Origin of the sequence: Limnobacter alexandrii (assembly GCF_005871185.1) — a bacterium.
GTDB classification, from domain to species: Bacteria; Pseudomonadota; Gammaproteobacteria; order Burkholderiales; family Burkholderiaceae_B; genus Limnobacter; species Limnobacter alexandrii.
Genome location: NZ_SWKN01000006.1, coordinates 908,451 through 1,367,427 on the forward strand (window position 1 = coordinate 908,451; position 458,977 = coordinate 1,367,427).

General features: G+C 53.3%; 439 protein-coding genes, 7 tRNA genes, 1 other RNA gene, 4 pseudogenes and 2 riboswitches (1 of these 453 running past the window's edge). Of the genes and pseudogenes, 283 read left to right on the forward strand and 168 right to left on the reverse strand.

Going from position 1 to position 458,977, the window contains the following annotated elements; all coding sequences use genetic code 11:
• The 20 genes and pseudogenes from FCS97_RS16660 to dsbD all read left to right on the forward strand — a co-directional run.
• Positions 1-229: pseudogene (locus tag FCS97_RS16660) on the forward strand (50S ribosomal protein L5); the annotation flags it as partial.
• 8 nt (positions 230-237) lie between these two features.
• Complete coding sequence (rpsN, locus tag FCS97_RS04550; RefSeq protein ID WP_105028071.1) at positions 238-543, forward strand: 30S ribosomal protein S14; 306 nt, start codon at positions 238-240, stop codon at positions 541-543.
• 12 nt (positions 544-555) lie between these two features.
• Positions 556-951 carry a 30S ribosomal protein S8 gene (rpsH, locus tag FCS97_RS04555; protein WP_138516976.1) on the forward strand — a complete coding sequence of 132 codons (396 nt, stop codon included), beginning with the start codon at positions 556-558 and terminating at the stop codon, positions 949-951.
• 12 nt (positions 952-963) lie between these two features.
• Positions 964-1,497 carry a 50S ribosomal protein L6 gene (gene rplF, locus FCS97_RS04560; protein ID WP_138516977.1) on the forward strand — a complete coding sequence of 178 codons (534 nt, stop codon included), beginning with the start codon at positions 964-966 and terminating at the stop codon, positions 1,495-1,497.
• An 18-nt stretch (positions 1,498-1,515) separates the two neighbouring features.
• Positions 1,516-1,878, forward strand: a complete 363-nt coding sequence (rplR, locus tag FCS97_RS04565) for a 50S ribosomal protein L18 (RefSeq protein WP_138516979.1) — start codon at positions 1,516-1,518, stop codon at positions 1,876-1,878.
• Positions 1,879-1,887: 9 nt separating this feature from the next.
• Complete coding sequence (gene rpsE, locus FCS97_RS04570; RefSeq protein ID WP_008249411.1) at positions 1,888-2,412, forward strand: 30S ribosomal protein S5; 525 nt, start codon at positions 1,888-1,890, stop codon at positions 2,410-2,412.
• A 2-nt stretch (positions 2,413-2,414) separates the two neighbouring features.
• Positions 2,415-2,597 (forward strand): 50S ribosomal protein L30, encoded by a 183-nt coding sequence (rpmD, locus tag FCS97_RS04575; RefSeq protein ID WP_008249412.1) that lies wholly within the window; start codon positions 2,415-2,417, stop codon positions 2,595-2,597.
• A complete protein-coding gene (gene rplO / locus FCS97_RS04580) occupies positions 2,597-3,031 on the forward strand; it encodes a 50S ribosomal protein L15 (RefSeq protein ID WP_138516981.1) in 435 nt (144 codons plus the stop codon). Before rpmD ends, rplO begins: the two co-directional genes overlap by 1 nt.
• 11 nt (positions 3,032-3,042) lie before the next feature.
• Positions 3,043-4,371, forward strand: a complete 1,329-nt coding sequence (gene secY, locus FCS97_RS04585; RefSeq protein WP_138516983.1) for a preprotein translocase subunit SecY — start codon at positions 3,043-3,045, stop codon at positions 4,369-4,371.
• Positions 4,372-4,374: 3 nt separating this feature from the next.
• On the forward strand, positions 4,375-4,593 hold the full coding sequence (infA, locus tag FCS97_RS04590) for a translation initiation factor IF-1 (protein ID WP_008249415.1): 219 nt from the start codon (positions 4,375-4,377) through the stop codon (positions 4,591-4,593).
• Between the two features lie 24 nt (positions 4,594-4,617).
• On the forward strand, positions 4,618-4,731 hold the full coding sequence (gene rpmJ, locus FCS97_RS04595; RefSeq protein WP_008249416.1) for a 50S ribosomal protein L36: 114 nt from the start codon (positions 4,618-4,620) through the stop codon (positions 4,729-4,731).
• Positions 4,732-4,746: 15 nt separating this feature from the next.
• Positions 4,747-5,112, forward strand: a complete 366-nt coding sequence (gene rpsM / locus FCS97_RS04600) for a 30S ribosomal protein S13 (RefSeq protein WP_008249417.1) — start codon at positions 4,747-4,749, stop codon at positions 5,110-5,112.
• 27 nt (positions 5,113-5,139) lie between these two features.
• A complete protein-coding gene (gene rpsK / locus FCS97_RS04605; protein ID WP_008249418.1) occupies positions 5,140-5,535 on the forward strand; it encodes a 30S ribosomal protein S11 in 396 nt (131 codons plus the stop codon).
• A 76-nt stretch (positions 5,536-5,611) separates the two neighbouring features.
• On the forward strand, positions 5,612-6,235 hold the full coding sequence (rpsD, locus tag FCS97_RS04610) for a 30S ribosomal protein S4 (protein ID WP_138516985.1): 624 nt from the start codon (positions 5,612-5,614) through the stop codon (positions 6,233-6,235).
• 72 nt (positions 6,236-6,307) lie between these two features.
• The gene (locus tag FCS97_RS04615) at positions 6,308-7,288 is read left to right on the forward strand and encodes a DNA-directed RNA polymerase subunit alpha (protein WP_008249422.1); all 981 of its coding nucleotides are present in this window, start codon (positions 6,308-6,310) and stop codon (positions 7,286-7,288) included.
• Between the two features lie 33 nt (positions 7,289-7,321).
• Positions 7,322-7,720: a 50S ribosomal protein L17 gene (gene rplQ / locus FCS97_RS04620; RefSeq protein ID WP_138516987.1), complete on the forward strand. Its 399-nt coding sequence runs from the start codon at positions 7,322-7,324 to the stop codon at positions 7,718-7,720.
• A gap of 137 nt (positions 7,721-7,857) precedes the next feature.
• On the forward strand, positions 7,858-8,787 hold the full coding sequence (locus FCS97_RS04625) for an ATP-binding cassette domain-containing protein (RefSeq protein WP_171035168.1): 930 nt from the start codon (positions 7,858-7,860) through the stop codon (positions 8,785-8,787).
• Positions 8,780-9,547: an ABC transporter permease gene (locus FCS97_RS04630; protein ID WP_138516989.1), complete on the forward strand. Its 768-nt coding sequence runs from the start codon at positions 8,780-8,782 to the stop codon at positions 9,545-9,547. Before FCS97_RS04625 ends, FCS97_RS04630 begins: the two co-directional genes overlap by 8 nt.
• Complete coding sequence (cutA, locus tag FCS97_RS04635) at positions 9,544-9,888, forward strand: divalent-cation tolerance protein CutA (RefSeq protein WP_138516991.1); 345 nt, start codon at positions 9,544-9,546, stop codon at positions 9,886-9,888. Before FCS97_RS04630 ends, cutA begins: the two co-directional genes overlap by 4 nt.
• Positions 9,881-11,779, forward strand: a complete 1,899-nt coding sequence (gene dsbD / locus FCS97_RS04640) for a protein-disulfide reductase DsbD (RefSeq protein WP_171035169.1) — start codon at positions 9,881-9,883, stop codon at positions 11,777-11,779. Before cutA ends, dsbD begins: the two co-directional genes overlap by 8 nt.
• A gap of 13 nt (positions 11,780-11,792) precedes the next feature.
• Here dsbD and FCS97_RS04645 read toward each other — a convergent pair whose 3' ends face one another.
• The 3 genes from FCS97_RS04645 to yihA are packed head-to-tail and all read right to left on the reverse strand — an operon-like array spanning position 11,793 to position 14,496.
• Positions 11,793-12,836, reverse strand: coding sequence for a magnesium transporter CorA family protein (locus tag FCS97_RS04645; RefSeq protein ID WP_171035170.1), 1,044 nt, complete (start codon positions 12,834-12,836; stop codon positions 11,793-11,795).
• Between the two features lie 5 nt (positions 12,837-12,841).
• Positions 12,842-13,837 (reverse strand): porphobilinogen synthase, encoded by a 996-nt coding sequence (gene hemB, locus FCS97_RS04650; protein WP_138516997.1) that lies wholly within the window; start codon positions 13,835-13,837, stop codon positions 12,842-12,844.
• Positions 13,834-14,496 (reverse strand): ribosome biogenesis GTP-binding protein YihA/YsxC, encoded by a 663-nt coding sequence (yihA, locus tag FCS97_RS04655; RefSeq protein WP_138516999.1) that lies wholly within the window; start codon positions 14,494-14,496, stop codon positions 13,834-13,836. The genes hemB and yihA overlap by 4 nt, the downstream gene beginning before the upstream one ends.
• A 163-nt stretch (positions 14,497-14,659) precedes the next feature.
• Here yihA and FCS97_RS04660 point away from each other — a divergent pair, with 163 nt between their 5' ends.
• The 3 genes from FCS97_RS04660 to ccsB all read left to right on the forward strand — a co-directional run bounded on the left by FCS97_RS04660 (position 14,660) and on the right by ccsB (position 18,946).
• Positions 14,660-15,325: a c-type cytochrome gene (locus tag FCS97_RS04660; RefSeq protein ID WP_246065834.1), complete on the forward strand. Its 666-nt coding sequence runs from the start codon at positions 14,660-14,662 to the stop codon at positions 15,323-15,325.
• Between the two features lie 106 nt (positions 15,326-15,431).
• A complete protein-coding gene (locus tag FCS97_RS04665) occupies positions 15,432-17,609 on the forward strand; it encodes a cytochrome c biogenesis protein ResB (protein WP_246065836.1) in 2,178 nt (725 codons plus the stop codon).
• Positions 17,606-18,946 carry a c-type cytochrome biogenesis protein CcsB gene (gene ccsB, locus FCS97_RS04670; protein ID WP_138517001.1) on the forward strand — a complete coding sequence of 447 codons (1,341 nt, stop codon included), beginning with the start codon at positions 17,606-17,608 and terminating at the stop codon, positions 18,944-18,946. The genes FCS97_RS04665 and ccsB overlap by 4 nt, the downstream gene beginning before the upstream one ends.
• A gap of 7 nt (positions 18,947-18,953) precedes the next feature.
• Here ccsB and lysA read toward each other — a convergent pair whose 3' ends face one another.
• Both lysA and lptM read right to left on the reverse strand, forming a co-directional pair.
• A complete protein-coding gene (gene lysA / locus FCS97_RS04675; protein WP_138517003.1) occupies positions 18,954-20,261 on the reverse strand; it encodes a diaminopimelate decarboxylase in 1,308 nt (435 codons plus the stop codon).
• A gap of 78 nt (positions 20,262-20,339) precedes the next feature.
• Positions 20,340-20,447: pseudogene (lptM, locus tag FCS97_RS04680) on the reverse strand (LPS translocon maturation chaperone LptM); the annotation flags it as partial.
• Here lptM and cyaY point away from each other — a divergent pair.
• A complete protein-coding gene (gene cyaY / locus FCS97_RS04685; RefSeq protein WP_138517007.1) occupies positions 20,446-20,772 on the forward strand; it encodes an iron donor protein CyaY in 327 nt (108 codons plus the stop codon). The pseudogene lptM and the gene cyaY overlap by 2 nt on opposite strands.
• A gap of 6 nt (positions 20,773-20,778) precedes the next feature.
• Here cyaY and FCS97_RS04690 read toward each other — a convergent pair whose 3' ends face one another.
• Positions 20,779-23,256, reverse strand: a complete 2,478-nt coding sequence (locus tag FCS97_RS04690; RefSeq protein ID WP_138517009.1) for a penicillin-binding protein 1A — start codon at positions 23,254-23,256, stop codon at positions 20,779-20,781.
• Positions 23,257-23,436: 180 nt separating this feature from the next.
• Here FCS97_RS04690 and FCS97_RS04695 point away from each other — a divergent pair, with 180 nt between their 5' ends.
• The 11 genes from FCS97_RS04695 to FCS97_RS04745 all read left to right on the forward strand — a co-directional run bounded on the left by FCS97_RS04695 (position 23,437) and on the right by FCS97_RS04745 (position 38,137).
• A complete protein-coding gene (locus FCS97_RS04695) occupies positions 23,437-24,405 on the forward strand; it encodes a hypothetical protein (RefSeq protein WP_138517011.1) in 969 nt (322 codons plus the stop codon).
• Positions 24,396-24,974 carry a PilN domain-containing protein gene (locus FCS97_RS04700; RefSeq protein ID WP_138517013.1) on the forward strand — a complete coding sequence of 193 codons (579 nt, stop codon included), beginning with the start codon at positions 24,396-24,398 and terminating at the stop codon, positions 24,972-24,974. Before FCS97_RS04695 ends, FCS97_RS04700 begins: the two co-directional genes overlap by 10 nt.
• Positions 24,961-25,605 (forward strand): type IV pilus inner membrane component PilO, encoded by a 645-nt coding sequence (locus tag FCS97_RS04705; RefSeq protein WP_138517016.1) that lies wholly within the window; start codon positions 24,961-24,963, stop codon positions 25,603-25,605. Before FCS97_RS04700 ends, FCS97_RS04705 begins: the two co-directional genes overlap by 14 nt.
• Complete coding sequence (locus FCS97_RS04710) at positions 25,602-26,111, forward strand: pilus assembly protein PilP (RefSeq protein WP_138517018.1); 510 nt, start codon at positions 25,602-25,604, stop codon at positions 26,109-26,111. Before FCS97_RS04705 ends, FCS97_RS04710 begins: the two co-directional genes overlap by 4 nt.
• Positions 26,108-28,189, forward strand: a complete 2,082-nt coding sequence (locus FCS97_RS04715; RefSeq protein ID WP_138517020.1) for a type IV pilus secretin PilQ — start codon at positions 26,108-26,110, stop codon at positions 28,187-28,189. Before FCS97_RS04710 ends, FCS97_RS04715 begins: the two co-directional genes overlap by 4 nt.
• 49 nt (positions 28,190-28,238) lie before the next feature.
• The gene (locus FCS97_RS04720; protein WP_246065842.1) at positions 28,239-28,799 is read left to right on the forward strand and encodes a shikimate kinase; all 561 of its coding nucleotides are present in this window, start codon (positions 28,239-28,241) and stop codon (positions 28,797-28,799) included.
• Positions 28,796-29,890, forward strand: coding sequence for a 3-dehydroquinate synthase (gene aroB / locus FCS97_RS04725; RefSeq protein ID WP_138517022.1), 1,095 nt, complete (start codon positions 28,796-28,798; stop codon positions 29,888-29,890). Before FCS97_RS04720 ends, aroB begins: the two co-directional genes overlap by 4 nt.
• On the forward strand, positions 29,863-31,026 hold the full coding sequence (locus FCS97_RS04730; protein WP_425460741.1) for a deoxyguanosinetriphosphate triphosphohydrolase: 1,164 nt from the start codon (positions 29,863-29,865) through the stop codon (positions 31,024-31,026). The genes aroB and FCS97_RS04730 overlap by 28 nt, the downstream gene beginning before the upstream one ends.
• 8 nt (positions 31,027-31,034) lie before the next feature.
• Complete coding sequence (locus FCS97_RS04735; RefSeq protein ID WP_138517025.1) at positions 31,035-31,739, forward strand: hypothetical protein; 705 nt, start codon at positions 31,035-31,037, stop codon at positions 31,737-31,739.
• 156 nt (positions 31,740-31,895) lie between these two features.
• A complete protein-coding gene (locus FCS97_RS04740) occupies positions 31,896-36,620 on the forward strand; it encodes a glutamate synthase-related protein (protein ID WP_138517027.1) in 4,725 nt (1,574 codons plus the stop codon).
• A 29-nt stretch (positions 36,621-36,649) separates the two neighbouring features.
• On the forward strand, positions 36,650-38,137 hold the full coding sequence (locus FCS97_RS04745; RefSeq protein WP_138517029.1) for a glutamate synthase subunit beta: 1,488 nt from the start codon (positions 36,650-36,652) through the stop codon (positions 38,135-38,137).
• A 91-nt stretch (positions 38,138-38,228) separates the two neighbouring features.
• Here the strand turns inward: FCS97_RS04745 and FCS97_RS04750 are convergent, their stop codons facing one another.
• Together FCS97_RS04750 and uvrA are read right to left on the reverse strand one after the other, a co-directional pair.
• Positions 38,229-39,131, reverse strand: a complete 903-nt coding sequence (locus FCS97_RS04750) for a mechanosensitive ion channel family protein (protein WP_138517032.1) — start codon at positions 39,129-39,131, stop codon at positions 38,229-38,231.
• Between the two features lie 58 nt (positions 39,132-39,189).
• Complete coding sequence (uvrA, locus tag FCS97_RS04755; protein ID WP_138517034.1) at positions 39,190-42,084, reverse strand: excinuclease ABC subunit UvrA; 2,895 nt, start codon at positions 42,082-42,084, stop codon at positions 39,190-39,192.
• A gap of 102 nt (positions 42,085-42,186) precedes the next feature.
• Between uvrA and FCS97_RS04760 the strand changes: the two genes are divergently transcribed.
• The 11 genes from FCS97_RS04760 to FCS97_RS04810 all read left to right on the forward strand — a co-directional run bounded on the left by FCS97_RS04760 (position 42,187) and on the right by FCS97_RS04810 (position 52,071).
• Positions 42,187-43,464: an MFS transporter gene (locus tag FCS97_RS04760; RefSeq protein ID WP_138517036.1), complete on the forward strand. Its 1,278-nt coding sequence runs from the start codon at positions 42,187-42,189 to the stop codon at positions 43,462-43,464.
• Between the two features lie 100 nt (positions 43,465-43,564).
• Complete coding sequence (ssb, locus tag FCS97_RS04765; protein WP_138517039.1) at positions 43,565-44,062, forward strand: single-stranded DNA-binding protein; 498 nt, start codon at positions 43,565-43,567, stop codon at positions 44,060-44,062.
• 131 nt (positions 44,063-44,193) lie between these two features.
• A complete protein-coding gene (locus FCS97_RS04770; protein WP_138517041.1) occupies positions 44,194-44,619 on the forward strand; it encodes a hypothetical protein in 426 nt (141 codons plus the stop codon).
• Positions 44,620-44,684: 65 nt separating this feature from the next.
• A complete protein-coding gene (locus FCS97_RS04775; protein ID WP_138517043.1) occupies positions 44,685-45,344 on the forward strand; it encodes a fumarylacetoacetate hydrolase family protein in 660 nt (219 codons plus the stop codon).
• Between the two features lie 4 nt (positions 45,345-45,348).
• Positions 45,349-45,846 carry a DUF411 domain-containing protein gene (locus tag FCS97_RS04780; protein WP_246065844.1) on the forward strand — a complete coding sequence of 166 codons (498 nt, stop codon included), beginning with the start codon at positions 45,349-45,351 and terminating at the stop codon, positions 45,844-45,846.
• 101 nt (positions 45,847-45,947) lie between these two features.
• The gene (locus tag FCS97_RS04785) at positions 45,948-48,881 is read left to right on the forward strand and encodes a monovalent cation/H+ antiporter subunit A (protein WP_138517792.1); all 2,934 of its coding nucleotides are present in this window, start codon (positions 45,948-45,950) and stop codon (positions 48,879-48,881) included.
• Positions 48,881-49,225, forward strand: a complete 345-nt coding sequence (locus tag FCS97_RS04790; protein WP_138517045.1) for a Na+/H+ antiporter subunit C — start codon at positions 48,881-48,883, stop codon at positions 49,223-49,225. The genes FCS97_RS04785 and FCS97_RS04790 overlap by 1 nt, the downstream gene beginning before the upstream one ends.
• The gene (locus tag FCS97_RS04795) at positions 49,222-50,919 is read left to right on the forward strand and encodes a monovalent cation/H+ antiporter subunit D (RefSeq protein WP_212746435.1); all 1,698 of its coding nucleotides are present in this window, start codon (positions 49,222-49,224) and stop codon (positions 50,917-50,919) included. Before FCS97_RS04790 ends, FCS97_RS04795 begins: the two co-directional genes overlap by 4 nt.
• On the forward strand, positions 50,916-51,407 hold the full coding sequence (locus FCS97_RS04800; protein WP_138517047.1) for a Na+/H+ antiporter subunit E: 492 nt from the start codon (positions 50,916-50,918) through the stop codon (positions 51,405-51,407). Before FCS97_RS04795 ends, FCS97_RS04800 begins: the two co-directional genes overlap by 4 nt.
• A complete protein-coding gene (locus tag FCS97_RS04805) occupies positions 51,404-51,682 on the forward strand; it encodes a K+/H+ antiporter subunit F (RefSeq protein WP_138517049.1) in 279 nt (92 codons plus the stop codon). The genes FCS97_RS04800 and FCS97_RS04805 overlap by 4 nt, the downstream gene beginning before the upstream one ends.
• Entirely contained in the window at positions 51,679-52,071 is a 393-nt protein-coding gene (locus FCS97_RS04810) for a Na+/H+ antiporter subunit G (RefSeq protein ID WP_138517051.1), read from the forward strand. The genes FCS97_RS04805 and FCS97_RS04810 overlap by 4 nt, the downstream gene beginning before the upstream one ends.
• Positions 52,072-52,078: 7 nt before the next feature.
• On the opposite strand, the gene FCS97_RS04815 is transcribed toward FCS97_RS04810, so the two are convergent.
• Positions 52,079-53,122, reverse strand: a complete 1,044-nt coding sequence (locus FCS97_RS04815) for an AraC family transcriptional regulator (protein ID WP_138517053.1) — start codon at positions 53,120-53,122, stop codon at positions 52,079-52,081.
• 114 nt (positions 53,123-53,236) lie between these two features.
• Between FCS97_RS04815 and FCS97_RS04820 the strand changes: the two genes are divergently transcribed.
• The 10 genes from FCS97_RS04820 (at position 53,237) to FCS97_RS04865 (ending at position 63,905) form a co-directional block, all read left to right on the forward strand.
• A complete protein-coding gene (locus tag FCS97_RS04820) occupies positions 53,237-54,358 on the forward strand; it encodes a fatty acid desaturase (protein ID WP_138517055.1) in 1,122 nt (373 codons plus the stop codon).
• 220 nt (positions 54,359-54,578) lie between these two features.
• Positions 54,579-54,866 (forward strand): FmdB family zinc ribbon protein, encoded by a 288-nt coding sequence (locus FCS97_RS04825; protein WP_138517057.1) that lies wholly within the window; start codon positions 54,579-54,581, stop codon positions 54,864-54,866.
• Positions 54,856-55,557 (forward strand): DUF502 domain-containing protein, encoded by a 702-nt coding sequence (locus FCS97_RS04830; protein ID WP_171035171.1) that lies wholly within the window; start codon positions 54,856-54,858, stop codon positions 55,555-55,557. The genes FCS97_RS04825 and FCS97_RS04830 overlap by 11 nt, the downstream gene beginning before the upstream one ends.
• Positions 55,554-57,359, forward strand: a complete 1,806-nt coding sequence (gene aspS / locus FCS97_RS04835; RefSeq protein ID WP_138517059.1) for an aspartate--tRNA ligase — start codon at positions 55,554-55,556, stop codon at positions 57,357-57,359. The genes FCS97_RS04830 and aspS overlap by 4 nt, the downstream gene beginning before the upstream one ends.
• A gap of 20 nt (positions 57,360-57,379) precedes the next feature.
• Entirely contained in the window at positions 57,380-57,889 is a 510-nt protein-coding gene (gene nudB, locus FCS97_RS04840; RefSeq protein ID WP_246065846.1) for a dihydroneopterin triphosphate diphosphatase, read from the forward strand.
• Positions 57,890-58,093: 204 nt separating this feature from the next.
• Positions 58,094-58,888 carry an endonuclease/exonuclease/phosphatase family protein gene (locus FCS97_RS04845; RefSeq protein WP_138517063.1) on the forward strand — a complete coding sequence of 265 codons (795 nt, stop codon included), beginning with the start codon at positions 58,094-58,096 and terminating at the stop codon, positions 58,886-58,888.
• Positions 58,879-60,231, forward strand: a complete 1,353-nt coding sequence (locus FCS97_RS04850; protein WP_138517065.1) for a phospholipase D-like domain-containing protein — start codon at positions 58,879-58,881, stop codon at positions 60,229-60,231. Before FCS97_RS04845 ends, FCS97_RS04850 begins: the two co-directional genes overlap by 10 nt.
• A gap of 25 nt (positions 60,232-60,256) precedes the next feature.
• Positions 60,257-61,267, forward strand: a complete 1,011-nt coding sequence (locus FCS97_RS04855; protein ID WP_138517067.1) for a ligase-associated DNA damage response exonuclease — start codon at positions 60,257-60,259, stop codon at positions 61,265-61,267.
• A complete protein-coding gene (locus FCS97_RS04860; RefSeq protein WP_138517069.1) occupies positions 61,264-63,012 on the forward strand; it encodes an ATP-dependent DNA ligase in 1,749 nt (582 codons plus the stop codon). Before FCS97_RS04855 ends, FCS97_RS04860 begins: the two co-directional genes overlap by 4 nt.
• A complete protein-coding gene (locus tag FCS97_RS04865) occupies positions 63,009-63,905 on the forward strand; it encodes a DUF429 domain-containing protein (protein ID WP_138517071.1) in 897 nt (298 codons plus the stop codon). The genes FCS97_RS04860 and FCS97_RS04865 overlap by 4 nt, the downstream gene beginning before the upstream one ends.
• Here FCS97_RS04865 and FCS97_RS04870 read toward each other — a convergent pair.
• A complete protein-coding gene (locus FCS97_RS04870) occupies positions 63,902-65,302 on the reverse strand; it encodes an ATP-binding protein (protein WP_138517073.1) in 1,401 nt (466 codons plus the stop codon). The two genes, FCS97_RS04865 and FCS97_RS04870, sit on opposite strands and share 4 nt — an antisense overlap.
• 14 nt (positions 65,303-65,316) lie before the next feature.
• Entirely contained in the window at positions 65,317-66,003 is a 687-nt protein-coding gene (locus FCS97_RS04875) for a response regulator transcription factor (RefSeq protein WP_138517075.1), read from the reverse strand.
• Positions 66,004-66,138: 135 nt separating this feature from the next.
• Between FCS97_RS04875 and FCS97_RS04880 the strand changes: the two genes are divergently transcribed.
• The 6 genes from FCS97_RS04880 to FCS97_RS04905 all read left to right on the forward strand — a co-directional run bounded on the left by FCS97_RS04880 (position 66,139) and on the right by FCS97_RS04905 (position 69,631).
• Positions 66,139-66,648, forward strand: a complete 510-nt coding sequence (locus FCS97_RS04880; protein ID WP_171035172.1) for a Spy/CpxP family protein refolding chaperone — start codon at positions 66,139-66,141, stop codon at positions 66,646-66,648.
• 96 nt (positions 66,649-66,744) lie between these two features.
• The gene (locus tag FCS97_RS04885; RefSeq protein ID WP_138517079.1) at positions 66,745-67,521 is read left to right on the forward strand and encodes a transporter; all 777 of its coding nucleotides are present in this window, start codon (positions 66,745-66,747) and stop codon (positions 67,519-67,521) included.
• Between the two features lie 115 nt (positions 67,522-67,636).
• Positions 67,637-68,296 carry a carbonic anhydrase gene (locus FCS97_RS04890; protein ID WP_138517081.1) on the forward strand — a complete coding sequence of 220 codons (660 nt, stop codon included), beginning with the start codon at positions 67,637-67,639 and terminating at the stop codon, positions 68,294-68,296.
• 83 nt (positions 68,297-68,379) lie between these two features.
• Entirely contained in the window at positions 68,380-68,592 is a 213-nt protein-coding gene (locus FCS97_RS04895) for a hypothetical protein (protein ID WP_008249526.1), read from the forward strand.
• A gap of 8 nt (positions 68,593-68,600) precedes the next feature.
• Positions 68,601-69,023, forward strand: coding sequence for a GNAT family N-acetyltransferase (locus FCS97_RS04900; protein ID WP_138517083.1), 423 nt, complete (start codon positions 68,601-68,603; stop codon positions 69,021-69,023).
• Positions 69,024-69,037: 14 nt separating this feature from the next.
• On the forward strand, positions 69,038-69,631 hold the full coding sequence (locus tag FCS97_RS04905; RefSeq protein WP_138517085.1) for a TetR/AcrR family transcriptional regulator: 594 nt from the start codon (positions 69,038-69,040) through the stop codon (positions 69,629-69,631).
• Positions 69,632-69,701: 70 nt separating this feature from the next.
• Here the strand turns inward: FCS97_RS04905 and FCS97_RS04910 are convergent, their stop codons facing one another.
• The 3 genes from FCS97_RS04910 to FCS97_RS04920 all read right to left on the reverse strand — a co-directional run bounded on the left by FCS97_RS04910 (position 69,702) and on the right by FCS97_RS04920 (position 72,897).
• On the reverse strand, positions 69,702-70,463 hold the full coding sequence (locus tag FCS97_RS04910) for a hypothetical protein (RefSeq protein ID WP_138517087.1): 762 nt from the start codon (positions 70,461-70,463) through the stop codon (positions 69,702-69,704).
• A gap of 140 nt (positions 70,464-70,603) precedes the next feature.
• Entirely contained in the window at positions 70,604-72,379 is a 1,776-nt protein-coding gene (locus FCS97_RS04915) for an acyclic terpene utilization AtuA family protein (protein WP_171035173.1), read from the reverse strand.
• 95 nt (positions 72,380-72,474) lie between these two features.
• Entirely contained in the window at positions 72,475-72,897 is a 423-nt protein-coding gene (locus FCS97_RS04920) for an Lrp/AsnC family transcriptional regulator (protein WP_138517796.1), read from the reverse strand.
• Between the two features lie 133 nt (positions 72,898-73,030).
• Between FCS97_RS04920 and FCS97_RS04925 the strand changes: the two genes are divergently transcribed.
• From FCS97_RS04925 to FCS97_RS04940, 4 genes are all read left to right on the forward strand, one after another.
• Positions 73,031-74,062, forward strand: coding sequence for an ornithine cyclodeaminase (locus FCS97_RS04925; RefSeq protein WP_138517089.1), 1,032 nt, complete (start codon positions 73,031-73,033; stop codon positions 74,060-74,062).
• Entirely contained in the window at positions 74,059-74,997 is a 939-nt protein-coding gene (gene rocF, locus FCS97_RS04930; protein WP_138517091.1) for an arginase, read from the forward strand. The genes FCS97_RS04925 and rocF overlap by 4 nt, the downstream gene beginning before the upstream one ends.
• Positions 74,966-78,343: a bifunctional proline dehydrogenase/L-glutamate gamma-semialdehyde dehydrogenase PutA gene (gene putA, locus FCS97_RS04935; RefSeq protein WP_246065855.1), complete on the forward strand. Its 3,378-nt coding sequence runs from the start codon at positions 74,966-74,968 to the stop codon at positions 78,341-78,343. The genes rocF and putA overlap by 32 nt, the downstream gene beginning before the upstream one ends.
• A gap of 61 nt (positions 78,344-78,404) precedes the next feature.
• Complete coding sequence (locus FCS97_RS04940) at positions 78,405-81,047, forward strand: ligase-associated DNA damage response DEXH box helicase (RefSeq protein ID WP_171035174.1); 2,643 nt, start codon at positions 78,405-78,407, stop codon at positions 81,045-81,047.
• Here the strand turns inward: FCS97_RS04940 and FCS97_RS04945 are convergent, their stop codons facing one another.
• Complete coding sequence (locus FCS97_RS04945; RefSeq protein ID WP_138517094.1) at positions 81,048-81,587, reverse strand: hypothetical protein; 540 nt, start codon at positions 81,585-81,587, stop codon at positions 81,048-81,050.
• A 115-nt stretch (positions 81,588-81,702) separates the two neighbouring features.
• Between FCS97_RS04945 and pdeM the strand changes: the two genes are divergently transcribed.
• Positions 81,703-82,362, forward strand: a complete 660-nt coding sequence (gene pdeM / locus FCS97_RS04950) for a ligase-associated DNA damage response endonuclease PdeM (RefSeq protein ID WP_138517096.1) — start codon at positions 81,703-81,705, stop codon at positions 82,360-82,362.
• A gap of 16 nt (positions 82,363-82,378) precedes the next feature.
• On the opposite strand, the gene FCS97_RS04955 is transcribed toward pdeM, so the two are convergent.
• Positions 82,379-82,831 carry a DoxX family protein gene (locus FCS97_RS04955; protein ID WP_171035175.1) on the reverse strand — a complete coding sequence of 151 codons (453 nt, stop codon included), beginning with the start codon at positions 82,829-82,831 and terminating at the stop codon, positions 82,379-82,381.
• Positions 82,832-83,056: 225 nt separating this feature from the next.
• On the opposite strand from FCS97_RS04955, the gene FCS97_RS04960 reads away from it, so the two are divergent.
• From FCS97_RS04960 to FCS97_RS05005, 10 genes are all read left to right on the forward strand, one after another.
• Positions 83,057-83,671 carry a TetR/AcrR family transcriptional regulator gene (locus tag FCS97_RS04960; protein WP_138517098.1) on the forward strand — a complete coding sequence of 205 codons (615 nt, stop codon included), beginning with the start codon at positions 83,057-83,059 and terminating at the stop codon, positions 83,669-83,671.
• 17 nt (positions 83,672-83,688) lie between these two features.
• Positions 83,689-85,479, forward strand: coding sequence for an acyl-CoA dehydrogenase C-terminal domain-containing protein (locus FCS97_RS04965; RefSeq protein ID WP_138517100.1), 1,791 nt, complete (start codon positions 83,689-83,691; stop codon positions 85,477-85,479).
• 75 nt (positions 85,480-85,554) lie between these two features.
• Positions 85,555-87,960 carry a 3-hydroxyacyl-CoA dehydrogenase/enoyl-CoA hydratase family protein gene (locus FCS97_RS04970; RefSeq protein ID WP_138517102.1) on the forward strand — a complete coding sequence of 802 codons (2,406 nt, stop codon included), beginning with the start codon at positions 85,555-85,557 and terminating at the stop codon, positions 87,958-87,960.
• A gap of 15 nt (positions 87,961-87,975) precedes the next feature.
• On the forward strand, positions 87,976-89,175 hold the full coding sequence (locus FCS97_RS04975; RefSeq protein ID WP_138517104.1) for an acetyl-CoA C-acyltransferase: 1,200 nt from the start codon (positions 87,976-87,978) through the stop codon (positions 89,173-89,175).
• A gap of 90 nt (positions 89,176-89,265) precedes the next feature.
• On the forward strand, positions 89,266-90,033 hold the full coding sequence (locus FCS97_RS04980) for an enoyl-CoA hydratase (protein WP_138517106.1): 768 nt from the start codon (positions 89,266-89,268) through the stop codon (positions 90,031-90,033).
• Positions 90,034-90,057: 24 nt separating this feature from the next.
• Positions 90,058-90,858 carry an acyl-CoA thioesterase gene (locus tag FCS97_RS04985; protein WP_138517108.1) on the forward strand — a complete coding sequence of 267 codons (801 nt, stop codon included), beginning with the start codon at positions 90,058-90,060 and terminating at the stop codon, positions 90,856-90,858.
• 49 nt (positions 90,859-90,907) lie between these two features.
• Complete coding sequence (locus FCS97_RS04990; RefSeq protein WP_138517110.1) at positions 90,908-91,252, forward strand: DUF2845 domain-containing protein; 345 nt, start codon at positions 90,908-90,910, stop codon at positions 91,250-91,252.
• A gap of 146 nt (positions 91,253-91,398) precedes the next feature.
• Positions 91,399-92,883, forward strand: coding sequence for a PQQ-dependent sugar dehydrogenase (locus FCS97_RS04995; RefSeq protein WP_246065857.1), 1,485 nt, complete (start codon positions 91,399-91,401; stop codon positions 92,881-92,883).
• Positions 92,884-92,951: 68 nt separating this feature from the next.
• Entirely contained in the window at positions 92,952-93,218 is a 267-nt protein-coding gene (locus FCS97_RS05000) for a putative signal transducing protein (protein ID WP_138517114.1), read from the forward strand.
• 65 nt (positions 93,219-93,283) lie between these two features.
• On the forward strand, positions 93,284-93,571 hold the full coding sequence (locus tag FCS97_RS05005) for a hypothetical protein (protein ID WP_138517117.1): 288 nt from the start codon (positions 93,284-93,286) through the stop codon (positions 93,569-93,571).
• Between the two features lie 142 nt (positions 93,572-93,713).
• On the opposite strand, the gene FCS97_RS16770 is transcribed toward FCS97_RS05005, so the two are convergent.
• A complete protein-coding gene (locus tag FCS97_RS16770) occupies positions 93,714-93,848 on the reverse strand; it encodes a hypothetical protein (protein WP_281283831.1) in 135 nt (44 codons plus the stop codon).
• A gap of 146 nt (positions 93,849-93,994) precedes the next feature.
• On the opposite strand from FCS97_RS16770, the gene FCS97_RS05010 reads away from it, so the two are divergent.
• The 4 genes from FCS97_RS05010 to FCS97_RS05025 all read left to right on the forward strand — a co-directional run bounded on the left by FCS97_RS05010 (position 93,995) and on the right by FCS97_RS05025 (position 97,922).
• Entirely contained in the window at positions 93,995-94,924 is a 930-nt protein-coding gene (locus tag FCS97_RS05010) for a tripartite tricarboxylate transporter substrate binding protein BugD (RefSeq protein WP_138517799.1), read from the forward strand.
• Positions 94,925-94,943: 19 nt separating this feature from the next.
• Entirely contained in the window at positions 94,944-95,396 is a 453-nt protein-coding gene (locus FCS97_RS05015) for a tripartite tricarboxylate transporter TctB family protein (RefSeq protein WP_138517119.1), read from the forward strand.
• A 2-nt stretch (positions 95,397-95,398) separates the two neighbouring features.
• Positions 95,399-96,901, forward strand: coding sequence for a tripartite tricarboxylate transporter permease (locus tag FCS97_RS05020; protein WP_138517121.1), 1,503 nt, complete (start codon positions 95,399-95,401; stop codon positions 96,899-96,901).
• Positions 96,902-97,046: 145 nt separating this feature from the next.
• Positions 97,047-97,922, forward strand: a complete 876-nt coding sequence (locus FCS97_RS05025) for a GntR family transcriptional regulator (protein WP_138517123.1) — start codon at positions 97,047-97,049, stop codon at positions 97,920-97,922.
• A gap of 10 nt (positions 97,923-97,932) precedes the next feature.
• Here FCS97_RS05025 and FCS97_RS05030 read toward each other — a convergent pair whose 3' ends face one another.
• Positions 97,933-98,337, reverse strand: coding sequence for an acyl-CoA thioesterase (locus FCS97_RS05030; protein ID WP_138517125.1), 405 nt, complete (start codon positions 98,335-98,337; stop codon positions 97,933-97,935).
• 146 nt (positions 98,338-98,483) lie between these two features.
• Between FCS97_RS05030 and FCS97_RS05035 the strand changes: the two genes are divergently transcribed.
• A complete protein-coding gene (locus FCS97_RS05035) occupies positions 98,484-98,885 on the forward strand; it encodes a SlyX family protein (RefSeq protein ID WP_138517127.1) in 402 nt (133 codons plus the stop codon).
• A 16-nt stretch (positions 98,886-98,901) separates the two neighbouring features.
• On the opposite strand, the gene FCS97_RS05040 is transcribed toward FCS97_RS05035, so the two are convergent.
• Positions 98,902-99,720: an SDR family oxidoreductase gene (locus FCS97_RS05040; protein ID WP_138517130.1), complete on the reverse strand. Its 819-nt coding sequence runs from the start codon at positions 99,718-99,720 to the stop codon at positions 98,902-98,904.
• A gap of 95 nt (positions 99,721-99,815) precedes the next feature.
• On the opposite strand from FCS97_RS05040, the gene FCS97_RS05045 reads away from it, so the two are divergent.
• The 7 genes from FCS97_RS05045 to FCS97_RS05075 all read left to right on the forward strand — a co-directional run bounded on the left by FCS97_RS05045 (position 99,816) and on the right by FCS97_RS05075 (position 107,342).
• The gene (locus FCS97_RS05045) at positions 99,816-101,654 is read left to right on the forward strand and encodes an ABCB family ABC transporter ATP-binding protein/permease (RefSeq protein WP_246065860.1); all 1,839 of its coding nucleotides are present in this window, start codon (positions 99,816-99,818) and stop codon (positions 101,652-101,654) included.
• Positions 101,635-102,546 carry a LysR family transcriptional regulator gene (locus tag FCS97_RS05050; protein WP_138517132.1) on the forward strand — a complete coding sequence of 304 codons (912 nt, stop codon included), beginning with the start codon at positions 101,635-101,637 and terminating at the stop codon, positions 102,544-102,546. The genes FCS97_RS05045 and FCS97_RS05050 overlap by 20 nt, the downstream gene beginning before the upstream one ends.
• A 136-nt stretch (positions 102,547-102,682) precedes the next feature.
• Complete coding sequence (gene aspA / locus FCS97_RS05055) at positions 102,683-104,101, forward strand: aspartate ammonia-lyase (protein WP_138517133.1); 1,419 nt, start codon at positions 102,683-102,685, stop codon at positions 104,099-104,101.
• Between the two features lie 78 nt (positions 104,102-104,179).
• Positions 104,180-105,079: a transporter substrate-binding domain-containing protein gene (locus tag FCS97_RS05060; protein ID WP_138517135.1), complete on the forward strand. Its 900-nt coding sequence runs from the start codon at positions 104,180-104,182 to the stop codon at positions 105,077-105,079.
• 95 nt (positions 105,080-105,174) lie between these two features.
• Positions 105,175-105,915 (forward strand): amino acid ABC transporter permease, encoded by a 741-nt coding sequence (locus FCS97_RS05065; RefSeq protein ID WP_138517137.1) that lies wholly within the window; start codon positions 105,175-105,177, stop codon positions 105,913-105,915.
• Positions 105,915-106,601, forward strand: coding sequence for an amino acid ABC transporter permease (locus tag FCS97_RS05070; RefSeq protein WP_138517139.1), 687 nt, complete (start codon positions 105,915-105,917; stop codon positions 106,599-106,601). Before FCS97_RS05065 ends, FCS97_RS05070 begins: the two co-directional genes overlap by 1 nt.
• Positions 106,602-106,613: 12 nt before the next feature.
• A complete protein-coding gene (locus tag FCS97_RS05075) occupies positions 106,614-107,342 on the forward strand; it encodes an amino acid ABC transporter ATP-binding protein (protein ID WP_138517141.1) in 729 nt (242 codons plus the stop codon).
• Between the two features lie 178 nt (positions 107,343-107,520).
• Here FCS97_RS05075 and FCS97_RS05080 read toward each other — a convergent pair whose 3' ends face one another.
• Entirely contained in the window at positions 107,521-108,327 is an 807-nt protein-coding gene (locus tag FCS97_RS05080; RefSeq protein WP_138517143.1) for a glycosyltransferase family 2 protein, read from the reverse strand.
• A gap of 86 nt (positions 108,328-108,413) precedes the next feature.
• Between FCS97_RS05080 and waaC the strand changes: the two genes are divergently transcribed.
• A complete protein-coding gene (waaC, locus tag FCS97_RS05085) occupies positions 108,414-109,379 on the forward strand; it encodes a lipopolysaccharide heptosyltransferase I (protein ID WP_138517145.1) in 966 nt (321 codons plus the stop codon).
• Between the two features lie 2 nt (positions 109,380-109,381).
• A complete protein-coding gene (locus FCS97_RS05090; protein ID WP_171035176.1) occupies positions 109,382-110,704 on the forward strand; it encodes a 3-deoxy-D-manno-octulosonic acid transferase in 1,323 nt (440 codons plus the stop codon).
• A gap of 18 nt (positions 110,705-110,722) precedes the next feature.
• Here FCS97_RS05090 and FCS97_RS05095 read toward each other — a convergent pair whose 3' ends face one another.
• The 3 genes from FCS97_RS05095 to FCS97_RS05105 are packed head-to-tail and all read right to left on the reverse strand — an operon-like array spanning position 110,723 to position 113,520.
• Positions 110,723-112,135: a TolC family outer membrane protein gene (locus FCS97_RS05095; RefSeq protein ID WP_138517150.1), complete on the reverse strand. Its 1,413-nt coding sequence runs from the start codon at positions 112,133-112,135 to the stop codon at positions 110,723-110,725.
• A 13-nt stretch (positions 112,136-112,148) separates the two neighbouring features.
• Positions 112,149-112,817 carry a protein-L-isoaspartate O-methyltransferase family protein gene (locus FCS97_RS05100; protein WP_138517152.1) on the reverse strand — a complete coding sequence of 223 codons (669 nt, stop codon included), beginning with the start codon at positions 112,815-112,817 and terminating at the stop codon, positions 112,149-112,151.
• Positions 112,818-112,866: 49 nt separating this feature from the next.
• A complete protein-coding gene (locus FCS97_RS05105; RefSeq protein WP_171035177.1) occupies positions 112,867-113,520 on the reverse strand; it encodes a TetR/AcrR family transcriptional regulator in 654 nt (217 codons plus the stop codon).
• A gap of 142 nt (positions 113,521-113,662) precedes the next feature.
• Between FCS97_RS05105 and FCS97_RS05110 the strand changes: the two genes are divergently transcribed.
• From FCS97_RS05110 to FCS97_RS05150, 9 genes are read left to right on the forward strand one after another with little or no spacing between them, the layout of a single operon-like run.
• Positions 113,663-114,583 carry a branched-chain amino acid transaminase gene (locus FCS97_RS05110; protein WP_138517155.1) on the forward strand — a complete coding sequence of 307 codons (921 nt, stop codon included), beginning with the start codon at positions 113,663-113,665 and terminating at the stop codon, positions 114,581-114,583.
• A 6-nt stretch (positions 114,584-114,589) separates the two neighbouring features.
• Positions 114,590-114,793, forward strand: coding sequence for a zinc-finger domain-containing protein (locus FCS97_RS05115; protein WP_138517158.1), 204 nt, complete (start codon positions 114,590-114,592; stop codon positions 114,791-114,793).
• The gene (waaF, locus tag FCS97_RS05120; RefSeq protein WP_281283832.1) at positions 114,790-115,827 is read left to right on the forward strand and encodes a lipopolysaccharide heptosyltransferase II; all 1,038 of its coding nucleotides are present in this window, start codon (positions 114,790-114,792) and stop codon (positions 115,825-115,827) included. Before FCS97_RS05115 ends, waaF begins: the two co-directional genes overlap by 4 nt.
• Positions 115,828-115,864: 37 nt before the next feature.
• The gene (gene purU / locus FCS97_RS05125) at positions 115,865-116,719 is read left to right on the forward strand and encodes a formyltetrahydrofolate deformylase (protein WP_138517162.1); all 855 of its coding nucleotides are present in this window, start codon (positions 115,865-115,867) and stop codon (positions 116,717-116,719) included.
• A gap of 15 nt (positions 116,720-116,734) precedes the next feature.
• Positions 116,735-117,190, forward strand: a complete 456-nt coding sequence (locus FCS97_RS05130; protein ID WP_008249605.1) for a YybH family protein — start codon at positions 116,735-116,737, stop codon at positions 117,188-117,190.
• A gap of 15 nt (positions 117,191-117,205) precedes the next feature.
• Positions 117,206-118,204, forward strand: coding sequence for a hydrolase (locus FCS97_RS05135; protein WP_138517164.1), 999 nt, complete (start codon positions 117,206-117,208; stop codon positions 118,202-118,204).
• Complete coding sequence (locus tag FCS97_RS05140) at positions 118,197-118,838, forward strand: DUF2946 family protein (protein WP_171035178.1); 642 nt, start codon at positions 118,197-118,199, stop codon at positions 118,836-118,838. The genes FCS97_RS05135 and FCS97_RS05140 overlap by 8 nt, the downstream gene beginning before the upstream one ends.
• Positions 118,835-119,956, forward strand: a complete 1,122-nt coding sequence (locus tag FCS97_RS05145; protein WP_138517168.1) for a S1C family serine protease — start codon at positions 118,835-118,837, stop codon at positions 119,954-119,956. The genes FCS97_RS05140 and FCS97_RS05145 overlap by 4 nt, the downstream gene beginning before the upstream one ends.
• Positions 119,956-120,750, forward strand: a complete 795-nt coding sequence (locus FCS97_RS05150; RefSeq protein ID WP_138517169.1) for a tRNA threonylcarbamoyladenosine dehydratase — start codon at positions 119,956-119,958, stop codon at positions 120,748-120,750. Before FCS97_RS05145 ends, FCS97_RS05150 begins: the two co-directional genes overlap by 1 nt.
• On the opposite strand, the gene msrA is transcribed toward FCS97_RS05150, so the two are convergent.
• The gene (gene msrA, locus FCS97_RS05155; RefSeq protein WP_138517172.1) at positions 120,747-121,289 is read right to left on the reverse strand and encodes a peptide-methionine (S)-S-oxide reductase MsrA; all 543 of its coding nucleotides are present in this window, start codon (positions 121,287-121,289) and stop codon (positions 120,747-120,749) included. The genes FCS97_RS05150 and msrA overlap by 4 nt on opposite strands.
• A 135-nt stretch (positions 121,290-121,424) precedes the next feature.
• On the opposite strand from msrA, the gene yajC reads away from it, so the two are divergent.
• The 9 genes from yajC to FCS97_RS05200 all read left to right on the forward strand — a co-directional run bounded on the left by yajC (position 121,425) and on the right by FCS97_RS05200 (position 131,077).
• Positions 121,425-121,766 (forward strand): preprotein translocase subunit YajC, encoded by a 342-nt coding sequence (gene yajC / locus FCS97_RS05160; RefSeq protein ID WP_008249612.1) that lies wholly within the window; start codon positions 121,425-121,427, stop codon positions 121,764-121,766.
• Positions 121,767-121,775: 9 nt separating this feature from the next.
• Positions 121,776-123,668 carry a protein translocase subunit SecD gene (gene secD / locus FCS97_RS05165; RefSeq protein ID WP_138517175.1) on the forward strand — a complete coding sequence of 631 codons (1,893 nt, stop codon included), beginning with the start codon at positions 121,776-121,778 and terminating at the stop codon, positions 123,666-123,668.
• Between the two features lie 31 nt (positions 123,669-123,699).
• Positions 123,700-124,653, forward strand: a complete 954-nt coding sequence (secF, locus tag FCS97_RS05170) for a protein translocase subunit SecF (protein ID WP_138517177.1) — start codon at positions 123,700-123,702, stop codon at positions 124,651-124,653.
• A 24-nt stretch (positions 124,654-124,677) separates the two neighbouring features.
• Positions 124,678-125,613: a PilZ domain-containing protein gene (locus FCS97_RS05175; protein ID WP_138517179.1), complete on the forward strand. Its 936-nt coding sequence runs from the start codon at positions 124,678-124,680 to the stop codon at positions 125,611-125,613.
• 86 nt (positions 125,614-125,699) lie between these two features.
• Positions 125,700-126,368 carry a pilus assembly FimT family protein gene (locus tag FCS97_RS05180; protein ID WP_138517181.1) on the forward strand — a complete coding sequence of 223 codons (669 nt, stop codon included), beginning with the start codon at positions 125,700-125,702 and terminating at the stop codon, positions 126,366-126,368.
• Positions 126,352-127,245, forward strand: a complete 894-nt coding sequence (locus FCS97_RS05185; RefSeq protein ID WP_138517183.1) for a PulJ/GspJ family protein — start codon at positions 126,352-126,354, stop codon at positions 127,243-127,245. Before FCS97_RS05180 ends, FCS97_RS05185 begins: the two co-directional genes overlap by 17 nt.
• Before the next feature lie 82 nt (positions 127,246-127,327).
• Positions 127,328-130,042: a hypothetical protein gene (locus FCS97_RS05190; protein WP_138517185.1), complete on the forward strand. Its 2,715-nt coding sequence runs from the start codon at positions 127,328-127,330 to the stop codon at positions 130,040-130,042.
• 5 nt (positions 130,043-130,047) lie between these two features.
• Entirely contained in the window at positions 130,048-130,623 is a 576-nt protein-coding gene (locus FCS97_RS05195; RefSeq protein ID WP_138517187.1) for a hypothetical protein, read from the forward strand.
• A 28-nt stretch (positions 130,624-130,651) separates the two neighbouring features.
• Positions 130,652-131,077 carry a type IV pilin protein gene (locus tag FCS97_RS05200; protein WP_281283834.1) on the forward strand — a complete coding sequence of 142 codons (426 nt, stop codon included), beginning with the start codon at positions 130,652-130,654 and terminating at the stop codon, positions 131,075-131,077.
• A gap of 25 nt (positions 131,078-131,102) precedes the next feature.
• On the opposite strand, the gene purB is transcribed toward FCS97_RS05200, so the two are convergent.
• Complete coding sequence (purB, locus tag FCS97_RS05205) at positions 131,103-132,479, reverse strand: adenylosuccinate lyase (protein ID WP_138517191.1); 1,377 nt, start codon at positions 132,477-132,479, stop codon at positions 131,103-131,105.
• A 191-nt stretch (positions 132,480-132,670) separates the two neighbouring features.
• Here purB and FCS97_RS05210 point away from each other — a divergent pair, with 191 nt between their 5' ends.
• Positions 132,671-133,282, forward strand: a complete 612-nt coding sequence (locus FCS97_RS05210; RefSeq protein ID WP_138517193.1) for a glutathione S-transferase C-terminal domain-containing protein — start codon at positions 132,671-132,673, stop codon at positions 133,280-133,282.
• A gap of 61 nt (positions 133,283-133,343) precedes the next feature.
• Here FCS97_RS05210 and mnmA read toward each other — a convergent pair whose 3' ends face one another.
• A complete protein-coding gene (gene mnmA, locus FCS97_RS05215) occupies positions 133,344-134,411 on the reverse strand; it encodes a tRNA 2-thiouridine(34) synthase MnmA (RefSeq protein WP_425460734.1) in 1,068 nt (355 codons plus the stop codon).
• A gap of 5 nt (positions 134,412-134,416) precedes the next feature.
• Entirely contained in the window at positions 134,417-134,932 is a 516-nt protein-coding gene (locus FCS97_RS05220; protein ID WP_138517195.1) for an NUDIX hydrolase, read from the reverse strand.
• Between the two features lie 61 nt (positions 134,933-134,993).
• Positions 134,994-135,202: riboswitch (cobalamin riboswitch) on the forward strand.
• A gap of 196 nt (positions 135,203-135,398) precedes the next feature.
• On the opposite strand from FCS97_RS05220, the gene FCS97_RS05225 reads away from it, so the two are divergent.
• From FCS97_RS05225 to FCS97_RS05240, 4 genes are all read left to right on the forward strand, one after another.
• The gene (locus FCS97_RS05225; protein ID WP_171035179.1) at positions 135,399-137,411 is read left to right on the forward strand and encodes a TonB-dependent receptor family protein; all 2,013 of its coding nucleotides are present in this window, start codon (positions 135,399-135,401) and stop codon (positions 137,409-137,411) included.
• Between the two features lie 207 nt (positions 137,412-137,618).
• The gene (locus FCS97_RS05230) at positions 137,619-138,746 is read left to right on the forward strand and encodes a Re/Si-specific NAD(P)(+) transhydrogenase subunit alpha (protein WP_138517199.1); all 1,128 of its coding nucleotides are present in this window, start codon (positions 137,619-137,621) and stop codon (positions 138,744-138,746) included.
• A gap of 13 nt (positions 138,747-138,759) precedes the next feature.
• A complete protein-coding gene (locus FCS97_RS05235) occupies positions 138,760-139,053 on the forward strand; it encodes an NAD(P) transhydrogenase subunit alpha part 2 (protein ID WP_008249635.1) in 294 nt (97 codons plus the stop codon).
• Positions 139,054-139,077: 24 nt separating this feature from the next.
• Complete coding sequence (locus tag FCS97_RS05240; RefSeq protein WP_138517201.1) at positions 139,078-140,523, forward strand: NAD(P)(+) transhydrogenase (Re/Si-specific) subunit beta; 1,446 nt, start codon at positions 139,078-139,080, stop codon at positions 140,521-140,523.
• A 72-nt stretch (positions 140,524-140,595) separates the two neighbouring features.
• Here FCS97_RS05240 and FCS97_RS05245 read toward each other — a convergent pair whose 3' ends face one another.
• The 3 genes from FCS97_RS05245 to FCS97_RS05255 form a co-directional block, all read right to left on the reverse strand.
• Complete coding sequence (locus tag FCS97_RS05245) at positions 140,596-141,471, reverse strand: alpha/beta fold hydrolase (RefSeq protein WP_138517203.1); 876 nt, start codon at positions 141,469-141,471, stop codon at positions 140,596-140,598.
• Positions 141,468-142,544, reverse strand: coding sequence for a tRNA preQ1(34) S-adenosylmethionine ribosyltransferase-isomerase QueA (queA, locus tag FCS97_RS05250; RefSeq protein ID WP_138517205.1), 1,077 nt, complete (start codon positions 142,542-142,544; stop codon positions 141,468-141,470). Before queA ends, FCS97_RS05245 begins: the two co-directional genes overlap by 4 nt.
• Positions 142,545-142,570: 26 nt before the next feature.
• Positions 142,571-142,657, reverse strand: a tRNA-Leu gene (locus FCS97_RS05255).
• A gap of 138 nt (positions 142,658-142,795) precedes the next feature.
• Between FCS97_RS05255 and FCS97_RS05260 the strand changes: the two genes are divergently transcribed.
• Positions 142,796-144,403, forward strand: coding sequence for a GGDEF domain-containing protein (locus FCS97_RS05260; protein ID WP_138517207.1), 1,608 nt, complete (start codon positions 142,796-142,798; stop codon positions 144,401-144,403).
• Here the strand turns inward: FCS97_RS05260 and FCS97_RS05265 are convergent.
• Entirely contained in the window at positions 144,393-144,626 is a 234-nt protein-coding gene (locus FCS97_RS05265) for a CsbD family protein (protein ID WP_138517208.1), read from the reverse strand. The two genes, FCS97_RS05260 and FCS97_RS05265, sit on opposite strands and share 11 nt — an antisense overlap.
• Positions 144,627-144,747: 121 nt before the next feature.
• Between FCS97_RS05265 and FCS97_RS05270 the strand changes: the two genes are divergently transcribed.
• Positions 144,748-145,677, forward strand: a complete 930-nt coding sequence (locus FCS97_RS05270) for an NAD(P)-dependent oxidoreductase (RefSeq protein ID WP_171035180.1) — start codon at positions 144,748-144,750, stop codon at positions 145,675-145,677.
• A gap of 119 nt (positions 145,678-145,796) precedes the next feature.
• Positions 145,797-147,398 (forward strand): DEAD/DEAH box helicase, encoded by a 1,602-nt coding sequence (locus tag FCS97_RS05275; protein WP_138517212.1) that lies wholly within the window; start codon positions 145,797-145,799, stop codon positions 147,396-147,398.
• On the opposite strand, the gene gluQRS is transcribed toward FCS97_RS05275, so the two are convergent.
• A complete protein-coding gene (gene gluQRS, locus FCS97_RS05280) occupies positions 147,395-148,291 on the reverse strand; it encodes a tRNA glutamyl-Q(34) synthetase GluQRS (RefSeq protein WP_138517213.1) in 897 nt (298 codons plus the stop codon). The two genes, FCS97_RS05275 and gluQRS, sit on opposite strands and share 4 nt — an antisense overlap.
• A 12-nt stretch (positions 148,292-148,303) precedes the next feature.
• Positions 148,304-149,242 carry a LysR substrate-binding domain-containing protein gene (locus tag FCS97_RS05285; protein ID WP_342776949.1) on the reverse strand — a complete coding sequence of 313 codons (939 nt, stop codon included), beginning with the start codon at positions 149,240-149,242 and terminating at the stop codon, positions 148,304-148,306.
• A 70-nt stretch (positions 149,243-149,312) separates the two neighbouring features.
• Here FCS97_RS05285 and FCS97_RS05290 point away from each other — a divergent pair, with 70 nt between their 5' ends.
• From FCS97_RS05290 to msbA, 4 genes are all read left to right on the forward strand, one after another.
• Positions 149,313-150,023, forward strand: a complete 711-nt coding sequence (locus FCS97_RS05290; protein WP_138517215.1) for a pirin family protein — start codon at positions 149,313-149,315, stop codon at positions 150,021-150,023.
• 26 nt (positions 150,024-150,049) lie between these two features.
• Positions 150,050-150,610, forward strand: coding sequence for a flavodoxin family protein (locus tag FCS97_RS05295; protein WP_138517217.1), 561 nt, complete (start codon positions 150,050-150,052; stop codon positions 150,608-150,610).
• Positions 150,611-150,671: 61 nt separating this feature from the next.
• A complete protein-coding gene (gene dnaE, locus FCS97_RS05300; RefSeq protein WP_138517219.1) occupies positions 150,672-154,202 on the forward strand; it encodes a DNA polymerase III subunit alpha in 3,531 nt (1,176 codons plus the stop codon).
• Between the two features lie 332 nt (positions 154,203-154,534).
• Entirely contained in the window at positions 154,535-156,301 is a 1,767-nt protein-coding gene (msbA, locus tag FCS97_RS05305; protein WP_138517221.1) for a lipid A export permease/ATP-binding protein MsbA, read from the forward strand.
• Here the strand turns inward: msbA and rfaQ are convergent.
• Positions 156,274-157,317 (reverse strand): putative lipopolysaccharide heptosyltransferase III, encoded by a 1,044-nt coding sequence (gene rfaQ, locus FCS97_RS05310; RefSeq protein ID WP_171035181.1) that lies wholly within the window; start codon positions 157,315-157,317, stop codon positions 156,274-156,276. The genes msbA and rfaQ overlap by 28 nt on opposite strands.
• Before the next feature lie 162 nt (positions 157,318-157,479).
• Here rfaQ and FCS97_RS05315 point away from each other — a divergent pair, with 162 nt between their 5' ends.
• The 3 genes from FCS97_RS05315 to FCS97_RS05325 all read left to right on the forward strand — a co-directional run bounded on the left by FCS97_RS05315 (position 157,480) and on the right by FCS97_RS05325 (position 160,839).
• Entirely contained in the window at positions 157,480-158,613 is a 1,134-nt protein-coding gene (locus FCS97_RS05315; RefSeq protein ID WP_138517226.1) for a glycosyltransferase family 4 protein, read from the forward strand.
• On the forward strand, positions 158,613-159,422 hold the full coding sequence (locus tag FCS97_RS05320) for a hypothetical protein (RefSeq protein WP_138517228.1): 810 nt from the start codon (positions 158,613-158,615) through the stop codon (positions 159,420-159,422). The genes FCS97_RS05315 and FCS97_RS05320 overlap by 1 nt, the downstream gene beginning before the upstream one ends.
• Before the next feature lie 292 nt (positions 159,423-159,714).
• Positions 159,715-160,839: a porin gene (locus tag FCS97_RS05325; RefSeq protein ID WP_138517230.1), complete on the forward strand. Its 1,125-nt coding sequence runs from the start codon at positions 159,715-159,717 to the stop codon at positions 160,837-160,839.
• Positions 160,840-160,994: 155 nt separating this feature from the next.
• Here FCS97_RS05325 and FCS97_RS05330 read toward each other — a convergent pair whose 3' ends face one another.
• From FCS97_RS05330 to nadD, 12 genes and pseudogenes are all read right to left on the reverse strand, one after another.
• The gene (locus FCS97_RS05330) at positions 160,995-161,384 is read right to left on the reverse strand and encodes a hypothetical protein (protein WP_138517232.1); all 390 of its coding nucleotides are present in this window, start codon (positions 161,382-161,384) and stop codon (positions 160,995-160,997) included.
• Between the two features lie 210 nt (positions 161,385-161,594).
• Positions 161,595-162,575, reverse strand: a pseudogene (gene bioB / locus FCS97_RS05335) (biotin synthase BioB); the annotation flags it as partial.
• 9 nt (positions 162,576-162,584) lie between these two features.
• Positions 162,585-163,931, reverse strand: a complete 1,347-nt coding sequence (bioA, locus tag FCS97_RS05340; RefSeq protein WP_138517236.1) for an adenosylmethionine--8-amino-7-oxononanoate transaminase — start codon at positions 163,929-163,931, stop codon at positions 162,585-162,587.
• Positions 163,932-163,944: 13 nt separating this feature from the next.
• Complete coding sequence (gene bioD / locus FCS97_RS05345) at positions 163,945-164,562, reverse strand: dethiobiotin synthase (RefSeq protein ID WP_138517238.1); 618 nt, start codon at positions 164,560-164,562, stop codon at positions 163,945-163,947.
• The gene (locus tag FCS97_RS05350) at positions 164,559-165,359 is read right to left on the reverse strand and encodes a methyltransferase domain-containing protein (protein ID WP_138517240.1); all 801 of its coding nucleotides are present in this window, start codon (positions 165,357-165,359) and stop codon (positions 164,559-164,561) included. The genes bioD and FCS97_RS05350 overlap by 4 nt, the downstream gene beginning before the upstream one ends.
• Positions 165,360-165,376: 17 nt before the next feature.
• A complete protein-coding gene (locus tag FCS97_RS05355) occupies positions 165,377-166,120 on the reverse strand; it encodes a hypothetical protein (protein WP_138517241.1) in 744 nt (247 codons plus the stop codon).
• Complete coding sequence (locus FCS97_RS05360; protein WP_138517243.1) at positions 166,117-167,307, reverse strand: aminotransferase class I/II-fold pyridoxal phosphate-dependent enzyme; 1,191 nt, start codon at positions 167,305-167,307, stop codon at positions 166,117-166,119. The genes FCS97_RS05355 and FCS97_RS05360 overlap by 4 nt, the downstream gene beginning before the upstream one ends.
• Before the next feature lie 6 nt (positions 167,308-167,313).
• Positions 167,314-168,789: a ribonuclease G gene (rng, locus tag FCS97_RS05365; protein ID WP_138517804.1), complete on the reverse strand. Its 1,476-nt coding sequence runs from the start codon at positions 168,787-168,789 to the stop codon at positions 167,314-167,316.
• 20 nt (positions 168,790-168,809) lie between these two features.
• Positions 168,810-169,481, reverse strand: coding sequence for a Maf family protein (locus FCS97_RS05370; protein ID WP_138517245.1), 672 nt, complete (start codon positions 169,479-169,481; stop codon positions 168,810-168,812).
• A gap of 8 nt (positions 169,482-169,489) precedes the next feature.
• Entirely contained in the window at positions 169,490-169,960 is a 471-nt protein-coding gene (gene rlmH / locus FCS97_RS05375; RefSeq protein WP_138517247.1) for a 23S rRNA (pseudouridine(1915)-N(3))-methyltransferase RlmH, read from the reverse strand.
• 15 nt (positions 169,961-169,975) lie between these two features.
• On the reverse strand, positions 169,976-170,398 hold the full coding sequence (gene rsfS, locus FCS97_RS05380; protein WP_138517249.1) for a ribosome silencing factor: 423 nt from the start codon (positions 170,396-170,398) through the stop codon (positions 169,976-169,978).
• Between the two features lie 42 nt (positions 170,399-170,440).
• Positions 170,441-171,091 carry a nicotinate-nucleotide adenylyltransferase gene (gene nadD, locus FCS97_RS05385; protein WP_138517251.1) on the reverse strand — a complete coding sequence of 217 codons (651 nt, stop codon included), beginning with the start codon at positions 171,089-171,091 and terminating at the stop codon, positions 170,441-170,443.
• Positions 171,092-171,381: 290 nt separating this feature from the next.
• On the opposite strand from nadD, the gene FCS97_RS05390 reads away from it, so the two are divergent.
• Both FCS97_RS05390 and FCS97_RS05395 read left to right on the forward strand, forming a co-directional pair.
• Entirely contained in the window at positions 171,382-171,771 is a 390-nt protein-coding gene (locus FCS97_RS05390; protein WP_138517253.1) for a hypothetical protein, read from the forward strand.
• Positions 171,771-172,229, forward strand: coding sequence for an HIT family protein (locus tag FCS97_RS05395; protein WP_138517255.1), 459 nt, complete (start codon positions 171,771-171,773; stop codon positions 172,227-172,229). Before FCS97_RS05390 ends, FCS97_RS05395 begins: the two co-directional genes overlap by 1 nt.
• 58 nt (positions 172,230-172,287) lie before the next feature.
• Here the strand turns inward: FCS97_RS05395 and hemF are convergent, their stop codons facing one another.
• The 3 genes from hemF to FCS97_RS05410 are packed head-to-tail and all read right to left on the reverse strand — an operon-like array spanning position 172,288 to position 175,226.
• On the reverse strand, positions 172,288-173,193 hold the full coding sequence (hemF, locus tag FCS97_RS05400; protein ID WP_138517257.1) for an oxygen-dependent coproporphyrinogen oxidase: 906 nt from the start codon (positions 173,191-173,193) through the stop codon (positions 172,288-172,290).
• 14 nt (positions 173,194-173,207) lie between these two features.
• On the reverse strand, positions 173,208-174,479 hold the full coding sequence (gene purD, locus FCS97_RS05405; RefSeq protein ID WP_138517259.1) for a phosphoribosylamine--glycine ligase: 1,272 nt from the start codon (positions 174,477-174,479) through the stop codon (positions 173,208-173,210).
• 21 nt (positions 174,480-174,500) lie between these two features.
• Entirely contained in the window at positions 174,501-175,226 is a 726-nt protein-coding gene (locus tag FCS97_RS05410; protein ID WP_138517261.1) for a YebC/PmpR family DNA-binding transcriptional regulator, read from the reverse strand.
• Between the two features lie 151 nt (positions 175,227-175,377).
• On the opposite strand from FCS97_RS05410, the gene mscL reads away from it, so the two are divergent.
• The 4 genes from mscL (at position 175,378) to FCS97_RS05430 (ending at position 181,377) form a co-directional block, all read left to right on the forward strand.
• Positions 175,378-175,818, forward strand: a complete 441-nt coding sequence (gene mscL / locus FCS97_RS05415; RefSeq protein WP_138517263.1) for a large conductance mechanosensitive channel protein MscL — start codon at positions 175,378-175,380, stop codon at positions 175,816-175,818.
• A gap of 130 nt (positions 175,819-175,948) precedes the next feature.
• Positions 175,949-176,064, forward strand: a riboswitch (glycine riboswitch).
• Between the two features lie 54 nt (positions 176,065-176,118).
• Complete coding sequence (locus tag FCS97_RS05420) at positions 176,119-177,408, forward strand: D-amino acid dehydrogenase (protein WP_138517265.1); 1,290 nt, start codon at positions 176,119-176,121, stop codon at positions 177,406-177,408.
• Between the two features lie 46 nt (positions 177,409-177,454).
• Entirely contained in the window at positions 177,455-179,272 is a 1,818-nt protein-coding gene (locus FCS97_RS05425) for a glutamine--tRNA ligase/YqeY domain fusion protein (protein ID WP_138517267.1), read from the forward strand.
• A gap of 44 nt (positions 179,273-179,316) precedes the next feature.
• The gene (locus tag FCS97_RS05430; protein ID WP_138517269.1) at positions 179,317-181,377 is read left to right on the forward strand and encodes a site-specific recombinase; all 2,061 of its coding nucleotides are present in this window, start codon (positions 179,317-179,319) and stop codon (positions 181,375-181,377) included.
• A 2-nt stretch (positions 181,378-181,379) separates the two neighbouring features.
• Here FCS97_RS05430 and FCS97_RS05435 read toward each other — a convergent pair whose 3' ends face one another.
• Entirely contained in the window at positions 181,380-181,940 is a 561-nt protein-coding gene (locus FCS97_RS05435) for a cob(I)yrinic acid a,c-diamide adenosyltransferase (RefSeq protein ID WP_138517271.1), read from the reverse strand.
• Positions 181,941-182,207: 267 nt separating this feature from the next.
• Between FCS97_RS05435 and thiC the strand changes: the two genes are divergently transcribed.
• Together thiC and FCS97_RS05445 are read left to right on the forward strand one after the other, a co-directional pair.
• The gene (gene thiC, locus FCS97_RS05440) at positions 182,208-184,124 is read left to right on the forward strand and encodes a phosphomethylpyrimidine synthase ThiC (RefSeq protein WP_138517273.1); all 1,917 of its coding nucleotides are present in this window, start codon (positions 182,208-182,210) and stop codon (positions 184,122-184,124) included.
• A 264-nt stretch (positions 184,125-184,388) separates the two neighbouring features.
• Positions 184,389-185,696: a hemolysin family protein gene (locus FCS97_RS05445; protein WP_138517275.1), complete on the forward strand. Its 1,308-nt coding sequence runs from the start codon at positions 184,389-184,391 to the stop codon at positions 185,694-185,696.
• A gap of 65 nt (positions 185,697-185,761) precedes the next feature.
• Here FCS97_RS05445 and FCS97_RS05450 read toward each other — a convergent pair whose 3' ends face one another.
• From FCS97_RS05450 to FCS97_RS05460, 3 genes are all read right to left on the reverse strand, one after another.
• Entirely contained in the window at positions 185,762-186,907 is a 1,146-nt protein-coding gene (locus tag FCS97_RS05450; RefSeq protein ID WP_138517277.1) for a CsgG/HfaB family protein, read from the reverse strand.
• A 43-nt stretch (positions 186,908-186,950) separates the two neighbouring features.
• A complete protein-coding gene (locus FCS97_RS05455; protein WP_138517278.1) occupies positions 186,951-187,271 on the reverse strand; it encodes a hypothetical protein in 321 nt (106 codons plus the stop codon).
• Positions 187,272-187,369: 98 nt separating this feature from the next.
• Entirely contained in the window at positions 187,370-187,957 is a 588-nt protein-coding gene (locus FCS97_RS05460; RefSeq protein WP_138517280.1) for a hypothetical protein, read from the reverse strand.
• A 209-nt stretch (positions 187,958-188,166) separates the two neighbouring features.
• Between FCS97_RS05460 and nadA the strand changes: the two genes are divergently transcribed.
• Together nadA and nadC are read left to right on the forward strand one after the other, a co-directional pair.
• Positions 188,167-189,318, forward strand: coding sequence for a quinolinate synthase NadA (gene nadA, locus FCS97_RS05465; RefSeq protein ID WP_425460735.1), 1,152 nt, complete (start codon positions 188,167-188,169; stop codon positions 189,316-189,318).
• Positions 189,315-190,181: a carboxylating nicotinate-nucleotide diphosphorylase gene (nadC, locus tag FCS97_RS05470; protein WP_138517282.1), complete on the forward strand. Its 867-nt coding sequence runs from the start codon at positions 189,315-189,317 to the stop codon at positions 190,179-190,181. The genes nadA and nadC overlap by 4 nt, the downstream gene beginning before the upstream one ends.
• An 8-nt stretch (positions 190,182-190,189) precedes the next feature.
• Here the strand turns inward: nadC and nadB are convergent, their stop codons facing one another.
• The 5 genes from nadB to thiS all read right to left on the reverse strand — a co-directional run bounded on the left by nadB (position 190,190) and on the right by thiS (position 195,718).
• Positions 190,190-191,791: an L-aspartate oxidase gene (gene nadB / locus FCS97_RS05475; RefSeq protein ID WP_138517284.1), complete on the reverse strand. Its 1,602-nt coding sequence runs from the start codon at positions 191,789-191,791 to the stop codon at positions 190,190-190,192.
• Between the two features lie 105 nt (positions 191,792-191,896).
• Positions 191,897-193,900, reverse strand: coding sequence for a putative bifunctional diguanylate cyclase/phosphodiesterase (locus tag FCS97_RS05480; RefSeq protein WP_138517287.1), 2,004 nt, complete (start codon positions 193,898-193,900; stop codon positions 191,897-191,899).
• Positions 193,901-193,990: 90 nt separating this feature from the next.
• A complete protein-coding gene (gene trmB, locus FCS97_RS05485; RefSeq protein ID WP_138517289.1) occupies positions 193,991-194,695 on the reverse strand; it encodes a tRNA (guanosine(46)-N7)-methyltransferase TrmB in 705 nt (234 codons plus the stop codon).
• The gene (locus FCS97_RS05490) at positions 194,692-195,495 is read right to left on the reverse strand and encodes a thiazole synthase (RefSeq protein ID WP_138517291.1); all 804 of its coding nucleotides are present in this window, start codon (positions 195,493-195,495) and stop codon (positions 194,692-194,694) included. The genes trmB and FCS97_RS05490 overlap by 4 nt, the downstream gene beginning before the upstream one ends.
• A 22-nt stretch (positions 195,496-195,517) precedes the next feature.
• Positions 195,518-195,718, reverse strand: coding sequence for a sulfur carrier protein ThiS (thiS, locus tag FCS97_RS05495; RefSeq protein ID WP_212746453.1), 201 nt, complete (start codon positions 195,716-195,718; stop codon positions 195,518-195,520).
• 144 nt (positions 195,719-195,862) lie between these two features.
• Here thiS and arsS point away from each other — a divergent pair, with 144 nt between their 5' ends.
• Positions 195,863-196,819: an arsenosugar biosynthesis radical SAM (seleno)protein ArsS gene (gene arsS, locus FCS97_RS05500; RefSeq protein ID WP_138517294.1), complete on the forward strand. Its 957-nt coding sequence runs from the start codon at positions 195,863-195,865 to the stop codon at positions 196,817-196,819.
• Here arsS and FCS97_RS05505 read toward each other — a convergent pair.
• Together FCS97_RS05505 and FCS97_RS05510 are read right to left on the reverse strand one after the other, a co-directional pair.
• A complete protein-coding gene (locus tag FCS97_RS05505) occupies positions 196,783-198,150 on the reverse strand; it encodes a hypothetical protein (RefSeq protein ID WP_138517296.1) in 1,368 nt (455 codons plus the stop codon). The genes arsS and FCS97_RS05505 overlap by 37 nt on opposite strands.
• A gap of 21 nt (positions 198,151-198,171) precedes the next feature.
• Entirely contained in the window at positions 198,172-198,336 is a 165-nt protein-coding gene (locus FCS97_RS05510) for a rubredoxin (RefSeq protein WP_008249735.1), read from the reverse strand.
• Positions 198,337-198,429: 93 nt separating this feature from the next.
• Here FCS97_RS05510 and thiD point away from each other — a divergent pair, with 93 nt between their 5' ends.
• From thiD to hemL, 3 genes are read left to right on the forward strand one after another with little or no spacing between them, the layout of a single operon-like run.
• Complete coding sequence (gene thiD / locus FCS97_RS05515; RefSeq protein WP_138517297.1) at positions 198,430-199,245, forward strand: bifunctional hydroxymethylpyrimidine kinase/phosphomethylpyrimidine kinase; 816 nt, start codon at positions 198,430-198,432, stop codon at positions 199,243-199,245.
• A complete protein-coding gene (locus tag FCS97_RS05520; protein ID WP_138517299.1) occupies positions 199,238-199,903 on the forward strand; it encodes a thiamine phosphate synthase in 666 nt (221 codons plus the stop codon). Before thiD ends, FCS97_RS05520 begins: the two co-directional genes overlap by 8 nt.
• A gap of 24 nt (positions 199,904-199,927) precedes the next feature.
• The gene (gene hemL, locus FCS97_RS05525) at positions 199,928-201,223 is read left to right on the forward strand and encodes a glutamate-1-semialdehyde 2,1-aminomutase (protein WP_138517301.1); all 1,296 of its coding nucleotides are present in this window, start codon (positions 199,928-199,930) and stop codon (positions 201,221-201,223) included.
• Between the two features lie 75 nt (positions 201,224-201,298).
• Here the strand turns inward: hemL and FCS97_RS05530 are convergent, their stop codons facing one another.
• Entirely contained in the window at positions 201,299-201,703 is a 405-nt protein-coding gene (locus FCS97_RS05530; RefSeq protein WP_246065869.1) for an MAPEG family protein, read from the reverse strand.
• 105 nt (positions 201,704-201,808) lie between these two features.
• Positions 201,809-203,311 (reverse strand): cryptochrome/photolyase family protein, encoded by a 1,503-nt coding sequence (locus FCS97_RS05535; RefSeq protein ID WP_138517305.1) that lies wholly within the window; start codon positions 203,309-203,311, stop codon positions 201,809-201,811.
• A gap of 96 nt (positions 203,312-203,407) precedes the next feature.
• Here FCS97_RS05535 and FCS97_RS05540 point away from each other — a divergent pair, with 96 nt between their 5' ends.
• From FCS97_RS05540 to FCS97_RS05565, 6 genes are read left to right on the forward strand one after another with little or no spacing between them, the layout of a single operon-like run.
• Entirely contained in the window at positions 203,408-203,992 is a 585-nt protein-coding gene (locus FCS97_RS05540; RefSeq protein WP_138517306.1) for a YqgE/AlgH family protein, read from the forward strand.
• A 3-nt stretch (positions 203,993-203,995) separates the two neighbouring features.
• Entirely contained in the window at positions 203,996-204,430 is a 435-nt protein-coding gene (gene ruvX, locus FCS97_RS05545; RefSeq protein WP_138517308.1) for a Holliday junction resolvase RuvX, read from the forward strand.
• Entirely contained in the window at positions 204,427-204,933 is a 507-nt protein-coding gene (gene pyrR, locus FCS97_RS05550; RefSeq protein ID WP_138517310.1) for a bifunctional pyr operon transcriptional regulator/uracil phosphoribosyltransferase PyrR, read from the forward strand. The genes ruvX and pyrR overlap by 4 nt, the downstream gene beginning before the upstream one ends.
• Positions 204,930-205,901 carry an aspartate carbamoyltransferase catalytic subunit gene (locus FCS97_RS05555; protein ID WP_138517312.1) on the forward strand — a complete coding sequence of 324 codons (972 nt, stop codon included), beginning with the start codon at positions 204,930-204,932 and terminating at the stop codon, positions 205,899-205,901. The genes pyrR and FCS97_RS05555 overlap by 4 nt, the downstream gene beginning before the upstream one ends.
• Before the next feature lie 21 nt (positions 205,902-205,922).
• Entirely contained in the window at positions 205,923-207,239 is a 1,317-nt protein-coding gene (locus FCS97_RS05560; RefSeq protein ID WP_138517313.1) for a dihydroorotase, read from the forward strand.
• 11 nt (positions 207,240-207,250) lie between these two features.
• Entirely contained in the window at positions 207,251-208,009 is a 759-nt protein-coding gene (locus tag FCS97_RS05565) for a lysophospholipid acyltransferase family protein (RefSeq protein ID WP_138517315.1), read from the forward strand.
• Between the two features lie 16 nt (positions 208,010-208,025).
• Here FCS97_RS05565 and FCS97_RS05570 read toward each other — a convergent pair whose 3' ends face one another.
• Positions 208,026-208,871: a symmetrical bis(5'-nucleosyl)-tetraphosphatase gene (locus FCS97_RS05570; protein WP_138517317.1), complete on the reverse strand. Its 846-nt coding sequence runs from the start codon at positions 208,869-208,871 to the stop codon at positions 208,026-208,028.
• A gap of 113 nt (positions 208,872-208,984) precedes the next feature.
• On the opposite strand from FCS97_RS05570, the gene FCS97_RS05575 reads away from it, so the two are divergent.
• The 5 genes from FCS97_RS05575 (at position 208,985) to FCS97_RS05595 (ending at position 212,793) form a co-directional block, all read left to right on the forward strand.
• The gene (locus FCS97_RS05575) at positions 208,985-210,376 is read left to right on the forward strand and encodes a phosphomannomutase/phosphoglucomutase (protein WP_138517319.1); all 1,392 of its coding nucleotides are present in this window, start codon (positions 208,985-208,987) and stop codon (positions 210,374-210,376) included.
• On the forward strand, positions 210,377-210,949 hold the full coding sequence (locus FCS97_RS05580; RefSeq protein ID WP_138517321.1) for a DUF1415 domain-containing protein: 573 nt from the start codon (positions 210,377-210,379) through the stop codon (positions 210,947-210,949).
• 88 nt (positions 210,950-211,037) lie between these two features.
• Positions 211,038-211,442 carry a DUF3597 domain-containing protein gene (locus FCS97_RS05585; protein WP_138517323.1) on the forward strand — a complete coding sequence of 135 codons (405 nt, stop codon included), beginning with the start codon at positions 211,038-211,040 and terminating at the stop codon, positions 211,440-211,442.
• Between the two features lie 353 nt (positions 211,443-211,795).
• Complete coding sequence (gene queE, locus FCS97_RS05590; protein WP_281283833.1) at positions 211,796-212,446, forward strand: 7-carboxy-7-deazaguanine synthase; 651 nt, start codon at positions 211,796-211,798, stop codon at positions 212,444-212,446.
• On the forward strand, positions 212,443-212,793 hold the full coding sequence (locus tag FCS97_RS05595) for a 6-pyruvoyl trahydropterin synthase family protein (RefSeq protein ID WP_138517325.1): 351 nt from the start codon (positions 212,443-212,445) through the stop codon (positions 212,791-212,793). Before queE ends, FCS97_RS05595 begins: the two co-directional genes overlap by 4 nt.
• A 547-nt stretch (positions 212,794-213,340) precedes the next feature.
• Here the strand turns inward: FCS97_RS05595 and FCS97_RS05600 are convergent.
• The 7 genes from FCS97_RS05600 to FCS97_RS05630 form a co-directional block, all read right to left on the reverse strand.
• The gene (locus FCS97_RS05600) at positions 213,341-215,737 is read right to left on the reverse strand and encodes a putative bifunctional diguanylate cyclase/phosphodiesterase (RefSeq protein WP_138517328.1); all 2,397 of its coding nucleotides are present in this window, start codon (positions 215,735-215,737) and stop codon (positions 213,341-213,343) included.
• A complete protein-coding gene (locus FCS97_RS05605; protein ID WP_138517330.1) occupies positions 215,734-217,158 on the reverse strand; it encodes a methyl-accepting chemotaxis protein in 1,425 nt (474 codons plus the stop codon). The genes FCS97_RS05600 and FCS97_RS05605 overlap by 4 nt, the downstream gene beginning before the upstream one ends.
• 97 nt (positions 217,159-217,255) lie before the next feature.
• A complete protein-coding gene (locus FCS97_RS05610) occupies positions 217,256-217,996 on the reverse strand; it encodes a pseudouridine synthase (protein WP_040512761.1) in 741 nt (246 codons plus the stop codon).
• A 340-nt stretch (positions 217,997-218,336) separates the two neighbouring features.
• Entirely contained in the window at positions 218,337-221,393 is a 3,057-nt protein-coding gene (locus FCS97_RS05615; RefSeq protein ID WP_138517334.1) for an efflux RND transporter permease subunit, read from the reverse strand.
• A gap of 5 nt (positions 221,394-221,398) precedes the next feature.
• Positions 221,399-222,445: an efflux RND transporter periplasmic adaptor subunit gene (locus FCS97_RS05620; protein ID WP_138517336.1), complete on the reverse strand. Its 1,047-nt coding sequence runs from the start codon at positions 222,443-222,445 to the stop codon at positions 221,399-221,401.
• Positions 222,442-223,833 carry a TolC family protein gene (locus FCS97_RS05625; protein WP_171035182.1) on the reverse strand — a complete coding sequence of 464 codons (1,392 nt, stop codon included), beginning with the start codon at positions 223,831-223,833 and terminating at the stop codon, positions 222,442-222,444. The genes FCS97_RS05620 and FCS97_RS05625 overlap by 4 nt, the downstream gene beginning before the upstream one ends.
• A 68-nt stretch (positions 223,834-223,901) precedes the next feature.
• Positions 223,902-224,567 (reverse strand): TetR/AcrR family transcriptional regulator, encoded by a 666-nt coding sequence (locus tag FCS97_RS05630; RefSeq protein ID WP_138517340.1) that lies wholly within the window; start codon positions 224,565-224,567, stop codon positions 223,902-223,904.
• A 162-nt stretch (positions 224,568-224,729) separates the two neighbouring features.
• On the opposite strand from FCS97_RS05630, the gene FCS97_RS05635 reads away from it, so the two are divergent.
• The 3 genes from FCS97_RS05635 (at position 224,730) to FCS97_RS05645 (ending at position 227,723) form a co-directional block, all read left to right on the forward strand.
• Positions 224,730-225,383: a response regulator transcription factor gene (locus FCS97_RS05635; RefSeq protein WP_138517342.1), complete on the forward strand. Its 654-nt coding sequence runs from the start codon at positions 224,730-224,732 to the stop codon at positions 225,381-225,383.
• Between the two features lie 176 nt (positions 225,384-225,559).
• Entirely contained in the window at positions 225,560-226,909 is a 1,350-nt protein-coding gene (gene gdhA / locus FCS97_RS05640; RefSeq protein WP_138517343.1) for an NADP-specific glutamate dehydrogenase, read from the forward strand.
• A 112-nt stretch (positions 226,910-227,021) separates the two neighbouring features.
• On the forward strand, positions 227,022-227,723 hold the full coding sequence (locus tag FCS97_RS05645; RefSeq protein WP_138517345.1) for an NAD(P)H-dependent oxidoreductase: 702 nt from the start codon (positions 227,022-227,024) through the stop codon (positions 227,721-227,723).
• Between the two features lie 113 nt (positions 227,724-227,836).
• Here the strand turns inward: FCS97_RS05645 and FCS97_RS05650 are convergent, their stop codons facing one another.
• Complete coding sequence (locus FCS97_RS05650) at positions 227,837-228,445, reverse strand: hypothetical protein (protein ID WP_212746436.1); 609 nt, start codon at positions 228,443-228,445, stop codon at positions 227,837-227,839.
• Between the two features lie 230 nt (positions 228,446-228,675).
• Between FCS97_RS05650 and FCS97_RS05655 the strand changes: the two genes are divergently transcribed.
• From FCS97_RS05655 to FCS97_RS05690, 8 genes are all read left to right on the forward strand, one after another.
• Positions 228,676-229,821: a sensor histidine kinase gene (locus FCS97_RS05655; RefSeq protein WP_138517347.1), complete on the forward strand. Its 1,146-nt coding sequence runs from the start codon at positions 228,676-228,678 to the stop codon at positions 229,819-229,821.
• Complete coding sequence (locus FCS97_RS05660) at positions 229,818-230,441, forward strand: response regulator (RefSeq protein ID WP_138517349.1); 624 nt, start codon at positions 229,818-229,820, stop codon at positions 230,439-230,441. Before FCS97_RS05655 ends, FCS97_RS05660 begins: the two co-directional genes overlap by 4 nt.
• A gap of 127 nt (positions 230,442-230,568) precedes the next feature.
• The gene (locus FCS97_RS05665; RefSeq protein WP_138517351.1) at positions 230,569-231,249 is read left to right on the forward strand and encodes a DJ-1/PfpI family protein; all 681 of its coding nucleotides are present in this window, start codon (positions 230,569-230,571) and stop codon (positions 231,247-231,249) included.
• A gap of 13 nt (positions 231,250-231,262) precedes the next feature.
• Complete coding sequence (locus FCS97_RS05670; protein WP_138517353.1) at positions 231,263-232,624, forward strand: CmpA/NrtA family ABC transporter substrate-binding protein; 1,362 nt, start codon at positions 231,263-231,265, stop codon at positions 232,622-232,624.
• A gap of 5 nt (positions 232,625-232,629) precedes the next feature.
• A complete protein-coding gene (gene ntrB, locus FCS97_RS05675) occupies positions 232,630-233,478 on the forward strand; it encodes a nitrate ABC transporter permease (RefSeq protein ID WP_171035183.1) in 849 nt (282 codons plus the stop codon).
• A gap of 6 nt (positions 233,479-233,484) precedes the next feature.
• The gene (locus tag FCS97_RS05680; RefSeq protein WP_138517355.1) at positions 233,485-234,471 is read left to right on the forward strand and encodes an ABC transporter ATP-binding protein; all 987 of its coding nucleotides are present in this window, start codon (positions 233,485-233,487) and stop codon (positions 234,469-234,471) included.
• Positions 234,468-234,911 carry a cyanase gene (cynS, locus tag FCS97_RS05685; RefSeq protein WP_138517357.1) on the forward strand — a complete coding sequence of 148 codons (444 nt, stop codon included), beginning with the start codon at positions 234,468-234,470 and terminating at the stop codon, positions 234,909-234,911. Before FCS97_RS05680 ends, cynS begins: the two co-directional genes overlap by 4 nt.
• Before the next feature lie 80 nt (positions 234,912-234,991).
• Positions 234,992-235,360: an FKBP-type peptidyl-prolyl cis-trans isomerase gene (locus FCS97_RS05690; RefSeq protein ID WP_008250135.1), complete on the forward strand. Its 369-nt coding sequence runs from the start codon at positions 234,992-234,994 to the stop codon at positions 235,358-235,360.
• A 612-nt stretch (positions 235,361-235,972) separates the two neighbouring features.
• On the opposite strand, the gene FCS97_RS05695 is transcribed toward FCS97_RS05690, so the two are convergent.
• Genes FCS97_RS05695 through senB form a run of 3 tightly spaced genes read right to left on the reverse strand, consistent with a single transcriptional unit; the run spans position 235,973 to position 240,001 of the window.
• The gene (locus tag FCS97_RS05695) at positions 235,973-236,662 is read right to left on the reverse strand and encodes a TVP38/TMEM64 family protein (protein ID WP_138517360.1); all 690 of its coding nucleotides are present in this window, start codon (positions 236,660-236,662) and stop codon (positions 235,973-235,975) included.
• 11 nt (positions 236,663-236,673) lie between these two features.
• Positions 236,674-238,962, reverse strand: coding sequence for a selenide, water dikinase SelD (gene selD, locus FCS97_RS05700; RefSeq protein ID WP_138517362.1), 2,289 nt, complete (start codon positions 238,960-238,962; stop codon positions 236,674-236,676).
• Positions 238,949-240,001, reverse strand: coding sequence for a selenoneine biosynthesis selenosugar synthase SenB (gene senB / locus FCS97_RS05705; protein ID WP_246065871.1), 1,053 nt, complete (start codon positions 239,999-240,001; stop codon positions 238,949-238,951). The genes selD and senB overlap by 14 nt, the downstream gene beginning before the upstream one ends.
• Positions 240,002-240,119: 118 nt before the next feature.
• Between senB and FCS97_RS05710 the strand changes: the two genes are divergently transcribed.
• Positions 240,120-241,313, forward strand: coding sequence for a methyltransferase (locus FCS97_RS05710; protein ID WP_138517366.1), 1,194 nt, complete (start codon positions 240,120-240,122; stop codon positions 241,311-241,313).
• Positions 241,314-241,949: 636 nt separating this feature from the next.
• Here FCS97_RS05710 and egtD read toward each other — a convergent pair.
• The 8 genes from egtD to FCS97_RS05750 all read right to left on the reverse strand — a co-directional run bounded on the left by egtD (position 241,950) and on the right by FCS97_RS05750 (position 249,242).
• On the reverse strand, positions 241,950-242,921 hold the full coding sequence (egtD, locus tag FCS97_RS05715) for an L-histidine N(alpha)-methyltransferase (protein WP_138517369.1): 972 nt from the start codon (positions 242,919-242,921) through the stop codon (positions 241,950-241,952).
• A gap of 25 nt (positions 242,922-242,946) precedes the next feature.
• Entirely contained in the window at positions 242,947-243,765 is an 819-nt protein-coding gene (phnE, locus tag FCS97_RS05720; RefSeq protein ID WP_138517371.1) for a phosphonate ABC transporter, permease protein PhnE, read from the reverse strand.
• Positions 243,762-244,610, reverse strand: coding sequence for a PhnE/PtxC family ABC transporter permease (locus FCS97_RS05725; RefSeq protein ID WP_138517373.1), 849 nt, complete (start codon positions 244,608-244,610; stop codon positions 243,762-243,764). Before FCS97_RS05725 ends, phnE begins: the two co-directional genes overlap by 4 nt.
• Positions 244,607-245,449, reverse strand: a complete 843-nt coding sequence (locus FCS97_RS05730; RefSeq protein ID WP_171035184.1) for a phosphonate ABC transporter ATP-binding protein — start codon at positions 245,447-245,449, stop codon at positions 244,607-244,609. The genes FCS97_RS05725 and FCS97_RS05730 overlap by 4 nt, the downstream gene beginning before the upstream one ends.
• A 59-nt stretch (positions 245,450-245,508) precedes the next feature.
• Complete coding sequence (locus tag FCS97_RS05735; RefSeq protein ID WP_138517376.1) at positions 245,509-246,384, reverse strand: putative selenate ABC transporter substrate-binding protein; 876 nt, start codon at positions 246,382-246,384, stop codon at positions 245,509-245,511.
• Positions 246,385-246,505: 121 nt separating this feature from the next.
• Positions 246,506-247,099, reverse strand: a complete 594-nt coding sequence (locus FCS97_RS05740; RefSeq protein WP_246065873.1) for a YHS domain-containing (seleno)protein — start codon at positions 247,097-247,099, stop codon at positions 246,506-246,508.
• A 2-nt stretch (positions 247,100-247,101) separates the two neighbouring features.
• On the reverse strand, positions 247,102-248,457 hold the full coding sequence (locus FCS97_RS05745) for an ATP-grasp domain-containing protein (protein ID WP_138517380.1): 1,356 nt from the start codon (positions 248,455-248,457) through the stop codon (positions 247,102-247,104).
• Between the two features lie 17 nt (positions 248,458-248,474).
• A complete protein-coding gene (locus FCS97_RS05750) occupies positions 248,475-249,242 on the reverse strand; it encodes a DUF547 domain-containing protein (protein ID WP_246065875.1) in 768 nt (255 codons plus the stop codon).
• Positions 249,243-249,415: 173 nt separating this feature from the next.
• Here FCS97_RS05750 and FCS97_RS05755 point away from each other — a divergent pair, with 173 nt between their 5' ends.
• On the forward strand, positions 249,416-249,763 hold the full coding sequence (locus FCS97_RS05755) for a DMT family protein (RefSeq protein WP_138517384.1): 348 nt from the start codon (positions 249,416-249,418) through the stop codon (positions 249,761-249,763).
• 13 nt (positions 249,764-249,776) lie between these two features.
• Here FCS97_RS05755 and FCS97_RS05760 read toward each other — a convergent pair whose 3' ends face one another.
• Positions 249,777-250,124: a hypothetical protein gene (locus FCS97_RS05760; protein WP_138517386.1), complete on the reverse strand. Its 348-nt coding sequence runs from the start codon at positions 250,122-250,124 to the stop codon at positions 249,777-249,779.
• A 149-nt stretch (positions 250,125-250,273) separates the two neighbouring features.
• On the opposite strand from FCS97_RS05760, the gene FCS97_RS05765 reads away from it, so the two are divergent.
• The 6 genes from FCS97_RS05765 to FCS97_RS05790 all read left to right on the forward strand — a co-directional run bounded on the left by FCS97_RS05765 (position 250,274) and on the right by FCS97_RS05790 (position 258,360).
• The gene (locus FCS97_RS05765; RefSeq protein WP_138517388.1) at positions 250,274-251,371 is read left to right on the forward strand and encodes a calcium/sodium antiporter; all 1,098 of its coding nucleotides are present in this window, start codon (positions 250,274-250,276) and stop codon (positions 251,369-251,371) included.
• 115 nt (positions 251,372-251,486) lie between these two features.
• Complete coding sequence (locus tag FCS97_RS05770; protein WP_138517390.1) at positions 251,487-252,473, forward strand: hypothetical protein; 987 nt, start codon at positions 251,487-251,489, stop codon at positions 252,471-252,473.
• A complete protein-coding gene (locus FCS97_RS05775) occupies positions 252,470-253,363 on the forward strand; it encodes an alpha/beta fold hydrolase (RefSeq protein ID WP_138517392.1) in 894 nt (297 codons plus the stop codon). Before FCS97_RS05770 ends, FCS97_RS05775 begins: the two co-directional genes overlap by 4 nt.
• A 23-nt stretch (positions 253,364-253,386) precedes the next feature.
• Complete coding sequence (locus FCS97_RS05780) at positions 253,387-255,996, forward strand: glycosyltransferase family 2 protein (protein WP_138517395.1); 2,610 nt, start codon at positions 253,387-253,389, stop codon at positions 255,994-255,996.
• Complete coding sequence (locus tag FCS97_RS05785) at positions 255,993-257,675, forward strand: sulfatase-like hydrolase/transferase (protein ID WP_138517397.1); 1,683 nt, start codon at positions 255,993-255,995, stop codon at positions 257,673-257,675. The genes FCS97_RS05780 and FCS97_RS05785 overlap by 4 nt, the downstream gene beginning before the upstream one ends.
• A gap of 31 nt (positions 257,676-257,706) precedes the next feature.
• On the forward strand, positions 257,707-258,360 hold the full coding sequence (locus FCS97_RS05790; RefSeq protein ID WP_138517399.1) for a peroxiredoxin: 654 nt from the start codon (positions 257,707-257,709) through the stop codon (positions 258,358-258,360).
• Between the two features lie 4 nt (positions 258,361-258,364).
• Here FCS97_RS05790 and FCS97_RS05795 read toward each other — a convergent pair whose 3' ends face one another.
• The 12 genes from FCS97_RS05795 to pyrF all read right to left on the reverse strand — a co-directional run bounded on the left by FCS97_RS05795 (position 258,365) and on the right by pyrF (position 269,663).
• A complete protein-coding gene (locus FCS97_RS05795; RefSeq protein WP_138517401.1) occupies positions 258,365-259,810 on the reverse strand; it encodes a hypothetical protein in 1,446 nt (481 codons plus the stop codon).
• Positions 259,807-262,014 (reverse strand): peptidase M19, encoded by a 2,208-nt coding sequence (locus FCS97_RS05800; protein ID WP_138517403.1) that lies wholly within the window; start codon positions 262,012-262,014, stop codon positions 259,807-259,809. Before FCS97_RS05800 ends, FCS97_RS05795 begins: the two co-directional genes overlap by 4 nt.
• Before the next feature lie 127 nt (positions 262,015-262,141).
• Entirely contained in the window at positions 262,142-262,405 is a 264-nt protein-coding gene (locus FCS97_RS05805) for a Txe/YoeB family addiction module toxin (RefSeq protein WP_138517405.1), read from the reverse strand.
• Positions 262,402-262,644, reverse strand: coding sequence for a type II toxin-antitoxin system Phd/YefM family antitoxin (locus tag FCS97_RS05810; RefSeq protein ID WP_138517407.1), 243 nt, complete (start codon positions 262,642-262,644; stop codon positions 262,402-262,404). The genes FCS97_RS05805 and FCS97_RS05810 overlap by 4 nt, the downstream gene beginning before the upstream one ends.
• A 67-nt stretch (positions 262,645-262,711) precedes the next feature.
• Entirely contained in the window at positions 262,712-263,542 is an 831-nt protein-coding gene (locus FCS97_RS05815) for a hypothetical protein (RefSeq protein ID WP_138517409.1), read from the reverse strand.
• An 84-nt stretch (positions 263,543-263,626) separates the two neighbouring features.
• Positions 263,627-264,655 (reverse strand): hypothetical protein, encoded by a 1,029-nt coding sequence (locus FCS97_RS05820; protein ID WP_138517411.1) that lies wholly within the window; start codon positions 264,653-264,655, stop codon positions 263,627-263,629.
• 186 nt (positions 264,656-264,841) lie between these two features.
• Positions 264,842-264,917 (reverse strand) — tRNA-Lys (locus FCS97_RS05825).
• Positions 264,918-265,009: 92 nt separating this feature from the next.
• On the reverse strand, positions 265,010-265,507 hold the full coding sequence (gene ybeY, locus FCS97_RS05830; RefSeq protein WP_138517413.1) for an rRNA maturation RNase YbeY: 498 nt from the start codon (positions 265,505-265,507) through the stop codon (positions 265,010-265,012).
• Positions 265,497-266,513 carry a PhoH family protein gene (locus FCS97_RS05835; RefSeq protein WP_138517415.1) on the reverse strand — a complete coding sequence of 339 codons (1,017 nt, stop codon included), beginning with the start codon at positions 266,511-266,513 and terminating at the stop codon, positions 265,497-265,499. Before FCS97_RS05835 ends, ybeY begins: the two co-directional genes overlap by 11 nt.
• Before the next feature lie 39 nt (positions 266,514-266,552).
• Complete coding sequence (locus FCS97_RS05840) at positions 266,553-268,010, reverse strand: sensor histidine kinase N-terminal domain-containing protein (RefSeq protein ID WP_138517417.1); 1,458 nt, start codon at positions 268,008-268,010, stop codon at positions 266,553-266,555.
• A gap of 13 nt (positions 268,011-268,023) precedes the next feature.
• Positions 268,024-268,728 (reverse strand): response regulator, encoded by a 705-nt coding sequence (locus FCS97_RS05845; protein ID WP_138517419.1) that lies wholly within the window; start codon positions 268,726-268,728, stop codon positions 268,024-268,026.
• A 74-nt stretch (positions 268,729-268,802) separates the two neighbouring features.
• Entirely contained in the window at positions 268,803-269,663 is an 861-nt protein-coding gene (gene pyrF / locus FCS97_RS05850) for an orotidine-5'-phosphate decarboxylase (RefSeq protein WP_138517421.1), read from the reverse strand.
• 153 nt (positions 269,664-269,816) lie between these two features.
• Here pyrF and FCS97_RS05855 point away from each other — a divergent pair, with 153 nt between their 5' ends.
• From FCS97_RS05855 to FCS97_RS05885, 7 genes are all read left to right on the forward strand, one after another.
• Positions 269,817-270,680 (forward strand): DMT family transporter, encoded by an 864-nt coding sequence (locus tag FCS97_RS05855; protein WP_246065877.1) that lies wholly within the window; start codon positions 269,817-269,819, stop codon positions 270,678-270,680.
• Positions 270,681-271,272: 592 nt separating this feature from the next.
• On the forward strand, positions 271,273-272,286 hold the full coding sequence (locus FCS97_RS05860) for a sulfate ABC transporter substrate-binding protein (RefSeq protein ID WP_138517423.1): 1,014 nt from the start codon (positions 271,273-271,275) through the stop codon (positions 272,284-272,286).
• Positions 272,287-272,304: 18 nt separating this feature from the next.
• Positions 272,305-272,976: an RBBP9/YdeN family alpha/beta hydrolase gene (locus tag FCS97_RS05865; RefSeq protein ID WP_171035185.1), complete on the forward strand. Its 672-nt coding sequence runs from the start codon at positions 272,305-272,307 to the stop codon at positions 272,974-272,976.
• A 117-nt stretch (positions 272,977-273,093) separates the two neighbouring features.
• Entirely contained in the window at positions 273,094-273,933 is an 840-nt protein-coding gene (gene cysT, locus FCS97_RS05870) for a sulfate ABC transporter permease subunit CysT (RefSeq protein ID WP_138517427.1), read from the forward strand.
• A complete protein-coding gene (gene cysW, locus FCS97_RS05875) occupies positions 273,933-274,814 on the forward strand; it encodes a sulfate ABC transporter permease subunit CysW (RefSeq protein ID WP_138517429.1) in 882 nt (293 codons plus the stop codon). The genes cysT and cysW overlap by 1 nt, the downstream gene beginning before the upstream one ends.
• Before the next feature lie 12 nt (positions 274,815-274,826).
• The gene (locus tag FCS97_RS05880; protein WP_138517431.1) at positions 274,827-275,921 is read left to right on the forward strand and encodes a sulfate/molybdate ABC transporter ATP-binding protein; all 1,095 of its coding nucleotides are present in this window, start codon (positions 274,827-274,829) and stop codon (positions 275,919-275,921) included.
• Positions 275,918-276,847: a CysB family HTH-type transcriptional regulator gene (locus FCS97_RS05885; RefSeq protein WP_138517432.1), complete on the forward strand. Its 930-nt coding sequence runs from the start codon at positions 275,918-275,920 to the stop codon at positions 276,845-276,847. The genes FCS97_RS05880 and FCS97_RS05885 overlap by 4 nt, the downstream gene beginning before the upstream one ends.
• 543 nt (positions 276,848-277,390) lie before the next feature.
• Here FCS97_RS05885 and FCS97_RS05890 read toward each other — a convergent pair.
• Positions 277,391-277,915 (reverse strand): flavin reductase family protein, encoded by a 525-nt coding sequence (locus tag FCS97_RS05890; protein WP_138517434.1) that lies wholly within the window; start codon positions 277,913-277,915, stop codon positions 277,391-277,393.
• Positions 277,916-278,055: 140 nt separating this feature from the next.
• Here FCS97_RS05890 and tgt point away from each other — a divergent pair, with 140 nt between their 5' ends.
• Complete coding sequence (gene tgt / locus FCS97_RS05895; protein ID WP_138517436.1) at positions 278,056-279,198, forward strand: tRNA guanosine(34) transglycosylase Tgt; 1,143 nt, start codon at positions 278,056-278,058, stop codon at positions 279,196-279,198.
• Here the strand turns inward: tgt and FCS97_RS05900 are convergent.
• Together FCS97_RS05900 and FCS97_RS05905 are read right to left on the reverse strand one after the other, a co-directional pair.
• Complete coding sequence (locus FCS97_RS05900; RefSeq protein ID WP_138517439.1) at positions 279,146-280,726, reverse strand: chemotaxis protein CheW; 1,581 nt, start codon at positions 280,724-280,726, stop codon at positions 279,146-279,148. The genes tgt and FCS97_RS05900 overlap by 53 nt on opposite strands.
• The gene (locus tag FCS97_RS05905; RefSeq protein ID WP_138517441.1) at positions 280,723-283,542 is read right to left on the reverse strand and encodes a methyl-accepting chemotaxis protein; all 2,820 of its coding nucleotides are present in this window, start codon (positions 283,540-283,542) and stop codon (positions 280,723-280,725) included. The genes FCS97_RS05900 and FCS97_RS05905 overlap by 4 nt, the downstream gene beginning before the upstream one ends.
• 306 nt (positions 283,543-283,848) lie before the next feature.
• Here FCS97_RS05905 and FCS97_RS05910 point away from each other — a divergent pair, with 306 nt between their 5' ends.
• Together FCS97_RS05910 and FCS97_RS05915 are read left to right on the forward strand one after the other, a co-directional pair.
• Positions 283,849-284,109: a DUF4212 domain-containing protein gene (locus FCS97_RS05910; protein ID WP_008250202.1), complete on the forward strand. Its 261-nt coding sequence runs from the start codon at positions 283,849-283,851 to the stop codon at positions 284,107-284,109.
• Between the two features lie 11 nt (positions 284,110-284,120).
• Positions 284,121-285,926, forward strand: coding sequence for a sodium:solute symporter family protein (locus tag FCS97_RS05915; RefSeq protein ID WP_138517443.1), 1,806 nt, complete (start codon positions 284,121-284,123; stop codon positions 285,924-285,926).
• A gap of 118 nt (positions 285,927-286,044) precedes the next feature.
• Here FCS97_RS05915 and FCS97_RS05920 read toward each other — a convergent pair whose 3' ends face one another.
• Complete coding sequence (locus tag FCS97_RS05920) at positions 286,045-286,494, reverse strand: YkvA family protein (RefSeq protein WP_138517445.1); 450 nt, start codon at positions 286,492-286,494, stop codon at positions 286,045-286,047.
• 33 nt (positions 286,495-286,527) lie between these two features.
• On the opposite strand from FCS97_RS05920, the gene FCS97_RS05925 reads away from it, so the two are divergent.
• Both FCS97_RS05925 and FCS97_RS05930 read left to right on the forward strand, forming a co-directional pair.
• Entirely contained in the window at positions 286,528-287,046 is a 519-nt protein-coding gene (locus FCS97_RS05925) for an SRPBCC family protein (protein ID WP_171035186.1), read from the forward strand.
• Entirely contained in the window at positions 287,046-288,122 is a 1,077-nt protein-coding gene (locus FCS97_RS05930; protein WP_138517448.1) for a putative solute-binding protein, read from the forward strand. The genes FCS97_RS05925 and FCS97_RS05930 overlap by 1 nt, the downstream gene beginning before the upstream one ends.
• A gap of 12 nt (positions 288,123-288,134) precedes the next feature.
• On the opposite strand, the gene FCS97_RS05935 is transcribed toward FCS97_RS05930, so the two are convergent.
• From FCS97_RS05935 to trxA, 5 genes are all read right to left on the reverse strand, one after another.
• A complete protein-coding gene (locus FCS97_RS05935) occupies positions 288,135-288,635 on the reverse strand; it encodes a TPM domain-containing protein (RefSeq protein WP_138517450.1) in 501 nt (166 codons plus the stop codon).
• Between the two features lie 2 nt (positions 288,636-288,637).
• Positions 288,638-289,504, reverse strand: coding sequence for a TPM domain-containing protein (locus FCS97_RS05940; RefSeq protein WP_138517808.1), 867 nt, complete (start codon positions 289,502-289,504; stop codon positions 288,638-288,640).
• Complete coding sequence (locus tag FCS97_RS05945; protein WP_138517452.1) at positions 289,504-290,097, reverse strand: LemA family protein; 594 nt, start codon at positions 290,095-290,097, stop codon at positions 289,504-289,506. Before FCS97_RS05945 ends, FCS97_RS05940 begins: the two co-directional genes overlap by 1 nt.
• Positions 290,098-290,193: 96 nt before the next feature.
• Complete coding sequence (gene rho, locus FCS97_RS05950) at positions 290,194-291,450, reverse strand: transcription termination factor Rho (protein WP_008250210.1); 1,257 nt, start codon at positions 291,448-291,450, stop codon at positions 290,194-290,196.
• 122 nt (positions 291,451-291,572) lie between these two features.
• A complete protein-coding gene (gene trxA / locus FCS97_RS05955) occupies positions 291,573-291,902 on the reverse strand; it encodes a thioredoxin TrxA (protein WP_138517455.1) in 330 nt (109 codons plus the stop codon).
• A gap of 183 nt (positions 291,903-292,085) precedes the next feature.
• Between trxA and FCS97_RS05960 the strand changes: the two genes are divergently transcribed.
• The 7 genes from FCS97_RS05960 (at position 292,086) to FCS97_RS05990 (ending at position 301,992) form a co-directional block, all read left to right on the forward strand.
• Positions 292,086-294,602 (forward strand): PD-(D/E)XK nuclease family protein, encoded by a 2,517-nt coding sequence (locus FCS97_RS05960; RefSeq protein WP_138517457.1) that lies wholly within the window; start codon positions 292,086-292,088, stop codon positions 294,600-294,602.
• Positions 294,595-297,846, forward strand: coding sequence for a UvrD-helicase domain-containing protein (locus tag FCS97_RS05965; protein WP_212746438.1), 3,252 nt, complete (start codon positions 294,595-294,597; stop codon positions 297,844-297,846). Before FCS97_RS05960 ends, FCS97_RS05965 begins: the two co-directional genes overlap by 8 nt.
• A gap of 10 nt (positions 297,847-297,856) precedes the next feature.
• Positions 297,857-297,953, forward strand: an RNA gene (gene ffs / locus FCS97_RS05970) — signal recognition particle sRNA small type.
• 35 nt (positions 297,954-297,988) lie between these two features.
• Positions 297,989-299,755 (forward strand): DNA polymerase III subunit gamma/tau, encoded by a 1,767-nt coding sequence (gene dnaX, locus FCS97_RS05975; protein WP_138517461.1) that lies wholly within the window; start codon positions 297,989-297,991, stop codon positions 299,753-299,755.
• Between the two features lie 22 nt (positions 299,756-299,777).
• Entirely contained in the window at positions 299,778-300,104 is a 327-nt protein-coding gene (locus FCS97_RS05980) for a YbaB/EbfC family nucleoid-associated protein (RefSeq protein WP_246066073.1), read from the forward strand.
• Between the two features lie 9 nt (positions 300,105-300,113).
• The gene (gene recR, locus FCS97_RS05985; protein WP_008250216.1) at positions 300,114-300,749 is read left to right on the forward strand and encodes a recombination mediator RecR; all 636 of its coding nucleotides are present in this window, start codon (positions 300,114-300,116) and stop codon (positions 300,747-300,749) included.
• A gap of 22 nt (positions 300,750-300,771) precedes the next feature.
• The gene (locus tag FCS97_RS05990; RefSeq protein ID WP_138517465.1) at positions 300,772-301,992 is read left to right on the forward strand and encodes a CaiB/BaiF CoA transferase family protein; all 1,221 of its coding nucleotides are present in this window, start codon (positions 300,772-300,774) and stop codon (positions 301,990-301,992) included.
• Here the strand turns inward: FCS97_RS05990 and tal are convergent.
• Positions 301,985-302,935, reverse strand: a complete 951-nt coding sequence (tal, locus tag FCS97_RS05995; RefSeq protein ID WP_138517468.1) for a transaldolase — start codon at positions 302,933-302,935, stop codon at positions 301,985-301,987. The two genes, FCS97_RS05990 and tal, sit on opposite strands and share 8 nt — an antisense overlap.
• Positions 302,936-303,063: 128 nt before the next feature.
• Between tal and FCS97_RS06000 the strand changes: the two genes are divergently transcribed.
• Positions 303,064-303,414, forward strand: coding sequence for a hypothetical protein (locus FCS97_RS06000; protein ID WP_138517470.1), 351 nt, complete (start codon positions 303,064-303,066; stop codon positions 303,412-303,414).
• A gap of 6 nt (positions 303,415-303,420) precedes the next feature.
• Positions 303,421-303,924, forward strand: coding sequence for a disulfide bond formation protein B (locus tag FCS97_RS06005; RefSeq protein WP_138517472.1), 504 nt, complete (start codon positions 303,421-303,423; stop codon positions 303,922-303,924).
• Here FCS97_RS06005 and FCS97_RS06010 read toward each other — a convergent pair.
• On the reverse strand, positions 303,908-304,216 hold the full coding sequence (locus FCS97_RS06010) for a hypothetical protein (protein WP_138517474.1): 309 nt from the start codon (positions 304,214-304,216) through the stop codon (positions 303,908-303,910). The two genes, FCS97_RS06005 and FCS97_RS06010, sit on opposite strands and share 17 nt — an antisense overlap.
• Before the next feature lie 148 nt (positions 304,217-304,364).
• On the opposite strand from FCS97_RS06010, the gene FCS97_RS06015 reads away from it, so the two are divergent.
• Positions 304,365-305,450, forward strand: coding sequence for an HD-GYP domain-containing protein (locus tag FCS97_RS06015; protein WP_138517476.1), 1,086 nt, complete (start codon positions 304,365-304,367; stop codon positions 305,448-305,450).
• Here the strand turns inward: FCS97_RS06015 and FCS97_RS06020 are convergent.
• From FCS97_RS06020 to FCS97_RS06070, 11 genes are all read right to left on the reverse strand, one after another.
• On the reverse strand, positions 305,447-306,409 hold the full coding sequence (locus FCS97_RS06020; RefSeq protein ID WP_138517478.1) for a sensor histidine kinase: 963 nt from the start codon (positions 306,407-306,409) through the stop codon (positions 305,447-305,449). The two genes, FCS97_RS06015 and FCS97_RS06020, sit on opposite strands and share 4 nt — an antisense overlap.
• Before the next feature lie 29 nt (positions 306,410-306,438).
• The gene (locus tag FCS97_RS06025) at positions 306,439-306,741 is read right to left on the reverse strand and encodes a hypothetical protein (protein ID WP_138517480.1); all 303 of its coding nucleotides are present in this window, start codon (positions 306,739-306,741) and stop codon (positions 306,439-306,441) included.
• Complete coding sequence (locus tag FCS97_RS06030; RefSeq protein ID WP_138517482.1) at positions 306,738-307,526, reverse strand: tetratricopeptide repeat protein; 789 nt, start codon at positions 307,524-307,526, stop codon at positions 306,738-306,740. The genes FCS97_RS06025 and FCS97_RS06030 overlap by 4 nt, the downstream gene beginning before the upstream one ends.
• Before the next feature lie 51 nt (positions 307,527-307,577).
• A complete protein-coding gene (locus FCS97_RS06035) occupies positions 307,578-308,531 on the reverse strand; it encodes a type II secretion system F family protein (protein ID WP_138517484.1) in 954 nt (317 codons plus the stop codon).
• A 12-nt stretch (positions 308,532-308,543) separates the two neighbouring features.
• Positions 308,544-309,452 carry a type II secretion system F family protein gene (locus tag FCS97_RS06040; protein WP_138517486.1) on the reverse strand — a complete coding sequence of 303 codons (909 nt, stop codon included), beginning with the start codon at positions 309,450-309,452 and terminating at the stop codon, positions 308,544-308,546.
• A complete protein-coding gene (locus FCS97_RS06045) occupies positions 309,449-310,690 on the reverse strand; it encodes a TadA family conjugal transfer-associated ATPase (RefSeq protein WP_138517809.1) in 1,242 nt (413 codons plus the stop codon). The genes FCS97_RS06040 and FCS97_RS06045 overlap by 4 nt, the downstream gene beginning before the upstream one ends.
• Before the next feature lie 128 nt (positions 310,691-310,818).
• Entirely contained in the window at positions 310,819-312,018 is a 1,200-nt protein-coding gene (locus FCS97_RS06050) for a CpaE/TadZ family protein (RefSeq protein ID WP_138517489.1), read from the reverse strand.
• Positions 312,019-312,030: 12 nt separating this feature from the next.
• Positions 312,031-313,392, reverse strand: coding sequence for a type II and III secretion system protein family protein (locus FCS97_RS06055; RefSeq protein ID WP_138517491.1), 1,362 nt, complete (start codon positions 313,390-313,392; stop codon positions 312,031-312,033).
• The gene (cpaB, locus tag FCS97_RS06060) at positions 313,389-314,354 is read right to left on the reverse strand and encodes a Flp pilus assembly protein CpaB (RefSeq protein WP_138517493.1); all 966 of its coding nucleotides are present in this window, start codon (positions 314,352-314,354) and stop codon (positions 313,389-313,391) included. Before cpaB ends, FCS97_RS06055 begins: the two co-directional genes overlap by 4 nt.
• A 24-nt stretch (positions 314,355-314,378) precedes the next feature.
• The gene (locus FCS97_RS06065; RefSeq protein ID WP_138517495.1) at positions 314,379-314,873 is read right to left on the reverse strand and encodes a TadE/TadG family type IV pilus assembly protein; all 495 of its coding nucleotides are present in this window, start codon (positions 314,871-314,873) and stop codon (positions 314,379-314,381) included.
• 21 nt (positions 314,874-314,894) lie between these two features.
• On the reverse strand, positions 314,895-315,080 hold the full coding sequence (locus FCS97_RS06070) for a Flp family type IVb pilin (RefSeq protein ID WP_138517497.1): 186 nt from the start codon (positions 315,078-315,080) through the stop codon (positions 314,895-314,897).
• A 322-nt stretch (positions 315,081-315,402) separates the two neighbouring features.
• Between FCS97_RS06070 and FCS97_RS06075 the strand changes: the two genes are divergently transcribed.
• The 5 genes from FCS97_RS06075 (at position 315,403) to FCS97_RS06095 (ending at position 322,325) form a co-directional block, all read left to right on the forward strand.
• Positions 315,403-316,047 (forward strand): EcsC family protein, encoded by a 645-nt coding sequence (locus FCS97_RS06075; RefSeq protein WP_171035187.1) that lies wholly within the window; start codon positions 315,403-315,405, stop codon positions 316,045-316,047.
• A 111-nt stretch (positions 316,048-316,158) separates the two neighbouring features.
• Positions 316,159-319,743 carry an indolepyruvate ferredoxin oxidoreductase family protein gene (locus tag FCS97_RS06080; RefSeq protein WP_138517501.1) on the forward strand — a complete coding sequence of 1,195 codons (3,585 nt, stop codon included), beginning with the start codon at positions 316,159-316,161 and terminating at the stop codon, positions 319,741-319,743.
• Positions 319,724-320,659: a PPK2 family polyphosphate kinase gene (locus FCS97_RS06085; protein WP_138517503.1), complete on the forward strand. Its 936-nt coding sequence runs from the start codon at positions 319,724-319,726 to the stop codon at positions 320,657-320,659. The genes FCS97_RS06080 and FCS97_RS06085 overlap by 20 nt, the downstream gene beginning before the upstream one ends.
• A 44-nt stretch (positions 320,660-320,703) precedes the next feature.
• Entirely contained in the window at positions 320,704-321,090 is a 387-nt protein-coding gene (locus tag FCS97_RS06090) for a hypothetical protein (protein ID WP_138517505.1), read from the forward strand.
• A 98-nt stretch (positions 321,091-321,188) separates the two neighbouring features.
• A complete protein-coding gene (locus FCS97_RS06095; protein WP_138517507.1) occupies positions 321,189-322,325 on the forward strand; it encodes a mechanosensitive ion channel family protein in 1,137 nt (378 codons plus the stop codon).
• Here the strand turns inward: FCS97_RS06095 and rfaE2 are convergent.
• From rfaE2 to FCS97_RS06155, 12 genes are all read right to left on the reverse strand, one after another.
• Positions 322,322-322,816: a D-glycero-beta-D-manno-heptose 1-phosphate adenylyltransferase gene (gene rfaE2 / locus FCS97_RS06100; RefSeq protein WP_138517509.1), complete on the reverse strand. Its 495-nt coding sequence runs from the start codon at positions 322,814-322,816 to the stop codon at positions 322,322-322,324. The two genes, FCS97_RS06095 and rfaE2, sit on opposite strands and share 4 nt — an antisense overlap.
• A 14-nt stretch (positions 322,817-322,830) precedes the next feature.
• Complete coding sequence (locus tag FCS97_RS06105) at positions 322,831-323,694, reverse strand: ferritin family protein (RefSeq protein ID WP_138517511.1); 864 nt, start codon at positions 323,692-323,694, stop codon at positions 322,831-322,833.
• A gap of 130 nt (positions 323,695-323,824) precedes the next feature.
• The gene (locus FCS97_RS06110) at positions 323,825-324,313 is read right to left on the reverse strand and encodes a nuclear transport factor 2 family protein (protein ID WP_138517513.1); all 489 of its coding nucleotides are present in this window, start codon (positions 324,311-324,313) and stop codon (positions 323,825-323,827) included.
• Complete coding sequence (locus FCS97_RS06115) at positions 324,297-325,106, reverse strand: SDR family NAD(P)-dependent oxidoreductase (RefSeq protein WP_138517515.1); 810 nt, start codon at positions 325,104-325,106, stop codon at positions 324,297-324,299. The genes FCS97_RS06110 and FCS97_RS06115 overlap by 17 nt, the downstream gene beginning before the upstream one ends.
• Before the next feature lie 12 nt (positions 325,107-325,118).
• A complete protein-coding gene (locus tag FCS97_RS06120) occupies positions 325,119-325,685 on the reverse strand; it encodes a DUF3833 domain-containing protein (RefSeq protein WP_138517517.1) in 567 nt (188 codons plus the stop codon).
• Positions 325,682-327,067: an MFS transporter gene (locus tag FCS97_RS06125; protein WP_138517518.1), complete on the reverse strand. Its 1,386-nt coding sequence runs from the start codon at positions 327,065-327,067 to the stop codon at positions 325,682-325,684. The genes FCS97_RS06120 and FCS97_RS06125 overlap by 4 nt, the downstream gene beginning before the upstream one ends.
• Before the next feature lie 17 nt (positions 327,068-327,084).
• Positions 327,085-327,654: a chalcone isomerase family protein gene (locus tag FCS97_RS06130; RefSeq protein ID WP_138517520.1), complete on the reverse strand. Its 570-nt coding sequence runs from the start codon at positions 327,652-327,654 to the stop codon at positions 327,085-327,087.
• Positions 327,651-328,877, reverse strand: coding sequence for an SAM-dependent methyltransferase (locus tag FCS97_RS06135; protein WP_138517522.1), 1,227 nt, complete (start codon positions 328,875-328,877; stop codon positions 327,651-327,653). Before FCS97_RS06135 ends, FCS97_RS06130 begins: the two co-directional genes overlap by 4 nt.
• On the reverse strand, positions 328,874-329,692 hold the full coding sequence (locus tag FCS97_RS06140; protein WP_138517524.1) for a DUF1365 domain-containing protein: 819 nt from the start codon (positions 329,690-329,692) through the stop codon (positions 328,874-328,876). Before FCS97_RS06140 ends, FCS97_RS06135 begins: the two co-directional genes overlap by 4 nt.
• Positions 329,692-331,005: an NAD(P)/FAD-dependent oxidoreductase gene (locus tag FCS97_RS06145; protein WP_138517527.1), complete on the reverse strand. Its 1,314-nt coding sequence runs from the start codon at positions 331,003-331,005 to the stop codon at positions 329,692-329,694. Before FCS97_RS06145 ends, FCS97_RS06140 begins: the two co-directional genes overlap by 1 nt.
• A 109-nt stretch (positions 331,006-331,114) precedes the next feature.
• Positions 331,115-331,921, reverse strand: coding sequence for a GTP cyclohydrolase FolE2 (gene folE2, locus FCS97_RS06150; protein WP_138517529.1), 807 nt, complete (start codon positions 331,919-331,921; stop codon positions 331,115-331,117).
• 21 nt (positions 331,922-331,942) lie between these two features.
• Complete coding sequence (locus tag FCS97_RS06155) at positions 331,943-332,596, reverse strand: glutathione peroxidase (RefSeq protein WP_425460736.1); 654 nt, start codon at positions 332,594-332,596, stop codon at positions 331,943-331,945.
• A gap of 155 nt (positions 332,597-332,751) precedes the next feature.
• On the opposite strand from FCS97_RS06155, the gene FCS97_RS06160 reads away from it, so the two are divergent.
• The 16 genes from FCS97_RS06160 to FCS97_RS06230 all read left to right on the forward strand — a co-directional run bounded on the left by FCS97_RS06160 (position 332,752) and on the right by FCS97_RS06230 (position 348,915).
• Complete coding sequence (locus FCS97_RS06160; protein ID WP_138517531.1) at positions 332,752-333,693, forward strand: MerR family transcriptional regulator; 942 nt, start codon at positions 332,752-332,754, stop codon at positions 333,691-333,693.
• A gap of 5 nt (positions 333,694-333,698) precedes the next feature.
• Positions 333,699-333,884 (forward strand): DUF2256 domain-containing protein, encoded by a 186-nt coding sequence (locus tag FCS97_RS06165; protein WP_138517533.1) that lies wholly within the window; start codon positions 333,699-333,701, stop codon positions 333,882-333,884.
• Positions 333,874-335,415 carry a cryptochrome/photolyase family protein gene (locus FCS97_RS06170; RefSeq protein ID WP_138517535.1) on the forward strand — a complete coding sequence of 514 codons (1,542 nt, stop codon included), beginning with the start codon at positions 333,874-333,876 and terminating at the stop codon, positions 335,413-335,415. The genes FCS97_RS06165 and FCS97_RS06170 overlap by 11 nt, the downstream gene beginning before the upstream one ends.
• Before the next feature lie 53 nt (positions 335,416-335,468).
• On the forward strand, positions 335,469-336,464 hold the full coding sequence (locus FCS97_RS06175; RefSeq protein ID WP_138517536.1) for a glutathione S-transferase family protein: 996 nt from the start codon (positions 335,469-335,471) through the stop codon (positions 336,462-336,464).
• A gap of 107 nt (positions 336,465-336,571) precedes the next feature.
• The gene (locus FCS97_RS16775; RefSeq protein ID WP_138517811.1) at positions 336,572-337,678 is read left to right on the forward strand and encodes a tRNA nucleotidyltransferase/poly(A) polymerase-related protein; all 1,107 of its coding nucleotides are present in this window, start codon (positions 336,572-336,574) and stop codon (positions 337,676-337,678) included.
• A gap of 72 nt (positions 337,679-337,750) precedes the next feature.
• Positions 337,751-338,062, forward strand: coding sequence for a quaternary ammonium compound efflux SMR transporter SugE (gene sugE, locus FCS97_RS06185; protein WP_138517537.1), 312 nt, complete (start codon positions 337,751-337,753; stop codon positions 338,060-338,062).
• The gene (locus tag FCS97_RS06190; RefSeq protein ID WP_138517538.1) at positions 338,059-338,625 is read left to right on the forward strand and encodes an LOG family protein; all 567 of its coding nucleotides are present in this window, start codon (positions 338,059-338,061) and stop codon (positions 338,623-338,625) included. Before sugE ends, FCS97_RS06190 begins: the two co-directional genes overlap by 4 nt.
• 5 nt (positions 338,626-338,630) lie before the next feature.
• Positions 338,631-339,158, forward strand: coding sequence for a GNAT family N-acetyltransferase (locus FCS97_RS06195; RefSeq protein WP_138517539.1), 528 nt, complete (start codon positions 338,631-338,633; stop codon positions 339,156-339,158).
• Positions 339,159-339,165: 7 nt separating this feature from the next.
• On the forward strand, positions 339,166-339,915 hold the full coding sequence (locus FCS97_RS06200; RefSeq protein WP_138517540.1) for a sulfite exporter TauE/SafE family protein: 750 nt from the start codon (positions 339,166-339,168) through the stop codon (positions 339,913-339,915).
• 43 nt (positions 339,916-339,958) lie between these two features.
• Positions 339,959-340,357: a hypothetical protein gene (locus FCS97_RS06205; protein WP_138517541.1), complete on the forward strand. Its 399-nt coding sequence runs from the start codon at positions 339,959-339,961 to the stop codon at positions 340,355-340,357.
• A 4-nt stretch (positions 340,358-340,361) separates the two neighbouring features.
• Entirely contained in the window at positions 340,362-340,994 is a 633-nt protein-coding gene (locus FCS97_RS06210; RefSeq protein WP_138517542.1) for an FMN-binding negative transcriptional regulator, read from the forward strand.
• 18 nt (positions 340,995-341,012) lie between these two features.
• Positions 341,013-341,300 carry a hypothetical protein gene (locus tag FCS97_RS16520; RefSeq protein WP_171035188.1) on the forward strand — a complete coding sequence of 96 codons (288 nt, stop codon included), beginning with the start codon at positions 341,013-341,015 and terminating at the stop codon, positions 341,298-341,300.
• A gap of 9 nt (positions 341,301-341,309) precedes the next feature.
• Positions 341,310-342,557: a DUF2254 domain-containing protein gene (locus tag FCS97_RS06215; RefSeq protein ID WP_138517543.1), complete on the forward strand. Its 1,248-nt coding sequence runs from the start codon at positions 341,310-341,312 to the stop codon at positions 342,555-342,557.
• Positions 342,558-342,613: 56 nt separating this feature from the next.
• Positions 342,614-344,353: an arginine--tRNA ligase gene (gene argS, locus FCS97_RS06220; RefSeq protein WP_138517544.1), complete on the forward strand. Its 1,740-nt coding sequence runs from the start codon at positions 342,614-342,616 to the stop codon at positions 344,351-344,353.
• A gap of 130 nt (positions 344,354-344,483) precedes the next feature.
• The gene (locus FCS97_RS06225; protein WP_138517545.1) at positions 344,484-348,464 is read left to right on the forward strand and encodes a DUF3683 domain-containing protein; all 3,981 of its coding nucleotides are present in this window, start codon (positions 344,484-344,486) and stop codon (positions 348,462-348,464) included.
• Positions 348,436-348,915, forward strand: coding sequence for an HIT family protein (locus FCS97_RS06230; RefSeq protein WP_138517546.1), 480 nt, complete (start codon positions 348,436-348,438; stop codon positions 348,913-348,915). Before FCS97_RS06225 ends, FCS97_RS06230 begins: the two co-directional genes overlap by 29 nt.
• Before the next feature lie 453 nt (positions 348,916-349,368).
• On the opposite strand, the gene phoR is transcribed toward FCS97_RS06230, so the two are convergent.
• Together phoR and phoB are read right to left on the reverse strand one after the other, a co-directional pair.
• The gene (phoR, locus tag FCS97_RS06235; protein ID WP_138517547.1) at positions 349,369-350,715 is read right to left on the reverse strand and encodes a phosphate regulon sensor histidine kinase PhoR; all 1,347 of its coding nucleotides are present in this window, start codon (positions 350,713-350,715) and stop codon (positions 349,369-349,371) included.
• A 40-nt stretch (positions 350,716-350,755) separates the two neighbouring features.
• Positions 350,756-351,463: a phosphate regulon transcriptional regulator PhoB gene (phoB, locus tag FCS97_RS06240; RefSeq protein WP_008250307.1), complete on the reverse strand. Its 708-nt coding sequence runs from the start codon at positions 351,461-351,463 to the stop codon at positions 350,756-350,758.
• 184 nt (positions 351,464-351,647) lie between these two features.
• Between phoB and FCS97_RS06245 the strand changes: the two genes are divergently transcribed.
• The 7 genes from FCS97_RS06245 (at position 351,648) to cysM (ending at position 358,704) form a co-directional block, all read left to right on the forward strand.
• Positions 351,648-352,073: a gamma-butyrobetaine hydroxylase family protein gene (locus FCS97_RS06245; RefSeq protein WP_138517548.1), complete on the forward strand. Its 426-nt coding sequence runs from the start codon at positions 351,648-351,650 to the stop codon at positions 352,071-352,073.
• A gap of 5 nt (positions 352,074-352,078) precedes the next feature.
• Positions 352,079-352,819: a bifunctional demethylmenaquinone methyltransferase/2-methoxy-6-polyprenyl-1,4-benzoquinol methylase UbiE gene (gene ubiE, locus FCS97_RS06250; RefSeq protein ID WP_138517549.1), complete on the forward strand. Its 741-nt coding sequence runs from the start codon at positions 352,079-352,081 to the stop codon at positions 352,817-352,819.
• 48 nt (positions 352,820-352,867) lie between these two features.
• The gene (locus FCS97_RS06255) at positions 352,868-353,875 is read left to right on the forward strand and encodes a Tim44 domain-containing protein (protein ID WP_138517550.1); all 1,008 of its coding nucleotides are present in this window, start codon (positions 352,868-352,870) and stop codon (positions 353,873-353,875) included.
• A gap of 78 nt (positions 353,876-353,953) precedes the next feature.
• A complete protein-coding gene (locus FCS97_RS06260; RefSeq protein ID WP_138517551.1) occupies positions 353,954-354,661 on the forward strand; it encodes a ubiquinone biosynthesis accessory factor UbiJ in 708 nt (235 codons plus the stop codon).
• A complete protein-coding gene (ubiB, locus tag FCS97_RS06265; RefSeq protein ID WP_138517552.1) occupies positions 354,658-356,253 on the forward strand; it encodes a ubiquinone biosynthesis regulatory protein kinase UbiB in 1,596 nt (531 codons plus the stop codon). Before FCS97_RS06260 ends, ubiB begins: the two co-directional genes overlap by 4 nt.
• Before the next feature lie 61 nt (positions 356,254-356,314).
• Positions 356,315-357,760, forward strand: a complete 1,446-nt coding sequence (locus tag FCS97_RS06270) for a high affinity choline transporter 1 (protein ID WP_138517553.1) — start codon at positions 356,315-356,317, stop codon at positions 357,758-357,760.
• A gap of 41 nt (positions 357,761-357,801) precedes the next feature.
• Complete coding sequence (gene cysM, locus FCS97_RS06275; protein WP_138517554.1) at positions 357,802-358,704, forward strand: cysteine synthase CysM; 903 nt, start codon at positions 357,802-357,804, stop codon at positions 358,702-358,704.
• Positions 358,705-358,712: 8 nt separating this feature from the next.
• On the opposite strand, the gene mltB is transcribed toward cysM, so the two are convergent.
• On the reverse strand, positions 358,713-359,684 hold the full coding sequence (gene mltB / locus FCS97_RS06280; RefSeq protein WP_171035189.1) for a lytic murein transglycosylase B: 972 nt from the start codon (positions 359,682-359,684) through the stop codon (positions 358,713-358,715).
• A 199-nt stretch (positions 359,685-359,883) separates the two neighbouring features.
• Between mltB and FCS97_RS06285 the strand changes: the two genes are divergently transcribed.
• The 6 genes from FCS97_RS06285 to FCS97_RS06310 all read left to right on the forward strand — a co-directional run bounded on the left by FCS97_RS06285 (position 359,884) and on the right by FCS97_RS06310 (position 365,611).
• Positions 359,884-360,804, forward strand: a complete 921-nt coding sequence (locus tag FCS97_RS06285) for a histone deacetylase family protein (protein ID WP_138517556.1) — start codon at positions 359,884-359,886, stop codon at positions 360,802-360,804.
• Positions 360,801-361,490: a carbonic anhydrase gene (locus tag FCS97_RS06290; RefSeq protein ID WP_138517557.1), complete on the forward strand. Its 690-nt coding sequence runs from the start codon at positions 360,801-360,803 to the stop codon at positions 361,488-361,490. Before FCS97_RS06285 ends, FCS97_RS06290 begins: the two co-directional genes overlap by 4 nt.
• A 124-nt stretch (positions 361,491-361,614) precedes the next feature.
• Entirely contained in the window at positions 361,615-362,364 is a 750-nt protein-coding gene (locus FCS97_RS06295) for an electron transfer flavoprotein subunit beta/FixA family protein (RefSeq protein WP_138517558.1), read from the forward strand.
• Between the two features lie 24 nt (positions 362,365-362,388).
• A complete protein-coding gene (locus FCS97_RS06300; protein ID WP_138517559.1) occupies positions 362,389-363,318 on the forward strand; it encodes an electron transfer flavoprotein subunit alpha/FixB family protein in 930 nt (309 codons plus the stop codon).
• Positions 363,319-363,345: 27 nt separating this feature from the next.
• Complete coding sequence (locus FCS97_RS06305) at positions 363,346-365,151, forward strand: acyl-CoA dehydrogenase (RefSeq protein ID WP_138517560.1); 1,806 nt, start codon at positions 363,346-363,348, stop codon at positions 365,149-365,151.
• Between the two features lie 67 nt (positions 365,152-365,218).
• Positions 365,219-365,611, forward strand: coding sequence for a DUF2784 domain-containing protein (locus tag FCS97_RS06310; protein WP_138517561.1), 393 nt, complete (start codon positions 365,219-365,221; stop codon positions 365,609-365,611).
• Here the strand turns inward: FCS97_RS06310 and FCS97_RS06315 are convergent.
• Both FCS97_RS06315 and FCS97_RS06320 read right to left on the reverse strand, forming a co-directional pair.
• Positions 365,608-365,817, reverse strand: a complete 210-nt coding sequence (locus FCS97_RS06315) for a hypothetical protein (protein ID WP_040512957.1) — start codon at positions 365,815-365,817, stop codon at positions 365,608-365,610. The genes FCS97_RS06310 and FCS97_RS06315 overlap by 4 nt on opposite strands.
• A 115-nt stretch (positions 365,818-365,932) precedes the next feature.
• Entirely contained in the window at positions 365,933-366,193 is a 261-nt protein-coding gene (locus tag FCS97_RS06320; protein WP_138517562.1) for a hypothetical protein, read from the reverse strand.
• A 90-nt stretch (positions 366,194-366,283) separates the two neighbouring features.
• Between FCS97_RS06320 and FCS97_RS06325 the strand changes: the two genes are divergently transcribed.
• Positions 366,284-367,231 (forward strand): LysR family transcriptional regulator, encoded by a 948-nt coding sequence (locus tag FCS97_RS06325; RefSeq protein ID WP_138517563.1) that lies wholly within the window; start codon positions 366,284-366,286, stop codon positions 367,229-367,231.
• Positions 367,232-367,603: 372 nt separating this feature from the next.
• On the opposite strand, the gene sorU is transcribed toward FCS97_RS06325, so the two are convergent.
• From sorU to FCS97_RS06345, 4 genes are read right to left on the reverse strand one after another with little or no spacing between them, the layout of a single operon-like run.
• On the reverse strand, positions 367,604-367,930 hold the full coding sequence (gene sorU, locus FCS97_RS06330) for a SorU family sulfite dehydrogenase c-type cytochrome subunit (protein ID WP_105028379.1): 327 nt from the start codon (positions 367,928-367,930) through the stop codon (positions 367,604-367,606).
• The gene (sorT, locus tag FCS97_RS06335; protein ID WP_105028380.1) at positions 367,927-369,129 is read right to left on the reverse strand and encodes a SorT family sulfite dehydrogenase catalytic subunit; all 1,203 of its coding nucleotides are present in this window, start codon (positions 369,127-369,129) and stop codon (positions 367,927-367,929) included. The genes sorU and sorT overlap by 4 nt, the downstream gene beginning before the upstream one ends.
• A 21-nt stretch (positions 369,130-369,150) precedes the next feature.
• A complete protein-coding gene (locus FCS97_RS06340) occupies positions 369,151-369,744 on the reverse strand; it encodes a hypothetical protein (RefSeq protein ID WP_138517564.1) in 594 nt (197 codons plus the stop codon).
• Positions 369,737-370,279 carry an RNA polymerase sigma factor gene (locus FCS97_RS06345; RefSeq protein WP_105028382.1) on the reverse strand — a complete coding sequence of 181 codons (543 nt, stop codon included), beginning with the start codon at positions 370,277-370,279 and terminating at the stop codon, positions 369,737-369,739. Before FCS97_RS06345 ends, FCS97_RS06340 begins: the two co-directional genes overlap by 8 nt.
• Positions 370,280-370,377: 98 nt before the next feature.
• Here FCS97_RS06345 and FCS97_RS06350 point away from each other — a divergent pair, with 98 nt between their 5' ends.
• The 6 genes from FCS97_RS06350 to FCS97_RS06375 all read left to right on the forward strand — a co-directional run bounded on the left by FCS97_RS06350 (position 370,378) and on the right by FCS97_RS06375 (position 377,176).
• The gene (locus tag FCS97_RS06350; protein ID WP_105028383.1) at positions 370,378-370,581 is read left to right on the forward strand and encodes a hypothetical protein; all 204 of its coding nucleotides are present in this window, start codon (positions 370,378-370,380) and stop codon (positions 370,579-370,581) included.
• 27 nt (positions 370,582-370,608) lie between these two features.
• Positions 370,609-371,466 carry a bile acid:sodium symporter family protein gene (locus FCS97_RS06355; RefSeq protein WP_008250335.1) on the forward strand — a complete coding sequence of 286 codons (858 nt, stop codon included), beginning with the start codon at positions 370,609-370,611 and terminating at the stop codon, positions 371,464-371,466.
• Between the two features lie 164 nt (positions 371,467-371,630).
• Positions 371,631-372,806 (forward strand): glutamine-hydrolyzing carbamoyl-phosphate synthase small subunit, encoded by a 1,176-nt coding sequence (gene carA, locus FCS97_RS06360; RefSeq protein ID WP_246065895.1) that lies wholly within the window; start codon positions 371,631-371,633, stop codon positions 372,804-372,806.
• Positions 372,807-372,867: 61 nt separating this feature from the next.
• Entirely contained in the window at positions 372,868-376,098 is a 3,231-nt protein-coding gene (gene carB / locus FCS97_RS06365; protein ID WP_138517565.1) for a carbamoyl-phosphate synthase large subunit, read from the forward strand.
• Positions 376,099-376,179: 81 nt separating this feature from the next.
• Positions 376,180-376,656, forward strand: a complete 477-nt coding sequence (gene greA / locus FCS97_RS06370) for a transcription elongation factor GreA (protein ID WP_008250341.1) — start codon at positions 376,180-376,182, stop codon at positions 376,654-376,656.
• Between the two features lie 28 nt (positions 376,657-376,684).
• Positions 376,685-377,176, forward strand: coding sequence for a DUF4149 domain-containing protein (locus tag FCS97_RS06375; protein WP_138517566.1), 492 nt, complete (start codon positions 376,685-376,687; stop codon positions 377,174-377,176).
• Here the strand turns inward: FCS97_RS06375 and yhbY are convergent, their stop codons facing one another.
• On the reverse strand, positions 377,177-377,548 hold the full coding sequence (gene yhbY, locus FCS97_RS06380; RefSeq protein ID WP_138517567.1) for a ribosome assembly RNA-binding protein YhbY: 372 nt from the start codon (positions 377,546-377,548) through the stop codon (positions 377,177-377,179).
• Between the two features lie 28 nt (positions 377,549-377,576).
• Between yhbY and FCS97_RS06385 the strand changes: the two genes are divergently transcribed.
• From FCS97_RS06385 to glmM, 5 genes are all read left to right on the forward strand, one after another.
• Positions 377,577-378,212, forward strand: coding sequence for an RlmE family RNA methyltransferase (locus FCS97_RS06385; protein WP_138517568.1), 636 nt, complete (start codon positions 377,577-377,579; stop codon positions 378,210-378,212).
• 150 nt (positions 378,213-378,362) lie between these two features.
• A complete protein-coding gene (gene ftsH, locus FCS97_RS06390; RefSeq protein WP_246065904.1) occupies positions 378,363-380,285 on the forward strand; it encodes an ATP-dependent zinc metalloprotease FtsH in 1,923 nt (640 codons plus the stop codon).
• Positions 380,286-380,807: 522 nt separating this feature from the next.
• The gene (gene folP / locus FCS97_RS06395) at positions 380,808-381,644 is read left to right on the forward strand and encodes a dihydropteroate synthase (RefSeq protein ID WP_138517570.1); all 837 of its coding nucleotides are present in this window, start codon (positions 380,808-380,810) and stop codon (positions 381,642-381,644) included.
• Between the two features lie 14 nt (positions 381,645-381,658).
• On the forward strand, positions 381,659-382,633 hold the full coding sequence (locus tag FCS97_RS06400; protein ID WP_171035191.1) for a GlcNAc-transferase family protein: 975 nt from the start codon (positions 381,659-381,661) through the stop codon (positions 382,631-382,633).
• Positions 382,634-382,661: 28 nt separating this feature from the next.
• Positions 382,662-384,005: a phosphoglucosamine mutase gene (gene glmM, locus FCS97_RS06405; protein WP_138517572.1), complete on the forward strand. Its 1,344-nt coding sequence runs from the start codon at positions 382,662-382,664 to the stop codon at positions 384,003-384,005.
• 9 nt (positions 384,006-384,014) lie between these two features.
• Here the strand turns inward: glmM and FCS97_RS06410 are convergent, their stop codons facing one another.
• Positions 384,015-384,887 carry an FkbM family methyltransferase gene (locus FCS97_RS06410; RefSeq protein WP_138517573.1) on the reverse strand — a complete coding sequence of 291 codons (873 nt, stop codon included), beginning with the start codon at positions 384,885-384,887 and terminating at the stop codon, positions 384,015-384,017.
• A gap of 33 nt (positions 384,888-384,920) precedes the next feature.
• Between FCS97_RS06410 and FCS97_RS06415 the strand changes: the two genes are divergently transcribed.
• The 5 genes from FCS97_RS06415 to FCS97_RS06435 all read left to right on the forward strand — a co-directional run bounded on the left by FCS97_RS06415 (position 384,921) and on the right by FCS97_RS06435 (position 387,531).
• Entirely contained in the window at positions 384,921-385,883 is a 963-nt protein-coding gene (locus tag FCS97_RS06415; protein ID WP_138517574.1) for a hypothetical protein, read from the forward strand.
• A gap of 27 nt (positions 385,884-385,910) precedes the next feature.
• Positions 385,911-385,987, forward strand: a tRNA-Pro gene (locus tag FCS97_RS06420).
• Between the two features lie 30 nt (positions 385,988-386,017).
• Positions 386,018-386,094, forward strand: a tRNA-Arg gene (locus FCS97_RS06425).
• Positions 386,095-386,118: 24 nt separating this feature from the next.
• Positions 386,119-386,194: transfer RNA gene (locus FCS97_RS06430), tRNA-His, on the forward strand.
• A gap of 380 nt (positions 386,195-386,574) precedes the next feature.
• Positions 386,575-387,531, forward strand: coding sequence for a ketopantoate reductase family protein (locus FCS97_RS06435; RefSeq protein WP_138517575.1), 957 nt, complete (start codon positions 386,575-386,577; stop codon positions 387,529-387,531).
• On the opposite strand, the gene FCS97_RS06440 is transcribed toward FCS97_RS06435, so the two are convergent.
• Positions 387,532-388,242, reverse strand: coding sequence for a GntR family transcriptional regulator (locus FCS97_RS06440; protein WP_138517576.1), 711 nt, complete (start codon positions 388,240-388,242; stop codon positions 387,532-387,534).
• Between the two features lie 163 nt (positions 388,243-388,405).
• Here FCS97_RS06440 and FCS97_RS06445 point away from each other — a divergent pair, with 163 nt between their 5' ends.
• From FCS97_RS06445 to FCS97_RS06495, 11 genes are all read left to right on the forward strand, one after another.
• Entirely contained in the window at positions 388,406-389,860 is a 1,455-nt protein-coding gene (locus FCS97_RS06445; RefSeq protein ID WP_138517577.1) for a 2-hydroxymuconic semialdehyde dehydrogenase, read from the forward strand.
• A 10-nt stretch (positions 389,861-389,870) separates the two neighbouring features.
• Entirely contained in the window at positions 389,871-390,701 is an 831-nt protein-coding gene (locus FCS97_RS06450) for an alpha/beta fold hydrolase (protein ID WP_105029447.1), read from the forward strand.
• A gap of 5 nt (positions 390,702-390,706) precedes the next feature.
• The gene (gene dmpE, locus FCS97_RS06455; RefSeq protein WP_138517578.1) at positions 390,707-391,489 is read left to right on the forward strand and encodes a 2-oxopent-4-enoate hydratase; all 783 of its coding nucleotides are present in this window, start codon (positions 390,707-390,709) and stop codon (positions 391,487-391,489) included.
• A gap of 29 nt (positions 391,490-391,518) precedes the next feature.
• A complete protein-coding gene (locus tag FCS97_RS06460; protein WP_138517579.1) occupies positions 391,519-392,436 on the forward strand; it encodes an acetaldehyde dehydrogenase (acetylating) in 918 nt (305 codons plus the stop codon).
• A gap of 10 nt (positions 392,437-392,446) precedes the next feature.
• Positions 392,447-393,475: a 4-hydroxy-2-oxovalerate aldolase gene (dmpG, locus tag FCS97_RS06465; protein WP_138517580.1), complete on the forward strand. Its 1,029-nt coding sequence runs from the start codon at positions 392,447-392,449 to the stop codon at positions 393,473-393,475.
• A complete protein-coding gene (gene dmpH, locus FCS97_RS06470; protein WP_138517581.1) occupies positions 393,472-394,260 on the forward strand; it encodes a 2-oxo-3-hexenedioate decarboxylase in 789 nt (262 codons plus the stop codon). Before dmpG ends, dmpH begins: the two co-directional genes overlap by 4 nt.
• 11 nt (positions 394,261-394,271) lie before the next feature.
• A complete protein-coding gene (locus FCS97_RS06475; RefSeq protein WP_105029444.1) occupies positions 394,272-394,463 on the forward strand; it encodes a 2-hydroxymuconate tautomerase in 192 nt (63 codons plus the stop codon).
• An 87-nt stretch (positions 394,464-394,550) separates the two neighbouring features.
• Complete coding sequence (locus tag FCS97_RS06480; RefSeq protein WP_138517582.1) at positions 394,551-395,555, forward strand: WD40/YVTN/BNR-like repeat-containing protein; 1,005 nt, start codon at positions 394,551-394,553, stop codon at positions 395,553-395,555.
• Entirely contained in the window at positions 395,552-397,960 is a 2,409-nt protein-coding gene (locus FCS97_RS06485; RefSeq protein ID WP_138517583.1) for an efflux RND transporter permease subunit, read from the forward strand. The genes FCS97_RS06480 and FCS97_RS06485 overlap by 4 nt, the downstream gene beginning before the upstream one ends.
• Positions 397,961-398,004: 44 nt before the next feature.
• Positions 398,005-399,969 (forward strand): DUF1302 family protein, encoded by a 1,965-nt coding sequence (locus tag FCS97_RS06490; RefSeq protein ID WP_138517584.1) that lies wholly within the window; start codon positions 398,005-398,007, stop codon positions 399,967-399,969.
• 41 nt (positions 399,970-400,010) lie between these two features.
• Complete coding sequence (locus FCS97_RS06495) at positions 400,011-401,315, forward strand: DUF1329 domain-containing protein (protein ID WP_246065907.1); 1,305 nt, start codon at positions 400,011-400,013, stop codon at positions 401,313-401,315.
• Positions 401,316-401,521: 206 nt separating this feature from the next.
• Here the strand turns inward: FCS97_RS06495 and FCS97_RS06500 are convergent, their stop codons facing one another.
• From FCS97_RS06500 to FCS97_RS06510, 3 genes are read right to left on the reverse strand one after another with little or no spacing between them, the layout of a single operon-like run.
• Complete coding sequence (locus tag FCS97_RS06500; protein ID WP_138517585.1) at positions 401,522-402,823, reverse strand: DUF1329 domain-containing protein; 1,302 nt, start codon at positions 402,821-402,823, stop codon at positions 401,522-401,524.
• 26 nt (positions 402,824-402,849) lie between these two features.
• On the reverse strand, positions 402,850-403,782 hold the full coding sequence (locus FCS97_RS06505; RefSeq protein ID WP_171035192.1) for an alpha/beta hydrolase: 933 nt from the start codon (positions 403,780-403,782) through the stop codon (positions 402,850-402,852).
• Between the two features lie 28 nt (positions 403,783-403,810).
• Positions 403,811-405,418: a flavin-containing monooxygenase gene (locus tag FCS97_RS06510; RefSeq protein WP_138517587.1), complete on the reverse strand. Its 1,608-nt coding sequence runs from the start codon at positions 405,416-405,418 to the stop codon at positions 403,811-403,813.
• A 209-nt stretch (positions 405,419-405,627) separates the two neighbouring features.
• Here FCS97_RS06510 and FCS97_RS06515 point away from each other — a divergent pair, with 209 nt between their 5' ends.
• The gene (locus FCS97_RS06515; RefSeq protein WP_138517588.1) at positions 405,628-408,417 is read left to right on the forward strand and encodes a winged helix-turn-helix domain-containing protein; all 2,790 of its coding nucleotides are present in this window, start codon (positions 405,628-405,630) and stop codon (positions 408,415-408,417) included.
• Here the strand turns inward: FCS97_RS06515 and FCS97_RS06520 are convergent.
• The 9 genes from FCS97_RS06520 to FCS97_RS06560 all read right to left on the reverse strand — a co-directional run bounded on the left by FCS97_RS06520 (position 408,362) and on the right by FCS97_RS06560 (position 416,169).
• Complete coding sequence (locus FCS97_RS06520) at positions 408,362-410,026, reverse strand: sigma-54-dependent Fis family transcriptional regulator (protein ID WP_138517589.1); 1,665 nt, start codon at positions 410,024-410,026, stop codon at positions 408,362-408,364. The genes FCS97_RS06515 and FCS97_RS06520 overlap by 56 nt on opposite strands.
• 141 nt (positions 410,027-410,167) lie before the next feature.
• Complete coding sequence (locus tag FCS97_RS06525) at positions 410,168-411,103, reverse strand: catechol 2,3-dioxygenase (protein WP_138517590.1); 936 nt, start codon at positions 411,101-411,103, stop codon at positions 410,168-410,170.
• A 30-nt stretch (positions 411,104-411,133) separates the two neighbouring features.
• Positions 411,134-411,460: a 2Fe-2S iron-sulfur cluster-binding protein gene (locus FCS97_RS06530; RefSeq protein ID WP_138517591.1), complete on the reverse strand. Its 327-nt coding sequence runs from the start codon at positions 411,458-411,460 to the stop codon at positions 411,134-411,136.
• A gap of 15 nt (positions 411,461-411,475) precedes the next feature.
• Positions 411,476-412,534 (reverse strand): NADH:ubiquinone reductase (Na(+)-transporting) subunit F, encoded by a 1,059-nt coding sequence (locus FCS97_RS06535; protein ID WP_138517592.1) that lies wholly within the window; start codon positions 412,532-412,534, stop codon positions 411,476-411,478.
• Positions 412,535-412,553: 19 nt separating this feature from the next.
• Positions 412,554-412,916 (reverse strand): phenol hydroxylase subunit P4, encoded by a 363-nt coding sequence (locus FCS97_RS06540; RefSeq protein ID WP_040513144.1) that lies wholly within the window; start codon positions 412,914-412,916, stop codon positions 412,554-412,556.
• Positions 412,917-412,938: 22 nt separating this feature from the next.
• Entirely contained in the window at positions 412,939-414,480 is a 1,542-nt protein-coding gene (locus tag FCS97_RS06545; protein ID WP_138517593.1) for an aromatic/alkene/methane monooxygenase hydroxylase/oxygenase subunit alpha, read from the reverse strand.
• A gap of 45 nt (positions 414,481-414,525) precedes the next feature.
• Complete coding sequence (locus FCS97_RS06550) at positions 414,526-414,828, reverse strand: MmoB/DmpM family protein (protein ID WP_008250736.1); 303 nt, start codon at positions 414,826-414,828, stop codon at positions 414,526-414,528.
• Entirely contained in the window at positions 414,825-415,838 is a 1,014-nt protein-coding gene (locus FCS97_RS06555; RefSeq protein ID WP_008250738.1) for an aromatic/alkene monooxygenase hydroxylase subunit beta, read from the reverse strand. Before FCS97_RS06555 ends, FCS97_RS06550 begins: the two co-directional genes overlap by 4 nt.
• Positions 415,839-415,872: 34 nt before the next feature.
• Positions 415,873-416,169 carry a phenol hydroxylase subunit gene (locus tag FCS97_RS06560; RefSeq protein WP_008250741.1) on the reverse strand — a complete coding sequence of 99 codons (297 nt, stop codon included), beginning with the start codon at positions 416,167-416,169 and terminating at the stop codon, positions 415,873-415,875.
• Between the two features lie 600 nt (positions 416,170-416,769).
• Here FCS97_RS06560 and FCS97_RS06565 point away from each other — a divergent pair.
• Positions 416,770-416,845: transfer RNA gene (locus FCS97_RS06565), tRNA-His, on the forward strand.
• Between the two features lie 517 nt (positions 416,846-417,362).
• Here FCS97_RS06565 and FCS97_RS06570 read toward each other — a convergent pair.
• Together FCS97_RS06570 and FCS97_RS06575 are read right to left on the reverse strand one after the other, a co-directional pair.
• Positions 417,363-417,668 carry a putative quinol monooxygenase gene (locus FCS97_RS06570; protein ID WP_138517594.1) on the reverse strand — a complete coding sequence of 102 codons (306 nt, stop codon included), beginning with the start codon at positions 417,666-417,668 and terminating at the stop codon, positions 417,363-417,365.
• A gap of 173 nt (positions 417,669-417,841) precedes the next feature.
• On the reverse strand, positions 417,842-418,597 hold the full coding sequence (locus FCS97_RS06575; RefSeq protein WP_212746439.1) for a GlcG/HbpS family heme-binding protein: 756 nt from the start codon (positions 418,595-418,597) through the stop codon (positions 417,842-417,844).
• A 135-nt stretch (positions 418,598-418,732) separates the two neighbouring features.
• Between FCS97_RS06575 and FCS97_RS06580 the strand changes: the two genes are divergently transcribed.
• Positions 418,733-419,647, forward strand: a complete 915-nt coding sequence (locus tag FCS97_RS06580) for a LysR family transcriptional regulator (RefSeq protein WP_138517595.1) — start codon at positions 418,733-418,735, stop codon at positions 419,645-419,647.
• 536 nt (positions 419,648-420,183) lie between these two features.
• Here FCS97_RS06580 and FCS97_RS06585 read toward each other — a convergent pair.
• From FCS97_RS06585 to FCS97_RS16525, 8 genes are all read right to left on the reverse strand, one after another.
• Positions 420,184-421,173, reverse strand: coding sequence for a zinc-dependent alcohol dehydrogenase family protein (locus FCS97_RS06585; protein ID WP_138517596.1), 990 nt, complete (start codon positions 421,171-421,173; stop codon positions 420,184-420,186).
• A 49-nt stretch (positions 421,174-421,222) separates the two neighbouring features.
• A complete protein-coding gene (locus tag FCS97_RS06590; RefSeq protein WP_138517597.1) occupies positions 421,223-422,245 on the reverse strand; it encodes a zinc-binding alcohol dehydrogenase family protein in 1,023 nt (340 codons plus the stop codon).
• A gap of 82 nt (positions 422,246-422,327) precedes the next feature.
• Positions 422,328-423,290, reverse strand: coding sequence for an LLM class oxidoreductase (locus FCS97_RS06595; protein WP_138517598.1), 963 nt, complete (start codon positions 423,288-423,290; stop codon positions 422,328-422,330).
• Positions 423,291-423,399: 109 nt separating this feature from the next.
• Positions 423,400-423,705, reverse strand: a complete 306-nt coding sequence (locus FCS97_RS06600) for a putative quinol monooxygenase (RefSeq protein WP_138517599.1) — start codon at positions 423,703-423,705, stop codon at positions 423,400-423,402.
• A gap of 76 nt (positions 423,706-423,781) precedes the next feature.
• A complete protein-coding gene (locus FCS97_RS06605; protein WP_138517600.1) occupies positions 423,782-424,951 on the reverse strand; it encodes an iron-containing alcohol dehydrogenase in 1,170 nt (389 codons plus the stop codon).
• A 68-nt stretch (positions 424,952-425,019) separates the two neighbouring features.
• A complete protein-coding gene (locus FCS97_RS06610; protein ID WP_138517601.1) occupies positions 425,020-425,625 on the reverse strand; it encodes a TetR/AcrR family transcriptional regulator in 606 nt (201 codons plus the stop codon).
• Between the two features lie 502 nt (positions 425,626-426,127).
• Positions 426,128-426,931: an IS3 family transposase gene (locus tag FCS97_RS06615; RefSeq protein ID WP_246065910.1), complete on the reverse strand. Its 804-nt coding sequence runs from the start codon at positions 426,929-426,931 to the stop codon at positions 426,128-426,130.
• 38 nt (positions 426,932-426,969) lie between these two features.
• The gene (locus FCS97_RS16525) at positions 426,970-427,107 is read right to left on the reverse strand and encodes a helix-turn-helix domain-containing protein (RefSeq protein ID WP_171035193.1); all 138 of its coding nucleotides are present in this window, start codon (positions 427,105-427,107) and stop codon (positions 426,970-426,972) included.
• Here FCS97_RS16525 and FCS97_RS06620 point away from each other — a divergent pair.
• Positions 427,097-427,456, forward strand: a complete 360-nt coding sequence (locus FCS97_RS06620; RefSeq protein WP_342776953.1) for an alpha/beta hydrolase — start codon at positions 427,097-427,099, stop codon at positions 427,454-427,456. The genes FCS97_RS16525 and FCS97_RS06620 overlap by 11 nt on opposite strands.
• A gap of 332 nt (positions 427,457-427,788) precedes the next feature.
• Positions 427,789-428,124: pseudogene (locus FCS97_RS06625) on the forward strand (cyclophilin-like fold protein).
• 134 nt (positions 428,125-428,258) lie between these two features.
• Here the strand turns inward: FCS97_RS06625 and FCS97_RS06630 are convergent.
• Positions 428,259-429,164 (reverse strand): LysR family transcriptional regulator, encoded by a 906-nt coding sequence (locus FCS97_RS06630; protein ID WP_138517603.1) that lies wholly within the window; start codon positions 429,162-429,164, stop codon positions 428,259-428,261.
• Positions 429,165-429,292: 128 nt separating this feature from the next.
• Between FCS97_RS06630 and FCS97_RS06635 the strand changes: the two genes are divergently transcribed.
• The 7 genes from FCS97_RS06635 (at position 429,293) to FCS97_RS06665 (ending at position 436,924) form a co-directional block, all read left to right on the forward strand.
• A complete protein-coding gene (locus FCS97_RS06635) occupies positions 429,293-429,751 on the forward strand; it encodes a (2Fe-2S)-binding protein (RefSeq protein ID WP_138517604.1) in 459 nt (152 codons plus the stop codon).
• Positions 429,752-429,763: 12 nt separating this feature from the next.
• Positions 429,764-431,971, forward strand: coding sequence for a xanthine dehydrogenase family protein molybdopterin-binding subunit (locus FCS97_RS06640; protein WP_138517605.1), 2,208 nt, complete (start codon positions 429,764-429,766; stop codon positions 431,969-431,971).
• A gap of 12 nt (positions 431,972-431,983) precedes the next feature.
• Positions 431,984-433,006 carry an XdhC family protein gene (locus FCS97_RS06645; protein WP_138517606.1) on the forward strand — a complete coding sequence of 341 codons (1,023 nt, stop codon included), beginning with the start codon at positions 431,984-431,986 and terminating at the stop codon, positions 433,004-433,006.
• Between the two features lie 13 nt (positions 433,007-433,019).
• Positions 433,020-433,631, forward strand: a complete 612-nt coding sequence (locus tag FCS97_RS06650) for a nucleotidyltransferase family protein (RefSeq protein WP_138517607.1) — start codon at positions 433,020-433,022, stop codon at positions 433,629-433,631.
• 292 nt (positions 433,632-433,923) lie between these two features.
• Positions 433,924-433,999: transfer RNA gene (locus tag FCS97_RS06655), tRNA-His, on the forward strand.
• Between the two features lie 167 nt (positions 434,000-434,166).
• Positions 434,167-436,437: an amidohydrolase family protein gene (locus tag FCS97_RS06660; protein WP_138517608.1), complete on the forward strand. Its 2,271-nt coding sequence runs from the start codon at positions 434,167-434,169 to the stop codon at positions 436,435-436,437.
• A 79-nt stretch (positions 436,438-436,516) separates the two neighbouring features.
• Positions 436,517-436,924, forward strand: a complete 408-nt coding sequence (locus FCS97_RS06665; protein ID WP_171035194.1) for an NINE protein — start codon at positions 436,517-436,519, stop codon at positions 436,922-436,924.
• Positions 436,925-436,930: 6 nt separating this feature from the next.
• Here FCS97_RS06665 and FCS97_RS06670 read toward each other — a convergent pair whose 3' ends face one another.
• Positions 436,931-437,431 carry an SRPBCC family protein gene (locus tag FCS97_RS06670; protein ID WP_138517609.1) on the reverse strand — a complete coding sequence of 167 codons (501 nt, stop codon included), beginning with the start codon at positions 437,429-437,431 and terminating at the stop codon, positions 436,931-436,933.
• 62 nt (positions 437,432-437,493) lie between these two features.
• Here FCS97_RS06670 and FCS97_RS06675 point away from each other — a divergent pair, with 62 nt between their 5' ends.
• The 9 genes from FCS97_RS06675 to FCS97_RS06715 all read left to right on the forward strand — a co-directional run bounded on the left by FCS97_RS06675 (position 437,494) and on the right by FCS97_RS06715 (position 444,827).
• The gene (locus FCS97_RS06675; protein WP_138517610.1) at positions 437,494-437,682 is read left to right on the forward strand and encodes a hypothetical protein; all 189 of its coding nucleotides are present in this window, start codon (positions 437,494-437,496) and stop codon (positions 437,680-437,682) included.
• A 145-nt stretch (positions 437,683-437,827) separates the two neighbouring features.
• A complete protein-coding gene (locus tag FCS97_RS06680) occupies positions 437,828-438,193 on the forward strand; it encodes a hypothetical protein (protein WP_138517611.1) in 366 nt (121 codons plus the stop codon).
• Between the two features lie 257 nt (positions 438,194-438,450).
• Positions 438,451-439,539 (forward strand): OprO/OprP family phosphate-selective porin, encoded by a 1,089-nt coding sequence (locus FCS97_RS06685; protein ID WP_246065920.1) that lies wholly within the window; start codon positions 438,451-438,453, stop codon positions 439,537-439,539.
• Between the two features lie 88 nt (positions 439,540-439,627).
• Positions 439,628-441,259 (forward strand): sensor histidine kinase, encoded by a 1,632-nt coding sequence (locus FCS97_RS06690; protein WP_138517612.1) that lies wholly within the window; start codon positions 439,628-439,630, stop codon positions 441,257-441,259.
• Entirely contained in the window at positions 441,256-441,981 is a 726-nt protein-coding gene (locus FCS97_RS06695; protein WP_138517613.1) for a response regulator transcription factor, read from the forward strand. The genes FCS97_RS06690 and FCS97_RS06695 overlap by 4 nt, the downstream gene beginning before the upstream one ends.
• A 134-nt stretch (positions 441,982-442,115) precedes the next feature.
• Complete coding sequence (locus tag FCS97_RS06700) at positions 442,116-442,679, forward strand: phosphoribosyl-AMP cyclohydrolase (protein WP_138517614.1); 564 nt, start codon at positions 442,116-442,118, stop codon at positions 442,677-442,679.
• A 60-nt stretch (positions 442,680-442,739) separates the two neighbouring features.
• Positions 442,740-443,657, forward strand: coding sequence for a DUF3034 family protein (locus tag FCS97_RS06705; RefSeq protein WP_246065923.1), 918 nt, complete (start codon positions 442,740-442,742; stop codon positions 443,655-443,657).
• 12 nt (positions 443,658-443,669) lie between these two features.
• Positions 443,670-444,107, forward strand: coding sequence for a group I truncated hemoglobin (locus FCS97_RS06710; RefSeq protein WP_246065925.1), 438 nt, complete (start codon positions 443,670-443,672; stop codon positions 444,105-444,107).
• 246 nt (positions 444,108-444,353) lie between these two features.
• Entirely contained in the window at positions 444,354-444,827 is a 474-nt protein-coding gene (locus FCS97_RS06715) for a nuclear transport factor 2 family protein (protein WP_138517617.1), read from the forward strand.
• On the opposite strand, the gene FCS97_RS06720 is transcribed toward FCS97_RS06715, so the two are convergent.
• Positions 444,808-446,232, reverse strand: coding sequence for an aminotransferase-like domain-containing protein (locus FCS97_RS06720; protein ID WP_138517618.1), 1,425 nt, complete (start codon positions 446,230-446,232; stop codon positions 444,808-444,810). The two genes, FCS97_RS06715 and FCS97_RS06720, sit on opposite strands and share 20 nt — an antisense overlap.
• Before the next feature lie 281 nt (positions 446,233-446,513).
• On the opposite strand from FCS97_RS06720, the gene FCS97_RS06725 reads away from it, so the two are divergent.
• The 7 genes from FCS97_RS06725 (at position 446,514) to FCS97_RS06755 (ending at position 452,214) form a co-directional block, all read left to right on the forward strand.
• The gene (locus FCS97_RS06725) at positions 446,514-446,996 is read left to right on the forward strand and encodes an MSMEG_0572/Sll0783 family nitrogen starvation response protein (protein ID WP_105029808.1); all 483 of its coding nucleotides are present in this window, start codon (positions 446,514-446,516) and stop codon (positions 446,994-446,996) included.
• A 64-nt stretch (positions 446,997-447,060) separates the two neighbouring features.
• Positions 447,061-448,017: a Nit6803 family nitrilase gene (locus FCS97_RS06730; protein WP_138517619.1), complete on the forward strand. Its 957-nt coding sequence runs from the start codon at positions 447,061-447,063 to the stop codon at positions 448,015-448,017.
• A complete protein-coding gene (locus FCS97_RS06735) occupies positions 448,004-449,080 on the forward strand; it encodes an MSMEG_0568 family radical SAM protein (RefSeq protein WP_138517620.1) in 1,077 nt (358 codons plus the stop codon). Before FCS97_RS06730 ends, FCS97_RS06735 begins: the two co-directional genes overlap by 14 nt.
• Positions 449,081-449,101: 21 nt before the next feature.
• Entirely contained in the window at positions 449,102-449,653 is a 552-nt protein-coding gene (locus FCS97_RS06740; protein WP_138517621.1) for an MSMEG_0567/Sll0786 family nitrogen starvation N-acetyltransferase, read from the forward strand.
• Complete coding sequence (locus tag FCS97_RS06745; RefSeq protein WP_138517622.1) at positions 449,650-450,666, forward strand: sll0787 family AIR synthase-like protein; 1,017 nt, start codon at positions 449,650-449,652, stop codon at positions 450,664-450,666. The genes FCS97_RS06740 and FCS97_RS06745 overlap by 4 nt, the downstream gene beginning before the upstream one ends.
• The gene (locus tag FCS97_RS06750; RefSeq protein WP_342776954.1) at positions 450,641-450,931 is read left to right on the forward strand and encodes an MSMEG_0570 family nitrogen starvation response protein; all 291 of its coding nucleotides are present in this window, start codon (positions 450,641-450,643) and stop codon (positions 450,929-450,931) included. The genes FCS97_RS06745 and FCS97_RS06750 overlap by 26 nt, the downstream gene beginning before the upstream one ends.
• Before the next feature lie 11 nt (positions 450,932-450,942).
• Positions 450,943-452,214 carry an MSMEG_0569 family flavin-dependent oxidoreductase gene (locus tag FCS97_RS06755; protein ID WP_138517623.1) on the forward strand — a complete coding sequence of 424 codons (1,272 nt, stop codon included), beginning with the start codon at positions 450,943-450,945 and terminating at the stop codon, positions 452,212-452,214.
• Here FCS97_RS06755 and FCS97_RS06760 read toward each other — a convergent pair.
• Both FCS97_RS06760 and FCS97_RS06765 read right to left on the reverse strand, forming a co-directional pair.
• The gene (locus FCS97_RS06760) at positions 452,207-452,698 is read right to left on the reverse strand and encodes an acyl-CoA thioesterase (protein ID WP_138517624.1); all 492 of its coding nucleotides are present in this window, start codon (positions 452,696-452,698) and stop codon (positions 452,207-452,209) included. The two genes, FCS97_RS06755 and FCS97_RS06760, sit on opposite strands and share 8 nt — an antisense overlap.
• A 184-nt stretch (positions 452,699-452,882) precedes the next feature.
• Complete coding sequence (locus FCS97_RS06765) at positions 452,883-455,003, reverse strand: TonB-dependent receptor (RefSeq protein WP_138517625.1); 2,121 nt, start codon at positions 455,001-455,003, stop codon at positions 452,883-452,885.
• A 240-nt stretch (positions 455,004-455,243) separates the two neighbouring features.
• Between FCS97_RS06765 and FCS97_RS06770 the strand changes: the two genes are divergently transcribed.
• The 3 genes in view from FCS97_RS06770 to FCS97_RS06780 are tightly spaced (at most 10 nt apart) and all read left to right on the forward strand, a layout consistent with a single transcriptional unit that may run on beyond the window.
• Positions 455,244-456,848: a BCCT family transporter gene (locus FCS97_RS06770; protein ID WP_138517626.1), complete on the forward strand. Its 1,605-nt coding sequence runs from the start codon at positions 455,244-455,246 to the stop codon at positions 456,846-456,848.
• 10 nt (positions 456,849-456,858) lie between these two features.
• The gene (locus FCS97_RS06775; RefSeq protein WP_138517627.1) at positions 456,859-458,718 is read left to right on the forward strand and encodes a DUF294 nucleotidyltransferase-like domain-containing protein; all 1,860 of its coding nucleotides are present in this window, start codon (positions 456,859-456,861) and stop codon (positions 458,716-458,718) included.
• Positions 458,719-458,723: 5 nt separating this feature from the next.
• Positions 458,724-458,977: the 5' portion of a 3'-5' exonuclease gene (locus tag FCS97_RS06780; protein ID WP_138517628.1), read on the forward strand. The gene runs 493 nt beyond the window's last position; the window shows 254 of its 747 coding nt (coding positions 1-254); it begins with the start codon at positions 458,724-458,726; its stop codon lies beyond the right edge, outside the window.

Here is a 458,977-nt window from a genome sequence, read left to right on the forward strand (position 1 = left end):
AACGATCGCGTTTCCTCGTGTGCGCGATTTTCGTGGTGTGTCAGGCAAGTCTTTTGATGGCCGTGGCAACTACAACATCGGTATCAAAGAACAGATTATTTTCCCTGAGATTGAGTACGACAAGATCGACGCACTTCGGGGTCTCAACATCAGCGTAACTACGACAGCGCGTACAAACGATGAAGCCAAGGCTTTGTTGACCGCTTTCAAGTTCCCGTTCCGTAACTGAGGTGTGACGTGGCAAAACTAGCTTTGATTAATCGTGAGAAAAAGCGCGCAGCCCTGGTCAAGAAGTATTCGGCCAAGCGTGAAGCTTTGAACAAGATTGTAAAAGATCAGTCGGTCAGCGAAGCAGACCGCTATGAGGCGCGTCTTAAGTTGCAGGCGCTGCCAAGAAACGCGAACCCAACTCGTCAGCGTAATCGCTGCGAATTGACTGGTCGTCCCCGCGGCACATTCCGTTTGTTCGGTCTGGCCCGTAACAAGATCCGTGAAATTGCCATGCGTGGTGAGATTCCTGGAATCACTAAGGCAAGTTGGTAAGGGGTTCAAATTATGAGTATGAGTGATCCAATCGCCGACATGTTGACCCGCATTCGCAATGCTCAGGGTGTTGACAAGGTTTCGGTTGAGATGCCTTCCTCAAAAGTGAAGGTAGCTATTGCGCAGGTTTTGAAAGACGAAGGTTACATTGAGAGTTTCTCAATCGTGGGCGAGTCAGCAAAGCCTGTGTTGAAAATTGAGTTGAAGTATTACGCTGGTCGCCCCGTGATCGAGAAAATCGAGCGCGTTTCCAAGCCAGGTCTGCGGATTTACAAAGGTAAAGACGACATTCCTCAGGTGATGAACGGCTTGGGTGTGGCAATTGTTTCAACTTCCAAAGGCGTGATGACTGATCGCAAGGCCCGTACCACTGGTATTGGCGGCGAAGTTATCTGCTACGTGGCTTAAAGGGGTAATGAAATGTCAAGAGTAGCGAAAGCTCCCATTTCTGTGCCTTCAAGCGTACAGGTTACTGTGAATGGTCAGGTTGTTTCGGTGAAGGGCAGTAGCGCCGAGCTGAAGCTGAATGTCAATTCATTGGTTATGCCCGTGTTCGAGAACGGCGTGTTGTCTGTGAAGCCGGTTGTAGATACAACTGATGCGAACGCGCAGGCAGGAACGGCCCGCGCATTGTTGGCCAACATGGTTAACGGTGTAAGCAAGGGTTTCGAGCGCAAGTTGCAGTTGGTTGGCGTGGGTTACAAGGCCGCAGTTCAGGGTGATTCGATCAACCTGGCCCTGGGCTTTTCTCACCCCGTCATCCACAAGCTGCCAGCTGGCGTGAAGGCTGAGACGCCAACACCCACCGAGATCGTCTTGAAGGGTGCCGACAAACAAGTGATTGGTCAGACTGCTGCTGAAATTCGCGCATATCGTCCACCAGAGCCATACAAGGGCAAGGGTGTGCGTTATTCGGATGAGCGTGTGGTTATCAAAGAGACCAAGAAGAAATAAGGCGCCAAGAGGTAAATCATGGAAACTAAACAAGAAGCACGTGCCCGTCGTGCAAAACAAACCAGACGTCGTATTGCGCTTGCTCGCGCAACCCGCCTGTGTGTGTTCCGTACCAACTCCCACATCTACGCTGCAGTTCACTCGGCGGATGGTGGTCAGGTGTTGGCCGCCGCGTCTACCAATGACAAAGAACTGCGCGCTCAGCTGGACGGTAAGTCTGGCTCCAACAAGGCGGCTGCCGCGTTGGTCGGAGCGGCGATCGCGAAAAAAGCATTGGCTGCAGGCGTAAGCGAAGTTGCTTTTGACCGTTCAGGCTTTGCCTACCATGGTCGCGTTAAAGAACTGGCTGACGCAGCGCGTGAAGCCGGCTTGAAATTCTAAGGAGTGATCATGGCAAGAATGCAAGGTAAAAATGCCGCGCCTGAAGCGCGTGATGACGGCCTTAAGGAAAAAATGATCGCGGTTAACCGCGTGACCAAGGTTGTTAAGGGTGGCCGTATTCTGGGCTTCGCAGCATTGACCGTAGTTGGTGATGGTGATGGAAGCGTGGGTATGGGTAAAGGCAAGTCCCGTGAAGTTCCCGTGGCTGTTCAAAAAGCCATGGAGCAGGCTCGCCGCCAAATGGAAAAAGTATCACTGCGTGATGGTTCCATTCACCACATCGTGTATGGACAGCATGGCGCCTCCAAGGTGTTCCTGGCTCCAGCGCAAGAAGGTACCGGTATTATCGCGGGTGGCCCAATGCGTGCCGTTCTGGAAGTTGTCGGTGTTCGTAATATTGTGGCAAAAAGCCATGGTTCTTCGAATCCTTACAACCTGGTTCGCGCAACCCTGGATGCTTTGGGCAAGTTGCAAACCCCAGCTGAGATTGCCGCCAAGCGTGGCCTGTCAGTTGAAAAGTTATTTGAGGCTTGATCATGAGCGGATCTGTAAAAGTCACGTTGGTTAAGAGCATTATCGGAACCAAAGAAACTCATCGCGCAACTGTGCGTGGTTTGGGTCTGCGTCGTATGAATCACAGCCGAGTGCTGGTTGATACGCCCGAAGTGCGTGGAATGATTAACAAGGTGTCCTACCTGTTGAAAGTTGAGGCTGCATAATGGAACTGAATACACTTGCACCCGCACCAGGCAGTAAGTTTGACCGCAAGCGCGTTGGCCGTGGTATCGGTTCCGGTTGGGGTAAAACTGCTGGCCGTGGTCACAAAGGTCAAAAGTCACGCAGTGGCGGTTTTCACAAAGTCGGTTTTGAAGGCGGTCAAATGCCTATGCACCGTCGTTTGCCCAAGCGTGGTTTCTCTTCGCGTACTGCCGCCTTCAATGCCCAGATCCGTTTGACAGACCTGGACACTTTGGCCGTAGACACCGTGGATATCCTGACATTGAAACAGGCTGGTCTGGTACCTGCTCAAACTTTGTCAGTGAAGGTGATTCTGGCTGGTGAGATCAAGCGTGCTGTAGTACTGAACGGCATTAAGGCAACAAAGGGCGCAGCAGAGGCCATCTCGGCAGCTGGTGGCACCATTAACGCTTAAGAGAGCATCGCGTGGCCTTTAATCCATCTACATTGGCGTCATCCAACAAATTCGCTGATTTGCGCAAGCGCTTGGTGTTTTTGTTGTTGGCTCTGATTGTGTATCGTATTGGCGCACACATTCCGGTACCCGGAATTGATCCTACTCAGCTGAAGCAGTTGTTTGACAGCCAGCAGGGCGGCATTTTGGGCATGTTTAACATGTTCTCTGGTGGGGCGCTTTCGCGTTTCACGGTGTTTGCCTTGGGTATCATGCCGTACATTTCGGCGTCGATTGTCATGCAGTTGGCCAGTGTGGTCGTGCCTCAACTTGAGGCTTTGAAGAAGGAAGGTGAGGCGGGTCGTCGAAAGATTACCCAATACACTCGATATGGCACTTTCTTCCTCGCGACCTTCCAGGCTATCGGCATTTCGGTTGCTTTGGAATCACAGGCAGGGTTGGTTATTGATCCTGGAATGGCATTTCGTTTTACCACGGCCGTTTCATTGGTGACCGGCACCATGTTTTTGATGTGGTTGGGCGAGCAGATTACCGAACGTGGATTGGGTAACGGGATCTCGATTCTGATCTTCGCTGGGATTGCAGCTGGTTTGCCCGGCGCAATTGGTGGCTTGTTCGAGTTGGTCAGGACCGGCGCGATGAACTCTTTGATCGCTTTGATGATTGTTGTTCTCGCTGTTGCGGTGACTTACTTGGTGGTGTTTGTGGAGCGTGGGCAGCGAAAGATCACTGTCAACTATGCCAAACGCCAAGTGGGTAACAAGATTTATCAGGGGCAGACTTCACATTTGCCATTGAAGCTGAACATGGCTGGTGTAATTCCTCCAATCTTTGCTTCAAGCATCATTTTGTTGCCTGCAACACTGACAAGCTGGTTTGGCTCTGGCGATGGCGCGGTGGTTGGTTTCCTGAAGGAAGTGTCTCAGACATTGTCACCAGGTCACCCCCTGTACATGTTGCTGTATGCGGCTGCCATTATTTTCTTTTGCTTTTTCTACACCGCCTTGGTGTTTAACAGCAGGGAAACCGCTGACAACTTGAAGAAAAGTGGTGCATTTTTGCCTGGAATTCGGCCTGGCGAGCAGACGTCACGATACATCGATAAGGTGTTGACTCGTTTGACCTTGATCGGCGCGGCTTACATCACATTGGTGTGTTTGTTGCCTGAGTTTCTGGTTTTGGGATTGAGTGTTCCGTTCTATTTTGGCGGTACATCTCTGTTGATTATTGTAGTTGTTGCGATGGATTTCATGGCTCAGGTTCAGGCCTACGTGATGTCCCAGCAATACGACAGCCTGTTGAAGAAATCAAGCTTCAAGGGTTCTGGATTAACGAGGTAGTGATTGTCTAAAGACGACGTTATCCAAATGCAGGGAGAGGTAGTAGAAAACCTCCCTAACGCCACTTTTCGAGTGAAATTGGAAAATGGTCACGTGGTGCTTGGTCACATATCAGGCAAGATGCGCATGAACTATATTCGCATTCTTCCTGGTGACAAGGTGACGGTTGAGTTGACGCCGTACGACTTGTCCAGAGCACGAATTGTTTTTCGAGCCAAATGAATTGGTTCTTTTTGGAGTTTCGCCATGAAAGTTCAGGCATCTGTAAAAAAGATTTGTAGAAAATGCAAAGTGATCAAGCGCAAAGGCGTTGTTCGCGTGATTTGTTCTGAGCCGCGCCACAAGCAGCGTCAAGGTTAATAAAAGGGGATTTAAATGGCTCGTATTGCCGGCATTAACATTCCAAGCCACCAGCATACCGTTATCGGTCTGACTGCTATTTTCGGCATTGGTCGTTCCACCGCCAAGAAAATTTGTGCAGTGACCTCAATTCCTGAGTCCAAAAAGGTGAAAGACCTCGACGACGCGGATTTGGAAAAGCTGCGTGACGAAGTGGGCAAGTACCTGACTGAAGGTGATCTTCGCCGTGAAGTAACCATGAACATCAAGCGTTTGATGGATTTGGGTTGCTATCGTGGTTTCCGTCACCGTAAAGGTCTGCCTGTACGTGGTCAGCGTACCCGCACAAACTCTCGCACTCGCAAGGGTCCGAAGCGTGCTGGTATCGCACTGAAGAAATAATCAGGTAATCATAGGAAGGTTAGCCAAATGGCCAAAGGAACAGCGAATAACCGCGCACGCAAAAAAGTCAAAAAGAATATTTCTGACGGTATTGCGCACGTACACGCCTCATTCAACAACACCATCATCACGATCACAGATCGTCAGGGCAATGCCTTGGCCTGGTCTACATCGGGTGCTCAGGGCTTCAAGGGTTCACGCAAGTCGACTCCCTTTGCCGCTCAGGTGGCTGCTGAAGTTGCTGGCAAGGCTGCGCAGGAATGCGGTATCAAGACAGTTGAAGTGCTTATCAAAGGACCCGGCCCCGGCCGTGAGTCTAGCGTGCGCGCTTTGAATGCATTGGGTATCAAAGTGACCAGTATTTCTGACATCACTCCGATCCCGCACAACGGATGTCGTCCTCCCAAGCGTCGTCGCATCTAATTTTTTTAAGACCATTGTTCGTCAGATCGTTTGGCGGACTGAAGCGAGTCAAATCGCGTAATGAAAGAGGTTTCAAGTGGCTAGATATACAGGTCCAAAGTGTAAGTTGTCACGTCGTGAAGGCACAGACTTAAGTCTGAAAAGCGCACGTCGTAGTCTCGATTCCAAGTGCAAACTTGATTCCAAGCCAGGTCAGCATGGTCGCACCTCTGGTGCCCGTACCTCTGACTATGGTCAACAATTGCGTGAGAAGCAAAAAGTGAAGCGCATGTACGGCGTGCTGGAAAAGCAGTTCCGTCGTTACTTTGCTGAAGCCTCACGTCGCAAAGGCAACACTGGTGAAACATTGCTGCAGTTGTTGGAGTCCCGTTTGGACAACGTGGTGTATCGCATGGGTTTCGGTTCTACTCGCGCCGAAGCTCGTCAGCTGGTGAGCCACAAGGCAATTTTGGTGAATGGCAAAGCCGTGAACATTCCTTCCTATTCAGTGAAGTTGAATGACGTCATTTCCATTCGCGAAAAGTCGAAGACACAGGCACGTATCGTTGAGTCTGTAACTTTGGCCGAACAGATGGGTTTCCCGCTGTGGGTGAATGTGGATGCGAAGAAAATGGAAGGCTCCTTCAAGAGCATTCCCGAGCGCGGCGACCTCTCTCAAGAGATCAACGAAAGCTTGATCGTTGAATTGTACTCACGTTAATTTGATTAACTGATCCCAGGGATCCCCAGCCTTATCGGTGTAACGAGCCGAGGGTATTGAAAAGGATTTTGAATGTTTAATGCTAGCTTGCTGAAGCCACGTATTGTTGAGGTCGAGACAGTCGCCCCCAACAGTGCAAAAGTTGTGATGGAGCCGTTTGAGCGTGGTTATGGCCACACTCTGGGCAATGCCCTGCGCCGCGTATTGTTGTCTTCCATGATTGGTTACGCACCCACTGAGGTGTCGATTGCTGGTGTGGTTCACGAATACTCGACTCTGGATGGTGTGCAGGAAGACGTCGTTGACCTGTTGCTGAACTTGAAAGGGATTGTATTCAAGTTAGAGTCACGCGATGTGGTGACTGTGACCTTGAAGCGCGAAGTAGAAGGTGTTGTGACGGCGGGCGATATTGAGCTTCCCCATGATGTGGAGATCATTAACCCGGATCACGTGATTGCCCATTTGTCGCAAGGCGGCAAGCTGGATATGCAAATCAAAGTGGAGAAGGGTCGTGGTTATGTGCCTGGTTCAGTTCGTCGTTTTCCTGACGAGCCAAGCAAGGCAATTGGACGCATCGTGTTGGATGCTTCATTCAGCCCGGTAAAACGTGTTTCATACGCCGTGGAAAGCGCCCGTGTGGAACAGCGTACCGACTTGGACCGTTTGGTGATGTCTATCGAAACCAATGGTGTTTTGTCACCTGAAGAATCGATTCGTCTGGCAGCCCGCATTCTGGTTGAGCAGTTGTCTGTGTTTGCTGCGCTTGAAAATACTGCTGAGCCGGAAGTTTCTCAGCGTGCTCCACAGGTTGATCCGATTCTGTTGCGTCCAGTCGATGATCTGGAATTGACAGTGCGTTCAGCAAACTGCCTGAAGGCAGAGAACATTTATTACATTGGCGATTTGATTCAGCGCACGGAAAACGAGTTGTTGAAGACTCCTAACCTGGGTCGCAAGTCATTGAACGAAATCAAGGAGGTGTTGGCCGCACGCGGTTTGACACTCGGTATGAAATTGGAAAACTGGCCACCCGCCGGTCTCGATAAGCCCTGAGCTTAGCGTTTGTTAGATTGAAGGATATTTAAAATGCGTCACCGTCATGGATTGCGTAAACTAAATCGCACCAGCAGCCACCGCCTTGCAATGTTTAGAAACATGACCAACGCCTTGTTGCGTCACGAAGTGATCAAAACAACACTGCCAAAGGCCAAGGAACTGCGCAAGATTGCAGAACCCATCATCACCATGGGCAAGTCGCCTACACTGGCCAACAAGCGCCTGGCATTTGCCCGCTTGCGTGACCGTGAAATGGTTGTGAAGTTGTTTGACGAGATTGGTCCTCGTTATGCAGCTCGCCCAGGTGGTTACATGCGTGTTCTGAAGTTCGGATTCCGCAAGGGCGACAATGCACCAATGGCTTTGGTTGAATTGGTGGATCGTCCCGAAACTGCTGAGATCGTAGAAATCGCTGAAGAGCAAGCTTAACTAGTTGGCTTGACCTGTTGCGGCGACTTGTTTGCCACTTCAAGTTTTGTCAAATGTGTGTGGCCTGGAATTCGCTGTAAGGAAGCCGTGTTAGCTTATGCTGGCGCGGCTTTTTTATTTGTTGAGGGTTTCAGTACGTGACTGGTTTTACTGTGTTGAATTTAATCGGTGTGCGCAAAGCCTATGGTGGGCGAGAGGTGCTGGCTGGCCTGGATTTCTCGCTGAATGCCGGTGAATGTGTTGCGTTGCTTGGGCCTAATGGTGCCGGGAAGTCAACCACGATTGCTTTGGCTTTGGGCTTGGCCCAAGCGGATGCTGGCGTGGTTGAGCTGCTAGGAAAAACGTTGCCGAGCGCTGGCCACTTGGCCCGGCAGGATGTAGGTGTTGTGCCTCAATATGACGCACTGGACCCCGACTTCACTGTGTTCGAGAACCTGATGGTGTTTGGCCGTTACTTCGGCCTGCATGGGGCGGTCTTGCGTGAGCGGGCGGAGGTTTTGTTGAGTTTCGCGCAGTTGCTTGGGCGCAGGAATGACTCGGTAGGGACTTTGTCTGGTGGTATGCGAAGGCGTTTGATGTTGGCCCGTGCCCTGATCAATAAGCCGAAGGTTTTATTTCTTGATGAGCCAACCACCGGGCTCGATCCCCAGGCAAAGCATGTGATTTGGGATCGCTTGGTGGATTTGAAGCGTCAGGGCATGGCGATGTTCCTAACAACACATTACATGGATGAGGCGCAGCGCCTGGCCGATCGGGTGGCGGTGTTGGACCATGGCAATATTGTCGCTTGTGACAAGCCATTGAACCTGATTCGCGATGTTGTGGGGCATGCAGTACTTGAGTTGTGGGGCAGCGGTGCCGCCCGTTGTGTGTCGCAACTTGTCAGTTCGCAGGTGGAGCCACTTGAGCAGCGTGGTGAAACCTTTTATTTCAGGAACGAAAAGGCCGATGAGATGCTGGAGGCGCTTAAACGTTCACCCCAACCAGATGTGGATTACATTTATCGACCGGGAAATCTGGAAGACGTGTTTTTCAGTTTGACCGGTAGGGCGTTGCGCGATGATTAATTTTCATGCGGTGTTTCAAGTTTGGCGTCGGAACTTTTTGGTGTGGCGAAAGCTAGCGCTTCCATCCTTGCTTGGTAATGTGGTGGATCCGGTGATGGCTTTGATGGCTTTTGGTCTGGGTTTGGGATCCATGTTGCCCAATGTGGGCGGTATGCCCTACCTGAACTATCTGGCTGTTGGGGCTGTGTGCATTAGTGCGATGAATGCGCCGACTTTTGAAGCCTTGTATTCAGCATTTTCCCGCATGCACACCCAGAAAACCTGGCAAGTCATCATGAATACACCTGTGCGCTTGCGTGAGGTCGTATTGGGTGAGTGTAGTTGGGCGGCCAGTAAAGGGTTGATTAGCACAGGGGCCATGTTGTTGATTGTGGCGCTTTTGGGTATTGGTGATCTTCAGTTCTGGCTTTTGTCCTGGCTGGTTCTGATCCTTGCTTGTTTGATGTTTGCTGGATTTGGACTGTGTATCAATGCCAGGGCGCCCAGCTATGACTTTTTCATGTTTTATTTCACCTTGGTTGTGACACCGATGACATTTTTGTCAGGTGCATTTTTCCCAAGGGAGCAGTTGCCTGAATGGTTAAGGGTGGTGGCTGACTTCATGCCACTTTCTGTGGTGGTGGATGCATTGAGGGGTATTTATGCCCGCGATTTCAGCATGTTGCCGGCACTTTTGGCTCAGATGGCTGTCTACGCTCTGGTGGGAATTGCATTGGCTGTCTTCCTGACTGAACGCCGATTTAAACGGAAAGGTGCATGAGAAACAATGGGGAGCGTTGCTGGGTGGCTTATTCCACAGTGGAATCTAAAGAGCATGCCACCGAGTTGGCGCGTAATTTGGTGGAACAGCAGTTGGTGGCTTGCGTGAATATTGTAGGCCCGGTGGAGTCGGTTTATCGCTGGCAAGGAAAGGTCGAGCAGACCGCGGAATGGATGTTGATGATGAAGTGCTCCGAATCGCAATGTGAGGAATTGAAGATGGCGTTGCCGCGTTTGCATGGCTATGAGGTGCCAGAGTTGATCATGTTGCCGATCGCCGATGGACATACAGCCTATCTCGACTGGATTGCCGCCAGTGGAAAGGGAGTTGGGCATGAGTGATCGAGCCGCGCGCTGGGTGTTGTCGTCGTTTTTTCTCTTGATCAGTTTGTGGGTTGGGTTGAGCCAGGCCCGTGCCAATGACTTCTTGCCGCCCGAGGAGGCTTTTCAATTCACCTTGACCGTGCAAGACCCGGCTTGTGTTGAGAATTGCCTTATTGATGTGCGAGCCAAGGTGGCACCTGAATACTATTTGTATCGGGAGCGTTTTGCGCTTGAAAACCCGATGAATCTGCCGGTTTTTGAATTTGTCGAGTTGCCGCGTGGCGATCGAAAGTTTGATGAGTTTTTGAATCAGGAAATTGAAGCGCTTCGGGGTGAAATGGCGTTTCAGATTCGTTATGGCTTGGGTGAGAACCCAGTGGACATGGCCAAGGCTGTGATGATTTCCCAAGGCTGTGCCGATGCAGGCTTGTGCTACCCGCCCATGACAACGCCAGTGGCATTCAAGGAAAGTGGTTTGTTGGGTGGGGTGCTGGGTGGTGGTGTGGGCGCCTTCTTTGGGCAGAAGTCTGATTCGTCACCCCTTGGCAACAGTCAATCGAGAGCCGGCTTGCCGGCTGATGAGGCGGGCGATTTGGCCAGCAGACTGGCGGCCCAGTCATGGCTGGTAGTTTTGCCGGTGTTTTTTGGTTTGGGTTTGCTGTTGGCTTTCACACCTTGTACTTTGCCGATGTTGCCGATTGTCAGTAGTTTGGTGGTTGGGCAGCAGGCTGGTGGTAACGGAGCCGGCAAGGCAAGGCCCATGGCATTGGCCCTCGTGTATGTGTTGGGTATGGCCTTGACCTATGCTTTGTTGGGTGTGCTGGCTGGCCTGACCGGGCAAAGCTTGGTGATGGCCATGCAACAGCCGCCAGTGCTTTGGGCATTTGGCGGGGTTTTGGCGTTGTTGGGGGTTGCACTCTTGATGGGTTATTCACTCCAATTGCCGGTCGGTTTTCAGGGTTGGTTGCAGGAAAAAACAGGTCGCCTGAAAGGCGGGCAGTTCATTCCGGTATTGGTGATGGGGGTGTTGTCGGCATTGTTGCTGGGGCCGTGTGTAGCGCCACCGTTGGCAGGTGCCTTGCTGTATATCGGCCAAACCGGCGATGCCGTATTGGGCGGTGCAGCCTTGTTTTTGTTGGCCTTGGGCATGGGTTTGCCTTTGGTGTTGTTTGCAGCAGGTGCGGGTGCTGCCTTGCCGAAGGCCGGTGCGTGGATGAGCTGGGTGTCGGCAGCATTCGGTTTTGTGCTGTTGGCAGTGGCCGTGTGGACGATCACGCCGGTGACACCGGTGTGGGTGGTGATGGCCATGTGGGCTTTGCTGGCTTGCATGACTGCCGCAGCACTGTTTCACGGCGCAAGCAGCATGGCAACCATGGGCACAAGGGCCAAGGTGATCAGCAAGACATTCGGCTTGTTGTTCACGCTTGTGGCTTTGATTTACCTGATGGGTTTGTTTTCCGGTTCAGGAAGCTTGCTTCAGCCACTGGCCAGCTTGGGCGGACAATCGGGGGCTTCTCTTGAATCTGACTCGCTTGTTTCAACCGGCAAACCGGTGTTTGAGAAGGTAAGCAGCGAGGAGGCTGTGAGTTTGATTCAAGCCAGCCCACAGCCTGTGATGCTTGATTTTTACGCAGACTGGTGTGTGAGTTGCAAAGAGTTCGAGCTGTTTACCTTGACTGACGGTACGGTCAAAGAGAAGCTGAAAGGCATTCGTTTGGTGCAGGTAGATGTGACGGACAACACCGCGGGTGACCAGGCTTTGTTAAAGCAGTTCAGCCTGTTTGGGCCACCTGCAATTCTGTTTTTTCCGGCTGGCCAAACTGAATCCATTCACCAGGTGATTGGCTTTCAGAATGCAAAGCGGTTTGAGCAGACTTTGAGCCAGATTCGCCCCAACCTGGGTTTGTGAGCTTGCGGGCAGTTCAGGATTTGCCGAGATGATTTCTGCCTTTGATCCAGAAGATCAATGCGACTGAAATAACGCTGGATAGCCCCATAAGTCCAATGCTGATCCAGAATCCGTTTGGATTTTTCAGAAAGGGTATTTCGTCGAAGTTCATGCCAAAGATGCCGCTGATTAAAGTGAGCGGCATGAAAATTGCCGTGAGCATGGTCAGCACGGTAACAATTTCATTGGTTTTGTGCGCTGTGGCCGAGAAGTGAAGCTGTACCGCAGTTTCTGTGTTCGCGCCCAGGCGGCGGGTGAGGCTGACGACTCGCTCCAGGTGTTCAAGTGTGTCACGCGCATTAACCTGCAGAGATGCTGCCATGCGACCTTCACGCTCTTGGTCGTCTTGCCAGTCGGTGAGTGCATCCCGCTGGTCTTGAGCAACGGACTCCAGTCGATTCATTTCATTGCGGGCGGCGAGAAGGGCATTCCAGTCCTGAAAGCGCTTGCGGGGATTCAATAAATCCCTTTGCCAGCGATCCAGTTGCTCGGAAATTTCGATCCGGGTTTCCATGAATCGATCCACAAGGTTGCTGACCAATTGGATCATCAATTCATCTGTTCCGGCTGGGGCGCGCTTGAACTTCAGAAAGATCTCGATTTCATCAAGGGACTTTTCGGGCGCGCTGTCCACGAACTTGCGAGCCATGGCGAATGTTCGGCTGTCTTTGGGGCGATACGTCACCAAGAGTTTTGGGGTGATTACGAAAAATACCGGGCGGGTTTTGATGCTGAGCCGGTTGTTTTCGTCAAACAGGGGTTTGCTGGACAATGACCGGATAATGAGGATGTTGTAGCCATCGCCGATGTCGAAGTGACTGGGGTGAAAGGTGTTGCCCAGGTCTTCCAGATGCAGTTCGTCAAGCTTGAAGCCGAGGAGTTGCTCCACACCCGGGATCCATACCAGGTCTTCATCCAGTTGGGTGTCAAGCCAGAGAAAGCCATCATCGGGCAGACTGCTGGGCGCATTGCTTAACTTCCTGATTTGGTCTTGAGTCAGATGCGTCCAGATTCCCATGTGCATTACCCTTGTTTGAGCAGCCTTGCCGCGTCGAGTGCGAAGTAGGTGAGTATGCCGTCGGCGCCAGCGCGTTTGAAGGCCAACAAGGATTCAAGCATGACGGCATTTTCATCCAGCCAGCCGTTTTGTGCGGCTGCCTTGATCATGGCGTATTCGCCGCTGACCTGATAGGCAAAGGTGGGGCGTGCAAATTTTTCTTTCACGCGCCACAAAATATCGAGGTAAGGCATGCCAGGCTTGACCATGACCATGTCTGCGCCTTCATCGAGATCCATGCCAACCTCCAGCAGCGCTTCGTTGCTGTTGGCCGGGTTCATCTGATACACCTTTTTGTTGCTTTTGCCCAAGTTGCTGCTGGAGCCCACGGCGTCGCGGAAAGGACCATAAAATGCAGACGCATATTTTGCGGAGTAGGCCATGATGCTGGTGTGAATGCAGCGGTTGCCTTCCAGTGTTTCGCGGATGGCACCAATGCGGCCGTCCATCATGTCGCTGGGCGCCACAATGTCCACACCCGCTTGCGCTTGGACCAAGGCTTGCATTTGCAACACTTCCACCGTCTCGTCGTTCAGCACATAGCCATTGTCGTCGATCAGGCCGTCTTGCCCGTGACTGGTGAACGGGTCAAGCGCCACGTCGGTGAGCAACATCAATTCTGGAAACCGTTTTTTCAGTTCACGTACGGCATGTGGCACCAAGCCTTCGGGGTTGGTCGCTTCCAGGCCATCTGCGGTTTTTCTATCAGTCTCAATGACCGGGAACAGGGCCATGACTGGCACACCCAGTTCCAGGCATTGCTCTGCTTTGGCAAACAACAGGTCAAGCGAAAGGCGTTCTACGCCGGGCATGGAGGCAACTGCTTCACGCTTGTTGCTGCCGGGAATAACGAACACCGGGTAGATGAAGTCGGCTGCACTAAGGGTGTGCTCGGACACGAGGCGACGCAGGGCATCGGTTCGGCGCAGACGGCGGGGGCGATGATACAGATGTTGGGTCATGGTGTCGGCGGCTCGGTTTCAAGTGTTTCTGGGGCAGGCACGGGAGGGCGAACCCAGTTCGACAACTGGGTTTCCAGTTCAACCATGCCGATTTTCTTCAAGGCAGACCACAGTTGCACGGTGATTTCATGGCCATTGACCCGGTATGGATCGAGGGCTTTTTGCGTGGAACGCAATGCGAGCACTTGTTCCTGCCGGTTGAATTTGTCGGCTTTCGACAGCAGGATGTGCACGGGCAGCTGGCGGTGTCCCACCCACTTGATCAAGGCATAATCGAGTTCAAGCAGGCCACGACGGCAGTCTACGATGAGTACCGTGCCCACCAAGCTTGGCCGCTCGGCCAGGTAACTGCCCAGTTCTTTGTCCCACACGCTTTGGCTGGTTTGAGCCAATTGTGCAAAACCATAGCCGGGAAGATCAACCAGGCGGGCGATCGGTTCGGCTTGCTCGATCACATGAAAAAAGTTCAGAAGCTGGGTGCGGCCGGGCATTTTACTGGCATAGGCCAGTTGGCGCTGTTTGCACAAAGTATTGATGGCCGTGGACTTGCCGGCGTTTGAACGCCCTGCAAATACGATCTCGGGGACGCTGGCGCCCGGGCATTCGACCATGCGAGATGCGGAGATCTCGAAATGCGTGTTGTGGAAATTGATTGTCATGCGCACATTTTAGATGCAAGACAGCCGCTTGAGTGGTTATAATCTAGGGTTTGTGAAAACTTTGCTGTGACCACGCAATTTTGTTGGGCGCGCCTGCAAGTTCGCGGGGCCAGGCCAAACAGGGTTTTCAGGATCGCCGCACTATTTTTTGATGCACTTTTTGATGGGTTTGACCATGCTGAACAAGCTGACGACGCTTAAACTGAGTTCTCTGTTTGCCGCTTTGATGTTTTCAATGTCGGTTGCCCAGGCTGCCGGCCCTGTTGAAGTGTTCAAGCCCGACTTGGCCAAAGGCAAGGAAATCATGCAGCAGTGCGTGGCTTGCCACGGTGCCGATGGCAACGCCTCTGCCCCAATCTACCCCAAGATTGCAGGTCAGCATGCGGAATACTTGTACAAGCAGTTGGTGAATTTCAAGCCGGGCAAAGATGGTGAAAAGCCGCTGCGTGACAATGCGATCATGGCGGGTTTTGCTGCTGCTTTGTCTGATGAAGACATGAAGAATGTGTCAGCCTACCTGGCGGCCCAGAAGCAGACACTGAGTTCAGCCAAAAACAAAGACACGCTGGCCTTGGGCGAGCAGATTTACCGTGGCGGCATTGCCGACAAGAAAATTCCAGCCTGTGCCGGTTGCCACAGCCCAAATGGCGCTGGTATTCCAGCCCAGTATCCACGCTTGGGTGGCCAGCATGCCCAGTACACTGAAAGCCAGTTGATTGCTTTCCGTGACGGTGTGCGCAACAACAGTGAACAGATGACTGTGATTGCTAACAAAATGTCGGACAAGGAAATGAAAGCCGTGTCTGATTACATTGCAGGTTTGCGTTGAACATTTGACGCAATTGCTGGTCAAAAAGGGGGCTACAGAATAGCCCCTTTTTTTTCGACATGGGAAAGAGTCGCACAAGTGCAAAGAGTCAATAGCGGGGAAGCGTGTGAGTAGTTCAGGGGACATTGCAAACAATTTGAACCCACAAAGAATGGGCAAACAGACATTTTGGGTCAGCTTGATGGAGTTGTTGGGCTCCATGCGCTTTGCCATCAGCTTGCTGACGCTGATTTGTATCGCCTCTGCGATCGGTACAGTGGTTGGTCAAGCCGATCCCTGGGTGAATTATGTGAACCAGTTCGGGCCGTTCTGGGCCTCGTTTTTCGAACCTTTGGGCTTGTTCCGTATTTACAATGCCCCCTGGTTTATTGCCGTGATGGCATTTCTGGTGGTGTCCACTTCTTTGTGCGTTTACCGCAATACGCCGAAGATGATCAAAGAGATGCGGGTGTACCGCGAAAATATTCGCGAAAACAGCCTGAGAGCATTTGCTCATCGGTGGGAAGGCCGTTTCAATGAAAAGCCAGACACCCTGCCCGGAATCATCACCGAGTGGTTGGAGCACAAGGGTTTCAAGGTGAAGCAATCGGTGCGTGACAACGGCACCATGGTGGCGGCCAAGGCGGGGAGTGCGAACCGGTTTGGCTACATTGCCGCGCACTTGTCGATTATTGTGATTTGTATTGGCGGCCTGCTCGACAGCGGGGTGCCTTTGCAGCTTGCGGTGTGGGCCACGGGCAAAACCCCGGTGACGGGTGCTGAGATTACTGCGGGTATTCCGGAAAAAGCGCGCCTGGCCGAGTCGAACCCCAGTTACCGGGCCAATTTGCTGTTGCCCGAGGGGGAAACCAGCCGAGTGGCTGTGTTAAACACGGACGACGGTTTGTTGGTGCAAGACCTGCCTTTTGAGTTGACACTGAAAGAATTTCGCATCGATTTTTACAGCACGGGCATGCCCAAGTTGTTTGCCAGCGACGTAGAGGTTTTTGACCCGGACACCCAGGAGCGATTCGAAGCAACCATCGAAGTGAACAAGCCGCTGATTTACAAAGGCGTGACGGTTTACCAGTCCAGTTTTGATGATGGTGGCACCAAGGTGCAGCTTAAGGGGATTCCACTGACGGGTGCGCGCGATTATCGCTTTGACCTGGACGGGGTGGTTGGTGGTGGTCGTGACCTGAGCCAGTTGCAAGGCGAGCCGAGTCAGGATTTGAAGGTGGAGTTTACCGGGTTCAAGTCAATCAATGTCGAGGCTTTGCCTGTGGACAATGCCGACCAGGTGAGCGTAGATGATTTGGCCTTGGGCAATGCCGATGCCTTGTCACCTTTCGAGACGAACCTGGCCAGTGTGTTGGGCCCGGGTGTGAAAGAAGATGCAAAAACCAAATTTACCAACATTGGCCCCAGCATTACCTACAAGCTGCGCGACCAGGCGGGGCAAGCCCGTGAATTTCACAATTACATGTTGCCCATTAACCTGGATGGCGGGCGCTATTACCTGGCGGGTGTGCGTGAAACCCCGGCGGATGGTTTCAAATACCTGCGAATTCCGGTGGATGACAATGGTCAGTTGGAAGGCTTCATGCGTTTCCGCGCGGCCCTTCAAAGCGATGAAATTCGCAAAACAGCGGCCCAGCGTTTTGCGCAACAGGCCTTTGGTGAAAGGCCCGATTCTGCCCAGTTGGTGGCCAGCGTGGCCGACAGCGCGCAGCGTGCCTTGGAACGATTTGCGGGCTTGAACAATACCTTGTCCGGCTTGCCGGCCATTGCCCAGTTCATTGAAAGCACAGTGCCAGAAGGTGAGCGTGAAAAAGCCAGCGACGTAATCATTCGCTTGCTACAAGGCGCCATGTGGGAGGTTTATCAACTTTCACGCACAACAGCCGACCTGCCACCAGCAGTGCCCGACGAGGTGCATGGCCGGTTTGTACAGGATGCGCAAATTGCCTTGTCTGATTTGTCGCTGTACGGCGCGCCGGTGATGTTCCAGCTGGACCAGTTCGATGAAGTCAAGGCCAGTGTGTTCCAGTTGGCCAAAGCGCCAGGGCAGTGGATTGTGTATTTGGGTTGTTTGTTTTTGTGCATCGGGGTATTTTCGATGTTCTACATCCGCGAACGCCGGGCGTTTTTCTGGGTCACGCAGGATGAAGAAGGTTCTAAAGTGATGATGGGCATGTCCACCACTCGAAAGACCATGGATTTTGAAAAAGAGTACGCACAGTTTGTGAATGAATTAAACAGCAGGGCTGCGCCTAAAGCAGCCCCGGCAGGAGATGCAGTATGAGTTCGACCTGGATTAATCAAACCCCAGCGGGTGACAAGCCGGGCTTGCCCACAAAGAAAGCGGGCTGGTTTTCCAAATCATTCCACTGGAGCGACTTTGCGTTTGCTGCCTTGTTGGTGGCTGCCGCCGGTTACGCCTCCCAGCAATACCACAGCTTCATGGACATTTATGAGATCAGTATTTTGTGGAGCTGTGTGCCTGTAACGGCTTACATGGCCTACCGCTGGGGCTCACTGAAATGGCTGATTTTGACGGTGGCGGGCTTGAGCTTGCTGGCGATTTCGAGCTACGGCGGTGATTTGGCCGCAGCTGAGCAAAAGTTTTTTCTGAAGTATTTGCTGTCCAGCCAGTCGGCAATTTTGTGGATGGGCGTGATGTTTGTGGTGGCCACTGCGGCCTACTGGATTGGTTTGGTGGGCCGTTCACCCACGTCTAGCTTTGTGGGCACGGCGCTGACTTGGGGTGCGGTGGTGATGGGCTTTGCCGGCATGTTCATTCGCTGGTATGAAAGCTACCTGATTGGGCCGGATGTGGGCCATATTCCTGTATCCAACCTGTACGAAGTATTTGTGCTGTTTGCGCTGATCACCGCCATCTATTACCTGTTCTATGAGCAGGTGTACAAAACGCGCCAACTGGGCGCATTTGTGATGTTGGTGGTGGTGGCTGCTGTGGGCTTTTTGGCCTGGTACGGTGTAGAGCGTCAGGCCTATGCAATTCAGCCCTTGGTGCCTGCACTACAAAGCTGGTGGATGAAAATTCATGTACCTGCCAACTTCATTGGCTATGGCACTTTCTCAATTGCGGCGATGGTGGCTTTTGCTTACCTGCTGAAGGTGTATGCTCATGCGCCCAGTATCAAGGCATTGATTCCCACAGGTATTTTGGGTGTGTTGATGTTCCTCGAACCCATGGTGTTTCGCACGGAAGGTATCTCGATTTATTGGGCGTTGTACCTGGGTATCGGTTGTGCTGTGGTGGGCGCAATTTTGTTGGCGCGCAAGCGAATTGCAGACGCCTTGCCCCCGCTGGAAGTGCTCGATGATGTGATGTACAAATCGATTGCGGTGGGCTTTGCGTTCTTCACTGTAGCGACCATTTTGGGTGCACTGTGGGCGGCCGAAGCCTGGGGTGCCTACTGGCAGTGGGACCCCAAAGAGACCTGGGCACTGGTGGTGTGGCTGAATTACGCAGCCTGGTTGCACATGCGTTTGGTCAAAGGCCTGCGTGGCGTGGTGGCTTCATACTGGGCTTTGGTGGGTTTGCTGGTGACAGGTTTTGCCTTTCTGGGCGTGAACATGTTCCTGTCAGGCTTGCATTCCTACGGCGAGCTGTAATCACGTACTAAACGTCAAGTTCGGGGCGAAGCTGGTCTTCAATGGTTTCGCGCCGACGAATCAAAGTAACTTTGCCGTTTTCCAAAAGCACTTCCGCGGCACGGCCTCGACTGTTGTAATTGGAGGCCATGGTTTGACCATAGGCACCTGCCGACAGAATGGCGAGGTAGTCGCCTTGTTCAATGGCCAATGTGCGGTTTTTTGCCAGCCAATCGCCCGATTCGCAAACCGGGCCAACCACATCGTATTCCTGTGCGGCCGCATGAGGGTTGTTCTGAACCGCCACTACGCCATGAAAGGCTTTGTACATGGCCGGGCGCATCAGGTCGTTCATGGCCGCATCAACAATTGCAAAGTGTTTGCCTTCATTTTCCTTCAGGAATTCCACTTGGGTTAGCAAGACGCCCGCATTGCCGACAATGGAGCGGCCCGGCTCGAATGACAAGGTGGGCATGCTGCGGCCCTTGCCCTGAGCCCAGCTTTGAACTTTGGCAATTAATTTGGGCAGTACTTCGGCTGGAGTGGGTGGTGTTTCGTCCAGATAACGAATGCCGATACCGCCGCCCAGGTCGAGGTGATTGATTTCAATGCCTTCCGCTGCCAGTTGCTCAAGCAATGCAAGCACCCGGTCCAGCGCATCGAAGTAGGGGCTGGCATCCGTGAGCTGCGAACCGATATGGCAATCAATGCCGTGGACGTGTAACCACGGATGGGCATCGGCAAACTGGTAAACCCGTTTGGCAGCATTCATGGACACGCCAAATTTGTTTTCTTTCAAGCCGGTGGAGATGTATGGGTGGGTTTTTGCGTCCACATCGGGATTGACTCGCAGGGAGACGTTGGCGATGCGCTGCATTTTCTCGGCAACCTCAGCGACACGTTGCATTTCAGCTTCAGACTCCACGTTGAAGCAACCCACACCTTGACCCAATGCATATTCAATTTCTTGTGCAGATTTTCCAACACCTGCAAACACAGCTTTTTCAGGAGCACCACCCGCGGCGATGACTCGCGCCAGTTCGCCGGCAGACACAATGTCGAACCCCGCACCCTCTTGGGCCAGCAATTTCAGAATGTGAATATTGGAGTTGGCTTTGACGGCGTAGCAAATGGTGACCTGTGCCAGGCCTTGGCAGGCACTTGCATATGCGCGGTAGGCCGCTTTGATGGATGTGGCGGAGTACACATACAGGGGGGTGCCAAATTCCTGGGCCAGTCCCGAGAGTTCGGTGCTTTCGAACTGAAGTTCGCCACTGGCGGTATCAAACTGCAGGTGGGGGTTGAGGTCACTGGGCTTCACTGAATTGTTTTGCACGGTAAAATTTGCTCGAAAATTGTGGGTTTAGCGATTTTGTTGCTGCTCGGGTTTGTCGTAGCCTGCTGGCTTGGGCAAGGGGGCGGGCGGCTCGGGCAAATAAAGTGGCCCGCGTTGGCCACAAGCGTTAAGCCCCAGCGTAAACAGGGTGACAATGGCCAATGTTCTTAGAGGTGATTTTTTCATGACAGACACAGAATTCCAGGCAGTGGTGGATGCCACCTTGGTTCAAGTAGAAGAGTATATTGAATCCTTGGTCGATACGCTTGACCTTGATGCAGATTCAATGCGCTCGGGCAATGTATTAACCCTTGATTTTGAAGACAAAGGCAAGATGATTTTAAACAGCCAGGTGGCCAATCACGAGCTGTGGCTGGCTGCCAAATCGGGTGGTTTTCATTATCAGTATTCAAACGGCGAATGGCTGGATACACGCAGCAAAACGCCGTTCAAAACCCACTTTGTTGAACTGCTGAGTGGGCAGCTGGGGCAAGATTGCCCCAATTTTTAAATCGATCTAGTTGTTGCCAAACAAGCGTTCAATGTCGTCGCGAGGTTGTTCGCGCGGGCGGGCAGGTGCCACATGGCTGGTGCCATCACCTGCGGTGGGGTTGCCACTGATGGGTGCTTCGCCGCTGCCCTCCAGCATGCCACCCAGGCCTTTCAAGAAGTTGAACAGGCTTGGGATGTCGTCACCGCCACCGTTCACATCAATGCGGGCCACGCCGTTGCCGGGTGTGTATTCGGAGTAATAATAATTCCCGTCGATGAACTCAAGGCCGGGCGGCACCGCTTGTGGTTTCTCTGGCAAATCAGCCAGGGCCACTTTCATGTAATCAATCCAGATCGGCAGGGCCAAACCGCCACCGGTTTCGCGTGCACCCAGGTTGCGGGGTTGGTCGTAGCCCACCCAGGCTACTGCTGAAATGTCGCTGTTGTAACCGGCGAACCAGGCATCGTGGCTGTCATTGGTGGTGCCTGTTTTACCCACAATGTCGCCACGGTTGAGTACTTTGGCGCGGGTGGCGGTGCCGCGTTCAACTACCTCACGCAGCAGGCGGGTGGTGAGGAAAGCGTTGCGTGCGTCAATAACCCGGTTGGCTTCTTCGCCGGCAACCGCCGGGCGCGCGCGGGCCACAATGCGACCTGAGCCATCTGTAATTTTTTCAATCAGATAGGGCTTTACGCGGTAACCCGAATTTGCAAATACGGAAAACGCGCTGGCCATTTGCAAGGGATTGGTGGTGACCGCCCCCAATGCCATGGTGAGGTAGGGGGGCACATTGGCAGCAGGAAAGCCAAACTGGGTGGCCCAGCGTTGACCGTACTGCGGGGTAATTTCTTGCAGAACCCGAATGGACACCATGTTTTTCGACTTTGCCAGGCCTTCCTTGAGCAGCATGGGGCCGTCATATTTTCCGTCGTAGTTCTTTGGGCTCCAGTCTTTGCCGCCTGGGGTGTCGGCTGGCACAAAAATGGGCTCATCCGCCACCAGTGTGGTCGGTGTGATTCCTTTTTCAAGTGCTGCCGAGTAGACGAACGGCTTGAATGCCGAGCCTGGTTGGCGTGTGGCCTGTGTAACGTGGTTGAATTTGTTGCGAGAGAATTCAAAGCCTCCTGACAATGCACGGATGGCACCGTCTTTGGTGTTTATTGCAATGAATGCAGCCTCCACTTCAGGCAACTGCGTCAGCATGGGCGGCTGGTCTTTGCGCTTCAAAATACGCACCACTGCACCCCGTTTCAATCGTTTGTTGGCAGGGGCGCGTTCATTCAGCCAGCTTTCCGCTGGCTTCAGGCTGGCACCAGTCAGTTTCAGGGGCTCCCCTGCGCCTTGCGAGACGATCACCTCGGTGGGGCTGGCTGAGAGCACCACCGCGCTTTGTAAAAATCCATAGTCTGTGTAGTCGCTGATGTTGTCGCCAATCACTTCCTCGGCTTCTTTGGGGTCGTTGGGCAATTCAATGTAGCCTTCAGGGCCACGGAAGAATTGACGCAGTTCGTAGTCCATCACGCTGTTGCGCAAGGCGCGCTGGGCGGCGCGTTGCTCTTTGGCAATCAAGGTTGTGGTCACGGTAATGCCCGAGGTGTAGGCTTCTTCGCCGTACATTTCAACCACGGCCTGACGTGCCATTTCGGCCGCATAGTCGGCATTGATGGTGAGGCCTGTGGTGGCCTCGATGTCGTCGCCATTTGCCTTGCGGTTGCGGTACACCAGCTCGGTGTTCAGGGCCTCATCGAACTGGGCGTCATCGAGATATTCAAGATCGTTCATGCGGCGCAGTACGTACTCCTGGCGCACACGGGCACGGCTGGGATTCACGATTGGATTGTAAGCAGAGGGGGCTTTCGGCAAGCCTGCCAACATGGCCGCCTCGGCAGCGTTGATGTCGCGCAGGGGTTTGCCGAAATACACCTGAGAGGCAGACTGGAAGCCGTAGGCGCGTTGGCCCAGATAAATCTGGTTGATGTACAGCTCCAGAATTTCGTCTTTGGTCAAGCTGTCTTCAATTTTGTAGGCCAGCAACACTTCGTACAGTTTGCGGGTCCAGGTTTTGTCGCGGGTCAGGAAAAAATTGCGCGCCACCTGCATGGTAATGGTGCTGGCGCCCTGTGTGCGCCCGCCCGAGGTGACGTTGGTCACCAAGGCCCTGGCAACGCCCATGAAGTCGATGCCGCCATGCTCATAAAACCGGTCGTCTTCGGCAGCCAAAATGGCTTGCTGCATGACCAAGGGCACTTCGGTGATGTCGACCGGGCGGCGGCGTTCTTCGCCAAATTCGCCAATCAGCACGCCGTCGGTGGTTAATACGCGCAATGGCACCTTGGGTCGGTAATCGGTCAAGGTGTCTAGGTCGGGCAACTTCGGGAAAATAAGTGCCAAGGCCACGCCGACGAGCAGTGCGCCAGAAACGCCCAAGCCGATCAGTACGGTGAGCGCAGTCGCGATAAAGCCATCAGAGTGGTGCTTGAGGCGGATTTTGTTTGAATTCACAGGTCGGAACAGGATTGGTGTTGGTGGCTACATTGTATCTGCCAACGCACGGGAATTTCCGATCGTTGACTCTAGTGGTGAATTCACGGTCTCCCCCTAGTGGTTGTCCCCCTCCAATGAGGGTTAGCTGGTCGAGCTAAATTTTCTACCCTGAAGGCCTACCTTGCTCAGGGTCTATCCATGAAATCAGTTCGAAATTGGTTTTTTAACGTGCATGCAGGTGCGGCACATGCCTTGTCCATTTCCTTTAGCGGGGGAAGGTGGCGTTGGGTTTACGGCGAAATTGAGCGACGGGGGCGATTGTCTTTTAAATCAATCCGGGCTTCTGGCGGCGTCTCGTTGGGGTTAATCCCTCAAGAGGATGCCCTTCTGAGTGCGGTATCGCTCGAACAAGCGTTTCTCGCCGCAATTGGCGAGCTTCCTTCCACTTGGCCCAAGCCTCAGTTCGTGGTGGTTTCTGTGCCGTCCAGGCATGCCTATCTGGGTGAAATTTCGGTGCCCAAAGATGAGCGTGAGAGTTTGATTCGATTTCAGATTGAAGAACTGATGGAGGCTGCGGCAGGCGAGTCTGAAAGGGAAGCGGCGTTTGATTGGCAAGTGAAGGCCGAGTTGTCGGATGGCAGTGTCAGCCTGGCCGTAGCGGGCATTGATCAAAAGCAGGTGGATGAAATTTTGCGGGCTTGCAAGAGCTGCAACCTGACTTGCCTGGGCATTACTTTGGATACTGTGGCGGCCATGAATGGTTACTTGCAGATGGCGTCTGCAGCGTTGAAATCGGCAGACATCCGTTTTCTGTTGCATGGCGAATTGTCTCGGCACCACGTTCGTTTGGCGGTTTTCTCACAGGGCGTGCTGTTCAATGAAAGCTCGGAGCACAGTGAAGAGGGTTTTTCGGTGGTGCAAGCGGTGTCGGCACTGGAGCGCCTTGTATCGACCTGGACGCGGGATGGTGCGCCCGAGGAGATTGCATCCGTCCGACTGATTTTGGGTGGCGAGCTGATGTATGCAAAAGGGTGCGAGTCTACTGCCAAGCGCAGTCAAACCCTGTCGACCCGACTGCTGGATATTTCCCCCCGAAAGGAATTGCAGGGGCATTGGCATGACGATGTGGTGCCATTTGGCGCATTGGAGGCCATGCCATGCGAGTGATCTTATTCAATCTTTTTCCCTACCGGGCAATGCGGGAGACGCGCAGAAAACGCCGCGTGATTACGGAATTGGCGGTGGGTTCAGTCCTTGGCTTTTGGGTTTGTTACGGGATTGGCCTCGAATTCGATGCTCGTCTGGAGAGGCAGCAGGGGTTTTTGGGGAACCTCAATGCAATGGAGTCGGAGATGACGTCGCGAGTGGCTGAAGTACAGGCGATGAAGGACAAAGTTGCCGTGTTGGGTCGCCAGGTGAATGCCCTGAAAGCGGTTGAGAGAGAATCAATTCTCGCAAGTCGATGGGTTTCTTACCTTGATGCCACGGTGCCGTCAAATGTGTCAATGAACCGGCTGGTGGTCAACAAAAATATGTTGGTTGTCAACGGGTTTACCGATGCAGTGTCTAGTCTGGCTCAGTGGGTTGACCAAATGGAAGCGGGTAACAGTTTATTTGTGTCCGTTAATCTCGTGTCCGTGACCGAATCAAAAAAGTCCGTTGACGGTGCTCCGGATAACCGTCATTCATTCGAAATCAGGGCGATTTTACGAGGTACAGAACATGCGCCTGGATGAGATGAGTTTTCGGGAAATGATTGATGAGTTGTCCCTTCTGTCCTTGTCCAAGCGGCTGGCATTGATTGTTGGGCTTTGGCTGGTTTTTTTGGTTCTGGCTTATTTTCTGTTCTGGAAAAACAGTTTGACCATGAGCGCTCAACTGGATGGCAACATTCGTGATTCTTTGGCACGTTTGGATTCTCAATCTCAATTGTTGTTGGACCGGCCTGCAATCCAAGCTGAGCTGAACCAGTTGGAGGCGCAGTTGCCCTTGCTGAAACAGTCGCTGCCTTCCGAGCGTGAATTGGCCTCCTTGCTTGAGCGTATCAACGATCTGATTCTGAACCATGGATTAAAGCTGGTGGAATTCACACCCAAAGAGGGCTTGGATCGCGAAGTGATGCGTGTGGTGCCGGTGAAGGTCAATGTGCGCGGGAGTGGTGAGGCGATTGCCCGTTTGCCCAACTACATCGCGGCACTGAGTCGTCAGGTCAGTCTGAGGGAGTTTGACATGACTTACTCTTCCGCTGATGGTGGTTGGCAAATGACAGGGGAGTTGAATGCCTTTGCGCAGCTGCCACTGAATGCATCTCAAGCCGTTGCGCAGGAATTTGTGACGAATCAGTACGAGGAGCCTGGAAAGCCATGATGGATTTTCTTTTTGCGAGTTTGCTGGTGCCATTTTTTCCTGAATTGGATGATCCAAGGAAGAAGCATGCCGTCACCATGGTTGCGTTTGAGCAACGTTTAAATGCAAGCCAGGCTCAGCTAACCCACGACAGCAAGCCTCTGGAGATATCACCCACAGTTGCCCTGAGCATTCGTGCAACCGATCTTCCTCCAATCACGGGGCGTTTGTTTCAGTGGTCCAGCACGCAGCAGAATGTGGAAGCCAATCGGAGTGCAGCCTTGGATTTGGTGGCGGAGTCGTTGCGTTTGACGGGGTTGATCGAGTCAGCAGGCCATCGAGTGGCGATACTCAACGACGGGCATGTTGATCATGTTGTTGGGGTGGGCAGTTATGTGCTGGGGGCTTACCGAGTGACCTCTGTCGGCCCTGGGCAGGTCGTGTTGTCACGATTGGATGCACGGGTTGGAGACAAACGCCTTGAATTGAACCTAATTTCACCAAAACCAGCCGGGGATGCCCAATGAGCAATCAACTGTTTAACTTTGTATCTGTGCGAATCTGCTGCAGGGCGGCTGTGTTCACTTTCGGTTTGCTGCTTCATGTGCAGGCTCATGCCTTGACTGTGGTCGATGCCAGACTGGAGGAACTTGCTGACCAGGCCCGCGTTACGCTGGCTTTTGATCGGGCTTTTGATGGAAAGCTGGGTTTGTTTCGGATTGCAAACCCAGCCCGGCAGGTGGTGGATTTTCCAGTGGAACTGGCCAACAGCGTCTTGCCCATCAAGTTGCCCGCAGACAGCAGAATCAAGAAAACGCAGTTGATTGCTGCGGGTGGTAAAACCCGCTTGGTGTTCGAGTTGGTGCAAAATTACGAGGTTCAATTCACGCAAAAGGATCAATCGATCGAGTTGACCTTCTCGGGGCCGAAGCCCTTCTTGCCAGATGGCAGGCAGGCGGCGGTATTGTCTGCGAACAGCGCATTGAAAGAAACAGTTGCGAAAGTTACAGGCAAGCCTGCTGTGATTGCTGAAGGCCCGGTGCTGCAATCTTGGCGACTGGAGAAATTGGCTGACAGGCAGCTGCTGCGGTTGGAGTTTGACCAGCCTGACATTGTTGCTGATGCCGTGTTGCTTAATGAGCAACTGAAGGTCAGATTTGCCAATGCAAAACTTGCGTCCGGGGTAAAGAAACAGCTTCAGACGGAGGAAAACTCTCCACTGACCGAACTGGAAGTGACGCCAGGTGACATCGCCCTGACTTTGCAACTGCGGCTGAACCGTGCTACCCACCTGATACGCCAACGTGGGCCTGTTGTGGAGGTAGAGGTGAACCCGATACAAGCAAAGGCTGCATCTGGACGGGCCATTGAGATCAAACCCGCAAGCCCGGAGCAAAGTTTGGTGGCGCGCTACACGGGCCGCCCAATTACCCTGGATTTCAAGGATGCAGATATTCGCACCGTGATGCAGGTGTTTGCCGACTTCACCAAGATGAACCTGGTGTTGAGTGATTCGGTACAAGGCAAGGTCACCGTATTTTTGAAAGACGTGCCTTGGGATCAGGCACTGGACATTGTGATGCGCTCCAAGGGCTTGGTGTCGAGCCAGTCGGGCAATGTGTTGTTGGTGTCTACGCCCACCGATGTAAGCAATGATCAGTTTCAAACCGCAAACAGGCGCGCACAAGATGAAATGGAACCCTTGGTGTCCAAAGTGTTTCAAATCAGCTACCAAAAAACAGCAGACCTGGTGGCATTAATTCGGTCTGACGACTCCAGGTTGTTGTCGGCTCGAGGTACTTTGATTTCTGATGAGCGCACCAGCCAGATATTCGTTCAGGACACGCCTTCAAGGCTGGAGCGAATCGCCATGATTGTGAATGGCTTGGACAAACCAGTGAAACAAGTCATGATTGAAGCACGCGTTGTTCTGGCGGACACCTCCGTGTCAAAAGATTTGGGGGTCAGGTTGCGAGCTTTGTCATCTCGGGCCGATCCTGGTTTCAAGGATGTTGGCGACCAGTTTGGTAGCGGCAATTTCCTGAATACAGGCGTGGAAAATGCAACCAACCTGGGTTACACGTTGTTCAATGCAAACTCAACGCGATTAATCAATCTGCAACTTCGGGCACTTGAACTCGAGAACAAGGTGCGCACGGTATCGAATCCCCGAGTGATTACATCCAACAAAGAGCCTGCCCTGATTGAGCAGGGCACGGAAATTCCCTATCAAATAGCGACAAGCAGTGGTGCAACCGCTACAGAGTTCAAGGAGGCCAATTTAAAGCTGGCGGTCACTCCCCAGATTGCGCCTGATGGCACTGTGCTGCTGGATGTGGATGTTGCAAAAGACTCGATTGGGATTCAGACCACCAATGGACCCGCGATTGATACCCGCAGGGTGAAAACCAAGGTGTTGGTCAGTGATGGTGGCACCGTGGTTTTGGGCGGCATTTTCGAAGAGGATGACAATGTGTTGAGCGACAAAACCCCGTTTCTGGGCGATATTCCGGGGCTCGGTGTGTTGTTTCGCGGCAAAAATGAATCCAGGCGCAGGGCCGAATTGTTAATCTTTTTGACGCCGGTTGTGCTCACAAGCCAATAACACAAGCTTTACCGTACAATGATTTGATTGTTCACAAAGATTTAACGAAGTGTCTAATCAATGCATTGTGCTGGTGGGCATGATGGGCGCCGGCAAAAGCACTGTCGGCAAGGCCTTGGCCAAGCATCTGTCCTGGGAGTTCACTGACACCGATCACCTGATCGAGCATCAAACTGGTGTCAGCATTCCCGTTATTTTCGAAATTGAGGGTGAGGCCGGCTTTCGACGACGCGAATCTTTGGCCTTGGCCAGTTTCGTCGGCAAGGAGCGTCAAGTGATTGCCACAGGCGGCGGTATTGTCCTGGCGCCTGAAAACAGGGCTGTGTTGCAGCAAATTGGTGCCGTGGTTTATCTGAGCGCATCTGCAGGCGAGCTTTACCAGCGTACGCGCCTGGACAAGAACCGCCCATTGCTTCAAGGACCCAATCCCCGCCGGAAAATTGAAGAATTGCTGGCGGCGCGATTGCCCCTGTACAAAGAGGTTGCGGATGTGGTGATTGAAACCGGCCGTCAACCCGTGTACCAAATCGTGAACAAAATTAGCCATGCTTTAAAATTGGGGCACAAACCCCCTGCGGGCACAGAACAGAAGGCCACTGGAACAGAATGACTCAATACACCCTTGAAGTTGATTTGGGCGAACGCAGCTATCCGATTCACATCGGTGCGGGCCTGCTTGGCCATGCAAATCTGTTTCAGCCCCACGTGAACGGTAAAACCGTGATGATTTGCACCAACACCACGGTGGGTCCATTGTATGCAGACCGCCTGAAGGCTACTTTGCAACAGGCGGGCGCCAAGCAAACGCACATGGTGAGCTTGCCGGACGGCGAGGAATTCAAAGACTGGCCCACTTTGCAGCGGGTGTTCGATGCCTTGTTGCAAAACCATTGCGACCGAAAAACCGTGTTGGTAGCACTTGGCGGTGGCGTGATTGGCGACATGGGCGGTTTTGCAGCCTCGGCTTTCATGCGTGGCATACCATTCATCCAGGTGCCCACCACCTTGTTGAGCCAGGTGGACAGTTCAGTGGGTGGAAAAACCGGCATTAACCACCCCTTGGGCAAGAACATGATCGGCGCGTTTTACCAGCCACAAATGGTCTTGACCGACATTGCCACCTTGAACACTTTGCCTGATCGTGAGTTGAGTTGTGGCCTTGCCGAGATCATCAAGCATGGCGCTATTGCAGACACCGAATACCTGGACATGGTCGAGGACAACATGCCTGGCCTGTTGAACCGCGATCTGGAATTGCTCGCATTGGTGGTGAAGCGTTCTTGCGAGATTAAGGCCGAGGTGGTGTCCAAAGATGAGCGCGAGGGGGGCATACGCGCCATTCTCAATTTTGGCCACACCTTTGGCCATGCGATTGAAGCGGGCATGGGTTACGGTCAGTGGTACCACGGCGAGGCGGTGGGTTGCGGCATGGTGATTGCTGCTGACTTGTGCCGGCGCATGGGCCGCTTGAGTGCAGAAGAGTCTGCACGCCTGAAGAAGATTGTGATTGACGCCCGTTTGCCAGCCATTCCGCCGCGCTTGGGTGTCGACAAATTCATGGAATTGATGGCGCATGACAAAAAAGCCGATTCAGGTTCCATCAAATACGTGTTGCTGAATGGCTTGGGTGGGGCTTCCACCTCGCCCGCCGACGAGGCTTTGGTGCGGCAAACATTGCAGGAAATGGGGGCGGGGGACTAACAGTGCGTAATTTTGAACTTAGTTTGGCCCCTTACGCAGTCAGCTCCACAAACACCCGTGGCAGGCTGCACCCCGAGAAAAGCCCGGAAGGCCGAACCGAGTTTGAACGTGACCGTGACCGCATTATTCACAGTGCAGCTTTTCGCCGCCTTGAATACAAAACCCAGGTGTTTGTAAATACTGAGGGCGACCTGTATCGCACCCGGTTAACACACAGCCTGGAGGTGGCGCAAATTGCGCGCAGCATTTCCCGCAACCTGGGTTTGAATGAAGAACTGACTGAGGCGGTGGCCTTGGCTCATGATTTGGGCCACACGCCGTTTGGCCATGCCGGGCAAGACGCCCTGAATGAATGCATGGCCCCGCATGGTGGGTTTGAACACAACTTGCAAAGCCTGCGTGTTGTTGATGAACTTGAAGAAAAATACGCCGCATTCAACGGTTTGAATTTGTGTTTTGAAACCCGCGAAAGTATTTTGAAGCATTGCTCAAAGCCCAATGCTGAAAAGCTGGGCGAGGTGGCAGACCGTTTTTTAAGCAATCGCCGCCCGGTGCTGGAAGCACAGGTGACCAACCTGGCCGATGAAATCGCCTACAACAACCACGACATTGACGATGGTTTGCGCTCGGGCTTGATTACCCTCGAACAGGCCTCCGAAGTGCGGTTGTTCAAAATGCACCTGGACCGTGTCAGGGCGCGGCACCCCAACCTCGAGGGACGCAGGCTGATTCATGAAACCGTGCGGGGCATCATCAACGCACTGGTTCAAGACTTGCTGCATGAATCGGAACGCCGAATTGAAACCATGAAGCCCACCTGTGTGGCCGATGTTCAACTGGCCGACAAGTTGATCGGTTTCAGCCCTGAGATGGCCGAGTTGAATCATGAGCTGAAGGTGTTTTTGCGCAAAGCCCTTTACCAGCATTATCAGGTGTTGCGGGCCACATTGAAGGCCCGGCGGGTGGTCGAAGAGTTGTTCAATATTTTCATGGGTGACCCGCGCCTGCTTCCGCCGCAGTTTTATCGCAGATCCGAAGCGGACATACCCCGCGCCATTGCTGATTACATTGCTGGCATGACCGACCGCTATGCCATGAAAGAGCATCAACGGCTCACCGTGCCCGGTGTTCAGTAAGCACTGCCATGGCAAGACAAGCCCGCCTGTTTATTCCTGACTGCCCCATGGTGTTGGAATTGCAGGGTATTGGAAGGCAGGAAGTATTCCAAACCCGCGAGGCTTTTTCCCTGTTTCACACCCAGTTGCCTTTGAGTGCCGCGCAAGAAGAAGTTGCCATTCATGCTTATTGCATGGTACCTGCGGGTGCATTGTTGATGATCAGTGCTTTCGAGGCCAACAGCGCGGGGCGCTTTGTTCAGAACTTGAACCGTCATTTTTCTCCTGCGGTGCGGCAGGTTCAAGCCGTGCATTCCAGCGCGCTTTGGGAGCCTCGCTTCAAGTCGACGGTGGTGCAACCCGGTTTGCACAGCCTGAAAGCCTGTTTGTTTGTGGAGCAATTGGCCATGCGCACCGCAGGTGCTGCTGATTTGGCCACTTACCCATGGAGCAGTTTTGCTGCGCATGCAGGTGTGGTGAATGAGGCCTGGTTAAGCGACTTGCCGGTGTATTGGCAACTGGGCAACACGCCTTTCGAGCGACAAAGCAGATACCGCCAGTTCAGTGAGCAAGGTGTGGGTGAAAGCGACTTCCAAGCCTTGTCGCAGTGCTTGCAAAAGGGTTGGCTTTGGAGCGATGATGCATTTTGTGCGCAAATTCAAGAGCTTGCGAATCGCCCGGTTCGCCCTCGGCCACGTGGCCGGCCCGCAATAAAAAAGCAAAGCACCGCCTAGGTGCATACAAAGCACTGCTTTTGTTGGTGTGTCCCTAATTAATAGCCCCTGATTTTGGTGGGGTGTTTTAAATGGGGTCAGACCCCTTTTATTTTCCTTGAGAATCTTGCCGCACTGCAGTAAAGTGACCCACGTACCGAAATCAGGGGCTTTTCCATGCAACAAGACATCAGAAAGATTGCCGAAGAAAAAGGCATGTACTCCGCCAGCAATGAACACGACGCCTGTGGCGTTGGCTTTGTGGCGCACATCAAAGGCAAGCGCACGCACGACATTATCGCGGGCGGCCTGAAAATTTTGGAAAACCTGGACCATCGCGGTGCCGTGGGTGCCGACCCCTTGATGGGCGATGGCGCCGGTATCCTGATCCAAATTCCCGATGCGTTTTTCCGTGAAGAAATGGCCAAGCAAGGTGTGACCCTGCCACCCGCTGGCGAATACGGCGTGGGCATGTTGTTCCTGCCCAAAGAAACAGCGTCGCGCATTGCCTGTGAGCAGGAAATTGAGCGTGCCGTGAAAGCCGAAGGCCAAGTGCTGTTGGGTTGGCGCGATGTGCCGGTGAATGCTGACATGCCCATGAGCCCCACTGTGCGCCTGAAAGAACCCGTAATTCGTCAGGTGTTCGTAGGCCGTGGCCGCGACATCATGGTGACCGATGCGCTGGAACGCAAACTGTATGTAATCCGCAAACGCGCGGTGCACGCCATTAAAAACTTGAACCTGGCGCACGGCACTGAGTATTTCAGCCCCTCGATGAGCGCCCGTACCATCGTGTACAAGGGCTTGTTGCTGGCCAATCAGGTTGGTGAATACTACCTGGACTTGAAAGACCCACGCTGCGTGTCTGCATTGGCTTTGGTTCACCAGCGCTTCTCCACCAACACATTCCCTGAGTGGCCGTTGGCGCACCCGTACCGCATGTTGGCCCACAACGGTGAAATCAACACCGTGAAGGGTAACTTCAACTGGATGCGCGCCCGCGAAGGCGTGATGAAAAGTGCCGTGTTGGGTGACGATCTGCAAAAGCTGTACCCATTGATTTTTGAAGGTCAGTCTGACACCGCCTGTTTCGACAACTGTCTGGAACTGTTGGTGATGGCAGGCTACCCGATTGCCCAAGCCATGATGATGATGGTGCCTGAGGCGTGGGAACAGCACACCCTGATGGACGACAACCGTCGTGCCTTCTATGAATACCACGCCGCCATGATGGAACCCTGGGACGGCCCCGCCGCCATGGCGTTCACCGATGGCAAGCAGATCGGCGCCACGCTGGACCGCAACGGCCTGCGCCCAGCCCGCTACATCGTGACTGAAGATGATTTGGTGGTGATGGCATCGGAATCTGGGACATTGCCAATTCCCGAGAGCAAGATTGTGAAGAAGTGGCGCTTGCAGCCCGGCAAGATGTTCCTGATCGACATGGAAGCCGGCCGCATTATCAACGACGATGAGTTGAAGAATCAACTGAGCGCCGCCAAGCCCTACAAGCAGTGGATTGACACCATTCGTGTGAAGTTGGACGAAGTGGAAGGCCAGCCCGAGCCAATCGAGCCCAATGAAACATTGCTGGACCGCCAGCAGGCCTTTGGTTATACCCAGGAAGACCTCAAATTCCTGATGGCCCCCATGCTGCAAAACGGCGAAGAGGCCACTGGTTCCATGGGCAATGACAGCCCATTGGCTGTGATGTCCAACAAGCTCAAGCCGCTGTACAACTACTTCAAGCAGTTGTTTGCACAGGTCACCAACCCACCGATCGACCCGATCCGTGAAAACCTGGTGATGAGCTTGAACAGCTTCATTGGCCCCAAGCCAAACCTGCTGGACCTGAACAACATCAACCCGCCCATGCGCCTTGAAGTGTCACAACCTGTGCTGACTTCAAAAGACATGGCGAAGATTCGCAACATTGAAGCCTTTACCGGCGGCAAGTTCACCAGCCATGAACTGAATATTTGCTACCCAGTGGCCTGGGGCAAGGAAGGCATTGAAGCGCGCATTGCTTCACTGTGTGCCGAAGCCCGTGATGCTGTGAAACAGGGTGTGAACATTCTGATCATCACCGACCGCATGATGAGCCGTGACAACGTGGCCATTCCAGCGTTGTTGGCTGTGTCTGCCATTCACCAGCATTTGGTGAAAGTGGGCCTGCGCACCTCCACAGGCTTGGTGGTGGAAACTGGTTCTGCACGTGAAACCCACCACTTTGCCTTGTTGGCTGGTTACGGTGCCGAAGCTGTGCACCCCTACCTGGCCATGGAAACGATTGCCGACATGAGCCAAGGTCTGCCTGGCGACCTGAGCCCGGAAAAAGCCGTGTACAACTACATCAAGGCGGTGGGCAAGGGCTTGATGAAAGTGATGTCCAAGATGGGCATTTCCACTTACATGAGTTATACCGGCGCGCAAATTTTTGAGGCTGTGGGTTTGAACCAAGCCTTTGTAGATGCTTACTTTGCGGGCACACCCACCAAGGTGGAAGGCATTGGTGTGTTCGAAGTGGCTGAAGAAGCCATTCGCGTGCACCAAGCCGCATTCAGCCCCGACCCGGTATTGGCTGGCGCGCTGGATGCAGGTGGCGAGTACGCTTGGCGCACCCGTGGTGAAGAACACATGTGGACGCCCGATGCAATTGCAAAATTGCAGCACGCCACACGCAGTGGCACCTACAACACCTACAAAGAGTATGCGCAGATCATCAATGATCAAAGCAAGCGTCACATGACGCTGCGTGGTTTGTTTGAGTTCAAGATCGACCCAAGCAAGGCCATTCCAATTGAAGAAGTGGAAGCGGCTGAAGAAATCGTGAAGCGCTTCGCAACCGGTGCCATGTCACTGGGTTCGATTTCAACTGAGGCGCACTCCACCTTGGCCGTGGCCATGAACCGCATTGGCGGCAAGAGCAACACCGGTGAAGGTGGCGAAGACGAAAAGCGCTACGCTGCTGAATTGCGCGCAGGCTTGGACAAATTTGGCCCAGGCACTGGCCCTATCGGCGAAGGTGCTACGCTGAAAAGCGAGCTTGGCGATGTGGTGGTTGCAGACTTCCCCTTGAAGAAAGGTGATTCACTGCGTTCGCGCATCAAGCAGGTCGCTTCTGGCCGCTTTGGTGTCACTGCCGAGTACCTGACTTCCGCTGATCAAATCCAGATCAAAATGGCGCAGGGTGCCAAGCCCGGTGAGGGCGGTCAGTTGCCCGGTGGCAAGGTGTCTGAGTACATCGGCAAGCTGCGTTATTCCGTGCCTGGCGTGGGCCTGATTTCCCCACCCCCGCACCACGACATTTATTCCATTGAAGACTTGGCGCAGCTGATTCACGACCTGAAGAACGTGAACAGTCAGGCCTCCATTTCTGTGAAGCTGGTGTCTGAAGTGGGTGTGGGTACGATTGCCGCAGGTGTGTCCAAGGCCAAGGCCGATCACCTGGTGATCGCCGGTCAAGATGGTGGTACAGGTGCATCGCCTGTGTCTTCCATTAAGCACGCCGGCACCAATTGGGAACTGGGCTTGGCTGAAACACAGCAAACACTCGTGTTGAACGGTTTGCGTGGTCGCATTCGTGTGCAGGTGGATGGCCAAATGAAAACTGGCCGCGACGTGGTCATTGGCGCGATGTTGGGTGCGGACGAATTCGGCTTTGCCACTGCACCGTTGGTGGTTGAAGGCTGCATCATGATGCGCAAGTGTCACTTGAATACTTGCCCCGTGGGCGTTGCTACGCAAAACCCCGAGCTTCGCAAGAAGTTCACCGGCAAGCCAGAACACGTGGTGAACTACTTCTTCTTCGTGGCCAATGAAGTGCGCGAAATCATGGCGCAGTTGGGCATTCGCAAATTCGACGACCTGATTGGTCGAGCCAATTTGCTCGACATGAAGAAAGGCATTTCACACTGGAAAGCCAAGGGCCTGGACTTCAGTCGTTTGCTGTGGGTACCGGAAGGCACAACAGAGCCCCTGTTGCACACTGGTGGTCAAGACCACGGTTTGGACAAGGCACTGGACCAGAAGCTGATTCAACTGGCCAAGCCTGCGTTGGACAAAGGTGAGCGCGTTTCCTTCATCACCCCGATCAAGAACGTGAACCGAACTGCAGGTGCCATGTTGTCGGGCGAAGTGGCCAAGAAGTATGGCCATGCTGGTTTGCCAGACGACACCATTCACATTCAGTTCACCGGCACGGCAGGTCAGTCTTTCGGCGCTTTCCTGGCACACGGTGTAACCGCTGACCTGGTGGGTGAAGGCAACGACTATGTGGGCAAGGGTTTGAGTGGTGGTCGAATCATTGTTCGCCCCACCAACGATTTCCGCGGTTTGCCCGAAGAAAACATGATTGTTGGCAACACTGTGTTGTACGGCGCTATTGCTGGTGAAGCATTCCTGAGTGGCGTTGCCGGCGAGCGTTTCGCTGTGCGTAACTCTGGTGCTGCAGCTGTGATCGAAGGCACAGGCGACCATGGTTGCGAATACATGACCGGTGGTACCGTGGTTGTGCTGGGCGAAACTGGTCGCAACTTTGCGGCGGGTATGAGTGGTGGCATTGCCTACGTGTATGACATCGATGGCTTGTTCGCCAAGCGTTGCAACATGGCGCAAGTTGAGCTGGAAGAAGTGGTGCCCGCGACCGAACAGGAAGCCCTGAGCAACCGTGAAATTTGGCACAGCCCTGCGCGTGGTGCAGACCGTCAGCCTGACGAAGTAATTCTGAAAGGCCTGGTCGAGCGTCATGCCCGCTACACCGGCAGCGAACGTGCCAAAGAGATTCTGGAAAACTGGAGCACTGAACGCAAGAAGTTCGTGAAAGTGTTCCCGACCGAATATCGTCGCGCCTTGAAAGAACTGTACGTGGCAGCGCAGGCCAAACCTGCTGTGGCCGCTTGAGAACCAACCTGTTAATGAGGATTTGAAAAATGGGAAAGGTCACAGGTTTTATGGAGTTTGAGCGTTTGAAGGAAGCCAGCGAGGCACCCGAGAAACGCGTCAAGCACTACAAAGAATTTGTTATTACACTGAACGACGACGAAGCCAAAATTCAGGGCGCACGTTGTATGGACTGCGGCATTCCGTTTTGCAACAACGGTTGCCCGGTCAACAACATCATCCCCGACTTCAACGACCTGGTGTACAAGCAAGACTGGAAGGCGGCGTTGCACACCCTGCACAGCACCAACAACTTCCCCGAGTTCACGGGCCGTATTTGCCCGGCACCTTGCGAAGCCGCGTGCACGCTGGGCATTCACGAAGAGCCAGTGGGCATCAAGAGCATTGAACATGCGATTATCGATAAGGGCTGGGAAAACAACTGGGTGATACCGCAAGTGCCAGCCCAAAAAACCGGCAAGAAAGTGGCTGTGGTGGGTTCAGGCCCTGCGGGCATGGCCGCTGCACAGCAGTTGGCGCGCGTGGGTCACGATGTAACTGTGTTCGAAAAGAACGACCGCATTGGTGGTTTGCTGCGCTATGGCATTCCCGACTTCAAGATGGAAAAATTCCATATTGACCGTCGTGTTGAGCAAATGCAGGCCGAAGGCGTCACCTTCAAGACCAGCGTGTTCGTGGGTGAAAAACTGGCAGAGGGTGGCATCACCAACCTGGCCCGCGAAACCATTACCCCGAAAGAATTGATGGCGCAGTTTGATGCCGTTATTTTGACAGGAGGTTCTGAAGTACCGCGTGACTTGCCAATTCCTGGTCGCCAGTTGAAGGGTGTTCACTTTGCAATGGAATTTTTGCCACTGCAAAACCGTGTGAATGCGGGCGACAAGTTGAAAGACCAAATCATGGCCACAAAGAAAAACGTGCTGGTGATTGGCGGTGGCGATACGGGTTCCGATTGCGTGGGCACATCCAACCGCCATGGTGCCAAACAGGTGACTCAAATTGAATTGATGCCCCAGCCACCCGAAGAAGAAAACAAGCCTTTGGTTTGGCCCTACTGGCCCATGAAAATGCGCACCTCTTCTTCACATGAAGAAGGCGTGGCACGCGACTGGGCAGTGACCACCAAAGAATTCATCGACGATGGCAAAGGCAATGTAAAAGCGGCCAAGTGCGCCAAGGTGGAGTGGGTGAAAGACGAAGCCACGGGTCAGATGAAAATGCAGGAAATCGCAGGTTCAGAATTTGTGGTTGAAGCGGACTTGGTGTTGTTTGCCATGGGCTTTACCAACCCTGCGAAAAGTATTCTTGATGCATTCGGTGTCGAGAAAGACAACCGTGGCAATGCCAAAGCCACCACCGATGGTGACGGTTGCTACCGCACCAACGTCGACAGAGTATTTGCTGCGGGAGACATGCGCCGTGGTCAATCTTTGGTGGTGTGGGCCATTCGCGAAGGCCGCCAGGCCGCGCGTGAGGTGGATGAGTTCCTGATGGGTGCGACTGTACTGCCACGCTGATTTGCCAATTTGGCGTGTATAAAAAAAGCCGCTGATTGCAATCAGCGGCTTTTTTGTTTTCCGAGCGATGTCCCGGATTCCAGGGTTTCTATCAGTTCGAAGAAATCTGGACCGTGTCTGACCCACCAATTTCTACACCCGCGCCGGGGTACATCGTGACATGCGGGAAAGGAATTTCGATGCCGACATTGTCAAACGCAGCTTTGATCCGCTTGTTGTATTCGCGGCGTACGCCCCACTGTTCTCCTGGCAGGGTCTTGAATCGAACGCGAACAACCACAGCGGAATCGGCCAGTTCTTGCACGCCAAACGTTGCCATGGGTTCAGTAATTTTAACGCCCCATTCCTTGTCCTCGGCCAATTCGGCACCCACCTTCTGCATCACCTGAATGGCGCCCTCTACATCTTCCTTGTAGGCGATTCCGACATCTACAACCGCGTAGGCGAAGTCCATGGTGGAGTTGGTCACAGTGTCAATCTGACCATTGGGTACAAAGTGCACATTGCCGTGTGCATCGCGCATGCGAACGTAGCGCAATGTCACGTTTTCCACGGTGCCGCTTTTGCCACCTACCTCGATGAAGTCGCCAGCGCGAATCTGGTTTTCGATGAGCAATACAACACCGGTGAAGTAATCTTTCACCAAACTTTGCGCACCAAAACCAACGGCCAAGCCAACTACACCAGCGGCTGCCAAAACAGGGGCGATAGAAATGCCGATGGTGCCCAGGGCAATCAATGCGCCCAACAGCAAAATGACCACATTGGCCACGTACTTCAGCACGCGCATCAGGGTTTCGATTCGTTTTTGATCATCCAGTGTTTTGCTGCGGCCTTGCATGCGCATACCTACCCGGTCAATGGCGGCTTTAACCAGTCGCAGCACGATCAGTGCAACGATGATGACTAGGATGAATTTGGTGGCCTGCAAGCCAAGGTCCAGCAGCTTGCTTGGTTCAATGTATTTGAATAGGGTTTCGAGATGTTCGTTCATGGTGCTCCCACTGCTTGAAAGAACCCCCTATTGTACATGACTTGCTTTGCCGGTTTTTTCAGGCACTCCTCGTGGTTTTTCGAGTGGGCTTGGTGGGTTCGACTTCATCGTTGTAAAAGCGGGCCAAGAACTTCCCGGTGTGACTGTTCGGGTTCTTTGCAATGTCCATCGGCGTGCCCTCAGCGATCAACATGCCGCCGTTGTCACCACCCTCGGGGCCCATGTCCAGCACCCAGTCCGCGCACTTGATCACATCCAGGTTGTGCTCAATCACCAGCACAGTGTTGCCCTGCTCAACCAGCGGATTCAACACCTTCAGTAGCATGGCAATGTCGTGAAAGTGAAGGCCGGTGGTGGGCTCGTCAAGTATGTAAAGTGTTTTGCCTGTATCGCGTTTGGACAGCTCAAGCGATAGTTTTACACGCTGTGCTTCACCACCAGAGAGGGTCGTGGCTGATTGACCCAGACGAATATAGCCCAAGCCTACATCAATCAAGGTTTGCAGCTTGCGCGCAATATTTGGCACTGCCGAGAACACGTCCAGTGCCTGCTCAACGGTCAATTCAAGTACCTCGGCGATGCTTTTGCCGCGGTACAAAATTTCAAGTGTTTCGCGGTTGTAGCGCTTGCCATGGCATACATCGCAGGGCACATACAGGTCGGGCAAAAAGTGCATTTCCACTTTCACCACGCCGTCGCCCTGACAAGCCTCACAGCGGCCACCTTTCACATTGAATGAAAAACGACCCACATCGTAACCTCGTTCACGCGAGGCGGGCACGCCGGCGAACAATTCACGAATAGGGGTGAACAAGCCCGTGTAGGTTGCCGGGTTACTGCGTGGTGTGCGGCCAATCGGGCTTTGGTCTACCGCAATTACTTTGTCGAAATGTTCAAGGCCGCTGATGTGGCTGTGTGGCGCGCCTTCCTTGTGCGCACGGTTCAGCTGGTGTGCGGCTTCGGCCAACAAGGTGTCGTTGATCAGTGTCGATTTGCCCGAACCTGAAACCCCAGTGACACACACAAACAATCCAACAGGAACACTGGCTGTCACGTCTTTCAGGTTGTTGCCCGTGGCGTTGTGAATAGTCAGCATACGCGTTGGGTCGGGTTTGCGTAGTGGGCTTAAACGTTCTATTTTTCGTTTGCCATTTAAATATTGGCCGGTCAGCGATTCCGGGCTGGCCAGTATTTCAGCAGGTGTGCCTTGGGCAACCACTTGGCCGCCATGCTCGCCCGCGCCCGGGCCCATGTCAACCACGTAATCGGCGCAACGAATGGCGTCTTCGTCGTGTTCCACCACCAATACCGTGTTGCCCAAATTCTTCAGGCGCAACAGGGTTTGTATCAGGCGGTCATTGTCGCGCTGGTGCAAACCAATCGAGGGTTCGTCCAGCACATACATCACACCCGTCAGCCCAGACCCAATTTGGCTGGCTAAGCGAATGCGTTGGCTTTCACCGCCACTCAGCGTGTCCGCACTGCGATTCAGGGTTAAATAGTTCAAGCCTACATCGTTCAAAAACTGCAAACGTGCCTTGATTTCCACCACAATTTTTTCAGCAATTTGACCTTTTGCGCCGTGCATTTGCATGGACTCGAAATAGCTGAGTGCCTTGTGAATGGGCAATTCAGTGACCTGGTGCAGGGCTTTGCGGTGATCATGCTCGCCAATGAAGACATGTCGGGCGCCAGTTTTCAGGCGTGATCCCTGACAGGCCTGGCAACTGCGAACAGCCATTAACTTGCCGAGTTCATCTCGCACAGCGGAGGAATCGGTGTCGCGGTGGCGGCGGGTCAGGTTGGGCAATATGCCTTCAAAGGCATGGGTTTTGGCAACAGGTTTGCTGCGTTCACTTAGATAGGTGAACGTAATTTGTTCACTGCCCGAACCATACAACACCATCTGTTGAACATCGTCGGGTAACTCATTCCAGGCCGATTCCGGGTCGAAACCATAATGCGCTGCCAGGCTTTGAATCATCTGGTAGTACAAAGCGTTGCGGCGGTCCCAGCCGCTGATTGCACCGGCAGCCAGTGAAATATCCGGGTGAGCCACCACACGCAGCGGGTCAAAAAAAGTTTCATGGCCCAAGCCATCGCACACCGGGCAGGCACCCGCCGGGTTGTTGAACGAGAACAAACGCGGCTCAAGTTCGGTGAGGCTGTAGTCGCACACCGGGCAGGCAAACTTGCTTGAAAAAACGGTTTCGTGGCCAGTGTCCAAATTCACGGCCATGGCCTTGCCATCGCTTAATCGCAACGCCGTCTCAAAACTTTCTGCAAGGCGTTGGCGGGCATCCACACGCACTTTCAAACGGTCGACCACCACATCCAGGTTGTGTTTGTGGTGCTTGTCCAGCGGGGGCAGCTTGTCCAGTTCCAGAATTTCGGGCGCATCCTGGGGGCCTTTCTTCAGCCGAATGCGCACAAAGCCCTGGGCGCGCAGGTCGTTGAGCAAATCCACATGTTCGCCTTTGCGCTGGTTCAGCACTGGCGCCAAAATCATGATGCGGGCTTCCTCGGGCCAGCCCAATACCGTGTCCACCATTTCTGACACCGTTTGGACGCTCAGTTCCATGTCGTGTTCGGGGCAGCGGGGCGTACCGGCGCGGGCAAACAGCAGGCGCAGGTAGTCGTGAATTTCGGTCACTGTACCCACAGTAGAGCGGGGGTTGTGGCTGGTGGCTTTTTGTTCAATGGAAATGGCGGGGGACAACCCCTCGATCAAATCAACATCGGGCTTTTCCATCAATTGCAAAAACTGGCGGGCGTAGGCCGACAAACTTTCCACGTACCGGCGTTGGCCTTCGGCATACAGGGTGTCGAAAGCCAGGCTGGATTTGCCCGATCCCGATAGACCGGTCAGCACCACGAGCGAATCGCGGGGCAGGTCGAGTGAAATGTTTTTCAGGTTGTGGGTTCTAGCGCCACGAATGCGAATGGAGTTCATGCGGTACAGCAAATGGAATCAGCGGCCAACCTGATACTATAGACGGTTTCCTGGAATAAGACATCTGCAAGGGTTGTTCAAGCCCTTGAAATTCAACAAGACATGAGCCGCAAGTCCGCAAGCCCCAGTGCTTCCCCCGATGTTTTCAAAATGCTGCCTGCCGAGCGCAAGGCTGCCGGGTGGCTGGCCAGTATTTATGCGCTGCGCATGTTTGGCATGTTCATGATTTTGCCGGTGTTTTCCCTGCATGCAGTGGGCATGCCTGGCGGGGACAACTTAAGCCTGGTTGGCCTGGCCATGGGCATTTACGGCCTTGCGCAGGCCTGCATGCAAATTCCCTTGGGTTGGGCTTCTGACAAACTGGGTCGAAAGCCAATCATAATCGGTGGCCTGTTGCTGTTCGCTGCTGGTTGCTGGCTGGGTTACGTGGCTGAAACGGTTGAGCAATTGGTGTGGGCGCGTGCTTTGCAGGGCGCGGGCGCCATTTCAGCGGCCTTGTCGGCCTTGCTGGCCGACGTCACCCGCGATGAAGTGCGCTCCAAGGGCATGGCGATGATCGGCGCGTCTATCGGTGTTACTTTCGCACTGTCACTTGTGTTTTCACCGGTGTTGTACAAATTTTTTGGATTAAGTGGGCTGTTTGCCATCACTGGTGTGCTGAGTATTCTGGGCATTGGGGTGGTTATTTGGCTGTTGCCCACGCCAAACTTGGCCGATCAGGAAGCGAAACTCAAAGGCAGCTTTCGCGATGGGTGGGCCGTATTGACCCAACCCGACCTGCTGCGTCTGAATCTGGGTATTTTCACTTTGCACTTAACGCAAATGTCGCTGTTCGTGGTGGTGCCCAGCCTGTTGCTCAGTGGCCTTGAATTGCCGCTGGCTGAGCACTGGAAGGTCTACTTGCCAGTGGTGCTGGGCTCCTTTGTACTCATGGTGCCATTGATGGTTTGGTCAGAAAAAAAAGCCAAAACCAAGCAGGTCAAATTGGGTGCCATCGGGCTGATGGGTTTGGTCATGTTGGGCTTGGTGTTGTTTGCAGAGCAAGGCTGGGTGCTGGTGTCCATGTTGCTGGCGTATTTTGTCGGCTTCAATTTGCTTGAGGCTACCCTTCCCTCGTGGGTGTCACGAGTGGCACCGCTCAGTCACCGGGGGTTGGCTTTGGGTGTATATAATACTTCTCAAGCGCTTGGGCTTTTTGCTGGTGGTGCCCTGGGTGGGCTGGCATTTCGCCACTTGGGTGCGCAAGGTGTATTCGAGGGCGTGTTGCTGCTGGTGGTGGTGTGGTTTTTATTGGCAATGGGCATTAAAGCATTGCCGCCGCGCTCAGCAAGTGTTGCGCCAGTCAGTGAGCCGGTGGGCAACCCGGTAAGCCACTCTTAGCGCAGTGACTGCGAGCCCAATTACTGCTGCCCCAATTATTGCAGTCCTTTTGGGGTGCATTTCAAGACATATTTCAAGAATTTAAGGAGCAATTTATTCCATGGCCTCAGTCAACAAGGTAATTCTGGTGGGTAATTTGGGCAAGGATCCCGATGTGCGCTATTTGCCCGATGGTGGTGCAGTGGTGAACCTGGCCCTGGCCACGTCCAGCAACTGGAAAGACAAAAACACCGGTGAAAAGCGTGAAGAAACTGAATGGCACCGTGTTGTTATTTACGGTCGCCTGGCTGAGATTGCCGGTGAATATTGCAAGAAAGGCCGCTCTGTATACATTGAAGGCCGTTTGAAAACACGCAAATGGCAAGATCAGTCGGGCGTGGACAAATACACCACCGAAATAATTGCAGATCAAATGCAATTGCTCGGCGGTCGTGACAGTGGCGGAGGCGGTGGTTCTTCTTCAACGGGTGGTGGCGATGACTTCGACCAGTCGCCTGCACCAAGTCGTAGTTCTGGTGGCATGCGTTCATCTGCACCTGCGCCACAGCGCTCGGCCCCACAGAGCGTGGCTGATCTGGATGACGACATCCCGTTCTGACCCTCTGTTACTCGGCACAGTGATCAGCAAGCCCGGCGTTCAATGAATGTCGGGCTTTTTCTTTGGGGCTCTTGTTCTGTAATTCAAGCCCCAGTATGCTGACTGCAATCACAGTTGTTGCAGGGGTTTGCATGAAGTACCTGATTTCCATTTTGGGCGTTTTTGCCACACTGTCTGTTTCAATTGTGCGGGCTGACACCAGTTTGCCGCTCGAACATCCTTTGGTCGGCCTTTGGCGAATTAACTTGCCTGAACAAAACTGTTCCGAAATTTACGACATTCGATCCGATGGCACCACGCAGATACTGAGCGGTGGGCAGCTTGTGCAGACCCGATACGACATCAGTCTGCGGCCTGATTCCCAAGGTTTTTACAAGTGGGTGGACACGGTGGTGGCAGTGAATGATCAGCCGGATTGCATGGGTCACAAAGTGCCCAACGGCAACGTGGCCACCAACTACATCGTGATGCATGCAACAGGTTCGAAGTTCATGATGTGCCAGAAAGCGGAGCTTGAAACTTGCTTTGGCCCGTTTCTGAAAGAGTCTGGTATTTAACCGCAGTGCATCTTGTGCCCGCTTAGGGCAAAATCAAAGGTATCCCCCCACTTCAAGGACATTGGATGCCGCACATCACCTTGCTGGCCGAGCAGGCCAGAGCTGTTCAGGTTCGCAATATTTTTTGCATTGGCCGCAATTACGCTGCACACATTGCTGAACTGGGCAATCGGCCTGAAGAAGACCCGGTAGTGTTCATCAAACCCACGTCGGCTTTGCACCTGCCGGGCACGCCGATTGTATTGCCCACGCATTCCAGCGATGTTCACTACGAGGCTGAGTTGGTTTTGCTGGTGGGGCAAGGTGGAAAAAACATTGCTGAAGACAAGGCGTTGAAGCACATTGCGGGCTATGGCCTTGGCCTGGACCTCACCGCGCGAGACCTGCAAACGAAGGCCAAGCAGGGCGGATTGCCTTGGGCTGTGGCCAAGGGTTTTGATTGCGCCGCCACCGTAAGCCAGTTTGTGCCTTCTGAGCACATTGAGCATCCTCAAAATATTGAATTTCAGATGCATTTGAACGGGCAGCTAAAGCAGCATGGGGATGTTCGAAAAATGCTGTTTCCAATTCCCTTCATTGTGCGTTATTTGAGCCAGGTATTTACCCTGCGCGAGGGCGATCTCATCTTTACAGGAACTCCCGAAGGCGTTGGGCCTCTAAAGGGCGGCGATGTGGTTCGCTTGGTACTTCCCAATGCAATTGACACCGAATTCAAAGTGGAATAATTCAATGAAAACAATGCAATCAAAATACTGGCTGGGCATTTTGCTACTGGCTTGTACCGGAATTCTGGCGGCGTGTAGCGACAAGCCTGCCGGGGTTGCCCAGCAAGGCGACAACTTCGTCGAGGTGTGGAAAACACCCACCTGTGGTTGTTGCGCAGAATGGGTTGAGCATTTGGAGGAAAACGGTTTTACTGTGAAAGTGAACGATGTTCAAAACACCGATTCTTTCCGGGCCGCCTTGGGCATGCCTCAGCGTTACGGCAGTTGCCACAGTGCGAAAGTGGCAGGCTACGCTGTTGAAGGCCACGTGCCGGCTGACGACATCAAGAAAATGCTGGCTGAAAAACCCGATGCTGTCGGGCTTTCGGTGCCCGCGATGCCCATGGGCTCGCCCGGCATGGAGCATCCGGACTTTCCGCACAAGCGTGCCGAGTACAATGTGTTGTTGGTTGGTAAAAATGGCGATGTCAGTTCGTACACCAAGTACGACGCCATTCACTGAGTCTTTCGTTTCTATCCTGCAAACATAGATCTGGCTTTGAGGTACAAGGCCCGGTCAAGTTTGCTTGTTAACTTGACCTTTTCCATGTCTTGATGAGTACCTTGCCCCTGCTGAGTCTTGTCTTGCTTCCTTTTTTGGGAAGTCTGATTGCGGCCTTCATGCCCGCAAATGCGCGCAATGCTGAATCCACGCTTGCCGGCGCAGTTGCCTTGTTGTGCGCTGTTCAAGTGGCGAGTCTTTATCCCGAGGTGGCGGCTGGCGGTGTGTTGCGTGAAGAGTATTCCTGGATTCCGTCGCTGGGCTTGAGTTTTGTGGTGCGAATGGACGGGTTTGCCTGGATGTTCTCCATGCTGGTCTTGGGCATTGGTGCTTTGGTGGTGCTGTATGCCCGGTATTACATGTCGCCATCTGATCCGGTGCCGCGTTTTTTCTCTTTCCTGCTGGCCTTCATGGGAGCCATGAGCGGGGTTGTGTTGTCGGGCAACCTCATTCAATTGGCTGTGTTTTGGGAACTCACCAGCCTGTTTTCTTTCCTGTTGATCGGGTATTGGTATCACCGCAAGGATGCGCGCCGTGGTGCGCGAATGGCACTGACTGTGACCGGAGCAGGTGGTTTGTGTCTGTTCGCCGGTTTGCTGATGTTGGGCCACATCGTGGGCAGTTACGACCTCGATGTGGTTTTGGCGGCCAAAGACAAGGTTCAAGCGCATGCCCTTTACACACCCATGCTGGTGCTGGTGTTGTTGGGGGCATTCACAAAAAGTGCGCAATTCCCGTTTCACTTTTGGTTGCCTCACGCCATGGCAGCGCCTACGCCGGTGTCGGCCTATTTGCACTCGGCCACCATGGTCAAGGCGGGTGTGTTTTTGCTGGCGCGGTTCTGGCCTGTGTTGGCAGGCACGGATGAATGGTTCTGGATGGTCACCTGCGCAGGCTTGGCCACCTTGCTGATTGGTGGATTTGCTGCCATTTTTCAAACGGACCTGAAAGGCTTGCTGGCCTATTCAACCATTTCACACCTTGGGTTGATTACCACTTTGCTGGGCATGAACAGTCGGCTTGCGGCCGTTGCAGCCGTGTTTCACATCATCAACCACGCCACATTCAAAGCCTCGCTGTTCATGGCGGTGGGTATTATTGATCACGAAACCGGGACCCGCGACATTCGAAGGTTGAGCGGTTTGCGCCACGCCATGCCCATTACAGCCACGCTGACCATGGTGGCTGCGGCAGCCATGGCGGGCGTGCCCTTGCTGAACGGGTTTATTTCCAAGGAAATGTTTTTCACTGAAGCGGTGTTTGTCAGCACGGTGCCGTGGTTCTCAACTGCCTTGCCATTCATTGCAACACTGGCCGGTATTTTCAGTGTGGTGTATTCACTGCGGTTCACGGTGGATGTGTTTTTTGGGCCAGACCATTGCACCATGTTGCCCAAGCCTGCGCATGAACCACCTCACTGGATGCGTGTGCCTGTGGAATTGCTGGTGTTGATCTGCCTTGCTGTGGGTGTGTTGCCGCAGCTGGTGATACAGGCTATTTTGGTGACCGCCGCCACACCAGTGGTGGCTGGCAATCTGCCCGAGTTTGACCTGGCCATTTGGCATGGTTTCAATTTGCCCTTGGTCATGAGTTTTGTGGCCCTGTTGGGCGGCATTGGTTTGTACTGGTTCATGCGCCGCGGCATGAATACCGGTGGTTTTAAAACTGCGCCATTGATTGGTGTTTTCAGCGGTAAAAAACTCTTCCGAAGTGTACTGGCCCTGTTTGTCGTGGGTGCGCGCACTGGCATGCGTTTTGTCAGTACTCGGCGTTTGCAGCCACAATTGTTACTGGTCATGTTGGTGACTGTGGTGGCGGCTGGTGCGCCGCTGCTTGGCCTGGCTGTTTCCGATTGGCTGGATGCAGCAAGCCGCCAGAAGTTGGCCTTCTCGCCCATGTTTGCCCTATTGTGGGTTGTGGGCTGCGCAGCCGCAATTGCTGCTGCATGGCAGGCCAAATACCATCGATTGACCGCCCTGATTTTAATGAGTGTTGCCGGTTTGACCACGGTCGTCACATTCGCATGGTTCTCTGCACCCGATCTGGCCCTGACCCAATTGTCGGTTGAGGCTGTCACCACCGTACTTATTCTGCTTGGCCTTCGCTGGTTGCCCAAGCGTCGCGAGGAAATCAAGGGGCAAGAACCTTTCCTTGTGAAGGCCAAAGCCAAGGCGCGCCGCACTCGCGATTTTCTGGTGGCTTCCACTGCAGGGCTGGGGCTAGCCTTGTTGTCGTATGCTGCTATGAGCCGGAGTTTTCCGCAAAGCATTTCACCGTTCTTCCTCGAAAGGGCTTTGCCCGAAGGTGGTGGTACCAATGTGGTCAACGTAATGCTGGTTGACTTCCGGGGTCTAGACACCTTGGCTGAAATCACGGTGTTGGGTGTGGTGGCACTGACCGTGTATGCCTTGCTTCGCCGTTTCAGGCCTGCGGCTGAAAGTGTCGACCTACCATTGCAGCAACGTTCAATTCCCGTCGATATTGCCACTGACCTGATTTCAAGCGACCAAGACATCGACACCGCCAAAGGTTACCTCTTGGTGCCTGCTGTGCTGGTTCGCGCGGTGTTGCCGATTGCTGCGGTCATTGCTGTGTACCTGTTCATGCGCGGCCACAATGAGCCCGGCGGTGGTTTTGTGGCGGGTCTGGTGTTGTCCACCGCTTTTATTTTGCAATACATCATCTCCGGCACGCGTTGGGTAGAAACCCACTTGCCTTTGCGCCCACCCTTGTGGATCGCCAGCGGTTTGCTGATTGCGACGGCAACGGGCCTGGGCGCCCTGTTGCTGGGTTATCCGTTTTTGACCACGCACACTGCACATTTGCATTTGCCACTCATTGGTGAATTGCATCTGGCCAGCGCGCTGTTTTACGACATTGGCGTGTTCACCTTGGTGGTGGGTTCAACCTTGCTCATCTTGACGGCGCTAGGCCATCAGTCCATGCGGGGCCATCGCCGCGCAGTGATTCACGACGACAACAAGGGAGACGCCTGATGGAGTTGGTGCTTTCAATCGCGATCGGAATTTTAACGGCGTGTGGTGTGTGGCTGGTGCTCCGCCCACGCACCTACCAAGTGATCATTGGATTTTGCTTGCTGGGTTATGGCGTGAATTTGTTCATCTTCAGCATGGGGCGCTTGGCGGTGGACAGCGAACCGATTCTGGTGCCCGAGCTTGCGGCCAATTTGATGAATTACACCGACCCCATGCCTCAGGCATTGGTATTGACTGCGATCGTCATCGGTTTTGCAATGACTGCATTGTTTCTGGTCGTGTTGTTGGCGCAAAGGGGCTTCTTTGGCAACGACCATGTGGATGGCAAGGGAGACGCTGAATGATGCGTTTCGTTGAAGGCCTCATGCCGCATTTGATCGTCGCACCCATTCTGTTTCCGCTGGTGATGGCGTGCGTCATGTTGTTGCTGGGCGAGCGGCGCTATCGCCTGAAAATCAGCCTTGGTCTGTTTGCCGGCGTGGTGAATTTGGCTGTGGCACTGGCGCTTCTGGTTTGGGTGAAGCAAAACGAGCTTGCGGGCTCTGTGGGCATTTATCTGCCGTCAAACTGGGACGTGCCGTTTGGCATCGTGTTGGTGCTTGATCAGCTTTCTGCGCTCATGTTGATGTTGGCCGCCTTGGTGGGCTTTGCAGCCTATGTGTTTTCAATGGCGAGGTGGCACAAGGCGGGCTCACACTTTCATCCCCTGTTTCTGCTTCAGTTGATGGGCATCAACGGCGCTTTCCTCACCGGTGATCTGTTCAATCTGTTCGTGTTCTTTGAGGTGATGCTTGCCGCTTCTTACGGATTGTTGCTGCATGGCTCAGGCCGCTTGCGAGTGCGTTCTGGTTTGCACTACATCGCCATCAACCTGACTGCGTCGTCTTTGTTTCTCATAGGTGCAGCCATGATCTATGGCATCACAGGCACCCTGAACATGGCAGACCTGGCTGCCAAAATTCCGATGATTTCCGATGCAGACCGCCCACTGTTTCACGCGGGCTGTGCCGTGCTGGGTGTGGCGTTTCTTGCCAAGGCCGCCATGTGGCCGCTCAACTTTTGGCTGGTGCCCGCTTATTCTTCGGCCAGCGCGCCTGCGGCTGCTGTGTTTGCCCTGTTAACCAAGGTGGGCGTGTATGTGTTGTTGCGCTTAAGCACCTTGCTGTTTTCCAGTCAGGCCGAGGGCTCTGCCGCGTTTGGCAGTGACTGGCTGGTGTGGGGTGGTTTACTCACCATGGCCTGTGGTTCGCTGGGCGTGTTGACTGCCACCAGCCCCTCCAGGGCCGCAGCATTTTCAATTACGGTGTCCTCTGGAATTCTGGTTTGCGTGGTTGGGCTGGGCATTCCTGATGTAACCGCCAGCGCCCTGTATTACCTGTTGGGATCTACCTTCGCAGTGGCGGCTCTGTTCTTGTTGACCGAGTTGATGGATCGGGTTCGCGACATGGAAGCCGCACAGCGCCGGCAAGACGAGGAAGAGGATGTCAGTCTGCCATTTGGTTTTGCCGAGTCGCGAATCGGGCCTGATGAGAATCTGGATGACAACGAAGAGGCCTTGATTGGCAAGCCAACACCCGGGTCAATTGCTTTGCTGGGTCTTACTTTCATTGTGTGTACTTTGCTGGTGGCAGGTTTGCCGCCGCTGTCTGGCTTTTTAGGCAAGTTTGCAGTGGTGTCGGCCCTGCTGCCAATTGCCGACACTGATTTCAGCACCACACCTGGCATGTGGACACTCATGGTGTTGTTGTTTGTCTCTGGTTTGTTCGCGCTGGTTGCACTTACCCGAATCGGCATTCGCTTTTTCTGGATGACCAGTGAACGCCCTGCACCCTTGCTGCGCTCCATTGAATACTTGCCAATCGCCTTGTTGATTGCTTTTTCAGTGCTACTGACTGTGCGTGCAGAAGTGGTGATGAAGTTTGCCAAACAAACTTCGGCAGCACTTCATGCGCCGCAGGGCTATATCCAGGCGGTGTTGTCCGCCAAGCCGCAATGGGCCCCGACCAACGCATACCGTCTAGAACAGGAGGCGCCATGATGCGCAAGCTGCTTCCCGATCCTTTGCTCACCCTGGGCTTGATCGCACTGTGGCTTGTGTTGAACAGGTCTTATGGCTTGGGTCACTGGATATTTGCGGTGGTGTTGGGCGTTGCCATTCCGCTGCTGGTTCAGCCATTAAGACCTGTGCCGGTTTTTTTCAAAAAGCCGATGCTGGCTTTCATGTTGTTCTGGCGTGTGGGCCTCGACGTGGTGGTGTGGAATTGGCGCGTCCTTCGTGGCACCTTGGCCAGGGGGGACAATGTGCCCAAAGGCGACTTCATCGTTGTGCCACTGGAGTTGCGCGATCCAAATGGGCTTGCAGTGCTTGCGGCCATTCTCTGTGTGATACCCGGCACGATCTGGTCAGAACTTGCGCTGGATCGCAGCGCTTTGCTGGTGCATGTGTTCGACATGAAAAATGCCGAAGAGGAAGTTCAAGCCATCAAGAACCGCTATGAAAAACCCCTGATGGAGATTTTTCAATGAGTACATTTTTGTTTGTGTCGATCGTGCTTACCCTGGCCTGTTATGCGGTGGCCATGGGTTTGACTTTGTACCGCATGTTGATGGGGCCAAGGGCACAAGACCGTGTATTGGCCATGGACCTGATGTACACCATTGGCATGTTGATGTTGATGGTGCTGGCCATTCGCTACCAAAGTGAAATGTACTTTGAAGCGGCTTTGCTGATTGCCTTGTTTGGCTTTGTCAGTTCAGCGGCCATGGCTAAGTTTCTGTTGCGAGGGGAGGTGATTGAATGATTATCGCTGCTCCCTTGTGGGTTGAAATCATCGTGGGTGTGTTGCTGGTGGTCTCGGGCCTGTTTACCTTGTCATCCGCAATTGGCATTGTGCGCTTCCAAGGGTTTTTTCAACGCATGCATCCCACTGCACTGGCTTACAGTTTTTCTGCCTGGCTGGTTACCTTGGCCAGTATTGTTTATTTTTCAGCGGTGGATTTTTCACTGACCCTGCACCCCTGGCTCATCATTATTTTCCTGTCCATCACCGTGCCGGTTACCACCATTTTTCTGGCGAGAACTGATTTATTCAGAAACAGGATTGCCAAACAGCCCGAGGCTCAAGTACCACCACCATTGAGTGAAATGGCCTCGCCCCTGCCCAGAAAAAAGCCGGCACATCTGGATTGACCATCGCCTAGCCTTGGCGAACTTCGCTGGGGCTTTTTCCAAACCAGCGTTTGCAGGCCCGGCTGAAGGCGGAGGCATCCGAAAATCCCAAGTCGAGGGCAATTGCGGTCAGCGAATCCTGGCTTTGCTTAAGGCGCCGTTGCGCTTCGCCTTGCCGAATTTCATCCACGATACTCGCCAGGTTGGTGCCTTCCTCGGCCAGTTTGCGCTGCAGGTTTCGTGCACTCATATTCATGTGCTCTGCCGCGTCTTCAATGCTGGGTGCGCCCTGTGGCAATCGGTTGGCTGCCCAGGTGCGTACTTTTTTGCTCACGCTGCTCGCGGGTTTCAGCCTTTCGATGGCGGCCTGGCTGGCTTGGTCAAGGTGCTCCGCAATCAAGGGGTTGGCGCCTTTCAGGCGGGTGTGCACCATGGCGAGTTCATACACAATTCGCATGGTGTTGCAGCCAAACTTCAGCGGTGCCGCAAAACTTTTCTCAAAAAAGTCCAGATTACTGGCCTTGGGTGCCGGGCGGCACAGCTCGACACGCAACGGTACCAGGCTTGCGTCGCCCAGGCCTTTGCCTGCATTGGCCAGCAGGCACAGAAAACCGTCGGTTGATTGGTGGGCCGGTTGTGCGCCTTCTTTCAGCTTTAACTCAACAACAAATTCATCCGCCGTGCTCAGAAGCTCAATTTCGCTGGCGTCAGTGACCAGGTCTACGAAGCGGCGCATGCGGCCAAAGGCTTGTTCCAGGGTCTCGCTGGCCATCACGCTGAGGCCCACGGCATGAAAAGTGGCGGGGGTAATGTGTCGAATGGCTTTGATGCCCAAGGTTTCATCGCCGGTGGCGGCCACTGCTTTTTGCCAAAGCACGGTGGTTTGGGGCACGGGGTAGCGGGCTTCGGGTGAGTCCAGCAGGGCGAAGTCCAGCCCTGCCTCGTTGAATAGCGCGGATGCATCACAGCCTTGGTGCTCAAGCTCGCGGGCGAGACCACGCATCCAACTGGCCAGGGCTGTTGGCGTGTTGTTTGCGGAATTGGACGCTTTGTTGTTTACTTTGTTGTTCATTGAGCGCTTATTTTGGCGTCGAAGGTCATAAGCTTGGCGTTTCAGAACAAGCTTTACTGCGCAACCCCAAGCATACTTCAATCACCAAAAGCCAAAACAGAAAGAGGCAAGAGTATGTCAAGTTTGAGTGAAAAGCTGATGAGCCAGTCGGCCAAAGCCGAAGGTGGTTCGCGAATCAAGCAAAACAGCATCAATGCGCTGGATCAAAAGCGCATTGCAGCCATTAAAACTGCGGTGCTTGCTGAAGGCGATCGAATTCGCGCCAAATACCCGATTTTGAAACATCAGGATGCCATTGGCATGCTGATTTTGCTGTTCTCCATGGCGGGTGCGGTGCTGACAGGCTGGGCCTACCTGGAAGGTGTATTGGCCTGGTATGTGACCATTCCTGTGATTGCGATTTTCCTGAGCTTCACGCATGAGCTGGAACATGACCTGATCCACTACATGTATTTCCGCAAAAACAAGTTCATGCACAATTTGATGATGGCACTGGTGTGGATTTGCCGCCCCAGTACTATTAATCCTTGGGCGCGTCGCCACTTGCACCTGCATCACCACAAGCATTCCGGCACTGAAACCGATCTGGAAGAGCGTGCCATTACCAATGGCGAGCGTTTCACGCCCCTGCGTTTGTTGATGATGCTGGATCTTGAGCTGAGCGTGGTGCTGCGTGTGTTCAAGATTCCAAGAAATCGCCGCCTGAAAATGTTGATGATGGGTGCCGCAGGCAACTTCCCCTTGGCGTCAGCGTTTTGGGTTAGCTTCCATGCTTATGTGGCTTACTGGGCGATTGAGGCTGCTGCCTGGGCTGTGGGTTACAGTGTGCCTTGGCCAGCGTTCGTAACGCCTGAACTGGTGGCCACAGCCAACACTGTTGCCGTACTGATTTTTGCACCCAACCTGCTGCGTTCGTTCTCGATCAACTTCATCAGCTCGAACATGCACTATTTCGGCGACATTGAAGACGGTAACTTTGTGCAGCAGTGCCAGGTGCTGAATAGCAAGTGGTTCATCATCCCCCACCTGTTCTGTTTCAACTTTGGCTCCACACACGGCATTCACCACTTTGTAGTGCGCGATCCTTTCTACATTCGCCAAATGACAGCCAAGAAGGCGCATGAAGTGATGCGTGAAAATGGTGTTCGATTCAACGACCTGGGCACTTTCAAGCGGGCCAATCGCTGGTCAGCCAACGAGCAAGGTCAACAAGAGGCAGGATACCAGGCCGCCTAAGAGCCTGTTGATCCAAAACCGCCCTTTGCTAGAGGAGGGCGGCGTAGTTCTAGTGTCATTGGCTGAATTCTGAATGGGGCAGCCTACTCCGTCGACACGAAGGGCGCTTTTCGAAAGGAAAGCGCTCTTTTTTTGTCTTTGAAATTCAGGATGTTGGAGTTCTTCTGCCTTCCATCTTATAATGGGGAGTTTTTCGTTTGTATTTGCGGGTGTAGCGGAAATGCCAATTTATGCGTATCGCTGTGAAGCGTGTGGCTTCGAAAAAGACGTGTTGCAAAAACTGAGCGATGCCCCTTTGACCCAGTGTCCAAGTTGTGGGCAGGCTAGTTTTGCCAAGCAAGTGACTGCAGCGGGCTTTCAGTTGAAAGGCTCGGGCTGGTATGTGACTGATTTCAGGGGAGGCAACGGCGCATCGTCGGCTGCTGGCCCAAGTGCTGCGTCCACTGCGGCTGCGGCACCAAGCAGCAGCCCACCCTCAACCACGGCGCCAAGTACCGATGCCAGTTAAGTCACCGGCCAAGCCACAAGCCAAGTTGCCCGAACGGGTCCTGAACTCGGACATCATCAAAAAATACCTGTTTACAGGTTTGCTCATTTGGGTGCCCTTGGGCATTACTTTGTGGGTTTTGGCGCTGGTGGTGGGCTTGATGGACCAAACCCTGATGCTGTTGCCGGATGCGCTGCACCCCAGGGTGTGGCTGGGTGTGCACATCCCGGGGCTGGGTGTCATTTTGACGCTGGCTGTGCTGTTGGGTACGGGCGTACTGGCGGCCAATTATTTCGGGGCCTGGCTGTTCAAGGCAGGGGACTGGGTGCTGTCGCGCATTCCCTTGTTCAAAATTGTGTACAACAGCGTCAAGCAGGTGTCTGATACGCTGTTAAGCTCGTCTGGCAAGGCATTTACACGGTCAGTGTTGGTGCCGTACCCGCACCCGGGCATTTGGGCTTTGGGTTTCGTGACCGGAACACCGCCCCCCAGCCTGCTTGAAAACCTGAATGATCAGGGGCCACTGGTGTCGGTTTACGTGCCCACATCGCCCAGCCCTGCCTCAGGGTACGTGATTATGGTGCCCGAGAAATTATTGCGCCCGTCCGGTTTGTCTGTGGACGAGGCCTTGAAGTACATTGTGTCGCTGGGGGTGGTAACGCCTTCGGACGACGTGTTGGATCAACCCATTAAACAAGACTTACATTCATGAAAATGCGTACTGACTATTGTGGCAATGTGTCACAGGCCTACCTGGGCCAAACCATTGCCCTGTGCGGCTGGGTGCAACGTCGCCGTGACCACGGTGGTGTAATTTTTATTGACCTGCGCGACCGCGAGGGTTTGGTGCAGGTGGTGTGCGATCCCGACCTGGCTGAAGTATTTGCCACCGCAGAAACCCTGCGCAACGAGTTTTGTGTGCGCGTGGAAGGTTTGGTGCGCGCCCGCCCGGAAGGCACTGAAAACAGCAATCTGAAAAGCGGGGCTGTGGAAGTGTTGTGCAAGGGCCTTGAAATTCTGAATGCGTCAGTCACGCCTCCGTTCCAGCTTGATGACGAGAACCTGTCCGAAACCACGCGTTTAACGCACCGTGTGCTCGATTTGCGCCGTCCGCAAATGCAGAAGAACCTGATGCTGCGTTACAAAGTGGCCATGGCCATTCGCAACCACCTGGATGCGCAGGGCTTCGTGGACATTGAAACCCCCATGCTGACCAAAAGCACACCTGAAGGTGCGCGCGATTATCTCGTGCCTTCGCGCGTGCATGCAGGCGAATTTTTTGCCTTGCCGCAGTCGCCTCAACTGTTCAAGCAAATGCTGATGGTGGCCGGCTACGACCGTTACTACCAAATCACCAAATGCTTCCGTGATGAAGATTTGCGTGCTGATCGTCAGCCTGAATTCACGCAGGTGGACATTGAAACCTCGTTTTTGACTGAGCAGGAAATTCGTGACCTGTTCGAGGACATGATCCGCAAGGTATTCAAGCAGACCATGGATGTGGAACTGCAAAACCCCTTCCCCGTGATGCCGTACAGCGAAGCCATGGCGCGTTTTGGTTCCGACAAGCCCGACCTGCGCGTGAAAATGGAATTCACCGAACTGACCGACATCATGAAAGATGTCGATTTCAAGGTGTTCTCCGGCCCGGCAAATATGGACAATGGCCGCGTGGTGGCGCTACGTGTGCCAGGTGGTGCTGAAATTCCACGTTCAGAAATTGACAACTACACCAAGTTTGTGGGCATTTATGGTGCCAAGGGCCTGGCCTGGATCAAGGTGAACGAGCTGGCCAAGGGCCGTGACGGCCTGCAATCGCCCATCGTGAAAAACATTCATGACACAGCCTTGAATGAATTGCTCAAGCGCAGCGGTGCTGCCGATGGCGACATTCTGTTCTTCGGTGCCGACAAAGCCAAGGTGGTGAATGACGCCATGGGCGCCCTTCGCCTGAAGATTGGTCACAGCGAATTCGGCCAGAAAGCCGGTTTGGTACAAGGCAAGTGGGAGCCACTCTGGGTGATCGACTTCCCCATGTTTGAACTGGACGAGGAAGCCGGCCGCTGGGTGGCCTGTCACCACCCCTTCACCAGCCCGAAAGACGGCCACGAGGATTACCTGACCACTGACCCCGGCAAGTGCATTGCCAAGGCCTATGACATGGTGCTGAACGGTTGGGAGCTGGGCGGTGGTTCGGTGCGTATTCACAAGGAAAAGGTACAAAGCAAGGTGTTCCGCGCTTTGAACATTTCTGAAGAGGAGGCGGCAGCCAAGTTTGGTTTCTTGCTGGATGCCTTGCAATATGGCGCGCCACCCCACGGTGGTTTGGCTTTTGGCCTAGACCGTATTGTGACCATGATGAGCGGGGCGGAAAGCATTCGTGACGTCATCGCTTTCCCGAAAACTCAGCGTGCACAGTGCTTGTTGACCCAAGCACCAAGCCCTGTGGACGAAAAGCAATTGCGTGAATTGCATGTTCGCCTGCGTCAGGCCGAACCCAAAAACGTGGCCTGACCACTCAAGGGCAGCGCGCTTTGAGCGGTCATAAAATCCCTGTGTCGGTGCTGGTGGTCATGATCAGCCCGGCCGGGGATTTTTTATTGATTGAACGGGCTGACAAAGCCGGGTATTGGCAATCGGTGACTGGCAGCCTTGATTTTTCCGACGAATCGCCTTTGCAAGCCGCAGTGCGTGAACTGGCAGAGGAAACTGGCTTTGCAGCCACTCCAGTGCAGTCCCCCGCCGTGTTGGAAGCCAGCCCAGGCGATTTGCTGCAGCCTGGTGTGCTTAGGCCTTGGCCGCACAGTTTGCAGTATGAAATTTTTGAGCACTGGCGACACCGCTACCCCGCAGGCGTAACCCACAACACCGAGCATTGGTTCATGGTGTGTGTGCCTGCCGAGTTTGCTCCCCAGCTGGCTGTGAACGAGCATGTGGGCTATGCGTGGTTGAGTGCGCAAGAGGCAGCAGGCCGGTGTTTTTCGCCGAACAATGCTCAGGCCATTCTGGAATTAAGCAAGAAGCTTCAGGCCGGACTGGCTTGAAAATACAAAGGGGCCGCGAAGGGCCCCTTTTTTCATATACGGTGTATAGCTGCTGCTGGAAACGGTTTTAAACTGCTTTAGAAAGTTCAATATTTACAATTTGAGTATAGGGGTAACCCTAATTGGGGGGCAATACCCTGTGTTTGTGACATGACTTGAATTGACTTGGTAATTTACCGATCCATTTTCTAGGTATTGCATGTAATGCGACTTCGAATTGCGACCTACAACATTCACAAGGGGGTGATGGGCTTGCGCAAGCCCGCCCTGACCATTCACGCCCTGCGCGAGCAAATTCATGCGATGGATGCCGACCTGGTGTTTTTGCAGGAAGTGCAAGGTCGGCACGATCGGCATGCAGGCAAGTTTGAACAGTGGCCCGAGGCCGGGCAGCACGAGTTTCTTGCGCAGTCGCCATCGGCCATCGACGATTTGTTGGGCCATGCAAGCCAGCGATATTTCACTGCTTACGGCATGAATGCCGTGTATTCGCATGGGCACCACGGCAACGCCCTGTTGTCGCGATACGAAATTGAATGGATGCTGAATCAGGATGTGTCAGACCACCGGCTTGAGCAGCGGGGTTTGTTGCATTGCTGTGTGAAAACGCCTGTGGGCCCCATTCATGCCATGGTGGCGCATTTTGGTTTGCTTTACCGCAGCCGCGTACGCCAGGCCAGCAAGCTGATTGAACATGTGGGCACCCATGTGCCTGCTGGCATGCCTTTGGTGGTGGCTGGTGATTTCAATGACTGGCAACGTCGACTTGGGCCGATTTTGCAACAGGGTTTGCAGGCGGAGGAAGTGATGCCTTTGGACAAACACAATCGACTGGCCCGGGTGAGCAGCTTTCCCAGCCGGTTTCCAGTGCTGGGCCTGGATCGCGTGTTTGCCCGTGGTTTCACGGTGCATGAGGCCACGGTGCTTCATGGGCAGGCTTGGGCCAAGTTGTCTGACCACGCACCCTTTGTGGTGGACCTGGAGTGCGCATGGTGTTGAACCTGTTGCCCGCTACCGCGCCCGAGCGCGAGGGCAATGCGGTGGAGTTGCTGATGGGGGGCGAACAGCTGTTTCCACGTGCCCTGCAAGCCATTGAGCAAGCCAGGCATGCGGTGCGCATTGAAACCTATATTTTTGCGAACGACCCGATAGGCGAAGCTTTTTGCCAGGCCATGTGCCGTGCAGCAGCACGTGGGGTAGAGGTGCGCTTGGTGCTGGATGGTTTTGGTGGGCAGGAAGGCGTGCGCACCTGGGTTGCAGGCTTGCGACAGCATGGCGTTCATGTGCGGGTGTTTCGGCCTGAGGGCGCTTGGTTCAAGCTGAACCCAAAACGGCTTCGCCGCATGCACCGGAAAATAATTGCAATCGACAACGACATTGCCTTTGTGGGTGGCATCAACCTGATTGATGACATGAACCATGCGGGTGAACGTGATGAGCTTTTAAAAGCCACTGAGCGGGCACAGCAAAAACGCGAGCCGATATGGGGTGCTTCAGGCGGCATGCGCGAACAGGCCATGGTGGTGAACACCGATTTGCTGGACCAAAAAAAACTGGGGCCACGCTATGACTTCGCCGTGCAGTTGCAAGGCCCTGTGGTGCAAGACGTGTGGCACAACATGGAATGGTTGTGGTTGCAAATTGGCCCGGGCGGCCGTGTTACCGATACCTTCAGTTCAAGCTGGTGGAAGGAAAGGGTAGAGCAGTTGCAGGAGGCCATGGTGCGCCAGCGCTCAGCCCCCAAACCAAAGCCAGTGGGCAAGGTGAAGGCCCAATTGGCCGTGCGCGACAATTTCCGTTTGCGCAGGCGAATTGAACGTGCTTACGTGCAGGCCATTGGCAATGCGCAACGCTCAGTCATTCTCAGCAATGCCTACTTTTTGCCTGGCCGAAAAATTCGCAAGGCCTTGATTGCTGCCCGTGCGCGCGGCGTGCATGTTCAGTTGTTGTTGCAAGGGCGTGTGGAGTACCGTTTCCAGCATTACGCCACGCAAAGTTTGTATTCCAGTTTGTTGGCGGCGGGGGTGGATATTTATGAATACCTGCCCAGTTTTTTGCATGCCAAAGTGGCGGTGGTGGATTCCAATTGGGCCACGGTGGGTTCCTCCAACCTGGACCCGTTGAGTTGTCTGTTTGCCCGTGAGGCGAATGTGATTGTTTACAACCGGGACTTTGCGAATGCACTGCGCGAAGAATTACAAAGTTCCATTCAAAATGACAGCCGCGAAATTCAGGCCAGCGAGCATGCACAGCGCCCCCTGAGGGAAAGGGTGTTCAGTTGGCTGTGTTATAAATTAATGCTTCTGGCTGTTTTTCTGGGTGGTTTCGGCAGCCGGTATTAGTGTGTGTTTTTGAAGGTTGTGCAGCATGGATTTGGTGGTGAGTCGCCCCGAAGGTTTGTATTGCCCCCAGGGCGATTTTTACATTGACCCTTGGCGCAAGGTTGACCGCGCAATCATCACCCATGCGCATGCCGACCATGCCCGTGTGGGGCACAACCATTACCTGTGTGCGGCCCCCGGCGAGGGCGTGTTGCGCACACGCCTGGGCACCATTTCTTTGGACACACTGCCCTACGGTGCCAGCACCACTCACAACGGCGTCAAAATTTCTTTGCACCCGGCCGGGCATGTGTTGGGTTCGTGTCAAATTCGCCTGGAGTACCAAGGCCAGGTGTGGGTGGCCAGTGGCGATTACAAGGTGGCGCCTGACTTAACCTGCGATGCATTCGAACCTGTGCAGTGCCACACATTCATCACGGAATCTACCTTTGGTTTGCCCATTTACCGCTGGCGCAGCGATGCTGAAATTTATGCCGAGATAAATGCATGGTGGGCTGCCAATGCCGCACAGGGCAGGGCCAGCGTGTTGTACGGCTACTCATTCGGCAAGGCGCAGCGAATACTGGCGGGTGTTGATTCAAGCATTGGCCCCATTGTGTGCCACAGCGCTTGCGAAGGTTTGAACAAGGCCTATCGCGATGCAGGTGTGAAGCTGCCTGAAACATTCACTGTGAGTGAAGTGCTCGACAAATCCATTTACAAAACCTGCCTTGCCATTGCGCCACCCGCAGCCCAGGGCGCTGCCTGGATGAAACGATTTGGCAATGCGTATTCTGATGCGTTTGCATCGGGCTGGATGCAGTTGCGTGGTGGGCGCAGGCGCAGCAATGTAGACCGGGGTTTTGTGATGTCTGACCATGCAGACTGGCCCGGGCTTATGCGTGCCATTGGTGCCACTGGTGCAGAGCAGGTGATTGTGACCCACGGCTATGTTCAGGTAATGGTGCGCTGGTTACAAGAACAGGGCTTGAATGCACGCGCCTTTGTCACTGAATATGGCGGCGAGGGTGAAGGCGAAGGGGAGCCTGCTGCATGAAACAGTTTGCAGAATTGTTTGCCGAACTGGATGGCTCCACCTCAACCTTGCACAAGGTGCAGGCATTGCGCCGTTACTTTGAGCGCGCACCCGCCGAGGATGCTGCATGGGCTGTGTATTTTTTGTCAGGCGGAAAACCCAAGCGCACCGTGCCCACACGCACCCTGCGTGAGGTGGCTTTGCAGGTGAGTGGTTTGCCCGACTGGTTGTTTGAAGAAAGTTACCAGGCGGTGGGCGATTTGGCGGAGACCATTGCCCATGTGTTGCCCATTGCACCCGTGCAAACGGGTCATGCACAAGGCTTGGCCTGGTGGATGCAAAACCGAATTTTACCCCTGCGCACGCTGCCCGATGAAGAACGCATTGTTGCCGTGCAAGCTTGCTGGAATGAGCTGGCAGCCAATGAGCGGTTTCTGTTCGTGAAGCTGGTAGGTGGCGGCTTTCGGGTGGGTGTATCCAAGTTGTTGGTGACCCGCGCACTGGCTGAGCTGGCTGGGCTGGATGCAAAGCTGGTGGCCACCCGCATGATGGGCTTTGCCGATGCCAGCAACCAGCCTACGGCCGAGCAGTTCAGCGCCTTGTTGGCTTCGCCTGGTGAAGGCAGTACCGGGCAGGATGCTGGTCGATTGGGCCAACCTTTGCCGTTTTTTCTGGCGCACCCCTTGCAGGAAGAACCTGAAAGCCTCGGCGCAGTTGAAGACTGGTTGGTGGAATGGAAATTCGACGGCATTCGAGCCCAAGTGGTGAAAGAGGGCGGGCAGGTGTGGGTGTGGTCGCGCGGTGAAGAATTGGTCAGCGAGCAGTTTCCGGAGTTGCAGGAAGCCTTCGCGCAATGGCCCGATGGCTGCATTCTGGACGGCGAAATACTGGTGTGGCAAGGCGATACACCCGCTGGCTTCAATGCCTTGCAGGGGCGTTTGAATCGCAAAGTGGTCAGTAAAAAATTGATGACCGATTCGCCGGTTGTATTTCTTGCCTACGACCTGCTTCGTTTGAATGGCCTGAACACAGTGGATCAAACCCAGCTGCAACGCCGAGCTGCACTGGAAGATTTTTATGCGAAACATCATGAACAAAGCACCGTGAATTCCATGCCGCGTTTGTTGTTGTCGCAACGCGTGTGCGCAGCAAGTTGGCAAGAACTGAAATTGCTTCGGGAGGAAAGCCGTGCGCGGGGCGTGGAAGGTTTCATGCTGAAGCACCGGGATTCCCGCTATGGGGTTGGCCGAACCAAGGCCGACGGTTTGTGGTGGAAATGGAAAATTGACCCCATGACCATCGACTGTGTGCTGGTGTATGCACAGCGCGGGCATGGGCGGCGCGCCAGCCTGTACACCGATTACACGTTTGCTGTGTGGGAAACGCCGCCAGCCAATGCTGCGCAGGCGCAAGAAGTGGCGCAAGCGATAGCAAACGGTGAAAAAGTAGAAGACACGGTGGCCCGTGGTTTGCCCCGTTTGGTGCCGTTTGCGAAAGCTTATTCGGGCCTGACTGACGAAGAATTCAAAGAAGTAGACCGTGTAATTCGCAAGCACACCGTGGACAAGTTTGGCCCGGTTCGCACTGTGGTGCCAGTGCTTGTTTTTGAGCTGGGCTTTGAGGCCATTTCCCGTTCCAGTCGACACAAAAGTGGTGTGGCTGTTCGTTTTCCACGTATGCTTCGCATTCGCCATGACAAACCTTTGCATGAAGCCGATCACCTTGCGGTGCTCGAGGCTTTGTTGCCCCTGGAGAATGTAGTTTGAATCCCGAAAACAGTCGCCTGTTGGGCATTGATTTTTCCAGCAGTCCCACCAAGAAAAAACCAATTGCAGTGGCTGTGGGCCAGTGGCAGGGTGCGGTGTTGGCAGTTGATGAACTCATGTCGCTGACCACGCTGGGCGAGTTTGAAACCTTGTTGAAAGAAGGACCCCAGGCATTCGGAAAACTGGAGCGCGCAGCAGGGCCTTTGGAGCAATTGGGATTTGTGGCCGCCATTGACATGCCTTTTGGTTTGTCGCGCAAACTGGTGGAAGGTTTGAAGTGGCCTGGCGCGGGGCGCACCGACTTCAAGGCCTGGGAAAACCTGATCAACCACTACAGTGCCTTGAGCCGCGAGCAAATTCGTGCCACCTTCAAAGCGTGGTGTGATGCACGGCCAGCCGGGCACAAGTTTGCGCACCGGGAATGCGATGGTCCGGCGGGTTCATCGCCTTCCATGAAATGGGTGAACCCACCTGTGGCTTACATGCTGCACGCTGGTGCACCGTTGTTGATGAAAACGGGCGTGCACATACCCGGCATGCAGCGTGGCGACTCCACACGCGTGGCCCTGGAGGCCTACCCTGGCTACCTGGCCCGCAAGGTGTTGAACCGGGCCAGTTACAAAAGCGATGATCCGAAGAAAGACACAGCCGATCGACGTATGGCCCGCTCTGAGTTGCTGTGTGCTTTGGAAGAAGGCATGTTGTTTGGCATCAAGGTGCAGGTGCGCCCTTATTTGCGCGCGAAGTTGCTGGATGATGTCAAAGCCGATCACCTGGATGCGGTGCTGTGTTGCCTGGTTGCGGGCTGGGCAGCCAAGCGGGTTGATTCCAATTTCGGTTTGCCCAAATTGATCGACCCTGTAGAGGGCTGGATTGCCGGGGTGGTGCCTTAGGTACTGGGCAATTCAATGCTGACCAACAGACCGTTTGGTGCGCAGTTGCGTGCGCTCAGTGTTCCATTTGCGCGCTGAAGCGATTTTTTTGCAATTGCCAAACCCAGGCCATGTCCGGAATGTTCGCCGTGTTTGAAAAAGGGCGTGAATAGCTTGGGCAATAGTGCCATGGGTACGCCTGGGCCTTGGTCCTTGATTTGAATGCGCAGTAATTTGCCATGCCGGGTGCAATCAATTGTCACCGCGGTGTTGGCGGGTGTGTGTTTGATCGCATTGCGAATGATGTTGTCGAATGCGCCTTGCAGGCTTTCTGCATCGCAGTTCAAATTCCACTGTTTTACGTCGCTGTTGAACACCACCTGTTTGTGCTGTTGTTCGGCCTCAAATTGTGCATCGTCTACCACGGCTAACAGCAGTTCAATCACATTGTGGTCGCGGTTGTTTTCAGGGTTGTGGTTGGAGTCCAGTCGGGACAAATTCAGCAATTGTCCAATCAGGTTGTCCAGTCGTTCTGCCTCGGTTTCAATGCGGCTTAAACTGGTGTCCAGTTGTGCCGGGTTCTGGCGTGCAAGGCCCACAGCCAGGTTAAGGCGTGCCAACGGCGAGCGAAGTTCATGCGACACATCGTGCAGCAAGGCTTTTTGTTGCTCAATGCGGGTTTCAATTTCTTCGGCCATGTGGTCAAAGCCGCTGAGTAACTCGCCAATTTCATCGCTGCGTTTTTTGCCGGTTTTTTGCTTGCTGGAAATGCGCACGCCCAAGCGACCTTTGCCCGCCTCACGGAATGCATTTTTCAAGGTGTTCAGTGGTCTGCTGAAGGTATAAGCCAGCACACCCGCAAACAAAAGGCTGGCCAAAAGTGCTGCAAACAAACCTGCACCCGGCACGGGTGGAAGCGGAGGTTCCAAGGCCTCACGTTGCCTGCGTTTGTCGGTGTGTGGTGCCGGTTCGCCTTCGTTGGCGTTGTTGGTGGCTTCCGCGTGGCGACGATTGCGAGGAATGAATAAAATCCATTCCGATTGATCTTGCGCGGTTACCCTCAAAATGCCCTGTTCGGTCTGTTCCTCGTTGTTGAACAAAACGGTTATTCGTTGCTGAATGTTTTCAGGTACTTCCCGGCTCAGAATTTCTCTGCCTTCGCTTGACACTGCAAACACGGGGACGGCATTGCCGGTTCGCTGGCGATTGCGGTCCAGCAAATCACGCAGGGCATTCGGGCCTTTGCCCTCAAGCACTTCCTGAATGGTTTCCAGCATGAATTGCGCGCGTGGGCCTTCTGCAATGTCGCTGCTTGCTGGTTTTTCCCGCATCAGGTACAGCGCAGTGCCTGTGGCCACGGCCGCAGCAATCAGGCACAGCCAAAAGCCGAAGAAGAATTTCCAGAACAGCTTGCCCATTCGTGCAGCTCCGCTTAATCGAGGCTGAGCTGATAGCCCTGCCCGCGAATGGTGTGCAGGGTCAGGGGCAATTCTTCGCTGTTCAGGTTCAGCTTGTTGCGCAGGCTACTGAGGTGCACGTCAATGCTGCGGTCAAAACGCTCAAGGGGGCGACCCAATCCCTGCTCACTCAATGTGGCTTTGCTGACCACCTGGCCTGCATGGCTGGCCAACACCTCCAGCAAATTGAATTCGGCGCTGGTCAACTCGATTTCACTTCCGTTCAGCAATACTTTGCGCTTGGCGGGCTGCACTTCGAGCGGGCCCAGTTGAAGGGCCTGTTTGGGAGCACTGCTGGAATCATTGGCCCTGCGCAAAATGGCGCGCACACGGGCCACAATTTCGCGGGGCAGACAAGGTTTGGGTACATAGTCATCTGCGCCCAACTCCAGCCCGACAATGCGGTCAATGTTGTCACCGCGGGCCGTCAGCATCAGCACCGGGGTGTTGTACTTCAGGCGAATCTGTTTCAGGGTTTCAAGCCCGCTTTGCTGCGGCATCATGACATCAAGCACCACCAATTGGTATTGCTCGTCGGCCAGTTTTTTCAAACCCTCAATTGGGTTGGCGCAATGCTCGGCCTCAAAGCCCTCGCCGCGCAGGTATTCGCACAGCATTTCGCCCAGTTCAATGTCGTCGTCGATGTGAAGTATTTTCGTCATGGCCTCAATATTACTCGGCGGCTTGGCTTGATGCGCAATTGTTTGCGATCGCTTTACCCATCTTTACACAGCCCACATCCTCGTTTACAAGCCGGTTTTGCACAATGCAGTTGTCATTACACAAGGAGTAGGCAAATGAATGTATCGAAACTGACGATCCAGAAAATGATTGCTGTCACAGCGATGGCCATGGCGATTCCCATGAGCGCCTATGCAGGCCATCATGAAGAGGGCGGCAAAAAGCAGCATTCAGAAATGCGCCACCACCACAAGCATGGTGGCATGGGCATGTTGAAGCAGCTGGATTTGACCGAGGCTCAGCAGGCACAGGTCAAGCAGATCATGGACACCCAAAGGAGCAATATGAAAGCTGCCATGAAAGACCGCCGCGCTCACCGCGAGGAAATGAAGTCGATTGTGGAGCAAGACACTTTCGATGCCGCCAAGGCGGAACGCCTGATCGCACAGCAACAGGAACAGGAACGCGCCACCAAATTGAGCATGCTGCGCACCCAGCACGAGATTTACAAAGTGTTGACCCCCGAGCAGCGGGAAAAAGCCAAAGTGATTCGTGCGGAATGGAAAGAGAAGATGAAGGACCGTTACAACAAGCGCAAAGCTGACAATGCCAGCAATGCCATGTAATACCGGAATTTTGTAGGTACTTTCCCAACCACCTTTTGAAGTATTCCAGTAGTAGCGCTTTTGCCCCTATACTGTTCCAAAAAAAGGAGACAGTTAATGGGGCAATCTTTTATTCGACTCGCATTGGCCTGCACTTTGACAGCAGCCAGCACCGCAGCAATCGCAGCCCCTCCGGGCTTGCTCTTGACCTACAGCTTCGACAGTTTGTCGGGCAAATTTGGTCAGCCACAGGAAATCAAAGCCAGGTCATTCACCTTGGGGGCAACCTTGGTGGGCGAAGGTTATCGTGCTTCCCTGTTCGTACCCTACATTTCGCTGGAAGGCCCGGGTACCCTGGTTGCAGGTACGGTAGCAGGCACCAACGGCCCTGCGCGCCGCAGCGAGCAAGGCTTGGGTGACATGGTGGCCACCTACACCACAGACATCATTGGCGGCATTCAAACCAAGGGCTTTGCCATGTCGGCAACAGGTTTGGTGAAAATTGCAACCGGCAATGAAGACCGTGGCCTGGGCACCGGCAAAACCGATTACGGTATTCAGGCTGACCTGGCCTACCGTTTTAACAATGGTTTTGGCTTGACCGCAGTGCTGGGGCGCCAGTACTACGGCGACACACCCGAGCTGCCTTTGCTCAATGGCAACTACAGCACCGTGGGTGTGAATTTTCCGCTGGGCAAGTCGCTGTTCGTGAACTTGACCACGAGCCAGCGTGATGAATTGCTGGCTGGTACCGAGAAGCGCAGGGAGCGGGCAATTTCAGCGGTGTACGGACTGGACACCACTTCGGCCCTGCAGTTTGGTTACACCAAAGGCCGCAGCACAGCCAGCCCGGATGATGTGTTCTCCATCAGTTACGTGTCGCAGGTTGAATAAGATTCACCCCGCATAAACTCCGGGGTGATGCTTTCTCATCACCCCGGGCCTACCCCAGTGTTGCGGCATGTTGCGCTGCGATAGAATAATGGCTTGATCTCTTCAGGCCCACACCGTGTCCAAAGACCTTTCTCACCTACTCGACGCAAACCGCTCCTGGGCAGCCGCCCAAGTGGACAAAGATCCCGACTTCTTCAAACGCCTTGAAAACCAGCAGTCGCCGGAGTATTTCTGGATCGGTTGTTCGGACAGCCGCGTGCCCGCCAACACCATTGTGAACTTGCAACCCGGCCAAGTGTTTGTACACCGCAATGTCGCCAATCAGGTATTCCACGGTGATTTGAACGGGCAGTCGGCCACGCAATTTGCAGTGGAGTTTTTGAAGGTGAAACACATTATTGTGTGTGGGCACTATGGCTGCTCGGGCGTGCGCATGGCCATGCGGGGCGACCGTGTGGGTTTGGCAGATGCCTGGGTCAGACCCATTCACCAGTTGGCACGCAGGCATGGTTTGGTGACCACCGATGAAAATCTTCAGCAGACCTGTCACGACCAATTGTGTGAACTCAATGTGATTGAACAGGTGAAGCACCTGTGTGAAAGCACCTTGATTGAAGACGCCTGGGAGCGTGGGCAAGACTTGACCGTACACGGCTGGTTGTACAGCCTGAAAGACGGCATTGTCCGAAACCTTCAAATTTCCATCTCTGGCCCCAAGGACATTGACAAGATTTACACCAATGCGGTGGCGGCGTTGAAAAAGCGTTACAGCTGAGCAATTCTTGGTCTAGAATGAGGAAATAATTCAAGCGTTTGTTTGAATTGTGGTTTCAACTAAAATTCTAGGAGACGATTTACATGGCTTTTTCTACCCAATCCAAACTGGGCGATTTGCTGGACAATCCAGAGACCGCAGCGATTTTGGAAAAACACATGCCCGGCATTTCCACACATCCGCAAATCGGTATGGGCAAAGGTTTTCCATTGGCCGTTGTGGCCAATTTTTCCGGTGGTTTGATTACCCAGGAAATGCTGGAAGCAGTTGACGCTGAATTTGCCGCCTTGGGCTGATTGATTCGTTGATTCGGATCGATTGTTCCAGCTGGTTGATCAACGGCGAGTGGGCCAGTTCCATTCGCCGTTCTGTTTTTGTTGAAGAACAGGGCATTGATGAATCTGAAGAGTGGGATGAACACGATTCAGCTTCCATACATGTGGTGGCTTGGTGGGGCAGCAGTGCAGTTGGTACCGCCCGGCTGTTGCCGGATGGAAAAATTGGCCGAATGGCCGTACTCCCTGAATTCAGAAACCGGGGAATTGGAAGTGCCATGTTGCTGGCTTTGCTGGCGGTGGCCAAAGAACAAAATTTGCCGCAAGTGCGCCTGAGTGCGCAGCAGCAGGCAATTGAATTTTACAGTCGACATGGTTTTTCGCCACTTGGTGATGCCCACACAGAGGTGGGCATACCCCACCAGTGGATGGTGTTAAACCTGACAACATAACAAAGGACTGGGTTGTGGCTAGAGTATTGAAAGAACAAAAACACGACGATGGCCGACGTGGCGACATTGTTCGCGCAGCGGCAAAACTGTTTCGCGACAAAGGCTATGACGGGGCCAGCATGCGCGCGATTGCCAACGCGGTGGGCATGCAATGCGGAAGCCCGTTTTACCACTTCGCCAGCAAGCAGGATATTTTGGTGGCGGTGGTCGAAGAAGGCCTGCGCCAGGGGTTGGAAAAAACCCGCGCTGTTGTGAAACCAAACCTGACAGCAGATGCCCAGTTTCGTGCTTTGGTGAAAGTGCATCTGAGTATTATTCTTGAAGATGGCAATGACTTCATTCCAGTGATGTTGTACAACTGGCGCTGCCTGGACGAGGTGCACCAACGCAGGTTGATTGCAACCAAAGACGAATACGATGCCATTTGGCAAGATGCGGTCAATGGTTTGTACAAGGCTGGTTTTTTGGGGGGCGATACGAAATTCGCTCGCTTGATGGTGTTGGGTGCCATGAACTTTATGGTGACCTGGTACAAGCCAAAGAAGGGTGACAACCTGGACACACTGTCTGACAAAGTGGTGGCTTTTTTTCTGTCTCAACACGCCTGAATTTTGCAAACAAGAAAAAGCCCTTGCTGGCATTCAAGCAGCAAGGGCTTTTTTATTGACGGGCTTTCGATTAACGCAGCAGGCCTGTCAATGAGGCTGGGCGAGCAGCAATCACGTTCTGGATCAAGCTTGAGGTGACCGCAGTGATTGCTCCCAACTGGCCTGCATTCATCATGCTTGCTGTTGCGCTCAAGTTGCCTGCCAGGTTGGCGGAGGCCAAACCTGCAACATCCAGTGAACCGGTGCTGGCCATGTCAGCAGCCAGGTTGGCGCCTGATGTTATATTGGCCACGTTTTGAACTGTGCCCAACACGCCACCTGTGACACCTTCAACCACGGTGCCGGCTGTTTGGTATACGCCATCGACTGCATTCAACACCTGGCCCAATTGCTCACCACTCAAGTTCACAGTGGCGCTCAGGCTTGCATTGGCGCTGGCCATGGCCTGGCCTGCATTGTCCTGGCCTGCTTCGGCTGATTCACCCACACTGTCACCGGTATCGGCTGTTTGGTCGCCGGCTTCGGGTTGATCCATCTCTGGGGCTTCCGCAGTGGGTGCAGGCTCATTGGTTGGCGCTGGTTCTGCAACAGGGGTGGGTTCTGGGCTTGCTTCAGGGGCTGGTTGCGCTGCGGGTGGCTGCTGGCGCTGGAACAGGCTCACTTTGATTTCACCCTGTGCCTGACCTTGGGCAGAAGCCTGCTGGCCTGAATGTGCAGCGGCGAACAAAGCGCCCCAACCATTCAATGTTGCAATGTCAGAAGCCTGAGCTGTCATGGGCATTGCGAAAGAGGAAGCGATGGCTGCAACGATTGCGATTTGTTTGACTTGCATGGTGTTCTCCTTTGTGTTGGGTGTAGTAGGCGCTTTTTGGATCTCGCCTCACACTTTCACTAACGGAGACACCGTGTAGGAAAAAGATAACTAGCTAGGGGGTCCGCCCAACGTGGTGTACCCCTTCAAACAGGTGAAGATTATTCGGTAATTTTCATGTTCAGCAGCACTTGAGCCATTCCTTTGCCCAGTGGGTCGTTGCGCATCGAGGTCATGCCGCCGCCGTCCAGTGCTTCTTTCATAACGAGATTAAAAGCGTGAACTTGAGGTAACTCGAAAGTGTGAACCTCACCTTTCACCAGGTGCGCGAGGTAGTTCTTTATGTGCTCGGGGCGCAGCAAATGCCGCAACAAGGGCCAGTGTTCCGGTTTTCTGGCCACGATGCCCACATTGCTGGTGTCGCCTTTGTCGCCGCTTCGGCCATGGGCAATTTCAATCAAAGGCTTGCCCAGCAGTTCAGGGGGAATGGCTGGTTTTGCAAGTGCAGGTGCGGTGTTTTCGCTGGTTTCTGCGCGTGCTTTCGGATGTTCCGGCTCTTGATATTGAATGCGTTCACCGTCAACTTGCACCACCGCCGTTTGCATGTGTTTGGGCACAAAGCAGCTGAACATTTTGACCAAAGGGGTCACGTTGGGGCGGCCCATGCCAAAGTTGCCACTGGTGCCCGGTGCATAGCTGGTGCCTGCCGGGGCAATTTCACGGGAAAAAATGGATGCGGCTTTTTTGTCGCTGTGGGTAATGGCAATGCGCATCATGGCCTCGTGGCCCAACCGCACCTGGGCATGCGGACCCAAATCGGTTTCGCTGCCAATAATTTCAATCGATGTGCGTGTGTAGTCTGCCAAACCTTGTCGCTTGAACATGGCGCGTGTGCGCTCCAGAATGGCTTCACCCGTGCGCCTGGCTTTGGCATGCGCATCAAAGCCCACAATCGACAACATGCCAATACACCGAAACCCTTCCGGATAGGTGGCGCACACTTTGTACAGGTCGCTGGGGGCTTTGCCGGTGGCGCCGTGAATCCGCACCCGGTTCGGGCCGGTTTCGTCGATGTTCACTGTGGTGAAGTCGCACACCACATCGGGCAAGGCGTAGTTGGCGGGGTCATGAATTTCATACAGCAATTGTTCAGTGGCCACGGCTTTGTTCACCAAACCCCCGGTGCCTTCTGGTTTGCTCAACTCAAAGCTGCCATCTGCGGCAACTTCAACAATCGGGTAGCCAATATTGGCCCAATCAGGCACTTGCTGCCAGTCTGTGAAAAGCCCGCCGGTGGCTTGCGCGCCACACTCAACAATGTGGCCGGCAAGGCTGCCTTGCGCAAGTTGATCCAAATTGCTTGTTTGCCACTTGAATTCATGCACCAGTGCGCCCAGCACCATGGCGCTGTCCACCACTCGGCCGGTGATCACAATGTCGGCACCAGCATCGAGCGCTGCCGCGATCGGAAATGCACCGAGGTAGGCGTTGGCTGTGAGGAAAAAGGGTGGAGCAGCCTGACCGGAATGTTGGTCTGTTAATTCAACCCCATTTTTTCTCAACTGACCCAGTGTGGCTGTGGCGTCATCACCGCTTACCACGCCAATTCGAATGGTGTGGCCAGCTTCGGTCATGGCCAGTTGCAAAGCCGCGGCGCAAGCAGCAGGGTTAAGCCCGCCTGCATTCGCAATAATCTTGATGCCTCTGGATTTGGCTGCAGGCAGGGCCTTCTTCATCAGGTCGATGAAGTCGAGTGCGTACCCGTGTTCCGGGTTCTTCATGCGCATGCCAGCCATGATGGCCAGGGTTAGTTCGGCCAGATAGTCGTAGGTGATGTATTGAATACCCGGCACCTTTAGCAGTTGCTCTGTGCCCAGGCTGCTGTCGCCCCAAAAGCCGCAGGCGCCGCCGATTTTGATGGTGTTTGAATTGGGCATGCTGTTGGTCACTTGTGATGGTTTCTGAAAACCCATCATAGCAAAGCAATTTGCAACAAATCAAACGATCGTTTGAATTCTTGTTTGTTAATTTCCTAGTTCTTGTAACTCGAGAGGTGAATGCTCGTTTCCGTGTTGCTGATTCCCTTGATCAATCGAATGCGCTCAAGAATCCCTGACAAGTCGTTCAAATTCTCTGCCTGTAGTTCGACCAGCAAATCCCAGCGCCCATTCGTGCTGTGAATTGCCTTGACCCCCGGTTCACCCAGCAGCTTGGACAAAACGGTTCGGCTGTCATTGCCTTCAATCAGAATACTCATCCACGCAACAATTAAATTGGCCGTGGCATTGGGTCTCAACTTGACGCTGTAACCCACAATGACACCCTGGCTTTCAAGTTTGCTGATGCGATTGCTGACAGTGCCGCGGGATACTTTCAATTGATGCGCCAATGCAGCAATGCTTAACCTTGCATTGGTGCGCAACAAGCCCAATAGTTGACGATCCAGAGTATCCATGGTGCCGTTTTGAAGTGTATAGCTGACAATATGATAGAAATATTGCATTTCGCAAGCATTTTGTGCGCTTATGCTTGACCTTGTTTGATAGCAGAATGGTGTGTGTAATCTGAGTCAAACAGCTGGAGGGGTGATGATGGACACGCCATTCCTGAGCGCGCATGGCGCTGCAAAACTTGTTTCACGGCAGGGGCTTTCCCAATGCCTCAATGGCATGCATGATGCGATTGCCCACGACTTCAAACGCTGGGAACAGTTTGAGAAGTGGGCACGCCTTGCAAGCCATTGCGCCGAAGGTGTTATTGAAATCATGCCGATTAGCGATGGGCAAACCTATGGCTTCAAATATGTGAACGGGCATCCAAACAACCACCGGCATGAATTGCCCACCGTCATGGCTTTTGGTGTATTGGCCAGCGTACAGACCGGCCGCCCCCTGTTCATCAGCGAACTGACTTTGATCACAGCCCTTCGCACGGCGGCCACGTCTGCTTTGGCCGCGCGCTACATGGCCCGAACCGATGCACGCAGCATGGCCTTGATCGGAAACGGTGCTCAAAGCGAGTTTCAGGCTGTTGCATTTCATGGTTTGTTGGGAATAGACACGTTTTACTTGTACGACCCCGATTTGGAAGCCACAGAGAAACTGGCCGATCACCTGGATGAACTTGGCTTGAATACGGTGGTGTGTAAAAGTATTCTGGAAGCTGTGCGCAAAGCGGATGTAATCACCACTGCCACTGCCGTGAAAACCCGAGCCAATGTGTTGACCCGGGACATGCTCAGGCCTGGCGTTCATATCAATGCAATCGGTGGGGATTGCCCTGGAAAAACTGAGCTTCATCCCGACGTGTTGCGCCATGCCCGTGTGTTTGTGGAATTCGAGCCGCAAACCCGAATTGAAGGTGATATTCAGCAAATGCCGACAGATTTTCCAGTGACCGAGCTGTGGGAAGTGTTGACAGGTTTTGCCCTTGGGCGAACCAAGGCAGATCAAATTACCGTGTTTGATTCTGTGGGTTTTGCGCTGGAGGATTTTTCAGCGTTGGGTTACATGCATCAATTGGCCCAGGCAAAAGGGGAGCTCGAGTACCTGTCATTGATTCCCGAGATGCGAAATCCAAAAGATCTGTATGGTTTGATCGCCAGGAAAGGCGCTGCATGATTTCACTGATCGGTGCGCCATGTGAGGCAGGGGCGAATGTGACTGGTTCGGCCAAGGGGCCGGATTCATTGAGGCGTGCTGGCATTTGCGACAGTTTGGTGCGCATGGGCTGCAAGGTCGAGGATCAGGGCAATCTTCAGGCCAAGGCACCCGAGCAAAATTCCACCGTGATGGGCTATCGAAATTTTCATGAGGTGGTGGCTTGGGCGCGCGCAGTGCACATTGCGGTGGCAGGTGCCCTGAAAGAAGGGAATGTACCTGTGTTGCTGGGGGGTGATCATTCTCTGGCCATGGGCTCAATCAGTGCAGTGGCTGCGCACTGCCGCCGGAAGCACAAGTCTTTGCGCGTGTTGTGGCTGGATGCACACGCCGATTTCAACACGGCCAGTACTTCTATCACGGGCAATATGCATGGCATGCCTTTGACTGCGCTGTGTGGTCAAGGACCGCCTGAACTGACGCAACTTGCCGGGTTTTACCCCGCTTTGCAAACCTCTCAAATTCGTCTGCTGGGCGTGCGTTCAATCGATCCCGAAGAACACCGTGCCGTGCGCCGCGCAGCCCTGCCCATATTGACCATGCGCCACATTCAGGGGCGTGGAATTGTCAGGGCCATGAACGCAGCACTGGCCGACATTGTTCCGGGCACGCATGTGCATGTCAGCTTCGATGTGGACTGTATCGATCCCTCGGTGTTGCCTGGTGTGAGCACGCCGGAAAAAGGTGGCTTGCAGCTGGATACCTTGCGTTATTGCATGGCGCGTATTGCGCAAACCGGTTGTGTGGCCTCAGTGGATCTGGTGGAGCTTAACCCTGTGGCCGACCCCACGGGCGAAAGCGCCAAACGTGCCGTTGACTTGTTGGCCGTGCTTTTGAATCCGGATTGGGAAAGGCACGTGCAGCGTGCGTTCAGTTGGGCTGATCATGCAGGCTGAACTCGATCGTTTGCGCGCGGAAATCAATGCACTGGCCAGGGTGGATGAAACGCAAAGGGTGCGTGTTTTGCTGGAACAATGCACGTGGCCGGAAAGTGAATTGGATGCCGTAAAACAGAAAGCCCTTGGGCACATCGCACGTTTGCGCAAGGTTCAAAAGCACAGTGCAGGTATTAACCGGCTAATGGCGCAATACCGTTTGTCCACCCTGGAAGGTGTGGCACTGATGTGTCTCGCAGAGGCCCTGCTGCGAATTCCGGATTCGCACACGCGTGATGAACTTATTCGAGACAAACTCAGCCATGCCAATTGGGCTGTTCACCTTGGGCAGGATGCTTCCCTGTTTGTAAATGCCAGTACCTGGGGTTTGTTCATTGCTGGACAATGGGTTCAAATGCCCAGCGACGATAGCCTGTATTCCAGTTTGCAGCGTTTGATTGCGCGCAGCAGTGAGGGCCTTGTTCGCAAGGCGGTTGAACTGGCCGTGAAATTCATGGGGCAGCAGTTTGTTGCGGCCCAAACCATTGAGGAGGCCCTGCGCAACAGCCGTGCAAGCGTGGCTAAGGGCCACACCTATTCATTTGACATGTTGGGTGAAGCCGCCGTGTGTGAGGCCGATGCACAAGCGTACTTCAGCAGCTATGCCCACGCTATTGAGGTGATAGGGCAAGACAACACCCAAGGAGTGTTTCAGGGAAACGGCATTTCAGTGAAATTGTCAGCACTGCACCCGCGCTACACGTTGTGGCAGGAAAATCGCGTGTGCGCTGAGCTGTACCCGAGGCTTTTTTCTCTGGCGCTTTCTGCGAAAAATCACAACATCGCATTCAACGTGGATGCCGAAGAAAGTGAGCGCCTGGATTTGTCACTTGACCTGTTTACACGGCTGGCTTTTGAGCCTGAACTAAGGAATTGGAATGGGTTGGGTCTGGCTGTGCAGGCTTACCAAACCCGAGCCACCGCTGTGATTGAATTTGTTGCCGCACTGGCACGCAGCAGTGGCCGTGTCATTCAGCTTCGTTTGGTAAAGGGTGCCTACTGGGACACTGAAATCAAGCGTTGCCAAACACAGGGTTTGGCGCACTTTCCGGTGTTTACGCAAAAAGTTCATACCGATCTTTCTTACCTGTGTTGTGCAGAATTGATGTTGCGAAACAGCGCCTATGTTTACTCGCAGTTTGCCACCCACAATGCCCACACCTACGCGGCCGTTCAACACATGGCGGCCCGGCACAATGTGCACAATTTTGAAATGCAGTGTTTGCATGGCATGGGTGAAGGCTTGTACCAGAAATGCAGAATTTATGCGCCTGTGGGCAGCCATCAAACATTGCTGCCGTACCTGGTTCGCCGCCTGCTGGAAAATGGCGCCAATACCTCCTTTGTTAACCAGATCGTGGACCCCAAAGTGAATGTGAATGAACTGGTTGAACACCCGGTGGTTAAGTTGCGCACGCAAGGTGTTCACCCCAACCTGGCGTGTGTGCCTGCACCGCAATTGTTTGGCGAAAATCGCCTGAATTCAACAGGCCTCGATTTGCACTGCAAAGGTATTGTGGAGCAATTGCAATGTGCGGTGCAAAAGAGCGCGTTGGCTGCCTTGGAGCCAGTTTCCTACAGTACTCAAACACAAGTGCAGCAGGCGTTGAATAGTGCTTTGCAGTCGTTTGACATCGCCAGTGATTGGTTTTCGAATGGTGCAGGGCAGCGGGCTTTGTGCCTGTTGCGAGCGGCCGAGTTGCTTGAATCAGATTCGCTTTACTTGATCAACTTGCTGGTGCACGAGGCTGGCAAAACCATTCCTGCCGCGCATCTGGAGGTGCGCGAGGCGATTGATTTTTGCCGCTATTATGCAGTCCAAATTTCCACCTTGAATTCGCAACAATCTGAATCAACACCGCGCCTTGCGGTGTGCATCAGTCCGTGGAATTTTCCGCTCGCAATTTTCGTGGGGCAGGTTGCTGGGGCCTTGGCCAGCGCACATGCCGTGGTGGCCAAGCCAGCCGAACAAACACCACAAATTGCACGCCATGCAGTGCGCCTGTTGCACGCGGCGGGCGTGCCGGCTACCGTGTTGCAGCTGGTATTTGGTGATGGGGAGGCAGGCTCCTGGTTAAGTCGTTTCCCCGCCGTTGATACGGTGTTGTTCACCGGTTCCAACGCGGCTGCCAAGCACATACAAACCAGCTTGCTAGAACACGATTCCTTGCGGCTTCCGGCCTTGCTGATTGCTGAAACCGGTGGGCAAAACGCAATGGTGGTTGATTCATCCGCCTTGCTGGAACAAGTGGTGGGCGACGTGCTTGAGTCTGCTTTTGGCAGTGCAGGGCAGCGTTGCTCGGCGCTGCGCGTGTTGTGTGTGCAAGACGACATTGCCGACAATTTGATCGCCTTGTTGAAAGCGGCCATGCAAGAACTTCAGGTGGGCGTCCCGGCAAGTTTGTCGACAGACTTGGGGCCCTTGATTGATCAGGACGCATGGCAGGCTGTACACACGCACATTCAACGCATGAAAGAAAGTGGTGTGCCTGTGTTCCAAGGTGAGCGCATTGACCCAGCTGCACAGGGGTTCTTCATCGCGCCCACCTTGGTCGAGCTGCAGCATTTGCATGAATTGCAGCGAGAGGTATTTGGCCCTGTGCTGCATGTGCTGCGATACAAGGCAGGCGGCCTGCCGGCCTTGCTTCATGCATTGAATGCCACGGGTTACGCCCTGACTTTTGGTATTCACAGCCGCATTCGATCCACCATTGATCTGGCGTGTAACACCATCAATGCCGGCAATGTGTACGTGAACAGAAACATGGTGGGCGCCGTTGTAGGTAGTCAACCGTTTGGTGGGCACGGACAATCCGGAACCGGCCCCAAAGCGGGGGGGCCGCATTACCTGCCTACCTTGATGCGCCTTGCCCAGCTACCCCCCGTGCACAATGGCACCTTGCCAGGTCCCACGGGCGAGCAAAACCTTTACCACTGCTGGCCTCGTGGGCGGGTGTGGTGCACGGCACGGGATGAACAACAGCTTAGACAGCAAATTGAGGCAGTGTTGACCACCGGAAATGTGGCTGTTGTTCAAAGGGGAATGGTCAAAGAATGGCAAAGTCCGGGTATCGAATGGGTCAACGAAATTCATCTGGAACACATGGATGTCGCAGTTTGCGAGTGCACACCGCAACTTGCACTCGCAGTGGCTCGCGAGTTGGCAGCCTATTCCCAACGAATCATTCCCGTGATACTTGCCAATCCCGATGGCAGCTACCCAGCCTATCGGCTGTTGCGAGAGCAGCTTGTGTGTACCAACACAGCAGCAGCGGGCGGCAATGTTGAACTGATTACCCGGGTTTGAGGCAATTTTTTGTGCATTTCCCGTGGCACAATCAACTGTCGCTTTCTCCCCGCAGTACACCATGTCTGAATTTCGAGGCATTCCTCCCGGCCCCAATGTGGGTACTCAACTGAAGGCTTTGCGCCGCAAAAAGAGAGCCACCGACAAGGCTTTGCAGCTTGTAACACAGGCAGTTCAATCAGACATCGGTGAAATTGCGGAACGCCCACCCTTGGCGGAATTCACGCGCGAACGTATCAATGCGTGGTTCACCGAACAGGGCTGGGAACCCTTTGCGTATCAAACACAGGTGTGGCAGGCCCTCGAGAAGGGCCACAGTGGTTTGCTGCATGCCACCACTGGCGCGGGCAAAACACTGGCTGTGTGGTTGGGTGCCTTGCTGCAACTGGCGAAGCTGCCCAAGCCGCGAGGCGCTGCAACCCGGGTGATGTGGATCACGCCGATGCGTGCCTTGGCTGCTGACAGCACCAAGGCTTTGCAAAAATCGCTTTCAGCCCTGGCTGGTGACTGCGATGTGGCCCTGCAAACAGGCGACACCGATTCAGCCACACGCGCAGCCATTGTGCGAAAGCCGCCTTTCGCCTTGGTCACTACACCGGAAAGCTTAACCCTGATGTTTACCCGCGCCAGCAGCCTGCCCAATTTAAGCAAGCTGCAAGTGTTGGTGGTTGATGAATGGCACGAGTTGATTGGCAACAAGCGCGGCGTGCAATTGCAATTGGCCATAGCGCGCTTGGCGCGTATCAATCCGGGTTTGCAGGTGTGGGGCTTAAGCGCCACACTTGGTAACTTGAAAATGGCCATGGACGTGCTGTTGCACCCGGTTAAAAATCAGGGCAAATGCACCTTGGTACAAGGCAAATTACCCAAGCAGTTGCTCATCGACAGCTTGATCCCCGACACCTTTGAGCGCTTTCCCTGGGGCGGGCATTTGGGCTTGAATCAACTCGATTCCGTCGCCAAAGAAATCGACCAGTCTGCCTCCACGCTTATTTTCACCAACACCCGTTCACAAGCGGAAATCTGGTATCAAGCCTTGCTCGACGCACGGCCCGAATACGCGGGGGCATTGGCCCTGCACCACGGGTCGCTCGACAAAACGGTTCGCGACTGGGTTGAACAGGGTTTGAAAAACGGCAGCCTGAAGGCCGTGGTGTGCACTTCCTCACTTGATTTGGGTGTTGATTTTTTACCCGTAGAGCGCGTCATTCAAATTGGCTCACCCAAAGGCGTTGCCCGCCTGCTGCAACGGGCGGGCCGTTCCGGGCATGCACCCGGCAGGCCCTCGCGAATCACCGTGGTGCCTACGCATGCGCTCGAGCTTGTCGAAGCGGCTGCGGCCCGTCATGCAGCCGAGAATAAACAGATCGAATCCAGATACAGCCCGCAGGCCCCGCTGGATGTCCTGGTGCAGCACCTGGTCACGATTGCCATGGGCAGTGGTTTCAAGCCCGATGAGTTGTTTGCTGAAGTGCGCACCACAAGCGCCTATCAAAACTTGAGTCGTGCCCAATTCGATTGGGCCCTGGCCTTTGTCGAGAAGGGTGGGGAAAGCCTCGCTGCCTATCCAGATTATCAGCGTGTGGCTGCTGACGAAGAAGGTGTTTACCGCGTTCCTCGTCGGGACATTGCCCGCAGGCATGCCATGTCAGTGGGCACCATTGTCTCCGATGCCGCCATGCATGTGGCATGGATGACGGGCGGTCGCCTGGGCACCATTGAAGAGGGATTTATTGCCCGCTTGAAAACCGGTGACTGTTTTAGTTTTGCCGGGCGCGTTCTTGAACTGGTGAAGGTTCGCGACATGACAGCCTATGTGCGAAAGGCAAGCCGCAAAAAGGCCACCGTGCCGCAGTGGCAGGGCGGCAAAATGCCGCTTAGCAGCGAGTTGGCACATGCCTCTCTGCAAATGCTGGAATTGGCGCATCAAGCCATTTCCACCGGTAAAAAACCGGCCCTGCCCGAATTACGCGCACTTGAAAGTTTGCTGGCTTTGCAAATGCGTTGGAGTGCTTTGCCCAATACCTCGAATCTGCTGATTGAAGAACTGCACAGCAAAGAAGGTCACCACCTGTTTGTGTATCCCTTCGAAGGTCGCACTGTGCACATTGGTCTGGCCAGTCTTCTCGCGTGGCGTGCATCCCGCCAAAAACCGGGTACCTTTTCAATTGCAATGAATGATTATGGCTTTGAGTTGTTGAGCGCAGAACCTGTGAACTGGTCTGAATGGATTACAGGCAAGCTGGCAGATTCTCCGCTTTTTGCGACTGACAATCTGTTCGAGGATGTGCTCGCTTGCCTGAATGCTTCCGAACTTGCGCAACGCCGTTTTCGCGAAATTGCACGAATTGCCGGACTGGTGTTTCAAGGCTATCCGGGTGCAGGAAAAAGTGCGAAGCAGTTGCAGGCGTCCAGTGGTTTGTTTTTCGAGGTGTTCAAGAAATACGATCAACACAATTTGTTGCTGGATCAGGCCCAGCGTGAGGCACTTGAGCAGGAACTGGAGTTGAAGCGAATGGAAGCTACACTGACAGCCATACAATCCAAAACGCTGGTGTTCAAATCAATTGATCGCCCAACCCCTTTTGCCTTCCCCTTGTTGATTGAGCGTTTGCGAGAAACGGTAAGCACGGAAAAGCTGAGTGATCGAGTGGCGCGCATGGTGGCTGAACTTGAGAAAGCGGCCTTGCGCGCCGATTCATGATTAGTGCTCGCGAAATGCCATTTCCGGCAATCTGAGAGAGGCCCTGGTAAACGTGCCTGGATTTAACGTTTGATCAGCTTGATCAATGGTGGCCACACTTTGCGCGATACTGCGCTGACGGCTTTCTCTCAGCATGGCCAGATTAACCAGTGATGAGGCAGTGAGTTGCGTAGCCACTTCCGTCATTTCCCGTCCGGACAAATTGATTTGTCGCGCAGCTCGCGGAACTTCAAATTGCTCGACCAAATCAGCAAATAATTCGCCATGTTCATCAAGCTCGGCACTCAATCCTTGTGCTTCCCTTTTAAACGTATTCAACTCGCCTACCGCTCGCTGCAGTTGCATTCCCAAATTACTGCTGGCGCCTTGAACCGAAAATGCCTGTGCTGAAAGGAGATTGCCTCGGGAGATCTGTTCTGCTGAAAACACTTCTACTCTTGAAAGTACATTGTTGTTTGCCTCAAGCAACTCGGCACAAGTCAAAATTGTCGCCGAGTTTTGTACCCGATTGGCCGTTGGTGTATTGCTGAACCATCCCATCACTATTCTCCGTTTCGTGTTGAAAAAGCTCGGTGGCATTCCGCTTCGAATGGTTCAGAAAAAAATATGCTTTTTATCTTGATAAACTCCGGTCTGGCGCAGAGTGGGTCATGTGATGGGTCAAGTGAAGGTTTTGCAAAATGGGGAGTCGGGCTGGCCGGTAAGCACGCTGGCAGGCGAATTGGTGCTTTCAGCCCAGCGCGTGGCTTATTCTCCCGCATTTAATGCACTCTTCGTCGCAGATGTTCATTTGGGCAAAGCAGCCACTTTTCGCAGTCTTGGGGTACCAGTGCCTGCAGGCACAACTCAAGAGAACCTGAGTCGTTTGTCCGAATCGATTGAGCAATTGAAACCAAGAGTGGTTTATTTCCTTGGCGATTTATTGCATGCCAAGGCAGCGCACAATCCTGAATTGCTCGACAAGCTGCACACCTGGCGTTTGCAGCACGCTGATGTCGACATGACACTGATTCGCGGCAATCACGACAGCAAGGCGGGTGACCCTCCTGCAACCTTGAATATCTCGGTGGTGGAAGAACCTTTCATGCTGGGCGGGTTTGCCTTGTGCCATCACCCACAAACTGTGCCGGGCGCTTTGGTACTGGCCGGTCACGAACATCCGGTGGTGGTGCTGAACGGAAAAGGCAGAAGCAGGGCGCGTTTGCCTTGCTTCTACCTTAAACCCGATCTGTTGATGCTGCCGTCATTTGGCGCGTTCACCGGTGGTTATCAAGTCAATCCCCAGGCCGGTGAAGCAGTATTTCCAGTGGTTTAGTCATCGACCGAGCGTCTTACTTGCCTTTGCTCAGGCCAAGCTTTCCGCCACCCAAAGCCACAATCATCAACAAACCACCAGCCACGCTGATGTTTTTCATGAACATCAATTGCTGCACATAAGCCTGGTCAGCAGGCATGGCCCAGTAGTTGTGAAACAGAACCGATGCTGCCAAGGTAAAGCCTGCCAGCAGCAGTGCGGCAATTCGCACCTGAAAGCCAACAATCAAAGCCAGGCCTGCGCCAATTTCAACCGCAATGGTCAGCACGGTCAGAAGTTCTGGAAAGGGCAAACCCACAGAACCGATGTAGCCCGCAGTGCCCTCGAAACCGCCAATTTTGCTGAAACCAGCCAGTACGAACATGGCTGCAAGCAAAACCCGGCCTATCAAGGCGATGGTAGAGGCTGAGGAGTTAAAGGCGCTGTCCAGTGCGTTCGTGCCAGTGTGTGCTGTGTGTGCTGTAGTCATTTCATTTCTCCGTATTGGGTTGGCGACTCGGTGAATCGATGGATCAATAGTGCGCGCATCAGGTTTCAAAATCGAGTGGTGTTTTTTGCAGTGATTATTCAAATTATTTGAATAAATATAAGAGCATGCTCAAACCCTAGAGGAATTTCTCTAACCTGGCCCATTCCCTTTTTCCTGAAGAAATAGCGTACACTCATAAAAAAACGAACGTTCGGTCTATTTTATATGCGCAAAGGTGAACAAACCCGAGCCGCCATTGTTGAGGCGGCACTTGAAATCGCGTCCACGCAAGGGCTCGAGGGTTTGACCATTGGGTCTATCGCAGAAAAAATGACCATGAGCAAAAGTGGCGTGTTTGCCCACTTTGGCTCACGTGAGGAACTTCAAATTGCCGTGCTGCAAGAGTACGAAACCCAATTCATCAACGCCGTGTTGTTCCCCTGTTTGAAAGAGCCTCGTGGATTGCCCCGTTTGCGTGCAATTTTCATGCGCTGGCTGGATCGAATCGGCAAGGAAATCGACAGTGGTTGCATCTATATTTCAGGCGCGACAGAATACGATGACAGGCCAGGGGCAGTGCGCGATGTTCTGGTAAAAATGCATCGCGACTGGCAAAAAGAAATGCACCGTGCCACGGCACAGGCCATCGAAGAAAATCATTTACCAGCCAATCAGGCCCATGCGGATCAACTCGTTTTTGAGATGGTCGGTCTGATTCTGGCAGCGCACCAGCAAGGTCGCCTGATGGGCGATTCAATGTCTGTGAAGCGGGCCAGCCAAGGCTTCGAACGCATGATTCAGCATTACCAGCAAACCCAGTCAGAAATTCTGAGCCAGTAGTACCAGGAGACACTTCAATGAGCCAATACACGCCCCCAATCCGCGACATGCAATTCGTACTGCACGAAATGTTCAATGCGGAAGCCACTTTCAAAAGCATTCCCGCCTTTGAAGAAATTGACGCTGACACCATGAATCAGATCATGGAAGAAGGCGGCAAGTTCTGCGCGGAAGTATTGCAACCGCTGAACGCCGTAGGCGATTCCGAAGGTTGTACCTTGAACAAGGCCGATCATTCCCTGAAAACGCCAACAGGCTTTAAAGAAGCTTACCAACAGTTTGTTGAAGCGGGCTGGGCCTCGCTAAGCTGCGACCCCAACTACGGCGGTCAAGGTTTGCCGGTTACAGTGAATCAGGCTTTCTATGAAATGATGAACAGCGCCAACCAGGCCTGGACCATGTACCCGGGCCTGACACACGGTGCTTACGATTGTCTGCATGCACATGGTACGCAAGAACTGAAAGACGCCTACCTGCCCAAGCTGACCAGCGGTGAATGGACTGGCACCATGTGCCTGACCGAACCACATTGCGGTACCGACCTGGGCATGTTGCGCAGCAAGGCCGAGCCACAGGCCGATGGCAGCTACAAAATCACCGGCGCGAAAATTTTCATCAGCAGTGGTGAACATGACATGGCCGAGAACATCATTCACCTGGTGTTGGCACGCTTGCCCGACGCGCCTGTGGGCACCAAAGGCATTTCCCTGTTCCTGGTTCCCAAGTTCATTCCTAATGCAGATGGAACCATCGGCGAACGCAACCCGATTTTCTGCGGCGCGATTGAACACAAAATGGGCATTCACGGCAATGCCACTTGCCAGATGAATCTGGACGGCGCAACTGGTTGGTTGATTGGTCAACCCCACCGCGGTTTGGCCGCCATGTTCGTCATGATGAATGCCGCTCGTTTGGGCGTGGGCATGCAGTCACTGGGCTTGACCGAAATTGCGTATCAAAACGCTGTGGTGTACGCGAAGGACCGCATTCAAAGTCGCTCGCTGACCGGCCCCAAGGCCACTGACAAGCCAGCAGACCCCATTATCGTTCACCCTGATGTGCGCAAAATGTTGCTGACCACCCGCGCCTATGCCGAAGGTGGTCGCGCACTGTGCATGTGGACCGCACTGGAGCTGGACAAAGAACTGAACCACCCCGATGAAGCGGTGCGCAAGGAATCATCCGAAATGGTTGCCCTGGCGACGCCCATCGTGAAAGCCTTCATCACTGACAATGCATGGGAAGCCACTTCACACTGTATGCAGGTGTATGGTGGCCACGGCTACATCGCCGAGTGGGGTATGGAACAGTATGTGCGCGACAGCCGCATCAACATGATTTACGAAGGCACCAACACCATTCAATCACTCGACCTGCTGGGTCGCAAAGTGCTGGGCGATGGTGGCGCAAAGCTGATGAAATTCGGCAAAATGGTTCGTGCCTTGTGCGAAGAACAAGCCAACAACCCAGCCATGAAAGAGTTCATTGAACCCTTGGCTGATTTGGGCGACAAGGTCAGCAAGCTGACCATGGAAATCGGCGGCAAAGCCATGCAGAACCCCGATGAAGTGGGCGCAGCCGCTGTAGATTACCTGCGTGTCGTGGGCCACCTATTCTATGCTTACTTCTTCGCACAAGCTGCAAAAATCGCGCTGGAAAAACAAGCCAGTGGCGACAAGTTCTACACCGCCAAATTGCACACAGCCCGTTTCTACTTCCAGAAAATGCTGCCCGAGACCGCCATGTTGATTCGCAAGGCACGTGCCGGTTCCAGCAGCCTGATGGAAATGGAAGCCGACCTGTTCTAAGCAATCTGTCCCGCAGTACCCCGTGGTGTTCAATCACCACGGGCGCTTAAACCAATTAACTCGAAGGAGACACGCGTGTCCAATTTCATCGTTCGCAAAGTCGCCGTGCTCGGCGCTGGCGTGATGGGTGCACAAATTGCTGCCCACTGTGCCAATGCCAAAGTGCCTGTGGTGCTGTTTGATCTGCCCGCCAAGGAAGGCCCCAAAAATGGCATCGTTGACAAAGCCATTTTGAACCTGACCAAGCTGAAGCCCGCCCCGTTTGGCGCGAAAGACGTTGCCCAATATGTGCAAGCCGCCAACTACGAAGAGCACCTGGAACTGTTGCAAGGTTGTGACCTGGTGATCGAAGCGATTGCTGAGCGTATGGACTGGAAACACGACCTTTACAAAAAAGTTGCGCCGCACATCAATGCGAATGCAATTTTTGCAACCAACACATCGGGTTTGAGCATTTCCAAGCTCAGCGAAGGTTTTGATGCCGATTTGAAAGCCCGCTTCTGTGGCGTTCACTTCTTCAACCCACCCCGCTACATGCACCTGTGCGAACTCATTCCATTGAGCACCACACGTCAGGATATTCTGGACAATCTGGAAACCTTCCTGACCACCACTTTGGGCAAGGGCATTATTACCGCCAAAGACACGCCCAACTTCGTGGCCAACCGCGTGGGTGTGGCCGGCATGCTGGCCACCATGGCTGAAGCGCAGAAGTACGGCATTCCATTTGACATCGTGGATCAGCTGACCGGCTCCAAACTGGGTCGCGCCAAATCAGCCACTTTCCGCACTGCGGATGTGGTGGGGCTGGACACCATGGGCCACGTGATTGCCACCATGCAAAACACATTGCCCAACGATCCGTTTGCATCCAGCTATGCAACGCCCGCCGTGTTGAAAACACTGGTTGAAAAAGGCGCGCTGGGTCAGAAAACCAAAGGCGGCTTCTTCAAAAAAGAAGGCAAGCAGATCATGGTGTTCGATGCGAACTCCAGCAGCTACGTGCCTTCGGAAGGCAAAGCCGACGAAGCTGTGTTGAAAATTTTGAAGAATCGCAATGTGGCCGAACGCATGGCTGCACTGCGTGCTTCCGAGCATCCACAAGCCAAATTCCTGTGGGCGATTTTCCGCGATGCATTTCACTACATCGCATTCCACCTGAACGACATTGCAGACACCGCACGCGAAGTGGACTTCTCACTGCGCTGGGGTTATGGCTGGACAGAAGGCCCATTCGAAACCTGGCAAGCCGCAGGCTGGAAGCAGGTTGCGGAGTGGGTGAAGGCCGACATTGATGCGGGCGTTGCCCTGTGCAATGCACCGTTGCCAGCCTGGGTATTTGAAGGCCCTGTGGCCGACAATGGTGGTGTGTACAGCACAACGGGCGCATTCAGCCCTGCCAGCAATTCATTCGTGCCCCGCAAAGATTTGCCTGTGTACCAGCGCCAAATTTTCCGCGCCAAAGTCTTGGGCGAAACAACAGTCACTGGCCACAACGGTGGCACCACCATCAAAGAAAACGATGCAGTTCGCATTTGGACAGCGCCGGGTCATGATGATGTGTTGATCTTGTCGATTAAAACCAAAATGCACGCCATTGGCCCCGATGTCATCACCGGCACACACGAAGCCATCGCCTTGGCCGAGAAAAGCTACAAAGGCTTGGTGTTGTGGAGCCCGGATGAACCCTTCTCCGCAGGTGCCGACTTGCAAGCCATGTTGCCTGCATTCATGCAAGGCGGTGGCAAAGCCATCGAACCCATGGTTGCAGAATTCCAGAAAGGCACAGCCGCACTGAAATACGCACAGGTTCCAACCGTGGCCGCCGTAACCGGCTTGGCACTGGGTGGTGGTTGTGAATTCGCAATTCACTGTTCCGCACGTGTTGCAAACCTGGAAAGCTACATGGGCTTGGTGGAAGTGGGCGTTGGCCTGATTCCCGGTGGCGGTGGTTTGAAAGAAATCGCAATCAACGCTGGCTTGGCTGCTCAAAAAGCAGGTTCTGCCGATGTACTGGCTTTCCTGAAAGATGGCTTCATGACCGCAGCAACCGCCAAGGTAGGTACATCGGCCATGGAATGTCGCGATCTCGGTTTCATCAAGGAATCCGACACCATCGTGTTCAACAGCCATGAACTGCTGTACGTCGCCATTTCACGCGCACGCGCCATGTTCGATGGCGGCTATCGCCCACCCCACAAAATCAAGGGTGTACCAGCCGCAGGCAAATCTGGCTACGCCACCATCAAGGCGCAATTGGTCAACATGCGCGACGGTGGTTTCATTTCCGCTTATGACTTCCACCTGGGCTGCGTGATCGCCGAAGTGGTGTGTGGTGGCGAAATTGAAACTGGCGCTTTGGTGGATGAAGAGTGGTTCCTGAATCTGGAACGCAAGCACTTCGTGAAGTTGCTCGACAACCCCAAGACACAAGAACGAATCATGGGCATGCTGCAAACCGGCAAGCCAGTGCGTAACTAATTAAGGAGAGCAAACATGGCTCAAACTTGTAAAGATGTTTACATCGTCGCTGCAACGCGCACCCCAATTGGCAAGGCCCCGCGTGGCGTGTTCAAAGACACCCGCCCCGACGACCTGTTGGTACACGCCATTGCCAGCGCCATGGCCCAGGTGCCCACGCTCGACCCTGCTTCAATCAACGACGCGATCGTAGGTTGTGCATTCCCCGAAGGCGAGCAGGGCATGAACATGGCCCGTATCGCTGTGTTGCTTGCCGGCCTGCCCAACACCGTGGGTGGCGTTACCATCAACCGCTTCTGCGCATCAGGCATTACAGCAGTTTCAATGGCTGCCAATGCAATTGCCATGGGCGAAGCCGAGGTGATGATTGCTGCCGGTGCTGAAAGCATGAGCATGGTGCCCATGAGCGGCAACAAGCCTAGCTTCAACAATGCGATTTTCCAGAAAGACGAAAACTTGGGCATCGCTTACGGCATGGGCATGACCGCTGAAAAGGTTGCACAACAGTGGGGCATCAGCCGCGACGCGCAAGATGAATTCGCCCTGAACAGCCACAAAAAAGCAATCGCTGCCCAACAGGCCGGCGAGTTTAACGACGAAATTACACCCTTCACCGTTGTAAAAGCCACGCCCGATTTGTCCACTGGTGAAATTAAAACCAACAGCAAAGAAGTGAAGCTGGACGAAGGCCCCCGTGCCGATTCATCCATTGAAGGCCTCACCAAACTGCGTCCCGTGTTTGCTGCAAAAGGTTCTGTTACAGCCGGCAACAGCTCGCAAATGAGCGACGGTGCGGGCGCTCTCATTCTGGCGTCTGAAGAAGCGGTGAAGCGCTACAACCTGACCCCCTTGGCCAAGTGGCGCGGCTTCGCAGTGCGTGGCGTTCCGCCGGAAATCATGGGCATTGGTCCCAAGGAAGCAATTCCTGCCGTGTTGAAAACCGCAGGACTTAAAACCAGCGACATCGACTGGTTTGAATTGAACGAAGCGTTTGCGGCGCAATCGCTGGCCGTGATGAAAGACCTGGAACTGGACCCAGCCAAGGTAAACCCCATGGGCGGTGCAATCGCCTTGGGCCACCCACTGGGTGCAACCGGTGCAATTCGTGCAGCCACCGTGGTGCACGCACTGCGTCGCCACAACCTGAAATACGGTATGGTAACCATGTGTATCGGCACCGGCATGGGTGCAGCAGGCATCTTCGAACGCGTGTAATTTCAGCGCGAACAAAAGCGGGTGTGGGTGCAAACCTTCACCCGTTTTTTTTGAGATCAAACAACAATAAAACAGACAGGGAATAAGGCAGTGGACATTCAAACAGAAATCAGCAACGGCTTGATGACCATCACCATCAACCGTCCGGAACGCAAGAACTCATTTACCAACGCCATGTACACCGCGCTGGCCGATGCATTTCGCGATGCCACACACAGCAGTGGCGTGAAAGTCGTGTTGCTCAAAGGCCATGAAGGCTGTTTTTCCGCAGGCAACGACCTGGGCGATTTTTTGAACAACCCGCCCACCGATCTCGATGCGCCCGTGTTCCGTTTCCTGCGAATGATCTCTGTGTTCCCCAAACCCGTGGTGGCGCAGGTGCAAGGTTTGGCCATTGGCATTGGCACCACCGTGTTGTTGCATTGTGATTTGGTATACGCCGCAAGCACTGCAAAATTTTCCATGCCTTTCGTCAAACTCGGTTTGTGTCCCGAGGCCGCATCAAGCCTGTTGCTGCCCATTTCCGCGGGTTATCAAAAAGCGGCTGAGTTGCTCTTGCTCGGTGACATGTTCACGGCTTTGAAGGCCTATGACACTGGCATTGTTTCAGATGTGCTTGAACCCGAAGCACTGGATGCCCATGTGCAGGCCCAAGTGAAAAAACTGCTCGACTTGCCACTGACAAGCCTGTTGACCACCAAGCGCTTGATGAAGTCAGTGAGCAAGGCTGCTGTTTCAGAAAAAATGGCCGAAGAGGGGCACTTGTTCATGAGCATGATTCCGCAAGCGCCCGCGCAAGAAGCGTTCAAAGCATTCGGCGAGAAACGTGCTCCCAACTTCAAGCAGTTCGAAAACTAATTCAACAAGCACCAAAGGCTCAGCATGACCGTTGCACTTTCAGAAATTTTATCCAGCCGCCGCTTGAGTGGTGACACTGTCACGTTCACAGCCACTGAGGACTGGATGCAAGGCCGAACCATGTTTGGTGGCTTTTTGTCTGCCCTTGCCGTGGTCGCCATGCGCGACACCCTGGGCATTGACATGCCTTTGCGTGCCTTGCAAACCAACTTCGTGGGCCCTGTGCCCGCAGGCGACGTGGTGTACAGAACGCGCCTGCTTCGCCAGGGCAAAAGTGTCAGCCAGGTGCAATGTGAAATTTACAGCGATGAAACACTGGCTGGTCTCGTGGTCGGCGTGTTTGGTGCGCCGCGTGAAACAGCACTGCCGGTGTTGACACCCGAGCACAAGCCGCTTCCCAAGGCGGTTGAAAATATCCCGGCCTTGCCTTTCATCCCTAAAATCACACCCAACTTCTTGCAGCATGTTGAGATGCGTTGGGCTGTGGGCAGCATTCCTTACATGGGCACACCCTTTTGGGAAAGTGGCATTTACATTCGTGCCACCGACAAAAACCTCAGTCCTGAAGTGTTGATTGTGATGCTCAGCGATGGTCCACCCACACCCTGCCTTAGCCACTTCAAAGGGCCTGTCATGGCCAGTTCAGTAAGCTGGTCACTGGAATTGCCGCCCATGCCTGCCAACATTGACAGCGAAGGTTGGTTCCAGATTGACATGGAAACGAAGGCGGGCGCAGACGGTTACGTGAATCAAAGTGCCAAACTGTGGACACCAAACGGTGAGCTCGCCTCGCTGGGCTATCAAGTGGTTGCAGTTTACGGCTGAACTTTCGTTTTTTTCAAACTGTCGAACGCAGGAAGGAGACAGTTGAACCATGAGACACGCACTGCTCACAATCGGAATGCTGGGTTTGTTTTGGTTCGCCTCGCCGGCGAAAGCAGAAGCCTTGCGATGCTCACAAGGCAGTGCCTACGAGGGCGACAGCAGGGTGTCTGTGTTGTACAAGTGCGGCCAACCTGCCTTGAAAGACACCTTTTGTGATCCCGTGTATTTTCCCGGTACCCTCCACCCTGTTCCTTCTCCGTTCGCGCAGTCAGTTGCACCTTGCTTGCCCGTGGAATTGTGGGTGTATGACAGAGGGCAGGGGAACCTGATCGCAACGGTTCGTTTTCGGGGTGGTGTGGTTCAGTCCATTTCGTATGGTAGGCAGCCAGAATAAATTACTCACAATTTTATTTTCAATGAATCTGTGCCGGCATGCGCCGGTCGCCTTGGGCCAATTTCATGAATCACACAAATACCCGATTTTCCGTCTTTTTGGTTTGGCTTTTAGTCTGGCTGATCGGTTCTCTCCTGGGCACACTCGTGCAGTCACAGATCAACCTGCAAGCACTTCAAAGTCTGGGTGTAGTCATCCCATTTGACACGCGGCTGCAAACCACGCTTCATGATCTCGGGAACTTCTCTGCGGTTTATGCGGTCATTTTTGGGTGCAGTTTTGCGGTTTCTCAGGCTGTCGCATTGCTGTTTACTCGTTTCACCGGCACTGCATGGCGCACCTTCTGGTGTGTTTTCGGTGCCACCTTGGGCCTGTGGGTAACTTTCAAAGTGGTCGACATGATTGCACCAATGCCAATACTGATTTCATCAACCCGAACCGCCGGCGGCATGTTGTCCATGCTTGCAGCAGCTGCAGTGTCGGGCGCTTTGTTCGCAAAACTGTACTCTCGCAAACTGGCGGGCAACCCTGCAATGCTCGCGCTACTTGTTGGCAGCGTTGCACTGTTACCCAACCAGGCTTTGGCCCAATCGGGCAAACCATACACCATCGAAACTTTTGCCCACGGACTGGACAGCCCCTGGTCCATGGCCTTTTTGCCAGATGGTCGCGCCTTGATCACTGAGAAACCTGGCCAGCTTCGCCTGGTGGGTGCCGATGGCCAACTGCGCAATGCTCCCATTGCTGGCGTGCCCAAGGTGTTTTATGGCGGTCAGGCGGGCTTGTTTGATGTACTGCCCGCCACCGATTTTGCGCAAAGCCAGCAAATATTTTTGAGTTACGCTTGCGGCAGTCGCAGTGCCAATCACCTGTGTGTTTCCAGCGCAAAGCTTGGTGAAAACAGTCTCACGAATGTGAAAGAAATTTTCCGTTCCCAAATGGCCAAATCAGGCAGCGCCCACTATGGCGGCCGCATGGACTGGTTGCCCGACAACACCTTGATCGTGACCTTGGGCGATGGCTACAGCTACCGAGAGGAAGCGCAGAATTTGTCGAATCACCTTGGGAAAATTGTACGCATCAATGCCGATGGCTCGGTGCCCGAGAACAATCCCTTTGTGGGCAAGCAAGGTGCAAAGCCTGAAATTTACAGCTATGGTCACCGCAATGTGCAGGGCCTCGCCTACGATGCGGCCAACAAGCGTTTGATTGCGCATGAACACGGCCCACGCGGTGGCGATGAGGTGAATGTGATTACCCCCGGCACCAATTATGGTTGGCCCAAAGCCACCTATGGCATTGATTACACCGGTGCACAAATTTCACCCTACAAGGAATATGAAGGTACCCAGCAACCCGCAATTTATTGGGTTCCATCCATTGCCCCCTCGGGCATGACTGTGTACAACGGCGACATGTTCCCCCAGTGGAAAGGCAACTTGCTGGTGGGTGCCCTAAAGGCCCAACAGGTCAGCCGTGTGGTCTTGAAAGGCAACAAGGCTACAGAGGAAGAAGTATTGTTCAAAGAAGTCGGGGCGCGTATCCGTGACATTCGCACTGGCCCCGATGGCGCCATTTATCTGTTGACCGACAGCTCGGATGGCAAAGTGCTTCGCGTGAGTGCCCGTTAGCATTCAGTCACATGATGTGTTTACCTGCCCCCTTGTTTTCAGCTAGTCTTGCAGAACAAGGGGGCAAGATGGAAATTGTTTACAAAGCGGGCAACATTATCGAGGCGCACATCGTTGCCGGTATGTTAAACGCCTGCGAAATACCCACTTACGTTGGCGGCCATTTTCTTCAGGGCGCTGTCGGCGACCTTTCCCCCACCGGTTTTGCCAATGTTTTTGTTGCTTCTGAGCACTTCGATCAGGCTGCCGCCTTGGTTGCCGACTACGAAAAAAACGACCTTGGTTCCGGCGATTTGGTCACGTCTCCACGTTTCGTCCATTCCTTCCAGAAGTAGGGGTGTGTGGTCCACGGTTTGGCGCTATACTTCGTTCCCGATCTGCCCCTTTCCTCAGGAACCTCATGGCGCTCAAATCCACCGACATGGCCAAAAACATGGCCAAAAAACTTGATGGTTCACTTAAATCGGAAAGTCTTCCCGATCGTTTTGGTCAAGCCGCCAAAGCCTCATCCAACAAGCGCGAACGCGCTGCGGATATTCCGGCCAGCAAGCTGGTGCCAGTCAATTACAGGCTGCCAGCTGAACTGGTCAATCGCTTGCGCGAATACGCAGTCAGCAAAGAAGAAGGGGTTAATCAGGTGGTGGCCACAGCCTTGAGTGAATGGTTGGCGAGTCAGGCTAAAAAATAATTGGGTCGCCATGTTCACTGATCCGGCATTTTCCTACCTTGCACGGCTCAGCAATCGACTTATTTTTTCACGTCAATATCGTATCGATCCATGAATTAAATATTCGAGAACTAACAGTTTTTAGGCGTTAATTTTTCCTTATTTATTCATCTGCTAAATCTTCGTCAATTTGCCAGGTTTTCTTGCCTGCATTTTTTGATTGGAACTTCCCCCAGAATGGCTCATGCTGCGGTTTCTGCGTATATGGAAAACCACAATTGCTGCGCATCACGGGCATGCTGATACTCCATCCACCTGCGCAAACATGTGTGGAAATTCAATAAGAAAAACAGCTTTCGCAGTTGACATTCTGATACCAATCACAAGGAGAGTTCCGTGAAGAAATCGATTAAATCCGTATTGGCAGTGGCCCTGTTGGGCTTGATGGGTGCCGTGCAAGCCCAGGATGCTTACCCATCCAAAGTCATCACCATGCTGATTCCATTTGCAGCGGGTGGTCCAACTGACACGGTTGGTCGTTTGATTGCACAGTCCATGTCCAAAGACCTGGGCCAACAAGTGATTGTTGAAAACCTGGGTGGCGCAGGTGGTACCTTGGCCGCCGGCAAGGCAGCGCGCTCGGCACCCGATGGCTACAATATTTTCCTGCATCACATTGGCCAGTCCACTGCGCCATCGCTGTATCGCAAACTGTCCTACAACGCATCCAGCGACTTTGAAACCATTGGTTTGGTTACCGACGTGCCCATGACCATCGTGGCCCGCGGCAATATGCCAGCCAAGAACATGCAAGAACTTCTGGCTTACATCAAGGCCAACAAAGACAAAGTAACCTATGCCAACGCTGGTATCGGTTCGGCTTCGCACCTGTGCGGTATGTTGTTTCAGACCGCAGTGGGCGTAGACCTGACAACAGTACCGTACAAGGGCACCGGCCCAGCCATGAACGATTTGTTGGGTGGTCAGGTCGACTTCATGTGTGACCAAACCACCAACACCACCAGCCAGATCAAAGGCGGAAAAATCAAGGCCTACGCGGTAACCACCAAAACGCCGGTAGCTTCCTTGCCCGATTTGCCGACACTGGACAAAGCCGGTTTGCCAGGTTTTGAAGTGGGTGTTTGGCACGGTTTGTATGCCCCCAAAGGCACACCCAAGCCCATCATCGATCGCCTGAGCAAGTCTTTGCAAACAGCCTTGAAAGATCCAGCAGTGATTGCACGTTTTGCTGAACTGGGTACCGAGCCAGTACCTCAGGACCAGGCCACACCAGCAGCGCACCGCAAGCATCTGGACGCAGAAATTGCACGCTGGAAGCCAATCATCGACAAAGCTGGTCAGTACGCTGACTGATCTAATTTGAGAACCTAAAATGCCAAAAGATTTACGAGACTTTTGGGCTGGGCTGCTGTACTTGATCATCGGTACAGCAGCCTTGTACATGGCTGCTGACTATGAAATGGGCACAGCCGTCAGCATGGGCCCCGGCTATTTCCCCAAAGTATTAAGTGGCTTGCTGATTCTGATCGGCGCAGCTTCACTCATTCGCTCCTTCTTTGTTCAAGGCGAGCCTCTCGAAGGTTTTCCTTTTGCAAAAATCATGTACGTCACCATCTCCATCATCGCGTTTGCCTTGTTGGTAGAAGGCGCGGGACTGGCCATTGCAGTGATTGTTTTATTCGCAATTTCTGCCGCTGCCAGCAAATTTTTCAACTGGAAGTTCACGATTGGCATTTCATTGGGCGCCGCCATATTTTGTAGCCTCGTGTTTGTCAAAGGTTTGGGAATTCCACTGCCCATTTTTGGGTCTTGGTTTGGAATGTAATCATGGAACTTCTAGCTAATCTTTCTATTGGTCTGGAAACAGCCTTCACGCTGAACAACCTGATGTTCTGCCTGATCGGTGTTTTCCTGGGCACAGCCATCGGCGTATTGCCTGGCCTTGGCCCCACAGCAACCATTGCCATGCTGTTGCCCATCACCTTCGGTTTGCCTCCGGTGTCCTCCCTGATCATGCTCGCCGGCATTTACTACGGTGCGCAGTATGGTGGTTCTACGACTGCCATTCTGGTCAATTTGCCGGGTGAGTCTTCCTCGGTGGTGACCGCACTCGACGGCTATCAAATGGCCAAGCAGGGCAAGGCAGGCAAAGCCTTGGCCACAGCTGCCATCGGTTCTTTCGTGGCCGGTACTTTTGCAACTGTGTTGCTGGCTTTGTTTGCACCTCCTTTGGCCGACATCGCCTTGCAGTTTGGTGCCGCAGAGTATTTTTCCTTGATGGTGGTTGGTCTGGTCGCCTCTGTGGTGCTGGCCAGCGGTTCCCTGCTGCAAGCATTCGGCATGATCGTGCTTGGCCTGCTTCTGGGCATGGCGGGTACGGACGTGAACTCAGGCATGGAACGCTACACATTCGATACGCCGTACATGGCCGAGGGCATCAACTTTGTGATTTTGGCCATGGGCATGTTTGGCTTGGGCGAAATCATCAAGAACCTTGAGGAAGAACATTTGCGCTCTGCCATGGTGTCCAAAGTTCAAGGCTTGATGCCGAACAAGGAAGACCTCAAACGCATGGCCATGCCGATTGTGCGGGGTACCGGTTTGGGTTCCTTGCTGGGTATTTTGCCCGGCGGTGGCGCTATGCTGGCTTCGTTCGCCTCCTATTCCATCGAGAAGAAAATTTCGAAAACACCCGAGCAGTTTGGCAAGGGTGCCATCGAGGGTGTTGCTGGCCCCGAGTCTGCCAACAACGCAGGTGCACAAACGTCATTCATTCCTTTGCTTACCCTGGGCATTCCGTCCAACCCGGTGATGGCCCTGATGATCGGTGCCATGATCATTCAAGGTATTACACCGGGCCCGGCGGTCATGACCGAGCAGCCAGCCTTGTTCTGGGGCATCATCGTCTCCATGTGGATCGGTAACCTGTTCCTCGTGATTCTGAATCTGCCTTTGATTGGTATCTGGGTCAAGATGATCTCGGTGCCGTATCACTTCCTGTACCCCATGATTCTGGTGTTTTGCTGTATCGGGGTGTTCAGTTTGGGCAACAAACTGTTCGACGTGTACTTGCTGGCGGGCTTCGGTGTATTGGGCTATATCTTCTCGAAATTAAAGTGTGAACCTGCGCCTTTGCTGCTGGGCTTTATTCTGGGACCCATGATGGAAGAGTACTTGCGCAGGGCTTTGTTGCTATCGCGGGGTGATTTCTCGGTGTTGGTCACACGCCCCATTAGCGCAACCATGCTGGCCATCGCGGCCATTGCGCTGATCGTGGTGTTTATGCCTTCAGTTCGCAAAAAGCGTGAAGAGGCCTTTCACGAGGAATAAGCTTCTCGAAATTGCTTGTCCACCAAGGGCCATTGAAGTGTTGCTTCAGTGGCCCTTGTTTCTTTCAAGTGCACACTCAGTATGAATTGTGTTGCATTGTGTTGTATTATCCACGTGGTAGCTCAGTAGCATTTGGACAGTACGAATGGACAGTCAGTTTCCCGCCGCATCGCCTGAAGATTCGAATTTCGGTGACAGCAAATTAGATCCGAATCAGGTCGTTCCCCTTTACCACCAAATTTACTTGATATTGCGCGAGCGCATTATTGAGGGCCATTACGACACCAAGCCTTTGCCCGGCGAATTGGTGCTGGCCGAGCAGTTCAATGTGTCCAGGGTTACCATGCGTCGCGCACTGCAAGATCTGGTCAAAGAGGGTTTGGTCGCAAGAGGGCGTGGCAAAGGTACATTTGTGAAGCCACGCACTGAATCACGTAACGCCTCGGTGGGCCAAAGCCAATTGCTCAGCGCCTCGGCCATGCGTTTGCAGGCCAGCGGTGATTCCTCCGATTTGCAGCTGATCACTTCCAAGCGTATTTTGCCGCCACCCGACATTGCCACGTTGCTGCATTTGCCCAGCGATGCGATTGTCGAAAAACTGATTCGCATTCGTCAGCTGGACGGGCAGCCTGTGGCTCACCTGACCAGTTTCATTCCCCAGGATTTGTCCGGGCGCATTTGTCGTCGCCGCCTTCGTGAGTTTCCAATTCTGGTGCTGCTTGAAGAGGCTGGGGTGAAGGTGGCCAAAGCCCGCCAAACCATCTCGGCACGGCTGGCCGATGCCTCGGTGGCCTATGCTTTGGGTGTGCCGGTGGGTGCACCGTTGTTGGCTATTTCGCGGGTGGCTTACGATGAAAACGGCCGGCCCGTGCAAGTGCTCAAGGGCCTTTATCGCCCGGATCGGTACGACTACCGCATCGAATTGTCGCGCAAGCAGGCCAAGGGTCAAAGTTCATGGCAGCACGTGAACGAAGTCGAGTTCGCATTCGAAATGCATCAGCAAGACCTCACTCACTTCTAAAACAAACGCTTTACTTCAGCGGGTCCACTGGGCGTGAATTCCGGTTCTCGTCCACAGCCACATAAGTCACGTAGGCCTCGGTCACCTTGGCCACATCATCGGGTTTCAGGCGACGCTGGGCAAACACTTCCACATAAATTTGCATGGAAGTCCGGCCCACCTTCACCACTTCCGCATAAAAGCTGCACAAGTCGCCCACAAACACGGGCTCCTTGAAAATAAACTCGTTCACCGCCACCGTCACGATTCTGCCCTTGGCATGGGCTGTGGCAGGCACCGAGCCCGCCAAATCCACCTGCGCCATAATCCAGCCGCCAAATACGTCGCCTGACGCATTGGAGTCTTTGGGCATGGGTATCACCCGAATTACGGGTTCGCGGTCAACGGGTAGCAAAATTGGTTTGGATGTGCTCATGTGCAGGTGTTTTGTTGTTGGTTTGGGCCTCGATTGTAACGCCGAGCCACTAGAGTCTGCATTTCATTCTAGGTGTACGCTACCAACGCGAATTCGTGAAACCGACGATAATAGTGTTTTAGCGAGTCCATGAGTTTGGGGGAACAATGCCAGCAGGTTGGGTAACAGTGTTGCAAATGGTGCCTTGGGGCGAGGTGATCAAAAATGCGCCGAAAGTGGCAGACGGTGCGGTCAAGCTGTGGAGCAGCGTGTCCAAGAAAAAGGTCTACGATGAAACAGGCAGCGAGATAAGCGATGTTATTTTGGCCAGCGACCCCGAGGCGGTCGAAAAACTGGAGTACCGCTTGCAGGCCGCCGAGCAAACAATCACAGATTTGCAGGCCCAAGTGGTTCAGTCCGCAGAGGTTATCAAAGAATTGGCCAGCCAGAACACCCAACTGGTGGCCCAAATCGAGTCCAATCGCAAAGCGGTCACGGTACTCGGTGTTGCATTGGCGATTGCCCTGGTTGCGGGCGTGGTTCAGGCTGTTGTTTTGTTTGGCGCCTGACACCACGCGTCTTTACTCAGGCTGACTTTTTTCCGCCGTGTTCGTCGTCCAGCGCATCTTTGGCCATTTTGTCGATCACGGCTGGCACAAAGGGCTTTAGCTTCAGGCCCAAACGTCCTTTGGCGGTCATTACCCACTCGCGTTTGCGTTCGGCCATCGCGTCCACAATTTCATTCACACATTGCTCAACACTCATTGCGCCTTTCTCACGAAGGCCGGAAACGCCAGCTCGCTCGCCCTGAGGGTTCAGGCCGTTGCGGCGAATTTCGGTGTCCACCACACCCGGGAAAATGGCACACACATCCACACCAGTGCCCATCAACTCAATGCGCAGTGCTTCCATAAAACCGCTCATTGCAAATTTGCTGGTGCAGTAAGTGGTACGGGCAGGCACGCCGGTTTTGCCGGCAAGGCTTGAAACACCGACGATCAACCCTTTGGATTTCTTGATGTGGGGCAGGGCTTTGTGCGTAATCCACACCATGCTCATCACGTTCACTCGGAACAGCCGCTCAAATGTACCCAAATCGGTGATGTCTTCAAACCAGGCGTGCATTGAAACACCCGCATTGTTCACAATCATGTCAATGCCGCCAAAGGCTTTCAGCGATTCTTCCACCAGGTTCTCGCATTGGGCCTGTTCCATCACGTCGCAGGCCACACAGTGCACCTGCCCGCCCGCGGCCTCAACCTGTTTGCCAACCTCCTGCAGCTTTTCAAGCCGGCGCGCTGCCAGCACCAGTTTGTTGCCCGGTGCCAGCTTGATGGCCAAAGCCGCGCCAATGCCCTCGGATGCGCCGGTAATTACAATCACTTTGTTCTGAATACTTGCCATTTGCTTTTGTCTCCTGCTTGGTGTGCAATTCGTTTGGCAAGGCGGGTGGTAGCATTGCCCACATCGCCCATTATTTTTGTACCGAGAAGTATCGCATGCGCAGAACCGCACCGGTGGAATCCGCCCCACCAAGACCCCGAAAACGAAGCGACTGGGGCACCATCGCCCAGCTTTTGCCCTACCTGTGGGAATACAAGTGGCGGGTTATTTTCGCCATTGCCTGCCTGGTGTTGGCCAAAGTGGCCAACATGGGCGTGCCCTTGGTACTCAAGGAAATCATCGACGAGTTAACGCCGCTTTTGCAAAGCAATGCTTTGCTGGCTGCCGCCTCCATGCCGATTGTGCTGTTGGTGGCCTATGGCTTGCTGCGCCTGTCCACCACGGTGTTCACCGAGCTGCGTGAATTTTTGTTCGCCCGGGTCACTCAAAATGCGGTCAGGGCCATTGCCATTCAGGTATTCGACTACCTGCATGCGCTGTCGCTGCGCTTTCACCTCAACCGGCAAACGGGTGGCGTTACCCGTGACATCGAGCGGGGTTCCCGGGCCATTTCAAGCCTGGTCAGCTATACCTTGTACAGCATCTTGCCCACGCTGATTGAAATTGTGTTGGTGGTTGGCTATTTGTTTATTAACTACGACATCTGGTTCTCGGCCATCACTGCGGTGGCGCTGACCTTGTACATTTTCTTCACCGTAAAAATTACCGAGTGGCGGCTGCATTTTCGCCGCACCATGAACGATCTTGACTCCAAAGCCAATGTGCGAGCGGTCGATTCTCTGATCAACTACGAAACTGTGAAGTACTTCGGCAATGAAACTTTCGAGTCCCAGCGCTACAACAAAAGCATGGCTGCATGGCAAGAGGCTGCCATTCGTTCACAAAAATCCCTCACCCTGCTCAATACCGGTCAAAGCGCCATTATTGCCATCGCCGTTACCTTGGTGTTGTGGCGTGCCACCGCAGGTGTGCTAGACGGCTCCATGACCTTGGGCGATTTGGTGCTGGTGAATGCCTTCATGATTCAGTTGTATATTCCCCTGAATTTTTTGGGTGTCATTTACCGTGAAATCAAGCAGGCCCTGGCTGACATTGAACGCATGTTCGGCTTGATGGATGAAAACCTGGAAGTGAAAGACAAGCCAGGTGCCCCCGATTTGAAAGTGAATGGTGGCGCAATCGAGTTTCGCAACGTGAACTTTGCCTACGACGAGCGCCGCATGGTGCTTAAAAACATGTCGTTCAGCGTACCTGCAGGCCACACCGTGGCGGTGGTGGGGCACAGCGGTGCGGGCAAGTCCACCCTGTCGCGCTTGCTGTATCGTTTTTACGAAGTCACCGATGGTGCAATTTTGATCGATGGTCAGGACATTCGCGATGTCGCACAAATTTCGCTGCGCAAAAACATTGGCATTGTTCCCCAGGACACAGTGCTGTTCAATGACACCATTGCCTACAACATTGCCTATGGCAGGCCCGACGCCACGCAGGAAGAAATTGAAACTGCTGCCAAGGCGGCGCACATTCATGAATTCATCGTGAATCAGCCCGATGGTTACCGTACCCAGGTTGGGGAGCGTGGTTTGAAGCTTTCCGGCGGGGAAAAACAACGTGTGGCCATTGCCCGTACCATTCTGAAAAACCCGGCGATTCTCATTTTCGACGAGGCCACTTCGGCGCTAGACTCCAAGTCCGAGCGGGCCATTCAGCAAGAGCTGCAAATGTTGTCACGCAATCGCACCACCTTGATTATTGCCCACCGCTTAAGCACAGTGGTGCATGCCAATCAGATCCTGGTGATTAATCAGGGTGAGGTGATCGAGAGTGGCAGCCATGAATCATTACTTGACAAAAATGGTGAATACGCCCGAATGTGGCTGATTCAACAGCACAGTCAACCCAACGCGTCTGCCCATGGAAACCAAATGGCTTGAAGATTTCATCACACTGGCCCAAACCAAGAACTTCTCGAAAGCGGCAAACTTGCGGTGCGTAACCCAACCCGCTTTTTCCCGACGCATTCAGGCGCTGGAAGGGTGGCTGGGCTGTGAATTGATCGACCGGGGCTCTTATCCCACACGGCTGAGCCCACAAGGCGAGGTGTTCTACGAACAGGCGCTCACCATGCTTGAGCAAATCCGCCAAGCCCGCACCATTGTTCGGGGTGGCAGCTTGCAAAGCCGCCAGCCAGTCAGAATCGTGGTGCCGCACACGCTGGCTTGCAGCAAGGCACCACACTGGGTGAGCAGCCTGAAAATCAAGCTGGCAGACCGCTTGCCCGACCTCAGCTTTCAGTTGACCGCCAGCAATGTGCACGATGCCGTGCTGTATTTCACCGATGGTGCCAGCGACTTTCTCGTGTGCTATCACCACAGCCGTGAGCCCATTGAGCTTGACCCCAGCAAGTTTGAGGTGCGGGTGTTGGGCACTGAGCAGTTTGCGCCCTACGGTGCAGTCAAGGCCGACGGCACCGCCATGTATTCACTTGACCCACTTGCGCCACTGCCTGTGCCTTATCTGTCTTATTCCAAACACGCGTACCTGTCCAAAATGACAGACATTGCCATGGAAGCCGGTCCGCTTTTCCTGAAAAAGTCGCTGTTTGAAACCGACATGTCGGAAAGTTTGAAATCCATGTGTGAGGCTGGTCTCGGGGTTGCCTGGTTGCCAGAAAGCGCGGTCGTTGAGGGTTCCGGGCTGCGCAAAATTCCCGGACCCTATTCCACTGACATGGAAATTCGGCTGTACCGCCGTACTCACCGCCAAAGCGAGAATGCCATGGCCCGTGAGCAGGTGGATTTGATCTGGCATTACTGGCCTGATTGATCCCTCGCTGTGGATAACCCTTATTAGGGTTTCTTTGGATATGCGAGAAATGCATGGTTTAATGCTGATTAAGTATTGGAGTGCAGGGCACTAAAGATTTAGCATGGCCCACATTCGAAATTCGTCAGGGGATGACATGGTCAAGCAACACTCGGAGCATCGCGTGGAAAAAGATCTTCTCGGAGAGAAGAAAATTCCCGTGGAGGCTTATTGGGGTGTGCACACCAGCCGCGCTGTCGATAATTACCAAATCACCGGATTCCCCCTCTACAATGCCCCCGAGTTGATCAATGCGCTGGCCGCTGTCAAATGGGCAGCCACCAAGGCCAACGCTGATCTCGACACTGTTCCCCATGATTTGGCCAAAGCCATTACCCAGGCTTGCAAGGAAATTCGCACTGGCAAACTTCATGACCAGTTTGTGGTCGATGTGATTCAGGGCGGAGCTGGCACCTCAACGAACATGAATGCCAACGAAGTAATCGCCAACCGCGCCATTGAAATACTGGGCGGCAAGAAGGGTGATTACAAAATGGTTCATCCCATTGAACACGTGAATGCGTCGCAAAGCACGAACGACGTTTATCCAACCGCAGTAAAAATTGGTCTGATCAATGCCATCTCTGGCTTGCTGGTCGCCATGGAAGAACTGAAAGAGGCCTTTGGTGAAAAGGCCTTTGAATTCCGGAAAATCCTGAAAATTGGTCGCACGCAGCTGCAAGACGCTGTGCCCATGACCCTTGGGCAAGAGTTCGCAACCTTCTCGGTCATGTTGGGTGAAGACATGGCTCGCCTTCGAGAGGCCACCAGCCTGATTTCCGAGATCAACCTGGGTGCCACCGCAATCGGCACTGGTATCAACACCGATCCGGAATACGCAGCCCGGGCTCGTCATTACCTCGAAGAAATTACCCAGTTGGGTTTGGTCACTGCCGCAGATCTGGTCGAGGCCACTCAGGACACTGGCTCATTTGTGCAGCTTTCAGGCGTGCTCAAGCGTGTGGCGGTGAAGCTGTCCAAAATGTGCAACGACTTGCGTTTGTTGTCCTCGGGCCCCCAGGCTGGCTTGAATGAAATTAACCTGCCGCCCCGTGCCGCTGGCTCGTCCATCATGCCGGGCAAGGTGAACCCGGTGATACCGGAAGTGGTGAATCAGGTGGCATTTGAAGTGATTGGAAACGATGTGACCGTGACCATGGCGGCCGAGGCAGGGCAACTGCAATTGAACGCGTTCGAGCCCATCATTGCATGGAGTCTTTTCAAGAGCATTTACCACTTAACAGCGGCCTGCAAAACCCTGACCAAAAATTGCGTATTAGGGATTACCGCAAATGAGTCACTTTTGCGTCAAAGGGTCGAGGAATCAGCCAGTTTGGCCACCTCACTGAACCCTTACATAGGCTATGATCAAGCATCTGAGATTGCAAAAACTGCATTGAAAACTGGCCGGAAGGTTTCCGAGCTTGTTCTCGAAAAAGGCTTACTGTCAGAGCAGCAGTTGAATGAAATTCTCAGGCCCGAGGTTCTTACCCGCCCTCGGAGAATAAAACTTTAATACCGTCACGAACCTGGTTCGTAAGGCGTAGGGTGTGTGCACAGTTTGTGCTTAATTTTTTTCATTCAAGGAGCAAAAATGAAAAGGAATCTCCTCGCAGCAGCGCTGGCCGTGGCCACTGTAGCCGCTGTTCAGCCCGCAGTTGCCCAAGATCTTACGGGTACTCTGAAAAAGATTTCCGAGACCAAAACGATTGTCGTTGGTTACCGTGAGTCCTCTGTTCCATTTTCATACCTGGACAACAACCAAAAGCCCATCGGCTACCACATGGACATGTGTAACAAGGTCGTTGATGCAGTCAAGGCCAAGTTGAAAATGCCAAACCTGAATGTGCAATTGCAGCCCGTCACTTCTGCAAACCGCATTCCTTTGCTGCAAAACGGCACCATTGACATGGAATGCGGTTCAACAACCAACTCCGTGGCCCGTCAAGAGCAGGTTTCATTTGCCAACAGCACGTTCATTACCAGCGTGAAAGTGGTTGTGAAGAAAAGCAGTGGCATCAAGTCATTGGCAGATCTGGATGGTCAACCAATTGCCACCACTTCCGGTACTACTTCTGTTCAGCTGATCAAGCAAAACGAGAAGGGTGCGAACATCAACTTCAAGGAAATTTACGGCAAGGACCACGCTGAAAGCTTCTTGTTGGTGGCCAACGACCGCGCCAAGGCTTTCGTGATGGACGACATCTTGATCGCAGGTTTGGTTGCGCAAAGCAAGAATCCTGACGAGTTCATGTTCCTGCCAGAAATTCTGCGTACAGAACCTTACGGCATCATGCTGCGCAAGGACGATCCACAGTTCAAGGCTTTGCTCGACGAATCTGTCAACGGCATGATCAAGTCTGGTGAAGCTGAAAAGTTGTACACCAAGTGGTTCATGAACCCCATTCCACCGAAAAACGTGAATCTGAACTTCCCCATGTCTCCCCTGTTGAAGGAAGCATTCGCGAATCCAAACGACAAAGGCGTTAAATAACCAGCCCTAGTCAGTCACGGGCCGGCTGTGCGTTTTCAACGTAAGCCGGCCTTTTATATGTATTGGCCGAGAATATTGACTCGGGAGTATCCAAAATGAATAGCGACCTGAATTGGCTGTTGTTTTTTCAGCCGATCGTGGAAGGTGAAACCCTGGTGTGGTGGGAAATGCTGTTTTCCGGCCTGCTATGGACCCTTGCCACTTCTGCAGTTGCGGGCGTCATCGCCTTCACTGTGGGCTCATTGATGGGTGTGTTGCGTACAACGTCCAGCAAGCCATTGGCTTTTCTGGGCAATACGTATGTGGAAATTTTCCGCAACATTCCACTCATCGTACAGTTTTTTCTCTGGTATTTTGTGGTGCCAGAATTCATCCCGGCCCTGAAAGAATGGTCGATTGAGCAAGACCCCACTTTCGTACAGTTCCTGGCGTCCGTGGTTTGCCTTGGTTTGTTTACTGCGTCCCGGGTGGCCGAGCAGGTCAAATCGGGTATTTTGTCACTGTCGCGCGGGCAACGCGCTGCGGGTTATGCCTTGGGCTTGACCGAAGGTCAAACCTATCGCTTTGTGCTGCTGCCCATGGCGTATCGAATCATTGTTCCGCCCATGACCTCAGAGGCGATGAACCTGATCAAGAACTCGTCAGTGGCACTGACAATCGGCCTGACCGAACTCACTTTCCGAACCCGAGAAATGGGCGAAGTCACCTTTGCATTCTTTGAGGCTTACATCGCGGCCACTGTGTTGTATGTGATCGTGGCAATGACCGTAAACAGGGTCATGGCATTGGTTGAGCGCCGCACTGCTGTGCCCGGCTACATCACGGGGGGCAAATAATGAACGATTTTGACTTCAGTGCAATCAGCACGTCGCTACCCTACCTGATGCAAGGTCTTGGCTACACGGTGCAGCTGACCGTGGTGGCTTGTCTGGGGGGTATTTTCTTTGGCACCCTTCTCGCGTTGGCGCGTTTGTCCGGCATCAAGCCTTTGGCGATGATTGCAGCAGGCTATGTCAACCTGATGCGTTCCATTCCCCTGATTCTGGTCATTTTCTGGTTTTACTTTCTGGTGCCCATTGTTTTGCAATCGGTCATGGGGTACGAGCGTCCACCACAAATTGGTCCAGACCGGTCAGCCTACATCACCTTCATCATGTTTGAAGCAGCGTTTTTCTGCGAAATCATGCGGGCCGGCATTCAAAGTATTCCGAAGGGGCAGGTTGCTGCGGCGCAAGCGCTTGGCTTGAATTACCGTTTGACCATGGCGAAAATTGTGCTGCCCCAGGCCTTCCGCAACATGCTTCCCGTGTTGTTGACACAAACCATTATTTTGTTCCAGGACACCTCGCTGGTGTACGTCTTGTCTGTAACCGATTTCCTGGGCGCTGCCTCCAAAATCGCGCAGCGCGACAGTGCATTGGTCGAGATGTACACATTTGTGGCCCTGGTTTATCTGGCGATCTGTTTCAGCTTGTCGATGCTGGTCAAAGCGCTCCAGAAAAAAACTCAAATCATTCGATAACAGGAGAGCACTGTGATTGAAATCAATAAAGTAAGTAAGTGGTACGGCAGTTTTCAGGTGCTCACCAATTGCACAACCTCAGTTAAAAAAGGGGAAGTCGTGGTGGTCTGTGGCCCATCGGGTTCTGGCAAGTCCACCTTGATTAAAACCGTGAACATGCTGGAGCCTTTCCAGGAAGGCACTATCACCGTTGACGGCATTTCTGTGGGCGCAAAAGGCACCGATCTGCCCAAGTTGCGTTCACGCGTGGGCATGGTCTTCCAGAACTTTGAATTGTTTCCTCACCTTACCATTACCGAGAATTTGACCTTGGCACAAATCAAGGTTCTGGGTCGATCCAAAGAGGAGGCCACTGCCAAAGGTCTTGGTTTGCTGGATCGGGTGGGTTTGAAGGCTCAGGCAGCGAAGTTTCCGGGGCAGTTGTCGGGCGGGCAGCAGCAACGTGTGGCGATTGCACGAGCCTTGTCAATGGATCCAATTTGCATGTTGTTTGATGAGCCTACGTCAGCGCTCGATCCGGAAATGGTGAACGAGGTGCTGGATGTCATGGTTGAATTGGCCCACGAGGGCATGACCATGATGTGCGTAACCCATGAAATGGGTTTTGCTCGAAAGGTTGCCGACCGCGTTATTTTTATGGACCAAGGCAATATTGTTGAAGACTGCACCAAGGAAGACTTCTTTGGTACACCACGCTCCGAGCGTGCGCAGTTGTTCCTCTCAAAAATTCTGGGTCACTGATCCAGCGTTTCATGCTGCCGGGGCTTTGCGCGTCGGCAGCACTTTATTTCAATGCCGACTATTAACGCCGGTGATCTTGGAATTCTTCGATCGCAAGCGACCTGCATTCTTGCGATGCATTGGCGATGTGTCACCGCCCAAGCCCCTGAACCTGCGCAATCCACACGCCGCAAGCCAATCAGCGTTCCTGCTTTTGCTGCATCAACTCGCGTGTTTTCGCGTATTTCATAAAGCTGTTGAAGCACCCAATCGCAATGTGCACCAAGCCGGGCCAGCCGTCCAGAAAGCCCTTGCGCACGAAGTAAAACTTGATGAACCGAACCGCGGGTGACAACACCAGCTTGCCCAGCCCTGGCCACTTTCCACGTGAGGCCAGTGCTTGCGCCTGAATGCTGGTGTAACGGTTTTGTTTAACCAGATAGCTTTCAAGGCTTTCAGCTGATTCATGCAACAAATCGCCTTCCAGCTTTTCAAAGCGGGCGCCGGGAATGCTGCTTTCTACTTTCTCGTGGACAGCGTCATCGCTCCAGTTTGCAGCCCGTCGGTTGAACAAGCGGCGTGAATAGTCCGGATAGCCCTCGCCGTGGCGAAGGTAGCGTCCCAGGAAAAAGTTGCAGCGTGGCATGTCAAACCCGGCAATATCGGCAGGTAACAGGCCATGTTCAGCTTGCTGAATGACCGCGCGAATGCTGCGTTCCAGTTCGGGAGTTATGCGTTCGTCTGCATCCAGGCACAGCACCCAATCGTGCGTGGCTTGGGCCACTGCGAATTGCTTTTGAGGGCCAAAGCCAAGCCAGTCTTGCTGCACAACCCGGGCTCCGAATTTCTGGGCAATCTCGATCGTGTGGTCACAGCTGTTGGAGTCCACCACCACCAGGTCGGCGCAAAATTGCAGGCTTTCCAGGGCCGCGGCAATTTGTTTGTCCGCGTTCAAGGTGATCAGCACGGCGGACAAGGCAATGCGGTTGTTGGCTGCTGTGTTCAAATTTATCGTTCCTTGGCTGAGCGGATTCGGAATGGTTGCTCGCTTGCCGCTTACAATGATGCGGTTGCGATCAACCTAAGCGCTAGATGAAGCGTATCTTAATTGTTAAGACCACTTCCATGGGAGATGTCATTCACGCCTTGCCGGTTTTGAATGACATTCATGCCCACAATCCAGCTGTCCAGATCGACTGGATGGTCGAAGAGCCATTTGCTGACCTCGTGCGTGGAAGCCGCCATGTTCACGAGGTAGTGCCGGTTAACTTGCGCAAGTGGCGCAAACAGGGAATTCGTTACACTTGGCAGCAATGGAAGTTGTTGAGAAACCAATTGGCTGACCGGCAATACGACGCCATTGTTGACTTGCAGGGATTGATCAAAAGCGCTGTGTTGGCGCGGGCCGCAAAAGGCACGCTGATGGGCCCTGGTTTTTCTTATGCCAAAGAAAGCCTGGCTTGCCTTTTTTATTCGAAGCGAGCGGGTTGGGATCCACAAGCCCACGCGGTTGAGCGTTTGCGTGAACTGGCAGCCGGGCTGTTGGGCTACCGTTTGCTGGGCAAGCCTGTTTTTTACGACATTACCCCGCAAAAAGTACTGCCTGCCATTCCCCGTGGTGCTGAGATCTGGTTTTTACATGCCACAGCCCGCGATGAAAAAAAATGGCCAATCGTCAAATGGCGTGAGCTGGCGCATCGATTCTCTGATCTTGGTTATGCGGTCAAACTGCCTTGGGGCAGCGATGCTGAACAGCAGCAAGCGGAAAAAATTGCGGTGGGCATTGCCCGTGTCGAGGTGTTGCCTCGCATGGCTCTGGGCGAGTTGCGAGTCCGTCTTGAAAAGGCCGGCCTGGTTGTTGGCGTGGACACCGGTATAACGCATTTGGCAGCCGCGCATTATTTACCCATGGTGGCCTTGTTTTTTGCAACGCCAGCCTGGCGATTTGCACCCCGGTTTAACCCACATGCCATCAGCCTGGGCGATGTGGGCCGAGAACCTGCTGTGGGTGAAGTGTTTGAAGCGGCAACGCGTCTGCTACGGGGAAACAAGCTTTGAGTGTGTCTGCTCGCATCTTTTTGTGGCTTTACAGCCTGATCCTTTTTTTGCTTCAGCCGGTTTTGGCCTTGTATTTGCTCAAACGCAGTATTCGGCAATCCGAATACAGGCAGGGGTGGGAGCAACGTTTTTTGGCGCGCTTGCCTGAAATTAATCCAGTCCCGCCGGGGCAACAGCGAATTTGGGTGCATGCGGTGTCGGTGGGGGAGGCGCATGCCGTTTCCCCTTTGGTTCAGCATTGGGCCAAGGTTTATCCGCAGCACCAATGGGCAATTTCCTGCACCACACCCACGGGTTTGGTCACTTGCCAGCAACTTTATTCGGCATTGAACAATGTTCAGTTTTTTTATTTGCCCTACGATCTGCCCTATCTGGTTGCGCGCACGCTCAAGCAAGTGCATGCGCATGCCCTGTGGGTGGTTGAAACCGAGCTTTGGCCCAATTTGCTGTTGGGTGCCGCCAAGGCCGGGGTGAACACCGCTTTGCTCAATGCCCGTGTTTCACCCACCACCGGCAAGCGATTGGCCCAATTTGGACTAATCAGCAAACCTGTATTGAATAGCCTGGGTACCTTGATTGCCCAAACCCATGCCGATGCCACCGTATTCGAAAACATTGGCCGACCCGTGGATGCGGTGTGTGGCAACCTGAAGTTTGATGTGGCGCTGAAACCTGAGCTGGCCACCATGGGGCGTAGCTGGCGTTCGGCCACCCAGGCCGAGCAAGTGGTGCTGTTTGCGAGCAGTCGGGAAGGCGAAGAAGCCTTGTTGCTGGATGCCTTGAACCGCAGTCAATTTTTCAAACGCATGCCCAAGGCCAGTGTGTGGATTGTGCCGCGCCACCCGCAGCGCTTTGACGAGGTGTTTGACCTGATGGTCGAGGCCGCCACGCGAATGGGCGTGGCCCGCCCGGTGCGCCGAAGTGCTTCATTCAATGCGGGCAGCAATATTGCACTGGCGGGGTTTGGGCAGGCTAGGCTGGTGTTGGGCGACTCCATGGGGGAAATGCCTGCGTATTACAGCGTGGCTGACCTGGCTTTGTTGGGTGGCTCCTGGCTGCCTTTTGGCGGACAAAACCTGATTGAGGCCTGCGCTTATGGCTGCCCCGTGTGGATGGGACCGAATACCTTCAATTTTGCCAAGGCTGCAGAGGATGCACTGGCTGCCAAAGCGGCCCGCCGATTCGAGCATTTGTTGGCGGCCTGTGAGTTTTATCTGAGTGGTTTTCAGGGCAATGACGAGGCCAAGAAAGCCGCCTTTGCCTATGCCCGGGGGCATCGTGGCGCAACCCAGCGCAGCTTCGATGTTTTGAACCGAACAATTTAAGCCGCTTTTGAACTTTGCTTATGGAACCAGAAGCTGATTGATCTGTTTCAGCGATTCCGCGTTTAATTGCCCAGCCACTGCTTGAAGTTCAAGCATGTTGATCAAGCTGGCGTACTTGGCTTTGAACAGGTCACGTTCAGTGGCATTGAATTGTTGCTGGGCATTCAATACATCGACATTGATTCGAATGCCGACTTCGTAGGCAGTTTTATTCGATTTCAATGCCAGTTCGCTTGAGGCCAGCGCTGTTTCCAGTGCTTTCACCTGAGCTAGGCTGGTTTGCACCCCCAAGAAAGCCGACTTTGCAGCCTGCGTGGCATTCCTGCTCGCAAGTTCTACGTTGTTCATTGCTTTTTCCAGCAGCGCAGCTTGCTGGCGTACCTGGCTTTGTGTGCCGCCACCGCTAAAAATCGGCACGTTCATCACCAGGCCAATCGTGGTGCTGTCAACGCCCAAATCGAACGGTCGCCCTGTATTCCCATCAAAAATCTGCTGCTCGGTTTCAACCATTTGCGCAGTCAGGTCAAGGGTAGGCAAGTGCCCATATTTGGCTTTGTTGCTCTCGCCTTTGGCGATCAGCCTTGAAAGTCGTACCTGTTGGGCCACCAGGTTGTTGTTGCGGGCCTGTTCGGCCCAGGCTTCAGCGGTGTTCGGTACCGGGGCACTTATTTGTGTTGAAGGGGCAAGTGTGGCCAGTTCATTCACAGGCATTCCCACAATGGTTTCCAGTTGCAGTTGGCGCTGGGCCAGTTGGTTTTGGGCTGCCAGTTCCTGGGCCACAGCAAGATCGAATCGGGCCTGGGCCTCCTGCTGGTCGGTGACCGTGGCGCTGCCCACCTCAAAATTGGCTTTTGCCAAGGCCAGTTGTTCAGTAATGGCTGTTTTCTGGTCGCGAATACTGGCCAAGTCGTCTTGCGCAGTCAGCAAGTCGAAATAAGCACGGGTCAGTCGCAAAACCAGGTCTTGTTCAGCTTGTTGAAAGCGCAGCTTGGCAACTTCGCCGCTTAATTGGCTTTGTTTGTAAGTTTCCCAGGCTTGGGGGCGAAACAGTGCCTGGTTTAGCACCAGGCTGTAGGTGCCGGGGTTGCGGCTTGCGTCGATCGACATGCCAAACGCTTCGTAAGTATTCTCTTGTTTTTCAATGCGTGCCCCAAGGTTAATGTTGGGCAGCAAAGCTGAAAACGCCTGGTTTTCAGTTTCAAGGTCGGCTTGCAATTGCGCAGCCGCCGCCTTGAAGGTTGGGTCATTTTGCTTGGCCAGGCTGTAAAGCGTGATCAGGTTTTGAGGGTTGGCCGTTTGACCGGCCGTGCTTTGTGCCCACGCCGCATTGCCAATAATTAAAATACCCAATAGCCCCAGAAAGGCATTCGACAAAAACTGCTTAAAGCCCGATGTGTTTCGCAAAAATACTGGTTGATCGGGCTGGGTCATGAATCCCTTGTCCTTAGAATACAAATTCGCTGGCTTTGGGTGCGTTGGTCAACACCTTGGTCATGGTTTCAAACAAGGGCGTGGTAATCAGCTGGCCATCGCGGGACTTGCGGGCCAATACCAGTTGCATGGCAGGTGCCTGGCCAATGACCGCCATCAGCCGTCCCAACGGGTTGACTGCCTCCAGCAGGCCGGCGGGCATGATGGGGGTGGCGCCAGACAGCACAATGGCATCAAACTGGCCAAGGGTTGGGGCCAACTGAAATCCGCAGCCCTCAAGCACTTTCACTCGGGTAATGCCATTTTTCTTCAAGTTGCTGCGGGCCAGTTCGGCAATTGCCGGGTTCAGCTCTATGGTGGTGACATGGGCGCATTGTTGCGCCATCAGCGCGGCCATGTAGCCGGTGCCTGTGCCAATTTCCAGCACCTTTTCATGCGTACCCAACTCAAGTTCTTGCAGAATGCGAGCTTCCATTTTTGGGCTGAACATGGCCTCGCCCGTGTCTGCGCCATTCACGCGAATCGGAAGGTCGCAATCGGTGAATGCCAGTTTGTCCAGCCCAGTGCTCACGAAGTTCTCGCGTTTGATGATCTCAAGCAAATCAAGCACCTTCTGGTTCAACACGTTCCAGGGGCGAATTTGTTGTTCAATCATGTTGAAGCGGGCTTTCTCGAAGTCCATGGCGGGTTCTCGCGTGGGGAAAATGGGTAACTCGCTATTTTAGCAAATTTTATGCAACACGCGATGTCTGCGGGCAAGTCAAACCATTCAGCACCATTTGAATGTGCGCCTCAATGTAACGCATCGGGTTGGTTTCCACGCCGCAGCAGCCATCCATGGTTCGTTTCCACAAACCCAGGGTAACCAGCGGTGCGCACAGCACTTGGGCAGCGTACTCGGTGTCGATGTCTGCAAACTCGCCGCGGGAAATGCCCCGTTTCAGCACGGATTCCAGGTAGTCCCACCAAGGACGAACCACTTCGTCGTAGAAGAAGCGTGCCAATTCGGGAAAGGCATTGGCTTCGGACAGCACAATTTTGGTGATGCTGCTTAGTTTGGTCGATCCGTACTTCAACCACCACAGGTGGATGGCTTCGCGAATCAGGGTGGCCGAGCTTTTGTCGGGTTCCAGAAGGTTTCTTGCCTCTTCGACGATGGGTGAAACATGTTCTTTCACCACGGCTTTCAGCAATTCTTCCTTGTTGGAGTAATACAGGTAAACCGTGCCTTTGCTGACACCTGCGCTTTTGGCCACGTCCTCAAGACGGGCCCCAGCGAATCCTTTTTCGCTGAAAATGGTCAGTGCAGCATCGAGTAGTTCTTGTGGGCGCTCTTGTTTTCTACGCGTCCAACGGGGTTGAGCATTCGCCAGACATTGCTTCATAGGTGTACTTCTTTTTTTAGAGTGGTTGATTGCACTATAGTGGTTCATTCTTCACCGAGTCAACGTAGTGCGCCCAATTCGGTGCTTGTTGGGTTGTAGAATATGTCGGTTTGGTAAATCTTGGAATTTCGGAGAATTCAGCATGTCAATGGCCGATCGCGATGGCTTTATCTGGTTTGACGGCAAACTTGTGCCGTGGCGTGAAGCGCAAATTCACGTGCTTACCCACAGTTTGCACTATGGTTTGTCGGTGTTCGAAGGTGAACGTGCCTATAAAACTGACAAAGGCCCAGCCATTTTCAGGTTAAAGGAGCACACCGATCGCCTGTTCAATTCAGCCCACATTTACCGCATGAACATGCCTTACACCCGTGAGCAAATCATGGAAGCCTGTTGCGAAGTGGTGCGTGCGAACAATCTGGATTCCTGTTACATCCGCCCAATTGCCTTTTATGGCTCCGAGAAAATGGGCGTGTCGCCCAAGGGTGCTGCAACCCACGTGGCCATTGCCGCCTGGCCTTGGGGGGCTTACCTGGGCGAAGAAGGCCTGCAAAAAGGCATTCGGGTTAAAACATCGTCGTATGCCCGTCACCATGTGAACGTGACCATGGCGCGTGCCAAATTTGCAGCCACCTACGCCAACTCCATTCTGGCCAACACCGAAGCCATTCAAGACGGATACGACGAAGCGCTGTTGCTTGATGTGGACGGCTTTGTGGCTGAGGGTGCAGGCGAGAACGTATTTGTGATTAAAGACGGTTGTATTTTTGAGCCTGAAATTGCTTCGGCCTTGGTCGGTATTACCCGCTCAACCATTATTTCTTTGGCTCGTGAAATGGGACTGGAAGTGAAAAGCAAGCGCTTGACTCGCGATGACATTTACATTGCCGATGAGTGCTTCTTCACCGGCACTGCGGCGGAAGTGACCCCTGTGCGCGAGTTGGACAACCGCACCATCGGTGCAGGTTCACGCGGCCCGATCACGGAAGAGTTGCAAAAGCGTTATTTCGATGTGGTGTATGGTCGAAATGAAAAATACGAACACTGGCTGACACGGGTGTAATTCATCATGATCAGTGACAAAAAAGCAAAACACGAAACTGTGCAACTGGATGGCGACGAGCTGCCTGCGTTTTGTCCCAACCCGGCCATGCCGGTGTGGAACACACACCCCAAGGTTTACCTGGATGTGACCAAAACAGGCAAGGCCACCTGCCCTTATTGCGGCACGGTGTACACCTTGAAGCCTGGTGCAAAAGTACACGCACATTGAAAGTTTTAGTTGTTGCGCCCAATTGGATCGGCGATGCGGTCATGAGCCTGTCGCTGATCCAAGCCATGCATCAAGACAATACGCTGCGGTTTGCGGACGGCCGGCCTTGCGAAATCCATGTGCTTGCCCCACCCGTAACCGCACCGGTATACCAGTTCAGTCACGCAGTGCGTGCAGTACAGGTCGAACCTTTTTCTCACGGTAAGTTGCAATGGGGTTTGCGCAGACAGGTGGGTGCATCCCTTGCTGGTCGTGGTTTCGACATGGCGGTGGTGTTGCCCAATTCACTGAAGTCTGCCTTGGTGCCCTGGTTTGCGAATGTTCCCAAACGGGTGGGCTACAGTGGCGAACTTCGCACAGCCGTACTCACGCACCCATTGCCCAAACCCTCCAAAAAAGCCAAACCACCCATGATTCAGTGGTACGGCCAACTTGGGGCCTACTCCGGCGACCTGCTTGAATATCCAGTGTTGAACGTTGAAGCGGGCATGTGCAGTGCTGCATGTGCCGAGTTTGGTTTGCAGCCAGGTTTTTTGGCCTTGGCGCCTGGTGCCGAGTTTGGCCCAGCCAAACGCTGGCCCGCCGAGCATTTTGCTGAAGTGGCGGCCGAGTTTTTGTTGCGCAATCCCTTGCAGAAGGCCGTGCTGTTTGGCGGCCCCAAGGATTCTGGTTTTTGCAGAGAAATTGTCAGCCTGCTGCCTTTGGATTTGCAAGCCCGTGCCTGTGGCCTGGCTGGTAAAACAAGTTTGGCCCAGGCAGTGGCTTTGCTGTCGGCAGCAAGCCAGCTGTTGACCAACGATTCTGGTCTAATGCATGTGGCTGCTGCCTTGAATGTACAGGTGCATGCGGTGTTCGGTTCAAGCAGTCCGCACCACACCCCGCCTTTGAGCAGCAAGGCCAAAGTGTATTACCTCAATCTGGAGTGCAGCCCTTGTTTTCAGCGTGAGTGCCCCTTGGGTCACACCGATTGCCTGAAAAAGCTGGAGCCGAAAATGGTGTTGGAACAGCTGGTGCCTGCTTCTCAGGGAGTATGATCTTACAAGCCCATTTTCAACGCACCCTGGCCTTACCATGCGTGATTACATCCTGACTATTTCTTGCCCGGACACCACGGGCATTGTGTACAACGTCAGCAAATTTTTGTTTGACCAACAGTGCAATATTCTGGACTCCGCCCAGTTCGGCGACGAGTCAACCAATCTGTTTTTTCTTCGTGTGCATTTTTCATTGCCCCTTGAAAGCAAGCTGACGGAAGTCGAGTTACAGGCCAACTTTGCCAAGGTGGCCGAACCTTTTGCCATGAAGTACCAGTTTTTTGATGCGCGTGTGAAGCCCCGCGTGCTGCTGATGGTGTCCAGGTTCGGGCATTGCCTGAACGACTTGCTGTTTCGCTGGAAAAGTGGGCAATTGCCCTGTGAAATTCCTGCCATTGTCTCGAATCACCAGGATTTCGCTTTGTTGGCCGCTTCGTATGGTGTGCCGTTTTACCACCTGCCCGTGAAGGCCGAGGCGAAGGAACTTCAGGAAACGCAAATTCGCCAAATTATTGAGCGTGAGAACATTGACCTGGTGGTGCTGGCCCGTTACATGCAAATTTTGTCGCCGGAATTGTGTCGCGACATGTTGGGTCGCGTGATCAATATTCATCACAGCTTTTTGCCAAGCTTCAAGGGTGCCAAGCCCTATCAGCAGGCATTTGACCGGGGTGTCAAGTTGATTGGTGCCACAGCGCACTACGTGACCTCTGATCTGGATGAGGGGCCAATTATTGAACAGGACGTCGCGCGCGTGGATCACTCGCTGACCCCTGAAGAACTAACAGCACGCGGTCGCGACACTGAATGTATGGTGTTGGCCCGCGCCGTGAAGTGGCATTGTGAGCACCGTGTGGTTTTGAACGGGTCGAAAACCGTGGTGTTTCAGTGAACTGGAGTGTGTTGAATGTCCCGAGCCAAAGTTATTCATTCTTCACCGCAAGACATCGAGCAAGCCTTTTACGAGGCGCTTGAAGCGGCCGATCTGGAAGCCCTGATGGACCTGTGGGCTGACGATGAACATGTGGTGTGTATTCACCCGGGCGGTCCCCGCGTGGAGGGTTATCACGATGTGCGCGACTCCTGGAAAGAAATTCTTTCGGCGGGTGCTTTGCAAATTCGCGTGGTGCCAGTTCACCGTGTGGAAGGCGTGATGGTGTCGGTTCACAACATTGTTGAACAGGTCATGATGAGCAGCTCCCGGGGCGAGCCCCACGTGGTGCAGGTGAATGCAACCAATGTGTACCACAAGGGGCCGAATGGCTGGAAAATCGTGATGCATCACGCAAGCCCCGCCATGGATTCTGAAGAAATGGTCGAGGACGATTTGTCCGATTTCGACCCGCAGCCCACGCTGCATTAATTGCGCTGAGGCAGCATGGTGTACCGCCCGCCCTGGTGGCTTCCCGAGGGGCACTCCCAAACCATCATGGCCGCGCGTTGGGCCAACAAGCCCAGCGTGCACTATCACCGTGTGCGCTGGAATACGCCCGATAGCGACTTCATCGACCTCGATTTCACTGAGCCTCCTGAGCAAGCTGCAAAACACCACACGTTGTGGGTGCTGTTTCATGGCCTTGAGGGTTGCTCGCGCAGCCACTACAGCCTTGCTGTCATGAACCAGGCCCGCATGGCGGGGGCCTTGGGCGTGGTGGTTCATTTTCGGGGGTGTTCCGGCGAAAACAATTTGATGCCGCGTGCCTATCATTCCGGCGATTCTGCTGAAATGGACTGGATTCTGCGCCGCCTGCGCGGACAGTTTCCGGCAGTTGCGCACATGCATGTGACGGGTGTCTCATTGGGTGGCAATGTGTTGTTGAAGTGGCTGGGCGAGCAAGAAAAGCAGGCGCAAGAGGTGGTCAGTTCAGCAGTGTCGGTGAGTGCACCGGTTGATTTGCTGGCGGGTGCCGTGTCGCTGGCCAAAGGTTTTAACCTGGTTTACACCCGCATGTTTTTAAGCACTTTGGTACCGAAGTCAATTGACAAGGTCAAGCGCTTTCCCGAATTGGGAAAGGTTGAGGACATCGCCAATTGCAAAGACTTCTTCGATTTTGACAACCGCGTCACAGCCCCCTGGCACGGGTTTCGGGATGCAGAGCATTATTACGCCGTGTCTTCGGCCAAGCCGCTTTTAAAACACATTGCCGTGCCCACCCTGATGATTCACGCAAAAAATGATCCATTCATGAGCGGTCAGCATTTGCCCTCACCCCACGAGGTTTCTTCACAAGTGAGGTGCCTGTTCACCGAGCATGGTGGCCATGTGGGTTTTGCCAATGGCCGCAGTTTGCGCCTGGGGCTGGACTGGTTGCCCAAGCAGTGCGATGCTTTCTTTGCGCAGCACCCTGCAAAGCACTCAGGAGCAAGCCGTGGATGATCTTGTTGAAAAAGCGCTGGCACGCTGGCCCAATGTGCCGGCCATTGCGGGTTGGCTTAAGCTTAACTTGCAGGGCGACTGGCTGCTCACCGGGCCAGTGCCTGAGGGGTTGACCATCAGCCACCCTCGTATTTTGAACTTCATGGCCCGCAATTATGGCTGCGAGGCTGATGGGCGTTATTATTTTCAGAACGGTCCCCAGAAGGCCTATGTGCACTTGGCCTACACGCCTTGGGTATACCGCATTCATCCCTTGGAACATGGCGATTTGATGCTGAGCACCCACACCGGCCTGGTGGGCTGGCCCGTGGGCATGTATCAGGATGAACAGGGCAGGGTGCTCATTGAGAGCGAGCTGGGTATCGGCCTGTTGCACAGCAATGACATGGACCTTCTTGCAGTGGGCCTGCAAGAACAAAAGGGCGAACTGGTTCACCAAGCCAGTTGGGCGGTGCCTGAAATAGACCCCGACACCCTGATTGCCGCGCGCACCAAACTGCGCCGCGATAAAAACACGTCCACGGGCCGACGCATTTGCACCTTGAAATTGCTGCCCATTGAATCAAGCGTTGTGGCCCAGCGTTTTCAGTTCAACCCGAATCCCGAAGTTAACCAGCAGGATCCAAATTCGTGAAACCGAACCAGAATCAACGCGGTGCCTCAGCCACCGCATTGCTCGCTTTTGTGTTGTTTGTGGCTTTGCTGTATGTGCTGTACAACCAGTCAAGCATCGAAAACCTGTTCACCAGCCGCCCTGAGAATGTCGCGCCGCGTGTGGTCGAGGCGCGGGGCGATCTTGCCGCAGGCGAAAAAAGCGTGGTTGAACTGTTTGAAGTCTCCAAGGCGTCCGTGGCTTATATTTTTACGGAAAGCGTACAGGGTCAACTGTTTTTTCGGCGTGTGGCTGAGGGTACAGGTTCAGGTTTTATTTGGGACGATGCCGGGCACATTGTGACCAATGCCCACGTGGTGGAGGGGGCCAGCCGCATTCGCGTGCAGCTGGATGATTCTGAGCCCCTGCCTGCCCGCTTGGTGGGTATTGCCCCCTCGTACGATCTCGCGGTGATTCGTTTGGTCAGCAAACCCGCCAATTTGCGGCCTATCCCCGTGGGCACCTCTGGTGACCTGCTGGTGGGGCAGTCGGTGTTTGCCATTGGCAACCCCTTCGGTTTGTCCAAAACGCTCACGGCGGGCATTGTCAGCGCCTTGGGGCGTACCTTGCCTGTCAGCAACGGGCGTGAAATTCCTGATGTGATTCAAACCGATGCGGCCATTAACCCTGGCAACTCGGGTGGCCCCTTGCTGGATTCCGCCGGGCGCTTGATCGGTGTTAACACCGCCATACTGTCGCAAAGTGGTACTTCCGCCGGTGTGGGCTTTGCAATTCCCGTCGACCTGGTCAATGAAATTGTGCCGCAATTGATCGAGCGTGGTACCTTGCCTCGCCCGGGTATCGGCATTGCAGTGGCTGATGAGTCGCTGGCCCGTCGGCTGGGAATTCGCGGCATTGCCGTCATGGGTGTTGAGCCTGGTTCGCCCGCAGCCCAATCTGGTTTGAAGCCGTTTGATTTGCAGGCCGGTGTGGTGGGCGACATCATCATTGCCGTGGACCGCAAGCCTGTGGCCAATGTGTTGCAGCTCTCGAAAGCGCTTGAGGCTGTTGGCGTGGGCGGCACGGCCAATTTACTCGTGATGCGGGGTGACGACACCCGTGAAGTGGCTGTGAGCATAGTCGATTTGGAAGCGCGTTGATGGACGAAGCAATCGATGGGTATTCAGATTTGGGCCGACGTTTCGGCGGACTGAGCCGCCTGTATGGCGATGGTGCCCATGAATTTCTCAATCAACATGTTCACGCCATGGTGGTGGGTGTGGGTGGGGTGGGCTCTTGGGCAGCCGAGGCTTTGGCTCGCAGCGGTGTAGGCCACATTACTCTCGTTGACATGGACCATGTAGCCGAAAGCAATATTAACCGGCAAATTCAGGCCCGTGATGCAACCTTGGGCCAGGAGAAAATCAAGGCGCTGGCCGATCACATTCACAGCTATTACCCTCAGTGCCGAATCACCCTGGTGGATGCGTTCCTGGAGCCCGATAGCGCTCAGACTTTGTTGAATGAATTTGCCGCTGCAAGCGGTGAACACAAAGTGTTGCTGGATTGTTGCGACAATGTACGCGCGAAGGTGGCCATGGTGCATTGGGCCAAACGTTTGAATATTGCCGTGGTGTTGTCGGGCAGCGCGGGTGGAAAAACCAAACCCTGGCTGGTGCAGCCTGCCGATTTGCGCGACACCACCAACGACCCGTTGCTGGCCAAGGTGCGGTACACACTGCGCCGTGAACACGGGTATGCCAAAGACCCGAAGAAAAAACTGGGTGTGGCGGTTTTTTATTCAGCAGAACAAGTCAAGCGAAGCGACGCCTGCGAACCAGCTGCAGGACTGAATTGCGCAGGTTACGGCTCGGTGGTGACCGTGACTGCCACCATGGGCATGCAAATGGCCGCATGGGCCATTGCGCATTGCATGGTGAAACGTAAAACCTAACGTTTGAACAGATCGCCAAACAGGTCTTCAGCCTTTTCAACCTTGGGTGCCACCACATAAGCGCAGTAGGGCTGCATGGGGTTGTTCTCGAAGTATTCCTGGTGGTATTTCTCGGCCGGAAAATAATTCAGCAAAGGCGAAATCTCGGTGACCACCTTGTCACGGAAAATTTTCCGTTTTTCCAGGTCTTCAACAAAAGCCACGGCGGTGTCGCGTTGCTCGGGCGTGTGAAAGAAGATGACAGAGCGGTACTGCGTGCCCACGTCGTTGCCTTGCCGGTTCAAGGTGGTGGGGTCATGAATGGCAAAAAATACGGCCAAAATTTTACGAAATGAAATCAGTTCCGGATCATAGTGCAGCCGAATTACCTCCGCATGCCCGGTTTTGCCACCGCACACCTTGTCGTAATTGGGGTTGGGGTCACTTCCCCCGCTGTAGCCGGATTCGCACAACTCAATTCCCTTGAGTTGCCGGAAAACAGCTTCCGTGCACCAGAAACAACCTCCACCCAAGGTTGCCTGTTCTATCTTGCTCGACATAGATCAAAGCCTGTTTTTATTGTTCCCACAATCGCTAAGTGAATCTTTAAGTGGAACCCAAGTCAAGCCTTTTGGTCTGAATTTTAGGTGTCAAGCGTTGTATACTCGGCGCGAACCCATCACAACTTTAAGGAGATGACTGTGATTTCATCCGCGTTTGCGCAATCCGCAGCCGCTGGCCCGGAAAGTGGCCTTTTAAGCTTCCTGCCCCTCATTTTGATGTTCGGCGTGCTTTATTTTTTGGCCATTCGTCCCCAAATGAAGCGTCAGAAAGAACACAAAGCCATGGTTGAAGCCCTGCAAAAAGGCGATGAAGTGATCGCCTCGGGTGGTTTGCTGGGCAAAATCAGCAAAATCAACGAATCGTACATCACGCTGGAAGTAGCCGAAATGGGTGACAAGCCTGTTGAAGTTGTGCTGCAACGCGCTGCTGTACAAAGCCTGCTGCCTCGCGGCACCCTGAAAGAAACACGTTAATTTGCTGTCATGAATCGATACCCTGTCTGGAAGTACCTGATGATCGCCATTGTGTTGGTGCTGGGTGTGTTGTACACCCTTCCCAATTTTTATGGCGAAGCGCCTGCTGTGCAAATTTCAAGTGGCAAGTCCACCTTGAAATTGTCTCCCGGTTTGGCTGAGCAATTGTCAAGCCAGCTCGAGGCGCAGGGTATGAAGCCTGACGGGGTGTTTTTCGAGGAAACACTGGGCGGCGGAACGCTGAAATTAAGGTTTAACTCCTCGGAAGAGCAGTTGAAGGCGCGCGACTTTTTGCAAAGTCAGCTCAACCCTGACCCGTCCGACCCAGACTACATTGTTGCGCTCAATTTGTTGTCCCGTTCGCCCGATTGGCTGACCAGCATCAATGCATTGCCCATGTACTTGGGGTTGGACTTGCGCGGTGGTGTGCATTTCCTGCTGCAGGTGGACATGGATGCAGCGCTTGAAAAACGCAAAGACGCCTTGCTGGCCAGTGCCAAGCAAACCCTTCGCGAAGAAGACTTGCGTTACGCCAGCGCACCGCGCACTGCGGCGGGTTTCAGCCTGACTTTCCGGGATGCGGAAGCCCGCAACAAGGCACAGGCCGCCCTGACCAAGGAATACCCAGATTTGCAGCTTGCTGCTCCCGAAAGCGGTTCAGAATTCGCGCTTGTGGCGACTCTGGCACCTGAAATTGAGCAGCAGGCGCGCGAGTATGCCTTGCGCCAGAACATCACGACGCTGCACAACCGGATTAATGAATTGGGTGTGGCTGAACCTGTGATTCAACGCCAGGGTGCGGACCGCATTGTGGTTCAGTTGCCCGGCGTGCAAGACACCGCGAAAGCAAAAGATATTTTGGGCAGAACCGCCACGCTGGAAGTGCGCATGGTCGACGACAGCCCCGAAGCCCAGTCTGCTTTGGCCAGTGGCATTGTACCGTTTGGCCTGGAGCGCTTCACCGAACGTGGTGGCCGCGATTTGCTGTTGAAGTCGGAAGTAATTTTGACTGGCGACAACCTGACCGATGCGCAAGCCGGCTTTGACAATCAAACCCAGGAACCAGCAGTGCATTTGACGCTGGACAGCCAGGGTTCACGTATTTTCCGCAACATCACTGCCGAGAGTATTGGCAAGCGCATGGCCATTGTGCTGATTGAGAAAGGCAAGGGTGAGGTGGTTACAGCCCCGGTGATTCGCGGTGAAATTGGCGGTGGTCGGGTGCAAATTTCCGGCAGCATGAACACCGTGGAATCTGCCGACCTGGCCCTGTTGTTGCGTGCGGGTTCGCTGGCTGCGCCAATGGACATTATTGAAGAGCGCACCATCGGCCCAAGCCTGGGGGCTGACAACATCGACAAGGGTCTGAATTCGACCTTGTACGGCTTCATCGCGCTGGGCATTTTCATGATGGCCTACTACCTCCTGTTTGGCGTGTTTTCGGTGTTTGCGCTGGCGGTGAACGTGTTGCTGCTGTTTGCCCTGTTGTCTGTGTTGCAAGCCACTTTGACGCTGCCAGGTTTGGCGGCGGTCGCCCTTACCTTGGGTATGGCGATCGATGCCAACGTGTTGATCAACGAGCGTATTCGTGAAGAACTGCGGGAGGGGGCAGCACCTCAACAGGCGATCGCAGCGGGCTATGAGCGTGCCTGGGCTACCATTCTTGATTCGAACATCACCACCTTGATTGCTGGTTTGGCTTTGCTGATTTTTGGTTCGGGCCCAGTGCGCGGTTTTGCTGTGGTGCACTGTTTGGGTATTCTGACTTCAATTTTCAGTGCCGTTGTGGTGTCGCGCGGTGTGGTCAATCTTTGGTACGGCCGCAAAAAGAAACTGGAAGCTGTGAGCATTGGGCAAATTTGGCGCCCCACTGCCGGCACAGCCGTGGCAAAAAAAGCCTGACCACCAACTGAACAAAGCGAATTAAAAGCAAATGGAACTATTCAGAATCAAAAACGACATTCCGTTCATGCGGCATGCCAAGTTGTTCAACATTATCTCGGTGCTCACCTTTCTGGCGGCGGTATTCTTTCTGTTCCACAAAGGCCTGAACCTGAGCGTGGAGTTCACAGGCGGTGTGCTGGTTGAGGCCCGCTATTCACAACCCGCTGAACTTGAAAAAATTCGCGAAGGTTTGCGTGCAACTGGCATCGATGAGCCACAGGTGCAGAACTTTGGTACGGCGCGAGATGTATTGGTGCGCTTGGCCGTGAAAGATTTGCAATCTGGCGTATTGGGAACCGAGGGCAAGTTGAACCAGCAGGCGATGACAGAACAGGTGCTGAACCTGGGCGGTCCAGGTGTGCAACTCATGCGCGTGGAGTTTGTTGGGCCGCAGGTTGGTCGTGAGCTTGCTGAAAATGGTGTGATCGCCCTGATGGTGGTGATAATTGGCATCATGATTTATCTGGCTCTGCGCTTTGAATGGAAATTTGCCGTGTCGGCCATCGTCGCCAACCTGCACGACGTGGTGATCATTCTCGGTTTCTTTGCCTTTTTTGGCTGGGAGTTCTCCCTGTCTGTATTGGCAGCGGTGTTGGCAGTCTTGGGTTATTCGGTGAATGAATCGGTGGTGGTGTTTGACCGCATTCGGGAAACGTTCAGAAAGGTACGCAAGATGTCGGTTCCCGAGACCATCGATCACGCGATCACCCGAACCATTTCCCGCACTATTATTACCCACGGTTCAACCCAGATCATGGTGTGTTCCATGTTGTTTTTTGGTGGTCCCACCTTGCATGGCTTTGCCTTGGCGTTGACCATCGGTATTTTGTTTGGTATCTACTCATCTGTGTTGGTGGCCAGCCCCATGTTGATTTGGATGGGCCTGACCCGCGAAGACCTGGTCAAACCGGTGAAGAAAGACAAAGAATTTGAGACCCCGTAAAAAGGGCTTAGTGAGTGAGGCAGCGTGGACAATCCCAAAGACCTTTCGCCTTTGGCCAAGGGCGATATTGAAATAGGCAAGGCGCTGCCATTCGCCATTTATGATCGAAGCGGGGTACTGCTGTTGGCCGAGGGCCAGTCTGTAGCAAGCCAAAAGCAGCTTGACGAACTGGCCGCCAAGGGGTTGTACCACAACCCTCGTTGGGCTGCTACCAAGTTTGTCATTCAGCCTGGCAAGCCTCCAATCGATTCAAACGCCCTGCCCAGACTGCTTCCCGCCAAGCAAACCTTCGAAGATCCCTTTGAAACCGGCAGTCAGCTCAAAATGTTTGCTCAAGGCCAGGTAAAAGATCCATTTCATGTGCGTTTGATCGGCAGCATTCCTCAGGCGGCTATTCTGATTACGCACCCTACGCGGGATGGCAAATGCGTGTTTACCAAAGAGGGGCAGGTGTGGGAGTTCCAGGCCACTTATGGCTTGTCCATTCACCGCTTCAGTTCAATGATCGAAAAGGTGTTGTTGTCGCCACACCCGCTCATCGTGATGTCATGGCCGCATGAAACTCACCGGGAGTCACAAGTCATTCGTCGGGCCAGGCGTGTGAACTGTGATTTACCAGCTACAGTGCGCTTGCATGGCACTGCCCCAGGCCAAATCGATTCGATGGCGGTGGTGATCGACAATATTTCAACGAGCGGTCTGGAGCTTTTGTTTCCGAAAACGGTGGCCTTGAATGCTGGGCAGACAATCTCTATTGCGTTTCAGCTTGTTTTGGACACCAGAAAATACCTTGTAGAGTGTGATGCTGAGGTAGTATCCAAGCCTCGAGATTCCAACAACACCAGTTCCACCTATGGATTTGTTCTCAAGACATTGACGGATTCACAGTTCGCAGTAATCCACGCATTTGTAGGTGATCGATTAAATCAACGTTTGGGGCCACAGTTTTTTCTCAGTTGATATTGGAAGACTTTTGTATCACCTGAGTTAGGTTATCTGGGTGGTATTTTTCAATCTGTCTGTCGTGAATAATCCAAGCATAGTCATTGGATCACGATGCCATGCCCTTCTCACTATCTTCATTCAACAAGCAAAGCATTCAAGGATTCGGTCTTCTTGAGGTGCTTCTTGTGTTGGGTGTTGTGGGCATTTTGGGATCACTGGCAGTGGTCAGTTTCAGACCTGGAATTGGTAATCCTGGACTGTCCAGTCAAGTTCGTGAAGTTCAGGCGGTGTTCGATACGGCCAGAAGTCACGCAGTGAAAACCAACTCGCCCACCTGTATTGCACTTCGCACTGAATTGCCCAGTCGGGAGAATCAGAATCAGTGTTCCACCCGGATAGAGTATTTTTACTCATTGTCCAGGGCAGAAAATCTTGCCTGCGATGTCCTTGGTTTTGGTAACGTTCCAAATGATGTGCAGGTGCATCGCAAGAGCATTCTTGGGCTGGCCTACGATCTTCCAGGCGTTCCACCGTTCGGTATCCTGGAGGGCTGTCCTTTTTATTATGTCCGAACGTTCACCTTTCAGCCGGGAAGCGGCTTTTTGAAGGCTGGTGGGCAACACAGCATCGCGTCCTTGTTCGCATCAAACAATGGATTCATCGAGTTCTTTAATCCCCGTGTAGACAATTCAAATGTTTGGCGCTTTCGCGTCGAAAGATCAGGCGTTCTCACATTGAGCGAAGGAGAGTCACGTGCAATCACACCGTAGCGTGCCGAAGAGCGTAGGTTTTACTTTGGTCGAGGTTTTATTGGCTGTGGGTTTGATGGCCCTGACTGCTGCCATGATTACGAAACTTATCCCCTCGTTTATTACGCCCAATGACCGGGTTATCGATCACAACAATCTGGGTTCACTCAATACTTTGCGGGAAATTGTTCGTTTGGATTTGGCGGACTCAAATGCTGGGTCGGTTATCGAGGATCGCCCTTATTCAATTTATGTGTGCCGCTACAACCCCCAACACCGATGTATTCCGCTTGACCAATCGGGTCAGCAAACTGGTCTTGCTCATGGTCGTTACTGCATCGCATCCTCGTCAGCCGGCGATTTGCAGGGTCAAGATCGACAGGTGAACCGTTTTGTGATGTACCGAGGCAAGGGTACAAGCTTTGAGTACTTTTACGCCCAAAACGACATGGATGATTTTGCAGGGATTTCCATTCAGGGAGGAGGTTCCATGAATGGAAATAATGATCCAGGTACTTTGGTTCAACAGGTTTTGCGCAGTTTGTGTGAGGCATCTTTCGAGCAAACCCCGGTTGGTCTGAAGAATGCCTCATGGATTCGGCTAAATAATCCTGAGGTTTTGCCACTTGAAAGTTTTATGCTCTGCGGTATCAAGAATGACAGTTTTGAGAGTTTGATGTCCACTTCCCCGCCTAATCAGTGTTGGCCAGTCGACAACCAAACTGGATCGCAGGGGGCTGATTGCCGTCCAGGCGAAAACGGCATCAATGCACTCATGATTTATTACCGTTTTCAAAGGAATCTGAGTGGGGGCGTCTCGAATTCTTCGCCAGGCAATAGCTCGTTTTCTGACGTTGTGATGGTGAACTTTCCTGCCAAACCCTGCATTGTGAGGTGATCGAATGTTTAGGTTTTGTTCCGACCGATCTCAAGCCGGTATGACCTCATTGTTGGTCGTTTCGGGCATTGTGGCTTTGGTCATGTTTTTATCGATCAGTGACTCTGGCATTTTAAGTCTCAAGAAAGAATCGGTGTTGAATACTTGGGACACGTCTAAAGCGCAAATGAATGCCAATGAAGGCGTTAATCAGCTGCGTGCCTTTTTCAACTCACTTGATCACAACCGTTTGTCTTTGGTCCAGGCGCAGTTTGAGAATCCATCTGCTTCCCTGTGCAATGATCCAAAAATTGGGCCGGTGGGTTCGGTCTTGCCTCGGGTGTTCAGGCCAATCATGATCGCAAGCCGCACGGCAGAGGGAGACAAGATTGAAATATATGCGTCATTAAGCCACCGTGAAGACTATTGCCATCGCCCTGAACCCGGTAGCTGGAAGCTGAATTATCGAGTGGTGGGGTCTTTCCAGTGTGACACTCAGGGGGCAGGTGCCTGCGCCCGTCATGAACTATTTGGCTCCATGATCCCTTCCGAGAGTTTTGTTTCTCAGAGCTGTACTGCAGGGCGACAAGTTTGTGAGGAACAGGAGGTTAGTACTAGCACTACCTCTTCGGAGGTTAGTTGGAAAACATGCGGTCAAAATGATGCATATGAGTTCAAGCCATTGAATTTACGAACCGTTGGCGGGTTCACCATGGGTGAAGTGTACTCGGGCGCTGTGGCTGCGAATCCCAACCGGATTATTGACCCTGCTGTGCTTTGGAAAGCGCCAGTTACCGTGACAGGAAACATCGTCAACGGGACGCGTTCGTCTGCGATGCTGGCCGAAGGCCTGGAGACCAATCTTGCAGTTTCGTTCTCGGAAAACGCATTGTTCATGGGTACGCACAACATGCCACCATTGCCCTATTACAAACCACTTGAAATTGGTGGGCGAGTCATTGCGCGAAACTCAGCACCTGCATCGGGTGGGCAAAACCCGACCACAGGAGTCGGGCTGAAGGTACTGGGCGTAACACCGAGTGGGAGAGGGGGCGCTTTGGCATCAAGTGCGTCGGGGCCATTAAGCCTCAGTTACTCATATCTGAACCATCCTTCAAATCCTGGAAAGGAGCTGAGTCCAGATCTTCTGGATCCAAATTTGCTGCAACAAACTGCAGGTTTTTCCAGTTCACTGAATGGCGCCTCTGATTTCACCAATGTGTCATATTTGAATGGGCTCAGAGGTCAGCCGGATCGACTTCTCAAGCATTTTTTGGGACTTGATTTGAATGATGTCGCACGCGTCAGTCGAGCGGGTACCAACGCCAATTTGAACTCAATGTTGCCAATTGAAATTGCCCAGCGTTCCGCGCATGGTCTTTTTAATGGCCGCGATTCCACTTCTGATGAGCAGGATTGGCGGAAGGTCGGTGTTGTGTACTATTACGTCGATGTACGTTCCCAGGGGGCAGTCGACCTTGAATTCGAACAGGCAGGGCAGCTAGTCAGAAGAAGACCTGTTTATTCCTCTGGCCAAGGCGGCTCTGTAGGCGAGTTGAATGCTCAACCACCACTTTTGTTTTGTGAGCAAAGCCCCCATGTCGCACATAGCCCCCAGGTGAATTTTGAACAGCTTGTACAGCAACATAACTTGTCCAGAGAGAATCTTGATCAGGCGTTACAGGGATCAAGGCCCCGAGAGCCGCAATTGGGTTGCGAGTCTGTGCTGGAGAGGCAAAATGCGGGCCTGTGGCAGCAGATTAAGGATCGATACGAGGTTCTGCAAACGGCAAAGACCAATGCCCAGCGTTCCTGGGTTGACGAGGCCAGGGCAGCGCATGATAAATATGACTCGCAAATCGCGGGCAGGCAAAGTCAGATAGATCAGCTTGTCACCGATCGCAATGCGGCGCAGTCAGCGGGCAATCAAACTCGAGCTGCGGAAATTCAGACGAGTATCGATCAAGCCGTAAATGAAAAGAACGCACTGATTGCCCAGCGTGCAGACCTGCTCAGTAGTGCAGATTCCTTGCGCGGGCAACGAATTGCGAATGCAGAGCAAAGCTGGAACAACTCACTGAGCCAAATGAACGCTCACACAGCCTATCGCGATGCTTTGGACAGCACCGAGCATAAAAAGAACAGGACGCTTCGATTCTTGGTGGAAAACCCAAGGTGGGAAAACTTCTTGGCCTACCGCAACAATACGACGCCTCGCTGGATTCGTGATCACTGGAATAATCCCGTGAACAACTCGGGAGGCTGCTTTAGCTGGGACACAACGGTGAATCGTGCACCCTGTAGTTCACCTTTTTCCGGGGCTCAATCCATGCTTGACAACGCGGTGGTGGTGATCGATGCACGTGGTACGGACGGCGTGTATTGGCGTCACCTAGAGTATCCTGCCGCTCAATTAATCATCGTGCTTGGGACTCTGTATGTCGAGGATGTCATTTTGAATGCGAACGTTGTTGTGGATGGCGACCTGGTGGTGTTAAATCGTGGTTTTGCAGTAGCGCCCAGGCGTTGGTGGGGTATTCCGAGGTACAAAAACTGTTCGGCTGAATTGGAAATGAACAGTTCAGCAATTTCAGATGCCAGTCGAGAGAATACAAACAAACGGATGGGTGGTTTGTTTTATTTTTTCACGGACAGAACCGATCAAGTTCGTCAGTGTGTCGTGAGTCGAAACGACAGCTCTCAAAACACAACGTCACTGGTACAGATGTGCAGAACAGTGAGCGAGGCATTTTGTGTCCCCGAAACACGCACGGTTCGGTCCCGGCTTGAACCTTCAATCCGCTTTTTTGAAAGGTGATTTCCGTGCAAAAATTTCCAAAATTTGAGCGTGGTATCGGACTGTTCGAGGCGATCCTCGTCAGCTGTCTTGTAGTTTTGGCAAGCTATGCTGCGGTACAGGCGAAGCTTTCCCTGAGTGTTGTGGCGGCTGGGAGCGACTCCAGAACTCAGATCAGCATTGCGGTCAAGGAATATTCAAACCTGCTGTACCAGATTGCCGGGGACCTTGATGTTGCTAGGGGGCGCAGTGTCACGGAGTGGCAAACCCATATTCAGGGTATATGTACGGCGATGGTTGAGGAATCCGCGCGCATCGCGAATTCTTTAAGTAATTCGTCTCAATCGGTAAGCCATACTTCATCATCGAATGTGTTGCGTGTTTGGCACGAGAGTTTTCACTCGGCTGTGCCGGTTATGAACTTGAAGCTGACGGATTGTCAGGTGGCGCAAAGTGGCTCCGGGCTGGAGTTGTTTCACATTAGCGTGGGATACAAGTTGCGGGACTTTCAAAATTCCTTGCAAACGAATTCAAATGCGAATGCTTGCGAATCGGGATATCTTTGCGAGCGCTTTTATCTAAGTATTGTTAAACCCACGTGAGGTCGATTTGTTGAAGAATCGCTTGCAATTGACCGGTTTTACCATGATTGAATTGATGATCAGTCTGGCCATAGTCGGGGTGTTGGGGAGTCTGTCTCTGGCTGGTTTTGAATACTACAAAAAAAAAGCACTTCGGATAGAGGGAGCAGATTTGACGCATGCTATTACAGTTGCGCAAATTCAGTATAGAGATCGGTTTAGTCGATATGGCAATTACTCACAATTGGAAGCTCATTTTCCCAATGTGGTTTCGGAAAACTATGCGGTGACAGTGACACCAGTGCCTGGGCTCGAATATCAGCAATATGACGCAGATATCCGCTTGAATCCAAACCAGACGGGTGTAGAAGAAAATTGCGTCAGATACGAAGTTTCCGCACGCGGAGGTTTAATTACCGTGAGAACTTTTGATCAAGACGGCAGCGACACCTCCCGCTCTTGCTTGTATCGTTGAGTGGAAGTGTCGCCCCATTTCATTTTTAGATTCGCTTGGCCAGCTCTGCGGCCTTGCCAATGTAGCTGGCCGGTGTCATCGCCAGAAGGCGTTCTTTCTCGGCCTGTGGCAAGTCAAGCTGGGCAATGAACTGTTGCAGACCTGCCTGGGTAATGCCCCTGCCGCGGGTCAGCTCTTTCAGTTGTTCATAAGGGTTGGGTAAACCATAGCGGCGCATCACGGTTTGCACTGGTTCGGCCAGCAATTCCCAGGCGTTGTCGATGTCGGCGGCAATAGCAGCTTCGTTCACCTCCAGTTTGCCCAAACCACGCAAGCAGCTTTCATAGGCCAATATGGCGTAACCAATGCCCACGCCCAAGTTGCGAAGTACGGTGGAGTCGGTCAGGTCGCGCTGCCAGCGAGAAACAGGCAGCTTCTCGGCCAGGTGCTTCAGCACGGCATTGGCCATGCCCAGGTTGCCTTCTGCGTTTTCGAAATCGATCGGGTTGACCTTGTGCGGCATGGTGGATGAACCTACTTCACCGGCCTTCAGTTTCTGTTTGAAGTAGCCCAGTGAAATATAGCCCCAAATGTCGCGACTCAAGTCGATCAGAATGGTGTTGGTGCGTGCAATTGCATCCATCAGGGCGGCAATGCCATCATGCGGCTCAATTTGAATGGTGTAGGGATTGAAAGTTAAGCCCAGGCTTTCAATCAAATCGCGGCTCAGCTTTTCCCAGTCAAATTCAGGATAGGCCGACAAATGCGCATTGAAGTTGCCCACTGCACCGTTCATTTTGGCGGGTAGTTCTACCGACTTGATGGCGGCAATGGCGCGTTCCAGGCGGTGCACTACGTTGGCAAATTCTTTGCCCATGGTGCTGGGGCTGGCGGGCTGGCCATGGGTACGGCACATCATGGGCAGGTCCGCAAACTGGTGGGCGTAATTGCGCAGGGTGGTCACCATGCGGTCCAGTGTCGGCAAAATGACCTGTTCACGCGTTGCCTTCAACATGAGGGCATGACTCATGTTGTTGATGTCTTCAGAAGTACAGGCAAAGTGAACAAATTCAGCCGATTTTTTCAGTTCTTCATCGGCCTGAAATTTTTCTTTAATAAAATATTCAACAGCCTTTACATCGTGATTGGTCGTGGCTTCAAATTCCTTGATGCGTTGGGCGTCGGCTTCTGAGAATTCGGTTTTGATGGCGTCGAGTTTGGCCAAAGCCTGAGCAGAGAAAGCGGGCAGTTCCGAAAAACCCGCATTGGCCAGTGCTTTAAGCCATTCGATTTCGACAATCACACGGTGGTGCATGAACCCGGCTTCAGAGAGCAGAGGGCGCAAATTGGCCACTTTGGACTGATAGCGGCCGTCAAGCGGGCTGATTGCGGTTAAGGTGCTTAAGGAGTCTGAAGAGATCATGCGGGCGGTAAAAATTGAGGTTTTTCAAAGCCTTGTATTGTAACCTGTCTCGCCGGAAACTGTTTGGGCCGAGTGATGTCCGAGGTGGTATTTTGGAATTCTGCTTGTTCAATTTGTAAAACTGTTAGACACTTTCAGGTCGTAAAAAACAAGACGCAATCTCATCCAGGATTGTATTTAGGAGAACTGTGATGAAACTAGTGGGATCCCTGACTAGCCCCTTCGTGCGCAAAATTCGCGTTCAGCTTCAAGAAAAAGAAATTCCGTACGAGTTTGTTCTGGAAAACGTGTGGGATGAAAATACCCGCATCGCCGACCACAATCCGCTGGGCAAAGTGCCTTGCCTGATTTTGGACGGTGGGCAAACTGTATTTGATTCTTTGGTCATTTCAGGCACGCTTGAATACATGATGCCAACAGTGCCCCTGTTGCCCACCAACCCGAACATGCGCGCTTTGGTGCGCACCATGGAGTCACTGGGGCAAGGCATTAGCCAGGCCGCTGTGGATATCATTCTGGAGAAGAAATTCCACGAAGGCGACAAAGTAAGCCAGGCATGGATCGACCGCCAAACCCAGAAAATCCACAATGGCTTGGCCTGGGTTTCTCACCGCATTAAAACCACGCCCGGTTTTTATTTGACCGAGCAATTCAGCTTGGCCGATATCACGGTGGGCTGTGCGCTGTTTTACCTGGATTTCCGCATGCCTGAATTGAAGTGGCGCGAGTTGTATCCGGAATTGAATGAATATTCCGAACGTCTGGCTTGTCGCCCCAGTTTTGAAGACACCAAGCCTGAGTAACTCAGTTTAATGCGTCAAAGAACAAAGCCCCGAATTGGTCGGGGCTTTTTTATGCCGTGTTTCAGGCAATAACGCCACCACCCAGACAAACCTCGCCTTGGTACAGCACGGCGCTTTGCCCAGGTGTAACCGCAAACTGGCTTTCTTCAAAGTTCAATTCGAAACCCTGATCGGTCAACCTGAAGTCGCAGGCGGAGTCTTCTTGACGGTAGCGGGCTTTGCAAGCCATGTGCGCACTGCTTGGCGCATGCCCTGAAATGTAGTGCGCCTGTTCGGCTGTCAGAACCTTCTGGTGTAGCCAAGGGTGGTCGTGCCCTTGCACCACATACAGCGTGTTGTTCTTCAAATCTTTGCGGGCTACAAACCAGGGTTCGCCATTGCCTTCTTTCTGGCCACCAATGCCGATGCCTTTGCGCTGCCCCAGCGTGTAAAAGCTTAAGCCCACATGCTCGGCAATTTGCTGGCCTTCGTCGTTCAGAATGGGGCCGGGTGCCGTGGGCAGGTAGCGGTTCAAAAATTCCCGGAAGGGGCGTTCGCCAATAAAGCAAATGCCGGTGCTGTCTTTTTTGGTGGCATTGGCCAAGCCCAGTTCAAGCGCAATTTTCCGAACTTCGGTTTTTTGTATTTCACCCAGCGGAAACAGGGTTTTGCTGAGTTGTGCCTGGTTAAGCCGGTGCAGGAAATACGATTGATCTTTGCTGTGGTCCACCGCTTTCAACAGCTGAAATTCGCCGTTCACTTCCCGCACACGTGCATAGTGACCAGTGGCAATGTAATCGGCCCCCAAGCTGTAAGCATGGTCCAGAAAGGCTTTGAACTTGATTTCGCTGTTGCAAAGAATGTCGGGGTTGGGTGTGCGCCCAGCCGAGTACTCGCTCAGGAACACCGAGAACACCCGGTCTTTGTATTCGCTTGCGAAGTTCACGGCTTCGATGTCTACGCCAACAACATCAGCCACGCTGGCGGCGTCCAGCCAGTCTTGACGGCTGGAACAGTATTCCGAGTCGTCATCGTCTTCCCAGTTTTTCATGAAAAGACCAATCACGTTGTAACCCTGCTGCTTGAGCAGCCATGCCGACACCGAGGAATCCACCCCGCCCGACATGCCTATAACCACTGTTTTTGCCATGATATTTACGATACGCCGGGGGGCAGGGGCCCTGCAAGCACACTGGGGTGCGTGTACACATGCTCTAGCGGCATAATGGGTTGCTTGCCCGCCTTCCAGTTCAGGAAGTCGTCCACGCAACGCATCACCAAGGGGCTGCGGTGTTGGTCCTGGCAGGCGCGAAGTTCTTCCGCAGTCATCCACAGAGTGCGAATAATGCCCTCGTCCAAAGCGCGGTCGGTGTGGTGCTTCACCACTTCCGCGGCAAAAGCAAAACGCAGGTAAGTGACATCTTCAAGGGTGCGGGAACTGGTGTAGCGGCTCATGTAAATGCCCAGCAAACCCAAAGGATTTACTTCCCAGGCCGATTCTTCCAGCGCCTCGCGCGCAGCACCAAACTGTGGCGTTTCACCTGGGTCCAGGTGGCCTGCGGGTTGGTTAAGCTTGATGCCATCGGTGGTGTGTTCTTCCACGATCAGGAATTTGCCCTGATGCTCCACAATGGCCGCTACTGTAACGCTGGGTTTCCAGACTTCTGACATGGCTTTTCAATCGCACTACCTAAACGGCATGCGCCCGGTGTTTGGGTGTTAAAAAAACACGTTAGAATAGCAGGGTTAAGGTGCTTGTGCTCATTTTTTGAGCGCAGTTAAACGGGAAGCAGGTTCAAGCCTGCGCTGCCCCCGCAACGGTACGTAAGTGCGGGTGTGTCATTTTGCCACTGGTAGTAAAGCTGCTCTAAACGCAGCAACTGGGAAGGCGACACATCAAAACTTACAAGCCCGGATACCGGCCTTGACCGTTCAGCCTGTCCCATTCAGGCGAGCGACTGGTGCTGCGGGGAGGCAGCACGCAGGCGGCCAATTGTTTTTTACCGAACTTTTCTCCGTGACTTCCAGGGCTGTTGTGTCCTTGGCTTGCTTGCGCGTTCTGAATGACCGCCTGTGTACTGTTCCCCCAGCGAATTTTCTTGCTGCGCGGTGGGCGCGGTTAACTGTGATGATCATCATGAAATCGACCATTTTTGTATTGCTTCCTTTGGCGTGCGTTACGGGCGCGGCATTTTCTCAAACCGCAGAAAAAACCGTGGCCGGGCAGTATGATCTGCCTGCGGTGGTTGTTAAATCCAATCGTCTTTTGGATGGCAAGGTAGTGGCGCCTCCGTCTGCTACTTTGATTACTCGGACAGAAATCCAGAACTCAGGTTATACCTCGCTGGCTGAAGTGATCCAGAAGTTGGGTTTTGTGAATACCCGGTCCGGTCTGGTTGGTTCGCGTGATGCAAGTTTCGACCTGCGTGGTTTTGGTGGTTCCAGCCCTGACAGCAACGTGGCAGTGATTGTTGATGGCATTCGATACAGTGAAAAGGAACTGGCAACCGCCCGAATTTCAAGTATTCCCTTAAGTGCTGTGGCGCAAATTGAAATTATGCGCGGCGGAGCGTCGGTGGCGTATGGCGATGGTGCATCTGGTGGCGTAATTCGAATAACCACCGTACAACCTCAGGCGAATGCTCCATTGTCGGGAACAGGGGCCGTGTCTGTGGGTTCTTATAATTTACTGGAAACCACGTTGGGGCTGCGGGGCGGGGCGGGGTCTATCGGGTTCACGCTGGATATAACGGAGTCTGCTTCGGAAGGCTATCGCGATCGAAGCGCTGAAGATTTCGGCAGTGCACTGGCCGGACTTTCCTGGATGGGCGACAAGGTGCTTGCCGGTGTGAAATTTGGAACTGAGTCCAGCGATGTTCAATTTCCTGGTTCTCTAAGCTTGGTCCAGTTCAAGGCCAACCCACGTCAGGCCAGACCAACGCCAAGTAATGTGGGCGATTTTTCATTTTTCAAACGCGACCTTACCAGTGTGTATTTGCGTTCCCGCAACATGCCCTTTGATTATGGTGTTGATGTGTCCCGCCGAGATCAAAGCCGAACGTTCAAAGACGGCAACCCGCGTGGTCAGCGTGATCTTGTGCAAGACCAGTTGTCAGTGTTTGTCTCCGACAACATGGAAGGTTTGGGCGGTGTGCATCAGCTTACCCTGGGTGTTGCACTTGAGGAGGCGCGCCTGGATTCTGTGGGCGTGTTTTCGTTTGGCACCTTTGTCGCCAAAGGGCAGCAAAAATCGAGGGCCCTCCACCTTGGCGACGATCTGGTAGTTAGCGATACCCTGCGCGTGAATCTGGGCTACAGATTGGAAAGCATTGATCAATTCCGTTTTGACACGGATGATTCGGGCTTTAATGTGCCTGCTGATCGAGAAACCCGGCGAAATATTGACCTCGAAGCTTATGAACTCGGTTTCTCCCGTGTACTAACCGATTCGCTGACTGGTTTTGCGAAATTCAACAAAGGTTTTCGCGTGCCGAATATTGATGAAAACGATCCCACGTCAAGACCGTCGCCCGCTACTTTCCTGAATCCGCAGTTGTCCAAAGAACTGGAAGTGGGAATTCGGCGCCGGGCAGGTGAAACTGAGCAGGTGTTGCGGCTGTTTAAAATTATGTTGGATGATGAAATTGCCAACGTGAACTTCACGAATATCAATCTGGACAAAACCCAACGACTTGGGGTCGAAATGGAACATTCGACCCCCGTGACGGACCGCGTTGATTTACGTGCAGCCTACACTTATACCGATTCCGAATTTCGTACGGGTGAATTGCGCGGTACGCGCGTGCCGCTGGTGCCAGCGCACAGGGCACTGCTTGGTTTGGGGTACGAAATTTCAGACCGGTTTGATTCCGAGATTTTGATCACGGCGCAGTCGGATCAACGTTTGGGGGGTGACCTAGATGCACCAAACGAAGAGGGCAAGGTGCCCGGTTATGCCTTGGCAGATCTTGCGTTCAAGTATCGGTTTGAGCAGATGAAACTGATTTTTTCTGTCAACAACCTGTTTGATCGTCAGTACTACAGCCAAGGTTTTTACAACGCATTTGCAATTTTTTCGGGTGTAGAGCCGGTGGGTGTATACCCAGATCCGGGGCGCAATTTCAAGTTGACTGCCCAGTTTGATTTTTGATTGAACCCAGGGTGGGTAAAGCCACCCCTTCGTTTTTCTTTGCAGGTAATTCGAGCACAATTCCAATTGTGACATTATTTATTGTCAAATGCTGGGTTGTGGTATTCCCTTAGATTGGGCGATACTACCGTGCTATAGTCCGCACCAGCAGTGTATTTGCAGTTCTTAAACATCAAATAAAAGCGCTTTCCCACAAGGAGAAGTTCCATGAAAATCGGAATCCCGGCCGAGACCAGGTCCGGAGAAACGCGTGTAGCCGCTACACCAGAAACGGTGAAAAAGCTCATTTCCCAAAAACACGAAGTGTTTGTTCAAGCCGGCGCCGGCATTGCCAGTTCGATTACCGATCAAGCCTACGTGGACGTGGGTGCAACGATTGTTGATCGCGCCATGGATGTGATCAGTGGTTGCGACATGATTCTCAAGGTGCGTGCACCCGCTGAGAACGAATTGTCTGCTTACCGCTCCGGGCAGGTGGTGGTGGGCATGCTGAACCCCTTTGACAATGCATCACTGGAGGCCATGAACAAGGCTGGCCTGACCGCATTTGCTCTGGAAGCGGCACCGCGCACAACGCGCGCGCAAAGTATGGACGTGCTTTCCTCGCAGGCGAACATTGCTGGTTACAAGGCTGTGATGATTGCGGCCAACGTGTACCAGCGCTTCATGCCCATGTTGATGACCGCTGCCGGTACGGTGAAAGCCGCTCGTGTGCTCATTCTCGGTGTGGGTGTTGCGGGCCTGCAGGCCATTGCAACGGCCAAGCGTTTGGGCGCAGTTATTGAAGCATCCGATGTTCGCCCAGCTACGAAAGAGCAGGTTGAATCGCTGGGTGCGAAGTTTGTGGACGTGCCTTTTGAATCGGACGAAGAGCGCGAAATTGCACAAGGTGTAGGTGGTTATGCCCGCCCGATGCCTGAAAGCTGGATGAAGCGCCAAGCCGCTGCCGTTCACGAAAAAGCGATCAAAAGCGACATCGTGATTACCACGGCTTTGATTCCGGGCCGTAAGGCACCCACATTGCTGCACGAAGAAACTGTGCGTGCCATGAAGCCGGGTTCAGTCGTGATTGACCTGGCGGTGGAGCAGGGCGGCAATTGCCCCTTGTCCAAATTGAACGAAATTGTCGACGTGAACGGCGTGAAAATTGTGGGTTATGCCAACCTGCCCGCCATGGTGGCAGCGGATTCATCCGCACTGTATGCCCGCAACGTGATTGATTTCCTGAAGCTGGTTTTCGACAAGGAAGGCGCCTTCAAAATCGACATGGAAGACGACATTGTTGCCGCGTGCCTGATGTGCACCGGTGGCGAACTCAAACGCAAAAACGCTTAAGGAAGGAGCCAACATGGACGCAATTAGCCCCACCGTGGTCAACCTGATTATTTTTGTACTGGCCATTTACGTGGGTTACCACGTGGTCTGGAACGTAACCCCTGCTTTGCACACCCCTTTGATGGCGGTAACCAACGCAATTTCTGCAATCGTGATTGTGGGTGCCATGTTGGCAGCCGCGTTGACCGTGACACCCTTGGGCAAATTCATGGGTGTGCTGGCCGTGGCGCTGGCGGCAGTGAATGTGTTTGGTGGGTTCTTGGTCACCCGTCGCATGCTTGAAATGTTCAAGAAAAAGAACAAGTAAACCAACAGCGATCTGGAGAAATTTATGGAATTGAGTTTCAACGCAGTGACGCTGTTGTACCTGGTGGCGTCAATCTGTTTCATTCAGGCCTTGAAAGGCCTTTCACACCCCACAACTTCGCGTTTGGGTAACACCTTCGGCATGGTGGGTATGGCCATTGCCATTGCAACCACGATTGGCCTGATCTTCAAACTGGCAGAAATCGCAGGTCAATCTGCGGTGACTGGCTTGGGTTGGGTGCTGGCTGGTTTGGTGGTGGGCGGTGGTTTGGGTACCGTGATGGCCAAGCGCGTCGAAATGACGAAAATGCCTGAACTGGTGGCCTTCATGCACAGCATGATCGGTTTGGCTGCGGTGGCCATTGCGATTGCAGCGGTGGCTGAGCCCGATGCATTTGGTATCACTGCCAAGGGCATGTTCGACATTCCGCTGGGCAACAAAATCGAGTTGTTCATTGGTACCTTCGTGGGTGCCATCACCTTCTCGGGTTCTGTCATCGCTTTCGGCAAGTTGAGCGGCAAGTACAAGTTCCGCCTGTTTCAAGGTGCGCCTGTTCGCTTCACCGGCCAGCACCAGCTGAATGCTGTGTTGGGCATTGTGATGGTGGGTTGCGGTATCTGGTTTGCAGTCACGCAAGACTGGACACCCTTCATCATCATGACCATCGCCGCTTTCATCCTGGGCGTCACGCTGATTATTCCAATCGGCGGTGCAGACATGCCAGTGGTGGTGTCCATGCTGAACAGCTACTCTGGTTGGGCGGCGGCAGGCATCGGTTTCTCGCTGAACAACAGCATGTTGATCGTGGCCGGTTCGCTGGTGGGTTCGTCAGGCGCAATTCTTAGTTACATCATGTGCAAGGCCATGAACCGCTCCTTCTTCAACGTGATTCTGGGTGGTTTCGGTGGCGAGGCCGACGCAGGCGCAGCAGGTGATGGCCAGCAGCGCACTGTAAAAAGTGGTTCTTCCGACGACGTGGCTTTCTTGCTGACCAACGCTGAAACCGTGGTGATTGTGCCTGGTTATGGTTTGGCGGTGGCTCGTGCCCAACATGCATTGAAAGAACTGAGCGAGAAGCTGACCCACATGGGCGTGACTGTGAAGTATGCGATTCACCCAGTGGCAGGCCGCATGCCAGGCCACATGAACGTGTTGTTGGCTGAAGCTGAAGTGCCTTATGATCAGGTGTTCGAGATGGAAGACATCAACAGCGAATTCGCGCAGACCGATGTGGTGCTGGTATTGGGCGCGAACGACGTGGTGAACCCCGCTGCGAAAGACCCCAAGAGCCCGATTGCAGGCATGCCGATTCTGGAAGCCTACAAGGCTAAAACCATTATCGTGAACAAGCGTTCGATGAATGCCGGTTATGCTGGTTTGGACAACGAGTTGTTCTACATGGACAAAACCATGATGGTGTTTGGTGATGCCAAGAAAGTGATTGAAGACATGGTGAAAGCGGTCGAATAAATTCGATGCAATTGCTGTGGATTGAGAAAGCCTGGTGAGAATTCACCGGGCTTTTTTTATTTCAGGCTGGGTTTAAACCCCAGCCAATTCCCGAATCCGCTGCACCACAAGACCGGTGTGTTCCATGGGCAAGAAGTGCGTTGCATCTGCAAGCACCTCGATACGCGCCTTGGGCAGTCTTTTTTGAATGCGAGCATGCGCAGTCGCCGGGAATGTAGAACCTTTTCCGGCTGCAAGAATGTGAATGGGGCAACCCGGGTCGCGAATCCAGCGTGCGGCATTGGGCTCAGTGTGTTGAAAGGTGAGCGACTCCCAACTTGGTGGGCAGGCCAACTCCATTTCATTTTGTTCGGTGGGCACGAAACCGTGATGCACATAGGCATGTAACCATTCATCGCTCCATGTGCCAAATGCCTTTTTGCTGCGGTAATTCTCAAAGGCCTCTTGATGTGTCGGGAAGCTCGCACGCCTGCGGGCCGCAGCGGCCGCCATTGCAATTCGGTCTGCAAAACCAAACCAGTTGGCCAGGCGCAGCGCAAATCCTTGTTTGGGATCAAGCAATACGGGTTCTACAAGAATAAGGCCCTTCACTTTTTCAGGGCGTTGTGCCGCAGCGGCAAGGCTGGTGGTGGCACCAATCGAGTGGCCAGCCAGCCACATAGGTTTGCTGGCTTGATCAAGCACGGCGATCAGGTCTTTGTAATAGGTGCTCCAGCCGCGAAATGTTTTTGGATTGCCAGCTGATCGACTTTCTCCATGCCCTCGCATGTCCCACGTGTGAACGTCGAAATGCGGAGTGAGCTCGCGCAGCAGCGGTGTGTACGTTTTTGCATTAAAGCCAGTGGCGTGTGCCCAATGCAAATGTGGTTTGGTGTCGGTTTTCGACCAGCGCATCATCTGGATGGCGCTGCCATCATGGGAAATTATGGGATAAGCAGATTCGATCATTCGGAGCGTTCAAGCCACATGGCGTCGCCATAACTGAAGAATCTGTATTGTTGCGCAATTGCGTGTTCGTAAGCGTTGAATATGTTGGATTTGCCTGCAAAAGCAGACACCAGCATGAGCAGGGTGCTTTTGGGCAAGTGGAAGTTGGTGATCAGCCTGTCGACCACCTTGAAGGGGTAGCCCGGCTTGATGAAAATTTCGGTGTCCCCGGCATGGCCAGTGTGCGCAAATTGTAAGGCTTTGTTCAAACCGTCTGCCGTGCTTAAATTGCAGCCAGTTTCAGTGGCCCACGCCTCGAGCGCGCGCAGGGAAGTGGTGCCCACAGCCACCACTTTGCCGCCATGTTCCTTGGCGTGAATCATGGCTTCAATCAGTGAGCCGGAAATGGCATAGCGCTCGCTGTGCATCACGTGTTCGTCCACATTGTCTGTTTTAACCGGCAAAAAGGTGCCGGCACCCACATGCAGCGTGAGGTTGAGCAGTTTTACACCGCGTGCCTTCACTTGTTGAAGCAATTCGTCGGTGAAATGCAAGCCCGCTGTCGGGGCGGCCACAGCACCGGGCTCGCGCGCGAACACGGTTTGGTAACGTTCATCGTCTTGCGCATTGGCGCTGTGTTCAATGTAAGGGGGCAGGGGCAGGGCGCCGTGCGCATCCAGCAGCTCGGGCAGGCTAAGGCTGCTCTCCAGCAGTTCCAGCTGGTACATCATGTCGTGTTTGGACAGCACGCGGGCCGTGGCCACGCCGGCCAGCACCACTTCACTGCCCGGTTTGGGAGACTTGCTGGCCCGAATCATTGCAGTAAAGCGCCTGTCATCCAGAATACGCTCCAGCATCACTTCAATTTTCCCGCCGCTTGATTTTTGCCCTTCCAGGCGCGCTTTCAGTACTTTGGTGTCATTGATTACCAATACATCGTTGGGCTGTAGCAAATTCAGCACTTGTGCAAACTGGTGGTCTTCAATGGGCTGGTGTTGCTTGCAAACGAGCAAACGCGACTGACCACGATGTTCAGGGGGGTGCTGGGCAATAAGCTGTTCGGGAAGGTAAAAATCGAATTCTGACAGTTTCATGTGTGAGACTCGTTGAAACTGGGGGCTGGTGCCGAGGGCGGGAATCGAACCCGCACGATATCTCTACCACTGGATTTTGAGTCCAGCGCGTCTACCAATTCCGCCACCTCGGCAAGCCCGCAATTATGGCAAAAAACAATATTGAACACAACACCTGTTTGCAGAAATAAGTCATTTTATTTTCGATTGCCGGAAAAGTGCCCCTCTCGTGGGATTCCGGGCTTCAAGCCGAGTCGGCATACTGATTGCGAATGTTCTCCAAAACGGGCTTGTTCAGCATGTCTTTCAAGTGGAAATGGTTGCTTGCTACTTTCGTGGCTCAGTTGTTGCTGGGGGGCATTTTTACGACCATTCAATACACGCACATGGGTAATTTGGCCGAACGGGATTTGCGTCGCATTCAGGAAAGTTTTCAGACCGAGCTGTTCCAGGCCCAATTGACGAACCAGACCTATTCACTAGACACTTTGAGCTCCATGGTTCGGGACTTCTATTCCCGCTACAAACCTTCGGCAGTCTGGATCAATGTGGATGACAAACTCGCCTATGCCATGGGTGAGGTACCCGAAAACTTATCGGTACATCCGGCTGTTCTGCTGTCAACTTTTAACTTGTCGGCAGCAGGACAACAACTCAAGATTTTATTCGATGAGGACGAGGTATATCGCGATCGCAATGACATGCTGTTTTACCTGGTGGGCGTTTTCCTACTGAGTGCCCTGGCTTGCTCAATGATTTTATTGGGCCTGAGCAACACCCTTTCTGCAAGGCTGGAGGACCTTCGAAGCAAAGCGATGGAACTGCAGGCGGGGAAAATACAATCCCGAATCAAGGTCTCGGGCAGTGATGAAATTTCGTGCCTGGGGACGGCTTTCAACAGCATGGCTCAAGCCATTGAGTTGCAAATGAAGGCCATGGAGGAAAGCCACGCACGTTCGGTTTCTGAGAAAAACCGGCTTGACATGCTACTTTCTTCGCTGGCCAGCGGGGTTGCTTATCTGGATGAGCATTTCAAGTTACTTTACTTGAACAAGGCGCTGGCCAAGATGCTGAAAATTGAGGGTTTGGATACACAATGTGCCAACCTGGAGCAGGTATTGATTCGGGCTGGCGTGGTTCGAGAGCAACGCATTCGCTTGAAAGATTTGGTGACCGATTACTTTGGCAGCCACGAGAAGCCAGTGGAATTGAATTTCACCGACGGTCGGGTTCTGCAATTTCGGTTTGCGGTGTACAACGACAAAATTCAGGGTGCGCATGCAGTGTTGATTGTGGACGATGTCAGCATTCGCAAAAATGTCGAGGATTTACGCAACGAGGTTGAGCGCGATCCACTGACCGGGGTGCTGAATCGCAGAGGTTTTGACATGACATTGGAGGCACGTCTTTCCAGGCTGTTGCCCGGAGAAACACTGGGCCTCATGTTTCTTGATCTCGACGGTTTCAAGGCGGTTAACGACACTTTGGGGCACAAGGCGGGCGATCAAATTCTGAAGACCAGTGCAACGCTGCTTAAAGGCGCTACGCGCAATGTGGATCACGTGGCGCGTTTGGGGGGTGATGAGTTTGCAATTATCGTGGCGCGCTGCAATATTCAATTGTTGAAAAACATTGCCGAACGAATTATTGAGTCATTTGCCTGCGACAAGCTGTTGGTGCGGGTGCGTCAAAATCACGGTTTGACGGTGTCGTGCAGTATTGGTGCTGCCATGTACCCATTGCATGGAAATTCTGTCCAGGAACTGCTCGAAGTGAGTGACGAGCAAATGTACGAGGCCAAAAAAGCGGGCAAGAATTGTTACCGGATAGCCGGCGTGGCGGATGAGCTTCAAATCAGAAACATTGCGGTCAAGGTTTGAGTTTATTGCGTATCTGGTTCAGGCTTTTGTTGACCTCTTTGCCCAAGGCTTTGCCTGTGCTTTTCACCGTTGTTTTTGCTGTTTCAGCCGCATCCTGAGTGGCCCCTTTCAATTTCTGAAATTGGCCTTCGCGCTGCAATTGTTTGTTGCCGGTCAGTTCACCGATTTTTTGTTTGGTCACGCCCATGGCCATGTTGATCTTCCCTTCGTACTTGCCTGCCATCGAGTAATCCCCCCGTGTGTATTTGGCAGTGTAGCCTGAGCCGCATTTTCATGGTTAGCCCCAGTGTCGAAGCCAGCAATTAGTCGGTAGCCTTCTAGCAACTGAAATGGAGACACACAACATGAATATTGTTTGGCTGGAAAGCGAGACCGTCCGTACCCCCCTGCCACGCCCCGAGTGCAAGCACACTTGGACGGAATACCCCTTCACCACCGCAGATGTGCTGAAAGAACGCATCAAGGATGCTGAAATTCTGATCATCAACAAGGTCAAAATTGGTCCAGCCGAGCTGGATGCAGCGCCCAAGCTGAAAATGATTCAGCTGGTGGCCACTGGTACCGACAACGTGGACAAAGCCGCTTGCGCAGAGCGCGGTATCAAAGTAAGCAATGTGGTGAATTACGGGCCTGAATCCGTGGCAGAGCATGCCATGGCGTGTATTTTGCAGTTGACCCGCCGTGTGCCCGAGTGGGAAGCGCTGGTGCACGATGGCAGCTGGAGTGCATCGCGTTTTTTCTGCCTGCACACTTTGCCCATGCGTGGCCTGCACACCCAAACCCTGGGTGTATTGGGAAGTGGTGCGATTGGCGGCAAGTTGATTGAATTTGCCAAGGCTTTCGGCATGACCATTTTGCACATCGAGCGCCAAGGCGTGGACAAGCCGCGCGATGGTTATGTCAGCTTCGAGCATGGTTTGGCAAACAGTGATGTGCTTAGCTTGCATTGCCCGTTGAATGAGCAAACCAAAGGTTTGATTGGACCCAACACCATTCCCAAAATGAAGAAGGGCGCGATTTTGATCAACACCGCCCGCGGTGGTCTGGTGCAGTTCGACGCGTTGAAACAGGCCATTGAAAGTGGCCATTTGGGTGGTGCTGCACTGGATGTGCTGGAAGTAGAACCACCACCTCGTGATCACTTGATGGTGCAGTGGCAACACCCGCGTTGCATCATTACACCGCATGTGGCATGGGGCACTGAAAGTTCGCAAGCCAATGCAGGTCGATTGGCTGTTAAACACGTGGATGAATTTATTGCTGAAAATCAGTAAGCGAACAGAGCCGATTGGCTGTTGTATGAAAAGTACATTTGCTGCACCCAGCCGGTGCAGCAAGTGAATTTAAAGCAATTGCACAAATAATAAGCACCAAATAGGCTTAGAATGCGTGCATGACACAAACTGAACCGTATACCGCCACCGCCGCTGAAGAAGCCGCTCTCGCAAATGTAACCTTTGCAGACTTTGCGCTGCACCCCAGCATCCAGAAAGCCATCGACGAGCAGGGTTATACACAGCCCACGCCAATCCAAGCCAAAGCCATTCCCGTGGTGCTGACTGGCGTCGACGTCATGGGTGCTGCCCAGACTGGAACTGGTAAAACCGCTGGTTTTTCCTTGCCTATTTTGAACCGCTTGATGCCGCTGGCCACAGAAAATACGTCGCCTGCCCGCCACCCGGTTCGTGCGTTGATTTTGACGCCCACCCGCGAACTGGCTGACCAGGTTGCAGCCAACGTGTTCACCTATGCCAAGCACACGCCACTGCGTTCTACCGTGGTGTACGGCGGTGTAGATATCAACCCTCAAATTCAGGCTTTGCGCCGTGGTGCTGAGTTGGTGATTGCCACACCTGGCCGTTTGCTTGACCACGTACAGCAAAAAAGTATTAATTTGGGCCAAGTGCAGGTGCTGGTACTGGACGAAGCCGACCGCATGCTGGACATGGGCTTCTTGCCTGACCTGCAGCGAATCATTAATTTGTTGCCTAAAACACGCCAGAATTTGTTGTTCTCGGCCACGTTCTCGCCTGAAATCCAGAAGCTGGCCAAAAGCTTCATGGTCTCGCCCACGCTGATTGAAGTGGCGCGCCGCAATGCAACTTCCGAGAACATCAAGCAGGTCATATTCGCGCTCGACAGTGAAGAAGACAAACGCATGGCAGTTTGCCACCTGATTAGAAGCAAAGCGTTGAGCCAGGTGATCGTGTTTTCAAACACCAAGCTGGGCACAGCCCGTTTGGCGCGCCACCTTGAAAAAGAAGGCGTATCCAGCACCGCGATTCACGGCGACAAAACCCAGATTGAGCGGACCAAATCGCTGGAAGCTTTTAAGGCCGGTGAAGTAACTGTGCTGGTGGCCACCGATGTGGCTGCCCGTGGTTTGGACATTGCTGATTTGCCCTGTGTAATCAACTATGACTTGCCAACCACGCCTGAAGATTACGTTCACCGAATTGGCCGCACGGGCCGTGCAGGTGCCAAGGGCACTGCGTATTCCTTTGTTGTTAAGCGCGACGAACGCGCTTTGAAAGACATTGAAAAACTGATTGGCAAAGCCTTTGTGCGTGAAGAGCTGGAAGGTTTTGTGCCGGGTGCTCGTGCGCCAAGGGAAGAGCGTGGTGGCCGCGAGGGTCGCAGCGAGAGTCGTGGTGCTTCGCGTACCGAGGGTCGCTCTGACCGTCGCCCCGCTCGTGGTGGCGATGATACAGCCCCGGCACGCGAACGCCGACCGGCTCGCGACACCTCCTACCAAGGTGCGCGTTTCAATGACAACGCGCCAATTCACCGGGATGCGGAATACGAACGTTTGCGCGCCAAATTGGCACAAACCCGGGTGAAAGACTCCTTGTTCAACCAGCCTTATCAGGAATCCAAGGAAGACAAAGCGGCTGCCGAGGCTGCGACGGGCCAAAATTCGGCGGGCAACAACAAACCGAAAAGCAAGAATGCTGCGCCTGTGGCGTTTTTGTTGGGCGGCAGTCCACGGAACTAAGCCCGGTAGTTGGCCCAAACAGGGGACGCCAATTCAAGCCACTGCTTCGTTGTAGTGGCTTTTATTTTGTCCAAACCAAAGTGTTGCCACACGGTGTTTAAATTCAGCACAGGGTCATGTTCCGGCACCGCTTGTGCCCCGGTTTGCTTGGACAGCTTTTGTCCGTCTTCGGCCAATATCACTGGCAAGTGCCAGTAGGCGGGGGGCTGAAAAACAGCTTTTGCATCAAGCCCACTTTGCAATGCTTTCCACACCGCAATTTGCCGAGCCGTGGTGTCTGCCAGGTCTTCACCGCGCACAATGTGCGTCACCTTGCTTGCCAAATCATCGACAACCACGACCAGGTGGTAGGCCCAGTAACCGTCACCCCGCTTCAGCACAAAGTCGCCACTGCTCCTGTTCAAATCATCGTTGAAGTCGCCTAGTCTGTGGTCTTGCCACTTAACGTGTTCAGCAGAGCATCGAAAACGAATGGCGCGGGCCTTCCGGCCTGCTGGCATGCCGTGTCGGCAAGTGCCGGGATAAACACGGTTTTCACCGAGTGCACGCCTTGAATTGGCTTCCTCAATTTCTTTTCGGGTGCAGGCGCAGGGGTAAGTTAAACCCCGCTCGCTCAAGCATTTCAATGCGGTTTCATACACCGAATGCCGTTGCGATTGAACCCATAAGTCACCATGCCAGTTCAAGCCGTGGCGTTTCAAGGTGTGAAGGATGTGTTCAACTGATGCGGCATCGCAACGCCCCTCGTCAATGTCTTCAATGCGTAAAAGCCATTTTCCGCCGTGCACCTTCGCATCCAGAAAACTGCCCAGCGCGGTGGCCAGTGAGCCCAAATGCAAAGGGCCTGTGGGTGAGGGGGCGAAGCGGCCGATGTAGGGCGCTTGTGCGGGCATGTTCAGAACTCTTTATTGAGGTGGCTGAAAATTAAGTTGAACCGTGGCCAGGTGTTTGGTCCACCAGTCCAGCGCCTTGCCTTGGCTGCCACGCTGCCAGGCAAAGCAAAGGCTGCTTTGGCGGGTGGTGTCCTCGGTTTTCTTGACGATGAGTTCTCCATTTGCCACTTCTTGCTCAATCAAATTCCAGGGCAGCCAGCCGCAACCCAGGCCAGCCAGTTGGGCTTTCACTTTGGCTTGCAGATTGGGCACGGTGAGCACCGCCTGTCCGCTTTGCAACCCAAATGTCAGCGGTTTGAAGTTGCGGGAAGTGTCGCCAACAGCCACCGCACGGTATTGCCGTATTGTGTCGATGCACACGGGTTCTTCCACCTCAGCCAAGGGATGGTTGGGTGCCACGGCAAACACAAACAAAGAGTTTCCAAAACTTTGAATGTGCAGGCCAGTTGCGCTTGCAAACTGGTTTTGATCCAGGCGGCTGCCAATTAGAAGGTCGGCCCTGCCCGAGTACAACGCCTCCCAAGTACCTGACAACACTTCACTGGAAAAGCGCAGGCGGGTGGGGCATTCCAGCGCATCAAACGCCTGTATCCACGGAATCGCTTGCTCAAACGGCACCACCGAGTCCAACACAATTCGCAATTCTGCCTCCCACCCGCTGGCCACGGCTTTCACGCGTTTGGTCAGTGCATCGGTGCTCTCGAGTAGCTTGCGACCTTCTTCCAGTAGGGCTTTGCCAGCAGGCGTTAACTTCGCTTTGTGGCCTGAACGGTCGTAAATCAACACATCCAGGCTTTCTTCCAATTGGCGCAACTGGTAGGTGATGGCCGATGGGGCCTTGTTCAAGGCAACGGCCGCCGCTGCGAAACTGCCCCGCGCTTCAATCAATTCAAGCAGGGCAAGGCTGTCGAGGTTGATGGTCATGGGTTCAGTTTTTTTGAATGAGTTCATCAAATTCTACGCCTTGTTTGGCTGCATGGCAGCCCCTACACTGAATTCATCATTCAACAGGAGGTTGAACATGTTCCAGATCAGAAAATCCAACGAGCGCGGTTACGCCAACCATGGTTGGCTTGAGAGCTATCACAGCTTTTCGTTTTCCAGCTACTACGACCCCAAGCACATGGGTTTTGGCCCACTGCGTGTGATCAATGAGGACTGGGTTCAGCCACAAACCGGTTTTGGTACTCACGGCCACCGCGACATGGAAATTATTACCTACATGTTGGGCGGCGAGCTAAGCCATCGGGACAGCTTGGGCGGCGGCTCGGCCATCAAGCCCAATCAGATTCAGCGCATGAGTGCAGGCACCGGCATTCGCCATTCAGAAATGAATGCGCACAAAACCGATGTGGCACACCTGCTGCAAATCTGGATAGAGCCTTCAGTGAATGGAGTTGATCCCGGTTACAAGGACCACGACCTCGATGTAGCCACAATCACTGGCCAGCTTGGTTTGATTGTGACGGGCGACAGGGCTGAGGCAGATGAAAAGAAAATCGCCTTCATTCATCAGGACGCGAAAATGTATGCAGGCCGCCTGAGTAATCAGAGCGTGCACCGTGAACTGGACCCTGCACGCAAAGGCTATTTGCATGTAGCCACGGGTTCGGTAACTGTGGGCAATGTGCTGCTGCAAACCGGTGATGCGCTGTTGATCAGCGGCGAGCGGGAATTGAATTTTGATGTGAGCGAGCAAGCCGAAGTGCTGTTTTTCGATTTGCCAGCTTAATAGTGACAACAACGAGGGAGTAAAACATGACACAAGTAGCAATTGTTTATCACAGTGGTTATGGCCACACCGCCAAAGTGGCGCAGGCTGTTGAGCAGGGCGCAGCAGGCGTGGCGGGTGTTCAAACCCACCTTGTTTCGGTTAACGACGTGAACGATGCCACATGGGACGTACTGGCCAAGGCCGACGCCATTATTTTTGGCTCGCCCACTTATATGGGTGGCGCATCTGCTGACTTTAAAAAGTTCGCAGATGCCTCCAGCAAGGTGTGGTTTAACCAGGGCTGGAAAAACAAAGTGGCGGGTGGCTTTACCAATTCAATGTCCATGAGCGGCGACAAGCTCAGCACCCTTCAATACTTTGTAACCTATGCCATGCAGCACGGCATGATCTGGGTGGGCAGTGCCACACCCGGTGCCCAAAAGCCAGGCGATGTCAACGAGTTGAACCGTGTGGGCTCCTGGGTGGGGGTGATGACCCAATCGGACAATGCACCCGCAGACGTGACCCCACCTGCTTCTGACCTGGAAACTGCCAAAATTTATGGTGCCAGGGTGGCTGAGTTTGCCAAGAAACTCGCAGTCTAATAGTTTGCCCAAGACGTGAATGGGCTGTAATCAAATATCCGTTTGCGGATAAAATAGGGGGATGACCAATTCATCCCCCACATTGCCTTCCACATTTGTTCACCTGCGCATGCACACCGAATTCTCGGTGCTTGACGGCATGGTGCGCGTGGGCGAGGCTGTCAAGGCCGCTGCTGGCTGCGGCATGCCCGCGCTGGCCATCTCAGATCTGTCCAACCTGTTTGGGCTCATCAAGTTTTATGGCAAAGCGCGCGGCGCAGGTGTTAAGCCAATTGCTGCTTGCGATGTGTGGATAGAAAGCGACCGGGATGAAGAACAACCTGCGCGGGTGCTTCTGCTGGTGCAAAACCACAAGGGCTACTTGCAGTTGTGCGAGCTGTTAAGCCGTGCTTTCTTGCGCAACCAGAAACGCGGTAAGGCCACCCTGAAGTTTGAGTGGTTTGATGAGGTTGGCTGCGATGGCCTGATCGCCGTTTCAGGCTTTGCAGGTTCTGATGTCGGCCAATTTTTGCTGGGCGGTAATATGGCCCGCGCAGAAAACTCCGCCCGAAAGTTTCTGAAGTACTTTGAAAGCCGGTATTACATTGAGTTGCAACGTGATGGCTCAACCCAAGCTGAAAATTTGGTGAACTTAAGTTGCCAGCTGGCAGCCAAATTGCAGCTGCCAGTGGTGGCCACGCACCCCATCCAGTTTTTAAAGCCTGAAGACTTCCGTGCGCACGAGGCCCGCGTGTGCATTGCGCAGGGCGAAATTTTGTCGAACCCGCGCAGGCCTCGCCGCTTTACAGAGCAACAGTATTTCAAAACCGCGCAGGAAATGGCGGAACTGTTTGCTGATATTCCCAGTGCCATTCGCAACAGCATTCGGATTGCCCAGCGTTGTAACTTAACGCTTGAATTGGGCAAACCCAAATTGCCTGCATTCCCTACACCCGATGGCATGACACTGGACGATTACCTCGTTCATTTGTCCAAAGAGGGTTTGGAAAAGCGATTGGCACACCTGTTCCCCAACATTGAGGAACGGGAAAAAATACGCCCCGAATATGAAGCGCGTTTGAAGATTGAATGCGACACCATCATTGGCATGGGCTTTCCCGGTTATTTCCTGATCGTTCAGGATTTCATTAACTGGGGCAAGAAAAACGGTGTACCCGTGGGCCCCGGCCGGGGTTCGGGTGCTGGTTCACTGGTGGCGTACGCTTTGGGTATTACTGACCTCGACCCCTTGCGCTACGACTTGCTGTTCGAACGTTTTCTGAACCCTGAACGGGTTTCAATGCCCGACTTCGACATCGACTTTTGCCAGGACAACCGCGACCGCGTGATCGATTACGTGAAGCAAAACTACGGGCGCGATGCGGTCAGCCAAATTGCCACCTTTGGTACCTTGGGTGCCAAGGCGGTGATTCGCGATGCAGGCCGCGTGCTTGACATGCCTTATATGTACTGTGACGGCTTGTCGAAACTGATTCCACAAACCCCAGCCGACCCTTGGGACCTTGACCGCGCCATGGCCGACGAACCCACGTTCCGTGAACGTGTGGAAAACGAAGACGAGGCCAAGGAAATTATTGCCGTGGCCCGACCCCTTGAAGGCCTGACCCGCAACGTGGGCATGCACGCCGGTGGCGTGTTGATTGCACCGGGCAAGCTGACTGATTTCTGCCCCCTGTATTGCGCCGATGGGTCCACCGACTCCGTGGTGTCGCAGTACGACAAAGACGACGTGGAAGCCGTAGGCTTGGTGAAGTTCGACTTCTTGGGCTTGCGCAACCTGACCATTCTGGATTGGGCCGTGCGCTGGGTGCGTGAAAACTACGAAGACCAGCGCGACTTCCGCCTAGAAGACCTGCCGCTAGACGACCCTGCGGTGTACCAGTTGTTCTCGGATGGCAACACCACCGCTGTGTTCCAGTCAGAATCGCGCTCGGCGAAAGACCTTGAAAAGAAGCTCAAGCCCGACAACTTCGAAGACATCATTGCCTTGATGGCGCTGAACCGCCCTGGCCCTTTGGGTTCCGGCATGGTGGACGACTTCATCGCGCGTAAAAAAGAAACTTCAAAAACCGGCAAAGGCCGGGCAGAGTGGTACTTCCACCCCAAGCTGGAAGGCATTCTGAAAAGCACCTACGGTGTGATTGTTTATCAAGAGCAGGTAATGTTGGTCGCCCAAATTCTGGCGGGCTACAGCCTGGGCGGCGCTGACTTGCTTCGCCGCGCCATGGGCAAGAAAAAGCCCGAAGAGATGGCCAAGCAGCGTGAAATTTTCACGACTGGTGCCACCGAGCGTGGCGTAGACCCAGCAGTGGCCAAGCAGCTTTTCGACTTGATGGAAAAGTTTGCGGAATATGGTTTCAACAAATCGCACTCAGCGGCCTATGCGCTGATTGCGTACCACACTGCGTGGTTGAAGGCGCATTACCCGGCCGAGTTCATGGCTGCGTCCATGAGTTCCGACATGGACGACACCGACAAAGTAAAGGTGTTTGTTGAAGACGCCATGGCCATGTGTCAGGTGCCTGGAAAGAAGGCGGGCACCACAGTTGCCATGCTGGGCCCGGATGTGAACGAGTCCAACTTCCGTTTTACTGCAGTTCGAATTGACGGCGAAAAACGCGCCAGTGCCATTCGTTACGGTTTGGGTGCGGTGAAAGGCACGGGCCAGGCCGCTTGCGAGGCGATTGTGGCCGAGCGCAATGCCAATGGCCCTTTCACCAGCCTGTTTGATTTCGTGAAACGCGTGGACAGCAAACAGATCAACCGGCGGGTGATTGAAGCGTTGATCCGCGCAGGCGCATTCGATGCGCTGAACCCCGATCGGGCCAAATTGCTGGCCAGCTCGGGCCAGGCCATGGAGTGGGCCGCACAACAGGCTGCAACCGCAGCGCAGGTCAGCTTGTTTGGCGAGGCCTTGGGCGGCGATGCCCCGCCTGAACTGGTGGAAGTGCCCACCTGGAGCGAACGCGAAAAACTGCAGCAGGAAAAAGCAGCGCTGGGCTATTACTTCAGCGGACACCTGTTCAAGGCCGATGAAGACAAGGTGCGTCAGTTTGTTAAATTGAAGCTGAAAGACTTGTCGCCCGGCCGAGACATGGTGTGGATGGCGGGTGTAATTGCCTCGCTGCGCACCATGATGACCAAGCGCGGGAAAATGGCAATCGTGCTGCTCGACGATTCCACCGCGCAGGTGGAATTGTCAATTTTCAATGAACAATTTGAAGCCAACCGCAATTTGCTGAAAGAAGATTCCTTGCTGGTGTTGCAAGGCAAAGTGTCCGAAGACTCTTACACCGGTGGTTTAAGGATTTCTGCGGAAAACTTGTACTCATTGGCCAGTGCCCGGGCTCATTTTGTAAGCCGACTGCGGCTGAGTATGAATGGGCAGTCGGATGCTGAAAAATTGCGCGCCATGCTGGAGCCTTTCCGTGATCCTGAACAAGGTTGCCTGGTGGAAATCGACTATCACAACGGTCATGCGGCCTGTGTGGCCCAATTGAGCAGCGAGTGGAAAGTTCGCCCGGAAGAAGACTTGCTGATTGAAATGCAGGGTTGGCTGGGTGAGGGCAATGCCAAATGGGTGTTTGGCTGATTGTTCGTTGATTCGCGGGTGCGTGAATAATCACCAGTCTGGTTTTGCCACAATCCGCAGCGATATCCCGATCACCTCGTCTTCAAGAAAACCTGCCCTTGCGTGCCGAGCAGGGCCGGTGTTGCCCAGCATGGGCGACAGAGAACGAACCCGACCCGCTGTTTAGGAGGGGCGTTCTCAGGCATCGCGAGGCTCAGCAAGGGATATACAGGTTTTCTGGCGAGAGATGGGGATTCGCGCGGATTGGGGAAGAAACACGCGACGCTTGACTTGCACCCGTTTGCAACCCACAACCGTGTAAACTTCGACCATCCAATCCACGTTCACGCTGCATGCCCGAAATCACCGACTACACCGCCAAAGGTCTTTACAAACGCCTGTTGTCTTACAGTTTGCGTTACTGGCCGTTGTTCGCCACTTCACTGGTGGCCCTGGTGTTTGCTGCTGTCACCGAGCCCCTGTTTGCCAGCCTGATGAAGCCGCTGATTGACGAGAACTTTTCGGGTGAACGAACCGAAATGGCGAAGTGGCTGCCCGTCATTATCATCGTGCTTTTTCTGGTGCGCGGTTTGGCCACCTACATCAATGAATACTGCAGTGCCAAATTGGCGGGTCTTGTGGTTCACGACTTGCGTTTTGACATGCTGTCCCGCATTTTGCGTTTTCCCAATTCGTATTTTGTAGAACAACCCGCTGGAAAGATTATTTCTACGGTGTCCACCAATGTGGATGCGGTCACGGAGGCGGGGTTCAACATCATCACCGTGCTGATTCGCGACGGTGCCATTGTCATTGGCCTCATGGCTATCTTGCTTTACACCAACTGGCAGCTCACCCTGATCTGTTTTGCAATTCTGCCATTGATCGCCATTGGTGTATCGGTTGCAGCCAAGCGCTTGAACCGCTTCGCGCACAGTGCGCAAACTTCCCATGCCGATTTGGTACAAAGCATTTCCGAGGTGATTGGTGCGCAGAAAATCATCAAAATTTACGGCGCACAAAAGGTAGAAACCGATCGCTTCATGAAAAGCGCCGATGAAATCATGAAGTCGCGCGTGAAGCTGGTGGCCACCAGCGCTGCCAACTCCGCAATTGTTCAGTGGATACTCGCCGCTGCAGTGGCAGCTGTGGTGTATTTCGCAGGTATTTTGGCGGAAAGCGACAGCATGACTGCGGGCGATTTCGCCTCCTTCATGACCGCGATGATGATGTTGCTGGCCCCGGTCAAGCGGCTCACCAACATCAACCAGCAATTGCAAAAGGGTTTGGCTGCCGCCGACAACGTATTTCGTGTGGTTGATCGTTCAATTGAAAACTCCAGCGGCACCCACACCACCGACCGGGCCTTGGGCTACATTGAATTCAACAAAGTGGGGCTGACCTTTCCCGGTGCGGAGGCCCCAACACTGATTGATATCAATTTGTGGGTAAAGCCTGGGCAAACCGTGGGTATTGTGGGCGTGTCGGGCGGTGGCAAGTCAACCCTTATCAACTTGTTGCCCCGTTTTCTGGACCCCACAAGCGGCGTGGTCAAGCTAGACAGCGTGGATTTGAAACAATGGAACCTGCAGTGTCTTCGTCGACAAATTGCTGTGGTTACTCAAGAAAGTCATTTGCTCAACGACACCGTGCGCAACAACATTGCCTACGGCGAAATGCGCGGCGCCAGTGATGAGGCTATTTTGAACGCAGCCCGCATGGCCAATGCCCTGCCGTTTATTGAAAAGCTTGAACATGGGCTGGACACCGTGTTGGGCGACAATGGCTTGCGGCTTTCTGGCGGTCAGCGCCAGCGTATCTCAATCGCGAGAGCATTCCTCAAAAACGCCCCCATTCTTATTCTCGATGAGGCCACTTCAGCGCTCGATTCGGAAGCAGAGCGCGAGGTACAAGAAGACATGGAGCGCCTGCGTCATGGTCGAACCACGCTGGTGATCGCTCACAGACTGTCTACCTTGACCACAGCCGATTTCATCATTGTGCTGGACCAAGGCAAGCTGATCGAGCAGGGTACTCACCAAGAGTTACTGGCCAAGCAGGGCAAATACCATTACCTGCATTCCATTCAAAATCAATCTGCCAGTTTGTCCACCGACTGAATCACAACCTCAGTGGGAATGGCTGCCAGCAAACGGGTTGTGTCGTTAGTATTGATGCTGTCCGGGTGGGGAAGCGGCCCAAAATCGCCTGCATAAATCACTGTGGCTTTGTCTGACCAAGGGCGCCACTCTTGCACCCACGAGGGGCCGAACAGCGCAACTTGCGGCACATTCAGTGCGGCCGCCATGTGCATGGGCGCCGAATCTACGCCCACATAAAATTTGCTGAGTTTCAACAAGGCGGCCAGCAAAGGCAGGCTCATCTTTCCACCCACATTCACCAGTTGACTCGGACCGGGCGAGAATTTCGCACGCGCCAATCGCTCAATCTCGGCAGTCATGGTCACTTCCACGGGGTCGGGGCTGCATGTCAGCACCACATGCAAACCCTTGTTCAACAAATGAACCACAACCTCGGCAAACTTGTCGTCTTCCCAGCATTTAAAGGGCCAGCGGGCAGCGGGGTGAATCAGCACAAATGGTCCGTTCACCCCATGCTCAGCCAACAAGGCGTCGGCTTTGTCCAGGTTTTCCGGGCTGGGGCGCAACACCATTTCACCGCGCAGACTGCGGGGATTAATGCCCAGGGCTTGCAGGCACAGCAGGTTCAGCTCCACGGCGTGTGCTTGCCCGCGGGGTGGGGGTACGATACGCTCGGTGAAGCAAGCATGCCACAGTGCCTTGTCACGCTTGGCATACGCCATTTGCACGCGCACAGGTGCGTTCGAGAAGCGTGCTATCAAGGCGCCAATCCACTGGTCAGTCAAATGCACCACGGCATCGTAACGGGTGCGCCTTACTTGAAGCGCCAGGCCAAGCTCTGCCTTCAGACGCACAAATCCTTTCAGCTTTCGATCAATGCACAGCACCCGGTTTAAATGCGGATTGTTTTGCAGCAGGGGCGTGGTTTCTTTGTAAATCAGTGTGTCAATTTGCGCGCCTGGAAACTGGTCGTGCAAGGCGTGATACAAGGCCGTGGTTAACAGCACATCGCCGTGGTGCCTTAATTTAATCACCAAAATTTTTTGCAAAGTATTTCAACCCGGTATTGATTAGAGTGAATTCACGCCCATGCGTGTGCTTTGGCGCATTAAACTGCCAGTAAACCAGCACAAACGTTGAGCAAACACAGAGCGAATATAGACCGTGATTCCTACCAATTTTGTTGTCCAATTCAAATGACCAGTATTTTCTTCTCTGAAAGTTCCAAAAATATAGGTGGTCAAGAACTGCAATTGCTGGAACAGGCGGTGGGTCTGAAAGCCAAAGGTTACACACCTTATATATTGTGCAGGCCAGGTAGCCGAATTTCCCAGGAAGCCTACAAGCTGGGTTTGAATGTTGAGTTTGTGGCGTTTCGAAATGCCATTCACCCCCCGAGTGTTTTAAGGCTGGCCAATTTGCTTCGGCAACACAAGCCGGTGGCGGTGGTGTGCCACAGCAGCCATGACGCCAATTTGTGCTCCATCACCGTACACGCCTTGGTAAAAATTGGCTTGCTCAAGCCCCGGCCCACATTAATCCGCATGCGCACCTATCAGCCTGGGCCGGCCAAAGCATTCACCTACAACCAAATGTTTGACCAAACTTTCACGCCCAGCCAGGCTTTGAAAGACCAATTGTTGCAGAACAGTGGGGTACTGCCCGAGAAAATCGGAGTGCTGTATCCGGGCATTGATTTTGAAAGTATTGCCGCTTCCGCAGCGCTTGGTTTGCCCGCCGAGCTCGATGCCCGCTTGAATGACCTGCAACAGCGCCCGGTGATTGCCCATGCCGCCATGTTCAGGGTTGAAAAGGGGCACAGTTTCATGTTGCAGGTGGTGAAAGCCTTGCTGCCCCAGTTTCCGAATTTGTTGTACGTGGCTGCCGGTGAAGGTGAAACTCGCCAAGCCATAGAAACCGAGGTGCAGCGCTTGGGGCTGGGCAAGCATGTGCTGCTGCCCGGTATGCTGAATCCGGTTGCGCCACTGATTAAACGTGCCGATGTGTTGGTGATGCCTTCCAGCTACGAACCCTTGGGCATGAGCCAAATTGAGGCGCTGGGCTTGGGTGTGCCGGTGGTGGTGAGCAACGTAGGCGGCTTGCCTGAAACCGTACAAAGTGGCATCACTGGTTATGTGTGCCCCGCGCCCCATGCACCCGGTGCGCTACAGGCTTGGGTTCAAGCGCTGGGCATGGTGCTTGCCGAGCCGCACAAAGCCCGCGACATGGCCGCACTGGGCAGGCAAATCGTGCTGGCCCAGTTTGGCAAACAAAGCAACATCGACGGCTTGGTGGGCACCATTCAAACCCCACGGTTGGGTCGCTCCTGATGTCAGGGGTTCAACGAGTTGGCGTTTGGTTCGGCCAGGGTTTTGAGAACGCCTTGGCCGCACGTGCCGCCTTGGGGCAATTGCAGGCCGAGTACCCTGGTGCCGACTGGGTTTTGTTTGGCCCCCGTGAAAGCCTGTTTCTGTTTGAAATGGACGAACGGGTGCCCGCCTACATTCCCCTCAAGTCGCTGGAGCCCCGCCGCCCCGCGCAAAGTCGCCTTTCTTATTACCTTGAAAAGCGTGCCCAGTTTAAAAAGCTGCGCGGTTTGAAACTTGACCTTTGTATTGGGGTTTCTGTTTCGGCTTCCCAGCCTGAATTGAAACAGCAAGCCGCTGTGCAATTTCAGCATGTTCAAAAAATGCTGGGTGTCGATGGCCGTTTCATTCAGCAAGAACTGCCTTTGTTTCTTCAAATTGAACGCCCCTTGTTGCTGGCTGGGCCCCAAGCGCTGGCCTATGCCACTCAGCTTTATCGCAATGTACCGCCCAGTTCGATCAAAACAGTGGCTTTTCTTGATGCGGCGGAGGGGCAAGCCAATTTGGAGGTTCAGTGGCAGGCCCTGCAAAACCACCTGCCCCAGCCTGGCAGCAATGTGCAACTTACCGTGGCAGCCATTGTTGGAGACAATCGCCTTCTGGCCCGCCACTTGAATGACAAATACCCCACGTGCTTACAGCTCGGCATGCCGCAGGCCATGGGCCTGATTGCTTACGCGGATCGAGTGATCTGTGCCACTGAACCGGTCACCCGAATTTGCGCTGAAATGGGTCGTTCAGACCGTCTTTTGTTGGTTAAAAGTCACAGTTAAATGGCTGTGCCAATGCGCAGTCACTTTGCCCCAGGGTTTGGAAACTTCCGAAATTCTAAGTTTTTCATTCGCAAGGCTTTTTGCGGCTTTCAAGGCGATTTTGGCGAATTGTTGATGTCATAAAACTATCGGTTTGATGAATTTCCCCTGTTGCACGTCAGCGACAAAAACACCGATTTCCCCATTCTCACACCACGATTTGGTTGGTCGGCCCAAGGGTCCCCGTGTACATTGTCTCTCGTGCCGCTAGAAATGGCGGCAAAGATTCAACCAACACTAATAAGGGTGAAATATGAACAAGAAGCTAGTAGCTGCTGCTCTGGGCCTGGCATTTGCCGCTCCAGTATTTGCTGATTCATCAAACGTAACTTTGTACGGTCGTGTACACCAAGCTTTGGATCATCAGTCACAAGATGACGATGGCCAGCAAACTGGTGGTAACTTCGCCCTGGAAGACGTGTCTTCACGCTTCGGTATCAAGGGTCAGGAAGACCTGGGCGGTGGTTTGAGCCTGGTGTTTGGTTATGAGTTCTCAGTATCCGCTGACTCCAACGCTGGTGTTGGTGGTCGTCATTCATACATCGGTATGAAGGGTGGTTGGGGTACATTCGTGGCCGGTAAGCAAGACGGTGGTAACGAAACTGTTGCTCCTTTGTACACCCAGGCTTCTTTGACTGGTGGCGTTTCTAACCAAGGCGGTCCTTTGACTACCATCGGTGGTGGCGGTACAGCATTGGCCACTGGTGTAGCGATTGATCGCGTACAGCGCGTGGACAACTCATTCGGTTACAAAACCAACATCGCTGGCGTAGCCATCGAAGCTCGTCATGCAATGACTTCAGGTAACAACCTCGACGCCTTGGCTGGTACTGCTGCAAACAACAACAATCCCAACAACGACCTGACTCCAGGCGAAGTTAAGGAAAACGCAACACGTCAAACTGAAGTTGCTGCAACTTACAAAGTTGGCGCCTTGACAATTGGTGGTGGTTTCAACATGTTTGACCAGCAAGCTCAAGATCCAACAGTAGCCTCTCAGCCAGAGCGCACTGTTCAAGGTGTTGCTGCTTACAACTTCGGTTCTTTCAGCTTGGCAGGTTTGGTTGCTCAAACTTCACTGTATGGCACCAACGCTGTTAACGGCGAAGACAGCAACACTGAATATCTGTTGTCAGCAACTGTTCCTTTGACAGCAAACAGCGGTATTTTCGGTGCTTACGCTGATTCCGAGCGTAACAACTTGGCTGATCCTTCTGAGGTAACTCAAGCTCAGATCGCTTACTACTACGACTTCAGCAAGCGTACACGCACCTACGTTGGTTTTAACCGCTTGGAGAATGAAGTAGTTGCTGGTGTAAACTCCGGTGAAAAGTTCGAACAGGACAACTTCACAATCGGTCTGCGTCACAACTTCTAATTCAATGCCAAGCCTAAGCTTGGTTTGAATGCAAAGTTTGAAAAAGCCACCTTCGGGTGGCTTTTTCTATTTCAGGCTCAGGCGTTGATTCAAGGCAATAAAAAAGCACCTGGTTTTATTCAGGTGCTTCTTTCATTCAATTCAAACTGACTCAGTTACTGCAAATTCATGTCCAGTTGTACGCCACACAGGGTGCTGCTGTAGCGCGTGGCGCTGCCACTGTTGCTCATGCAGCCCAGCGAGGTGGTTTGAAGCTGGTTCTCGGACACTTTCAAACCAAAGAACAAATCGGGGTATCTGTTGCCTTCTTCGCGGCTCAGCTTGAATACCCAGTCACCGGTGCCCCATTGGGCGCCCATTGGCGCTTTACTGCGGTCTTGACCCAGGCGGAAGCCGTAACCCAGACCACCATTCTCGGCACTGGTCCAGCGGCCCCATTTGCTCAGTGGGCTTTGCCCATCAATGTTCAATGTCACGCCACCAGCTTGGGCACTGGCCAAGGCAGGTGCCAGCACAAGGCAGGCACAAATGAGTGTTTTTTTCATATTCTTATTCCCTTCAAACAGCAGCAATTCAAGCAATTTGCGCTGTTTCGCATGCAAGGCTTTAATTATGCGCGTATTTTTGATGTGGATAAAGCGGGAGAAGGCTTGCCTTCACCCCGCCAAACCATTGATTTGACTCAGGTATTTGAACCTGCTGTTTAAGAATTCTTGATTAAAAACAATGGGTTTTATTGCTTAGCTCTCAAGTCGCTTTAAACCCAGTTTTTTGAACAACTTGGTGTCACGCTCCAATTCCGGGTTGTCTGTTACCAACAGTTTTTCACCGTAAAAAATGGAATTGGCACCCGCCAGGAAGCAAAGCGCCTGTGTACTTTCATTCATGCTCTCGCGGCCAGCCGACAAACGCACAAAACTGGTGGGCATTGTGATTCGGGCTACGGCGATGGTGCGCACAAAATCGAGTGGGTCAATTTCGGCGTTATCCGCCAGCGGTGTGCCTTCCACCTTCACCAAATTGTTGATTGGCACGCTTTCGGGTGGTTCAGCCATGTTGGCCAGTTGGGCAATTAAACCTGCACGCTGTGTAACCGTTTCACCCAGGCCCACAATGCCGCCACAGCACACTTTGATGCCCGCGTCGCGAACGCGATCAAGCGTGTCCAGGCGGTCTTGATAGGTACGGGTACTGATGATGTCGCCGTAAAAATCGGGCGAGGTGTCCAGGTTGTGGTTGTAATAGTCCAGGCCAGCCTCTTGCAGCTGTTTGGCCTGGTGTTCTTTTAGCATGCCCAGGGTTACACAGGTTTCCAGGCCCATGGCTTTCACAGCTGTTACCATTTCGCCCACTGCGTCAACCTGGTGGTCTTTGGGGCTGCGCCACGCTGCACCCATGCAGAAACGTGTGGCACCTTTGTCCTTGGCGGCTTGGGCCGCTTTTAACACTTCATCAATGGGCATCAGCTTTTCAGCTTCAACACCTGTGTTGTACTTGGCCGATTGGGGACAGTATCCGCAATCTTCCGGGCAGCCGCCAGTTTTAATCGACAGCAGGGTGGAAAGTTGAACGGTGTTGGCATCGAAATGTTCGCGATGCACTTGCTGTGCCTTGAAAATAAGGTCGTTGAATGGCAGTGCGAACAAGGCCTCAATGGCCTCAATGCTCCAGCGCTGCGTATCAAGGGCGGGTGGGGCTGTTTTCTTGTTTTCAACCCAGGTAATTTGGCTTTCCATGTGCATCCTTCAGAACAATTCGCTTCCGGGGCCAGGTGCAATCAGGCTGCCCCAGCGTTGTAATACTTGCATCAGTGTTTGGTAAGCGTTCTCAAGTGTTTCAGGGGCGGTGCAATAGGGCGGCACCCAGTACACGGTGTTGCCCAAGGGGCGCACCACAATGCCCAACTCCAGAAACGTTTGTCGAATCCATTGGCTTGCGCTAGAACCATACTGACTGTGACTGGATTTTAGCTCAAAGGCTGCCACGGTGCCGCACACGCGTGGGTTTTCAATCAGGGGGTGGCAAGCCAGGGTGGGTAGCCAGCGCTGATGAGTGGCCTCGATGTGCCGAATATTTGCCCATGTGCTTTCTTCATCGAACAAAGCCAAGCTGGCCAAGGCAGCAGCGCAACCCAGCGGGTTGGCGGTGTAGGAATGGCCGTGCAGCAAGGCATGGCCCACCTGGTCACTTAAAAATGCGTCGTACACCGCTTGGCTGGTGAGCGTAGCGGCCATGGGCATGAAGCCCCCTGTAAGCCCTTTTGAAATACAAATAATGTCGGCCTGGCCGCCGAACTGCGCCACTTGCTCGGCGGCATACAGGGTGCCAGTTCTGCCAAAGCCGGTGAACACTTCATCGAATATCACCAGCACGCCGGCCGCTTCGCAGCGTTTGCACAATTCAGCCACGTGGGCTGGGCGCATGAAGCGCATGCCGCTGGCACCTTGAACCAAGGGTTCCAATATCAGCGCGGCGATTTCTCCCACATTGTTGGCCAACAATTGGTCCAGTGCAGCCAAAGCTTCTTCTTCAGTGCAGGCGCAAACACCAGTGGGCATGAAATCCACCTGAAAAAGCCAGGGAGAAAACGGGTCGTAAAAGCCGCTGGACTTGCCAGTGGCCATCGCGCCAAAAGTGTCGCCATGGTAGCCGCCTTGCAGCGCGACAATTCGCTTTTTGCCACCCACGCCCTGGTTTTGCCAATATTGAAAAGCCATTTTCAAGGCCACTTCAATGGCAGTAGAACCATTGTCGGAGTAAAACACCTTGGCCATGGGGGCAGGGGCGTTGTGTATCAGGCGCTGGGCTAGCAGCACTGCGGGGGGGTGGGTAACGCCCGCAAACATCACATGTTCCAGTTCAAGCGCTTGCAGTGCGATGGCTTGTGCAATGGCGGGGTTGCCGTGTCCATGAATGTTCACCCACCAGCTTGAAACCGCATCAAAGTATTTGTTGTCTTGGGCATCGAATAAAAATTCGCCTTCACCACGAACCACTGGTAAGGGCGGTGCAGCTGTTTGCATTTGTGTGAACGGGTGCCAGCAGTACTGTGCATCCAGTTCAAGCAATTCAGTGTGAGAAAGTGGTTTCATGTGGTCAGGGAACTCACAAGCTGCCAAGCGCGCGAACAAGGCGATCTGGCATGCCGAACTCTTCCAGCGCCTGTGGCTTTAATTCACTGAAAACCGGCAATTCAGCCAACACGGGCACTTCACCAAAGTGCTCAATGGCTTCGCGGTTGGCGGGGTTTGTTTCACCCACCAACACCACACCCAGCACCGGCACACCAGCGGCTTTCAAGGCTTGCAGTGAAAGGCAGGTGTGGTTGATGGTGCCAAGCCCGCTGCGGGCCACCAGCAGGGCACAGCTGCCCAAGTGTTTCATCAGGTCGAGCATGGTGTCGCGCCAGTTCAGAGGCACTAGGCAGCCGCCTGCGCCTTCAATCACCAGTCGATCGGCTGTGGGCAACACAAAATCGCTCAGCTGAATTTTGACGCCATCGATATCGGCCGCCTGGTGAGGCGAGAGTGGTTGTGTTAGCCGATAAGTTTCCGGGTGCACAGCGCAGCCGCTGAGGCGCGCAATCCATCCGCTGTCGCTGCCGCCTTCAAGCCCGCTTTGCACGGGCTTCCAATAATCCGCTTGCCAGTGTTTGCACAGCCAGGCGCTGGTGATTGTTTTGCCAATGCCGGTGTCGGTGCCTGTCACAAACAAATGTTTCACGGCCGTTCCAGGTAATAAAAACCGATGTGGTAGTTCATGGTGCAGGCGTCCCCAAGTGCAGAGATGACTTTGCGCAAGTTCACTGGTGTGTGGTTTATGCGCGGTTGGTCTGCGCCAATGGCACGCAGGCTGCGTGCAAATGAAAGCCCATCGGGATGGTGGTCCAGAAAGTTTTTGGTGTGGTGTGCAGTACTTGCCGCAATGCCTTCGGCCACCAGCGCGTTCATGATGTCTTGTAAGTCGTCATCGCTGGGCAAGGGGCGTAAACCGCTGGTTTGCCCGGTGTCTTCGTGTGCCACTTCCCAGGCTTGAAAGGAGCCATCCAGCAGCACGCTGAAGGCCACTGTGTTCGACACTGAAAGCCAACGTCGAATGGCCTCTTCAATGTTGCTGAACCATTGTGCGCACATGCCCGACACCAACAAGGAATGGTTGGGAATCCACAGGTGTTCTACGGCCAGTTCCTCGCCATTGAGCAAGTGGGTGTGCAAGCGTTCTGTGGGGTATTTGCGTTTTAACTCGGTCAACATACCCTGCGCCAGGTCGACTGCGTGTACTGCGCTTTCGGGGTATTTGTTCAGCAAATGCTCGGTTAAAAAACCGGTGCCACTGCCCACATCGACACACGCTTTGGGGTTGAAATCGGCAGGCAGCATTTGATCCAGCCACTGACAAAGGTGTTGGGCTGAATGTTTTTGAACGCGCGCATGGTGATCGTAGTCGCGGGCAGCGTCGGAAAAGCGGCGTGAGGCAGCGTGGGCTGAATTCAGTTTTCGCGGCAAGGCGTTTTCAGACATTTCAATGTGGCTTGAAATTAATGCTGGCTTAGCAAGGGCAACAAGGTGTCAGTATACCGCGCAGGCGCGGTGGCAATGCCTGCGTGTTCGGAAGCCAGTGTGTGCAGTGTGCGGTTTTGATGTTTCAAGTGGTTCTCGAAGCATTGCAGTGTCAAGGCCATGGGCACGATTTCATCGGTGTTGCTGGCCCACGCATGCAATTCTGCACCCTGTGAAAGGGCCTGTTGCAATGCATTCGCAGCGTTTAACTCTTGCATGCTGCGCAGGTCGGCCAACAAGGTTTGTTCGTCCAAAGTGGCCCATTGCGCATTGTGCACGCAACGGTTGTGAAAGTCGGCCAGCACTTCGGCCATGTTCTGTTCGGCCTTGCGGATCATGCGCCCAAGCACACGGTTGTTTGTAAAGTGCGTAAAGCCGTGCACGCTAAGCATGCTGTGCCAGCGCACTGAAAAATCGAGCAGTTTGGAAAAGCCCAGCGAGTGCCCCAGGCCCAGCCAGGGTACTTCAGCATACGCCAACACCAGGCTGTGCAGCACTTCTGCGGGGTAATGTACCCACTGGCCTGGCGTGTTGATACCTGCCGTGAAAATCATCAATCCTTGCTTGGCCTGTTCCGGAAAGTAACCGGCTTCCAGGCAAACAAACAGCGTGGAGTTGCGCGTGCTGGCGGGCAGCGAATTCAACAGGGCATTGAAGAATCGGTGGTTGTAACCCCAGCCATGGGCCAGCAACAGCACTTGGGTAATTTCCGGCTGCTTCATGCGCTCACCTTCCAGTTGCTCAGCGCGTGGAGCAGTTGTTCATACACTGCAAGGGTGTGACCTGTGTTCAGTGCAAGCCGAACTCGCGCAGCATTGGGCGGCACCGTGGGCGGGCGTACAGCAGAGGTTCGAATACCCACTTGCTGCAAATGGGCTTTGAGTTCAAGGCACGCAGTGTTGCTGCCCACCACCAGCGGCACAATGTGGGTGTTCGACAGGCCGGTGTCAAAACCCAGTTCATGCACACGCTTTCGCAGTGTTTCGGCGGCTGTGTGCAGCGCGGTGCGTTCCTTGTTCAGGCCAGGAATAATTTCCAGCGCCTTACTCACCGCGCCAATCACGAAAGGCGAAGGCGCTGTGGAATACACAAAGCCGGTGCAACGGTTCACCAGGTACTGTTTGAATATTTCGCTGCAAGCAATGTACGCACCGCTGACCCCCACAGCCTTGCTGAAGGTGCCCATGATCACCCAGTGTCCCATGGCCTTCAGTGCATCAATTGCGGGGTGCTGAATCGCACCAAGGCCCCTGCCTTCCGGCCCCCACACGCCAGTGGCATGGGCTTCGTCGAGATACACCACCGCTTGATGTTGCAAGGCGAGTTCGGCGAGATTTTCAATCGGAAGCAGATCACCTTCCATGCCGAAAACAGTTTCCGACACAATGATTTTTGGCTGAGATGATTCAGCGTGCTTATCGAGCAACTCAGCCAAGTGCGCCATGTCGTTGTGACGAAACCGAATTTGCTTCACCCCTGCCAACTGGCAGGCGTGGTGCAGGCTGGCGTGGTTCAAGCGGTCGGTGAACACCAGCGGCTCAGTACCACCAACCATGCCACCCCACAAGCTTTTCTCAAGCAGCGCGGCAAGCCCGCTGGCATTGGCCTGGTAGCCGCTTGAAAATACAAGCGCAGCCTCTGCGTTTTTGAATTGTGCGACCTGTGCCTCCAGTGCTTCAAAGCATTCCAGATTGCCCGACAACAAACGCGAGCCTGTTGCACCTGCACCGTATTTCTTCGCACATTCATGGCCTGCTTGCACAATGTCGCCCCGCTGGGCCAGGCACAAATAATCATTGCTTGAAAAGTCGAATTCACGCTGACTCAAAGGGCAGGGCAACAACACGCGCTTGCCGCTGTCTTGGGCTAGAAGTTCGAGGCGTTGGTGGCTGGCTTGACTTAAATTCATCGGTGTTCAGGTTAGGATAATGTCGTAGTGTTCCTGCACAAACAGATTGTCAACCTGCAAGGTAATTGGCTTGCCCACAAACTCTTCCAGCATGCCCAAGTGCTGTGCTTCCTCTTCCAGAAACAGATCGATGACTGCCGGGCTTGCCAGAATGCGAAATTCTTTGGGGTTGAACTGACGGCTTTCCCGCACAATTTCCCGCATGATTTCATAGGCCACTGTTTGGGCTGTTTTAACCTGCCCCTTGCCTTGGCAACTTGGGCAGGGCTCGCACAGCAAATGCGCCAGGCTTTCGCGGGTGCGCTTGCGGGTCATTTCCACCAAACCCAAGGCAGAGAAGTCGGTGACACTGGTTCTGGCGCGGTCGCGGTCCAGGGCTTTTTGAAGTTCCGAAAGCACCGCTTTTTTGTGTTCCTCGGTGCTCATGTCGATGAAATCGATCACGATGATGCCGCCCAGGTTGCGCAGGCGCAGTTGTCGCGCAATGGCGTGTGCGGCTTCAAGGTTGGTTTTAAACACTGTTTCTTCAAAGTTGCGTGCGCCGATAAAGCCGCCAGTGTTCACATCGATTGTGGTCAGCGCTTCGGTTTGATCGATGATCACATAACCACCCGATTTCAGCTCAACCCGGCGGCCCAGCGCCTTTTGCAATTCGTCTTCAATGTTGTACAGCTCAAACAATGGCCGCTCGCCTTGGTGTAGTTGCAGGCGGTCTTTGGTTTCCTGTGCGTAGGTTTCAGCAAAGGTCAGCAGGTTTTTCAGGGTTTCTTTCGAATCGATCAAAATGGCCTGTGTGTCGGCGCTCACCAAATCGCGTACCACACGTTGCGCCATGGTCAGGTCTTCGTAAATCAGGCTGGGCGCGGGCTTGGTGCGGGTCAATTCCAGCATTTCGCGCCAGCGCGTGCGCAGGTAGTTCACATCTGCGGTCAGCTCTTCATCGGTGGCCTCTTCAGCATGGGTGCGAATAATAAAGCCACCCGTGTTCTCGGGCAAAAGGCGGGTCAGCTTGGCCCGCAGTTCTTCCCGTTCGTCCTCATTCTCGATGCGCTGCGACACACCAATGTGTGGGTCTTGCGGCAGGTGCACCAGCATGCGGCCAGCCAGGCTGATTTGCGTGGTCAAACGGGCGCCTTTGGTGCCCAGTGGGTCTTTGCTCACTTGCACGATAATGGTTTGCCCCTCGAACACCATTTTTTCAATGGCGGGCGGCGGGTTGCCGTTTTGCTTGGATTGATGGTGGTTGTACGTGCGGTGTTCCCACAGGTCGGCCACATGCAAAAAGGCTGCGCGTTCCAGGCCAATGTCGACGAAGGCCGATTGCATGCCGGGTAGCACGCGCACCACCTTGCCTAGGTACACATTGCCCACAATGCCTCGGGTGGACGTGCGTTCAATGTGAAGTTCTTGCACTGCACCGTGTTGAACAATGGCCACGCGCGTTTCCTGCGGTGTCACGTTCACCAGTATTTGTTCGTTGATCATCTTTTGCTTCTTGGGTATTAATCGATTCTTTTTGTAGCCTGGGCCACCGTTTGGATATGGCGCATCAATTCGCTGGTTTCAAACAGTGGTAAACCCATAATGCCAGAATGACTGCCGGAAATGTGACGAACGTATTGCCCTGCGATCCCCTGAATGCCGTAGGCACCCGCTTTGTCGAAAGGCTCGCCGCTGGCGATGTAAGCGTGGATGAAGGTTTCAGGAAGCAATGCAAATTCAACATGCGATGTTTGTACGGTGTTTTTCTCAGCGTCGACAGCACCGTTTTTGTTAAGCCAGGCACCTGCCACGGCAGTGTGAACTTCGTGGGTGTTGTTGGACAGGCTTTGCAACATTTGAAGGCCTTCTGCCGCATTTTGCGGTTTGCCCAGAATATTGCCATTCAGCGCAACCGTGGTGTCGGCGGCCAGAACCAAGCCGCTTATTTCTTGTTCACGCATGGCTTTTAGCGCTGCATTCAGTTTGAGTTGTGTCACGCGTTGTACGTAAAGCAAGGGGTCTTCATTCTCGAAGGGCGCTTCCAGTGCTTCTGCTTCCGGGGTGTTCTGGGCCAGAAAAACTTGCACTTGCAAGCCCAGGGTTTGAAGCAATTCCCGCCTGCGTGGGCTGCGTGAAGCAAGCCAAACCTGGGCCGGTAAGCCACTGTGTTCGGGGAGAACAGCTGCGTTCATGGTGGGGTTTATTCGCGGTGGTACGGATGACCAATGGTAATGGAAAATGCGCGGTAAAGCGCTTCCACCAGCAACACGCGCGCCAGTGCATGGGGCAGTGTAAGGTCGGAAAGCCGCCACATGCCCTGGCATTGTTGTTTCAAGGTTTCGTCCAGGCCGTCTGCGCTGCCAATCAGCAGGCACAGGGTTTCACTGCTGTTGTGCCATTTCTGAAGTTGCTCGGCAAGTGCCTTGCTGGTGTGGCGTTCACCGCGTTCATCCAGTGCCACAACCCTTGCGCCGCTGGGTATGGCCGCACGAATGCGCTCGGCTTCCTTGGCGAGTATCTGGTCCACAGGTTTGCCTGCAGACCGGTCTTCGGGTTTCAATTCTTTGATGGTCAGCTTCCAGTCGTTCGGGAAACGCTTCTGAAACTGATCAACCGCTTGTTGCGCCCAAGGCTCGATTTTGTGAGACAGGGCGATGACATGGATTTTCAAAGCGAAAAGAAAAACTTAGTTGTACTGGCTTGAATAAGCCTCGGCCTGCTGCGGAAAGTAATCCACGCCAGGCATGGGTTTGCTCAGGCTGTGCGGGTTCAACTTCATGCGCACGGGCTTGCCACCCCAAATTTCTTCCAGGTTGTAGTACTCGCGAATGGCAGGTTGCATTAAATGCACCACCACATCGCCCAAGTCGACCAGTACCCATTCGCCAGTGTCTTCACCCTCGGTGCTGAACACTTCACCACCGGCTTCCTTGGTTTTTTCACGCACATTGTTGGCCAAAGCGCGGGTTTGGCGGTTCGATGAGGCTGAGGCGATGATGACCCGGTCAAAAACACCGGTGAGGTGTGTGGTATCAAAGATGGCAATGTCTTGAGCTTTGATGTCTTCTAGCGCGTCGATGACCACGCGCTGTAGTTTACGCAATTCCATGCAATTCCAAAGGTTTGTTAATTGCCTGAATTCTAACAACTTTCAGGGCTGGGCGCGACCATAAACTGGGTGCTGTTGCAGGTGTTTGAACACGGTTGTCGGCAGGCTGGCCTCCAGTTTGAACCGCGCGGTTTCCCGAACTTCGGTGTTGCCCGAGTGTAAAAGCTCAAACTGCCTGCGAATTTGCGTTGAACTGATGTTCACGCTGGGCATGGGGATGCGAAACAAACGGTCTTGAAGCAAGTGTCGTTTTAAAGCCTCGGGTACCTGAAAATCGCCCCATTGTGTGCGGTCCACGACGCCAATCCGGGCGTAATCGAACAGGCTTTGCCAGTGTTTCCAGTTGCTCAGGTTGGCAAGTTGGTCCGCGCCAATCACAAATGCGAATTTGCAATCGGGGTGCAGTTCCGAGAGTTTTTCCAGTGTTTCCACTGTGTAGGTGGGGCCTTCATGTTCAATCTCGAAGGGTTCTACACGCCAGGAATGAACGCCTTCAATGGCCAGTTCAACCAGTTTTTTGCGAACGTCGGCAGGGGCCAAATCCGAGTTGGGCTTTTGCCAGGGTTGGCCCGCGGGCAGGAACCACACCTCATCGGCCATGCATTGGGCCTGAGCTGAGCGCGCCATTTGCAAATGCCCCATGTGGATGGGGTTGAACGTGCCGCCGATGATGCAAATTTGCCGAGTTGGCATCGAGTTGAGTTAAGAGTGGTTGAGGTTGGGAGTCTACCTCATGAGATGAAATCTCTTCGGACTAAGTCAAGATATCGCTTGGTAACGTCAATCTCGAGACTGGTAATGATTTTCACCAGAAATAAATTGTAAATAAAAATGATTTCAATTCGCGTTTACAATTTTACTTAAATTTATTAATATTGTTTTCGATCTGATCAGGTCAATTTCCTTTTAATGAAATCTAACTTGGAGATTGGAAATGGATAAGAAACAACTGCTTCTTGGGCTCGCGTCGATTCGAGTCAGTCTTGGAGCGTTTTGTCGAAAGTTATGATTTGGTTATTTTGACCGCTGATGAGCCCCTTGGGGTGGGTGATCAATATTTGACAGGTCTTGCGAAAAGGCATGTGATTAAGTTGATTACTGCGGGGTATTTTCATTCTTATTTGAAAGTCTCTTATATTGTTGGCGGAACTTCACCATCATCTGCTGCGTGTCTTGACTGGACAAGAAACCCTTGGTTTATTGGGCCTAGCTTTGGCCCTACAAACACTGAGTTAGCAGGGCAAGTTTCATCATTGGCGTTTCACGCAATTACATTCTCAGATGCCCGTGAATTCAAGGCATCTTTCGTTTCACATTGGAGAGCGGAAGTTTTTCCGAGGGATTACCGTGCTCATTCATATGGGACTACTTAATGGACTGTATTTTCTGTCAAATTGTGAGCGGTCAACAGCCTTCACATAAAATCTGGGAAGATGACAAATACTTGGCCTTTCTGTCGATTTTTCCAAATACCAAAGGATTTAGTGTTGTTGTTCCAAAAAAGCACCTGTCCAGTTACATTTTCGAACAGCCTGAGGAAGAGGTGGCGGGATTGATTCTCGCAAGCCAAAAAGTTGCCAAGATTTTGGATGGTTTTTTCCCTGAGGTTGGTCGAACTGGGGTGATATTTGAGGGCTATGGTGTAGATCACTTGCACTGCAAGTTATTTCCAATGCATGGGACAGGAAGCGATTCAAAGTTCAAGAAAATATCGTCTCGCGTGGACAAGTTTTTTGAGCGTTATGAAGGATACATTTCTTCGCATGACCATGTTCGCGCGGATGATAACGACCTCGCTGAATTGGCCGCTGGCATTAGGAACTCCTATTGACATGAACCCCTTCTCATGAGCGGAATAATTGAGATCTACCGTTGTTCAAAAATTGTAACTAAACCCACTTCTTGTCCACCAAAAAATCGGTGTATAGCCTTGCCTCAGCGCTACCCGCTTCGGGTTGCCAGTCGTAGCGCCATTTCACCTGCGGGGGCATGCTCATGAGGATTGATTCCGTACGACCACCGCTTTGCAGGCCAAACAGGGTGCCTCGGTCGAACACCAAATTAAATTCAACATAGCGGCCACGTCGATAGGCCTGAAAGTCGCGCTCACGTTCGCCGTAGGCCATGTTCATGCGTCGCTCAACAATCGGCAGGTAGCCTTTCAAAAAAGCATCGCCCACGCTGCGGGTCATCGCGAAGCTTTGTTCGAAACCCAGTTCGGAGAAATCATCGAAAAACACACCGCCCACACCGCGGGGTTCTTTGCGGTGTTTCAGGTAAAAATATTCGTCGCACCATTTCTTGAATTTGGCGTGGTAATGCGCACCGAAGGGGTCCAGCGCGTTCTTGCAGCTTTGATGAAAGTGTTTCGCGTCCTCTTCAAAGCCGTAATACGGCGTTAAATCCATGCCGCCACCGAACCACCACACCGATTCGCCCTCTGTCGTAGTGGCCGCAAACAGCCGCACATTCATGTGCACGGTGGGTACATAGGGGTTGCGCGGGTGAAATACCAGCGAAACGCCCATGGCTTCAAAGCTGGCACCAGCAAGGCCTTGGCGGCTGGCAGTGGCCGAGCCGGGCAGTTTGTCGCCCATCACATGGCTGAAATTGACACCACCACGCTCGAGCAAACTGCCTTCTTCCAGCACTCGGCTGCAACCGCCTCCACCTTCAGACCGTTCCCAGGAGTCGTTCAAAAACGGTTTGCTTTCGAACTGGCCAATGCCTTCAATGATGCTGGCTTGCAGCCCTTGAAGGTATTGCTTGACCTGGTTCAGCTCAGAAGGTGTCATGTTGGGTAAACCTTTTATTTTCTGTTGATGGCGCGGTAGCCGATGTCGCTGCGGAACTGCATCCCATCAAAGCTAACCGTGTCGACCAGTTCATAGGCTTTGGCCTGTGCTTGGCGCACCGTGTCGCCCAAGGCTGTGGCACACAACACTCGGCCACCTGCAGTCATTGCCTTGCCGCTTTTCTCAACAGTGCCTGCATGAAATACAACCGCTTCGTCGCTGGCCTCGGCTCGCAAGGTGATTTCGTCGCCTGTGCGTGGGGTTTGTGGGTAGTTGTGCGCGGCGATTACCACGCCCAGCGCGGTGCGGCGATCCCACTCAGCCTCTACTTTGTCCAAGGTGCCATCAATGGCGTGGTCGAGCAAATTCACAAAGTCGCTTTTCAGACGCATCATGATGGGCTGGGTTTCGGGGTCGCCCATGCGGCAATTGAATTCCAGCACCTTGATGTCGCCTTTGTCGTCGATCATCAAACCCGCGTACAAAAAGCCGGTGTACACAAGGCCGTCTTTTTTCATCCCGGCAATGGTGGGGTAAATTACTTCGCGCATCACGCGGGCATGCATAGTGGGTGTTACAACTGGGGCAGGGCTGTATGCGCCCATGCCGCCAGTATTGGGGCCTTGGTCGCCATCCAGTAGGCGTTTGTGGTCCTGGCTGCTGGCCATGGCCAAAGCGTTCACGCCATCCACCATCACGATGAAACTGGCTTCTTCGCCTTCCAGAAATTCCTCAACGACAACGCGTGAACCGGCGCTGCCCATGCTGTTGCCCAACAACATGTCGTCAATCGCTTGGTGGGCTTCTTCAAGGCTCATAGCCACAACCACGCCCTTGCCCGCGGCCAGGCCATCGGCCTTGATCACAATGGGCGCACCCTTGGCGTTTACATAATCGTGGGCCTTGGCCGCGTCGGTGAATGTCTCGTATTCGGCAGTTGGAATTTTGTGGCGCTTCATGAAGGCCTTGGCATAGTCCTTCGAGCTTTCCAGTTGCGCAGCCAGTTTGGCTGGCCCAAAAATACGCAGGCCGCGTTGGCGGAACAGGTCAACCACACCAGCTGCCAGCGGTGCTTCTGGGCCCACCACGGTCAGGTGTACCTGTTCTTTGGTCGCGAAATCAGCCAATTCGCCGAGGTCGCTGATCGGCACATTTTCCATTTTGGCTTCCAGTGCAGTGCCGCCATTGCCGGGCGCAACAAATACCTTTGTTACACCTGGGGTTTGGCAAATGCGCCACGCCATGGCGTGTTCGCGGCCGCCCGATCCAATCACCAAAATTTTCATGTTTGCAGTGCTCCGTACTTTTTATTCGTTGATGATGACGTTGGTGTAAACCTGCTGCACATCATCCAGATCTTCCAGCATGTCGATAATCTTCTGCATGCGAATGGCATCGTCGCCTTCCAGCTCGGTTTCGCTGGCTGGCTTCATGGTCAGTTCGGCATTCTCGAACTTCATGTTCGCAGCTTCAAAAGCTGTTTTCAATGTGTGGAATTCAGGTACGGGGCAGGTGACTTCAATCACGCCGTCGTCAGACGTAAGTACATCGTCGCCGCCATTTTCCAGAGCCACTTCCATAATCGCGTCTTCGCTGTGGCCCGGGGCAAAAATGAATTGCCCGCAATGCTTGAACATGAAAGAAACCGAACCATCGGTGCCCAAATTGCCGCCGTGCTTGGTCAGCGCGTGACGAACTTCAGCCACAGTGCGCACCCGGTTGTCGGTCATGCAGTCGATAATTACCGCTGCACCGCCCACGCCATAGCCTTCATAACGAATTTCTTCGTAATTCACACCTTCAGCTTCGCCAGTGGCCTTGGCAATCGCGCGCAGTACGTTGTCCTTGGGCATGTTTGCGTCAGCTGCTTTTTCAATGGCCAGTCGCAAACGGGGGTTCGTAGCCACATCGCCGCCGCCTACTCGGGCTGCAACGCTGACCTCACGAATGATTTTGGTCCACACCTTGCCGCGTTTTTCATCTTGGCGGTTTTTGCGATGTTGAATGTTGGCCCATTTACTGTGTCCTGCCATGGCTCACTTTCTGTAGTTGAATCAAAGAGGTGCGATTTTATCACCACCGTGCACCTGCCGTATTGCCCTGAAAGGATTCCACGGCGATAATCTGCGCGGGTATTGGACTTTTACATTTGTATACATTTAACTGGATCAAACAGGAGGTAGCGTGAGTTTACTCAAAGACTTCAAGGCGTTCGCAGTAAAGGGCAATGTGGTTGACTTGGCCGTGGCGGTGATTATCGGTGGCGCATTCAGCGGCATCGTGAAAAGTCTGGTCGATGACGTGATTATGCCGGTTGTGGGCCGTATTTTTGGCAGTCTCGATTTTTCAAACCTGTATTTGCCGTTGGCGGACATTCCTGCGAATGTTGAGCCAACACTTGCAGCGGTGAAAGCCGCCGGTGTGCCTGTGTTGGCTTATGGGAGTTTTATCTCGGTTCTGATTAATTTCATTATTTTGGCTTTTATCATTTTCATGATGGTTCGTCAGGTCGGCAAGTTGACGGCGGCCTTGGCCAAAGAAGAGGCCGCCGCGCCAGCCGCACCAGCCCCCACACCTGAAGACATTCTTCTGCTTCGTGAAATTCGCGATTCATTGAAGAAATAATTTAGACTGGCTTCTCCAGATTCACAGGAGTACAATCAAAACCTGAATCTGGAGAGTAACTGGCATACACCTGTGCCGGTTCGCCGAAGGCGCAATCCCCATGAACGCTCAGGCTTCAGTACAGGTTCAGAAAATCAAATCTGGAGAGCGCTGTGCGCGGCCAATCGCCGCGTAAGTACAGCCGCCGAAGAGGCAAGCAACGCAACCCGTTGTGAATCTTTCAGGCAAATGGACAGAGAGGGGCTACAAGGCAAATGGTTTGCCGAAAGCCCTTTTTACTGTTCGTGGAGCCTATTCCTCATGAAAGCTATTGTTCTTGGTGCTGGTGTTACCGGCATTACTTCTGCCTGGTTTTTGAAAAAAGAAGGTTTTGACGTCACCGTGGTTGATCGTCAGCCTGCCGCAGGCATGGAAACTTCCTTTGCCAATGGTGGCCAAATTTCTGTATCCCATGCTGAACCTTGGGCCAACCCAGGCGCGCCTAAAAAAGTGCTGAAGTGGCTGATGCGCGAAGACGCACCGTTGCTGTTCCGCCTGCGCGCCGATGCCCGCCAATGGCGCTGGGGTATGCAGTTTCTGCGTGAATGTACCCCTGAAAAAACCCGTCACAACATTATTCAAATGGTGAACCTGGGCACGTTCAGCCGCAGCACCCTGCAAGAGTTGCGCGCCGAGACCGGCATTGAATACAACTGCCTGACCAAAGGCATTTTGCACTTTTACACCAACCAGCAAGAATTTGATGATGCACTGGAACCCGCCGAGATCATGCGCGAGTTTGGTTGCGACCGCAAAGTAATCGATGCCAACGAGGCTGTGCGCCTTGAACCCGCTTTGGCCACTGTGAAAGACAAAATTGCCGGTGCCACATTCACCGATGCCGACGAAAGCGGCGATGCGCATGTGTTCACGCAAAACCTGTCCAAGCTGTGTGCAGCCAAGGGCGTTGAATTCAAATACGACACAGCCATTCTGGGTTTGGACACTGAAGGTGGCCAAATCAGCGGCGTGCGTGTTCGCGGCGCGGATGGTCAAGTCGAAGTGCTGAAGGCCGATAAGTACCTGCTGTGCATGGGCAGCTACAGCCCCATGTTGGTGAAAGATCTGGGCGTGGATTTGTTGATTTACCCCGCCAAAGGCTACTCAGCCACGCTGCAAATTGACGATGCCAGCAAGGCACCGCAAGTCAGCCTGACCGACGACGAGTACAAACTGGTGTTTAGCCGCTTGGGCGACAAGCTGCGCATCGCGGGCACTGCCGAACTGAACGGCTACAGCACCAACCTGAACCATGTACGTTGCCAGGCCATCACCCGCCGCGTGATGGAGCTGTTCCCCGGCATGGCCGACCCAGAGCAGGCTGTGTACTGGACCGGTTTGCGCCCTGCAACACCTTCGAATGTGCCTTACATTGGTGTGTCCAAAATATCAAACCTGTACTTGAATACAGGTCATGGCACATTGGGTTGGACTCACTCCTGTGGCTCAGGCCGATCAATTGCTTCAATCATGAACGGCAAGCAGCCTGAACTGGATTTCGCATTTACTGGAATTTCTTCCAAGAAGGGCGAGGCCTTGGCCGTTGCCTAAGGCTTGTTTTTGCTAACATCAGCGCATTCGCCAACAGGATGTGCTGATGTCTGATTCTGCAAACAAAAACACCACTGCTGGGGCTGAAAATGCCCCAGCCTCCAATTTTCTTCGCAACATCATTGATGCGGACTTGAAAAAGCCCGAGTATCAGGTGCGCCCATGGGCCGGAAAACCCGGCGGGGCCGATGTGCATGAAGGTGCCCCCGCTGACCCCGCAACTATTCGCTTGCGTTTTCCGCCTGAGCCCAACGGCTACTTGCACGTAGGCCATGCCAAAGCCATTTGCCTGAACTTTGGTTTGGCCAAAGAATATGGTGGCGCTTGCCACATGCGTTTTGACGACACGAACCCTGAGAAGGAAAGCGAAGAATTCGCTGATTCCATTCTGGATGCTGTGCATTGGCTGGGTTTTCGCTGGGAAAGTTTCGGCGACGACAACCTGTACTACGCCAGTGATTACTTCGACTTCATGTATCAGGCGGCTGAATTCCTGATTCAGGCAGGTCTGGCGTATGTGGACGAACAAAATGCCGACGACATGCGTGCCAATCGTGGCACCTTGACACAAGCTGGCGTTGATTCACCTTTCAGGAATCGCCCGGCTGCCGAGAACCTGGCGCGTTTCCGGGCCATGCGTGCGGGTGAGCTGCCCGATGGTGCGGCTGTGCTGCGTGCCAAAATTGACATGGCCAGCCCCAATATGAATATGCGCGACCCGGCCATCTACCGCATTCGACGTGCCTTTCACCACCGCACAGCCGATGAATGGTGCATTTACCCCATGTACACCTTTGCGCACCCGATTGAGGATGCGCTGGAACGCATTACCCATTCATTTTGCACACTTGAATTTGAAGACCAACGCCCGTTTTATGACTGGTTGCTGAAGAACCTGGCCAGTGAACACCAAGCCGCCGATGGTGGGGTACTAAAGCCTTTGTTGAGCCACCCCTTGCCCAAGCAGGTTGAGTTTGCCCGATTGAATTTGAGTTATGTAGTCACAAGCAAGCGCAAATTGCAGCAATTGGTGACTGAAAATAAACTGAGCGGCTGGGATGACCCCCGCATGCCGACCATTGTCGGTTTGCGCCGCCGCGGCTACACACCTGAGGCCATTCAGTTGTTTTGTGCCCGCATTGGCGTGTCCAAATCCGATTCCTGGATTGATTACTCGGTGCTGGAAGGCGCACTGCGCGACACCTTAGACCCAGTGGCACATCGGGCGGTGGCGGTATTGGACCCCATCCCCTTGATCCTGGACAACGTCGATGAGGATTGGGCTGATTTGTGCACCGCACCTGTTCACCCACACCAACCGCACTGGGGCGTGCGCCAGTTCACCATTGGCAAGCGCCTGTGGATTGAAGCGGAGGATTTTCAGGAAAATCCGGAGAAAAAGTTTTTCCGTTTGTTCCCGGGCAACAAAGTGCGCCTGCGCTATGGCTACGTGATTGAATGCACCGGCTGCGACAAAGATGAAAACGGCAAGGTGATAGCTGTGCATGCCCAAGTGTTTCTGGACAGCAAATCGGGCACGCCTGGTGCAGACAACTACAAGGTGAAAGGCAATATTCACTGGGTGGATGCAGAAGATTGCCTGCCCGCCACCGTGCGCCTTTATGATCGTTTGTTTACAGAAGAGCATCCTGATTCTGGCGGCAAGAACTTCATGGACAGCCTGAACCCCGATTCACTGACCGAAGTGAAAGCCTATCTGGAAGCGGGATTGAAAGACGCTTTTACCGGGACGGTTTATCAATTCGAGCGCCATGGTTATTTTGTTCATGACCTGAAAGACAATACCTTGGATAACCCGGTGTTTAACCGAGCCACCACGCTGAAGGACAGTTGGAGTAAATAGCCAATTCATCGGGTACACTAGCCCTCGGACTAGGTATTCAGAATATGGCAACGAACCCAAATTACAACATTCGAGGTGCGCTGCTGACCATCCTCAACGGGATGGGGCCAGACAACGAGCACGAGGCGGACATTGCCCACCTGTGCCACCTCATGGAATGGTTTCGAGAAGGGGCTCCAGGCTCGGATTTCGAAATAGAGCGGCGATTCACCATGCTGGTGGAGGCGCTTGAGCAGTCCAATGACCTGCGCGTGCAGGTCAAGGGCTATCTTGAACAATTCCTGAAAGAATCACGTTACCGCTACACCTTCGCCGAACTGGGCATTCTGGGCAATGAAACATTTGGCCAGGCCATGAAAAACCGGGTTTTTCAGCGTTTGCTTCCTGCCACGGTGGAAGACAAAACCGTGCGCGAATCCCTCAGCTTGATGTTCACCAAACCCGACGACCATGAATGGCTGGAATCCATTGGTGTGGAAAGCTGGACACGTCTGTTTCATGTGCTGGAGTGGCTTAACCCGGCCATGCCTTTGTGGAAACGAATCCAGCATGAAATGCTCGAAGCCATGGAAATGCTGGCGGTGCGCATTGCTGCTTTGGGCATTGATTCAGAAGTGGTGCGTTGCCTGGGTATTTCAGAGCGGCACACGTCCCCTTTTGTTGAGCAGCACCTGGAATTGCGCAGCATGATTGCTCAGGCTCACGAAAAACTCAGCAATATGGAGTCCCTGAATGATTTGGGCGACCACCTGGATGTGTTGCTGGACCAGTGTCAGGGGCAAATCAAGAAAGCGTATGCACAGGCACGTGCCCAAGGTATTTCAGTCACCTTGAGTATGCAGTTGATTCGGCTTGAGCAGTCAATCAACCGCATGCGGCGGCTGTTGCAACTCTTGGGCGCTTTGCCGACTGAGAACCGGGTGGCCACCTGCGTTCAGTTTTTTTGCAACTTGACCAAAGAAGAAAACCGCAAACATTCCATCACCGATTTGTGGCGTGGTTTGACTGACAAGTTGGCTTTGCGCATCACCGAGCATGCGAGCCAGTCTGGTGAAAAATACGCCACTGAAACGCGTTCGGAATACTGGAAAATGGCCAGAGCAGCCATGGGTGCGGGTGTCATTATTGCACTGCTGTCCTTGTTTAAAGCCGGAATTTCAAGCTGGGAATTGCCACCCTTTTGGGAGGCCGTATTTTTCAGCCTGAATTACGGCATTGGCTTTGTGATCATTCACCTGTTGGGGTTCACCATTGCCACCAAGCAGCCCGCCATGACTGCTGCCAGAATTGCAGCGGCTGTTGATGCGGCCAATGGGCGATTAAGCTCTGCTGACCGGGTGGCCGATTTGATTACCCAAGTTGCACGTACTCAATTCATTGCCATTTGGGGCAATGTGTTGCCAGCATTCGCGACGGCCACCGTGGTGGCTGTGGGGCTTACCTTACTGCTTGGCGAACCACCCATTGCGGCAGAGAAGGGCGAGAAAATGTTGATGGAACTGAACCCGTTGCTGTCAGCTGCGCTACCGCATGCGGCCATTGCGGGCATATTCCTCTTTTTGGCGGGTGTGATCTCGGGTTATTACGACAACTTGTCGATCTATCACCGCATTCCCGACAGAATTCGGAAAGTGCCTTGGCTGCGCAAACGCTTGGGTGTGGTTCGTGCCAACAAACTGGCCGATTACTTGAGCAAAAACACAGGCGCCTTGGCAGGTAATTTTTTCTTCGGCTGTATGTTGGGCTCGGCTGGTTTTGTGGGCCTTATTCTTGGTTTGCCAATTGATATTCGCCACATTACGTTCTCGGCGGCCAATATGGCGTATGGTCTTCAAGCACAGGAATTCATGTTGAGTGGGTTCGAGGTCGCCGTTGCGGCCTTGGGGGTTTTCCTGATCGGCATGGTGAACCTTGCGGTCAGCTTTAGCCTGGCGTTTTTCACTGCCTTGCGGGCACGCGGCGTGCGCAAGCTGGAAAGCCTTTCCCTGGCTGGGCGAATCGTCAAACGGTTTTTCACGAGCCCGGGTGAGTTTTTCTATCCCCCCAAGGACGCAGGCCCCGCAGACGCCGCCTCGGCAAGCACTGCCAAGCCCGAGCCCAAATAGACTTACTCTTGAGGTCGGTTGAATCCTTTTTTCCACTGCACATCCCGAACACCTTTTTTGTGGTGAATCCAGCGCGAGGCGACAAACAGGAAGTCGGACAAGCGATTCATGTACAAAAGCAGGTCTTCGGGCAGCTTTTGCTGTTGGTTCAGGTCAACCAGCACCCGCTCCGCCCTGCGGCAAACAGTGCGCGCAACGTGGGTGTACGCAGAGGCCTTGCTGCCGCCCGGCAAAATAAACTCTTCCAAGCGGGGCAGGGGTTCATTGAATTCCTTGATTAAGTCCTCCAGCCGCGCCACCGCTTGCGGCGGAAATACATCAAAACCCGGCATGCACAGGGCTGCGCCCAAGTCGAACAGGTCATGCTGAATGCGGGTCAGTTCGGTGGCCAGGCGTTCAGGCAAGGCCTCAGTCAGTATCAAACCAATGTGGCTGTTCAATTCGTCGACATCGCCCATGGCATGAACGCGAAGGTCGTTTTTCGCCAAACGGCTGCCGTCGGCCAGGCCAGTGGTGCCATCGTCGCCGGTGCGGGTGGTGATTGAACTGAGTCTGTTGCCCATTGAATTGCGTGATCCGAGAAAGTTGAACAAAAAGAGCGCCTTGTGCAAACCGCGTATTGAGGTGCGGCACCGGCGAGCCTATACTTTGAGCTTATTGAAGTTTAACGCAGGGGTCCTGGCAAATTGTTGCCGGGTGAGAAAAACCCTCACACCTGTGCAGATAATGCTGTTTGCAGGAAGCGTTTCACTGGCTTTGCTCCAAGGGCTTGGCTGGGTGGAATGTTCATGCACCCGGCCCAACACGATTCACGCCCGACAGGAGTATTCATGAGCGCCAATCCAGACTTTCTAGCCGCAACCGCCAAGGTTGACGAAGCCGCGGTCAAACCACTTCCAAATTCCCGCAAGGTGTATGTGCAGGGCTCCCGGCCCGACATTCAGGTGCCGATGCGTGAAATTTCGCAAGACGACACACCCACCTCCTTCGGTGGCGAGAAAAATCCACCAATTTACGTGTACGACTGCTCGGGGATTTACACCGACCCCGATGCGAAAATCGATATTCGTTCAGGTCTTCCTGCCATTCGCAATGCCTGGATTGAAGAGCGAAACGACACCGAGTTGCTGAGTGGCCCCAGTTCTGCATATGGCATTGAGCGCCTGAACGACCCCAAGCTGACCGAGTTGCGTTTCAATTTGCAGCGCAAACCCCGCAAGGCCAAGGCCGGCAAAAACGTGACTCAAATGCATTACGCACGCCAAGGCATTGTTACGCCTGAAATGGAATACGTGGCGATTCGCGAGAACTTGCGCCGCCAGGAGTACATTGAAAGCCTGAAGCACGCGGGCGGTAAAATTGGTGCCAAAATGGTTGACCTGCTGACACGCCAACATCCGGGTGAATCATTTGGTGCCTCGATTCCTGAGCAAATCACGCCTGAGTTTGTGCGTGATGAAATTGCCCGTGGCCGCGCGATTATTCCTGCCAACATCAATCACCCTGAAATTGAGCCGATGATTATCGGTCGCAATTTTCTGGTGAAAATCAATGCCAACATCGGTAACTCTGCGGTTTCATCGTCCATCGGTGAGGAAGTGGAAAAAATGACCTGGGCTATTCGTTGGGGTGGCGACACGGTCATGGACTTGTCCACAGGCAAGCACATTCATGAAACCCGCGAATGGATTTTGCGCAACAGCCCGGTGCCCATCGGCACGGTGCCGATTTACCAGGCTTTGGAAAAGGTCAACGGCAAGGCTGAAGACCTGACCTGGGAAGTTTTCCGCGACACGCTGATTGAGCAGGCGGAGCAGGGCGTGGACTATTTCACCATTCACGCCGGTGTGCGCCTGGCCTATGTGCCCATGACCGCCAGCCGCATGACCGGCATTGTGTCTCGTGGTGGCTCAATCATGGCGAAATGGTGTCTGGCGCACCACAAGGAAAGCTTCCTGTACGAGCATTTCGAAGACATTTGCGAAATCATGAAGGCCTACGATGTCAGCTTCTCGCTGGGCGACGGCCTGCGCCCCGGTTCAGTGTGGGATGCGAACGATGAGGCGCAATTGAGCGAGCTTCGCACCTTGGGTGAGTTGACGCAAATTGCCTGGAAGCACGATGTGCAGGTGATGATTGAAGGCCCGGGCCATGTGCCCATGCAGTTGATCAAAGAAAACATGGACATTCAGTTGAAGGAATGCCACGAGGCACCTTTCTACACGCTTGGCCCATTGACCACCGACATCGCCCCGGGCTACGACCACATCACCAGCGGCATTGGCGCTGCACAAATTGGTTGGTACGGTTGTGCCATGCTGTGTTACGTCACCCCCAAAGAACACCTGGGCTTGCCCAACAAGAAAGATGTGAAAGACGGCATCATCACTTACAAAATTGCGGCACATGCCGCTGATTTGGCCAAAGGCCACCCCGGTGCTCAAATTCGGGATAACGCGCTTTCCAAAGCCCGTTTCGAATTCCGCTGGGACGATCAGTTCAATTTGGGGCTGGACCCTGACACGGCCCGTGAATTCCACGATGAAACCCTTCCCAAGCAGAGCATGAAGGTGGCGCATTTCTGCTCCATGTGCGGTCCGCACTTCTGTTCCATGAAAATTACCCAAGACGTGCGCGAGTATGCAGAGAAACTGGGTGTTTCCGAAAAAGACGCCCTGAGCAAGGGAATGGAAGAGAAATCCATCGAGTTCATCAAGAAAGGGTCTGAGATTTACCACAAGACCTGATTTTTAAAAGAAAAATTGACACCGCCCCCTCGTCTTTGTACGATTAGGCGGTGTTTTTTTCTTACAGGAGTGCTCGGGCCTTTCCCGACTGTCTATGGATAGTTCCAGTTGTCGAAGTTGCTCTAACTTCACCACGCCTTTATTGGCAACCCCCCCCAACGCATTCGTTGCGCACCAATCTTCCCGGTCCTTCCAGCCAGACAACGCTAGATCAAGCATAGCGCCTGTCGAAATCGTCTCGCCTGTAGCGCATGGAGAATTCACATGGAAGTGCTGATACTGATCGGATTGATTGTTTTGAATGGTCTTTTTGCGATGTCTGAAATCGCGCTGGTTACTGCCAGAAAGGCCCGTTTGGTGAAGTTGGCTGCAGAAGGCGACAAAGCGGCGGCAGTTGCGGTAAAGTTGGCCGAAGATCCCACCAAGTTTCTTTCCACGGTGCAAATTGGTATTACGTCGATTGGCGTGCTCAGCGGTATCGTGGGTGAGGCTGTATTGGCCAAGCCTTTGGCGCTGTGGCTGCAAAGTTTTGGTCTCGACGTTGCCACCACCGATGTGGTGTCTACCGCCATTGTGGTGGTTGGCGTAACTTACGTGGCCATTGTCATTGGCGAACTGGTGCCCAAGCGTTTGGGACAAATCAGTCCGGAAGTGATTGCACGCCTGGTAGCCCGGCCGATGCAAGTTCTGGCAATTGCCACTCGGCCCTTCGTGGTGTTTTTGTCTTTCTCTACCCGTGGCCTGCTGCGTATCATGGGTGTGAAGGAGAACACCGACAACGGCGTGACTGAGGAAGAAATTCATGCCATGTTGGACGAGGGTTCTGTTTCTGGCGTAATTGAAAGCAGCGAACACACCATGCTGCGCAATGTGTTCCGCTTGGACGATCGCCAGCTTGGCTCACTCATGATTCCCCGTTCCGATGTGTTGTACCTGGACATTCGCCTGCCTCAGGAAGAAAACCTGAAGCGGGTGATTGAATCGGAGTATTCCAGGTTTCCCGTGGTCGATGGCAATTTGGACAACCTGATTGGCGTAATTCATGCCAAGCAGGCCTTGGCCTATGCCGCGCAGGGCAAAATGCCCGACTTTTCCACCAATTTGCAGCAGTGTGTATTTGTGCCCGAAACCCTCACGGGTATGGAGCTGTTGACCCAGTTCCGCAGCAACAACATGGACATTGCCTTTGTGATCGACGAGTACGGCGAACTGGAAGGCATTGTGACCCTGCACGATTTGATGGAAGCCCTCACCGGTGAATTCACGCCGCACAACAAGGAGGATTCCTGGGCGGTTCAGCGTGAAGATGGTTCTTGGTTGCTGGACGGTGCCATTGCCATTCTGGAACTGAAGGACACTTTGAACATCAAGAGTGTGCCAGAGGAAGAAAAAGGCCGTTACCACACTTTGAGTGGCATGGTGATGTTGTTGACAGGGCGCTTGCCTGCAACCGGAGACACTGTCGACTGGGATGGTTGGCGTTTTGAAGTGGTGGACATGGACCAAAAACGAATCGACAAGATTTTGGCTTCACCCATCAAGGAAGCAGAACAGGTCGACGAATCGGCCTAAGCGCCAAGCCGACGAGAAGAAAGCCTCAGTGAATGCTGAGGCTTTTTTTTTATTCGCGTACATTCTTACCGGATTTGTGGGCGACTACCCCAGAGCAGTTTTTCCTGCATTTCGCGCGTGGTGTTGCTCGTTGATTCTTGCGATGCACCGGCACTATTGCCACTGCCAAAGAGGCCTTTTAGTTCAGTAACTTCACTTTGTGACGATGCGCCCGCGGTGCTGCTGCCAGCTTCCCGAATGATTTCACCGGTGTAGGGGTCGATCAAAATGTTGGGGTCTTGTTTTGACGGCATTGCAGCAGGTGGTGGCGTTAAAACAATCGGATTCAATTTTTGTTTGACGGGTGTGCTGTCTGCAGCTTGATTGCTGCGCAGTTCGCTTGGCTTCGCGGCGCTAAGCCGAGCACAACTTTGCGCCGACAAATTGTTCATCTCGGTCAACATGTTGAACACCGCATGTTCAATCACCATGCGAACGCCTTTTTGAATGGGCTCCTGCGTGCGTTCGGCAGCGTTGATGTCGACCAATCCATCACTGAACAGCCGGAAGTAACCACCATTCAATTCAGTGCCAATAATCTGTTTCTGAAGACTTTGTACATTGATGACTTCAAGTGTTTTTGTGTTCACAACACGCAAATCTACAGCGACATTCATGACGAAATAGCGCGCTGCCGCGCCAATGAATCGGATCGATGACTCCAGGCTGCCACTGCGAATGTTGTAGTTCACCTCGGTGATGCCACCCACGATGTGATAGTCCGACCCTGGCAGCGAACCCGAAAAGATTTGCCGATGTGCTTTGCTCTCAGGATTGTCTGTGATCAGTTTGTTGTCGGCATATTTCAGTTCCATGTCGGCAATCGACGGGTCGAATCGCTCGACCATTGGTACCCCTGTTTTCGCCAATGCGGAAATGACCATCAGGGCGGCGCCCTGTGTAATGCGCTTGCCGTTGACCAGGTCTTCTTTGCCCGTGAAGTCGCTCACCCGGCCCACTGCAAATCGTTTGGCACTGGGTCCTCGGCCACCCACCAAGGGTTTCAGGCATTCAAGCGCCGGGCTGTAGCGCGTGGTGTTTTCTACGACGCTTGCGCCGTCGAAGGGGCTGACATACTCCGCTTCACTAAAGGAGGGTAGTGTGGTACATGCACTGATCGATGCAGCCAGCACCGAGATGAATGCAAATTTTGGAAGCGGGTAGCGGGACATAGTAGACCTTTGTTTATTCAGTATCGGTGAGTGACTTCAGTGCTCAGAAGCCGCCGTCGATGGATGCGTTTTGAGAGCCGTTGTTAATTTGGGTGGCATTAATGACCACCGTGTTGTTGTTGCCTTCCGTTTGCACATTGATCAGGTTGCCGATTGCGGTGGCGGCAAATCCCCAGCCAGGGGAGTCGACCTGGGTGCGATTGAAGTTGGCGTCGCGGCGGGTGCCAGCGGGTGAGTCAATGTCGGTGACGCTGCGCATGCCGAAAGGCGTTTCGAATGAGCTGACATTGCCTTCAAAGGTTTGTGCGTGTGCGCTGCCAAGGCCCAGGGCTAAAGTGGCAATACAAAGCTTGAGTAATTTCATTCGATGGTTTCCTTGATCTTTCTGGATGGGACTTGTGGGGTGAGTTTGCCCCAAGCGACCTTTGGCTGTAGGTTGTCGCTTGGGGCTGGAAAGTTCAATTAAGGGCGCACGCCGCCAATGGAAATGTTGTTGCCCACTGCTGTTGCAGAGGCGGTCAGGCGGGTAGGGTCCCAGCTATATTCGGCCAAAGCCACGTTGTCGCTGACGTTGCACTGGGCCACCGACAACTCAGCCAGGCTGGTGTTGTCCAGATTCAGGCTGAAGTTATTGCCAATAGAAACAGCCTCGATGAGTACTTCGCCGGTTTTGGAGGTGCTGCGTTGTGACAAGTTGACAGAGGCCAGCTGGTCGCCATAGTTGCTTTGGGAAATGTGGCGAACAGGCGCTGTGGATGTGGAACTGAGTGAAATGGCAATGTTGTTGCCCACGGCCTGTGCGGAGCCGGTGATGTTGCCATTGTCGCGCATGACCACATTTTTCAGGTCAACGATTGCTGCATTCGTACCGGTGTTGCTTTGGATAATGATGCCGTTGTGGTTTTCGCTCAGGTAGTAGCTGCTGTCGAATTCAATGTTGGCGTCGACTTCAACTTGACAGTCGTTGCCTTGACAGGTGGCAGAGGCTACCGAGTGCATGGACAGCAAGGCGGCAAGAATGGATAAGGATTTGAGTGATTGCTTCAACATGAAGAGTGCTCCGGGAATGTTGATAGGGGCTAAAGTTGACATCGCGCTTCGAGCAATTTGACGATTGGCGTTGTCGCATTAATCAAAATGCTCCCTTTGAGTGACTGGGCATACTTGAAAGTTCAGATCGCCCTTCGTTCTGGATTTGCGGGATTTTCCGCATTCAAGCGAGTAAAATATGGTTTTACCTGTCACCACCCGAGCGTTCAGTGAATCAAGTAGACATCAAGCCTGTTGAGTTCGATTTGCCATCCCAGGCCAGCCCTGCTACCAGTTGTAAACCTGCTCAAGCGTGGGCCCGCGTGCCCCAGCAGCCGGGGCCTGAAGAAAGGGCTGACCTGAAAGCGGAAATCAGGGCTTTGCTCAAAGCACGCGATGCTGTGCTGGTTGCGCATTACTACGTGGATGCTGAATTGCAGGATTTGGCCGAGGAAACCGGTGGTTGTGTGTCTGATTCACTGGAAATGGCGCGTTTTGGACGCGAGAGCAAGCAGCAAAACCTGGTGGTGGCTGGTGTGCGATTCATGGGTGAAACCAGCAAAATTCTGAATCCCGAAAAACGCGTTTTCATGCCTGATCTGGATGCAACCTGCTCACTCGATCTGGGGTGCCCCTCGGAAGAGTTCAATGCATTTTGCGACCAGCATCCAGACCGAAAAGTGGTGGTGTATGCCAACACCAGTGCAGCCGTGAAGGCGCGTGCTGACTGGATGGTCACGTCAAGCATTGCATTGGACATTGTCGGCCACTTGCATGCGCAGGGACAAAAGCTGATTTGGGCGCCCGATCGCCATTTGGGGCAGTACATTCAAAAACAGACTGGTGCCGATATGCTGCTGTGGCAGGGCTCATGCTTGGTGCATGACGAGTTCAAGGCCGAAGAGCTAAAAATGTTGAAAGCTCAACACCCGCAAGCCATGGTATTGGTACACCCGGAATCGCCTGCCGATGTGGTTGCGCTGGCGGATGTGGTGGGTTCTACCACGCAATTGATCAAGGCGACGCAAACCCCGGGTGTGGACACCTACATTGTGGCGACTGACAACGGTATTCTTCACAAAATGCGACAGTTTGCACCTGGTAAAACATTGATTGAAGCGCCCACTGCCGGCAATTCAGCCACCTGTAAAAGCTGTGCCCATTGCCCCTGGATGGCCATGAATGGTTTGAAAAACCTGCGCGATGTTTTGAAGACCGGGTTTGACACCGGGTTGGGTGAAGTGCAGGTTGACCCAGCCTTGGGCAAGCAAGCCTTCCGTTGCATTGATCGTATGCTGGATTTCGCGAAAACGCATGGTATTTCCGGGCCACGTGGTCAGGGTCGCCTGGAACAGGCGCACAAGGGAGTGGGGCCAGCATGAGTCGTTCGGAACTGTTCCAATCGTTTGGGCCTGCGCTTGAACTGGCGTTGCTGAAGAATGTGCACGACGCCATTGCCGAGGACATGGGCAATACGGACTGGACAGGGTTGTTGGTGCCAGATGGCAAGCGTTGCAAAGCGCAGCTGTTGTGCCGTGACAAGGCTGTGGTGTGTGGGCAGGACTGGTTCAATGGTGTGTTCAATGCCCTGTGTGCGGATGCCTTGGTGCGCTGGCAAGTGCCAGAGGGGCAGGAAGTGCAGCCCGGCACCGTGGTGTGTGAAATTGATGCGCATGCCCGCCCTTTACTGACGGCTGAGCGTTCTGCGATGAATTATTTGCAGCTGCTTTCGGCTGTGGCCACGCGTACCCGCCATTTCGTGCGTTTGATTGAAGGGACCAAGGCGTCTATTCTGGATACCCGAAAAACCCTGCCAGGCATGCGTTTGGCCCAGAAGTATGCCGTACGTGTGGGTGGTGGTTTGAATCAGCGACTGGCCTTGTACGATGGCATTTTGATCAAGGAAAACCACATTGCTGCTGCTGGAGGCATTGCCCCGGTGCTGGCCAATGCGGATGCCTTGGGTGCGCCGCATGTGAGTGTGCAAATTGAAGTGGAAAGTTTGGTTCAGCTTGAGGAGGCTTTGCAGGCTGGCGCCAAGTCGGTGCTGCTGGATAATTTTGGTCTTGAAGCCATGCGTGTGGCAGTCGAATTGAACAAAGGCCGCGCCATTCTTGAAGCTTCAGGTGGTGTGAATGAGCACACTGTGCGCGCGATCGCAGAAACTGGTGTGGATCGAATTTCGATTGGATCGCTCACGAAAGACATTACGGCAGTTGATTACTCCTTGCGGGTGTTGGACTAAGTCCCAAGCTACTTCTTCTTGGGCCGATGCAACACCGTGGGGAATGCCTTGGGCAGCGTGCCCGGGTAGTCGGCACTGAAGTGCAAACCACGGCTTTCCTTGCGACTGAGTGCACTGGTCACGATCAAGTCGGCCACATCGACCAAATTGCGCAGTTCCAGCAAATCGCGGCTGACCCGGAAATTGCTGTAAAACTCGGAAATCTCCTCTCGAAGTAATTGAATGCGGTGCTGTGCACGCTCTAGGCGTTTGTCGGTTCTTACAATGCCCACGTAGTTCCACATGGTCTGGCGCAGTTCTGCCCAGTTGTGGGAAATCACAACCTCTTCATCGGGATCGGTCACACGGCTTTCGTCCCAGTCGGGCAGGCCCATGGTTTCGCGGTGAGGTTTGGTCAGAATGTGGTTGGCTGCCGCTTGCCCCAAGACGACACATTCAAGCAGGCTGTTGCTGGCCAAACGGTTGGCACCGTGTAAGCCTGTGTAGGCGGTTTCGCCCACGGCATACAGGCCGGGAATGTCAGTGCGGGCATTGTGATCGGTCACAACGCCGCCACAGGTGTAGTGCGCCGCGGGTACCACTGGAATGCCTTGCTTGGTGATGTCGATGCCCAGTTCAAGGCAGCGTTTGTAAATGGTCGGGAAGTGTTTTTTCAACTTTTCAGCCGGTTCGTGGCTGATGTCCAGGTACACGCAATCCAGGCCGCGTTTTTTCATTTCAAAGTCGATGGCGCGGGCTACTACATCGCGCGGGGCAAGTTCGGCGCGTTCATCATGTTCCGGCATGAAGCGTGTGCCATCGGGCAATTTCAACAGGCCGCCTTCACCACGCACCGCCTCGGTGATCAAGAAGCTTTTGGCATAGGGGTGGTACAGGCAGGTGGGGTGAAACTGGATGAATTCCATATTGGAAATTCGGCACCCTGCACGCCAGGCCATGGCAATGCCGTCACCTGTCGCTGTGTCGGGGTTGGTCGTGTAGTTGTACACTTTGCCCGCACCGCCACAGGCCAGCACAATGTAGGGGCAGGTCAGGGTGAGCACGCGTTGCGATTGCTCGTCCAGAACATAAGCACCCAAAATACCGGCCTTTTTCTCGCTCAGCCGGTCGCCGGTGATCAGGTCGATCACCATGTGGTGTTCAAACAATTGAATGTTGGGGTGGTTGCGTGCTTTGGCTTCCAGCGTGGTTTGAACGGCATCGCCTGTTGCATCGGCCACATGAAGGATTCGTCGGCGGCTGTGGCCACCTTCCCGTGTCAGGTGAAATCCGTTGGGTTCGGTGTTGCTGGGGCCTTCTTCGTCTTCGCGAGAAAAGGGCACACCCTGTTCCACCAGCCAGTCGATGGATTTTGATGCATTTTCAAGAATGAATTGAACCGCATCTCGTTCACACAGGCCTCCGCCCGCCACCAGAGTGTCTTGCACGTGTTCGGCAACGCTGTCAGCCGGGTCGCGCACAGCGGCGATGCCACCCTGTGCCCAGCGGCTGGCGGAGTCGGACACCGAGCGTTTGCAAATAATGGCCACTTTAAGCTTGTCTGCCAATTGCAGTGCAGTGGTGAGTCCTGCCAAGCCACTGCCAATGATGGCGACGTCAAACTGTTTCATTTTCACGGTGATGCTTTGGGTGTGTGAATAGTCATGTTCACATCATATCGAAGCAGGGGGTGCTCGGGTCAAATGCAGCCAGATTTGATGCGCTATTTGAATTGTTTAGAGTTGTTGAACCAGCTGGTCGTGGTTGCCAACCAGGTGTTTCAGTTTGAATTCTTCAAAGGAAATGGGTTTGGACAACCAGAAACCTTGCACATAGTCGGCCCCCAGCTTTTTAACCAGCTCATATTCAGCCTCTGTTTCCACCCCTTCGGTGGTGACCAGCAGGCCCATGATATGTCCCATTTCGATGGTTGATTCGAGAATGATTTGCCCATCGGTGTCCACATCCGCACCTTGTATCAGCGAGCGGTCAATTTTCAGTTCTGTGACTGGGAAACGCTTCAGATAAGCCAAGGAGGAATAACCCGTTCCGAAGTCATCGATTGAAATCTGGAAACCCATGTTGGCAAGCTGCTTCAAGATGTCGAGCGCTTGTTCGGGGTCTCTCATTGCAGCGCTTTCCGTGATCTCAAGCACAATGTGGCGCGCTGCGTCTGGCCGTTGCTGGTGAAGATGCTGCATGAAATCAATCAGGCTGAAGTCTTCTAGATCCATGGCGGACAGGTTGACTGACAACCTCATGTTTTGATTGGCACACAGATTGATGATGGCATAGGTTTGACTTAGAACAAATCGACTTATGTCGCGGATCATGCCGGTTTGCTCGGCGAGTTCAATGAATGCCCCTGGCGCGATCAAACCGTGTTTCGGGTGATTCCAGCGCAACAGTACTTCCGCCTGGTTGATGCTGCCGGTGCGCAGGTTCAGCTTGGGTTGAAAAAACAGGCAAAACTCCTCGTCGGTGATGGCTTTGCGCAATTGGGCAATCAGCTCCAGCCGGTTGGCTGAGCGTTGCTCCAGGCGTGGTTCAAACACTATGCTGGCCTGACGGGTTTTCTTGGCCAGTTGACGGGCAATTTCTGCACGTCGCATCAGGGTTTCGGGGCATTGGCCATGCTCTGGGTAATGCGCAAGGCCGGCGTGGCTTTGAATGTCCAGTTGATAGTTTTGAACACGCAGCGAGCCGTGGAGCATTCGTTTCAAGGTGTATTTCTTTAGCATGTTTTCCAGCAAGGCCCTGGGCAAAAGCATGCAGAAAATATTGCCTTCAAGCCGCGCAATGACCAAGTTTTCCCGGCAAATTCGGCTGGCTTTGCGCGCCACCTTGATCAGCACTTTGTCGGCGACATCATGGCCCAGCACTTCATTGATATTGTCCAGGTTATCGACGCCCCAAATCACGATGCTTAATGCCTCGCGCGCACTTTGAGTGCGCTCTCGTAGGGCAAGTGTCAGGTAGGCGCGGTTGTCCAGTCCGGTTAACTGGTCTTTGTACGCCGTGCGCCGAATCACTTTGTCGCGTTCCTGCAGGCTTTTTGCCATGTGGTTGAAGGTGAACGCAAGTTGATTGATTTCACCAATTGAACTGTGGGGAAGTCGCCAATCGTAATTGCCATCGGCCATGAGTTGTGCGCTGGCTGTGATTTCCCCCAAGGGTTTGGTAATGGAGCGGCTGATCCAGCGACTGAACAAGGCACTGATGAGCAACACCAGGATGGCGAGACCAAGCGCATCCTCCACATTCATGTTGGGAAGCAAAGCGTCTGGAGTGTAGCTTGCCCACAGGGTGATGTCCTGGTTTGCGGTTTGCCCAGCCGGTACGGTGGTTTGAAGGGCATGCAGGCGAATGCCGTTTTCACATTGAAAGTGATGAATTTCCAGTCGTGAAGTGATGGGCTCGGCACTGCATCCTTTGGGCCAGTGAAGCGTGGTCCGGGCGCTTTCCAGCGTGTCTTGATGGTAGTAAACCGGCGTCATTGCCAGCGAGTGATCCTGGCTCGGCGAATGATTAAGAGAGATGGCCTGGGCTTTGGCGCTGAGTATTTGATCGATGCGCGCGGCTTGCTGTGTGCTGAACTGATTGCTCAATATGGCATAAATGCACAGGGATAGCGCGACCAAAGCTGTGACGCAAACCAGCAAGGTGCGTGAATTGAGCGAGATAACAGCGCTGTTGGCGACATGTGCACGCAACGGTCCGTTTTTTTGCAATAAAAGCATGCCGTGTTGAATTTGCAGGGATGAACCTGATTAAAGCAAATTCAGCCAAGGCAGGGCATACCGCAAGAGGGGAGGTCAGTTTGAACCGTATTAGCGCACGCGGTATAGAAGGTCCCAAACACCGTGGCCCAGTTTCAGGCCGCGGTTTTCGAATTTGGTCAGCGGCCGGTCGTCGGGGCGAGGCGCAAATGGCGTTGAGTTCATGTTTTGCCAGTCGGGCGCTACGCTGAGTACATCATGCATGTGGTGGGCGTAGTTTTCCCAATCGGTGGCGCAGTGAAGCACACCGCCCGGCTTCATTTTTTTGGCAAGCTTGGCCACGAATTCGGGCTGAATGAGCCGCCGTTTGTGATGACGGGCTTTGCGCCAGGGGTCGGGGAAATACAGCAGCACTTTGTCCAGGCTGGCATCGGGAATCATGTCGCGAAGTACATCCACCACGTCGTGCGAAATGATGCGAATGTTTTCAATGCCTTCTTCTTCAATCTTCTTGATCAGCGAACCGACGCCAGCGGTGTAAATTTCAACGCCCAGGTAATTCACATGGGGATGCGCCTTGGCAATTTTGGCGGTGGTTTCGCCCATGCCAAAACCGATTTCCAGCCAGTTGGCTAGGCCCGTGGTGCCCCATTGTTTGTCGAAATCAATGGGCGTTTGCGCGCTGTAGGCGATGCCCCATTTGGGCATGCCCTCTTCTACCGCCCGTTCTTGTGCGCGGGAAATGTGCCCCCGACGTTTCACAAAACTTTTGATGTGCTGGTCGCGAAACGGATTGTCGGGGGTTTGGTCTGTCATTTTGAACTGGAGGAAATAACGCCTTCCACAGGGGAAGAGGGGCTGGCCGTGTAAAACTTTTTCGGCATTCTACCCGCAAGAAAGGCATCGCGGCCGGCTAGTGTGGCCAAACGCATGGCACGTGCCATTTGCACCGGGTTTTGGGCTTTGGCAATGGCGGTGTTCATTAACACGCCCGCGCAACCCATTTCCATGGCAATGGCTGCATCGGAGGCTGTGCCCACGCCTGCGTCTACGATCACGGGCACCTGGGCTTTTTCCAGAATCAGGTTGATGTTCCAGGGGTTCAAAATACCCATGCCCGAACCGATGAGCGAGGCTAGGGGCATAATCGCCAAACAACCCACGTCTTCCAGTTTGCGAGCATAGATTGGATCGTCGGAACAATACACCATCACGTCGAAACCGTCGGCCACCAGTTCTTTGGCGGCAATCAGGGTTTCTTCCATGTCGGGGTACAGGTTGGTGGGGTCACCCAATACTTCGAGTTTGCACAGGTTGTGGCCATCCAGCAGCTCGCGGCCCAGGCGCAATGTGCGCACCGCGTCTTTGGCGGTGTAGCAACCCGCCGAGTTGGGCAGGTAAGTGAACTTGCTGGGAGGTATGTAATCGAGCAGGCTGGCTTCGCCTGCATTCTGGCCAATGTTGGTGCGGCGTATGGCCACCGTCACTATTTCAGCGCCACTCTCGGTAATCGCTTCGCGGGTTTCGTCCAGGCTTGCGTATTTGCCGGTGCCCACCAGCAAGCGGCTGGTGAATTCACGACTTCCCACTGTCCAGGTGTCTTTGCTGTTTTGCATATTGGGTACTGCTCCTGAGTGTTTAACCGCCGCCCACGGCAACCACAATTTCAAGGCTGGCCCCGGCTTTCAGTGGTGTGGTGGCGTGCTGGCTTTTTGGCACAATTTCGCCGTTCATTTCCACGGCGATGCGTTTGCCGGTCAATTGAAGGCTTTCTACAAGGTGCGCCACGGTGCTGTTTTCGGGCATTTCACGATTTTCACCGTTGACTGTAACTTGAATCATGGCTTGAGCGAATGAGCTTGTGTAAGTTTGTTACTATCGATTAACGCGATAATCAAACCGCAGCAATCTTGCTTCCGAGCATTGATTCTCTCATTATCTGAAAACGAAATAACCGCGCGGCGCACAGAAACCGGAGCCTACATGCACTCAGTAGTTCATTTGTTGAAAAGTACCACCTTCCCCAGCGTGAAGCGCTTGAACCTGGAAACCATTCAGGTGAATTTGGGTTACCTGTGCAATCAAAGTTGTACCCATTGCCATGTGAATGCTGGCCCCAACCGCACCGAGTTGATGCAAGACGAGCAAATTGATCAGCTTATTACCTTAATGAATCAGGGTTGGGTGAAAAAGCTTGATTTAACTGGCGGTGCACCCGAGATGAACCCGCGCTTCAAGCGCCTGGTGGTGGCAGCCCGCAAGGCGGGTGTGCATGTGATTGACCGCTGTAACCTGACCATTTTGAGTGAGCCGGGTTATGAGGATTTGGCTGAATTTCTGGCTGAAAACCAGGTGGAAATTTTTGCTTCGTTGCCGTGTTACCTCGAGGACAACGTAGACAAACAACGCGGCAAGGGTGTGTTTGATGCCAGCATTGCCGGCCTGCAAAAACTGAATGCCTTGGGCTATGGCGACAAGCTGCGTTTGACCTTGGTGTTCAATCCGCAGGGCCCTTCCTTGCCACCCCCGCAAGAGGCGCTTGAAGCCGATTACAAAGCCGTGCTGTTCGAGAAGTTTGGCATTCGTTTTACCGGGCTGGTAACCATTACCAATATGCCGATTGCCCGTTTCGGCAGTACCTTGATCAGCAAGGGCACCTTCGAGACCTACATGAACACGCTGAAGGGCGCCTACCGGGAAAGTAACCTGGATGCGGTGATGTGCCGCAGCCTGGTGTCGATTGACTACGAAGGTACGCTATACGATTGCGACTTCAACCAGCAACTGGGTTGGCCTGTGCGCGATTCACAAGGCCGCGCGCTGACTTTGGCAGATTTAACGCAAACTGCGCTGGATTCCATCGAAGTGGTGGTGGGCGACCATTGTTATGGTTGTACGGCGGGTCAGGGCAGCAGTTGTGGCGGTGCTTTGGCCGCTTGATTGATGGGAGAGGCCAGTGCCGTGTGCTGGCTTTTTTCCATCAGGCGTTTGGCCAGGCGCAAGGCGCTCTCTGATTCTTGCGAGGCCGACTCAGCCACTTGTTCAACCTGGCTCAGCAAATTGGACCAGGCGGTTTGATTCACCGCCATGTATTCCGCCAGCTTGTTCGATTCATGCTGACCCGCATTGATTTTCTGACTGGCCAGCACCAAACCCTCGATTGATTCTTTCAAAGCCTGCTGGCTTTGCTCCACCAATTGCTGCAATTGCCGGCTGTTTTCAGGCTCTGTTAGGGTGAGTTCCATTTGCGAAGCATCCAGCCGGCCCAGCAACTGACGGCTGACTTCACCGGCTTTTCGCAAGCCCTGTGCAGCACTTCGAATGTCGGAGCGCAAACCTTCGAGCTGAGTTTGCATGATTTCCATGTGGCTTTCAGCTTTGGCGTTGCGCTGCTCGCTGTTCAACGTTGATTTCACCACCTGGGTGCCTTGGGTCGACAGCTGGTGAAATGATTTCGCAAACTGCAATACCGCCCTTCCGCTTTGGTTCAGTTCTTCCAGCTGTTGGCCAATTTGCATCAGCGTGCCACGGTGCTCCAGCTGTTGGTTGCTGTTCAGTGCTTTCAGCACTCCCTCAAGCGCAGCGTGAGCGCCTTCCCGTTTCTGGTCATTTTCCTGTTGGCTGTGCAGCGCGCGACTTAGCATTTGCACGCGGCGACCCAAGGCAAGTGTTTTCCGGTGGGTGTTCCATTGAACGCCCAAGGCAAGGCCGATCGCGGCCAGCAAGGTGGCCAGGCCAAACAGCAACACCAGGTAACCATTGGTGGCTTGGGCAATGTGCGCCTTCAGTTGGGCAAGTTTGGGCAGTGTATCGAGCCGAAGCTGTGTTTCAAGTTGGCGCTGGGTTTCCAGGCTGGAATTGACACCAGCCACGGGGCGCGAGAGTGCTTCAATGGTTTGGGTCAACAGCACCTGAAGGGTTTGGCTGTGCAGCGCACCGAACCACTGTGCCCCTTTGTTTTGCTGGCTGACTTGTTGCCCCAAGCCCAGCAGGGCCTTCAAGCCTTGGGGTTGAACGGTTTCAGTGCCTGGACTGTTGAGGGCCAGCAATTCTTGCTGAATGCGGCCTTCGACCAAATTGATTTGGGTCAGCTGTGTATTGCGAATGCTGTCCGATTGGCTTTTGGCCAACACACCGATCGCCAACAACACAAACGCCGCGATCAGCAAACCTGCGGAAAATTGCCCCAATTGCCGAACAAACTTGGGCCTGACCGGCGTTGGGGCGTGGTCTTCAAACGCTTTGGCGGGGTCGGCTTGCGGTTCGGTCATTGATCCATGGTTTTCGGGTTTTTAGATTTGAGTCATCTCAAAATCTTCTTTGCGGGCGCCACATTCGGGACAGACCCAGTTGGGTGGAACATCTTCCCATTTGGTGCCGGGGGCAATGCCTTCATCGGGCACACCCGCTGCTTCATCGTATACCCAACCGCAAATCAAACAAATCCAAGTATTCATTCTGAGCTACTTCCAGAAAAAAAATTGCAACGGGTGGATAATACTGAGTTTGGCAGCCGACTACAAAGGTTGTCGGTCTTTTTTGGGTTTTGAATGACACTGACTGTACCCTTGGTGCTGACCTTTTCAGCATCAGATCCCACTGCTGGCGCGGGTTTGCAAGCCGATGCCCTGACTGTTTCCGCACTTGGCGCACATCCCTTGACCATTCTGACTGGGCTGACGGCCCAGAACACGGTTGGGGTTGCACGGTTTGAAGCCTGTTCTGCCGACTGGATTGACGATCAGTTGAAAACCTTGCTCGATGACAACATTGTACCCAGTGCCATTAAAACCGGTGTGTTGGGCAGTTTGGCAGCGGTGGCGGCGGTGTTGAAAGCAAAGAAGCTGTGGCCAGCGGTGCCGCTGGTGGTAGACCCTGTGCGAGCCTCTGGCCGGGGAGATGCATTTGGCGGGCAGGCCCTGTTCGACAGTTACAGAAACGAGCTGTTTCCGGCGGTCGATTTGCTGACGCCCAACTGGCCAGAAGCACAGGCATTCACCGGTGCTTCAAGTGTAGATGAGGCCGGTGAGCGCCTGATGCAAATGGGATGCAAGGCTGTGTTGTTGAAAGGCGAACACCTTGAGTCAGGCGATGTGGTTAACCGATTGTATGTGGCGGGCAAGCATGTTGTTGAATTTCCCTGTGAGCGCCTGCCCGGGCAATACCATGGCTCGGGCTGTACCTTGGCCAGTGCCTGTGCCGTTGGGCTTGGGCAGGGTTTAAGCGTGCATGAAGCGGTTGAATTGGCACTGGAGTACACCTGGCAGGCCTTGAGTTGTGGCTTTGCCGTGGGCCAAGGCCAGTTGATCCCTGATCGCATGCATTTGATGCAGCATTTGGGTGAGGACGAGGATTTTGATGAGTGATTTGAGCGATCAGGCAATCAAAGGCGTTTACGCCATCACGCCCGAGCGGTCGGAAGTCTGGACGCCGGAGGCGATTGTGGATTGTGTGGCTGCCGCCTTGGAGGGCGGTGTGCGCTTGTTTCAATGCAGGCAAAAAAATTGGGACCAAGCCGAGCTGATCGACTTTGTGGGGCAATTGAATGCCTTGTGTGAGAAGTACGATGCAGTCCTGATTTTGAACGATGTCCCCTCTGGCGAGTTCGCTAAATTTGAGGGTGGTGCGGTGGCGGGTGTGCATTTGGGCAAAGCCGACGAAGCCATCGCGCAGGCGCGAAGCCGCCTTGGGGCCAAATGGCTGGTGGGTGCTTCTTGTTACAATCAGTTTGAACTGGCAGAACAAGCTGTGCGCGATGGTGCCAGTTACGTCGCATTTGGTGCCATGTACCCCAGCAGCACCAAACCCAGCGCAGTGCGTGCTGAACTTGGCTTGTTTTCACTGGCCCGAGATTTGGGTGTGCCCACCGTGGCCATTGGTGGAATTACGATTGAGCGGGTGCCTGAATTGTTGAAAGCGGGTGCCCATGCTGTGGCCGTTGTGAATGGTTTGTTTGGCATGAAACCCGATGCGGGGCTGGTTTGTAGTGTGGCGCAGCAGTGGGTGGATGCAGTGAATGCATGAAATTAAATAATCTGGAGTTTGAAGATGAGTAGCAAGGATGTGAGCCAGAATGAAGTGCTGTTTGAACGGGCACAGAAAACAATTCCCGGTGGCGTGAATTCGCCGGTTCGCGCATTCCGTTCTGTGGGCGGCACGCCGCGCTTTTTCAAGCGTGCCAATGGCCCCTATGTGTGGGATGCCGATGACAAGCGCTACATTGATTACATTGGCTCGTGGGGCCCAGCGGTGTTGGGCCATGCTCACCCCGAAGTGATCAAGGCCGTGCAGGAAGCTGCTGTGGGTGGTCTTAGTTTTGGTGCCCCCACCGAGGGCGAGATCGTGATGGCTGAAACCCTGTGCGAAATGCTGCCTTCGCTGGAGCAAGTGCGCTTGGTGAGTTCTGGTACCGAAGCCACCATGAGCGCCATTCGATTGGCCCGTGGCTTCACCGGCCGAGACACCATTGTGAAGTTTGAAGGTTGTTACCACGGCCATGCCGACAGCCTGCTGGTGAAGGCGGGTTCCGGTTTGCTGACCTTCGGCAACCCAACCTCGGCTGGTGTTCCCGAAGATTTTGCCAAGCACACTCGCGTGCTGGACTACAACAATGTGGAGCAACTGCACGAACTGTTCAAAGCCAGTGGCAGCAGCATTGCCTGCGTAATCGTCGAGCCTGTGGCAGGCAACATGAATTTGATCAAACCCACGCGCGAGTTTTTGAACACGCTGCGCGAGCTGTGCACCCAGCACGGTGCGGTGTTGATATTTGATGAGGTCATGACAGGGTTCCGCGTAGGGCCACAAGGCGTGCAAGGCGTATACGACATCACGCCAGACCTAACCACGCTTGGAAAAATTATTGGCGGTGGCATGCCCATGGGCGCTTTTGGTGGTCGCAAAGACATCATGGCTTGCATTGCACCTTTGGGTTCTGTGTATCAGGCAGGTACCTTGAGCGGCAACCCTGTTGCGGTGGCAGCAGGTTTGACCACCATGTGTCTGTTGAAGCAGACCGGTTTTTACGAGAAATTGGAAACCCAAACCCGCAAGCTGGTGGAAGCGTTTAACCAAGTGGCCTACGCCCATGGCGAAACGTTCTGTGCGGACAGCATTGGTGGCATGTTCGGAATTTACTTCAGCGAAAAAGTACCCACCAGTTTTGCAGAAGTGAGCGCATCGAATCGAGACCGTTTCAACAAATTCTTCCACGCGATGCTGGACGCGGGTGTGTACCTTGCACCGTCGGCTTACGAAGCAGGGTTTGTGTCAGTGACGCACGACGACGCAGTGATTGAAGCCACCAAGGTGGCGATTGACAAGGCATTTTCTGCAATCAAATAAAATTTTAGATTGGGTTGCCATAAAAAAACCGCCCGGGTTTGCACCCGAGGCGGTTTTTTTGTTGCGGAGTATTGCTTAGCAGACCAGCAAATACACCATGTACAAGGTAATGAACACCTGAATCAGGAAGAAAGTGGCACGCAGCATCACCAGAATAAATGACGTGCCAAGAATGTGCGAAACGCTTTGGCCGATTCGGGCATAAAGCACAAACACGGCAACCGCGCTGATCGCTTCCACTTCGCCCATTAACCCGGCCATGGCCACAACACCTGCGAATACAGGAAAGTTCTCCAGGCAGTTCAAGTGCGCCGATTTTGCACGTTGCAGGAACATCGGATCGGTGGATTCCTTGCCGCGCTCCCAGCTGTCAATCCGCTTTTGGCCCAGCAGGGCTTGGGGTACACGGGGCAAAGCGTAAAACAAGGCCAGAACCAGAATCCATCCGGCGTAAAGCAATACGGTGGTGTAAGCGTTCACTGTTTTGTCTCCTTTTTTATTGATTGAACCAGTTTGAGTGCACAAAATTTCACCGCTGATTATGGGTGAAGGCACCTGCACTGACCATCATAAGTTCGGACAAAATCAGTCTTCCTTGGCTTTCTTCACCACCGCATAGCGTTCAAGCGTTTTCTTTCGGGCCACATCGTGTTCCACCACCGGCCTGGGGTAGGTTTCACCCAGAACCACACCCGCCATTTGCAATTCAAACGGTGGGCATTCAGCGGGGTTGTGAATGTGCTTGTTGGAAAGCTTGGCCAGTTCCGGGCAGTACTTGCGGATGAACTTGCCGTCCGCATCGAATTTTTCAGATTGACTGTAGGGGTTGAAAATACGGAAGTAGGGCTGCGCGTCGCAGCCGCTGCTGGCGGCCCATTGCCAACCACCGTTGTTGGCCGACAAATCGAAGTCGTTCAGATGTTCGGCAAAGTATTTTTCGCCCCAGCGCCAGTCGATGCCAAGGTCTTTGGTCAAAAAGCTGGCGGTGACCATGCGCAGGCGGTTGTGTTGAAAACCGGTCTGGTTCAACTGTCGCTGCGCGGCGTCCACCAGCGGGTAACCGGTCTTGCCTTCGCACCAAGCCTTAAACAGTTTTTGTGCTTTTTCATCGTCATCCCAGCGAATTTGGTCGTACTCGGGTTTGAAGGCTTTTTCGGCAGCATCGGGGCGGTGGAAAATAATTTGAAAGTAAAAGTCTCGCCAAATCAGTTCGTTCAACCAACCCATGGCGCCCTCGCTGCCGTCGAACTTGAAACGGTCATAAGCAGCTTTGGCCAGCCTGCGAATGGAAATGGTGCCAAAGCGGTTGTGCACACTCAGGTAGCTCACCCCCTTGATTGCCGGAAAGTCGCGCGCCACCTTGTACTTGTCCATGCGGTTCAGGAAGTCCTCAAAGGCATCCAGGGCACCTTCCTCGCCGGGCTTGATCATCTCCAGCAAATTGGTGCGTTTAAAGCCCATGTCTTCTAGGTTGGGGACTGGCAGGTTTTTGCCAGCAGCCAGCGACTGCAGGCGGGCTTCACTGGGGTAGGGGGTCAGGTGAAATTCATCCAGCTTTTTCAGGCAGGCATTTTTGAACGGCGTGAACACACTGAAAAATTTGCCGGCTTGGGTCAGCACTTCATCTTCTTCAAATATGGCTTGGTCTTTGAAGCGGAACAGCACAACGCCACTGCCCTGCAGGGTCTTGCCCACGGTAATGTCGCGGTCAATTGCAGCCGGTTCATAGTCTTTGTTGGTGAACACAGCCTGCACGCCCAATTTGATTGCCAACTCTGGAATGGCTTTCTCGGCATGGTCGTACACCAGGTGCAAGTCGCCGCCAAAACCTTGCAGCTTTGTTTTCAGGGCCATGCAGCTTTCCCAAATAAACTCCACCCGGCGGTCGGCTTTGTTGCTCAGTTCATTCAGAATTGTTTTGTCAAACACAAACACGCAATGCACCTGTTTGCAGTGTTTCAGTGCATAAAACAGGGCGGCGTTGTCGTGGGTGCGCAGGTCGCGTCGAAACCACATCAAGCCTTTGGTGTACTGGCTTGGCTTGGGTTGAGTGGACAGTGGGTGGTTTTCCAGAAGTGAAGCAGGCATGGGGACAACTTAAATTTGGGTTGATCTGTGCGCTTTAAGGCGGGTAGAGGAACACCCACCCGCTTTTGCACAGTTAAAAGGCATTACAATTTTGGCATGAGCGAGACCGAAATTTCCACACCCGATGAATTTAGCTTGTCCGGTCAGTTGCTGATCGCCATGCCAAACATGCTCGACCCGAGTTTTGCGGGGTCCGTGGTCTATTTGTGTGAGCATTCCGGCAAGGGTGCCATGGGTTTGGTCATCAATCGCCCCACCGACCTGGCCATTGAAGGTTTGTTGGAAAAAATCAATGTGGAAGTTCAAGGCTTCATGCCCGCGCATTTCCCGGTCATGATGGGAGGCCCGGTAGCGGCCGAGCGCGGGTTTGTTTTGCACACCGAGCCTTTGAACTGGAATTCATCGCTGAAAGTGAACGATGAGATATCGCTGACCACCTCTCGCGATATTCTCGAAGCGGTGGCCCGCGGTGAAGCACCGGGCAAGTGGCTCATCACCCTGGGCTATGCAGGTTGGGGCGAGGGGCAGCTTGAAGAAGAGCTAGCCCAGAATGCCTGGCTGACGGTGCCCGCCAATCATGAAATACTGTTCGACACGCCCCTGGAGGAGCGCTTTGCCAGCGCTTATGCCATGCTGGGCATCGACCCCGCCTTGATGAGCGGCGCTGCGGGGCATGCTTAATCAATGACCAAGCCCTTGCAATCGCCCAACCCCACTCAGTACCTGGCGTTTGATTTCGGTTTGAAGCGAATTGGTGTTGCGTTTGGCAATTCCCTGACCAAAACAGCCAGTGGTGTGGCTGTGGTTGATGCGCAAAATGATGAGCAGCGGTTTGACAAAATTGAAAAGCTGATCAAGGAATGGCAGCCAGAGGGGCTGGTGGTGGGCGTGCCCCGGCATGCGGATGGTGCCGACAACGAACTGACCACGCGTTGTGAACGTTTCGCCCGCCAGCTTGAAGGGCGCTTTGCCTTGCCCTGCGCCAGGGTTGATGAGCGTTACACCAGTGCAATCATGGAAAGCTGTATGGGAGGCAAGGCCGCCCGCGAGAACAAAGGCCGAGTCGACATGGGCAGTGCCTGCCTGATTCTGGAACAATTTTTTCTGGAGGGACGATGAGCCTGCCCAACCCCGAAGCCCTGTATGCCCGCCTGCGTGATCAAATCGACAAGGCATTTCCCGATCGGTCTGAGCTTGGATTGATTGGTGTGCACAGCGGAGGTGCCTGGATCGCCGAGCGTTTGCATGCCGACTTGGGTTTTGCCCTGCCTTGCGGATTCCTCGACAGTGCTTTTTACCGCGACGACTTCTCGGAGCGTGGCTTGAAAGAGGCGCCCAAACCCGCAGAGGTTCCCTTTGAGGTGCAAGGTCGAACCATTTTGCTGGTGGATGACGTGCTGTACACCGGCCGCACCACGCGTGCCATTGTGAACCATTTGTTCGACTTTGGCCGCCCCGCAAAAATTGAGTTGGCGGTGTTGCTGGACAGGGGCGGCCGCGAGTTGCCAATTGATGCGCAGTACGTGGGCAAGCACCTGCCGCTTAAGCCCAATGAGGCGTTTGTATTGACCCAAGATGATCAAGGTGCTTTCCGCCTGGAGCTGGAGGTAAAACCAAATTGAATAACCCTCAACTGAACGCCGCAGGTGAGCTGATTCACCTGTTGAGCATTGAAGGGCTGCCCAAGGCGATGATTCACCGCATTCTGGACACGGCTGAATCGTTTTTGTCGGTAACCGATCGCGAAGTGAAACAAGTGCCCTTGTTGCGCGGCAAGTCGGTGTTCAATGTGTTTTTTGAAAACTCCACTCGAACCCGCACCACGTTCGAGATTGCGGCCAAGCGTTTGTCGGCCGATGTGGTGAACCTGAATATTGGGTCCTCGTCGACCAGCAAGGGTGAATCCCTGATCGACACCATCGACAACCTGGCTGCCATGTCGGCGGACATGTTTGTAATGCGTCATTCTGAAAGTGGTGCCCCCACCTTCATGGCCCAGCACTTGAACCGCACCAGTGGCGGCACCATTCATGTGATCAATGCAGGCGATGGGCGGCATGCCCACCCAACACAAGCGCTGCTCGACATGTACACCATTCGCCACTACAAGCAAGATTTCACCAGGCTGCGCGTGGCGATTGTTGGCGATATTTTGCATAGCCGGGTGGCGCGTTCCGACATTCATGCGTTGACCACGCTGGGTTGCCCGGAAGTGCGCGCAGTGGGGCCCAGCACCTTGTTGCCCAGCCACCTGGATAACATGGGTGTGCGGGTGTACCACGACCTGGTGGAGGGCATCAAAGATTGCGATGTGATCATCATGCTGCGCTTGCAGAAGGAGCGCATGACAGGCGCCTTGATTCCCTCGGCCCAAGAGTATTTCAAACACTTTGGGCTGACCGAGGAGAAGCTGCGCCATGCCAAACCCGATGCCATTGTGATGCACCCTGGCCCCATGAACCGGGGCGTTGAAATTGATTCGGCAGTGGCAGACGGCCCGCAAAGCGTGATTTTGAACCAGGTGACATTCGGGATTGCCGTGCGCATGGCGGTGATGAGTATTCTGGCTTCGTCCAGCAAAGGCGCTTAAATTGAACTACGAGGAAAGACAATGCGAGTGTTGATTTCTGGCGGGCGCGTAATTGACCCAAGCATCGGCGCTGATGCAGTGATGGACGTGGCCGTGGCTGCAGGCAGGGTGGTGGCCGTGGCGCCCAAAGGCGAAATGCCAGCCGATTTTGCACCCAGCAAAACCATTGATGCCACTGGGCTGTGGGTGTTGCCGGGCTTGGTCGATTTGTCGGCAAGGCTGCGCGAACCGGGCTATGAATACCGCGCCACGCTGGAAAGTGAAATGGAAGCGGCCATGGCTGGTGGTATTACTTCACTCGTTTGCCCGCCCGATACCGAGCCCGTGCTGGATGAACCCGGCCTGGTTGAAATGCTGAAATTCAAGGCACGCCAGTTGAACCTGGCCAAGGTGTACCCGTTGGGTGCCTTGACCACGGGTTTGAATGGCGAAACCCTGACTGAAATGGCCGAGCTGACCGAGGCGGGTTGTGTGGGGTTTAGTCAGGCTGAATCGCCCATTCGTGATTTGCGCGTGTTGCTGCAAGCCATGAAGTACGCTCGCAACTTTGGTTTCACCGTGTTTCTGCGGCCCACCGAGCCCAATTTCAGCAAGGGTGGCGTGGCCCACGCTGGTGCTTATGCTTCCCGCATGGGTTTGAGCGGTATTCCCGTGATGGCTGAAACCATTGCCTTGCAGGCCTATTTTGAGTTGGTTCGTTCGACAGGCACACGCATGCACATTTGCCGCATCAGTTCGGCCAAAGGCATTGAGCTGGTTCGCCAAGCCAAGGCCGAGGGCTTGCCGGTCACCTGCGATGTGTCCATTCACCATGTTCACCTCACCGATCTGGACATTGGTTTTTTCGACCCCAATGCTCACCTGATTCCACCATTGCGCGAGCAGCGCGACCGCGATGCCATTCGCGCCGGTTTGCTTGATGGCACCATTGATGCAATTTGTTCTGACCACACGCCTGTGGACGACGATGCCAAATTGTTGCCCTTTGCGGAGAGTGAAGCGGGTGCGACCGGGCTTGAATTGCTGCTGACCCTGGCTGTGAAATGGATGCGGGAGCAGAACGTGCCACCTGCACGAATTGTTGAACTGTTGTGCGGCAACCCGGCCGACATCATCCGGGTTCAAGCAGGTAGTTTGCGCACCGGCATGCCTGCCGACCTGTGCCTGTTCAACCCAGACGTGGATTGGGTGGTGGGTGAGGCCAGTTTGATTAGTCAGGGCAAGCACACGCCATTCAACGGTTTTCCCATGCAGGGCAAAGTGCAGCTGACCATGGTGAATGGCAACGTGGGCTACAGCAGCCTTGAAAAAAGCAAAATGAAAGTGCTGGCGGTCTGAGGCAACACGCGATGCGCAAAACCTGGATGATGCTTCGCCTGATTGCCCACCTGCTGTACGGTTTTGTGGTGGCCTTGGTATTTTGGCCTGTGTTAAGCCAAGCGCTGAAAGAGGCCATTGAAAAGCGCTGGGCCCGCCAGTTGCTGGGCATTTTGAATGTGCAGGTGAAGGTGGTGTATGAATCACCTGAATCGAATTACGCCGTTCACAAGCCCTGCCTGTTGTACAGCACCCATGTGTCCTGGCTGGACATATTTGCTTTCAACAGCGTTCACCCCGTCACCTTCATCGCCAAGTCTGAAATTTCAAAATGGCCCATCGGCGGCTTGCTCGCCAAACGCAGCGGCACCTTGTTCATTGAGCGTGGCAAACGCCATGCGGTGCGCGATGTGATTCATGCTGCAGTCAAGGTGCTGGGCACCGGCCGGTGTGTGGCTGTGTTTCCGGAAGGAACCACGGGTGCGGGTGATACGCCCTTGCATTTCCACAGCAACTTTGTGCAACCCGCCATTCAAGCGCAGGTGCCTTTGTTGCCGGTCAGCCTGCAGTACTTCACACCCGATGGAAAGTTTTCTTCACAACCTGCTTTCATCGGCGAACAAACCTTGTTGGAAAACATACAGGTGTTGTTGAACAGCAAAACCGGGTTTGTGGTGCAACTGTACATTCATGCCCCCATCAACACCGATGGGCGAACCCGACATGAACTGAGTGATGAAGCGCACCTTCGGATTCGCGAATTGTGCCGACAAACCAGTGGTGCGGTTTAGAAAGTAGAAGCCAGTTTTAAGGAATGGTAGGCAGGGGTGGCTCGACCGCTTCCACCTGAACAATCGCCTCATCTTCCAGGCGAAGTGCCGTAAGCTGTCCGCCCCACACGCACCCTGTGTCCAGGCAATAACCCGCCTTGTTTTTCAATTGGCCCAAGGTGGACCAGTGGCCGAAAATGATCGGACCTTCTCCTGGAAATTCTCGTTCAAGTTCAAACCAGGGCTTCAGCTCGGGCGGTGCGTCAGCGGGTTCAAGTTTGTATTTGAAGTCTATTTTGCCGTCGTCGCGAACCATGCGCATGCGGGTAAATACATTCACGATCAAGCGCAGGCGATCGAATCCTTCCAATGACGAATCCCAGCGATTGGGCTTATTGCCATACAGTTCAGCCATGAAGGCCTGCCAGTTCGGGCCGGAAAGCACTTGTTGAACTTCGTGTGACAAAGCCAATGCGTCATCAAAACTCCACTGCGACAAAATACCGGCGTGGGTTAGAAGCGAATTGTTCAAGTTATTTTTGGTGGCGGGCAGGCGAAGGGCCAAGGGCTGGCTGCGCAGCCAGTCCACCAGTTCTTCGCCATCAGGCGCATTCACCACTTCGGCAATCGTGTCGCTTTCATGGCTACGACCACTGTTGCACCACAAGGCCAACAGGTGCAAATCGTGGTTGCCCAGCACCGTATGAGCCTTGTCGCCCAGGTCGTGCACAAAACGCAAAGTGTCCAGGGAACGGGGGCCGCGGTTGACCAGGTCGCCCGCAAACCACAGCACGTCCTTCTGGGAGTTGAATTGCACCTTGTCCAGAAGCTGGAGTAAAGAATCCAGACAACCTTGAACGTCGCCAATCACATAGTTGGCCATATTGAAAACAAACCAAAACAACGAAAGTAGTATTATGCATGGTGTAAATGGCAGTGGCGCGACAATGGCTCTGCAGCATTATTTTCTACTTCGACTATTTCAGGTATTGACCCATGAGCATCTCCCCCTCTATTTTCAAAGCCTATGACATCCGCGGTATTGTTGACGACACCCTGACCGAAGACGCTGCTTATTGTGTAGGCCGTGCTTTGGGGCAATTGGCACTGAGCCGGGGCAAGAACGAGGCGGTGGTGGGGCGCGATGGGCGCTTGAGCGGACCACGCTTGTGCGGCGCCTTGGCCGATGGTTTTCGGGATGCAGGCGTGAATGTGGTGGACGTGGGCATGGTGGCAACCCCACTGGTTTACTTTGCTACCTTTTTGCTGGGCAACGGCACGGGTGTGCAGGTGACTGGCAGCCACAACCCCCCGCAGTACAACGGCCTGAAAATGATGGTGGCGGGAGAAACCCTGTATGGCGACACCATTCAAGGTTTGTTGAAATGGATTCAAACCGAAAAGCCAGTGCGTGGTGTTGTACCCGGTGTGCAGCGTGGCGGCTACCGCGAACTGAATGTATGGCCCGATTACCTGGGTAATATTCTTGGCCACATCAAATTGGCGCGGCCCATGAAAATTGCTGTTGATTGCGGAAACGGTGTGGCCGGTGCTTTCGCAAAAACCTTGTATGAAGCTTTGGGCTGCGAAGTCACCGAGCTGTTTTGTGAAGTGGATGGCAATTTCCCCAACCACCACCCAGACCCTGCCCACCCCGAGAACTTGCAAGACCTGATTGCTTGTGTAAAAAATGGTGATGCTGAAATTGGTTTGGCCTTTGACGGCGATGGAGACCGCCTTGGCGTTGTCACCAAAGACGGTGAAATCATTTACCCGGACCGTCAACTGATTTTGTTTGCCCGCGACGTAATCGCCCGCAACCCGGGAGCCATGGTGATTTATGACGTGAAATGCACGCGCCATGTGGCCAAAGCGGTGAAGGCGGCGGGTGGCGAGCCCCTGATGTGGAAAACGGGTCATTCTCTGATCAAGGCCAAATTGAAGGAAACCGGCGCACCGTTGGCAGGCGAGATGAGCGGCCATGTGTTTTTTAAAGAACGCTGGTTTGGTTTTGATGATGGTTTGTACGCAGGTGTTCGTCTGCTTGAAATTCTGTCGCGCGGCAGTGATCCGAGCGCAGAACTGAATGCGTTGCCGAACTCATCAAGTACCCCTGAATTGCAGTTGCAAACTGCCGAAGGCGTGAATTTTGACATTGTGAAACGCCTGCAGGCCGAGGGTAAGTTTCCAAGTTCGGAATCGGTCAACACCATTGATGGCGTGCGGGCCGAGTATGCGGATGGTTTTGGTTTGGCCCGTCCGTCCAACACCACACCGGTGGTGGTGATGCGTTTTGAAGCCGACAGCGATTCGGCACTGGCCCGCATTCAAGGCGAGTTCAAGGCCGCCATTCTGGCAGTGGCCCCCGATGTGAAGTTGCCGTTTTAAATGACCCACGCAACTGATATTGAAATGATTGAAGCCACCCGCCGCTGGGTAGAGCAGGTGGTGGTGGCATTTAATTTGTGCCCTTTTGCCAAGCGCGAACTGGTGAAAGAGCGCGTGCGTTTTGTGGTGAGCAAGGCAGTGGATGAAGCAACTTTGCTCGATGAGCTGGCCCATGAGCTGGCACGATTGAATGTGGATGAATCGGTGGAAACCACTTTGCTGATTCATCCCCTGGTATTGCAAGATTTTTACCGATACAACGATTTTCTGGAACTGGCTGACCAGTTATTGGCGGACATGGACCTGGAAGGTGTGTATCAAGTGGCCAGCTTTCATCCCGATTATCAATTTGGTGGTACTGAACCTGATGATGCGGAAAACTACACAAACCGCTCTCCTTACCCCATGCTTCACCTGTTGCGTGAAGACAGCCTCAGTGAGGCCATCGACAACTACCCGGAAGTTGATCTGATCCCGGAGCGCAACATTGAGCGCATGAACGAGCAGGGTGTGGAGAAAATGCGCGCTTTGCTTGAAGCCTGTTTGCACAACAAATCCGGTGCGAGCAATTGAGCCTGAATACGGTTCATATTGTGAATTAACGTTACAGGTGTCATGAAATGCTGTTACTTTCTTGGTTCCAACCACCACGGGAGTAAACATGAGCTTGTTCAGCAAAATTTTATCCAAACTTGGTTTTGGCGACGACAAACCTGAGTCATCCGCACCAGCGCCGCAAGCAGCAGTGGCTGCCGCCTCAGCGCCTGCTGCACCCGCCACAGCACCCGCAGTGCAGGCCGTACCAGTAGTTGACGTGGTGGCCAAGCTGGAAAATATGGCCAAGGCCAACCCTGAGAAGTTGAACTGGAAAGTGTCGATTGTCGACTTGATGAAGTTGTTGGGCTTGGACAGCAGCCTGGCTGCAAGAAAAGAATTGGCCGCTGAATTGGGTTGCCCAGCCGAGAAGATGGGTGATTCTGCCCAAATGAATATGTGGTTGCACAAAACCGTGCTTCAAAAACTTGCTGACAATGGTGGCAATATTCCTGCCGATTTGCTGGATTAACTGTTGAATGTTTGTGGCTAACACCACAATCTTTCCAATTGGGTTTTTAACTCTAATTTGAGAAAAGAAAACACCCGCTTTGACGCAAAGCAAAGCGCTGGTTATATTACAGCGGTTTTTGAATTTTTCTTCTAGTCGAAAACCTTGGATGTAACTCTGGAGTTTCGAGGAAAGCCTCGAAAAATCTAGTTGAAAGGAAATCGGGGTGCTTGCAAACTAAGAGCTCACATCCCTCCTCTTTTGCTTCTGAGGTTTGCCCGATTAACCATATCGGGCATTTTTTTTGCCCATTTTCTGGGCAGCGTTTCCCAATTCAAGTAGCATTGCGCCTGTAACAAACAAGCGAAATTACCGTGGCCACTTACACCGTCAAAGAGATGTTTTATACCCTGCAGGGCGAAGGTGCCCAAGCGGGGCGCGCGGCTGTGTTTTGTCGTTTTGCTGGGTGCAACCTGTGGACGGGTCGCGAAGAAGACAGGGCCACCGCAGTTTGCAAATTCTGCGACACGGACTTCGTGGGCACAGATGGCGTGGGCGGTGGCAAGTTCAAAAATGCTGAAACACTGGCCAAGGCAATCGCCGACACTTACCAGGGTGGTGTTGGTACAGGCGTGCCGTATGTGGTGTTCACCGGCGGAGAGCCCACCTTGCAACTGGATGCGGCATTGATCGAGGCTGTGCATGCCCAAGGGTTTGAGATCGCGATTGAAACCAACGGCACTTTGCCGGTGCCAGCGGGTGTTGACTGGATTTGTGTCAGCCCGAAGTTTGGCAGTGAACTGGTGCAAACCTCAGGACAGGAATTGAAAGTGGTGGTGCCCCAGCTGGGTCAAGATCTGGATGCCTTGGGGCGACTGAACTTCGCGCATTATTTTGTGCAGGCCATGGACGACGCAGACCCTGTGAAAAAAACCAAAAACATGCAGGTGGCCATTCAAACCTGCCTGAACAAACCCCTGTGGCGTTTGAGCGTTCAAACCCACAAAGTGATCGGAATGCCATGAAAGTTTTCAAACAATTTACCTTCGACGTTGCACATCAATTGCCAGACTGGCCAGGTTTGCATGGTCACAGCTACACAGCCGAGGTGTGGTTCGAGGGCCCAGCCACGGATGGTTATGTGGTGCCTGAAAGTTTGTTGAGCACACAGGTGGGGGCGGTGCACAAAAAGCTGGACCATTCGTATTTGAATGAATTCATTGAGATGCCGACCTCGGAAAACATTGCCCGCTGGATTTGGGACCAACTGCGCCCTGTGGGGCCTTTGGTCAAAGTGAAGGTGTTTCGTGGGTCTATCGGGTTTGGGGTTGAGTTTGACCTTGAGGATGCGAAGGCGGAAGGCAGAGCGTGACGGTGTAGCTTCTTGCCACCTCGGCGTGGGTTACTTGTGCCGCCTGTCATTGGTGATTTTTGAGCTGAACTTGAAGGGTCACCGCTGCCCGAAAACTTGGCATATCGACTTGTCAGCTTGAGCCTGCACTAAGCCAAGCCCTCCAAAAGTAACGGTCGGGTCTTGGCTTTCGCGCCAGGGCGCGATCGCTTGTCTCGGCGCGCCAAGCCGGCAAGTTTTCTGACCGGTCATCGTGCGACCCATTGCAAGTTCAGCTCTGCGTCACCGCAGGGTTCACCGCCCAATCGGCGGCGGTGTTTCGATCGCCTCGCCTTCAAGAAAACCTGCCCGTTTGAATTCACCCGCCACGGTCGGCCGAAGGCCGGCACCGAGACTCGGCCCGCCTTTTTGCCGAGCGAGGTGAGTCAGGGTGAATCTCAAAAAGGGAAAACCAGGTTTTCAGGCGAGAGATTGGAACCCAAGCCGAGTGGGCGATTAAGAAGCCCCGAGAGATTGAAACCCAAGCCGATCGGGCAGTTGACCGGCAGGCGAGCGGACGGTCAAGTGCTTATGCCAGAATTTTCTTGGCCTTGTCGCTGGTAATTTGCTGGGCCCACACAAACTGGCGTGAATCATCCGCGGTCATTGGTCTGGCCAAGCCAAAGCCTTGCAGTTCTAGCACACCCGACTCAATCAAAAAGTCTCGTTGCTCGGCGGTTTCAACCCCCTCGGCCACCACGCCCAAGCCCAAGGCCTGGGCCATTGCCAACACGGTGCGCGACAAAATAACGCTGTCGGTTTTGTTGGGCAGGTTGCTGACAAATGAGCGATCCAGTTTGATGGATTGAACCGGCATCCGGTGCAGGGTGGCCAGTGATGAATAACCAGTGCCAAAGTCGTCGATCGACAAGGAAACGCCAAGTTCATGCAAGCGGTTCAGGTCGTGCAATACGGTTTCCTGATTCTGCATCAACACGGTCTCAGTCAGCTCAAGTTCGAGTAGCTTGGGTGGCAGGCCTGTCAGTTTCAGTACCTTTTCAACTGTGCCGCACAGCTTGCCATCCAGCAGTTGAATTCCCGAGACATTCACTGAAACGCTAATCGGATTCTTCAGTTTTTTGTTGGTGTCTTTCAGCCATTTGCAGGCCTTGCGCATCACCTGCTCGCCCATCGGAATGATTAAACCGGTTTCTTCGGCAATCGGAATGAACTGTGCCGGTGGAATCAATTCACCCGTGCGTGAACGCATGCGCGCTAGGGCCTCAACCGAGCAAATAGAGCCATTGGCGCTAAAGCGTGGCTGGTAGTGCAATTCAATTCGGTCATGCAAAATTGCATCGTGCAAATCGTTTTCCAGGTCCACCTTGGTTTGCAGGGTGGCGCTCATATTGGCGTGGAATACGCGCACGGTGTTCTTGCCCGCCTGCTTGGCTTGGTACATGGCAATGTCGGCATGTTTCAGCAGGCCTTCTACATCAGTGGCGTCAGTTGGAAATAACGCGACCCCCACAGAGGCACCCACATAAATTTTCTTCTCGCCCAGCTCAAACGGTTTTTTGCTGACTGCATCTACCACCTTTCGGCCCACATTGAATGCAGTGTCCTGGTCGGCAATGTAAGGCAGGGTAATCACAAATTCATCGCCCGACAATCGGGCCACAATGTCTGAGTTTCGCACCACGCTGCGCAAGCGTTTGGATACGGCAATTAGCAGATCATCGCCACGGTCATGGCCCAGCGTGTCATTCACCGCTTTGAAACCATCCAGATCAATAAACAGCAGGCCGAGTTTGAAATCCTGAACCTGGTCATTGCCCAGCAATTCTTGCAGGGTTTGCGACAAAGCCAGGCGGTTCGGCAGCCCCGTGAGTGGATCGTGTGTGGCTTGATGGCGCATTTTATTTTCGTTGCGCTTGATTGAACTGATGTCGGTGAAGAAAATCGAAATCAGTTCTTCACTTGGGTAAGCCTTCACCTGGTACCACATGTCATTGGCGGGGTCTTGCCACTGAAAGGTCTCTGGCTGCATGCTGCCTTTGGCCTGATTCACGTACTTGAACAAGGGTGTTTTTTTCAAGTGGGGTGCGCGTTCCCAAACCATGCGACCCAACAACAGCGCTGCGGTTTTGCCCAGCAGTTCTGCACCTTTTTCATTCAGGTAATTCACATAGCCGTTCATGTCGATGGCGAAAAAAGCATCGTCCATCGATTCGAGGATGTTGTTGATTCTCTCTTCGCTTTTCAGCAAGGCTTCTTCAAGATGAATATTGCTGGAACGCCCAATCAGCAAAATGTCAGCGCCAATGCAGGCTGCTGTCCAGTCGAAGTAAACCACATCATTGAAGGTGTTGCGCAGGCGAAAAGAACCATCGGTGGAACCAGTTTGGTATTTCACCTGATCAAGCAGCCGCTTGAACTGGCCCACATCGGTGCGAAACACCAGGTTCGCGGCATCCAGGTTTTCCAGTTGTGCGCTGCTTTGGCCTAAAAATTCTTCCAGCGATGGGCTTAGTTTTTTGATTCGTCCTTTGTCGTCCACATTCAGCAAGACACTGGTGGGAATTTTCTTGTCTGTGCTTTCGGCGGGCTCAAGGCGTTGTTCAGGCGTAGTGGTACCGGAAAACGGGGAAGGCGATTGGGCCAGCTTGGCATTGTGTTCCTGGAGTACGCCAAACTCACCGTGGGCCAGCATTTGTAAACGCAGCCATTGCTGGTCTACTTTCACATGGCCGGTCCAGCCTTGTTGTCGACGCAGTGCATTGGACAGTGCCCGATAAATTGCCATGCCGTAACGGTTCACAATCAGTTCACTGCCTGATTTGAATCCTAGTTCTTGCCGAAACAGTTTGCTCGCAGCAATCAGGCTGAGTTCTTCGCCCACATGCCCCAACAGCGCATAACGTGCATTGCCACTGTCCAGCAGTTCACTGATCAGTGGATCGTCAAGAACATTGCTCAGGCTCATACGTCGAACCTCGAGAGCCGCTTTTCCATTTCGCGCATCAATTCATCCGAGCGCAAAATGGTTTGTACTGTGCTGCCCAGGGTGCGGAATGCGCTTTCAGTGCGTGCCTGCATGCCTTCCATGGCGCCCAGCACTTCCCAGCCCTGGCGTTGATTGCCATGGCCGTTTTCAACCCATTGGTGTGTGGCACGGTCAATCGACACCAACTGGTTTTCAATGGCGCTAAGGCCGCTTTTCAGCAAGTCCATTCTGGCCATGAATCCGTTGGTGCGTTCGTTCAGGTTGTCCAGCGTGCCCAGTGTGGTGTGCAGCTGCTGTGCGGCAGCGGGTGACAGTTCTTTTTGAAATTCTTTGTGCAAGGTGTGAATTTGCTGGCTTGAATCAAAGGCCTGTTTGCTGATGCGTTGCAATTGTTCTAAAGATTGATTCAGCTCATTGAGCAGATCAAAGCTGTCTTCAGTCACTTTTTTGGACAACTCGGCCGTGCTTTGACCCATGCGGGTTTGATTGCCCAGGCTTTGAACAAAATCGCGAAGCTTTTTGGATGCCTGTGAGCTGTCTTCCATTTGCTGGGTGTTGTCGGCACCCAGTTCTTTGGCAATTTGCGACAACTCGCGGATGTCTGCCCGAAGCATTTTAAATGCAGCCACCACGAATGCCATGTTGTCGGCGTAGTCGTTGAACACCTGCCCCATGGGTGACATTCGGCCTTGCTCATCGGTTTGTGCCCGAACGCGCAGGTTAATCCCCTTTTCCTTGTCCAGGTAAGCAAGCAGTTTGCCGCTTTCCTCGGCAGCCAGGGCATGTTGTCGCAACACTTGCGCAATCACTGACAACAGCAACACTTCCGTGGCCACATAGAAGCCGTGCAAAGCCACTGCAGGCATGCCGGAAAATGGTCCCCGAAACACGTAGCATTCGAAACCTGCTTGCTGAAGCATGTCGAACACAATGTGATGGATCACAATGAACAAGCCCATGCTGAGCAGTGGGCGTGTGTCCCGGTAGGCCAGCATGACAGGCAGCAACATGAAGAAGCTGAAGTGATATTCCGGCAAACCCCGCGCCAGGTGCACATGCAATGCGCCCATGCCAACCAGCAACAAGGCGTTGATGTGCATGGTCAAAGCATGCCCTGCGTACAGTCGGGTGACCACCAGGCTACCCAGAAACAAGGGGATTCCCCAGCCAAAGGCTTGGGCCAGATTGTTGTAGGCCATGCCTTCCAGCACAGCAAAGGCAAGGCACACAAAACTGACCACTACACACAGCCAGTCAGCATTGATGCGAATCGAGTTGAGATCTGTCGCGTTGGGCGCTGCGCCAGACAGCTTGCTCAAAAAGGTGAAAAAACCATTGCTGGTTTGTTGTGCCCGGGCTTGGGAGGCTTGTGTATTCAGGGCCGAGTGCTGGGCTTGCATGGTGAATTCTCGAATGTAACTTTGTCCAAATGTTAAATTCGAGAATACCGGAGATTGTTTTTAATCAATCACCTGAATAGAGTGGATTTTCTCCCCTTCAGAATCGTTCTTCCGGAGTCAGCAAACGCCACTGACCTACGGGCAGGTCGCCGAGCATCACGCGCCCAATTCGGACACGCTTCAAACCCACCACTTTCAAGCCAACAATTTCGCACATGCGGCGAATTTGTCGCTTCTTGCCTTCGTTCAGAATAAAGCGCAGTTGGTCTTCGTTTTGCCAGCTTACACGGGCCGGTTTCAGCGCTTCGCCGTCCAGGCTCAGGCCATAACGCAGCATTTCAAGCCCGCGGTCCGTCAGCTCGCCTTCTACACGCACCAGGTACTCTTTTTCCACGGTGCTGTTGGCATCGATCAATTGTTTGGCGATACGACCATCCTGGGTCAGTACCAGCAGGCCGGTGGAGTCGATGTCGAGGCGGCCGGCAGGAGCCAAACCTTTCAGCATGGCGGGCTGAAAGGGCGTAGAGGTTTTGCGGTCGGCCTGGTTTTCAAGGCTCAGGCATTCCATGGCGGCCTTGTACCGGCCTTCAGGTTGTCCTGACACTACGCCGATTGGCTTGTGGTAAAGAATGGTGACTTGCTTGCCCAGCACATTTTTTGCGCGGGCGTCCAGGTCGATGGTCACGGTTGGAAGTACTTTGGCGCCCAGTTCGTCGACCACTTTGCCATTGACGCGCACCCAGCCGTTTTCAATCAGGTAGTCGGCCTCGCGGCGTGAACACAGCCCTTTGGCCGCCATGATTTTGCTCAGGCGTTGTGGCTCAAACGGGTCGAGCATGTCCAGCGTGTTTGTGCCAGTGACTTTGCTTCGGCGTGGGCGGGCTGTACCTGCGGAGGGGGCAGCAGGTGCGCTTCGCATCGCGGCGCGATTGCGATCGGGTTTTGCGGCGGCAGGCGTTGTTGCCTTGCCAGCTGCGCTACCAGGGCGGCCACGGCCCGGTGCTGCGGGCTTTGCCGGGGCTACTGTTTTATTGCGGTTGCTTGGGCGTGCCGGTGGGCCGGAACGGCCCGAGTCGCCACCTCGGCCTGCGCTACTATTGCGGCCTGCGGGTTTTTTCATGATTTCAGAGTGTCCTTGTGCATTGAGGCCGTATTGTAGGTGAAATCAATGGCTTAGGCTATGTCCTCTGCAAGTCGGGTGGCAACAGTTTGTACAACACAGGCGTAACCAGGCGGCCGATGAAGGTGGAGGAAATAAGGCCGCCGATAATGACCCAGGCCAGCGGTGAATAAAGCCCGCCACCTTGCAGTGCCAGTGGCATCAGGCCGCCCACAGCGGTGGCGCTGGTCAGCAAAATTGGCAAAAAGCGTGTGCGACCCGCTTCTTCAATCGATTCGTCCAGCCCCTTGCCTTCCTCGCGCAACTGGTTGGTAAAGTCCACGAGAAGAATCGAGTTTTTGATCTCAATCCCGATCAGTGCAATGAATCCGATCATGGCCGTGAAGCTGAGCGAGTTGCCAGTCAGGAACAAGGTCACCATGCCCCCAGTGACCCCCAGCGGGATTACGAACAGCACAATTAGCGTGCTTTTGAAACTGCCAAACTCCAGAACAAGAATGGCCAGAATGCCAAACACTGTGATCAGGATGGCAGTGCCAAAACCAGCAAAGCTTTCTTGTCTGCTTTTTACTTCACCAGCCATGGCATAGCGGTAACCCGTGGGCAGACCCATCTCGTCAATTTGCTTGGCAATTTCATTGCTGATTTTTTCAGTGTTGTAGCCGGTGCGCGTGTACGCAGTCAACAATACGGCACGCTCGCGGTCAAAGCGGTAAATGCTGTTCAGGTTGTCGTCGAGTTCCAGAGTGGTCAGTTGCGTCAGTGGCACTGCCTGCCCTGTGCGGGAAATGACATGAAAGTCATCCAGTGCACTCAGGCTGCTTCGCGCACCAGCGGGGCCACGCACGCTGATGGTGTAGGCATCGCCATCGCTTTGACGAATTTCACCGGCGTTGGCGCCTGCAATGGCCAAGCGCACGGCTTGGTCCAGCTCGGCCGAGTTCACGCCCAGCAAACCGGCTTTTTCGAAGTGCACTTTCAAGCGCAAGTCGCTACGCCCGGTGCGTTGTGGGTTGTCCACGTTTTGGGTGCCCGGGTTGGCGATCATGATTCGCTCAACTTGGGCAGACAGTTCACGCAAGGTTTCAATTTCAGGACCAACCAAACGAATGCCAATGGGCGCATCAATGGGTGGGCCATTTTCGAACTCACGCACAATCAGGTTGGCACCCGCAATCGTTTTCAATTCATTGCGAATATTGTCGAGCAGCTTGGGCGTGTCGTCGTTGTATTCCTTGAGTTGCACAAACAGTTCACCGACGTTCGATTGTTTGTCCTGCTGAAACACGTTGTAATAAATTTGCGGATTGCCTTCGCCCACTGTCGCCATGACCGCGGTAATTTCTTCAAATTGTGTCAGCTTGTTCTCGACCTGCTTCACCACATTGTCGGTGGCGGTGAGGCTGGAGCCCGGTGGCAGGCCCACCTCAATGACAAATTGCGGAGTGTTGGCTTTGGGAAACAGCGACATGCCCATCAGGGGTGCCAAACCCAGGCTGGCCACGAACAGCACCAGCGAGGCAGCCACCACGGTTTTAGGCGTTTGCAAGGCACGGTGCAGCAAGGGGGTGTAGATTTTGTCGATCAAGCCCATCAGCTTTTGCAGCACAATGTTGCCGTGTTCATTTTCTTCTTTTTTCAGCACGCGGCTGGCCAGAAAAGGAATGATGGTCAGTGCAACAAACAGCGAAGCAATCACAGTGAATACCACCGCCACGGGCAGCGAGCGGATGAATTTCCCGGCGTTGTCTGGCAACATCAACAAGGGCAAGAAGGCGAACAACAGCGTGGCCGTGCAACCCAGTACAGCCAGTGAAATTTGTTTGGTGGCCAGGCGTGCAGCATCAGTGCGGTTGTAGCCCATGCGCAGGTAGCGGGCAATGTTTTCAATCACCACAATCGAATCATCAACCAGCAAACCCAAGGCGACCACGAGGCCTGCGATTGAAAGCTGGTTGAGAGAAAAGCCAGCGTAATAAAGGCAGGCCAAACCGGTGAGCAGCGACAGCGGCACACTCACCATCACAATGCCCGAGGCGCGCAAGCCCAATGGCAACAAGGTAATCAGCACCAGCGTTACGGCAAGGCCGAAGTCGAAGGTCAGGCGATCAATTCGCTTTTCCACGTTTTTGTATTGTTCAAATCCGCGTTCAAGTTTGATGTTCGGGGGCAGGGTTTTTTCAAACTCGTCAGCGGTTTCCTGCAATGCTTTTTGGGTCACAAAAATATTGCGTTCGTCTTTCTGGTTGGCGGTAACAAACACCGCGCGCTGGCCATTGAAACGGGCCATCACTTCCTGGTTTTCATAGTCCCATTGCACGTCGGCCACATCGCCCACGCGCACCAGGCGACCACCCAAATCACCGCCCGTGCCGGTGCCCGCAATCACGGTGTTTCTGATTTCTTCAACGCTGCGGTATTGGCCCGAGGTTTGCACGTTCAAGCGGCGCGCACCTTCTTCAACAGGGCCGCCCGGAATGTTCAGCGACTCGCCTTGAATCACCCGTGCCACATCGGCAGCCTGTATGCCCAGTTCCGCCAGTTTTTTAAAGTTCAGGCTGACTCGCACCTGTTGCTTGGGGTAGGCCCAGCTTTCGCTTTCGCGCACTGAAGAAATGCGCTCGAACGCTTCCGACAAATCTTCTGCATATTCGGCCAGGTCTGCATAGCTGGCCGTTTCCGACACCAGTGAATATTGAATGATGTTGGTGAAGCCGGGGTTGATTCGCTCAATCTCCAGCTTCTGAATACCTGCTGGCAATTGGTCTCGAATGCTGTTGAGCTCACGGTTTACTTCGTCGAACTTTTTGTCGACATCCACTTCTGCATTGAAGCGAACAAACACCACCCCACCACTGTTTCGCGAGGTTGACAGCATTTCTTTCAAGTCATCGAGGCTGCGAAGTGCATCCTCAATCGGCTTGGCCACCTGTTGTTCCATCTCGCGCGGGTCAGCACCAGGGTAAATGACGTTGATGCGAAAGGCACTGATGTCGAAATAGGGGTCTTCAGTTCTGGGAATGTTTTGATAGGCGCTGATCCCGATGGCGGTCAGCAGGAAAAAAATCACCAGCGTGAACTGGTAATTCTTGATTGAAAAGTCCGAGAGTTTCATGGTGATTACTCCTGAACTTTCACGGTTTCACCGTCTTGCAGATAGGCCGCGCCCGTACTGACCACGAGTGTGCCTTCGGGCAGTGGGTCGAGCAGGGCAAGTCGGTCGCCCTGAATGAATGCAACCTGAACAGTTTGTCGCTTCACGGTGTTGTCGCTTTGTACCGTGTAAATCCACGCAGCTTTGTTGTCGCCTTCCACCACGGCTTCAATGGGCACATAACTGCGTGTGCCGCTGAAATTGGCGGGTTCAATTCGAGTGCGGCCTTGCATGCCAGAGAGCAGGTTTAGCTGTTCATTGGCACGGGTGTCTACCTCGACCAGTACACCGTAGGTGCCGGTGGCTGGGTCTGCTGCCTGGCTTAGTTCGATAACCTTGGCTGGCCATTTGACTCCGGGAAGCGCATCAAATTGCACCTCTGCTTTTGCACCCAGTTGAACGTGTATGGCCTGTTTGTCAGCAAGGCTTGCTTTCATGACAAAGCCGCTGCTTTTGCTCCCAAGCAGTAATATCGGTTGGCCTGGTGACACCACTTCACCGCTTTGCGCAAAGCGCTTGAGCACCACGCCGTTGGCCTGTGCCTGAATTTCAGCGGTTTGGCTTGCAAACTGGGCTTGGCTAAGCTGTGCACGTGCGGCTTGTGCTGCGGTTTCCAGATTGTCGAGCTGTACCTTGGAAATGACTTCCTGGTCACGCAGCAACTTGCCACGTTGCAAGTCGCGTTGGGCTTTCTCAAACCCTGCGCTGGCCTGGCTTACAGCAGCATTCACATCTTGTTTGTTCAAAGCGGCAAGGCGTTGGCCTTTCTCCACGGTTTCACCTTCACGCACATTGATCCGCTCTATCACGCCGCCTACCTTGAAGCTCAATCGGGTTTCGTCGCGAAAGGCGCCAATGCCGGGCACTTCAATCAGGTTGGCAGCAGGACCGGTTTGAACGGTTTCGGTTTTCACCAAACGGTATTCTGCTGCGGGAGCTTCTTCGGGTGTGGCTGGGCCACAGGCCGCCAGAACCAACAGGGAAAGTGTTGAAAGAACAATTGCGGATTTCATGGTTGAGCTCCTTCCTGTGGGCTTGGCTCGGGAATGTTTCGGTTGTTGTACTGCCAAACGGCATGGTCAATTCGGGCTTGATACACCGCAGTGACCAAGCCCAAACGTGCGCGTGTCGCGCTTTGTTCGGCACTCAAAAATTCAACTTGCGTGGTTTCACCTGCATCGCGTTTGCGTTCATTGATTCGCAGGCTTTCTTCCGATGCAGCCTGTTGGGCCATGCGGGCCTGAATGCTGTCCAGCGACACCAGGAGGTTCTCCTTGGCTTGCAATTTGGCGAGCTGAAGTTGCCGGTTCACCTGCCGTGCGCGTGCTTCAAGTGCCTGTACCTGCGCCTGGCTGCGTGCGACTTCGCTGCTGCGAATACCGGCATCTGCCAATGTCCAGTTCAGTACAAGCGAGGCACTGGCGAAACCGGTGTTGGGACCGGTGTTGTAATCGCGGCCTTGGTAGCCGCCTTCAATGGAGTAGCCCAGTGTGGGTTTGTATGTGGCACGGCTGGCGTCCAGCTGGGCACGTTGGGCGGCCAGGCTGCGTTCAAGCCGGGTGAGGGCAGGCGCAGGTGTATTGCCTTGCGTTTTCGGCGTGAGCTCTTCCAGCAGTGTTTGAATGGCGCTGGGGTTCAGCTCCTCTTGCGGCAGTTCGACCGCACTGTCATTGGGTGCATAGCGCAGCAGGTTGAAATATTCTTTGGCCAGCAAGGCTTGTGTTTGGGCTTGCCGCAGGGCCACCTGAATTTCCAGGGTTTCAGCTTCGGCGCGTTTGGGTGCATCCAGTGTGGTTTCCCCGGCTTTGTAGAGCACTGTGTTGATGCGCTCGTTTTCTTTCAGTGTTCGCAGGCTGGCTTCAAGAATGGTGATCCGGGCCATGGCCTGCGCGTATTGCCAGTAGGCGGTGTGCAGGTCGCGAATCAACTCTTCTTTCACTTGCAACTGGGCGGCTTCTTGTGCGCCCACAGCTTGGGTTTGCGCTTGCAGCTGCCGGTCCAGTACAGGTTCGTAGATCGGACCGCGCACAATCAGGCGGGTGTCTTGTTCGGTGGGGCGCAACAGCGGAATGGATTGGTTTTCCACTGTGGGAAAGCGTGCAGGCTGCCCCGCTGCAACCGCCTGCGCATTCAGGGTGGCGTACACCGGGTTGAGCAAATCACCTGCCGGGAAGTCGATGGTGCGCCCGCCTTCAGCCACGGTGGCCCGTGCTTGCAGCGCAAGGCTCGGGTAAAAACGCGCACGCAAATTTTCCAGTCGCTGGCGTTCGGCCTCTACTTCAAAACTGACTTGCGCCAAGGCAGGGTTGTTGGCCATGGCTTGGTTCAGGTAGTTGTCAAGCGGAGTACCGGCAAGGCCTGCTTGCTGAAATTGAGAAGCCATCAACAGCAGTGCAGCCATTAGACGCTTGTCAAATAAACCGTAAAAAAAAGCGCCCCTTCTCTGGGCGCCCGCACGATTGTTGATGATCATTTTTTGCCTCCGCCATTGCGGTTGATCAAGGATTGCATGACCAGTTCTACTGCCTGGTTCATGAATGATTCTTTGCTGATGCCCATGCTCGCCATGAAGTTGGCTTTGGTTTGGGCCAGTTGAATGGTGCCATGCGTGAAGCCCCACAAGGTGATGGAAATTTGCATCAAATTGTCCAGGTCGTCCCGCAGTGTTTTGTCAGCCATGCCCCTGGCCAGTGCCAATACGGTTTGTTCATGCACTTGTTGCCCGGCCTGCACCATTTCCAGTGTGGCTGAACAGGGATCATCCATCGCGGCTTCGTGGTTAGAGGCTTCAAACCTGGACATGGCGGCGAAGTGTGTTGGGTATTCTTCGGAGAACTGCATATAGGCCTGGCCGATTGCCCGAATTTGATCCTCGCCAGTGGCATGCTGTGTACGCGCCTGTTCAAACATTTCCCGCAGTATTCGCAAACCCCGCAAGCAAATGGCCAAATGCAAGGCCGCTTTGTCTTTGAAGTACACATACACCAGCGCGCGCGACACTCTCGCCTTGCGTGCAACCTGGTCCATGGTGGCTGCGTCAAAGCCTTTTTCAGAAAAAACAAGTTCAGCCGCATCCAGAATTTCTTCCCGGCGGCGTTCCTTTTCTTCTTCGCGACGTTCGATGACATAGTTCATGGAATGGATGTTAGTTTAGCCGTTGACATTGTGTCAATGAATTTCTGTCTCCTCTCATTGAAACAATGATTTGAGTCGATTTCCCGAGCTTGTTTCCCGCACAGGCCGACCGCTTCGTCAATTAAAGTTAAATCATGGTGAATTGTTTCTGTGAGAAGTGCGGTGGTAAAAAAACTCGACGGCCTTGAACGGCAAGTGGTTTATGTGATTGATGATCACCCAATTGTGAGTTTCGGATTGGTTGAAATGGTGAAAGACGTGGCACCCCATGCCCGTATTCGCCAGTTTTCAACTTTGAAGGAAGCCGCTCGACACGCCGTTGAAGAGTTTCCCGCCTTGATCATCACTGATTTTCATTTGCGCGATGTTCAGGCCGAGACTTTTATTGGTTTGTTCGAAACCCTGTTTCCTGAGATTCCGGTATTGATTACTGCGAACGACGAGAAGGTGATGGGGCAACTAAAGCGCCACCAACTGGATCGATTTATTGCGTTTTCAAAGTTCACTCCCTTTGCAAAAATGATCGACCTGATCCGGGTGGGTTTGAGCCAGGCCAACATTGAGCTGCTTCAAATACCGGTTCTTTCCAGGTCGTTGACGCACAAGCAGGTCGAGGTGCTTGAATTGATCGGTGCGGGCCACAGCAACAAGGAAATAGCCATTCTGTTGAAGATCAGTGTGGAAACTGTCAAAGGGCATGTGAAGGACATTCTCGAAAGGCTCAAAGCCAAGAACCGGATGGAGGCTTCCATCATTTACAGACACACCCAAATTCAAAAACACAGCCTTCCAGAACCGAGCTTGCACAATAATTAGTCAGCCCATCTAATTCCTCATGTTTTGAATGGCTTGGACTACTTGTCCACATGCTATCCCCTAGGTTGTGCCCACTTTTTGGGGATATCCACAGAAATCCAGAGTGCTCAATTTCAATCGATTCGGTAAACTGCTTACACGCAGTCCCACGTCGTCCTTACACAGGAGAAAAAGAGATGAGCAGCTCGCCAGAATTAGAAGAGTTCATGAATGGACTGATTCGCAGAAATCCCGGCGAACCAGAGTTTCACCAGGCTGTGCATGAAGTTGCGCAGCACATCATTCCATTTGTCGCCAAAAATCCGAAGTACGAGGCTGCGCAAATTTTGCAGCGCCTGACCGAACCAGACCGGATTGTCAGTTTTCGCGTGTGTTGGGAAGACGACCAGGGCAATGTGCGAACTCAACGTGGCTACCGGGTTCAACACAGCAACGCGATTGGCCCTTACAAAGGTGGCATTCGGTTTCACGACAACGTGACCCAGAGCATTTTGAAGTTCCTCGCCTTTGAACAAACTTTCAAGAACAGCCTGACCGGTTTGCCCATGGGCGGCGGTAAAGGTGGTTCAGATTTCAATCCGAAAGGCAAAAGCGATCGCGAGATCATGCGTTTCTGTCAGGCCTTCATGACTGAGCTCTCGCGTCACATTGGCCCATTCACCGATGTACCTGCCGGTGACATCGGTGTGGGTGGTCGCGAGATTTCTTACATGTTTGGCCAATACAAAAGAATTCGTAATGAATTCACCGGTGTGCTTACTGGCAAGGGCTTGGCGTTCGGGGGCAGCGAGATTCGCGTTGAGGCAACCGGTTATGGCGTGGTGTACTTCATGGAAGACATGCTTAGCCACAAGGGCCTGAAGTTTGACGGCAAGGTGTGTTCGGTCAGTGGTTCTGGCAACGTGGCGCAGTATGCAGTTGAAAAAATTCTGGCACTGGGTGGCAAGGTCATCACCATGTCCGATTCTTCCGGAACGCTTCATGACAAAGACGGGATCACGCTGGAGAAGCTGGCCCACATCAAAGAGTTGAAAGAAGTGAAACGCGCACGCATCAGCGAGTACCTGGAAAAGTATCCAGAGGCTGAGTTTATTGCAGACAAGCGCCCCTGGCATATTCCATGTGACCTGGCTTTTCCGTGTGCAACGCAAAATGAAATCAATGCCGAAGAAGCGGCCATGTTGGTCAAGAACGGGTGCATGGGGGTTTCTGAAGGCGCGAACATGCCCTCTGAAAAAGGCGCGATTGATGTGTTCCAGAAGGCACGTATTTTGTTTGCACCGTCCAAGGCAGCCAATGCAGGTGGCGTTGCAGTGTCTGGCCTGGAGATGACCCAAAACAGCATGCGCCTGTCTTGGTCTCGCGATGAGTTGAACCAGCGTCTGCGCACTATCATGGGCGATATTCACAAGCGCTGTGTGAAGTATGGTGCCGAAGAAGACGGCCACATCGATTACCTGAAGGGTGCCAATGTGGGCGGCTTTGTGAAGGTGGCTGACGCCATGCTGGCTTACGGTGTTATTTAAACGCTCAATTTAAATGCAGCGTTGTTTGAACTGAAAAGGGGTTGCGCAGGGTTTGGCAACCCCTTTTCTTTTGGTAGCATGGCTGATCACTTTTTTGAAAGACACCCACGCCATGAATGTTCTCATTGTGCATGCACACCCCGAGCCCCAATCATTTTGCACTGCGATGATGCAAGGCATGCAACGCCGTTTCGAGGCGCAAGGCCATGTCGTGACTGTGTCGGATTTGTATGCGAAGCAGTTCAACCCTGTGGCCAGTGCAGCCGATTTCCCTGAGCGCAGCAACCCGGATTATCTGGTGTATGCGCTCGAGCAGCGGCACGCCCAGAAAAACAATGCTTTGCCTGACGACATTGCTGAAGAACTAGCCTTGCTTCAGAAGTGCGATTTATTGATTCTTAATTTCCCCTTGTACTGGTTCTCTTTGCCCGCCATTTTGAAAGGCTGGATCGACCGGGTGTTTTTGTCGGGTGTGGTGTACGGCGGTCGAAATTTCTACGACCGTGGGCTTATGAAAGGCAAACAGGCCTGGCTGACGTTCACACTGGGAGGGCGAGAACACATGTTTGGCGACAACGCGGTTCACGCTGATTTGAACACCATGTTGCGCCCCGTGCTGCGTGGCAGTTTGGGCTATGCCGGCTTCGATGTGCTGGAGCCCTTTGCGGCTTATCATGTGCCTTACATTTCGCAGGAAGCCCGTGTTGAAATGCTGGACCAACTCGATACCGCAGTCGACACGCTGAATACGCGTGCGCGAATCACCTACCCAAGTCTGGACGATTTCGATCCTCAGATGAATCCATTGAAATAAGCAGGCAATAAAAAACCCGTGGTGCTTTCGCACGACGGGTTTCAATGAAGTCTACAGAAGACCTTTCATACGAAAGGTCGTGTAGCGGTCTTATTGTTTTTGCTATTTCTGGATTACTTCATGCCCAGTTGCTTTTTGATCTTGGCGATCACGTCAGTTTGAACTGACTTGACCATGCCCTTGACTTGTTTCTCAAGGTCCTTGATCTGCTTCTGAACATCGCTCAACAATTTCTTGCGATCAGTTGCGCTGAAAACTGATTTGGCTGCTGCGGCTTTCGCCTTGGCGGCTGGCTTTGCTTTGGCCACAGTTTTCTTGGCCCTGGCTGCGGCATTCGCTACGCTGGCAGTGGCTGCCTTTGCGCGGGATGTTGCTGGCTTCTTGGCGGCTGGTTTCGCTGCTGGTTTTTTAGCAACTGGTTTTTTAGCAACTGGTTTCTTGGCTGCTGGCTTTGCAGCTGCTGGCTTTTTCGCGGCAGCTGGTTTCGCAGCGGCGGGCTTTTTGGCAGCAGCAGGTTTAGCGGCTGGTTTCTTGGCAGCGGCTGGTTTTGCAGCAGCTGGTTTTTTCGCGGCAGCGGGTTTTGCTGCAGCTGGTTTTTTCGCTGCTGCAGGTTTTGCAGCGGCTGGTTTTTTAGCAGCGGGTTTTCTTGCTGCTGGTTTTTTTGGAGCTGGGGTTGCTTTGCTTGCCTCGGCTTCGACTGGCTTTTGATCTGTTGTAACCATGTTGTGTAACCTTCCTTAAACGGTGTGGTGAGTTATGTGTACATCAAATTTTATTAACTGAAAAGCTTTTTTCATCAATACATGATCAACAACCCGTTTGTGTGTAATTTTCAATAACTTTTGTGGTTTTTTTTTCGCACCATGTGTGTGCGATTTTCAAATTTTTTTTCCCGATTTTGTTGGCACTGCTCTTGCTAATTTGATGTTGATTCAACTTCAGGTGCACTGCTGTGTTCAAGCATCTTTCCAAACTTTCTCATCACGCTGCCTGGCGAAGGCAACTTGAATTGTTGCTCGACTCCACTGGCGAAGGCATCTACGGAATCGACCTGAAGGGGCGTTGCGTTTTCATCAACAAAGCCGGTGCAGAAATGTTGGGTTATTCGGCCGATGAAGTGTTGGGAAGAAACATGCACTACCTGATGCACCACTCCTATGCCAACAACGATTTGATGCCTGTTTGCGAGTGCCATATTTTTCGAGCATTTCAGGAGAACAAAGGTTGCCGTGTCGACAACGAAGTGCTGTGGCGAAGGGATGGAACCTGCTTCCATGCCGAGTATGCTTCGTACCCAATCTTTGAAGAGCAAGCAGTGGTGGGCGCTGTGGTCACATTCAACGACATCAGCGAGCGGGTTGAAGCGCAAAACATTCGCGCTGCTGCACAGGTAGAACTGGAACGCAGAGTGGTTGAACGCACTGCACAATTGCAAAAAGCACACGACAGAATGCGCAGACTTTCTGCACACCTGACTACAGTTCGCGAAGAGGAACGGACCCGAATTGCACGCGAGATGCATGACGACCTGGGTGCAAAGTTGACGGCATTTGACCTGGAGTTGAAAGCGCTTTCCTATCGCTGCGCCAATGATGAAAAACTCACCCTGAGAATTGAAAGCATGTTGGATCTCGCCCAAGGGGCGATGGACAGTTTGCGCCGAATACTTTCCGACCTTCGTCCCGGTGTTCTGGATCATCTTGGGCTTTGGGCTGCGGTTGAACATTTGTTGGGTGAGTTTTCACAACGCACCAAAGTGGTGAGTTCGCTCGACCTTGAGCCTGCGCTTGAACATGTTCGTTTGAGCAAAGCCACCGAGACCGCCCTGTACCGAATTTTGCAAGAGGCCTTGAACAATGTGAGCAAGCACTCGGGCGCAAGCAAAGTGGAAGTGCGCGCACACACCGAGGGGCGGGCAGTGATATTTCAAGTCAAAGACAACGGCCGGGGCATGGCGGTACGCACTTTCAATGCAGGCTTCGGCTTGATGGGCATTGAGGAAAGGGCTTGGGACATTGGCGCGCGTTGCTCGATTGATTCCATTTTGGGGCAGGGTGTGTGCATCAAGCTGCGTTTGCCTGAGGTGCTGGCCTTATGAATATTTTGATTGTGGACGATCACATGATCATTCGCCGTGGTCTGATTCAAATTCTGGATGAGTTTGATGGCCAGTACAACAGCGAGCAAGCAGCCGATGGCGTCGAGGCCATGCAGAAACTTCGCAAGGGAAACTTCGATGCGGTATTGCTGGACGTTGCCTTGGGTGAGCGTGACGGGTTTGATGTACTCAAGAGTGTGCGCAGTGAATTTCCGAGGCTGGGTGTGGTGATGTTGTCGGTGTACCCGGAAGCGCAGTTTGCCTTGCGTGCCATTCGCAGCGGTGCCAATGCCTACCTGAACAAAGGTTGCTCGCCAGCCGAGTTGACGCAGGCGCTTCAAATGGCTTGCATGGGGCAGGTTTACTTAACCCCGGCCACAGCCAACTTGATGGCCAATGATTTGCGCAAACCTGCCGACAGACCACCGCACGAGAGATTGTCCAACCGTGAAATGCAGGTGCTGCGTTTGATGGCACAAGGCGAAACTGTTCAACACATTGCACAAGCACTTTGCCTGTCGGGCAACACGGTTTCAACTTACCGCGCCCGCGTGTTTGAAAAACTGGAATTGAAGAACCTGGTGGACTTGGTCAACTACACCAAGCTGCATGGGCTGTAGGCACTCCGCTTGTCGTTTTCTTGTAGGGCCAGCACTACAACACAATCACAAATGGCGTGATACCCAGCACAAAGCAGGCACGGCACACTGAATTCATATTTAACGCAGTGTTGCCGGAGAAGCGCCAATGGCCAGAATGCAAGGTTTCAGACTGGGTGTGTATGTGTTCAAGGAAGCCGAGGTGGTGGATTACGCAGCCCCCTATGGTGTGTTCTCGGTGGCCAAGCGTTTTGACCCTGAGCTGGAAGTATTCCTGATTGCTGAGAGCATGCGGCCTATTCAAACACAAGCGGGTTTCACTGTGCTGCCCAACTACTCATTCGCCGACACACCGGCCATGGACGCATTCCTGATTCCCGGTGGCTTTGGTACCCGCCAGGAAATGAACAACGGGAATTTGCACCGCTACATTCGGGCACTGCCCAACACCTGCTTGCTGACCAGCGTGTGCACGGGCTCATGGATATACGCCCGTATGGGCCTGCTGGATGGCCTGGCTGCCACCAACCGCAAAGAACCCGATCGGCTTGAAGCCTCACACCTTGGCAAAACTCCAATTGACCGCCTTGCAGAAATAGCACCTGCTTGCCAGGTAAGCAGAGCCCGTGTGGTGGATGCTGGCCGCATTGTGACTGGCGGTGGAATTGCCAGCGGCATGGAAGTGGGTTTTCACATTCTGCGCCGCGCAGGATACGACGAAGAATTTATTGCCGAGGTGGCCCGCGTGATGGAGTACAGCAAGGCCTACCAGCAATACCAACACGACATTGATTATTTTCGCCCCGCCTTGAACCGCGCTTCAGCATAGTAAGGAGTTCACCATGTCTTTTTTCAAGAACCCGTTCGACCCCAATACACGCCTTGGCATGCGTTGCGCCTGTGGCCAACACAACAGCCAGGCCGAGCATGATCAACAACTGGCTGTGCAACAGATGGAAGAGCGTGCGGTTGAGAATGCCGTGATGCACGCCCTGTTCCCGAACGACCAGTTGCGCCGCAATTTCCTGCGCGCTGTGGGCAGCGGTACCGCCATGGCTGCAATTGGCAGCCTGTTTCCATTGGCGGCAGCCAAAGAGGCCTTTGCACAAAGCAATGGCCCCTTGGAAAAGCAAAAGCTGAAAGTGGGCTTCATTCCAATTACTTGTGCAACACCCATCATCATGGCGCAGCCCTTGGGCTTTTACGCCAAGCAGGGTCTGGATGTTGAAGTGGTAAAAACTGCAGGTTGGGCCGTGGTTCGCGACAAGTCGCTGGCCAAGGAATACGACGCGGCGCACATGTTGTCGCCCATGCCACTGGCGATCTCAATGGGTGTGGGTTCGAACGCCATTCCATGGACCATGCCTGCTGTTGAGAACATCAATGGCCAGGCAATCACCTTGGCGATGAAGCACAAAGACAAGCGCAATCCAAAAGACTGGAAAGGCTTTAAGTTTGCAGTGCCATTTGACTACTCCATGCACAACTACCTGCTGCGCTATTACCTGGCTGAAGCAGGTTTGGACCCAGACCGCGATGTGCAAATTCGTTCGGTACCACCTCCCGAAATGGTGGCCAATATGCGGGCTGACAACATCGACGGCTTTTTGGCACCTGACCCCGTGAACCAGCGTGCGGTGTACGACGGCGTGGGCTTCATTCACATTCTGTCGAAAGAAATTTGGTCCGGACACCCATGCTGTGCATTTGCAGCCAGCAAAGAATTTGTGACACAAAACCCCAACAGCTACAAAGCCCTGTTGAAGGCCGTGCTGGATGCGACCGCATACGCCCGAAAAGCCGAGAACCGCAAGGAAATTGCAGCGGCCATTGCACCGACCAATTATTTGAACCAGCCATTGACTGTGGTGGAGCAGGTTTTGACTGGTACCTACGCCGATGGTTTGGGCGGCATCAAGAAAGACCCGCAGCGCATCGACTTCGATCCGTTCCCCTACCAAAGCTTCGCGATCTGGATTCTGACCCAGATGAAACGCTGGGGACAGATCAAGGGCGATGTGGACTACAACAAGATTGCCAAAGATGTGTTCCTGGCCACCGATGCCACCCGCTTGATGAAGGAAGTGGGCATGCAGCCACCCGCATCGCTGGACAAAAAGTTCAGTGTGATGGGCAAGCCGTTTGATCCCAAGAAGCCAGAGGAATACCTCAACAGCTTCGCAATTTCGCGAACCAAGGGTTGATTGTCATGAAAGACTTCAGCAAGCAAAAATGGGCGCCCTGGGCCTTGTCAGCGTTGATTCTGGTGGTGCTGGTTTCCATTTGGAGCATTGCCACCCTGCCTGAAGAGGCAGCAGTGAATGTAGATCCCGAATATGCGGCATTGGTGGGGCAGGCTGCTTCCACGGGCAGCAAAACCCCATTGCCCACCCCGGGCGATGTGGGTGAAAAGCTGTGGGGCCACGTGAGCGATCCGTTCTACGACCGTGGCACCAACGACAAAGGCATCGGCATTCAACTGGGCTATTCCATTTTTCGCGTGCTTGTGGGATTTGGTTTGGCTGCACTGGTGGCCATTCCCTTGGGTTTTGTCATTGGCATGTCGCCCTTGCTGTACAAGGCACTTGATCCTTTCATTCAAATTTTGAAACCTGTGTCGCCTTTGGCATGGATGCCGCTGGCCTTGTACACCATTCAAGACAGCGACACCTCTGCCATTTTTGTGATCTTCATATGCTCCATTTGGCCCATGCTGGTGAACACGGCTTTTGGCGTGGCGGGTGTTCGGCGTGATTGGTTGAACGTGGCCAAAACGCTGGAGGTGAGTTCCTTGCGCACGGCGTTTCAAGTGATATTGCCCGCAGCGGCGCCGACCATCATGACTGGCATGCGTATTTCCGTGGGCATTGCCTGGTTGGTAATTGTTGCTGCCGAAATGCTGGTGGGTGGTACAGGGATTGGCTACTTCGTGTGGAACGAGTGGAACAACCTGTCGATTGCCAACATCATCAGCGCAATTTTGTTCATCGGCTTGATCGGCATGTTGCTCGACACGCTGTTGGCCCGCATGGCCAAGCTGGTCAGCTACAAGGAGTAAACAACAATGACAAAGACTGAACACAAGATATTCAGCAAAGACTTGGTGCCTTCTGAGAAAGCGGCTGCCTTTTTGCAAGTGGAAGGCTTGGTGAAAAGCTACGCCCCTTCCGATGCCTCCGTTCCACCCGTGTTTGAGGCGGTGAACTTCGACATTCAGAAAGGCGAGTTTGTTTGCATCATCGGCCATTCGGGCTGCGGCAAAAGCACCATTCTGAACATTCTGGCCGGCCTGGATGAAGCCACTCAGGGCTACGTGATTATGAACGGCAAGGAAGTGGTTGGCCCATCACTGGATCGCGGTGTGGTGTTCCAAAGTCATGCATTGATGCCTTGGATGACTGCACTGAAAAACGTAGAGTTCGGCGTACGTTCACGTTGGCCTGAGAAGTCACCTGAGGAAATCAGCGAACATGCCATGAAGTATCTGGACATGGTGGGTTTGGGCAAGGCCGCCAACAAAAAACCGCATGAACTTTCAGGCGGTATGAAGCAGCGTGTGGGCATTGCCCGCGCCTTCGCTATTCAGCCGCAAATGCTGTTGCTGGACGAGCCCTTCGGTGCGCTCGACGCACTGACCCGCGGCACCATTCAAGACGAGTTGTTGCAAATCGTGAAGGCCACGGGGCAAACCGTGTTCATGATTACGCACGATGTGGATGAGGCTATTTTGCTGGCCGACAAAGTGATGCTGATGAGCCATGGTCCGCGCGCCCGCATTGCTGAAATTGTTGAAAACACCATGCCGCGCGAGCGTACCCGCAGCACCGTGCATCACGACCCGCAGTACTACGCCATACGCAATCACCTGGTTGATTTTCTGGTGAACCGTGCTGCGCCTGCAACAAACACAGAGCCCGACGGCAACAAGTTGACTGCTGAACTACACAAACAACCCACGGTGGTTCGCCCTGGCTTAAAGGCCTTGAGCAACACGAAAATTAGCACCGAGACAACACCCCCACTAAATTTGATTCAAAGGAGTGCACCATGAAAAGAACTGACGTCACCGAAATGATTGTATTGGCCAAGCGCAAGAAAAAATGCACTTGGGACGACTGCGCCAAAGTATTGGGCCAGTCCAAAGAGTGGAGCACTGCTGCACTGCTGGGGCAAATGACCTTGACCGAGGAACAGGCCAAGAAGATTGGCGAGTACCTGGCCTTGCCACCTGAAGCGGTAGATTGCCTGCAAGTGGTGCCTTACAAGGGATCACTGCCCACCGCTGTGCCCACCGATCCGCTGATCTATCGTTTTTATGAATTGATCAGCGTGTACGGCACCACCTTCAAGGAGCTGATTCATGAAGAGTTCGGTGACGGCATCATGAGCGCCATCGATTTCAAAATGGACTTGCAGCGTGAGCCACACCCCATGGGCGACCGGGTCAGCATCAATATGAGCGGCAAATTCCTGCCTTACAAAACCTATTGATTTCAAGGCTGAATTTTCAGCTGACTGAATGCCCCGGGTTAGAATAGACGCTTGTTTTAATTCTTACCTGGGGTAATGCCGTGACTGACTCAACCAACAACGCCGCCGCTGGCGACGAACTTGTACTGCCTTCTGGCGTGAAGCTGACTTTCAAAAAGCGCGGCACCGGCACGCAAAAGCCAACACCCAATTCAATTGTGGAAGTGCACTATGAAGGTACATTTCTGGATGGTCGGGTGTTCGACAGTTCGATCAAGCGCAATGAGAAAATCTCCTTTCCGTTGAACCGCGTGATTCCTGCCTGGACACAGGCTTTGTGCGAAATGGTGGTTGGCGATCGGGCAATCGTGTTCTGCCCGTCTGACACTGCATATGGCGCGCGTGGTGCAGGTCCGATTCCGGGCAACACCGACTTGGTGTTTGATGTTGAGTTGTTCGACATCCGATAAGGTTTTCTGCCCACTCGACGTGGGTTACTTGTGCCGCATGTCACTAGTGACTCTTGATCTGAACTTGAAGGGTCACCGCTGCCCGAAAACTTGGCATCTCGTCTTGTCTGCTTGAGTCTGCACTAAGCCAAGCCCTCCAAAAGTAACGGTCGGGTCTTGGCTTTCGCGCCATGGCGCGATCGTTAGTCTCTGCGCCCCAAGCCGGCAAGTTTTCTGACTGGTCATCGTGCGACCACTTGCAAGTTCAGCTCCTGAGTCACCGGCACCAGCGTCTCTCCACCACCGCGCAACTCACCGCTGGGTTCAACGCCCAATCGGCGGCGGTGTTTCGATCGCTTCGCCTTCAAGAAAACCTGCCCGTTTGAATTCACCCGCCACGGTCGGCCAAAGGCCGGCACCGAGACTCGGCCCGCCTTTTTGCCGAGCGAGGTGAGTCAGGGTGAATGTCAAAAAGGGAAAACCAGGTTTTCAGGCGAGAGATCGGAACCCAAGCCGATCGGGGCAGTTAACGAACCGTCGAGAAAGCGGAACCCAAGCCGATCGGGCAGTTAACGAACAGTCGAGAAAGCGGAACCCAAGCCGATCGGGGCAGTTAACGCGCGGTCGAGAAAGCTAAGCCGCCTTTCGCAGTTGAAACTGCCGCGTTCCCCAAGAAATGAGAAACGGCACCAAAGCCAGCGCTGCCAGAGAAACAAGCACTTCCAGTGAAATCAATTCTTCCAGCCGGTTTACTTTGGATAACTCATTGCCCGCATTCACATACAGCATGGTGCCTGGCAGCATGCCCAGAAAACTGGTCCACAGGAATGTCCACGGCTTTACACGCGTCAAGCCAGCCAGCAAATTGAATGCAACAAATGGAATGATGGGGGCCAGGCGCAGGCTCAGCAAATAGGCCACTTCGTTTTTCTCAATGCCCTTGTTGATGTCGTTTAGCTTGTTTGAAAAACGGTTTTCAACCGATGACCGAAAGAAGTGCCGGGCAAACAACATGGTGAGCAAGGCACCCAAAGCCGAGGCTGCTGTGGACACCACCATGCACAAGCCAAACCCCATGCAACCACCACCCACCAGCATCAGTACCCCTGCGCCCGGTAGGCACAAGGCGGTGATCAATACAAACACGCCAAAGTAAATCAAGGTGACCAGCGTTGGGTTGTCCATAAAATGCATGGCCAATTCGCGCTGTGCCGCCAGCATGTCTTGCAGCGACACATCTGCACTCAACCACACCAGCATCAGCACGGCTGCAACCAGCAGCAGTGTGGTTTTCCTCCAGTGTTGTTGAACAGCTTGTGGCATGCGGCGCTTCCTTAGCCTTTCAATACAATCGGTTCAATGGCCTCGCCTTGCGGCAATATGCGGCCAATGATGGCAGTGTGTTCGTAGCCCAGCTTCTTTAATGCAGCAACACAGGCTTCGGCTTGGTCGCCAGGCACTGTCGCCAACAAACCCCCCGCGGTTTGTGGATCGAAAATCAGTGGGTAGCGCGGATCGTTCACATAATCAGCCTGATTTCGAATGGCGCGACGCAAGCGAACATTGGCTGGTTGAAGCGAACTCACAATGCCAGCGCTGACCATTTCAAGGGCGCCATCCAGCAAGGGCAGGGCACTTAAATCTAGTTCAGCATCTACCTCGGAAGGGCGCGTCATTTCAACCAAGTGGCCCAATAGCCCAAAACCAGTCAAGTCGGTACAGGCTTTCGATCCATATTCACGCAGGCACTGAGCCCCAATGCGGTTGCTCTTTACCATCGATTCCAGTGCCGCATCAATCCAGCGACCTTTGGTTTTCAGCTGTGGCAGCGCAGCGAACAGTGTTCCGGTGCCAATTGGCTTGGTCAGCAAAATGGCATCGCCGGGGCGCATGCCACCCTTGATCATCACACCATCCATGTTTTCATCCACCAGGCCGTTGATGGCAAAACCCAGTGCCAGCTCGCGGCCTTCGCCAGTGTGCCCACCCACCAAGGCGCAACCAGCGTCGTTTAAAACCTCCACTGCACCACTCATCATCTGGAACAGCAATTCTTCAACTTTCGATTCAAGCCCCGGTGGCACGGTGACCACGGCGGTGGCCGATTGCGCTTCACCGCCCATGGCGAACACATCGCCCAGTGCGTGGTTGGCGGCCACTTTGCCAAAAATATAAGGGTCGTCCACAAAGGCCCGGAAAAAATCAACGGTGTGCACCATGGCTTTGCCCGGTGGCACTTTCACAATGGCGGCATCGTCGGGCGCGTGCAGGCCAACCAATACATCTTCGCGATCCACTGGCTTTAGGTTACCCAGTGCGCGAGATAAAACAGTGGAGCCCACCTTGGCACCGCAACCGCCACAGCGCATAGCGATGGCTGAAATTGCTTGAAGGCTTTCTTCCTGAGTCAGCGCCAAATTCGGTGTGCTGTTGCCGCCAGTTGGCTTTGTGTTGGGGTCCATGTCAGGAAAGTCACTGAATTTCGCCATGAAGCGGCGGTCAATCCAGTCTTTCCATTGCCACACCCAGGCACCTGCAAAGCCCAGCGACCCTTTGGACGCCACCGCATATTTGTCGCCTGTGCTGATCAAGGCCAGCCATGTTTTTTGGGGGCGGTATTCAAGCAGGTCGGCGCCTTGCACAAACAGGTGCAGGTTCTTGGTCAGTGGTTTGCCCATGCGCACAGCGAATACACCAGCTTTTTCAAGCGGTGTGCTGGTCAGGTTTGCAATGTCGCCAGCGGCAAAAATTTTTGGATCTCGCGAGGTTTGCAGCGTAGGGCCCACATTGATGAAGCCACGGGAATCCAGTTCAAGGTCGGTGTTCTTCAGCCATGCTGCGCCGCCCGCTTGGGTTACCCACATAATTTCGTCGGCATGCAGGCGTTCACCACCCTTGGTTTGCAGGGTGTGGCCGTCCAGTTGCACCACCTCGGCATCGCGGTGCAATACCACGCCACGTTCATTCAAGACCTTCTCGAAGCGCTTCCGCACACCAGCGTTGTGGGTGGGCAGTACATCGGCATCGGCCGTGAACAGGTGAAATTCCAGTTCGTCGGGGTTGCGGCCCATGGCACTTAATTCATTGCGCAGGCGGAACTGCATGGCCAAGGCCAGTTCAACACCGCCAGCACCGCCACCCACCACGGCAATGGTGGTTTTGCCGGCATGGGTTTTGACACGTTCCAGCAAATTGACCCAGCGCTGATTGAAACGTGCAATCGGCTTCACAGGCACTGCATTTTCCAGGGCACCCGGCACCAGCTGTACTTGTGGTGTACTGCCAATGTTGATCGACAGGGCATCGTAAGCCACCGGTGGGCGGTTCTTGCAAATCACTTTTTGATTGGCGCGGTCAATGCCCACCACTTCGTCTTTGAACAGGCGCGCACCTGCAAACGCGCAAAGGCGGCCCAAGTCGATGTGCACATCGTCGTAGCTGTAGTGGCCCGCAATATAGCCGGGCAGCATGCCGGAGTAGGGTGTGTGAATGTCGGTACAAATCAGGGTAAGCCGAACACCGGGCCATGGCTTCATGCCAAACATGCGCAGCACACCCACATGGCTGTGGCCTCCGCCTACCAGCACGATGTCGCGAAGAATGGGTTGATCAGATGTTTGCATGGTGTACTTTTGCTTTTGTGTTGTTTTGAACTGCTCTTTGTACGAGTCGAATTAACTGGTTTTGTTCGTTTTCAGGGGCAAATAATTTGGCGCGCTCTGCACATTGGCTTTTCAGCTTGGTGTATAAACTGGATTTACCCGGGGGCAGTGGTTTCGGATTCACAATGTCTTCGAGCAGTTGGGTAAGCATGTTTGCAAGTGCATGTGAATTGCCCAAGGGGAAATAACCCGGGTAACCTGAACCCAACATGCCGGTGTTGCCGTCTATGTAGCTGGCCACCACTGGGGTGCCGCTGCACACGGCCTCCATGACTACATGCGCCCCACCTTCCATTTTGCTGGCATGTACCAGCACATGGGCGCGTTGAATGCGTGTGCGGGTGGCCCCATGGGGCTGATTGCCCAGCCAGCGGTAGTTGGGGCAGGCCTGCATGGTTTCTTCTGCGGCTTGGGCCAGCTCAAGGTCGAGCGGGCCACCAATGTGATCAATGTAAATATCAGGGTAGCCACGCAACAGCACTGCAGCTTCCATCAGGGTTTGAGGCATTTTTTCGTCTCGCAAATGGCCCACCATGACCACCTTCAAACGGCGCTTGGGCTTGCTCAGGGTTTTGCGGGACGTGGTGGACTGAAAAATGACCGATGTTTTTTTTTGCAGGCTTTCACTGAGTTTTTCAGTGCCCTTTTCTTGCAGTACGATCAAATGCCGCGCCAGCTGCAGCGACTTTTGCGCGGTTTCATCGGTTTCAATGTCGCGGTACAGGTCGGTCCCGGTCAGGGCCAGCACCAAGCCCGGGCTGCCTTGTTCATTCACGCCACGGCTTTGTGCCCAAGCGGCAATTGAATCAGCAGATCGCCTCGCATGCAGCGCAATCATCGCAACATCCTGTTCAGTAGCAGCTGTGTTTTCCCAATGCTTCACAATGCGCACATTGAAATGTTCAGACAAGAACAATTGCCAGCGGCGGGCGGTTTGCCAGTTGCCGTTGTTGGAATCGGCAAGGGCAGGGCTAACAATGACGATAGACGGTTTAATCAAGACAACAACCACTTAATTGGATGGGGGGATGAATTGAGGTGCAAACCACTCGAGGTGATACACTGCGACCCTGAAGAAGTTTACACGAACCAACACGCCATTCACCGCGAGAACCCGCATGCAATCAGCCCAAGAAACCCCTGCAATCCAATGGATCAAAGGTGATGAAACCTTCAGTGCGCGCTGGCAGTCGGAGCGCAATTTGGCGGTACCTGCCAAGGTGATCGTGGCTGACGACACCCTGACCGCCGACATGGCTTACCGCCTGGCTTGCGAGGGCAATGTGTTTTTGTGGCAAAGCGACTTTCAAAATGCTCGCCAGTTGATGCAGGCCTTGGTGCGCCGTGTGGACAAAAATGCCGAGCACAAGAAAAGCAAAGCAGCCAAAGCGAACAAGGCTGATGTTGAATATCCCCAGAAATTTCACCTCTACCGTCAGACCCAGGCCCAGCGTGCGCGAATTCTTGGTTCTATCCTGATTCCCCTCAATGCCGACTACAGCATTCCCTTGCGCCGCGCACCCGATGTGCTGGCGGCCTGCACGGAAGCGTGGGGCGAGCCGCAAGCTGAAGGCCCAATGATTGTGACTTCACTGCGCGAAATGATGGGCGTGGTGGGTGCGCATGAGTGGCGCAAAAAGGGCGTGGACGTTCCCGCCCTTGGTGATCCGCCCAATAACCGCATTCATCCGTATTACGGCGTTTTCTCGCCAGTGCGGGGCGAGTATATTGATTTGGTGCTGAAAGCGCCTTTGCCCAAAGCCTGTGAAGTGAATGGCTCGGCAGTGGATGTGGGTACGGGCACTGGAGTGTTGGCTGCAGTGCTCGCCCAGCGTTGGTTAAGTAACATTGTGGCCACCGACAACGACCCACGCGCACTGGAATGCGCGCAATTCAATATTGAGAATTTGGGCATGGGCAAGCAGGTGAAAGTGGTGCAAGCCGACCTGTTTCCTGACAGCAAAGCCGACTTGATTGTGTGCAACCCGCCTTGGTTGCCTGGCAAACCCACCTCACCGATTGAACGCGCCATTTACGACGAAAACAGCGGCATGCTGAAAGCGTTTCTGGCTGGTTTGGCTGCGCATTTGAATGCAGGCGGTGAGGGCTGGTTGATTTTGTCTGACTTGGCAGAGCACCTGAAGCTGCGCACGCGGGAAGAGTTGCTGGGCTGGATTGAGCTGGCAGGTTTGAAAGTATTGGGCCGGCTGGATGCCAAGCCCAAGCACGGAAAAGCCTTTGATGCGAATGATGCGCTGTTCGATGCAAGGTCGAAGGAAGTGACCAGTTTGTGGCGATTGGCGGCTGCGTGAGCCGACGTGTGCTTTGTCGCTTAATCAGCGCACGTTGTATCGCTTAATCGACGGGTACGCTATCACTTAATCGTCGCGCATCCCAATGCGTTCGCCTGAAAACCTGTAAATCCCTTTTTGAAATTCACACTGACTCACCAAGCTTGGCAAAAAAGATGGCCAAGCCTTGGTGTCAGCCTACGGCTGAACGTGGCGTGTGAATTCAAACGGGCAGGTTTTCTTGAAGGCGAAACGATTGGGACATCGCTGCCGATTGCGCGATAGGACGGTGACGGATTAACCGGACAGGTGTGTAACAAGAACACCCAACACCCGTTGATTCGGCGGGTGGTGTTAGGTGACCCGCGGCTCCCCGCGCTTTCGCCAACTCGGCAGTGGGTTTGCCTGTTTCGCACATTCAAGAAAACCGCCCCGGTTTGGATTTATTCGTAGCGTTTGGCTTTAAGCCAACACCGAGGCTCGGCCATGTTTTTTGCCGAGCTCGGTGAGCAAGAATTAATTCAAAAAGGGATTAAGCGGTTTTCTGTGCGAAATCGGGCAACCCCGTCGAGGTGGCGAACGAAGCTGGCGACTCAAAATCGTCAACCCCGCCGAGTTAGCGAATGAAACAGGCAACCCCGCCGGATTGGTTGCCGCTCAGGCCGCCGCCCAAAACACCGCAAACTTCTGTTCCGGATCGGTATACGCCTTGCAAGCACCGAAGCCAGCCCGCTTTAGCAAATCTTCAAACCCGGTCAGTGTCCATTTGTAAGAGTTTTCAGTGTGAATGCGTTCGCCTTCCACAAAGGCACGCTCTCCGCCTTCCCACTGAACCACCACATCCCGTAGCGCTTCAAGGTGCATTTCAATCCGGTTCAGTTCGGCGTTGTACAGGCCAATGTGTTTCCAGTCTTCCAGTTTGAAATTGGTGCCTGCCAGCGTGTTGAAGTGCAGCAGCATATTGCGGTTAAATGCGGCTGTTACGCCCAAGGCGTCGTCGTAAGCCGCTTCAAGTACAGCCTTGCTTTTTACCAGGTCAACACCAATCAACAAGCCACCACCCGTGGCTGTGCCGCACACGGCATGCACCTGTTTCAAAAACAGCAGCGCCTCTTCAGGCGTGAAGTTACCAATGCTGGAGCCCGGGTAAAACATCACCCTGGGCTGCGCGGGTTTGAGCGCCAAACCAGCGGGCAAGTTGAGTTCACTGGAAAAGTCCAGGCCGACACCCGCCATTTCCAGCTCGGGGAATTGCCGCTGTAGGCATTCCAGCGAACCTTTCAAAAAGTCCACGGAAATATCCACAGCCACATAGCGTGCAGGATGAAACACATTGAAAAGTTTGGCTGCCTTTTCACAATTGCCCGCACCCAGGTCAATGAACACAGCGCCTTTGGGAACCTGGCGCGCCATGTCATGGCCGTGGCTGTCGAAAATCAGTGCTTCTGTGCGGGTGGGGTAGTACTCGGGTATGCAGGTAATTGCTTCAAACAGTTTGGAGCCCAGTTCGTCATACAGGTATTTGGGTGAGGTGTGCGCTTTGCTTGCACGCAGGCCACTGAGCAACTCTTCCCGAATGTGTTCGGCTTGTGCTTGGTAGATTTGTATGAATTGTGGTGTTGGGTTCATGGCTTCAATCGGTTGTGCTGGGGCATCATTGGGTCATCTTGCGGCGCAGGTGGTAACTCATGCTGTCGACAATCGCGACCAGCAGCAGCATCGCTGCCAGTATGGTTGCAGTTTTGCCCATCTGGAACAAGCCCATGTGAAACGAGAGCAATTGACCCAGGCCACCTGCACCGACCACGCCCAGAATTGCGGCGGCACGAATGTTGTTTTCCCAGCGGTAAAGGGCGTAACTCATCAGTTGTGGAATAACCTGCGGCAGGGTAGTGAAGTAAAAAACACGCAGACTGCCAACACCTTGCGTACGAAGGGCATCGGCTGGTTCGGGTGATGCATTTTCAATGGATTCCGCAAATAACCTGCCCAGTACACCGGTGGTGTGAAAGGCCAGTGCCAATGTTCCAGCGAAAGGCCCAAGGCCGGCGGAAATCAGCAGCAGTGCCGCCCACACCAATTCAGGGATGGAGCGAAGTGCATTCAGCACCCAGCGGGTGGGGGTACGCATCAAGCCTTTGTCATTGCTGTGCAACTTGCTGGCCGGGATAGCCAAAGCCAATCCGGCCACCGCCGCCAGGGCTGTTCCCATCAATGACATGGCCAGCGTTTCAACAGTGCCCCAGCCTACTTTGGTCAGAAATTCAGGGTCTGTTTCCATGGGAAAAAATTCGGCGACGAAACGCCCCATGGACTGGAAAGCTTCGAGCGATAAAAAATCACCCCACTTCAAGCCCAAGGTCCAGAAGCTTGCCACAATCAAAGTCAGCATGCCCAGCAGCAAGGCGGCGGTTCCGCCTTTCATCACGGCGGGTGCTTTGGTGGGGCAGGTGTTGTTTCGCACGGCGCTCATAGCAGCCTCTTGCGGAAAAATGCACTGACTGTGTCAGCCAGGGCCACCAGCAAGATGAACACAATCAGCATGGTGGACACTTCACCGCCATTGAACATTTTCATGGAGTTGTCCAGTTCCTGACCCAAGCCACCCGCACCCACGAAACCCAGCACCACGGAGGATCGAATGGCACACTCCCAGCGGTACACCGTGTAGGAGGTCAGCTCCATCACGTTTTGAGGCAACAAACCGTAAAAAAAGGCTTGCAGGCGCCCGCTGCCATTGCGCAGCAAGGTTTCTGTTGCAGTGCTTTCACCACTTTCTAGAATTTCACCGTATACCTTGCCCAGCATGCCGCCGTAGGTCAGGGCAATGGCCAACACGCCTGCCGTAGGCCCCAGCCCCACCACGCGGACAAACACAAGCGCCCAGACCAGTTCGGGAATGCTTCGCAGAAAAATTAGCACCCAGCGAATGGTTTGCCGCACCAGGAATGGCAATGCGTTCATGCGCCCTGAAATGGCGGAAATTGAAAGCACACGTGTGGACAAAATGGTCAGGGGAAATGCAATGATCAGTGCCATTACCATGCCAGCCGTGGCAATTGCGACGGTGGTCCAGGTGGCGTCAACGATTCTCCAAAGCAGGTCGGGCTCTAGAACTGGCGGGAAAAAGCTGCCGATGAATTCAGCACTGATTCGCCTATTTTCGGCCTCAAACAGCACGCCAGGGCGAAATTCCGTGGCCACAGCCAGGGGCCAAATCAAAACAAGAGCGAAAACAATCCAAAACAGGCGCTGGTGCCAGGCCGGGTCACGCAACGGGACGTCAAAGCGGGGGTTGTGTACGGGCAGGCTGCTCATCTGCAATTGTTAACCACGACTGTGGGTGTAACGCGCTCGAATTGCTTTTCGATCAATTCGCGGTCTTGTTGGCCCAAAAGTTCGTGCTCGTATTGGGAGTACAGAGACTTCAGCATGGCGGGGGTCACCTGCTCTGTGGGCAGGTCAAATTCGATGCGCCCGTGGCGCAGGCCCACAATGCGCTTGAAGAACGCAAGCGCCATGTCAACCTGGTGCAAAGTGCACACCAGGGTAATTCCTTTTTCCGCCGCGGATTCGGTCAGTGCAGACATCGCAAGCCGGGCCCGGGTGGGGTCTAGTGCAGACAAGGGTTCATCTACCAGCCACAATTGGGCAGGCGATACGAACAGGCGTGCCAAACCCACGCGCTGTCGCTCTCCGCCCGACAAGCGGTCTACACGCTCAAAAATTTTCTCAGGCAAATCGAGTTTGCTCAGCGCACTGTGTGCTGCCGGAATATCGACTGGATAAAACAGCGATTTGATGCTTTGAACAAGACCCATGGCGGGAAGTCTGCCCGCAAGCACGGAGGTAATAACACGTTGTCTCGGGGGAAGCGGGGGCACTTGTGGGGCCACGATCAGTTTGCCCCGAAGCTTCTGAAGCTTGCGCTTGCTGAGCTGCCAGGGCTGTTGCCCCTGCAGTTGAATTGATCCTTCAAGCGGTTTGAGCGAGCAGGAAAGCACCTGAAGCAGGGTTGTTTTTCCTGCGCCAGAAGGCCCAATCAGCGCAACCTGTTCGCCGCTGCCGATTTGAAAACTCATTTCCTTGATCGCCGGGGTACTTCCAGTTGGCGCCGAGGGGTGGCAGGCACTCAAGTCCTGAATATCAAGTTTCACTGCGTTGCCTTCCCCATCCTACTGCGGAGGCCCTGCATGGGCCCCCTTCCTTCACGTGATTATAACAAGCCTGCACTTTTCGCTGCAGCCTCAAGGCCTTTGTAGTTCTCGGGCTTGGTGTCGATGTAGCGCGTAGCACGGTTTAACTTCAGGATTTCAGCATGTTCTGGCACAGCGGGGTCCAGGTCAAACAGGGCTTTCTGGATTTTGTTGCGCAAATCGGCTGGCATGTCTTGATGCACGGTCCAGTTGTAGTTGTAGTAAGGCGGTGTGGTGTAAAACACATTCACTGCATTGGTGTCGACCTTGTTGGCGTCCACAAATTTTTTCCAAACGGTGATGTCCAGTGCAGCTGCATCCACTTTGCCGCTCACTACTGAAGCGATTGTGGCGTCGTGCGCGCCTGAATAGGCAACACGCTTGAACGCCTTTTCAGGCTCCAGGCCGGCTTCCAGCAGGAAGTTTCGGGGCATCAAGTGGCCAGAGGTGCTGCTTTGAGAACCAAATGACACCTGCTTGCCTTTCATGTCCTGCAGGGTTTTGATACCAGAATCTGTCTTTGCAATGAACACAGATTGAAACTTGGTGTCTTCGACCCGCTGGGCAATCGGAATAACTTTGCCACCAGAACGACGCGATGCCTGAATGTGCGTGAACCCGCCCAGCCAAACCAAGTCAACCTTTTTGTTGGCCAGCGCCTCAACGGCTGCGGGGTAGTCGCTCACCGGCGTGAACTCTACTTTCATGCCGATTGTTTTGGACAGGTAATTGGCCAGGGGCTCGAACTTGCGAATTTGCTCGGTGGCGGCTTCTTCGGGAATTGTGCTGACCTTCAAGACCTGTTCAGCATGCGCAGACACTGAAAAGCCAGCAGCCAGCGCGATGGCTGCCACAGAGAAGAGACGACGTGAAATAGAGAGTGCTGAACTTTTCATGAGTACCTCGTTGTATAGAACGATTGGAAATAACCCGAAAATTGATAATCGCACAAACAATTCAGCTTTTAACCGTGAAATGTTTGTACGACTGTTTTTTTAACTTTTAATTGCTTGGCATTCAGCTGCCCAGCTTTCCGGCGGCTTGAACTTCAGCAGCCTGTTCTTCACCGCTCTTGTAGTGAGGCACGCGAACCACCAGTCGTTTTGCACGCTGAATGAAGCTGTTGTTGCCTTTCACTTCTTGTTCCCAGTATTCGTCGGCCAATGCGATGTTCTTGTCCATTTCCAACTCGAAGGCGGCTTGCGATACCGTGCCGCCAAAAATATAGGTTTTGCCATTCACCACGCGGAAGTCGCTTGCGTTACCGCCCCAAGGAATGCCAAACATGATGCCGTTGGCGCAGTAACCGCCATATTGGGGAATGTATTGGGTAGGTTCAGCGTCGAAAAGCGCCTTGTGCTCAGCGCTTGAGAAGTGGAAGTCCACTTCCTGATAAGTGCTTTTGAATTCCGGAGTGCCTTGTACATAGGCATTTTGAGTGATGTAGGCCACCACGTCCGCGCCAAACAGCATCAGTCGGTCGGCTCCTTCCATTTCCGCAGCATTCACGGGCGTCAGTTCACTCGCGGGGTTTTGGGCTGTCATGGCGCCGCAGCCGCTCAGGCCGAGCACCAGGCTGGCTGCCATCAATAGCTTGTGGGTGCGTGTCATTGTCAAAATACTTCTCCTGTGCGTGGTTGAATCAAGTCCATAAGCTGACCTGTTTCGCTGAAAACAGTTCCAGCAGGGTCTTCAAGGTAAGGTGCTGGCCAACCCAGTATGGCACTGGCCTGCTCACAGCGCTTGCGCAAATCTCGCGGGTTTTCGCCACCCAGGTGAACAATGCCGTAGCGGTAGCTGCGCAGCCACTTGAAGTCTCGGTGCAATTCTTTGGCGTCTTTGGGATACTCAAACAGCAAGGCATCGGGAAATGTTTTCCTGAAAGCGGCTTTTTGTGCAAAGCCGGGAAAAGGCACCGCAGCTTTGGGATCGAATGAGCGATACACAAAGCTGGCTGTGGCGCCTGCTGTGGGTGCCTTGCGTGCCAGTGTTGCGGGGTCAATGCCGTGGGCCAGTGCAAATGCAATTTCATGCAGGTCAATGCCGTCCACACGCAGGTACAAATCGGAAAACTGTGAGGCCATGCGTGGATTGAATTCAATCACAGTAATTTTGTCCGTCGCTTCGTCATGGAAAAACTCCATGTTGAACAAGCCATGATCAAAACCCACTGCATTCAGAAATCGCCTTGCCACATCGGCTGCGCGTGCCTGCACCTCAACATGCAGCTTGCTCGGGTATTCAAACCGCATAAAAGCGTCAGTGTTGGGGTACATCACCTCGTCGACCACGCCCAGCGGGCGAACCTCGCCCTGCCACACATAACCATCGAGGTTGTATTGCCGCCCTCGCATGGGGGCCTCCAGCATCATGCTGTGCGCAGTGCCTGCCTCGGGAAGCCGCTTTTTTGCAATTCGTTCGAAGGGCTCCACCAGGTGTTTGATCACCCAAAGTTCCCATGGGCCAAAGCGGGTGTGGTCGTGCAGTTCCTGGGCATTTTTAACTTGTCGTGAAAGCACCGAAAATGCGGCTTTCACGGGTTTCACAAATTGAGGGTATTCAATGCCTTGGGGAACCGGGCCGCCGTAGGCTGCATTCAGCCGGGCGAAGGGCAGGTTGGCTTCTGGGGCAACTTGTTGCAAAACCTCGCGGGCATGCAATTTGTGCTGGCAAGCCAGAATTGAATTGACTGGTGTGCCAGGCCAGCCCATTTTTTCAGCGAGCAAGGCTGCACACAGCGCACCAAATTGTTCGTGGCTGGAGGCAACCGCCTTGGCACCATGCAGTTTGGCCAGCACGGCCGCTTTGGCTACAAAGCGTTCGGTGTCAAACCAGGCTAGGCGCGCATTGCTGGGAAAGGTGAATAAATCAAAGCCCGACACCACACTGGGCCACTGGGTGCGAAGCCGGTTTGCACCTTGCTCATCCCAGTCGTAATTGAACAGCAGCAGAGTTGTTGGGTGAGGCATTTGATCGAGAAATAGGGTTAGCGTTTGATGTCGTTGAGTGACCAGTCGTATTCTGTATACGCTAGGGGAAAGGATTTGGATGCGATTTTATCGACTATTTCCGGGCTAGAACTCATGTCTTTGGCCCACTTCGCAAATACATCCTTCACTTCCTTAAAACCTTGATGGCCCTTTTCAAAGTCTTCAGCAAACCATTTGAAAATCGGACTAACCTGCAACTCGCCGTTCTTTACACGGTTGCGGCTTGGGTCGCTTAGAAACCGCCGCATTCCATCGTCAAGCTGGGCATTCAGTTTTGTTGCGGTGAAGGCTTCGTTGCGCAATGCCGGGCAGCCAATGCTGGCGCAGTTCACGGCAGCATGAATGCGGGGTTCTTTGTACCTGGGCCGAAGTTGTTCATGTTCAATCCAGTCCAAGTGGCGCTTTTCTCCCAACAGTGTGAAAAATTCCTGCTTCCAAGGGCTGCCAAACAGCCCACCTATTTCCTTGATGGACTTGATGTTGGGGTATTTGGTCAAAATCAGTTCAATGGTGAAGCCATTGTAGGCATTGATTAAAAATGCCATTTGCTGGTTTTTCGAGAAGTTATTGAATTCGTTCTGATCAAGCGCAGACCATTCATTCAAGACAGATTTCAGGGCCTGGCGGTCTTGCTGAAAACCTGCGTAGTCCACAACGGTTTGTTTGTTGCTGGGCAACCACTTCACATGCTTGGCCACAAGGCCATTCCAGGCCGAGTAATTGTGGTCAAATTCAGCAGCAAAACCAGCGTTGGTCAGTGCCAATGTGGAAACCAGTAAAAGTGTTCTTAAAAATTTCAGCATGGTTATTTGAATCGCGATCAATGTCGGTTGGAGTTGAACTGGCTACCACTGGTTCAACCCATTAACGAGAGTATTCGTCCGGTGAGGCAATTTGGTTACACTACCGCAGATTCGTCAATTCATTTGGAGTTGCCATGCCCGCTGTGCCGGTCACCATTGCCATGTTGCTGATCAGCAATATTTTCATGACCTTTGCATGGTATGCCCATTTGAAAGACATGAGCCAGAAGCCATGGATTATTGCGGCGCTGGTCAGTTGGGGCATTGCCTTGTTTGAGTATCTGTTTCAGGTGCCCGCCAACCGGATCGGTTACACGGTGCTTTCGGTGGGCCAGTTAAAGGTGATGCAGGAAATCATCACGCTGACGGTGTTTGTGCCTTTTGCTGTGTTTTACATGAAGGAGCCGCTGAAGCTGGATTACTTGTGGGCTGGTTTGTGCCTGGTGGGCGCGGCTTATTTTATGTTCAGGGACAAGCTGTAGTGCCACTGGGTGCTCACACTGCCTTTTGTTCAAATTGCGTCATGAAGTGTTCAATGGCCTGCGTAAACATTTGACCTTGACCACCTTTTTCAGCAACCTGAATTCGGCCTGCGGCCTGTTGTTCCAATTGCCTGGGCAGTTCTTCTTCAGTGGACTGAACAATCACTGGTGTGTGTAGGCAATATTCAAGCAGAAAGCGGGCGGTGTTTTCTGCTTTCGAATCGCTGAGGTTCAGGTCAGAGATCAGTAGCTGGCAGCTGTCGTGCGAGGCTTGAAGCTGTGTCAAGCTTCTGAAGTATTTCACCTCCACCCGGTCTGCGAGCAGGCGAGTCAAATGCGTTTCGAGAACGAATCGATGCATTTCAAAGTCCTCGAGGCAGAAAATTACGGGTTTCATGCGTTTTTAGAATTCAGGCGTTAACATTTACATCGTACGAGAAATGCATTCGGGGTGAGAAATCGACGGATTTCTTATCCCTCACAATGGGGTTGTTGCACAGGAGAGGGCCAATGCTCACCGACGTATTGTTCTTTGTAGCGGGACTTGTTTTGCTGGTACTTGGCGCCAATGTGCTGGTTCGCGGTGCATCCAACCTCGCATTCTCGTTTGGTATTTCGCCATTGGTGGTGGGTTTGACGGTGGTGGCCTTTGGCACCAGTGCACCTGAAATTGCCGTCTCAGTCGGGGCGGTGATCGCAGGCACCACGGACATTGCCATTGGCAACGTGGTGGGCAGCAATATTTTCAATGTGCTGTTTATTCTTGGTTTGAGCGCAATGATTACGCCACTGGTGGTGAATCTTCAACTGATTCGTCAAGAGGTGCCGATCATGATTGGCGCATCGGTGTTGCTGCTTTTATTGAGCCTGGATGGGCAACTGTCCTGGAGTGATGGCGGTATTCTTGCTGTACTCATGGTGGCCTACACTGCATTTTTGATTGTTCAATCCCGCACACAAGTCAAAGAAGCACAAGCCGAATATGACGAAGAACTTCACCCGGCTGCGCAAGGCAGTTGGGATTCCAAGCTGCCGGTGCAGCTTGGGCTGATCGTCCTGGGTTTGGGTTTGCTGGTGCTGGGCTCAGAATGGCTGGTGGGGTCCGCAGTTGTATTTGCCAAGGCCATGGGAGTGAGTGATGTGGTCATTGCGCTGACCATTGTCTCGGCGGGTACGTCCATGCCCGAGGTGGCCACCTCAATTGCAGCAGCGCTGAAAGGCGAGCGCGACATTGCAGTGGGCAATGTGGTGGGCAGTTCTACATTCAATATTTTTGCCTGTTTGGGTATTTCAAGTTTGGTCGCAGCCCCGCTGGGCCTGCAAGTTGCGCCTTCACTGTTGGCGTTTGACATGTGGGTGATGTTGGCTGTGGCCTTTGCCTGTTTGCCAATTTTCCTCACAGGCAGAGAAATTGCACGTTGGGAAGGTGGTGTGTTTTTGGCCTATTACACTGCTTATGTGGTGTATCTGATTCTCGATGCGCAGGGGCATGATGCACTCGACTTTTATTCCAACACCATGTTGAGTTTTGTGGTGCCCATTACTGTGATTACCCTGGTGGTCAGCGTGTTGCGCAGAAAAAGCGGGGAGGGCAATTCAATCACTTGAATTCAATGTGTTTAGCAGCACTGATCACTGGATTCAGGGACTTACGCCCCCTTCTTTAAAGGCGTACATTGGTATCGTGTATAGACCTGCAGTACAGCTTGATCAGGAGAAGGCTTTGAGAATAGCCCCCGCCGTTGTTGCAGTTGTTTTGAATGTGTTTGCTTTGGGCAATGTGGCCTATGCTGCAAACACCGCCAGTGATTTACCGGTTTGGCTTCAAGAACGTTTTGAACCAGTGCATTACGACTTGACCGAAATGGTGGATGACACTGCACGCGGTATCGACCAGTTTTTTGGCACCGAAGAAAGCCTGTTTGTTGAAAACCAATCCTTTCTCCGGGTGGCGCTGGATACCCGGCTTCAGCCTGGCGAATCCAAACTGGATCCCAGTGTTCGTTTTCGGGTGGACATGCCCACCACCAAAAAACGACTGCGCCTGATTATTGAAAGTGACATTGAAGAGCCTTTGAGCCGCCTTTCCGAGCAGGGTATTCGCGAAGTGCGCGGTGGTGAGCGGTTCGATACCAACAATTCTGCAGTGGGCCTGGAACAGCGTTCCTCCAAAGACCCCACTCAGGCTTGGGTACAAGGCTTGGGTTTGGGCGTGAAGTTTGGTGCACCACTCGACCCCTATGTGCGTTATTCCGCCTTGAGGCAGTGGAATTTCAGCGAGAGCAAGTGGCAAGTCAATTCCTCAAGCCGGGTGACTCAATTCAATCAGCGAGGCTTGCAAGTACGAACCAACTTTGACGTGAACAAACCGCTGGATGAGGAACGAACACTTCGTTTTCAAACCTATGCCGAGTTCGAGGAAATGCGCGACTCCACCGTGTTTTCGCAAACTGCCGAGTTGAACCGTATTCTGGATTCCCGCACGGCCTTGCGTTATGCGCTGATTATTGTGGGAGAGGACCGAGGCGAAAAAACCATCAAGGACTATATTTTGCAGGCCTACTACCGCCGGGACATTCACAAAAACATTCTGTTCATGGATATTATTCCTGAAATTCATTTTCCGACCGAAGGCAATCGAGACCCCTATGTGGCCCTGACCTTTCGCCTGGAAGCATTCTTTAGAGGCAACTTCAGCCGTTCTTTATGACGCATTCCGTTCTTGAATTGCAGAGAGACAACTTGCAGCTTAGCGCGATGGCGGAAGGTTCCGAACAAGGGCCTGTTGCCATGCTGGTGCACGGTTTCCCTGATACGCCGCACAGTTGGAACGGCGTGGCCGAGGGATTGGTGCAGGCAGGCTACTATGTAGTGCGGCCTTGGCTTCGGGGGTACACGCCGGCCTCGGTCAGCCCCAGTGCCGCTTACGATCCGTTCAATGCCGGGCTTGATTTGTTGGCCTGGCGAAATCTGTTTGAAGGGCGCGAGGTGCACCTGGTGGGGCATGATTGGGGCGCAGTGGCTGGCATGGCCGCGGCCGCCACCGACCCGCAAGCCTGGAAAACGCTCAGCCTGTTGGCCATACCGCCATTTCAAAAAGTGGAAAGGGCTTGGCGGTTGATGCCAAAGCAGTTGGTGCTCTCTGCGTACATGCTTGAAATGCAATCGACCAAGGCGCCAGCCAAGTTGGCAGCCAATCAGTGTGGTCGAATTCGGGCTTTCTGGAACAGTTGGTCGCCTGGCTGGAAATACTCCGAAGCCGAAATTCAGCCTGTGCTTGAAGCTTTTTCCAATCCAGGCGTGGCCTGGGCCGCAACGCGTTACTACCGTTCGCTGTTCACTTTGCACCGCGCGGCAACCCGCTCTATTTATACCTTGTCCAGAAAACCATTGCATGTACCCACGCTGGCGCTGGCTGGTGAAAACGATGGCTGCATGCAGTCGGCATTGCTTGCACCCATGGTTGAACCCCAATATTTTCCGAAAGGAGTAAGAGCCTGTACTTTGTCTGGGTGCGGTCATTTTCTTCAAGCCGAGCAACCCGGCGCAGTGCTGCAAGAACTGCTTGCGCATCTGCGTGGTCAAGATAGAATTCACTGAATCGATTTTATAGCTGTACGCCCATGCCCTCCGTTTTTGCGCTGTTTGCTTTTGTGTTGCTGGTAGTCGGGGGTTACGGTTACATCAACCAGCCTGCTCAGGAGCCGCCCTGGAACCAGGTCATTCCGGGCTTCGCATTTTCGCCCTACCAGGCCGGGCAAAGCCCAATCGACAACATCGAGCCCAAACGGGAAGACATCAACCGGGATTTGTCCTTGTTGGCGGGCAAAACACTCGCCATTCGTACCTACACTGTCGCTGGCATATTTGGAGAAATCCCCGCGCTGGCCAAAGCACACAATATCAATGTGGCCTTGGGTGCCTGGTTAAGCCCCGACCTGCAGGCCAATGAGAAAGAACTTGAGCGTTTGCTCAGTGTGGCGCATAGCCCCCCTTACAATGTGGTCCGCCTGATTGTGGGCAACGAGGCCTTGTTGCGTGAAGACCTGAACCTCAAGCAGATGATCGCTTATCTGGACCAAGTACGTTCGGGGACGGATATTCCGGTGAGCACGGCCGAACCCTGGCATGTGTGGTTGAAAAACCCGGAGCTGGCTGAGCATGTGGATTACCTCGCCGTGCATTTGCTGCCCTTTTGGGAAGGCATCGCACTGAATGATGCGGTTGATTTTTCAATCAACACCTACAAGCAATTGCAGCAAACCTTCCCTGGCAAGCCGATTGTGGTCACCGAAGTGGGTTGGCCCAGCAATGGTCGCTCGATCAAGCAAGCCGATGCATCACAGGCCAATCAGGCCAAGTTTTTGCGCCGTTTCATTCAGCGTGCCGAGCAAGAGAACATGGTGTTCTATGTGATGGAGGCTTTTGATCAGCCCTGGAAATCGGACATTGAAGGCAGCGTGGGCGGGCACTGGGGTGTATTCGATTCATTTCGTGAAGCGAAGTTTGAACCAGATCGTCCAATCATTGCCATACCACAGTGGAAGTTACTTGCCGCTGCATCCATCGTGGTGGCATTGATGATGACTTTCCTCTTGCTGATCGACAGCAAAGCCCTGCGCGACAGTGGGCGCACATTTTTGATCTTCAATGCCTTTGTCATTTCATCTTTGATCATTTATGTAATCTACGACTTCACCTTGCAGTACCACACCTGGGCCAGTGTGGCCATTTCCGTCTTTCTGTTGCTGGGTGTGGTGGGTGTGTTTGTCATCGTGATGTCAGAAGCCCATGAATGGGCAGAAGCCATGTGGTACAGCAGCCGACGCAGGTTGTTGACCTTGCCAAAGCGTGCAGATTCGGAGAATACGGGCGCAAGGCATTTTCAGCCTTTTGTGTCCATTCATGTGCCGGCCTACGAGGAACCACCAGAGATGTTGATGGATACCCTCAATGCCCTGGCCCGACTGGATTATCCGAATTTTGAAGTGATCGTGGTGGACAACAACACGAAAAATGAGGCCACTTGGCGCCCAGTGCAGGCACATTGCCTGCAACTGGGTGAGCGTTTCCGCTTCTTTCATGTCAGCCCCTTGAGCGGCTACAAGGCGGGTGCCTTGAACTACGCGCTGGAGCGGACCAGCCCGCAGGCCGAGGTGGTGGCTGTGATTGATGCAGACTACAAGGTGCTGCCACACTGGTTGAAAGACCTGGCCCCCGAATTCGAGAAGCCCGAGATTGCGATTGTGCAGGCTCCGCAAGACTATCGCGATGGTTCAGACAGCGCATTCAAATCCCTGTGTTATGCCGAGTACAAGGGTTTTTTTCATCTCGGTATGGTGACCCGCAACGAGCGCAATGCAATTATTCAGCACGGCACCATGACCATGGTTCGCAGGTCGGTGCTTGAACAGGTGGGCTGCTGGGGGGTTAGCACCATTACCGAAGACACTGAATTGGGGTTGCGAATTTTTGAGCAGGGCCATGAGGCGGTTTACATTGACCAAAGCTACGGGCACGGTTTAATTCCCGACACCTTTACTGATTACAAAAAACAACGCCACCGCTGGGCCTATGGTGCCATGCAAATTTTGCGCGAACACGCAGCCCAGTTGCTGGGGCTTAAGCCAAGCAAATTGACAGCAGGCCAGCGCTATCACTTTGTGTCTGGTTGGTTGCCCTGGATTGCCGATGGCATCAATCTGGTTTTTACCCTGCTGGCTTTAGTGTGGTCGGGCTTGATGTTGCTTGATCCTTTGGCGTTCAATGCCCCTCCATTGTTGATCAGCATCGTGCCCATCATGTTTTTCACATTCAAAATCACCAAGCTGTTCACTCTGTACCTGGTGCAGGTCAAGGCCAGTTTTACAACGGCTGTGGCAGCCACTTTGGCAGGCTTGTCACTTAGTTATGCGATAGGGCGCGCCACCTTGTCGGGTTTGTTTGTGGGGCGAAAAATTCCTTTCATTCGAACTCCGAAAATGGTCAATCGAATGGCAGTGCTGTATGCAATCAATGCAGCCCGGGATGAATCTGTTTTGGCCTTTGTGTTGTTGTGTGCCGTAGGGCTGATCTATTTTCAATTGGGTTTTGATTCCAAAGAGAACCTGGCCTGGTGCCTGGTATTGGTGTCCCAAAGTTTGCCTTTCCTTGCGGCGTTTGTCGTTTCCTTACTCAGTGCTGCGCCCACACGGGCTGCGGCGCACAATGAAGTTGGTGTAAAGCAGTCATGAGTTCAACAGATACAGCATTGCGAAACAGTCTTGGCCTAAGCGTTGCGAGCCTGCCTGCCGTGTCAAAGTGGCGCTTCAGCGGCCAATTGCTGTTGGCCTTGATTTTCTTAAACTCCACGCTGTGTTTCTCTGCCATTTGGCCCACTGTGTACGTGTTGCCCGACCTTGGCGTGTCGCCCGAGTTTGTGTGTCTGGTCATGTTGCTGTCTGCATGGGTGGCTATGTTCGGCAAGCCCTCAGCGCGGGCATTGGGTGTTATTTCTGCGGTGTATTTGTTGATGGCATTTGGTCACTATGCCGATGTGGTGGTCCCTAACTTATTGGGGCGCCCAGTCAACTTGTACTGGGATGTGCCGCAGCTTCCGCGCTTTGTGTGGGTCACTGTTCAAGGCTTGCCGGTATGGCTAACAGCCTTGGTTGCGCTTGTGGCTTGCGCGGCAGTGTGGGCTTATTACCGCCTGTTGCTGGTCGCCATGAAAACAGTAAGCCATGCAGTGCAGCCCGTGGCCAAAACACTGTGGTTGTGGAGTGCCTTGCTTTTGGCTGGCGCCGTTGTGTTGCTCAATTATTCCGAAGACCCAGACAAACCCACCTTTGTGTCCAAGGCCGTGGTGCCTGTGTACTGGAAAGAGGCCATGAAGCTGCGCGATATTCTGGTGCCCTCGCGTGCGGCGCAATTGTTGCCGGCCACCACGGTAATCGACGAGACCTTGGCCAAAACAGACACACCGGCCTTGGCTGCGCTGAACAATCGCGATGTGCACATGATTTTTCTGGAAACCTATGGCGCGGTGCTTTACGACCAAAAAGATTCCTCAGCCGCTGTTGCACAAACCCGTGCACAACTTGAACAATCCATTCTGGCCAGCGGCCGCAATGTGGTGTCCGCGTTTTATGTGTCGCCCACCATTGGCGGCGCAAGCGACCTGTCACATTTGTCAGTGTTGTCAGGCATCGATTTGAAAGACTCGCGCAAACACGATGTTTTGCTGACCACCGAGCGGCCCACTATGCTTGATGTGTTCGAGCGTGAGGGTTACGAAACTTTTGGTCTCTACCACTCTGTGGGTTGGGAGTGGGCTGAGCGAGCTTTTTACAGTTTTGACCAATACATTGATGGCCCAGCGCTTGGTTATGAAGGCCCCGCCTTTGGCTTCTGGAAAATTCCAGATCAGTTTGCAGCAGCCCGGGTTGATCAGCTGTACCCGCGCGATGAATCGGCCAAGCCGCGCTTTACTTTTTTCCCAACCATTTCAAGCCATTTTCCCTTTCACCAGGTGCCGCCTTATCAGCCCGACTGGAAGAAACTGCTAGGCCCTCAACCTTTCGATGCGGCTGCGGCGGCCCGCGCACAAGCTGAACCCGTGAACTGGGAATACATGAAACCCGATTACCTGCGCACGATCAACTACACCAACACCTGGCTTGCCGGTTATTTCAGCCAGCCAGAGCCCAGAGAAACCGTGTACGTGATGATCGGTGACCATCAGCCCACAGGCAGTGTGTCGAGAGAACCCACACCGTGGGATGTACCGGTGTTCATCGTGTCAAAAGACAATCGTTTGCTGGATCGCTTCAGGGCGATGGGTTTCACCAATGGATTGACACCTCAGAAACGCGTACCCTTGGGGACACTGAATGAACTGACTGCCGTATTGCTGAAAGGCTTTGGCAGCTAGTTTCGCGAAACGGCTTAACAAGGAGATATCAATGGGTTTAAGAATTAATGATGTGGTGCCTAACCTGAGCCTGGAGACCGACCAGGGAAAATTCATGCTGCATGACTTTATTGGTGACAGCTGGACCATTCTTTTCAGTCACCCCAAAGACTTCACACCCGTGTGCACCACCGAGTTTGGTGCCGTGGCGCAGTTGGCTGAGGAGTGGAAAAAACGCGGTACGAAAGTAATTGGATTGTCTGTTGACGGTGTTGAAGAACACACACAATGGAAAGGTGACATCGAGAAATTTTCTGGTGCAAAGGCGTCTTTCCCTATCATTGCAGACAAGTCGCTTGAAGTTTCCAAGGCGCTGGATATGTTGCCTGCAAATGCTTACTTGCCCGACGGCAGAACAGCGGCAGACTCGGCCAGTGTTCGTGTTGTATTCATTTTCAGCCCAGACAAGAAGATGCAGTTGTCCATGACTTACCCTATGTCTGTAGGCCGGAATTTTGCAGAAGTGCTGCGTGCGCTGGATGCGCTACAGGCCACCTACGGTAAGCCGATTGCAACGCCCGCAAACTGGGTGCAGGGGCAAGATGTGATTGTTGCTTTGTCACTGAACAATGAACAAGCCACCGAGAAGTTCGGAAATATTGACATCAAACTGCCGTACCTGCGTACCACCAAGATGCCAGCTTAATTGCCTAACTTTGCAAGGGCTGTGCCAAAATCCAAAGCCCCACGCTGGTGAATACCACCATCAGCACCAGCATGGGCAATTGGCTTAAGGTGGCGTGCCTGTTGCTGCGTTCAAGTTGCAAAGCTTGGTGGTGTGCCAGCCAAACGGCGGCCACATGCCCAGCCAGAATCAGCACCACCTGGCTGGCCCAGATGTTGGCCATGTCCGGCAGCCAGGGCAGACGGCCTGTGATGGCGTTGCCAAAAATGTTCCAGCCCCAACCGAAGGGGTCTGATACCAAGCCCCGAATTTTCAAACCTTGACTAAACAGCAGGGTGTAGTAGTGCGTCAGGTGGTACACCACGGCAATAGGCACTAGGCTGGGTAAGTAGCGGCGCAACAGCAAGCCAATGGGTTGTTGGCCGCCGGTCAGCATGCGACCCAAGGCGATGAAAAGTACGAAGAGCAGCAGGTAAAAAAACGGGGATACGATCAATAGGACAATCTCCCACGCAATAAACCACGGGCGCACTTGTGGATAAATTTTCAGTGGGTGATCGCCAAAGGCAGCCGTTAAAATACCCCACGGGTCTTGCCAGAAAATGTTGAAATACACCGCAGTTTCACGCAGACCGTCGTAAGCGGTAGATGACAGCAAGAATAAAACAAACAGGCATTGTGCCGGGTGCCACAGGCGAAGGCGGCGAAGGTCGGAGAAGGGCAGGGCAATTCGCCAGCGGTATTTTCCATCGGTGCTGCGTGTTCTACGCAGCGGCGCACACGCAGCAAACAAGCGAAACAACACGGCAAACAATTCACCACGTTGCAGCCAGCGCCGCGTTCCCCACAACAGCATGCCCGCGTAATTGAATGCGCCAAACGCAATCAACAGCAAAGCAAGCTTGCGGGGCGTGCTGTGAAAGAACAGTTCAATGGCAATCAAGCAAACCAGTTGCAGCAAGGCAGGCCAATGGCCCAGCCAGCGTGGATACTTGCGAATTCCGTTCCAGCGGGCGGGCAGTAGAAACCGCCAGGGGTGTTGGTACTTGTACCAGTCGCCAATCAACATGGATGCATAGGCGCCACCCAACACAAACAGAATCCAGAAGAAGGTCATGTTGAAGTTGCGGTGGCTGTCGTTGCTGCCCACCAAGCCCGTGATGATGCAAAACAGCAAGGCACTTAGCCAGAATAGCGAACCTGCTGCACGTGCTTTGTGAACCCAGCTGGTTGGCCAGGCAGGCAATGGCAATACACGGTGAGCCTGCAAGCGCCTGGATAACTTGCCGCCGGATTGCTTACTGAATTGACCGCTGAAAGCCAGCAATACGAATGACAACACCAGAGCCAGTACCGAGCCTGCAATGTAAAGCCCATAGGGCATGGGCAATTGCACAGGTTCACCGAAGGCATGTGCCCAGGCGGTGGCAGGTGCTGCAAGCAGCACCGCGGTCAAGCCAAGCGATTTCATTTCGGGTTGTTGCGGTAGTACACGTTCTCCCACATGCGCACATAGGCTTCAGCGCTGTTGTACAGGGCATCAATGGCCTCGCCACCACCTTCAAGGCGTACTTCTTCAACAAAGTCGGCCACCATGCCGTAGTGCGCCATGCCCACTTCGTCGATGTGCCAGAATTTGCCGCTTTCCGGAATGGTCAGCAAGTTCACCTTCATTTCAGGAAGCGACTGGTAACGCGGGCCCCAGCCCTCACCACGGAACAGAGTAAACGGGTATTGAACGGGCACACTGTCCCCACCGCGCGGGCCGGGGTGGCCACCAAAGCCATTGCCATCTGCACCATAGCCCAGACCCAGCAGGGTGTTATTCATGCCCGCCTTGTTGCGCCAGAATTTCAACTTCTCGAGAAACTCCACATGCTTGATGCCGTTGCCTTTGTAGGGGTATATAACGCCGCCACTTTTCAGCATGCGTACAGCCTGGTCGCTGGTCAAGCCACCATGGGCATCGTGCGACGAAGCCATGGGGTAGGGCGGGTTCATGGTCTCTGCCAGGTCCAGCATGATGTCTTTGCTGTGGTAGGCCGCATGGTCTATGTCGATCACAAAGCCGCGGTTCATCAGTGCGGTTAGTGCGTACTGGCCAAGGTCGGTCACGGTGCGGGCATTACAACGTTTACCATCCGGGTACAGCGGTGTAATACCGCCCACAGCCTCAAGTAACATTTTGGTGAGCGCGTTGCCGCTAGTACCGGGTACGGCGGTGGTCATGTTGGTGCCAGGTTCGCGCACTGAAGGTTCATTTTCGGGAAAGTCGCGGCATTCCGTGGTTTTCCAGAAAGCACCGGTGTCAAGAAAGTTCAGGAAGTTGATGACATCACCGCTGAAAATACCAGCACCACCCAGCGAGCTGTCGATGTCGTGGAAGGGGTACACATGGCGTGCGCCCAGGGCCCACAACTTCTCGATTTCGGCGTCAATTTGGGTTTGGTCACATTTGCGAATTTCGCCGCCACCGGGCAGCATGGTGACGCCGCAGTTGAACACTTGCGCCACCTCAACACCCAACACCACGGCAAGCTTGCCTTCATTGGCCACTTGGCGCGCTTCGGCCGGGGTTTTCACAATTCGGTACCAGCCTTTGCCAGGGCCACCAAACTGGGCGTCAACGTAGTCTTGCACGTCATACAGGTATTCCACCTGTTTTGTAGCCACGCCCATGTCGTTGCAATCTGCCTGTGGATTGCCTGAGTAAGTCTGTCCAACCCGGCACAGCGCAGCAATGTTGGTGCCGTGGTTTACCATCACGCGCAGGCCTGCGCGCCAGGCGCGTTCAACCCAGGCGTGGTACATCACCTGGTGGGTCAGGAAGTTGCGGCGAGGCCAGTCCACAAAGGTGGGCCAGCCTTGTGTGTCGTGTTGTGCGCCGGGCGTGGTTTCCAAAATGTTGTTGGCATCGCGAATGCCATTGGGGCCGTGGAATGCTTCACAACTGCCCAGCGCATGGGGAATGCCAAAGCGGTGCACCACTTCCCCGTACAGCACGCCACCAGCGGATGGGCCTACGCTGCCATCCAATGACATTTCGCTGGACATGCCCATGTGCGTGTGGGTGTCGGCAAAGCCGATGATGGGCTGGTTTTCACCGCGGCCTTTGTAAGGTGTGCCTTCCATGGCGGTGGGCATTTCCGGGTAGGCCGCGCAATCGCTGCTGGGCATCAGTTTGAACTGAGTGCGTTCGGTTTGTTGGGTGGCGGTGGTTAGCCCGGCTGTTTCATCCAGTGCCAAGAACCTGCCTGCCGCATCAGTGAAGCTGAACTGGCTTTTGTTTTTGTCAAAACTGGCTTGCCACACGGCTGCATCCGTGGGTTCTGCGCTGGCCACCAGGGTGTTGCCTTGCGCCGTGATCATTTGCCGGTCGCTGCCGTAAATCAGGTACTTGCCCAATTCTGTGGGGCGCATGGTGAACTTTTCAGCTTGCGTGGCCGGGCCTGCCGCATAGCGGGCGGCTGCTGGCTGCACAAACTGCCTGCTGAACGCCGATTGCAAACCAAAGCAGCCATTGGCCACCGAAAATTCTGACAGTTGCAGCGGCGTTTCGCTGGGGTTTACTGCTTGCCCAGCGCCGCTGGTGTTTGTGGTTGAATCGCCGCTTGAGAGGCAGGCGGAGAGGAGTGCTGCTGTTGCGCCCAAGGCGAGAAGTGACTTCACATTCATCCGGCAAACCCCGTTCAAAATTTGGTGGTGATTTGCTGTTACTAAGGGTGTGAAAGTTTTAGATGTGTTTGTGACAGTGAGAATGCCAGTAATGTAAAAAGGGCGACACTTGCCACTTCAATTTAGGCTATTCGTAGTGGCTCCACAGGCGCAGCACTTTAACTGTGCGGTCATTGTCGAGCACTTGATAGACCAAACGATGTTGAATGTTGATTCGCCGCGAATAGGCCCCGGCCAGGTCGCCGACCAGTTTTTCAATGGGGGGTGGTTTGCGGTAGGGGTCTTCGGCAATGATCGCAAGCAGTTCTTGAGCTTTTGGTTTCAGGCCGCTTGCAGCCAGTTTTTTTGCGTCCTTCTGAGCTTGTTTGGTGTAAACGATTGCCCAAGTCACCAGTCCAACTCCTGGTCGCATTCATCCACTGGCGTGTCCATGCCTTCTCGAATGGACTCTCTCATACCCGGAACCGAGAGCAAATAAAGCGTTTCTTGAATGGCTGACCAATCCTCTTCGGAAACAAGAACCGCGCTATTGCGTTTCCCGGTGATGACGATGGGTTGGTGAGACTCTGCGGTTTCATCAATTAGGCGATAAAGATTGCTGCGAGCCTCGGTTGCGGTGATTCCAGCCATGATGAACCTCAAACTTTTGTAATCGTTTATTGTACGATAAAACGAACGTACGTCAATGCGTACATAATTAAAGGCGTGATTGTGAGCGACTTTGATATTTGGTTTTTTGGAGGTCTTCATACGCCTTTACATGTTGGTTGAACAAGCGCAAGTTGAGTTTGCGGATCGGGGCGGGAAGGTGGTACTTCACGTAGTCGTGGCGCCAGCGTTTCAGATGTTCCAGACCTTCGATTTCGAATTTTCCCTTATTCAAATATCGTTCGATCTGAATAAGCCGAATACCCTCTCCAAACACAAGACCGCAGAGGTAACAAAGAATCATTGAGCATATTCCGAGTAAAGAAATAAGTTTTAGATCCTCTTTTAAATCTTCCACCTGGGCGTATTGATTGGCAAACCACATGATATAAAAACCACCCGCCAATACAAGTGGCCAGTAAAGTGTATGAATGATTGGAAAGTTTTTGCGGCGACTGTACTTTCTGGTTCGAAGATTGATTTGAAAAATGGTCCACTCAAGGCCAGAGCATGTTTCAAGAGATGATTTGTCAGATCTGGAATACGCAATCGCATAAGCGACAACAGTGGTGATGAGCAGCACACAGACACCAAAAACAAGATTGATGTTTTCATACCAGTGCGAGGTTTGAATTAGCTCACTGTGGTCAGTCAGTGGGGGCCAATGATGGATTCCAAACACAAACGGATGAACCGCGATCAACAGCGTAGCAAATTCAATGATGGTTGCTTTGATTGGCCTTTTGCTAACAAAAACCCATTGGTAACACACGACGGATGAGAAGAGAACTATGCTGGCAAACAAACACAGAACTATACCCGTGGTCATCCAGGTGGCCATGTACAGAGGGGTCGCGGCAATCAGCAGCAAAAATGACAAGCTGAGAATTCCACCAAGGAAATAAAAGTGCAAAGGGGCTGGATTAATCATGGTCGATAAAAATAACAGTGCCGTCTGTTTGTTTTATTGAAATAGCTTTTTGGCTTTGGCTTCAACAACATCATCAAATCCAAGACGGTCGTAGCCAATTGAAACAGCAACCCCAATTCCCATTGAGAGCAGAATCAAGGGGGCGCCAGCAACCATTCCACCGGTAAACAGAATAGCTACGCCAAAACCAGCGGCCATACCTAGCGCATTGCCAGTTTGATTCTTGGCGCTGTCTACAGCGAACTTCTTGTAGTTGAACTTCTGGTCCAGTTTGGCGTTGTGGTTGTAGTTGGTCATCACGTCGTTGATCAAGGTGGGGCCAAACGTTAGAACACCCCCCACTCTTGCGGAGCCCAGGAAAGATGATCCTGTAAGCCTGCGCAACTCCCACATTTCATCTGCCGCCTGTCGGCTCAAGCTGAGTACTTTGTCATGTTTGAATGCGGCAGGCCCCAAGGACTTGGTGCTCATGTTTTTGCTAATTTGCTGAAACTGGTTTTTCTCCAGCAAGGTAATTTGCTTGGCATTGGTTTGACGAACCCGGATAAGCACATCGGCGTATTTGCCAAACTGGTTGGGGCCTTTAAGGCCCACGGCTTTCAATTCCACACCGTTGCCCAGTTTCACCGTGCGGGATTTTCCGCTGGCCAGTGTGGCTCGTAATTCGGTTTTCATTTTTGAAGTAAAGCGTGCCTTGGCAGCAGCTTCAATTAAATTGGCCAGGTTACCGGGTAAGTTGGTCGCCCCGAACAACTGACCCAGCAAGGCAGCGTTGAATGTACCTTTTTCAAATGCGGTGACCACGGCGCTGGTTTGCTGTGTATTCAGTTGGGCTGTCATCAACATGATGCCTGCCATGGGATCTTGCTGCATTACCTCGGGCACCATGGCCAGGCTTACTTGAGCATCGGGCTCGAAGTGACCCAGAAAATCCATTTCCTGATGCAGGTAAAGCGGCGCTGAACCGTCGTGGCTGTTCAGTGCACGTGTATAAGCAAGTTGTAGTGACTGCGCTTTGCGCTTCAGATGGTCTTCGTGAAATGTGCGGGCTTGGGCATTCATGCAGTTTTGAACGAAAGCAGATCGACCCATGAGTATGCGGAAAGGATCGGGAGGGGTAGAAATTCTCTGTGTGTGTTGCTTGGGTGAGGGATGGCAGTATTGAATTGCATTGGGTACCAGTTTGGTACCAGATCGCCAAAAATGAAAAAGAACTTAGACGCTTTCGCATCTAAGTCCTTGAATTTGTGGTGGGTCGTGCGAGATTCGAACTCACGACCAAAGGATTAAAAGTCCTCTGCTCTACCAGCTGAGCTAACGACCCACATTTCGCTTTTGGGCGTTGGCCCTCAACCGAAGACCGCGATTATGGCCAAGTTTTCAAAAGTGGTCAAGCCCTGTGGGGGCAAAAAGCCACTATTTTTTGGCTGAAATCACGTAAGGGTTTGAAATCTTGAAACGTTTTAGAATTTCGATTTCGCGGCTTTCCATCAACTCAGCCTGATTGTCGCTTTCGTGCACGTAGCCCTGGGCGTGCAGGCAGCCATGGATAATCAGGTGGGCCAGATGGTCAATCGGGTCTTTGCTCTGCTCAGCGGCTTCGCGTTCAACCACGGCGGGGCAAATCACGATGTCGGCCATGAACACGGGCAGGCCCGAGTCGGCACCCAGATCGGGCATGTCCATTGGGAAGGTGAGCACATTGGTGGCGTAGTCTTTGCCCCGGAAGTCGCGGTTCAGTTGCCGGCCTTCTTCTTCGCCCACCAGGCGAATGGTAATTTCTGCTCGGTCCATAAAACAGGCCTTGGCCCAGCGGCGAATGCGGCTGTTGTCCACGTCCGAGAAGGGTGGGTGGTCGGCGTGCACTGCCCATTGAATGGCTACGCTGACTGGCGCTGTGGTTTTACTCGTCATTGGTTTCGCCAGCGGTGCCGGTTCGTTCTGGGTTGTGGAAACGCTCGTAGGCCTCAACAATGCGGGCCACCAGCGGGTGGCGCACCACGTCGGCGCTGGTGAAGTAGGTCATGGCAATGCCTTTCACATTGCGCAGCACATGCTGGGTTTGCACCAGGCCGCTTTGCTGGCCACGTGGCAGGTCAATTTGGGTTACGTCGCCAGTAATCACTGCCTTGCTGCCAAAGCCGATTCGGGTCAAAAACATTTTCATCTGCTCGGGTGTGGTGTTTTGGGCTTCATCGAGAATCACGAAAGCATGGCTTAAAGTGCGGCCACGCATGTAGGCCAGCGGTGCAATTTCAATCACATTGCGCTCAAACCATTTTTGTACCCGGTCAAAACCAGCCAAATCGTACAGGGCATCGTACAGGGGGCGCAGGTAGGGGTCTACTTTCTGGTTCAGGTCACCCGGCAAAAAGCCCAGCCGTTCGCCAGCCTCCACTGCTGGGCGGGTCAAAATGATTCGTTTCACGCTGTCGCGCTCTAGTGCGTCCACTGCACAAGCCACTGCCAAATAGGTTTTGCCGGTACCGGCAGGGCCAATGCCAAAGGTCAGGTCGTGTTCAAGCACGGCTTTCAGGTAGTCTTTCTGGCGGGCGGTGCGGGGCTGTAAGTCGCCCTTCTTGGTTTTCAGAATCACCGGTTCGTCTTCGCCGGCAATCAGCGGAATTTCTTTTTTAGTGCTGGCCACGGTGTTGGTGTTTTTCAGTTCAACCAGTGCCAGCTGAATTTCATCGGCGGTCACGGGTTTGTCACTTTTTTCAAAAAAGTGATTGATCAGAATAAAAGCCTGCTTGGCGTTTTCTTTGTCGCCCACCACATTCAATGTACCGTTGCGGCGCGCAATTTTCACGTTCAATGCGGCTTCAATTTGACGAAGGTTGGCGTCCACCGGGCCACACAGGTTGGCCAGTTTGTGGTTGTCGTCTTCGGGGGCCTGCCATTCACTGCCTTTTGCTCTCATCGGGTGCTTCTAAAAAAGTTGAGTTTGTATTTTAAGCATTCAATCTTCCATTTGCCGGTGGCGCGGCGGGAAACTGACGCGCATGACTGTACCCGGCCGATCGGCATGGTTCGATTTTGGATTGTCGTGAATGGTCACGTTGGCGTCGTGTTGGTGTGCAGTTTCTTGCACAATGGCCAGCCCAAGGCCCGAGCCATCTTCGCTGGTGCCCAGCACGCGGTAAAAGCGGTCGAAAACCAGATTGCGTTCGCTTTCGGGAATGCCTGGGCCGTCGTCTTCCACTTCCAGCACAATCGCTTCGCGTTGGGGGCTGTCGTCTACCCGCACGGTCACGCAGCCTTCTTCAGGGGTGTAGCGCAAGGCGTTTTCCACCAGGTTTTTCATCATCTCGGTCAGCATCAGGGTTTGACCGTTCACGTACACGGGGTGGTCAGGCACTTCGACACCCAGGTCGATGTGTTTGTTCATGGCCTCGGGCACGAAATCGCGGGTCACCGTGCGCGCAATCTGGGTTAAATCAAGTTTCTCAAACTGCAACACTGAGGGCGCCTCGGTGCGCGCCAGCGCCAGCAATTGGTTCACCAGGCGGGTGGATCGTTCGGTGCCCACTTTCAAGCGGCGCAGGCTGCGCAGTTTGGCGGCTTCGTCAGTTTCATCGCTCAGTAATTCAACTTGCATGCGCAGGCCCGCCAGGGGCGTTTTCAGCTGGTGGGCGGCATCGGCCACAAATCGTTTTTGAGTGTCGATGGTTTGTTCAAGGCGCTCCAGTTGTTCGTTCAGCGCCGTAATGACGGGCAGCAATTCCTCGGGTGTGTCTTTGGTTTGAAGGGCGCTGAGGTCATCGGGTTTGCGGGTGCGAATAATATCCAGCAAACTGTTCAGCGGGGCGATGCCGCGGGACAGGCCAAACCACACCAGCAATACGGCCAGCGGCAGAATGACGAACTGCGGCAGAATCACGCCCTTGATAATTTCGTTGGCCAAGCCATCGCGCTTGCCCAGCGTTTCCGCAACCTGAATCAACATGAAGCGGTTTTCGCCGACGGTGGGCAGTTCAATCCACAGGTGGCCAGCGCGAAAGTCTTCGCCGTTGACCACAATGTCCCGAAAGTTGACCACGCCAATTTGCCGGGCCTCGCGTTGGGGAATGGGCAAGGTGCGTTCATCTCCCAGCAGAAATTCGCCTGTTTTGCCCAGCACTTGCACGCGTAGTTGGTCGGTGCCGTCGGCCAGCAAAATTTCCATGGCTTCTTTGGGAATACTGAATTGGTTGCTGGGTGCTTGAGCCGCCACTTCTTGGGCCAAGGCGGTTATTTTGTCGTCGAGAATGTGGTCGAAGGGGTCGTTGGCAATGGATTTGGCCACAAGGTAGGTCACGCCAATGCTCATGGGCCACAAAATAAGCAGTGGGGCCAGCATCCAGTCCAGAATTTCCCCGAAGAGTGAGCGCCGTTGTTGTTGCCCCGAGGCCAGTGGATTGCGTTTGTACCAGGCCAATCAGGCACCTGCTTTATGTATTGGCATCGGCATTCGGCGCGGCTTCTTTCTCGGTGTATTTTTCAAGGCAATAACCCAAGCCGCGCACGGTTGCAATGCGCACGCCATTGACTTCAATTTTTTTGCGAAGGCGGTGAATGTAAACCTCAATGGCGTTGTTGCTTACTTCCTCGCCCCATTCGCAAAGGTGGTCGACAAATTGTTCTTTGCTGACCAGGCGGCCCACGCGCTGAAGCAGAACTTCGAGCAATCCCACTTCACGCGCGGAAAGGTCGAGCATGTCGTCGTTGATGTAGGCAATGCGCCCCACTTGGTCGAAGGTCAGTGGCCCGTGTTTCCAAATGCTGGCGCCGCCGCCGGTTCCACGTCGCGCCAGTGCGCGCACCCGGGCTTCGAGTTCTTTCAGGTCAAAAGGTTTGGCCATGTAGTCGTCAGCCCCGGCATCCAGGCCCTGCACGCGTTGCTCTACGCTGTCAGCCGCAGTGAGGATCAGCACAGGCATGTTGTTGCCGCGCGCGCGCAGCCTGCGCAACACTTCAAGCCCGCTCATTTTTGGCAGGCCCAAATCGAGTATCAAAATGTCGTAGTTCATGGTGGTCAACGCGGTGTCAGTGTCGCTGCCCTTGAACATGCAATCCACGGCATAGCCGGCTTGCCGCAATGATTGCGACAAACCTTCAGACAACAAGCTGTCGTCTTCGGCCAGAAGTATTTTCATCCCTGTCTCCTCAGTGCAGGCCGGCCGGTGTGGCTCTTTTTACCTGAACATGAATGGTGTGTGTTCTGTCGATTTTAGCCTGAAAGTGCCGCGGCTTTTGCAGCTTGTATGGCGTCACGGGTGTTTCGGGCTTCCTGTGCGGCAGCACTTGCGAAACCGGCTTTGCTGCTGGCGTACAAAATGGCGCGCGATGAATTGATGAGCAAACCCCAGCCCTGGCTGCACAGGCCGTTTTTCACGGTGTTCAGCAAATCGCCACCTTGTGCGCCAATGCCAGGCACCAGCAGTGGTGCGTCGCCCACAATGCTGCGCACGGTTTTAATTTCTTCGGGGTAAGTGGCGCCCACAACCAGGCCAACTTGCTGGTGCGGGTTCCAGGTGCTTGTGGCCAGTTTGGCGACTGTTTGGTACAGCGGTTCGCTTTTCTCGGTGTTTAAAAATTGAAGGTCGTTGCCACCGGGGTTGGATGTGCGGCACAACAGAAAAAGACCCCGATCAGGATAGACATGGTAGGGCTCAACCGAGTCGCTGCCCATGTAGGGGCTCAGGGTTACGCTGTCGGCCTTGTAGCGCTCGAAGGCCTCAATGGCGTATTGCTTGGCGGTGGCACCGATGTCGCCGCGCTTGGCATCCAGAATGGTGGTGGCGTGCGGCGCAATTTCATTGGCGAAGGCCAAAATGTTTTCCAGCGCAGCCTCAGCCCGGTTCGCAGCGAAATAGGCAATTTGGGGTTTGAAGGAACAGGCGAATTCAGCAGTGGCCTTGATAATTTCCATGCAGAACCGCTCAATTTCAGCAGGGCTTGTGCCATAGCCTTCAGGCATGCGGGCAATGTCGGGGTCGAGGCCCACACACAACATCGAGTTGCTGTGTTGCCAACTGTGCGCAAGGCGTTGCGGAAAAGTTTTGAATTCGGTGAAACGGTTGCTGGCCATTGCGTGCGTGTGCAGTTGGAAAGTGTCGCTATTGTACAGGATCAGGGCAAGCCCCTAGGGGCAAGTGTGGGGCGATGCACTACACTCGGGCACCTTACTGAATGATCGTTCACTTTCGTGCCTGCAGCAAAATTATCCTTACCGCAAATCCAGTTGCTCCTCGGAATTACCGCCATTTGGGGGTTGAACTGGCCCGTGATGAAGTATGCGGTAAGCCAGTATCCGCCCCTGCATTTTCGTGCCCTGTGCATGGTATTTGGCATGGTGGCCATGTGGTTTGTGGCGCGGCAAATGAAAGTGTCGCTGAAGGTACCGCGCGAGATGTGGGGCCGCGTGGCTTTGTTGTGCATACCCAATATGATCGGCTGGCACCTGTTCTGTATTCTGGCCGTGAAAGAACTGAGTTCGGGGCGCGCTGCCATTTTGGGTTACACCATGCCTGTGTGGGTGGTGCTGACTGGTTTGATGTTCGCACACCCGGTAGGGCGACGCGGCTGGATAGGCCTGGCACTGGCCATGGTGGCTGCGATGTTGCTGCTTTCCTCGGAATTTGCTGCAATTGCGGGCAGCCCGCTGGGCGTGGTGCTGATGCTGATTGCAGCCGCTTGTTGGGGCTTGGGTACCACCTTGATTCGGCATTACCCCACGGGCTTGCATGCGCTTACTTTCACGCATGCCATGATGCCGCCCACCATTGTGGCCATGGGTTTGGCCGGGTTTTGGTTTGAGGGAACCGATGTGGGTGCCCCGCAGGGTTGGTCACAGTGGTGGCCAATTTTCTACAACGCCTTTGGCGTGTTTGCGTTTTGCCAAGTGGCGTGGTTTAGCTTGGCGAAGTCGCTGCCGCCGATTGTGTCTAGCCTGTCCATCATGATTATTCCAGTGGTGGGTGTAATGGCGGGCAGCTTCTTTCTGGGTGAAGTGCCGCACTGGCCTGATTTCGTTGCCTTGGTGCTGATTCTTTTTGCGATGGCGGTGATTTTGGTGCCAGGGCGGAAGAAGGCGGTAGTTGGCTGAAGCGCGGGTGACTTTTGATCTGAACTTGAAGGGTCACTGCTGTAGTTATTTGCCAGCTCGGCATGGGTTACTTGTGTCGCACTGAAAACCGCTTGATCCCTTTTTGACTTTATTCTTGCTCACCTCGCTCGGCAAAAGGGCGGGCCGAGTCTCGGTGTCGGCGTAACGCCGAACGCTGCGACTAAACTCAAACGGGGCGGTTTTCTTGAAGTGCGTCCCAAGCAATCCCACTGCCGAGTTGGCTTAAACCTCTCGTGCGCTGCCATTTGCAAGTTCAGCTCTAAGTCACCGCTCGGTTCAACGCCCAATCGGCGGCGGTGTTTCGATCGCCTCGCCTTCAAGAAAACCTGCCCGACCCGCTTTTTAGGAGGGTCGTTCTCGGGCATCGAAAGGCTCAGCAAGGGGAGTACAGGTTTTCAGGCGATAGATCGGAATCCCAGCCGATCGGGCGATTAAGAAGCTGCGAGAGATCGAAAATCGCGCCGAGTGGGCTGATCAAGAATCTGATAAGCAAAGAAGTTTTTCTTCGTTCACAGCGCAAAGCCCGATCCCTAAGATGTGTCCACATCAAGAACACATTGAAGGATTACAAATGAATTTTGCCGCTCTGATTAAAAAAACCTTGGGGCTGACTGCGGCCTTGGCGATCTCCTCCACCGCATGGGCCAACGTTGAATTGCTGAACGTGTCCTATGATCCAACCCGCGAGTTGTACCAGGAGTTCAACCCGGCATTTGCCAAATACTGGAAAGAAAAAACTGGTGAAACCGTAACTATCAAGCAAAGTCATGGCGGTGCCGGCAAGCAGGCCCGGGCTGTGATTGATGGTTTGGAGGCGGATGTGGTCACGCTCGCCTTGGCCTATGACATTGACGCGATTGCCGAAAAAACAGGCAAGATCCCAGCCGACTGGCAAAAGAAGCTGTCTAACAATAGTTCACCCTACACTTCAACCATTGTATTTCTGGTTCGCAAAGGCAACCCCAAGAAAATCAAGGATTGGGATGATTTGGTCAAGCCAGGCATTCAAGTGATTACGCCCAACCCGAAAACCTCGGGCGGCGCACGTTGGAACTACTTGGCTGCTTGGGGCTATGCCTTGAAAAAGCCGGGCGGTAATGAAATCAAAGCCAAAGATTTCGTGACGACACTCTACAAGAATGTGCCGGTGCTAGATTCCGGTGCTCGCGGGTCAACCAATACTTTCGTGCAAAGAAATATTGGTGATGTGTTTATTTCCTGGGAAAACGAAGCGTTCCTGGCTATCAATGAATTAGGTAAAGACAAATTCGAAATTATTGTGCCATCGGTATCGATTTTGGCAGAGCCACCCGTTGCTCTCGTGAAAGGGAATGCCGACAGAAAAGGCACAACAGTGGTTGCGCAAGCCTACCTGGATTACCTCTACTCTCCCATTGGGCAACAAATAGCAGCGGCAAATTACTATCGCCCCAACAAGCCTGAACTGGTGGCCAACAAAGCCGACTTGAATCGCTTCCCCAAAGTGAAACTATTCACCATCGACGAAGTGTTTGGTGGTTGGCAAAAAGCCCAGAAAACCCACTTTGAAGACGGTGGCGTGTTCGATCAAATCTTCAAGCGTTAATTGTCGGGAGTATCGATTGTGCTTGCGCCCACTTGCATCACCGTACCCGGTTTGAATGGCAGTGGTCCAGACCACTGGCAAACCTGGGCCGAGAAGGAAATTCCAAATTGCCGAAGGGTGAGCGGGATTGACTTTGACAAACCAGTGATTGCAGCGTGGGCCGATGCCATTCGCAACAACATTCGCGATCAAGCGGGTAGCGTGATCTTGATTGCACACAGTTTTGGCTCTTTGGCCAGTGTGGTTGCGATTGCAGACAACGAAACCAAGGTGGCCGGGGTTGTTTTGGTGGCGCCTGCTTCTCCGCAACGATTTAGTGCGACAGGGTTGATCGGTCTTGAGCATGGCGTGTCAACAACATTACTCAGCGCAATTCCAGTCATACCTTTGGGTGTTCCCGGTATGCTAATTGCAAGTTCAGATGACCCTTGGATGAAGATGACGCACGCTCGATACTGGGCAGAAAACTGGGGTTTGCGTTTTTCGTGTTTGCGCAATGCGGGGCATATCAATATGGAATCTGGCTTTGGCCCTTGGCCTGCTTTGCCAAACATTGTTTGCAAATTCCGTGAACAACTGCAGGCCATCCCGCTCGGCCAAATTCAGGCACAAAGCCAATCCAGCAAAAATCGATTCACGGCCTTGTCGAAGATTAGACTGTTAACACGCAATTCTATCGACCTTCTGTAGCCAGACATTGATCATAAGTTTTTCTTATATCGATCCAATTTTTTAATCGTTCAGTATCTAAAGCCTCTCCAATAGACTGCTTGCTTCGTATTCAAATCGAACTTGCTAAGGTTTATCGTGGCTTCGTCTTCTTCAACCAAACGTGTGCTCCCGGGGTTTCATCTCACCCTGGGTTATGCCATCGTCTATCTTTCTTTGCTCATCCTGATTCCGCTGTCTGCCGTATTCATCAAGACCTTTGAGATGAGCTTCGCGGACTTTTGGGCTACCGTGAGCGACCCCCGCGTGGTGGCCACTTACCGTGTTTCATTTGGAATCTCCCTATTGGCAGCCAGCATCAATGCCGTGTTTGGTTTGTTGTTGGCCTGTATTCTGGTTCGCTACACCTTCCCTGGTCGAAAAATTGTGGATGCCTTGGTGGACCTTCCATTTGCCCTTCCTACGGCGGTGGCCGGTATTGCCCTTACCGCCCTGTATGCCGGCAATGGATGGGTGGGCCAATACCTGGAGCCGTTGGGAATTAAAGTGGCTTTTGCACCCGCCGGCATTTTGGTGGCTTTGGTATTTATCGGTTTGCCTTTTGTGGTGCGCACTGTTCAGCCAGTGTTGGAGGACATGGAAAGTGAATTGGAAGAGGCCGCAAGCAGCCTGGGTGCCAACCGTTGGCAAACCTTTTTTCATGTCATTTTACCCATCGTATTCCCAGCTCTGTTGACTGGCTTTGCCTTGGCCTTTGCAAGGGCGGTGGGTGAATACGGTTCAGTCATTTTTATTGCGGGCAATATTCCTTACGTGTCTGAGATTACCCCCTTGATGATCATCACCAAGCTCGAGCAATACGACTACACCGGTGCCACAGCAATTGCTTCAGTCATGTTGATCATTTCATTTATCTTATTGCTGGCCATCAATGGCCTGCAAGCCTGGACTGCCAAACGAACAGGGAGAACTCAATAATGTCGGGCGCTGTTGCATTGCATATTCACACCTCGCGCGCAGAAAAGCTGCAAAGCTCGTCCGCAACGCGGGAAACGCAATGGGTCAAGTGGGCTCTGATTCTCACCGGAGTGGCCTTCTTTGGTTTCTTTTTGTTGCTGCCTTTGTTCGCTGTATTCGTGGAAGCATTCCGCCAGGGAGTGTGGGTGTATTGGGAATCCTTGAAGGAACCCGATGCGGTCTACGCCTTGAAACTGACCTTGTTGGCTGCAGCAATTGCAGTGCCGCTGAATCTGGTGTTTGGTGTGGCCGCAGCCTGGGCGATTGCCAAGTTTGAGTTTCGAGGCAAGCAAGTTCTGATTACCTTAATTGACTTGCCATTTTCTGTGAGCCCTGTAATAGCGGGCCTGGTGTATGTGTTGTTGTTTGGCGCGCAGGGCTGGTTTGCACCTCTGTTGGCTGAGTACGAAATTCGTATTATTTTTGCGGTGCCTGGCATTGTGTTGGCCACGGTGTTTGTCACCGTACCTTTCATCGTTCGCGAGCTGATTCCGTTGATGGAAGCACAGGGCAAAGAGGAAGAAGAGGCCGCCGTGGTGTTGGGTGCGCGGGGTTGGCAAACTTTCTGGCATGTCACTTTGCCGAACATCAAGTGGGGTTTGTTGTATGGCGTTATTTTGTGTAATGCCCGCGCCATGGGCGAGTTTGGTGCGGTGTCGGTGGTGTCGGGCCACATTCGCGGTGAAACCAACACGCTGCCCTTGCATGTCGAAATTCTATACAACGAATACCAGTTCTCAGCAGCGTTTGCAGTCGCTTCTATTCTCGCGTTTTTAGCCCTGATTACTTTGGGTATTAAAACCTGGGTTGAGCATCAAGTCGCCAAACAGGGTGTGCACTAAGAAGGAATTATCATGAGCATTCAAGTCAAAAACATTCACAAGCAGTTTGGCAATTTCACCGCCCTGAACAATGTCAGCCTGAATTTCAACAGCGGTGAGTTGGTCGCTTTACTGGGTCCATCGGGCTGCGGTAAAACAACTTTGCTGCGCATCATCGCAGGCCTGGAGCAGGCCGACAGCGGCACTGTGATTCTGGATGGAGAAGACACCTCTGATACGCATGTACGCGATCGAAATGTGGGTTTTGTGTTTCAGCATTACGCGCTGTTCAAGCACATGACTGTGTTCGACAATGTGGCCTTTGGCATGCGCATGAAGCCACGCAGTGAGCGGCCCAGCAAAGCAGAAATTGCAGACAAAGTGCACAGCCTGCTGAAGTTGGTCCAGCTGGATTGGTTGGCGGATCGTTTCCCTTCCCAGTTAAGCGGTGGACAACGCCAGCGCATTGCCTTGGCGCGCGCGTTGGCTGTAGAGCCCAAAGTGCTGCTGTTGGACGAACCGTTTGGTGCCCTGGATGCCAAGGTGCGCAAGGAGTTGCGTCGATGGTTGCGCCGCCTGCATGATGAACTGCACATCACGTCGATTTTTGTGACACACGATCAGGAAGAGGCCTTGGAAGTAGCCGACCGGGTTGTCTTGATGAACCAGGGCAATGTAGAGCAAATTGGTACCCCCGAAGAAGTTTACCAATACCCGGCTACTCCTTTTGTGTACGGGTTTTTGGGCTCGGTCAATTTGTTCAAGGCACGTCACTTGGGCGATGGTCTTCAGGTTGGCGAGTCGAACCTGGCGCATTCCGGTACAGTGTTGAACAGATCGGGCGAGGCAGTGCAGGGTACCGATGTGCTGGCGTTTGCGCGCCCGCATGAAATTGAAATTCACACAGAGCCTGATTTCTCGTTGGGCGTGCCTGCCAAAGTGGTGCGTGCGTTGCGCTTTGGTTTAAACACACGGATTGAACTGGATTCGGTTGATTTGCAGCCTGCCCAGCACTTTGATGTTGAAATCAGCGCAGAGCGCGCAGTGCAACTGAACTTGCAGGAAGGCCAGTTGGTTCGGCTTTCAGCCAAAGCTTTGAAGGTATTCGACTTGGTAGGTGTCGCATGAATTTTCAGCAGTTGCGTATTATTCGCGAAACGGTTCGTCAGGGATACAACCTGACCGAAGTGGCCAACAGTTTGTACACCTCGCAACCCGGGGTTTCGAAACACATTCGCGATCTTGAAGAAGAGTTGGGTGTGGAATTGTTCATTCGCAAAGGCAAACGCCTGATGGGTTTGACTGACCCTGGCAAGGAGTTGCTGGTGCTGGTTGAACGCATGTTGCTGGACGCCAAAAACATCAAGAACCTGGCTGAGCAATACAGCAGCCGCGACGTGGGACAGCTGACGGTTGTTACCACGCACACGCAGGCCCGCTATTCATTGCCCACGGTGGTGAATGAGTTTAAAAAGATTTTCCCGAAAGTTCACTTGCGCATGCATCAGGGAAGCCCCAAGGAAATTACGCAGATGCTGCTGGACGGCCAGGCCGACATTGGTATTGCGACGGAGGTGCTCGGTAACGTCGAGGATCTTGTTTCGTTTCCTTACTACCAGTGGAAGCATCAGGTGGTGGTGCAGCAAGGCCACCCTTTGTTGAAACTGGCCGAGCCTACTTTGCAGGATGTGGCTGAATACCCGATCGTGACTTATCAAGAGGGTTTCACCGGACGAATCAAGATTGACGAAACTTTCCGCAAACTGGGTTTAACACTGGATGTGGCCATTTCCGCGCTGGATGCGGATGTCATTAAAACCTATGTGGAACTGGGCCTTGGTGTGGGCATTATTGCCAGCATGGCCTACAACCCGGTGAAGGACACAGGCCTGGCGGTGCTTGATATTGAATCGGATTTGCCAATGAACACTACCAGCATTGCGATTCGCAAAGGGCATTATTTGCGCTCGTTTGCATACAAGTTCATCGAGCTGTGTAATGGGGATTTGACCGAAGCCAGGTTGCTGGCGGCGTTGAATGATTCATTGGCTTAGGGGACAAGGTAACTCGGCGTGGGTTACTTGTGTCGTACTGGCCAGGTGACTTGGGAGCTAAACTTGAAGGGTCACCGCTGCCCGAAAACTTGGCATATCGTCTTGTCTGCTTGAGCCTGCACTAAGCCAAGCCCTCCGAAAGTAACGGTCGGGTCTTGGCTTTCGCGCCAAGGCGCGATCGCTAGTCTCTGCGCACCAAGCCGGCAAGTTTTCTGACTGGTCATCGTGCGACCCATTGCAAGTTCAGCTCCGAGTCACCACTGGCTCAACAGCCCAATCGGCGGCGGAGTTTCGATCGCCTCGCCTTCAAGAAAACCTGCCCGTTTGAATTCATCCGCCACGGTCGGCCATGGGCCGGCACCGAGACTCGGCCCGCCCTTTTGCCGAGCGAGGTGAGTCAGGGTGAATCTCAAAAAGGGAAAACCAGGTTTTCAGGCGAGAGATCGGAACCCAAGCTGATTGGGCTGTTAACCGGCAGGCGAGAGATCGGAACCCAAGCTGGTTGGGCTAAATAAACCAGCTGTCGAGCAAGCAAGAATTTGATCAGTTCCGGAAGTACTTCCTCGACCGATACACCAGCGCCTCGCCTTCGCGATAATCGCAGCGCAACACCTCGCCCACCATGATGAAATGATCACCTTCATCGTAGCGGCTGCGCACTTTGCATTCAAAATGCGCCAAGGCGTGGGGAATCAAAGGCGCGCCACCCAAGCCCTCAATCACCTCCAGGCCAGCAAACCGATCGCCTTTGAAGGTTGAAAAGTGATGTGACAATTCTTCCTGATCGGCAGACAACACACTCACGCCATAATGCGTGGCGGCTGCAAATGCATCGTGACTGCTGGCTTTCTTCGACAAGCTCCACAACACCAAAGGCGGGTGTAGCGAGACCGAGTTAAATGAATTGGCCGTCACTCCCACGTATTTGCCCTCGGCATTTTTGGTGGTGATGATGGTGATGCCAGTGGCAAACTGGGCCAGCGCTTGCCGAAACATGTGCGCGTCCAGTTCGGCGTCGCCTTCGCGTTTCTCGGCGCGAATGAATTCGGGTTTGGCAGGTTGTTGCATGGGGTACTTCTAATTTTGTGAATGACTCCATTGTGCCAAACAAGCGCTTGAATTGCTGGAATGGTGACTCAAAACGTGGTTTTCAGACCCATGTGCTTGAAATGATTTAAAATACGGCCAATTCTAAAAAGGCATTTTCCTTGAGCGCACTGTCCTTCAAACTCAAAACCACCTCGGGCAAAGCCCGTCGCGGCGAAATTACCACTGCACATGGTGTCATTCAAACCCCGATCTTCATGCCAGTGGGCACCTACGGAACCGTCAAGGGCATGACCCCGCGCGACCTCACCGAGATCAATGCGCAAATCATTCTGGGCAACACCTTCCATTTGTGGATGAGGCCTGGCCTGGACATCATGGAAAAGTTTGGCGGCCTGCACCAGTTCATGGGTTGGAAGGGGCCAATCCTGACCGATTCAGGCGGCTTCCAAGTGTTCAGCCTTGGGGCCATGCGCAAAATCAAGGAAGAGGGTGTGCATTTCCGCAGCCCCGTGAATGGCGACAAATTGTTCCTCACGCCCGAGGAAAGCATGCGAATTCAAACTGTATTGAATTCCGACATTGTCATGATTTTCGATGAATGCACACCTTACCCGGCCACACACACGGAGGCGCGCTTGTCCATGGAAATGTCCATGCGTTGGGCACGCCGCTCTCGAGATTCCTTCGATGCGCTGGGCAACAACAATGGCCTGTTTGGCATCGTTCAGGGCGGCATGTATGAAGACCTGCGCGATATTTCGCTACAGGGCCTTGAGGAAATCGGCTTCGATGGCTATGCCATTGGTGGTTTGTCGGTGGGCGAGCCGAAGGACGACATGCAACGCATTCTGGCGCACACCGCGCCGAAGTTGCCACAACACAAGCCGCGCTATTTGATGGGTGTGGGCACGCCCGAAGATTTGGTGAATGCAGTGGGGCAGGGCATTGACATGTTCGATTGCGTGATGCCAACCCGCAATGCGCGAAATGGTTGGCTGTTCACACGCACGGGCGACATTCGCATTCGCAACGCAAAATTTCGCAACGATGAAAGCCCGCTTGATGCCACTTGCAGCTGCTACACCTGCAAAAATTTCTCACGTGCTTATTTGCATCACCTGGACCGCAGCAAAGAAATTTTGGGTGCGCAGTTGAACACCATGCACAACCTGCATTACTACCTGGAATTGATGCGTGAAATGCGCGAAGCGATTGAGCAAGACCGCTTCGAGGAATTCGTGAAAGAGTTCAATGCGCTGCGTGCTCAGAATTCTCAGCAGAATCAGCAGCTACCTCAGTAGCAGCAGGTTTCGCCAAACCAAACTGATCGAGAATCAACAACACTTGTTGGTACAAATCGATCACCTCGACCATGCGTTGGTGTTTGTTTTCACCAATTTGTGCCAGCCGCTGCGTGGTTTTTAACTGCCCGTGCAGCAGTTGCCTTTGTTCGCCCAACACCGGCACATTGGGTTCCCACTGCGCATTTTCAATTGCAGTCAGCGAAGTGACGGCAAAGCCAACACTTGCGCCATGTGCATTCACCACCAAAATGCTTGATTCATGATCAAGGCTTTGGCGTGCAGCACCCAGCCACTGTGCCAGATCAAACACGGGAATGGATTCGTTGCGATGGGTCAGCATGCCCAGCATGGGATTGCCGCGTTCGAAAATTTCAATGTCGGAACGGTAGGGAAGTACTTTCCGCACCTGCTCAATGGGCGTAGAAAACTCGGTACCCAATCGGTACACCATCAAGCGGTCCAGGCCGTGCGCAACTTTGCCCTGCTGGTTTTCAGCATCCTCTTGGGCTGTCGCACTGGCCTTGGCCAGAATGCTGGCCAGTTCAAGCAGTTCCTGGTCTTCACTGATTCGCGGGCAAGACAATACAAAGTACTGGGGGCCACGCTGTGAATGCGGGTCTTCTTTTGAGAAAACCGTGCAGGGCAAAGCACCTTCAAGTTGCGCCGCTTTGGGCAGGCCAAAACCCGGCAGTGGAATGACTGAATTGTGCGGTACATGAACAATGTCCAACACCCGGTCAATCAGCAAGGCCAGCGGGTTTCCATCGATTCGTATGACAAATGCTTGCTGGGTTGTTTGTTTCAATTGCTTGTTGTTGCCAAGGCCCAGGTAGCTGGCCAGGTCCACTGCGGGAATGGTTTGCTCCCGGTAATCCAGATTGCCTTTGTAAAACCCGCCAGCGTATTCGCTGGGCAACAGCACCGGATTCACCACGGTGGTTTCAATGTCTTTCGGGTTTACGGCAAACAGTGTGGATGTACTTTGCATCAACATCAGTGGTGTGCGCGTATTCAGCGCGGTGTCTTCATTCGATGTTTGCAATTCAAGCGATTGGCGGTGCGGCTCCGGGTCTTCGGCCTTGGGCAGGCCAGGCAGCTGGAACAGGGCTTGTGTAGACAGCACTTGAACCAGTTGGTTTAACTCTTTGTTCATGAGGCTGCCCGCAAAAATACTGCCGATGGCGTCTGTAGCACTGACCGTGTGCAAGTTGCCCGGGTTTGCAAAAAACAAAGCTTTCACCTGGTCAGCAATTAAACCGAGCAGATGGTTTTCATGGGCGATCAGCAAAATACAGCCAGGCTCATACTGGTGTCCTGGCCGGTTCAGCAAACACTCCAGGTCGAGGACCGGAATGCTCACGCCGCGCAAGTCCAGACCACCCTTGATCCAGGGTTGCGGGCAGGGCAAGGCCATCAAGGGGTGAAATGGCACCACCTCCCTGACTGACTTCATGGGCAGGGCCAAGGTCATTTCGCCAATTCGAAATGAACCATACCCTTGGTCGTATTGACTCAAGTCACTCATGCGCTTTTACTGCCGAGATGCTTTTCAAGGCCACCAGTGAGATCCTCAATCAGGCGGTTCACGGCAATGGCCAGGTCGCGTTGTTGCTCAGCAGAACTTGTAATTTGCTTCACACTTTCACCGGTCTCGGTCACGCTGCTCAAAATTCCTTCAAAGCTTTGTGCAGCGTTCTGGCTCACTTCAACGCCTTCCTCAACTTGCGCTACCGATTCTTCAATCAGTGTGGCAATTTCGCGCGCAGCGCTTGAACTGCTTTCGGCCAACTTTCGCACCTCGGCGGCCACCACGGAAAACCCAACGCCATGTTGACCAGCGCGTGCAGCTTCAATTGCAGCATTAAATGCCAGCAAGTTGGTTTGATTGGCAATGTCACCGATCACTCGCACTATTTCCGACACCTTGCTGGAGCTATTCTGAATGGCATGAATTGCAGCGATGGATCGCTTCAATTCCTTGCTGCCCAGGTTCGCCGCGTCAAGGCCCTTTTGTGCCAGTTGAGTGGCCGTGGCCGAGTTGCCTGAAATGTCGGTAATGCTCTCGACCAGCTTGGACACACGTTCCCGCATTTCGCCCGACTTTTTGTTGATGCCTTGTTCCAACATCACTTCTTTCGTTACGTCGTAAGCGTACTTCACCACCTTCACCACATTGCCGTTCAAATCCAGAATGGGGTTGTAGGTGGCTTGAATCCACACATCCCGATTGAACTTGCCCACGCGGTGAAAGCGACCGCTGACGAATTTTCCTTCGTTCAGTTTCAACCAGAAGTCGCGGTACTCTTCGCTTTGTGTGTATTCCAGCGTACAGAAAATGCTGTGGTGCTGGCCCTGAATTTCTCGTGAGGTGTAACCCATGGCATTCAGGAAGTTGCGGTTGGCATTGAGCACATGGCCATCCAGATCAAACTCAATAACAGCTTGTCCCAAATTGATCGCTTCTACCTTGGCTTCAAATTCCGAGTTTTTCAGCTTGCTTTGGGTCACATCGCTGGCAAATTTCACCACCTTGACCAGGTTGCCGCGCGGGTCATAAATCGGGTTGTAGGTGGCTTGAATCCACACCTCGCGCCCACCTTTGGCCACGCGCTTGTATTCACCTGCTTCAAACTGACCGCGGCCCAGGCTTTCCCAAAACGCCTGGTACTGCGGTGTGGCTGCATAGGCGGCATCCACAAACATGCGGTGGTGGCGACCTGTAATTTCCTCGGCCGAGTATTCCATCAGCTTCAAAAAGTTACCGTTGGCATAGAGCACCTTGCCTTGCATGTCGAATTCAATCACTGCCTGCGAACGGTCAATCGCCCCCAGTTTGCCCTCGGCATCCAGACGGGAAAGTTTGGACTCGGTGATGTCTTGCAACATGAGCACCACTTTGATCAATTGCCCCTCAAGGCCAATCACCGGGCTGCGTGTGCCTGAAAGCCAAATTTCCTTGCCGCCCACACCCTTGTAGCGGAATTCACCGGCCAGGTTCTTGCCTTCCCGCAGATCGTTCCAGGTCTTGAAATGGCTGCTGTCGTTGCGTTCTTCATCGAACATCAAAAAGCCCTCAGACTTGTCCACCAAATCGGCTTGGCTGTAGCCCAGTGATTTCTGCATCAATTCATTGCAGCCAAGAATTTTCCCTTCTGCATTGAATTCAAGAATACAACTGGTGTTGGAGACTGAATCCATGCGCGCCTGGGTTTCAATGGCCTGCAATTTGGACTGGGTGATGTCGCTGCAAAACTTGATGACCTTCACGGGGTTGCCTTCCAGGTCAAGAATCGGGTTGTAGCTGGCCTGAATCCAGATTCGCTTGCCGTGGTTGCCCATGCGCAGGTATTCGCCAGAATCAAATTCACCTTGCCCCAGCTTGCGCCAGAAAGCACGGTATGCGCCGCTGCTGGCCTCTTCCTTGTCCACAAACATGCTATGGTGCTGACCGACAATGTCGCCCAGCGAATAGCCGGTCAAGCTCAGGAAATTCTCGTTGGCGCTCAAAATATTGCCACCCAAGTCAAACTCGATAATGCCTTGAGAACGGTTCATGGCGTTTACCTTGCCATCGTCTTCAATTGCCTTGATCTTGGCTGCGGTAATGTCGCTTGCAAATTTAACCACTTTCACCGGCTTGCCATTCACGCCAAGAATGGGCGTGTAGGTGGCTTGCAGCCACACCGGGCGGCCCTGTCGGTTAACGCGCATGAATTCGCCAGACCTGAATTCCCCGGCCGCCAGGTCTTTCCAGAAATTGCTGTATTCCTCAGACTCCGCATAGTGTTTTTCGCAAAACTGGCGGTGATGCTGCCCCACAATTTCTTGCAGGCGGTAGCCCATGGTGTTCAAGAAATTGTCGTTGGCCGCCAGAATGCGGCCTGTGGTGTCGAACTCAATCACAGCCTGGGTTTTGTCAATGGCCGCTACTTTGCCTTCATTTTCAAGTGACTTGCTCTTGGCTTCTGTAATGTTGCTTGCAATCTTGATCACAGATACCAAATTGCCGTCGTCGTCCCGCACCGGGTTGTAGCTGGCCTGGATATACACCTCCTGGCCCTGTGAATCCAGTCGCAAAAATTCGCCGCTTTGAAACTCACCCTCGCGCAACTTGTTCCAGAACAAGCCGTATTCCTCGGATTCCCTGGTGCTGACCGTGCAAAACAGGCTGTGGTGTTTGCCCAGTATTTCCTCTTCCGTGTAGCCAAACACACTCAGAAAGTTGGCGTTGGCGTACAGCACATTGCCGTTCAGGTCGAATTCAATGCAGGCTTGGCTCATGGCCAGCGCATTGAACAGGTGGGTACGGTGATTGTTCAGCTGCTCGGGGTTGGGTGTCATGGGTCGCCTTGCTGGTCAGAATGGGTTGGCTCGATTGGGGTAAATACCATTGTGTGTTGCGCAGGGCTGGCCAATCAGTCAATAAAACAGGTAATCACGGGTCAATTGCGGTTTTTCGATCCCTGGGAATCGCACATTTGGAGAGGGGGGGTAATGCAGGGGGAGGGGTTTCAAGGCCTATATGGCAGGCTTTCAGTTTGGCGTAAGTTTTCGCTTTGATACTCGTTCGCAAGCCTAGGCTCGGGAGGGATGTGACCTCGTATTCCGTGCCTGCGGTTAACAACAACCTTAAAAAGGAGACAAGCGATGAGCAACCCAAAGGGCGGTGAAGCCTACTGGAAAGCGACACTCGGCCTGTTGACCAAGATCATGATCGTGTGGTTTTTGGTTTCTTACGGCGCCGGCATTCTGTTTGTTGAGCAACTCAATCAATTCAGCATTGGTGGTTACCCACTGGGCTTCTGGTTTGCACAACAAGGTTCTATCTACACGTTCATCATTCTTATTTTCTACTATGCGAAGAAAATGGGACAGATTGACCGCGAACACGACGTCCACGAAAACTAAGGAGATTGCTGATGGATTTGCAAACAATCACCTACGTGATCGTGGGTTTGAGTTTTGCGCTGTACCTCGGTATTGCGTTTTGGGCTCGTGCTGGCAGCACGGGTGAGTTTTATGTGGCTGGCGGTGGTGTTCACCCCGTGGCCAACGGCATGGCGACTGCGGCGGACTGGATGTCTGCCGCTTCGTTCATTTCAATGGCCGGTCTGATTGCCAACATGGGTTACGGCGGTTCCGTATTCCTGATGGGCTGGACCGGTGGTTATGTGTTGCTGGCGATGTTGCTGGCCCCCTACTTGCGCAAGTTCGGCAAGTTCACGGTACCTCAGTTCATTGGCGATCGTTACTACTCCAACACGGCACGTACAGTGGCTGTGATCTGTTTGCTGGTTGCTTCCATTACTTACGTAATTGGACAGATGACCGGTGTGGGTGTGGCGTTCTCCCGATTCCTGGGCGTGTCTGCTGAAGTAGGTATTTATGTGGGTATGGGTATTGTGTTCATGTACGCTGTGTTTGGCGGCATGAAAGGCATTACCTACACGCAGATCGCACAGTATTGCGTGTTGATCATGGCCTACACCATTCCTGCTATCTTCATTTCCCTGAACCTGACAGGCAATCCTTTGCCACAGCTGGGTCTGGGTTCTGACATGTTGGCCAACGGGCAGCCCATGCTGGCTACCTTGGACAAAGTTGTGACTGACCTTGGCTTTAGCCAATACACCACGACTCCTGCGGGCGGCAGCTACCTGAACACCTTCTTCTACACCGTTAGCTTGATGATTGGTACCGCGGGCCTTCCCCACGTGATCATTCGCTTCTTCACTGTACCTACAGTGGCTGATGCGCGTTCATCTGCCGGTTGGGCACTGGTTTTCATTGCGATTTTGTACACCACAGCACCTGCTGTTGGCGCAATGGCCCGTTACAACCTGCACGCCACGGTCAATACCAGTGTGGCCACAGGCGGCGATTTGTTTGCAGCCGATGCAGCCTTGCCAATTGACCAGAAACCGGCCTGGATGGGTCGCTGGGAAACCACTGGCCTGTTGAAGTTTGAAGACAAGAACGGCGACGGTCGCATTCAGTACTACAACGACAAGTCCAAAGACGAAGCATTCCTGGCCAAAGCAGAAGCTGCTGGCTGGAAAGGCAGTGAAATGACAGTGAACGCCGACATTATGGTGTTGGCCAACCCTGAAATTGCATTGTTGCCCAACTGGGTGATCGCCTTGGTGGCCGCCGGTGGTTTGGCTGCTGCGTTGTCGACTGCGGCTGGTTTGTTGCTGGCGATCTCGTCTGCGGTTTCGCATGACTTGATCAAGGGCGTGTTCAATCCAAGTATTTCTGAAAAGAGCGAATTGCTGGCCGGTAAAATTTCCATGGCCTTCGCGATTGTTCTGGCCGGTTATCTGGGCTTGAACCCACCGGGCTTCGCGGCGGGTACTGTGGCTTTGGCCTTCGGTATTGCGGCATCAAGCCTGTTCCCTGTGATCATGATGGGCATTTTCTCCAAAACCATGAACTCCACAGGCGCCATCGTGGGTATGTTGACTGGCTTGGCAGTTACCCTGTTCTACGTGTTTGCGCACAAGGGTATCTTGTTCGTCAACGGTACGGAGTACCTGCACTTGGTGGGCGGAGCCAACGGCTTCTTCGGCATCACGCCTGAAGCTTTCGGTACCGTGGGTGCAATCTGTAACTTTGTTGTGGCCTACCTGGTCAGCAAAGTAACTGCACCACCACCCGAGCATATTCAGCACCTGGTTGAAGACGTACGTACCCCGCGTGGTGCAGGCGTGGCAACTGGTCACTGATTGATTGTTCAACAATAACCACTGCCTTCACTGAAAGGCAGGGCTTGAGAAGCTTAAAAGCCCGGTGAGAAATCACCGGGCTTTTTATTTTTCTAGAGTAAAACTGTTACTTCCACACTCAAAAAAATGCTCCAATGCTTTGAAATTGAGCCTGTACCCACGGGTGGCTCGCCAATGCAGCAATGAGCAAACCCACCAGTAAAACAATCCCGAAAGGCTTTAGGGGGCTTGTTTTGACTGTGTTTGTTGGTGCAGCTTGCGTGTTGCTTTTGGTGGCTGGTTTGGTCTCGGTTGCTTCCACAGGCAGGCTGTTTTTCACCTTTTCTGGAACAACTTTGCCCAAAAACCACATGGCGGCACTAATCACGACCAGGTCGTCGGTGATGCCAAAAAGCACCAAAAAGTCGGGAATCAGGTCGATGGGGCTGAACAGGTAAAGCACCACCGCCAACATGAAGCCCTTGATCCATTTGGGCGTGTCGGCATGCCGAAAAGCGTGCCACAGCATGCGGCCGTGGTTTTTCAGTGCCTTGAGTTTGGTAAGTATCGGAAAAAAACGTGTGATCATGCGCAGTACTCAACAACTAAAAGAGGATTCATTGTGACCCAAGCACCCTTGATGATCCAGCGTTCATGCCGAATCCCTGTGCCATTGGCAGATTGTTTTGCCATGTACACCCGATTGAAAGCGGACGAGTACATTCACAGCGATGCACTGATTGCGCCGATTACACGTATAGAAATGATTCAGGGCAAATCGTTCAATGAGGTGGGCGATGTACAGCGAATCACCTTCAAGGGCGGTGCGGTGATTGAAGAAGAAGTGCTGGCCTTTGTTCCCAATCGCCAGTTTGTTTACAGGGGTACTGGTTTTAGCCAACCGCTGTTGAACTGGCTTGACCATGCCAAAGGCTCATTTGAATTTGAGAAGGATGGCGACGGCACCCTGGTGACCTGGCGCTATCTGTTTTATCTAAAACCAGGCTTGGGCATTGGGCCCAAGCGAATCGTATTCAAGGCGGTGGTGGTCGACTTGATTTGGCACCGGATGATGACCAAAACATTGGTCAACCTGACCCAAATCATCACACTGCGCGCCTTGCAGACAGGAAAAAAATGATGAATCCATGTATTAAAAACAGCTTGCGTATCGCGGCCGTTTTCAGTTTGATGATGTTGGTTTTCTTGGGCTTCCAGAGTACGGCGCGTGCCCAAACAGTCAGTGGCCAGGAGCCCAATATTTGCGTCTTTGACTTGCTCGGTGCCAAAGGGCCAATTTTTGGTTTGGCTCAGGAATATGCACTTGAAGGTCGAAAAAACGGCTACGGCTTTAAACCTGTGGTGTACACCAATGAATCGGTTGCAGCCAAAGACTTTGAAATTGGTGTGTGCGATGGCCTTGTGGCCACAGGCATTCGAACCCGCAAGTACAACAGCTTCACCGGCAGTCTCGATGCCGTAGGTGGTTTGCCCAATTACGATGCAGTGCTGCTGGCCTTGAAGTCAATGGGCAGCCCCCAGCTGCAAAGCGTGATGCAACAGAGTGACTTTGAGGTGGGTGGTGTATTGCCCTTCGGCACCGCCTATGTGTTTGTGCGTGACCGTGAAATCAATTCACTGGCCAAAGCCGCAGGCAAGCGTGTGGCAGCGTTGTCGCACGATGAATCCCAGCGCAGGCTGATTGAACAGGTTGGAGCCCAACCCGTGGCCGCCGATGTCTCGAATTATGGCTCCATGTTCAACAATGGCGCCGTGGATATTATTGTGGCGCCGTCCATTGCCTATTCACCCCTGGAGCTGTACAAAGGCCTTGGCAAGCGCGGTGCAATTATTCAGTTGCCTGTGGCCATGGTCACCTACCAAATCATTTTGCGGAAGTCGAAGTTTCAGCCAGGTTCAGGGCAGAAATTGCGGGCTTTTGTGGCGCAGGAAATGCCCAAGGCTTTGGACGCGGTAAAGAAGATTGACCGTCAGATTCCTGACAAAGCCTGGCTGAAAATGACCGATGCCGACAAGGTGGAATACACCACCATGATGCGCGAAGCCCGCATCAGCCTGAGCAAAGATGGCGTGTACGATGGTTGCGCCATGCGCTTGCTGAAAAAAGTGCGGTGCTCAATTGATGGCAAAGCCTCGGAATGCAGTCTGCCAGAGGGCTACACCGTGCCTAAAAGTTGCCCTATACAGCCCATGTAATCGGGTGTTGTATTAACCAATGACCACCGGGGCGTCCGGAAGCTCGTTCTTGCCGCCCCCGTCGTGAGGAAAGTGTTCTATCAATTTCTCGCTCACGGCTTCAATTCCGCGAATTGCACCCTCGGCGTAATGCCCAGCGGCAAATTCAGCCTGAATGGTGCGGCACAGTGCTTCCCAGTATTGGCTGCCCACTTTGTGATGAATTCCCCGATCAGCCACTATTTCAATGGCGTGGTCGGCCAACAGCACATAAATCAGCACGCCGTTGTTCAACTCGGTGTCCCAGACATGCAATTCACTGAACACCTCAATGGCGCGTTCGCGAGGTGTTTGGTGTTGCAACAGTGGTCGAAGTTCAAGCGAACTTTCCACGGCGAATCGAATTTCTCCGGAGTGCTTTGTTTCGCTGGCCTTGATGGTTTGTGCAATGCATTCCAGCTGCGTCGGTGAGAAAATTTGCCGCACGTGACGCTCAGCTGTCATCAGGTGTTTCAGAATGCGTTGGGTGCTCATGCTTACCACCTTCCCGAGGCACCACCGCCTCCAAAACCGCCGCCGCCACCACTGAAGCCACCACCCCCGCCAAAGCCACCGCCGCCGCGGCTGAATCCGCCACGGCCACCACCAATGCCGCCCACTGAGTTGCCAAACAAGGTTAGTAATGCAGCCGCCGCTGCTGCAAGCAGTGCAAAAATAACAGCGCCGGCAAAAAGCCAGGCCACCACAAACACCAATCCACCAGTGGCCACGGCGGCTGGCAGTTTTCCGATGGCTTTGCGCAAAAATCCACCAATGAACAGGGTTCCCATGAACAGCAGTGGTGCAATGTCTTCAATGGTGCTGGAGGAACGGGTTGTGCCAGTGGCAACGGGGGCGGGCAAGGGTTCGCCTTCAATCACCTTGATTATTTGATCCACGCCAGCCGCTACACCGCCCGCAAAGTCGCCCTGGCGAAACTGCGGCACAATAATTTCATCAATAATGCGTTTCGAGGTGAGGTCCGTGAGTGCACCCTCCAAGCCGTAACCAACCTCAATACGCAGGGCCCTGTCTTGAAGGGCCACAACCAGAATGGCGCCATCGTCTGTATTCTTGCGACCAATTTTCCAGTTTTCGGCAACCCGCAATGCATATTGTTCAATGGTTTCAGGCTGCGTGGTTTGAACAAGCAGCACAGCAATCTGGCTGCCTTTCGTCGCTTCAAATGCCTGTAGTTTTTGAATTAATGCAGCTTGCTGTTCCGGGCTTAGCGTACCCGTTGTGTCCACCACCTGTGCGGTAAGCGGTGGAACAGGCACTTCTTGTGCCCACAGCAAGCCCGGCGCAAAAAGCAAAATTGTGCATAGCCAGAATTGACTGAAGAGATTGCGCAGGCCGACCATCACTTGGTACCGAAGTCCACAGTGGGTGGGCGTGATATTTCAGCTTCGTTTTCAACGGTGAAGTTGGGTTTTACTGCATAGCCCATCACCATGGCAGTCAGGTTGTTGGGGAAAGATCGAACCGTGACGTTGTAGTCCTGAACCGATTTGATGTAGCGATTGCGTGCCACCGTAATCCGGTTTTCAGTTCCTTCAAGCTGTGTTTGCAAATCCCTGAAGCCCTGATTGGCCTTCAGGTTGGGGTAGTTCTCAGTAATCAGCAACAAGCGCGACAAGGCACCGCTGAGTTCACCCTGCGCCTGCTGAAATTTGTTGAAGGCTTCCGGGTCGTTGATCAATTCGGGCGTGGCTTGGATGGATGTGGCTTTCGAACGTGCCTCAACCACTTGAGTCAGCGTTTCCTGCTCAAAGTTGGCCTCGGCTTTCACCACGTTCACCAGGTTGGGCACCAGGTCGGCCCTGCGCTGGTATTGGTTCAACACCTCGGCCCATGCTGCTTTCACTTGTTCATCCGTGGTTTGAATGGTGTTGTAACCGCAGCCGCTGAGAACCAGCGCGAACATCAGAGTGAGCAGAGAGAAAACGCGATTCATTGGAAGGCTCCTTGGTGGGTGGTTGCCTGATTGTGCAATTAAAAAAGCCCATGGTGCAACAGCAGCATGGGCTTAGTTTTAAAAATATGATTTGGTTTACTTTTTCATCATCTCGAAAAACTCTGCGTTGTTCTTGGTCTGACGAATCTTGTCCATCAGGAATTCCATCGCAGCGATTTCGTCCATGTCGTGCAGCAGGCGGCGCAGCACCCAAATCTTTTGCAGCAAATCGGGCTTGATCAACAATTCTTCGCGACGTGTGGAAGAGCGGTTGATGTTGATGGCTGGGTACACACGCTTTTCCGCCATGCGGCGTTCCATGTGGATTTCCATGTTGCCGGTGCCCTTGAATTCTTCGTAAATCACTTCATCCATGCGGCTACCAGTGTCGACCAGTGCAGTCGCGATGATGGTCAGTGAACCACCTTCTTCAATGTTACGGGCAGCACCAAAGAAACGCTTGGGGCGGTGCAACGCGTTGGCGTCTACACCACCGGTGAGCACCTTGCCGGAAGAGGGCACCACGGTGTTGTAAGCACGAGCCAGGCGGGTAATCGAGTCGAGCAGAATAACCACGTCGCGTTTGTGCTCAACCAGGCGCTTGGCCTTTTCAATCACCATTTCAGCCACTTGCACGTGGCGGGTTGCCGGTTCGTCGAATGTGGAGGCAATCACTTCGCCACGCACTGAACGCATCATTTCTGTCACTTCTTCGGGACGTTCGTCGATCAGCAACACGATCAAGGTGATGTCGGGGTGGTTGGCTGTAATGGCGTGCGCAATGTGCTGCAGCATGACGGTTTTACCCGACTTGGGTGGCGCCACCAGCAAGCCACGCTGGCCTTTGCCAATTGGGGCCACCAGGTCGATGATACGGCCGGTGTTGTTTTCTTCACCGCGCATGTCGCGTTCCAGCTTCAAAGGCTGGTTGGGGTGCAGCGGGGTCAGGTTTTCAAACAGAATTTTGTGCTTGCTGGCCTCGGGCGCTTCGCCGTTGACCTTGTCTACTTTCACCAGCGCGAAGTAACGCTCGCCGTCTTTCGGGGTGCGCACCTCACCTTCAATGCTGTCACCCGTGTGCAGGTTGAAACGGCGAATCTGGCTGGGGGAAATGTAAATGTCGTCCGGGCTGGCCAAGTACGATGTTTCGGGCGAGCGCAGGAAGCCAAAGCCGTCGGGCAGCACTTCGAGCACACCATCACCAAAAATTTGCTCGCCGTTTTTGGCGCGTTTCTTCAGGATGGCGAACATCAATTCCTGTTTGCGCATGCGGTTGGCATTTTCAATTTCAAGGCCACCAGCCACTTCAAGCAGGGCAGAGACGTGTTGCGTTTTTAGTTCAGATAGATACATGTTTGGCTATTTGTGTAGGTGGCGAACGCCGCGAGGTAAACAGGTTAACGAAGGGTGGGGGTTTTGCTGCAGTGAGGGGGTTCGATGCCCGGCACATGCCGGGCTACTCAATCAATATTGTATTACAGGTGGCTGTCGATAAAGGCGGCCAACTGTGATTTGGACAGGGCACCCACTTTCGTGGCCACCACGGCACCATTCTTGAACAACATCAAGGTTGGAATGCCGCGAATGCCATATTTGGCAGGCGTTTCAGAATTCTCGTCCACGTTCATCTTGGCGATTTGCAGCTTGCCTTTGTATTCCGAGGACAAATCATCAAGAATCGGCGCGATCATTTTACAAGGGCCACACCATTCAGCCCAGTAATCCACCAGCACAGGGCCGTCGGTTTTCAAAACATCGCTGTCGAAAGATGCGTCACTGACGTGTTTGATCAGGTCACTGCTCATTTAAATCCTCAAGTGGGTAATTGCTTTGGAGGGTGTTCACAAAGCGGATCCGGGTGATTAAAGCACACGCGCAGACCATGAAAGTTCTTCATTTAAGAAAATGCTATTCTGAATGGTACAGCGAAATCGAACTGAAACACAAACCCGCGCTCGTTTTAATCGACTTAACAACACATACACGTTTTGACCCAACACCCTGTCTCCGTTGATTCTTCTTACGCCAACCCGTTCGCGGCGGCATTTGAGTGGCTAAGCCAAGCGGGCTTGGACGCCAGTCAGGTGTTGTGGGTCATGCCCCGAATCGAGACTGTGGGCAGCTTCAAGCGGCACTGGGCGCAACACCACACAGGCGCAGCCACACTGGGGCCGTGGGTTCAAACCGCTGACCGGTTAAGCCAACCTGCCGCCATGGGCCCCTGGCTGGCCCTGCAAGCTGACCTGGTTGGTGTGCTGCGTGAATTGCCCTTGCTGGGGGGCGGTTCATCGCCTTCGCAATTGTGGGGTTTGGCTCAGGAATACCTGGAGCTGGCCTTGCGACAGGTGTTGGTGCAAAAACGCAACACAAGTGCGCTTGCAACCTACTCCGAGAACAACACTTTTGCTGCCGAAGAGACCCAGGTGGTGGCAACCTTGGCACAAACTTACGCGGCCGAGTTAATGGACCTGTTGCCAAAACCAGCCGAACCCCGGGGCAAGCCGCCCGTGCAGGTGGTGTGGTTTGATGACGGCGAAACCGTGCCAGGCCTTTGGCTGGATCTGTTTTACCCCGAAGTGCCAGTGCAGGTGTTCAAACTTCCAGTCATTGAGGGTCCCCAGCCCTGGCAAATCTTAGGCATGAAGCGTTTCAACACCCAGGTCAGCCCGGTGGTGTTGCAGGTGGCACCCGACGAAACCACGCAGGCCCAGCAAGCCGCACATCAAATTCTGGAATGGCTGCGCGCAGACCCCACCACTGAAATTGCTGTGGCTGTGCTTGATCGCCTGGCGGCGCGCCGCATGGTGGGGTTGTTGGCGGACATGGGCGTGTTGGTGGATGACCGCACTGGTTGGCGTTTGTCCACATCGAATGTGGCGGGCTGGTTCGACCACTTGTTGCAACAGTTTGTAGAGCATGGCCAGCTCACCACCATTGCCCAACCTTTTAGTGGCCTTCCAATTGAGCATCTTGAGCCTTGGGCTTTCGGTAAAACAGGCGGCCGTTACACGCTGGCGCAATGGGCAACTGCTTTTCTGGCCCTGTTTGAAAAGCATGGTTTGGATACAGCTTTGCAGCCGGATGAGGCGGGGCAACAATTGTTGACCGTGCTGGGGTTGATGCGGCAAGTGCCTGCCCACACTGAATTTGATGTGCAGGAATTTGTAGCTGCCTGGCGCAGTTGGGCTGAATCGCAACGTTTTCGCCCTTTGGACATTGAAAGCCCGGTGCGCATGGTGCCCTTGTTGAGCACGCGGATGCGGCAGTTCAAGCGCGTGTTGGTGTTGGGTTGTGCGCAGTCGCATTTTCAGGAAAGCCCGCCCGGTTTGTTGCCACCCGCTGTGGCGCAGGAATTGGGTTTTCCGGGGCCTCGTCTGGCGCGCATTCAAAAAATAGCTGCACTGTATGAACTGCTGTTGCACAGCAATGAAATAACCTTGGTGCACAGCGCGCAAGTGGCGGGCAAACCTGAAATGTTGTTGCCTGAACTGACCTGGCTGGACATTGTGTTGCGAGACCCTGCAAGCCTTGCCCAGCCGTGGTCGGGCAAATGGTACCGCGCGCCTTCCAGCCTTGAAATTGAAGTGCGGGAAGCGCCCGAACAAGCCTTGCAATTGACCGCTTTGAGCGACTCGGCATCCATGCCCGATTCACTGCGGGTGACCGCGCTGGATGACTGGGTGGCGTGTCGTCTTCGCTTTGGCTTGAAGCATGCCTTGCCTTGGCCGCCGCAGCGTGATGAGGGTGCCATGCGCTATGAACAACTGCGCGGTATTTTTGTGCACAAAGTGCTTGAGAAAACTGCGCAGCACATGGCCTTGCCTGGAAAGGCTGTGAATGAATTGCAGGTGTGGAAAGAGACATTGCTGAATCAGGCCGAGTTGGTGTGGAGCAAGATGGAGCTACCAGACCAAGCCATGGTTTATCCCTTCCTGAAATTTTTTGACCAAATTGTGCCGCGCCTGGCTGGCAAATTGATGGAGCGTCAAATTCAGGGTTGGCAATTCAAGAGTGCAGAGCAGCAGCTAAGCCACACCTTGGTGCTTCAACCCAGCGGTGTGTCGCTGGAACTGAAAGGCCGAATCGATCGGCTTGACACACGCGGCGATGCACTGGCCATATCCGACATCAAATTCACCAACCCCACGGTGTTGAAAAAAAGATTGTCGGAACCCTTAAGCCAACCTCAACTGCCCGCCTACCAGGCCATGTTGAATAGTCCCAGTGCGCAACTGGATTTCCTGGGGCTGCACAAGGACAAGGTGGACTGGGTCAGTTTTCCACCCTTGAGCGATGAGTATCGTGAGCAGGGGTTTCAGTCGTGGGGCGAGGTGTTGCTCAGTGAATTAAGCTGTGAATTGAATTCGTTTTTTGAAGGCAAGGCAGTGTGGCAAGCCAACCCGGGTGATGCCTGTGAATACTGCGCAGTGCGTGGCGTGTGCAGACCAGAAACTCACCCCACATTCAACGAGGCCATGGCAGGCGAGGAGGGTGGCGATGAGTGATTCATCCACCAACTTCACCGCGATTGCCTGCAAGCCTGCCAATAGTGTGGTGGTTGAAGCGTGCGCAGGCAGCGGAAAAACCTGGTTACTCACTGCACGCCTGTTTCGCTTGTTGCTTGACGGTGCGCGACCCGATCAAATTCTGGCCATCACTTTTACACGCAAGGCTGCGCAGGAAATGCAGGAACGTCTGTTTGGTTTGTTGCGTGACTGCGCCTTGTTCAGTGATGACAAACTAAGCGATTTGTTGCTAGAGCGCGGTGCCGTCGCCAGTGAAGCAAACCTGAAAAAAGCACGCGCACTGGCTGGCGAAGTGTTGACCAATTCGCGCGGTGTAACGATTGACACCTTTCACGGCTGGTTTGCATCGTTGTGTCAAATGGCGCCGTTGGCCAGTGGTTTTTCAAGACAAAGCGAACCCACGGATCAAACCCTGTTCTGGATGGACAAGGCCATTGATGTATTCACCGCCAATTTGCTGAATGATCAATCGGAATTGCTGCCAGCCTTTGACACCCTGGCTTCGCAAATGGACCGTGCCGTGGTGCGCCAAGTGTTGCAGCATGCGCTGACCAATCGCGTAGCCTGCAGCCTGTGGTTGAACAACAGTGAAGCGCCGCCTTTGAGCATGGTGTTTGGTATTGATGAGGGCGAGTCGTGGCCTGTCGAGGTGTTGAACAATCGACATTATTTGGACCAATGGCAACAGGCTGCACGCTGGTTGGCTTTGGGCACTGCCAAGCAACAAGGCAATGCCGTGGAAATTGAAAAAGCGTTGGGCACTTTGCAAGAAGGTGGCGATGCCGGGCATGTGTTTGATCTGTTGAAAGCAGTTTGTTTGACCTCCAAAGAAGAGCCCAGCAAAACCTTCAGCAAACCCACAGCAGGGCAACTGAAGGCGGGGTTAGATGAAACGGAATATGTGCAAACCCTCGAGGGTTTGGCCCTGCAAACTGCACAGGCTTTGCAACTTGAAAAAGACCAGCTCGACATGCAGGCCACAGCCGCTTTGGCGCAATTGATTGAGCCTTTGTTTGACACCTACAAATCAATCAAGCTTGAGCAAGGTTTGTGCGATTTCGATGACCTTGAAGCCACCGCACTGCGTATGTTGATGAATGATGATCAGCGAGCCTACATGCAGCAGAAACTGGACACGCGCGTTCGCCATTTGTTGGTCGATGAATTTCAAGACACCAACCCGGTGCAGTGGAACATTCTGAAACTGTGGTTGCAGGATTACAGTGGCGACGACAAGCCCAGCGTTTTTTTGGTGGGCGATCCCAAGCAATCGATTTACCGTTTTCGCCGTGCTGAAGCACGATTGTTCAACCACGCGCGTACCTGGTTGGTTGTCAATTTTGCAGCCAAAACTTTGGAATCGGATTCGACACGGCGTTGTGCGCAGTCTGTGGTTGATGTGGTCAACCACGTATTTGAGTCGGGGCAAACCCGGGGGCAAACTGCCTTTCGCGCGCACACCAGTTTGGCCGGAGATGGCGAGTCTAGGCTGAGCGGTTTGAATGTTTACCCCAAGCTGCTGAATGAAGATGAAGGCCCTGATGAAGCACAGCGCGTGGTGCACACCCTGCAACAGTGGTTGACGAACGGCAGTATCAAGAATTTGAGTCAGGTGATGGTGCTGGTGCGTGCTCACAAAAGCGGTGTGCCCCTGATGGCCGCTTTGCGTGAAGCCGGTTTGGCCTACACCATCAAAGACAAAGGCGAGCGCTACACCTCGCAGGTGTGGGCGGACACCATTGCGCTTTTGGGCTTTTTGAACGACCCGCATGCGAACTTGCACCTGTTGCAACTGTTGCGTTGCCCCCTCATTGGGCTTTCTTCCGCGCAGTTTCAAACGTTGATTGGCGCGGGCCAATCAACCCAGACCACTACGGTGTGGCGCACGCTAGATGTGTTGGCTAAACAGGGTGAAACGCCTTGGGCTAACTTACACGCGCAGTTGTCCGAATGGCTGCGCATGGCGCGTGCACTGCCCTTGTTTGAAACCCTGTCGAAGGTGGTGAATGATACAAAGGCATCCGAAAAATATTTGAATTCGGCTTCACCGCGCCAGCGGGTCATGATGGCCGAGCACTGGGATTGGTTGAAGGCTTGGGCCTTGGGTTTGAACAAAGGCCGTTTTCCGAGTTTGCAGCAGGCCTTCGATGAGGCGGTGAAGTTGCAAACCTACGCCAGTTCAGACAGCGAAGGTGCTGCCAACAACCCCGATGTGTTGCGCATCATGACCGTGCATTCTGCCAAGGGCCTGGAGGCTGATCATGTGTGGCTGTTCGATGCCAATTCATCGCCCAAACCCGGTGGCAGCAATGCGGGTTTGCTGATTGATTGGGCCTTGGGTGAATCGCATCCCAACTCAGTCACGGTGATGGGCAATTTGAGCAACCCAAGCCCGGGCCGTGCCGCCGCCCAAACCATTGAACAGCAAGCCTACGCCGACGAAGAAGATCACTTGTTGTATGTGGCGCTGACCCGCGCCCGGTATTCCATTCATATGAGCGGCAGTGAAAAACGCGGGGCCAGCAAGGGTTGGTATGAACGTTTGCTGCCTTTTGCCACGCAGGTGCATGACACATGGCCAATGACTGAAAGCGCCGCGCACACCACCGTGTCGGAGCCCGCACAAATTGAACTGGCTGGTTTGTTTGATCCACCCGCAGTGTGGGTTCGCCCACAGTTTCCGGTGCTGAACGCATTGAATGCGCCGGTGGGCAAGGTGGTACCTCGCATTACCTCGCCTGAGTTGCGCAAAGGCACCGCCTGGCATGCTGCGCTTGAATGGGTGGATGAACTGCATGAGGTGCCATTCGACACATGGTGGGCACGGGTGCAGGTGCGCTGCGAGGCGGTATTTCGGCCCTTGCGGGACGATGAATTGCAGCATGTGCAGCAAGCTTGCCAATTGCTGGTGAACAAAACCGATTTGCAGCCCTGGTTGCAGGGGGCGAAGGCCAGCAACAACCGGGTGTTCAATGAACTGGAGTGGGTGTTGGGCGATGGTCGATCTTTGCGGGCCGACCGGGTGCTTGGCTTGCCCGATCGTTTTCTGGTACTGGACTACAAATGGGCCGTTAATTCGGACAATTTACAGGGCTATACCCAGCAAGTGCTTGAATACGTGGGTTTAGTTGACATGACGCTGAACAAGGGCGAAAAGCCGGCCCCTACACAAGCTGCACTGATTGACCGGCACGGCGAAGTTCACTGGCTCACTTCGGTGTAGAATTCAACCTGGCGGGCCTCCCCGCATGGCGTAGCGGCCAACCTGGTCAGGTCCGGAAGGAAGCAGCCACAACCGTGAAGTCAGTGCCGGGGTTCTGGCTCGCCTCTTAATTTGTTGGACCCAACTGCTGGACCCAATCTGAATGAATCAAACCGTATCTCAGGCTTTGGCACGAAAATGGCGACCGCGAGACTTTGATTCGCTGGTGGGCCAAGCCCATGTGGTCAAAGCGCTTTCCCATGCGCTTGATAATCAACGCCTCCATCACGCCTATTTGTTTACCGGCACTCGGGGTGTGGGTAAAACCACCATTGCCCGAATTTTGGCTCGCGCCGTGAATTGCGAGCAAGGCATTAGCCGCACACCTTGTGGCAAGTGCCAGGCCTGCGTCGAGATCAGCCAGGGCCGTTTTGTCGATTTGCTGGAAGTGGATGCGGCCACCAACACCCGTGTGGATGAAATGCGCGCCCTGCTTGAAAACGCCATGTACGCGCCCACGGCTGGCCGCTACAAGGTGTATGTCATCGACGAAGTGCACATGCTGTCCACCAGCGCGTTCAATGCCATGCTGAAAACGCTGGAAGAGCCGCCGGGCCATGTGTTGTTTATTTTGGCCACCACCGATCCCCAAAAAATTCCGGCCACGGTGTTGTCGCGTTGTCTGCAATTTGCCTTGCGCCAATTGCCACCCGACCAGCTTGCAGACCACTTGGCCCACATTCTTTCTGAAGAACAAATCGCTTTTGAGCCCGGCGCTTTGCGCCTGCTGGCCAAGGCCGCGCGCGGCAGTGTGCGCGATGCGCTTTCTTTGACTGACCAGGCCATTGCCTATAGTGCAGGCCATGTGGGCGAGGAAACCGTACGAACCATGCTGGGCGCAGTCGACCAGCAAGTGGTGCATCAACTGCTGCAAGCCTTGGCCCAAGGTGATGGCAAAGCCCTTCTGGAGTTGAGCAATGCGCTGGCCACAGCCAGTGCACCTTTTGGTGCCATTCTTGACGAACTGGCCGCCATTGCCTACCGGCTTTCTGTTGCGCACTTTGCGGGTGGGCTTGATGCCGATGATCCTGACCAGGCGGCACTACAAAACTTGCAAGGTGCTTTCGGTGCAGAAGATTTGCAACTGATTTACCAAATTGCCACGCATGCTCGCGCTGAATTGCATTTGGCCCCTGAGGAGTCCATCGGGTTTTCCATGGCGCTGGTGCGCATGCTGGCCTTCAAGCCGGGTGGGCAAGGCGCAGTTAGTCGCACCATGCCCTTGGCTCCAGCTTCTGTAAAAGCAACGGTGCCCCTGCCTGTGGCCAAGCCTACCGCTTTGCCTTCAGTGCCTGTTACGCCGGTCGCGCCTGTTGCCGCATCGCCCGCACCCAAAGCTGCGCCTGCCCCCGTTGCAGATGAATTCGATGAATCACCGCCTTGGGACACAGCCGATGATTTGCCCGTGGCCCAATCGCAAGCATCCAAGCCAGCGCCGGTTCAATCCGCCAGCGGCGATTTGCCCAGTGCAGCCAACTGGCCACAAGTTTCTCAGGAAGTGCCGGCCAAGGGCTTGACCCGCCAAGCGCTGGTGCAGGCCGAGCTGGTTGAAGCCAGTCGCGAGGGCGATGTGCTCCAAATTGTGTTGCGCACAGCGATCAAGGCTTACACTGAACCTACCATGGTGACTCGTCTGGAAAGTGCGTTGGGCCAGTACTATGGAAGCACTGTGCGTTTGCAAATGCAGTTCGGCGAAGCGCAGCAAACCGCGCATGCGGTGCAAAGCGAAACCCGCAGGCAAGCCCTTGAGGGGGCCAAGCAGGCTTTGCAGGAAGATCCGTTTTTAAAAGACATTCAGAACTTGATGGGTGCAACCGTGGTCTCAGGTTCTGAACGCACGCTGAGCAACACGGGCCCAGCCGACATTTGACAGGAGAGAATTCGAGATGAACATGATGAAAGGCCAACTGGCCGGCTTGATGAAACAAGCGCAGCAGATGCAAGACAAAATGGCCAAAATGCAGGCCGAGATTGGTGCCTTGGAAGTAGAGGGACAATCAGGCGGTGGCATGGTGAAAGTAGTGATGACCTGCAAGCACGACTGCAAGCGCATCAACATTGACCCATCGCTGTTGGGCGAAGACAAAGACATGCTGGAAGACCTGGTGGCTGCTGCGTTCAATGACGCGGTGCGCAAGGCTGAAGCCACGATGACTGAGAAAATGTCTTCAGTCACCGCTGGTTTCCCCATGCCTCCCGGCTTCAAAATGCCATTCTGATACTCACCCATGAGCCGTTCCGCGTTTGACGCCTTCGATGGCCTCGACCCCTTGGTTGATCTGGTGCAGGCGCTGAAACGCTTGCCCGGAGTGGGGCCAAAGTCGGCGCAGCGCCTGGCTTTTCACTTGCTCCAAAACGATCGTCAGGCTGCAACCGCTTTGGGCGAATCGCTGTTGAAAGCGGTGGCAGAAATTCGCCACTGCAGCATGTGCAACAACTTTTGCCATGCCGATGTGTGTTCCATTTGCAGTGACACCCGCCGCAACCCTGGTTTGCTGTGTGTGGTTGAAACACCAGCCGATTTGGCTGCCATTGAAGCCACCCAAACCTATCGCGGTTATTACTACGTGTTGATGGGCCGAGCCTCGCCACTGGATGGTGTTCGCCCCGAGTCGCTGGACTGGCCCAAGCTAAGCCAACGCCTTGACGACAGCGAGGTGAAAGAAGTGATTCTGGCCACCAACTTCACCAATGAAGGCGAGGCCACTGCCGTGTTTCTTACTGACCGCATTCGCCGCATGGCACTGAAGGTGAGTCGCCTTGCCCGTGGTGTGCCAATTGGTGGGGAACTTGAATACACCGACCCCAGCACCGTGGCGCGGGCTTTGTTGGACCGTCGCCAGTTGGGTTCTGACCCGGAATAATTACACCTTCTTGCTTGTTGCCATGACGAACCAATCTGAGCAATCTACACCCACCAACAACGGTCCATTGACGGGCATCCGCGTGCTCGAGTTGGGCTCACTAATTGCAGGGCCTTTTGCCAGCCGAATGCTGGGTGAATTTGGCGCGGAAGTGATCAAGGTTGAAACGCCCGGCACCGGTGACCCCATTCGCAAATGGCGTGTGCTGCACGAAGGCAATTCATTGTGGTGGGCTGTGCAGGCCCGCAACAAAAAATCGATCACGCTGAATTTGAAAGCCGAAGAAGGCCTTGCCGTATTGCGCAAGCTGATTGAAAGTGCCGACATGCTGGTGGAAAACTTTCGGCCAGGTCAACTTGAAAAATGGGGCTTAAGCCCTGAGCAACTTCAGTCCTTGAACCCCGGCCTGATTGTGGTGCGCTTGAGTGGCTATGGGCAAACCGGCCCCTACAAAGACCGCCCGGGTTTCGGTGCCATTGCGGAATCGATTGGGGGCATGCGGTTTTTAAGTGGTGACACCGATCGCCCACCTGTGCGAGTGGGCGTTTCAATTGGCGATTCTTTGGCTGGTTTGCATGCAGTCATCGGTGCGCTGATGGCTTTGCAGCACCGCCACAAAACAGGCAAGGGCCAAGTGGTGGATGTGGCGCTGTATGAGTCGGTGTTCAACATGATGGAGAGCTTGCTGCCCGAATATGATTTTGCGGGCGTGGTACGAAAGCGTTCAGGCGCCAGTTTGCCGGGCATTGTGCCGTCGAACACTTACACCTGCGGCTGTGGTGGATTCATCGTGATTGGTGGCAATGGCGATGCCATTTTCAAGCGTTTGATGGTGGCGATTGGTCGAAGCGATTTTGCAGAAAACCCCGACATGGCCAGCAACGATGGCCGGGTTCGCCACACTGAATTGATTGACGACACCATTGCCCAATGGTGCAAGCAACGCAGCATTGACGAGGCACTAGAAGTGCTTGAACAAGCGGATGTGCCGGTCAGCAAAATTTACAGCATTGAAGACATTGTGCGCGACCCACAGTTTGCCGCGCGCGGCATGATCGAAGAACATGCTTTTGGCGAAGACCGCACCTTGAGGGTGCCGGGCATTGTGCCCAAGTTAAGTGATACCCCGGGGCAAACCCGTTGGTTGGGGCCCAAGCTGGGTGAGCACAATGCGCAGGTGTTGGCGGGGCTCGGTTATTCGGCTGAAGAGATTCAGCGCATGGCAGCTGATGGGGTTATTTAAGCAACAACCCGTCCAGTGTCATCGAGTCTTTCACAAACGCCCGAATACCTTCGGCCAGTTTCTCGGTGCCCATGGCATCAGCATTCAATTCAAAACGAAACGCCGCTTCGCCATCCGGGAAAGTTTCGCGCGTTTGGCCAAGCGCCCATTCAGGGGTCAATTCCACGTTTAAGGCCATGTCATCGGCTTTCAGCTCGGCCAGCAGTTCTGGGCTGATAGTCAGCAGGTCGCAGCCCGCCAGTGCCTTGATTTGCCCTGCATTGCGAAAGCTTGCGCCCATCACTTCAGTGCGAATGCCGTTTTGTTTGTAATAGGCATAAATGCGCCGCACGGATTTCACACCTGGGTCGTTCACCCCCGCATTGGCTGCCTCATCCCAAGTGCTGCCTGCCGATTTTTTGTACCAGTCGTAAATTCGGCCAACGAAAGGCGAAATCAGTTGGACACCGGCCTGCGCGCAGGCATGTGCCTGAATGGGTGAAAACAGCAAAGTGAGATTACAGTGAATGCCTTCGGCTTCCAGCGCTTTTGCAGCCTGAATGCCTTCCCAAGTTGATGCAATTTTGATCAACAGGCGCTTTTCGGTGTCAATGCCTTCGGCTTTGTACAGGGACACAATGCGTTTGGCGCGGGCAATGGTGGCCTCGGTGTCGAAGCTTAGCCGTGCATCCACTTCAGTGGAAACTCGACCTGGAATGATTTTCAGAATTTCAGTGCCAAACGTAACCAGCAGGCGATCCGTTTGCAGTTCAAGCGGCTCATGGCCGTATTTGACCTTGATTTGTTCAAGCAAAGGCAAGTACTGCGGTTTTTGAACAGCCTTTAGAATCAGTGACGGATTGGTGGTGGCGTCTTGGGGCAGAAAGGCTGCAATGGTTTGAAAGTCGCCTGTGTCGGCCACTACGGTGGTGGCTTGTTTCAGTTGTTCTAATGCGTTGTTCATGTCTTGATGGTGGTGAAAATTCAACGAAGTACAACCCAGTATAGGGGTTTAAGGCATTTATTTGATGAATGAAATAGTATCCTTTAAGCAGGAATTAAAAAAAACACAACAAACGATGAGTATCCGCCATGTATTCTGAACAAGAACTTGAACAACAACCCTTGATTGATTTTGATCAGTGGGGACGTTTGGAAAATGAACTGGGGCTTGAAATGCTTCAGGAGTTTGCGCAGGAGTTTTTCGAGGAAACCCGGGAAATCTGGTTCGCCGAAGGTTTTGATCCTTTTTCAATGGAAGAGAAGGCCTTTAAATCGATGGCTCATCGAAGTGCCGGTGCAGCAGGCACCATCGGTTTCAAAAAACTGCGGTTTGTTTTTCTGTGTATGGAACACAATCCATTGGGTGAGGAAACCAAGCAGTATTTGTCTGCGATGAGTGCTATTTTTCAATCAACCCAGGACTGGGTGCAAAGCAAGTAATCAACCATGCAATATTCTTCCGCGCGGCCTTGGGCCATACTCGGTCTTTCCATCAGTCTGGGTGCATTGGCTGCGGCACTGTTTCTTCAAATCAGCAAAGAATGGTTTCCGTGCCCGCTGTGTATTATTCAGCGCTATGCCTACATGGCAACCGCTTTGGGGTTTTTGGGCATTGGTTTGACCACCAGAAAAAGTATGTGGTCAGCCCTGTTTGTGATAGTCACGCTGACGGGTTTTTTGGCGGGTGCCGGCGTGGCGTTTTACCACGTCTGGGTGTTGGCCAATCCCGCGCAAACCTGTGGGGTCGATCCACTTCAGAACACTTTGAATGCCTTGCCGTGGGCGCAATATTGGCCCGACATGTTTGTTGCAGATGGATTGTGCACCGATGAGTTTCCACCCCTGTGGGGTTTGTCATTGCCCATGTGGAGCGGGCTTGGTTTTCTGGCGCAAGGTGTGGTGTTGTTGCTGACCGTTCGTGGTCGTCAATACGTTAAAGGCTCATGGTAATGGGGTTGGCCAGGGTCACCCAGTTCTGGGTACTTTGGCTGACCAGCTGTTTTCTTTCCAGGGTTTCCATATAGCCCAGCAAGGCGCCCAGGGCGTCCATGGCTTGCGGGTTTTTGCTCTGCCTGACCGCATGCAAAATAACAGCCAATGCGTCATCCAGATTGGCATCATTGTCCTGTAAGGGAGCAGCCATTTGGAGTTCAACGGTTTCCGGAAAACGGAAGTCGTGCTTGGGTGTGGCTTGCAGTTGTATGGTTTGCATGGTGATGAACCTGTATCTGACTTGTTCCAAGAATCTCACCTTTGCTGTTTCAGACACTTTTCGAATAAAGCACTTTTTTTGATCCAGTTCAGCAGATCCCCGAAGTGGACTGCACCGATTGGGCGATCTTCCTTTTGACGGCCCGGACGTTATCAACAGGACGAACAGGAGTATGCCCATGTTGATCAATATTTCAGATGTCCAGGTGGTGCAACCTTTGTTGCAGCGAAAGTCACTGTCACCGGAGCATTTGTACCTTTCATCCGGCAAGCAATTCAGCCCGGGCAACCATGCCGCCGGGGAAAGTCTTGTGGCGCTTGAAACTGAACTCAGTCAGTCCACCCTTCTTTATCTTCAAGCCCAGGATTTGTTCGAAGAACTGGATTGCTGTTACAAGGTGCTGTCAAAGGCGTTGATGGATGAGGAGCCCGAGACCTTTGTCGAGGTGCTGGAGGAGTTGGCCGCGCGCTTCAGGCACATGGCCATTCATCATTTCGATTTGGCCTATGCCTATTTGGCCTGGCACACCGCCGATGACTACCCGGTGATGCACCACATGCTGGTGGCCTTGACCCTGTTTCGGGTGGGGCTGTGCAGCAATCGTTTTTCTGACGAGGCGTTGAATTCGCACCTCAAAGCGGCCTTGACCATGAACATCAGCATGCTGACTTTGCAGGCTCGCTTGCGGGCGCAAACAGAACCGCTTTCGAGAGATCAACGCGAAACCATTCGCAAGCATCCCGAACAAAGTGCGAACAAACTGAAATTGCTGGGCGTCAAGGATGAGGTCTGGATTGAATCGGTGCGCATGCACCATGAGCTGCCCGATGGCTCGGGTTATCCCAACCAGCTGCCCAACAACAATGAGGGCTCAGTGTTGTTGGGGGTTTGTGATTCTTTCAATGCAAGAATGGCCCAGCGTGACTACCGCAGTAATTTTACGGCCGAGCAGGCTGTGAAGGATCTGTTTTCCCATGCTGATCCCTTGTACAGCAGCTTCACTGCCATCATTCTGGAAGAGTTGGGCATTTACCCGGCGGGCAGCCTGGTGCAACTGACAGGCAGTGAAATTGGCTGCAGCTTGATTCGGGGTGAAACCGCGATTAGCCCGGTGGTGCTTGTGTTCCGGAATTTGCGCACACCGGGCCCGGGCGCTGCGTTGGTGGACACTTCCTCCGATGGAAACAAGGTGCGCAATGCCTTGCCCAGGCGAGATTTGGGCAAACTGCCAAGTCTGCTGGAATTGCTGTCCAAGGTGGTTTAGTGCAAATCGTACTCTGGCAATTGCAGGCTGGCGATGGTTTGGTTGCCCACGCGGTTCAAGTGCAGCTTGATGTGGTGGCGTGACGCAATGCGCTCGGCCGTGGCCAGGCCAATGCCTTCACCCTCGAATTCGTCGTTGCCGTGCATGCGGTGAAACAGCTGAAATTTCTGGGCATCGTGTGTGTCTGAAAACCCCACGCCGTTGTCGATAATTTCAAGGGTGCCCGGGCTGCTTTGCCGAATGGTGATTTTGGGCGATTCAACGGGTCTGGAAAATTTCACGGCATTGTCGATGAGTTCTTTGAATGCTTTCATCATCATGGCTTTGTCAAAACGCCATTTGCCATGTACCTGAATTTCAATTGGCACCGGTGAAAAGTCAAAATGCTCGTTGACCACCTGAACCAGTGTTTCATTCAGGTCGTGAAGTTGAACATTCAATGGGCACACACCCAAGCGCAAATATTCAATCAAGGCATCGAGAAGTACGCCCATGCGCTTGCCGTTGCGGCGAATTTCTTCCAGTGATTTGCTGGCCTCGGGCGGTGCATTCTCGCCCAGGTCATCGGCCAGGAAAAATGAATAGGCATCAATTGCACGCAACGGTGCCCGGAAATCATGGGCAATGGTGCCGGACAACCAGTTCAACTGGCTGAGCAAATCGTTGTTCTCTTTCAGTTGTCGCTGGGTTTCAATGTCCACACTTTGGTTCAGTTGACCCAGCGATTCCTTCAGGCTGTCGATTTCGGATTGCTTGGCGAGCAGCGCCTGCTCATGAGCGCTTTGCTTTTCCTTGAGTTGCTCGCGCGCCAATGCTTGCTGGCGCTTCATCTCGCTGCGCAGTTTGCTTGACAAAGATTCTAGCGCGGCCTGTTTGGCACGCAGGTCATTCAACTCGATTTCTTGGTTTTTGGCCTGCTCAGGTGTCAATAGCCGTTGGCCGGTGACAAAAGACAGCAATTTGAGCAGCAGGCGCAGCACGTGAAAATTTAGTTGGTCTTGATGGTTGAAACTTGAGACACCGGTGCTTTCTGGTCTTTGGCACCAATCGAATCGGAGTAGGCGCGGTAGGCTTTGCCTGCCGATTCCGCCCTGTAGGCTTCGACTTCTCCGCGATTAATGCCCTCGGCCTGTTCTTTCAGCCATGTGCGGGTACTTAAGCCGGTTTCGGCATCGGTGGTACCCGAAATGGCGTTTGAGCCTTGATTCGTGTTGCCGGTTTCCTGTGCGCTGGCCAGCAAGGGGGCTGCGCTGATCAAGGCAGCCAATATCCAGGGAGTGCTTGAGTTCATTGGGTGTTTCCTTTGGCGTCAAAACGCCTTTTGATGGAATTGGCTTGCGACATCACTTGGTTGCGGGTGTTGTCAGACCACTGTAGCCGGTCTGCGATGTCCATGGCCATATTGAAGTCGTCAAACACCAAGCCCCACAGGGCAAGATTGGCCATGATTTTCGAATCGCCACTGGCCAACTGATTGGCTTTCATCAGTGTGTTGTACGCGGGTTCTTTCTGGCCTTCGAGCAGATAAACAAGGCCGAGGTCGGAGTAGGCATTGATGTTCAAGGGGTCGGCTTGAACGGATTTCTCCAGCCGGACAGCTGCGGATTTCAGGTCGCCGCGCTCAATGGCCACTTTGCCCAAGCCATACCAGATTGGACCGTTCTTCTGTTGCCCTTGCCCACTGAGCAACGATTTGTAAACCAGTTCAGCCTGGTCCAGCTGGCTGGTTTTGCGCAGTGAATCGGCGCGCAACTGCTTGCTTTGCCGGTCCGCTCCCCATTTCTGGTCATAAGCATCCAGGTGGGCCAATGCTGCGTAGGCGTTGTCTTGTTCAATCATGGTTTGAACAAGTTTCAGGTGCAGGTTTTTCTCGCGTTCAGCACGTGCTTTTTTTGTTTCTTCGTCTTCGCGGTCAAGTTCTTTGCGTTCGGCTTCAATCAGCGCATCCTGTGTGGGGCTGGTCGCGCTGATATTCGGCACGCCGGGTGTTGTTGCCGGGTCCGCTGGGGGTGTTTGCCCATTGGGTGCCTGCTGTGGCGTTGCACAGGCAAGCAAGATGAGGGGCAATGCCAACATGGCAAATTGCCGATAAAATTGCCCTGAAGTTACACGACTGCTTAACACGCTTTAGCCTCCGACCCGTTCAAATGCACGAATAATGGAGATGATACCGGGGCCGCCCGTCATGATCAGCAGGGCCGGCAGCATGGTAATCACCATCACACCGGTCAGTTTAACAGTCAGCTTGCCCATTGTTTCTTTGGCATTGGCTCTTTCTTTCTCAACCAGTCGATCTGAAAACTGTTTCAGGGGTTCCTGAACGGCACCACCAAATTTCTCAATCTGCTCCAGAACCTGCACAAATGATTTGAATTCGTCGCTGGAATACATGCTGCTCATTCGTTTCAGCATGACAATCCATGGCACACCAGACTTCACCTGGGCGCGCGATCTGCGCAGCATGCGCCCGGTGATGGGTACAAGATCGTACAGCTGCGAGGTCATGACTTCGATGGACTGGTCGACGCTGAGGCCCACACCCTGCAACAGGCGCATCACATCGACCACAGCAACCAGTTCGCGCTCGAACGCGGCTTCCCGGCCTTCGCCAACCGCCTTCAGGTACCACTTGGGCGCCATGAAGCCGATGCCTGTCACGGCAACCACTTGAATCATGGAGATGGGGCCAAAACCGGCGTCCCAGTTCAAGAAAAGTCCAATGGCCAAGCCGAGCAGCGCAAGCGCAATTCGCATCAGTACAAAGCGGCTCAGGTCCTCTTCACGTCCAAAGCCAGCCCGTCCCAGTAGTTTTTTGTCCTCGTCTTCAACAAAGTAGGTGAATGCCTTGGTTTTGCTGAACTGTTCTCCAAGCCGTTCGATTCTTCCGGTCAGTACGCTGGTGGGCACCTGGTTGCGCACCGCGGCAGAACTTTGAACCCGGCGACGCAGTTCGGTGTACTCATCAATTCGGGCCAGTGCTTTTTCTTTGCGGCTGCTTTGGCTTAACAAGCTCCAGGCCAAGCCGATAAAACCCAGGCCCAGCAGGAAGATTCCAATCGCCAAAAATGTGTTCATGTCCATGGTGGCGCGCCCTTAAATACTCTTGACCATGCGATAGATGATCGCAGCGCCAGCGATTTGCAGAATACCCGCGACAAACAACAGCATGCGGCCCGTGTCGTCATTCCACATGGTGCCCAGGTAAGCCGGGTTCAATGTCAAAATGATTCCGGCCAGCGCCGGTGTTAAGCAGCACATGAACACCGCCGACATGCGAGCCTCCGATGACATCGCAAGCATTTCCTGATGGTGTTGTTCGCGGTCGCGCAGGTATTGCGCCAAACGGCCCAGCAAAATATCGCTTTTGCCGCCGTAGTTCAGCGCCAGCGCCACCACAGAGGCAATCAGTTTGAACTCGGACAATCCATACACACGCGCCAGGCGATGCATGGCCTGGTCCAGTTCAAGGCCGGCATACTGCATTTGAACGGCCAGCCCCAACGCTTCTTTCAGGGGTTGTTCGGCATTTTCCAGCGCAGTGTTGAACGACACGGTGAGGCTGTAACCCACCGCACTCACACGCACCACGCCGTCCAGAAAGTTGGGCAACTGGCTGAGCATTTGCAGCCGCCGTTTGCGTTGCCGGTAAAGGATGTATGCAGCGATCGCCAGCAAAGCAAGAATGAGTGCACCAGCGGCACTGGCTGCGCCGCGAAACACGAACGCTGCAAGGGCCGGGATCAGCAGGATCATGGCCACACGGATGCCCAAGGCGCGGTCAATCGTCAAACCCGCTGAGATCAGGCTGTCGGTGATCCACTGTGGAATGTATTTTTTTCGAAGCGGATCTTTCTCGAGCGCCAGTGGGTCTCGGGATTTGCTCAACGCCACATCCAGGCGGCTTTCCGCCAGTTTGCGGTTTTGTTCTTCAGCCCCCCGGCTCATCAGCAGCAGGGCCAGAGAAATGAATACCAAGGCAGCGGCGATCAGTCCGAATGTCATGTCAGGCGAATGTGCGAGATTTTCGGGTTTTTGGGGTAGGGCACCACGGGCACCCAGTTGTCCAGTTCCTGGCCGTCGGGGCCGAGTCGGCTTTCATGGCGGTACAGGTCTTGCAACAAAATATTGTCGTCCACAATACCAGCCACTTCCGTGATGCTGTAAATGCGGCGCTTGCCCGACGGCAGACGAACAATTTGAACAATCAAATCAAGCGCCGAGGCGATTTGCCGGCGCAAACTCATTTCATTGCCGGTGAAGCCGGCAAAGCCCGACAGCATTTCAAGGCGATGCAGGCAATCTCGTGGCGTTGAGGCGTGAATGGTACCCATGGAACCATCGTGACCCGTGCTCATGGCCTGCAGCATGTCCAATACTTCCGCACCACGCACCTCACCCACCACTACACGGTCGGGACGCATGCGCAGGCTGTTTTTAACCAGGTCGCGAATTGAAATGGCGCCCGCGCCTTCATGACCACCCGGGCGGCTTTCAAGGCGTACCACGTGGTGGTGGTTCAGTTGCAATTCTGCAGTGTCTTCAATCGTAATCAAACGTTCGCCAGGCGGAATGAATTCAGCCAGTACGTTCAGCATGGATGTTTTGCCGGTGGATGTTGCGCCGCTGACCACAAGGTTGCAGCGTTTGCGAACAGCCTCTTGCATCAATTCGTACACCCGCGAATCGAAGGTGCCCAAACCCATCAGGTCTTCCGCACGCAGGGGGGTGCTTCTGAACTTACGGATGGACACCACCACGCCATCGCGGGCCAGTGGGGAAATGATCACGTTGATCCGGCTGCCATCGGGCAGGCGGGCGTCCACCATGGGGCTGGATTCATCGAGCCGGCGACCCAGTGGCGCCAGAATGCGGCGAACGATACGCAAAAGGTGGGCATTGTCCACGAAGCGGGCCTGAACGCGTTCCATGCGGCCCATTTTGGACACGTAAACGTCCTTGTAGCCGTTGATCATCACGTCTTCAACATTGGGATCGGCCAGCAGGTCTTCCAGCGGGCCAAAGCCTGCAATTTCCTTGTACAGCGAGTCGGCCACGAAGGCCACCTCGGAATCGTTCAGCGGAATCTGTTTGCCATAAATCAGGCTCTGCACTTCACCTTGAATGAATTTCTCAAGGGCGCTGTTGTCCATTTTGGCAAAGGTGGCGCCTTTCTTTTCAATGATGGCCAAAATATGCTCATGGGCCATTTCCTTCACATCGGCCAGCACCGAAGAGTCCATTTCGCTGACTTTCACGGTGGCGAATTGCAAGTCCTCAGCTGAATTGGCTGCATTGGATGCAGCGCCTTCAATGTGTTCAGGCTCCGTGGGCTTGGGGGGCGGCGCTTCCTGGCCGAAAATGATCTCACTCATTTGTTAAACCATTTTTTGAATGTACTTGACAGGCCACCGTGGCCCTCAAGGTGTTTGCGGTTGGCGTTCACTTTGCCGAGCAGTTGTGCAACTGCTTTGGCATATGGATCTTTGGAATCGGCAGCAGACAACACCTGGCCACCATTGACCGCATTGATGAGGGGCGCACGACGGTCAGGCAAAGTGTGCACGGTTTCAATGTTGAGTTTCTTGGCGATCGATTCTGCGTCCAGCGCAACATCCTTGTGATAAGGCGTGACCACCAGGTCAAATGTCTGGGTTGCGATGCCTTTGTCGTTCAGGCCTTTGATCAATTCAGCCGCAGTCACAATTCCGGGTACGGATTGTGGGGTCAATACCATCGTGGCGTCTGCGCTGCGCAGAAGGCTGGCCACGAATTCAATGTTGGAGAAGCCGCACAAATCAATCACGATGTTCTCGAAGAAGGATTTGATCAGGTTCAAAAATTTCAGTGCATCGGATGCGGAAATGTCACGCAAGTCCGCGAGGTTTCTGGGCAGTGAAAGTATGGCCACGCCCGTTGCATTGTTTCGGCGAAATGCAGTTTTTGCCAGTGTTGCATCAAAGCGCTTCAGGTTGCGCACGCATTCCACAAAGTCCATGGCACCTTGCTTGTCTTCGGCGGGTAGGTGTACCAGGCCATCGCCCAGGGGCAAGCCAAAATCGAGCAGCAGGGTGCTGTCTTTGTTTTGTTTGGCCAATTGCACCGCCAGGTTGACTGCCAGTGTGGTGGAGCCCACGCCTTGCCGTCCGCCTAGTACCACCAAGGCATAGCCTTTGCGCTCATTGCTTTGTTTGGGCGCTTTTTCAACCACGCCCGTCAGAATTTTTGTCACTTCGCCAGCACTTGAATCAAGGCTTAAAAAGTCTTTGACACCGGAGCGCAGTGCATTGACCACGTCTTCGGTCGAGTCCTTCGAACCCATCGCCACCACAGGCAGGTCGGGTGCCAGTTCTCGAAGTTCTTTCACGATCAGGCTGGCATCCAGGCCCACTTGTGGCGAGTAATCCACCACCGCCATGCTGGGCGATACCAAGCCTACACGTTTGGTGATTTCACTGAATGTGCCAGATTCGCGCACCAGCATGAAACGGTCACCCACTGCATCTGACAACCAAAGCCAATTGGCATCAGACCCACTGATGAACAGTATTCGGGGCATGCTTTGTTGCATCGCTGATTCCCCTTAATTGTTGGTGAAGCCAGGAACAGGCTCTTTCGCGGCAGGCAGGAAGAGTTGGCTCCACACGCTGCGCGGGCGCATACCCACATTCTGGCCTGGGAGGGCCAAAGCGGGTGCGTCTGCTGCACGGGGTTTTACAAATCGTGGTGTCACAATGATCAGCAATTCCTTGTCTTCACGGCTGTAGGTGTTGCCCTTGAAGAAGGCACCCAGAATCGGAATTTCAGACAGCCAGGGGACCCGGTTGGCGTTGGCAATGATGTTTCGGCTGATCAAGCCGCCGATCACAAAACTTTGGTTTTCGCCCAGTTCAACCGTGGTGCTTGCACGGCGAGTCAGGATGGCGGGAACCAGCACACCCTGAATGGATGTGCCGCGAGAAAAGTCGAGATCGCTGACTTCGGGCGATACCTTCAAGGCGATTGTTTTGTTCGACAAAATGGTGGGCGTAAAACTTAAACCCACACCAAACTTTTTGTACTCAATGCCAATGGTGCCGTTGCCGGAAGGCACTGGAATTGGAATTTCGCCACCCGCGAGAAATGATGCATCCTGGCCCGACTGGGCAATCAGTGAGGGTTCTGCGAGAACCTTCGCATACCCATCGGCTTGCAGAATATTCAGGTTGGCTGTCAGGTCGCCAGCCCGATTGCCCAAGGTGAGCCCGAATGCATTTGCAACAGAGTTGCTGGCAGATGCCACTGGATTTGCAATGGCATAGCTAAATCCACCGTTGTTGAATTCGCCGGCCAAGTTAATCCCCAAGCGTTGCAATTCACTGCGGGTAAATTCCACCACTTTCACATCCACCTGCACGGTGCCCGATGTTTGTATGGTTGCCTCATCAATCAGTTCGGCTGGTTTGCCATCGCTGCCCGGTTTGATCAAACTTTCCCGGGCCTGCTGATAGGTGCTGACATTCGGCGTTGAGCCTGAAAGTTTTAACACCTGTCCTTCGGTTTCAAGGTTCAGGTCTTTCAGCGTTGAAATTGTTTCAGCCGCTTTGCCGGTTACTGAGACCGTGATCACCCGGGCCATGCTGGCACCACGATCCCAAATCAATAGCGATGTAGAACCGGTTTTCAGGCCAGTCACAAGAACACCTGCATTTTTACCACCGCGGTCGGTGGGTTTGAGTACGGTAACCGAGGCAATGCTGGGGTCGCCAATCGACACCCGTGCAGGAATGCCGGGCAGGCTGATGACCTTCTGGAAACCAGTGCTCAGGGTGAGTACAAAAGGTGCGGTGCTACTGGGTGCCGCGGGTGTTTGCCCCACTGCCACCTGGGGGCTGATCAGCCCTGCACATGCAATTAATGAAATTGCTGCGACCACACTTTTCAAGGTGATGTTGTTGTTCTTCATCGCGCTGTTTCCCGGGTTGTTTCGCCGCCGCGAATTACCTCAACGGTTGCCGGTTCGGCCGTACGTTGTGTGGTTTGCGCGGGTTTTTTGTTGTCCTTTGTGTTGCCGCTACCGGGCAACATGGCATTGTTCAGCGAGGTTCCTGCAAAGGCTTTGTCGCTTGGGCTCAGTTCAATCGGCGGTTGTACTTTCAGTACTTTGCCATCCGCGCCTTTCACGGGCACAGGTTTCAGAACGGTGTCGGGCTGAGGGTACTTGCTCATGTCAGGAAGTTCTTCTTCCTCGGGGCTGCGCAACACCACAAACAATTCGCCCTGAGTTTGCGCAATGGCCAGTGTATTGATGTCGGCTGTGGGCACTTCCACCATCATCGCTTTTAAACGTACCGGGCGGTTGTTCACATCTTTGTCATTGGCGGCGTTGGTTGTTTCTGGCGCATTCACCAACTGAGAGCCGACGGACAGCACTCGCAGCTTGGGCATGATCAGGCGTGAAATCGTTTCTTCAATTTCGCGGCTGTTGGATTTGAAGATCGAGAACACATCGACATAATCACCGGCCTTGATTTTGGCGGTGGCCACGTTGTTTTCATCCAGACGCAGTGCGAAAGCGCGGTAACCCTCACGCACTTCGGCAGCCACTGCGCCAGATTCAAAATATTGGCTGGTCACTGGCAAGCCTTTGCCAATGTTGAACAGGGGTTTTTTGCCGATGACATCGCCAATGTCGGTGAAGGCACCACTGGGTGCAATGGCAAATTTTTCCACCTTCAGCATCTCGGGCATGACAGGCTTGCCGAACTGAATTTCAACCGTGCTGACGACTACGGGGAAGCGTTCGAGTTCGGTTTTGATGGCTTCTCCACCTTTCTTCACGTTCTGACCTGACAAAAAGGCCATGACCATGAAAATCAGTCCGATCCCCAATAGCAGCAATGCGAGTATTTTTGTTTTTCCTGACATGTCGCGAAGGGCTCCCGGAAGAATTTACAGTGCGTCGGTGTTCTGGTACAGAACCACAGCGCTGGCGCTGAGTTGTTCTGGAAAAAAAGTGTCTGCAAAAGGAATGTTGGACAAAAACGGATTCTCGGCTGTATTAAAAAATCCCCGAAACTCCAGGCAACTCAAGGCCGGGTTGGTCCCCGCACCCAGTGCATTGCCGCAATCTGCCGCACCGGCCAATTGGTCGGTTGAAAAACTAAAACCCGCCGGATACATCGCGCTGGGCAGGGAATTCAACAACAATTGCCTGGCCGCAGACTCTGGGTCGGCTGTGCTTCCGGCAACAGCCACGCTTCGCGCAGCTTGAGATACTGCTGAGCTAAGCGTGTGTTGCACCATGAACAACAAGCTGTAACCCACAATTGCAAAAATGACTGTGAGTACAACCGGCAACATCAAAGCCAACTCCACAAGTTGTGCACCGCGCTGTTGTTCAGCGCGGTTGAGAAAAGCAGAGCGAGCCCGAGTGGCTGTATTCATGGTTACTTCATTGCGAGAGCTTTACTCTCCGCCGCCAGTCAAGGAGTTAACGATGTTGGTAAATGCAGTATCCAAACCATCACCCAAGGTGGCAAATCCAGCCACGGCCAGCGCAACTACCAGGGCCGCAATTACCGCGTACTCAATCAAGGAAGCGCCTTCTTCCTTGCGTTTCAAAACCAACTGCTTGTTTGCTGCTTTGCTCATGACATTCACTCCTGTGTGAAAACATCGAACTCTAGGTCGAATTCCCCCATATTAGGGGTACTCCAAATGGATCAAAACCAAGATCAGACTGTGATTTGCACCGTCTATTCACAATTTTGACCTCAAGGACCACAGCAATCCTAGGGATTTACACCCAAACTGATTACTCCTTGTGAGTTACGATAGTAAACCAAGTCTGTGACTTGTTGATTAGTACCATTAGAAACAATTTGCCTTTGATGAATTATTCATGCAAAAGACACATCTACCCAGAGCCCTAATGGGGCCCCTCCACGCTGTAATTGGTTTAGTCACTGGTGGGGTGCCCGTTTCCAAAGAGCCGGGCAAAGCCAAACGCCCCTATGAGCGCTCCAAAGAAATCACGCAAAAAGCATGTGCGAAGGCGGCTGCAGTGTCGGGCAGCCTGGCTTTGCCGGTGGGCCCTTTGGGCATGTTGACTGTGCTGCCTGATCTCATCATTGTGTGGCGCATTCAGGCGCAAATGGTGGCCGACATTGCAGTGGCGTTTGGCCACAAGAAACCCTTGACCGAACAGGAATTGATGACATGTCTTTTCCGGCACGTGGCAGGCACAGCGGTGCGCGAGTATGAAAGATCGATTCCGCTGGAGCACGAAGAGAAAACAGGCAGGTCGGTGCTTGATTTGATTGACCGCTTCACGCGCAGTGGCAGCCGGGACATTGCTGTACGTGTAACAAAACAAATCGGACAGGCGGTGTTTGAGCGCGTGGCCAAGCGCACTGCGTCCCGAATTGTGCCCTTGGCTGGTGCTGCGGTGGTGTCTGCTTATGCTGCGCTGGACACCAAAGAAGTGGCGCGCACGGCAGTGGAAATGTTCTCCGGCGAAAAGTTACCTGCCCGAAAAAGCAAAAAAACTTATCCAAGGCCTGAAGAAATGTTCAATGTCGACAATGTGAAAGACATTCAACCCGACCAAGGGGCTTGAACCCTCGCTGGCTCTGTGTAAAACTGATTCAGAGCCTCGTGTTGCTCACAAGGCAGTCACAAGGCACCTCGCACTCGCAGAAACCTATCCGTTTCGTGGAGGAAAGTGGTCATGAATGCCCCTCAGTATCCGCTGTACCGCGCAGTCACGCTCAGTGACAAATACGCCCTCCCCAAAGGAAAAGTTTACCTCACCGGCACACAGGCGCTTGTGCGCCTCATGCTGCTTCAGTCTGAACTGGATCGCATGAATGGTCTGAATACCGGGGGCTTTGCCTCAGGCTATCGGGGGTCGCCCCTGGGCGGCGTAGATCAGGCTTTTTGGGCAGCAAAGCCGTTCCTGAAGCCAGCGAACATTCACTTTCAGGCTGGCGTGAATGAAGACCTGGCCGCCACCTCAGTGTGGGGCAGCCAGCAGCTCAATCTGTTTCAGGGCGCAAAAGTCGACGGTGTGTTTGGCCTTTGGTATGGCAAAGGGCCGGGCGTGGATCGAAGCCTGGATGTGTTCAAGCATGCCAATGCCGCAGGTACATCCAGACACGGTGGCGTGTTGTTGGTGGCCGGTGATGACCATGCTGCGAAAAGCTCGACCTTGCCGCATCAGTCCGATCATGTGTTGAAAGCGGCCATGATCCCCGTGCTGTTTCCAAGCAATGTGCAGGAAATTCTCGATTTTGGCGTGCTCGGTTATGCGATGAGTCGCTACGCTGGCGTGTGGGTGGGCATGAAAACAGTGGCTGATGTGGTGGAGTGCTCGGCGACTGTCGACATTGACCCTGCGCGCCACCAGTTTGTATTGCCCACCGATTTCACCATGCCCGAAGGCGGCCTGAATATTCGCTGGCCCGACACTGCCCTGGCCCAGGAAGCCCGCTTGATTGATCACAAGTTGTACGCGGCGCTGGCTTTTTGCAGGGCCAACGGCATCAACAGAACGGTAATTGATTCGCCCACCCCGCGCTTTGGTATCGTGGCCACTGGCAAAGCGTTTCAAGACACCTTGCAAGCCTTGAATGACATGGGTTTAGACGCCCCACGCTGCGCCGAAATTGGTTTGAGGGTGTACAAGGTGGGCATGGTGTGGCCGTTGGATGCCGTGGGCATTCGGGAATTCGCCAAGGGTTTGCAGGAAATTCTTGTGATCGAAGAAAAGCGCCAACTGGTGGAGTATCAAATCAAGGAAGAGCTGTACGCCTGGCATGAGGATGTTCGCCCCAAGGTGTACGGCAAGTTTGACGAGAGGTTGGCTGAAGATGGCCGCGAGGGTGGAGAATGGTCGCTGCCGCAGGGCAACTGGCTGTTGCCCAGCCACTATGAACTAGACCCAGCATTAATTGCATTGGCAATTGCCAAACGCTTGCGCCACATGCAACTGCCTGCCGACATCACAGCGCAGATCGAAAACCGGATCAACACCATTGAACACAGCCAGGAAGTGGGGCATTCAGCCCACGTGCCGGTTGAACGCAAGCCTTACTTTTGCTCAGGTTGCCCGCACAACACATCCACGAAAGTGCCTGAGGGCAGCCGTGCCATGGCAGGCATTGGTTGCCACTACATGGCGGTGTGGATGGACAGGAACACGCAAACCTACACACAAATGGGCGGTGAGGGTGTGCCCTGGATTGGACAGGCCCCGTTCACTGAAACGCAACATGTGTTTGCCAATTTGGGCGACGGCACTTATTTTCACTCGGGGATTCTGGCCATTCGGGCCAGCGTTGCTGCAGGCGTAAATATCACCTACAAATTGCTTTACAACGATGCTGTGGCGATGACAGGTGGGCAACATCTCGACGGCACGCTCACAGTGCCCCAGCTTACCCGCCAACTGGCCGCTGAAGGTGTGGCCAAAATAGTGATTGTCAGCGACAACCCGGCGGCGCATCTGCGCAAGGTGCCAGACGATCCCAAGGCCGAAGGCATTGAGGTGTTTCACCGTCGCGACATGGACACCGTGCAGAAATTGTTGCGCGACATCAAGGGCACCACAGTGCTGGTGTACGAGCAAACCTGTGCCTCGGAAAAACGCCGCAGGCGCAAGCGCACCGATCCTGCCACAGGCCAATTGATGTACCCCAATCCCGCCAAGCGGGTGTTGATCAACCCGCGGGTGTGCGAAGGTTGTGGTGACTGTTCCAAACATTCGAATTGTTTGTCGATTGAGCCTGTTTCCACGCCCTGGGGGGTGAAACGCACCATCAACCAATCCACCTGCAACAAAGATTACAGTTGTCTTGAAGGGCTTTGCCCCAGCCTGGTGACCGTGGAAGGTGGCGAGTTGCGCAAACCCGATACTTCGATGCAGCACAGTGAACTGAGCCAGGCCTGCGCAAGCCTTGCGGAGCCAAAATTTCACATTCATCCCGACGAGCTTGAACAACGCTACGCTGTGCTGATCAACGGTGTGGGTGGTACTGGAGTAGTCACAATCGGCGCATGGCTGGGTATGGCTGCGCATTTGCAAGGCATGGAGGCTTTGGCGCTGGACATGGCCGGCTTGGCCCAGAAGGGCGGTGCCGTGTTTTCTCATGTGCAGTTTGCCCCGGCGGGCAACTCCCTGGCGTCTTCGAAAATTCCCGTGGGCGAAGCCGACTTGATGATAGGCGGTGACCTTGTTGTGTCAGCCCATGAAAAAACACTGGAGTTGCTCAATAGCGCAGCATTTGCAGTGGTGAATACAGACACGCCACCCACAGCCGATTTTATTGCCCAGCGAGACTGGTGTGCCCCTGTTGAACAAATGCACTCTGACATTGCACGGGCGCTGAATGAGCCCGCTCAACATTACACACCGATTCGAGCCCAATGGTTTGCCGAAAAATTGTTTGGCGACACGGTGTATGCCAATGCATTGCTGTTGGGTGTTGCCTGGCAGCGTGGGTGCTTGCCCTTGCACTTGGCCGCCTTGCGCAAAGCCATTGAATTGAACGGCGTGAAGGTGAAGGAAAACCTGCTGGCGTTTGATGCAGGCAGGCTGGCCGTATCAAACCCTGACTTGCTTGAACGAATATTGGACAATCCTGTTGAACCACATGATTCGCTTGAAAGTGATGACGACAAACTGGCCCGCTATCAGCATGAGTTGACGCTGTATCAGGACAGTCAACTGGCGGCACGTTACACAGCCAAGGTAATGCCCTTGCGCGCCCTGTTTGAGGCGGAGGGTTTGAAACACCAGTGGATGCGCCTGTGCAGCACCTATTTCAAACTATTGGCTTTCAAAGACGAGTTTGAAGTGGCCCGCTTGCACACCAACCTGGCGTGGCGAGCACACACCATGGCGCAATTTGAACCCGGTGCAAAATTGTATTTTCATTTTGCACCCGCCTGGCTGGCCGGGCAGGGCAGCCGACCCCGGAAAATAAGACTGGGGCCGTGGGTTTATCCTTTGCTCAAGGTATTGGCGGCTTTGCGCCACTTGAGAAACACGGCGTTCGATCCATTTAAAGGCACTTTAGAGCGTAAAAACCAGACTTTACTGGTCAGTTGGTTTGAAACCTGGTTGGAACTGATGCACAATAATCCTTCAATGTTGCAGCACAGCAAACAGACCGATCGCCTTCTTGACCTGTTTAATCAGGTGAAAGGTTTCGGTCAGGTTCGTGCCCAATCATTTGAACAAGTGCGGTTCGAGATTCAAAAGTCCGTGGAACAAAAGCCCAACCTGGATCAGCATGACCAAAGCAGACCTTAAACCTGACACAAAAACAAGCAAGCGCAAAGAGCCAAAGCGCTCTGAAAAAGTATTGCCCGATGCCTTGGTGCCCGAAAGTCAGTGGGAAATTTTGGGCCAGGCCTGCATGGTCAATGGCAAGGCAGTGCGCCTTCGACAGTGGCCTACACGCTATGGTGACATGCCTTCAAAAGAAGACATGCACGAGCGGGTCGATCAATTGTCTGAACGCTTAAATCATTTGCTGACCTGCCTGTATGCGCAGGGCAAGCACAAACTTCTCGTTATTTTGCAAGGCATGGACACCGCTGGCAAAGACGGTGCCGCCCGTGCAATCATGCGTTCGGTGCACCCCATGGCCCTTCGCATGGTGTCATTCAAAGAGCCCTCCGCCCAAGAAGCGGCGCATGATTTTTTGTGGCGGGTTCATCCCCATGTACCTGGGGCGGGGCAGTCGGTCATTTTTAATCGTTCCCACTACGACGGCATCATCATGCCCATGATTCAGGACAATGTGTCGCCCAACTGGGTTGAGGAGCGCATTCGGCAAGCGAACGACTTTGAGCGACTGCTGGTGGAAACCGACACCACGGTGCTGAAAATATTCCTGAATATTTCCCGGGAAGAGCAACATCAGCGAATGATCGAACGCTGGGAAACCCCCGACAAACGCTGGAAGCTCACGGAAAAAGACCTTCACTGTGGTGAAAATTACAGCATGTATGCCAATGCCTATGAACAGGTTCTGGAAAAAACCTGTACCAAGCAGGCACCGTGGTGGATTATTCCGGCCGATCACAAAGGATTCCGGAACATGTTGGTGGCTGAAATTTTGGTGGGCACCCTGGAGCGCATGGGCTTGGCCTGGCCCGAGCCCGACCCGGCTGTCGCCAAAAGCGAGTTCTGGAAAAAGCCGTCAACCGCCCACGGAACATGATCGTTATTCTGGTTCCCAAACAACATTTCAAGGGGACTTAAACCATGAATAAAACTACATTGAAACTCGCCGTTGTCAGCAGTGCCCTGATGTTTTCTGCCTCTGCAATGGCAGTGGGCTTGGGTGTGAACACAGGTGTTGGCGTGAAAGCAGAAGTGCCCGGCGTGTCCGTCAACGCAGATGCCAAAGCCAAGGCGGATGCCAACGCAAATGCCAATGCCGATTTGAAAGGCAAGTCCAGCGCAGCAGTGAAGGGCGCGAAGTCTCAAGGTGATGAAATGCGCAATGAAGCAGGCGCTTTGCATTCTGAGGCCAAAGGCGAAGTGGGCAAGCGCACGGGTCAGCTTGAATCAGCTGCCGATGTGAAAGCCAAGGCAGACGTCCAAGCCGATGTCAAGGCTGGCAGCAAACTAAAAGCCGACAAGAAGTAATCGTTTTACTGCAATGTAATTCCAAAGTGCCCCTTCGGGGGCATTTTTGTTGTCGATGTTCTCTACACTTGTTCTTTTGTTTTCATCAAGAAGTTGCCATGAATTTTTCCGGCCTTAAAGAATGGCTCCTGGGCTTGGGCGTGCCCAGCGGGGTTTTTGCTTACAACACTTGGGTTTATCAGGTGTTCACGGTCGTGTTTCTCACCCTGTTGCTCAGTTACGCCGTAGGGTTGGTGTTCAACCGCTTGGGGCGACTGGCAGAAAAGTCGAATAATCCCTGGGACGATGTCTTCCTCGAAAGTGCCCGCAAGCCCCTGAAATTATTGATCTGGTTGCTGGGCGTTACCTGGGCAGCGAGAATTACACACACTGCAAACAATGCCGAGATTTTTGAGTTCATCGACCCGGTGCGCCGGGTCGGCATTATTGTGCTGATCACCTGGTTTTTGTTTGGGCTGGCCAAACGATTTGAAGTGGCGCTTCAAAGCCCTGACAGAATCAAGGAACCACTCGACGCCACCACAGCCAGTGCGATTGGCAAATTGCTTCGCGCCTCCATCATCATCACCGCCACCTTGGTGATTCTTCAAAATCTGGGATTCAGTATTTCAGGTGTGCTCGCCTTTGGTGGTGTGGGTGGCATTGCCGTGGGCTTTGCCGCCAAAGATTTACTGGCGAATTTTTTTGGCGGCTTGACCGTGTACATGGACCGCCCTTTCGTGGTGGGCGATTGGGTGCGTTCGCCCGACAAGAACATTGAAGGCACGGTAGAGCACATTGGCTGGCGACTGACCCGTATTCGTACTTTTGACAAGCGCCCACTGTACGTGCCCAATGCCACATTCAGCACCATTTCACTTGAAAATCCGTCGCGCATGACGCACCGCCGAATTCAGGAGACCATTGGCGTGCGTTATGACGACATTGCCCAAGTGCGCAGCATTGTTGATTCGGTCAAGCGCATGCTGATTGAGCATGATGAAATTGACGACAATCAAACCTTGATTGTGAACTTGAACCAGTTCGGCGATTCAAGCGTCAACCTGATGGTGTACACCTTCACCAAAACCACAATCTGGGTGAAGTACCATGAAGTGAAACAAGACGTGCTGTTGAAAATCGCCGAGATTATTGAGCAACACGGGGCTGAAATTGCCTTTCCCACCTCCACACTTCATGTGGCAAGTCTGCCCGAGCAATTTGCTCAGGCAGCGGTTTCTCCAGGCAAGGCTTAAAGTTTGCGGATTTTCTCGAGCGTGGCGGTGGTGCTGCGCTCGTGTTCAAACGCAATGGACAGCGCGGTGCCGCCCCAGCTTTGAACTTCCTTGGCTCCGACCATCTTTTCAACAGGCCAATCCCCGCCTTTCACCAATACATCCGGGCGGGCTGCCAAAATTGCATTCAGGGGCGTGTCTTCTTCGAAGTAGGTGACCAAGGCCACGCATTCCAGCGCGGCCAAAACATGCATGCGATCAATCTGTGTGTTGATGGGGCGGTCTGGCCCTTTGCCCAAACGCTTGACTGACTCATCTGAATTCACTGCCACAATCAGGCTTTGGCCCTCCTGGGCAGCCTGGTCCAGATAGGTAACGTGGCCACGGTGCAGCAAATCAAAAACCCCGTTGGTAAACACCACGGGGCCTTTGAGTTTTTTGGCGCGCTCAGCCAGTTCGTTGGGGTGGCACACCTTTTTTTCAAAGCGTGCCGGTTTTCCGGTTGTTGTCATGTTGAAGCAATCAATCAGGCAGCGTTGCCAACGGGCGTGTCGCTGGTACCCAAGCGCGCCATCACTTCCTTGCGGTAGCGGTTCAGGTCTTGTACCGATTCGAAAGTGCGTTCAAACAGCAAACTCATGTTGTGCAAAATGCGGTCAACCACTTTCTTTTCCCAGTCGGCATCAAAGCGAATTTGACCATCCAGCCAGTTTTCCAGCCAGTCGGGGTCAGGCAAGCGGCTTTGCACTGTGTCGTTGGGGAACAGGTCTTTGTTCACATGCAGGTTGGTGGGGTGCAAGGGTTTCTGGGTGCGGCGGGCTGAAGCCATCAGCACACCAATTTTGCTGAATGCAGCGCGTGCACCGTCGCCCACCTCAACCAGGGCTTTTTTCATGTAACGCAGGTAGGCGCCACCATGGCGTGCTTCATCGTGCGAAATAATTTTGTAAATTTGCTTGATCACGGGTTCTGTGTGCCAATCCGAGGCGCAGCGGTACCAGTGGTTCAGGCGAATTTCGCCGCAGAAGTGCAGCATCAGCGTTTCAAGCGGTGGCGCTGGGTCAAATTCAAAGCGCACTGCATGCAATTCTTCCTCGGTGGGCAATAAATCGGGCCGGAAGCGGCGCAGGTACTCCATCAACACCAGCGAATGTTTTTGCTCTTCAAAAAACCAAATGGACATGAAGGCAGAAAAGTCACTGTCGTGTTTGTTGTCACGCAAGAACATTTCAGTGGCCGGCAAGGCGGACCACTCGGTGATTGCATTCATTTTGATGGTTTGGGCCTGCTCTTCAGACAACTTGGAAGCATCGAACTGATCCCAATTGATGTCTTTTTCCATGTTCCAACGAACGGACTCCAACGACCTGAATAATTCTGGATACAACATGTTGCTCCACCTTCACTGAATAGATTTGACTTTGTGATTTTAACAAGACATGTCATGAAGCGCATGAAGATTTGGTGACATGGGGCTTTTATGTGCACAAGTGTACGCCGAAACGGTTCGGCCAAGGCTTTCAGCCCGCCTGCTTTTTCAGCCAGCGCATCAGTCCCCCCAGCACCGGGATCTTTTCATAAAGCTCTTCAGCCGTGTCCCAGTAGTCTCTGTGGGACTGTACAAGCCCATTTTGGTTCAACAACAGGTGTGAGGAGCCTTTGATGCACTGCACCTGTCCGGCCTTGAAACGTTTCATCTCAAAGAGAAAGTCCCAGGCCATGAACACCTGTTGGCCCGATTGAAATGCGGTGTGCACCACAAAGCGAGGGTTCTCGACCTGATGAAACATTTCGCCAAAAATGCGGGCGATGTCTTCAACCCGGTTTACTTCGTTGAATGGGTCTTTGAAATAAGCATCCGCCGCATAAAACCTGGGCATGTCAGCCACCGTTTGCTCGGTCAGGTGTTCAAAAAAATCAATCAATCTGCGTAGTGGTTCGGAAAGCTGCTGTCGATCCAGTGGCGCCAGGCCAGCTGTTCTTCCGGAGGCGTTACTTGCTTTGCTCATGGCCCAGTTCCGCTTTGTTTTTGTTTGCAGTCAGCTTGCGCACTGCAGCAAAGTACAGAGAATAAGGCAGCACGCGCAAGGTTCGAAGCGAGCGTGTGAACGCCTTGGGGAAGTGAATTTCGAATTCGCCTTTCTCAAGGCCAGTGATAATTTCCTGCGCCGCTTTTTCAGCAGTAATCAAGAACGGCATGGGGAAGGTGTTTTTGCGGGTCAGTGGGGTGTCTACAAAACCTGGATTCACCACGCTCACGCCCACATGGTGCGGCTTTAACTCCACGTGTAGCGCTTCGGCCAGGTTGATCAACGCTGCCTTGGTTGGCCCATAGGCCAGTGAATTGGGCAGGCCTCGGTAGCCCGCCACGCTGGATACAATGGCCAGGTGCCCCGACTGTTGTGCGAGCAATTTGGGCAGTACATTGGCCAGCACATACATGGTGCCGTTCAGGTTCACATCGATTTGTTGTTTCACTTTCTCGATGTCGAATTCAGCCACCGACATTTCCGAGTAAGTGCCCGCCATCAGCACGATCAGGTCGACACCACCCCAAGCCGCCGTAATATTGTCAAATGCTGCTTTCACAGCCGCTTGTTGGGTAATGTCCAGGGGCAGGGCGGTGGCATGTTGCAATTCGCCAGCCAGTGTGGTCAGTTTGTCTGCGCTGCGGGCCGACAACATTTGCTTGCAGCCCAGCTGGTCCAGCTGGCGGGCCAAGGCTTCACCAATGCCGGTGGAGGCGCCCACCAGCCACACCCGCTTGTTTTGCCATTGGGTCAGTTTCGGGTTAAAGCTCATGCGGGTTCCTTTTCAATCTCGTTTGCGAAAGCTCAACAACACCTCGCCCAATTCAATGCCGAACTTGCTCATGGTGGCGCGGTTCAACATCACTTTGTCGTCCATCTGGTACATCCAGTCATCGAACTGCACTTCATAGGTGGTGCCATCGACGGGCAGCAGCATGGTGTACTTCCATTGAAATGCATTGCCTGAAGTTTCACCATGCGCCTGACCCAATACATCGCCCGCAGTGCCTGTGTATTTGTTGCCGTCTTTCTTCAACGTCCAGATGCGTTTCTGGGTGGTGCCATCCGAGTAGGTAAAATCTTCGTCCAACACACCGGTGTCACCATCCCAGGTGCATTTCATCACCACAGTAAAGCGCTTTACCACCTTGCCCGAGCGGTCCTGAAACACACCCCACGCATCAATGGTGCCATTGAAATATTCTTTCAAGTTCAGCACAGGTTTTTCCTGGGCATAGTCGCTGGGTTGCGGGCTTGCGCAGGCCGTTAAAACCAGTGCACCTGCCAAGGCAAGGAATGCCAGTTGCAGCTTGCGTGCCCATTGTTTTGCCGATTGTTTTGCGATAATCATGCGGTACTCCCAATTGCGGTATTGTTGTTTGTTCGGTTCAGGCTGGCCAGCCCACTGCGGCCCAACAGCACAATGGCCAGCAGCTTCAAGGCGCAAGGCACCAAGGCGTACACCCACAGCAGTGGGTCGTTGGCCAATTGCTGCAGCAGCCCCATGTTTTGATAAGACTCGGTTGTTGCCATGTCGGCTGAATAGTTGAACCACTGCAAGGTGCCCAGCGCAAAACTGGGTGCCAGTGCCAGGTTGAATTTGTTGACCCAATTCCAAAGCCCAAAATAGGTGCCTTCTGTTTTGCCACGTTCGCCGTTCTCTTCGATTAGCCGGGCCACCAGGGCAGCAGGCAGCGAAAGGTCTGCACCTAGCGCGAAGCCAGTGACTATGCACACGAACAGGTAGCCAGCCAGGTCGCCTTCACCCAATACCACCACAACAATGAAGGCAGGAATGGACAACACCATGCCCAAGAGCCATGAACGTGCCAAGCCGATTTTACTGGCCAGCCACACCCAGAATACCGTGGATGCCGCACCTACCAAAAAGTACACGGCCAGTACCCATTGATCGGAATCGCCCAGGCCCAAGCGGTCGCGCATGTAAAAAGGCACCAGCGTGGCCGGCAATGCCGCAGCCAGGCCATTGCACAAAAATACGCCCATTAATTTGCGAAAATTTTGGCGGCGCAAAGGTTGCACAATGTCGGCAAATCCTTTGCGAATGGCCGTTGCGACACTGGTTTGCGCATGGTCGAAAGTTTGCGCAAGCGGGCTGAGGGGCTGTTGTGCGCTTTTGTCAGGTTGTGGCGAGAATTTAAGCAGCAAAAACATGCCCAACACCAACATCACCGCGAACACAGTGAAAATCAGTCCAGCATTGGTCTCCAGCGCAAGCGACACTGCGAATACCACACCCAGAATGCCCACACCTTCACGCACCGCCACATAGGTTGAGCGCTCTTTGTCGGTGTGGCCCAATTCGGCACCCCAGGCTTGGTAGGCAATGCTGGCAAAGCTATAGCCCAGGTGAACCACAATCAGGCTCACCATCAGGCTGGCGGCATATTCAGTCGGGTTGCTGCCCAGCGGGAAAAACACGCCCGCCATGCCCAGCAACAACAGGGGCACGGCCAGGAGCAAGGGCAGGGCGTAGCGGTTGCCCTTGCCGCCCCGGCGGTCAACCCACAAGCCAATTGCGGGATCGAGTACCGCATCCAGCAACCGTGAGAGCAACAAGATGATGCCCACCCATGCGGAGGGCACTTCGTAAATGCGGGAATACAGGTAAGGCACCTGAATGTATATGGGCACGGCCACAGCGCCCAAGGCCCAGCCCAAAAGGCCGTAATTCAGCAGGTCTTTGGCGCTGGTGCGGGGCTGTTGATTCATGTCGGCGCGGCCGTTAATCAGCGTTTCAAGCCAATCAATTCACGGCGCATTTCAGGTGCAGAAGTTTTTGGGTCCAACCAAATGCCCATGAATGCCTCGGCCAGTTCTGGGTCGTCCACTTTGGCCAGGGGCAAGCCATTTCGGAAAAACTGAACCCCCTTGCCTGGCGTAAACAGCGCACTCAAGGTGTGGCCTTTTTTTACGTCGGGAAAAATCTCGTTCAATTTGACCAGCCATCCCTGGCGTTGCACTTCAGTGCCTGCGCCAATCTCTTCCATTTCATCAATGCTGCGTTCGGCAATGTCGCTGCCATCAAAATCGCGGGCATATTTCAGTTCCAGCCAAGAGGGGTCGCGCTTGTAATTGAAGCCTTCGGGTTCGGCGTTGGACCAAAGTTGGCCGTCGTACACGCGCAAACCAAACCAGCGCAGCGTGCCATAGCCCATCAGCTTGGCGTTCTCAATGGTTTGCGTGACCTGTTTTGGCGGCGCGTTCAAGTTGCTGTTGGCCAGCGCCAAGGGGGCTGTGCCCAGCAGGGCAAAGCACAGCAAAGCACGTTGAATGAACTGAACCGGAAACAACTTCATTGATTTTCAACCTTCTCGAGGTAAAACTGGATGACATCGGTACTTTCGTATTCAAACCCCGCTTCGCAGTAGGCCAGGTAAAACTCCCAGGTGCGGATGAACGGGTCGTCAAAGCCCTGGTTTTTCACCTGCTCCAGCGTTTTCATGAACTGCGAGCGCCAGCGGCGCAATGTTTCAGCATAGTCTTTTCCAAAGGCTTTTTCCGATACCACGCGCAAACCATGCTTTTCTGCCATGGCTCTGAATTTTGCAGGTGACGGCAACATGCCACCCGGGAATATGTATTGCTGAATGAAGTCGGTGCCTTTGCGGTAACGGTCGAATAGCTCGTCTTGAATCAAAATCGTTTGAATGGCTGCCTTGCCGCCTTTTTTCAACAGTCGATTCACCGACTGAAAGTAGGCTGGCCAGTATTCTTCGCCCACGGCTTCAAACATTTCAATTGAAGCAATGTGGTCAAACTGGCCACGGCAGTCGCGGTAATCTTGCAGCCTGAAATCGGCCTTCTCTGCAAAACCCTGTTTTGCCAGGCGTGCTTTGGCAAAGGCAAGTTGTTCCGTCGACAAGGTCAAGCCGACCAAGTCAGCACCCGACGCACAGGCCTTTTCAGCAAAGCCACCCCAGCCACATCCAATTTCCAGAACCTGTTCACCCGCCCCGGGAGTCAAGTAGTTCAGCATGGCCTGGTACTTGGCATGCTGGGCCTGTTCCAGACTCAGGCTGGTGTCGCCATCAAACAGCGCACTCGAGTAGGTCATGGTAGGGTCCAGCCACAACTGGTAAAACGGATTGCCCAAATCGTAGTGGGCATGAATGTTTTTCTTGGCTTGGGCCTTGGTATTGCGATTCAACAGGTGTTTGATTTTGTAAGCGATACTGCCCAGAAAACTGCCGTAAATCACGGTTTCCACTGCTTTGCGGTTTTCAAGAAACACACCCAGTACCGAGGCAATGTCGTGCGTTTCCCATTCGCCCGCAATGTAGGCTTCTGCAAAACCGATGTCACCTGCTTTCAGTGCCCGCTGGCACACAGCCCAGGAATTCAATTTGATTTTTGCGCTGGGCTGGTCTTCCTCGCCGCCAAACAACAGGTGCACACCTTCGGGAGTCACGATCTCCAGGCGTCCCTTTTTCAGTTTGGTCAGCAATTTCAGGGTCCACTGTGCCGACGACGGTGCGTGGCTGGGCAGCTGGAACTGGGAAAATGTAATGGCTTGAGTCATGCTTCGATTTCAGTCTGCGTAATTGTTTGACGGGGTGGGGCAGGCTTGCCATGAAACTTTGCGCCTTTGAACAGCAGTTTCACCGCTTGCCAATGAATTTTTGCGATTACGGCCAATGTAAACCAACCGTATTTCAATAAGGTTTTACCCCAAAGCTGGGTGCTTGGATGCATCAGTTCTCCGCTCACGCTGGTGCTGAGCTGCTGAAGGGAGCCTTCAAAGTAGTTGATGCGTGCCATGGTTCGGTTTGCGCTGCTGACAAACCTGAATTCATAGCGCCCGGAGACCGGGAAAAAAGGTGACACATGAAATTCTTTTCGGGCATGTAGCAGCATGCCTTTGTCAAGCGGTGCCTGGCTTTCAGGGGCGGTCAACAAGTAAAAGTGCCGTTCACCAAATGTGTTGTTCACTTCACACATCACAGCGCGGCATTGTTGTGCCTCATTGTGGAAATACCAAAAGCTGACCGGGTTGAACACATAACCGAATACTTTTGGAAAGGTGTGCAAATGCACCGGGCCTTGCAGGGCCATGCCTGTTTCTGATTCAACCTTGCAAACCAGCGCAGTGACAAATTCTGGAAACTTTAGCGCGTGTTGCTCAAACCCGTAATTGCGGGCTGACACGGACACCAGGCCTTTGCCGTCGATCACCGGGTATTTGTGCGCAGGTTTTGACTCAGGCTGTGTCGAAAATTCCAGGCGAACGAAACAAGCGCCAGTGGCAAAACCATTGGCCTTTGGGAGTGCCCGGTGATGTTTCACCAGGCCCCAGGCCAGTTTTACATTGTTGAGTTGAAAACGCCCTTGCGCCATCAAGCCGCCTTTTGTCTGGTTTTCGCCAAGTTGTCAATTACTGCGCGTGCAGCATTCAAGCCAGAAGTGTGTCCGTCTTCGTGAAAGCCATATTTCATCCACGCACCTGCCAGGTAGACATTGTTTAAGCCTTGAAGTTCGGCCAAGGCCTGCTGGGCCTGAACAGCTGGCACGTCAAACACGGGGTGGGAGTAATGGATTTCCCGAAATACTTGATTCGTATCGGGTTGTATGATCGGGTTCAATGTCACAAAGATCGGTTTTTTCACCGGCAGCGGTTGCAGCAGGTTGCTCCAGTAGGTGACCGACACGCTGGGCTGGGGGTTTAACACATCACTCAGGTAATTCCAGGACGACCAGGTGCTGCGGGTTTTGGGCATCAGTTTTACGTCGGTGTGTAGGTAGGCCACATTGGGCTGGTATTTGATGTGCTGTAACTGATCTTTTTGGGCCTCGTTTCCGTTGAGCATGCCCAGCGCTTCGTCGCTGTGGCAGGCCATGATCACATGGTCAAACTCTTGCTCGCCCAGTTTCGTTTTTACAATCGGTTTTGCAGCTGTGGTGTCAACTTCCAACACCGGGGTGCTTGGGTGAACCACATCTACCAGTGGCAATATTTTTTGCACGTAGTTGCGCGCACCGTTTTTCACAGTGAACCACTTGGGTCTGTCATTCACTTGCAACAGACCGTGGTTGTGACAAAACTGAATGAAAGTGGCCAAGGGAAACGCCAGCATTTGTTCGCTGGGGCAAGACCAAATGGCCGCGGCCATTGGAATCAGATACCAGTCACGAAATTCAGCGCTGTACTTTTCCTCGACCAGATAGTCGCCCAAATGCATTTTTGCTTTGCTTTGGAATAGTGCGGCTCGCCCCGCATCGGCCACCATCGCGGTGGCTTCTTTGTTGAAGCGCAAAATGTCCAGCAGCATGCGAATAAAACGCGGGCGCAACAAATTGCGGCGTTGTGCGAATACGGTGTTCAGGTTTGTGCCTGCCCATTCAATATTCAGTTCAGGCAAGCACACAGAGAAAGACATGTCCGACTCGACTGTTTCCACAGCCAGTTCGTCGAACAAGCGAATCAAATTCGGGTAGGTGCGTTCGTTGTACACCAGAAAGCCGGTGTCCACCGCAACCAGTTTTCCCTCGACTTCAATGTCCACGGTGTTGGTGTGGCCGCCAATGTAGTCATTGGCTTCAAACAGCGTGGTGTGTGCATGGTCTCGTAGCGCATAGGCGGCTGTGAGGCCGGAAATACCGCCCCCCACAATTGCGACTTTTGGTAACAACTCTTTTGTATTGTTGGTCATGTGTGCTCAGGTTTAAATAAAGCGAGGGTATTCACTAACATCCTAACCTTTTATTTACTGCAATAAGTGAAAGTGGCTCTGGCTTTTGAAGCCAGAACCAAGCTACTTCCTACTTTTGTTTGCGTTTGTCCTCTTCAATCCAGGCCACCGCCGAATGGTTGTGAATTGATTCAAAGTTTTCACTTTCAATTCTATAAGCCAACACCTTCTTGCTGGCTCGCAGGCGGATCGCCACATCGCGCACCAAATCCTCTACAAATTTCGGGTTGTCGTAAGCACGCTCGGTCACGTATTTTTCGTCTGGGCGCTTGAGCAAACCCCACAATTCGCACGAGGCCGATTCTTCCGCCATGCGAATCAGTTCCTCTACTGCAATACCGTCGGCCACCAAGGCTCGAATCGTAATGTGGCTGCGCTGATTGTGTGCGCCGTATTCGGAAATCTTTTTCGAGCAAGGACACAGGCTTGTTACGGGTACGACCACTGTCATGAAGACATCGGTAGTGGTACCACCGTTGTTGTCAGCCTCCAGCGTCACTTCATAATCCAACAGGCTGGCTACGCCCGACACTGGCGCAACCTTGCGCACGAAGTAAGGAAACCTCATGGTGATGGTGCCTGCATTGGAATCCAGTCGTTGAAGCATGTCGTGCATCATTTGCTTCAGGCCCACGGGTGTTAATGCACTTTCCTGGGATTGCAAAATTTCCAGGAAGCGTGACATGTGTGTGCCCTTGACATCACTGGGCAGGAACACCGACATATCAATGGTGGCAACCGAAGGTTGTGGCCCTTCCAGTGTTTCAACGATGATGGGGTGCTTGATTGCACGCACGCCCACGCGTTGAATGGCAATGTTGCGCTTGTCCGCGCGTGATTGTTCATCAGGTAAAAAAAGTCCGTCCGGTGCATTCATGATGAAGCGCTCCAATAATAATTACTGCTTTGTGATTGGATGTGCATCGAGTGCACGGCGAATTGCCTGTGTAACCTCCGGGCTTGTTGGTGAAACATTGCTTTTAAAAGTTTCTACAACTTGTCCTTGTCGATTAATCAGGTACTTGTGGAAATTCCAGCCGGGTTGTTCTCCGCTGGTCTGGGCCAATTGCTTGTAAAAAGGGTTGGCCGAATCCCCTTTCACCACGGTTTTTGCAAACATCGGGAATTTAACCCCGAAGGTGTTGTTGCAAAAAGCCGCGATTTCTTTGTTCGATTTGTATTCCTGGTTGCCAAAATCGCTGGATGGGAAGCCCACCACACTAAAGCTTTTGTCTTTGTATTGGCTGTGCACTTTTTCCAGTTCCTCGTATTGGCCGGTGAAGCCGCAGAAACTCGCTGTATTCACCACCAACAACACCTGGCCCTTGAATTGGCACATCGAAATCGGCTTCTCGTCTTGCAAGCGAGGAAATTGATGGTTCAAAAGCGCAGGACAGTCCTCGGCAATGTTCTTGGCTTTGCCAGCGGCTGCGTGTGCAGAAGTCAAGGGCAGCAGGGCGGCAAGCAGCAGAAATCCCAGTGCGGCTGTTCTCCACAGGTTTACCCGGACTGGACTAGACAGACGCTTGTCTTTACAATGCACAAAATCCACTTGAATGTCTCTATATGTGTGGTTAAATCTCGGCCAATGTGCTAATTTGATTAGCAATCAAGCTTTGAGTTCCATTATTATTCGTTCAGAGTGGCAAGTCAATTTGTCTAGGACAAAACAAAGATGTTGAAGTTTCACCGTGGTCAGGTTCAGGTATGAATGAGCGTGCAGATTTAAGCCAACCCTCATTTTCAATAGCAGCAGTCGAGCGGGATACCGGCTTGCCCAAAGACACCCTGCGTGTCTGGGAAAAACGCTACAACTTTCCGCAACCAGGCCGCGATTCCTTCGGCGAGCGTATTTATTCCATTGATCAGGTTGAAAAACTTCGCGTCATCAAGCGTCTTCTGGACGGTGGTCATCGCCCCGGAAAAATCATTGGACTGAGCATTGACGAGTTGGTGAAGCTTGCCGAAGTCAGCAGTGCAGGGTCGCGAATGAATGTGGCGCCAGACAGCCTCGACGAGCTGAATGGCTACATGGAATTGATCAAGCGGCATGATGCGGAAGAGTTTCGCCAAGCCATGTCGCGCCTGGCCCTCACCATGGGTTTGCGCAGGTTTGTGGTTGAAATTGTCGCACCCATGAACGCCATGGTAGGCGATGCATGGGCGCGGGGTTATTTCGAAATTTTTGAAGAGCACATTTACACCGAAACCATTCAGGTTGTGCTTCGCAATGCCTTGAATACCATTCCCTCCACGCGCAAAGGTCCGCGTGTGTTGCTAACCACATTGCCCAATGAATTGCATGGTTTGGGCTTGCTGATGGCCGAGTGCATTTTTTCAATGGAGGGTGCACAGTGCGTCTCCTTGGGTACTCAAACGCCGATTTACGACATCGTTTTGGCAGCCCGTGCTCAGAACATCAATATCGTGGCCTTGTCATTCTCCGTCATTCAAAGCTCGCCCGCGGTGCTTGAGGCCGTGGCCGAGTTGCGCGAGAAACTGCCTCCGATGGTCGAAATCTGGTGTGGGGGTTCTTCCACAGCATTGCGTAAAAAGCCGTCTGAAGATTTCGTGTTGCTTTCCAGTCTCGAATCGATCAGCGAGTCGATTGCCGATTGGCGCATGCGTAACAAATTCAATCCGCAGTAATTCTCGTGGCCGGAAAGCAGCAGTCGTTCAAAGGCAACAAATCGTATTTGCCCAGTAAACCTTGCGTGGTGTGCGCCAAGGAAATGACGTGGCGCAAAAGCTGGGCCAAGAATTGGGGTGATGTAAAGTATTGCTCCGACGCATGCCGCAAAGCGGCGCCCCGAATGAGCGGTAAATATCATGAGCAGTAAAAACAAAGCCGTGGTGGTGTTGGGCGATCAACTCGACCTGAATAACCCCGCACTCTTGGCCAACCCCCCTGAATCAGCCGACATCATCATGGTGGAGTCTTCCACCGAATCCACCGTGGTTTGGGTTCACAAGGTGCGTATTGCATTGTTCCTCAGTGCCATGCGCCACTTTGCCGATGAATTGCGCAAGGCTGGTTACACCGTTCACTACCGCAAACTTGGTGACACTGGCCAAAACAATTTGGTGCAGGAAATTGCGGCCTTGTGCAAACAACATGGCTTTTCCAGTGTGGACATGGCTGAACCCGGTGAATGGCGACTGGAGCAGGAATTTTTAACGCTGGCGAAGTCCGAAAACCTGAAGCTTCGCATGCTTGAGGATACGCATTACCTGTGCAGTCGCGCTGAATTTGCAAAGTGGGCCAGCGGCTACAAGCAAATGCGCATGGAGTATTTTTACCGTGAAATGCGCAAGCGCACGGGTGTACTCATGGAAGGCACTGAACCTGCCGGAGGTAAATGGAATTTCGATGCAGACAATCGCAGCGCGTTTCCCAAAGCTGGTCCTGGCAAAATTACACCGCCTGCATTTTTCGAGCCCGATGAAATAACACAAGCAGTGTGTGCTGAGGTCGAAGCGAATTTCCCTGATCACCCCGGAATACTGAAAAATTTCGCCTGGCCAGTTACGCGCGCGCAAGCCTTGCAGGCGCTCGATGCCTTTATTGAGCATCGATTCTCCAATTTCGGTGCTTATCAAGATGCCATGTGGACCAACACGCCTTTTGGTTGGCACTCACTGGTGTCGAGTTCGATCAATTTGCATTTGCTGCACCCACTTGAGGTGATTCAAAAAGCAGAGGCGGCTTATCGTGCAGGCAAGGTGGATGTGGCCAGTGCTGAAGGATTCATCCGACAAATTCTGGGCTGGCGCGAGTTCATGCGCGGCGTGTATTGGCTCGACATGCCCAAGATGCGTGAAGATAACTTTTTGCAGGCAACACGCGATTTGCCCAAGTGGTTCTGGACCGGGCAAACCCAAATGAACTGTCTGAAAGATTCAATCGGTCAAACGCTTGATTACGGTTATGCACACCACATTCAACGCTTGATGGTGATTGGTAACTTTGCTTTGTTAGCCGGGCTCGTGCCGCAGCAGGTGGAAGACTGGTTCTTGGCGGTGTATGTGGACGCCGTGGAATGGGTTGAACTACCCAATGTGGCTGGCATGGCCTTGTTTGCCAACGGCGGGCGATTCACCAGCAAGCCCTACATTGCATCGGGTGCGTACATCAAACGCATGAGCAACTACTGCACTGGCTGCAAATACAACCCAGCCGAGAAAACAGGTGACAAAGCTTGCCCTTTCACCACGCTGTATTGGGGCTTTCTGGACCAGCATGAAAAAATGCTGTCCGCCAATCCGCGCACTGGCCTGATGGCCAAAAACATTGCTCGACTTGATGATTCACAACGCCAGGCCCTTCGGGAAAAAGTGGCCGACACCTTCAAGAATATTGAACAACTGTAAAGCTTTGCTTTGTTAAGGTGGTGCCTTGATGTTGAGGTTCAAGGAGTACAAACATGGGTTTGCTTGTAGATGGTCAGTGGCAGGACAAGTGGTATGACACCAACTCGAGCGGTGGCAAATTTCAACGTGAAAGCGCCAAGCTGCGCAATTGGGTAACGGTTGATGGCAGCGCCGGCCCCACTGGCGTGGGTGGTTTCAAGGCGGAAAGTGGCCGTTACCACTTGTATGTTTCGCTGGCTTGCCCGTGGGCGCACCGCACACTGATTTTCCGGAAACTGAAAAATCTTGAAAGCCACATTGATGTGTCGGTGGTCAGCCCCGACATGCTGAGCAATGGCTGGACTTTCAACACCGAGGCTGGCAGCACGGGCGATGCACTTTTCAAGAGTGAATTCATGCATCAAATTTACACGCGTCACAAAAGCGACTATTCAGGGCGCGTCACTGTGCCGGTGCTGTGGTGCAAGAAGACCCATCAAATTGTCAGCAATGAATCGTCGGAAATCATTCGAATGTTCAATTCTGCATTCAATGACATGACAGGCAATCAGGATGATTATTATCCCGAGCCATTGCGTACGATGATTGATCGCGTCAATGGCCTGGTTTATGACAACATCAACAATGGTGTGTACCGCGCTGGTTTCGCGACCACGCAGGGCGCGTATGAAGAGGCCTACAACGGCGTGTTTATGGCGCTCGATTCTGTTGAGAAAATTTTAGATAACAACCGCTATCTGGTAGGGCCGCAAATTACGGAAGCCGACTGGCGTTTGTTCACCACCCTGATCCGTTTTGATGCGGTGTACCACGGGCACTTCAAGTGCAATCGCCAACGGCTTGAGGATTTTCCGAATATTTCCAATTACGTGCGCGAATTGTATCAGTGGCCCGGCGTAGCCGAAACCGTCGACTTTTTCCACATCAAACGGCATTACTACTATAGCCACGACATGATCAACCCCACACGGGTTGTACCTGCCGGCCCTTCCATTGATTACATGCGTGAGCACAACCGCACGCGTTTGTCCGGCAGCCATTCGGCCTGATTCGGTGGTAATCTTGGGCAACATTGATTCCCGTGTTGCCCATGGCCCGCCACCCCAAATTGCCAGGTTTTCAGACCGACCCCATCATTGCAAAACTGCCAGCCGATGTGCAGGTTTACGTGGTCGGCGGTGCCGTTCGTGATGCCTTGATGGGGCGCACCAGCAGCGACAAGGATTGGGTATTGGTGGGCGCCACCGTCGATCAAATGCTGGCCGCAGACTTCACCCCTGTTGGTGCGGATTTCCCGGTTTTTCTGCATCCACGCACGCATGAAGAATATGCCTTGGCCCGCACCGAGCGCAAAAGTGGTCATGGTTACAAGGGTTTCACCTTTCACGCAGACCCTTCTGTAACCCTGGAAGAAGATTTGGCAAGGCGCGATTTCACAGTGAACGCCATGGCCATGAGTGCGGCTGGCGAGTTGATTGATCCGTTCAACGGTATTCAGGATTTGCAGAACAAATTGATGCGTCATGTCAGCAGCGCCTTTACTGAAGACCCGCTGCGCGTGCTTCGACTGGCCCGCTTTCTGGCACGCTTTCTTGATTTTTCTGTGGCCGAAGAAACCATGCAGCTTTGCCGCGAATTGCGCAACAGCGGTGAGTTGAAACATCTGGTTCCTGAACGTGTGTATGCAGAACTGAACAAAGGCATGGGTGAGGAAAAACCCTCGCGGATGTTGAAGTTGATTGGGAAGCTCAATGGCTGGGGCGAACTGGCTTCGGCATGCGAGGTGCCGTTTTCCCGCTTTGACAAACCCGACTACGATCGCTTGAACGGTTTGCTCAATGCCGAGGACAGGTGGGTTTATTCATTGGGGTTTTTCCTGAATCCTGCTCAGATCAAGTCACTGGCCAAAGCATGGCGTTTGCCCCGCGACACCGAGGACCTGGCGGTGGTTGCCGCAAACTTTCATGAATTCTTGGTGCAGGCGCGCTTCGATGCGGTTTCAATCGGACAGTTTTTAGGTCAGGTGGATGTGTACCGCAAGCCAGCCCGTTTGCAGCAAGTGCACGGCATGATTCGAACCTTGTTGGGTGACAGTCCAATGAGTGCTTTTGTTGATGCTGTTGTGGCGGAATTGGAACAAGGTCGCTACAAAGCTTTTCTTGGTGATAAAATTGCTTCCGCACCGGCAGGTGAGCATGTGGCGCAAGTTGTCGCCAATGCACGCCAAGCCTGGTTGAATGCCTTGCATTCCCAACACTTTTGATTCTTGAAGTGAGGACGACCTCACCGCTCAACCTTCGATCGGGGACGGCCCCATTGCTTGATGGGAGTTGTCATGTCCTGGTTAATTCTGTTTGTTGCCGGTCTCTTCGAAATCGTTTGGGCCATCGGCCTGAAATACACCGACGGTTTTACCCGCTTTGTTCCCTCGGTTATTACTTTGATTGCTGCGGCAATCAGCTTCGGATTGCTGGGCTTGGCCATGAAAACATTGCCAGTCGGCACTGCCTACAGTGTGTGGGTTGGCATTGGTGCAGCGGGCACCGTACTGATGGGTGTTTTACTGTTTAGCGAGCCTGTCAATGCGCTGCGTATCGGCAGTGTGGTGCTGATTGTTTTGGGTGTTTTGGGTTTAAAGCTGTCATGAAAAATATTTGTGTGTACTGTGGTTCCAGCGCGGGCAGTCGCGCTGAATACGCTGAAGGTGCAAAGGCATTGGCGCGCGCATTGGTCGACAACAATCTCGGCCTGGTTTATGGCGGGTCCAATCTGGGTTTGATGGGCGTGGTGGCCGAAGAGGTGTTGGCCCTGGGTGGCACTGCCACCGGCATCATTCCCGAATCCCTGGTGACCAAAGAACTGGCTCACCCGGCCCTAACCGAGTTGATCGTGACCCGCAATATGCACGAGCGCAAAGCCATGATGGCCGAGCGGTCCGATGGCTTTGTCGCCTTGCCGGGTGGCTTGGGCACCTTCGAAGAGTTGTTTGAAATCCTGACCTGGGGGCAACTCAGCTTTCACCACAAACCAGTGGGTGTGCTGAATGTGAATGGGTATTACGATGGTTTGCTCTCGTTTCTTGATCATGCCCATGCCGAGTCCTTTATTCGCCCGCAGCATCGAAATATGCTGATGGCACACACCGATGCCGGCAAGCTATTGGCAGCGTTCAAGGAATACGAAGCACCTGCTGTGGTGAAGTGGGTGTAAAAGCGATGCTCACCATTCGTGATGCCACCTTGGCTGACATGACCGCCGTGCATGCACTGTACGCGCATTATGTATTGCATGAACTGGCCACCTTCGAGTTGGTGCCGCCCACACTTGAAGAAATGTGTGCACGTTGGCAAACCATAGTGGACACACAGTTGCCCTACCTGGTTGCTGAAATTGACGCTGAAATTGTGGGCTATGCCTATGCAGCCACTTACAGGCCCAGGCCCGCATATCGGTACACGGTGGAAGACTCGGTGTATTTGTTGCCAAGCCACAAAGGCAAGGGCATTGGCGTGGCTTTGCTAAGCGAAGTTATTCGCCGGTGTGAACAAGGCCCTTGGCGCCAAATGGTGGCCGTGATTACTCAAGGCGGTACCGCAGGTTCAGCAGAGTTACATCAAAAGCTGGGCTTTCAGGAAGTTGGACGCATGCCCAACGTGGGCTACAAATTCAATCGCTGGGTGGGCACACTCATCATGCAGCGCGCCTTGGGCGATGGCGGCAATTCCAGCCCCACCCCAATTTAAAGGACCCATGTTGGAAATCAACGACTACTCCCTGATTGTTGGGCTGGCATTTTTGGTGGCAGGTTTCGTCAAAGGCGTCACCGGCATGGGCTTACCGCCCATCGCAATCGGCCTGATGGCAGTGGTGGTGCCACCCGTGCAGGCCGCTGCGCTTATCGTGGTGCCCTCCATGGTCAGCAATGTGTGGCAAATGCTGGTTGGTCCAGGTTTTTTAAGTGCAGTGCGCAGGTTTGCTGCTTTGCTAATCATGGTGTGCATTGGTGCAGCTTTCGGCGTGGGCATATTGACTGGTAGTACTCCAGCTTATGCCACACTGGCTTTGGGCTTGGTGCTGTTTGTGTATGCCGTGCTGGGTTTATTCAAGTTCAATATGCATGTAAATGCGACCAATGAGCGTTGGGCGTCGCCGCTGGTGGGTGGGCTAACCGGGTTTTTGGCGGGTGCAACCGGGGTGTCGTCAGTGCCTTCTGCGCCCTACATGAATTCATTGGGCATGAGCAAAGATGAATTGCTGCAAGCCTTGGGGCTTGTATTCACCGTGGGTACTTTTGCCCTGGCGGTGGGTTTGTATTTGAAAGGACGTTTTGAACTGGCGGCGGCCTGGGAATCCACCTTGTGCCTGATTCCCACCATGGCAGGTGTACTGGCCGGGCAAAAATGCCGTTCGCTGTTAAGTGCCGAAACATTCAAAACCGTGTTTTTTGTAGGCTTGCTGGCTTTGGGTGGCTACATGATTGTGCGTGTCGTTTGGCTGTAGGCTGATATACACTGAAAGCCACACCAATGCCTTGGAGTAAAACATGCGGCGCATGCTTCTTGCCCTGTGCGTATCGGCGGGCTTGATCGGCTTAATCGGCTTAAGCGACATTGGCCTTGCGCAGGCAGCCCCGATTGCTGCAGAGAAAGCGCTTACCCGATTGAACCAGGAAGTTCAGGTTCAAATGAAGGTTCGCTCCAGCAAACTGCGCGCTGATCGCGACGAAGTAGATCTCAATTCACACACCAACTTTCGCGATCCTGCCAACCTGACTGTGGCCATTGATGGCCAGGTCGCGGCCTGGTATTCCTATCAAGGTATTCACGACTTGCCAAAATTCTTTTTTGGTAAAACCATTGTGGTATCGGGCGTTGTCGAACAGTTCACCGACCAAACCCGAATTCTTGTCGTCGACCCAGCCCAAATTCAAATCGTGAAGTAAGCCCATGTATTTGCCCAAGCAGTTTGAGGAAACTTCGGTTCCGGTGTTGTTGAGTTTGATCAAAGCCCACCCGCTGGCCACGGTGATTACCATGTCGGCCTCAGGGCTGAATGCCAACCACATTCCCATGGTGCTCGCGGAAAGTACCAGCGGCCAAATGGCACTGCGAGGCCATGTGGCGCGGGCCAATCCAATGTTGGCCGATTTGGCAGTGTCGCCCCAAACGCTGTTGGTTTTTCAAGGGGCTGAACATTACATTACGCCCTCTTGGTATGCGACCAAAAAAGAAACAGAGAAGGTTGTACCCACCTGGAATTACGCGGTGGTGCATGTGAAGGGGCAGATGCGGGTGGTGGATGATGCCACTTGGCTGCACCAGCAGCTGGAAGATTTAACGGTGCAGCAGGAGAGCACCCGAGCCATGCCTTGGTCGGTGAATGATGCGCCTGCTGAATTTCTGGATCAAATCAAACAGGCCATTGTGGGCTTCGAAGTTCAAATTGAAAGCATGGTGGGCAAATGGAAAGTGAGCCAGAACCAACCATCGAAAAACAGGGCCACCGTGGTAGAGGGCCTGGAAGGCGAGGGCACCGAAAAAGCGCTAGAAATGCGTGATTTGGTGAAGAAAAAACTTTGAACTTGGCAGGTGTGCGCAATGCCTTCGTCCCGGTTGAAAAGCGGTCAGTGTTTGTGCTGCAAGCGGATTACCGCGTTAACCTTTCACCATCTAATCCCCAAAAAATTGCATCGACGTGCCTTTTACCGAAAAAACTTTGACAAAGAAACCTTGAACCAAGGTGTGAACGTGTGCAGGCTTTGTCACGATGGCATTCATGATTTGTACGATGAAATGCAGTTGGCCAAGCAATTTTCAAGCGCCGAAACACTGTTGGCCGATGAAGCCTTGCAAAGGCATTTCGCCTGGGTCGCCAAAAAGAAATAAGGACTGTACATGCGAGAAAACCTGTTGTTTCACTGGAACCGAATTCGCGAAAAGCTCTGGGTGAAACCCTTGCTGGTCAGTGTGTTGTCGGTTGCCTTTGCGTTTCTGGCCACCCTGGCCGATCAAACCAATGCATCTGTTTGGGTACCCGATGTCAGCACCGAGTCCATCGAGGCTTTGCTGAATTTGGTCACCTCCAGCATGTTGGTCATTGCCATGTTTGCAGTGGGGGCCATGGTCACTGCCTATGCCTCAGCCAGCAATTCCGCCACACCGCGCGCCTTTTCGGTGGTGCTGGCTGACGACACCTCGCAAAATGCCCTGTCAGTTTTTATCGGTGTATTCATTTACGGGGCTGTGTCATTGGTGGCGCTTGAAAACGACTTGTACGAACACGCAGGCCGTTTCGCGCTTTTTGTGGTCAGTGTGCTGGTTTTTGCCCTGGTGATCCTCACGTTCATTCGCTGGATGGACAGCATTGCCCGCCTTGGGCGCATGGGTAACACCATTGACAAGGTTGAATTCGCCGTTGCGGAGTCATTTGTCAGTCGATTAAAGCAGCCCTACCTGGGGGGCAAGCCCGCTTCAAATTCAACCCATCTGCAAGGCCTTCCCTTGTTCATGCCCAATGTGGGGTATTTGCAGCGCATCGACATGGCTTCACTGCAAACAAGTGCTGAAAAACATGAAGTCGACATTGAATTGATTGCCTTGCCGGGCAAGTTTTGTACGCCGGACAAGCCGGTTGCCTATGTCGCGGGCTCGCCTCAGCAGCAAATTGATTGTTTGTCTGAATTGGCTTCTGCCTTTTACCTGGCCGATCAACGAACTTACGATCAAGACCCTCGGTTCGGCCTGATTGTGTTGTGTGAAATTGCCTGTCGGGCCTTGTCCCCTGCGGTCAATGATCCCGGGACCGCCATTGATGTGATCGGCACCACCACACGACTTTTTCACCAATGGGCCACGGGCGACGACAAACCCGATGACACCGTGCTGTACGACCGCATCAGCGTTCCCTCTTTGCGAGAGCTTGACATGTTTGATGATGCCTTCAATGGACTGGCCAGGGATGCAGCCGGCACTGTCGAGGTGTCTATCCGTTTACAAAAGGCATTTGTAGCCATGGCTGGTTTCGGCAATCCGTGTATTCGCGCGGCTTGTCTGGAACATTCGCGACGGGCCTTGACCAGAAATGAGTTGACCATGAACTTGCCGGAAGACATTGAAGCGGTCAGACGGGCTGCAAGCTTCTAGGCACGGAATACTTGGTACAATCAGAGGCTTAGCTCAAACCTGCCAGACCTGTCCCCATGCTTGCCCAACAACGAAACACATTGATCGCCGCGTTCGAAGCGGCCGCTGCTGCTGCCCTCAATCAGCCCTTTGAGGGCGTGGTTACGCTGGAAAAGCCCAAAGACGCCAGCCACGGCGATGCTGCCTGCAACCTGGCCATGCAATTGGCCAAGCCTGCACGCCGCAACCCACGTGAACTTGCACAATTGTTGGCCGACCATGTGAAGGGCAATCCCTCCTGTGCAGGGCTGGTTGATGCGGTTGAGGTGGCAGGCCCGGGCTTCATCAACATTCGGCTAAGCCAACAGGCCCGCGTGGCCGTGGTGGCCGAGGTGCTGAAACAGGGTGCCGAATTTGGCAAGTCACAAGCCCATGCGGACGAAACCGTACTCATCGAATTTGTATCGGCCAACCCCACTGGGCCCCTGCATGTGGGCCACGGCCGACAGGCTGCCTTGGGCGATGCCATGGCCGCTGTCATGCAAACCCAGGGTTGGAAAGTTCACAAAGAGTTTTATTACAACGACGCGGGTGTGCAAATTCAAACCTTGGCCACCTCGGTTCAGGCTCGCGCCAAAGGCGTTAACCCCGGCGACGCAGAATGGCCCGAAAGTGCCTACAACGGCGATTACATTGCCGACATTGCCGCCGACTTTCTGGCGGGCAAAGAAGTGAAGGCTGCCGATGGCGAGCCTGTCAAGGGCAGTGGCAATGTAGACGATTTCGAATCCATTCGCGCATTTGCCGTGGCGTATCTGCGGGCCGAGCAAGACCTTGACCTGAAAGCCTTTGGTGTCAACTTCGATCAGTTTTACCTTGAAAGTTCTCTGTATTCCGAGGGCAAGGTGGAAGCCGCAGTCGCATTGATGGTTGCCTCGGGCAAAACCTTCGAGGAAGGCGGCGCCTTGTGGCTGCGCTCCACCGATTACGGTGACGACAAAGACCGGGTCATGCGCAAGTCTGAGGGCGGCTATACCTACTTTGTGCCCGATGTGGCCTACCACATCCAGAAATTCAAGCGTGGCTTTGGCAAGGTCATCAACATTCAGGGCACCGACCACCACGGTACCATTGCCCGTGTCCGGGCTGGTTTGCAGGCCTGCAATGTGGGCATTCCGCAGGGTTACCCCGACTATGTGCTGCACAAAATGGTCACGGTCATGAAGGGTGGGCAGGAAGTGAAAATTTCCAAGCGTGCCGGTAGTTACGTGACTGTGCGCGACCTGATCTGTTGGTCAGGCGGGGTGGATGAAAGCCAGCCCATGCTGAGCCAACCCGAGGCCCTCACCAAAGGCCGAGACGCCGTGCGTTTTTTCCTGGTCAGCCGCAAAGCCGACACTGAGTTTGTGTTTGATGTGGATTTGGCCTTGGCCCAGTCGGATGAAAACCCGGTGTATTACGTGCAGTACGCGCATGCACGCATTCACTCCATTCTGGACCAGGCTGAAGTGGACCTTTCGAGCATTTCCAGTGCCGATCTGACTCTTTTGTCTGCACCTTCCGAACTGGCTTTGTTCCGAACGTTGGTTTCTTACCCGGACATTTTGTCCAAGGCGGCCGACGAGTTGGCGCCCCACCACATTGCGTTTTACCTGCGTGAACTCGCCGGCGCCTTCCACACTTTCTACAACGCCGAGCGGGTTCGAATCGACGATGTGGCCTTGAAAACAGCCCGTGTGGCCTTGCTGGTGGCTGTGGCCACGGTGTTGGCCAACGGCTTGGCTGTGTTGGGTGTATCAGCGCCAAAGCGCATGTAAAAGTTACGCGCTGAACATCCCAAAACCCTTGTGCTGTAAGGGTTTTGGGTGAAAATTGAGGAGGCGCCACTCTAGGCGCAAGTACCGTGTTTTTGGTACCATGAATGGCTAAGCAGTCTAAAGGTTTTGCATGAACGCACCCGTTGAATTAAACACATTGAAACCCTCAGCCGGCGAAACCGCCCGCCTGCGGGAAATTCCGTACAACTACACCTCGTTTTCGGACCGTGAAATCGTGATCCGTCTGCTGGGTGAGTCGGCCTGGAACATTCTTCAAGAGCTGCGCCAGGAAAGGAAAACCGGACGGTCAGCCCGCATGTTGTTTGAAGTGCTGGGTGACATTTGGGTGGTGCGCCGCAATCCTTATTTGCAAGACGACCTGTTGGACAATCCCAAGCGCCTTACCGCGCTGATCGAGGCCCTGTTCCATCGCTTGGGCGAAATTGATGCCCGCCGGGTTGAAGTGAAGGAAGCTGCGGCAGAAACCGATTCCGAGGATCGCAACGCAAAAGTGCGCGAGTTGCTGACCGTGGCAGAGAAAGCAGTGTTCGAATTTCAGCGCGAGCTGGAAGCCATGGCCATATTGCGTGGCCATGCCCGCAAAGCGCTGGGCGAGCACACTGCAAAAGACAACATCAAGTACGACGGCCTGTCCCGTGTTTCTCACGTGACCGACGCAACCGACTGGCGCGTTGAATACCCCTTCGTGGTACTCACCCCCGACCGTGAATCTGAAATTCCCGGCCTGGTGAAAGCCTGTATCGATTTGGGACTCACCATCATTCCACGTGGAGGCGGCACGGGCTATACCGGTGGCGCTGTGCCCCTTACAGCCATGTCGGCCATCATCAACACCGAGAAGCTGGAAGAGCTTGGTCAGGTGAAAATGGAAGTGTTGCCGGGCCTGAGCGAAGAATATGCCACCGTGTTTTCCGGCGCTGGTGTGGTTACCAAGCGTGTTTCTGAAGCAGCAGAACAAGCGGGCCGCGTGTTTGCGGTTGACCCCACTTCAGCTGAAGCCAGCTGTATTGGTGGCAACATCGCAATGAATGCGGGCGGCAAGAAAGCGGTGTTGTGGGGTACTGCGCTCGACAACCTGGCCTGGTGGAGAATGGTCGACCCGCAGGGCGATTGGCTTGAAGTTACGCGAGTCAACCACAACCTGAGCAAAATTCACGATGCACCCCAGGCCGATTTCGACTTGGTGTGGTCCGACGGCCGCCTGGCACCGAATGCCAAAATTCTGAAAACCGAGCGCCTTACTGTTGAAGGTGCGCGTTTCCGCAAAGTGGGTTTGGGCAAAGACGTTACTGACAAATTTCTGGCGGGCCTGCCTGGCATTCAGAAAGAAGGTTGCGACGGTCTGATTACTTCTGCCAAGTGGATTTTGCACCGCATGCCCAAGCACACCCGCACGGTGTGTCTGGAGTTTTATGGTCAAGCCCGCGACGCAGTGCCTTCAATTGTCGAAATAAAGAATTACCTGGATGGCGAAGGCAAAGCCATGGGCGCCATTCTGGCAGGCCTTGAACACCTGGATGAGCGCTATTTGCGCGCGGTGAAATACAGCCCGAAATCCAAGCGTGGCGCATTCCCGAAAATGGTGTTGTTTGGCGACATCGTGGGTGACGATGAAAATGCAGTGGCCCAGGCAGCCTCTGAAGTGGTGCGCCTCTCCAACGGTCGCGCCGGTGAAGGTTTCGTGGCAGTCAGCCCCGAGGCTCGCAAAAAGTTCTGGCTTGACCGTGCCCGCACGGCGGCCATTGCGCGTCACACCAACGCCTTCAAAATCAACGAAGATGTGGTCATCCCCTTGCCGCGCATGGGCGAGTACACCGATGAAATTGAACGCATCAACATTGAACTGTCGATTCGCAACAAGCTGAAGCTGGTTGCTGCGCTGCGCTCCTTCTTCGAAAAGCCGCTGACTCTGGGCAAAACCGATGAAGTTGATTCCACCAAATTGTCGACCGAAGACCTGGTGGGCGACCGCGTGGGCCGAGCCGTTGAGTTGCTTGAGGCGGTGCATGAACGCTGGAGCTGGTTGCTGGGCAATATGAACATGCCCTTGGCACAGGCCAACCCTGTGATAAAAACCATTGGTTTGGGCCATTTGGATGCAGCGCTGGAAAAACGCTTGGCTGATCAACCCGAAGCCACCGTGTTTGATGTGCTGCAAGACCGCACCATTCGCGTTAGCTGGAAAACCGAACTGCGCCACAACCTGAACCGCATATTTGAGGGCGGTGTGTTTGTGCCCGTGATGGAAGAGTGCAAGGCCATTCACAAGCAAGTGTTGCGTGGCCGCCTGTTCGTGGCGCTGCACATGCACGCTGGCGATGGCAATGTGCACACCAACATTCCGGTGAATTCCGACGACTATGAAATGCTGCGTGAAGCGGAACACACCGTAGACCGCATCATGCAAATTGCCCGCAATCTGGACGGTGTCATTTCTGGCGAGCACGGCATTGGCATTACCAAGTACCAGTACCTCACCAAAGAGGAATTGCAGCCCTTCCAGGACTACAAGCAACGAATTGACCCCGAAGGTCGTTTCAACAAGGGCAAGCTGTTGCCCGGCGGCGATTTGGCCAATGCCTACACGCCCAGCTTTAACCTGATGGGCCATGAAAGCCTGATCATGAGTCAAAGCGACATTGGTTCAATTGCTGACTCTGTGAAAGACTGCTTGCGCTGCGGCAAGTGCAAACCCGTGTGTTCTACCCACGTGCCACGCGCCAACTTGTTGTACAGTCCACGCAACAAAATTCTGGCCACATCCTTGCTGGTCGAAGCTTTCCTGTATGAAGAACAAACCCGTCGCGGTGTTTCCATCAAGCATTGGGAAGAATTCGAAGATGTGGCTGACCATTGCACGGTCTGCCACAAGTGCTTGACCCCTTGCCCGGTTGATATCGACTTTGGTGATGTGTCCATGAACATGCGTGCCTTGCTGCGCAAGATGGACAAGAAAAGCTTCAACCCCGGTACCGCCTTGGCCATGACTTTCCTGAATGCGAAAGACCCGGCCACCATCAAGGCCATGCGCGTGGGCATGACAGGCATTGGTTACAAGTTGCAGCGTGGCGCATACAAAGTGGCCAAATCGCTGGGCATGTTGAACAAGCAAACCGCCAAGCCGCCAGCCACTGTGGGCAAGGCTCCAATTCGTGAGCAGGTGATTCACTTCATCAACAAGCCCATGCCCGGTGGTTTGCCCAAGAAAACTGCGCGCGCGTTGCTGGACATCGAGAACAGCGATTACGTGCCGGTGATTCGCAACCCGAAAACCACACAGGCCGACACAGAAGCCGTGTTCTATTTCCCGGGTTGTGGCTCCGAGCGCCTGTACAGCCAGGTGGGTTTGGCCACGCAAGCCATGTTGTGGAATGTGGGCGTGCAAACCGTGTTGCCTCCCGGTTACCTGTGCTGTGGCTACCCGCAGCGCGGGGCAGGGCAGTACGACAAAGCCGAGAAAATGATCACCGACAACCGTGTGCTGTTCCACCGCGTGGCCAATACACTGAACTACCTCGACATCAAAACCGTGGTGGTCAGCTGTGGCACGTGTTACGACCAGTTGCAGGGTTATGAATTCGAGAAAATTTTCCCGGGTTGCCGCATCATCGACATTCATGAATTCCTGATGGAAAAAGGCGTGAAGCTGGACAACGTCACGGGTACGCAGTACATGTACCACGACCCTTGCCACACACCGATGAAAACCTACGATCCGCTGAAGGTTGTGAATGAATTGATGAACAGCGAGTTGCAGGGGCAGAACATCACGAAGAACGACCGCTGCTGTGGTGAGTCTGGCACCTTCGGTGTGTCTCGCCCCGACGTGGCCACGCAGGTTCGCTTCCGCAAGGAAGAGGAAATGCGCAAGGGCGCGGACAAGCTGCGCGAGAAAGCGCCGCAGGCCGATGTGAAAATTCTGACGAGCTGCCCTTCTTGTTTGCAAGGTTTGAGCCGTTACAGCGACGATGCCAACGTAGATGCCGATTACATTGTGGTTGAAATTGCCAAAAATGTACTGGGTAAGGAATGGCTTCAGAACTACGTGAAAGAAGCCAACGATGGCGGTATCGAGCGCATCCTTGTCTGATCACGCTTCACCAAATACCAATTGCCCCCTGTGTGCCACACCGGGCGGCGATTGGGTTTTCAATTGCAGCAAGTTCCGTGTTATCGAAGCGGTAGATGCCGACTATCCGGGGTTTCTTCGCTTGGTGTGGAATGATCATGTGCGCGAGTTTTCCGATTTGAGTCGGGAAGATCGGCTGCTGTGCATGGATGCAGTGGTGTTGCTTGAGCAGTTCGTGCTTCGTGTTTTCAAAGCGGACAAGGCGAATATTGCAACGCTTGGCAATGTGGTGCCACATTTGCACTGGCATGTCATCCCGCGTTTTACAGACGACAAACACTTTCCTGCGCCAGTGTGGGCCGCGGCCAAGCCGGGCGTTTCCTTGTCGCCCCGGCAGCAGTGGGTGCTTGATTCCAAACCGAAATGGATGCTGGACTTGCGGGCTGAATTATTGGCGGCGTTTCCAGGCTAAATCGCCTCGCTTTTTCGCGTGTATACCTCTGTTGCCTCGCTCACTCAGGCGCATACCCTCTCTCGCCAGAAAACCTGTCTTCCCTTTTTGAAATCACCCTGACTCACCTTGCTCGGCAAAAAAGCGGGCCGAGTCTCGGTGTCGGCCTTGGACCGACCGTGGCGGGTGAGTTCAAACGGGCAGGTTTTCTTGATCGGCGCTGCGAGGGTATTGCCACCTGAGTTCGCCGAGCGCGTGAGGTTTGGGTGCTATGCCGCCTTGCCGGCTTTGCAAGGCTTCCCGGCGGCTTCGAAGCGCGGGGCGGTTCCGCCGGGAACCGATGCGAAGACGCTTAAGCGTTTCGCATGCCCCAAGCCAGAAGCATCACGCCGGAATCAGAAGCATTGCTTAGGCAAAGTGGCATAGCATTCAAATCGAACTCGGCTTAGCCACAATCGTGCGCTGTAGCAGTAGTCAAACAACCGTGGCCTCAGCAGCAACAGGCTTGGAAGCCGCGCCAGCCTTCGCCAGCGGCATCAAAATGGTGAAGGTGCTGCCCGCATTCGGTCGGCTTTGAATGTCCAGTTCACCGTCGTGGCGTTGCACCACATGCTTCACAATCGCCAGGCCCAAGCCAGTGCCACCGCTTTCGCGTGAACGGCTGCGGTCCACGCGGTAAAACCGCTCGGTCAGGCGGGGAATGTGTTCGGCGGAAATGCCAATGCCCGTGTCGCGCACCACAAAAGCTGCACAGGCTTTGCCAATCTCGTTTTCGGCCCGTCGAAGCGTAATCGTGATATTTCCCTTCTCGGGTGTGTAGCGCACTGCATTGGTTACGATGTTCGAGAAAGCACTGAAAATCTCGGCTGAATTGCCAAAGCCCATCAGGCCTTTTTCCACATTCACTGAAATATTGTGTTTGCCGGCCGACAACTGCTGTGCTTCATCGCCTGTCTTTTGTGCAATTCCACTCAAATCCACAGGCTCACCACCTTCGCCTGCATTCGGCGATGATTCAAGTGCTGACAAGGCCAGCAGGTCTTCCACCAGGTTCTGCATGCGGTTGGCCTGGGTGTACATCAAATTCAGATACTCGGTTTGTTGTTCCTTGCTCAAGGGCAGGTCGCGGAAGGTTTCCAGAAAGCCGCTCAGCACGGTCAGCGGTGTTTTCAGTTCATGTGACACATTGGCAATAAAGTCGCGGCGCATGCGTTCCAGTTTTTCAACCTGGGTAACGTCGCGAGACAACACCAGCATTTGCTGGTCGCCGTAGCTGACCAATTGCACCGACAAAACCTTGCTGCGGCTTCGGGGCGCGGTCATGATCAGGGGTTGCTCCCACGACCGGCTGCGAATGTACTTGGAGAAGTTTGGGTTCCGAACCAGGTTAATCAGTGGCTGCCCAATGTCGCTGCCCAGTTTCAGCCCCAAGTGGTCTTGTGCGGTGTCGTTGCACCAGGAAATGTGGCCTTCGGAATCGAGCGTGACCACGCCATCGGGCAGGGCCTGGGCTGCGGTACGAAACGACACCAAGGCATTGGTAAGGGCCTGCTGTTGACGCTGGTGAAGGCGAAGATATCGAAACAGCTTGGCGGCGAGATCATCCCACCAGCCCGACACTTCGGGTACGTTCTCGACTTTGAAGTCATCCAGCCAGGCAATAATGCGAAGGCCTGAACGCACATGGAGCGCATAAACCACCAGCGAGGCCAAAATGGATCCCGCCACTGCGCCTTTGTGGCCAGCAACCATTTGACCCACGATGGCGGCTGCACCCAGCACCATGGCCAACAGTATCAATCGAAAAAAGATGAACGCCATAGGTGCGTATTCTAGGGGAATATCCCTTGTAGGGGAGCCCTTAGTTTAGTGCACCTTCATTTTGCGTTGCGGTAAAACGGTAGCCGGCACCACGAACTGTTTCAATCAGACGGTCGTGGCCTGAAATGGTCAAGGCCTGGCGCAAGCGGCGAATGTGAACGTCCACTGTGCGCTCTTCAACAAAAACATGGTCGCCCCACACCTGGTCAAGCAACTGCGTGCGGCTGTGCACACGTTCTGGGTGGGTCATGAAGAAGTGCAGCAGGCGGAATTCTGTGGGGCCCATGTCAATAATCTTGTCATGGCCCATGATGCGGTGCGTCACCGGGTCTAGCTTTAGGCCATGTACTTCAACAATGTCGTCAGTCAGTTGGGGCGCACGGCGGCGCAGCACTGCCTTGATACGGGCCAGCAATTCTTTGGGTGAGAAGGGTTTTGTGATGTAGTCGTCGGCGCCAGCCTCCAGGCCATCTACCTTGTCCTGTTCCTCGGTTCGGGCGGTCAGCATGATGACTGGCACGTGGCGCGTACGCTCGTGGCCGCGCAGTTCATGCGCAAACTGAATACCCGTTTTCCCTGGCAGCATCCAGTCCAGCAGCACCAAGTCTGGCAATTCAGCAGTAATCAGGGTTTTGGCCTGGTCTGCGTCGGCGGCCCGCAGCACTTTGTGCCCGGCAAAGCTCAGGTTGACGGCAATCAATTCTGCAATTGCAGGTTCATCTTCAACAACTAGGATGGTGCTGGACATCTCGCTTTTCCTCTTCTCTGGCATATTTATTGTGTGCAATGCCACCTAAAGTAGTGGATTTCCATGACAGTAATATGACACTTGAATGAATCGTCATCAAATTAATCCTGCGCCGTGGTGTAAACCGCTGTTGGCCTCGATGAGATACACTTGAGGATTACGCATTTGAAAGACCCCGAGCAGCATGGAAACCACCAACATTCCCACTCCCACACGCATTGTGGTGCACCAAAAGTCCAAGGTACTCGAAATTGAATTCGATACTGGCGCCTGTTTTAACCTGCCATTCGAACTGTTGCGGGTGTATTCGCCTTCTGCCGAGGTGCGTGGCCACGGTCCCGGGCAGGAAACCCTGCAGGTGGGCAAAAAAGAAGTGACCATTACCAACCTGGAACCCGTAGGCATGTACGCCATCAAGCCGTTTTTCTCTGATGGTCACGATTCTGGTCTGTTCAGCTGGCAATACCTGCTGTGGATGGGGGAAAACCAGGAAGGCTTGTGGGAAGACTATCTGGAACGCATGAAGGCCGCTGGTGCAAGCCGCGAAGCCAATGCACCTGAAAACATTCCATTTGAACAAAAGAAGGGCGGCGCCTGCGCGAGCCACTAAATCACATGAACGACAAAATCACCGATTTCGGCTTCGAGAAGGTTCCCGAGGAACAGAAAGCCAAGAAAGTAGCCGAGGTATTTGATTCGGTAGCGGCCAAATACGACATCATGAACGACCTTATGTCGGGTGGCATGCATCGCCTGTGGAAGGCCAGCACCGTGCGTGCAGCTGGCGTTCGCCCCGGCATGAAAGTGCTCGACATTGCAGGCGGCACTGGCGATCTCAGCAAGGCTTTTCTGGACAAGGTGGGCTCTGGCGGTGAAGTGTGGCTGACTGACATCAATGAGAGCATGCTGCGCGTGGGCCGAAACCGCATGATCGACCACGGGTATTTGCCAAAAATGGCGTTGTGCGATGCTGAAAAGCTGCCTTTTCCCGACAATTACTTTGATGTGGTGACTGTGGCGTTTGGTTTGCGCAACATGACCCACAAAGACGTGGCCTTGAGCGAAATGCGCCGTGTGATCAAGCCGGGTGGCAAGGTGCTTGTGCTTGAGTTCTCAAAGGTAAACCCCTTGTTGGCCCCGGCCTATGATCTGTATTCATTCCAGGTGTTGCCAAAAATTGGTCAGGTTGTGGCGCAAGACAGTGCCAGCTACCAGTACTTGGCCGAGAGCATTCGCATGCACCCCGATCAGGAAACCCTGAAAAGCATCATGCTTGAAAGTGGTTTCGACCAGGTGAAGTACACCAACTTCACCGCAGGTGTGGTCGCCCTGCACCAAGGAACCAAATTCGCCTGATTCTGTCTACTGCAGTAGGCGAAAATTAAAATTCTGGAGGCTTTTGTCGTGAAAACCCGTGTCTGGTCTGTTCGATTGTCAGTGTTGGCCGTTGTGGCGGCTTTTTTGAGTTTGAGTGTGTTGCCAACTGATGCAGAAGCCCGCCGAATGGGCGGTGGCGGCAGTTTTGGTCGTTCGGCGCCTTCTCAATTCCAGAAGTCTCCCCCCACCGCGCCTTCTGGCACTTCTTCTACAGCGCCCAGCAAGCAGCAGGCCACCAACCCTGCTGGCGCCACTGCTGGCACTGCGGCCGCACCGCGTAACCGTTTCCTGGGTCCCTTGGGTGGTTTGGCGGCCGGTTTGGGCTTGGCCGCCCTGTTCGGCTACCTGGGCTTTGGCGCTGGTATGGCAGAATTCCTGGGCACACTGTTGATGATCGGTCTGGCCGTTTTTGCAGTCATGTTCCTGGTGCGCATGTTGCGCGGTCAACAGGCGACCAAGCAGCGCCCCGCATACAATGCGGCAGGCTCATCAGGCAACAACAGCTACCGCGAAGCGCCGCAGTCGCCCCGGTACAGTGCGCCTTCAAATCCAATCAATGATCCTGTGCCTGGCATGGGCACACCGCGCAACGACCAGGGTTTTGGCCAGTTTGGCAATGCGTCCGCTTTTGATGCGCCAATGCCAGCTGCAACGCCTGTGAAAGACCTGCCCGCTGGTTTCGATGAAGCCAATTTTGTGAACAGTGCCAAGAAGTTTTTCGTGACCATGCAAGGCGTGTTCGACAAAGGCGATGTTGAGGGCTTGCGCGAATATTGTAGCGACGAGGTGGTTGATCACCTCAAGGCTGAAATTGATGCCCGCGGCAATGCGGTGAACCGCACTGATGTGGTCACACTGGATGCACAGCTGATTGGTTTTGAGACCGATGTGGATGAGCAAATCGCGACTGTGGCCTTCACAGGCATGCTGCGCGAAGAGCAAGATGCGCCGGCAGTTGAAATCAACGAGCTGTGGATCATGTCCCGCCCGGTTGCAGGCGGTGGCTGGGTGCTTTCAGGCATTCACAATCTGTAATTTTTGACCCTACCCGCCGGGCTTGGCCTGCCCGGCTGGGTTACACTCAAACAAATTTTCGACTGTTGGAAGTGTGCCTTGGCCAGTCCCCCCGTATTGTTGTTTCAGTTTGCCTCCAAACTACTTTCCTCCGGCCAAACCAAAGGTGCGGCTGCGGCGGGTGGTTTGTTGTCTGCTCCACTGGCCTTGATGTCAGGAACCGTCACACAAATGGCCTGTCTGGTGCTCAACCACCTGCTGGATCAGCAGCGCAGCAGCAAATCAAAATTGCAGAAGGAGTCTGGCAAGGTGCTGGCGCTGAATATTTCCCCGGTGCAATTGAAATTGCGGGTGAATGATCAGGGTTATTTTCAAGCCAGTTCAGCCAGCAATGGCGTGGCGGCTCCCTCGGACACGACCATTTCCATGCAGTGGGCTGATTTGATCGGTTCGGTCAGCAATCCCAACAGCATGTCGAGGAAAGCTGCAATTGAAGGTGATATGGATTTCGCTCAAACGGTGTCCACGGTGATCAACGATTTAAGTTGGGATCCTGAACGTGACCTGGCGCGCGTGGTGGGCGATGCGCAAGCCGTGTGGGTCATGAATACGCTTGCGGCCATGGGTACGAATGCACGGGACGTGGTGCAACGTTTCAAAAGCAATTTGCGCGAGTATGTGGTGCACGAAAAGGCGATGGCACCCACAGCATCCGAGTTTGACGCGTTTCGCGATGAAGTCAATCAACTGCGAGACGAGTTGGCCCGTCTGGAAAAACGCGTGGGCAAGCTGGGTGCTTCCAAATGAAGCTACGCCGCCTGGCACGCATTGCACTGGTGGCCCGAAGGTATGGCCTGTTCCTGATTGCAGCAGACTCCATCAACAATGGCTTTGCCAAGTGGTTTCTCACGATCATTTCCTCTCGTTCGCATGTTCAGGCGCCGCGTGGCGAACGCATGCGTCGGGCCCTTGAAGACCTTGGTCCCTTGTTTGTCAAATTCGGGCAGTTGTTGTCCACCCGCCGGGATTTGTTGCCAGAGGATGTGGCCGACGAGCTGGCCAAGCTGCAAGACCAGGTGCCCGCGTTTTCTTCCGAGAAAGCCCGTGAATTGATAGAAGCCAGCCTGGGGCGACAAATTGACGACATGTTTCTGGATTTCCAGAACATGCCTGTGGCCAGCGCTTCCATTGCCCAGGTTCACTTTGCGGTGATCAAAGCCGGTGAACATGAAGGTAAAAAGGTGGCCGTGAAGGTGCTGCGCCCCGGCATGATTGAGGTGATCGACAAAGACCTGGCCTTGATGAAAACAGCGGCCCAGTGGATCGAGAAAATTTCCTCAGACGGCAAGCGCTTGAAACCCCGCGAAGTGGTGGCTGAGTTCAACAAGTACTTGCACGATGAACTGGACCTGATGCGAGAAGCCGCCAATGCTTCGCAGTTGCGTCGTAATTTCTCGCCAACTTCAGGCAGCGGACATTTGTTGCGTGTTCCGGAAATGTATTGGGATTATTGCTGCAGCACTGTGATCACCATGGAGCGCATGCACGGCATTCCAATTTCCCAGATTGAACGGCTGCGCGAAAACAATATCGATCTGAAAAAGCTGTCCCGTGAGGGAGTGGAAATTTTTTTCACCCAGGTGTTTCGAGACGGTTTTTTTCATGCTGACATGCACCCCGGCAATATTTATGTGGGTGATCAACCCGAGGATTTTGGCCGTTACATCGCATTGGACTTCGGCATTGTTGGCACGCTTAGCGACGTAGACAAGCAGTACCTGGCGCAGAACTTTCTGGCCTTCTTCCGGCAAGACTACAAACGGGTGGCCGAGCTGCATGTTCAATCGGGCTGGGTGCCCAAGGGCACGCGCATCGACGAGCTTGAATCCGCCATTCGCGCCTGTATTGAACCTTTCTTTGGAAAGCCACTGAAAGAAATTTCACTGGGTCAGGCCTTGATGCGCCTGTTTCAAACCTCTCGCCGTTTCAATGTGGAAATTCAGCCGCAGTTGGTATTGCTTCAAAAAACCTTGCTGAACGTCGAGGGGCTGGGGCGTCAACTCGATCCCGATCTTGATCTTTGGAAAACCGCCAAGCCTTATCTGGAAAACTGGATGCACCAGCAAATTGGCTTGAAAGGCTTTCAATCCAGTTTGCAATGGGAAGCTGCGCAGTGGTCTCAAATTTTGCCAGCCTTGCCGCGTTTGCTCCATCAAACCCTGACGCACTCCAATGGCCGGGTGGATGATCAAATTGAACAACTGGTGAAACAGCAAAAGCGCCTGAATCGTGCCTTGTTCTGGATGGTGTTCATGTTGGCCGTGCTATTTGGTGTGGTCGCACTTGATCTGTTGTGGCCTTATTTGATTGCTTACTCGGGCACCAAGGGACTTTTCTAGCCCTGCGCATGTTTCTTGCCTATAATCCGAAATCATTTTTTCTCTCTGGTGGGTTTTCAAGATGTTGCTTGCCTCCGTTGTAGTCTATTTGCTGGTTTCTGTAATGATTGGCCTGTATGTGGCCAGAAATGTGAGCACTGCGGCGGATTACGCCGTGGCCGGCAGGCATCTTTCCCTGCCCATTGTGACCGCCACGGTGTTTGCCACCTGGTTTGGCTCGGAAACCGTGCTGGGCATTTCTTCCACCTTTGTGGAAGAGGGTTTGAGCGGCATTGTGGCCGACCCGTTTGGCGCCTCCATGTGCCTGATTCTGGCGGGTTTGTTCATCGCCCCCAAAATATATCGTCTGAATCTGCTCACCTTGGGCGACTACTACCGCGTGCGTTACAATCGGGCGGTTGAAGTTTTTTGCAGCGCCTGTATTGTCGTTTCTTACCTGGGGTGGGTGGCCGCGCAAATCAGTGCACTGGGATTGATCTTCAATGTGCTCACAGATGGTGCAATTTCCCAAGAATGGGGCATGGTCATCGGCGCCAGTGTGGTGCTTATTTACACTTTGTTCGGTGGCATGTTGTCAGTGGCCATTCTCGATTTCATTCAAATGGTCGTGATCGCAGCGGGCTTGGTGTACATCATGTGGATTGTGGCCGACCTGGCTGGCGGCGTTGGCACAGTGGTAGACCATGCTGAGGCCGCGGGCAAGCTGCAGCTTTTCCCTGAGGAATTCAGTTACGTGTTGTGGGTGCCATTTGTGGGTGCCTTCCTGACCATGGCTTTCGGGTCCATTCCCCAGCAGGATATTTTCCAGCGCATCAGTTCCGCCAAAGATGAAAAAACCGCCGTGCGCGGTGCAGTGCTGGGTGGTTCCATGTACTTTTTCTTTGCGTTTATTCCGGTGTTTTTGGCCTACGGCGCGATCATGATCGACCCGGCCACGTTCGGTGCAATGGTGTCTGAAGATTCCCAAATGGTATTGCCCAACCTGGTGTTGATGCACACGCCTTTGCTGGCGCAAATCATCTTCTTTGGTGCGCTGATCTCTGCGATCATGAGTACTTCAAGTGCCACTTTGCTGGCACCGTCAGTTTCCTTCGCTGAAAATATTGTCAAAAACATTTATCCCAAAATGGACGACAAGGCATTGCTGTTGACCATGCGAATTTCGGTTTTCGTGTTCACCATCATTGTGGTGGCCTTTGCCATTAACAGTGAGTCTTCGATTTTCGAGATGGTTGAAAGCGCCTATGAAATTACCTTGGCTGCCGCATTTGTTCCGCTGGTGTTTGGCCTGTACTGGAAGGGTGCCACCTCGCAAGGCGCGGTGTGGTCAATCATTGTGGGTGTCAGCAGCTGGCTGATCGCCAAAAACTTTTTCCCCAGCGAAATTTGGCCGCCGCAACTGTTGGGCATGGTGCTGGGTTTGTTCACCATGATCATCGCGTCGCTGTTGCCACAATGGATTGAACACCGGCCAGCGTTGCGTGACGGCGTTATTCACCCACATTGAGCTAAAATAGCCGGATTACCTTTGTTGAAAGTGATCCGGCTGTGAAATACCTCACCATTGAAGACACCATCGGCAACACTCCCCTGGTGCAGTTGCAACGTTTGCCCGGAAAAGCCAATGCTGATCGTGGCAATGTGATTTTGGGCAAACTGGAAGGCAACAACCCTGCCGGTTCCGTCAAAGACCGCCCAGCCATTTCCATGATCAAGCGTGCCGAGGCCCGCGGCACCATCAAGCCGGGCGATACGTTGATCGAGGCCACTTCCGGCAACACCGGCATTGCGCTTGCCATGGCTGCCGCCATTCGCGGATACCGCATGGTACTCATCATGCCCGAACACCTCAGCATTGAACGTCGCCAAACCATGCGTGCTTTCGGTGCGGAAATCATTTTGACCCCCCAAAAAGGCGGCATGGAATATGCGCGCGACCTGGCCGAGCAAATGCGCGATCAGGGCAAGGGCGTGATTCTTGATCAGTTCGCCAACGAAGACAATCCGCTGGCACATTTCGAAACCACTGGCCCGGAAATTTGGCGTGACACGGGTGGCCAGGTGACCCATTTTGTCAGTGCAATGGGCACCACAGGTTCAATCATGGGCGTGTCCCGTTACTTGAAAAGCCAGAACCCCAATGTGCAAATTATTGGCGCGGAGCCCAGCGAGGGTTCGCAAATTCCGGGCATTCGCAAATGGCCGCAAGAATACCTGCCCAAAATTTACAAACCTGCCGGTGTAGACCGTGTGGTGCAGGTCACCCAGCTTGAGGCCGAGGAAATGGCCCGAAAAATGGCTGCGGAAGAGGGTATTTTTTGCGGTATTTCAGCAGCAGGTGCGGCGCACATTGCCCTGAAAATTGCTCAAGAAGTTGAAAACGCAACCATCGTTTTTATCGTATGCGACCGTGGCGATCGTTACTTGTCTACAGGGGTATTTCCTGCCTGACCACACACTCAATTCAGCATGTCCCGTCTTAGCTTCAACGCTTCGCTGAGTTCCAGCACGGCGTTGGCATAGAAGGAGCTTCGGTTGTAACGGGTGACCACGTAAAAGTTTTGCCCGCCTGCCACGAATGCAGGCTCGGCTTCTCCGCGCACCAGTTCAATCAGTGCCAATTTTTCGTCGGGCAAAGTTTCACCGTTCAATTTCACGCCTTTTTGCTGCATCACTGCTGGGGTAAAGGTGGGCACAATATCGGGCGCCAGCAGTTCCTTCAAATTGTCTGCATGCTCAATGTCCACCAGCACACGGGTTGCTTTTCCCGTTTCCCAGCCATGTACTTTCAAAAAATTGGCCACGCTGAAAATGGCATCCCGGCGGCTGTGGAACAGGTCGACGATGCCATCGCCGTCGCCGTCTACTGCATAGGCTGTCCACGAGCTGGGCATGAATTGCCCCAGACCAATTGCGCCTGCATACGATCCTTTCACCTCCAAAGCATCCAGATGGGTTCGGTTGCACAAGGCAATGAAAGCTTCCAGCTCACTGAGGAAAAACTCCGAGCGGTCACGTTGACCTTCCGGGTAAGCAAAGGCCAGCGTCGCCAAAGAATCCAGCACCCGGTAATTGCCAATGTGTTGCCCGTAAATTGTTTCTACACCAATGATGGCCACGATCACTTCTTGCGGAATGCCATATTTGGCCTCTGCCTCTTTCAGGGTGTCGAGGTTGGCGTCCCAAAATTCAATGCCTTTGCGTATCCGGTAAGGCTCCACAAAACGGCTGCGGTAGGTATCCCAGTTTCGAACACTTTTTTTCTTGGGTGGTTGAACAGCCCTGACCACGGCGGGCAATAAGTCAGCCTGTTTCAACAGTTCCAGCGTGGTGTTGGCAGGAATTCCTTCTTTGCTCTGCAGGCGTTCGGCCAGGGCGGCGGCATTGGTGTGCTCAGCAAAATTAACCTTGTTGCTGTCTTGGGCGTGCACAGCTTGAGTGCAAAGCGCTGTGCTGATTAGAATGGAGGCAAAGCTTGTTAAGATTCGTTGAGCAGTCACAAAAGGAGTCAGCATGTCCGGTGTAGGCGTATTCAATAGAAGTAGAGGTCGACCCGGCGCGTGTTTACTTGGTTTGGCAGGTCCGATGTTCACTATAACCCAGCATTCGCGTGCTGTTTGGGCCTAAGCCATGACCACAGCCTATATTTCCCACAATGATTGCGCTCTGCACAACCCGGGCTTGGGTCACCCCGAAAGCATGGCCCGCTTGCGCGTGATTCGTGAAAAATTGCAAACCTCCGATTTGTGGCCCCGCTTGGTGCATTGCGAGGCGCCCGAGGTGCCGTGGTCGGCTGTGACCGCAGTGCACACCCCAGCTTATGTTGAAAGTATCAAAGCGCGTTTTCCGCTGAAGCGGAATATCGACATTGATGGCGACACCACGTTGTCCGAATTCTCGCTGGATGCTGCACGCCGCGCTGCGGGTGCCTGTGTGCATGCTGTGGATTTGGTCATGGCGCATGCTGTGAACAATGCATTTTGCGCTGTTCGCCCACCAGGTCACCATGCCTGTGTGGACCGTGCCATGGGCTTTTGCGTGTTCAACAATGTCGCCATTGCCGCGCAACATGCAATTGATGCCTACCGGCTCGAGCGGGTGCTGATCGTGGATTTCGACGTGCACCATGGCAACGGCACCGAGCATGCCTTCGCCAACAACCCCAAGGTACTGATGTGCAGCACTTTTCAGTCGCCGCTTTACCCCTTCAGTGGAGGGCTGGACGGCGCACGCAATATGGTGAACTGCCCGATTCAGCCTGGCGGTGGGCGTGAGGAAATCAAACAGGCCATTCAAACCCACTGGGTTGACGCAATTGACCGATTCAAGCCGCAGTTGGTGCTGGTCTCGGCAGGGTTTGATGCCCATGAAAGTGATCCCCTGGCCGACATGCGATTGACCACAGAGGACTACGGCTGGATTACCCAGTTTTTGAAGCGTGTGGCTGAGGAATATTGCGACGGCAAACTGGTCAGCACGCTGGAAGGCGGTTATGAGCTGGAGGCTTTGGCCGATTCTGTCTATGCCCATGTGGAGGCGCTTGCATCGTGATTTTTTCGACACCCGCGCCATATTCTGAAAACCGCTTGAATGAAATGCTGGCACGCAATGCTGAATGGGCGGGGCAAATTACTGCGCAAGACCCGGATTATTTCAAACGACTTTCCGCAGGGCAAAGCCCGGCGTTCACGGTGGTGAGCTGTTGTGACAGCCGGGCCGACCCCAATACCTTGCTGCAAAGCAATCTGGGCGAATTGTTCGTTTATAAAAACGTAGCCAACCAAGCCGGCTTGAACGATCTCAGCTTGCAAACAGCACTGCAGTTCTCCATCGACAGCCTGAAGGTAAAGCACCTGTTGGTGTTTGGGCATCACAATTGCGGCGGTGTTCGAATTGCACTGGGCTTGCACGCGGGCGGTGCGCCTGGCGACTGGCTGGAGGGTGTACGTGAATTGGCCCACGATCACCAGTTGTTCAACCCGGCCACGCCTGCGGAGGCCAACCGGAATGTGGACAAGTTGTGCGAGCTGAATGTGATTCAGCAGGTGCGGCTGGCAGCTTTGAGCCCCGCCGTCAATGCAGCCTGGGGCCGTGGGGAGCCGGTGGCTGTTGGTGGCCTGGTGTATAGCCTGACCACGGGTCGGGTGATCGATCTGGATTGCACCATTCGAAGCCGTGATGAAATCGATGAGCGCTGCTTTTCAGCGATGAAATCGATCTGTGCCCGCTACCAATGACCTCGACAAACCCCCCCCTTAGAGTGTAGACTCTATGAAAAATCGAACGATCGTGCGTTTTTCTACAAAACGCTTCGTATAATCCAAATTACACATTTTCCAATTTCAAGAAGGGATGGCTTGCATGAAGATCCTGGTACCCGTTAAACGCGTAGTCGATTACAACGTGAAAGTGCGCTGCAAAAGCGATGGTTCTGGCGTAGATATTGCCAACGTAAAAATGTCCATGAACCCCTTTGACGAAATCGCCGTTGAAGAAGCCACACGCCTGAAAGAAGCTGGTGTGGCCACTGAAGTGATTGCCGTGAGCTGTGGCGTAGCCCAGTGTGTTGAAACCCTGCGCACTGCCGCCGCCATTGGCGCAGACCGCGGCATTTTGGTTGAAACCGATGTTGAGCTGCAACCTTTGGCTGTGGCCAAGATCCTGAAAGCCATCGTTGAGAAAGAAGGCATTGACCTGGTCATCATGGGCAAGCAAGCGATTGACGACGATTGCAACCAAACCGGCCAAATGCTGGCCGCCCTTGCAGACATGCCACAAGGCACCTTCGCATCCAAAGTGGTGGTTGAAGGCGGCAAAGTGAATGTAACCCGTGAAGTGGATGGTGGACTGGAAACAGTCAGCCTGAGCCTGCCAGCGGTGGTTACTACCGACCTGCGCTTGAACGAGCCACGTTATGTCACCTTGCCCAACATCATGAAGGCCAAGAAGAAACAGATTGACACCATCAAGCCCGCTGATTTGGGCGTGAATGTTGACCCACGCATTAAAACCCTGAAAGTAAGCGATCCACCCGTGCGTTCAGCCGGCATCACCGTGCCCGATGTGGCCACGCTGGTCGACAAGCTGAAGAACGAAGCCAAAGTGATCTAAACAGGGACAAAAGGAGCACAAATCATGTCAGTACTCGTTATTGCAGAACACGACAATCAAAGCATCAAGCCCGCCACGCTGAACACCATCGCTGCGGCCCAGAAAATTGGTGGCGACATCCACGTGCTGGTCTCCGGCAAAGGTTGTGGCGCTGCCGCCGAGCAAGCAGCCAAAGCCGCTGGTGTGGCCAAGGTGTTGGTTGCAGATTCTGATTCACTGGGTGACCAGTTGGCAGAAAACTTTGCAGCGCAAATTCTGGCAATCGCCGGTAACTACGGCCACATTCTGGCCCCGGCAACCAGCGTGGGCAAAAACGTGTTGCCACGTGTGGCGGCCAAGCTGGATGTTGCGCAAATTTCCGACATCATCAGCGTTGAAAGCGCCGACACATTCACACGTCCTATTTACGCAGGCAACGTGATTGCAACCGTGCAGTCTTCAGACGCGACCAAGGTGATCACTGTGCGTACAACAGCCTTTGATCCAGTGGCTGCTGAAGGTGGCTCAGCCGCCATTGAAAACTTGAGCGCTGCGGCCGATTCCGGCAAGTCCACGTTTGTAAGCCGTGAAGTGGCCAAGAGCGACCGTCCTGAGTTGACCGCCGCTGGCACCATTATTTCTGGTGGCCGTGGCATGGGCTCTGCTGAAAACTTCAGCGTACTGAACCCCTTGGCTGACAAGTTGAATGCGGCCATTGGTGCTTCACGTGCCGCAGTGGATGCAGGCTATGCACCCAACGACTGGCAAGTGGGTCAAACCGGCAAAATCGTGGCGCCGCAGTTGTACATGGCTTTCGGTATTTCCGGTGCCATTCAGCACTTGGCTGGCATGAAAGACAGCAAGGTAATTGTGGCTGTGAACAAAGACCCCGAAGCACCTATTTTCGGCGTGGCCGATTATGGCCTGGTGGGCGACTTGTTCGATGTAGTGCCACAACTGACCGAAAAGCTGTAAACAAAAAAACTGTATTTGGAGACGACAATGAGTTACAACGCCCCAGTCAAAGACATGATGTTTGTGTTGAAAGAATTGGCCGGCTTGGATCAAGTATCCCAGTTGCCCGGTTGTGAAGACGCGACCGAGGAAACCGTGGATGCGGTTCTGAATGAAAACGCGAAGTTCACCAGCGAAGTGGTAGCCCCACTGAACTGGTCGGGCGACGTAGAGGCCGCCAACTGGAAAGATGGCGTTGTAACCACAGCCAAAGGCTTCAAAGAGGCTTTCAAGGCTTTCGGCGAACAAGGCTGGCAAGGTCTTCAGCACCCCACCGAATTTGGTGGTCAAGGTTTGCCCAAATTGGTGGCAACACCTTGCATGGAAATGGTCAATGGCTCCAACCTCAGCTTTGCGCTGTGCCCATTGCTGACCGACGGCGCCATTGAAGCGTTGTTGGTGGCGGGCAGTCAGCAACTGAAAGAAACCTATATTCCCAAAATGATTTCCGGTGAATGGACCGGCACCATGAACCTGACCGAACCACAGGCTGGTTCAGACCTGGCGCTGGTGCGTTCCAAGGCCGTGCCCCAAGGCGATGGCACTTACCGCATTTCCGGCCAGAAAATTTACATCACCTACGGTGAGCACGACATGGCCAAGAACATTGTTCACTTGGTGCTGGCCCGCACTCCCGATGCGCCCGAAGGCGTGAAGGGTATCAGCCTGTTTGTGGTGCCCAAATTCATGGTCAATGACGATGGTTCCTTGGGCAAGCGCAACGACGTATATTGCGCATCCATTGAGCACAAGTTGGGCATCAAGGCTTCACCCACTGCCGTTCTGCTGTACGGCGACAACAAGGGTGACGTGGGTCAAGGCGCGATTGGTTACCTGGTAGGCGAAGAAAACAAAGGCCTGCAGTACATGTTCGTGATGATGAATGCAGCCCGCTTCCAGGTGGGTGTGCAGGGTATCGGTTTGGCTGAGCGTGCTTACCAAAAAGCTGTGCAGTACGCCAACGACCGCGTGCAGTCTCGCCCTGTTGATGGTTCCTCTAACGAAGCAGTTGCCATTATTCACCACCCCGACGTGAAGCGCATGTTGATGAGCATGCGTTCACAGGTCGAAGCTGCGCGCGCCATGGCTTGCGTGGCAGGTGCCGCTTACGATGCGGCCCACTACCACCCGGACGAAGCGACACGCAAGCAGAACATGGCCGTGTATGAATTCATGGTGCCGCTGGTGAAAGGCTGGTCGACCGAAATGAGCATCGACGTGACATCCACCGGTGTGCAGGTACACGGCGGCATGGGCTTCATTGAAGAAACAGGTGCAGCGCAGTACTACCGCGATGCAAAAATCCTGACCATCTACGAAGGCACAACCGCCATTCAGGCCAACGACTTGGTGGGCCGCAAAACCTCGCGTGACGGTGGCGCCATGGTCAAAGCCCTGTGTGCGGAAATTGCACGCACAGTGGTTCAGTTGAATGAATCCGGTTCTGCACACGCCAAGGCAGTGGCAGCCCGTCTGGATGCGGCTCGCGCCTCATTCCTGGATGCTGCACAGTTTGTAGTCGACAATATGAAAGGCAACCCCAACGCAGTGTTTGCCGGTTCAGTGCCTTACCTGAAACTGGCTGGCACCACAGTGGCTGGCTGGCAAATGGCGCGTGCGCTGTTGGCCGCAGAAGCAAAAATCAAGGCTGGCGAAACAGACAGTTTCTACAGCGACAAGATTTTGACTTCCCGCTTCTTCGCCGACCATGTGTTGAATACAGTGCCTGGCTTGCGCGACAGCATTGTGAATGGTTACCAGGGTGTCACAGAAATGGCCGTTGCCAATTTCTAAGCTGCCCATGTAATTCGGTCAATGAAAAGCCCCTCACATCGAGGGGCTTTTTGTTTATGCTCAATGCATGAATTATTCAAATCTTGCTGACCTGGTGTTGCTGATTCATTTTGCCATTGTGCTGTTTGTGGTCGGTGGCTTGCTGCTGATCGTAGGGGGCAATTTGTTGCGTTGGCCTTGGGTAAACCGCTGGTGGTTCAGGGCCATGCACTTGCTTGCTATCTCAGTGGTTGTTCTTGAAAGCTGGCTGGGCATTGAATGCCCGCTCACTACGCTTGAGAACTGGTTGCGCCTGCAGGCCGGGCAGGGGGCATACCGTGGCAGTTTCATTCAGCATTGGGTGCATGGCGTGATGTTCTACCAAGCTCCGGGCTGGGTGTTTGCCTTGGCTTACACCCTGTTTGGCCTTGCGGTTGTGACGGCTTGGTGGCGCTGGCCGCCGCAGCGAATTTGTAGTTAATACTTTGTTTTTGGTTCATGCATTGCCTTGGCAATCGCTTGAATCACCACATCATGGTGTGTGGTTTGTTGGGCAATTTCCGTTGTCTTGGTGGCCTTGGCTTTCTCGCATTCGGTCATCGGTTGATTCACCGGGTTGTTTGCCAAAGCAAGGGTGGATGCTGTGCTTATGGCGATTGCAAAGCAAGTTTGTGCGAATGTTTTCATGGCGGTCTCCAGTGGTTGAAGATTCGGCACGACCTCGTACCGAATCCAGTTCCACTGTGCGACCTTTCGAATGACAAACTTCCCACTGCATGATTACAGTTGTGTCATTCTGGTCTTACCAACCCCCAATGCTGGCACCTGCTGCGTCAAATCCGCCAATTGCACCGTCAGAAAACCAGCCGGAAAAGTTCAGCCATTCCGTGGTTTCGGTCACCAGCACGGTGGGCAGCTCAGTGGTCAGATTCGTGGCTTGGGCCAGGCCAATGCCAGCCAAAACAATCAGCAAAATTAATGTTGTCCTGAGTGCCTTGTTTGCGGTTTCAAACAGGTTCCAGTTCAGGTCCAGGCCAGTGAGGTTTTCGGGCCATTCGTTCATGATTCACACTCCTTTTGAGATGGTGTGAAGTCATGGTATTGATGTACATTGTGCAAATAAACTACCGGTATCGAATTACACCATTGCGCCATGAGCAACAATTTCAATGAACTTCAAGCAGCTGAAACTTTCCTGATGGTGGTCAACACAGGTAGCTTTGCGGCTGCGGCCAAGCTGAAAGGCGAGAACCCGTCCAGTATCAGCCGAGCCATTGCGCAGCTCGAGGCCCATTTGAATATCCGTCTGCTTAACCGCACCACGCGGCAGGTCAAAATTACCGAGGCAGGCGAAATTTATAAACTGTATGCGCAGCGCATGCTGGAAAGTCAGCAAGAGGCGCGTGATGCGATTACCCAACTGCAAAGCGGGCAGCCGCACGGAACCGTTCGTATCAGCCTTCCGGTGATCGTGGGCGAAAAGATTCTCGCACCCCGCCTGCCTGAATTTCATGCCAAGTACCCCGATGTGCAACTGCAAGTGGACCTCTCCAACCGCAACGCAATGATTGTAGAAGAAGGCTTTGACATCGCTTTGCGTGTTGGCTTGTTGCAAGACTCCACCTTGCGGGCCCGCAAAGTGGCCACCATTTGGCGAAAGTTGTATGCCGCGCCTGCTTACCTTGAAAAGCACGGTGTGCCGCAAACTCCGGCCGATCTGGTACACCACCAGTGCATTGCATTTTCTCAGCGCGGAGACCAAAAGGAATGGGAGTTCTGGCCTAAAAACGGCGCGCAGCCCAGTCAAAAGCACCGGGTCACTTCTTGGCTTACCTGTTCCAGTCCAATGATGGTGGTGCGTGCCATTCAGTCGGGTTTGGGTTTGGGTCGAAGCGCAGACTGGATGCTGCAGGGCGCCTTGGCACGTGGCGAACTGGTTGAAATTCTTTCAGATTGGTATTGCGACAACCCGGCCACAGGCGGTTTGCCCATGTACTTGGTGTTTCCACCGGGTTTAAGCAGCCAGTTGTCCCTGAAAACCCGGGTGGTCGCCGACTTTCTGGAGCAAATTGTTCGCACAGAATTCAAAAAGGCAGATTAAACCGCATTTTGCTGACAGCGAATCTTTCAGCCATCGGCTACATAGCTGAACAACAAAAAATATTCTCGGAGACACAATGCTCGGCAACACCTGCATCACGATCGGTATGGGTTTAAGCCTGACCGTGGAAGATTTTCGACGCACCGCATCACACCCCCGGTTGCGATGGAGCTGTAAAGCAACGAAGCCGTGAAGCAGGCGGTGATGCGCGCATGGAATTTAACTTACACCTTTGGTAAGTACCTTTCCCCAACTGCGGAGGCATTTTGTTATTTCATACTGGAGCGAGGTGAGCCCTTTTTGATCTCCGAATTTCAAGAGCATCACCTCAACCTGATGCAAAATACAATCAAGCCTTGACGGCAAGCAAACCTACTTGCCTGCCGCTGCCTTGGCAACATACTTGGACAGCACTTTGATCTGCTCTGCCGTCAAACTGTTTTTGTAAGAAGGCATTTGTCCCAAGCCATCCCGCAAGGCCCTGGCCACTTGGTCTTCGCTGGGTTTCAGTTCATCCAGTACCGGCCCTATTGCCCCTTCAGAACCTGCATCTGCCAAGGTGTGGCACACAGCGCAAGCAGGCACTGCTTGAGAGGTGAAAAGTTTCTTACCCAAGGCCATGTCTTCTGCTTCCCCTGCCGAGGCTGCTGTTGCAAAGGACAGCACCAGGCCGAGCATCCATACAGTCTTTGATATCATGCCACACTCACTTTGATTGAATGGTCCAGCCAACTGTTGTTGTTGTAACCACTTTTGTTTTCAACACGGGCTTCGGGCTGGCTTTCACCGCTTGTGTCGGTCGCGCGGCTGGCCAGCTGGTATTCACCCGGCTTCAAATCGGCTTCCAGTACAAACTGGCGCCATGCATATTTGCCAAGGTCTGGACCTACAAACTTCGCAGCAGTCCATGTTTTCCCGCCGTCAGTGGACACCTCAACACCCTTCACTGCATGGGTACCCCCGAAGGCCACACCGTGGATTTGAACGCGCCCAGCCTTGATGGCGCCATCCTCCGGCAAGGGTGCGTTGATCCAGGACTTGATCGACATCTGTTGAACCGAAGGCAGGTCTGGACCAGACGTGCCCCCGATGGGCGTGATCCGGTAACCGTGCGACATGATCTTGGCCTTGGTTTCCTGTTCGGTGAATGCCAGGCGCTTGATGTACTTGATGTTGTTCACACCGGTAAAGCCCGGCACGATCAGGCGCAAAGGTCCGCCATGTGCCAGGGAAATGGGTTCGCCATTCATTTCCCAGGCCAATAGTGCGTCTTCCATGGCATCAGCCGACACAGATCGTTCCACAATTACACTCAAGGGATCCAGCCCGTCTGGCAACTTTTCACCACCTGTTCCTGTCATGTATTTTGCACCTGCTTTCACGCCACCGTGGGCTTGAACCAGTGCGCGAACGGGTACGCCGCTCCACACCACACAGCCAGCCGCGCCCACTTTCCAGGGGGTGCCGCTTGGTTTGTGCGGGAAGAATCCACGCCCGTTTCCGGAGCACTGCAGCACCATGGCGGTTGTCTCAAGCCCCATGGTTTTCAGTTCGGCCAGTGTCAATTTTGCGGGTTTGGCAACCCCGTCAATTTCCACCACCCAGGCATCCCGATCTTTCAGGATTTCAGCATCGGGAGGTGGTAGATTGTTGCGAACAAACAGTTGGTCGTTGGGTGTAATAACGCTGGTGCCATAGGCGCTTCGTTTGGTCTCCAGTGTGTTGTTGCTATGTACGATAATGTCGCCAGGAATTTTCCAGTCGGCGTAACCCGGCAGGGGTTTTGCGTCTGCGGCAAAACCAAGTTTGGTCCAGCTGGCCAGCCCCGCCATGGCCATGGCCGCGACAGTACCCTTAAGCACATGTCTTCTGGCATTCGATGAAATTGTGTTTGACATCTCGTTCTCCTTTGGTTTGTTTTAACTGCTTTTTGCTTCAATCAATGCACGGTTCGCGGCTGAAATCGCCTTCTCTTTCTGTGCAACCATTACAACTGCCTTGCCATCAGCGTTGTGCCTGACCTGCCAGTACACATCACGCCACCAGCCACTGCCTTGTGGAATGTGAACACCTTCCTCAAAGGCAAACAAGGTGACCATGCCGCCCTTCTCAAAAAAGGTTGTCAAGTGATACGCCAAATTTCCGTCGATATCGCAAGGGCGCATCAGTTGCGCGAAGCCGGGCACTGGCTTGTTGGCGGGCAAGCCAAACTTTGGCATCAGTTCAGCTGATGTTATGAACTGTCCCCTCAGGGTTCGTTCGTAATATTCATGCTCAATAGCTCCGCGGACCAGTTCCGGTGGGCGAAGCGCAAAGAACCCGCCGCCCACCATTGCGAACAGGCCCAGTGCCAACAAACCGCTGACAAGCGGCGTGCGCCAATAGCGTTCGCGTTTGTACAGGCTCGAGGGGGCTTCGCCTGGCTGGTACGCCAGGGACAATTCAGCACGGGCATTCAGATCGAACTCGCTGTCGATTGATGCGTCAGGAAAAGTGTTGCGAGGGTCATCCATCTTTAGACCGAAGAAGAGTAGTAATTTTGTTGGACGAATCAACGGGAGGCGCAGGATTCATGACCTGCTTCAACGCGTCGCGCGCACGGGCCAGTCTGGACATCACGGTGCCTGGCGCAATTTCAAGTGCCTCGGCAATGGCCATGGTGCTCATGTCATCGAAGTAATACAGCACCAGCACTTCGCGATGAATGGGTGCAATTCTGGCCAAGGCCCGAACTGAATCAATACGGGAGTCGCTGTCCGGCGCGAACTGATCAATGTTGCCGTTTGCTTCGTCGTCCAGTTGCGAGGTTTTTGGTTGTGCGTGGCGGATCACGCAGCGCCGCATGATGCGAAACAACCAGGCTCGCGCCAGGGATTCATCTTTTAACTGTTTGCGATGCTTCCATGCCAAAAAATAAACATCCTGAACAATGTCTTCAGCCAGCACCTTGGAGCCCGTCAACGCCCATGCACTGCGTATCAAAAAGCGGTAATGCTCTTTGACCCACTGGTTGTATCTGCTTTCGGCGCTGGACAGAAAAAGGCTCATAGTCGTATAAGAGCACAGATGCGAGCATCTCATTCCATGGTTTGCAAAATAAAAAACCGGTTGCCACAGGGGGATGCTTAAAATGTGAACTCAAGTCCATGTGGGCGCAAATTGTGGTGGGCGGTTTGCTGTTGATTGCGTTGGGCATCGAATGCACGCTGACCACATTCGAGAACTGGCGGCGGCCTGGTGGCGATGGCCGCCAAGGTGATTGGAACTATTTGATCGGTCGGGTGCAAAAAGGCGGAAAAAACGTCAATTTGCTGACAGCGCATGGGTTCGGCATCGGCTACATTAGCTGAACAACAAAAAATATTCTCGGAGACACAATGCTCGGCAACACCTACATCACGATCGGTTTACCGGTTTCCCTTTTTATCATCATGATCGGTATGGGTTTAAGCCTGACCGTGGAAGATTTTCGACGCATCAAAGAACAGCCCAAAGGGGTGATCGTTGGTACGGTGTTGCAACTGCTTGGTGTGCCTTTGCTGGGGTTTGCAATAGGCGGTCTTTTCGGCGGCGGGGTCATGGCGGCTGGTCTGGTTTTGTCGGCGGTCATGCCTGGCGGCACCACTTCGAATGTACTCACCTACATGGCCAAAGCCAACCTGGCTTTGTCCATCACCTTGACTGTGATTGCCAGCCTGTTGACAGTGCTCACCATTCCCTTTTACATGTCCTACGCGCTTCCGCTGTTTGTCGGGGCCAACACCGAGCTGCAACTTCCTTTTCTGAAAACCCTCATTACCATGATGGTGATCGTGATTATTCCGGTGTGTATTGGCATGTTTGTTCGTGCCAAGAAACCTGAGCTGTCCCAGAAATTTGAGCCAGCAATCAACAAGTTTGCGGTGTTTGTGTTGGTTGCGATTATTGTTTTGATTGGAGTGAGCGAATCTGAAAATATGCCCACTTGGTTTGCTCAGGCCTGGATGCCTGTCGTCGCTTTGAATTTCGCCGCAATCGCCCTGGGTTTGTTGGGTGGAAAGCTAAGCGGTTTGAATGCCCGTGACAGTCTGACCGTTTCAATAGAGATGTGTGTCAAGAACTCTACGCTGGGTTTAACAATTGCATTGTCTTTGTTGGGTAACGCGGAAATTGCTGTCCCGGTCGTTGTTTATGGGCTGTTGATGTACGTCACTGTTGCTTTGCTTTGTTGGTACGGCAGAAGACTTCCCAACTGATTTGCGACCAAATTCTTCCAAACTTCTGGATAGGCCGCACTTCGGTGTGGCCGAACCCGGCTGTTCCGGGTATAATTCTCGGCTAGCTGAATGATTCTTAGGCAAAAAGCCTGCGCGGGTGTTATTTGTCCCCGGGTGTTTTGTCGCATCTATTGGAGTTTCCCTTGTCGAAATTAGTCGCAAGCGCCCACCCGCGCGCCTTGCTCGCGCTCGCAGACGGCACAGTATTCGAGGGCATTTCTTTTGGCGCCCCCACCACGAAAGTGGGTGAAGTGGTTTTCAACACCTCGCTCACGGGCTATCAAGAAATTGCCACCGACCCATCGTATTGTCGCCAAATTGTTACCCTCACCTATCCGCACATCGGGAATGTGGGCACCAACCCGCAAGACGAAGAATCCTCAGGGCTTCATTTGTCAGGTCTGGTCATCAAAGACCTGCCCGAACTGGTGTCGAACTTTCGTTCAACGCTGCCGTTGGCCGATTACCTGAAAAAGCATGGCGTACCCGGCATTGCAGGCATTGATACCCGCAAGCTGACCCGTATTCTGCGTGAAAAAGGTGCCCAAAATGGCTGCCTGTTGACCGAGGGCAGCAGTGAAACATTCAGCGCCGAACGAGCGATTGAATTGGCCAAAGGTTTCCCCGGCCTTGCAGGCATGGACCTGGCCAAGGTGGTTTCGTGCACCGAAGCCCATGAATGGGTTGAAGGCGAGTGGGCCTTGGGCGTGGCCGCCGAAGAACCTCATTTTCAGACCGGCGAGCGCCCACACCATGTGGTGGCATTCGATTACGGTGCCAAGCGCAACATTTTGCGCATGCTGGCCCAACGCGGTTGCCGCGTCACAGTAGTGCCCGCGCAAACCCCGGTTGAGAAAGTATTGGCCTTGAACCCAGATGGCGTGTTTTTAAGCAATGGCCCCGGTGACCCCGAGCCTTGCGACTACGCAATTTCTGCAATCAAGCACATTCTGGACAACACCAAACTGCCGGTGTTTGGCATTTGTTTGGGGCACCAGTTGATGGCTTTGGCCAGCGGCGCCAAAACCATGAAAATGAAGTTTGGCCATCACGGTGCAAACCACCCGGTTCAAGACCTGAAAACCAAGCGCGTGGCCATTACCAGCCAGAACCATGGTTTTGCGGTCGATGCCGACTCATTGCCTGGCAACTTGCGTGTCACCCATGTGTCGCTGTTCGATGGCTCTATTCAAGGCCTTGAGCGGACCGACCGGGCTGCCTTCTGCTTCCAGGGTCACCCGGAAGCCAGCCCAGGCCCACACGATCTGGCTGAATTGTTCGACCGTTTTATTTCAGACATCAAGGCAGCCAAGGCGTAACGCGCGGTTGTGCACACCTTCGTTTGAACCGTATTGAAATTTTTAAAATTAAAGGGAAGTTATGCCAAAGCGTAACGATCTAAAAACAATCCTGATCATCGGCGCCGGCCCCATTGTGATTGGTCAGGCCTGCGAATTCGACTACTCGGGTGCGCAAGCCTGTAAAGCGCTTCGCGAAGAAGGTTATAAGGTGGTGCTGGTCAACAGCAACCCAGCCACGATCATGACCGACCCGGAAATGGCCGATGTCACTTACATCGAACCCATTACCTGGCAGGTTGTTGAGCGCATTATTGAAAAAGAGCGTCCCGATGCCGTATTGCCCACCATGGGTGGTCAAACCGCGCTGAACTGTGCGCTCGATTTGGCCAAGCACGGTGTGCTGGCCAAGTACAACGTGGAATTGATTGGTGCGAAAGAAGAAGCCATCGAGAAAGCCGAAGACCGTTTGAAATTCAAGAACGCCATGACCAGCATTGGTCTGGATTCTGCAAAAAGCGGTGTGGCCCATTCCATGGAAGAGGCCCTTGAAGTTCAGGCCAGCATCGCCAAGCAGGTTGGCAGCAATGGCTTTCCGGTCATCATTCGCCCCAGTTTCACCTTGGGTGGTACGGGTGGTGGTATCGCTTACAACGCGGAAGAGTTCGAAACCATTTGCCGTCGCGGTCTGGAAGCATCGCCCACCAATGAACTGCTGATTGAAGAAAGCCTCATTGGCTGGAAAGAATACGAAATGGAAGTGGTGCGCGACAGCGCCGACAACTGCATTATCGTGTGTTCCATTGAAAACCTGGACCCCATGGGCGTGCACACCGGCGACAGTATTACTGTGGCACCAGCACAAACCCTGACCGACCGCGAATACCAGTTGATGCGCAATGCATCCATTGCCATTCTGCGTGAAATTGGTGTGGATACGGGCGGCTCCAACGTTCAGTTCTCGATCAACCCAGCCAATGGTCGCATGATCGTGATTGAAATGAACCCACGTGTGTCGCGTTCTTCCGCGCTGGCTTCCAAGGCAACCGGTTTTCCGATTGCCAAAGTGGCCGCCAAGCTGTCCGTGGGCTATACGCTCGATGAACTCAAAAACGACATCACCGGTGGTCTTACGCCTGCCTCGTTCGAGCCTTCGATTGATTATGTGGTTACTAAAATTCCGCGTTTTGCGTTCGAGAAATTCCCCACAGCCGATGATCGCCTGACCACCCAAATGAAGAGCGTGGGTGAAGTGATGGCCATGGGCCGTACTTTCCAGGAAAGTTTCCAGAAAGCCTTGCGTGGCCTTGAAGTGGGCGTCGACGGCTTGAACCAGAAAACAACTGATCGCGAAGCCATCGAGCGTGAGCTGGGCGAACCCGGCCCCGAGCGTATTTTTTATGTGGGTGATGCCTTTGCCCAAGGCTTCAGCCTTGAAGAAGTACACCAACTGACCAAAATTGATCGCTGGTTCCTGATCCAAATTCAAGACATCGTGGATACCGAGCTGGAACTGGAAACCAAAACTTTGGCAGATCTCACCGAGCCGGTGTTGCGTTTGCTCAAGCGCAAGGGTTTCTCCGATCGTCGTTTGGCTTATTTGCTCGACGTGTCTGAGGCGGAAATTCGCAAACTGCGCCACCAGCACAACGTGCGCCCCGTGTACAAGCGCGTGGACACCTGTGCTGCTGAATTCAAAACCGGCACCGCTTACATGTATTCCACCTATGAAGAGGAATGCGAAAGCCAGCCCACCGACAAGAAAAAAATCATGGTGTTGGGCGGTGGTCCCAACCGGATTGGTCAGGGTATTGAGTTCGACTATTGCTGCGTGCATGCCGCCATGGCCTTGCGTGAAGATGGCTATGAAACCATCATGGTCAATTGCAACCCTGAAACGGTTTCAACCGACTACGACACCTCTGATCGCTTGTACTTCGAGCCATTGACGCTGGAAGACGTGCTGGAAATTGTGGCCATTGAAAAACCGGTTGGCGTGATTGTTCAGTATGGTGGTCAAACGCCACTGAAGCTGGCGAAGTCGCTTGAAGCCAACGGCGTGCCCATTATCGGCACCAGCCCTGAAAGCATCGACATTGCCGAAGACCGCGAGCGTTTCCAGAAGTTGTTGACCAAGCTGAACCTGCGCCAGCCGCCAAACCGCACTGCGCGCACAGAAGCCGAGGCAATTTCGCATGCACAGGAAATTGGCTACCCCTTGGTGGTGCGCCCAAGCTATGTGTTGGGTGGCCGCGCCATGGAAATTGTGCACGAGCAGAAAGACCTTGAGCGCTACATGCGCGAAGCTGTGAAAGTGAGCAATGACAGCCCTGTGTTGCTGGACCGCTTCCTGAACGACGCCATTGAAGTGGACGTGGATGCGCTGTGCGACGGCCAAACCGTGATGATCGGTGGCGTGATGGAGCACATCGAACAAGCCGGCGTACACAGTGGCGATTCTGCCTGCTGTTTGCCCCCGTACAGCCTGTCGGCTGACATGGTCAATGAATTGAAACGCCAGTCTGAGCTTATGGCCAAAGCCCTGAACGTGATTGGTTTGATGAACGTGCAATTCGCGATTCAAAGCGACACGGTGTATGTGCTGGAAGTAAACCCACGTGCCTCACGCACGGTGCCTTATGTGTCCAAGGCCACAGGCAAGCAGTTGGCAAAAATTGCGGCTCGCTGCATGGCGGGTCAAACATTCGCTGATCAAGGCGTCACTGAAATTCCGGTGCCCAAGTACTTCTCGGTGAAAGAAGCCGTGTTCCCCTTCGTGAAATTCCCTGGCGTTGACACCATCCTCGGCCCTGAAATGAAGTCGACCGGTGAAGTCATGGGTGTGGGCCGCACATTTGGCGAGGCTTTCGTGAAGTCGCAACTGGCGGCCTCGGTCAAGTTGCCTGAGGGCGGCACTGCCTTTATTAGCGTGAAAACCGAAGACAAGAAGCACACTGTGAAACTGGCCAAAGGCCTTGTTGAGCTGGGCTTCAAGATCATCGCAACACGCGGCACGGCAGCAGCCATTGCTGAGGGTGGCATTGAATGCACCGTGGTGAACAAGGTGCTGGAAGGTCGTCCGAACATTGTCGATATGCTGAAGAACGGCGAAGTGCAACTGGTGGTGAATACGGTAGAAGAGCGCAGAAGTGCGATCAATGACAGCCGTTACATTCGAACCACCTCTTTGAGTTCTCGTGTTACGATCTTTACAACCATGGCAGGTGCATTGGCCTCCGTCGAGGGCATGAAACACCTTGGCGCAATGGATGTTTACAGCGTCCAGGGCTTGCATGCGGAACTCTCCGCTTAATCTGCCTGTCTGAACCTTTAAGCCGTCTCATAGCAATTTCTGCTATCAGGCGGCTTTCCATTTGCAGGAACATTTGAATTTATGGCCACTATCCCATTGACCGTCAAGGGCGCTGAAAAGCTGAAACAAGAATTGCACCGCCTGAAAACCATTGACCGACCCGCAGTGATCAATGCCATTTCCGAGGCGCGCGCGCAGGGCGATTTGTCCGAAAATGCCGAATACGATGCCGCCAAGGAAAAGCAGGGTTTTATCGAAGGGCGCATCAAGGAAATTGAAGGCAAGATGAGCAATGCGCAAATTATCGACCCCACCAATGTAGATGCTGAAGGTCGGGTTGTGTTTGGTGCCACCGTAAAACTGGAAGACATTGAAGCCGGTGCCACTGTCGAGTACCAAATTGTTGGCGACGATGAAGCGGACATCAAGGCAGGCCTGATTTCCATTTCAAGCCCGATTGCACGTGCCTTGATTGGCAAGTACGAAGGCGATGTGGCCCATGTTCAGGCACCCGGTGGTTTGCGGGAATATGAAGTGCTGGAAGTAAAGTACATCTAATGTTGTTGGCGAAAGGAGTGCAATAACAATGACTTGGCGCGGTTTTCGGGGTGCGGAACTGGCGCTCTGGGCCATTTGGCTCGGGGCTTTGTGGTTCATGGCTATTCTGGTAGCGCCAGGTTTGTTCAAATGGTTACCCCGCCCAGAGGCTGGCTTGGTGGCGGGCCGCTTGTTCTACATGTTGGCCTTGTATTCCTTGTTCAGCAGCGCATTGTTATTGGCCTTGTCGAATTTGGCAGGTGAATTGCGGGCAGGTTTCCGGATCAATGTGTTGATGGCCGTGATTTTGGCGGTTAGCTTGGTAGAGCTTGTCTGGCTTCAGCCGTACATGAATGATCTGCGCACGGCTATGTCCACCCTAGAGGGCGAAGCGCTGGCCGCCATGCGAAGCAAGTTCGGGAATATGCACGCTGTTTCAAGCGTGTTGTATTCCATCAAAATGATTGGGGCGCTGGTGTGGGGCTTGAACCGGTTTGGTGTCAAAAAGGACAATAAACCGGCTTCGATATCAACGACTTGATTAGTCTTTGGAGGCGAACTGGCGCTTGGTTTGGCGTGGGCCTTTGGGTTTTGGCCGGCTTTTGGCTTTGGCTTTTTCGGTGTCTTCTGCCTTGGGTCGGAAAAGTACCAGTAGCTTGCCGATGTGCTGAACCAGGGCAGCCCCGGTTTCTTCGCAAATGGCCTGCGCGTATTCAAGGCGTGCCTCCCGGTCGTCGCCAGCCACGCGCACCTTGATCAGGCCATGCGCGTTCAGGTTCATGTCGATTTCTTTGACCACATTGGGTGTCAAGCCCTTGTCGCCAATCAGAACGACTGGATCCAACGCATGGGCCTGGGCTTTAAGTGCCTTTTTTTCGGCTGGTGTCAGGGTTACTGCAGCGGTGTCCGTCATATTAATTTTTCACTCGGTTGGGTAATCGGTGGCTAAAAAGAAGAAACTCAATAAAAACTGGTTGCATGACCACATTAACGACCCTTACGTGAAAATGGCCACGAATGCGGGCTATCGCGCCCGCGCGGCCTTCAAACTGAAGGAAATTGCAGAGCCGGAAGGGTTGTTAAAGCCGGGCATCAAGGTGGTTGACCTGGGCAGCGCGCCCGGAAGTTGGTCGCAGGTGCTTCGGGAAGCCTTGCTTGGACCCGGTGGTATTATCAATGGCCGTATTATCGCATTGGATCTGCTTCCAATGGAACCAATTGCAGGTGTTGAATTCATTCAAGGGGATTTTCGCGACGAAGCGGTGCTGGAAGACCTTCAGCAGCGATTGGGCGGCGAAAAGCTGGATTTGGTAGTTTCTGACATGGCCCCGAACCTGTCTGGTGTTGCGGCCGCCGATTCAGCCCGGATTGAACATGTGTGCGAGCTGGCCATTGATTTTGCCCTGAATCACCTAAAGCCCAATGGCGCCTTGATTGTGAAGATTTTTCATGGGTCGTCGTATAGCAACATTGTGCACCAGATGAAACAGGTGTTTAAAAGTGTGTCGCCGCGCAAACCCAAGGCCTCCAGGGACCGTTCTCGTGAAACCTTTTTGCTTTGCAAGGGTCTTAAATAGGTATTTTGCAGCATCATGATCCAGGCGATTGCGATTGTTAATGCACACCATGAAATAGTGTGATGGCGTATTTCATTCGCTTGGGTTTAAAATGGACAACCTGCCCCCATTTCCCTAGGGTGGTGGCAGAGTCCTCGAGGAGAAGTGGCATTGAATAATTCGTTTTCCAAAGCAGCAGTTTGGTTGGTCGTAGCGCTGGTGCTCTTTACTGTGTTCAAACAGTTTGAAGGGCAACAAACACGCTCCAACGAGATGACCTATTCCGAGTTCATGCAGGATGCGCAAAATGGACGCATCAAGAGCGTGATCGTAGAAGGCCGCACCGTGCGCGCCCTGACCACCGATGACCGTGAGCGCCTGGTGTACTCACCCGGAGACATCTGGATGGTGGGTGACCTGTTGAAGTACGGTGTTCAGGTGCGTGCCAAGCCCGAAGAAGAGCCCTCTTTGTTGATGAGCCTGTTCGTGAGCTGGTTCCCCATGATTTTGCTGATTGGTGTGTGGATTTTCTTCATGCGTCAAATGCAGGGCGGTGGCAAGGGCGGCGCATTCAGTTTCGGCAAAAGCCGAGCCAAGCTGCTGGATGAAAACACCAATCCCGTGACTTTCGCGGACGTTGCAGGTTGCGACGAAGCGAAGGAAGACGTGCAGGAAATGGTGGACTTCCTGAAAGACCCCTCAAAGTTTCAAAAGCTGGGTGGACGAATTCCTCGTGGCGTGTTGATGGTGGGTTCACCCGGTACTGGTAAAACCCTGCTGGCCAAAGCCATTGCGGGTGAGGCCAAGGTGCCATTCTTTGCAATTTCCGGTTCCGACTTCGTTGAAATGTTCGTGGGTGTGGGCGCAGCCCGTGTTCGTGACATGTTTGAACAAGCCAAAAAGCAGGCGCCTTGCATTATTTTCATTGACGAAATTGATGCGGTGGGTCGCCAGCGCGGTGCCGGCCTTGGTGGCGGTAACGACGAACGCGAACAAACCCTGAACCAGATGCTGGTTGAAATGGATGGTTTTTCCACAGACCAGGCCATTATCGTGATTGCGGCCACAAACCGTCCCGATGTGCTGGACCCAGCATTGTTGCGCCCAGGCCGTTTCGACCGCCAAGTGGTGGTCAGCCTGCCTGATATTCGCGGTCGTGAGCAAATTTTGAAAGTACACATGCGCAAAATTCCAATGTCTCCGGACGTGAATGCATCTGTACTGGCCCGTGGCTGCCCCGGTTTCTCGGGTGCTGATTTGGCCAACCTGGTGAACGAAGCCGCTTTGTTTGCCGCACGCCGAAATGGCCGTGTGGTTGAAATGAACGACTTCGAGAAAGCCAAAGACAAGATCATCATGGGTGCTGAGCGCCGCAGCATGGTGATGCCTGAAGAGGAACGCCGCAACACGGCTTACCACGAGTCGGGCCATGCAGTGGTTGCCAAGTTGATGACGAAAACCGACCCTGTACACAAGGTGACGATTATTCCGCGTGGCCGCGCCTTGGGCGTAACCATGCAGTTGCCTGAAGGCGACCGTTACAGCATGGACAAAGAACGCATGCTGTGTACCATCGCCGTGTTGTTTGGTGGCCGTATTGCTGAAGAAATTTTCATGAACCAGATGACCACTGGTGCATCGAATGACTTTGAGCGCGCCACAGCCATTGCCCGTGACATGGTAACCCGCTACGGCATGACCGAGGCCCTTGGCCCCATGGTGTATGCTGAGAACGAAGGTGAAGTGTTCCTGGGCCGTTCAGTGACTAAAACCACGCACATGAGCGAGCAAACCATGCAAATGGTAGACGCGGAAATTCGCAAGATTATTGATTCGCAGTACAAAGTGGCTTGGGACATTCTGGATCAGAACCGTGACAAGGTTCACACCATGGCCAAGGCTTTGCTGGAATGGGAAACCATTGATGCGGATCAGATCAACGACATCATGGATGGCAAAGACCCACGTCCGCCTTCAACTGGTGGCAGCACACCACCCACAGGCGGCAGCCCAAGCTCCAGTGGTGGCGGTGGCGAGAAGGTTACACCTGCTCCACAGCCAGCACCTGCTGCGATGAGTGTGAAAGCGGACTGATATTCGGGTTGGTGAAAACTGAAAAGCCGTTGGTTTTGCGACCAGCGGCTTTTTTGTTGGCTGCTTCCGAGGCGTGAGTGCTACACCGGTTGGCCTAAGCAAGTCTTCTGATCCGGCTTGATGCTTCTGGCTTGGTGCATGCGAAACGCTTAAGCGTCTTCGCATCGATCCCCCGGATCGCCCCGCGCTGCGAAGCCGCCGGGAAGCCTTGCAAAGCCGGCCAACTGGTGTAGCACCCACGCCTCGCGCGTTGCCAACCCATTCGCTTGGCTTGCTCAGGTCGCAATGCCCTCGCAGCGTCGATCAAGAAAACCTGCCCTTGGTGTTGAATTCACCGCCCGTTCGGCGAGGCCGAAAGCGCAGCCCGCCCGCTGTTTAGCGGGTGCGCTTAGGGTGGTTAATCAATAACAAGGGGGTATTCAGGTTTTCTGGCGAGAGAGGGTATGCACCTGAGTAAGCTGAGCGGAACAGGTTTGCACCTTTGCCGTAAAATACCCACCACAGCAACTCACAAGGCAGCACATGGTTCGCACTTGGAAAGCAGGTCGTTTCGAGCTTAGCTATTCTCACGGCAAGCCCTTGATCATGGGTATTGTGAACGTGACGCCCGATTCCTTTTCCGACGGTGGCAAGCACAACTCAACCAAGCTCGCCATTGAACATGCCCGCAAACTGGTGGACGAAGGCGCGCAAATTCTGGACATCGGCGGAGAGTCGACCCGCCCAGGCGCGCAGGGTGTAGACGCCGATGAGGAATGGGCACGTGTTGGCGATGTGTTAAAGGAGCTTGTCCGCTGGAATATCCCCATTTCCATCGACACGATGAAGGCCAATGTGATGGCGCAGGCTGTTGAATTGGGTGTGGATATTTTGAATGATGTGAACGGTTTTCGGGATGCAGGTGCTGAAGCGGTGCTTGCAAATTCGAATGCAGGTGCGGTTGTGATGCACATGCAAGGTGAGCCACGCACCATGCAAAATTCTCCCCAATACAAGCATGTGGTCAGTGATGTGGAGGCTTTTTTGAATCAACGCATCATTGCGCTTGAAAAGCTGGGCGTGCAGGCGAACCGTATTTTGGTAGATCCTGGGTTTGGTTTTGGCAAAACACTGCAGCACAACATCGATTTGATGAAAGCAACATCCTTGTTTTCTACCTTGGGTGCGGGCGTGTTGGTGGGTGTGTCACGAAAGCGAATGATCTCAGATCTCACAGGGCAAACGGATCCCGGTTTGCGCACGGCGGGTTCGGTGGCGGCTGCCACGTATGCTGCGCAACATGGTGCAGCAGTGCTGCGTGTGCATGATGTGCGTGAAACTGTGGAGGCTTTGAAAGTGACCTTCGCCTTGAACCAATGATGCAGGCCGCCAGCTTGCCCAAACTTCCTGGGATTTTCGTCAGCGTTGCGGCGTATTGCGAGCCTCACCTGCATTTGACCATTCATCAGCTTTTTGCGAAAGCCAAGCACCCGCAGCGAATTCATGTGGGCCTGGTGGATCAATCTGAGCAATTGAATCCTGAGTGGTTAAAGCAATTTCCTGCACGCAAGAATATCAACTATGTGGGCTTGTCGCCTGTCGATTCTCGCGGCGTTAGTTGGGCACGTGCTATCGCGTTCTCGCTGTACAACGATCAGGACTATTTGCTGCAAATTGATTCCCACACCTTGTTTGATCAAGACTGGGATGAATTGTTGATTGAGCAGTTCAAGCAGCTAAAAAACTCCCATCCAAAGCCTTTGATCAGCACTTATCCGCCGGGTTTCAGGTTTGATTCGCAGGGTAGGGCGGTGGCAGATGAACCACTTAAGTCGGACGAGATATTTTTTATCGATCGCGACCCGGCCAGTGTGTTGACCGCAGACCGTGCGGTGTTGCAATTCAGGGTGGTTCGCAAACAGGCTTACCCCGCTGAAATGACCCACCTGCCTGGTTTTCATGTGGGGGCGTGTTTTTTGTTCACCACTGGTGATTTTACCCAGCAGGTGCCTTATGACCCGTACCTGTATTTTCGGGGCGAGGAGCAAAGCCTTTCCCTGCGCGCGCATGCCAAGGGTTATCAGGTGTTTCATCCCCGGCACAATCTGATTCCGCTGTATCACCTGTATAAAGAGGTGGGCAAAGTGTATGAGGGGCAGCACTGGCACCCCGAGATGGATGCCAAGCGCCATACTGCCTTTGGCTGGCTGCAACAACGGTCTAATGCGCGCACCCATGCCTTGTTCACGCCAGGCGCAGATTTGGGGGTGTATGGCATTGACAGCCCGGTGCACTTTGAAAGCTTTTGTAAGTTAAGCGGGATTGATTACCTGGGTCGCACCACAGTTCCCGTAAAATCAGATTCATAAATACTATTCACCTATTTGCAGACATTCCATGAGCAGACAATATTTCGGTACCGATGGCATTCGTGGCACAGTGGGACAAAGCCCCATGGTTCCCGACTTTGTATTGCGTTTGGGGCAAGCGGCAGGCACGGTGCTGGCCAGGCATGAGGGCGATGGAAGACGCCCACAGGTATTGATTGGCAAAGACACTCGCGTGAGTGGGTATTTGCTGGAAAGCTGCCTTGAGGCGGGCTTTACTTCGGTGGGTGTGGATGTGGTGATGGTGGGGCCGATGCCCACAGCGGGTGTGGCTTATTTGGCGCGTGCTTTGAATATGTCGGCAGGCGTGGTGATTAGCGCTTCGCACAATCCCTACCAAGACAATGGCATCAAGTTTTTCTCAGGGGAGGGTACCAAATTGCCTGATGCCTGGGAAATGGAAATTGAAGCGCAGCTGGCCTTGAATGCACCGTGCAAATCGTCTGAAGAACTGGGCAAGGCGAAACGCCTGAACGATGCAGCAGGGCGCTACATTGAGTTTTGCAAGGGTACTTTTCCGCGTGACAAACACCTGCGCGGCTTAAAAATTGTGGTGGATTGCGCCAACGGCGCGGCCTATCAAATTGCACCTGCAGTTTTCCGTGAATTGGGGGCCGATGTGGTGGTGCTGGCCGACCAACCCGATGGTTTGAACATTAATCGTGGTGTGGGTGCTACCTACCCCGACTTTGTAGCAAGGGCTGTGTTTGAGCACAAGGCTGACTATGGTTTTGCGCTGGATGGCGATGCAGACAGACTGATTTGTGTGGATGGCAGTGGTCGCATTTACAACGGCGATGAACTGTTGTTCGCCTTGGTGGCAGAGCGCTTGCATATGCAAGGCAAGGTAGACGGTGTGGTGGGCACCCTGATGAGTAACCTGGGGCTAGAACTGGCTTTGAAGCAACTAAATGTGGGCTTTGAGCGCGCCAAGGTGGGCGACCGTTATGTGTTTGAGAAACTGCAAGCCAATGGCTGGCAGCTGGGCGGCGAAAGCTCGGGCCATTTGCTGGTTCTCGATCGCCATTCTACCGGCGACGGCATTGTGAGCGCCTTGCAAGTGTTGCGCGCTGTGCGCAATTTGGGCATGCCTTTGGCCGACATTTTGAAGCCAGTGGCCATGTTGCCGCAGGTGCTTAAAAATGCACGTTTGCCTGTGGGGTACGACTGGGCCAACGATATGACAGTGCAGGGCGTTTGCGAGGCTGTGAAAGCTGAGCTTGGCAGCCATGGCCGTTTGTTGATTCGCCCTTCCGGCACAGAACCTGTGCTGCGCGTGATGGTTGAAACAGCGGACAAGGCCACCGCGAATCGCCTGGTTGATTCAATTTTGCAGGCTTTGCCCAAGGCTTGAGTGTTGCACTTAAGCTTGGTTGTTGGGTAGACGAATCCAGCTTTGCACTTTCAGGTCTTTTACCGAGTGCTGCAAATAGCGCCCTTGTCTCACTTCATAACGCCCATACTGCAATGTGACGCCTGCCGCGCCGATTTGCCCGGCATGTGACAGCGCAGCCTCTAGTGAGTTGTCGTGTGGTGGTGTGTCTGGCTGGTAGCCCCTAGGATATCCCTCAAGGTAATACCCCTTCGCTGTTTGAATGTTGCTGCGTTCACCTTTTAGCCGGTTCAGGTTCAGGCGAAGATGCGTGTCGCTGGCGCCGCCGCCTGTTTGACAGGACACGATGTCGTAGCCCATCAAAATTACCTTTGCGATTAGCCGGTGAATCGTTTCACTGTCGGACAATTTATTCGATTCAAAAAGGATTTGATGGGGCCATTGCTCGGGCTTTGCATCGCTGAAAAAGTCGTTCAGTATCACTGAATCATGTCCTTCAGTGTCGACCTTGAGCATGAACACGCCGTGAACTTCGTGCTGCTGAAAAATTGTTTGTAGCCGAAGGCAGGGCACAGCTTGAGTCACCAGAACATCTTGTTGCGCCAAACCAGTCTTCGCAAGGTGTTTTTCAACTGTTGGGTGAGGTGCGCCAATCGAATTGCAGCCACGAAGCCAGTTGGGTAGTTTGTGTTTCGCCAGAATTTGAGGTGGAATGAAATAGACATTCACTGTGCCTTCCACATTGGAGATGGCGGCGTTGATTTTTTTACAACCCGGGCGGTTCGGCAGGCGATCAATGTAAAGTGATATGGGGTCAATTGACAGGCCACGCGAGTCAGGCCCGGCTGCCTGAATAAGGGTGTTGAAGTCGGAGGTGCCAATTTCAATGAAGTCCAGGAACATAGTGTTTTTCAGCCAGGTTTTGGTAAACAAATCATGCAAATAAATGGTGTTGGTCAATATTTGACGAGCCAGCGTTTCAGTGTAGTCAAGCAGGTACAGCTTGTGTATCTGCTGCTCGCATTGTGTGTGTTTTTAATCCCTGCAAAAAGCGCATGGACCAAGCCTAATCCCAAAGCACTTTACACGCACAGTGCCGCGGCCGGGGTGTTCAGGGTGTTTTACACCACTGAAGGCAAGCATGCGGTTCCGGCAGATGACAAAGACGGTAACCATGTTCCTGACCGGATAGACGATATTCTTGTGCAGCTGAAGGCAGCAGACTGGTTTTACCAAACCCAACTGAAATTGACTCCGCCATTGATGCATTCAAGGTACGCCCAAAGCGATGGAATCGAAGTGCACATTCAGCACTTTGACCAGGGCACAGGCCTTGCCTTTGATGAACCCACCAAACCCAACTGGTATGAAGGACAATCGTCTTCCGCCCTTACCTTGAAAATCAAGATTGGTGCACAGGTGGACCCCCGTGTCAGCACCACGCCGGCACATGAACTTTTTCATGTGTATCAATACGCGTATTCTCCCTTCAAAACCAAGTGGTTTACCGAAGGCATGGCCAGGTGGCTAGAGGAGCCGTTTTCCCGCCAAACTGGTTTTGCAGTGCCTCCTTCACCGTCCTCCTGCCGTGAGCTGACGGGCATGGCCTACAACGCGAATGGCTTTTTTGCCAAACTTGCAGAGCGACAAATGCTGGGCGTTGATCAGGCTGCCATTTCAAATGGATATCGCCAATTTGTGTACTCAGATGGTAGCCCGGTGATCAGAAACCGATCGGTTTTCAAGTTTCGCCCAGTTAAAACATGGCTGGAACGCGCGGCTGAATTGGGAGCCAGGGAATCGCAAAGGCTTGGCCTGGTTGAAGGCAAGTGGCCAGAGTCCCTTCAACGCAGTGCCCAATTCGACTTAACGCTGTGTGAGGCCTTGACGAAACCTTGAAATCGACATAGAATTCCGCTTCTTTGTCGGGGCATAGCGCAGTCTGGTAGCGCATCTGGTTTGGGACCAGAGGGTCGAGGGTTCGAATCCTTCTGCCCCGACCACCACATGTTAGGATGTTCTATCCATTAATTCTGCCCGTAGCTCAGTTGGATAGAGCATCGGCCTTCTAAGCCGAGGGTCGGGGGTTCGAACCCCTCCGGGCAGGCCAAGAATTTAGTACCGGTTTACGGTGGCGGTGTTAGCTCAGTTGGTAGAGCAATGGATTGTGATTCCATGGGTCGTGGGTTCGAGCCCCATACATCGCCCCAAATAAAATCAAGGACTTAGCGTGAGTGATCCGCTAGGTCCTTTTTGTTTTTGGCGACTTCATTGTCGATTTAGACGTAATTTCACTTGTCGTAGCTAAAGCAAATTACTCTTGAGTCCTTACCTTCGATCAAGTGGCTGTGACAAGCCTGTGACAAAATCTGTGACAAATTTTTTTTCACAGACAATTTGTGAGTATCGATCGATGTTTGACACATTTTCATTTGTTACATAAACATGTACTTCACTTGCTGGCAGTCTTTAGTGAGAAATGACCTCTGTAACAAAGCTTTCACTAATCCATTTTTTCTGACATTTGTAGTAGCAGGTCAAACATCTCAATTTCAGGCGCAGGTCGACTTGTTAATCCAAAAGGAAGTGTATGGAAAAGCTAGGTGAGATTAAACCACTGCGCTTGCTGTTTGTTGGTGCTGGGGGTGTTGGTGCCTACTATGCAGCCCGCTTGATTAGCAGTGGAAATTTCGTGGTGTTGGTGGCACGTGGACATCACCTTGAAGCATTGCAAAACCATGGGTTGCAGGTTGAGCATGATCAGTTTTCATTCAAGCAGCCAGTGCGTGCGGTCGATGACTCCACAATGCAAACTCAGTACCGATGCAGTGATTTCGATGTACTAGTACTTTGTATGAAATCGCAGGACACAGCGGGTTGGCTGGATTCCAAGTCAGTTTGGATGGCTGAAGGCGCCACACCGGTTTTGTCCTTGCAAAATGGCGTCGAGAATGAAGCGGAACTAAGCAAGGTATTGGGCATTAGCCGAATCATTGGTGGATTGGCTGTAAGAATTGGCGCTCACATTGTTTCGCCAGGATGTATCAGGGCTCAAGGACTAGGGCAAATTGTGTTGGGACCTTGGCCCAATACGGTTGCGAATCGAGGTTTGAAAACTGAGGTTGAAAGGCTGACGGGTGTATTCAATGCTTCAGGGATTCCTACGCGCACGGCCGCCGACATTCGCCATGAATTGTGGAAAAAACTGATGGTTAACAATGGTGTGAATCCCTTGTCTGCTCTTACTCGAAAGGACACAGGTTTTCTAACAAAACACCCGCATTACAGGCAAGTGGTTTATGCGGCAATGCGAGAGGTCGCTGCGGTTTCAGGGGCAGACGATGTGGTGTTGAGCCAGTCTGATGTGGATGAAATGTTCAAGTTGATCTGTGAGTTTGATCCGATCAAAACTTCGATGTTGGTAGACCTTGAAAAGGGCCGTCCTTTAGAGCTAGATGCGATCAGTGGCAGTGTGCTTAGGCGAGCTGAACGCTTGGGGATCGATACACCCGTAACAGCATTAATTCAATCAATGCTCAGCAGCTGATTACTTCCCAAATCTTTCTTTGGGTAGCTTTTGCACTGCGATCAAGGATCGATTGATGTGCTCACCCAAAATTTGCGTGGCCAGCTCGCTGTTTCGATTCAGTGTGGCCGTCAAAATTTCTTCATGTTCGGAGTGCACATCGCGGGGAATGGGTTTTTCAGAAAGAATCAGCCTGCGATAACGCTCGGATTGCATGTACAGCAAATGTTGAAACTGTTTTAGCCAGCGCGATGGACAGGCTGAGATCAGCGTGTCGTGAAACAGGCGGTTTTTGCGTTCCCATTCGCTGCGGGTTTCAACGGTTTCCTCGTCAAGGCGTGATTCTGCCCGGCTTAGCATATGGAACGCACCCATTACCTCGGCTTCCCACTGGTCATCGCCCAGTGCGATGGCTTGCCGCAGTGCTTCAGTTTCAATCATGACGCGGGTGCGGGTAATGTCTTGAAAATCTTCCGCAGACATGGGGGCCACGGTAAAGCCTCGGTGCCCCTGCGCAACCACCAATCCGTCATTCAGTAGTAGTTGCAGGGCTTCCCGCAAGGTGCCTGCACCCACGTCGTAATCGTCTTTCAGATGTTCTACACGCAGTTTCGTACCCGGCTTGTGCACGCCTTCAATGATGTCATTGCGCAGTTTGCGGTAGGCGGTTTCGGCCAGGGTCAGGCTTTCCCCACTGGTGACGCTGCCCGGCAATGAGACCACTTCATTCATACACACTCCAAAAAAATTCTCTCTGTGTCGCCATTGTAGTCGAGTTGCGGTGCTAATCAACATTTTCGATTAAAAATAAAATTCTCGAGAAAATATATTGACGTCGAGAAAAATAAGTTTTATCGTTTGTTCATGGTTTAATCGATTGGCAAGGAAGAATGCAATGAAAGAAGTCTTGAACTTCATCAACGGGGAATTCGTCGCAACGGGAAAAACATTCCCCAAGCACTCGCCTTTGAACAATGCGGTGATTGCGCAGGTCCACGAGGCCAGCCGTGCACAGGTCAACGATGCAGTGGCCGCTGCCAAAGCTGCTTTGAAGGGCCCATGGGGCAAGATGACGGTGGCAGACCGGGTGCAAATGCTGTACGCCGTGGCCGATGAAATCAATCGTCGATTTGATGACTTTTTGCAGGCTGAGGTGGCCGACACCGGTAAGCCGGTGAGCCTGGCCAGTCACATTGATATTCCCCGCGGGGCGGCCAATTTCAAGGTGTTCGCCGACACCATCAAGAATGTGCCCACAGAATGCTTTGAAATGGCCACTCCGGATGGACGCGGCGCGCTGAACTATTCCATTCGTCGCCCTGTGGGTGTAGTGGGCGTGATTTGCCCCTGGAATCTCCCTTTGCTGCTGATGACCTGGAAAGTTGGCCCTGCGCTGGCTTGCGGCAACACGGTGGTTGTAAAACCTTCGGAAGAGACCCCACAGACTGCTGCGCTGTTGGGTGAGGTGATGAATAAAGTGGGCGTCCCTCCTGGCGTATACAACGTGGTGCACGGCTTTGGTCCAGATTCCGCGGGTGAATTCGTGACTACCCACCCCGATGTGAATGCAATTACCTTCACCGGCGAAACACGCACCGGTGCCGCAATCATGAAAGCGGCTGCGCAAGGTGCACGCCCCGTGAGCCTTGAAATGGGTGGCAAGAATGCCGCAGTCGTGTTTGCAGATTGTGATTTTGATGCCGCCATTGAAGGCACCATGCGCTCGGTGTTTGCCAACAGCGGGCAAGTGTGTTTGGGCACTGAACGTGTGTATGTGGAACGTCCGATTTTCGACAAATTTGTGGCTGCCATGAAGAAGGGCGCGGAGGGTTTGAAGCCCGGATTGCCAGACGATAAAGACACTGGCATTGGCCCGGTGATTTCACAGGAACACCGCGACAAAGTATTGGGCTATTACCGAAAGGCGGTGGAGCAGGGCGCAACCGTGGTGACTGGTGGTGGTGCATTTGAGATGCCTGGCGAACTGAACCAGGGCGCTTGGGTGCAGCCCACCATTTGGACTGGCTTAGATGACGATGCGGCGGTGTGTGTCGAGGAAATCTTTGGACCCTGCTGCCACATTGCCCCCTTTGATTCTGAAGACGAAGTGGTGGCGCGTGCCAACAACAATGTGTACGGCCTTTCTACTGCGGTGTGGACTCAGAACCTGGCCAAAGCGCACCGTGTGGCTGCCTCGATTGAAGTGGGTTTGGCTTGGGTGAACAGCTGGTTCTTGCGCGATTTGCGCACACCGTTTGGTGGTGCCAAGCAATCGGGTATTGGCCGAGAAGGGGGTGTGCACTCGCTGGAGTTTTACACCGAACTTAAAAACATTTGCGTGAAGCTGTAAGGAGCCCACGATGAACGCACCCGCTTCACCCGAAATTGGATTGAGCATTCAGGCCAACGGCCTTCAAACAAATTATCACGATCAAGGCCAGGGCACGAACCTGATGCTGATTCATGGTTCCGGCCCCGGTGTTTCGGCTTGGGCGAACTGGCGCTTGGTGATACCCGGTTTTGCAAAACAATTCCGCGTTGTTGCCCCAGACATGGTGGGCTTCGGTTTCACTGAGCGCCGCCAAGGTTACCAATACAACCTGGACAACTGGGTGGCCCACGCCATTGGTGTGATGGACGCACTGAACATGGAACAAACCGATTTGATTGGTAACTCGTTTGGTGGCGCTGTAGCGCTGGCGCTGGCGATTCGCCACCCCAGTCGTGTTCGCAAGCTGGTGTTGATGGGCAGTGTGGGTGTGCCATTCCCGATTACTGAGGGACTGGATGCAGTGTGGGGTTACCAGCCGTCATTCGAGAACATGCGTCGCATCATGGACTACTTCGCATACGACCGTGGCCTGGTGAACGATGAGCTGGCTCAGTTGCGTTTTCAGGCCAGCATTCGCCCCGGTTTTCAGGAAAGTTTTTCAGCCATGTTCCCCGCGCCACGACAGCGCTGGGTAGATGCCATGGCCAGCCATGAAAGCGATATTCGAGCGCTGAATAAAAGCACATTGATTGTGCATGGCCGGGATGATCAGGTCATTCCCTTGAGCACTTCGCTGTGTTTGCACGAAATGATTGTGGATTCGCAACTGCATGTTTACGGCAAGTGCGGTCACTGGACCCAGATTGAACACGCTGCGCGCTTTGAGCGCTTGGTGACTGACTTCCTGCAAGAGGCTTAAAGCAAATGGACGCTACTCAAATTCGCGACTTGGGCGATGAACTTTACAACGCATTGACCCAACGGCACACGATTGCACCGCTGACCAGCCGTGATTTCGATATCACGATTGAAGACGCCTATCACATTCAACAGAGGATGATTGCGCGACGCTTGGACAACGGCGAGCACGTTATCGGCAAGAAAATTGGCGTGACCAGCGCCGCCGTGATGAACATGCTGAATGTGCACCAACCCGACTTTGGCTACCTGCTCAATGGCATGGTGTACAACGAGGGCGAAGCCATTGAAGCGGCCAGCCTGATTCAACCGCGTGCAGAAGGTGAAATTGCATTTTTGATGAAACGCGATTTGATGGGCCCTGGTGTAACCGCCGCCGATGTGCTGGCTGCCACAGAAGGCGTGATGGCCTGTTTCGAAATTGTGGACTCACGCATCGCCGATTGGAAAATCAAGATTCAAGACACCGTGGCCGACAACGCCTCTTGCGGTGCAATTGTGTTGGGTGACCGTGTGGTCGACCCGCGCAAAGTAGACCTGTTCACCTGCGGCATGGTGCTGCAAAAGAATGGCGACATTGTGGGTACCGGTGCGGGCGCTGCTGCACTTGGGCACCCAGTGAACGCGATTGTTTGGCTGACCAATACGCTGGGCCGTTTGGGCATTGGTCTGAAGGCAGGTGAAATTATTTTGTCAGGTTCTCTGGCAGCACTTATTCCCGTGAAGGCAGGCGATTCGCTGCACATGTCGATTGGCGGCATTGGCAACTGCTCTGTTCGCTTCGCGTAAGTTACAACGCAAAAGGCAAAAGGAATTCGATGATGAAAAAGATCAAATGCGCACTGATTGGTCCCGGCAATATTGGCACCGATCTCTTGATGAAACTGAAACGCAGTGCGGTGCTCGAGCCTGTGTGGATGGTCGGTATCGATCCCGAATCAGATGGCCTGAAGCGTGCGCGCGAGATGGGTATTAAAACAACCGCTGAGGGTGTGGATGGTTTGTTGCCCCATGTGGAAGCAGATGGTGTGCAAATCGCATTCGATGCCACCAGTGCTTATGTGCACGCAGAGAACAGTCGCAAGCTGAATGAACTGGGTGTGCTAATGATTGACCTGACACCCGCAGCAGTTGGGCCTTTCTGTGTGCCCCCGGTGAATTTGAAGGAGCATGTGGGCAAGCGTGAGATGAATGTGAACATGGTGACTTGCGGTGGTCAGGCGACCATTCCCATGGTGTACGCCGTGTCGCGTGTTCAACCGGTCAGCTACGGCGAAATTGTGGCCACGGTGTCCTCGAAATCAGTAGGCCCAGGTACCCGCAAAAACATTGATGAATTTACCCGCACCACGGCAGGTGCTGTTGAAAAGGTGGGCGGTGCCAAAAAAGGCAAAGCCATCATCATCATCAACCCGGCTGAACCGCCCCTGATCATGCGTGACACCGTGCATTGCTTGGTGGAAGGCACACCTGATCAGGAAGCAATTACCAGGTCGGTTCACGACATGATCAAGGAAGTACAGAAGTACGTGCCTGGCTACACGTTGGTGAATGGCCCTGTGTTTGATGGCAACCGTGTGTCGGTGTTCATGCAAGTGGAAGGCCTGGGTGATTACCTGCCCAAGTACGCCGGCAACCTGGACATTATGACGGCTGCTGCGGCCCGTACTGCTGAAATGTTTGCTGAAGAAATTCTCAGCGGCAAGCTGACCCTTGAACCCACCGTGAGCGCCTAAGGAGAACCCCATGAGCTTGAAAGGAATTGAAATCAAAGTGCATGACATGACGCTTCGCGATGGCATGCACCCCAAGCGCCACTTGATGAGCCTGGAACAAATGCTGAGCATTTCAAAGGGGCTGGACGAGGCAGGTGTTCCGCTGATTGAAGTGACCCATGGCGATGGTTTGGGTGGGTCATCTGTGAACTATGGTTTTCCGGCGCACAGCGATGAAGAGTATTTGAGCACGGTGATTCCTGCGATGAAGCAGGCCAAGGTGTCCGCCTTGTTGTTGCCTGGTATTGGTACGGTGGATCATTTGAAAATGGCCAAAGAACTGGGTGTTCACACGATACGTGTAGCCACCCACTGCACCGAGGCCGATGTGAGTGAGCAGCACATCACTTATGCCCGCAAGCTGGAGATGGACACCGTGGGTTTCCTGATGATGGCCCACATGGCCAGTGCAGAGAAGCTGATTGAGCAAGCCAAATTGATGGAAGGCTACGGTGCCAACTGCATTTATGTCACCGACTCTGCTGGCTACATGCTGCCCGAAGAGGTGTACGAAAAAATCAGCGCAGTGCGCGATGCACTGAAGCCCGATACCGAAATTGGTTTTCATGGTCACCACAACCTGTCGATGGGCGTTTCAAACTCCATCGAAGCCATTCGTGGCGGCGCTCGCCGTATTGATGCAGCCGCAGCCGGTTTGGGTGCGGGGGCAGGTAACACACCGATGGAAGTGCTGGTGGCGGTGTGTGAACGCATGGGCATCAAGACGGGTGTGGATGTATTCAAGATTTCCGATGTGGCAGAGGACCTGGTGGTACCGATCATGGATCACCCCATTCGAATTGATCGTGACTCCATGACCCTGGGTTATGCCGGTGTGTATTCCAGCTTCCTGTTGTTCGCCAAACGCGCCGAGAAAAAGTACGGCATCAGCGCCCGTGAAATTTTGGTTGAGCTTGGGCGACGCGGCATGGTGGGCGGTCAGGAAGACATGATTGAAGACACGGCCATGACAATGGCCCGTGCAAGGAGCGTTGCATGAAACTGGATAAGAAAACCATCTCTGCACTGGCGGAGCACCTGGAAAGCGCAGAACTGAATACGCGCGATGTGGTGAAGATTACCGATGACCACCCCGACATGGATTGGGACGACGCCTATGCCATTCAGGATGAAATTCGTGCCCGCAAAGAACGCCGTGGCGTGCGCATTGTGGGTCTGAAAGCCGGTTTGACCTCGCACTCGAAGATGAAGCAAATGGGTGTGGATACACCGGTATTCGGGTTTCTGGCTGATTACTTCAGCGTGCCGGAAGGTTCGGCCGTGAAGGTGAGCGAGTTGATTCACCCAAAGGTGGAGCCTGAAATTGCCTTTGTTACCAAAGCTGATTTGCGTGGCCCAGGTTGCAACATTGCCACTGTGCTGGCGGCCACTGACTTTGTGATGCCAGCCATTGAAGTGATCGATTCACGTTACCGCGATTTCAAATTTGATTTGAAAAGCGTGATTGCAGACAACACGTCCGCTGCACGTTTTGTGGTGGGCGGCACCATGAAACCAGTCGACGGCATGGACTTGAAAACCACTGGCATTGTGTTGGAAAAAAATGGTGTGCCCGTGGCTTTTGGTGCAGGTGCCGCAGTGGTGGGTCACCCGGCAGCAGCCATTGCGATGCTGGCCAATGAACTGGCCAAGCGCGATCAGTTTGTGCCGGCAGGGTCGCTGATTTTATCGGGTGGCATTACCGAGGCCGTGGCCGTGGAAGCTGGCGACAACGTCACCTTGCATGTGCAGGGTTTGGGCCAGGTCGGCCTGCGTTTTGAGTGAGGGCGAACAGCATGCCATTTGCACAAATCAATTTGATTGAAGGGCGCACGGAAGAGCAAAAACGTGCGGTGATTGAGAAGGTGACTCAGGCCTTGGTTGAGGCTGTGGGTGCACCGATTGAAGCGGTGCGGGTTCAGATTATTGAAGTACCCAGCACCAATTGGGGCATTGCAGGCGTGTCTGCAAAAGACCGGGGGCGATAAGCCAGTGAGATAAACCGTTCGCATTCCAGCTGCACATAAAAACCACAGCAGCTTTTCATTTGCCAAACAGAGAAGGCAGGAGACATTGTGAATATTCAGTATTCAGGGGCGCCTTTGCGCCTAAAAAAATCAACAATTGGCTTGGCACTGCTTGCAGTGGTCGGTGCTGCGTTGTTGAACGCTTGTGCTGATAGCACGGTTCAATCTGGCAGCAATTCAGCGCAACCCCCAAAAACTGTTGAACGTTTTGAGGTTATTCAAACCTTGAGCGCTTCCGGCACGACCGTGTTGGGTGGTACGCAAACCGGTGTTGTGACTGTGTCTACCGACGCTGGTAATACGTGGAGCCGCAAGCAGGTATCGGACACCGCATCGTTCATTGATTCGACATTTTGCCCCGATGGCAGCGCTGCCATGCTGGATGTGTACAACACGGTGTGGATCTCATCAGGCGATTTTAAAGATTGGCTGCCTACCAAATTCGACAAGCCCTCTAGCCCGGTGGCAATAGAGTGCCACAGCAGTGGTTTGTGGGTGGTCGGTTCTGGTTCCAACCTGATCAACTCCACTGACCAGGGCAAGAGCTGGCGCGTTGTCAGCTTCGATGAAGATGCACAGTTCACGGCACTGGCTTTTACCAGTGATACCCATGGAATTGCTTTTGGTGAGTTCGGCATGCTGGCGTTTACCGATGACGGGGGCCAAACCTGGAAGCGCGGTGAACCGATTGCCGGAGATTTCTACACTTACGACGCTTTGTTCACTGACCCGTCTACTGGTTATGCCAGTGGCCTGGCTGGTCAGGTCTTGAAAACTACAGATGGTGGGGAAACTTGGGCGCGAGTGGTGAACACCACCGATGCACCGCTGTATCGCCTGTTTATGCATGCAGATGTGCCGCACGGTGTGGGTGCCAATGGCACGCTGGCGAAGCTAGAAGGTGATCGCTGGGTGAGCGTGGCCTATGACCGCCCAGTGTTGTCTTTCCTTGGCGCTGCTGTGTCAGGTAATCAATCTATTGTTGTGGGCGGCCCGGGCGGTCTGCTTCGCACTGTTCAAAGTTCCAACTCCAGTCAGGCGGACCCATCATGATCAAGTCATTCGCCGATCGTTTGATCGCACAAATTATTCGCGCCGAGGAGTGGTTGTTTGCCAACCCGAAAATTGTGTTGGGCATGATCATGCTGGTGACTTTGGGTTTTGCGGCTGCCATTCCGCAGCTGAAGGTTTATTCCGATTTCTCGGACTTGTTACCGCAAAACCACCCCTATATCAAAACCTACAACCAACTGAAAGAAAACTTCGGTGGCGCCAACATGGTGGTGATGGCGGTGGAGGTGAAAGAGGGCACGATTTTCAACAACGATACCTTGAAGTTGATTGAAAAAGCGACTCAAGGTGTGGACAACCTGCCGAGTGTGAACCACAACCTGGTCAGCAGCTTGACTCACCGTTCTTCTCGAAAAATTTATCTGGATGAAACCGGTGCCTTTCTTTCCGACACGTTTTACGACAGCAATAACGGCGAGTTAAGTGATACCCAACTGAAACAATTGCAGAAAGACGTGACCGCGAACCCCACCATTTACGGTTTGCTGGTGTCGCCTGATATGAAGGCCGCCTTGATTAAAGCGCAGCTGAACGAAGGTGACATTGATTACGAAAAAACATTCGGTGCGCTGATGCAACTGCGCAGTGAGTTGACCGACGACAAACACAATTTGTACACCACGGGTAACCCTGTGCTAACCGGTTGGGTATACACCTATCTGGATCAATTGGTGGCCATCATGGCCTACACACTCGCTTTGCTCACACTATTGCTGATTGTGTATTTCCGACGTTTCTACGGCATTGCCTTGCCTTTGTTGGGAATCGCTTTGTCATCGATTTGGGGTTTGGGTTTCATGGCCATGGTAGGTATTAACCTTGAGCCGCTGTCACTGCCCATTCCATTTTTGATTGCCGCTCGGGCCACTTCGCATGGTGTGCAGTTGGTGGTGCGTTATTACGAAGAACTGGCTATTGTAAAGAACGGAAAGAAGGCGGCACGCAATGCGCTGGAAGCACTTTTCCGCCCAGGTTCACTGGCGATTATTGTGGATGCCTTGGGTATTGCCGTGCTGGTGCTGGGTGCTGCACCTTTCAACTACAAGCTCGGTATTGCAGCCGGCTTCTGGGGCTTCTCGGTCATTTTTACAGTGCACTTCATGGTGCCACTGGCGCTGACCATTCTTCCCCAACCCAAAAATACCAAAAACGAAAACCAGGGTATTCGTGATGCGTTGGGTAGTATCACCAGCAAAACCGTGGCGCGGTTCAATGGCGCACTCACTGTGTTGATCGCCACCGTGGCATTTTCAGCGGCTGGGCTCTATTACGTCAAAGACGTACAGATGGGTGAATCCGAGCCAGGCTCCCCAATTCTGAATCGTGATCACGACTACAACCTGGGCACCAAGGCCATCAACGACCTATTCCCAGGTTCCGAAGAATTGCATGTGTTGGCACGCACGGCAGAGAAGGGTGGTATCAAGCGCCCTGAAGTGATGGCAGCGATTGAAAAGTTTCAGGCACACATGCTAAGCGACCCTGAGCTTGGTGGCACCAAAGCCATCCCCGGCGTGGTTCGAGTGGTGAACCGATTGTTGCACAACGATGATCCCCGTTGGGCGCAGTTGCCCGACAACGAAGCTGAGGTGGGCGGATTGATGTTCGCCTACCAGGTGTCAAGCCCGATTCCCGGTGCGCTGAAAGAGTTTGTTACGCCCGACGAAAACGAAGCCAATATGGTTTTTTACTACAAAGACCACAAGGCCAGCACCATCAACCGCATTGTGGCTTTGGCTGAAGAAGGCAAGCGCATTGCTGAAGCCGAGGTACCTGGACTGACGATTGAACTGGGTGGCGGCATTATTGGCGTGACAGCCGCAGCCAACCAGGCTTTGCACACCGACCACATGATCATTATTCCCGCTGTGATGATCATGGCGTTCACCTTGGTGATGGTGTACTACCGCTCCGTCCATGCGGGTTGGCTGATGGTGCTACCCATGTTGTTCGCCACGCTGATGACTTATGCCTACATGGGTGCATTCGGGATCGGTATTAGCGTGAATACAGTGCCTGTCATTGCAGTGGGTGTGGGTGTCGGTATCGACTACGCCGTGTACTTCATGGACCGTATTCGTGAAGAAATGCACATTGTAAAAAATATCAAGCAGGCCGTGATCAACGCCGTGGCCTCCACAGGTTATGCCGTCAGCTTCACCGCCGCCACGCTGATCGCGGGTGTGGTGTTGTGGATTTTCATGTCCGATCTCCGATTCCAGTCTGATGCAGCCGTGCTGCTGAGTTTCATGCTGATTGTAAATGCCATCGCCGCCATGTTGATTGTGCCGGCGTGGTGTGTGGTGTTCAAACCGAAGTTTGTAATGGGTGAAGTGCACATAGAAAAGGCACAAGCCGCTGATTTGAAACCGGCGAAAGCCGCCTGAAAAATTATCAAGCAGTAAAACAGCAAAAAAGGAGAAGGGACAACATGAAAAAGATGAGACATAAACCTGCTCTGCGTTCAGCGGTGTTGGCAGCTGCCTTGCTTGGTGCACTACCAGGCATTGCAAAAGCAGCAACGTTTGAAGGCGAGGATTACGAGGTGGACTTGTTCTATGAGAACCACACCGCATTTCGAGGAAAGGACAACACCGATCAAACTGTTGGTATTGCGAAATTTCGCAACACACTGATCGCTGAGGGTGAACGCACGGGAAAGAACGGCTGGCGTTTTAACGGTATTTTTCGCGGCACTTACGACGGTGTTTACCACCTGAATCCTGACCAGTTTGGCAAAACTGCGGGTGGTCCAATCATGCTGGAGAGCACTGCGATTGGAGGATCAGTTCCGCAAGGAGGAGGCCTGGGTTTCACTGCGGTGAACGGCGCGTTTGGTTTGCCAAATAACCAGTTTGTTGATAATTACCCCAACAATCCGAACGAGGGTTTACGTGTCAGTGGAGACCGCTGGCATGGTACCAATGGCGGTGCAGCATTTGGAGTGCCTGTTCGTCCTTGTGATGTGGATCCCCGTGGTTGCGTCGACTTTGGCGGTTACGGTGATTTGACATTTAACGAACTGGCGGCACCTGAATTCAACAGCCGCCTTGACTTTATTCGAGAGGCGTATGCCACCAATACTTTTGCATTGAAAGATGGCACTGACCTGTTTGTTAAAGTAGGGAAGCAGCAGGTAGTGTGGGGTCGTACAGATTTGTTCCGCGTACTGGATGTAATCAACCCAGTTGATTTTTCACGCAACAATATTTACGACGAGTTAGAGGACATTCGCATTCCGATGTGGATTGCTCAGGCTGAGTGGCGCCTTGGTCCGTCAGAAACGATGCAGGATCGCAATCTGCAAGTGGTGTGGAATTTCGATCAGTTCCGCCCTAACAACCTTGGTCAGTGCGGTCAACCTAACGTAATTCTGGATGCAGGTTGTTTGTTCCGCGGTTTGAAAAACCTGTGGGACAACGGCGGCACGGTTGCTAACTTTGCATCAAATGGTATGGGCCAACACTTCGCAACTAACTTTGGTCCTAATCAGATTGGTATTCGAAATGTGGAATTGCCGGACTGGAAGCTGGACAATACACAGCTCGGTTTGAAATACGAAGGAATTACCCAAGAAGGCCTGAGTTTCTCGGTGAATGCATTAACCTACCGTTCTCAATTACCGTCGCTTCGGGGTATTCAAACTGGCGCTGTGAACCCCTTCACAGGTACACCTCAAACCACTGCCAATACGCATCTGATAGCGTTTGACTTCGTCTACCCCCGAGTTAACTTGATCGGTGGCTCACTTGACTTCCAGCTGGAATCCGCAGGCGCTGCAGTTCGCGTTGAAGCCGCAATGACTGAAGGCGAAGAGTTTGCCAACACGCTTCGTCCCCAGCTGTATTCGGAGAACAACGTGTTCCGGGCTGTGGTTGGTGTGGATCGTCCAACCTTCATCGACTGGATCAACCCACGTCGTACTACCTTGATTTCTGGTCAGTTGTTCTTGCAGCACATTCTTGACCATGAAGTAGAGCAAAAGCCACTTGGTCTTGCCGGTATGCCTGATTGGGAAACCAACGCAATCGGAACGCTTTTGATCAAAGCTTTCCTAGCCAATGATCGGATCAGCCCTACGCTGATTATGGCGCACGACGTGCGTGCCAAAGCCACCGCAATCGCACCTTCAGTGGAATGGTTGGTGACTGACAACTTGAAGCTGGTGTTTGGCGCCAATTTCAAGGTGGCAGACAACTCCAAGTACCAATTTGACGACTGTCGTTCTTGTAACCCGTATGCGCCATTTACCCAGTATGCAGGAGATGGCCAAGGTGCGGCACCAGGTTCATTTGGTTTGGGTGGATTCGAGCCCTTGGGTCGATTCCGCGCTGGTCCGATTGGTGCGGCATTTAAAGAAGACGATCTGTTTGTTCAGATGCGTTACAACTTTTAATCAAATAAAACTATAAGACACAACCTTCAAAGGAGAAGAAAGTGAAACCACGCTACCTCGCATTGGCACTCTCGATTTTCGGAATGACTGGTGCAGCATATGCTGCAACTGAAGCCGATTTGCAACGTTCGTTTTTTCCGTACAAAGACGGTGTTCCGAAATTCAATGGGCTTAATCCTGGGAGCGTGGTCTCCAAGGCGAATGTCGAACAGTTTAAAGATGTGCTTGATCCCGGTATGTACATGGTGGTCAAGAATGGTTGGCATGACATCAAGGTTGGTTCAACCACCAGCTTTGATGTGGATAAGTATTATGTCGAGGCGAGCCGCAAGAACTTGGGTAAAACCAAGTTGGGCGCCAACAATGGTGACCTGATCGGGTTTGCTGGCGGTCGGCCTTTTTTGGAGGAGCCTGACTTGAAAGATCCACGTGCAGGCGAAAAACTGGCGTGGAACTACAAGTATGGTATCAACTGGGGTGATGGCGCGGCTATTTATCCCTTCTACTGGAAATTCAGAAATCTGGAAACAGGTCAGATGGAGCGTACGATCAAGTACAACTTCCATTTTTTAAATTTGAAGCATCGTGTACAGCATGCACCGACACCTGAAATTTCTCCCAACCCTTCCAATTTGTTCCGAGCCATTTATGTGAAAGTGCTAGAACCGCAGGACTTGAAAGATACGCAGTTGCTGATTCAACGTTATGACGACGATCAGAAGCTGGACGAAGCCAACTTGTACCTGGGTTTTCAGCGTCGTGTGCGTCGACTGGCCACAGGGCAAACTACGGATTCTTTCTTGGGCTCCGACCTGATGATCGAGGACTTCGAGGGATACAACGGTCGGGTTTCAGACATGACTTGGACCTTCAAGGGCACCAAGAATATCTTGATGCCTTTCTATAATCACAATGAAATGAAACTCACCGATGAGTTCAAGGAATCTGATGGATTCAAATTCATTAATTTTGGCGGTCAGGGCCAGTGTTTCCCTGATATCACTTGGCAGTTGCGTAAGGTACATGTCCTCGAAGCAAAGCCTGTAAGCTCGTCTCACCCAATCGGCAAACGTGTGATGCATGTGGATGCTCAAACCTTTGCCGTGTCGAGAACACTGGTGTACGACCGTAAGAATGAGTTGTGGAAAAGTTGGACAATTGGCAAGAGCCATCCTGATCATCATCATCCAATTAACAAGGGTACAGGTATCGCCATTGACGACAGCTTTAGCATGGTGGATGTGCAAAGCAAGCATTGTACGACTGGTCAGTTCAAAGGCTTGGTGGATCCCAAACTGACTCCTCCCGAAATGATGCGTGTTCAGTACATGCGTGGCGGCAATTGATCACCCCAGTGCTATCCAGATTCCGGTAACGTCTCCCGGATAGACACCTCCACCCGGAGGCTTACAGCCCCTGCCTTGGTAGGGGTTTTTTTTATAACCCAAGTTGGTTGAGGAGTGTTTGATAAGTAGCAGGGCATAAAAAAACCCTGGCCTATTTGAAAGGTCAGGGCAAAAGCAGATACAGACTTTGGTGTTACATATTAACCTTAGTTTGTACCTCCTCGCATTTGCTGTACTGTAAACAGCCTTGGATCAGGTTGTTTTACTTCACCCCGGATCAAGCCCACTGTGCAGTGCTTGCTCTGTACGTCGACCATGCTGAATGAATCAAACAGGGGAACGCCAGTACCCTTGTTGACGGGCAGGTGTTGATCTGGGTGACTCAAGCCAATAGTCCAGATTTTCCACAACTCGCCCTTGCGATCATAAATATTAATTTGTGGAATTGTGAATGTTTGTGCATCGATGTAGAACACTCGCTTGCTAACCGGGTGATTGTCCTTCACTGGTGAACCCTCAACTACATAAACCTTGCGGGGTTGCCATGTGATATCAACAAAACAGTTGCCCTGTCCCGTGGAGGCAACGTATTTGTAACCGTCTGATTCCTTGCCTTCTTCGGCCAGAGGCAACTCATTGTGGTTGTACATGGGCAGAAGGACTGTGGTCGTCTCCTTGTACTTCCAGTTGGTGTCTGAAACCCGAGCGTTGTAGCCCTCAAAATCCTCGATCATCAGGTCGGTACCCAGGAACGGATCGGTTGTTTGACCCGTGGCCAGTCGACGAACTCTACGCTGAAAACCCAAGTATAGGTAAGCGTCATCCAGTTTGTTGTCATCAAGGTAACGCTGGATCAACAGCTGTGTGTCCTTGACGTCTTGAGGCTCAGATACCTTAATATAGAAGCTTCGGAAGAGTTCTGACGGGTTGGGAAGCATCTCGCCAATGGGCTCCTGGCGAACACGGAACTTGTGTTTCTGAACGTTATAGCTGAACTTAATTACGCGTTCCAGTTTTCCATCGTTCATGTTGCGGAACTGGTAGAAGAACGGATCGTATTTGCTGCCGTCACCCGCGCCAAAGTTGTATTTGAAGTTCCAGGCCAGTTTTTCGCCAGCACGCGGGTCGTTCGTCTTGGGTTCTTCGGGAAAAGGCAAACCACCTGCATAGCCTTCAATGTCGCCCAGTTTCGGCCCCAGCTTTGTTTTGTTTAGATTCTTCTTGGTTTCTGCAATATAGCTGGCATGTGGTGCGAAGTTGCTGTGTTTTCCAACTTTGATTTCGTACCAGCCATTTTTGATGGCAAATGCATTGCCCTTGTCGATATACTTTTCAAACTGTGCCAGATTGGTTTTGTTGATGACTGTACCGGGTGTCAGTCCTTGTATGTTGGGAGCACCATTCTTGTAGGGGTTGAATGCTTGATCTACATCGGCTTCGGTTGCTGCATAACTTACAAAAGTTGTTCCCATTAACGCGATGGTAATCGCAATTTTTCTTCGCTTCATGTTATCTCCTCCTTGGTTATATCGGTCTAGATGTTCAGTGCTGCCGTTAGTTTTTCATTGACCAGTTTGAAAGCTGATCCGCTCTTGTTGATCACTCCCTTCATCCAGAAAAAACCATGGACCATGCCGGGAAACATGTAATAGTCAACACAGACACCAGCCTTGCGAAGTGCTGAGGCATAGTCTTCTCCTTCATCAGTAAGTGGGTCGTATTCGGCGGTGATGATGGTAGTCGGGGGGAGGCCATTCAAGTTGGCCTTCAGGGGAGTCATGTAGGGATGTTCAACTTCCTCGCCTGGATTGTTCAGGTAGTGCCCGGCAAACCAGCCCAAGGCTGCGCTGGTCAGCAGGTATCCTTCCTTGAATTTGGTTTTTGAAGGGTAATCACCTGCTGGATTAACCAGTGGATACACCAAAGCTTGATGCTTCAGTGCAGGGCCATTCTCGTCACGGGCGATATGGGCAACTACAGTGGCGATGTTGCCGCCTGCGCTGTCGCCCATCACTGCAATTCGAGATTGGTCTACATTCAAATCCCTGGCGTTGTTGAATACCCAAAGCAGTGCAGCGTAGGCATCCTGATGTGCAGTTGGAAACTTGTATTCAGGTGCTTTCCTGTAACCTACCGATACCACTGCTGCACCTGTGCCTTTGGCAATGCAGCGTGCCACCTTGTCGACCACATCGAGATCACCAAAGACAAAGCCGCCGCCGTGGTAATACATCACGACTGGAGGGTTGGTAGCCGCAGTGGGGTGATAGATACGTACTGGAATCTCGCCATCCTTGACGAGAACTGAATAATCCTTGACCCGGTGTACGTCCTCTACTGGACCTTCCATTTCGATGAATGCGGGCGCAATAGCACGGCATTCTTCGACGCTCATTTGTTCAAAGCTTTTAAAGCCTTGAGCAACCATGTTCGCGAGCAGTTGCTCGACCTGTGGATCGACTGGCATTGATATCTCCTCTTGTTGTAGGTGGCCTTTAGGCAATAACGCAGCCTGTGTAGCCGTTTTTAACTTCTTGTTCACAGCGCTGGGAATAACCTTGGAATCCGCCCAGATAAAGCAGAATGACGCGAGGTTTGCCTGGTACATTAGCGCCGACATACCAGGAGTTCGCCTTGGGGAACAAAGTCTGGTTACCGACCTCGGTCACATGTGTGCTCCACTCGTCTTCAGACTCGATTTTGGCTTCAATGGTTTGAGCACCTTTCGAACGCACATCGTCGATTGCGCGTGATATCCAGTTCACGTGGTATTCGTTACCGAGAACCATGTTGAAAAGCACCGAGGGGCTTCCTGGCCCTGTGGTCATGAACATGTTGGGGAAACCCGCAATCATGATGCCCAGGTAGGTTCTCGGGCCATCTTTCCATTTGTCTTTCAACACTTCGCCGTAGCGGCCGGTGATCTCAATATTGTTCAGGGTGCCAGTCAGAGCGTCGAATCCAGTCGCAGTAATCAGTACATCCAGTTCGTGAAAATCGTCGGTGGTTTGTAGACCCAGCGGTGTGAATTTCACAAACGGTGTTGCTTTAACATCCACCAGCTTCACATGTGGAAGGTTGTAGGTTTCGTAATAATTGGTGTCTGCGCAAAGGCGCTTGGCACCAAACGGATAACCCTTGGGTATCAGCATTTCAGCCACTTTGGGATCGTTGATTTTCTGGCGAATTTTATTGCGAACAAAGTCTGCAACCAGCTTGTTGGACTCTTCGTTTATCAGCAGGTCAGGAAATGACGAATAAAAGCTGATGCCACCAAAATTCCAGCGTGCTTCAAATTCTTTCAAGCGTTCTTCTTCGCTAACCTCTAGTGCGCTCTCTGTTCGGGGGGTTAAGCGCACAATGCCAATTTGAGATTTCCATTCATTCTGGCGCAACTGCTTATAGTTCTCTTTTAATTGCTGACGTTCTTCGTCACTCAGTTCGTAATTCCAGGCTGGAATACTGAAGTTGGGAGTACGTTGGAATACCGTCAGGTGTTTCGCTTGTTTTGCGATGATGGGAATGGCTTGAATTGCCGAAGAGCCAGTGCCGATAATACCCACGCGTTTGCCTGCGAAGTCGTAGCCTTTTTCTGGCCAGTAGGCGGTGTGGAGTTGATCACCTTTGAAGTTGTCAATGCCCTCGATATCAAGCTTCTTGGGTGTGGACAGTGACCCTGTTGCCATGATGACGAACTGACAGTTCACTTTGTCGCCAGTATTGGTTGTGATGTCCCAGCGGGAAGTGGAGTCGTCGAATTTAGCGCTGACAACACGGGTTTCCAACTGGATGTTTTTTCTCAGATCGAATCTGTCGGCCACATGATTCATATAAGCAAGAATTTCGGGTTGCGTGGCGTAGCGCGCCGACCAGTTCCAATCCTGTTGAAGCTCCTCTGAAAAAGAGTAGGAGTACTCAATGCTTTCAATGTCACAACGCGCCCCAGGGTACCTGTTCCAGTACCAGGTACCGCCAATACCCGCACCTGCCTCGTATACCTGCACGGAATAGCCCTTGTTGCGCAAGGTGTGTAAGGCATACAAGCCTGCGAAACCGGCACCTACCACCACTACATCTACTTTGCTTTTAGAACTTGCGTTCATTTGATCTCCTCCAATCAGCTTGAATTTTTTGAGCCCTCTCCAGGCTCTTGGTGTTTTCATCAAATTAAAGGTTTGCGAAGTGGTTTGTCCCCGTTCAAAAGGATGGTTTTTTATCCTCAAGGCTAGGTCTGGAAGTGACAGTGGCTAGGTGTTATTTCCCCGCCCAGGGGCTAGAATCAACCAAAAGATCTAAAATTGAGGAGACAGGTGTGGTGGATTCAAGTCCGCGTAGCAGGTTATTTGAGCTAAAAATTGTCACGCCCAAGCCCAATCGCCTGGCGATTGAGCGCAGCGCATTGTTGCAGCGAATTTTCCGTGACAATGACCCGGCATCTGTAGTCATTTTTCAGGCACCCGCTGGACACGGGAAAACAAGCTTGATGCTTCAAGTCGAGCAACTATGCCGAGAACAAGATTTCTTTACTTGCTGGATTTCGCTGGACGAAAGTGACAATGAAGTTCGACGCCTGATGAGTTACTTTCAGTCGCGTTTAAATTCATATTTTCAATCACTGTCCAGAAATTCACCAGATTCAGGCGAGGCGGAGTTTTTACACGAGGCTGAAAACAGCACGGATTGGGTGATTGAGCAATTTCTGGCGGTGGGCAAGCCTGTGGGTGTTTTTATTGATGACCTGCACACCATCAACAACCCGGCTACACTTCGGTTCATCAAGGATTTGATTCGCAGTTCCCCGGACCGCATTCGGTGGTTCGTTTCAAGCCGCGTTTTACCAGATTTGAATTTATCCAAGTTATTGTTGGGTGAGCATATTCTGATCATCAATGCGGATGAATTGAGGTTCTCAAAAGAGGAGACCCGCAAGGTATTTGAGGTGGAAAACGACCTTGATATGTCGCAGCAAGACGTGGAGGCAATTTATAAGGACACAGAAGGTTGGCCCGCAGTGGTTCAGTTTTATCGGCTTGCGCTTCAGTCTGAAGCATTCAGAAGTTCTTTTAGTCGGCAAAACAGATTTTATCCTCGGGGCGTAACAGACTACCTGGCAGAGCATGTGTTATCTCAGCAAGATGAGATCTTGCGCAGTTTCCTGCTGAGAACTTCCATTCTTTCCACTATGAGTTCTCATTTGTGTGATGCTGTTCTTGAGCGCAATGATTCCTGTGATGTGCTGGCCAAGTTGGAGCGCGAAGGATTTTTCGTTAGAAGACTGGAGTCAGCAGAGGATTGGTTTAGCTACCACGCATTATTCTCAGGATTCCTGAGGGGGCAGTTTTATCGGTTCCCGCAAGAAGAAACCTCCCGGATTCATTTGCGAGCTGCTAATTGGTATCGCGACAATAATCACCTTGAGGAGGCTCTTCATCATTATGTGGCGGCCCGATCTTTTGAGGATGCTGTCGATGTATTCGACCAGTGGACGGAAACCCTGGTGCCCGATGGGCATTTGATTACAGTTGACAACTGGTTTGATCGCTTGCCACTCGATGAGATGTTGAAAAGGCCTGGTGTGGTGGTGAAGCTTTCCTGGGTATTTATGTTTTTGAGTCGTCACGAGAAGTTGGCGAAAACGCTACCCAGCCTGCGGGTGAACCTGTTTCAGGATCTGAGGGTTGGTGATCCGGCGGTAGCGCTTGCTTTGATTTCGATATTGCAGGACGAACCAGAGAACGCGATGGATTATTTAATGTCGGTTGATTTACACGAGCCGTCGAATCATCGTTTCAGGATTTTCGAGTTAAGCGCGGTTTACAACATACGTGGTTATATCTCCATGGCAAAAGGTCAGTTCGACACTGCACTGGCCTGTTTTGCCTACAGCCGAACGCTAAGCGAGCAAGCTGATGCAACCTTTACTCTGGCATATTCGCTGGCCAAATCCGGGTTAAGCCTGATGTTCCAAGGACACCTGCAGGATGCCTTGGTACATCTTGAGTCATCGATGCGTGAACCAGTGCTACACCTGGAAGAATCAGTGTCCAAAGCTTGCCTGGCTTGTAGTTACATCGCGGTACTTTACGAATGCGACGCGCTGGATGAAGCGTTGGCGCAGTTTGAACAGTTTGAGGAAATTATTGAAAATGCCGCCATTCATGATTACTTGATTATCTGTTACCGGGCTGTGTCAAGAATCTATCAGCGCATTGGGCAGTATGAAAAGGCCCTAAAAATATTGACCGATGGAGAACGTCTAGCACTGTCGGGGCGTTGGCCAAGAGCTGCTGTGATGATGGGACATGAACGGGTAAGGTTTGAATTGCTGCATGGTAGTTTGACCAATGCGCAACTTATCTTTGCTCGCCTAAATCACTCCAAGGTGAGTGACAAGGCTGGGTGGGTACGTTTTTCGGAAGAAATTGATGGTGCCAGAATCAGTCAGATTCGCTTGCTTTATCATGAAGGAAAGCTGGAAGAGGCAATGGGTTTGGCGGAGCAGGCTTTGTTGCAGGCCGGACAGGAGTCTCGTGTGCTACGTCAGATTAAGCTTCACGCATTGGTTTCCTTGTGTCAAGCAAGCTTGGGACATTTGGAGCATGCGCATATAAGCTTGCACAATGCTCTTACTCTTGCTGCCCCTGGGCAATTCCTGGGTGTTTTCCTCGACGAGGGGGAGGCGTTGGATTCGCTGATCTGTCGCCATTTACAGTGGATTCAGTCAAAGCCTCAGTCAGTTAATCATCACCATTTCTTGAATTACCTGAGTCGATTAATCTCGAAGCTGCCTTCTTCCTTGAGTCAGGTTTTGACCACCGACAAGAGATTGATGGATGGCAAGGTAGCAAATCAGTCAGGCTTCGAGATACTGGATGCGCTGACGAGTCGCGAACAGGAGGTATTGAGGTTATTGCTGATGTACAAAACCAACGATCAAATTGCGCAAGATCTCTACGTAAGCAGAGCAACGGTGAAATACCACTTGCGAAATATTTTTTCGAAAATGGGTGTGAAATCTCGTCTTGAAGCAATTCGCCTTGGTCAACTCATTCCAGCGGAATACCTTCTTTCTTCAGACGGTAAGCCAGTTGAGGACGGGTAATGCCCAACACCCGTGCAGCTTGAGACAGGTTGCCTTTGGCCTGTTTCAATGCGGTTTGCATCAGCCGGCGTTCCAAGGTGTCTAGTCCCACATTCTTAGTCAAAATTTCGTTGCACAAGTCATCAATTGGGCGCGTTTCAACTGGTGCCAATTCGCCTTGCGCATTAAGCTGCGATTTTTCTTTGCAGGGCTCGATGCGGTCATCAAACAAGTGGCAGGCCTCCACATACCCCCCGTCGGGTGCCAGCACCACGGCGCGTTCAATCAGGTTTTCCAGTTCGCGAATATTGCCGGGCCATTCATAGCTCATCATCTCTTGCATGGCTTTGTCGGTCAGCCCTTGCAACTTCTTGTTATAGCTTGCGCAGTACTTGGTCATGAAGCGGTTGATCAGTGGCGAAATATCGGCTTGGCGTTCGCGCAGCGGCGGAATTTTGATGGGGAAGGTGTTCAGCCTGTAGTACAAATCAATACGGAATTTGTTTTCGCGTATGGCTTGTTGCAGCTCCACATTGGTGGCAGCGACAATTCGTACATTTACCTTTTGTACCCGTTCAGAGCCCAACCTTTCGAATTCACCAGTTTGTAGCACGCGCAGTAATTTCACCTGGGTTGACAAGGGCAGGTCGCCTACTTCATCAAGAAACAGGGTGCCGTGGTCGGCACGTTCGAAGCGGCCTGCGCGCGGGGTGTGTGCACCCGTGTAAGCGCCTTTTTCCACACCGAACAACTCAGCTTCAATCAATTCATGGGGAATGGCCGCGCAGTTTACGGCCAGAAACGGACCTTTAGCGCGCGGGCTGTTGTCGTGTAACCAGCGGGCAAACATTTCCTTGCCAACGCCGGTTTCGCCCAGCAGCAATACGGTAATACTGCCCTGTGCTGCACGCTGCAGCAATTCGAATGCATTCATAAAGGCAGGAGATACGCCCACCAAATCGTCATTGCTGCGTCGGCGAACCAGGGCTGTGTCCAGCTTCTCTGCGCCCATGTGGTATTCAATCAATTCTTCGGCAAACGCTTGGGCTTTGAAATATTCCTCGTACTCGGGGTCGTTCCAGGCTTCTGCACTTTGGCCGATGATCAGGCACTGTGAATCGCCCTGGCTCATGCATTCCATCTCGCGAAACAGCACCAGTCTGCCCATGAAGGCACTGGTGTAGCCGGAGGCATAGCCAATCATGGTCCAACAGGCTGGCTCATCGCCTTGGCCATAGTCGGCCACGTGAGCCTCGTCTTCCCACGAGTTCTTCCAGACAAATTCACCGTAAAAGTGTTTGGTTGGCAAATTAATTTCCATGCTGAGCTTTTCAACCTGCACCATGCCTTCCAGTGTGTGCAGTTGAGGGCCTAGCATGAAAGCTTCTTCAACTGAACCGCCAGGGCGTTTGTGCTTCAAGGCCACTTGTCCATCCCGAATGCCCGAGGCGAAACCCAGGCGGATCAGCAGGCCGCGCGCGCGTTTTAGGCCCAGGGTTTCAAACAATTCTTTGCGGAGCGCGCCTAGTGCGCGGGCATGCATCAATAGCATGCGTTGCTCGTCCAGCCAGATGTGGCCGGAGGGCAGATTGAATTTCAACAGGGATTGCAGGTCGGTCACAGTATTCATGTCTCCAATGTGCCTTTGGCTTTTTTCTTTTGATTATGCCTTGTTTTTCAGCCAAACAATGTAAAAAAGCCCAAGCGGGTTGACTACCCCGTTTGGGCTTTTCAAGGCCGCAAGAACGGCCCACCGAAAGCAGTCTGTTGCTTAGGTGAATACGCCCAAAAAGTTCTCGTTGAGCTTTCTGTCGTGGTAGAAAATCGCCCGGCCAAGGTCGTCGCTTGTCCACGTAATTATTGGCTTGTCCGGGTAGTGAATGTAACCTCCCGCAAACACCTCGTTGCGGTTGCCCGAGGGGTCGAAGAAGTAAATCGTTTCACCACGGGTGATACCATGGCGTGTGGGCCCAAGGTCGAGTGACACTTTCTTCTTGGAAATAATATCCGCAGCTTTCAGTACCTCGCCCCAGTTGTCCAGAATAAACGAGGCATGGTGAAACGCCCCTTTCATGGGCTGCCGAATGAAGGCCACATCGTGCGGTTTGGTGGAACAACTCAAGAATACACTGATGCGGAAGTCGTGGTTGTCTTCAGCCACCACTTGTTCAGTGATGTCGAAGCCAAGCACTTCGGTGAACAGTTTCACCACGCCATCCAGATCATCGCCGTACAGCAGGCAATGGTCAAAGCGGGAGGGGCCCATGCCCTTCAGGTCATCTGGCCAGGGGTCAGGGTTCACCAGTGGCAGGCAGTTACCCACTTTATTTTTCTCGGCCAGCAATTCCATCGTGTGGCCAGTGGTTGTAGTGAAGCGGAAGCGCTCACCAGTTTCCAGATGCTCGCCAGCAGGTATCCAGCAGCAGTCGGTGGCAAGGCCACTTTCTTCAACCTTTTTGGACAAGTCTTTCAGAGTTTGAATGCTGTCCACGCGCCAGCCCATATAGTCCATACCGGCCGCGTCAGCCTCACGCAGCACCACACTGTGGTGATCGTGTTCATCCCATGCTTTCAGGTACACGCGACCTTGCTTGTCGCGCCCGGTTTCAAGCAGGCCCAGCACATCGGTGTAGTGCTTCACGGCTGGTTCCAAATCCAGCACCCGAAGCGCCACGTGGCTTGGCCTTAATACGCCTGTCATTGCCATGTTGATCTCCTTATCCCTATGGTTTTATAGCTATGTGTGCATGGGTTGCTTGGCGAAATGCTTTGCAATGCACTTTTCCATTTTTCCGATTGCCGACAGTTCAAGGTCGGTCAGCGGAAAACATCTGCAGGCCAGCACCACACCCTGGGCTTGTTCTTCAGCAGTAACATGCTGTCGACTCATTTTCAGGGTGCGATATTTGCCCGATTCAATCCGGACACGGCATACGCCGCATCCACCTCCACGGCACCCCACCGGGATGCCTTTGCGGTTCAGTTGCTCCATGCCTTTCAGCAGGTTGTCTTCTGAGCTGCAGGTGTACTCTTCCTTTGTGTTCTGAATGGCCACGCGGTGCATGTGTGCAGCCCTCCATCACACGTGTTTGAACAGCGGACTTTTCTTGGCCAATCCCTCTGCATCGGCCGAGGTCAGGAATCGCTCGGTATAAATGTCTCGTTCAAATAATTGGCCTTGCATCAGCGTGGAGATGCACGCTTCGATCATGGGTGGTGGGCCGCACATGTAAGCCTTGTGGCCCCGAAAATCATTGTTGAAGTGCGCCTTCAATGCCTCGTGAACAAAACCTTTTGCACCGGTCCAACTTGCGCTCACATCTGTATCCGAGAGAGCTGGAATGTAGGTGAAGTTGGGGTGTTTGGCCGCCAGCTCCGTGAAGTAGTTGTGGTAGTAAAGTTCAGCCTCATTGCGAGCGCCTTGTACCAGAGTGATGGGTAGTGTGCAGCCGTCATTGAACAGTTCTTCAATCATGGCTTTCGGACTGGAAAGACCTGAACCACCAGCCAGAAAAATCATGGGTAGATTGGCCGATTTGCGGGTGAAAAACCGACCCAGCGGGGCGGTGAATTCCAGTGTGTCGCCAATCTTTAGTTCGTCATGCAGCCAGGTGGTAGCCGCGCCGCCTGGTACTTTTCTAATATGCAATTCAACCAGGTTTGTGCCTGGGGCATTGCCGATTGAAAACGCACGTTCGCCTTGCACGCCTGGTACTTTCAGCATGACGTACTGCCCGGCTTGAAAGTGCACTGGCTCATCGACTTCAAGCCAGATACCGCGAATGGTGGGTGTGAGCATGTCGGCTTTGACCACACGCCCGGCGAAGTCCTGAAGACCAATGAATTGGGCATCGGGATCTTCGTCCACCTCAGCTTCAATCACGGTGTCGCATTCAACGGTTGCGCAGCACGCCAGAATTTTTCGTTCATCGCGTTCAAAGTCCATCAGCGCAAACGGCGAGGCTTCCCCATGTTCGAATTCACCTTCCACCACTTGTACCTTGCAAGTGGCGCACAGGCCATGACCACAGGCGTGGGGTAGCCAAACACCTGCACGAAGGCAGGCGTCCAGCACGGTTTGCCCTTCCTCGATGTCGATTGTTTGACCAATCGGTTCGATGGTGAGTTGATAGCTCATTGCGGGTTCCCCTTTGCGCTTACGCGCCCGAACCAGACAGGCCTGTCAAGCCGGGGGTGGTGAAGCGCAACACCGACTTGTGCGTCAAACCGTTTTCATCCAGCGATTTGCCCAAGTCGGGGGTGAAGTTTTCACGCCCGTGTTTCCACTGAACGGTACTCCAATCAATTTTTGCAAAGTCGGGGTGACTTCCGTATAGCGAAGGCAGTACCTCATTCACCAATGCCCCGAAGGGCATGGCGGGTGGTAGTGGCAAGGCCATGGGTGCACAAAACATCAGGTGGTGTTCCCAGTTCACGAACAACAAGCGGTTGCCGTGAAAGTTCTCTTCAAGATCGCGTACCACGCCGGTGTAGCCCGGCTGCAATGAAACGAGTGCCATGTTGTTCTCCTCCTAGTTGTTGTCAGGCCGCCGGTGCTTCTTTGTGGTCGCGCCCTGTCCATTGCTCCCAGTTCATCTGGTCCTGACTGCCCATGTACTCGCCGTTGTCCTGGCCAGGCACAAGGTTGTAGTACTTCAGAACGTTATCCAATCCTTCGCCACCACAATTACCCTGGAAGATTTGATGCACAGGCAGCCAGCTTTGAACGTACTTCTCGGGCTCGTTCTCGAAAATGTCTTTACAGCCATCCGAGCAGAAGTGGTACTTCATACCGTGGTAGGTTGTTTCCCGCAGGCAGGTGGTTGTGGGGTCATCGGGTTCCGTGAAAATTGTCGGCACTTGGCACAACTGGCACAGCATCGGCAGGCCAGGGTTACTCCAGCGCTTACCTTCTTTTTGAAGGGCGTCCCAATGTTCGAAGCGTGGACGATAGTGCTTGTCGAAAGTGTCGGGGTACTTCTCGCTCAACCACTTCAGTTCGCTTTCTTCGGGTACCCAAGTGTGAAATGCAGCGGCATGGCTGAAGTTGTAGAAAGTAGCCCACACTTCATGGCTCAAACGGTTTTTCTCTTTGCTGGCTACTTCGTGGTACTTGGGCATACGAATACCGTAGCGGCTCAAGTCTTCGAACAGGGCGCCACCGTTTTTCTCGAAATAGGTTTCCCATGCTTCCTGCCAGCTCATCACGCGTTTGGGCAGCATGTAGTCCATCATCATCGACACCAAGGCCAGCAGGCGGTAACCGCGCCAGAACCATTTGTCGATCCACTTTTGAACGATGTCTTTGTTGCCTGGGTCTTGTTCCAACATGAACTTGACCACTTCAAGACCAAGAGTCATGTGGCGTGATTCATCTGATTGGGCGGAAAAGCCGAAAGTAACCGTGGCCATGTCGCCGTTGTAGGCTGCACCGCTCATGAATGGCATGAACAACAGGTTGGTCAATACATACTCGAAGGAAAACGAGATGGCTGTAATGAATTCAAACGGACCTGCAGACTGTGCATCTTCAAAGTAGCTCTTGGGCACGCTGAGGTACCACACGCGGTCGTGCATGTGGCGGAAGTCGTGCAAGCCATTGAAAAATTTGTTGTAGTGGCTGATGGTGTGTACCTGCGTTTGTGCATGGCGCAATTCATCAATTGCCTGCATCTGCGATGCAATTCGTGCGCTAACTCCACGGAAAGAACGACCCACGTGGGCATAGCCACGGTGCGCTGCATATTCCAGTGGTGATACACCTGTGAGGAATAACTTCAATGTGTTGATGTAGCGAGCATCCGTTACATTGAACTGGCCGTTGTTCTGTGCAAAGGCGTCAATGATGGCGTAGAGTTTCTTCTCTTTCTCGCCCTGGAATTTCCAGTACGCGTCCATGGTCAGGCGGAAGGGGTCTTCCCACTTGTCCCAGTCATGGATTTTGATGCCTTCGAACTGGTCGTAAGGGAATACATCGTCCATGGCCTGGTAGGTGGTGTCCCAACCAAGTCCGCGGGTCATCATGCCGTATTTCTCTTTCAGGCCCAGTTTTTTGTTGCCTGTGTTCTTGGGTACTGCGCTCATGTCTCTACTCCTTCAAGTTGAAAGTTCACTGTGGCTAAGTCGCGTTTAAGCGGCCTGGCCCCAGTACAGTTCAAATTCATCCTCTGTTTCATTGATGCTGCCCGAGAGGGAAATCAGGTTCAGGTGAATTTCCTGAAGATCCCAGTCACGCCCCATCAGGTCGGACACGCTTTGGCGCTTGACCACCAAACGGCCGGGCGACTCGATCTTGACCATTGCCGGAAACTCCTCGACTGTGGCTTGCGGGTTGTCTTCTCGAATGGCGGCTACGATATTGCGCGTGTCGTCGTTGGTTACAAATGCGATGAACACCGGCGTTTTTGTGCGTTCGGGGGTAGGCGTGTTCATGCTGGGGCTCCAGGTGTTTTCAAACCGATCTTTTTTGCTCGCACCAGCAGCTCTTCCTTGATCTGCATGAAAATGCTGGCGGCTTCTTCTGCAAACAATGCGGTCATCAAAGGCTGCAAGGCGCGTGTGGTTTCAGTCATCCAGATGTCGAACCAGCGGCTCAGTATTTCCTTGTTCTCTGGTGATTCATCCACTGCGGTTTTGATGGTGGAGTCCACCCAACGCTGGGTTTCGACAAACCATTCCTGCATGAAATTGGTACACATAGAGAAGGTTTGGCCGGCCATTGGGTTCAGGCGGGTCTCAAGATGCTTGTAAAACATGGGATAGACCAAGCCGTCCATCACAAAATTCTGGGCCAGAAAGACTTCAAACCAGTCTTTGGTGACAAACAGGTTTTCCATGCTTCGGCGCAATTCTTGCCATTCGGGGGTGTGCAGCCAGTGTTGTTTACCCACTTCCAGCGAGTCGCCAGTGTTGCCATCGAGTAGCAAACCGAGGCGGCTGACGTATTGCGCCAGGCCCAAGCGGTCCATCGTGTTGTACATGGTGGCTTGTGTAATTGCAGCGCCGTAACCGAAGCTGGTGCAGAAGCAGTTGTTCATGTTTGCGCCCCACTCGTAGTGGCGAAGCGGCAGCACGGCGAAGATCAGATGTTCTTTGTCTTTTTCCGAGAGGTTGAAAAACACACCACGCTTTTCTGCAAACTCAAACTGCTTTTCGGCTGCATCTTGTTGCTTGGCACGGTTCATGGTGTACACGCCGTAGTAATACTGGCGTGGATCTTTGAAGCTGTACCAATCGGCCATTTTGATGGCTGTGCGGGCAGTGTCGTACAGTTCGTACTGTGGGTCCCAGATAGGGCGGTAGTGGAAGTTGGTGTCCGACTGCATGTCGAATGTGGCTTCCTGATACCGTGATGCAGGTTTGTCTGCGCCCAGCCTACGGGCCACATGTGAGAACGTGTTGCGCAGTTGTTTGATGTTCGACGTTTTGATGTCGACTTGCATGATGTCTTCTCCTTTCCTCTATTTATTTGGTTTTTTATTCGCTGACGCCGGCCTGGCCAAACTGCCATTTCAGCCTTTCGTAATCCAGCCAGGCGCATTGTTCGGCGGTTAGCTCAACGGCCTTGTGCTGTTTGCAGAACTCTCGGAACTGCTCAAACTGCATGACCAGTTCCACGCACAGCTCTGGATCGCCAATCGAAAACTCGAACTCGACAAAGCGATTGTTCAAGGTGCCGGTCACACGCACATAGCGTGGAATTGATGCCTCCAGAATTCCGTTCATCTCCGGTGGCGGGGTGTCGCTTTTTGATGTTTTGACTTCTTTGATCATTTGGAACCCTCTTGCTTGATTTCCCTAGTAGAAGGGGCAAGGGATGTGCCAGGTGCTCTAAGTGATTGAAATTATTAGGTAGTAAAAAAATAGAGGGGGAATTCTAAGAAATTTACGGGTGTTGAAAAGATCAATTGCTGCGGTGCAAGTTGATCAAATGATGAAGTTGGACTTGCAAATATTTACGCCTGGGCCGTTTTATGCCGAGTCTTTTTGAGGATCGAGGTTTGTCTAAATTGGTTAACCTTTTTTGGGGTATGCTTAAACGCGAAGCAAATAGATTAGACCGGTTATAAGATCAGCAAACTTAGTCTAATAGGCTGATACCAAGTCATCGTTTAGCCGCAGTTCTAGTTGAACCGATGCTCAGATTAGAACGTTTTTGGATGTTCATCCGGTTTGAGTTACTGGAGCTATGTTGATGTTAAACGACATTATTGGCATGGATCACAAGAGTTACAACCTCGCTGAGAGCACGCATTGACGCCATTTGAAAACTAACTGTGTAGTTTTCTACACAGTTACGTGTACCAAACTTCTAAGGGGTCGGGGGTTCGAACCCCTCCGGGCAGGCCAAGAATTCAGTACCGGTTTACGGTGGCGGTGTTAGCTCAGTTGGTAGAGCAATGGATTGTGATTCCATGGGTCGTGGGTTCGAGCCCCATACATCGCCCCAACAATATCAAGGACTTAGCGTGAGTAATCCGCTAGGTCCTTTTTGTTTTTCGCGACTTTATTCTCGACTGAGAGACATTTTCAGAGGTTGTAGATTTGGCAAACTGCCTTAGAGTCTCTAACTTCCATCAATCGGCTGTGACAAGCCTGTGACAAATTCTGTGACAAATTTTCTGTCACAGACATTTCGTGAGTATCGACCTATCTTTGACACATATTCATCTGTCTCATAAGAAGAAATTCAACTTACTGGCAGTATGTAACAACAAGTAATCTCTGCAACAAAGCTTCCGCTAATCGGCCGATGCAGACTTTATGCATTTACAGACTAAGCGTCCGGTATTGGGCTCTATGCAGACTCCACAGTGATCACAAAAGTCGGGATGATTCAGACCATCTTTGCTAACAATCGAACCGCGAACCTACGTGTGGACGAACGACGCAGTTTCAGCGCTTTCACAGCGCTCAGCCTTCGCTTTTGCCTTGGCAAAGCAAAGGCTAGCGTGCCTGGTTGAGCTTCACTCACTAGGCAGCTTGGCCGCTAGAACATCAACCTTCTCGATGGACGGCGGTGCAGAAAAAAGGCTGCTTGCTTGGGCCATGAGGGCTGCGGCAACCTTGCCAGCGAGATGAGCCTGACGGCCCGCCTCATCGGGAAAGGCGTCAAAAATGCCGAACGTGGAGGGCCCCAGACGAATACCAAACCATGCAGTGGTGGCAGGCTCTTCTTGTACAAGCGGAAGCCCACCCAGTAGGAATTGCTCTACTTCTTTCTCTTTTCCGGCTTTTGCTTCCAAGCGGACGAACAGTGCTACTTTTACCATGGTAAGTCTCCTTTGGTTAGGACTACTGTCCCAACAGGTTTGTTGAAGTCGATCGATTTGAGTCTGTAATTCTTGATTTTCGTAATGCTCCTGTGAGGGTTGAAAGGAATATTGTTACAACATGGTTTGATACCAGAGAGGCTTAGATCTCATTCTTGGCATCACTGGCCAGGCTATCTAGCGCTCGTCGCTGGCAGGGCGCGGACTACTGCGTCTTCTAAATCTGCCTTAATGCAATGAGGCTGCTTCCAGTCTCCTTGGTAGGTGATCTGGTCAACCCCGCCGGGCCCTACACCGCTTGGCACGTAGTCAAGTTTGAGGTTGTTGCGGGTACGCCATGCAATAGCATGGTCAGCGCACGAACTGTCCCCCGATACTCCTACAGCACCTAACAATACGCCCTGATTGTTGTACAAGGCCAATCCTCCTCCAAACACATTGATGCCTCCCATGCGTTGACCAACCAACGGATCATTGGGTTGGCCCCACGCACTTACTGGGCCTTGCATCGCCAAGGCAGGATTCACCGGGTTACTCTCTTGCAGGCCGAACAGGCTACCACCGGGTTGGACGGCGCTGTATAGATTGGCCGTTGCCAAAGCTAGACCTGGCAGGCTGAAGGCATTGGCTGTGTAGGCCTTCTGTGCTGAAATAGCCCGGCTTCCCGGCCACTGGTCACCCAAGCCTTTCCCTGTGAACGCTACCGCACACACGGTTCCACTACGCGACACCACAGTGCCCCACATCTCTAAGTTGAAGCCTGCATTGTTAGCCTTGCGTGCGAGCACAAGCGCATCGTGTAACTGGGCATGGGTGGGCAACGCGGCACATTCTGCGGGAGCAGCTGGCTTGACTGCATGCGCAGGCAAGCTGGTAGAAGTAAGCAACGCAGCTATCATGATGCCAAAGGGGCGGATGTAAATGTTCACAGAATTTCCTTTTAATGAAAAGTGATCATTGCCAGTCTCCCATTTCATATTAATCGTGTATATGGAATAAAAAGGAATTAAGTATTCCTATAAATGAGACAATGAATATAAGGACACTTTCAGATTTTCTGTCATATGCTGAATCCACAAGACCGGCTGAAAATTTTTTGCGTCGCCGCAGAAACCGACAGCTTCCGTGAAGCTGCAATGCTTTTGGGGATGTCGCCTCAAGGAGTAACACGGGCCATACAGGAACTCGAAGCGCACTATGGCGAATTACTTTTTCACCGCACCACTCGCCGGGTGAATATCACCGAATTCGGGGCCGAACTTGCACCACGCGTACGGGCCAGCCTGGAGCAGATGGAAGCTGTCCTCGCTCCTGCATCGCCACAAGCACCCGCTGAACTAGTTGGCCGCGTTCGTATCACAGCGCCTCGCAGCCTTGGCAGGTTACGGGTGCTGCCAGCGCTTAACGAAGTTGCACGTCTTCATCCAGGTATCGTCATCGATATCCGACTTTCTGATGAACTTGCTGATGTTGTTGACGGGCAGATTGATGTCGGTGTTCGTATGGGTCTATTCAAAGACAATCGCTTTGTGGTGCGCAAAGTAGGTTCGGTGGGCTTTGGTGTTTATGGCAGCCATAATCTCATCGAGCGCTATGGCACACCGCAGCAAATCTCCGACCTATCAGCGCTACCAACTACAGGGCTTATTGATCACAGCACGGGCCGACCCTGGAGTTGGTTTTTTAGCAAAGAGCGCCGTATGCTACCCGAGCCTTTTGCGTTTGTAACCGACGACCCTGAGGCAGAGTGCGATGCTGTTCTGTCTGGTGTTGCCTATGGGCAATTGCCAGATTACCTCGCGGAGCAACACGTGAATTCCAAAAGTCTAGTACGCGTGCTGGAGGCCGATGCGTGTGCACCGTGGGATATCTATGTATACAGACCTCAACGAGGACCAGTACCAAAACGGGTGCGCCTAGTGTTTGATGCCATAGTCGATGCATTGAAACAGCACGAAGCTATTTTGACAAAGACGTAGCATACGTGTTTGCCGTGTACAACAGTGATATGTCAAAAGCCGCTCTTTCGAGGCACAGAATTGGCATATGAATCCCACATCATAGAGACACCTCTAGCCGCACAAAAGTAATGACGTGATTTGCATGTAATGACTATCCACAAGGCAAAACGCAAAGAGTTCAATGAGGTCGTTATCCACGAGGGCACGTTCCCCGGGCGCATAAAGAATACGCCCTCTCCTGTAATCCTGAAATTGACTGATCCTAGATTTCGTAGGCGCCCACTTGTCCGCTTTTCAGCCCAAACTGGCCATTCCTCCCAAAGAAGCTGGACAACCGCTCCGGCCGAAATTCGACCTTAACTGACCTTCAACAGTTGAATGCATGAGCACCGTCAGGCGTCCCGCTAAAGGGTTAGGGTGAGCTTGCTAAACAAAATCCACCATTAACGCCCCCAGATTCTATGTTTGTATACTTTCATCGTGGAGGCTTCATTTCGGCACTCAAACGTGACTGCCCAACCGACTGCAAAGCGCCTATGCAGTTGCTAATAGCGCTAAACTGTCACCACAATTTTGCCGATCTGCTGGTTGGATTCCATATAGCGGTGTGCTTCGACAATCTGCGCTAGCGGAAAGGTTTTGGCCACCAGCGGTTTCAGCTTGCCTTCAGTCAGCCCTTGCACAATGAAGGCTTTGGCGCGTGCCATGCGTTCAGGATGAGTGCTGATTTCAAATAGGGTATACCCGCGTATGGTTAATTGCTTGGCGAGCACGGGGAACAGCGGCAATGGCGTCGGCTCTGTACTTAGCGCGCCATACTGGAAAATAATGCCGCTTTGGGCTGTCGCTTCTGCCAGTTTGCTGATGGTCGGCCCGCCAACCGGATCGAACACCACGCGTGCACCTTTATTATTGGTAATGCGGTTCACTTCGGTCACCAAGTCTTGTTCTTCCGTCGCAATCACATGCTTGGCACCGGCCTTGAGCAAAGCCTCGCGCTTGCTGCTGGTGCGCGTCAAAGCAACAGGAATGGCACCCAGCAGATTGGCAATCTCGATAGCTGCCACACCCACGCTACTGGATGCCGCCGGAATCAGCACAAACTCACCGACTTTGGTATCGGCAAACTCCACCAATGCGCCGTAGGCAGTCATATATTGCATCCAGATGGCGGAAGCTTCCGGCCAAGAAAGTGATGGTGGATGCTTGACCACGGCAAATGCGGGCACATTCGCCAACTCACCATACACGCCATACTGATTCTGCGAAAACGCCGGAACCGTGCTGACCGCATCACCTATCTTGAAATCAGTCACATCCTCGCCCACCGCATTGATTATGCCTGCCGCCTCATAGCCGAGCCTCGCTGGCAGTTGCGGTGTTTCCAGATACTGACCATTGCGAAACATGACTTCGGCACGATTGAGTCCGATGGCATGCACCTTGATCTGCACCTCACCCTTGCCTGGTGAGGCGACTTGTTCATCTGCTATCTGTAATACTTCTGGCCCACCGGTTTGGTGGAATCTGACGACACGTGACATTTTTATCTCCTGATAATGTAAAAAATAGTGTGAAAATACTATTTATAATTTAATGCCAGCCTTTCAACACGATCTTGCCTATGGTGCCACCTGCTTCGAGCTGAGCGTGCGCCTTACGCAGATTGGTAGCATTGATGGGTGATAGGGTTTCATTGAGCGTGGTCTTCAGCACACCCTCATCCACCAGTTTGGCAATGCGGTCGAGGATAAGGTGCTGTTCTGTCATGTCGGCGGTCTGAAACATGGAACGTGTAAACATCAGCTCCCATGCGAAGGTCGCGCTCTTATTCTTGAGCAGATTAAGGTCCACCGGCTGTGCGGTTTCGACAATCGAGCAAATCTTGCCTTGCGGCTTGATGAGCTCGGCCATGACAGAAAAATAGCCATCGGTATCGTTGCAGCAGAAAATATAATCTGGTTGGGGAATGCCGATTTCGCGCATTTGAGTCACTAGGTCATGCTTATGATTGATGACATACTGTGCGCCCAATTCCTGCACCCAGCGTACGGTCTCAGGCCGCGATGCCGTGGCTACCACGGTCAATCCCGCCAGTTTGTTCGCGAGTTGGATGGCAATCGAACCCACGCCGCCCGCACCGCCTATGATAAGCAGGTTTTTATTGCGGTTCTGCGCTATATCAAGCGCAATGCCCAGGCGGTCGAACAGTGATTCCCAAGCTGTCACTGCGGTCAGCGGCAAAGCTGCCGCCTGCTCATAACTCAAGCTCTGCGGCATGTGCCCGACTATGCGCTCATCCATGAGCTGGTATTCGGCATTGCAGCCCGAGCGCGTGATGTCACCCGCATAAAACACTTTGTCGCCAGTCTTGAACAGCGTGCAATCTGGCCCGGCTTCGACGACTTCACCAGCGGCATCCCAGCCCAGCACCTTGGGTGTGGTCTCTATCTTGTCCTTGGGTTTTCGCACTTTGGTATCTACCGGGTTAACTGCAATGGCGTGGATCTTGACCAGCAGATCGCGACCGGTAGTGACGGGGATGGGCAATTCGACATCCATCAGCGATTCAGGATCGCTGATAGGTAAATACTTGGTTAATGCAACGGCTTTCATGGCGGCTCCTATTTTTGTAGCGCAGGCGTCCTCGCCTGCGTTTTTTTGATAAGTTGGCAGGCGGGGCGCATGCGCAACAACTTCATATAAATTCCGGTAAAACAAATTCAGCCAACTCCTGCAACACCTCACCGGCCGGACGTTTGCCGTATTTGACGTTGAAAATCATGTGGTCCACGCCGATACGTTTGCTGGCACGCAGATGTACCAGCAGCGCATTCCTGCCGAGTCGGTGACCCAGATGAATAGGCGTTGGTGCTTCGTTCGGGTTATCGGCAAGATCAATAAAATAAGACTGCGTAAACGGTTTATACTGCCCCGGCAATTCCGCTTCAACAGTATCGCGCCAGCGCTGCACCACCTGCGCCTGCGCTTCTATGCTACGCGGGTAGCTCATCCAGCCGTCGGCATTGCGCGCGATCCAGCCCAGATCCTGCTGACTATGTCCGGTAACTAACAAGGGCACATGCGAAGCTACCGGCTTGGGAATGACATCGGCATGTTGCAGATGGCCAAAGCTGCTACTTATTTGCGGGTAAAACTCTGACCAATATATCTTAAGCAAATCGACCTCTTCGCGAAACATCGCCCCTCGCGACTCAAAATCCACATTAAAGGCTGGGAACTCCACCATCCTATCGCCTGTAGCTATGCCAAGCAGCAAGCGGCCATTGGACAACTGGTCTATGCTGGCGGCGGCTTTGGCGATATGTATCGGGTGGCGCAATGGCAGAATGATGGATGCCGTCAGCAGCGCGATTTCTGTGGTCTGCGCGGCCATATAACCGAGATAAGCCCACGGGTCGAATACCTGGCCGACATCGCCAAAATTCGGGTCGCGCAGCGGCACATCGCGAAAGCCGAGGCTGGAAAAACCGGATTTTTCGGCAAACTGCGCCAGCGCTACCTGGTTGTGCATGGTCGGCTGGTCGCGCTCGAAGGCCTCGATCGGGAACATGATGCCCAGCGTGAGTTTGCCGCGCTGGAATACACGCTGCCAGCCGCGGTTGGCTGTCGGCGATTGATTTGGATTAGGGGTATACATTCTGCTCACTAAGAAAAAACACTGGCACACCACAAAAGGTAGGAAAGTGATGTGCCAGTGTAGGTCCGAAATAGCCCGGGGAGGAGCTATCTACTTAGCCAAAACAGATTTAAGACTGGCCTTTGACTGCCAGTAAATCCACGGTTTCGATTACCGGCATCTCGGTCAGCAAATCTGCGGCATTCGCCATCAGTGCCTCAGCGATTTTCCCTGTCAAATGCGCTTGTCGGCCATGTTCATCCATAAAGGTGTCAAAAATGCCAAAGGTGGCAGGGCCGAATTTGAGTGCGTACCAGGTAGCGGTTTCCGGCTCGTTTTCCACCAGCGGCAGTGCGGATTTCAGAAATGCTTCCAGTGCTGCTTCCTTACCTGGCTTGGCGTGCAGACGTACATACAGGGCTAACTTGTTGCTCATGATTGCTCCTAATAAAAAAATAAAACACGAAGGTGGTGGATACGCGCTATCGCGCTTTATCCACCCTACTAAAAATCTAAATACTCGCTTCCAGCACCTCCCTGCTCTTATCCAGCGTCACATCCTGATGCTCACCGAGTTTGACCATGCCATGACTTTCAAGTTGCGCCAGCAGGGCAGGAATGGCATCCGCACCGATGTTGTAGGCGGATAAGCGCGTAGGCACGCTGAGGCTCTCGAAAAAAGCGCGGGTATTCTGGATAGCCGCTTCGATACGAGCATCCTCTGTACCTTCACTGATATGCCAGACGCGCTCGGCGTATTGCAGCAGCTTGGCGCGCTTGACATCGCGGCGCAGGCTGAGCATAGTCGGTAATATGATAGCCAGCGTCTGTGCGTGATCCAATCCATGAAGCGCGGTAATCTCGTGGCCTATCATGTGCGTCGACCAATCGCTAGGCACACCGGAGCCGATCAAGCCATTCAAGGCCAGGGTGGCGACCCACATGAAGTTGGCCTGAGTGTCGTAATCCTGCGGATTGGCCAGCACCTTGGGACCAACCTCGATAAGGGTCTGTAGCAAGCCTTCGGCAAAGCGATCCTGCACCCGCGCTTCCACCGGGTAGGTCAGGTATTGCTCCATGATGTGGGTGTAGGCATCCACCACGCCGTTAGCCAACTGGCGCGGCGGCAGGGTGTAGCTCTTGCTCGGGTCGAGCACGGAGAACTGTGGAAACACATGCTCACTGGTGAAATAGAGCTTGTCGTGCAAGCCAGATGCGGTTTCGGTGCGTGAAATCACCGAGCCGTCGTTCATCTCCGAGCCTGTCGCAGGCAAGGTCAGCACAGTGCCATAAGGCATGGCCTGTTTCACATTGGCACCTCGCTGGAGCAAAATCTCCCACGGGTCGCCCTCGGCATACACCGCTGCCGCAACAAACTTGGTGCCATCAATCACCGAGCCGCCGCCGACTGCCAGCAGATAGTCCAGCCTATTGGCCTTGATTTTGGCGACGGCTTTCATTAGGGTCTCATAGGTAGGGTTTGGCTCGATGCCGCTGAATTCCTCGACATAACGCCCGCCCAGGGCAGCTTTGACTTCATCCAGCGTGCCATTCTTCTTGGCGCTAGTGCCGCCGTAAACAATCAATACACGAGCCTCAGCAGGCACCAGCTTGTCGATTTCGGCGACCTTGCCCTTGCCGAAAGCGATGCGCGTCGGGTTATAAAAATCAAAATTCAGCATCAAAACTCCTTAAAAATTACAGCTATTAGACCAGTCGGCTAGTGTTCGGATAAATAAAAAGATCGACCTCAAGCAAGTCCCAGTCTCGCTTTCGTGGCATTCATGGCGCATTCCAGGGCTGCACGCGTGCGGCCTACCTTGGTCAAAAGCGTTGCGCCTATCCACATATAGTAGATCTCTGCCGTGACAGTTTTTGCATCGAGGTTGGCAGGGAATTCACCTGTGCGTATACCTTGTTCCACGCAATGTGTGAGGCACGCTATTACCCTGTCGGTGCCATTCTTCAACGTAATACGCATGGATTCGGAAAGATCCGTCACTTCTGCGCTCAATTTAACTACCAGACATTTATCCGTTGTGGCATCACTTGACTGCGTATCCAGCCAGAACTGGAAAAATCCCAGCAGTCGGCTGGAATTAGTGCTGCCGTCATCTTTAAGCATGCGCTCTAACATCTGCAGGTAGTCGTCAAAATAGTCTGCGAGTAAGGCGTCGCCAAACTGCTCCTTTGACTTGAAATAGTGATAGAACGAGCCCTTGGGCACGCCTGCAGTGGAAAGTATCTCGTTGAGGCCGACCGCAGCAAAGCCCTTGCCGAGGATGATGCCCTTGGCTGTATCGAGGATTTGCTGACGCGTATCGCCAGACTTTATGATTGGAAGTTCATTACCCATAAGTGCATTATTGCATTAATTAGACCGGTCGTCTAGTTATGCCATTAAAAAAGCTTTCAATTTACTTTGCGAAAATCTAAAAAGAATTTGCTTGGGAAGAGGATGAATGATAAATCTCTAGTACTTGAAAATTCACAATTCGCTATATTTTTTATTGGTATGGGGTTCATTGGTTTTGTAAATCTTCATAGGTTATTATGAACGTCAGCTTTGGGTCAAATACAGTCCTTTTTCACAAAACTAGTCAAGTCGGCTCTGGCCGAATACCAGACACATAGCATTGCAGTACAGATAGGCAAGATTTACAAGTGAAGACGTCTAGTCAAGCGATGTGCAGGGTTATAAGGGATACTTTTTATGTCAGTATTCCGGTGAGGTAATCTAAAATTTATAAGTAAAGAATCTGCAGTTCACAATCAGAGTTGGGGCCAGAGTTGAAGGTTGTAGCCAGTAACACCTACATACATCGTGGACTCGCCCCCGTATTACAGGGCCATCGGTATTAGTTAATTGACCTCTGCTTTTCCCGGAATCTCCGGGGAGGCAGGTACCCCAAAGCACTGTGAGGGTGCTTTTCATTGTAATGCTCAAACCACATCTTCAATTCACGCATGACAGTTTGCGAGTCAGGCCGATTGGCCAGACGAGCATAGTCACGTTTGAATGTCTTCACAAAGCTCTCGGCCATACCGTTGCTTTGCGGGCTTTCAACCGGCGTTCTCACGGGTTTGAGCCCAAGTTGGGTTGCAAAGGTTCTCGTTTCAATGGCGGTATAACAAGAGCCATTATCCGACAGCCATTCAATGGGAGTTTGCGCCGTACTGCCCGCGCCAAATCGGTATTCCACTGCTTGCATCATCAAATCTCCAACCAGGCCAGCATCAATGCCTTTGGTGGTTGCAACCCAGCTCATGACCTCGCGGTCACAGCAATCCAGGGCAAAGGCCACTCGAACTTTCTCACCGTTGTCACAAGCCAGTTCAAACCCGTCCGAACACCAGCGGGTGTTGCTGGTTTGAACAGCCACTTTGCCGTCGTGCCTACGTGTATCCCTAGGCTTACTGCCATGCCGAAACAACAGCAAATTGTTGTCTCGCATCACGCGGTAAACACGTTTGTGGTTCACCATTTGTGGGCTCCCATCGATACCCTGAAACTTCAGAATCGCCCACACGCGGCGATAACCGTAGGTGGGCAAGTCTTTGGCAACGGTGATGATGTCACTCAACAACTGGTCGTCATCAGGCCTGGGTGGCGCTTTTCGACGGTCAACCCAATCAGCTTTTCTGGTTCTCAGAGCGGTCATGTGACTGCGCGAAACGCCAAGGACGAAACAGACCTCTCTTACTGGTCGTCCCCGGGCAACAAGGGCGAGTGCGCAATCCACTTTCGGCTTTTACCATACTCCACGGCTTCCTTGAGAATTTCGTTATCAAGTGTTTTGCGGCCCAGCGCAGCTTCCAGTTGTTTGATGCGCTTCAAAGCTTCTTTCATTTCAGAAGCTGGCTACCATGATTTCTACAGAACCCCGCGCGGTTTCCATCCGCGAGCGATCAATTCGAACAGCTCGTGGACGCTCACGACTCCGCTGTCGTTTATGAACATGCCGATCCTGACCTACATTGCTGAAATTTCGCCGCGACCGATCCTGTTCATCCACGGTGAGAAAGCACACTCGCGCTATTTCAGCGAAACTGCGTACGCAGCTGCGGCGGAGCCAAAAGAATTGATGATCATTCCTGGAGCCAACCACACGGATCTGTACGACCGGGTTGACATTATTCCTTTTAACAAGCTGACGGCGTTCTTCCGTGTTCACCTGAAGAAGTAGAGACGACGGCAGCATGAATTGGCCACGGTAGGAGGTGCTATCGGAATTGCGGGACGAGCTGTTGCAACTGCAATTAATGTGAGATGTTCGCGCTCTGAGTTGAGATAAATGCTCGCTACATCTCCTTAATGTTGAATGACAGCGTCTGCCCGAATACGTAACTGAAAAAAGGAGATGTAGAAATGAACTACAAGTGTCGAATCTCAAGCCTGCGCGGACTGAGTTTACTGTTAGGAATGCTGGTGGTTAGCGTATGCCGAGCCGGGGCACCTTCCGAGTCCGGTAACGCGATCATTGGAGTCTTTGAGAGTTCTGAGAAATTGCCCATGTGGATGACTATTAACGAACAGCGATTTGCCATCACTCTTGCCGATAACGATACCGCGCGTGCATTCGTCTCGCAGTTTCCGCTTACGCTGGATATGGAAGAGCTGAATGGCAACGAAAAACATGCCAAATTACCCACATGATTGCCCACACATGCGAGCCGTCCTGGAATCATCCGCAATGGCGATCTCATGCTCTATGGGAACGACACGCTAGTTGTTTTCTATTCGACCTTCAATTCGATCTATTCCTACACTCGGATTGGTCGAGTGGATGACACTGCAGGCCTGGCCGAGGCCCTGGGTTCGGGAAATGCAAGACTTACTTTTTCAAGACAGTAAGTTATCGACAATACAGTCCTCGGGTTGCCTGGTAATCGCTGAGCAACGAAAGCAAGTACCGCTAATGACACCTTCGTAGTTCCCAAACTTTCAGCGCAATACCGAGTCGCTTGTGTGTCTGAACTCGGTTGAGTTCAGGACGGCCGAACTTTGCTAACCATGTCAATGAAAGCGCGTAACTTCAATTGTGCTTGAGTGCGAGCAGGAAAGTACAAATACAAACCCGAAGTTTTGGGAATGAATTCACTGAGTACGGGTACCAAGCTGCCTTCAGTCAATTCTCGCTCGACCTCGTACTGCGCCACATAGGCCAAACCCAAACCCTGTCGGGCAAAGTTGATCAGAATATCCCGGTTATTCACCACCACTGGGCTTGGTACATCCACAAAAAACTGCCGCTTGCTGCGAACAAACTCCCACCGGTGAAAGGTGCCACTGGTCACGAAGCGGTACATGATTGCATCGTGTTGCTGTAAATCCTCAGGTTTTGCTGGTTTGCCATTGCGTTTGAAATATTCCGGGCTTCCCACCACATGAAAAGCCAAATCGGGAGTAAGCCGTACACCAACCATGTCTTTGTCTACCGACTCGCCCAAACGAATACCTGCATCGTAACGACCCTCCAGCAAATCGGTAAGGCCTTCATCGATCGTGATGTCCAGTTTCACATCGGGGTACTTCTGGCGAAACTCGGCAACAATGGGTTCGACCAAATAAGTGCAGGCCGATCGTTTCATATTAAGTCGAAGCGTGCCGATTGGTTTGTCGCGAAACTGGCCAAGAGCGGAGATTGCCTCATCAATTTCCTGCGTAGCGGGCTGCAGGCGCGAGAACAAAGCCTGGCCAGCTTCAGTCAAAGCAACTTTGCGAGTGGTCCGCTGAAACAACACCACGCCATGGCGTTCTTCCAACACCCGGATCGCCTTGCTCACCGCCGTGGGGGTAATGCCCAATTGTGCAGCGGCCAAGGTAAAACTGCTGTGCTCGGCTACAGTTAAAAACACCGGAATGCCGTCCAGCAGATCTTTATCGAGCACCATGAACAATCTCCATTCTGAACCTAATGTTAATAACCAATACACCATATCCGCCTTTATCTTGATAATCAAGGGGGCTAGACTGTACCGATATGTGCACTGCAACATTTTTAGGATATCGGAGGTGGTGAATGGTTGATTTTGTATTGAATGGCAAAGCCGTCAGTGTGGACGTGGATGGCGACACCCCACTGCTTTGGGTGCTTCGCGATGACCTGGACATGACGGGCACAAAATTTGGCTGCGGCATGGGCCTTTGCGGCGCTTGCACAGCACATGTAGATGGTGAGCCTGTGCGCAGTTGTTCGACGCCAGTGTCCACCGTGGCTGGTAAACAAGTTAGCACCATCGAAGCCATGCAGAATCACAAAGTGGGATCGGCTGTTCAGGCAGCCTGGCAGAAGCTCGATGTCGTGCAGTGTGGTTATTGCCAGTCGGGGCAAATCATGTCGGCCACAGCTTTGCTGACCAGCAACCCAAAGCCTTCCGACGATGACATCGATGCAGCCATGGCAGGCAATGTGTGCCGCTGTGCCACCTATGTGCGCATTCGTGCGGCCATTCACGAAGCCGCCAAAACATTGGCTTAAGGAGAAACATTCATGAGCATCGTTACCAACGTTTCTCGTCGCGATTTTTTGAAAGCCGGCGCCGGCCTGACACTCGCAGTCAGCATTCCCTCCGTGTTTGCCAGCAACAAACTGAAAGTAGGCGGCCCGGGCCAGGCTGGCAGTGCTGTTGAAGCAGGCAACTTCGCTCCTAATGCCTTTGTGACAATTGGTAGCGACAACACAGTTACTGTTATTTCCAAACACCTTGAAATGGGTCAAGGCGTGTATACGGGCCTTGCCACCTTGGTTGCAGAGGAACTGGATGCCGATTGGTCCACAGTCAAAGTGGAGGGCGCAGGCGCTAGCACCAAACACTACAACAATCTGTTCTGGGGTGCGCAAGGCACTGGCGGCAGTACCGCAATTGCCAACTCATTTGAACAAATGCGTACCGCAGGCGCCACCGCCCGGGCCATGTTGGTGAACGCTGCCGCTGCACAATGGAAAGTACCCGTTCGCGAAATTTCAGTGAGCAACAGTGTTGTGTCGCATGCGAAAAGCAATCGCAAGGCCACCTTTGGCGAGTTGGCTGAAGCTGCCAGCCAGCAATCTGTGCCTGGTGAAGTAACGTTGAAAGACCCGAAAGATTTCAAACTGATTGGCAAAACAGCACCCCGCAAAGACAGTACTGCAAAAACCAACGGCACTGCAATTTTTACGCAAGACATGAAACTGCCCGGCATGCTGGTGGCTGTTGTTGCCCACCCGCCCAAGTTTGGCGGCACCGTGAAGAAGGTTGATGACAAAGCTGCGCGCGCTATCCAAGGTGTATCGGACGTGGTCACCGTTCCCAGTGGCGTGGCCGTTTTGGCCAGCAATTTCTGGACCGCGAAAAAAGGTCGTGATGCACTGAACATTGAATGGGATTTGTCCAAAGCTTACAACGGTAGCAGCGAACAAATTACAGCTGACTACACCCAACTACTGGGCAAGCCCGGCACGGTTGCGCGGGAAGATGGTGACACCAAAGGGCAATTTGCGCGCAGCAATCAGATTGTCGAATCCGACTTTCACTTCCCTTTTTTAGCGCATGCCTCGATGGAACCATTGAACTGCCTGATTAAACTGGACAAGGACAGCGCGGAGGTCTGGAATGGCGAACAAATGCAAACCGCCGACCAGGCTGCTGTGGCCGCAGTGTTGGGCCTTGACCCCGAAAAAGTGAAACTGAACATGCTGTATGCCGGTGGCAGCTTTGGCCGCCGAGCCAACCCGCAAGCGGATTACCTGGTTGAAACGGCACACATTGTGAAAGCCATTGGCGGAAAAGCGCCGGTGAAATTGGTGTGGAGCCGGGAAGACGACATGAAAGGCGGCTACTACCGCCCGGTCTATGCCCACCGCTTGCGCGCAGCATTGGGAAAAAATGGTTTGCCAGTGGCCTGGGAGAACCGCATTGTTGGCCAGTCAATTGCCAAAGGTTCGCCCTTTGAGGCAGGCATGGTGAAAGACGGCGTGGATGTAACCTCGGTCGAAGGGTCATCCAACGTGCCTTACCAAATTCCAAACATGCTCGTGGATTTACATACCACCAATGAACAGGTTCGCGTACCCATTCAGTGGTGGCGTGCCGTGGGTTCCACCCACACTGCCTACGCCACCGAAGTATTCGTGGATGAACTGGCCGTTCAAGCCAAACAAGATCCGGTTAAATATCGTGAGGCCTTGTTGACTAAGCACCCCCGCCATGCAGGTGTACTGAAACTGGTGGCTGAAAAAGCCGGCTGGAACAAGCCACTCGTATCTGCAGCCGACGGTGCCAAACGTGGACGCGGCATTGCTGTACATGAATCGTTCAATAGTTTTGTGGCTCAGGTTGTTGAAGTAACAGTTCAGAAAGATGGCAACTTCAAGGTTGACCGCGTGGTGTGTGCCGTAGATTGCGGTGTGGTAGTAAACCCCGATGTGGTGAAAGCACAAATGGAGGGTGGTATTGGTTTTGCCCTGGCCGCCGCACTGACTGGTGAAATTACCTTGAAAGACGGTGAGGTGCAGCAGTCGAATTACCACGACTACCCAGTGTTGCGCATCAACGAAATGCCCAAAGTAGAGGTACACATGGTTCAGTCTGGCGAGAAGCCAACCGGCGTGGGTGAGCCGGGCGTACCACCTTTGGCACCCGCGCTGGCCAACGCCTTGTTCAACGCGACCGGCAAGCGCATTCGCAAACTGCCGATTGCTGAACAACTGAAAGCATAAAGGAGCCGCAGCATGGAAAGTCTTGATCTTGAAGTGTTGCAGCGCGCGCACCGGTGGCTGGAAAATGGCCATCGTGTGATGCTGGCCACTGTGGTGCGCACTTGGGGTTCTTCCCCCAGACCACCGGGCTCGTTGCTGGCGTTGCGTGAAGATGGCCATGCCGTGGGCAGCGTATCGGGTGGCTGCATTGAAGACGATTTGATTGACCGCCTGTTGAACAAGGATGGCTTTCCGGCACAGCCTCAACTGGTGAGCTATGGTGTTGGTGCAGAGCAGGCCCGGCGCTTCGGCTTGCCCTGTGGCGGCACCATGGAGCTGGTGCTTGAACCCTTGGCTGCAGCCAATGAATTGACGGAATTGTTAAACGCGTTGAAAGCCGGAAAACTGGTGCAGCGCAGCCTGAACATGAAAACAGGCGACAGCAAACTGGAGTCCACCCACCCTGAACAAGGCTTGGTGTTTGATGGCTCCACCTTGATCAGTGTATTCGGCCCACGCTATCGTTTGTTGCTGATTGGTGCTGGTCAGTTGAGCCAGCAACTGGCGCGCATGGCGATTGCACTCGATTTTGCTGTGACGGTATGTGACCCACGTGAAGAATACGCCGATGAATGGAATGAACTCGGCACTACTTTGACACGCGACATGCCCGACGACGTTGTCATGGCGATGAAACCCGACGCACGCATGGCCGTGATTGCCTTGACCCATGACCCCAAGCTGGATGACCTCGCCTTGATGGAGGCCTTGCAAAGCCCCGCATTTTATGTGGCTGCGCTGGGTTCGCGCCGAAACAATGAAACCCGCCGAACCCGCCTTCTTGAATTTGGCGTAAGCGAGGAACAGGCTGCAACCTTGCGTGGCCCGGCCGGTATTTATATTGGAAGCCGCACCCCTGCTGAAATCGCAGTTTCAATTGCCGCCGAACTGGTGGCCATGAAAAACGGCGTTGCTGGCGACAAGGTATTGAATGTGGCACAAGCCAAAGCTGCGCTTGAAGTGGCTGCTGACACCTTGAGCGCCTGCGCAAAATGAAAAAGCCCGGGCCATGATTCAGGGCATTTTATTGGCTGCGGGGCAGGGCCAGCGCTTTGACCCTAGCGGGGAAAAAGACAAGTTGCTGCAACTTCGCGCCGATTCTGGCAAGCCCGTGTTGTGGCATAGCGGCAGCGCCATGTGCAAGGTGCTGCCCGACACGCTGGCAGTCATTCAAGGTCACCAGCCCGGGCGCGTGCACTGCCTGTTCGATGCGGGCTGCGAAGTCTTGATCAGCCCGGAAGCACAACAAGGTATGGGCAGCGCCTTGGCCGCGGCTGTAAAGCATTGCCTTGAGAAAAAGCCTGGTATCACTGGATTTGTGATTTCATTGGGAGATATGCCGTGGCTACCCGTTGAAGCCATTGCACTGGTACATGCTGAACTCTCGAAAGTGAGCGCACAAGAGTTACATGCTGTGGCGCCATACTTTCAAGGCAAGCGTGGGCACCCGGTGGGGCTGACGCGTGCATGGGCGGGTTCACTGCTTGCATTGCAGGGAGATATAGGCGCAAAAAATTTGCTACGCGCTGCGAATATGCTCCCGATTGAGTGGCCAACCGCGGATGTGTTGCAAGATGTGGATGTACCGGAAGATCTGAATTATTCAAGTCGTAGAGATTAAATTTGAATAAAGTACACGCATCGTGGAAAAGCGTCTGAATTCAAAGGCGAGCCGATGCTCGCAGCTGGCTGTTTCGAGATGAGTTTTTAACGGTAACTGCTGATGCTATGTTGATGTTAAACGACATTATTGGCATAGATCCCAAGAGTTAGAACCTTGCTGAGAGCACGCATTTACGCCATTTGAAAACTAACTGTGTAGTTTTCTACACAGTTACGTGTACCAAACTTCTAAGGGGTCGGGGGTTCGAACCCCTCCGGGCAGGCCAAGAATTTAGTACCGGTTTACGGTGGCGGTGTTAGCTCAGTTGGTAGAGCAATGGATTGTGATTCCATGGGTCGTGGGTTCGAGCCCCATACATCGCCCCAAATAAAATCAAGGACTTAGCGTGAGTGATCCGCTAGGTCCTTTTTTTATTCCTTGGCTACATGTGGCACGGCGAGTGTCAGCATCGTGTGTTAGTGTCAGATAGTCGACATTGGCTAATTCTCATCTGTTCTACACTTTCTGAAACACTCAGAAATTGGAGACAGAGATGGGACAATTTGCCACTTATTTTGCGCGATTGTGCGCCCCCCTATTGCTGGCCGGTTGTTTGGGTGGTGATAACGCGCCACCCACCCCAGGGTCTCGAGTTCAGCCCGGGCAATCCAATGCTCGGTTTGATCAATTCAGTATTGCCAATCAGTGTTTCTCAGTGGCCACGGTCGATAATCGCTTTTTGAATGCAAGCGACAGCGCTTACCGTGTTGACGTTGCGCCATCTCCCTTCTATTTCAAGCCCAGTCGTTTGGGTCAATATTTGCTGTTCGATAGCAACGCCAGTTTTTTCGGACTTTCCAATTCCAACCCCTTTAACCAAGCGCAGCTAGTCCAGTTCCTTAGAACTGGTTCAGATTTCCTGTCAGGTCTCGGTGATGTCTCGGAAGTGATCGAGCCTTTGAAACCATTGAGTGATGGCGTACGCCAGGCAGGTGAAGCGCTGGGTGATGCGATTGATCAACAAAGTGCTGAATCATCCAGTGACGTAACACCAACTCCTCAAACAGAACCCAGCTTTCTGACTGTGTGGGAAATCATTCCCGCATCACGCGAGAATTCATTTCGTTTCAAGCAGGTGGTTACTCAGCAATTCTTGACGGTTCAAGATGCCGAATTGGGCTTGGTGAGCAGCGAGGCCGACTCCAGTGTTTTTGTTCTGCAGCCTGCTTCAGGTTGCGCGGTATTTCCAGAAGCGGAATTGAATGCAAGGGGTACGCCTTTCAAAGGAACAACTTCAAGTGGGGAAGTAGTTGGCTGGGTGGATACTCACATTCACATTGGCGGTAGCGAAGCCTTGGGTGGCAAGCTTGCGCATGGTCGCCCCTTTCATCCATTCGGAATCACCAAGGCCTTGAACAGTTGTCAAGCCGACCACGGCCCGCAAGGTACCTTGGGCGTATTGGACAATTTGCTGGCCACAGGCAGCCCGGTGAATCAGCATGCCACCGATGGTTGGCCAACTTTCAGTTATTGGCCCAACCCAAAATCGCAGACTCATCATCAAACCTATTACATGTGGATGAAGCGCGCCTGGATGGGTGGGCAGCGCATTATGGTGAACCACTTTGTGGCCAATGAGGTGATTTGCCAAGTGTGGCCTTTGAAGGAGCATGACTGCGATGAAATGGAAAGCGTGAAATTGCAACGCCAGTTGCTGCTGGATTTGGAGGAATACGTTGACGCACAAGAAGGCGGCCCGGGCAAAGGTTGGTTTCGCATTGTTTATGACAGTGCCACGGCGCGCGGTGTGATTGCGGATGGCAAGCTGGCTGTGGTGATGGGGATTGAAAACGAGAAGCTGTTTAACTGCGGCGAGTTCATGGGAATGCCGGAGTGTACTGAGCAACAGGTACTGGAGCGTTTGGATGAATTTTATGCGTTGGGAATTCGCAGCGTGTTTCCGCTCCATATTTTTGACAATGCATTTGGCGGTACTGAAATTAGTCGGTTTACGAAAGACGCTGCATTGATGCAAGTGTTTAACGCCGGGAATGTGTGGGAAACAGGACACCCGTTTGCCAGCACCACCTGCGAAGAAATTGACGCGGCCGAGCCTTCGACGGTGGACAGCAAAGACTATGGTTTGTTTGAATTGGCTTTGTTGCAATTGATGAATATTCCACCCACGCCGGAGGCTGTGCCCGGGCGGGAATGTCAGCGCAATGCGCGTGGTCTGACCAAGCTGGGTGATTTCTTGATTGATGCACTTGCAAAAAAGGGTGTGATTGTTGAAACGGATCACATGGGGGCTTTGTCGCGTAAACGTGTATTGGCCATGATGAAAGAACGCGGCCTGCCGGTGGTCTCCGGACACTCGGGCACTATCAGTGCTGCGCGTGACAGCCAAGGTATTGTGGATTTGGGAGGATTGATTTCAAACCTGCCTGACAAACCTTCGCCAACCGCGGTGGAGTACATTCAAAAACTGTCCGCTTTGTATCCGCCCGGCAAAGCACCTGCCAGCGGCTTCGGTTCAGACATCAATGGCATTCACCAGCAGGCAGACCCACGCCCGGATGCGAGCGAGACGCCTTTGGTATACCCCTTCAAGTCACCGATGGGCGATGTGGTGTTTGATCGCCAGAAAACCGGAGAGAGGGTTTACGACTTGAACACCGATGGTGTGGCGCATTATGGTTTGTATCCGGACTACATTGCAGACATGATGTTGCAGCCGGGCGGCAAGCCAGCGGTGGCCACGCTGTTCAGGTCGGCCGAGGCCTATTTGCAGTTGTGGGAAAAGGTCGAGAAATTCAAACAGTAAGCCATTCCTGCATGTGGCGAGAATTTCTCAGGTGCATGGTGTTATTTTGTTCTGGGACAACTTTGAACTTCATCCACTTATGATTAAAGAAAATAACAGCCACAGCATCGTTATCGGATACATTCTCTGGATTTTCGGATTCATGGGGGCGCACCGTTTTTATTATGGCCGTCCCATCTCCGGCATCATTTGGTTTTTCACACTTGGCCTATTTTTGATCGGCTGGATTGTGGATCTGTTTTTGATACCCGGTATGGACAAAAGCGCAGATCGTCGCTTTTTGCAGGGCCCCATCAATTACAACATTGCCTGGGTGCTACTCACCTTCTTGGGCGTTTTTGGTATTCATCGCTTTTATCAGCGCAAATGGATCACAGGTTTGATTTACCTGCTGACTGTGGGTTTATTCGGTGTTGGAATTATCTACGACTGGTGCACACTCAACGATCAAATCGATGAGCTGCACCGTGATGGTCGTTTGAATTAATGGAATTTATTTCACGGTGCCGAAATGCTTTTCGGTGTCGCGAATGAATCCATCGAACAGGGCCAGTTTGGCGGCGGGGCTGATCAGCTTCAGGGGCAGCCCCAGCCCAAAGCGGCCAGCCATTGCAAATTTCCACACGAAATGGCAACCCTCTTCAGCGGGGGTAACTTCATACAACTCGGCGAACTGCTTGAATGCGGGCGCATTGGCCTGTTCCACGTAGAATGCGTGGCGTCGTTCTGCTTCGTCCCAAATGAAGAAGCGTTCTTTCAGTTTGATGGTGTTGAAGTTCGCCGACACTTCGCGGGTGGTACCAACCCGGAATGGGCGTTCGCTGGTGTACTGGCCGTCTAGTGCTTTGCACCAGGTCAATGGTTTGTCTGCCACCAAGCCTGCCCATACCTCATCGGCGGTGGCGTCGAGGTGCATTGAATATTCGAAGCGAAGTGGGGCGGTGTCGAAAAACGATTCGTCAGTGACCTTGTCGAGGTCGAACCAAATGGCCATGTTGTGTCTCCTTGTTTTGTCTTATGATTCTACTGAAAGCAGTTGTAGCAAAGGTAGCACCCATGGCAAAACGAAACTCCTTGAAGCAGGTCGAAAGCGCTGATCAATTGAGCAATCTTGATGAGTTGGTGGTTGACAAGCGGTATGGCAAACGTGCAAAGGCAAAAAAGGCACGGCGGAATCGCCATTATGAAAAACAGTTTCTGCGCAATGCAGTAACTTCGGGGATTCTTTCCGAAGAAGCCTCCTGACATCTGAATCTTTTCATCTTGTATTCATCTTCCCGTGGCGTGTTATTCATGAAATGGCACGGTTTAGGTTAAGGCTTGGCAATCAAACTGGTTTCCATGCAGACACGTTGCTGCACTTAACCGAGAAACTCACAGGAGAAATACCATGAAAAAGATTGTTGCTCTTTCACTTGCACTTGGCTTCAGCGGCGCAGTAATGGCCAGTGATTTAACTTTCGGCGATGGCACATACCATGTTGTGAAGGAATCCAAGCAGTCCAGCCTGACTCGAGCCGAAGTGCTTTCCAAGACCGAAAGCACAAACGTGGCCAATGCACTGGATGGTTCAGTGACCCCCAGCTATGCACCCAGCACCATGCTGAGCCGCTCGGATGTGATCCGAAAGATGGAAGGCTTTGAGTATGCAGATTTTGGTGATGCGACGAACCCGACTCCTTGGGTGAAGACGCGGGACGACAACAGTAATTTTGCGCAGGACGAAAGCAGCAAGCCTGCAACCAAAACCAACTGAGCTGTCGGTTTTCGCTTCCTTCATCTCACACCCCAGGACTTTCACCAAGTCCTATTTTAGGCCCGAGCAATCGGGCCTTTTTTTATTCCAAGCTTTTATATTTCAACATTGTGATTAAAAATAAACTTTTCATTTTGTGTTCATGCTGAAGCAGCTTGATCTTCATCGGGTATTCAGTGACCGTTCATCTTGACCGACAACAATGGGGCTCCACATAAGTAACCAAGGAGTACCCGATGAAAACGAGTTCTTGTTCCGTGCTGGCCTTGTTGATGCTTGGCGCAATTTCGACCAGTACTCATGCAGGCCAAGTGAGAACCGATGGCCAGGACATCATTCTTTCCACCAAAGGTGGATTGAAGCTTGAAACGGAAGACAAAAAAGCAGGCTTTCAGATTGGAGGTCGACTTCACTGGGATTACACCCAGGATGAGACAAACACTGCTGCCAACGGCAATCAAACCCTTGACGATTTCGATGCACGCCGTGCCCGGATCGCCTTGCGTGGGCACTTCAATGACTTTGAGTACAAGGCCGAATTCAATATTGCTGAATCAGGTAACAGCGGTGGAAGCGCTGAAGACTTGTATGTGAGGTACAAGGGATTTGGCGAAATGGCTAACCTGACGATTGGTAAACAGCGCGTGCCTTTTGGCATGGATGTTTTGACCAGTTCAAACGACATCTCTTTGCTTGAGCGTTCCGCGATGACAGAGCGTTACACTCTCGGACGTTCTGCCGGTCTCAAGCTGAGCGGCCGTGGCATGGATAAAAAATTCACTTATGGCATCGGTGTTTTCGAGGCTGATGGAGATGGTGCCAATGACTTCCAGGATCAGGCCACGGCAGGTCGAGTGACATTTGCTCCTGTTCTGACCAAGGAAAGTGTTCTTCATTTTGGTGCTGGCTACCAAACGATCGGTGCTGCCGATCCGCTAGATGAAACGGATACCATGAATTTTGAAGTGGCAGGTGCTTTTGGTCCTTTCCATGCGCAGGCGGAGTATTACGACTCCGATGTTGGCCCACAGAACTTCAATGGTTATTACGCGCAAGTCGGGTACATCCTGAATGGAGGCGGTATGCGTCCATACAGTGATGGCGTCTTCAAGCGGGTAAAAGCCGTACCTGGTGGCACTTGGGAAGTGACTGCCCGCTATGAAGAGGGAGATGGCCGTTTCAACGATGTTGGTTTGGCCTTTATCGACGCCCAGCAAACTGCGTTGGGTTTGAACTATTACATGAATGATTCCGTAAAAATCGGTGTGAGTTACATGGACGCTAAAAGTAACACCAACGCCGACAATGGCAATGAGCTGCGCATGCGTTTGCAGTTCACCTACTAAGGCGCTACAGCAAAATGAACGCCAGATTAACAAGCCGAAAAGTCTGGTGTTTATCACCAATAATCCCTAGCATCTGGATGTTGATTTGATGCCCAAGGGAATATTGATGTTCAAAACCCGGATTCTGCTGGCCTTTGTGGCTTTGGCATTGGTGGCGATTGCCCAAGGGGTAATCGGGTACTTTGCCATGGTCACGGCCAGTCAGAATGTTCAAAAAGGGCGTGTGGCCAATGAGTTGTTGGTGGGCTACATGGACCTCTTGTCCAACAAGCAATTGTTGAGAACCCAGTTGACCAATGAGATGACCGGGCTTGAGTCTGATCCACAGCAAAGCCAGGTGTACTACTACAACATGATTCGTGCGCTGGACACGCTGGATCGGCTTGCTGATACGGCCAAGAGTTTGACTGAAGGCAGTCAGGTGCTTTTGCCAGAGCATGATGAACGCGGCCAAAGTCTGATTATTCTGCGCAAAGGCGTGGATCAGTTGGGCTCTGTAATGACCGCTTCATCATGGAAATTTGAGGCAGTTACTCCACAGGCCAAACGCCAAAAACTGGATCAGATCTTTGATGTGTCTGAAGGGCAAGACTTGCGGGTCGCCTTGACCCAGAGTATTGCGAGAGAGCGTTTGATCACTGCGCGTGACCGCGCTGCTGCTGATGTGTCGCTCAATTTCATGACCAATGTTGTGGTTACAGCAACCATTGCGTTGGCTGCATTCATGGTGCTGCTGGCATTTTATTTTGTAAGGTCCCTGAGCAAGCCTGTCGATCGATTGATCAAAGGGGCTGAAGCTTTGCAAGCTGGAAATTTGAGTTATCGCATACCCGCCTTCGGTCGTGATGAGTTCTCGCAGGTGGCCCGCAGCATGAATGACATGGCGCGTGAAATCGCGCGGTTGCGTACTAACGATCAACAGGCCCGTGAGCAACTTGAATTGCAGGTGAGTGAGCGTACCAACGAATTGCAGGAGGCCTTGCATCGTCTGGAAAAAATTGAGTTGCGCCGCCGTCAAATGTTTGCAGACATCAGCCATGAGCTCAAAACACCAACGACAGCCATTCGAGGCGAGGCTGAGATCAGTTTGCGCCACGGTGGAAACAAGGCTGGAGAATGTAGGGAAACCTTGGAGCGCATTGTTCAATATACACAGCAGTTGAATTACATCGTTGACGACATGCTGACCCTGGCACGAAGTGATATTGATGCGCTTGTGCTAGATCGCAGGGCAGTGGATGTTTCAATGTTGTGTCATGAGTCGATCGCTTATTTTCGACCTCAGATCAGCCATAAGGGTTGTGTCGTCGAGGCGCAAATTCAGAGCGACAGTCTGGTGTTGGGCGATGCGCAGCGTTTGAAGCAAGTATTGAACATCATTTTGGACAATGCCATTCAATATGGCGGTTCCAACGCAGTAATACGGATCAGCACTGCTTCGGTGGAGGACGCAGAAAATATGCGTCGCTGTAAAGTGACGATTGAAGACAATGGGCCGGGTATTCCAGAAAATGAGTTGGCTCGGGTATTTGAACGTCACTATCGGGGCACCACCGCAAAGCTACTCAGGCCGGATGGCAGTGGTCTGGGTCTGCCACTTGCGGCCGCAATTGTACGAGCACACCACGGCACCATCGATATAAGCAGCGAAGAGAATAAAGGGTGTAGGGTCACGGTGAATTTGCCAGCCTTTGATTCAATGATTGAGGATGCAGTATGAAGGTGTTGATTGTTGAAGACGATGCGCGCGTATCCGGCTTTCTGGAGCGAGGTTTGAAAGCTGAGGGTTATCGCCCACAAGTGGCAAACAACGCCAGCTCGGGTATTTCAATGGCCAAGGCACTACAAAAAGAAGTGCGCGAAAACTTCGAAAGTGCGGTGCTGATACTGGACGTGATGTTGCCCGATGGTTCAGGGCTGGATGTTTGCCAAACCTTGCGTGCTGAAGGATTTTCCTTGCCCATCTTGATGCTGACGGCCTTGAATTCAGTGGAAGACCGCGTTGCTGGACTTCGCATGGGTGCAGATGATTACCTGGGCAAGCCTTTTGCATTCGATGAAATCCTGGCCCGACTGGAAGCCTTGGGGCGTCGGGTTGGAAATGCGGCACCCAAGCAAGTCAGAAAGAATCTGGAGGTGGCTGATTTGAATCTGGATCTTGAGAAAATGCGTTTGTCCAGAGCCGGTCGCGAGATTCAATTGACCGCCAAAGAGCTGGCTTTGGTTGAGTTGTTGATGAGTGCACCGGGGCGCTTGTTCAGCCGTGAGCGGATTCTTTCCAATGTGTGGGGTGTGAACGAGGATCCGCTGACCAATGTGGTGGATGTGTACATTCGCCGCCTGCGTGCCAAGATTGATCTGGAGGGCATGCCACCCCTGATTCATACCCAGCGCGGCCTGGGCTATCGCTTGGAATCGCTGTCAGGCACTGATTCGCAGTGATGTTCATCTGGCGTTCATCTTGAATGCCAGAATGATTCATTGAGCAAGGAAGCTCCAGTTCATTTTGATCTCTCAAACTTGTGTTCATGAAAAGCAACTGTTGTTTTTCGAGTTTGAACCTCAAGGAGATCGTGATGAAAAAATCAAGTTTTGTACAAGCCGCAATGTTGACTGCTGGTGTTGCATTAAGCGGCGCTGCGTTCGCGAATACTGCGGTGGTCAACAGCAATATCACTGAAGCTGAAGTGCTGAAAGCCCAACAAATGTGGGGCAACGCAGTTGTCCAGATTTCCAAAGACTTTGAATCAGGTGGCCTGGACAAAGCCAAGAAAACCGCACAGGCCGCGCTGGATGCTGCTTATGCCTATGACATGGGCCCTGTTTTGTTCAAGCCTACTCTGGCCGCACTCCCACAGAATATTCGCAGCACTGAAGAGGGTGCATTGGCTTACTTCGTGGGTGGTAACAAACAGTTCCCCAACGACTCCGGATTTGCCTTGAAAGGTTGGAGAAATGTGGAATCCAAAAACGCTGTTATTCACCTGAACGGCAATACCGCACTGACCATGGGTAATGTCAGCTTTACTGACAAGAACGGCAAAGTAACCACAGTCGATAAGACCTGGGGTTACGTGAAGGACAGCGCTGGCAACGTGAAGATTGTGCTCCACCACTCATCACTGCCTTACACCAACTAAATTCCACGATGGCCGACGTTTGAGTCGGCCGTTTTCTCCGTTCTCATGGAAGCATTTGTGATGAACCAACAACAATCAAAATGGATCAAGGCTGCAGTGTTGAGCACTGCTGTTTTTTGTGCCCCTGTTTGGGCAAGCACCGGCAAGCTGGTCTTGACTGGTGGTGTCAGCACGGTTGAAGGTGCTGGCGGTGGCGGTATTACCCCCTGGGCTTTTATTGGTACACAGGCCACTGAAAATGAATTGGGTTTTGCAACGAATCTGACCCAGGTTGAAACACAGGATTATTCGCTGACCACTTACGGTGCAACCGTGGGCTGGAATGAACGCGTGGAGTTTTCTCTGGGTGAGCAGGTGCTTGATACGGGTATCACCGGAACAGCCCTGACCGGCGCGGGTTTGGACTTGAAACAGCAGATTATCGGTGTGAAGGTTCGAGTGTTTGGTGACGGCGTATTGGACACCGACACCTGGTACCCCCAAGTGGCAGTGGGTGTGCAGCACAAATCGCTGGATGCCGCCGCTTTGGAGCCGACCCTGACTTCATTGGGTGCAGACGACAGCGGCACTGATTTCTATGTTTCTGCAACCAAACTTTTCCTGAAACAGGGCGTGCTGGTCAACGGTACTTTGCGAGCCACCAAGGCCAACCAGAACGGCTTGCTGGGCTTCGGTTCAAACACAGACGACAGTTATGAGCTGATGCCTGAAATATCCGTGGCCAAGTTGTTGAATCACAACCTCGCAATTGGTGCTGAATACCGAATGATGCCGAACAATCTGGAGGCAGCAGGTCGGAACGCCGGCCTGGGCGCTGGCTTGCGTGCAGACGATTGGATTGATGTGTTCGTAGCCTGGGCACCCACCAAAAACCTGTCGTTGACTGCGGCCTATGTTGACCTTGGCCGAATTGTGCCCGCCACAACAGATGGCCGCAGCCAAACAGGCTTCTATTTGTCCGCTCAACTTGCATTTTGAGGAAAGACCATCATGATGAAATCAATTCGAACTAATGCAGCCGCTCTGGCTGTAGCCATGTGTTTATCGGTCTCTGCGCAGGCCAGTTCTGACAAAACCTTGTACGAGCAACTGGGCGGTAAGGAAAGTATCCGCATGGTCATGGATGACTTTGTGGTGCGTTTGAAAGCCGATCCGCGAATTGGCGATCAGTTTGCGGCAACAAACGCAGACCGTTTGGCTTCCCAACTAACAGACCAGGTGTGTGAAGCCACCGGCGGGCCTTGTAAGTATGTAGGTGCCGACATGAAAACTGCACATGAAGACATGGTGATTACCAAAGCCCACTTCAATGCCTTGGTGGAGGTGCTTCAGACCAGCATGAATGCGCACAGCGTTCCGTTTGATATTCAGCTGGAAGTGCTCAGCATGTTAGCACCCATGCACCGGGATGTGATTACGGTTCGATAGGCTTGATCAGGTCGTCGGAATCAATTCTGTTTTTTCCCACTCCACTCACCCCGTACCCTACGGGGTGAAACTTCACTTAATCTTAGTCAGCAAGTCCTCCAGCAGATAGCGTCCACACATAAATGTTAGCAACCTGACGCACGTTTCTGCCGATGGGGTATATTGCTTTGAATAGTCCAATATAAATCAAAACCTATCAATCATTGCCTGCGCACCTTTAGCAATCAACTGTGTATGGAGCAGGAAATGAGTACAGAAACCAGACCACCCTTACCCCCATTCGATCTTGAGTCAGCGGCCAAGAAGGCTAGGGCTGCAGAGAATGCGTGGAACACCAGAGACCCAGTGGCAGTGTCCATGGCTTACACCGAAGATTCGAAATGGCGCAATCGCAGTGAAATATTTCATGGCAGGGCGGCGATTGTCGATTTTCTGACCCGAAAGTGGGCGCATGAAAATGGCTACAGATTGATCAAGGAAGTGTGGGCTTGTTCAGGCAATCGCATTGCGGTTCGATTTGCTTATGAATGGCATGACACTGCTGGAAACTGGTTTCGAAGTTACGGGAATGAAAATTGGGAGTTTGATTCAAGGGGGTTGATGCAAGCGCGCCATGCCAGCATTAACGACATTCCGATCAGTGAGTCAGACCGCTTGTTTCACTGGCCACAAGGCCCGAGACCAGCCGACCACCCTGGGCTTAGTGATCTCGGGCTGTAAATTTGTTTTGCTGCTGAGCGCTGGATGGCGGATAGCTGTTGAGCGTTTCAGCGACGATTCTTAAAGTTTGCTCAATGCGCTCGTCACTCAAATTGCCACCCAGAGAAAGCCGCACGGCGTTGGGTGTGCTGCCCTCCAGGCAGAACATGTCAGCGCTGGCAATGGCGATGCCGCGGTTGAGCAGGCGCCCGCAGAACGCAGACTGATTCCATACCGAGGGGAGATTCAACCACAAATGAAAACCCTCGGAATTCGTCTCGATTTTAAAGTCACCCAGTATTCGCTTGGCGATCAGTTGCCTTCGCTGACTCATCATACGAATGCTATCCAGGCACATTTGCGCAGTGCCATCAAGAATCCACTGGGTGGCCAGTGCGGTACACATCGGGCTGGCCATGATTTGGGTGGCCCGCAATGATGACGCGATTCGTTTTGACTCCAGTTCGGTGGGGCACACCAGAAATGCAATTCGAAGACCTGCACTGCATGTTTTGGACAAGCCATTGATGTAGTAAGTCAACTCTGGTGCAAGACTGGCCAACGACGGGGGTGGGGTGCGCATCAGTTTGCTGTAGGGGTCGTCTTCAATGATTTTCAAACCAAAGTGTCGAGCGACCTCCACCAGTTCATGTCTGCGTGTTTCGCTGATGGTTCGCGTGGTTGGGTTCTGGATGGTCGGGTTCAAATACAGGGCACGAACTTTATTGACTCTGCAATGCGCCTCCAAGGCATCGGGCAGAATGCCTTCGCCATCGCTGGGTATACCCAGTGTTCGGATGCCTAGTAATCCTGCCATGGCTTTCACGCCCGGGTAGGTGATTGTTTCAGCGCACAGCGTGTTGCCAGCGCCGACCAAGGCTGTCATCAGGCCTGCCAGTGTGGCCTGAATGCCTGGCGTGACCAGGACGGTTCTTCCCTGGTGATGTGGGCTGATGCCGTTTAACCAAGTACTGGCGGCCAGTTGATCCTCTTCGCTTCCGCCGAAGTCCTGATACCTTGTTAGCCTGTGAAAATTTCCTTGTTCGGTCACATGCCTTGCACCGTGACGCATGCGGGCAAGAATCTCCTGTTCTTGTGGTTCCGGTGCCATGTTCATGGTCATTTCAATCAGCGTGGGTTCTGCTTCAAGCTGGTTTGAGTTTCGAATTCTGACATAACTGCCCACGCCAGCCTTGGAGGTAATCAAGCCGCGGTGTTGGGCCTCCTGATAGGCTCGGGCGACTGTGGTGTAGTCCAAGTCCAGTCCCTTTGCCAATTCCCGAATGGGTGGTAACCGGTCATCCAGTTTCAGGATCCCTTGCTGTATTTCCAGTTCAATAGTCTCGGCGATCGCCATGTAGGCCGGCTTGTCGCAGTTTGACAGCGCCTTGTTCCATTCTTCCAAAAGAGTCGATTTACTTCGCATGTGCACCCGCCCCACCTGTCGGTTTCAAATGGGTGCAAGCAACTTGCGCGCCCGGTGCATCGCACTTTTCAGGTGCAACGTTTTGGCCATGTTCTGCGGTGAAAAGTTTCAGTTTGAATAATCAAACACGCTGGAAAGTCGCATGAAATGGATTTGATTGCACATTGATTGGATTGGCAATGGGTGAATTGGTACAGGCGTTGCGACTAATTCTGTGTGCGCCGGCACAGTGCAGATCACTTTCACGGTGCCGATTTGTTGATGACTCTGGAGATCATGAAATGCCTAAAGTAAATCACCCCGCTCATGTTGATGGCGATTATTTTGTCGATTACGAAGAAAAAGTATTTGAGGATGTGAAGGCTGAGCCGGGCCAAAAAGCGCTGGTGACTTTTCACACGGTGGCGTTTGAAGGTTCGATTGGATTTGTGAACTTGTTGCAGGCCACACGCTTGCAGCGCAAGGGTTTCGAAACCTCAGTATTGCTCTACGGCCCTGGCGTTACTTTGGGTGTTCAGCGCGGATTCCCCACCTTGGGAAATGAGGCTTTCCCGGGTCACTTGAATTTCAACAACCAGATCAAGAAGTTCATGGGTGAAGGCGGCAAGGTGTACGCATGCCGCTTTGCCTTGCAGGCCTTGTATGGGCATGGTGAACCATCCTTGATTGAAGGCATTCGACCAATCAACCCTCTGGATGTGATGGATTTGGTGTTGATTCACAAGCGCGACAGCGCTGTGATTATTGATACCTGGACATTGTAAACAAGCAGTGGGGTCGCCTTGTTGGCGGCCCTGCCAGTTGTAAGTTGAAGTGGAGAATGTGTGCATGACGGAATCCAGAATAATTCGTGCAGCAGCAGCGCAGATCGCGCCTGATTTGCAGAATCCGGGTCAAACAATCCAACGGGTTTGCCAAACCATGGAGGAGGCTGCAGCCAGGGGCGTACAAATTATTGTGTTCCCGGAAACGTTTGTGCCTTATTACCCTTATTTCTCGTTTGTTTCGCCACCGGTACAGCAAGGCAAGGAACACTTGCGGCTTTATGAGCATGCGGTAACTGTGCCCGGTTCCGAAACCGATGCAGTGTCAGCCATGGCCGCCAAGCACAACATGGTGGTTGTTTTGGGTGTGAATGAGCGAGACCACGGCACGCTATACAACGCACAAATTATTTTCGACAGCACTGGAGAAATTCTTTTGAAGCGCCGAAAAATTACACCGACTTACCACGAGCGAATGGTGTGGGGGCAGGGCGATGCATCGGGTTTGAAAGTGGTTGAGTCTGGCGCAGGCCGTGTGGGTGCACTGGCATGTTGGGAACACTACAACCCTTTGGCCAGATATTGCCTGATGGCCCAGCACGAGGAAATTCACTGTGCTCAGTTTCCTGGCTCATTGGTGGGACAAGTGTTTGCCGATCAAATGGAGGTGACCATCCGCCACCACGCATTGGAATCAGGCTGTTTTGTCATCAACAGCACTGCGTGGCTTTCCGAAGAGCAAATTCAAAGTATTTCTCAAGACAGTGTCTTGCAAAAAGGCCTGCGTGGCGGTTGTTTCACTGGGATCGTCAGCCCGGAAGGCAAGTTGCTGGGCGAGCCGCTGACCGAGGGTGAGGGGCTGGTGGTGGCTGACCTGGACATGGCGCTGGTGACCAAGCGAAAACGGATGATGGACTCCGTGGGACATTATGCACGCCCCGAGTTGTTGAGCTTGATGGTCCGGGACGAGGCCTCGAGCCCCATGCGAAAAATTTCGGGGGTGCAGCATGCTGAGTACTGATCTTCAAACATATGGCTTGAGGCTGGAAGACCCCTCCGTGGGTGCACCAAGTCGGCGAGGTGGGGCGGGCCCTTCTGATCACAAGGCGGTGGTGGTCGATGGTCAAACAGTGATGATTCCGGTTCACACTCACACCGCGTGGGACTCGCCATTCATCGCAAGCAAACCCGACGCGAATGGTAAAAGCGAGCTTCGTAAAAATGGCATTCCAATCGCTGTGATTGATTTTCCAAGGCAGCCAAAATTTTATGGCCTGACCACCGCAGACGGAATTCCTTACGAACAAATTGCCACAATGCACAGCAGCGACGTGTTGGCCACCACAGTGCTGCAAACCTGCATTCGCTACCAAAGCAGAAACAAAACATGCAAGTTCTGTTCGATCGGGCAGTCTTTGGCTGCCGGGCGAACTATTGAGCGCAAAACACCGCAGCAGTTGGCAGAAGTAGCAAAGGCTGCAGTTGAACTGGACGGTGTGAAACACATGGTGATGACCACGGGTACACCCGCTACGCCGGATCGGGGCGCTGCAATCATGGTTGAAAGTGTGTTGGCTGTGAAGGCGGCGGTGGATTTGCCGATTCAAGTCCAAATTGAACCGCCCGACAGATTTGAGTGGTTTGAAGAATTGAAGCGAAGTGGAGCAGACACCTTGGGTATGCACCTTGAGGTAATTACTGACAGCGTGCGGCAAGCCATCATGCCCGGCAAAGCCACTGTGCCAGTGAGTTATTACATGCAGGCTTTTGATGCAGCGGTGAAGGTGTTTGGCCGTGGGCAGGTGAGTACTTACATTATCGCAGGGTTGGGCGATTCACAGTCTGGCATTGTCGACATGTGCCGTGATCTGATACGGCGTGGTGTTTATCCCTTTGTGGTTCCCTTTGTGCCCATTGGTGGCACCCCTTTGGAAAGTCATCCTGTCCCCAGTTCGGAATTCATGCTCGAGGTGCTGAAACCGGTGGGTCAGATGTTGCGTGATGCTGATTTGTTGTCCAAGGACATGAAGGCTGGTTGCGGAAAATGTGGTGCGTGTTCAACGCTGAAAAAATTTGAAACTTGATGCCAAGTATGAGGCGATTCCATGTTTATTACCGGAATGAAAATTGAGGAATTCAACTACAGCGAGTGCCACATCAAACTCGCTGTAGATGACTGGTCACTGCGTGAAGCGCAGAGACTTCGCAACGATGTTTTTGTGGTGGAACAAGGTATTTTTCAAACCAGTGACCATGATGTATTTGACAGCGAGGCTTACACATTAGTAGCCACCATCGGCTTGCTGGGCATTCCCGATGCAGTGGTTGGAACAGTGCGAATTCATGAGCAGTCACCCGGTGTGTGGGTAGGCTCTCGCCTTGCAGTCGATAAGGCTTATCGATCGGTTAAAGGCCTTGGGAAGGCACTGATTGCAATGGCCGTGTGCAGTGCCAAGGCGCAAGGCTGCAGGGTTTTTTATGCGAATGTTCAGCTACAGAATGTGGGCTTGTTCCAAAAGCTGGGTTGGCGGGCTTTGGGCCATATCAATGTGCACGGTGTAGGGCATATGTTCATGCAGGCTGATCTTGAGGCGTATCCACACTCTCACGATCCAGGCTGTGGCTTTGTTCACATGTTCGCTGAGAGGCGTGTATGAGTGGGCTTCAAACCTTGGTGCAAACCATTCGAGAAAGCAAAGGGATGGCTCACAAAAAAGACATTGCGATCGCAATGGGCGCGTTGGCTGGTGCGCAACCCTGCGATTCCTCATGCCTGGTGGGTGATGACTGTGCGGTGTTTAAGTCGGCAGATGGGTCTTATCTGCTGTTTGCGATTGAAGGATTCATGAACGAGTTTGTTCAGGAAGATCCCTGGTTTTCAGGCTATTGCGGTGTCATGGTGAATGTCAGTGACATCGCGGCCATGGGCGGCCGACCCACAGCGGTTGTTGATGCAGTGTGGACAGCCGATTCAAGCCAATTGGAAAAAATTCTTCAAGGTATGGCCGCTGCATCGGCAAGGTACAAAGTGCCGATTGTGGGTGGGCACACGAATGCCAGGAATAAACAATCTCAGCTTGCTGTGTCAATTATTGGCTCTGCTAACGCGGTATTGAGCAGTTTCGATGCCAAGCCGGGTGATGTTTTGATGAGTGTGATTGATTTGAGGGGTCACTACCACGGGTCAGGGAACAACTGGAATGCCAGTACCGAAGCACCCGTCGAACGATTGCGGGCCGATCTGGAATTACTTGCCCAGGTGGCAGAGCGTGGATTGGCAGTGGCCTGTAAAGACATCAGTATGGCTGGGCCTTTGGGTACCACTTTGATGATGCTGGAATGTTCAGCGTGTGGGGCCGAAATTTGGCCTTGTGCATTCCCGAGCCCAAAAGGAGTGCCAGTTGAACGCTGGATGCAAACGTTCCCTAGTTTTGGATTTGTATTCAGTGTCCCACCCAGTTCTGTTGAGTCAATGAAGCAACTTTTCGGTAGCAGAGACTTGCTGTGCTACGAGGTGGGGCACGTGACAGCAGACTCCCGGGTTTGGTTGAATCACGAGGATGAACGAGAGCTGCTGTGGGATTTTTCAGATAGGTCGTTATTGGGTTGCAGCCAGTTGAACAAGAGCAATCATGAGTTTGGAGATGCACATGCCTGTGGTTCGATTTGATGTGATGTGGCCAGACTCTTCGGTGATGAAGTGTCAATCGCCATCCTCGATTATTCGGAATTTTCTGCATGAAGGGCAAAAGATTTCGTTGAGCGAGTTTTTAAAAGTTTCTGAGCTTGGCTTGAATTTAGCCAGCGATCGTGTGCGTGAAAAATATGGTTTCGCATGTTCCGCAGCATCTGATCAACTGGAAATTATTCAGGCCAAGGCAAGCAGATTTCAGAACTGGCCAGCCGCTACGGTGCAAGTCATCCGAATGGATTGAAGGAAAAGACCATGAGTTATGAATCGGGTAAATTGAAAGAACATTATTCCGTTGTTGTGATTGGAGGTGGGCAAGCCGGGTTGTCAATGAGTTACCTCCTGACGCGCAAAGAAATTGACCATGTGGTGCTGGAAAGAAACCAGATTGGCCACAGCTGGCGCAATCAGCGTTGGGACAGCTTTTGTTTGGTAACCCCAAATTGGCAATGCAATTTGCCCGACTTTCCTTACGCTGGGCCGGAACCAAAAGGCTTCATGAAGAAAGCGGACATTGTTGCTTATCTGGAGGCATTTGCTGCCTCGTTTCACCCCCCGGTATTTGAAGGTGTTGCAGTCAAACAGTTGCGCAAGTTAAGCGACGGTTTGTTTGAAATTCAAAGTACGCATCGCACCTTGACGGCCAAGCAGGTTGTTGTTGCCGTGGGCGGCTATCACAAGCCGAGAATTCCGAGGTTGTCAGAAAAGGTGCCTGCACACATTCAGCAAATTCATTCTTCGGAATACCGAAATCCTGCTCAGTTTCCAGAGGGCAATGTTCTGATCATTGGCTCTGGCCAAAGTGGTTGCCAGATAGCCGAAGATTTTCATTTGGCAGGTCGCCGTGTTCACTTGTCGGTGGGCAGTGCGCCCCGTGTGGCTCGACGGTATCGCGGTCGGGATGTGGTGGAATGGCTGACTGACATGGGGCATTACGACATGCCCGTGGAATTGCATCCGCAGAAAGAGGCGGTTCGTGCCAAAGCCAACCATTACGTGACAGGGCGGGATGGTGGGCGAGACATTGATCTGCGAATGCGGGCCAAAGAAGGCATGCAGCTTCATGGCCGATTGGCTGATTGCGTGGATGGGGTGATGGAATTTGCAGACGACCTGGCAAAGAATTTGGACAATGCAGACCAAAGCAGTGAGAACATCAAGAACATGATTGATGGTTTCATCGCCCAGAATGGGATTTCAGCGCCAGAAGAGGCTCGGTATGTTCCCGTGTGGAGGCCAGAAGGAGGATGTTCCCGTATTGATTTGCTTGCAGAAAATATCACGGGAATTGTATGGTCAGTCGGTTTTGAAAGCTCCTTCGACTGGATCGATTTGCCGATTTTTAACGGCAAAGGTTATCCGAATCATTACCGGGGAGTTAGCCGGGAACCCGGTGTGTATTTTCTTGGCTTGCCATGGTTACACACTTGGGGTTCCGGGCGCTTCTCGGGCGTAGCGCGTGATTCGGCGTTTCTGCTCGGGGAAATCGAACGGCAATTCCAGACTGTGCTTGAAGGCGTTAATTAACCGCCCGGTAAGCCTCAACAAAACGCGAGGGTTGCTTTTTGGGGCGACCGGTTTTCATATCGATACAAACCCATTGTGTGTGCCCCTGCATCACGGTGGTTTGGTCGCTTTCGCGCACAAACTGGTACTGGCGCGTCATGTCGGCTTTGCCTTCGTTGTGGCTGATCCAGGTGGCTACCCACAGGGTGTCGCCAGCAAAGGTGGGGCGCTTGTATTCCATGTGATGCTGGCGGGCCACACAGCCATATCCCAGTTCAACAAAGTCTTGAAAGGTCAGCCCAAGTTGCCGAGAATGCAAGGCTGCAACAGCCTGCATCCACACCAAATAAATGGTGTTGTTGGTGTGATTGAATTCATCCAGATGTTCAGGCTGAACTGTGACCTGTGCGACGAATTGTGGTGTGTTGTTCCACACGGTCGAATTAGTCTCTTGAATTGAAATGCCGTGAAGGTCGCTTTGTTTGAAGATGTTGGAGTTGTTCATGAAGTGGGTGGTGCCATAAAAGTATCTTTGTAGTGCCCTAAGCTACTCGGCATACTACAAGTGAGTATGCCGAATATATAAGGTTTAGTCGTCTTTCAATAGCCTGACTCACACGATCATAAGCTGTTCGATTTATATGAGCTCCAATTAATTTTCTGGTAGGGAAGCGGGATCAAGGTTCTGCTTAGAAATCCACCGACGCCGACACAACAAACGTACGCGGTGCAGCAACCGTTGCGAATGATCCACTGAACAACCAATAGTTCTCATCAGTCAGGTTTTCGATGTTGGCGCGCAGAACCATGGGTTTGTTGCCCAAGTTGGTTCGGTACTGTGCACCAATGTCGTAACGGGTCCAGCCGTCGGTGCGCAAGTTGTTCGCTGCGTTCACCGCCATTTCTGAAGTATTGATCACACGTCCGTTCACACTGGCTTTCGGCAGCCAGGGCAGGTCGTAATCCAGCCCCAGGCTGAAGGTTTGACGTGGCACACTGGGTGCCTCGTTGCCTTGGTTCACGCCGCCGGCAGTGCTGGTCAATTCTGCATCGTTGAACAGTGCGCTGGCCATGCCACGCAAGCCTGGCACTACCTCGCCATAAGCGGCCAGTTCAAGCCCTCGGTTGCGTTGTTCGCCATCGTATCCCGATGTGTTGGTTGCCGCATTGGTTTGCAAGTTGGGGCGGGAAATTTCGAACACCGAGGCTGTGGTAATTACATTGCCCCAATCTTTCTTCACACCAATTTCGAATTGTGGCGATTTGAACGGTGCAAGTATTTCACCGGCATTTGCAAAGGCGGGGCCGACAATTGTGCCGCGTGTCAGGCCTTCGGTGTAGTTGCTGTAAATCGAGGTACTGGGTGTGGCCTTGAACACCACGCCCACCAACGGTGAAATAGAACTGGCGCTGTAGGAGCTGGTGACTGCGCCGGTGGTGCTGTTGAAACTGTCTTGTTCAACGGTTTGGTCCCGTGCGCCCAAGGTGAGCAACAAACGCTCATCCATGAACGCCATCGTGTCGGAGATCACATAGCTGAACAAGGTGCTTTCGCCTGTTTTACTGGGGCCGCGCCGTGGCGCACCCACTGGTGGCAGAGGCGTGGGGTTGTACAAATTCGAAGGCACGTTTGCGCTGGCTGAAACGAACACATTGCCGCTTTCCTGTTCCAGCAAACTGGCGCCAATATTCACCGTGTGTTTCACACTGGCTGTATTGAATTTGATGCGTGCACCGGCATCGTAACTGGAAGTTTTTGTGTACGAATCAAAATAAGTGCCGCGCACTGTGAAATTGCCCTGTTCATCCAGATCACCTCCTGTTACCGGAAACAACTGTGTTGCATCGCCGCTGCGGTAGCCCATGCCGCCGTACACCGTCACTTGCTCATTCACATCAAACTCCAGCTTGGTGGCCAGGGTGGAGTCTTCGAGCTCAAGCGGATTGCCAGGGTAAAAATTCAAATCGCCGGGCGGTGGAGCAGGTACAAAAGCCAGCGTGGCTGGAATACCGATTTGCGGACGCACGGCGTCAATGTCTTCGCGTTGATCAAATGCATCCAGCGACCAGCGCAGTTTGTCGCCGCGATAATCCAGACCAATCGCAGCAAGGCCCAGGGCGGCATCCCCATTTTTGATGCTGCCTTCGCCGTCGCGCAGCACGCCGTTGAATCGCACACCCCATTCATTGTTGTTGCCAAAGCGGCGACCCACATCAAGGTGTGCACCCACCTGGCCTTCGCTTTGAATGCTGGTTTCAAGGCGGGTGAGTGGTACGTCGCTTGCCCGTTTGGTGACCACATTAATACCACCACCCACACTGCCATTCGGCGCAATGCCGTTAACCAAGGCACCGGGGCCTTTCAGCAATTCCACACGCTCCAGAATTTCGATGGGCAGTCGGCTTGACGACACCAAGCCGTACAAACCATTCAAGCCCACATCGCCGCTGGGCACGTTGAAGCCGCGAATTTGAAAGTCTTCACCAAAGCCGCCTGTGCTGGTCAGTACGCGTACCGAGGCATCGTTTTCCAGCACGTCTTTCAGCGTGCGAGCCTGTTGGTTGTCCATCAGGGTCGAGGTGAAATTGGTGGTGCTGAATGGAATGTCCAGCACATCGTTGCTGCCCAGAATACCCACATTACCCTGGCGGGACACCTGCCCGCCCGCATACGGCACCGTGCCGTTGGTGTCAGCCTGCTGCGGTTCAGCAGACACTTTGACTTCGGGAAGGGCGGTGTTTTGTGCCCAGGCAGAGGACAGGCTGGCCAAGCCGATGGCCAGCACGGTGGTTTTGAGTTTGAAGGGCATGTTGAATTCCAGAGAAGATGGACGCAAATATGATCAATTTGTAATGATAATCATTATCAAATAAAGAGGAGTGGGGTGGGTGTGATTCCGCTCAAATAAATAAAAATAAGTATCATTTACATATTTGTAGGTTTTGGTGATCCGGAAAAATCATTCACTTTATGAATTAAATGTGGTGTTGTTGAGGCGTCAATCTCTGTTAAGGTGAAAACCAAATTCAAGAAAAACAGAGGAAAGTTGATGAGCGACAGCAAAGATTTGATGACGCCAGACGGTGCCGTTAATCCGATTGATACGGATTACAAGGTGGGTCAGGACAACATCGTGATGAAGGTGGGTCCATTCGGTCTGGACATTCACAACCGGGTTTTTGCAATCTCCGGACTGGCCGTGGTGGCATTTGTCATTCTCACCCTGGCGTTTCAGAATGAAGTGGCTCCACTGTTTACTTCCATGCGCGACTGGCTGACCTCAAACCTGGACTGGTTTTTTCTGAGTGCCGCCAATGTCTTCATTCTTGTGTGCCTTGGCATCGCAATTTCGCCATTGGGAAAGGTGAGGCTGGGCGGCACCGAGGCCAAACCCGACTACACCTACCTGGGCTGGTTTTCCATGCTGTTTGCCGCTGGCATGGGCATTGGTTTGATGTTTTATGGTGTGTCCGAGCCCTTGTCGCATTACACAAGTTCGGTGGGCGGTACCGACTGGGCACCTTTGGGCGGCGCGGAAGGTGATACGGCAGCAGCAACCCGCTTGGGCATGGCGGCCACTATTTTTCACTGGGGTTTGCACCCTTGGGGCATTTACGCGATCATCGCTTTGGGTTTGGCAATCTTTTCATTTAATAAAGGATTGCCGCTCACCATTCGTTCAATTTTTTATCCCTTGCTGGGCGAGCGTGTGTGGGGTTGGCCTGGTCACGTCATCGATATTCTGGCAATTCTTGCCACCTTGTTCGGTTTGGCCACATCGCTTGGGTTTGGGGCATCGCAAGCTGCTGCGGGCCTTAACTTTCTGTTCGACTTTCCCGCCAATGACACCAGCAAGGTGTTGTTGATCATTGGCATTACGGCCATTGCGCTTGTGTCGGTGGTTGCCGGTCTGGATGCGGGTGTGAAGCGCCTTTCAGAGATCAACATGCTGCTGGCCGTTACGCTGCTGTTGTTCGTCATTATTGTGGGCCCAACGCTTCTGATCCTGACCGGTGTGCTGGACAATCTCCTTGCCTACATTCAATACCTGCCCGCGCTGTCGAATCCGGTGGGCCGTGAGGATGCCAATTTCACGCAGGGCTGGACCGCCTTTTACTGGGCCTGGTGGATTTCCTGGTCGCCATTTGTGGGCATGTTCATTGCGCGGGTTTCCCGAGGGCGCTCAGTGCGTGAATTCATCGTATCCGTGTTGCTGGTGCCCTCGCTGGCCTGTGTGCTCTGGATGTCGGTGTTTGGTGGTGTGGCCATTGAACAGGTGGTCAGTGAAGGTTATCAGGCGGCTGCCGAAGCAGAATTGCCTTTGCAGTTGTTCATGATGCTGGAGGCACTGCCACTGGCGCAAATTACTTCATTCGTGGCCATCGTGTTGGTGATTGTGTTTTTTGTCACCTCGTCTGACTCGGGCTCCTTGGTGATCGATGTCATTTCAGCGGGCGGCAAGGTTGATGCGCCAACCCCTCAGCGCGTATTCTGGTGTGTGTTCGAAGGCTTGGTAGCAATTGCCTTGATTTTGGGTGGCGGCCTGGCTGCCTTGCAGGCGATGTCGGTGTCCACCGGGTTTCCGTTCACCATTGTGTTGCTGGTTGCCACTGTGGCGGTGATCAAAGGCTTGGCCAGCGAGCCACGAGCCTGATGGATTGTCCATGAACGTTGAGCAACAGGAAATCACTGAATTTTTTCAGAAGCATGCGCCCTTGAATACATTGAACGAGGCGCAGCTTCAGCTGGTGCTTGGCAACCTCGAGATCAGCTATTTCAAGGCAGGTTCTCCAATTCTGAATTTTGATGAACCCTCGAATTACTGGTTTGTAATTCGCAGTGGTGCAGTGGAGGTATTCAGGCGGGACGGGCAGTTGTACAACCGGCTTTGCGAAGGCGGATACTTTGGCGAGTTCGGTTTGTTGCGCGGAAAAAAAGTGCGTTTTCCGGCCAAGGCATTGGAAGACACGCTGTGTTACATGATTCCTGCGCCTGTGTTCACAAGCCTGTTTGAGCAATGCGAGGCGTTCGCCGATTACGTTGAAATTGAAGACCACACCCGCTTGAAGCAGGCCGTGTCGCGAAGCCATCAAAACAATGTGCTGTTCACCGCAAACATCGATCAACTGCTGACAGCAGCGCCCTTGTGCCTGCCCGCGACAACAAGCGTGCAGGATGCCGCATTGCAAATGGGGCAGGGTAGCCACACCGCTTTGCTGGTTCAGGATGAATCCAACGCTTTGATTGGCATTGTGACCGATCAGGATTTTCGGGATCGGGTGGTGGCCAAAGGTTTGCCTTACAGCACTCCTTTGGGTCAAATCATGACCCCAAGCCCTCAAACAGTGAAACACAATCAATTGGTATTCGAGGCCATGATGCTGATGTTACGCCACAACATGCAGCACTTGCCTGTGCTGAAAAATGGCGAGGCTCTTGGTGTTGTGTCGCAGTCGGACTTGGTGAAGTATCAGTCGCGGAACAGTTTGTTTTTGGTGAACAGTATTTTCAATGCAGGGTCAGTGGAAGAATTGGCCGCTTTGAAAAAAGATGTTCAAGACGCTTTTGTTCGCATGGTGCAAGAGGATGCCAATTCGCGCATGGTGGGCAGTGCCATGGCTGCGATTGGTCGAAGTTTCAAACAGAAATTGCTGGAACTGGCTGTGCAGCAATTCGGGCAACCCCCAGTGCCTTGCTGTTTTCTGGCATTGGGTTCCATGGCCAGAGAAGAGCAGTTGATTGTGACTGATCAGGACAATGCATTGGTATTGGCCGACACCTACAAGGCCGAGTTGCATGGTGAGTACTTCGAGAAGCTGGCCAATTTTGTGTGCGATGGATTGAATGCCTGTGGCTACGATTACTGCACCGGAAAAATCATGGCGAGCAACCCGCAATGGCGAATGCCGCTGGCGGCGTGGAAGCAAACCTTCACCGACTGGATAGAGAACCCCAGCCCCGAGGGCTTGCTCAACAGCAATGTGTTTTTTGATCTGGATGGTGTGTGGGGTGAAACTGCATTTGCAAATCAACTGAATCAACTGATTCGAAGCAAAGGCGCCTCTTCATATCGTTTTTTGTCCTCGATGGCACGCAACGCTTTGTTGCGAACACCCCCTTTGGGCTTCTTCAAAGATTTCGTGATGGAGACCGATGGCAGTCAAACAAAAACCATCAACATGAAACGCCGTGGCACGGCACCCTTGGCTGATTTGATTCGGGTGCATGCCTTGTCTGTGGGCAGCTTGTCGCGCAATTCATTTGCACGGCTTGCCGACATTGAAAAGGCGGGAATTCTGGTCAAAGGCCAGGTGGCCAATATCCGCGATTCTATGGAATTGATTTCCATGGTGCGCATTCGCCACCAGGCGCTTAGCGTGGATGCTGGCAAAGCTCCGGACAACAATGTGGACCCGAAACAGTTGTCGGATTTTGAGCGGAAAAACCTGAAAGACGCATTCCAGATTCTCAGCGATGCGCAAACCTTTTTGAAGTTTCGCTACCAATCCAGTCGTGGTCAGTGATCGCCATGATGCCTTTGCCAAAGCTGAATGATTTACTCAAACCTGCAGAGCAACAACCCTGGCGAAAGCAGTTTGAGCATGCTGCCAATTCTGCCCAGCACCCGGCTTTGCAGTCGTTCTACAAGGGCCTGTTGCTTGAAGAGGATGTGCCCTTGGGCGAGGCCCCCATGCTGGCACTGGATTTTGAAACAACCGGTTTGAACCCGGAGTACGACGACATCATCAGCATTGGTGCGATTCCCATGGATTCCCGCCGGAT

Excerpts from the sequence above, each read along its gene's own strand:
- FCS97_RS05890 (WP_138517434.1), bottom strand. The coding sequence starts at position 277,915 with ATGCAACAACCTGCCAAACCCGAATTCATTCGCGCCGAGAAACGCGAA.
- FCS97_RS06710 (WP_246065925.1), top strand. The coding sequence starts at position 443,670 with ATGATGAAATCAATTCGAACTAATGCAGCCGCTCTGGCTGTAGCCATG.
- FCS97_RS05105 (WP_171035177.1), bottom strand. The coding sequence starts at position 113,520 with ATGAAGCAATGTCTGGCGAATGCTCAACCCCGTTGGACGCGTAGAAAA.
- purU (WP_138517162.1), top strand. The coding sequence starts at position 115,865 with ATGCGTGATTACATCCTGACTATTTCTTGCCCGGACACCACGGGCATT.
- hemL (WP_138517301.1), top strand. The coding sequence starts at position 199,928 with ATGAGTAGCAAGGATGTGAGCCAGAATGAAGTGCTGTTTGAACGGGCA.
- FCS97_RS04990 (WP_138517110.1), top strand. The coding sequence starts at position 90,908 with ATGAGACACGCACTGCTCACAATCGGAATGCTGGGTTTGTTTTGGTTC.
- FCS97_RS04770 (WP_138517041.1), top strand. The coding sequence starts at position 44,194 with ATGAAGTACCTGATTTCCATTTTGGGCGTTTTTGCCACACTGTCTGTT.
- FCS97_RS06755 (WP_138517623.1), top strand. The coding sequence starts at position 450,943 with ATGAGTTATGAATCGGGTAAATTGAAAGAACATTATTCCGTTGTTGTG.
- FCS97_RS05615 (WP_138517334.1), bottom strand. The coding sequence starts at position 221,393 with ATGAAACTCTCGGACTTTTCAATCAAGAATTACCAGTTCACGCTGGTG.
- FCS97_RS06675 (WP_138517610.1), top strand. The coding sequence starts at position 437,494 with ATGGCAAAACGAAACTCCTTGAAGCAGGTCGAAAGCGCTGATCAATTG.
- FCS97_RS04750 (WP_138517032.1), bottom strand. The coding sequence starts at position 39,131 with ATGAACGAACATCTCGAAACCCTATTCAAATACATTGAACCAAGCAAG.
- ybeY (WP_138517413.1), bottom strand. The coding sequence starts at position 265,507 with ATGACGAGTAAAACCACAGCGCCAGTCAGCGTAGCCATTCAATGGGCA.
- FCS97_RS04745 (WP_138517029.1), top strand. The coding sequence starts at position 36,650 with ATGGGAAAGGTCACAGGTTTTATGGAGTTTGAGCGTTTGAAGGAAGCC.
- mnmA (WP_425460734.1), bottom strand. The coding sequence starts at position 134,411 with ATGGCAAAAACAGTGGTTATAGGCATGTCGGGCGGGGTGGATTCCTCG.
- FCS97_RS05610 (WP_040512761.1), bottom strand. The coding sequence starts at position 217,996 with ATGCTCGACCCGTTTGAGCCACAACGCCTGAGCAAAATCATGGCGGCC.
- FCS97_RS16520 (WP_171035188.1), top strand. The coding sequence starts at position 341,013 with ATGCCTTCGTCCCGGTTGAAAAGCGGTCAGTGTTTGTGCTGCAAGCGG.
- tal (WP_138517468.1), bottom strand. The coding sequence starts at position 302,935 with ATGAACAACGCATTAGAACAACTGAAACAAGCCACCACCGTAGTGGCC.
- FCS97_RS05450 (WP_138517277.1), bottom strand. The coding sequence starts at position 186,907 with ATGTCCCGCTACCCGCTTCCAAAATTTGCATTCATCTCGGTGCTGGCT.
- FCS97_RS05490 (WP_138517291.1), bottom strand. The coding sequence starts at position 195,495 with ATGCAAAACAGCAAAGACACCTGGACAGTGGGAAGTCGTGAATTCACC.
- dsbD (WP_171035169.1), top strand. The coding sequence starts at position 9,881 with ATGAGTGATCGAGCCGCGCGCTGGGTGTTGTCGTCGTTTTTTCTCTTG.
- FCS97_RS05235 (WP_008249635.1), top strand. The coding sequence starts at position 138,760 with ATGGACGCAATTAGCCCCACCGTGGTCAACCTGATTATTTTTGTACTG.
- FCS97_RS05505 (WP_138517296.1), bottom strand. The coding sequence starts at position 198,150 with ATGACCGAACCGCAAGCCGACCCCGCCAAAGCGTTTGAAGACCACGCC.
- FCS97_RS06770 (WP_138517626.1), top strand. The coding sequence starts at position 455,244 with ATGAGCGACAGCAAAGATTTGATGACGCCAGACGGTGCCGTTAATCCG.
- FCS97_RS05930 (WP_138517448.1), top strand. The coding sequence starts at position 287,046 with ATGAATCCATGTATTAAAAACAGCTTGCGTATCGCGGCCGTTTTCAGT.
- FCS97_RS05130 (WP_008249605.1), top strand. The coding sequence starts at position 116,735 with ATGTCCCGAGCCAAAGTTATTCATTCTTCACCGCAAGACATCGAGCAA.
- FCS97_RS06045 (WP_138517809.1), bottom strand. The coding sequence starts at position 310,690 with ATGGACTCTTCGGTGCTGGCCGATGTGAAGGAAATGGCCCATGAGCAT.
- FCS97_RS06660 (WP_138517608.1), top strand. The coding sequence starts at position 434,167 with ATGGGACAATTTGCCACTTATTTTGCGCGATTGTGCGCCCCCCTATTG.
- FCS97_RS06025 (WP_138517480.1), bottom strand. The coding sequence starts at position 306,741 with ATGAACTCAAGCACTCCCTGGATATTGGCTGCCTTGATCAGCGCAGCC.
- FCS97_RS06540 (WP_040513144.1), bottom strand. The coding sequence starts at position 412,916 with ATGGCACTCGTTTCATTGCAGCCGGGCTACACCGGCGTGGTACGCGAT.
- FCS97_RS06055 (WP_138517491.1), bottom strand. The coding sequence starts at position 313,392 with ATGAAGAACAACAACATCACCTTGAAAAGTGTGGTCGCAGCAATTTCA.
- FCS97_RS05580 (WP_138517321.1), top strand. The coding sequence starts at position 210,377 with ATGACCCACGCAACTGATATTGAAATGATTGAAGCCACCCGCCGCTGG.
- dmpH (WP_138517581.1), top strand. The coding sequence starts at position 393,472 with ATGAAACTGGATAAGAAAACCATCTCTGCACTGGCGGAGCACCTGGAA.
- FCS97_RS05360 (WP_138517243.1), bottom strand. The coding sequence starts at position 167,307 with ATGAATTTAAGTCAAGCCAGCCACCAACGCCTCGAACTTCTAGCCCAA.
- FCS97_RS06600 (WP_138517599.1), bottom strand. The coding sequence starts at position 423,705 with ATGAGCAACAAGTTAGCCCTGTATGTACGTCTGCACGCCAAGCCAGGT.
- FCS97_RS06730 (WP_138517619.1), top strand. The coding sequence starts at position 447,061 with ATGACGGAATCCAGAATAATTCGTGCAGCAGCAGCGCAGATCGCGCCT.
- rpsE (WP_008249411.1), top strand. The coding sequence starts at position 1,888 with ATGGCAAGAATGCAAGGTAAAAATGCCGCGCCTGAAGCGCGTGATGAC.
- yihA (WP_138516999.1), bottom strand. The coding sequence starts at position 14,496 with ATGACAATCAATTTCCACAACACGCATTTCGAGATCTCCGCATCTCGC.
- FCS97_RS05015 (WP_138517119.1), top strand. The coding sequence starts at position 94,944 with ATGCCAAAAGATTTACGAGACTTTTGGGCTGGGCTGCTGTACTTGATC.
- cynS (WP_138517357.1), top strand. The coding sequence starts at position 234,468 with ATGAAAAGAACTGACGTCACCGAAATGATTGTATTGGCCAAGCGCAAG.
- rplO (WP_138516981.1), top strand. The coding sequence starts at position 2,597 with ATGGAACTGAATACACTTGCACCCGCACCAGGCAGTAAGTTTGACCGC.
- FCS97_RS05665 (WP_138517351.1), top strand. The coding sequence starts at position 230,569 with ATGGCCAGAATGCAAGGTTTCAGACTGGGTGTGTATGTGTTCAAGGAA.
- FCS97_RS05860 (WP_138517423.1), top strand. The coding sequence starts at position 271,273 with ATGAATTTTGCCGCTCTGATTAAAAAAACCTTGGGGCTGACTGCGGCC.
- FCS97_RS06310 (WP_138517561.1), top strand. The coding sequence starts at position 365,219 with ATGAATTATTCAAATCTTGCTGACCTGGTGTTGCTGATTCATTTTGCC.
- FCS97_RS05325 (WP_138517230.1), top strand. The coding sequence starts at position 159,715 with ATGAACAAGAAGCTAGTAGCTGCTGCTCTGGGCCTGGCATTTGCCGCT.
- FCS97_RS05620 (WP_138517336.1), bottom strand. The coding sequence starts at position 222,445 with ATGAAATCCGCAATTGTTCTTTCAACACTTTCCCTGTTGGTTCTGGCG.
- FCS97_RS05065 (WP_138517137.1), top strand. The coding sequence starts at position 105,175 with ATGAATAGCGACCTGAATTGGCTGTTGTTTTTTCAGCCGATCGTGGAA.
- FCS97_RS06605 (WP_138517600.1), bottom strand. The coding sequence starts at position 424,951 with ATGCTGAATTTTGATTTTTATAACCCGACGCGCATCGCTTTCGGCAAG.
- FCS97_RS06050 (WP_138517489.1), bottom strand. The coding sequence starts at position 312,018 with ATGCAACAAAGCATGCCCCGAATACTGTTCATCAGTGGGTCTGATGCC.
- yajC (WP_008249612.1), top strand. The coding sequence starts at position 121,425 with ATGACTGTGATTTCATCCGCGTTTGCGCAATCCGCAGCCGCTGGCCCG.
- FCS97_RS04955 (WP_171035175.1), bottom strand. The coding sequence starts at position 82,831 with ATGACTACAGCACACACAGCACACACTGGCACGAACGCACTGGACAGC.
- FCS97_RS04695 (WP_138517011.1), top strand. The coding sequence starts at position 23,437 with ATGAAATCAGTTCGAAATTGGTTTTTTAACGTGCATGCAGGTGCGGCA.
- argS (WP_138517544.1), top strand. The coding sequence starts at position 342,614 with ATGCTTGCCCAACAACGAAACACATTGATCGCCGCGTTCGAAGCGGCC.
- FCS97_RS06555 (WP_008250738.1), bottom strand. The coding sequence starts at position 415,838 with ATGCAAGTCGACATCAAAACGTCGAACATCAAACAACTGCGCAACACG.
- FCS97_RS06110 (WP_138517513.1), bottom strand. The coding sequence starts at position 324,313 with ATGAGCAAAGCAAGTAACGCCTCCGGAAGAACAGCTGGCCTGGCGCCA.
- FCS97_RS04845 (WP_138517063.1), top strand. The coding sequence starts at position 58,094 with ATGCGACTTCGAATTGCGACCTACAACATTCACAAGGGGGTGATGGGC.
- FCS97_RS06065 (WP_138517495.1), bottom strand. The coding sequence starts at position 314,873 with ATGAATACAGCCACTCGGGCTCGCTCTGCTTTTCTCAACCGCGCTGAA.
- FCS97_RS04940 (WP_171035174.1), top strand. The coding sequence starts at position 78,405 with ATGTCTGAATTTCGAGGCATTCCTCCCGGCCCCAATGTGGGTACTCAA.
- FCS97_RS06140 (WP_138517524.1), bottom strand. The coding sequence starts at position 329,692 with ATGGCGCAAGGGCGTTTTCAACTCAACAATGTAAAACTGGCCTGGGGC.
- FCS97_RS06650 (WP_138517607.1), top strand. The coding sequence starts at position 433,020 with ATGATTCAGGGCATTTTATTGGCTGCGGGGCAGGGCCAGCGCTTTGAC.
- FCS97_RS05935 (WP_138517450.1), bottom strand. The coding sequence starts at position 288,635 with ATGAGCACCCAACGCATTCTGAAACACCTGATGACAGCTGAGCGTCAC.
- FCS97_RS06490 (WP_138517584.1), top strand. The coding sequence starts at position 398,005 with ATGAAAAAGATGAGACATAAACCTGCTCTGCGTTCAGCGGTGTTGGCA.
- greA (WP_008250341.1), top strand. The coding sequence starts at position 376,180 with ATGGCCACTATCCCATTGACCGTCAAGGGCGCTGAAAAGCTGAAACAA.
- phnE (WP_138517371.1), bottom strand. The coding sequence starts at position 243,765 with ATGAGCGCCGTGCGAAACAACACCTGCCCCACCAAAGCACCCGCCGTG.
- FCS97_RS06270 (WP_138517553.1), top strand. The coding sequence starts at position 356,315 with ATGTTGCTTGCCTCCGTTGTAGTCTATTTGCTGGTTTCTGTAATGATT.
- yhbY (WP_138517567.1), bottom strand. The coding sequence starts at position 377,548 with ATGACGGACACCGCTGCAGTAACCCTGACACCAGCCGAAAAAAAGGCA.
- FCS97_RS06570 (WP_138517594.1), bottom strand. The coding sequence starts at position 417,668 with ATGGTAAAAGTAGCACTGTTCGTCCGCTTGGAAGCAAAAGCCGGAAAA.
- FCS97_RS05900 (WP_138517439.1), bottom strand. The coding sequence starts at position 280,726 with ATGAGTGACTTGAGTCAATACGACCAAGGGTATGGTTCATTTCGAATT.
- msbA (WP_138517221.1), top strand. The coding sequence starts at position 154,535 with ATGCCCGAAATCACCGACTACACCGCCAAAGGTCTTTACAAACGCCTG.
- FCS97_RS04945 (WP_138517094.1), bottom strand. The coding sequence starts at position 81,587 with ATGGGATGGTTCAGCAATACACCAACGGCCAATCGGGTACAAAACTCG.
- FCS97_RS05780 (WP_138517395.1), top strand. The coding sequence starts at position 253,387 with ATGCCCTCCGTTTTTGCGCTGTTTGCTTTTGTGTTGCTGGTAGTCGGG.
- FCS97_RS04885 (WP_138517079.1), top strand. The coding sequence starts at position 66,745 with ATGGGGCAATCTTTTATTCGACTCGCATTGGCCTGCACTTTGACAGCA.
- FCS97_RS06500 (WP_138517585.1), bottom strand. The coding sequence starts at position 402,823 with ATGAAGCGAAGAAAAATTGCGATTACCATCGCGTTAATGGGAACAACT.
- FCS97_RS05000 (WP_138517114.1), top strand. The coding sequence starts at position 92,952 with ATGGAAATTGTTTACAAAGCGGGCAACATTATCGAGGCGCACATCGTT.
- FCS97_RS06170 (WP_138517535.1), top strand. The coding sequence starts at position 333,874 with ATGAGCAGTAAAAACAAAGCCGTGGTGGTGTTGGGCGATCAACTCGAC.
- FCS97_RS06200 (WP_138517540.1), top strand. The coding sequence starts at position 339,166 with ATGTTGGAAATCAACGACTACTCCCTGATTGTTGGGCTGGCATTTTTG.
- FCS97_RS06645 (WP_138517606.1), top strand. The coding sequence starts at position 431,984 with ATGGAAAGTCTTGATCTTGAAGTGTTGCAGCGCGCGCACCGGTGGCTG.
- FCS97_RS06535 (WP_138517592.1), bottom strand. The coding sequence starts at position 412,534 with ATGAGCTATCAACTCACCATCGAACCGATTGGTCAAACAATCGACATC.
- FCS97_RS05295 (WP_138517217.1), top strand. The coding sequence starts at position 150,050 with ATGACACAAGTAGCAATTGTTTATCACAGTGGTTATGGCCACACCGCC.
- ntrB (WP_171035183.1), top strand. The coding sequence starts at position 232,630 with ATGAAAGACTTCAGCAAGCAAAAATGGGCGCCCTGGGCCTTGTCAGCG.
- FCS97_RS05585 (WP_138517323.1), top strand. The coding sequence starts at position 211,038 with ATGAGCTTGTTCAGCAAAATTTTATCCAAACTTGGTTTTGGCGACGAC.
- FCS97_RS05570 (WP_138517317.1), bottom strand. The coding sequence starts at position 208,871 with ATGGCCAACTATGTGATTGGCGACGTTCAAGGTTGTCTGGATTCTTTA.
- FCS97_RS04830 (WP_171035171.1), top strand. The coding sequence starts at position 54,856 with ATGCCAGTTAAGTCACCGGCCAAGCCACAAGCCAAGTTGCCCGAACGG.
- FCS97_RS04975 (WP_138517104.1), top strand. The coding sequence starts at position 87,976 with ATGGCTCAAACTTGTAAAGATGTTTACATCGTCGCTGCAACGCGCACC.
- FCS97_RS04920 (WP_138517796.1), bottom strand. The coding sequence starts at position 72,897 with ATGGATACTCTGGATCGTCAACTATTGGGCTTGTTGCGCACCAATGCA.
- FCS97_RS05945 (WP_138517452.1), bottom strand. The coding sequence starts at position 290,097 with ATGAATCGCGTTTTCTCTCTGCTCACTCTGATGTTCGCGCTGGTTCTC.
- rpsK (WP_008249418.1), top strand. The coding sequence starts at position 5,140 with ATGGCCAAAGGAACAGCGAATAACCGCGCACGCAAAAAAGTCAAAAAG.
- FCS97_RS04735 (WP_138517025.1), top strand. The coding sequence starts at position 31,035 with ATGGCAAGACAAGCCCGCCTGTTTATTCCTGACTGCCCCATGGTGTTG.
- FCS97_RS05645 (WP_138517345.1), top strand. The coding sequence starts at position 227,022 with ATGAATGTTCTCATTGTGCATGCACACCCCGAGCCCCAATCATTTTGC.
- FCS97_RS05575 (WP_138517319.1), top strand. The coding sequence starts at position 208,985 with ATGAGCATCTCCCCCTCTATTTTCAAAGCCTATGACATCCGCGGTATT.
- rplQ (WP_138516987.1), top strand. The coding sequence starts at position 7,322 with ATGCGTCACCGTCATGGATTGCGTAAACTAAATCGCACCAGCAGCCAC.
- FCS97_RS05755 (WP_138517384.1), top strand. The coding sequence starts at position 249,416 with ATGCCCGCTGTGCCGGTCACCATTGCCATGTTGCTGATCAGCAATATT.
- ruvX (WP_138517308.1), top strand. The coding sequence starts at position 203,996 with ATGACCAAGCCCTTGCAATCGCCCAACCCCACTCAGTACCTGGCGTTT.
- FCS97_RS06215 (WP_138517543.1), top strand. The coding sequence starts at position 341,310 with ATGCGAGAAAACCTGTTGTTTCACTGGAACCGAATTCGCGAAAAGCTC.
- purB (WP_138517191.1), bottom strand. The coding sequence starts at position 132,479 with ATGATCTCTTCAGACTCCTTAAGCACCTTAACCGCAATCAGCCCGCTT.
- FCS97_RS06345 (WP_105028382.1), bottom strand. The coding sequence starts at position 370,279 with ATGAGCCTTTTTCTGTCCAGCGCCGAAAGCAGATACAACCAGTGGGTC.
- rplF (WP_138516977.1), top strand. The coding sequence starts at position 964 with ATGTCAAGAGTAGCGAAAGCTCCCATTTCTGTGCCTTCAAGCGTACAG.
- FCS97_RS06705 (WP_246065923.1), top strand. The coding sequence starts at position 442,740 with ATGAACCAACAACAATCAAAATGGATCAAGGCTGCAGTGTTGAGCACT.
- FCS97_RS04985 (WP_138517108.1), top strand. The coding sequence starts at position 90,058 with ATGACCGTTGCACTTTCAGAAATTTTATCCAGCCGCCGCTTGAGTGGT.
- FCS97_RS04715 (WP_138517020.1), top strand. The coding sequence starts at position 26,108 with ATGAGCAATCAACTGTTTAACTTTGTATCTGTGCGAATCTGCTGCAGG.
- FCS97_RS06545 (WP_138517593.1), bottom strand. The coding sequence starts at position 414,480 with ATGAGCGCAGTACCCAAGAACACAGGCAACAAAAAACTGGGCCTGAAA.
- secF (WP_138517177.1), top strand. The coding sequence starts at position 123,700 with ATGGAACTATTCAGAATCAAAAACGACATTCCGTTCATGCGGCATGCC.
- FCS97_RS05745 (WP_138517380.1), bottom strand. The coding sequence starts at position 248,457 with ATGCCTCACCCAACAACTCTGCTGCTGTTCAATTACGACTGGGATGAG.
- folE2 (WP_138517529.1), bottom strand. The coding sequence starts at position 331,921 with ATGAATGCACCGGACGGACTTTTTTTACCTGATGAACAATCACGCGCG.
- thiD (WP_138517297.1), top strand. The coding sequence starts at position 198,430 with ATGACACTGACTGTACCCTTGGTGCTGACCTTTTCAGCATCAGATCCC.
- thiC (WP_138517273.1), top strand. The coding sequence starts at position 182,208 with ATGAGCGCCAATCCAGACTTTCTAGCCGCAACCGCCAAGGTTGACGAA.
- FCS97_RS05600 (WP_138517328.1), bottom strand. The coding sequence starts at position 215,737 with ATGAGCCTGAGCAATGTTCTTGACGATCCACTGATCAGTGAACTGCTG.
- FCS97_RS05395 (WP_138517255.1), top strand. The coding sequence starts at position 171,771 with ATGGACTGTATTTTCTGTCAAATTGTGAGCGGTCAACAGCCTTCACAT.
- FCS97_RS05060 (WP_138517135.1), top strand. The coding sequence starts at position 104,180 with ATGAAAAGGAATCTCCTCGCAGCAGCGCTGGCCGTGGCCACTGTAGCC.
- aroB (WP_138517022.1), top strand. The coding sequence starts at position 28,796 with ATGACTCAATACACCCTTGAAGTTGATTTGGGCGAACGCAGCTATCCG.
- gdhA (WP_138517343.1), top strand. The coding sequence starts at position 225,560 with ATGAGCAGCTCGCCAGAATTAGAAGAGTTCATGAATGGACTGATTCGC.
- FCS97_RS05795 (WP_138517401.1), bottom strand. The coding sequence starts at position 259,810 with ATGAAATCGCTTGGCTTGACCGCGGTGCTGCTTGCAGCACCTGCCACC.
- FCS97_RS06095 (WP_138517507.1), top strand. The coding sequence starts at position 321,189 with ATGAATTTTTCCGGCCTTAAAGAATGGCTCCTGGGCTTGGGCGTGCCC.
- recR (WP_008250216.1), top strand. The coding sequence starts at position 300,114 with ATGAGCCGTTCCGCGTTTGACGCCTTCGATGGCCTCGACCCCTTGGTT.
- FCS97_RS06085 (WP_138517503.1), top strand. The coding sequence starts at position 319,724 with ATGACCAAAGCAGACCTTAAACCTGACACAAAAACAAGCAAGCGCAAA.
- FCS97_RS04880 (WP_171035172.1), top strand. The coding sequence starts at position 66,139 with ATGAATGTATCGAAACTGACGATCCAGAAAATGATTGCTGTCACAGCG.
- FCS97_RS05445 (WP_138517275.1), top strand. The coding sequence starts at position 184,389 with ATGGAAGTGCTGATACTGATCGGATTGATTGTTTTGAATGGTCTTTTT.
- FCS97_RS05845 (WP_138517419.1), bottom strand. The coding sequence starts at position 268,728 with ATGAAAATACTTCTGGCCGAAGACGACAGCTTGTTGTCTGAAGGTTTG.
- FCS97_RS06745 (WP_138517622.1), top strand. The coding sequence starts at position 449,650 with ATGAGTGGGCTTCAAACCTTGGTGCAAACCATTCGAGAAAGCAAAGGG.
- dnaX (WP_138517461.1), top strand. The coding sequence starts at position 297,989 with ATGAATCAAACCGTATCTCAGGCTTTGGCACGAAAATGGCGACCGCGA.
- waaC (WP_138517145.1), top strand. The coding sequence starts at position 108,414 with ATGAAGCGTATCTTAATTGTTAAGACCACTTCCATGGGAGATGTCATT.
- FCS97_RS06750 (WP_342776954.1), top strand. The coding sequence starts at position 450,641 with ATGCACATGCCTGTGGTTCGATTTGATGTGATGTGGCCAGACTCTTCG.
- FCS97_RS04965 (WP_138517100.1), top strand. The coding sequence starts at position 83,689 with ATGAGCCAATACACGCCCCCAATCCGCGACATGCAATTCGTACTGCAC.
- dmpG (WP_138517580.1), top strand. The coding sequence starts at position 392,447 with ATGAGCTTGAAAGGAATTGAAATCAAAGTGCATGACATGACGCTTCGC.
- FCS97_RS05275 (WP_138517212.1), top strand. The coding sequence starts at position 145,797 with ATGACACAAACTGAACCGTATACCGCCACCGCCGCTGAAGAAGCCGCT.
- FCS97_RS05455 (WP_138517278.1), bottom strand. The coding sequence starts at position 187,271 with ATGAAATTACTCAAGCTTTGTATTGCCACTTTAGCCCTGGGCCTTGGC.
- FCS97_RS06695 (WP_138517613.1), top strand. The coding sequence starts at position 441,256 with ATGAAGGTGTTGATTGTTGAAGACGATGCGCGCGTATCCGGCTTTCTG.
- cyaY (WP_138517007.1), top strand. The coding sequence starts at position 20,446 with ATGACAGACACAGAATTCCAGGCAGTGGTGGATGCCACCTTGGTTCAA.
- carB (WP_138517565.1), top strand. The coding sequence starts at position 372,868 with ATGCCAAAGCGTAACGATCTAAAAACAATCCTGATCATCGGCGCCGGC.
- FCS97_RS05540 (WP_138517306.1), top strand. The coding sequence starts at position 203,408 with ATGAGCGAGACCGAAATTTCCACACCCGATGAATTTAGCTTGTCCGGT.
- rsfS (WP_138517249.1), bottom strand. The coding sequence starts at position 170,398 with ATGGAATTGCGTAAACTACAGCGCGTGGTCATCGACGCGCTAGAAGAC.
- FCS97_RS04855 (WP_138517067.1), top strand. The coding sequence starts at position 60,257 with ATGGATTTGGTGGTGAGTCGCCCCGAAGGTTTGTATTGCCCCCAGGGC.
- FCS97_RS06520 (WP_138517589.1), bottom strand. The coding sequence starts at position 410,026 with ATGAATACTGTGACCGACCTGCAATCCCTGTTGAAATTCAATCTGCCC.
- FCS97_RS06665 (WP_171035194.1), top strand. The coding sequence starts at position 436,517 with ATGATTAAAGAAAATAACAGCCACAGCATCGTTATCGGATACATTCTC.
- FCS97_RS06585 (WP_138517596.1), bottom strand. The coding sequence starts at position 421,173 with ATGTCACGTGTCGTCAGATTCCACCAAACCGGTGGGCCAGAAGTATTA.
- FCS97_RS06080 (WP_138517501.1), top strand. The coding sequence starts at position 316,159 with ATGAATGCCCCTCAGTATCCGCTGTACCGCGCAGTCACGCTCAGTGAC.
- FCS97_RS05040 (WP_138517130.1), bottom strand. The coding sequence starts at position 99,720 with ATGGCAAGTATTCAGAACAAAGTGATTGTAATTACCGGCGCATCCGAG.
- pyrR (WP_138517310.1), top strand. The coding sequence starts at position 204,427 with ATGAGCCTGCCCAACCCCGAAGCCCTGTATGCCCGCCTGCGTGATCAA.
- FCS97_RS06560 (WP_008250741.1), bottom strand. The coding sequence starts at position 416,169 with ATGATCAAAGAAGTCAAAACATCAAAAAGCGACACCCCGCCACCGGAG.
- FCS97_RS06300 (WP_138517559.1), top strand. The coding sequence starts at position 362,389 with ATGTCAGTACTCGTTATTGCAGAACACGACAATCAAAGCATCAAGCCC.
- FCS97_RS05350 (WP_138517240.1), bottom strand. The coding sequence starts at position 165,359 with ATGTCTGAAAACGCCTTGCCGCGAAAACTGAATTCAGCCCACGCTGCC.
- FCS97_RS05910 (WP_008250202.1), top strand. The coding sequence starts at position 283,849 with ATGAGCAACCCAAAGGGCGGTGAAGCCTACTGGAAAGCGACACTCGGC.
- FCS97_RS06530 (WP_138517591.1), bottom strand. The coding sequence starts at position 411,460 with ATGCACCGCGTGGCCATTCAGAACACAAAGGAAGAGTACACCTGCAGC.
- FCS97_RS04615 (WP_008249422.1), top strand. The coding sequence starts at position 6,308 with ATGTTTAATGCTAGCTTGCTGAAGCCACGTATTGTTGAGGTCGAGACA.
- FCS97_RS06375 (WP_138517566.1), top strand. The coding sequence starts at position 376,685 with ATGACTTGGCGCGGTTTTCGGGGTGCGGAACTGGCGCTCTGGGCCATT.
- FCS97_RS06320 (WP_138517562.1), bottom strand. The coding sequence starts at position 366,193 with ATGAACGAATGGCCCGAAAACCTCACTGGCCTGGACCTGAACTGGAAC.
- FCS97_RS06350 (WP_105028383.1), top strand. The coding sequence starts at position 370,378 with ATGTGGGCGCAAATTGTGGTGGGCGGTTTGCTGTTGATTGCGTTGGGC.
- FCS97_RS05425 (WP_138517267.1), top strand. The coding sequence starts at position 177,455 with ATGTCTGATTCTGCAAACAAAAACACCACTGCTGGGGCTGAAAATGCC.
- rpsH (WP_138516976.1), top strand. The coding sequence starts at position 556 with ATGAGTATGAGTGATCCAATCGCCGACATGTTGACCCGCATTCGCAAT.
- FCS97_RS04800 (WP_138517047.1), top strand. The coding sequence starts at position 50,916 with ATGATGCGCAAGCTGCTTCCCGATCCTTTGCTCACCCTGGGCTTGATC.
- FCS97_RS06125 (WP_138517518.1), bottom strand. The coding sequence starts at position 327,067 with ATGAATCAACAGCCCCGCACCAGCGCCAAAGACCTGCTGAATTACGGC.
- FCS97_RS05430 (WP_138517269.1), top strand. The coding sequence starts at position 179,317 with ATGGCAACGAACCCAAATTACAACATTCGAGGTGCGCTGCTGACCATC.
- FCS97_RS06700 (WP_138517614.1), top strand. The coding sequence starts at position 442,116 with ATGAAAAAATCAAGTTTTGTACAAGCCGCAATGTTGACTGCTGGTGTT.
- FCS97_RS04810 (WP_138517051.1), top strand. The coding sequence starts at position 51,679 with ATGATTATCGCTGCTCCCTTGTGGGTTGAAATCATCGTGGGTGTGTTG.
- aspA (WP_138517133.1), top strand. The coding sequence starts at position 102,683 with ATGGTCAAGCAACACTCGGAGCATCGCGTGGAAAAAGATCTTCTCGGA.
- FCS97_RS04815 (WP_138517053.1), bottom strand. The coding sequence starts at position 53,122 with ATGAACAACAAAGTAAACAACAAAGCGTCCAATTCCGCAAACAACACG.
- FCS97_RS04705 (WP_138517016.1), top strand. The coding sequence starts at position 24,961 with ATGCGCCTGGATGAGATGAGTTTTCGGGAAATGATTGATGAGTTGTCC.
- FCS97_RS05520 (WP_138517299.1), top strand. The coding sequence starts at position 199,238 with ATGAGTGATTTGAGCGATCAGGCAATCAAAGGCGTTTACGCCATCACG.
- FCS97_RS06245 (WP_138517548.1), top strand. The coding sequence starts at position 351,648 with ATGGAAACCACCAACATTCCCACTCCCACACGCATTGTGGTGCACCAA.
- FCS97_RS06285 (WP_138517556.1), top strand. The coding sequence starts at position 359,884 with ATGACCACAGCCTATATTTCCCACAATGATTGCGCTCTGCACAACCCG.
- FCS97_RS05030 (WP_138517125.1), bottom strand. The coding sequence starts at position 98,337 with ATGAGCACATCCAAACCAATTTTGCTACCCGTTGACCGCGAACCCGTA.
- FCS97_RS05710 (WP_138517366.1), top strand. The coding sequence starts at position 240,120 with ATGCAATCAGCCCAAGAAACCCCTGCAATCCAATGGATCAAAGGTGAT.
- FCS97_RS04825 (WP_138517057.1), top strand. The coding sequence starts at position 54,579 with ATGCCAATTTATGCGTATCGCTGTGAAGCGTGTGGCTTCGAAAAAGAC.
- FCS97_RS06295 (WP_138517558.1), top strand. The coding sequence starts at position 361,615 with ATGAAGATCCTGGTACCCGTTAAACGCGTAGTCGATTACAACGTGAAA.
- FCS97_RS05460 (WP_138517280.1), bottom strand. The coding sequence starts at position 187,957 with ATGTTGAAGCAATCACTCAAATCCTTATCCATTCTTGCCGCCTTGCTG.
- FCS97_RS05285 (WP_342776949.1), bottom strand. The coding sequence starts at position 149,242 with ATGAACTCATTCAAAAAAACTGAACCCATGACCATCAACCTCGACAGC.
- FCS97_RS06640 (WP_138517605.1), top strand. The coding sequence starts at position 429,764 with ATGAGCATCGTTACCAACGTTTCTCGTCGCGATTTTTTGAAAGCCGGC.
- cutA (WP_138516991.1), top strand. The coding sequence starts at position 9,544 with ATGAGAAACAATGGGGAGCGTTGCTGGGTGGCTTATTCCACAGTGGAA.
- FCS97_RS05595 (WP_138517325.1), top strand. The coding sequence starts at position 212,443 with ATGAAAGTTTTCAAACAATTTACCTTCGACGTTGCACATCAATTGCCA.
- folP (WP_138517570.1), top strand. The coding sequence starts at position 380,808 with ATGGTTCGCACTTGGAAAGCAGGTCGTTTCGAGCTTAGCTATTCTCAC.
- FCS97_RS05315 (WP_138517226.1), top strand. The coding sequence starts at position 157,480 with ATGACCAGTATTTTCTTCTCTGAAAGTTCCAAAAATATAGGTGGTCAA.
- FCS97_RS05915 (WP_138517443.1), top strand. The coding sequence starts at position 284,121 with ATGGATTTGCAAACAATCACCTACGTGATCGTGGGTTTGAGTTTTGCG.
- FCS97_RS05650 (WP_212746436.1), bottom strand. The coding sequence starts at position 228,445 with ATGGTTACAACAGATCAAAAGCCAGTCGAAGCCGAGGCAAGCAAAGCA.
- FCS97_RS05735 (WP_138517376.1), bottom strand. The coding sequence starts at position 246,384 with ATGAAAAGTTCAGCACTCTCTATTTCACGTCGTCTCTTCTCTGTGGCA.
- glmM (WP_138517572.1), top strand. The coding sequence starts at position 382,662 with ATGAGCAGACAATATTTCGGTACCGATGGCATTCGTGGCACAGTGGGA.
- FCS97_RS05135 (WP_138517164.1), top strand. The coding sequence starts at position 117,206 with ATGGTGTACCGCCCGCCCTGGTGGCTTCCCGAGGGGCACTCCCAAACC.
- dmpE (WP_138517578.1), top strand. The coding sequence starts at position 390,707 with ATGGACGCTACTCAAATTCGCGACTTGGGCGATGAACTTTACAACGCA.
- FCS97_RS05920 (WP_138517445.1), bottom strand. The coding sequence starts at position 286,494 with ATGATCACACGTTTTTTTCCGATACTTACCAAACTCAAGGCACTGAAA.
- FCS97_RS05100 (WP_138517152.1), bottom strand. The coding sequence starts at position 112,817 with ATGGACTTCGAGAAAGCCCGCTTCAACATGATTGAACAACAAATTCGC.
- FCS97_RS06190 (WP_138517538.1), top strand. The coding sequence starts at position 338,059 with ATGAAAAATATTTGTGTGTACTGTGGTTCCAGCGCGGGCAGTCGCGCT.
- FCS97_RS06760 (WP_138517624.1), bottom strand. The coding sequence starts at position 452,698 with ATGAACAACTCCAACATCTTCAAACAAAGCGACCTTCACGGCATTTCA.
- FCS97_RS05010 (WP_138517799.1), top strand. The coding sequence starts at position 93,995 with ATGGGTGCCGTGCAAGCCCAGGATGCTTACCCATCCAAAGTCATCACC.
- FCS97_RS05790 (WP_138517399.1), top strand. The coding sequence starts at position 257,707 with ATGGGTTTAAGAATTAATGATGTGGTGCCTAACCTGAGCCTGGAGACC.
- FCS97_RS05740 (WP_246065873.1), bottom strand. The coding sequence starts at position 247,099 with ATGACACGCACCCACAAGCTATTGATGGCAGCCAGCCTGGTGCTCGGC.
- FCS97_RS06595 (WP_138517598.1), bottom strand. The coding sequence starts at position 423,290 with ATGTATACCCCTAATCCAAATCAATCGCCGACAGCCAACCGCGGCTGG.
- FCS97_RS05045 (WP_246065860.1), top strand. The coding sequence starts at position 99,816 with ATGCGCAGAACCGCACCGGTGGAATCCGCCCCACCAAGACCCCGAAAA.
- FCS97_RS05190 (WP_138517185.1), top strand. The coding sequence starts at position 127,328 with ATGTTTTTATCGATCAGTGACTCTGGCATTTTAAGTCTCAAGAAAGAA.
- FCS97_RS05370 (WP_138517245.1), bottom strand. The coding sequence starts at position 169,481 with ATGAACGCAGCTGTTCTCCCCGAACACAGTGGCTTACCGGCCCAGGTT.
- FCS97_RS06015 (WP_138517476.1), top strand. The coding sequence starts at position 304,365 with ATGTTGATCAATATTTCAGATGTCCAGGTGGTGCAACCTTTGTTGCAG.
- secD (WP_138517175.1), top strand. The coding sequence starts at position 121,776 with ATGAATCGATACCCTGTCTGGAAGTACCTGATGATCGCCATTGTGTTG.
- FCS97_RS04780 (WP_246065844.1), top strand. The coding sequence starts at position 45,349 with ATGAAAACAATGCAATCAAAATACTGGCTGGGCATTTTGCTACTGGCT.
- FCS97_RS05835 (WP_138517415.1), bottom strand. The coding sequence starts at position 266,513 with ATGAGAGCAAAAGGCAGTGAATGGCAGGCCCCCGAAGACGACAACCAC.
- FCS97_RS05800 (WP_138517403.1), bottom strand. The coding sequence starts at position 262,014 with ATGAATGTGAAGTCACTTCTCGCCTTGGGCGCAACAGCAGCACTCCTC.
- FCS97_RS04850 (WP_138517065.1), top strand. The coding sequence starts at position 58,879 with ATGGTGTTGAACCTGTTGCCCGCTACCGCGCCCGAGCGCGAGGGCAAT.
- phoR (WP_138517547.1), bottom strand. The coding sequence starts at position 350,715 with ATGGCGTTCATCTTTTTTCGATTGATACTGTTGGCCATGGTGCTGGGT.
- FCS97_RS04915 (WP_171035173.1), bottom strand. The coding sequence starts at position 72,379 with ATGCCCAATTCAAACACCATCAAAATCGGCGGCGCCTGCGGCTTTTGG.
- FCS97_RS05810 (WP_138517407.1), bottom strand. The coding sequence starts at position 262,644 with ATGGCTGGAATCACCGCAACCGAGGCTCGCAGCAATCTTTATCGCCTA.
- FCS97_RS05880 (WP_138517431.1), top strand. The coding sequence starts at position 274,827 with ATGAGCATTCAAGTCAAAAACATTCACAAGCAGTTTGGCAATTTCACC.
- FCS97_RS04860 (WP_138517069.1), top strand. The coding sequence starts at position 61,264 with ATGAAACAGTTTGCAGAATTGTTTGCCGAACTGGATGGCTCCACCTCA.
- FCS97_RS06030 (WP_138517482.1), bottom strand. The coding sequence starts at position 307,526 with ATGTTGGCATTGCCCCTCATCTTGCTTGCCTGTGCAACGCCACAGCAG.
- FCS97_RS06620 (WP_342776953.1), top strand. The coding sequence starts at position 427,097 with ATGCGCTTCAAAGCTTCTTTCATTTCAGAAGCTGGCTACCATGATTTC.
- phoB (WP_008250307.1), bottom strand. The coding sequence starts at position 351,463 with ATGTCCAGCACCATCCTAGTTGTTGAAGATGAACCTGCAATTGCAGAA.
- FCS97_RS04660 (WP_246065834.1), top strand. The coding sequence starts at position 14,660 with ATGGGTTTGACCATGCTGAACAAGCTGACGACGCTTAAACTGAGTTCT.
- FCS97_RS06460 (WP_138517579.1), top strand. The coding sequence starts at position 391,519 with ATGATGAAAAAGATCAAATGCGCACTGATTGGTCCCGGCAATATTGGC.
- nadD (WP_138517251.1), bottom strand. The coding sequence starts at position 171,091 with ATGCCAACTCGGCAAATTTGCATCATCGGCGGCACGTTCAACCCCATC.
- uvrA (WP_138517034.1), bottom strand. The coding sequence starts at position 42,084 with ATGAACTCCATTCGCATTCGTGGCGCTAGAACCCACAACCTGAAAAAC.
- FCS97_RS06230 (WP_138517546.1), top strand. The coding sequence starts at position 348,436 with ATGGCGGTATCGAGCGCATCCTTGTCTGATCACGCTTCACCAAATACC.
- FCS97_RS04710 (WP_138517018.1), top strand. The coding sequence starts at position 25,602 with ATGATGGATTTTCTTTTTGCGAGTTTGCTGGTGCCATTTTTTCCTGAA.
- FCS97_RS04895 (WP_008249526.1), top strand. The coding sequence starts at position 68,380 with ATGGCTTTTTCTACCCAATCCAAACTGGGCGATTTGCTGGACAATCCA.
- FCS97_RS05905 (WP_138517441.1), bottom strand. The coding sequence starts at position 283,542 with ATGACACCCAACCCCGAGCAGCTGAACAATCACCGTACCCACCTGTTC.
- FCS97_RS06670 (WP_138517609.1), bottom strand. The coding sequence starts at position 437,431 with ATGGCCATTTGGTTCGACCTCGACAAGGTCACTGACGAATCGTTTTTC.
- FCS97_RS05760 (WP_138517386.1), bottom strand. The coding sequence starts at position 250,124 with ATGCATCGATTCGTTCTCGAAACGCATTTGACTCGCCTGCTCGCAGAC.
- FCS97_RS05775 (WP_138517392.1), top strand. The coding sequence starts at position 252,470 with ATGACGCATTCCGTTCTTGAATTGCAGAGAGACAACTTGCAGCTTAGC.
- FCS97_RS06680 (WP_138517611.1), top strand. The coding sequence starts at position 437,828 with ATGAAAAAGATTGTTGCTCTTTCACTTGCACTTGGCTTCAGCGGCGCA.
- FCS97_RS05625 (WP_171035182.1), bottom strand. The coding sequence starts at position 223,833 with ATGGCTGCACTGCTGTTGATGGCTTCTCAATTTCAGCAAGCAGGCCTT.
- nadB (WP_138517284.1), bottom strand. The coding sequence starts at position 191,791 with ATGAAACAGTTTGACGTCGCCATCATTGGCAGTGGCTTGGCAGGACTC.
- FCS97_RS06000 (WP_138517470.1), top strand. The coding sequence starts at position 303,064 with ATGTATTCTGAACAAGAACTTGAACAACAACCCTTGATTGATTTTGAT.
- dnaE (WP_138517219.1), top strand. The coding sequence starts at position 150,672 with ATGACCAATTCATCCCCCACATTGCCTTCCACATTTGTTCACCTGCGC.
- FCS97_RS05510 (WP_008249735.1), bottom strand. The coding sequence starts at position 198,336 with ATGAATACTTGGATTTGTTTGATTTGCGGTTGGGTATACGATGAAGCA.
- FCS97_RS06410 (WP_138517573.1), bottom strand. The coding sequence starts at position 384,887 with ATGTTCCTGGACTTCATTGAAATTGGCACCTCCGACTTCAACACCCTT.
- FCS97_RS06485 (WP_138517583.1), top strand. The coding sequence starts at position 395,552 with ATGATCAAGTCATTCGCCGATCGTTTGATCGCACAAATTATTCGCGCC.
- FCS97_RS05210 (WP_138517193.1), top strand. The coding sequence starts at position 132,671 with ATGAAACTAGTGGGATCCCTGACTAGCCCCTTCGTGCGCAAAATTCGC.
- FCS97_RS06630 (WP_138517603.1), bottom strand. The coding sequence starts at position 429,164 with ATGGTGCTCGATAAAGATCTGCTGGACGGCATTCCGGTGTTTTTAACT.
- FCS97_RS05150 (WP_138517169.1), top strand. The coding sequence starts at position 119,956 with ATGGACGAAGCAATCGATGGGTATTCAGATTTGGGCCGACGTTTCGGC.
- FCS97_RS06445 (WP_138517577.1), top strand. The coding sequence starts at position 388,406 with ATGAAAGAAGTCTTGAACTTCATCAACGGGGAATTCGTCGCAACGGGA.
- FCS97_RS04790 (WP_138517045.1), top strand. The coding sequence starts at position 48,881 with ATGGAGTTGGTGCTTTCAATCGCGATCGGAATTTTAACGGCGTGTGGT.
- FCS97_RS04925 (WP_138517089.1), top strand. The coding sequence starts at position 73,031 with ATGATGGACACGCCATTCCTGAGCGCGCATGGCGCTGCAAAACTTGTT.
- FCS97_RS06765 (WP_138517625.1), bottom strand. The coding sequence starts at position 455,003 with ATGCCCTTCAAACTCAAAACCACCGTGCTGGCCATCGGCTTGGCCAGC.
- FCS97_RS04795 (WP_212746435.1), top strand. The coding sequence starts at position 49,222 with ATGATGCGTTTCGTTGAAGGCCTCATGCCGCATTTGATCGTCGCACCC.
- FCS97_RS06175 (WP_138517536.1), top strand. The coding sequence starts at position 335,469 with ATGGGTTTGCTTGTAGATGGTCAGTGGCAGGACAAGTGGTATGACACC.
- purD (WP_138517259.1), bottom strand. The coding sequence starts at position 174,479 with ATGAAAATTTTGGTGATTGGATCGGGCGGCCGCGAACACGCCATGGCG.
- FCS97_RS04875 (WP_138517075.1), bottom strand. The coding sequence starts at position 66,003 with ATGACGAAAATACTTCACATCGACGACGACATTGAACTGGGCGAAATG.
- FCS97_RS05270 (WP_171035180.1), top strand. The coding sequence starts at position 144,748 with ATGAATATTGTTTGGCTGGAAAGCGAGACCGTCCGTACCCCCCTGCCA.
- FCS97_RS05035 (WP_138517127.1), top strand. The coding sequence starts at position 98,484 with ATGCCAGCAGGTTGGGTAACAGTGTTGCAAATGGTGCCTTGGGGCGAG.
- sugE (WP_138517537.1), top strand. The coding sequence starts at position 337,751 with ATGTCCTGGTTAATTCTGTTTGTTGCCGGTCTCTTCGAAATCGTTTGG.
- FCS97_RS05110 (WP_138517155.1), top strand. The coding sequence starts at position 113,663 with ATGTCAATGGCCGATCGCGATGGCTTTATCTGGTTTGACGGCAAACTT.
- rplR (WP_138516979.1), top strand. The coding sequence starts at position 1,516 with ATGGAAACTAAACAAGAAGCACGTGCCCGTCGTGCAAAACAAACCAGA.
- FCS97_RS04910 (WP_138517087.1), bottom strand. The coding sequence starts at position 70,463 with ATGCAAGTCAAACAAATCGCAATCGTTGCAGCCATCGCTTCCTCTTTC.
- msrA (WP_138517172.1), bottom strand. The coding sequence starts at position 121,289 with ATGTCGAGCAAGATAGAACAGGCAACCTTGGGTGGAGGTTGTTTCTGG.
- arsS (WP_138517294.1), top strand. The coding sequence starts at position 195,863 with ATGCACTCAGTAGTTCATTTGTTGAAAAGTACCACCTTCCCCAGCGTG.
- FCS97_RS06205 (WP_138517541.1), top strand. The coding sequence starts at position 339,959 with ATGCGGCGCATGCTTCTTGCCCTGTGCGTATCGGCGGGCTTGATCGGC.
- FCS97_RS06550 (WP_008250736.1), bottom strand. The coding sequence starts at position 414,828 with ATGAACACGCCTACCCCCGAACGCACAAAAACGCCGGTGTTCATCGCA.
- FCS97_RS04740 (WP_138517027.1), top strand. The coding sequence starts at position 31,896 with ATGCAACAAGACATCAGAAAGATTGCCGAAGAAAAAGGCATGTACTCC.
- ubiE (WP_138517549.1), top strand. The coding sequence starts at position 352,079 with ATGAACGACAAAATCACCGATTTCGGCTTCGAGAAGGTTCCCGAGGAA.
- FCS97_RS05050 (WP_138517132.1), top strand. The coding sequence starts at position 101,635 with ATGGAAACCAAATGGCTTGAAGATTTCATCACACTGGCCCAAACCAAG.
- FCS97_RS06005 (WP_138517472.1), top strand. The coding sequence starts at position 303,421 with ATGCAATATTCTTCCGCGCGGCCTTGGGCCATACTCGGTCTTTCCATC.
- FCS97_RS05225 (WP_171035179.1), top strand. The coding sequence starts at position 135,399 with ATGAAATCGACCATTTTTGTATTGCTTCCTTTGGCGTGCGTTACGGGC.
- FCS97_RS06610 (WP_138517601.1), bottom strand. The coding sequence starts at position 425,625 with ATGGGTAATGAACTTCCAATCATAAAGTCTGGCGATACGCGTCAGCAA.
- FCS97_RS05240 (WP_138517201.1), top strand. The coding sequence starts at position 139,078 with ATGGAATTGAGTTTCAACGCAGTGACGCTGTTGTACCTGGTGGCGTCA.
- FCS97_RS05565 (WP_138517315.1), top strand. The coding sequence starts at position 207,251 with ATGCGCAAAACCTGGATGATGCTTCGCCTGATTGCCCACCTGCTGTAC.
- FCS97_RS06210 (WP_138517542.1), top strand. The coding sequence starts at position 340,362 with ATGTATTTGCCCAAGCAGTTTGAGGAAACTTCGGTTCCGGTGTTGTTG.
- FCS97_RS06435 (WP_138517575.1), top strand. The coding sequence starts at position 386,575 with ATGGAAAAGCTAGGTGAGATTAAACCACTGCGCTTGCTGTTTGTTGGT.
- FCS97_RS05320 (WP_138517228.1), top strand. The coding sequence starts at position 158,613 with ATGTCAGGGGTTCAACGAGTTGGCGTTTGGTTCGGCCAGGGTTTTGAG.
- FCS97_RS06040 (WP_138517486.1), bottom strand. The coding sequence starts at position 309,452 with ATGACATTCGGACTGATCGCCGCTGCCTTGGTATTCATTTCTCTGGCC.
- FCS97_RS05220 (WP_138517195.1), bottom strand. The coding sequence starts at position 134,932 with ATGTCAGAAGTCTGGAAACCCAGCGTTACAGTAGCGGCCATTGTGGAG.
- FCS97_RS05885 (WP_138517432.1), top strand. The coding sequence starts at position 275,918 with ATGAATTTTCAGCAGTTGCGTATTATTCGCGAAACGGTTCGTCAGGGA.
- FCS97_RS06720 (WP_138517618.1), bottom strand. The coding sequence starts at position 446,232 with ATGCGAAGTAAATCGACTCTTTTGGAAGAATGGAACAAGGCGCTGTCA.
- hemF (WP_138517257.1), bottom strand. The coding sequence starts at position 173,193 with ATGACACCTTCTGAGCTGAACCAGGTCAAGCAATACCTTCAAGGGCTG.
- sorT (WP_105028380.1), bottom strand. The coding sequence starts at position 369,129 with ATGTCAAACACAATTTCATCGAATGCCAGAAGACATGTGCTTAAGGGT.
- FCS97_RS05560 (WP_138517313.1), top strand. The coding sequence starts at position 205,923 with ATGCGAGTGTTGATTTCTGGCGGGCGCGTAATTGACCCAAGCATCGGC.
- FCS97_RS04760 (WP_138517036.1), top strand. The coding sequence starts at position 42,187 with ATGAGCCGCAAGTCCGCAAGCCCCAGTGCTTCCCCCGATGTTTTCAAA.
- FCS97_RS05785 (WP_138517397.1), top strand. The coding sequence starts at position 255,993 with ATGAGTTCAACAGATACAGCATTGCGAAACAGTCTTGGCCTAAGCGTT.
- FCS97_RS06225 (WP_138517545.1), top strand. The coding sequence starts at position 344,484 with ATGAACGCACCCGTTGAATTAAACACATTGAAACCCTCAGCCGGCGAA.
- pyrF (WP_138517421.1), bottom strand. The coding sequence starts at position 269,663 with ATGGCCAGCAACCGTTTCACCGAATTCAAAACTTTTCCGCAACGCCTT.
- FCS97_RS04645 (WP_171035170.1), bottom strand. The coding sequence starts at position 12,836 with ATGGGAATCTGGACGCATCTGACTCAAGACCAAATCAGGAAGTTAAGC.
- FCS97_RS06775 (WP_138517627.1), top strand. The coding sequence starts at position 456,859 with ATGAACGTTGAGCAACAGGAAATCACTGAATTTTTTCAGAAGCATGCG.
- FCS97_RS06135 (WP_138517522.1), bottom strand. The coding sequence starts at position 328,877 with ATGACTCAAGCCATTACATTTTCCCAGTTCCAGCTGCCCAGCCACGCA.
- FCS97_RS05765 (WP_138517388.1), top strand. The coding sequence starts at position 250,274 with ATGCTCACCGACGTATTGTTCTTTGTAGCGGGACTTGTTTTGCTGGTA.
- FCS97_RS06070 (WP_138517497.1), bottom strand. The coding sequence starts at position 315,080 with ATGAGCAAAGCAGCAAACAAGCAGTTGGTTTTGAAACGCAAGGAAGAA.
- aspS (WP_138517059.1), top strand. The coding sequence starts at position 55,554 with ATGAAAATGCGTACTGACTATTGTGGCAATGTGTCACAGGCCTACCTG.
- FCS97_RS05670 (WP_138517353.1), top strand. The coding sequence starts at position 231,263 with ATGTCTTTTTTCAAGAACCCGTTCGACCCCAATACACGCCTTGGCATG.
- trxA (WP_138517455.1), bottom strand. The coding sequence starts at position 291,902 with ATGAGCAGTGACCTGATCAAACACGTCAGTGACGCATCTTTCGACAGC.
- FCS97_RS05245 (WP_138517203.1), bottom strand. The coding sequence starts at position 141,471 with ATGATCGAATCTGCTTATCCCATAATTTCCCATGATGGCAGCGCCATC.
- FCS97_RS04630 (WP_138516989.1), top strand. The coding sequence starts at position 8,780 with ATGATTAATTTTCATGCGGTGTTTCAAGTTTGGCGTCGGAACTTTTTG.
- FCS97_RS04775 (WP_138517043.1), top strand. The coding sequence starts at position 44,685 with ATGCCGCACATCACCTTGCTGGCCGAGCAGGCCAGAGCTGTTCAGGTT.
- FCS97_RS06475 (WP_105029444.1), top strand. The coding sequence starts at position 394,272 with ATGCCATTTGCACAAATCAATTTGATTGAAGGGCGCACGGAAGAGCAA.
- FCS97_RS05260 (WP_138517207.1), top strand. The coding sequence starts at position 142,796 with ATGTTCTCCAAAACGGGCTTGTTCAGCATGTCTTTCAAGTGGAAATGG.
- FCS97_RS06120 (WP_138517517.1), bottom strand. The coding sequence starts at position 325,685 with ATGATTATCGCAAAACAATCGGCAAAACAATGGGCACGCAAGCTGCAA.
- FCS97_RS06115 (WP_138517515.1), bottom strand. The coding sequence starts at position 325,106 with ATGAGCTTTAACCCGAAACTGACCCAATGGCAAAACAAGCGGGTGTGG.
- rocF (WP_138517091.1), top strand. The coding sequence starts at position 74,059 with ATGATTTCACTGATCGGTGCGCCATGTGAGGCAGGGGCGAATGTGACT.
- trmB (WP_138517289.1), bottom strand. The coding sequence starts at position 194,695 with ATGACAGACCAAACCCCCGACAATCCGTTTCGCGACCAGCACATCAAA.
- FCS97_RS04870 (WP_138517073.1), bottom strand. The coding sequence starts at position 65,302 with ATGGGCAAGCTGTTCTGGAAATTCTTCTTCGGCTTTTGGCTGTGCCTG.
- FCS97_RS05330 (WP_138517232.1), bottom strand. The coding sequence starts at position 161,384 with ATGAAAAAAACACTCATTTGTGCCTGCCTTGTGCTGGCACCTGCCTTG.
- FCS97_RS06105 (WP_138517511.1), bottom strand. The coding sequence starts at position 323,694 with ATGTTGTATCCAGAATTATTCAGGTCGTTGGAGTCCGTTCGTTGGAAC.
- hemB (WP_138516997.1), bottom strand. The coding sequence starts at position 13,837 with ATGACCCAACATCTGTATCATCGCCCCCGCCGTCTGCGCCGAACCGAT.
- FCS97_RS05660 (WP_138517349.1), top strand. The coding sequence starts at position 229,818 with ATGAATATTTTGATTGTGGACGATCACATGATCATTCGCCGTGGTCTG.
- FCS97_RS06340 (WP_138517564.1), bottom strand. The coding sequence starts at position 369,744 with ATGGATGACCCTCGCAACACTTTTCCTGACGCATCAATCGACAGCGAG.
- FCS97_RS05420 (WP_138517265.1), top strand. The coding sequence starts at position 176,119 with ATGAAAGCTATTGTTCTTGGTGCTGGTGTTACCGGCATTACTTCTGCC.
- FCS97_RS06735 (WP_138517620.1), top strand. The coding sequence starts at position 448,004 with ATGCTGAGTACTGATCTTCAAACATATGGCTTGAGGCTGGAAGACCCC.
- cysW (WP_138517429.1), top strand. The coding sequence starts at position 273,933 with ATGTCGGGCGCTGTTGCATTGCATATTCACACCTCGCGCGCAGAAAAG.
- FCS97_RS05680 (WP_138517355.1), top strand. The coding sequence starts at position 233,485 with ATGACAAAGACTGAACACAAGATATTCAGCAAAGACTTGGTGCCTTCT.
- rho (WP_008250210.1), bottom strand. The coding sequence starts at position 291,450 with ATGTATCTATCTGAACTAAAAACGCAACACGTCTCTGCCCTGCTTGAA.
- ccsB (WP_138517001.1), top strand. The coding sequence starts at position 17,606 with ATGAGTTCGACCTGGATTAATCAAACCCCAGCGGGTGACAAGCCGGGC.
- gluQRS (WP_138517213.1), bottom strand. The coding sequence starts at position 148,291 with ATGCCCGCACAAGCGCCCTACATCGGCCGCTTCGCCCCCTCACCCACA.
- FCS97_RS05695 (WP_138517360.1), bottom strand. The coding sequence starts at position 236,662 with ATGCCACAAGCTGTTCAACAACACTGGAGGAAAACCACACTGCTGCTG.
- FCS97_RS04805 (WP_138517049.1), top strand. The coding sequence starts at position 51,404 with ATGAGTACATTTTTGTTTGTGTCGATCGTGCTTACCCTGGCCTGTTAT.
- FCS97_RS06690 (WP_138517612.1), top strand. The coding sequence starts at position 439,628 with ATGCCCAAGGGAATATTGATGTTCAAAACCCGGATTCTGCTGGCCTTT.
- pdeM (WP_138517096.1), top strand. The coding sequence starts at position 81,703 with ATGGGTCAAGTGAAGGTTTTGCAAAATGGGGAGTCGGGCTGGCCGGTA.
- FCS97_RS05480 (WP_138517287.1), bottom strand. The coding sequence starts at position 193,900 with ATGCTTTTATTGCAAAAAAACGGACCGTTGCGTGCACATGTCGCCAAC.
- FCS97_RS06450 (WP_105029447.1), top strand. The coding sequence starts at position 389,871 with ATGAACGCACCCGCTTCACCCGAAATTGGATTGAGCATTCAGGCCAAC.
- FCS97_RS05725 (WP_138517373.1), bottom strand. The coding sequence starts at position 244,610 with ATGAGCAGCCTGCCCGTACACAACCCCCGCTTTGACGTCCCGTTGCGT.
- rpmD (WP_008249412.1), top strand. The coding sequence starts at position 2,415 with ATGAGCGGATCTGTAAAAGTCACGTTGGTTAAGAGCATTATCGGAACC.
- sorU (WP_105028379.1), bottom strand. The coding sequence starts at position 367,930 with ATGATATCAAAGACTGTATGGATGCTCGGCCTGGTGCTGTCCTTTGCA.
- FCS97_RS06315 (WP_040512957.1), bottom strand. The coding sequence starts at position 365,817 with ATGAAAACATTCGCACAAACTTGCTTTGCAATCGCCATAAGCACAGCA.
- FCS97_RS06635 (WP_138517604.1), top strand. The coding sequence starts at position 429,293 with ATGGTTGATTTTGTATTGAATGGCAAAGCCGTCAGTGTGGACGTGGAT.
- FCS97_RS05070 (WP_138517139.1), top strand. The coding sequence starts at position 105,915 with ATGAACGATTTTGACTTCAGTGCAATCAGCACGTCGCTACCCTACCTG.
- FCS97_RS06325 (WP_138517563.1), top strand. The coding sequence starts at position 366,284 with ATGAGCAACAATTTCAATGAACTTCAAGCAGCTGAAACTTTCCTGATG.
- FCS97_RS05115 (WP_138517158.1), top strand. The coding sequence starts at position 114,590 with ATGATCAGTGACAAAAAAGCAAAACACGAAACTGTGCAACTGGATGGC.
- FCS97_RS06090 (WP_138517505.1), top strand. The coding sequence starts at position 320,704 with ATGAATAAAACTACATTGAAACTCGCCGTTGTCAGCAGTGCCCTGATG.
- FCS97_RS05940 (WP_138517808.1), bottom strand. The coding sequence starts at position 289,504 with ATGGTCGGCCTGCGCAATCTCTTCAGTCAATTCTGGCTATGCACAATT.
- rfaE2 (WP_138517509.1), bottom strand. The coding sequence starts at position 322,816 with ATGACAACAACCGGAAAACCGGCACGCTTTGAAAAAAAGGTGTGCCAC.
- FCS97_RS05095 (WP_138517150.1), bottom strand. The coding sequence starts at position 112,135 with ATGACCCAGCCCGATCAACCAGTATTTTTGCGAAACACATCGGGCTTT.
- nadC (WP_138517282.1), top strand. The coding sequence starts at position 189,315 with ATGAGTCGTTCGGAACTGTTCCAATCGTTTGGGCCTGCGCTTGAACTG.
- FCS97_RS16770 (WP_281283831.1), bottom strand. The coding sequence starts at position 93,848 with ATGCCCGTGATGCGCAGCAATTGTGGTTTTCCATATACGCAGAAACCG.
- FCS97_RS06590 (WP_138517597.1), bottom strand. The coding sequence starts at position 422,245 with ATGAAAGCCGTTGCATTAACCAAGTATTTACCTATCAGCGATCCTGAA.
- FCS97_RS06145 (WP_138517527.1), bottom strand. The coding sequence starts at position 331,005 with ATGACCAACAATACAAAAGAGTTGTTACCAAAAGTCGCAATTGTGGGG.
- ubiB (WP_138517552.1), top strand. The coding sequence starts at position 354,658 with ATGAAGCTACGCCGCCTGGCACGCATTGCACTGGTGGCCCGAAGGTAT.
- FCS97_RS05630 (WP_138517340.1), bottom strand. The coding sequence starts at position 224,567 with ATGAACTATGTCATCGAACGTCGCGAAGAAGAAAAGGAACGCCGCCGG.
- FCS97_RS04700 (WP_138517013.1), top strand. The coding sequence starts at position 24,396 with ATGCGAGTGATCTTATTCAATCTTTTTCCCTACCGGGCAATGCGGGAG.
- rpmJ (WP_008249416.1), top strand. The coding sequence starts at position 4,618 with ATGAAAGTTCAGGCATCTGTAAAAAAGATTTGTAGAAAATGCAAAGTG.
- FCS97_RS06740 (WP_138517621.1), top strand. The coding sequence starts at position 449,102 with ATGTTTATTACCGGAATGAAAATTGAGGAATTCAACTACAGCGAGTGC.
- queA (WP_138517205.1), bottom strand. The coding sequence starts at position 142,544 with ATGAAACTGTCAGAATTCGATTTTTACCTTCCCGAACAGCTTATTGCC.
- FCS97_RS06725 (WP_105029808.1), top strand. The coding sequence starts at position 446,514 with ATGCCTAAAGTAAATCACCCCGCTCATGTTGATGGCGATTATTTTGTC.
- selD (WP_138517362.1), bottom strand. The coding sequence starts at position 238,962 with ATGCAAACATCTGATCAACCCATTCTTCGCGACATCGTGCTGGTAGGC.
- FCS97_RS06355 (WP_008250335.1), top strand. The coding sequence starts at position 370,609 with ATGCTCGGCAACACCTACATCACGATCGGTTTACCGGTTTCCCTTTTT.
- FCS97_RS05025 (WP_138517123.1), top strand. The coding sequence starts at position 97,047 with ATGGACAGTCAGTTTCCCGCCGCATCGCCTGAAGATTCGAATTTCGGT.
- cpaB (WP_138517493.1), bottom strand. The coding sequence starts at position 314,354 with ATGTCAGGAAAAACAAAAATACTCGCATTGCTGCTATTGGGGATCGGA.
- FCS97_RS05990 (WP_138517465.1), top strand. The coding sequence starts at position 300,772 with ATGACGAACCAATCTGAGCAATCTACACCCACCAACAACGGTCCATTG.
- FCS97_RS06160 (WP_138517531.1), top strand. The coding sequence starts at position 332,752 with ATGAATGAGCGTGCAGATTTAAGCCAACCCTCATTTTCAATAGCAGCA.
- FCS97_RS05005 (WP_138517117.1), top strand. The coding sequence starts at position 93,284 with ATGGCGCTCAAATCCACCGACATGGCCAAAAACATGGCCAAAAAACTT.
- FCS97_RS05435 (WP_138517271.1), bottom strand. The coding sequence starts at position 181,940 with ATGGGCAACAGACTCAGTTCAATCACCACCCGCACCGGCGACGATGGC.
- FCS97_RS06505 (WP_171035192.1), bottom strand. The coding sequence starts at position 403,782 with ATGCCAGTCGATCCACAGGTCGAGCAACTGCTCGCGAACATGGTTGCT.
- FCS97_RS05410 (WP_138517261.1), bottom strand. The coding sequence starts at position 175,226 with ATGGCAGGACACAGTAAATGGGCCAACATTCAACATCGCAAAAACCGC.
- FCS97_RS06615 (WP_246065910.1), bottom strand. The coding sequence starts at position 426,931 with ATGACCGCTCTGAGAACCAGAAAAGCTGATTGGGTTGACCGTCGAAAA.
- rpsM (WP_008249417.1), top strand. The coding sequence starts at position 4,747 with ATGGCTCGTATTGCCGGCATTAACATTCCAAGCCACCAGCATACCGTT.
- FCS97_RS05535 (WP_138517305.1), bottom strand. The coding sequence starts at position 203,311 with ATGCCTGCTTCACTTCTGGAAAACCACCCACTGTCCACTCAACCCAAG.
- FCS97_RS04960 (WP_138517098.1), top strand. The coding sequence starts at position 83,057 with ATGCGCAAAGGTGAACAAACCCGAGCCGCCATTGTTGAGGCGGCACTT.
- FCS97_RS06510 (WP_138517587.1), bottom strand. The coding sequence starts at position 405,418 with ATGAACGCAAGTTCTAAAAGCAAAGTAGATGTAGTGGTGGTAGGTGCC.
- FCS97_RS05820 (WP_138517411.1), bottom strand. The coding sequence starts at position 264,655 with ATGAATGCCCAAGCCCGCACATTTCACGAAGACCATCTGAAGCGCAAA.
- FCS97_RS05290 (WP_138517215.1), top strand. The coding sequence starts at position 149,313 with ATGTTCCAGATCAGAAAATCCAACGAGCGCGGTTACGCCAACCATGGT.
- FCS97_RS06305 (WP_138517560.1), top strand. The coding sequence starts at position 363,346 with ATGAGTTACAACGCCCCAGTCAAAGACATGATGTTTGTGTTGAAAGAA.
- FCS97_RS06440 (WP_138517576.1), bottom strand. The coding sequence starts at position 388,242 with ATGAATGAAGTGGTCTCATTGCCGGGCAGCGTCACCAGTGGGGAAAGC.
- FCS97_RS05605 (WP_138517330.1), bottom strand. The coding sequence starts at position 217,158 with ATGCAAGCCCAGCACTCGGCCCTGAATACACAAGCCTCCCAAGCCCGG.
- FCS97_RS05980 (WP_246066073.1), top strand. The coding sequence starts at position 299,778 with ATGATGAAAGGCCAACTGGCCGGCTTGATGAAACAAGCGCAGCAGATG.
- FCS97_RS05265 (WP_138517208.1), bottom strand. The coding sequence starts at position 144,626 with ATGGCAGGCAAGTACGAAGGGAAGATCAACATGGCCATGGGCGTGACC.
- FCS97_RS06715 (WP_138517617.1), top strand. The coding sequence starts at position 444,354 with ATGAGTACAGAAACCAGACCACCCTTACCCCCATTCGATCTTGAGTCA.
- FCS97_RS06415 (WP_138517574.1), top strand. The coding sequence starts at position 384,921 with ATGCAAATAAATGGTGTTGGTCAATATTTGACGAGCCAGCGTTTCAGT.
- FCS97_RS06580 (WP_138517595.1), top strand. The coding sequence starts at position 418,733 with ATGCTGAATCCACAAGACCGGCTGAAAATTTTTTGCGTCGCCGCAGAA.
- FCS97_RS05965 (WP_212746438.1), top strand. The coding sequence starts at position 294,595 with ATGAGTGATTCATCCACCAACTTCACCGCGATTGCCTGCAAGCCTGCC.
- FCS97_RS06035 (WP_138517484.1), bottom strand. The coding sequence starts at position 308,531 with ATGGACATGAACACATTTTTGGCGATTGGAATCTTCCTGCTGGGCCTG.
- FCS97_RS06195 (WP_138517539.1), top strand. The coding sequence starts at position 338,631 with ATGCTCACCATTCGTGATGCCACCTTGGCTGACATGACCGCCGTGCAT.
- FCS97_RS05020 (WP_138517121.1), top strand. The coding sequence starts at position 95,399 with ATGGAACTTCTAGCTAATCTTTCTATTGGTCTGGAAACAGCCTTCACG.
- egtD (WP_138517369.1), bottom strand. The coding sequence starts at position 242,921 with ATGAACCCAACACCACAATTCATACAAATCTACCAAGCACAAGCCGAA.
- bioA (WP_138517236.1), bottom strand. The coding sequence starts at position 163,931 with ATGAAACCACTTTCTCACACTGAATTGCTTGAACTGGATGCACAGTAC.
- ssb (WP_138517039.1), top strand. The coding sequence starts at position 43,565 with ATGGCCTCAGTCAACAAGGTAATTCTGGTGGGTAATTTGGGCAAGGAT.
- FCS97_RS05355 (WP_138517241.1), bottom strand. The coding sequence starts at position 166,120 with ATGAAGCAGCCGGAAATTACCCAAGTGCTGTTGCTGGCCCATGGCTGG.
- FCS97_RS06130 (WP_138517520.1), bottom strand. The coding sequence starts at position 327,654 with ATGAAGTTGTTTCCGGTTCAGTTCATTCAACGTGCTTTGCTGTGCTTT.
- FCS97_RS04820 (WP_138517055.1), top strand. The coding sequence starts at position 53,237 with ATGTCAAGTTTGAGTGAAAAGCTGATGAGCCAGTCGGCCAAAGCCGAA.
- FCS97_RS05230 (WP_138517199.1), top strand. The coding sequence starts at position 137,619 with ATGAAAATCGGAATCCCGGCCGAGACCAGGTCCGGAGAAACGCGTGTA.
- FCS97_RS06525 (WP_138517590.1), bottom strand. The coding sequence starts at position 411,103 with ATGGCAATGACAGGCGTATTAAGGCCAAGCCACGTGGCGCTTCGGGTG.